This window comes from Arthrobacter sp. FB24, from assembly GCF_000196235.1.
Classification (GTDB): Bacteria; Actinomycetota; Actinomycetes; order Actinomycetales; family Micrococcaceae; genus Arthrobacter.
Genome location: NC_008541.1, coordinates 1,952,747 through 2,414,119 on the forward strand (window position 1 = coordinate 1,952,747; position 461,373 = coordinate 2,414,119).

General features: G+C 64.3%; 387 protein-coding genes and 10 pseudogenes (2 of these 397 only partly in view). 205 read left to right on the top strand and 192 right to left on the bottom strand.

Annotation, left to right across the window (positions count from 1 at the left end; translation table 11 throughout):
- The 4 genes in view from ehuB to ehuA are tightly spaced (at most 28 nt apart) and all read left to right on the top strand, a layout consistent with a single transcriptional unit that may run on beyond the window.
- On the top strand, positions 1 to 842 hold the 3' portion of the coding sequence (gene ehuB / locus ARTH_RS08875; RefSeq protein WP_011691603.1) for an ectoine/hydroxyectoine ABC transporter substrate-binding protein EhuB. 52 nt of this gene lie to the left of the window's left edge; the window shows 842 of its 894 coding nt (coding positions 53-894); its start codon lies off the left edge, out of view; the stop codon is at positions 840 to 842.
- 28 nt (positions 843 to 870) lie between these two features.
- The gene (gene ehuC, locus ARTH_RS08880; protein ID WP_011691604.1) at positions 871 to 1,569 is read left to right on the top strand and encodes an ectoine/hydroxyectoine ABC transporter permease subunit EhuC; all 699 of its coding nucleotides are present in this window, start codon (positions 871 to 873) and stop codon (positions 1,567 to 1,569) included.
- Positions 1,566 to 2,222, top strand: a complete 657-nt coding sequence (ehuD, locus tag ARTH_RS08885) for an ectoine/hydroxyectoine ABC transporter permease subunit EhuD (protein WP_011691605.1) — start codon at positions 1,566 to 1,568, stop codon at positions 2,220 to 2,222. Before ehuC ends, ehuD begins: the two co-directional genes overlap by 4 nt.
- Positions 2,206 to 3,021 carry an ectoine/hydroxyectoine ABC transporter ATP-binding protein EhuA gene (gene ehuA, locus ARTH_RS08890; protein WP_011691606.1) on the top strand — a complete coding sequence of 272 codons (816 nt, stop codon included), beginning with the start codon at positions 2,206 to 2,208 and terminating at the stop codon, positions 3,019 to 3,021. The genes ehuD and ehuA overlap by 17 nt, the downstream gene beginning before the upstream one ends.
- 1 nt (position 3,022) lies before the next feature.
- Here the strand turns inward: ehuA and ARTH_RS08895 are convergent, their stop codons facing one another.
- Positions 3,023 to 3,478, bottom strand: a complete 456-nt coding sequence (locus ARTH_RS08895) for a RidA family protein (protein ID WP_011691607.1) — start codon at positions 3,476 to 3,478, stop codon at positions 3,023 to 3,025.
- Positions 3,479 to 3,522: 44 nt separating this feature from the next.
- Here ARTH_RS08895 and ARTH_RS08900 point away from each other — a divergent pair, with 44 nt between their 5' ends.
- The gene (locus ARTH_RS08900) at positions 3,523 to 4,290 is read left to right on the top strand and encodes a maleate cis-trans isomerase family protein (RefSeq protein WP_011691608.1); all 768 of its coding nucleotides are present in this window, start codon (positions 3,523 to 3,525) and stop codon (positions 4,288 to 4,290) included.
- 87 nt (positions 4,291 to 4,377) lie between these two features.
- Here ARTH_RS08900 and ARTH_RS08905 read toward each other — a convergent pair whose 3' ends face one another.
- Complete coding sequence (locus ARTH_RS08905) at positions 4,378 to 5,106, bottom strand: maleate cis-trans isomerase family protein (protein WP_011691609.1); 729 nt, start codon at positions 5,104 to 5,106, stop codon at positions 4,378 to 4,380.
- A gap of 272 nt (positions 5,107 to 5,378) precedes the next feature.
- On the opposite strand from ARTH_RS08905, the gene ARTH_RS08910 reads away from it, so the two are divergent.
- Positions 5,379 to 6,032 carry a GntR family transcriptional regulator gene (locus ARTH_RS08910; protein WP_011691610.1) on the top strand — a complete coding sequence of 218 codons (654 nt, stop codon included), beginning with the start codon at positions 5,379 to 5,381 and terminating at the stop codon, positions 6,030 to 6,032.
- 155 nt (positions 6,033 to 6,187) lie between these two features.
- On the top strand, positions 6,188 to 7,579 hold the full coding sequence (locus ARTH_RS08915; RefSeq protein ID WP_011691611.1) for an MFS transporter: 1,392 nt from the start codon (positions 6,188 to 6,190) through the stop codon (positions 7,577 to 7,579).
- Between the two features lie 88 nt (positions 7,580 to 7,667).
- Here the strand turns inward: ARTH_RS08915 and ARTH_RS08920 are convergent, their stop codons facing one another.
- The 4 genes from ARTH_RS08920 to ARTH_RS08935 form a co-directional block, all read right to left on the bottom strand.
- A complete protein-coding gene (locus tag ARTH_RS08920; RefSeq protein ID WP_011691612.1) occupies positions 7,668 to 9,083 on the bottom strand; it encodes an amidase in 1,416 nt (471 codons plus the stop codon).
- A gap of 219 nt (positions 9,084 to 9,302) precedes the next feature.
- Positions 9,303 to 10,796 carry an NAD-dependent succinate-semialdehyde dehydrogenase gene (locus ARTH_RS08925; RefSeq protein WP_011691613.1) on the bottom strand — a complete coding sequence of 498 codons (1,494 nt, stop codon included), beginning with the start codon at positions 10,794 to 10,796 and terminating at the stop codon, positions 9,303 to 9,305.
- On the bottom strand, positions 10,793 to 13,879 hold the full coding sequence (locus tag ARTH_RS08930) for an FAD-binding and (Fe-S)-binding domain-containing protein (protein WP_011691614.1): 3,087 nt from the start codon (positions 13,877 to 13,879) through the stop codon (positions 10,793 to 10,795). Before ARTH_RS08930 ends, ARTH_RS08925 begins: the two co-directional genes overlap by 4 nt.
- 7 nt (positions 13,880 to 13,886) lie before the next feature.
- On the bottom strand, positions 13,887 to 15,164 hold the full coding sequence (locus ARTH_RS08935; RefSeq protein WP_011691615.1) for an aspartate aminotransferase family protein: 1,278 nt from the start codon (positions 15,162 to 15,164) through the stop codon (positions 13,887 to 13,889).
- 64 nt (positions 15,165 to 15,228) lie between these two features.
- On the opposite strand from ARTH_RS08935, the gene ARTH_RS08940 reads away from it, so the two are divergent.
- Entirely contained in the window at positions 15,229 to 16,227 is a 999-nt protein-coding gene (locus ARTH_RS08940) for a D-2-hydroxyacid dehydrogenase (RefSeq protein ID WP_011691616.1), read from the top strand.
- 114 nt (positions 16,228 to 16,341) lie between these two features.
- Here ARTH_RS08940 and acs read toward each other — a convergent pair whose 3' ends face one another.
- Both acs and pdxS read right to left on the bottom strand, forming a co-directional pair.
- Positions 16,342 to 18,363, bottom strand: a complete 2,022-nt coding sequence (gene acs / locus ARTH_RS08945) for an acetate--CoA ligase (protein WP_011691617.1) — start codon at positions 18,361 to 18,363, stop codon at positions 16,342 to 16,344.
- A gap of 25 nt (positions 18,364 to 18,388) precedes the next feature.
- Positions 18,389 to 19,300: a pyridoxal 5'-phosphate synthase lyase subunit PdxS gene (gene pdxS / locus ARTH_RS08950; RefSeq protein WP_011691618.1), complete on the bottom strand. Its 912-nt coding sequence runs from the start codon at positions 19,298 to 19,300 to the stop codon at positions 18,389 to 18,391.
- A 199-nt stretch (positions 19,301 to 19,499) separates the two neighbouring features.
- On the opposite strand from pdxS, the gene ARTH_RS08955 reads away from it, so the two are divergent.
- Positions 19,500 to 20,009 (top strand): DUF3830 family protein, encoded by a 510-nt coding sequence (locus ARTH_RS08955; RefSeq protein ID WP_011691619.1) that lies wholly within the window; start codon positions 19,500 to 19,502, stop codon positions 20,007 to 20,009.
- A 102-nt stretch (positions 20,010 to 20,111) separates the two neighbouring features.
- Here ARTH_RS08955 and ARTH_RS08960 read toward each other — a convergent pair whose 3' ends face one another.
- From ARTH_RS08960 to ARTH_RS08970, 3 genes are read right to left on the bottom strand one after another with little or no spacing between them, the layout of a single operon-like run.
- On the bottom strand, positions 20,112 to 21,347 hold the full coding sequence (locus ARTH_RS08960; protein ID WP_011691620.1) for a M20 family metallopeptidase: 1,236 nt from the start codon (positions 21,345 to 21,347) through the stop codon (positions 20,112 to 20,114).
- On the bottom strand, positions 21,344 to 22,597 hold the full coding sequence (locus ARTH_RS08965) for an aminotransferase-like domain-containing protein (protein WP_011691621.1): 1,254 nt from the start codon (positions 22,595 to 22,597) through the stop codon (positions 21,344 to 21,346). The genes ARTH_RS08960 and ARTH_RS08965 overlap by 4 nt, the downstream gene beginning before the upstream one ends.
- Before the next feature lie 3 nt (positions 22,598 to 22,600).
- Complete coding sequence (locus ARTH_RS08970; RefSeq protein WP_011691622.1) at positions 22,601 to 23,782, bottom strand: M24 family metallopeptidase; 1,182 nt, start codon at positions 23,780 to 23,782, stop codon at positions 22,601 to 22,603.
- A gap of 27 nt (positions 23,783 to 23,809) precedes the next feature.
- On the opposite strand from ARTH_RS08970, the pseudogene ARTH_RS24530 reads away from it, so the two are divergent.
- Together ARTH_RS24530 and ARTH_RS24535 are read left to right on the top strand one after the other, a co-directional pair.
- Positions 23,810 to 24,209, top strand: a pseudogene (locus ARTH_RS24530) (transposase); the annotation flags it as partial.
- 53 nt (positions 24,210 to 24,262) lie between these two features.
- Positions 24,263 to 24,577, top strand: coding sequence for a transposase (locus tag ARTH_RS24535; protein WP_442852996.1), 315 nt, complete (start codon positions 24,263 to 24,265; stop codon positions 24,575 to 24,577).
- 36 nt (positions 24,578 to 24,613) lie between these two features.
- Here the strand turns inward: ARTH_RS24535 and ARTH_RS08980 are convergent, their stop codons facing one another.
- The 4 genes from ARTH_RS08980 to ARTH_RS23090 all read right to left on the bottom strand — a co-directional run bounded on the left by ARTH_RS08980 (position 24,614) and on the right by ARTH_RS23090 (position 27,475).
- The gene (locus ARTH_RS08980; protein WP_011691623.1) at positions 24,614 to 25,678 is read right to left on the bottom strand and encodes an IS110 family transposase; all 1,065 of its coding nucleotides are present in this window, start codon (positions 25,676 to 25,678) and stop codon (positions 24,614 to 24,616) included.
- A 180-nt stretch (positions 25,679 to 25,858) separates the two neighbouring features.
- The gene (locus tag ARTH_RS23830; protein ID WP_156810647.1) at positions 25,859 to 26,017 is read right to left on the bottom strand and encodes a hypothetical protein; all 159 of its coding nucleotides are present in this window, start codon (positions 26,015 to 26,017) and stop codon (positions 25,859 to 25,861) included.
- 101 nt (positions 26,018 to 26,118) lie between these two features.
- Positions 26,119 to 26,541, bottom strand: a complete 423-nt coding sequence (locus tag ARTH_RS08985; protein ID WP_011691624.1) for a sensor histidine kinase — start codon at positions 26,539 to 26,541, stop codon at positions 26,119 to 26,121.
- Positions 26,542 to 26,917: 376 nt separating this feature from the next.
- Positions 26,918 to 27,475, bottom strand: coding sequence for a hypothetical protein (locus ARTH_RS23090; RefSeq protein ID WP_011691625.1), 558 nt, complete (start codon positions 27,473 to 27,475; stop codon positions 26,918 to 26,920).
- A gap of 544 nt (positions 27,476 to 28,019) precedes the next feature.
- On the opposite strand from ARTH_RS23090, the gene ARTH_RS08995 reads away from it, so the two are divergent.
- The 4 genes from ARTH_RS08995 (at position 28,020) to ARTH_RS09010 (ending at position 31,871) form a co-directional block, all read left to right on the top strand.
- The gene (locus ARTH_RS08995) at positions 28,020 to 28,535 is read left to right on the top strand and encodes a hypothetical protein (RefSeq protein ID WP_011691626.1); all 516 of its coding nucleotides are present in this window, start codon (positions 28,020 to 28,022) and stop codon (positions 28,533 to 28,535) included.
- Between the two features lie 128 nt (positions 28,536 to 28,663).
- The gene (locus tag ARTH_RS09000; RefSeq protein WP_156810648.1) at positions 28,664 to 29,731 is read left to right on the top strand and encodes a hypothetical protein; all 1,068 of its coding nucleotides are present in this window, start codon (positions 28,664 to 28,666) and stop codon (positions 29,729 to 29,731) included.
- Positions 29,732 to 29,960: 229 nt separating this feature from the next.
- On the top strand, positions 29,961 to 31,199 hold the full coding sequence (locus ARTH_RS24085; RefSeq protein WP_052309665.1) for a sensor domain-containing phosphodiesterase: 1,239 nt from the start codon (positions 29,961 to 29,963) through the stop codon (positions 31,197 to 31,199).
- Between the two features lie 216 nt (positions 31,200 to 31,415).
- Positions 31,416 to 31,871, top strand: a complete 456-nt coding sequence (locus ARTH_RS09010; protein ID WP_011691629.1) for an Hpt domain-containing protein — start codon at positions 31,416 to 31,418, stop codon at positions 31,869 to 31,871.
- 26 nt (positions 31,872 to 31,897) lie between these two features.
- Here the strand turns inward: ARTH_RS09010 and ARTH_RS09015 are convergent, their stop codons facing one another.
- From ARTH_RS09015 to ARTH_RS09030, 4 genes and pseudogenes are all read right to left on the bottom strand, one after another.
- On the bottom strand, positions 31,898 to 32,680 hold the full coding sequence (locus tag ARTH_RS09015) for a response regulator transcription factor (RefSeq protein WP_011691630.1): 783 nt from the start codon (positions 32,678 to 32,680) through the stop codon (positions 31,898 to 31,900).
- A gap of 1,042 nt (positions 32,681 to 33,722) precedes the next feature.
- On the bottom strand, positions 33,723 to 35,486 hold the full coding sequence (locus tag ARTH_RS09020; RefSeq protein WP_011691632.1) for a sensor histidine kinase: 1,764 nt from the start codon (positions 35,484 to 35,486) through the stop codon (positions 33,723 to 33,725).
- A gap of 416 nt (positions 35,487 to 35,902) precedes the next feature.
- Positions 35,903 to 36,112 (bottom strand): annotated as a pseudogene (locus ARTH_RS09025) (winged helix-turn-helix domain-containing protein); the annotation flags it as partial.
- A gap of 202 nt (positions 36,113 to 36,314) precedes the next feature.
- Positions 36,315 to 36,704 carry a heavy metal-responsive transcriptional regulator gene (locus tag ARTH_RS09030; protein ID WP_031216440.1) on the bottom strand — a complete coding sequence of 130 codons (390 nt, stop codon included), beginning with the start codon at positions 36,702 to 36,704 and terminating at the stop codon, positions 36,315 to 36,317.
- Between the two features lie 172 nt (positions 36,705 to 36,876).
- On the opposite strand from ARTH_RS09030, the gene merA reads away from it, so the two are divergent.
- A complete protein-coding gene (merA, locus tag ARTH_RS09035) occupies positions 36,877 to 38,319 on the top strand; it encodes a mercury(II) reductase (RefSeq protein ID WP_011691634.1) in 1,443 nt (480 codons plus the stop codon).
- A 52-nt stretch (positions 38,320 to 38,371) separates the two neighbouring features.
- On the opposite strand, the gene istB is transcribed toward merA, so the two are convergent.
- The 3 genes and pseudogenes from istB to ARTH_RS09050 form a co-directional block, all read right to left on the bottom strand.
- Positions 38,372 to 39,187, bottom strand: coding sequence for an IS21-like element helper ATPase IstB (gene istB / locus ARTH_RS09040; protein WP_011691635.1), 816 nt, complete (start codon positions 39,185 to 39,187; stop codon positions 38,372 to 38,374).
- On the bottom strand, positions 39,184 to 40,860 hold the full coding sequence (istA, locus tag ARTH_RS09045; RefSeq protein ID WP_011691636.1) for an IS21 family transposase: 1,677 nt from the start codon (positions 40,858 to 40,860) through the stop codon (positions 39,184 to 39,186). The genes istB and istA overlap by 4 nt, the downstream gene beginning before the upstream one ends.
- Before the next feature lie 120 nt (positions 40,861 to 40,980).
- Positions 40,981 to 41,577: pseudogene (locus tag ARTH_RS09050) on the bottom strand (response regulator transcription factor); the annotation flags it as partial.
- A gap of 360 nt (positions 41,578 to 41,937) precedes the next feature.
- Here ARTH_RS09050 and ARTH_RS24540 point away from each other — a divergent pair.
- Both ARTH_RS24540 and ARTH_RS09060 read left to right on the top strand, forming a co-directional pair.
- Complete coding sequence (locus ARTH_RS24540; RefSeq protein ID WP_011691638.1) at positions 41,938 to 42,342, top strand: DUF7793 family protein; 405 nt, start codon at positions 41,938 to 41,940, stop codon at positions 42,340 to 42,342.
- A 147-nt stretch (positions 42,343 to 42,489) separates the two neighbouring features.
- Positions 42,490 to 42,702, top strand: a complete 213-nt coding sequence (locus tag ARTH_RS09060) for a hypothetical protein (protein WP_043429679.1) — start codon at positions 42,490 to 42,492, stop codon at positions 42,700 to 42,702.
- Between the two features lie 269 nt (positions 42,703 to 42,971).
- Here ARTH_RS09060 and ARTH_RS09065 read toward each other — a convergent pair whose 3' ends face one another.
- The 3 genes from ARTH_RS09065 to ARTH_RS09080 form a co-directional block, all read right to left on the bottom strand.
- Positions 42,972 to 45,362 (bottom strand): EAL domain-containing protein, encoded by a 2,391-nt coding sequence (locus tag ARTH_RS09065; protein WP_232223609.1) that lies wholly within the window; start codon positions 45,360 to 45,362, stop codon positions 42,972 to 42,974.
- Between the two features lie 2,289 nt (positions 45,363 to 47,651).
- A complete protein-coding gene (locus ARTH_RS09075; protein WP_011691642.1) occupies positions 47,652 to 49,133 on the bottom strand; it encodes an NAD-dependent succinate-semialdehyde dehydrogenase in 1,482 nt (493 codons plus the stop codon).
- A gap of 104 nt (positions 49,134 to 49,237) precedes the next feature.
- Positions 49,238 to 50,014, bottom strand: a complete 777-nt coding sequence (locus ARTH_RS09080; protein WP_011691643.1) for an SDR family oxidoreductase — start codon at positions 50,012 to 50,014, stop codon at positions 49,238 to 49,240.
- A gap of 239 nt (positions 50,015 to 50,253) precedes the next feature.
- Here ARTH_RS09080 and ARTH_RS09085 point away from each other — a divergent pair, with 239 nt between their 5' ends.
- Positions 50,254 to 51,555 carry an MFS transporter gene (locus ARTH_RS09085; protein ID WP_011691644.1) on the top strand — a complete coding sequence of 434 codons (1,302 nt, stop codon included), beginning with the start codon at positions 50,254 to 50,256 and terminating at the stop codon, positions 51,553 to 51,555.
- 82 nt (positions 51,556 to 51,637) lie between these two features.
- A complete protein-coding gene (locus ARTH_RS09090) occupies positions 51,638 to 52,669 on the top strand; it encodes a zinc-binding dehydrogenase (RefSeq protein WP_011691645.1) in 1,032 nt (343 codons plus the stop codon).
- A 203-nt stretch (positions 52,670 to 52,872) separates the two neighbouring features.
- Here the strand turns inward: ARTH_RS09090 and ARTH_RS09095 are convergent, their stop codons facing one another.
- From ARTH_RS09095 to ARTH_RS09115, 5 genes are all read right to left on the bottom strand, one after another.
- Positions 52,873 to 53,640 carry an SDR family NAD(P)-dependent oxidoreductase gene (locus tag ARTH_RS09095; protein WP_011691646.1) on the bottom strand — a complete coding sequence of 256 codons (768 nt, stop codon included), beginning with the start codon at positions 53,638 to 53,640 and terminating at the stop codon, positions 52,873 to 52,875.
- A 36-nt stretch (positions 53,641 to 53,676) separates the two neighbouring features.
- Complete coding sequence (locus tag ARTH_RS09100) at positions 53,677 to 54,774, bottom strand: 1-phosphofructokinase family hexose kinase (RefSeq protein WP_083812683.1); 1,098 nt, start codon at positions 54,772 to 54,774, stop codon at positions 53,677 to 53,679.
- 20 nt (positions 54,775 to 54,794) lie between these two features.
- Positions 54,795 to 55,727 (bottom strand): transketolase family protein, encoded by a 933-nt coding sequence (locus ARTH_RS09105; protein ID WP_011691648.1) that lies wholly within the window; start codon positions 55,725 to 55,727, stop codon positions 54,795 to 54,797.
- A complete protein-coding gene (locus ARTH_RS09110) occupies positions 55,724 to 56,617 on the bottom strand; it encodes a transketolase (protein ID WP_011691649.1) in 894 nt (297 codons plus the stop codon). Before ARTH_RS09110 ends, ARTH_RS09105 begins: the two co-directional genes overlap by 4 nt.
- Before the next feature lie 86 nt (positions 56,618 to 56,703).
- Positions 56,704 to 57,735, bottom strand: a complete 1,032-nt coding sequence (locus ARTH_RS09115; RefSeq protein ID WP_011691650.1) for a zinc-dependent alcohol dehydrogenase — start codon at positions 57,733 to 57,735, stop codon at positions 56,704 to 56,706.
- 187 nt (positions 57,736 to 57,922) lie between these two features.
- Here ARTH_RS09115 and ARTH_RS09120 point away from each other — a divergent pair, with 187 nt between their 5' ends.
- Together ARTH_RS09120 and ARTH_RS09125 are read left to right on the top strand one after the other, a co-directional pair.
- Positions 57,923 to 58,738 carry an IclR family transcriptional regulator gene (locus tag ARTH_RS09120; RefSeq protein ID WP_011691651.1) on the top strand — a complete coding sequence of 272 codons (816 nt, stop codon included), beginning with the start codon at positions 57,923 to 57,925 and terminating at the stop codon, positions 58,736 to 58,738.
- Positions 58,738 to 59,478 carry an IclR family transcriptional regulator gene (locus ARTH_RS09125; protein ID WP_011691652.1) on the top strand — a complete coding sequence of 247 codons (741 nt, stop codon included), beginning with the start codon at positions 58,738 to 58,740 and terminating at the stop codon, positions 59,476 to 59,478. The genes ARTH_RS09120 and ARTH_RS09125 overlap by 1 nt, the downstream gene beginning before the upstream one ends.
- On the opposite strand, the gene ARTH_RS23835 is transcribed toward ARTH_RS09125, so the two are convergent.
- A complete protein-coding gene (locus ARTH_RS23835; protein WP_011691653.1) occupies positions 59,475 to 59,750 on the bottom strand; it encodes a hypothetical protein in 276 nt (91 codons plus the stop codon). The genes ARTH_RS09125 and ARTH_RS23835 overlap by 4 nt on opposite strands.
- A 465-nt stretch (positions 59,751 to 60,215) precedes the next feature.
- Between ARTH_RS23835 and ARTH_RS09130 the strand changes: the two genes are divergently transcribed.
- Positions 60,216 to 60,995, top strand: a complete 780-nt coding sequence (locus ARTH_RS09130) for an HAD family hydrolase (protein WP_232223610.1) — start codon at positions 60,216 to 60,218, stop codon at positions 60,993 to 60,995.
- A 225-nt stretch (positions 60,996 to 61,220) separates the two neighbouring features.
- Here ARTH_RS09130 and ARTH_RS09135 read toward each other — a convergent pair whose 3' ends face one another.
- Genes ARTH_RS09135 through ARTH_RS09180 form a run of 10 tightly spaced genes read right to left on the bottom strand, consistent with a single transcriptional unit; the run spans position 61,221 to position 71,146 of the window.
- A complete protein-coding gene (locus tag ARTH_RS09135) occupies positions 61,221 to 62,150 on the bottom strand; it encodes a MurR/RpiR family transcriptional regulator (RefSeq protein ID WP_011691655.1) in 930 nt (309 codons plus the stop codon).
- 22 nt (positions 62,151 to 62,172) lie between these two features.
- Complete coding sequence (locus tag ARTH_RS09140; protein ID WP_156810649.1) at positions 62,173 to 63,126, bottom strand: phosphoglycerate dehydrogenase; 954 nt, start codon at positions 63,124 to 63,126, stop codon at positions 62,173 to 62,175.
- A 5-nt stretch (positions 63,127 to 63,131) separates the two neighbouring features.
- The gene (locus ARTH_RS09145; RefSeq protein ID WP_011691657.1) at positions 63,132 to 63,722 is read right to left on the bottom strand and encodes a glucose-6-phosphate isomerase; all 591 of its coding nucleotides are present in this window, start codon (positions 63,720 to 63,722) and stop codon (positions 63,132 to 63,134) included.
- Positions 63,719 to 64,681, bottom strand: coding sequence for a hypothetical protein (locus ARTH_RS09150; protein ID WP_011691658.1), 963 nt, complete (start codon positions 64,679 to 64,681; stop codon positions 63,719 to 63,721). The genes ARTH_RS09145 and ARTH_RS09150 overlap by 4 nt, the downstream gene beginning before the upstream one ends.
- A 9-nt stretch (positions 64,682 to 64,690) precedes the next feature.
- Entirely contained in the window at positions 64,691 to 66,220 is a 1,530-nt protein-coding gene (glpK, locus tag ARTH_RS09155; RefSeq protein WP_011691659.1) for a glycerol kinase GlpK, read from the bottom strand.
- A gap of 45 nt (positions 66,221 to 66,265) precedes the next feature.
- Entirely contained in the window at positions 66,266 to 67,315 is a 1,050-nt protein-coding gene (locus tag ARTH_RS09160; RefSeq protein WP_011691660.1) for a zinc-dependent dehydrogenase, read from the bottom strand.
- A complete protein-coding gene (locus tag ARTH_RS09165) occupies positions 67,312 to 68,379 on the bottom strand; it encodes a galactitol-1-phosphate 5-dehydrogenase (RefSeq protein WP_011691661.1) in 1,068 nt (355 codons plus the stop codon). Before ARTH_RS09165 ends, ARTH_RS09160 begins: the two co-directional genes overlap by 4 nt.
- A 6-nt stretch (positions 68,380 to 68,385) precedes the next feature.
- Positions 68,386 to 69,225, bottom strand: coding sequence for an SDR family oxidoreductase (locus tag ARTH_RS09170; protein WP_011691662.1), 840 nt, complete (start codon positions 69,223 to 69,225; stop codon positions 68,386 to 68,388).
- 56 nt (positions 69,226 to 69,281) lie between these two features.
- Positions 69,282 to 69,950 carry a bifunctional 4-hydroxy-2-oxoglutarate aldolase/2-dehydro-3-deoxy-phosphogluconate aldolase gene (gene eda / locus ARTH_RS09175; protein WP_011691663.1) on the bottom strand — a complete coding sequence of 223 codons (669 nt, stop codon included), beginning with the start codon at positions 69,948 to 69,950 and terminating at the stop codon, positions 69,282 to 69,284.
- Positions 69,947 to 71,146, bottom strand: coding sequence for an MBL fold metallo-hydrolase (locus ARTH_RS09180; RefSeq protein WP_156810790.1), 1,200 nt, complete (start codon positions 71,144 to 71,146; stop codon positions 69,947 to 69,949). The genes eda and ARTH_RS09180 overlap by 4 nt, the downstream gene beginning before the upstream one ends.
- On the opposite strand from ARTH_RS09180, the gene glmS reads away from it, so the two are divergent.
- From glmS to pntB, 7 genes are all read left to right on the top strand, one after another.
- Positions 71,145 to 73,040, top strand: coding sequence for a glutamine--fructose-6-phosphate transaminase (isomerizing) (gene glmS / locus ARTH_RS09185; protein WP_011691665.1), 1,896 nt, complete (start codon positions 71,145 to 71,147; stop codon positions 73,038 to 73,040). The genes ARTH_RS09180 and glmS overlap by 2 nt on opposite strands.
- A 171-nt stretch (positions 73,041 to 73,211) precedes the next feature.
- Positions 73,212 to 74,378 (top strand): sugar ABC transporter substrate-binding protein, encoded by a 1,167-nt coding sequence (locus ARTH_RS23100; protein ID WP_011691666.1) that lies wholly within the window; start codon positions 73,212 to 73,214, stop codon positions 74,376 to 74,378.
- A gap of 1 nt (position 74,379) precedes the next feature.
- Positions 74,380 to 75,930: a sugar ABC transporter ATP-binding protein gene (locus ARTH_RS09195; protein ID WP_011691667.1), complete on the top strand. Its 1,551-nt coding sequence runs from the start codon at positions 74,380 to 74,382 to the stop codon at positions 75,928 to 75,930.
- A gap of 98 nt (positions 75,931 to 76,028) precedes the next feature.
- A complete protein-coding gene (locus tag ARTH_RS09200; RefSeq protein ID WP_052309670.1) occupies positions 76,029 to 76,961 on the top strand; it encodes an ABC transporter permease in 933 nt (310 codons plus the stop codon).
- Positions 76,962 to 77,013: 52 nt separating this feature from the next.
- The gene (locus ARTH_RS09205) at positions 77,014 to 77,808 is read left to right on the top strand and encodes an SDR family NAD(P)-dependent oxidoreductase (protein WP_011691669.1); all 795 of its coding nucleotides are present in this window, start codon (positions 77,014 to 77,016) and stop codon (positions 77,806 to 77,808) included.
- A gap of 535 nt (positions 77,809 to 78,343) precedes the next feature.
- The gene (locus ARTH_RS09215) at positions 78,344 to 79,900 is read left to right on the top strand and encodes a Re/Si-specific NAD(P)(+) transhydrogenase subunit alpha (protein ID WP_011691670.1); all 1,557 of its coding nucleotides are present in this window, start codon (positions 78,344 to 78,346) and stop codon (positions 79,898 to 79,900) included.
- Positions 79,897 to 81,375 carry a Re/Si-specific NAD(P)(+) transhydrogenase subunit beta gene (gene pntB, locus ARTH_RS09220; RefSeq protein WP_011691671.1) on the top strand — a complete coding sequence of 493 codons (1,479 nt, stop codon included), beginning with the start codon at positions 79,897 to 79,899 and terminating at the stop codon, positions 81,373 to 81,375. The genes ARTH_RS09215 and pntB overlap by 4 nt, the downstream gene beginning before the upstream one ends.
- A 303-nt stretch (positions 81,376 to 81,678) precedes the next feature.
- On the opposite strand, the gene ARTH_RS09225 is transcribed toward pntB, so the two are convergent.
- Positions 81,679 to 82,620, bottom strand: a complete 942-nt coding sequence (locus ARTH_RS09225; RefSeq protein ID WP_011691672.1) for an LLM class oxidoreductase — start codon at positions 82,618 to 82,620, stop codon at positions 81,679 to 81,681.
- A 131-nt stretch (positions 82,621 to 82,751) separates the two neighbouring features.
- Positions 82,752 to 83,972: an MFS transporter gene (locus ARTH_RS09230; RefSeq protein ID WP_011691673.1), complete on the bottom strand. Its 1,221-nt coding sequence runs from the start codon at positions 83,970 to 83,972 to the stop codon at positions 82,752 to 82,754.
- A gap of 163 nt (positions 83,973 to 84,135) precedes the next feature.
- On the opposite strand from ARTH_RS09230, the gene ARTH_RS09235 reads away from it, so the two are divergent.
- A complete protein-coding gene (locus ARTH_RS09235) occupies positions 84,136 to 84,585 on the top strand; it encodes a MarR family winged helix-turn-helix transcriptional regulator (protein ID WP_011691674.1) in 450 nt (149 codons plus the stop codon).
- A gap of 461 nt (positions 84,586 to 85,046) precedes the next feature.
- On the opposite strand, the gene ARTH_RS09240 is transcribed toward ARTH_RS09235, so the two are convergent.
- From ARTH_RS09240 to ARTH_RS09255, 4 genes are read right to left on the bottom strand one after another with little or no spacing between them, the layout of a single operon-like run.
- Positions 85,047 to 85,832 (bottom strand): SDR family NAD(P)-dependent oxidoreductase, encoded by a 786-nt coding sequence (locus ARTH_RS09240; RefSeq protein ID WP_011691675.1) that lies wholly within the window; start codon positions 85,830 to 85,832, stop codon positions 85,047 to 85,049.
- Entirely contained in the window at positions 85,829 to 86,842 is a 1,014-nt protein-coding gene (locus ARTH_RS23840) for an aldose epimerase family protein (protein WP_156810651.1), read from the bottom strand. Before ARTH_RS23840 ends, ARTH_RS09240 begins: the two co-directional genes overlap by 4 nt.
- A complete protein-coding gene (locus ARTH_RS09250; protein ID WP_011691677.1) occupies positions 86,839 to 87,873 on the bottom strand; it encodes a zinc-dependent alcohol dehydrogenase family protein in 1,035 nt (344 codons plus the stop codon). The genes ARTH_RS23840 and ARTH_RS09250 overlap by 4 nt, the downstream gene beginning before the upstream one ends.
- A gap of 14 nt (positions 87,874 to 87,887) precedes the next feature.
- Positions 87,888 to 88,796 carry an SMP-30/gluconolactonase/LRE family protein gene (locus tag ARTH_RS09255; protein ID WP_011691678.1) on the bottom strand — a complete coding sequence of 303 codons (909 nt, stop codon included), beginning with the start codon at positions 88,794 to 88,796 and terminating at the stop codon, positions 87,888 to 87,890.
- Between the two features lie 249 nt (positions 88,797 to 89,045).
- Between ARTH_RS09255 and ARTH_RS09260 the strand changes: the two genes are divergently transcribed.
- From ARTH_RS09260 to ARTH_RS09280, 5 genes are all read left to right on the top strand, one after another.
- Complete coding sequence (locus ARTH_RS09260) at positions 89,046 to 90,098, top strand: zinc-dependent alcohol dehydrogenase family protein (RefSeq protein WP_011691679.1); 1,053 nt, start codon at positions 89,046 to 89,048, stop codon at positions 90,096 to 90,098.
- Positions 90,099 to 90,151: 53 nt separating this feature from the next.
- Positions 90,152 to 91,108 (top strand): substrate-binding domain-containing protein, encoded by a 957-nt coding sequence (locus ARTH_RS09265; protein ID WP_011691680.1) that lies wholly within the window; start codon positions 90,152 to 90,154, stop codon positions 91,106 to 91,108.
- Positions 91,109 to 91,159: 51 nt separating this feature from the next.
- Positions 91,160 to 92,632 carry a sugar ABC transporter ATP-binding protein gene (locus ARTH_RS09270; RefSeq protein ID WP_198011548.1) on the top strand — a complete coding sequence of 491 codons (1,473 nt, stop codon included), beginning with the start codon at positions 91,160 to 91,162 and terminating at the stop codon, positions 92,630 to 92,632.
- A gap of 120 nt (positions 92,633 to 92,752) precedes the next feature.
- Complete coding sequence (locus tag ARTH_RS09275) at positions 92,753 to 93,664, top strand: ABC transporter permease (RefSeq protein ID WP_198011549.1); 912 nt, start codon at positions 92,753 to 92,755, stop codon at positions 93,662 to 93,664.
- 27 nt (positions 93,665 to 93,691) lie between these two features.
- On the top strand, positions 93,692 to 94,003 hold the full coding sequence (locus tag ARTH_RS09280; protein ID WP_011691683.1) for a putative quinol monooxygenase: 312 nt from the start codon (positions 93,692 to 93,694) through the stop codon (positions 94,001 to 94,003).
- A 463-nt stretch (positions 94,004 to 94,466) separates the two neighbouring features.
- Here ARTH_RS09280 and ARTH_RS09285 read toward each other — a convergent pair whose 3' ends face one another.
- The 5 genes and pseudogenes from ARTH_RS09285 to ARTH_RS09300 all read right to left on the bottom strand — a co-directional run bounded on the left by ARTH_RS09285 (position 94,467) and on the right by ARTH_RS09300 (position 99,215).
- Positions 94,467 to 96,284: a glycoside hydrolase family 15 protein gene (locus ARTH_RS09285; RefSeq protein WP_011691684.1), complete on the bottom strand. Its 1,818-nt coding sequence runs from the start codon at positions 96,282 to 96,284 to the stop codon at positions 94,467 to 94,469.
- Between the two features lie 220 nt (positions 96,285 to 96,504).
- Positions 96,505 to 96,651, bottom strand: a complete 147-nt coding sequence (locus tag ARTH_RS23845; RefSeq protein ID WP_156810652.1) for a hypothetical protein — start codon at positions 96,649 to 96,651, stop codon at positions 96,505 to 96,507.
- A gap of 503 nt (positions 96,652 to 97,154) precedes the next feature.
- Positions 97,155 to 97,553, bottom strand: coding sequence for a hypothetical protein (locus tag ARTH_RS23105; RefSeq protein WP_198011550.1), 399 nt, complete (start codon positions 97,551 to 97,553; stop codon positions 97,155 to 97,157).
- 66 nt (positions 97,554 to 97,619) lie between these two features.
- A pseudogene (locus ARTH_RS23485) lies at positions 97,620 to 98,218 on the bottom strand (succinate dehydrogenase); the annotation flags it as partial.
- A gap of 295 nt (positions 98,219 to 98,513) precedes the next feature.
- Entirely contained in the window at positions 98,514 to 99,215 is a 702-nt protein-coding gene (locus ARTH_RS09300; protein ID WP_011691687.1) for a type 1 glutamine amidotransferase domain-containing protein, read from the bottom strand.
- Positions 99,216 to 99,344: 129 nt separating this feature from the next.
- On the opposite strand from ARTH_RS09300, the gene ARTH_RS09305 reads away from it, so the two are divergent.
- From ARTH_RS09305 to ARTH_RS09315, 3 genes are all read left to right on the top strand, one after another.
- Positions 99,345 to 100,241, top strand: coding sequence for a LysR family transcriptional regulator (locus ARTH_RS09305; protein ID WP_011691688.1), 897 nt, complete (start codon positions 99,345 to 99,347; stop codon positions 100,239 to 100,241).
- A 425-nt stretch (positions 100,242 to 100,666) separates the two neighbouring features.
- Positions 100,667 to 104,209 (top strand): PIN domain-containing protein, encoded by a 3,543-nt coding sequence (locus tag ARTH_RS09310; RefSeq protein ID WP_011691689.1) that lies wholly within the window; start codon positions 100,667 to 100,669, stop codon positions 104,207 to 104,209.
- A 367-nt stretch (positions 104,210 to 104,576) separates the two neighbouring features.
- The gene (locus ARTH_RS09315) at positions 104,577 to 105,776 is read left to right on the top strand and encodes an integrase core domain-containing protein (RefSeq protein ID WP_052309676.1); all 1,200 of its coding nucleotides are present in this window, start codon (positions 104,577 to 104,579) and stop codon (positions 105,774 to 105,776) included.
- 670 nt (positions 105,777 to 106,446) lie between these two features.
- On the opposite strand, the gene ARTH_RS09320 is transcribed toward ARTH_RS09315, so the two are convergent.
- On the bottom strand, positions 106,447 to 107,397 hold the full coding sequence (locus ARTH_RS09320) for a LacI family DNA-binding transcriptional regulator (protein WP_232223611.1): 951 nt from the start codon (positions 107,395 to 107,397) through the stop codon (positions 106,447 to 106,449).
- Between the two features lie 187 nt (positions 107,398 to 107,584).
- On the opposite strand from ARTH_RS09320, the gene ARTH_RS09325 reads away from it, so the two are divergent.
- The 6 genes from ARTH_RS09325 to ARTH_RS09350 all read left to right on the top strand — a co-directional run bounded on the left by ARTH_RS09325 (position 107,585) and on the right by ARTH_RS09350 (position 118,597).
- Positions 107,585 to 108,907 carry an MFS transporter gene (locus tag ARTH_RS09325; RefSeq protein WP_011691692.1) on the top strand — a complete coding sequence of 441 codons (1,323 nt, stop codon included), beginning with the start codon at positions 107,585 to 107,587 and terminating at the stop codon, positions 108,905 to 108,907.
- Positions 108,908 to 108,985: 78 nt separating this feature from the next.
- Entirely contained in the window at positions 108,986 to 110,422 is a 1,437-nt protein-coding gene (locus ARTH_RS09330) for an NAD-dependent epimerase/dehydratase family protein (protein ID WP_011691693.1), read from the top strand.
- A 49-nt stretch (positions 110,423 to 110,471) separates the two neighbouring features.
- On the top strand, positions 110,472 to 112,970 hold the full coding sequence (locus tag ARTH_RS09335; protein ID WP_011691694.1) for a family 78 glycoside hydrolase catalytic domain: 2,499 nt from the start codon (positions 110,472 to 110,474) through the stop codon (positions 112,968 to 112,970).
- Between the two features lie 65 nt (positions 112,971 to 113,035).
- Positions 113,036 to 115,288: a glycoside hydrolase family 3 C-terminal domain-containing protein gene (locus tag ARTH_RS09340; RefSeq protein WP_011691695.1), complete on the top strand. Its 2,253-nt coding sequence runs from the start codon at positions 113,036 to 113,038 to the stop codon at positions 115,286 to 115,288.
- A 54-nt stretch (positions 115,289 to 115,342) separates the two neighbouring features.
- Positions 115,343 to 117,673, top strand: coding sequence for an alpha-L-rhamnosidase (locus tag ARTH_RS09345; RefSeq protein WP_011691696.1), 2,331 nt, complete (start codon positions 115,343 to 115,345; stop codon positions 117,671 to 117,673).
- 3 nt (positions 117,674 to 117,676) lie between these two features.
- Positions 117,677 to 118,597, top strand: coding sequence for an alpha/beta hydrolase fold domain-containing protein (locus ARTH_RS09350; RefSeq protein WP_011691697.1), 921 nt, complete (start codon positions 117,677 to 117,679; stop codon positions 118,595 to 118,597).
- A 412-nt stretch (positions 118,598 to 119,009) separates the two neighbouring features.
- Here ARTH_RS09350 and ARTH_RS09355 read toward each other — a convergent pair whose 3' ends face one another.
- Both ARTH_RS09355 and ARTH_RS23115 read right to left on the bottom strand, forming a co-directional pair.
- Entirely contained in the window at positions 119,010 to 120,209 is a 1,200-nt protein-coding gene (locus ARTH_RS09355; protein WP_052309677.1) for an integrase core domain-containing protein, read from the bottom strand.
- A gap of 4,767 nt (positions 120,210 to 124,976) precedes the next feature.
- Entirely contained in the window at positions 124,977 to 125,843 is an 867-nt protein-coding gene (locus ARTH_RS23115) for a hypothetical protein (RefSeq protein WP_011691702.1), read from the bottom strand.
- A 624-nt stretch (positions 125,844 to 126,467) separates the two neighbouring features.
- Here ARTH_RS23115 and ARTH_RS23850 point away from each other — a divergent pair.
- The 4 genes and pseudogenes from ARTH_RS23850 to ARTH_RS24230 all read left to right on the top strand — a co-directional run bounded on the left by ARTH_RS23850 (position 126,468) and on the right by ARTH_RS24230 (position 127,522).
- Positions 126,468 to 126,665 carry a hypothetical protein gene (locus ARTH_RS23850; RefSeq protein ID WP_156810654.1) on the top strand — a complete coding sequence of 66 codons (198 nt, stop codon included), beginning with the start codon at positions 126,468 to 126,470 and terminating at the stop codon, positions 126,663 to 126,665.
- 141 nt (positions 126,666 to 126,806) lie between these two features.
- Positions 126,807 to 126,972 (top strand): annotated as a pseudogene (locus ARTH_RS24545) (Mu transposase domain-containing protein); the annotation flags it as partial.
- A gap of 67 nt (positions 126,973 to 127,039) precedes the next feature.
- Positions 127,040 to 127,195, top strand: coding sequence for a hypothetical protein (locus tag ARTH_RS23855; RefSeq protein WP_156810655.1), 156 nt, complete (start codon positions 127,040 to 127,042; stop codon positions 127,193 to 127,195).
- Between the two features lie 129 nt (positions 127,196 to 127,324).
- The gene (locus tag ARTH_RS24230; RefSeq protein WP_232223612.1) at positions 127,325 to 127,522 is read left to right on the top strand and encodes a hypothetical protein; all 198 of its coding nucleotides are present in this window, start codon (positions 127,325 to 127,327) and stop codon (positions 127,520 to 127,522) included.
- Positions 127,523 to 127,742: 220 nt separating this feature from the next.
- Here the strand turns inward: ARTH_RS24230 and ARTH_RS09390 are convergent, their stop codons facing one another.
- The 11 genes from ARTH_RS09390 to ARTH_RS09440 form a co-directional block, all read right to left on the bottom strand.
- Positions 127,743 to 129,179, bottom strand: coding sequence for a hypothetical protein (locus tag ARTH_RS09390; protein WP_043429693.1), 1,437 nt, complete (start codon positions 129,177 to 129,179; stop codon positions 127,743 to 127,745).
- Positions 129,180 to 130,764: 1,585 nt separating this feature from the next.
- Positions 130,765 to 131,313, bottom strand: coding sequence for a heme-degrading domain-containing protein (locus tag ARTH_RS09395; protein ID WP_011691705.1), 549 nt, complete (start codon positions 131,311 to 131,313; stop codon positions 130,765 to 130,767).
- A gap of 64 nt (positions 131,314 to 131,377) precedes the next feature.
- Complete coding sequence (locus ARTH_RS09400) at positions 131,378 to 132,400, bottom strand: LacI family DNA-binding transcriptional regulator (RefSeq protein WP_011691706.1); 1,023 nt, start codon at positions 132,398 to 132,400, stop codon at positions 131,378 to 131,380.
- Positions 132,401 to 132,461: 61 nt separating this feature from the next.
- Positions 132,462 to 134,066, bottom strand: a complete 1,605-nt coding sequence (locus ARTH_RS09405) for a GMC oxidoreductase (protein WP_011691707.1) — start codon at positions 134,064 to 134,066, stop codon at positions 132,462 to 132,464.
- Between the two features lie 5 nt (positions 134,067 to 134,071).
- Complete coding sequence (locus ARTH_RS09410; RefSeq protein WP_011691708.1) at positions 134,072 to 135,286, bottom strand: glycoside hydrolase family 88 protein; 1,215 nt, start codon at positions 135,284 to 135,286, stop codon at positions 134,072 to 134,074.
- A 27-nt stretch (positions 135,287 to 135,313) separates the two neighbouring features.
- A complete protein-coding gene (locus tag ARTH_RS09415) occupies positions 135,314 to 136,831 on the bottom strand; it encodes an aldehyde dehydrogenase family protein (protein WP_011691709.1) in 1,518 nt (505 codons plus the stop codon).
- A 47-nt stretch (positions 136,832 to 136,878) separates the two neighbouring features.
- Positions 136,879 to 137,691: an enoyl-CoA hydratase/isomerase family protein gene (locus ARTH_RS09420; RefSeq protein WP_011691710.1), complete on the bottom strand. Its 813-nt coding sequence runs from the start codon at positions 137,689 to 137,691 to the stop codon at positions 136,879 to 136,881.
- Entirely contained in the window at positions 137,688 to 139,955 is a 2,268-nt protein-coding gene (locus ARTH_RS09425) for a GMC family oxidoreductase (RefSeq protein ID WP_011691711.1), read from the bottom strand. The genes ARTH_RS09420 and ARTH_RS09425 overlap by 4 nt, the downstream gene beginning before the upstream one ends.
- Positions 139,956 to 139,988: 33 nt before the next feature.
- Positions 139,989 to 141,623, bottom strand: a complete 1,635-nt coding sequence (locus ARTH_RS09430; RefSeq protein WP_011691712.1) for an acyl CoA:acetate/3-ketoacid CoA transferase — start codon at positions 141,621 to 141,623, stop codon at positions 139,989 to 139,991.
- A 17-nt stretch (positions 141,624 to 141,640) separates the two neighbouring features.
- Positions 141,641 to 142,651 carry a Gfo/Idh/MocA family protein gene (locus ARTH_RS09435; RefSeq protein WP_011691713.1) on the bottom strand — a complete coding sequence of 337 codons (1,011 nt, stop codon included), beginning with the start codon at positions 142,649 to 142,651 and terminating at the stop codon, positions 141,641 to 141,643.
- A 9-nt stretch (positions 142,652 to 142,660) separates the two neighbouring features.
- On the bottom strand, positions 142,661 to 143,683 hold the full coding sequence (locus tag ARTH_RS09440; RefSeq protein ID WP_011691714.1) for a LacI family DNA-binding transcriptional regulator: 1,023 nt from the start codon (positions 143,681 to 143,683) through the stop codon (positions 142,661 to 142,663).
- A 272-nt stretch (positions 143,684 to 143,955) separates the two neighbouring features.
- Between ARTH_RS09440 and ARTH_RS09445 the strand changes: the two genes are divergently transcribed.
- The 5 genes from ARTH_RS09445 to ARTH_RS09465 all read left to right on the top strand — a co-directional run bounded on the left by ARTH_RS09445 (position 143,956) and on the right by ARTH_RS09465 (position 148,888).
- Positions 143,956 to 145,248 (top strand): ABC transporter substrate-binding protein, encoded by a 1,293-nt coding sequence (locus tag ARTH_RS09445; RefSeq protein WP_011691715.1) that lies wholly within the window; start codon positions 143,956 to 143,958, stop codon positions 145,246 to 145,248.
- Between the two features lie 137 nt (positions 145,249 to 145,385).
- The gene (locus ARTH_RS09450; RefSeq protein ID WP_043429695.1) at positions 145,386 to 146,330 is read left to right on the top strand and encodes a carbohydrate ABC transporter permease; all 945 of its coding nucleotides are present in this window, start codon (positions 145,386 to 145,388) and stop codon (positions 146,328 to 146,330) included.
- A 2-nt stretch (positions 146,331 to 146,332) separates the two neighbouring features.
- Positions 146,333 to 147,241 carry a carbohydrate ABC transporter permease gene (locus tag ARTH_RS09455; RefSeq protein WP_011691717.1) on the top strand — a complete coding sequence of 303 codons (909 nt, stop codon included), beginning with the start codon at positions 146,333 to 146,335 and terminating at the stop codon, positions 147,239 to 147,241.
- A complete protein-coding gene (locus ARTH_RS09460) occupies positions 147,238 to 148,200 on the top strand; it encodes a sugar kinase (protein ID WP_011691718.1) in 963 nt (320 codons plus the stop codon). Before ARTH_RS09455 ends, ARTH_RS09460 begins: the two co-directional genes overlap by 4 nt.
- Positions 148,201 to 148,249: 49 nt before the next feature.
- Complete coding sequence (locus ARTH_RS09465) at positions 148,250 to 148,888, top strand: bifunctional 4-hydroxy-2-oxoglutarate aldolase/2-dehydro-3-deoxy-phosphogluconate aldolase (protein WP_011691719.1); 639 nt, start codon at positions 148,250 to 148,252, stop codon at positions 148,886 to 148,888.
- A 481-nt stretch (positions 148,889 to 149,369) separates the two neighbouring features.
- Here the strand turns inward: ARTH_RS09465 and ARTH_RS09470 are convergent, their stop codons facing one another.
- Positions 149,370 to 150,404: an AAA family ATPase gene (locus ARTH_RS09470; protein ID WP_011691720.1), complete on the bottom strand. Its 1,035-nt coding sequence runs from the start codon at positions 150,402 to 150,404 to the stop codon at positions 149,370 to 149,372.
- 1,224 nt (positions 150,405 to 151,628) lie between these two features.
- Between ARTH_RS09470 and ARTH_RS09480 the strand changes: the two genes are divergently transcribed.
- Both ARTH_RS09480 and ARTH_RS23860 read left to right on the top strand, forming a co-directional pair.
- Positions 151,629 to 152,129, top strand: a complete 501-nt coding sequence (locus ARTH_RS09480) for an HAD domain-containing protein (RefSeq protein ID WP_011691721.1) — start codon at positions 151,629 to 151,631, stop codon at positions 152,127 to 152,129.
- 4 nt (positions 152,130 to 152,133) lie between these two features.
- The gene (locus tag ARTH_RS23860; protein WP_156810658.1) at positions 152,134 to 152,271 is read left to right on the top strand and encodes a hypothetical protein; all 138 of its coding nucleotides are present in this window, start codon (positions 152,134 to 152,136) and stop codon (positions 152,269 to 152,271) included.
- Between the two features lie 204 nt (positions 152,272 to 152,475).
- Here the strand turns inward: ARTH_RS23860 and ARTH_RS09485 are convergent, their stop codons facing one another.
- Both ARTH_RS09485 and ARTH_RS09490 read right to left on the bottom strand, forming a co-directional pair.
- Entirely contained in the window at positions 152,476 to 153,489 is a 1,014-nt protein-coding gene (locus tag ARTH_RS09485) for a DUF808 domain-containing protein (protein ID WP_011691722.1), read from the bottom strand.
- Positions 153,486 to 153,821 (bottom strand): hypothetical protein, encoded by a 336-nt coding sequence (locus ARTH_RS09490; RefSeq protein ID WP_043429696.1) that lies wholly within the window; start codon positions 153,819 to 153,821, stop codon positions 153,486 to 153,488. The genes ARTH_RS09485 and ARTH_RS09490 overlap by 4 nt, the downstream gene beginning before the upstream one ends.
- On the opposite strand from ARTH_RS09490, the gene ARTH_RS23865 reads away from it, so the two are divergent.
- The 9 genes from ARTH_RS23865 to ARTH_RS23120 all read left to right on the top strand — a co-directional run bounded on the left by ARTH_RS23865 (position 153,820) and on the right by ARTH_RS23120 (position 166,290).
- Entirely contained in the window at positions 153,820 to 154,062 is a 243-nt protein-coding gene (locus ARTH_RS23865) for a hypothetical protein (protein ID WP_156810659.1), read from the top strand. The two genes, ARTH_RS09490 and ARTH_RS23865, sit on opposite strands and share 2 nt — an antisense overlap.
- A 432-nt stretch (positions 154,063 to 154,494) precedes the next feature.
- Positions 154,495 to 156,471: an amino acid transporter gene (locus tag ARTH_RS09495; protein ID WP_011691724.1), complete on the top strand. Its 1,977-nt coding sequence runs from the start codon at positions 154,495 to 154,497 to the stop codon at positions 156,469 to 156,471.
- Positions 156,472 to 156,877: 406 nt separating this feature from the next.
- A complete protein-coding gene (locus ARTH_RS23495; RefSeq protein ID WP_083812686.1) occupies positions 156,878 to 156,976 on the top strand; it encodes a potassium-transporting ATPase subunit F in 99 nt (32 codons plus the stop codon).
- Between the two features lie 7 nt (positions 156,977 to 156,983).
- On the top strand, positions 156,984 to 158,651 hold the full coding sequence (gene kdpA, locus ARTH_RS09500; RefSeq protein ID WP_011691726.1) for a potassium-transporting ATPase subunit KdpA: 1,668 nt from the start codon (positions 156,984 to 156,986) through the stop codon (positions 158,649 to 158,651).
- The gene (gene kdpB / locus ARTH_RS09505; protein WP_011691727.1) at positions 158,648 to 160,774 is read left to right on the top strand and encodes a potassium-transporting ATPase subunit KdpB; all 2,127 of its coding nucleotides are present in this window, start codon (positions 158,648 to 158,650) and stop codon (positions 160,772 to 160,774) included. Before kdpA ends, kdpB begins: the two co-directional genes overlap by 4 nt.
- Before the next feature lie 10 nt (positions 160,775 to 160,784).
- Entirely contained in the window at positions 160,785 to 161,405 is a 621-nt protein-coding gene (gene kdpC, locus ARTH_RS09510) for a K(+)-transporting ATPase subunit C (protein ID WP_011691728.1), read from the top strand.
- A gap of 33 nt (positions 161,406 to 161,438) precedes the next feature.
- On the top strand, positions 161,439 to 164,090 hold the full coding sequence (locus tag ARTH_RS09515; RefSeq protein WP_011691729.1) for a DUF4118 domain-containing protein: 2,652 nt from the start codon (positions 161,439 to 161,441) through the stop codon (positions 164,088 to 164,090).
- Positions 164,087 to 164,761: a response regulator gene (locus ARTH_RS09520; protein ID WP_011691730.1), complete on the top strand. Its 675-nt coding sequence runs from the start codon at positions 164,087 to 164,089 to the stop codon at positions 164,759 to 164,761. Before ARTH_RS09515 ends, ARTH_RS09520 begins: the two co-directional genes overlap by 4 nt.
- A 905-nt stretch (positions 164,762 to 165,666) precedes the next feature.
- The gene (locus tag ARTH_RS23120) at positions 165,667 to 166,290 is read left to right on the top strand and encodes a GNAT family N-acetyltransferase (protein WP_011691732.1); all 624 of its coding nucleotides are present in this window, start codon (positions 165,667 to 165,669) and stop codon (positions 166,288 to 166,290) included.
- 158 nt (positions 166,291 to 166,448) lie between these two features.
- Here ARTH_RS23120 and ARTH_RS09535 read toward each other — a convergent pair whose 3' ends face one another.
- A complete protein-coding gene (locus tag ARTH_RS09535; RefSeq protein WP_043429699.1) occupies positions 166,449 to 166,667 on the bottom strand; it encodes a three-helix bundle dimerization domain-containing protein in 219 nt (72 codons plus the stop codon).
- A gap of 469 nt (positions 166,668 to 167,136) precedes the next feature.
- Between ARTH_RS09535 and ARTH_RS09540 the strand changes: the two genes are divergently transcribed.
- The gene (locus ARTH_RS09540) at positions 167,137 to 167,628 is read left to right on the top strand and encodes a universal stress protein (protein WP_011691734.1); all 492 of its coding nucleotides are present in this window, start codon (positions 167,137 to 167,139) and stop codon (positions 167,626 to 167,628) included.
- Positions 167,629 to 167,927: 299 nt separating this feature from the next.
- On the opposite strand, the gene ARTH_RS09545 is transcribed toward ARTH_RS09540, so the two are convergent.
- A complete protein-coding gene (locus tag ARTH_RS09545; protein WP_232223613.1) occupies positions 167,928 to 169,511 on the bottom strand; it encodes a CYTH and CHAD domain-containing protein in 1,584 nt (527 codons plus the stop codon).
- A gap of 688 nt (positions 169,512 to 170,199) precedes the next feature.
- Here ARTH_RS09545 and ARTH_RS09550 point away from each other — a divergent pair.
- Complete coding sequence (locus tag ARTH_RS09550) at positions 170,200 to 171,384, top strand: cation:proton antiporter (RefSeq protein ID WP_011691737.1); 1,185 nt, start codon at positions 170,200 to 170,202, stop codon at positions 171,382 to 171,384.
- Positions 171,385 to 172,213: 829 nt separating this feature from the next.
- Here the strand turns inward: ARTH_RS09550 and ARTH_RS09555 are convergent.
- The 9 genes and pseudogenes from ARTH_RS09555 to mdlC form a co-directional block, all read right to left on the bottom strand.
- A pseudogene (locus ARTH_RS09555) lies at positions 172,214 to 172,465 on the bottom strand (aldehyde dehydrogenase family protein); the annotation flags it as partial.
- 169 nt (positions 172,466 to 172,634) lie between these two features.
- Entirely contained in the window at positions 172,635 to 172,916 is a 282-nt protein-coding gene (locus ARTH_RS09560; RefSeq protein WP_011691739.1) for an HPr family phosphocarrier protein, read from the bottom strand.
- Between the two features lie 27 nt (positions 172,917 to 172,943).
- A complete protein-coding gene (locus ARTH_RS09565; protein WP_011691740.1) occupies positions 172,944 to 173,774 on the bottom strand; it encodes a PRD domain-containing protein in 831 nt (276 codons plus the stop codon).
- 42 nt (positions 173,775 to 173,816) lie between these two features.
- Positions 173,817 to 175,268: a glycoside hydrolase family 1 protein gene (locus ARTH_RS09570; protein ID WP_011691741.1), complete on the bottom strand. Its 1,452-nt coding sequence runs from the start codon at positions 175,266 to 175,268 to the stop codon at positions 173,817 to 173,819.
- Complete coding sequence (locus ARTH_RS09575) at positions 175,255 to 177,138, bottom strand: beta-glucoside-specific PTS transporter subunit IIABC (protein ID WP_011691742.1); 1,884 nt, start codon at positions 177,136 to 177,138, stop codon at positions 175,255 to 175,257. Before ARTH_RS09575 ends, ARTH_RS09570 begins: the two co-directional genes overlap by 14 nt.
- A gap of 670 nt (positions 177,139 to 177,808) precedes the next feature.
- Entirely contained in the window at positions 177,809 to 178,741 is a 933-nt protein-coding gene (locus tag ARTH_RS09580) for a ketopantoate reductase family protein (protein ID WP_011691743.1), read from the bottom strand.
- A 19-nt stretch (positions 178,742 to 178,760) separates the two neighbouring features.
- The gene (locus tag ARTH_RS09585) at positions 178,761 to 180,254 is read right to left on the bottom strand and encodes an aldehyde dehydrogenase family protein (RefSeq protein ID WP_011691744.1); all 1,494 of its coding nucleotides are present in this window, start codon (positions 180,252 to 180,254) and stop codon (positions 178,761 to 178,763) included.
- A gap of 44 nt (positions 180,255 to 180,298) precedes the next feature.
- Positions 180,299 to 181,654 carry an MFS transporter gene (locus tag ARTH_RS09590; protein WP_011691745.1) on the bottom strand — a complete coding sequence of 452 codons (1,356 nt, stop codon included), beginning with the start codon at positions 181,652 to 181,654 and terminating at the stop codon, positions 180,299 to 180,301.
- Between the two features lie 33 nt (positions 181,655 to 181,687).
- Positions 181,688 to 183,277, bottom strand: coding sequence for a benzoylformate decarboxylase (gene mdlC / locus ARTH_RS09595; protein ID WP_011691746.1), 1,590 nt, complete (start codon positions 183,275 to 183,277; stop codon positions 181,688 to 181,690).
- A gap of 109 nt (positions 183,278 to 183,386) precedes the next feature.
- Here mdlC and ARTH_RS09600 point away from each other — a divergent pair, with 109 nt between their 5' ends.
- Positions 183,387 to 184,274, top strand: coding sequence for a LysR family transcriptional regulator (locus ARTH_RS09600; RefSeq protein WP_011691747.1), 888 nt, complete (start codon positions 183,387 to 183,389; stop codon positions 184,272 to 184,274).
- Positions 184,275 to 184,540: 266 nt separating this feature from the next.
- On the opposite strand, the gene ARTH_RS09605 is transcribed toward ARTH_RS09600, so the two are convergent.
- Together ARTH_RS09605 and ARTH_RS09610 are read right to left on the bottom strand one after the other, a co-directional pair.
- Positions 184,541 to 184,777, bottom strand: a complete 237-nt coding sequence (locus tag ARTH_RS09605; RefSeq protein ID WP_156810661.1) for a hypothetical protein — start codon at positions 184,775 to 184,777, stop codon at positions 184,541 to 184,543.
- A 421-nt stretch (positions 184,778 to 185,198) separates the two neighbouring features.
- Positions 185,199 to 185,924: a FadR/GntR family transcriptional regulator gene (locus ARTH_RS09610; protein ID WP_011691748.1), complete on the bottom strand. Its 726-nt coding sequence runs from the start codon at positions 185,922 to 185,924 to the stop codon at positions 185,199 to 185,201.
- 449 nt (positions 185,925 to 186,373) lie between these two features.
- Between ARTH_RS09610 and ARTH_RS24090 the strand changes: the two genes are divergently transcribed.
- The 7 genes from ARTH_RS24090 to ARTH_RS23515 all read left to right on the top strand — a co-directional run bounded on the left by ARTH_RS24090 (position 186,374) and on the right by ARTH_RS23515 (position 193,997).
- On the top strand, positions 186,374 to 186,790 hold the full coding sequence (locus ARTH_RS24090; protein ID WP_052309680.1) for an ABC transporter permease subunit: 417 nt from the start codon (positions 186,374 to 186,376) through the stop codon (positions 186,788 to 186,790).
- A 7-nt stretch (positions 186,791 to 186,797) separates the two neighbouring features.
- Positions 186,798 to 187,985, top strand: a complete 1,188-nt coding sequence (locus ARTH_RS09620; RefSeq protein ID WP_011691749.1) for a mandelate racemase/muconate lactonizing enzyme family protein — start codon at positions 186,798 to 186,800, stop codon at positions 187,983 to 187,985.
- A 267-nt stretch (positions 187,986 to 188,252) separates the two neighbouring features.
- On the top strand, positions 188,253 to 188,564 hold the full coding sequence (locus tag ARTH_RS09625) for a hypothetical protein (protein WP_043429706.1): 312 nt from the start codon (positions 188,253 to 188,255) through the stop codon (positions 188,562 to 188,564).
- Entirely contained in the window at positions 188,561 to 189,805 is a 1,245-nt protein-coding gene (locus tag ARTH_RS09630; protein WP_011691751.1) for a fumarylacetoacetate hydrolase family protein, read from the top strand. The genes ARTH_RS09625 and ARTH_RS09630 overlap by 4 nt, the downstream gene beginning before the upstream one ends.
- A gap of 704 nt (positions 189,806 to 190,509) precedes the next feature.
- A complete protein-coding gene (locus ARTH_RS24405) occupies positions 190,510 to 191,760 on the top strand; it encodes a S1C family serine protease (RefSeq protein WP_011691752.1) in 1,251 nt (416 codons plus the stop codon).
- A gap of 394 nt (positions 191,761 to 192,154) precedes the next feature.
- Entirely contained in the window at positions 192,155 to 192,454 is a 300-nt protein-coding gene (locus ARTH_RS09640; RefSeq protein WP_011691753.1) for a hypothetical protein, read from the top strand.
- A gap of 421 nt (positions 192,455 to 192,875) precedes the next feature.
- The gene (locus ARTH_RS23515) at positions 192,876 to 193,997 is read left to right on the top strand and encodes a sensor domain-containing phosphodiesterase (protein ID WP_198011551.1); all 1,122 of its coding nucleotides are present in this window, start codon (positions 192,876 to 192,878) and stop codon (positions 193,995 to 193,997) included.
- 313 nt (positions 193,998 to 194,310) lie between these two features.
- On the opposite strand, the gene ARTH_RS09650 is transcribed toward ARTH_RS23515, so the two are convergent.
- The 11 genes from ARTH_RS09650 to ARTH_RS09700 all read right to left on the bottom strand — a co-directional run bounded on the left by ARTH_RS09650 (position 194,311) and on the right by ARTH_RS09700 (position 205,533).
- The gene (locus ARTH_RS09650) at positions 194,311 to 195,357 is read right to left on the bottom strand and encodes an AraC family transcriptional regulator (protein WP_011691755.1); all 1,047 of its coding nucleotides are present in this window, start codon (positions 195,355 to 195,357) and stop codon (positions 194,311 to 194,313) included.
- Positions 195,358 to 195,467: 110 nt separating this feature from the next.
- Positions 195,468 to 196,412: an ROK family protein gene (locus tag ARTH_RS09655; RefSeq protein ID WP_043429707.1), complete on the bottom strand. Its 945-nt coding sequence runs from the start codon at positions 196,410 to 196,412 to the stop codon at positions 195,468 to 195,470.
- A 235-nt stretch (positions 196,413 to 196,647) separates the two neighbouring features.
- Complete coding sequence (locus ARTH_RS09660; protein ID WP_011691757.1) at positions 196,648 to 197,649, bottom strand: sugar phosphate isomerase/epimerase family protein; 1,002 nt, start codon at positions 197,647 to 197,649, stop codon at positions 196,648 to 196,650.
- Positions 197,650 to 197,675: 26 nt separating this feature from the next.
- Positions 197,676 to 197,999: a putative quinol monooxygenase gene (locus tag ARTH_RS09665; protein ID WP_011691758.1), complete on the bottom strand. Its 324-nt coding sequence runs from the start codon at positions 197,997 to 197,999 to the stop codon at positions 197,676 to 197,678.
- Between the two features lie 66 nt (positions 198,000 to 198,065).
- Positions 198,066 to 199,238, bottom strand: a complete 1,173-nt coding sequence (locus ARTH_RS09670; protein WP_011691759.1) for a Gfo/Idh/MocA family protein — start codon at positions 199,236 to 199,238, stop codon at positions 198,066 to 198,068.
- 75 nt (positions 199,239 to 199,313) lie between these two features.
- Positions 199,314 to 200,129, bottom strand: a complete 816-nt coding sequence (locus ARTH_RS09675) for a sugar phosphate isomerase/epimerase family protein (protein WP_011691760.1) — start codon at positions 200,127 to 200,129, stop codon at positions 199,314 to 199,316.
- Entirely contained in the window at positions 200,126 to 201,280 is a 1,155-nt protein-coding gene (locus ARTH_RS09680; protein ID WP_011691761.1) for a Gfo/Idh/MocA family protein, read from the bottom strand. The genes ARTH_RS09675 and ARTH_RS09680 overlap by 4 nt, the downstream gene beginning before the upstream one ends.
- 5 nt (positions 201,281 to 201,285) lie before the next feature.
- Positions 201,286 to 202,272, bottom strand: a complete 987-nt coding sequence (locus ARTH_RS09685; protein ID WP_011691762.1) for an ABC transporter permease — start codon at positions 202,270 to 202,272, stop codon at positions 201,286 to 201,288.
- Between the two features lie 3 nt (positions 202,273 to 202,275).
- Positions 202,276 to 203,784: a sugar ABC transporter ATP-binding protein gene (locus tag ARTH_RS09690; protein WP_011691763.1), complete on the bottom strand. Its 1,509-nt coding sequence runs from the start codon at positions 203,782 to 203,784 to the stop codon at positions 202,276 to 202,278.
- Positions 203,785 to 203,837: 53 nt separating this feature from the next.
- Complete coding sequence (locus ARTH_RS09695) at positions 203,838 to 204,998, bottom strand: substrate-binding domain-containing protein (protein ID WP_011691764.1); 1,161 nt, start codon at positions 204,996 to 204,998, stop codon at positions 203,838 to 203,840.
- A 49-nt stretch (positions 204,999 to 205,047) separates the two neighbouring features.
- On the bottom strand, positions 205,048 to 205,533 hold the full coding sequence (locus ARTH_RS09700; protein ID WP_011691765.1) for a hypothetical protein: 486 nt from the start codon (positions 205,531 to 205,533) through the stop codon (positions 205,048 to 205,050).
- Positions 205,534 to 205,742: 209 nt separating this feature from the next.
- On the opposite strand from ARTH_RS09700, the gene ARTH_RS09705 reads away from it, so the two are divergent.
- The 10 genes from ARTH_RS09705 to ARTH_RS09745 all read left to right on the top strand — a co-directional run bounded on the left by ARTH_RS09705 (position 205,743) and on the right by ARTH_RS09745 (position 217,291).
- A complete protein-coding gene (locus ARTH_RS09705) occupies positions 205,743 to 206,849 on the top strand; it encodes a LacI family DNA-binding transcriptional regulator (protein WP_011691766.1) in 1,107 nt (368 codons plus the stop codon).
- Positions 206,850 to 207,046: 197 nt separating this feature from the next.
- Positions 207,047 to 207,235: a hypothetical protein gene (locus ARTH_RS23870; protein ID WP_156810662.1), complete on the top strand. Its 189-nt coding sequence runs from the start codon at positions 207,047 to 207,049 to the stop codon at positions 207,233 to 207,235.
- Positions 207,236 to 207,591: 356 nt separating this feature from the next.
- Complete coding sequence (locus tag ARTH_RS09710) at positions 207,592 to 208,686, top strand: sugar ABC transporter substrate-binding protein (RefSeq protein WP_011691767.1); 1,095 nt, start codon at positions 207,592 to 207,594, stop codon at positions 208,684 to 208,686.
- A 60-nt stretch (positions 208,687 to 208,746) separates the two neighbouring features.
- The gene (locus ARTH_RS09715) at positions 208,747 to 210,330 is read left to right on the top strand and encodes a sugar ABC transporter ATP-binding protein (RefSeq protein WP_232223616.1); all 1,584 of its coding nucleotides are present in this window, start codon (positions 208,747 to 208,749) and stop codon (positions 210,328 to 210,330) included.
- Positions 210,331 to 210,368: 38 nt separating this feature from the next.
- Entirely contained in the window at positions 210,369 to 211,433 is a 1,065-nt protein-coding gene (locus tag ARTH_RS09720) for an ABC transporter permease (RefSeq protein WP_011691769.1), read from the top strand.
- A gap of 44 nt (positions 211,434 to 211,477) precedes the next feature.
- Positions 211,478 to 212,428 carry an aldo/keto reductase gene (locus ARTH_RS09725; RefSeq protein WP_011691770.1) on the top strand — a complete coding sequence of 317 codons (951 nt, stop codon included), beginning with the start codon at positions 211,478 to 211,480 and terminating at the stop codon, positions 212,426 to 212,428.
- 43 nt (positions 212,429 to 212,471) lie between these two features.
- Positions 212,472 to 214,124: a GMC family oxidoreductase gene (locus tag ARTH_RS09730; RefSeq protein WP_011691771.1), complete on the top strand. Its 1,653-nt coding sequence runs from the start codon at positions 212,472 to 212,474 to the stop codon at positions 214,122 to 214,124.
- A gap of 38 nt (positions 214,125 to 214,162) precedes the next feature.
- Complete coding sequence (locus tag ARTH_RS09735; protein ID WP_011691772.1) at positions 214,163 to 214,876, top strand: gluconate 2-dehydrogenase subunit 3 family protein; 714 nt, start codon at positions 214,163 to 214,165, stop codon at positions 214,874 to 214,876.
- A 149-nt stretch (positions 214,877 to 215,025) separates the two neighbouring features.
- Positions 215,026 to 216,018: a LacI family DNA-binding transcriptional regulator gene (locus ARTH_RS09740; RefSeq protein ID WP_043429710.1), complete on the top strand. Its 993-nt coding sequence runs from the start codon at positions 215,026 to 215,028 to the stop codon at positions 216,016 to 216,018.
- Between the two features lie 181 nt (positions 216,019 to 216,199).
- Positions 216,200 to 217,291 carry a nitrilase-related carbon-nitrogen hydrolase gene (locus tag ARTH_RS09745; RefSeq protein WP_011691774.1) on the top strand — a complete coding sequence of 364 codons (1,092 nt, stop codon included), beginning with the start codon at positions 216,200 to 216,202 and terminating at the stop codon, positions 217,289 to 217,291.
- A gap of 733 nt (positions 217,292 to 218,024) precedes the next feature.
- Here ARTH_RS09745 and ARTH_RS24245 read toward each other — a convergent pair.
- Positions 218,025 to 218,210, bottom strand: coding sequence for a hypothetical protein (locus ARTH_RS24245; RefSeq protein WP_232223617.1), 186 nt, complete (start codon positions 218,208 to 218,210; stop codon positions 218,025 to 218,027).
- Positions 218,201 to 218,575, bottom strand: a complete 375-nt coding sequence (locus tag ARTH_RS24250; protein WP_232223618.1) for a hypothetical protein — start codon at positions 218,573 to 218,575, stop codon at positions 218,201 to 218,203. The genes ARTH_RS24245 and ARTH_RS24250 overlap by 10 nt, the downstream gene beginning before the upstream one ends.
- 206 nt (positions 218,576 to 218,781) lie before the next feature.
- Here ARTH_RS24250 and ARTH_RS09760 point away from each other — a divergent pair, with 206 nt between their 5' ends.
- The 9 genes from ARTH_RS09760 (at position 218,782) to ARTH_RS09800 (ending at position 229,070) form a co-directional block, all read left to right on the top strand.
- Positions 218,782 to 219,759: an AraC family transcriptional regulator gene (locus tag ARTH_RS09760; protein ID WP_011691776.1), complete on the top strand. Its 978-nt coding sequence runs from the start codon at positions 218,782 to 218,784 to the stop codon at positions 219,757 to 219,759.
- A gap of 188 nt (positions 219,760 to 219,947) precedes the next feature.
- Positions 219,948 to 221,807, top strand: coding sequence for an FAD-dependent oxidoreductase (locus ARTH_RS09765; protein ID WP_011691777.1), 1,860 nt, complete (start codon positions 219,948 to 219,950; stop codon positions 221,805 to 221,807).
- Between the two features lie 152 nt (positions 221,808 to 221,959).
- Positions 221,960 to 222,880: a LysR substrate-binding domain-containing protein gene (locus ARTH_RS09770; protein ID WP_011691778.1), complete on the top strand. Its 921-nt coding sequence runs from the start codon at positions 221,960 to 221,962 to the stop codon at positions 222,878 to 222,880.
- A complete protein-coding gene (locus tag ARTH_RS09775) occupies positions 222,877 to 223,977 on the top strand; it encodes a mandelate racemase/muconate lactonizing enzyme family protein (protein ID WP_011691779.1) in 1,101 nt (366 codons plus the stop codon). The genes ARTH_RS09770 and ARTH_RS09775 overlap by 4 nt, the downstream gene beginning before the upstream one ends.
- Positions 223,978 to 224,029: 52 nt before the next feature.
- Positions 224,030 to 224,308, top strand: a complete 279-nt coding sequence (gene catC / locus ARTH_RS09780; RefSeq protein ID WP_011691780.1) for a muconolactone Delta-isomerase — start codon at positions 224,030 to 224,032, stop codon at positions 224,306 to 224,308.
- Between the two features lie 220 nt (positions 224,309 to 224,528).
- Complete coding sequence (gene catA, locus ARTH_RS09785; RefSeq protein ID WP_043430643.1) at positions 224,529 to 225,377, top strand: catechol 1,2-dioxygenase; 849 nt, start codon at positions 224,529 to 224,531, stop codon at positions 225,375 to 225,377.
- A 138-nt stretch (positions 225,378 to 225,515) separates the two neighbouring features.
- The gene (locus tag ARTH_RS09790; protein WP_011691782.1) at positions 225,516 to 226,097 is read left to right on the top strand and encodes a flavin reductase family protein; all 582 of its coding nucleotides are present in this window, start codon (positions 225,516 to 225,518) and stop codon (positions 226,095 to 226,097) included.
- 69 nt (positions 226,098 to 226,166) lie between these two features.
- On the top strand, positions 226,167 to 227,783 hold the full coding sequence (locus tag ARTH_RS09795) for a 4-hydroxyphenylacetate 3-hydroxylase family protein (RefSeq protein WP_011691783.1): 1,617 nt from the start codon (positions 226,167 to 226,169) through the stop codon (positions 227,781 to 227,783).
- A gap of 210 nt (positions 227,784 to 227,993) precedes the next feature.
- Complete coding sequence (locus tag ARTH_RS09800; RefSeq protein ID WP_011691784.1) at positions 227,994 to 229,070, top strand: maleylacetate reductase; 1,077 nt, start codon at positions 227,994 to 227,996, stop codon at positions 229,068 to 229,070.
- A gap of 414 nt (positions 229,071 to 229,484) precedes the next feature.
- Here ARTH_RS09800 and ARTH_RS09805 read toward each other — a convergent pair whose 3' ends face one another.
- The 3 genes from ARTH_RS09805 to ARTH_RS09815 all read right to left on the bottom strand — a co-directional run bounded on the left by ARTH_RS09805 (position 229,485) and on the right by ARTH_RS09815 (position 234,677).
- A complete protein-coding gene (locus tag ARTH_RS09805; protein ID WP_156810663.1) occupies positions 229,485 to 231,602 on the bottom strand; it encodes a M56 family metallopeptidase in 2,118 nt (705 codons plus the stop codon).
- A 41-nt stretch (positions 231,603 to 231,643) separates the two neighbouring features.
- Positions 231,644 to 232,132: a hypothetical protein gene (locus tag ARTH_RS09810; RefSeq protein ID WP_011691786.1), complete on the bottom strand. Its 489-nt coding sequence runs from the start codon at positions 232,130 to 232,132 to the stop codon at positions 231,644 to 231,646.
- Positions 232,133 to 232,523: 391 nt separating this feature from the next.
- Positions 232,524 to 234,677: an amylo-alpha-1,6-glucosidase gene (locus ARTH_RS09815; RefSeq protein ID WP_043429715.1), complete on the bottom strand. Its 2,154-nt coding sequence runs from the start codon at positions 234,675 to 234,677 to the stop codon at positions 232,524 to 232,526.
- A gap of 407 nt (positions 234,678 to 235,084) precedes the next feature.
- On the opposite strand from ARTH_RS09815, the gene rox reads away from it, so the two are divergent.
- Entirely contained in the window at positions 235,085 to 236,554 is a 1,470-nt protein-coding gene (gene rox / locus ARTH_RS09820; protein ID WP_011691788.1) for a rifampin monooxygenase, read from the top strand.
- Between the two features lie 461 nt (positions 236,555 to 237,015).
- A complete protein-coding gene (locus tag ARTH_RS09825) occupies positions 237,016 to 238,461 on the top strand; it encodes a hypothetical protein (RefSeq protein WP_232223619.1) in 1,446 nt (481 codons plus the stop codon).
- A gap of 204 nt (positions 238,462 to 238,665) precedes the next feature.
- On the opposite strand, the gene ARTH_RS09830 is transcribed toward ARTH_RS09825, so the two are convergent.
- The 8 genes from ARTH_RS09830 to ARTH_RS09865 form a co-directional block, all read right to left on the bottom strand.
- On the bottom strand, positions 238,666 to 239,916 hold the full coding sequence (locus tag ARTH_RS09830) for an AGE family epimerase/isomerase (protein WP_011691790.1): 1,251 nt from the start codon (positions 239,914 to 239,916) through the stop codon (positions 238,666 to 238,668).
- Between the two features lie 284 nt (positions 239,917 to 240,200).
- The gene (locus ARTH_RS09835; RefSeq protein ID WP_011691791.1) at positions 240,201 to 240,944 is read right to left on the bottom strand and encodes a sulfite exporter TauE/SafE family protein; all 744 of its coding nucleotides are present in this window, start codon (positions 240,942 to 240,944) and stop codon (positions 240,201 to 240,203) included.
- Positions 240,945 to 242,384, bottom strand: coding sequence for an NAD-dependent succinate-semialdehyde dehydrogenase (locus ARTH_RS09840; RefSeq protein ID WP_011691792.1), 1,440 nt, complete (start codon positions 242,382 to 242,384; stop codon positions 240,945 to 240,947).
- Between the two features lie 79 nt (positions 242,385 to 242,463).
- Positions 242,464 to 243,279 carry a carbohydrate ABC transporter permease gene (locus ARTH_RS09845; protein WP_011691793.1) on the bottom strand — a complete coding sequence of 272 codons (816 nt, stop codon included), beginning with the start codon at positions 243,277 to 243,279 and terminating at the stop codon, positions 242,464 to 242,466.
- Between the two features lie 4 nt (positions 243,280 to 243,283).
- The gene (locus tag ARTH_RS09850) at positions 243,284 to 244,246 is read right to left on the bottom strand and encodes a carbohydrate ABC transporter permease (RefSeq protein ID WP_011691794.1); all 963 of its coding nucleotides are present in this window, start codon (positions 244,244 to 244,246) and stop codon (positions 243,284 to 243,286) included.
- Positions 244,243 to 245,529 (bottom strand): ABC transporter substrate-binding protein, encoded by a 1,287-nt coding sequence (locus ARTH_RS09855; protein WP_011691795.1) that lies wholly within the window; start codon positions 245,527 to 245,529, stop codon positions 244,243 to 244,245. Before ARTH_RS09855 ends, ARTH_RS09850 begins: the two co-directional genes overlap by 4 nt.
- Before the next feature lie 89 nt (positions 245,530 to 245,618).
- Positions 245,619 to 246,503, bottom strand: coding sequence for an aldolase (locus ARTH_RS09860; RefSeq protein WP_011691796.1), 885 nt, complete (start codon positions 246,501 to 246,503; stop codon positions 245,619 to 245,621).
- A 12-nt stretch (positions 246,504 to 246,515) separates the two neighbouring features.
- Positions 246,516 to 247,433 carry a carbohydrate kinase family protein gene (locus ARTH_RS09865; protein WP_011691797.1) on the bottom strand — a complete coding sequence of 306 codons (918 nt, stop codon included), beginning with the start codon at positions 247,431 to 247,433 and terminating at the stop codon, positions 246,516 to 246,518.
- Positions 247,434 to 247,568: 135 nt separating this feature from the next.
- Between ARTH_RS09865 and ARTH_RS09870 the strand changes: the two genes are divergently transcribed.
- Positions 247,569 to 248,711 carry a Gfo/Idh/MocA family protein gene (locus ARTH_RS09870; RefSeq protein ID WP_011691798.1) on the top strand — a complete coding sequence of 381 codons (1,143 nt, stop codon included), beginning with the start codon at positions 247,569 to 247,571 and terminating at the stop codon, positions 248,709 to 248,711.
- A gap of 73 nt (positions 248,712 to 248,784) precedes the next feature.
- Positions 248,785 to 249,567 (top strand): DeoR/GlpR family DNA-binding transcription regulator, encoded by a 783-nt coding sequence (locus ARTH_RS09875; RefSeq protein WP_011691799.1) that lies wholly within the window; start codon positions 248,785 to 248,787, stop codon positions 249,565 to 249,567.
- A 109-nt stretch (positions 249,568 to 249,676) separates the two neighbouring features.
- On the opposite strand, the pseudogene ARTH_RS09880 reads toward ARTH_RS09875, so the two are convergent.
- The 4 genes and pseudogenes from ARTH_RS09880 to ARTH_RS09895 form a co-directional block, all read right to left on the bottom strand.
- Positions 249,677 to 251,066, bottom strand: a pseudogene (locus ARTH_RS09880) (phosphomannomutase/phosphoglucomutase).
- A 184-nt stretch (positions 251,067 to 251,250) separates the two neighbouring features.
- Positions 251,251 to 252,018, bottom strand: coding sequence for an SCO1664 family protein (locus ARTH_RS09885; protein ID WP_011691801.1), 768 nt, complete (start codon positions 252,016 to 252,018; stop codon positions 251,251 to 251,253).
- Positions 252,018 to 252,569 carry a DUF3090 domain-containing protein gene (locus ARTH_RS09890; RefSeq protein WP_011691802.1) on the bottom strand — a complete coding sequence of 184 codons (552 nt, stop codon included), beginning with the start codon at positions 252,567 to 252,569 and terminating at the stop codon, positions 252,018 to 252,020. Before ARTH_RS09890 ends, ARTH_RS09885 begins: the two co-directional genes overlap by 1 nt.
- A 24-nt stretch (positions 252,570 to 252,593) precedes the next feature.
- On the bottom strand, positions 252,594 to 253,286 hold the full coding sequence (locus ARTH_RS09895; RefSeq protein WP_011691803.1) for a histidine phosphatase family protein: 693 nt from the start codon (positions 253,284 to 253,286) through the stop codon (positions 252,594 to 252,596).
- 197 nt (positions 253,287 to 253,483) lie between these two features.
- Between ARTH_RS09895 and ARTH_RS09900 the strand changes: the two genes are divergently transcribed.
- The 4 genes from ARTH_RS09900 to ARTH_RS09915 all read left to right on the top strand — a co-directional run bounded on the left by ARTH_RS09900 (position 253,484) and on the right by ARTH_RS09915 (position 257,814).
- Positions 253,484 to 254,449: an amidohydrolase family protein gene (locus ARTH_RS09900; protein ID WP_011691804.1), complete on the top strand. Its 966-nt coding sequence runs from the start codon at positions 253,484 to 253,486 to the stop codon at positions 254,447 to 254,449.
- A gap of 164 nt (positions 254,450 to 254,613) precedes the next feature.
- Entirely contained in the window at positions 254,614 to 255,324 is a 711-nt protein-coding gene (locus tag ARTH_RS09905) for a class I SAM-dependent methyltransferase (protein ID WP_011691805.1), read from the top strand.
- A gap of 126 nt (positions 255,325 to 255,450) precedes the next feature.
- Positions 255,451 to 256,056 carry a DUF1326 domain-containing protein gene (locus ARTH_RS09910; RefSeq protein WP_011691806.1) on the top strand — a complete coding sequence of 202 codons (606 nt, stop codon included), beginning with the start codon at positions 255,451 to 255,453 and terminating at the stop codon, positions 256,054 to 256,056.
- 291 nt (positions 256,057 to 256,347) lie between these two features.
- Entirely contained in the window at positions 256,348 to 257,814 is a 1,467-nt protein-coding gene (locus ARTH_RS09915) for an MFS transporter (protein WP_011691807.1), read from the top strand.
- 61 nt (positions 257,815 to 257,875) lie between these two features.
- Here the strand turns inward: ARTH_RS09915 and ARTH_RS23130 are convergent, their stop codons facing one another.
- The 6 genes from ARTH_RS23130 to ARTH_RS09945 all read right to left on the bottom strand — a co-directional run bounded on the left by ARTH_RS23130 (position 257,876) and on the right by ARTH_RS09945 (position 263,965).
- Positions 257,876 to 258,190: a ribosomal maturation YjgA family protein gene (locus ARTH_RS23130; RefSeq protein WP_198011552.1), complete on the bottom strand. Its 315-nt coding sequence runs from the start codon at positions 258,188 to 258,190 to the stop codon at positions 257,876 to 257,878.
- A 267-nt stretch (positions 258,191 to 258,457) separates the two neighbouring features.
- Positions 258,458 to 259,276 carry a hypothetical protein gene (locus ARTH_RS09925; RefSeq protein ID WP_011691809.1) on the bottom strand — a complete coding sequence of 273 codons (819 nt, stop codon included), beginning with the start codon at positions 259,274 to 259,276 and terminating at the stop codon, positions 258,458 to 258,460.
- A gap of 63 nt (positions 259,277 to 259,339) precedes the next feature.
- Complete coding sequence (locus ARTH_RS09930; RefSeq protein ID WP_011691810.1) at positions 259,340 to 261,508, bottom strand: amylo-alpha-1,6-glucosidase; 2,169 nt, start codon at positions 261,506 to 261,508, stop codon at positions 259,340 to 259,342.
- A gap of 353 nt (positions 261,509 to 261,861) precedes the next feature.
- Positions 261,862 to 262,503, bottom strand: a complete 642-nt coding sequence (locus ARTH_RS09935; protein WP_011691811.1) for a hypothetical protein — start codon at positions 262,501 to 262,503, stop codon at positions 261,862 to 261,864.
- Between the two features lie 132 nt (positions 262,504 to 262,635).
- Positions 262,636 to 263,106, bottom strand: a complete 471-nt coding sequence (locus ARTH_RS09940; RefSeq protein ID WP_011691812.1) for a hypothetical protein — start codon at positions 263,104 to 263,106, stop codon at positions 262,636 to 262,638.
- 274 nt (positions 263,107 to 263,380) lie between these two features.
- Positions 263,381 to 263,965 carry a helix-turn-helix domain-containing protein gene (locus ARTH_RS09945; RefSeq protein WP_011691813.1) on the bottom strand — a complete coding sequence of 195 codons (585 nt, stop codon included), beginning with the start codon at positions 263,963 to 263,965 and terminating at the stop codon, positions 263,381 to 263,383.
- A gap of 121 nt (positions 263,966 to 264,086) precedes the next feature.
- On the opposite strand from ARTH_RS09945, the gene ARTH_RS09950 reads away from it, so the two are divergent.
- Both ARTH_RS09950 and ARTH_RS09955 read left to right on the top strand, forming a co-directional pair.
- A complete protein-coding gene (locus ARTH_RS09950; protein WP_011691814.1) occupies positions 264,087 to 265,109 on the top strand; it encodes an NAD(P)/FAD-dependent oxidoreductase in 1,023 nt (340 codons plus the stop codon).
- Positions 265,096 to 265,890, top strand: a complete 795-nt coding sequence (locus ARTH_RS09955; protein ID WP_198011553.1) for a class I SAM-dependent methyltransferase — start codon at positions 265,096 to 265,098, stop codon at positions 265,888 to 265,890. Before ARTH_RS09950 ends, ARTH_RS09955 begins: the two co-directional genes overlap by 14 nt.
- Before the next feature lie 35 nt (positions 265,891 to 265,925).
- On the opposite strand, the gene ARTH_RS09960 is transcribed toward ARTH_RS09955, so the two are convergent.
- The 3 genes and pseudogenes from ARTH_RS09960 to ARTH_RS24255 form a co-directional block, all read right to left on the bottom strand.
- The gene (locus ARTH_RS09960; RefSeq protein WP_011691816.1) at positions 265,926 to 266,738 is read right to left on the bottom strand and encodes an MBL fold metallo-hydrolase; all 813 of its coding nucleotides are present in this window, start codon (positions 266,736 to 266,738) and stop codon (positions 265,926 to 265,928) included.
- A 122-nt stretch (positions 266,739 to 266,860) separates the two neighbouring features.
- Complete coding sequence (locus tag ARTH_RS09965; RefSeq protein WP_232223620.1) at positions 266,861 to 270,166, bottom strand: family 78 glycoside hydrolase catalytic domain; 3,306 nt, start codon at positions 270,164 to 270,166, stop codon at positions 266,861 to 266,863.
- A 403-nt stretch (positions 270,167 to 270,569) separates the two neighbouring features.
- Positions 270,570 to 270,763: pseudogene (locus ARTH_RS24255) on the bottom strand (AarF/UbiB family protein); the annotation flags it as partial.
- A 68-nt stretch (positions 270,764 to 270,831) separates the two neighbouring features.
- On the opposite strand from ARTH_RS24255, the gene ARTH_RS09970 reads away from it, so the two are divergent.
- The 3 genes and pseudogenes from ARTH_RS09970 to ppsA all read left to right on the top strand — a co-directional run bounded on the left by ARTH_RS09970 (position 270,832) and on the right by ppsA (position 274,789).
- Positions 270,832 to 271,296 (top strand): hypothetical protein, encoded by a 465-nt coding sequence (locus ARTH_RS09970; protein WP_011691818.1) that lies wholly within the window; start codon positions 270,832 to 270,834, stop codon positions 271,294 to 271,296.
- 105 nt (positions 271,297 to 271,401) lie between these two features.
- Positions 271,402 to 272,220: pseudogene (locus ARTH_RS09975) on the top strand (pyruvate, water dikinase regulatory protein).
- 151 nt (positions 272,221 to 272,371) lie between these two features.
- The gene (gene ppsA / locus ARTH_RS09980) at positions 272,372 to 274,789 is read left to right on the top strand and encodes a phosphoenolpyruvate synthase (RefSeq protein WP_011691819.1); all 2,418 of its coding nucleotides are present in this window, start codon (positions 272,372 to 272,374) and stop codon (positions 274,787 to 274,789) included.
- A 66-nt stretch (positions 274,790 to 274,855) separates the two neighbouring features.
- On the opposite strand, the gene ARTH_RS09985 is transcribed toward ppsA, so the two are convergent.
- Entirely contained in the window at positions 274,856 to 275,644 is a 789-nt protein-coding gene (locus tag ARTH_RS09985; protein ID WP_232223621.1) for an alpha/beta fold hydrolase, read from the bottom strand.
- Positions 275,645 to 275,826: 182 nt separating this feature from the next.
- Between ARTH_RS09985 and ARTH_RS09990 the strand changes: the two genes are divergently transcribed.
- On the top strand, positions 275,827 to 276,270 hold the full coding sequence (locus ARTH_RS09990; RefSeq protein ID WP_011691821.1) for a hypothetical protein: 444 nt from the start codon (positions 275,827 to 275,829) through the stop codon (positions 276,268 to 276,270).
- Between the two features lie 412 nt (positions 276,271 to 276,682).
- A complete protein-coding gene (locus ARTH_RS09995; RefSeq protein WP_011691823.1) occupies positions 276,683 to 277,195 on the top strand; it encodes a TspO/MBR family protein in 513 nt (170 codons plus the stop codon).
- A 32-nt stretch (positions 277,196 to 277,227) separates the two neighbouring features.
- Here ARTH_RS09995 and arfB read toward each other — a convergent pair whose 3' ends face one another.
- From arfB to ARTH_RS10030, 7 genes are all read right to left on the bottom strand, one after another.
- Complete coding sequence (arfB, locus tag ARTH_RS10000; protein WP_043429721.1) at positions 277,228 to 277,650, bottom strand: alternative ribosome rescue aminoacyl-tRNA hydrolase ArfB; 423 nt, start codon at positions 277,648 to 277,650, stop codon at positions 277,228 to 277,230.
- 113 nt (positions 277,651 to 277,763) lie between these two features.
- Positions 277,764 to 278,930 (bottom strand): cytochrome P450, encoded by a 1,167-nt coding sequence (locus ARTH_RS10005; RefSeq protein ID WP_011691825.1) that lies wholly within the window; start codon positions 278,928 to 278,930, stop codon positions 277,764 to 277,766.
- Between the two features lie 198 nt (positions 278,931 to 279,128).
- On the bottom strand, positions 279,129 to 280,250 hold the full coding sequence (locus tag ARTH_RS10010) for an NAD(P)/FAD-dependent oxidoreductase (protein ID WP_011691826.1): 1,122 nt from the start codon (positions 280,248 to 280,250) through the stop codon (positions 279,129 to 279,131).
- Between the two features lie 56 nt (positions 280,251 to 280,306).
- Positions 280,307 to 281,350, bottom strand: coding sequence for a Gfo/Idh/MocA family protein (locus ARTH_RS10015; protein ID WP_011691827.1), 1,044 nt, complete (start codon positions 281,348 to 281,350; stop codon positions 280,307 to 280,309).
- Entirely contained in the window at positions 281,350 to 282,132 is a 783-nt protein-coding gene (locus ARTH_RS10020) for an amino acid ABC transporter ATP-binding protein (protein ID WP_011691828.1), read from the bottom strand. Before ARTH_RS10020 ends, ARTH_RS10015 begins: the two co-directional genes overlap by 1 nt.
- Positions 282,129 to 282,917: an amino acid ABC transporter permease gene (locus tag ARTH_RS10025; protein ID WP_011691829.1), complete on the bottom strand. Its 789-nt coding sequence runs from the start codon at positions 282,915 to 282,917 to the stop codon at positions 282,129 to 282,131. Before ARTH_RS10025 ends, ARTH_RS10020 begins: the two co-directional genes overlap by 4 nt.
- A gap of 98 nt (positions 282,918 to 283,015) precedes the next feature.
- The gene (locus tag ARTH_RS10030) at positions 283,016 to 283,882 is read right to left on the bottom strand and encodes an ABC transporter substrate-binding protein (RefSeq protein ID WP_011691830.1); all 867 of its coding nucleotides are present in this window, start codon (positions 283,880 to 283,882) and stop codon (positions 283,016 to 283,018) included.
- A 166-nt stretch (positions 283,883 to 284,048) separates the two neighbouring features.
- Here ARTH_RS10030 and ARTH_RS10035 point away from each other — a divergent pair, with 166 nt between their 5' ends.
- Positions 284,049 to 285,131, top strand: coding sequence for a LacI family DNA-binding transcriptional regulator (locus ARTH_RS10035; RefSeq protein WP_011691831.1), 1,083 nt, complete (start codon positions 284,049 to 284,051; stop codon positions 285,129 to 285,131).
- On the opposite strand, the gene ARTH_RS23140 is transcribed toward ARTH_RS10035, so the two are convergent.
- Positions 285,128 to 286,579 carry a sensor domain-containing phosphodiesterase gene (locus ARTH_RS23140; RefSeq protein WP_198011554.1) on the bottom strand — a complete coding sequence of 484 codons (1,452 nt, stop codon included), beginning with the start codon at positions 286,577 to 286,579 and terminating at the stop codon, positions 285,128 to 285,130. The genes ARTH_RS10035 and ARTH_RS23140 overlap by 4 nt on opposite strands.
- A gap of 205 nt (positions 286,580 to 286,784) precedes the next feature.
- Between ARTH_RS23140 and ARTH_RS10045 the strand changes: the two genes are divergently transcribed.
- The 4 genes from ARTH_RS10045 (at position 286,785) to ARTH_RS10060 (ending at position 292,123) form a co-directional block, all read left to right on the top strand.
- Positions 286,785 to 288,173, top strand: a complete 1,389-nt coding sequence (locus ARTH_RS10045) for a sigma 54-interacting transcriptional regulator (protein ID WP_043429726.1) — start codon at positions 286,785 to 286,787, stop codon at positions 288,171 to 288,173.
- Positions 288,174 to 288,200: 27 nt separating this feature from the next.
- A complete protein-coding gene (locus ARTH_RS10050; protein ID WP_011691834.1) occupies positions 288,201 to 290,204 on the top strand; it encodes a vWA domain-containing protein in 2,004 nt (667 codons plus the stop codon).
- Between the two features lie 78 nt (positions 290,205 to 290,282).
- Positions 290,283 to 290,948: a GntR family transcriptional regulator gene (locus tag ARTH_RS10055; RefSeq protein WP_011691835.1), complete on the top strand. Its 666-nt coding sequence runs from the start codon at positions 290,283 to 290,285 to the stop codon at positions 290,946 to 290,948.
- Positions 290,945 to 292,123 (top strand): MFS transporter, encoded by a 1,179-nt coding sequence (locus ARTH_RS10060; protein ID WP_011691836.1) that lies wholly within the window; start codon positions 290,945 to 290,947, stop codon positions 292,121 to 292,123. The genes ARTH_RS10055 and ARTH_RS10060 overlap by 4 nt, the downstream gene beginning before the upstream one ends.
- A gap of 73 nt (positions 292,124 to 292,196) precedes the next feature.
- Here the strand turns inward: ARTH_RS10060 and ARTH_RS10065 are convergent, their stop codons facing one another.
- A complete protein-coding gene (locus ARTH_RS10065; RefSeq protein WP_011691837.1) occupies positions 292,197 to 292,925 on the bottom strand; it encodes a CDP-alcohol phosphatidyltransferase family protein in 729 nt (242 codons plus the stop codon).
- A 78-nt stretch (positions 292,926 to 293,003) separates the two neighbouring features.
- Complete coding sequence (locus ARTH_RS10070) at positions 293,004 to 293,477, bottom strand: GNAT family N-acetyltransferase (protein ID WP_011691838.1); 474 nt, start codon at positions 293,475 to 293,477, stop codon at positions 293,004 to 293,006.
- 230 nt (positions 293,478 to 293,707) lie between these two features.
- On the opposite strand from ARTH_RS10070, the gene ARTH_RS10075 reads away from it, so the two are divergent.
- The 19 genes from ARTH_RS10075 to ARTH_RS10165 all read left to right on the top strand — a co-directional run bounded on the left by ARTH_RS10075 (position 293,708) and on the right by ARTH_RS10165 (position 313,311).
- Positions 293,708 to 294,292, top strand: coding sequence for an adenylate kinase (locus ARTH_RS10075; RefSeq protein ID WP_198011584.1), 585 nt, complete (start codon positions 293,708 to 293,710; stop codon positions 294,290 to 294,292).
- 165 nt (positions 294,293 to 294,457) lie between these two features.
- The gene (locus ARTH_RS10080; RefSeq protein ID WP_011691840.1) at positions 294,458 to 295,252 is read left to right on the top strand and encodes an IclR family transcriptional regulator; all 795 of its coding nucleotides are present in this window, start codon (positions 294,458 to 294,460) and stop codon (positions 295,250 to 295,252) included.
- 153 nt (positions 295,253 to 295,405) lie between these two features.
- The gene (locus tag ARTH_RS10085) at positions 295,406 to 296,683 is read left to right on the top strand and encodes a cytochrome P450 (RefSeq protein ID WP_011691841.1); all 1,278 of its coding nucleotides are present in this window, start codon (positions 295,406 to 295,408) and stop codon (positions 296,681 to 296,683) included.
- 5 nt (positions 296,684 to 296,688) lie between these two features.
- Entirely contained in the window at positions 296,689 to 297,768 is a 1,080-nt protein-coding gene (locus ARTH_RS10090) for a PEP/pyruvate-binding domain-containing protein (RefSeq protein WP_011691842.1), read from the top strand.
- Between the two features lie 69 nt (positions 297,769 to 297,837).
- Positions 297,838 to 299,706: a PEP-utilizing enzyme gene (locus tag ARTH_RS10095; RefSeq protein WP_011691843.1), complete on the top strand. Its 1,869-nt coding sequence runs from the start codon at positions 297,838 to 297,840 to the stop codon at positions 299,704 to 299,706.
- On the top strand, positions 299,699 to 300,496 hold the full coding sequence (locus ARTH_RS10100; protein WP_011691844.1) for an SDR family NAD(P)-dependent oxidoreductase: 798 nt from the start codon (positions 299,699 to 299,701) through the stop codon (positions 300,494 to 300,496). Before ARTH_RS10095 ends, ARTH_RS10100 begins: the two co-directional genes overlap by 8 nt.
- Before the next feature lie 59 nt (positions 300,497 to 300,555).
- Positions 300,556 to 300,876, top strand: coding sequence for a 2Fe-2S iron-sulfur cluster-binding protein (locus tag ARTH_RS10105; protein WP_011691845.1), 321 nt, complete (start codon positions 300,556 to 300,558; stop codon positions 300,874 to 300,876).
- Between the two features lie 2 nt (positions 300,877 to 300,878).
- On the top strand, positions 300,879 to 302,186 hold the full coding sequence (locus ARTH_RS10110) for an NAD(P)/FAD-dependent oxidoreductase (RefSeq protein ID WP_011691846.1): 1,308 nt from the start codon (positions 300,879 to 300,881) through the stop codon (positions 302,184 to 302,186).
- 30 nt (positions 302,187 to 302,216) lie between these two features.
- The gene (locus ARTH_RS10115; protein ID WP_011691847.1) at positions 302,217 to 303,005 is read left to right on the top strand and encodes an HD domain-containing protein; all 789 of its coding nucleotides are present in this window, start codon (positions 302,217 to 302,219) and stop codon (positions 303,003 to 303,005) included.
- Complete coding sequence (locus ARTH_RS10120) at positions 303,002 to 304,522, top strand: aldehyde dehydrogenase family protein (RefSeq protein WP_011691848.1); 1,521 nt, start codon at positions 303,002 to 303,004, stop codon at positions 304,520 to 304,522. The genes ARTH_RS10115 and ARTH_RS10120 overlap by 4 nt, the downstream gene beginning before the upstream one ends.
- A gap of 221 nt (positions 304,523 to 304,743) precedes the next feature.
- A complete protein-coding gene (locus ARTH_RS10125) occupies positions 304,744 to 305,796 on the top strand; it encodes an acyltransferase family protein (protein ID WP_156810797.1) in 1,053 nt (350 codons plus the stop codon).
- 157 nt (positions 305,797 to 305,953) lie between these two features.
- Positions 305,954 to 306,157 carry a hypothetical protein gene (locus ARTH_RS10130; protein WP_011693994.1) on the top strand — a complete coding sequence of 68 codons (204 nt, stop codon included), beginning with the start codon at positions 305,954 to 305,956 and terminating at the stop codon, positions 306,155 to 306,157.
- A 163-nt stretch (positions 306,158 to 306,320) separates the two neighbouring features.
- Positions 306,321 to 306,725, top strand: a complete 405-nt coding sequence (locus ARTH_RS10135; protein WP_071067509.1) for a GNAT family N-acetyltransferase — start codon at positions 306,321 to 306,323, stop codon at positions 306,723 to 306,725.
- A gap of 60 nt (positions 306,726 to 306,785) precedes the next feature.
- On the top strand, positions 306,786 to 307,724 hold the full coding sequence (locus ARTH_RS10140) for a 5'-3' exonuclease (RefSeq protein ID WP_011691851.1): 939 nt from the start codon (positions 306,786 to 306,788) through the stop codon (positions 307,722 to 307,724).
- 52 nt (positions 307,725 to 307,776) lie between these two features.
- Positions 307,777 to 308,241, top strand: a complete 465-nt coding sequence (locus tag ARTH_RS10145) for a GatB/YqeY domain-containing protein (RefSeq protein WP_011691852.1) — start codon at positions 307,777 to 307,779, stop codon at positions 308,239 to 308,241.
- Positions 308,242 to 308,353: 112 nt separating this feature from the next.
- Positions 308,354 to 309,613 carry an MFS transporter gene (locus ARTH_RS10150; RefSeq protein WP_011691853.1) on the top strand — a complete coding sequence of 420 codons (1,260 nt, stop codon included), beginning with the start codon at positions 308,354 to 308,356 and terminating at the stop codon, positions 309,611 to 309,613.
- A 114-nt stretch (positions 309,614 to 309,727) separates the two neighbouring features.
- Positions 309,728 to 311,569 carry a gamma-glutamyltransferase gene (gene ggt / locus ARTH_RS10155; RefSeq protein WP_011691854.1) on the top strand — a complete coding sequence of 614 codons (1,842 nt, stop codon included), beginning with the start codon at positions 309,728 to 309,730 and terminating at the stop codon, positions 311,567 to 311,569.
- A gap of 274 nt (positions 311,570 to 311,843) precedes the next feature.
- Complete coding sequence (locus ARTH_RS10160; RefSeq protein WP_011691855.1) at positions 311,844 to 312,224, top strand: VOC family protein; 381 nt, start codon at positions 311,844 to 311,846, stop codon at positions 312,222 to 312,224.
- Between the two features lie 118 nt (positions 312,225 to 312,342).
- The gene (locus tag ARTH_RS10165; RefSeq protein ID WP_011691856.1) at positions 312,343 to 313,311 is read left to right on the top strand and encodes a D-2-hydroxyacid dehydrogenase family protein; all 969 of its coding nucleotides are present in this window, start codon (positions 312,343 to 312,345) and stop codon (positions 313,309 to 313,311) included.
- A gap of 14 nt (positions 313,312 to 313,325) precedes the next feature.
- On the opposite strand, the gene ARTH_RS24410 is transcribed toward ARTH_RS10165, so the two are convergent.
- Entirely contained in the window at positions 313,326 to 313,448 is a 123-nt protein-coding gene (locus ARTH_RS24410; RefSeq protein ID WP_269534828.1) for a hypothetical protein, read from the bottom strand.
- Positions 313,449 to 313,500: 52 nt separating this feature from the next.
- A pseudogene (locus ARTH_RS23535) lies at positions 313,501 to 313,680 on the bottom strand (helix-turn-helix domain-containing protein); the annotation flags it as partial.
- A 53-nt stretch (positions 313,681 to 313,733) separates the two neighbouring features.
- Here ARTH_RS23535 and ARTH_RS10170 point away from each other — a divergent pair.
- On the top strand, positions 313,734 to 314,873 hold the full coding sequence (locus ARTH_RS10170; RefSeq protein ID WP_011691857.1) for an alanine racemase: 1,140 nt from the start codon (positions 313,734 to 313,736) through the stop codon (positions 314,871 to 314,873).
- A gap of 33 nt (positions 314,874 to 314,906) precedes the next feature.
- On the opposite strand, the gene ARTH_RS10175 is transcribed toward ARTH_RS10170, so the two are convergent.
- The 3 genes from ARTH_RS10175 to ARTH_RS10185 are packed head-to-tail and all read right to left on the bottom strand — an operon-like array spanning position 314,907 to position 319,152.
- Positions 314,907 to 316,439, bottom strand: coding sequence for a carboxyl transferase domain-containing protein (locus ARTH_RS10175; RefSeq protein ID WP_043430660.1), 1,533 nt, complete (start codon positions 316,437 to 316,439; stop codon positions 314,907 to 314,909).
- Positions 316,440 to 316,441: 2 nt separating this feature from the next.
- Positions 316,442 to 317,689 carry a CaiB/BaiF CoA transferase family protein gene (locus ARTH_RS10180; RefSeq protein ID WP_011691859.1) on the bottom strand — a complete coding sequence of 416 codons (1,248 nt, stop codon included), beginning with the start codon at positions 317,687 to 317,689 and terminating at the stop codon, positions 316,442 to 316,444.
- Positions 317,690 to 317,745: 56 nt separating this feature from the next.
- Entirely contained in the window at positions 317,746 to 319,152 is a 1,407-nt protein-coding gene (locus tag ARTH_RS10185; RefSeq protein WP_011691860.1) for an SLC13 family permease, read from the bottom strand.
- 128 nt (positions 319,153 to 319,280) lie between these two features.
- Between ARTH_RS10185 and ARTH_RS10190 the strand changes: the two genes are divergently transcribed.
- Entirely contained in the window at positions 319,281 to 319,988 is a 708-nt protein-coding gene (locus ARTH_RS10190; RefSeq protein ID WP_011691861.1) for a FadR/GntR family transcriptional regulator, read from the top strand.
- 143 nt (positions 319,989 to 320,131) lie between these two features.
- Here ARTH_RS10190 and ARTH_RS10195 read toward each other — a convergent pair whose 3' ends face one another.
- From ARTH_RS10195 to ARTH_RS10205, 3 genes are all read right to left on the bottom strand, one after another.
- Complete coding sequence (locus ARTH_RS10195) at positions 320,132 to 320,734, bottom strand: hypothetical protein (protein WP_011691862.1); 603 nt, start codon at positions 320,732 to 320,734, stop codon at positions 320,132 to 320,134.
- 81 nt (positions 320,735 to 320,815) lie between these two features.
- The gene (locus ARTH_RS10200; protein ID WP_043429735.1) at positions 320,816 to 321,673 is read right to left on the bottom strand and encodes an SDR family oxidoreductase; all 858 of its coding nucleotides are present in this window, start codon (positions 321,671 to 321,673) and stop codon (positions 320,816 to 320,818) included.
- Between the two features lie 151 nt (positions 321,674 to 321,824).
- Complete coding sequence (locus tag ARTH_RS10205; protein WP_043429736.1) at positions 321,825 to 322,763, bottom strand: LysR family transcriptional regulator; 939 nt, start codon at positions 322,761 to 322,763, stop codon at positions 321,825 to 321,827.
- Between the two features lie 242 nt (positions 322,764 to 323,005).
- Here ARTH_RS10205 and ARTH_RS10210 point away from each other — a divergent pair, with 242 nt between their 5' ends.
- From ARTH_RS10210 to ARTH_RS10220, 3 genes are all read left to right on the top strand, one after another.
- Positions 323,006 to 324,124, top strand: a complete 1,119-nt coding sequence (locus ARTH_RS10210; protein WP_011691865.1) for a PrpF domain-containing protein — start codon at positions 323,006 to 323,008, stop codon at positions 324,122 to 324,124.
- A gap of 11 nt (positions 324,125 to 324,135) precedes the next feature.
- Positions 324,136 to 325,584 carry an SLC13 family permease gene (locus tag ARTH_RS10215; RefSeq protein WP_043429738.1) on the top strand — a complete coding sequence of 483 codons (1,449 nt, stop codon included), beginning with the start codon at positions 324,136 to 324,138 and terminating at the stop codon, positions 325,582 to 325,584.
- A 367-nt stretch (positions 325,585 to 325,951) separates the two neighbouring features.
- Complete coding sequence (locus tag ARTH_RS10220) at positions 325,952 to 327,025, top strand: DNA polymerase IV (protein WP_011691867.1); 1,074 nt, start codon at positions 325,952 to 325,954, stop codon at positions 327,023 to 327,025.
- Between the two features lie 125 nt (positions 327,026 to 327,150).
- On the opposite strand, the gene ARTH_RS10225 is transcribed toward ARTH_RS10220, so the two are convergent.
- Positions 327,151 to 327,678, bottom strand: a complete 528-nt coding sequence (locus ARTH_RS10225; protein WP_011691868.1) for a DUF427 domain-containing protein — start codon at positions 327,676 to 327,678, stop codon at positions 327,151 to 327,153.
- A gap of 177 nt (positions 327,679 to 327,855) precedes the next feature.
- Here ARTH_RS10225 and ARTH_RS10230 point away from each other — a divergent pair, with 177 nt between their 5' ends.
- The 6 genes from ARTH_RS10230 to ARTH_RS10255 all read left to right on the top strand — a co-directional run bounded on the left by ARTH_RS10230 (position 327,856) and on the right by ARTH_RS10255 (position 335,188).
- Positions 327,856 to 328,260 (top strand): hypothetical protein, encoded by a 405-nt coding sequence (locus ARTH_RS10230; protein WP_011691869.1) that lies wholly within the window; start codon positions 327,856 to 327,858, stop codon positions 328,258 to 328,260.
- A gap of 411 nt (positions 328,261 to 328,671) precedes the next feature.
- Complete coding sequence (locus ARTH_RS10240) at positions 328,672 to 329,445, top strand: VOC family protein (RefSeq protein WP_043429741.1); 774 nt, start codon at positions 328,672 to 328,674, stop codon at positions 329,443 to 329,445.
- 89 nt (positions 329,446 to 329,534) lie between these two features.
- Positions 329,535 to 332,228 (top strand): ATP-dependent helicase HrpB, encoded by a 2,694-nt coding sequence (hrpB, locus tag ARTH_RS10245; protein ID WP_011691872.1) that lies wholly within the window; start codon positions 329,535 to 329,537, stop codon positions 332,226 to 332,228.
- Positions 332,167 to 332,604, top strand: coding sequence for a PadR family transcriptional regulator (locus tag ARTH_RS10250; RefSeq protein WP_232223650.1), 438 nt, complete (start codon positions 332,167 to 332,169; stop codon positions 332,602 to 332,604). Before hrpB ends, ARTH_RS10250 begins: the two co-directional genes overlap by 62 nt.
- Positions 332,605 to 332,742: 138 nt before the next feature.
- Positions 332,743 to 332,895, top strand: coding sequence for a hypothetical protein (locus tag ARTH_RS23875; protein WP_198011555.1), 153 nt, complete (start codon positions 332,743 to 332,745; stop codon positions 332,893 to 332,895).
- A 112-nt stretch (positions 332,896 to 333,007) separates the two neighbouring features.
- Positions 333,008 to 335,188, top strand: coding sequence for an elongation factor G-like protein EF-G2 (locus tag ARTH_RS10255; RefSeq protein ID WP_011691874.1), 2,181 nt, complete (start codon positions 333,008 to 333,010; stop codon positions 335,186 to 335,188).
- 18 nt (positions 335,189 to 335,206) lie between these two features.
- On the opposite strand, the gene ARTH_RS10260 is transcribed toward ARTH_RS10255, so the two are convergent.
- The gene (locus tag ARTH_RS10260; RefSeq protein ID WP_011691875.1) at positions 335,207 to 335,884 is read right to left on the bottom strand and encodes an alpha/beta hydrolase family protein; all 678 of its coding nucleotides are present in this window, start codon (positions 335,882 to 335,884) and stop codon (positions 335,207 to 335,209) included.
- A 28-nt stretch (positions 335,885 to 335,912) separates the two neighbouring features.
- A complete protein-coding gene (locus ARTH_RS10265) occupies positions 335,913 to 337,829 on the bottom strand; it encodes an alpha-amylase family glycosyl hydrolase (RefSeq protein WP_011691876.1) in 1,917 nt (638 codons plus the stop codon).
- Positions 337,830 to 337,985: 156 nt separating this feature from the next.
- On the opposite strand from ARTH_RS10265, the gene ligD reads away from it, so the two are divergent.
- Entirely contained in the window at positions 337,986 to 339,008 is a 1,023-nt protein-coding gene (gene ligD, locus ARTH_RS10270) for a non-homologous end-joining DNA ligase (RefSeq protein ID WP_011691877.1), read from the top strand.
- Between the two features lie 36 nt (positions 339,009 to 339,044).
- Here the strand turns inward: ligD and ARTH_RS10275 are convergent, their stop codons facing one another.
- The 10 genes from ARTH_RS10275 to ARTH_RS10320 all read right to left on the bottom strand — a co-directional run bounded on the left by ARTH_RS10275 (position 339,045) and on the right by ARTH_RS10320 (position 349,269).
- Positions 339,045 to 339,665 carry an L-threonylcarbamoyladenylate synthase gene (locus ARTH_RS10275; RefSeq protein WP_011691878.1) on the bottom strand — a complete coding sequence of 207 codons (621 nt, stop codon included), beginning with the start codon at positions 339,663 to 339,665 and terminating at the stop codon, positions 339,045 to 339,047.
- 137 nt (positions 339,666 to 339,802) lie between these two features.
- Positions 339,803 to 340,975, bottom strand: coding sequence for an XdhC family protein (locus tag ARTH_RS10280; RefSeq protein ID WP_011691879.1), 1,173 nt, complete (start codon positions 340,973 to 340,975; stop codon positions 339,803 to 339,805).
- A gap of 24 nt (positions 340,976 to 340,999) precedes the next feature.
- Positions 341,000 to 341,725 carry an SRPBCC family protein gene (locus ARTH_RS10285; protein ID WP_011691880.1) on the bottom strand — a complete coding sequence of 242 codons (726 nt, stop codon included), beginning with the start codon at positions 341,723 to 341,725 and terminating at the stop codon, positions 341,000 to 341,002.
- A complete protein-coding gene (locus ARTH_RS10290; protein ID WP_011691881.1) occupies positions 341,725 to 342,972 on the bottom strand; it encodes a vWA domain-containing protein in 1,248 nt (415 codons plus the stop codon). The genes ARTH_RS10285 and ARTH_RS10290 overlap by 1 nt, the downstream gene beginning before the upstream one ends.
- Positions 342,965 to 343,888 (bottom strand): AAA family ATPase, encoded by a 924-nt coding sequence (locus ARTH_RS10295; protein ID WP_011691882.1) that lies wholly within the window; start codon positions 343,886 to 343,888, stop codon positions 342,965 to 342,967. The genes ARTH_RS10290 and ARTH_RS10295 overlap by 8 nt, the downstream gene beginning before the upstream one ends.
- Positions 343,885 to 344,553: a nucleotidyltransferase family protein gene (locus ARTH_RS10300; protein ID WP_011691883.1), complete on the bottom strand. Its 669-nt coding sequence runs from the start codon at positions 344,551 to 344,553 to the stop codon at positions 343,885 to 343,887. Before ARTH_RS10300 ends, ARTH_RS10295 begins: the two co-directional genes overlap by 4 nt.
- Positions 344,537 to 345,442, bottom strand: coding sequence for an XdhC family protein (locus ARTH_RS10305; protein ID WP_011691884.1), 906 nt, complete (start codon positions 345,440 to 345,442; stop codon positions 344,537 to 344,539). Before ARTH_RS10305 ends, ARTH_RS10300 begins: the two co-directional genes overlap by 17 nt.
- A gap of 1 nt (position 345,443) precedes the next feature.
- Positions 345,444 to 347,837, bottom strand: a complete 2,394-nt coding sequence (locus ARTH_RS10310; RefSeq protein WP_011691885.1) for an aerobic carbon-monoxide dehydrogenase large subunit — start codon at positions 347,835 to 347,837, stop codon at positions 345,444 to 345,446.
- Positions 347,834 to 348,385 (bottom strand): (2Fe-2S)-binding protein, encoded by a 552-nt coding sequence (locus tag ARTH_RS10315; protein ID WP_011691886.1) that lies wholly within the window; start codon positions 348,383 to 348,385, stop codon positions 347,834 to 347,836. The genes ARTH_RS10310 and ARTH_RS10315 overlap by 4 nt, the downstream gene beginning before the upstream one ends.
- A 5-nt stretch (positions 348,386 to 348,390) precedes the next feature.
- Entirely contained in the window at positions 348,391 to 349,269 is an 879-nt protein-coding gene (locus ARTH_RS10320; RefSeq protein ID WP_011691887.1) for an FAD binding domain-containing protein, read from the bottom strand.
- Between the two features lie 118 nt (positions 349,270 to 349,387).
- Here ARTH_RS10320 and ARTH_RS10325 point away from each other — a divergent pair, with 118 nt between their 5' ends.
- Both ARTH_RS10325 and ARTH_RS10330 read left to right on the top strand, forming a co-directional pair.
- On the top strand, positions 349,388 to 350,365 hold the full coding sequence (locus tag ARTH_RS10325) for a LysR family transcriptional regulator (RefSeq protein ID WP_043429742.1): 978 nt from the start codon (positions 349,388 to 349,390) through the stop codon (positions 350,363 to 350,365).
- Between the two features lie 129 nt (positions 350,366 to 350,494).
- Positions 350,495 to 350,911 (top strand): VOC family protein, encoded by a 417-nt coding sequence (locus ARTH_RS10330; RefSeq protein WP_043429744.1) that lies wholly within the window; start codon positions 350,495 to 350,497, stop codon positions 350,909 to 350,911.
- 74 nt (positions 350,912 to 350,985) lie between these two features.
- Here the strand turns inward: ARTH_RS10330 and ARTH_RS10335 are convergent, their stop codons facing one another.
- Together ARTH_RS10335 and ARTH_RS10340 are read right to left on the bottom strand one after the other, a co-directional pair.
- Positions 350,986 to 352,095 (bottom strand): class I SAM-dependent methyltransferase, encoded by a 1,110-nt coding sequence (locus ARTH_RS10335; protein ID WP_011691890.1) that lies wholly within the window; start codon positions 352,093 to 352,095, stop codon positions 350,986 to 350,988.
- Between the two features lie 200 nt (positions 352,096 to 352,295).
- Complete coding sequence (locus ARTH_RS10340) at positions 352,296 to 353,939, bottom strand: helix-turn-helix domain-containing protein (RefSeq protein WP_011691891.1); 1,644 nt, start codon at positions 353,937 to 353,939, stop codon at positions 352,296 to 352,298.
- Between the two features lie 234 nt (positions 353,940 to 354,173).
- Between ARTH_RS10340 and ARTH_RS10345 the strand changes: the two genes are divergently transcribed.
- Both ARTH_RS10345 and ARTH_RS10350 read left to right on the top strand, forming a co-directional pair.
- Positions 354,174 to 355,559 (top strand): MBL fold metallo-hydrolase RNA specificity domain-containing protein, encoded by a 1,386-nt coding sequence (locus ARTH_RS10345; RefSeq protein ID WP_011691892.1) that lies wholly within the window; start codon positions 354,174 to 354,176, stop codon positions 355,557 to 355,559.
- Positions 355,556 to 356,887, top strand: a complete 1,332-nt coding sequence (locus tag ARTH_RS10350) for an erythromycin esterase family protein (protein WP_011691893.1) — start codon at positions 355,556 to 355,558, stop codon at positions 356,885 to 356,887. The genes ARTH_RS10345 and ARTH_RS10350 overlap by 4 nt, the downstream gene beginning before the upstream one ends.
- On the opposite strand, the gene ARTH_RS10355 is transcribed toward ARTH_RS10350, so the two are convergent.
- A complete protein-coding gene (locus ARTH_RS10355; RefSeq protein ID WP_011691894.1) occupies positions 356,833 to 357,537 on the bottom strand; it encodes a hypothetical protein in 705 nt (234 codons plus the stop codon). The two genes, ARTH_RS10350 and ARTH_RS10355, sit on opposite strands and share 55 nt — an antisense overlap.
- Positions 357,538 to 357,680: 143 nt before the next feature.
- Here ARTH_RS10355 and ARTH_RS10360 point away from each other — a divergent pair, with 143 nt between their 5' ends.
- Positions 357,681 to 358,550, top strand: coding sequence for a universal stress protein (locus tag ARTH_RS10360; protein ID WP_011691895.1), 870 nt, complete (start codon positions 357,681 to 357,683; stop codon positions 358,548 to 358,550).
- Positions 358,551 to 358,657: 107 nt separating this feature from the next.
- On the opposite strand, the gene ARTH_RS10365 is transcribed toward ARTH_RS10360, so the two are convergent.
- The 4 genes from ARTH_RS10365 to ARTH_RS10380 all read right to left on the bottom strand — a co-directional run bounded on the left by ARTH_RS10365 (position 358,658) and on the right by ARTH_RS10380 (position 362,406).
- Complete coding sequence (locus tag ARTH_RS10365; RefSeq protein WP_011691896.1) at positions 358,658 to 359,476, bottom strand: maleylpyruvate isomerase family mycothiol-dependent enzyme; 819 nt, start codon at positions 359,474 to 359,476, stop codon at positions 358,658 to 358,660.
- Complete coding sequence (locus ARTH_RS10370; protein WP_011691897.1) at positions 359,476 to 360,312, bottom strand: fumarylacetoacetate hydrolase family protein; 837 nt, start codon at positions 360,310 to 360,312, stop codon at positions 359,476 to 359,478. Before ARTH_RS10370 ends, ARTH_RS10365 begins: the two co-directional genes overlap by 1 nt.
- The gene (locus ARTH_RS10375; RefSeq protein WP_011691898.1) at positions 360,309 to 361,442 is read right to left on the bottom strand and encodes a cupin domain-containing protein; all 1,134 of its coding nucleotides are present in this window, start codon (positions 361,440 to 361,442) and stop codon (positions 360,309 to 360,311) included. Before ARTH_RS10375 ends, ARTH_RS10370 begins: the two co-directional genes overlap by 4 nt.
- Positions 361,443 to 361,572: 130 nt before the next feature.
- Complete coding sequence (locus ARTH_RS10380; RefSeq protein WP_011691899.1) at positions 361,573 to 362,406, bottom strand: IclR family transcriptional regulator; 834 nt, start codon at positions 362,404 to 362,406, stop codon at positions 361,573 to 361,575.
- A gap of 48 nt (positions 362,407 to 362,454) precedes the next feature.
- Here ARTH_RS10380 and ARTH_RS10385 point away from each other — a divergent pair, with 48 nt between their 5' ends.
- From ARTH_RS10385 to ARTH_RS10420, 8 genes are all read left to right on the top strand, one after another.
- Entirely contained in the window at positions 362,455 to 363,819 is a 1,365-nt protein-coding gene (locus ARTH_RS10385; protein WP_011691900.1) for an MFS transporter, read from the top strand.
- The gene (locus ARTH_RS10390; RefSeq protein ID WP_011691901.1) at positions 363,812 to 365,062 is read left to right on the top strand and encodes an FAD-dependent oxidoreductase; all 1,251 of its coding nucleotides are present in this window, start codon (positions 363,812 to 363,814) and stop codon (positions 365,060 to 365,062) included. The genes ARTH_RS10385 and ARTH_RS10390 overlap by 8 nt, the downstream gene beginning before the upstream one ends.
- Before the next feature lie 147 nt (positions 365,063 to 365,209).
- Entirely contained in the window at positions 365,210 to 365,704 is a 495-nt protein-coding gene (locus tag ARTH_RS10395) for an HAD domain-containing protein (protein WP_011691902.1), read from the top strand.
- A gap of 170 nt (positions 365,705 to 365,874) precedes the next feature.
- Positions 365,875 to 367,083 (top strand): inorganic phosphate transporter, encoded by a 1,209-nt coding sequence (locus ARTH_RS10400; protein WP_043429747.1) that lies wholly within the window; start codon positions 365,875 to 365,877, stop codon positions 367,081 to 367,083.
- A complete protein-coding gene (locus tag ARTH_RS10405; protein WP_011691904.1) occupies positions 367,084 to 367,305 on the top strand; it encodes a hypothetical protein in 222 nt (73 codons plus the stop codon).
- A 185-nt stretch (positions 367,306 to 367,490) separates the two neighbouring features.
- Positions 367,491 to 368,462, top strand: coding sequence for a hypothetical protein (locus ARTH_RS10410; RefSeq protein WP_011691905.1), 972 nt, complete (start codon positions 367,491 to 367,493; stop codon positions 368,460 to 368,462).
- Positions 368,459 to 369,328, top strand: a complete 870-nt coding sequence (locus ARTH_RS10415) for a hypothetical protein (protein WP_011691906.1) — start codon at positions 368,459 to 368,461, stop codon at positions 369,326 to 369,328. The genes ARTH_RS10410 and ARTH_RS10415 overlap by 4 nt, the downstream gene beginning before the upstream one ends.
- Positions 369,329 to 369,341: 13 nt before the next feature.
- The gene (locus ARTH_RS10420) at positions 369,342 to 369,884 is read left to right on the top strand and encodes a dihydrofolate reductase family protein (RefSeq protein WP_011691907.1); all 543 of its coding nucleotides are present in this window, start codon (positions 369,342 to 369,344) and stop codon (positions 369,882 to 369,884) included.
- Positions 369,885 to 369,902: 18 nt separating this feature from the next.
- On the opposite strand, the gene ARTH_RS10425 is transcribed toward ARTH_RS10420, so the two are convergent.
- Positions 369,903 to 370,367: a hotdog fold thioesterase gene (locus ARTH_RS10425; RefSeq protein ID WP_011691908.1), complete on the bottom strand. Its 465-nt coding sequence runs from the start codon at positions 370,365 to 370,367 to the stop codon at positions 369,903 to 369,905.
- A gap of 223 nt (positions 370,368 to 370,590) precedes the next feature.
- On the opposite strand from ARTH_RS10425, the gene polA reads away from it, so the two are divergent.
- The 3 genes from polA to rpsA all read left to right on the top strand — a co-directional run bounded on the left by polA (position 370,591) and on the right by rpsA (position 376,325).
- Positions 370,591 to 373,233, top strand: a complete 2,643-nt coding sequence (gene polA / locus ARTH_RS10430; protein WP_043430677.1) for a DNA polymerase I — start codon at positions 370,591 to 370,593, stop codon at positions 373,231 to 373,233.
- A gap of 77 nt (positions 373,234 to 373,310) precedes the next feature.
- A complete protein-coding gene (locus ARTH_RS10435; protein WP_011691910.1) occupies positions 373,311 to 374,600 on the top strand; it encodes a GNAT family N-acetyltransferase in 1,290 nt (429 codons plus the stop codon).
- Positions 374,601 to 374,849: 249 nt separating this feature from the next.
- Positions 374,850 to 376,325: a 30S ribosomal protein S1 gene (rpsA, locus tag ARTH_RS10440; protein WP_011691911.1), complete on the top strand. Its 1,476-nt coding sequence runs from the start codon at positions 374,850 to 374,852 to the stop codon at positions 376,323 to 376,325.
- Positions 376,326 to 376,437: 112 nt separating this feature from the next.
- Here rpsA and ARTH_RS10445 read toward each other — a convergent pair whose 3' ends face one another.
- The 3 genes from ARTH_RS10445 to ARTH_RS10455 form a co-directional block, all read right to left on the bottom strand.
- Positions 376,438 to 376,866, bottom strand: a complete 429-nt coding sequence (locus ARTH_RS10445) for a DUF1810 domain-containing protein (protein ID WP_011691912.1) — start codon at positions 376,864 to 376,866, stop codon at positions 376,438 to 376,440.
- 128 nt (positions 376,867 to 376,994) lie between these two features.
- Entirely contained in the window at positions 376,995 to 377,528 is a 534-nt protein-coding gene (locus ARTH_RS10450; protein WP_011691913.1) for a GNAT family N-acetyltransferase, read from the bottom strand.
- 4 nt (positions 377,529 to 377,532) lie between these two features.
- Positions 377,533 to 378,231, bottom strand: coding sequence for an IMPACT family protein (locus ARTH_RS10455; RefSeq protein WP_011691914.1), 699 nt, complete (start codon positions 378,229 to 378,231; stop codon positions 377,533 to 377,535).
- 22 nt (positions 378,232 to 378,253) lie between these two features.
- On the opposite strand from ARTH_RS10455, the gene coaE reads away from it, so the two are divergent.
- From coaE to ARTH_RS10470, 3 genes are all read left to right on the top strand, one after another.
- Positions 378,254 to 379,546 carry a dephospho-CoA kinase gene (coaE, locus tag ARTH_RS10460; protein ID WP_011691915.1) on the top strand — a complete coding sequence of 431 codons (1,293 nt, stop codon included), beginning with the start codon at positions 378,254 to 378,256 and terminating at the stop codon, positions 379,544 to 379,546.
- 40 nt (positions 379,547 to 379,586) lie between these two features.
- Positions 379,587 to 381,668 (top strand): excinuclease ABC subunit UvrB, encoded by a 2,082-nt coding sequence (uvrB, locus tag ARTH_RS10465; protein WP_011691916.1) that lies wholly within the window; start codon positions 379,587 to 379,589, stop codon positions 381,666 to 381,668.
- A gap of 164 nt (positions 381,669 to 381,832) precedes the next feature.
- The gene (locus ARTH_RS10470) at positions 381,833 to 382,861 is read left to right on the top strand and encodes a TerC family protein (protein ID WP_043429752.1); all 1,029 of its coding nucleotides are present in this window, start codon (positions 381,833 to 381,835) and stop codon (positions 382,859 to 382,861) included.
- Between the two features lie 73 nt (positions 382,862 to 382,934).
- Here ARTH_RS10470 and ARTH_RS10475 read toward each other — a convergent pair whose 3' ends face one another.
- Genes ARTH_RS10475 through ARTH_RS10485 form a run of 3 tightly spaced genes read right to left on the bottom strand, consistent with a single transcriptional unit; the run spans position 382,935 to position 387,385 of the window.
- A complete protein-coding gene (locus tag ARTH_RS10475; RefSeq protein WP_043430679.1) occupies positions 382,935 to 384,287 on the bottom strand; it encodes an alpha/beta fold hydrolase in 1,353 nt (450 codons plus the stop codon).
- A 31-nt stretch (positions 384,288 to 384,318) separates the two neighbouring features.
- Positions 384,319 to 384,819: a GNAT family N-acetyltransferase gene (locus ARTH_RS10480; RefSeq protein ID WP_011691919.1), complete on the bottom strand. Its 501-nt coding sequence runs from the start codon at positions 384,817 to 384,819 to the stop codon at positions 384,319 to 384,321.
- Positions 384,820 to 384,838: 19 nt separating this feature from the next.
- Positions 384,839 to 387,385: a DEAD/DEAH box helicase gene (locus ARTH_RS10485; protein ID WP_011691920.1), complete on the bottom strand. Its 2,547-nt coding sequence runs from the start codon at positions 387,383 to 387,385 to the stop codon at positions 384,839 to 384,841.
- Positions 387,386 to 387,496: 111 nt separating this feature from the next.
- On the opposite strand from ARTH_RS10485, the gene ARTH_RS10490 reads away from it, so the two are divergent.
- The 17 genes from ARTH_RS10490 to ARTH_RS10570 all read left to right on the top strand — a co-directional run bounded on the left by ARTH_RS10490 (position 387,497) and on the right by ARTH_RS10570 (position 406,873).
- Positions 387,497 to 388,276 carry a trans-aconitate 2-methyltransferase gene (locus ARTH_RS10490; protein WP_043429753.1) on the top strand — a complete coding sequence of 260 codons (780 nt, stop codon included), beginning with the start codon at positions 387,497 to 387,499 and terminating at the stop codon, positions 388,274 to 388,276.
- Positions 388,277 to 388,316: 40 nt separating this feature from the next.
- On the top strand, positions 388,317 to 390,053 hold the full coding sequence (locus ARTH_RS10495) for an ABC transporter ATP-binding protein (protein WP_011691922.1): 1,737 nt from the start codon (positions 388,317 to 388,319) through the stop codon (positions 390,051 to 390,053).
- Positions 390,050 to 391,915: an ABC transporter ATP-binding protein gene (locus ARTH_RS10500; protein ID WP_011691923.1), complete on the top strand. Its 1,866-nt coding sequence runs from the start codon at positions 390,050 to 390,052 to the stop codon at positions 391,913 to 391,915. The genes ARTH_RS10495 and ARTH_RS10500 overlap by 4 nt, the downstream gene beginning before the upstream one ends.
- A complete protein-coding gene (locus tag ARTH_RS10505; RefSeq protein ID WP_011691924.1) occupies positions 391,912 to 392,292 on the top strand; it encodes a GntR family transcriptional regulator in 381 nt (126 codons plus the stop codon). Before ARTH_RS10500 ends, ARTH_RS10505 begins: the two co-directional genes overlap by 4 nt.
- 46 nt (positions 392,293 to 392,338) lie before the next feature.
- Positions 392,339 to 395,266 (top strand): excinuclease ABC subunit UvrA, encoded by a 2,928-nt coding sequence (gene uvrA, locus ARTH_RS10510; RefSeq protein WP_011691925.1) that lies wholly within the window; start codon positions 392,339 to 392,341, stop codon positions 395,264 to 395,266.
- 112 nt (positions 395,267 to 395,378) lie between these two features.
- The gene (locus ARTH_RS10515; protein WP_011691926.1) at positions 395,379 to 396,095 is read left to right on the top strand and encodes an HAD hydrolase-like protein; all 717 of its coding nucleotides are present in this window, start codon (positions 395,379 to 395,381) and stop codon (positions 396,093 to 396,095) included.
- Positions 396,082 to 396,750, top strand: a complete 669-nt coding sequence (locus tag ARTH_RS10520) for a lysophospholipid acyltransferase family protein (protein ID WP_011691927.1) — start codon at positions 396,082 to 396,084, stop codon at positions 396,748 to 396,750. The genes ARTH_RS10515 and ARTH_RS10520 overlap by 14 nt, the downstream gene beginning before the upstream one ends.
- Before the next feature lie 56 nt (positions 396,751 to 396,806).
- A complete protein-coding gene (uvrC, locus tag ARTH_RS10525; RefSeq protein ID WP_011691928.1) occupies positions 396,807 to 398,816 on the top strand; it encodes an excinuclease ABC subunit UvrC in 2,010 nt (669 codons plus the stop codon).
- A gap of 68 nt (positions 398,817 to 398,884) precedes the next feature.
- The gene (rapZ, locus tag ARTH_RS10530; RefSeq protein ID WP_011691929.1) at positions 398,885 to 399,808 is read left to right on the top strand and encodes an RNase adapter RapZ; all 924 of its coding nucleotides are present in this window, start codon (positions 398,885 to 398,887) and stop codon (positions 399,806 to 399,808) included.
- A complete protein-coding gene (locus ARTH_RS10535) occupies positions 399,808 to 400,827 on the top strand; it encodes a gluconeogenesis factor YvcK family protein (protein ID WP_011691930.1) in 1,020 nt (339 codons plus the stop codon). The genes rapZ and ARTH_RS10535 overlap by 1 nt, the downstream gene beginning before the upstream one ends.
- Before the next feature lie 9 nt (positions 400,828 to 400,836).
- Positions 400,837 to 401,817 (top strand): DNA-binding protein WhiA, encoded by a 981-nt coding sequence (gene whiA, locus ARTH_RS10540; RefSeq protein WP_011691931.1) that lies wholly within the window; start codon positions 400,837 to 400,839, stop codon positions 401,815 to 401,817.
- A gap of 183 nt (positions 401,818 to 402,000) precedes the next feature.
- Complete coding sequence (locus ARTH_RS10545; RefSeq protein ID WP_043430683.1) at positions 402,001 to 402,624, top strand: superoxide dismutase; 624 nt, start codon at positions 402,001 to 402,003, stop codon at positions 402,622 to 402,624.
- A 275-nt stretch (positions 402,625 to 402,899) separates the two neighbouring features.
- On the top strand, positions 402,900 to 403,910 hold the full coding sequence (gene gap, locus ARTH_RS10550; protein WP_011691933.1) for a type I glyceraldehyde-3-phosphate dehydrogenase: 1,011 nt from the start codon (positions 402,900 to 402,902) through the stop codon (positions 403,908 to 403,910).
- Between the two features lie 10 nt (positions 403,911 to 403,920).
- On the top strand, positions 403,921 to 405,147 hold the full coding sequence (locus ARTH_RS10555) for a phosphoglycerate kinase (protein ID WP_011691934.1): 1,227 nt from the start codon (positions 403,921 to 403,923) through the stop codon (positions 405,145 to 405,147).
- 80 nt (positions 405,148 to 405,227) lie between these two features.
- The gene (gene tpiA, locus ARTH_RS10560) at positions 405,228 to 406,043 is read left to right on the top strand and encodes a triose-phosphate isomerase (protein ID WP_011691935.1); all 816 of its coding nucleotides are present in this window, start codon (positions 405,228 to 405,230) and stop codon (positions 406,041 to 406,043) included.
- 49 nt (positions 406,044 to 406,092) lie between these two features.
- A complete protein-coding gene (secG, locus tag ARTH_RS10565) occupies positions 406,093 to 406,350 on the top strand; it encodes a preprotein translocase subunit SecG (RefSeq protein WP_011691936.1) in 258 nt (85 codons plus the stop codon).
- A gap of 145 nt (positions 406,351 to 406,495) precedes the next feature.
- Positions 406,496 to 406,873: an RNA polymerase-binding protein RbpA gene (locus ARTH_RS10570; RefSeq protein ID WP_011691937.1), complete on the top strand. Its 378-nt coding sequence runs from the start codon at positions 406,496 to 406,498 to the stop codon at positions 406,871 to 406,873.
- On the opposite strand, the gene pgl is transcribed toward ARTH_RS10570, so the two are convergent.
- From pgl to tkt, 6 genes are all read right to left on the bottom strand, one after another.
- The gene (pgl, locus tag ARTH_RS10575) at positions 406,844 to 407,662 is read right to left on the bottom strand and encodes a 6-phosphogluconolactonase (RefSeq protein ID WP_011691938.1); all 819 of its coding nucleotides are present in this window, start codon (positions 407,660 to 407,662) and stop codon (positions 406,844 to 406,846) included. The genes ARTH_RS10570 and pgl overlap by 30 nt on opposite strands.
- The gene (locus ARTH_RS10580) at positions 407,652 to 408,593 is read right to left on the bottom strand and encodes a glucose-6-phosphate dehydrogenase assembly protein OpcA (protein ID WP_011691939.1); all 942 of its coding nucleotides are present in this window, start codon (positions 408,591 to 408,593) and stop codon (positions 407,652 to 407,654) included. Before ARTH_RS10580 ends, pgl begins: the two co-directional genes overlap by 11 nt.
- Complete coding sequence (gene zwf, locus ARTH_RS10585; protein ID WP_011691940.1) at positions 408,590 to 410,152, bottom strand: glucose-6-phosphate dehydrogenase; 1,563 nt, start codon at positions 410,150 to 410,152, stop codon at positions 408,590 to 408,592. Before zwf ends, ARTH_RS10580 begins: the two co-directional genes overlap by 4 nt.
- 15 nt (positions 410,153 to 410,167) lie before the next feature.
- Positions 410,168 to 411,805 carry a glucose-6-phosphate isomerase gene (locus ARTH_RS10590; protein ID WP_011691941.1) on the bottom strand — a complete coding sequence of 546 codons (1,638 nt, stop codon included), beginning with the start codon at positions 411,803 to 411,805 and terminating at the stop codon, positions 410,168 to 410,170.
- A 6-nt stretch (positions 411,806 to 411,811) separates the two neighbouring features.
- Positions 411,812 to 412,927, bottom strand: a complete 1,116-nt coding sequence (gene tal / locus ARTH_RS10595; protein WP_011691942.1) for a transaldolase — start codon at positions 412,925 to 412,927, stop codon at positions 411,812 to 411,814.
- Positions 412,928 to 412,990: 63 nt separating this feature from the next.
- The gene (gene tkt / locus ARTH_RS10600) at positions 412,991 to 415,108 is read right to left on the bottom strand and encodes a transketolase (protein ID WP_043429756.1); all 2,118 of its coding nucleotides are present in this window, start codon (positions 415,106 to 415,108) and stop codon (positions 412,991 to 412,993) included.
- A gap of 437 nt (positions 415,109 to 415,545) precedes the next feature.
- Here tkt and ARTH_RS10605 point away from each other — a divergent pair, with 437 nt between their 5' ends.
- Positions 415,546 to 416,505 (top strand): heme o synthase, encoded by a 960-nt coding sequence (locus ARTH_RS10605; protein WP_043429757.1) that lies wholly within the window; start codon positions 415,546 to 415,548, stop codon positions 416,503 to 416,505.
- A gap of 489 nt (positions 416,506 to 416,994) precedes the next feature.
- Here the strand turns inward: ARTH_RS10605 and ARTH_RS10610 are convergent, their stop codons facing one another.
- From ARTH_RS10610 to ARTH_RS10620, 3 genes are read right to left on the bottom strand one after another with little or no spacing between them, the layout of a single operon-like run.
- A complete protein-coding gene (locus ARTH_RS10610) occupies positions 416,995 to 417,939 on the bottom strand; it encodes a COX15/CtaA family protein (protein WP_043429759.1) in 945 nt (314 codons plus the stop codon).
- A gap of 7 nt (positions 417,940 to 417,946) precedes the next feature.
- A complete protein-coding gene (locus tag ARTH_RS10615) occupies positions 417,947 to 418,705 on the bottom strand; it encodes an ABC transporter permease (protein WP_011691946.1) in 759 nt (252 codons plus the stop codon).
- Positions 418,702 to 419,670, bottom strand: coding sequence for an ABC transporter ATP-binding protein (locus ARTH_RS10620; protein WP_011691947.1), 969 nt, complete (start codon positions 419,668 to 419,670; stop codon positions 418,702 to 418,704). Before ARTH_RS10620 ends, ARTH_RS10615 begins: the two co-directional genes overlap by 4 nt.
- Positions 419,671 to 419,783: 113 nt before the next feature.
- On the opposite strand from ARTH_RS10620, the gene ARTH_RS10625 reads away from it, so the two are divergent.
- From ARTH_RS10625 to ARTH_RS10650, 6 genes are read left to right on the top strand one after another with little or no spacing between them, the layout of a single operon-like run.
- A complete protein-coding gene (locus ARTH_RS10625; protein ID WP_011691948.1) occupies positions 419,784 to 420,653 on the top strand; it encodes a helix-turn-helix transcriptional regulator in 870 nt (289 codons plus the stop codon).
- Entirely contained in the window at positions 420,653 to 422,116 is a 1,464-nt protein-coding gene (gene sufB, locus ARTH_RS10630) for a Fe-S cluster assembly protein SufB (RefSeq protein WP_011691949.1), read from the top strand. The genes ARTH_RS10625 and sufB overlap by 1 nt, the downstream gene beginning before the upstream one ends.
- On the top strand, positions 422,116 to 423,366 hold the full coding sequence (gene sufD, locus ARTH_RS10635; protein WP_011691950.1) for a Fe-S cluster assembly protein SufD: 1,251 nt from the start codon (positions 422,116 to 422,118) through the stop codon (positions 423,364 to 423,366). Before sufB ends, sufD begins: the two co-directional genes overlap by 1 nt.
- A 19-nt stretch (positions 423,367 to 423,385) precedes the next feature.
- On the top strand, positions 423,386 to 423,742 hold the full coding sequence (locus ARTH_RS10640) for a non-heme iron oxygenase ferredoxin subunit (protein ID WP_011691951.1): 357 nt from the start codon (positions 423,386 to 423,388) through the stop codon (positions 423,740 to 423,742).
- A gap of 42 nt (positions 423,743 to 423,784) precedes the next feature.
- A complete protein-coding gene (sufC, locus tag ARTH_RS10645) occupies positions 423,785 to 424,582 on the top strand; it encodes a Fe-S cluster assembly ATPase SufC (protein WP_011691952.1) in 798 nt (265 codons plus the stop codon).
- A gap of 13 nt (positions 424,583 to 424,595) precedes the next feature.
- Positions 424,596 to 424,928: a metal-sulfur cluster assembly factor gene (locus ARTH_RS10650; RefSeq protein WP_011691953.1), complete on the top strand. Its 333-nt coding sequence runs from the start codon at positions 424,596 to 424,598 to the stop codon at positions 424,926 to 424,928.
- Between the two features lie 96 nt (positions 424,929 to 425,024).
- Here the strand turns inward: ARTH_RS10650 and ypfJ are convergent, their stop codons facing one another.
- Complete coding sequence (gene ypfJ, locus ARTH_RS10655) at positions 425,025 to 425,906, bottom strand: KPN_02809 family neutral zinc metallopeptidase (protein WP_011691954.1); 882 nt, start codon at positions 425,904 to 425,906, stop codon at positions 425,025 to 425,027.
- Between the two features lie 60 nt (positions 425,907 to 425,966).
- Here ypfJ and ARTH_RS10660 point away from each other — a divergent pair, with 60 nt between their 5' ends.
- Together ARTH_RS10660 and ARTH_RS10665 are read left to right on the top strand one after the other, a co-directional pair.
- On the top strand, positions 425,967 to 427,373 hold the full coding sequence (locus ARTH_RS10660) for a class I adenylate-forming enzyme family protein (protein ID WP_011691955.1): 1,407 nt from the start codon (positions 425,967 to 425,969) through the stop codon (positions 427,371 to 427,373).
- Positions 427,366 to 428,589: a thiolase family protein gene (locus ARTH_RS10665; RefSeq protein ID WP_232223508.1), complete on the top strand. Its 1,224-nt coding sequence runs from the start codon at positions 427,366 to 427,368 to the stop codon at positions 428,587 to 428,589. The genes ARTH_RS10660 and ARTH_RS10665 overlap by 8 nt, the downstream gene beginning before the upstream one ends.
- Here the strand turns inward: ARTH_RS10665 and ARTH_RS10670 are convergent.
- From ARTH_RS10670 to ARTH_RS10680, 3 genes are read right to left on the bottom strand one after another with little or no spacing between them, the layout of a single operon-like run.
- A complete protein-coding gene (locus tag ARTH_RS10670; protein WP_011691957.1) occupies positions 428,586 to 429,236 on the bottom strand; it encodes an energy-coupling factor transporter transmembrane component T family protein in 651 nt (216 codons plus the stop codon). The two genes, ARTH_RS10665 and ARTH_RS10670, sit on opposite strands and share 4 nt — an antisense overlap.
- The gene (locus ARTH_RS10675; protein WP_011691958.1) at positions 429,233 to 430,003 is read right to left on the bottom strand and encodes an energy-coupling factor ABC transporter ATP-binding protein; all 771 of its coding nucleotides are present in this window, start codon (positions 430,001 to 430,003) and stop codon (positions 429,233 to 429,235) included. The genes ARTH_RS10670 and ARTH_RS10675 overlap by 4 nt, the downstream gene beginning before the upstream one ends.
- A gap of 1 nt (position 430,004) precedes the next feature.
- On the bottom strand, positions 430,005 to 430,679 hold the full coding sequence (locus ARTH_RS10680) for a biotin transporter BioY (protein WP_011691959.1): 675 nt from the start codon (positions 430,677 to 430,679) through the stop codon (positions 430,005 to 430,007).
- Between the two features lie 311 nt (positions 430,680 to 430,990).
- On the opposite strand from ARTH_RS10680, the gene ARTH_RS10685 reads away from it, so the two are divergent.
- Positions 430,991 to 432,589 carry an ABC-F family ATP-binding cassette domain-containing protein gene (locus ARTH_RS10685; protein WP_011691960.1) on the top strand — a complete coding sequence of 533 codons (1,599 nt, stop codon included), beginning with the start codon at positions 430,991 to 430,993 and terminating at the stop codon, positions 432,587 to 432,589.
- A gap of 25 nt (positions 432,590 to 432,614) precedes the next feature.
- On the opposite strand, the gene ARTH_RS10690 is transcribed toward ARTH_RS10685, so the two are convergent.
- Genes ARTH_RS10690 through ARTH_RS10705 form a run of 4 tightly spaced genes read right to left on the bottom strand, consistent with a single transcriptional unit; the run spans position 432,615 to position 434,653 of the window.
- A complete protein-coding gene (locus ARTH_RS10690; protein WP_011691961.1) occupies positions 432,615 to 433,097 on the bottom strand; it encodes a YbaK/EbsC family protein in 483 nt (160 codons plus the stop codon).
- Positions 433,098 to 433,964, bottom strand: coding sequence for an SURF1 family cytochrome oxidase biogenesis protein (locus ARTH_RS10695; RefSeq protein ID WP_011691962.1), 867 nt, complete (start codon positions 433,962 to 433,964; stop codon positions 433,098 to 433,100).
- Entirely contained in the window at positions 433,965 to 434,225 is a 261-nt protein-coding gene (locus ARTH_RS10700) for a hypothetical protein (RefSeq protein ID WP_011691963.1), read from the bottom strand.
- Complete coding sequence (locus ARTH_RS10705; RefSeq protein WP_011691964.1) at positions 434,222 to 434,653, bottom strand: DUF3099 domain-containing protein; 432 nt, start codon at positions 434,651 to 434,653, stop codon at positions 434,222 to 434,224. The genes ARTH_RS10700 and ARTH_RS10705 overlap by 4 nt, the downstream gene beginning before the upstream one ends.
- Before the next feature lie 140 nt (positions 434,654 to 434,793).
- Here ARTH_RS10705 and fabG point away from each other — a divergent pair, with 140 nt between their 5' ends.
- Both fabG and ARTH_RS10715 read left to right on the top strand, forming a co-directional pair.
- On the top strand, positions 434,794 to 435,519 hold the full coding sequence (gene fabG / locus ARTH_RS10710; protein WP_011691965.1) for a 3-oxoacyl-ACP reductase FabG: 726 nt from the start codon (positions 434,794 to 434,796) through the stop codon (positions 435,517 to 435,519).
- Between the two features lie 154 nt (positions 435,520 to 435,673).
- Complete coding sequence (locus tag ARTH_RS10715; protein ID WP_011691966.1) at positions 435,674 to 436,093, top strand: Hsp20/alpha crystallin family protein; 420 nt, start codon at positions 435,674 to 435,676, stop codon at positions 436,091 to 436,093.
- Positions 436,094 to 436,124: 31 nt separating this feature from the next.
- On the opposite strand, the gene ARTH_RS10720 is transcribed toward ARTH_RS10715, so the two are convergent.
- The gene (locus tag ARTH_RS10720; RefSeq protein ID WP_011691967.1) at positions 436,125 to 438,731 is read right to left on the bottom strand and encodes an AMP-binding protein; all 2,607 of its coding nucleotides are present in this window, start codon (positions 438,729 to 438,731) and stop codon (positions 436,125 to 436,127) included.
- A gap of 383 nt (positions 438,732 to 439,114) precedes the next feature.
- Between ARTH_RS10720 and ARTH_RS10725 the strand changes: the two genes are divergently transcribed.
- The gene (locus ARTH_RS10725; protein ID WP_011691968.1) at positions 439,115 to 439,876 is read left to right on the top strand and encodes an SDR family oxidoreductase; all 762 of its coding nucleotides are present in this window, start codon (positions 439,115 to 439,117) and stop codon (positions 439,874 to 439,876) included.
- 133 nt (positions 439,877 to 440,009) lie between these two features.
- On the opposite strand, the gene serB is transcribed toward ARTH_RS10725, so the two are convergent.
- Positions 440,010 to 440,903: a phosphoserine phosphatase SerB gene (serB, locus tag ARTH_RS10730; RefSeq protein ID WP_011691969.1), complete on the bottom strand. Its 894-nt coding sequence runs from the start codon at positions 440,901 to 440,903 to the stop codon at positions 440,010 to 440,012.
- Positions 440,904 to 441,023: 120 nt separating this feature from the next.
- Between serB and ARTH_RS10735 the strand changes: the two genes are divergently transcribed.
- The 5 genes from ARTH_RS10735 (at position 441,024) to ARTH_RS10755 (ending at position 445,066) form a co-directional block, all read left to right on the top strand.
- Positions 441,024 to 441,809 carry an ABC transporter ATP-binding protein gene (locus ARTH_RS10735; protein ID WP_011691970.1) on the top strand — a complete coding sequence of 262 codons (786 nt, stop codon included), beginning with the start codon at positions 441,024 to 441,026 and terminating at the stop codon, positions 441,807 to 441,809.
- A gap of 17 nt (positions 441,810 to 441,826) precedes the next feature.
- Positions 441,827 to 442,612 carry a sulfite exporter TauE/SafE family protein gene (locus ARTH_RS10740; protein ID WP_011691971.1) on the top strand — a complete coding sequence of 262 codons (786 nt, stop codon included), beginning with the start codon at positions 441,827 to 441,829 and terminating at the stop codon, positions 442,610 to 442,612.
- 7 nt (positions 442,613 to 442,619) lie between these two features.
- Entirely contained in the window at positions 442,620 to 443,429 is an 810-nt protein-coding gene (locus ARTH_RS10745; RefSeq protein ID WP_011691972.1) for a TrmH family RNA methyltransferase, read from the top strand.
- 178 nt (positions 443,430 to 443,607) lie between these two features.
- Positions 443,608 to 443,865: a type B 50S ribosomal protein L31 gene (locus tag ARTH_RS10750; protein WP_011691973.1), complete on the top strand. Its 258-nt coding sequence runs from the start codon at positions 443,608 to 443,610 to the stop codon at positions 443,863 to 443,865.
- A gap of 91 nt (positions 443,866 to 443,956) precedes the next feature.
- Complete coding sequence (locus tag ARTH_RS10755; RefSeq protein ID WP_156810668.1) at positions 443,957 to 445,066, top strand: lipoyl protein ligase domain-containing protein; 1,110 nt, start codon at positions 443,957 to 443,959, stop codon at positions 445,064 to 445,066.
- 49 nt (positions 445,067 to 445,115) lie between these two features.
- On the opposite strand, the gene pepN is transcribed toward ARTH_RS10755, so the two are convergent.
- Both pepN and ARTH_RS10765 read right to left on the bottom strand, forming a co-directional pair.
- Positions 445,116 to 447,743, bottom strand: a complete 2,628-nt coding sequence (pepN, locus tag ARTH_RS10760; RefSeq protein ID WP_043430689.1) for an aminopeptidase N — start codon at positions 447,741 to 447,743, stop codon at positions 445,116 to 445,118.
- 61 nt (positions 447,744 to 447,804) lie between these two features.
- A complete protein-coding gene (locus ARTH_RS10765; RefSeq protein WP_011691976.1) occupies positions 447,805 to 448,929 on the bottom strand; it encodes a YeiH family protein in 1,125 nt (374 codons plus the stop codon).
- Positions 448,930 to 449,049: 120 nt separating this feature from the next.
- On the opposite strand from ARTH_RS10765, the gene ARTH_RS10770 reads away from it, so the two are divergent.
- From ARTH_RS10770 to ARTH_RS10780, 3 genes are all read left to right on the top strand, one after another.
- Positions 449,050 to 450,606: a circularly permuted type 2 ATP-grasp protein gene (locus ARTH_RS10770; RefSeq protein ID WP_043430693.1), complete on the top strand. Its 1,557-nt coding sequence runs from the start codon at positions 449,050 to 449,052 to the stop codon at positions 450,604 to 450,606.
- Between the two features lie 81 nt (positions 450,607 to 450,687).
- A complete protein-coding gene (locus ARTH_RS10775) occupies positions 450,688 to 451,614 on the top strand; it encodes an alpha-E domain-containing protein (RefSeq protein ID WP_011691978.1) in 927 nt (308 codons plus the stop codon).
- On the top strand, positions 451,611 to 452,462 hold the full coding sequence (locus ARTH_RS10780; RefSeq protein WP_011691979.1) for a transglutaminase family protein: 852 nt from the start codon (positions 451,611 to 451,613) through the stop codon (positions 452,460 to 452,462). The genes ARTH_RS10775 and ARTH_RS10780 overlap by 4 nt, the downstream gene beginning before the upstream one ends.
- A gap of 11 nt (positions 452,463 to 452,473) precedes the next feature.
- Here the strand turns inward: ARTH_RS10780 and ARTH_RS10785 are convergent, their stop codons facing one another.
- On the bottom strand, positions 452,474 to 452,959 hold the full coding sequence (locus tag ARTH_RS10785; RefSeq protein ID WP_043429765.1) for a pyridoxamine 5'-phosphate oxidase family protein: 486 nt from the start codon (positions 452,957 to 452,959) through the stop codon (positions 452,474 to 452,476).
- A 157-nt stretch (positions 452,960 to 453,116) separates the two neighbouring features.
- On the opposite strand from ARTH_RS10785, the gene ARTH_RS10790 reads away from it, so the two are divergent.
- On the top strand, positions 453,117 to 454,814 hold the full coding sequence (locus ARTH_RS10790; RefSeq protein WP_011691981.1) for a GAF domain-containing sensor histidine kinase: 1,698 nt from the start codon (positions 453,117 to 453,119) through the stop codon (positions 454,812 to 454,814).
- Here the strand turns inward: ARTH_RS10790 and ARTH_RS10795 are convergent.
- The gene (locus tag ARTH_RS10795; protein ID WP_011691982.1) at positions 454,811 to 455,575 is read right to left on the bottom strand and encodes a response regulator; all 765 of its coding nucleotides are present in this window, start codon (positions 455,573 to 455,575) and stop codon (positions 454,811 to 454,813) included. The genes ARTH_RS10790 and ARTH_RS10795 overlap by 4 nt on opposite strands.
- 272 nt (positions 455,576 to 455,847) lie before the next feature.
- Between ARTH_RS10795 and ARTH_RS10800 the strand changes: the two genes are divergently transcribed.
- Positions 455,848 to 456,291 carry a universal stress protein gene (locus ARTH_RS10800; protein WP_011691983.1) on the top strand — a complete coding sequence of 148 codons (444 nt, stop codon included), beginning with the start codon at positions 455,848 to 455,850 and terminating at the stop codon, positions 456,289 to 456,291.
- A gap of 58 nt (positions 456,292 to 456,349) precedes the next feature.
- On the opposite strand, the gene ARTH_RS10805 is transcribed toward ARTH_RS10800, so the two are convergent.
- The 3 genes from ARTH_RS10805 to glgC form a co-directional block, all read right to left on the bottom strand.
- Positions 456,350 to 456,814, bottom strand: a complete 465-nt coding sequence (locus ARTH_RS10805; RefSeq protein WP_011691984.1) for a pyridoxamine 5'-phosphate oxidase family protein — start codon at positions 456,812 to 456,814, stop codon at positions 456,350 to 456,352.
- Positions 456,815 to 456,910: 96 nt separating this feature from the next.
- A complete protein-coding gene (locus tag ARTH_RS10810; protein ID WP_011691985.1) occupies positions 456,911 to 458,362 on the bottom strand; it encodes an SDR family NAD(P)-dependent oxidoreductase in 1,452 nt (483 codons plus the stop codon).
- Between the two features lie 68 nt (positions 458,363 to 458,430).
- A complete protein-coding gene (gene glgC / locus ARTH_RS10815) occupies positions 458,431 to 459,828 on the bottom strand; it encodes a glucose-1-phosphate adenylyltransferase (protein ID WP_011691986.1) in 1,398 nt (465 codons plus the stop codon).
- A 102-nt stretch (positions 459,829 to 459,930) separates the two neighbouring features.
- On the opposite strand from glgC, the gene glgA reads away from it, so the two are divergent.
- Entirely contained in the window at positions 459,931 to 461,127 is a 1,197-nt protein-coding gene (gene glgA / locus ARTH_RS10820; RefSeq protein ID WP_043430698.1) for a glycogen synthase, read from the top strand.
- A gap of 86 nt (positions 461,128 to 461,213) precedes the next feature.
- Here the strand turns inward: glgA and ARTH_RS10825 are convergent, their stop codons facing one another.
- Positions 461,214 to 461,373, bottom strand: partial view of an acyl-CoA dehydrogenase family protein gene (locus tag ARTH_RS10825; protein ID WP_011691988.1) — the final stretch only. It continues 1,955 nt past the right edge of the window; 160 of the gene's 2,115 nt are visible here — the last part of the coding sequence; its start codon lies beyond the right edge, outside the window; its stop codon occupies positions 461,214 to 461,216.

Genomic DNA, 461,373 nt, shown 5'->3' on the forward strand with positions numbered 1-461,373 from the left:
CCTTGGGAATCTCGGTGGCAGGCTGGGTAACCAGCTGTTCCACCGTTCCCGTCGGCGGCCCTGCAACAGGGGCCACCACCAACCTGCTGGACACTGCGAAGGAGCAGGGCTTCATCCGGGTTGGCATCGCCAATGAGCCGCCGTACACCCAGGTCAGCCCGGACGGGAAAGTCACCGGTTGTGAGCCTGATGTCCTTCGCGCGGTCTGCAAGCGCCTGGGCATCGACGAGGTCCAGGGCATCATCACGCCGTACGAGTCCATGATTCCGGGGCTCAATGCCAACCGCTGGGATGTCATTGCGGCGGGCCTCTTTATGAAGCAGTCGCGGTGTTCCCAGGTTCTCTACTCGGAGCCGGTTATCGTTTCCACCGAGTCCTTCGCCATGCCGAAGGGCAACCCGAAGGGCATCCTGACGGTCGCTGACATCATTGCCAACCCCGCGCTGCGCATTGCCGTCCTGCCGGGCGGGTTCGAGGAAGGGGTCCTGAAGGCGGCCAAAGTTCCCGCCAGCCAGCAGGTCAAGGTCAATGACGGCCGCAGCGGCCTTGAGGCGCTCACGGCAAACCGGGCGGACGCCTTCATGCTCCCCACCCTGTCCCTTAAGTCACTTGCAGAGAATGACGGCAGCTTCGATATCACAGCACCGATCAAAGACGCTCCCCGCACGGGCTCGGGTGCTGCTTTCCGCAAGGCTGACACGTCCTTCCACGAGGCTTACAACAGGGAGCTTGCCGCGTTCAAGGCCACTCCTGAGTTTGGCGCGATCCTCACCAAGTGGGGCTTCGATCCGACCGTAGTCGAAGGGGCCACTGCGGAGGAACTATGCAAGACCGAGGGCTGATCCGCGGGAAACGGAAGGGGAGTACCGCGTGGACGCGATAATCGAATATGCACCCCTGCTGTGGCAGGGGCTGCTGACCACCCTGCTGGTGACTGTACTAGGCGGCGCGCTGTGCCTGGTAGTCGCATTTGCTGCGGGCTTGGCGCGACTCTCCAAGCATTGGATTCTGCGGTGGCCGGCCGGCGTCTTCATTGAGGTGTTCCGCGGAACGTCCCTGCTGGTGCAGATGTTCTGGCTGTTTTTCGCGCTGCCGTTCTTTGGGATCCAGCTCCATCCGCTGACGGCCGCAGTCCTGGCTCTCGGCCTCAACGAGGGTGCCTATGCCGCTGAAGTGGTCCGCGGCGCCATCGCCAGCCGGGCCAAGGGGCAGACGGAGGCCTGTATTGCCTTGGGCATGGAACCGGCCCTGAGGCTCCGCAGAATCATCATTCCGCAGTCCATCCCTGCCATGCTGCCGCCATTCGGCAATGTCATGGTGGACCTGTTGAAGAACACGTCGCTGGTCTCTCTGGTCACGGTGGCGGACCTGACCTTCAGTGCACAGATGATCCGCAGCACTACGGGGCAGACCACTGCCATCTTCATCACCATTCTGGTGATGTATTTCGCCCTGTCGTACTTGTTGACCCTGCTGACCAGCTGGTTGGAGAAGCGTTTCGCTCTTGACCGTAAGGCCCTGACCCTGCAGAAGAAGGAAAACACTCTGATGACGATGGGTGCAGCATGATTTGGGATAACAATTTTGCGATTTCCGTTCTCCCGGTCCTGTTGCAGGGCCTCTGGACCACGGTTCACATCACCGTGATGGGAACGCTTTTGGCGGCCGGCTTGGGGCTTGTCTTCGCTGTTCTCCGAAGGCTTGCCATACCCGTGGTGTCACCGGTGGTTTCCTTCCTGGTGGTGTTTGTCCGCGGCACGCCGCTGCTGGTGCAGGCCTACGTTGCATTCTTTGTGCTGCCTGCCTACGGCGTCAGTTTCGATGCACTCACCACCGGCATTGTGGTGATCGGCATCAATTACAGCGCTTACATGGCGGAGGTCTACCGCAGCGGCATCCAGGGTGTTCCTACCGGCCAATGGGAAGCGGCGACGGCGCTCAGCCTCCCCGGTTCCCGGACCTGGGGCCGCATCATCCTGCCACAGGCCATCCGGACCGTGGTCCCGATGCTCGGCAACTACCTCATCCAGATGTTCAAGGACTCGGCAGTCCTGTCCGCCATCACGGTGGTTGAACTCATGGCAACAGCCCAGGCCATCGGAAGCTCAAGCTTCCGTTACCTGGAACCCCTCACCCTCGCAGCGCTGCTGTTCCTGGCAGTCAGCTACCCGGCCTCCCGGCTGGTCAACAGATTGGAGCGGCGCTATGCGCCCCAGCACTGAACCCCAACCCCGGACCGCAGGCGTTGTCCTGCCTCCGGAACCGCTCATCCGGTTCGAGAACGTCAGCAAGAACTGGGGAACGAACCATGTTCTGAAGTCCCTGAATTTTGACGTTGCGCCGGGGGAGAAGGTGTCCATCATTGGGCCCTCCGGCTCCGGCAAGACCACCATCCTCCGCATCCTGATGACGCTGGAAACCCCTAGCGAAGGAAGGGTTACTGTGGACGGAGATACCCTGTGGGACGTCACCCGTGGCCAGAAAGTGCGCGAAACCAGGCAGCTGCGCGAGACCCGCAAGAAGATCGGCATGGTCTTCCAGCAGTTTAACCTGTTCCCGCACATGACCGCCTTGGAGAACATCATCGAGGCGCCCGTCCATGTGCTCGGCATGGGTAAGGCCGAGGCGCGCGAACGCGCGGCCGAACTGCTGAACCTGGTGGGCCTGGGCAAACACATGAACCACACGCCGCCGCAGATGTCCGGCGGACAGCAGCAGCGCGTGGCCATTGCCCGGGCACTGGCCATGCGGCCTAAGGTGCTGCTGTTCGACGAACCCACCTCAGCGCTGGACCCCGAGCTCATCGGCGAAGTCCTGAACGTGATCCGCAACCTGGCCCACACCACGGACATGACCATGCTGATGGTCACGCACGAGATGCGCTTCGCGGAAGAGATCTCGGACCGGGTGGTGATGTTCGACAACGGCGCTGCCGTGGAGAGCGGACCGCCGGCCCAGATCTTCAAGAACCCGCAGCAGGAGCGGACCCGGAGCTTCCTCCGGGCCGTCTTGCAGCACTGAGCTAGTCGCTGCGGCGGCTCGCGATCAGCGAGATCTCCACGGGTGCGCCGTCGGGCAGGCTGGAAACGCCGACGGCGGCGCGCACCGGCCGTCCCAGCTCGCCGAAGTAGGACACCAGTACCTCGGACGCGCCGTTCATCACCAGCGGATGGTCCGTGAAGTCGCTGCCGGCAGCGACGTAACCGGTCATGGAGACGATCTCGCCAATGCGGTCCAGCCCGCCGGCATGGGCCGCAAGGGACGCCAGACAGTTCAGAACTGCGGTGGCTGCAGCAGACTGTCCTTCCGCAACCGTCAGTTGCTCCCCGACCCGCCCGCGGCATTCGAGGTGTCCCTGTACGGCTGAGGTGTGGCCTGCTGTGTAGAGAACACCGGCTATTTCGCGCACCGGCACGTAGTTCCCGGCCGGAACCGGGGTGGGGGGAAGCGGTGTGATCGGTTTCTGATTGTCGTCCATAATTAGCCATTGTAGACAATTGAACAAATGTGAGAAAGTGATTCATGACACTTGAACAAAACCCCGCCCTGGCGCCCGTTTCCGATCTGCCGGGTCCGCAGGCGTGGCGCGACATCGGCGTCGTCTGTCCCTTCGACATGGCCCTTGACCACGAGCTGTGGCGGTGGATGCCTGACGGGGTGAACCTCATTTTCACCCGCACTCCCTACTACGACCAGCCGGTGGGCCTGGACATGGCAGAGGAGATCAGCGATCACGGCGAGATCCAGGACGCCGTCCGCAGCGTGATGGCCATCAGCCCGGCTGTGGTGGCGTACGCCTGCACGTCCGGCAGCTTTGTCCATGGCGTCCAGGGCGCGAGGAACCTTTCCAAAGCCATGGTGTCGGCAGGTGCTCCCGCGGCGGTGACCACCTCGGAAGGACTGCTCATGGCCCTGGATGCCCTGGGGGTGACCCGGGTTGCTGTGGCCACGCCGTATCTCGCCGAGCTGACCGACCGGTTGACGTCCTTCCTTGAGCAGGGCGGGAAGTCGGTGGTCTCGCACGAGGGGCTGGGCCTGGACCGGGATATCTGGAAGGTCCCTTATGCCACCACCTGTGAGCTCATCCGCCAGGCGGACCGTCCTGACGCGGAGGTAATCTTCGTCAGCTGCACCAACCTGCCCACATATGACCTGATTGCCCGAATGGAGCAGGAATTGGGGAAACCGGTAATCACGGCCAACCAGGTAACCGCGTGGGGCGCGCTGCGGCTGATGGGCCGCGAAGCCGTGGGGCCGCACCAGGCCCTGCTTCAGGCCACGAAAGGCTAGCTCAACCCGCGTTACCCCGCACAAAAAAGACCTCCGGGCCATCGGATGAACCGACGGCCGGGAGGTCTTTTCTGTTTCACGACAGGGTTAGCGGCGGAACAGGCTGCCCAGCTGGTCGGAGTGCACCGTACGGCCGGCGAGCTGCAGGCCGTACCAGGCGGTCACCTGATTGGCCGTCAGGACGGTCTTTCCGAGGACCGACTCCAGCTCATTAAGCCAGCGGACAGTATGCAGGGCGGTATCCGGGATCAGGACAGCTTCGGCGTCCGGCGCGTTGGCGCTTCGGGCCAGTTCAACCACGCCGTCGTGGTCCAACTCGCCGGCGTCTTCGCCTGAAGCAATGTCGTGGGAGGCAAGATCGAGGACCTGGATATCCTGGTGGCCAAGCAGCTCCACGAAATGGCGGGAGACGTCGTCGGGGTAGGTCGCCGATACAGACACCTTGGAGATACCCAGATGCCGCAGTGCAGCGGCGAAAGCCAGCGAGGTGGAGGACGTGGGGACATTAATGACGTCCTGGATCTCTCGCACCTGCTGGTGCGCGCCGTCCCAGCCGAAAACGAAACTGCCGGACGTACACGCCCACATAACGGCGTCGGGGCTGTACTTCCGCACGATCTCACCGGCGCCCTCGAGCAGCCGCTCAGACTTGCCGAGGTCCAGCAATGCCTGAACCTCATGTGTGGTGATTTCGTCAGGTCCGCCTACCGAGGTGTGGACCACGGGCAGATGAATGTCCTCTCCCAGGATCGACTCCAGGTACGGGTATTCATCCTCGGCACTGTGGCCGGGGTAAAGCATTCCAACAGTTGTCATGATTTCTCCTGTGAGACGGGCCGCATGTCCGGCAGAAGCATATTTCAACCGCCGCAGAAATAGCATACAGTTTGATTGTCGACAATCGAAGCCCCGCCCGACCCTCATTGTCAAACCAGGACGATCGGGCGACAGGGAGCAGCGGACGCAAGCGTCTGCCTAGTAAACTGTTAAATTGTCAACTATGAGACATGATGGTTTTGACCGCTAATAGTTCCAGAACTCAACCAGGTCCGCTTGGTGGAGCTCGCTGCAGCAAGGACGGAAACAGGATGAAAAGGGGAGCCCTAGACCCGGTCGTACAGGAGTCCACTCCGGCCATTATCGCCCGCAAAATCCGCGACGCTATTGCCCGCGGTGACTTCGCTCCGGGCGTCCAGCTCGGAGAAGCCGAACTGGCCAAAGAACTGGGCGTCAGCCGCGGCCCTCTGCGCGAGGCCATGCAGCGCCTCACCCAGGAAGGGTTGCTGGTCAGTCATCGGAACCGGGGCCTCTTTGTGGTCTCGATGGACGAGGACGACTTCCGGGACATCTATCTGGCCCGCTCCGCTGTTGAGGCTGCCGCCATCGGCCGCGTGATCAGCACCGACCCCCTGGGTAGCGCCGCCAAGCTGATGGAAACTGTGCGAGCCATGGAGAATGCGGCCGAGTCCCCGAACAGTGAGGCGATGACCGAAGCGGATATGAGCTTCCACGCCCTTCTGGTAGAGCTCGCCGGGAGTCCACGCCTGAAGAAAATGCACAACACACTTTTGACGGAGACGCAGATGTGCCTTAATGCCCTCAAGAGCACTTACGACACGGCCGATCGGCGTATTGCCGAGCATAAGGGCATCGCGGAGGCCATCTCCCGCGGTGACTCGGACCTCGCCGAGAAGCTCATGGCGGAGCACATGGATGACGCGCTGATGCGGCTGATCCCCTAAGCGCCTTTGATGCACCCTGAGCTTTCCCGGAAGGGCCGCCGGTGCAATATGTTGACGGACCTTGGCTAGGCCCACTCCGCAACTCACCTATTGTCAACAATAGGACATGAGGGTAGTGTGATGAGCGATACATTTGCTCCCAATCGAGGATTGTCATGTCTAACGCACCACATGGCGCCGGCTCCGGCGCGGAGTTCACGACTCCAGACGAAACGTCCCCCGCAGGCAAAAAAGTGCTCCACCGGGCCATCGCTGCCTCTGCTATGGGTAATGCCACTGAATGGTTCGATTACGGCGTTTATGCCGTAGCCGCCACGTACATCACCGCCAACTTCTTCCCCGGCGAAGGCGCCATGGGAACAGTCTGGACGCTCGCCACCTTTGCCCTTTCCTTCCTCGTGCGGCCGCTGGGCGGGCTGTTCTGGGGTCCCCTGGGTGACAGGATCGGACGCAAGAGGGTCCTGGCGCTGACCATCATCCTGATGGCTGGCTCAACCTTCGCCATTGGCCTTCTCCCGACGCATTCGCTGGCCGGCTGGCTGGCCCCGGCCCTGCTGGTCCTGCTGCGCATGATCCAGGGATTCTCAACCGGCGGGGAGTACGGCGGTGCGGCTACATTCATGGCCGAATACGCACCGGACAAGAAGCGCGGCTTCTATGGCAGCTTCCTTGAGTTCGGCACGCTGGGCGGCTTCGCCCTCGGGTCCCTCGTGGTTCTGCTCTGCACCCTGCTCCTGGGTGAAGGCTCCATGACTGAATGGGGCTGGCGGCTTCCCTTCCTGATTGCCGGTCCGATGGGCATCATCGGCATGTACCTGCGTAACAGGCTTGAAGACACCCCGGTCTTCCGCGAACTGGAGGCCAGCGGGGAGCTGGAACCAGCCACGAGCACCGCTCTGAGAGACCTGCTGAGGGATTACTGGCGCCCCATGCTGATCATGGCCGGCCTCGTCATTCCGCTAAATGTTGTCAACTACACCCTGCTTAGCTACATGCCTACGTACCTTGAGGGTTCGGTGGGTATGGATGCCAACACGGTGCTGACTCTGATGTTCGTGGGGCAGATCGCCATGATGCTGATGATTCCGCTGGCTGGCGCCCGCTCCGACAAGATCGGACGCAAGCCAATGTGGTTCTTCTCCCTGATCGGCCTGTTTGTGATGGCCATCCCGATGTACATGATCATGGCTAACGGCTTCTGGTTTGCGATGCTCGGGTTCGCCGTTCTGGGTCTGCTGTATCTTCCGCAGCTGGCAACTATTTCCGCCACCTTCCCGGCCATGTTCCCCACCCAGGTCCGTTATGCCGGCTTTGCGATTACCTACAACGTCAGCACGGCGATCTTTGGCGGGACTGCACCGATGATGAACGAGCTTTTGGTGAATGCCACGGGCAATGTCCTGATGCCGGCATACTACATGATGGGTGCCTGCCTGATCGGTTTGGTGGCCGTGTGGAAGATGCAGGAGACTGCCGGGGCTTCGCTTCGCAACATGAAGATCCCCGGAATCAAGAAGATGCCCGTTCCGCGCCGTCTGGAGAGGTAGCTGCACGCCGGACACGTCCCGGGCCGCAGAAAGCCCCCGGCTGCTCCTGAATTCAGGAGCAGCCGGGGGCTCTTTCGTGCGGGTACTGCTAGCTGCGGCTGGTCGTGATGCGTGCCGGCCGTTCCGTGCCCCAGGCAGCGGCCCTCTCATAGGCCTGCGCTGCGCGGAGCACCTTGCGGTCGGCGTGGCGTGGGCCGATGATCTGCAGGCCGGCCGGAAGGCCTGCCCGGGTGAAGCCGCAGGGGACGCTGACGGCGGGCTGCTGGGTCATGTTGAACGGGTACGTATACGGCGTCCAGCTGGTCCAGTTCGGGGAATGCCAGCCTTCTGGCGCATCAGTGCCGCGGGGGAAGGCCGGAATGGGAAGCGTAGGAGTCAGGAGCAGATCGTAGGTCTCGTGGAAGAGGCCCATCTTCACCCCCAGGTCCATCCGCACAGCGGTGGCGTCCAGGAAGTCCGAGGCGCTGAGATCGCCCTGTTCCTCGATGGAACGGCGCAGCCCGGGATCCACCTTGGTGATGGCGTCCGGGCCGTAAGCCTCAAGTACTTTGGCTGCACCGGCAAACCAGAGGACGTGGAAGGCCTCAACCGGGTCCTGGATGCCGGGATCCACTTCCTCGATGATGGCGCCGGCGTCGGCCAGGACCACAACCGCAGCCCCGACCAGCCGCTCGATTTCCGGATCGTTGGTACCGAAGCCCAGGGTGGGCGAGAACGCGATCCGCATGCCCTTTACGCCGTCGTTTAGGCCGTCCAGGAAGGACCGGGTGGGCGTGGGAAGGGCTGACCAGTCGCGTGAATCGAAGCCGGTAATGACGTCCAGCAGCAACGCCGTGTCTTCCACGGTGCGGGTCATGGGGCCCGCGTGCGCCAGGGTACCAAACGGGCTTGCAGGGAACATGGGGACCAATCCGTACGTGGGCTTGATGGCCACTGTCCCGGTGAAGGCTGCGGGGATGCGGACAGAGCCCCCGCCATCGGTCCCCACGGACCAGGGGCCCATGCCCAGGCCAACAGCAGTGGCGCTGCCGCCGCTCGAGCCGCCGGACGTGAGACCTGCCGCCCGCGGGTTCCCGGTGGAGCCGTGCCGCAGTGAATCGGTGACGCCCTTCCAGGCGAACTCCGGGGTGGTGGTCTTGCCGATCAGCACGGCGCCTGTTTCCCGCAGCCTGGCGACGCAGGGCGCGTCCTGATCCCACGCCGCGTCGGCGTTAATGAGGTTGGTGCCGCGCAGCGTGGCCCAGCCGCGGGTGTAGAAGATGTCCTTGATGGAGGTGGGGACGCCGTCACCGGGGCCCAGGGGCTGGCCCTTGCGCCACCTGCCCTCCGACTCGCGGGCTTCCTGTAGTGCGCTCTCAGCTTCAACCGAGACAAAAGCGTTGACGTCCTTGTCCGCCGCTTCAATGGCATCCAGGGCAGCTTGGGTGGCGTCCACAGGGGAGATTGTGCCCTCGCGGTAGCCCGCCAACAGCTCTACCGCTGTCAGGTCGGTCAGATCACTCATTCTTTTCCTCCTACTGGTCACTACGTGTTTGCGTGTTAAGTGCGTGGAACCAGAATCGACGTTTTAACCCTCCCCCACTTTTCGCGCGTTTTACCCCCAACGCTCTCTCACCTTCCGGAGAATCCCTTGGTAAAGGTGAGAGAGCGTTTGGTGTTTCGTTGCGAAAGGTGAGAGAGGGTTGGGGTTTTTCCTGCGAAAGGTGAGAGAGGGTGGCAGTCTTTAGACGCGCGGGATTGCCATGTACTTGATCTCCAGGAACTCGTCCAGGCCCACGCGTCCGCCTTCACGGCCCAGGCCGGAGGCCTTGATGCCGCCGAACGGCGCTGCCGGGTTGGAGACGATGCCCGTGTTCAGGCCAACCATGCCTACCTCGAGTTCGTCGCCGACGCGGAAGGCGCGGTCCAGGTCCTGGGTGAACACGTAGCTGGCCAGGCCCCACGGGGTGTCGTTGGCCAGCCGGACCACTTCCTCTTCGGTGTCGAAGGGGATGATTGGGGCCACCGGGCCGAAGATTTCCTCGCTCATCAGTGCGGCGTCGGAGCTGACATCGGACAGCACGGTGGGGGAGTAGAAGTAGCCTTTGCCCTCGGGGCGGGACCCGCCGCAGATCACGGTGGCGCCCTTGGAAACGGCGTCATCCACGAGTTCCTGGACCTTGTTCAGCGCTTTCTCCTCCACGAGGGGGCCGACGTCGGTGCCGTCCACTGCGCCGTCGCCCACTTTCAGGGCACCGAGCCGCTTGGCGAGCCGGGCGGAGAAGTCGGCGGAAACGGAGCGCTGGACGAAGATGCGGTTGGCGGCTGTGCAGGCCTCGCCCATGTTCCGCATCTTGGCGGCGAACGCACCTTCCACGGCGCGGTCCAGGTCTGCGTCCTCGAACACGATGAGGGGTGCGTTTCCGCCCAGTTCCATCGAGGAGCGCATGACGTTCTTGGCCGCCTGCTCCAGCAGGCGCACGCCCACGCCGGTGGAACCGGTGAAGCTGACCTTGCGGGCAATGCCGCTTTCCATCCACGGGGTCACCACCTCTGAGGCTTTGGTGGTGGTGACAACGTTCAGTACGCCTTTGGGGAGGCCGGCCTCGATCAGGATGTCCGCCAGCGCCAGCGAGGACAGCGGGGTGAGGTTGGCCGGCTTGAAGACTATGGTGCAGCCCGCTGCGATGGCGGGGCCGATCTTCCGGGTGCCCATGGCCAGCGGGAAGTTCCAGGGCGTCACCAGGACGCACGGGCCAACCGGCTCCTTCGTGACCAGAATGCGGTTCTTGCCGTCGCCGGTGGTGGTCATGTCACCGCCGATGCGGACGGCTTCCTCCGAGAACCAGCGGAAGAACTCGGCGGCGTAGGCCACCTCGCCCTTGGCCTCGGCGAAGGGCTTGCCCATTTCCGTGGTCATGATCAGGGCCAGCTCGTCCTGGCGGGCCATGATCAGATCGAAGGCGCGGCGCAGGATCTCGCTGCGCTCCCGGGGTGCGGTCTTGGCCCACTGCTTCTGCACGCGGCCGGCGGTTTCGATGGCGCGGCGGGCGTCCTCGGGGCCGCCGTCGGCGACGGAAGCGATGACTTCCTCGGTGGCGGGGTTGATGACGTCGAACCGGGCGCCGGAGGCCGCTTCGGCCCATTCTCCGTCAATGTAGAGGTTGGTGCTGACCTTGGCGACGGCGTCGAGCGCCTTCTGCGAGGTCTGCGGGTTGGTGGTTGCCTGGATGCTCATGAGGGATCCTTTTCTTGGGTGGAAGGGAGTGGCTGGCGGCTGGTTTGGGACATCACTGCCGCCTGTTCGCCGGGGTCGAGAAGTTGGGCCAGGTGCCGGCCAGGTCGGGAGTCATCGAGCTGTTTGACCTGCATGGCGCAGGAGAAGCCGTCTGTGAGGACCACAGAGTCGGCCTCCGTCTGGTGCAGGGCCGGGGCCAGGGACTGTTCGGCCACCAGCATGCTGACGTCGAAGTGCTCCTTTTCGAATCCGAAGTTGCCGGCAACGCCGCAGCAGCCGGTGGTGTCCACGACGCTGGCCACGCCCACCGCGCCGAGCGCAGAGCGTTGGGTGCCGGCTCCGAAGACGGAGTACTCGTGGCAGTGCGTCTGCAGCACCACCTTCTTCGGCAGGGGCTGCGCCGGCGTCGGTTTCCAGCCCGTTTTGGTGAGCTCTTCGATGTGCGATGCGAAGCTGCGCACACGTGCCGCGACTCGGCGGGCCTGGTCCGTGTGGACCAGTTCGGGAAGGTCCTTGCGCAGCGCAGCGGCGCAGCTGGGTTCCACCACCACGATCGGACGGTCCGTGCCGTCGTCGAGTGCCACTGCGGCCTGGCCCATCAGCTTCTTGGCGGTGTCCAGCTGGCCGGTGGATATCCAGGTCAGGCCGCAGCAGGCGTCCGCCGAGCATTCCGTGGTGGAGCCTGAATTAGCGAGGACGCGGGCCGCGGCGCCAGCCACCTCCGGCCGGAAGCCTCGGGTAAAGGTATCCACGAACAGCACCACGCCGTCGGCATCCGGCCTGGCGCCGCCGTCGTACCTGGTAACGGGCCGGACGCCGGCCGCCGCCACTTCGCGGCGCCACTCACTGGCACCCGCGAAGCGGGGCAGCGCCCGCCGGGTGGTGAGACCGCCCAAGGCGGAAGCTGCCTTGGCGAGCGGTGTGGACATCAGGGCGTTGACCAGTGGCGCGATCCGGCCCGTGATCTTGAGCCAGCGGGGCAGCCAGCCCAGGGAGAAGTGGGACATCGGGCGGAGCTTGCCCTCGTAGTAGTGGGAGAAGAATTCGGATTTGTAGGTGGCCATGTCGACGCCAGTGGGGCAGTCGCTGGAGCAGGCTTTGCAGGACAGGCAGAGGTCCAGGGCTTCGCGGACCTCCTCCGACTTCCACCCTTCTTCCACCGTACGGGCGCCGCGGACCATGTCCTGGAGCACGCGGGAGCGGCCGCGGGTGGAATCCTTTTCATCCTTTGTGGCGCGGTAGCTGGGGCACATCACGCCGCCGGAATCCGTGCGGCAACGGCCCACGCCGATGCAGCTCTGGAGCGCGTGGACCCATGGGTCCGTGCCGCTGCCTGCAGACGTTTCCGGTGAGTCGGTGTGTGTGGTGGATCCGCCGCCGGCGCCGAGCGGGCGCAGGTCGAAGCTGGTGCGCCACTGCCGTTGCGGAATGCCCTCCAGTGCCAGGTTGCCGTCCATGGGATCGGGTTCGGTCAGGGATCCGGGGTTGAGTATTCCCGCAGGGTCCCAGGTGCGCCGGTAGGTGGCGAAGGCCGCCAGCATGCGCGGGGAGTACATCAGGGGCAGCAGTTCCGAGCGTGCCCGGCCGTCGCCGTGTTCGCCGGAGAGCGAGCCGCCGTGGCGGACCACCAGTTCGGCGGCTTCCTTGGTGAAGGCACGGAATACGGCCCGGCCGGTCTCGGTGCGCAGGTCGTAGGTGATACGGATGTGCATGCAGCCGGCACCGAAGTGGCCGTACATAACGCCCGTGAGGTGATGGCGGTCCAGGAGCTCGCGGAAATCCGAGAGGTAGTCGGCCAGGTTTTCCGGTGCGACGGCGGAGTCCTCCCAGCCGGGCCAGGACTCGCCGCCGGTGGAGAGCCGGGCGGAAAGCCCGGCGCCGTCCTCGCGGACACGCCAGAGGGCCGCCCGTTCCTGGAGGTCCGGGATGGTCCGTCCGTCCACCAGCCGGCCGTTTTCCTTGAGCCGGGCCAGTAGCCGGTCCGCTTCGGCGCGGACTTGGTCCGGGTTGTCGCCGTCGAGGTCAACGTAGAGCCAGGCTTTACCCTCGGGCAGGCCCGTCACGGAGCCGTCGCCGCGGCGGAAGCGCATGGTGTCCACGATGGCCGCGTCGATGCCTTCGACGGCGGCCGGTGAAAACTCCAGTATGGTCATGATGTCGCGCGCCGCGTCCACCACATCCGCATAGCCCAGACACACCAGCAAGGCGCTGGCAGGCTTGGGGACGAGCTTCATCCGTGCGCCCACAATGATGGCGCAGGTACCTTCGGACCCGGTGAGGGCGCGGGCCATGTTGAACCCGTTTTCCGGCAGTAGGTTGGCCAGGTGGTACCCGGAAACCTGGCGCTGGATGCGTTCCAGCTCCAGACGGAACTCGGACAGGTGGTTGTGGGCCAGGTCCTTGAAAGACGAGGACAGGGCTACAGCGCGGGCTTCCGCGGTCTTATCTTCCGGGTTTGTGGCACGCAGCCCCGTGGCAGTAGCGGTGAGCTGGGCGCCGTCGGACGTGACGACGTCGATCTCTGCCACGTGGTCAGACGTCCGGCCATAACGGACCGAATGATTGCCGCAGGCATCATTCCCAATCGAACCGCCCACGGTGGCGCGGTTCTTGGAGGACGGGTCCGGGGCGAACGTGAAGCGGTTGCCCGTTGCCTTCTCCACGTCACGAGAGAGGACGGCGAGTACGACACCGGGGTCCACTGCCACGGTGCCGGAGGTCTCGTCGATCGCGTGGATCGTGTTCATGTAGCGGGAAAAGTCCAGCACGACTCCGGGACCCATGGCGTTGCCCGCCATGGACGTCCCGCCGCCGCGGCCGATCAGCGGCGTTGCTGTTTCACGGCACGCAGCAACAACGGCAACGACGTCCTCCACTGTCCGCGGAAACACCACAGCCAGCGGGGGCACCCGGTAGTTGGACGCGTCATAGGAGTATTCCGCAAGCCGGCGCGGTGAACTATCCGCCGCCACACCCGCCGAGGCCAGGTGTTCCAGGACGGCCGGTTGGCCGGCGTCCGGCGCCCCGGACCGGCGGCTGCCGCCCGTTGCCGGGCGCGCGGGGGGGTGAACGGCATCAATCATGAGTGGCTCAGGATCCAGCGGACACGGCTACGGACCCGACGACGGCGGCGACGGCGGCTTCGAAGAGTTGGAGGCCTGTGGTGATTTCTTCGGCGGTGACCACGAGGGCGGGGATGAGGCGGACGACGTTCCCTGCGGGACCGCACGTGAGGGTGAGCAGGCCCTCGGCAGTCGTGGCCTGCTGGACCGCGGCTGCCGTGGCGGAATCGGGGGTACCTTCTTCCGTGGTGAACTCGATGCCCTGCATCAGGCCCTTGCCCCGGACGTCCCCGATGACGGGGAACCGGGCCTGGATATCGTTTAGCCCGGCCTGGAGTTGCTCGCCGCGGATCCGGGAGTTCTCCACGAGCCCTTCGTCCCGGACGACGTCCAGGGTCGCGACGCCAGCGGCGGCGGAGACGGCGTTGCCGCCGTAGGTCCCCCCCTGGGAGCCGGGCCAGCCCTTGGACATCGTTTCGGTCGAGGCGGCGATCGCGGAGATCGGGAAGCCCGAAGCGATGCCTTTGGCGGTGATCAGGATGTCCGGGGTCGCGGTGGAGTACTGGTGTCCCCAGAACTTGCCCATCCGGCCCACCCCGGCCTGGACCTCGTCAAAGATCAGCTGGATGCCGTGCCGGTCCGCGCGTTCACGCAGGCCTTCGAGGAACGCCGGCGGTGTCGGCAGGTATCCGCCGTCACCGAGTGCCGGTTCGATCAGGAACGCTGCGGTATCGTTCGGCGCGGTGCGGGTCTGCAAAAGATAATCGAGTTCCTGCAACGCGAACGCCACCGTGGCGGCCTCGTCCCACCCGTACCGGTACGCGTAAGGGAACGCGGACATGTGCACCCCGGACATCAGCGGAGAGAACCCGGCGGAGAACTTCGTCCCGGCCGTTGTCAGCGACGCCGCAGCCACGGTCCGGCCGTGGAAGCCACCTTGGAACACCACAATGTTCGGCCGGCCCGTGGCCATCCTGGCCAGACGGATCGCAGCCTCCACCGCTTCCGAACCGGAATTGGCATAAAACACCGAGTCCAGGCCCTCCGGCAACACCTCGCCCAGCTTCTCGGTCAACGCCAGCAACGGCTTATGCATCACCGTTGTGTACTGCGCATGAATAATTTTCCCCGCCTGCTCACGGGCAGCCTCCACCACCCGAGGATGACAGTGACCGGTACTAGTCACTCCGATCCCGGTGGTGAAATCCAGATACGACTTGCCGTCGGTGGCGTGAATCCAGCTGCCAAGGGCATGATCAACGACCAGCGGGGTTGCTTGCTTTAGAAGAGGGCTAAGAGAAGTCATGGATCCAATTGTCCCCGAAATTGAATGATTGTCAACAATCGGCAAGTGCGTTTAGAGTGGAGGCGTGGACACACTAAATGAAACGCCGGACACGACGCGCCGGCCAAAGGTTGTCATTCTGACGACGGAGGGCGTTGCTCCTCCCCATAACCTCGATAACATCCGGCAGCAGGCCGATGTGGTGATGACAGATGCGGCCGGCCTGTCCGGGGCGCTTCCGGGCGCCGAGGTCATTTTCCTCTGGGACTTCTTCTCCACTGCACTGCGGGATGCTTGGCACCACGCCGATTCGCTTCGCTGGGTGCATGTTGCGGCTGCGGGCGTGGACTCCCTGCTCTTCGATGAACTGCGCGAGTCCGACGTTCTGGTCACCAACGCCCACGGTGCCTTCGACGCGTCCATCGCAGAGTTTGTGCTTGCCTCGATCCTCGCGCACGACAAGCAGCTGCACATCAGCAAGGACCTTCAGCAGCAGACGGTGTGGAAGCACCGCGAGGTCCAGCGGACGGCCGGACAGAACGCCCTGGTGGTCGGCACCGGGGGCATCGGGCGGGCTACAGCCAGGCTCCTGAAAGCCGTGGGCCTGAATGTCCTCGGCGCCGGGCGAACCGTGCGCAGCCAGGATGCCGACTTCAACGAGGTGGTTTCCAGCGCAGACTTGGCCGCCCACGCCGGCTGGGCGGACCACATGGTGATGATCGCCCCTTTGACCGAGGACACGCGCAGCATTCTCAGCGCCGAGGTGTTGCAGGCGATGAAGCCATCCGCGCACGTCGTGAATGTCGGCCGGGGCGCCCTCGTTGACGAAGACGCTCTGGTGGAGGCTCTCCGGAACGGTGACATCGCGGCAGCCTCGCTGGATGTCTTCCATGTTGAACCGCTGCCGGCCGACCATCCGTTCTGGGGCATGGACAACGTCCACATTTCCGCCCACATGTCCGGCGATGTCGTTGGCTGGCGCGAGACGCTTGCCAACCAATTCGAAAAGAACCTGGGCCTCTGGCTGCACAGCAGGCCCCTGGTCAACCGGGTGGACAAGAAACTGGGCTACGTCACGAAGTAGCTTCCTACCTAACCAGGTAGCCCACTCCCGCACCAAGACATAAAGTCCGACGGCGACGGCGCCGCCCATCGTGGTGGGAATCGCCGTCGCCGTACTTTACTTGAGTGATCAGATCTACTTGCGCAGTGAGCTGGCGATCTGGGCCATGACGGTGTTATCCGCCAGGGTGGTGGCATCGCCGACTTCACGGCCTTCGGCGACGTCTTTGAGGAGGCGGCGCATGATCTTGCCGGAACGGGTCTTGGGCAGTTCGGGCACCACCAGGATGGTCTTGGGCTTGGCGATCGGGCCGATCTCCTTGCTTACGTGGTTGCGGAGTTCCTGGACGATTGCATCCCCGGAGTCCACGGCGTCTTCGCGGAGGATCACGAATGCGACGACGGCCTGCCCGGTGGTTTCGTCGGCGGCGCCGACCGCGGCCGCTTCCGCAACCGCGGGGTGGCTGACCAGGGCCGATTCGATCTCCGCGGTGGAGAGCCGGTGGCCGGAAATGTTCATCACGTCGTCAACGCGGCCCAGCAGCCAGACGTCGCCGTCGTCGTCCTTTTTCGCGCCGTCGCCGGCGAAGTACATGGTCTCGAAACGGGACCAGTAGGTTTCCTTGAACCGCTCCGGATCACCCCAGATGCCGCGCAGCATGGCCGGCCAGGGCTCGCGGATCACCAGGAAGCCGCCATGGCCGTTGGGCACGGACTCGCCGAGCTCATCCACCACGTCCACGGCGATGCCGGGCAGCGGTACCTGGGCGGAGCCGGGCTTGGTGGCGGTGACGCCCGGCAGCGGGGCGATCATCTGGGCGCCCGTTTCGGTCTGCCACCAGGTGTCCACGATCGGAGCGGGGTTCTCCTTCTTTTCGCCGTTCTTTCCCGCGTTGGCGCCAATGACGTCGCGGTACCACATCCACGCCTCGGGGTTGATGGGTTCGCCCACGGAGCCCAGGACGCGAATGGAGGAGAGATCGAACTTGGCCGGGATCTCCTTGCCCCACTTCATAAAGGTGCGGATCGCGGTGGGGGCGGTGTACAGGATGGACACCTTGTACTTCTCCACGATCTCCCACCAGCGGCCCTGGTGCGGGGAGTCCGGGGTGCCTTCGTACATGACCTGGGTGGCGCCGTTGATCAGCGGGGCGTAGGCGACGTATGAGTGGCCGGTGATCCAGCCGACGTCGGCGGTGCACCAGTACACATCCGTTTCCGGATGGAGGTCGAACACTGCCTTGTGCGTGTAGGCGCCCTGGGCAAGGTAGCCGCCGGTGGTGTGCAGGATGCCCTTGGGCTTGCCCGTGGTGCCTGAGGTGTAGAGGATGAACAGCGGGTGCTCGGAGTCGTGGCCCACGGCCTTGTGCTCGGCTGAGGCAGTCCCGACGGTGTCCGCCCACCAGTGGTCCCGGCCTTCGTGCCAGTCAACGTCCTGGCCGTTGCGCTTGACGACGACGACGTTCTCGACCGTGTGGCCGCTCCCGTCTCCTTCGTGGGACAGTGCGTCGTCCACTGCATGCTTGAGGGAACTGGGCTTGCCGCGCCGGTAGGTGCCGTCGGCCGTAACCACAAGCTTTGCGCCGGCGTCGTCTATCCGGGAACGAAGTGCCTCGGCGGAGAAGCCGCCGAACACTACGGAGTGGATGGCGCCGATCCGGGCGCAGGCCAGGAGGGTGATGACAGCCTCGGGAATCATGGGCAGGTAAACGGCCACGCGGTCGCCCTTGGCCACGCCGAGGGATTCGAATGCGTTCGCGGCCTTCTTCACTTCTTCGGTGAGCTCAGCGTATGTGTAGGCTCGGCTGTCGCCCGGCTCGCCTTCGAAGTAAATGGCCACCCGGTCCCCGTTGCCGGCTTCGACGTGGCGGTCCAGGGCGTTGTATGCGGCGTTGATTTCGCCGCCGACGAACCACTTTGCGAAGGGCGGATTGGACCAGTCCAGGGTTTCAGTGAAGTCCTTGCTCCAGGTGAGCAGTTCCCGGGCCTTCTTTGCCCAGAATGCGGGACGGTCGGCATCGGCCTCTGCATAGTCCGCGGCGGTGACCACCGCGTTGGCGGCGAACTCCGGTGACGGGGCGAACTTGCGGTTCTCCTGCAACACGCCAGCGGAGGCCGGGGGCGGGGGATCTTCACGGACTGGTTCGGTGATTGGCACGGTTGTCCTTTCCAACATGAAGTGGTTACCAGCCGCGCTCGGCGAGGCGGTGCGGCTGGGGGATTTCGTCGACGTTGATGCCGACCATGGCTTCGCCCAGGCCGCGGGAGGCCTTGGCGATGACGTCGGGGTCATCGAGGAAGGTGGTGGCCTTTACGACGGCGGCGGCACGCTGGGCGGGGTTGCCGGACTTGAAGATACCGGAACCGACGAACACGCCGTCGGCGCCGAGCTGCATCATCATCGCGGCGTCGGCCGGGGTGGCGATGCCGCCGGCGGTGAACAGGACCACCGGGAGCTTGCCGGCGGCAGCAACTTCCTTGACCAGTTCGTACGGGGCCTGCAGTTCCTTGGCCGCGACGTAGAGCTCGTCCTCGGGCAGGGCGGCGAGCTTGGCGATCTCGGAACGGATCTGGCGCATGTGGCCGGTGGCGTTGGAGACGTCGCCGGTGCCGGCTTCGCCCTTGGAGCGGATCATGGCCGCGCCCTCGTTGATGCGGCGCAGCGCCTCGCCGAGGTTGGTGGCGCCACAGACGAAGGGAACCTTGAAGTTCCACTTGTCGATGTGGTTGACGTAGTCGGCCGGGGTCAGGACCTCGGACTCGTCGATGTAGTCCACGCCGAGGGACTGCAGGACCTGGGCTTCGACGAAGTGGCCGATCCGGGCCTTGGCCATGACCGGCACGGACACGGCATCAATGATCTGGTCGATCATGTCCGGATCGGACATGCGGGACACGCCGCCCTGGGCACGGATATCGGCCGGAACACGTTCCAGCGCCATCACGGCCACGGCCCCGGCGTCTTCGGCGATGCGGGCCTGCTCGACGTTGACGACGTCCATAATGACGCCGCCCTTGAGCATCTCGGCCATGCCACGCTTGACGCGGCTGCTGCCCGTGACGCTGTTGGATGCTACTTTTTCGTTTTGGCTCATACCGGGCCTCTTTACCGCTGGATCGATTACTATTGTCGACAATACTACGTGGCTGGACCGCGCTCCCGCTATGGCCTTGAATCATGAATATTGTCGGTAGGATTGTTGACAATCTTGCTCTGTCCACATAGCCTGAGGTCAATCCGAAAGCAGCGTGCACTTCAAGGTGCACCTCAACTCCAGGAAGTTAGGCAGAAACATGGCCCGGTACATCAACATCACCCTTGAGAAGCGGGGAGTCACCTGCAAGGCGCTTCTCCTCGACGACGTCGCGCCACGCACGAGCAAAGCGGTCTGGGACGCCCTGCCGCAGAGTAGCCAGGTGTTCCACGGCAAGTACGCCCGGAACGAGATCTACAACCTGGTTCCGGCCTTCGCTCCGAAGGAGCCCGGCGCCGAGAACACCACGGTCACCCCGATCCCCGGCGACGTTTGCTACTTCACATTCACGTCCAACGATCTGAAGACGCCCTCGCATGGCTACGAGGCGGATTCGGGCACTGATGAGGTCCAGACCATCGTTGACCTGGCTGTCTTCTACGGCCGCAACAACCTGCTGCTCAACGGCGACACAGGCTGGGTTCCCGGAAACGTGTTTGCCACCATCGTTGAAGGCCTGGACGAGATGGCGGCGGCCTGCCAGGACATCTGGATGGGCGGCGCGCGCGATGAGACGCTGACCTTCTCCCGCGCTGAGGACACTGCGTAATAGCCGCATATCACATGTCTCAGTATCTAAGCGATGAAAAACGGCTGGCTGCACATAACGTGCGGTCAGCCGTTCTTCATTCTGCGGTCAAGTTAGCGCCGGTCAGTTAGCGCTGTGCCGCAGGCACATGAGGGCGTAGGCGCGGGCCGCCGCCACTAGCTCTGCGATACTCACCGATTCGTTGACCTGATGGGCCTGGTCGTTGAGTCCGCCTGGGCCCATTACGATGGCGGGGACGCCGAGGTCGCGGGCAATAAAGCCACCGTCGCAGGCAGCCGTCCAGCCGGTGACATCGCTGCTCACGCCGGCGTCGGCCAGTGCGGCGACCGAGTTGGTCACCAGCGGGTGGTCCTCAGGGGTGCGGAAGCCCGGCATCTCCATGGTGACCGCTGCCTCCACCGAGATGCCGTCCGTATCAATGCAGGCTTCGCGGATCTGCGTGCGGAGCCGGTCCAGGATCAGCTGGGCGTCGTCATCGGGCATGAGCCGGCGGTCCAGGGAAATGGTGCACTCGGCAGCGACCATGGATGTTCCGGTTCCGCCCCGGATGAGGCCGATGTTCCAGCTTCCGGCGCCCAGCAGGGCGTCCTGGTCTGCCTGCAGCTTTGCGTGGTCCGCACGGACCAGTTCCAGGATTTTCGCGGCGGCGTCGATGGCGTTCCGGCCGTCGGCGGGACGGCCCGAGTGGGCCGATTTGCCGGTGACTTTCAGCTCGATGTAGCTGTCGCCGCGGCACCCGATCACCGTTTCGAGGTCGGTGGGCTCGGCCACCACGCACCCGGAGTAGGAAAAGGCCGGATCCGCCAACGCGGCGGGGGTGTAGGCCCGAATGCCAATGCCGAGGTCCTCCTCGTCCACCGTGCAGGCCAGCGCCGCGTTGCCGGGCAGTTCCGCCCCGGCATCCTTGAGGGCTTTCAGGGCAATAAGGACTGCTGCCAGTCCGCCCTTCATGTCCGTGGAACCGCGGCCGAAGAGCCTGCCGTCCTGTATGTATGGCTCAAACGGCGGAAGCTCCCAGCCGGTCCCTGCGGGCACCACATCGGAGTGACCCAGGAACAGCAGCCCCGGATGCGCTCCGCCGGGCAGGACGGCCGTGAAGTTCGGCCGTCCCGGCGTTACCGTTTGGGTTGACACTTCAAGGCCTGCATCCAGGCTGAAGCTTTTCAAGACCTCCACCGTTGCCTCCTCGGTGCCGCCGGGGTTTTCGCCGGCGGCGGCCACCAGGGCGGTGGTCAGCGCGACAAGGTCGTCTTCGCTGATCAGGTCAAGGACCTGCTGTTCCAAGGCCTTCTTGGCAGGACCCCGCTGGGCCTTCTGCTCAGGAGCGGCGGTTTTCAAGCGCTGGCTCCGTCTTTCAGGGCCTGCAATTCACGGTCCATGGCTCGGCGGAGCCGGATGATGCCTTCCTCCGCCCGTTCGGGTGTGGTGGAGGCGAAGCAGAGCCTCAGGGCGTCGCCGAACTTTCCGCTGGCGGACAGGGCCGGCCCCGGAATAAAGGCTACGCCTTCGGCCAGCGCCGTCTCGAATAGCTTATTGGTCGAGATCTGTGCGTCCTCGCCCTGGAGGGTGAGCCAGAGGAAGAAACCGCCTTCGGGGTCGGTGGTGGCCACCCTGCTGCCGAGGTTGCGGCGCAGGCTTTCCTGCATGGCGTCTTTCCGCCGCTTGTACTCTGTGCGCAAGCCTGCAAGGTGAGTGTCCAGGCCGCCGCGGCGGATGAACTCGGCCACGATGTGCTGGGCTGGAACGTTGGCGCAGGTATCCATGGCCTGCTTGGCGTTGATGACCAGCTGCCGCAGGGACGGATCGGTATCCACCCAGCCGACGCGCAGGCCAGGAGCCAGGATCTTGGAGAACGTCCGGACGGAGAACAGCAGGGGATCCCCGGGGCTCAGTGCCTGCAGTGACGGCAGGTCCTCGCCCTCGAAACGCAGCAGCCCGTACGGGTCGTCGTCGATGATAACGCAGTTCCACTCGTGCGCGAGTTCCAGCAGCTGGTGGCGGCGGGGGAGCGAGAGGGTGGTGCCGGATGGGTTTTGGAAGTTCGGGATGGTGTAGATGGCCTTGGGCTTCCGGCCCGCGGCAGCCACCAGGTCTGGGAGGGCCTCGACGATGAGGCCGTTCTCATCGGTGGGTGCCTCGAGCAGTTCGGCGCCGTAGCTCAGGGCGGTGGCGCTGCCGTTGGTGTAAGTGGGGCTTTCCACGATCACCAGATCGCCGGGATTGATGAAGATCTTGCAGGCCAGATCCAGTCCCTGCATGCCGCCCGCAGTGATGGTGACGCGTTCCTCGGCGGTGGGGTCCGATGTTCCGGCAAGGTACTCGACGAGTGCCTTCAGCAGCACCGGCTCGCCCTCGGTAGCGCCGTAGGTCATGGAGCTGTGGTCGATGACCTGATCCGCGATATCCCGGAATTCGGCCAACGGCACGGCCTCGTCCGCGGGTGAACCCATGGCGAAACGGACAATGTCATGCGTCTGCGCTGCCAGCAGCGACGTGCTGGAGTCAATGACCGAACCGACGAGGTCGGCTGCGCGGTTGGCCAAAGGCAGGGCGGTGCGGGATCGGGTGGCAATGTGGTCAACAGTCATGGCCTAGCCGCCTTTCTGGATGAGTTCGCGGGGGAAGCTGGTGAAGGTCTCGACGCCGTCGGCGGTGACGCGGATCGATTCGGAGAGTTCGTAACCGTAGTTGTCCATCCACATCCCGCCGATCACGTGGAAGGTCATGTTCTCCGCCAGGATGGATTCGTCCTCGGAGCGGATGGAGATGGTTCGCTCGCCCCAGTCGGGCGGGTAGCCTACTCCGATCGAGTAACCGATGCGGGACGGCTTTTCCAGGCCGTATTTGGCCAGCGTCCAGTTCCAGGCCCTGGCCAGTTCCCGGACAGGAACGCCGGGCTGCACCTCGGTCAGCACGGCGTTCAGGCCGTCGGCGACGGCGTCGGCCAGTTTTGCCAGATGGTCCGGCTTCTTGCCCAGGACCAGGGTGCGGGCCAGAGGCGTGTGATAGCGCTGGTGGGCGCCGGCCAGTTCAATGACGACGGCCTGGCCAGCCTCGAAACGGTCCTCGCTCCAGGTTAGATGGGGGGTATCGGCGGCCTCGCCGGTGGGCAGCATCGGCACGATGGCGGGATAGTCACCGCCGATCCCGTTCGCCCCCTTGATCTGGGCCTGGCTGATGGCCGCGGCGGCGTCGCACTGGCGGACCCCGACGTCGATGGTCTCGACGGCGGCCTGCATGGCCCCCATGCAGACTTGGGCTGCGCCGCGCATCAGCTGCACCTCAGCGGGAGACTTGATCGAGCGCACCCAGTTCACCAGCTCGAAGCTGTCCACCAGGGCCCATTCGGGAATGGCATTGACCAGGGAGCGGTAGGCCTTCGGGGAGAAGAAGTGCGAGTCCATTTCCAGGCCCACGCACCCCTTGGCCGCCGGAGCAATCAGGTAGCGTTCGCGGAGGGCGAAGGCCACCCAGTCGAAGGGGTGCACGTGCGGCCGGTGGACATACTGCTCCGGGTACCCGATGATGCATTCCTGCGGAAGCCAGGTGGTGCGGAAGGCACCCCCCGCGTCCATGGCCCGGGTGAAGAGGAGCATGGGTCCGCTGGCCGGTACGAAGACCAGCTGCGGGGTGTAAAAGGACCACGCGTTGTAGCCCGTCAGGTAGTAAATATTGGCTGGATCGGTAACCAGCAGGGCGGACAGGCCCTGCTTTTCCATCCGAACCCGTGCGCCGGCAAGGCGTGCCGCGTACTCCTCTTCGCTGAACAGCAAAGGACACCTCCAGAAAGTTTTGGTAGATTGTTTACAATCTACGCCCTGTGCCCCGGATCACACAAATCACGGACTGTCATCGACGCGATCCACGTCAAGGTCCGGGACGGGCAGGTCACCGACCGGCCGGTCTACGTCGCGATCGGAGCCAGCGTCAATGGCGAACGCGACATCCTCGGTCTGTGGGCCGGGGACGGTGGCGAAGGGGCGAAGTTCTGGCTCTCGGTGCTGACTGAAATCAAGAACCGCGGTGTCGAGGACGTCTGCATCACGGTCTGCGACGGGCTCAAGGGCCTGCCCGAGGCCAACAACGCCGTGTGGGAGTTCGCTGTGGTCCAGACCTGCATCGTGCACCTGATCCGGAACACGTTCCGCTATGCCGCGGCAGTACTGGGACGAAATGTCCGGTGACCTGCGCCCGGTCTACACGGCCCCGTCCGAGGCCGCCGCGAAGGAACGCTTCGCGGAGTTCTCCGGCAAATGGGGCCGGCAGTATCCGGCCATCACCCGGCTGTGGGAGAACGCCTGGAGCGAGTTCGTGCCGTTCCTGGACTACGCGACGTGGAAATCCGGCGGGTCATCTGCAGCACGAACGCCATCGAGTCCGTTAATGCCAGGTACCGGCGCGCGGTCAGGGCCAGAGGTCATTTTCCCACCGAGCAGGCGGCCCTGAAATGTCTCTATCTGGCCACCCGGGCACTGGACCCGACCGGCAAGGGCAGGGCACGATGGGCCACAAGGTGGAAGCCGGCCCTGAACGCCTTCGCCATCACCTTCGAAGGAAGAATCAACTAAATGCCAGCCGCGGATCCACCGACGGTCCTATAGACGTCAAGTGAGTCCAAGGTCGGTTTTCAGGTCGTGGTAGACCTCCCGGGCAATGAATCGTTTGAGGCATCGGAGCACGTCCTTCTTCGACAGTCCTTCAGAGAGGCGTCGCTTGACGTAGTCGATGGTGGGCTGGTGGTAGCGCATCCGGCAGACCGCGATCATGTGGAGCGCGGCGTTGGCTTGACGATCACCGCCTCGGTGCAGGCGCATGCGATGCGTCTTGCCGGAGGAGACCGGGATCGGTGCGACGCCGCAGAGTCTGGCGAATGCGGCCTCGGAGTGGAGCCGCTCAATGTTCTGCCCGGCGGTGATCAACAGCTGCGCGGCGTGCCCTGGCCCGATCGCGAGCTTGGACGTCAGAGTCGGCGCGGTGCGCTCGACGAGCTGTTTGAGTGAGGCGTCGGTCTCGTTGATCTCCTCATCGAGCATCTGGATCCTCCGGGCCATGGCGCGCAGTGCACGCTTGGTGGCTTGAAGGGGGTCATCAAGACGATCCAGATCAGGCCGCAAGCCCGCGCATCGTGCCACGAGCACGGCTGCGGACCGTTCCGTGAGCTGCTCCCGCAGCCGCGCAGGTGCTGTGACTAGAAGACTGCGCAGTTGCACGATCGTTCTCGTGCGGGAACGAACGGCGGATTCCCGGGCCAAGCGCAGCACACGGAAAGACTCGACAACACCCGTGGTGACCTTCGGGATCGCGGTGGCCTGCCCCGAGAGCGCTTTGCGCGCTGCTGCTTCAGCGTCGATCGAATCGTCTTTGCCGCGGCGCGCCCTCAGGTGCGGGTGTGGCTGGTTGACTTCCACGACATCGACACCTGATTCGAGGAGGAACCGTGTGATGCCGGCCGCATACGAACCGGTGGATTCGACTCCGATCTTGTCAATCAACCCGAACTTTGCCAACCAGTCCAGCGCGTCACGATATCCGCGTGATGAAGCGGGAAAAGGGTGGTCGCCGAGTATCTTCCCGGTCGTATCGAGCGCGACGACATGATGAGTGTCGGCGTGCGCATCGATGCCTCCGATGACGATCACTGCTTGCGTCGTCTGCGCGTTGTTGCTCATGCTGGTGGTGTCTCCCTTCGATGAGGGATGACCTCGCCAGGCCGGGCGGACACAACAATGACGAGTCATTGATCGAGCAAGGTCCTATGAAGTCACGTCCCGCCCGGTCCGGCCACCCGAAACGAGCGCGACCCCGGCACGAGCCGACCCGTCGGTGTCAGGACAATGCCCGAGAGCACGTCAGTTAATCAGCAAGTCAGACCCGCCCGGAGCCGCAACTCCATCTTCATTGTTAAAACGGACACTGGCGGCGACGACGTTGAATCCGATCGCTTCCAGCCATGCAATTGCGGTGGTGGCGTCGGCATAGCTCAAGTAGGGCGCCAGCTTCGATGCCATAGCAGCATCTTAAGTCGGTCAAGGAATCGCTCCCTCGGCCCGCAGCCATAGCGGCGCAGATCCCTGCTGCCGCTCGGCGCGTGAGCTGATCGCCTTCGTCATTAGTCGAGGGGAAGGGTGATGGTTACTCGTGTGCCGTTGCCGGGTGGGGAGTCAACGACGATGGTGCCACCGGCTTCGTGCACGGCGATGGTCATGAGGCGTAGGCCGTACCCGCCTTGTTTTCCGGTCGGGCGCTGGCTATCGAATCCGAGCCCGTTGTCCGTGATGTGCAGCCGGATGCCGTGGTTAACGGCGGCAAGGCGGAGGGTCAGCTGGGTGGCGTGGGCATGCTTGAACGCGTTGCTGAGGGTTTCCTTCGCGGAGTGATAGAGCAGCGCGGCGCAGGCTGCTGGTATTTCGATGCCATGGTGCGGTGTTTGCCACCGGACAGATGTTCCTGTCCTGCGCAGGGGAGTGGTCAGCTTGTCGATACACCCGGCCAGTCCCAGGGCATGAAAATCCCTGAAAGGATCGTGGGTCATGGTGGCATGACTCCTGGGGTTTTCCAGCCTGGGCATTTCATTCATGACTCGTTACCGCTTTCCTGCATTCTGTGGGGGTTTCCCTGCCGCCGGCAGGCCCGGCTCTGCTTGCTGGGGGCTTTAAGACTGCGTTGTCCGCATCAAGGACTCCGCATAGTACCCACATCTCCAGTGCAGGATTGGAGCGGGGATTCCGACAGGGACCGAGCCTGTCCGGCGATTTTTGACGGTGCTAGACACGGACGTACCCTGCTCCACGGACGAGTAGAAGGTGGCCTCGCCCTTTTCGGGCCAGCGTTTATTGCGGGGGGAGCCAGTTGTCGTTGCCCCGTGACGACGTCTCTTTGCGCGCCGGTGACCGGGGTTGCGGCCCTGTTCAGGAAACGGAGTACGTCAGCGTAGCTGTATAGACGTCGGCAACCGCCGCGGCGGGCACCTGGACCCTCAACCCCGCTTGCCAGGTTGCCGTGTTGTTGCCGATGACGCTTGTCGCGGTCTGAATGACCTTCGGGATTGTCGGATCGGTTGTCGTGAACGCCCTCACGGTCACGACGCCCGTGGAGATGGCTGCGGCTGGCATGTAGGTGGCTACTGTGGCGGAGAGCGTGGCCCGGGTTCTCGCGCCGGTGAAGTCGGTAAGCACTACCGTGGCACTCCACCCGGCAGTGCCGGCGCGGTTATCGGTCACCGTGGTGCCGCCGAGGGGCAGGAAGGCCCCGGCGCCCGGCTGGACGACATCCAGAGTGGCCGATTCCGAGGCGGAGCTGATGGCGAGGGAACCTGCTGAGACTTCGACGGTGGCCAGGGTGTCCGCCGCGGGAGCGGGCAGCGCCGTGGCCACCGCGATGGCCGCGGAGGTGGCAAAGGCCAGTGCAGGGCGGAGGATCCGAGTGGCCTGCCCTAGCTGCCGCATCGGCCGGGTGTTGGTTTCCATCTTTGCCCCGTCGTTCGTTTACCCGGCTGGCGTGCCAGTCCGAGTGCTTCGCAAATTCCTTGTCTGCAACCGTGAGAGTGATCCCTGGAGACCTTGTTGATTCAGGCTGTCATCCGGGATTCAGCCGCTACAACACTTGCCGGTACTCGACTTCGATATGAAAGCGGGACGTTAGGTACCCGGGCCCGAGCCCTGATACCTGCCCACTCCGGCAATCTTTGATGCCGGGGACGGGGCCCGATCGGAAAACCGCAGACGTGGCCGTGCGGCTGCGGGCTAGTACTTTTCCGCTTTACTGGCCTGCTTGGGGGACTTCGCCGTCCTGTAGGCGCAGGTTTTCCGCAAGTTTCTCCCCTTCGTCTGAAGGCTCTCCCAGTTTCTCCACAGAATGGAGGAACCGGGCGGGGGAGCGGTTAGCTTGGAATGACCGGGGGGGGATACCTGTTGCGGATGCCGTTGCATATCGACAGAAGCAGGTGCAGTGCAGTGGGTTCTCCGCCGGCCATGTCCAGCGTTTTTCCAATCACAGCAAAGGTCTCAAACCATGCGCAGCATCACCCGTGTATCACTCGTCATCGCCGCCTCCGCCGCACTGGTCGGCTCCCTCGCCCTTCCCGCGTCCGCCGCCGATACGGTCGCAACCGTCACGGTTCCGGCCGGCCAGCTGACGATCTCCGCGCCGGCCAGCGCCGACCTCGGCACCGTGGCTCCGGGCAGCCCGATCAGCGCAGCTCTTGGCACCGTGACGGTCTCGGATTTGCGCGCCGGTGTGCAGGGCTGGGACGCCCAGGTCAACATGAGCGACTTCGTGGGTACCAACACGGCGACCGTCATCGCGGCGGCCTCCGCGACGTATACCCCCGGTACAGCAGCTGAGTCCGGGACGTCCACCGTGACGCCGAGCGCCCAGACGGGCCTCGCCACTGCCAAGACGGTCCAGGCGGCAACCGGAGTCTCCGGAAACAACACCGCAGCCTGGGACGCCGACCTGAGCTTCACTGCGCCGGCGGACGCGCTTGCCGACACCTACACGGCAACCCTGACCCACTCGGTCCTCTAGTTCCGACAGCAGCGAAACGCACCCCGTGCGGGGGTGCCCGCCACCGGGGCGGGCACCCCCGCACATGCCACCGCCTGCATTCCACCTAACGTTTCCGACATAACCGAGGTCCTGCTTTGCGTCTCCTGATGACAGTGTCCGTAATGATCCTCCTCGCCTTCTCCCAGGCCGGGGCTGCTACGGCGGCCACCGTGACAGAACCGGCGACGGCCACACCTGCCCCGTCGCCTGCCGGTATCGGCATCCGGCTGTTGGATATCCCGGCGAGCACCAAAGACGATCCCCGGGCACGGAGCTACGTCATCGACCGGCTCGCACCCGGCAGCGAGATCAGCCGCCGGGTACAGGTCCAGAACAACACCGGGTCCCCGCAGTCCGTACGCCTCTACTCCGGAGCGGCCCACATCGACGGCGGATCCTTCATCGGCGACGACGCCGGCGCCGGGAACGACCTGAGCACGTGGACCACCGTCGCCAAGCCGCAGATCGACCTCGCCTCAGGTGCATCCGCTGAGATCCTCGTGACCATCAAGGTCCCGGCCGACGCAGCGGAGGGCGAGCAATACGGCGCTATCTGGGCCGAGGTCCGCAGCTCCGCTAACCAAGGCGGCGTGGTCCAGGCCAACAGGGTCGGCATCCGCATCTACCTCTCGGTCGGGCCGGGCAACGGCAAACCGGCCGACTTCACCATCACCTCCCTGACCCCCGGCCGGGACGCCGCCGGCAACCCGCAGCTCAGCGCACTGGTCACGAACACCGGCGGCCGCGCCCTCGACGTCGCAGGCGAACTCAGCCTCACGGCAGGACCGGGCGGCCTTTCCGCCGGGCCGTTTGCTGTGCAGCAAGCGGTCACCGTCGCGCCCGGCAAAATTCAGGACGTCACCCTCACCCTCCCGCGGGAACTCCCCAACGGCCCGTGGACCGCCCAGATACGATTGAAGAGCGGCCTGCTGGAACGCCAGGCCTCCGCTCCGATCACCTTCCCTGATGCGGGACCCGGAGAACCGGTCGCCCCCGTCCAGGCAGGAGGAAGCGACTGGCTGCCCATCCTGGCGATAGCCCTCGCGATCCTGGTCGTCCTGGGCACCGCTACCTTTATGCTGCTGGCCCGGCGCAGACGCAGGCGACGCGAGGCCGCCGCGCCGGCCGAAGGCACCCGCCGTGCCCTCCGTCAGGATTCCGGTGTCGTCCGCTAGCGGTGTCCGGGGCCGATTCTCCCGTCCGACGACCCCGGTCGTGGCCTTCGCTTCCCTCTCACGCTCTCAGGGGCGGATCCCTGACGGTCGCCGAAGACTGCCGGGGAACCACCTCCTGGCCTGTCTTTTCGGGCTGAATTTCGCTTTCTCACTAACCGTCGCTACCGCCCTGATACTTACCCCTTCGCGGTTGTTTCATCACCCGGCTCTTCAGGCTCCGGCGACGTGCGTGGCACTGATCGTGGCCGCTGCCGCGGTCGTCGGAGCCATCCGCTACGTCCGGGCTGACCACGGGGATAAGGAAGGCCACCAGCACGCCGCGGAGCTGATCGATACGGTCCTGTGCACCAGCCGGGAATGGCTCTGGACTGTGGACGACCGCGACATCTTCACATTCTCAAGCCGGGCCAGCGCGTCGTTGCTGGGCTATGAGCCGGCCGAACTCATCGGGCAACCGACCACGACGGTGGTGGCACAGGAGGACTCGGACCGGGCACGTTCGTCAATTCTGGCATCGCAGGAACCTGACAGCCCATCCTCCGTTATCACCGTCCGTTGCCGGCACCGGGATGGCAGCCCGGTCTGGGTGGAAACATCCTGCAGGCCCCGCTTCACTGCCGGCGGTGAACCCGCCGGGTTCGAGGGGACCAGCCGTCTCCTGACATCCGCTTCCGCGCAGGAGGCCGCTGCCACGCGCAGCAGGGAACTCATCACGGAAATCATTACCGGGCAGGGCCTGCTGGCGGCGTTCCAGCCGATCCACGATTTGGAAACCGGGCGAATTATCGGTGTCGAAGCGCTTTCCCGATTCGTTAGCGAGGAAAGCTTCAGCGCCGAGCACTGGTTCGCGGAGGCCTCGGCAATCGGGTTGGGGGCGGAGCTTGAATTCGCGGCGTTGCAGACAGCGCTCAAGGCAGCTGAAGACCTTCCCCTGCCCCTCTATATAGCTCTGAACATCTCCCCGGCTGCCTGCCTGGACCCGCGCCTGCCGGGCCTCCTGGAGAACTCCGGGGTAGCGCTGGGCCGGCTGGTGCTTGAACTCACCGAACGGCTTCCCGTTGAGGAGTACGGGCTCCTGGCCGCGGCGTTGGATCCCCTTCGGCAGTGTGGGCTGCGCCTTGCTGTAGATGATGCGGGGTCCGGCTTCGCCTCCATGCGCCATATCCTTCATCTCCGGCCGGACATCATCAAGCTCGACCGCAGCCTCATCGCCGGCATTGACGCGGACACCGGCCAATATGCCCTCGGCGCCGCGATGGTCGAATTCGCCCGACGGATCCAAGCCAGCCTGGTGGCGGAAGGCATCGAGACACACGCCGAGCTGACCGCTGTCATGGGCCTTGGGATGTCCTCCGGCCAAGGGTACTTCCTCGGCCGGCCCTCCATTCAGCGCAGGGAGTGGGATTCGTGGTTTGATCAAGACGCGCTCACCGGGCCCCACGAGATAACGTCACCGGCACGAACATGATCACCGGCTGGGAACGACTGCCGGATCACGGTCCGGCCGACCACCGCCCGGCCGGCCGGCCGGGGGAGTTGATCACTTTCCTGTACCCGGGTAGCCACTATCGGCTCCGGGAACCCCGGGCGAGCAGGCCGCTCCGTTCATCAAGGAAGCCCAAGGCTTTCCACAAGATCAGCCGACAACAGGCCTTTTCACAAGTTAGGGAACTAGCGTTAGAGCATGTCCATTGCATCCTCAGGAGTCGAAGGCTCGGACCGTGTTCCATCCGGGAACACGTCCTTCGGCGACCCTCCGGAGCAGGGTACGGACGCGCAGGCCGATCCGCCGTGGCTGGATCCCGAGGTCCTCCTGGACATGGAGGACCAGTTAGGCGGCCCGGCAATCCCTTTGGCTTTTGCGCGTGACTATGCCCGGCTGTGGGACCAGCGGCAACGTGCCTTGGTGGTCGCAATAGAGGACGAGGACCGCGACGCCGCCCTTGATGCGGTGATCAGCGTGAAAGTCTCCTCGGCCATGGTGGGAGGGGCGCGGATGTCCCGGCTCGCGGAGTCCCTGGAGACTTGCATCCGAAACGGGGACTTCCCCGCGGGACGGGCGCTGCTGGACACGTTTGCCGGCTACGGCGCGGCCACAGTGAACGAATTACGGACGCGCTACATCACGAAGGCAATCTAGCTGGAAGCTGCCCGCCAGGGAGAGGACTATGACGGTCCGGCGGTCCGTTCCGCTCTTTCCGGCGCCAGCCGGTACCCCACACCGCGGACAGTCTGCAGCCAGCGTGGCTCTTCCGCGTTGTCCCGGAGTTTGCGGCGAAGATTGCCGATATGGACCTCAACCGCCCGCTCATCGGCTTCGCTGATATAGGCATCCTCGCTGTAGTAGTCACCACGCACAACCCGAACCAGTTCAGACCTGGACCGGACTGCTCCGGCTCCGCGCATTAACTCAAGAAGGAGGTCAAATTCGCTGCGGGTCAACTCAACAGGGGCCCCGTCAAGGGCCGCTGTCCGGCTCGCGGCGTTCAGCGCGAGGCTATTATGCCGTAGCGTGCCCGGCGCTTCGAAAGCCGCGGGCCGGTCCGCCGATGCGGCCGGCTCGCCGCCGAAGGTGTCCTGCCGTGGACGGCGCATCAGGGCCGAGATCCTGGCACGAAGCTCCAGCGGGCGGAACGGTTTGGTGATGTAGTCATCGGCTCCGCCATGAAGGGCGGTCAACAGGTCAGGCTCGTCAGTCCTGCCGGTGAGCATCACGACATACGCGGTGCTGAACTGCCGGATCCGCCGCAAAACCTCGAACCCGTCAATATCCGGCAGGCCGATATCCAGCGTCACGACATTGGGCTGGTTATCCCTCACAACGCCCACCCCCTCCCGGCCGGAGGAGGCACTGTGGACAACAAATCCCGCTTGAAGGAAAACAGCATGCAATAAATTGCGTACGTCGGCGTCGTCCTCAATGACGACAGCCACGCCTAAATCGCTCACGGCGACCACCCCTATTCGCCCGGGCATGCTGCGGCGGCCCAGCACCGCCGCGGTATTCATGCCGCATTTCCAAGCTACAAGGAACGAATCCTTTTGCCTATTTTTATTCATTTATGAAAAAAGCCTTATAGGCCAACTCAGACAGCCCCGCCGTAACTCCACAGCGAAGGCTCACAGGTGAAGACCACGCGGCTGGAAGCCTCAATCTTCCCGCCAGCCCGCGGCGATACACGCCGCGGTCCTGTTGCTGCGCCGGTCCGCCGCCGGAGAACGTCACCTGCCTCGTGAGTTCAGGACCCGGAACCGCCCCGGATTTCTTACCTGCAATCGTGAGCAAATATTGAGCCTTTTGCGCGGTCATCCTGAGCTTGACTGTGTAGTGGCGCCGTTTCCCGCTACGATCAGCGCGTTCTTCCAATTTGAAAGGTTCCCTTGTGGATTTTCTCCGCTACGTCACCGCTCTTGCCATATTCATGGCCGTATCGCTCATCGTGGCGGTATGCGCCCATGCGATGATTCTGCGACATTCAAAGCGGAAAGCCGCGGCCTCCTCCGGCATCGGGAAATAGGACCCCGCCGTGCCTTATATCGACATCAATCCGCACCGCAAGGGCCCGCGATGGCCTGCATACCTTGCGCTGGCGGCCCTGGCTGTTGTTACAGCCGTTGTAGTAGTGGCCGCCCTGTCCGCGCGGTAGCGGGGCATCAGGAGAGGTCCCCGACCGGTACGAGCCCGCTAGCGGCCAGCTTGAGGTCCCTGCCTAATTGCAGGGCCGGGGAAAGCACCCGCGTGCCTTGCAACCCAGCCAGGCTGTGGTCGCCAGGTCGACCGGCAGGCGGTCACCGACTCGTTGGGGGAGACAGTTCTCCTCCGCCTTGGCGGCGGTGGCACCTTTCTCCTTACTAACGGCACCGCCTTGCCTTTCGACTCCGCTTTCCGGGTCTCATGCGCTGAGGCCCCTCGCTGTGCACGACTGCGGTCCGGCCAGCTGTCCCTTTGACGGGACTGCAGCGTGCTGGGTTCCGCAAGGTTCCGCCCGGATCAATGTGCTCGTTCGGTGTCCACATTGGCTGGTCCCTCCGCGGGACACTGTTGAGGATCCTGGTCTTGGCGTGCCCTGGGAAGGCTCACGGTGAATGTGCTGCCCAGGTCTGGTTTGCTGGTTACAGTGGCGCTGCCGCCGTGGTTTTCCACGATTCGTTTCACGATGCCCAGTCCCAACCCAACGCCGGGCATTGCAGATTCCCGAACGCGACTGGACCTGTAGTAACGGGTGAAGATGTGGGGGAGGTCTTGTTCGCTGATGCCCATGCCTGTGTCGGTGACTGAAAAGCAGGCCTGGTCGTTGGTCTCCCAGGCCCGAACGGTCACGACATCCCCTGGCTGGGAGTACTTAATGGCGTTCGTCAGGAGGTTGTCCAAAACCTGGGCAAGCCTTTCCGGGTCAGCGGTGATCCAGAAAGCCCGGGAGACTTCATTCACGATTGTCACCCACCGGCCGTCAGCCCGCGGCTTCGCTGAGACAACACACTTTCGAACCAGATCCCCCAGATCCATTCTTTGGGGGTGGACGCCCATTGAATCTGACGAGACGGTGAGCAGCCCCGACACCAGGTTCAGCAGCTTCTCAGCATTATTTTGGGCCATCCCCAGAAACAGTTCATGCTGCCCCGCGGTTTCCTCCTCGCCATCCAGCACCAGATCCAGGTAGCCGAGTATGGACATCAGCGGAGTCCGGAATTCATGCGAAATATTGGCCACGAAGTCGTCCTTGAGGGCAAGCGCGTTCACCAGGTCAGTAACGTCGCCGAATGCCAGGACTGATCCCGCGAAGTTTCCGTCCCTGTCCTTCATTGCCCGTGCCGTCGAGGACAGAACACGCTGATTTGGCGGGGCACCGACGCGGATGAGGTAGTCCGAAAAGGACTGGCCAAGGGTCGCGCGCGCGACGGGACGGTACTCAGCGGGAACGGGGGTAATACCGTCGTTTGCAAGGATATTCAGATCCGGCTCGGCGGTTTCGGGCTCGCCCGTCGGGGCGGCCAGCGAGCGGTTGCGGCGATGCTGCTCGTTCATCAAAATGTCGCGGCCCGCGGCATCCACGGCATGTACGCCCACCCCCACCGTTTCCAGCATGGTGTCCAACAACCGCTGCCGTTCCAGGCTTACCTCATAAGACCTGCGAAGCTCTGCGTCCTTCGCCTTCAGCCGTGCTTCCTGACTGGCGATGCTGCTCACCAATATATGGACCGCCAAGGCAATGACCGTCATGATCGCCGGGAGCAGGAAGGGACGCACGACATCGGCCGGGGTGGCGGAAACTCCGACAAGCAGCGGCACCGCGACGACCATGACCGCTCCCACGGCACTTAGGAGCACACCGTTTCTGCCTAAGGCGGCTGCCAGCCAGATAACCGGAAACACCAGAAGAAGCCCCAGGCTTGTGACGGAGTCGGCAGCGACCTCACGCGCCAGTGCAACGACCACAAAATCCAGCAGCGGCACAACCACGAAGCTTCCCGGGGGCAGGAGATTCCACGGAAGGAAGGCACACAGGGCCAGAATGGCCAGGGCCAGGAATAAAGCCGACCGAAACGAAGTAGTGCCGAGAATGTGCGGGCTAACGACCGCCAGAATGGCAGTGACCAACAGGAGCGCCACAGTCAGCGGAAGTTGGCTGAGCAGCATGCTTCGCCGCTGGGTAAGGTCACCGAAGTATTTATTTCGCACGTGATGGGCAAGATCCGTGGTGAGAGACTCTTCCTGTGCTCCCGCTGCAATGTTGGTCGATGTTCCTGTTCCCATGATGCCCCCCGGCTTCAACCTGACCTTTGCCGCGAATCCCGCGGATGATCAAAACTTCGTCCCACTGCTCACTCTATTCACAGCCAGCCACATGGCAAGACCGGAACTCAACCCACACACGTCCGCGCACACTGACGCGGTGTGGCGACGAACCTACTGTTCCGACATAAATCCAATGTTGACGACGTAGTACATGGCGAAGCCGGCTTGGTGGACCAAACTGACGAACGTCACCATGCGGTACCTGGAGCGACCTGCCGGACCGTGCCACCCGACCTGATACCCGGGATACTCACGGCCAGCCCCATGATCGGTGGCGACCGGAGGATGGGGTCCGTGCAGGCGCCGGTATAGAATTCCAGCTCAGCCCCATGCTTGATGCCGGCATTTTCAAATGGGCACCGCCGGTCACCGGTTTATGACCGGCCGTCCCGCCGCGCCGCGTCGGGCGCCAGGCGGTACCCGATGCCACGGACGGTTTGCAGCCACCGGGGCGACTCCGGGTCTTCGCGGAGCTTCCGGCGTAGATTTCCGATGTGCACCTCTACGGCGCGCTGGTCTGAATCACTGATGTAGGTGTCCTGGCTGTAGAAATCACCCCGTACCACACGTACGAGTTCTGTTCTTGAACGCACTGATTGTGTCAACGTGATCGGAGCCCACTAGGACGGCCCGAACGGTACCCACCCGTCGGACGTCCGGGGATGATGTTGTGAGGGTGTCTAGGGGTTCTTGGCGTGGTTTCTGGGTCTGTGAAAACACTGCCGCGGGTTGGGACGATACCCGGGGTCCCGGTTGTTGGAAGCTGGCGTCTGGCGGAGTAGTGCGTCAGAGGTAGCTGCAGATTTGTTCGGGATCGCAGCTTGCGTCGGTCCCGGACGCGGCAGTGGCGTGAAGGCCGGCGACGATGGATCGCAGCGCCATTAGTTCAGAAATCTGGTGGTCCAGTTCGGCCAGCTGGTTGGAGAGAAGGTCTTGGACGTGGGCGCAGGGGGCTTCTCCGGCGTCACGGAGGCTAAGAATTTCGCGTATTTGGGTCAGGGCGAGGCCTGCGGCCCGTCCGCGGCGGATGAATTCGAGCCTGGCCACGGAGTCGTCATGGTAGTCCCGGTAGCCGTTAGAGGATCTTTTCGCTGCCGGGAGAAGCCCGCTGTCCTCGTAGAAACGCAGCGTCTTGGTTGTCATCCCTGCCGCTGCCGCGGCCTCACCGATACGCATCATGAACTCATTTCTTAGCAGGCGGCCAGGACGGCGATTCCTTGACATTCCAGTGTAGGGGAAGGTTGAGAATGGGATGCAGAGCTGGTCTTCGGTTGAAGGCTGCACATGGCGGTCGGTTGAGCAACAGGTGTGCTGGCGGCTGCTTCCCTTCCATCTTCAGGAGTCCCTCGTGTCGGCAGCATCTTTCGATTATGACCTGGCCATTATCGGTTCCGGCGGGGCTGCTTTCGCTGCGGCCATCCGGGCAACCAGCCGTGGCAAGCGGGTGTTGATGGTGGAGCGCAGCACTGTGGGAGGCACGTGCGTGAACACGGGCTGCATCCCGTCCAAGGCCCTGCTGGCCGCCGCGGAAGCCCGCCATGTCGCCCTCGATGCTTCCGGACGGTTCCCCGGTATCAGCACCTCCGCAGAGCCGGTGGATATGCCCGAACTGGTCGCCGGGAAGCGCTCACTGGTCGAATCCATGCGGTCAGAGAAGTATGTGGATCTCGCCGCGGGCTATGGATGGAACCTGCAGCGGGGGACGGCGGTGTTCGCCGGAACCGCAGCCGCACCGGTTTTGAACATCACCGCCCCGGGCGGAACCACCGAGACAGTCAGCGCGGAACACTACCTGGTCGCGACCGGCTCCACCCCCTGGATCCCTGAAGTGCCGGGAATGGACGAGGTGGATTATCTGACGTCCACGAGTGCGATGGAGCTGCAGGACGTTCCCGCTTCGATGCTGGTGGTGGGCGGCGGGTATGTGGCGCTGGAGCAGGCGCAGCTTTTCGCCCGGCTCGGCACGGAGGTGACCATCCTGGTCCGGTCCAAGCTCGCCTCGGCCGAAGAGCCTGAAGCCGGGCATGCCCTCGCCGGTGTCTTCGCCGATGAGGGTATCCGGGTCGTCCGTCGAGCGACAGCGTCCTCGGTCCGGACCGATGAGGTGTCGGGGGACGTGGTCGTGGATGCTTCCGTCTCAGGAGGAAACGAGGAATTCAGGGCCGCGCGCCTGCTCATGGCAACAGGCCGGCGCCCGGTCACGGAGGATTTGAACCTTTGCATGGTCGGCGTTGAAACCGGGGACCGCGGGGAAGTCCTGGTCGACGGGAGCCTTCGCAGTACTAATCCGAGGATCTGGGCCGCGGGTGATGTGACGGGTCACCCGGAGTTCGTTTATGTCGCCGCCGCGCACGGGGCCCTGATGGTGGAGAACGCCTTTGAGGGTGCCGGGCGTGAGGTCGATTACCGGCACCTGCCCCGGGTCACGTTTACCAGCCCTGCCCTGGCCGCTGTCGGGATGACGGACAAGGAAGCGAACCAGGCAGGGATCCGGTGCATGTGCCGGGTTCTGCCGCTCAAATTTATCCCTCGCGCGCTGGTGAACCGTGATACCCGCGGCTTCATCAAGATCGTTGCCGACGCGGACACGGGTCGGATTGTAGGGATCACTGTCGTGGGTAAGGACGCCGGGGACATCGCCGCCGCAGGGATTTACATTCTGGAGGCCGGGATGACCGTTGATCAGGTCGCGAATCTCTGGAGCCCCTATCTGACCATGGCCGAAGGCATCAAGATAGCAGCCCAGTCCTTCACTACTGACGTCTCCAAACTGTCCTGTTGCGCGGCATGAAGTGGTCAACGACAACCTATGTGTTCGTGGGGCGGGCGGCCGCGGCTACCTTTTAGTGCGCGTTCCTTGTCAGGCTGTGGGCGAGGCGGTAGGAATCGGTGCCGGTTTCGATGATGGTGCCGTTGAACGTCAGCCGGTCAACGATCGCGGCGCAGAGGCGCGGGTCGGTGAATGTCTTGGTCCAGCCGGAGAACGACTCGTTGGAAGCGATGGCGATGGAGTTCTTCTCTTCGCGTTCGGTGAGGACCTGGAAGAGGAGTTCGGCGCCGCGCCGGTCCAGTTCCATATAGCCGAGCTCGTCAATGCAGAGCAGGTCCACTCGGCCGTATCTGGCGATGGTCTTGGCGAGGACTTTGTCGTCGGCGGCTTCGACGAGTTCGTTCACGAGCCGGGTGGCCAAAGTGTATTTGACCCGGTATCCCTTCTCCGCCGCGGCGGTGCCCAGCCCGATAAGCAGGTGGGATTTGCCGGTTCCGGAGTCCCCGATCAGGCATAGCGGTGCACCTTTTCGAATCCATTCGCCGGTAGCGAGGGTATGGATGGTAGCGGGGTTGATGTTCGTGTTCGCGTCGAAATCGAAATCACCGAGCCATTTATCCCGGGGAAAGTTCGCGGCTTTGACGCGTCGGATTGAGGAGCGACGGTCCCGGTCATCGCATTCGGCCAGCAGCAGCTCGGCCAGGAAGCCTTGGTAAGAGAGTTGTTCCTTCCCCGCGACGGTCAGAGCTTCGTCCAGAACCGCCCGGATGGTGGGCAGGCGCAATCGGCGGCATGCTTGGTCCACGGCCGCGACCGCGGCCTGCTCAGTCAGACCGCGGCGCCGTCGCAGGGTTGGGGTGATGGTGGTGGCCGGTGCGGTGGGGCTCATGAGATGTTTTCCTTCGACGCGGTTCCTGCGGAGTGTTCGGTGCGTTTGGCCAGCAGCTCGTCATAGGCGCTGATCGCCGGGAGCGGCCGCTTGTCTGGAGGGAGCCCGGCGATGACCGCCGCCGGGTCCATCAGCCGGCGCTGGGTCAGGCTGACAACTCGTTGCACTTTCGCTTCAGCATGAGCACCGCGATGACGGTCAGGACGGGACCCACCAGCAGGGATGCTGGAGGCATGTCGGCGGCCTTCAACCGCCACGACGTCGGCACTGACGGCACCTACTCCAAGGGCTGCGGTGATCCCTGCCTCGATGTCTTCGGCTTCCATCGATCGGTGCAGCAGCAGGACGTCAATCAGTTCACGGGTCCCCGCGGCATCACCGTTGACCCTGCGCGAGGCAGACCAGAAGGCGTCATGGGCGCTGGTGAAAGCACCCGACTCCCGCGCCCTGGCCAAAGCAGTGGAACCAGGCAAAGCGCCGGGCTTGGTCTTGAGGACCTCCAGATAATGGTCCAACTGGACCGACTGCCCGCCCTTGGCAATAATCCGCTGGTGCCGGGCCGCCACCGCGCGGCCGTCGAACACCACAACTTCGGATGCCCGCAATGAAACCCGGACCCGCCGACCGATGAACCGTGCTGGCACCGAGTACTTCACCATCCGCACGGTGATCATTGAGGACCGGTCCACTCTCGGGTTCAACACCAGACCGGGATCGAACTCGTCGGCCGGCAACGGTGCCAGGAACGGGCGCTCGGCGGCGAAGTCCTGGCCGATAGTGCGGATCCTGCCATCAATCCGCCGCTGATCGTCTTGAACCTCCCGGCTCCGGATCCAGTCGTTGAGCTCATCAAGGGACCTCGCCACGGGCATCGGGGTCAGCCGGTTGCGGCGGAACCAGCCCACCTCGCCCTCGACCCCGCCTTTCTCGTGAGCGCCGGCAAGACCTGGCTGGCAATAAAAGGCATCAAATCCATAGAACGAGCGAAACAACACCCACCGGTCATTCTCCAGGCGGTTCCGCCCCTGACCGAACACCACGGCCCTGACGGCACTGGTGAGGTTGTCATAGCGGATATGTTTGACCGGCACGCCGCCGATCTCGTTGAACGCCTCGACGTGGCCTTCCAGAAACGCTTCCTGGGCCTGGGTGGGGTAAATCCGGTGGATGGCTTTGCCGGAGTGAGAAAGCCGGAAGATGAACATGTGGCATTTCGTCTTTACCCCGTCCAGCACGATCCAGACTTCACCGAAGTCCACTTCCGCTTCCGCGCCCGGGGCGTGCTCCTGAGGAACAAATACCTCAACCCGGCGGCCGGCCTCCACATCGATCTGCGCCCGGCGGACCCGAACGTAGTCACGCACCGTCGAATACGACAACTCGTCCGCTCCATGCTCCTCGATGAGCCGGGCAAGAATCCTCCGGGCAGTGTGACGCTGCTTCCTCGGCGCCGTCGTGTCCTCGACGAGCATGGCGTCGATCGTCGGTTTATAAGGATCAAGCCGCGGCGAGGACCGTACAGGAGTTTTACGCTCTGGCGGGACCGGGGAACTTAACGCCTTACGCACGGTTTTCCGCGCCACCTGGTGCCTGCGGGCAAGCTCCCGGATTGACGCGCCCTCCACCCGGGCATCCCTCCGAATCTGCGCGAACAACTCCACTCTTGACCCCATCCCGGCCCTCCCGTCGTCGATCCAACACTGGATGGATCAACGTTCACAGGTGGGTACCATTCAAGCCGTCATTAGGTTCGGCATGTCCGGCTGGTGGGTACCGTTCGGGCCGTCCTAGTGGGCTCCGATCAGACTGTCATACTCACGCACCGCCCCGGCGGCGCACAGGAGGTCGTGTAGTAGATCAAACTCGCTTCGCGTGAGCTCCAGCGCTTCCCCTGCAAGCTCGGCCGTCCGGCTTTTGGAGTTTAATGACAGCCCGTTGTGCTGCAGGACGCCCTCGCGCCGGTCGGCAACGGTTGAATGTGCCGGTGCTGCCGAAGTTGGCTCCTTGCCGGTCGGGTTGTGCCGCGGCCGGCGCATCATGGCTGCGATCCGGGCCCGCACTTCCCGGGGGCGGAACGGTTTGGTGATGTAGTCGTCCGCTCCGGCATGCAGTGCGGTCAACACGTCCGGCTCCTCGGTCCTGCCGGTAAGCATCATCACGTAGGCGTGGCTGAACTGGCGGATGCGCCGTAGAACTTCAAAGCCGTCGATGTCCGGCAGGCCAACATCCAATGTCACGATATTCGCCTGCTTATCCCTAACGACTTCCACTCCCTCGCGGCCGCTCGAGGCCGAGTGCACCTCGAACCCTGCCTGAAGGAGCACCGCCTCCAGAAGGTTCCGCATATCATCGTCGTCTTCAATGACGACAGCCACGCCTAAATCACTCATGGCCCCCACTTTGTTACGGGGCCAATTTTCCCTATCAGCCCAGTACCGACAAGAAATCAACCTCATCTTCCAAGCTACAACGCCATACCGGCTTTGTGTAACCTTTCCCCGCATCGCAGAATGAACATTGTTCAAATATGTTTACGCTGTCACCGCCAACATCCTGCGGGGTGTTGCTTGAAACGCCGCTCGAGTCGTACAGGCTGCGGTCGGCTTTTCGCATGGCGAAGCAGATGATTTATCCCATTATCAACCGGCATTGAGCTGAAGATTTATTCTGTGTCACATTTTAGTGACTCAGGTGTAAAGTTATATCGTAGCTATTCTCGGCCGGTTGACCTTCGTTGGTTCCCGGCGGAAATGAGTCTGAAGGCAGTGCGGGGGGTGGAGGAATCGGAGGTCCTGATTGGGGAAACCAAGGGCACAATCGGACTGGCAGCCGGTATTCTCCACCTGCGGTGGGCCCCCGGTCAGTCCATCAACGAGGAAGATGCCCTCGCCGCCATGACAGCGGCCCGGAAGATATGCGGGAGCCAACGTTATCCCCTGCTTGTCACTTTGGCCGCGCCAGTTTGGCTAAGTTGCAGAGCGCGGAAGGTTCTTACTCGTCCGGGACCGGCCACCCGGATCGCCCTGCTGGGGTCATCACCGGTTGACGCCGTGATGGCCAAATTCTTTCTGGCCGGCAACTCCCTGCCCTGCCCGGCACGGTACTTCACGTCAGCTGACAAGGCCGCGGCCTGGCGTAGAGACATGGCCCGATGAGAACGGTACCAGGTCTGCACACCCGCATGGATTGTCGGTGGAGGCAGCCGCGGTCTTTCCCGGCATCCCGTCCTGACAGGGACCTGAGCCAACACTCAACACGGCGGCCGGAAACGGAAGCGCCCAACACGAAAGGGATGCCGGCACGTGGACGAAGACCATGCGACCCCGCAAAACGACCGCCTCAGTTCGCTGGCGGTCCAACTCGATGACGTTCTCACCCGGTTGGAGTCCGCCCTGGGCGGCCGGCCATTGTTTGTGGTGGAGAAGATCGTTGCTCAGGAGTTACGCCGGTCCATTCCGGGCGCTAGATTCAGCAAGGAAGATATCAGGCGATGGTCGGCAGAGATGTCCAGCTGAAGGTACCCGGGGCGCTTTCCTCACTGGCGACGTCCTCTGGAACTAGTGATGCAGGCAGGCACTCTTCGCAGCACTTGTACGTATCGGGCATAGCGCTCTTCCAGTTCGGAGGGAGCTCCGCAGCACGGAACCCCGGAAGCCTTGTCGGGAGCAAGCGTTATCCTCAGGGCAAGATGCTCCTCCGGCCGAACATGGTCCCCTGAGCTGCGGATGCGTTGACGGGCGTTCTGCAGGAGATCCTGCCGACGGCCCTGCCTTTGATGACTTGTCTATCGGGAATCCCGACGAAGGATTGCGTCGGGAAGGGCCGCCGCCAGCCATGCCGGGACACGCTCAGCCGGCAGGGGTTTGCTCCACAGGAAGCCTTGGGCGAGGGGTACGCGCAGACGGCGAAGTTCGGAAAGCTGGTCCTGGGTTTCCACCCCTTCCGCTATCACCCCGAGGTCCAGGCTTCCGGCCATGCCGAGGACGAGTTCGATAATGGTCGCGCCGTGAGGGTCGTTTCCGAGTTCTTCAACGAAAGTGCGATCTATTTTCAATGTCCGGGCTGAGAGCCACTTCAAATAACTCAAGGATGAGTACCCGGTGCCGAAATCATCGATGGAGAGCCCGACGCCAAGGCGGGAGAGCCGGTGCAGGGTTTCCTTGGGCAGGTCCGGCTGGTCCATCAGCACCGTTTCAGTGACTTCCAAGTGGACCGCAGCTGGGTCAATGCCGGCGGCGAGGATGGCCGCTTCCACAAGATCCGGGAAGTCCTTCGCCACGAGCTGGCGACCGGAAACATTCACTGCCGCGGAAAAGTTCTCCGCGCCACACAGCTCCCTCCGCCATTCCTGTACCTGGCGGAAGGCCTCCTCCAGGACCCACGTGCCAATGGGGAGGATCAGGCCCGTCTCCTCGGCAACCGGAATGAACGTATCAGGCGGGATCGAACCGTGAACCGGATGGTGCCATCGCAGCAACGCCTCAAAACCGACAGGGGTTTCGGTGGCGATCTCGATGATTGGCTGGTAGTTGAGGGAGAGCTCACCGCGGCCCAGGGCCAGCCTCAGATCGGATTCAAGGTCCAGCCTACCTGCGGCACTCCCGGTCATCCGCACGTCATAGACCGCAGAGGAATCACCCCCTGCTGATTTGGCCCGGTACATCGCAGAATCTGCTCCCTGCAGCATCAATTCGGCCGTGTCCTCCGCGCCCGCCAATGCGATGCCGATGCTGACATTCAGGTAAATCCTGCGCCCGTCGACCTCGAAGGGAAGGCGGGTGGATTCCCGGATCCGTTCAGCCAGCACCTTGGCACCACGCATCAGGAGGTTCTCGCAGACCACGACGAATTCATCGCCCCCGAACCGGGCCACCGTATCGCCGGCTCTCACCGCGGCCTTCAGCCGTTCTCCCAGCAGTATGAGTATCGTGTCACCGGCTCCATGGCCGATGCCGTCATTGATCAGTTTGAACCGATCCACGTCGACGAACATCACCACCGGCCGGGAGGCCCGGTCCAGACAGCCCTGGAGTACCTCGGTGACCATGTATCGGTTCGGCAGGCCGGTCAGGGCGTCATGGCGGGCCCGCCACTCCAGAATCTGCTCTGCGTTCTTCCGCTCAGTGATGTCCAAGACAGTGTCCAGGAACCGGAGAGGTCTGCCGTCCGGACTCTTAGCGCTCCGGATCCGTGAATGCAGCCACCTCAGCTCGCCGTCCCCCTTCAGGATCCGGTATTCAAAATCCGCGGAGTCCGCCCCGTTCTCCAGGCTCTTCCACACTTGGCGAACCAGGTCCTGGTCCTCCGGGTGCGTCAGCCCCAGCATCGCCTCGCGGGTATCCAATGCGTTATCCGCCCGTCCGATGATCCGGGAAAACTCCTCCGAATGCCACGTCTCACCGGTTGCCACAATGTACTCGATGCTTCCGACGTGGGCCATCTCCTGGGCGGCCAGAAGTCGTTCACGCTCGGCCGCAGCTGCTGCCTTCAGCCGCTGAATCTCGGTGACGTCCCTGGCAATCGCTGAAGCACCCACCTGGGCGCCATCCGGACCATAAACAGGAGATACGGTCAGCTCCACGTCGATCAACGACCCGTCCCTGCAGCGCCAGCGCGCGTGCACCCCGGTGACGAACGTTCCGCCGCCAATGCGTGCTGCGACGTCACTGTCGAAACCGGACGCATCACGGGTAGTCAGCAGGCGGTAGCTCTGCCCTACAGCCTCCCGGGAACTCCAGCCGAACATTCGGGTGGCCCCGGCGTTCCAGCTCGTAATAGCCCCGGTGAGATCAGCGCCGATGATCGCATCCCCTGAAGATTCCACCATCGCTGAGAGCCGCCGCAGGATCGCCTCACTGTGCTTACGGTCCGTGATGTCCTTCGAAATGGCCACCACCGCCACCGGCACCGTGTGCCGGCCGCGAATCGGGCTGACCGTAGCATGCACCGGGAAGTCACGGCCCGTACGGTGCCGCATCCAGAGCTCACCGGCCCAGTCCCGGCCATGGGCGAGTGTCTCCGCGATCTCCTGAACGGTGGCCCGCTGCCCTGGCGGCTCAGCTCCGCCGATAATTCCGAGATCAGTAATCTTCATCCCCAGCGCGTCCCCGGGGCGGAGCCCGTAGAGCCGCTCCGACGCGCGGTTCCAGTACGTAATCCTCCACTGCTCGTCCATGCCAATAACTGACTGCCCAATTTCATCAAGCAGCAGTGACTGCATTATCAGATCATCATGATGCTCCTGAGCCATTGACATCCCCCCGGACGGCCGCAGTTAGTAGGCACTGCCCTTCACGTCACCGGTGTCGGGAGTACGTGCCATTCTGAGGTGTAGCCTAGCCGGGACTTGCGGCTGCGCCTATAGATGTAGGGGTGTTCCTGCAGTCGACCCAAACCGCGGGATTCCGGGTTTTCGTCGGCCGATTACCTTGAGACAGACCGCCGGGTTCCGGCAGACGCGGAGGTGCCCAGGGCAGCTCCCGTGCAAGCGGGCGAGCTCGACCGGCCAAGAGTCTAGAGCAGTGCCTCAGCGTCCGGTATCACTGCATGCAGGCGAGGTTTGGTTCTACGCCCGGGACGAAGTCGGGGCGTCGAAGGGGCTCAGGGCGTGGGCTGGGGCCGGTCAGGTCGATGGGCAACTGGATCGATGTGCGGGAGCCCGGGCTGTGGTGGTGGGCGGTGAACTCGTCGAGGAACGATTGGAGCAGGTCGACGTGCTGACGGGAGTCGGCAACGTGCTCGGCGTAGGAGGAGAGGACACTTGGGTCTGTGCGGCCTGGACGAGCTCGGGGTGGCGTAGACCGTGCCGGGCTGCGTCTAGCCAAAGGGCCGTTCGTGTCGGGGAGTCGCTCGTGAATCTCCTCTCGCACGCCCGACTGCCCGATGATCGCGACCGCCAACGCAGCCGCGGAGCGCGCGGTGCGAGGGAGCGCGTCGAGGACACGCAGCTCCATCCAGCCGCGGGGAGGGATTGGAGGGAAGAGCGTCGTGAGGTGATACCAGAAGTCGTCGTTGGTTGGCCACCCCATCTCGTGCCCCGGGATGTTCGTCGGTTTCCAACAAAAGGGCCGCACCGTACTACGATGCTTAGCCGGCGCCGGTCCGTTTCCGGACCCCTGCGCATCGTGTTCGACCGGAATCCCGCCCTGCCTGTGCGGCCGTCTAGCAGCCCGGTTGGGGTCGCCGAAGTAGACAAAAAGAGGGTGTGCACAATGTGCACACTCTCGGCTTTGGATCAGGTCGTACTGGTGGCGGACTGGGTCGAATTCCGCATGTTTTCGGGACTTCCCAGTGTTTGCAAGGGCTGGAGTCCGGTTCGAGTCCCACCTCGGGCACGCATAACCCCTCGTCAGAGGGGTTTTTGCTTTAATGTGTGGACATTGACCCTGGTCGGGTCCCTCTGACGTGGTCCGCGGTCTGTGCCTGGCGCCGCGGTCGCCTATTCGGTTGTGTGGGTGGTGGGGTCAGGACCCTGGCTGGTGGGCCCTCCGCCTGCCGGAATCTAGGGGTACGGTGGTCCTTTCTTTCTCTTTCCGGCCGCCAGTTGTTGGCCTTCACTCATTCATGGCCAGTAATTGTGGTGACGACATGACCAAGCGGAACTTTCTTCGAGGATCACCCTCGGATTGCTGCTTCTGCGAGCCAGGTAGAGGCCGCTCATCGCGTGTTTGTCCGGCCAAAGGGCGTGTGCACATTGTGCACACCTTTGTGCACGCCGGCTTTTTGACCCGCATTTTGATCCCTTCCTCATGGGTCTGCCTTCACCAGTTCATGCAGGTCTCTTTTGCAGGCGACATGACTTTGCGGCACGGATCGTCGGTGTCGGTGGACGTTCCCGTTTAGCGGGAACGTCTCCGCGGGTATCCGAGGCTATGGCGCACGATCCGTCGATGGAGTGCAGGTGTGTGGGATCCGGACTCTTCTTCCGGGGGCCGTCCTGGTTCGGTTGATTCCGTTGACGCCACCGATGTTTCTGTCAGATTTCGGCGTCGTTCTGATATCGGAGTCACCGCTGGCTTTGAGGGTCCGGAGTGCAACTTTGGATCGTGAGCGGCGCAGAGCGCCCTGGTTGCGTGCAGGAGCCGCCCAGCGATGATGGGGATCAGAATGACGTTGCCTCTGGTGGTTCATGGAGGTGCGGGAGCAAGGCGGCACGATTGACAGAAGCGCGGACGCGGGATCTCTAGGGTGGATAGAACTCGAACAACTGGAAGGAACTGGCGACACGGCCTGACAGGCGGATCGGCCATACGGCGATCGAAGCGGTACGACCATCCGGCGACGGGGAGATGAAACGATTCATTTGAGCGTCACTCAACGTCGTTTGTTTAACACGGAACGGGCCTCGTGAAGAGAATCAACGTCGTGATTCGGACGTGGGATTCTTACCAGGAACAGAGAAAGCCAGGGGCTCCCCGTTGCGAGCGTGGGAGACCCTGGCGGCTTGTGCAGCCTCTCCGCTGAACTAGCTGGCGTAAGGGTCAGCTACGCCTATGTATTGGGTGTCGAGGTATTCTTCGATGCCTTCGTGGCCGCCTTCGCGGCCCAGACCGGACTGCTTGACGCCGCCGAACGGTGCGGCTGCGTTGGAGATGACGCCGGTGTTGAGGCCGAGCATGCCGGTTTCGAGGCGTTCGCCCATCCGGATGCCGCGGTTCAGGTCGCGGGTGTAGACGTAGGCGGCCAGGCCGTACTCGGTGTTGTTCGCGAGCCGGACGGCCCCGTCCTCGGTGGTGAAGGTGATGATGGGGGCGACGGGTCCGAAGATTTCCTCGGACAGGATGCGGGTGCCTTCGGTGACGCCAGTGAGGATGGTGGGCTCGTAGAAGTAGCCTGGGCCGTCCACGGGTCGGCCGCCGATCACGGCGGCGGCGCCGGAGTCGATGGCGTTCGTGACGAGTTCGTGGACTTTATCCCTGCTCTTCGCATCGATCAGGGGACCGACCTTGGACTCCGGCTCCGTGCCGCGGGCCGTCGTCATGTCGGCCATTTTCACGGCGAATTTTTCGATGAATTGGGTTGCCACGGACTTGTGGACGATGAAACGGTTCGCGGCCGTGCAGGCCTCGCCCATGTTCCGCAGCTTGGCCAGCATCGCCCCGGTGACGGCGGCGTCGATGTCGGCGTCTTCGAAGACGATGAACGGGGCGTTGCCGCCGAGTTCCATCGAGGTGCGCAGCACGGTTTCGGAGGCGTCGGCGAGCAGGCGGCGGCCGATCTCGGTGGATCCAGTGAAGGAGAGCTTGCGGAGCCGGGTGTCCTTGATCAGCGGACCGGTGGTGGCGCCCGCGGTGGTGGAGGGGATGACATTCAGGACACCGGCGGGCAGTCCGGCTTCCTGCATGAGCGCGGCGAAGAGCTGGGAGGTCAGTGGTGTGAGTTTGGCGGGTTTGAGGATCATGGTGCAGCCGGCGGCCACGGCGGGGGCGATCTTGCGGGTGGCCATGGCCAGCGGGAAGTTCCACGGGGTGATCAGCAGGCAGGGACCCACGGGCTTCTTAGTGACCAGGAGCCGGGATTTGCCGTCCGGGGAGACCGAGTAGCGGCCGGAGGTGCGGACGGCTTCTTCGGAGAACCAACGCAGGAATTCGGCGGCGTAGGTGACCTCGCCGCGGGCCTCGGCTAGTGGTTTGCCCATTTCCACGGTCATGAGCAGGGCGAAGTCTTCGGCGCGGGCGGTGACCATTTCGAAGGCGCGGCGCAGGATTTCGCCGCGTTCACGGGCCGGGACCTGTGCCCAGGAGTCCTGCGCGGCAGCGGCCGCGTCCAGGGCCGCGAGGCTGTCCTCGACTCCTGCGTCAGCGATGGCCATGAGGATCTTGCCGGTGGCGGGGTCTTCGACCTCGAACGTCTTACCGGACGCGGCCGGGCGCCACTGCCCGTTGATCAGCAGGCCGGTCGGGACGGAATCCAGCACCGCGTCCTCTCGGTTATGGGTTATGGACATTATTTTCCTTCATCCAGTGCTTGGTTTCGCGCCTAGGGCGCATGAAATGGGCGATGGCCAGATCCACCCGCGTGAAAGTATGAGCACACCTGGCCAACGGGTGCTCAGCTGCGCATGCTAAGGGGCAGCTCCGGCGTCGCTGCCTGGGTGTTGCCCAGGGACTGCAGCCGCGTGGCCACGACACTTATCTCGGCGATGTTGCTACGGGGTGGCAGGCTAACGGCGCAATAGGCGGCCTCGGCAACATCGTCCGGATGGACTGCCCAGTCCCTGACCTCCCGGGGTGGCGGGCTCGGACGCAGGTCAAGGATGGGGGTGTCTACGATGCCAGGCAGGATGCTGCACACCCGGATGCCGTTACCGTGCTCGTCCCGGGAGGCGCCACGGGCGAGACCCAGCAGCGCGGACTTCGACGCCCCGTACGCTGCCCCACTGTGGTCCGGCCAGCTCGCAGCAATGCTCGAGATTATGACGACGTCGCCGTGCTTTTCACGCAACTGATCCAGGGTGGCGGACAAAAGGGTGAAAACTCCGTAGACGTTGGTCTTCATGATGTGATCGAAGCTTTCGTCGTCCAGCTCCGCGAAGCGCCGGCGCGGAACGTTAGTGCCGGCCGCGCAGATGAGGGTGTCGATGGGATCCTCGACTGAGAGCCGCTGGGCGAGGGCGCGGGCCCCGGCCGTGTCCGAGACGTCCAGGGCATGCGGCACAAACTGTCCGCTGAGAAGATGTTCAGGGCTTACTGCATTCAGGGCTTCCTGCCGACGGGCTACGCCATGTACCCGGGCGCCGGCTGCGAGGAACCGGCGGACTACGCTGGCACCGATTCCGCTGCTAGCTCCTGTGACGAGGGCCACCCGGCCCTCAAGATTTCTCTCCATGATTTTCCTCCAAAAGTTGATGAGCCGCGTTCGCAGTTCTCTGCCTCGTTGCGATCTAAGTTATCACTTGACAGACAAGAAGTCCGCATGGTGATGTTAATCCTAGATGGCGTGCCCCTCCGGCACCCTCCAAGTACCAGAATGATTTGGATCCGCTGCTGCGGCATCACAAATCAATTCGTGCTTGGTATCAACCGAGTCAAGCCACTGCGCGTGGCTTTCCAACGCGGGAGCATTCAATGACGATTGTTGAGCAGAACCCAGCCCAACCCCAGACAGCCCCCGGACGCATCCGGCTTCAACGTAAATCCTTGCTCGCCACGGGCGTGGGTAACCTGCTCGAATGGTTCGACTGGACCATTTACACGGTTGCGTCCGTGTACCTAGCGGGCAGTCTCTTTAACTCCGGCAACCCGATGTCGTCACTGCTCAGCACACTGGCTGTCTTTGCCGTCGGCTTTCTAATGCGGCCCATCGGTGGACTCGTTTTTGGTCCCCTGGCGGACAAATGGGGGCGCCGTAAAGTGCTGCTCACCACCATGTTCCTCATGGCCGGTGCCAGTTTGGGAATTGCCCTGATTCCGTCCTACGCGTCGATCGGCAGTTGGGCCTCCTTCCTGCTGCTAGTGGCACGGCTGGTCCAGGGCTTTGCCCACGGCGGAGAGGCAACGACGTCGTACGCATATATCGCGGAGATTGCCCCGCCCAAGCGACGCGGCCTGTGGTCCAGCACAGTCTTCATAGCCGTAGGCTCCGGTTCCCTACTCGCCACCTTCTTCATGGCACTCCTTACTGGCGTCCTCAGCAAGACTGAAATGATGGAGTGGGGATGGCGGTTACCCTTCGCCGCTGGTGCCTTGCTCGCTGTGGCTGCATTGTGGTTGCGCCGGGGCATGATGGAAAGCGAGCACGTGGCCACTGCCCCCGGCGGCAGCGCGGTGACGCCATGGAGTCCCCGTCAAGTCTTCCAGGCCGGGGTGAAGCTGTTCCTGTACGAGGCAGGCTCCACTTTGACCTATTACACCTGGGTGACCTCGGCGGCGATCTATGCCATTGGCGTCAAGGGGATGGATCCGGGTCAGGCTTTCTTCATGAGCGTGATCGCACAAGTGGTGTACATTGCGTTCCTGCCGGTTTCGGGATGGATCTCGGACCACTGGGGCCGCAAGGCAACGACCCTGATCTCCCTGGTAGGTATTGCAGCCACCGTTTTCCCCCTATGGGGTTTGATGTCGAGTGAGCCCTGGACGTTGCTGGTGGCTCAGACCGTCGGGCTGTTGCTGGTTGCGTTCATCACAGGGTCTAAACCAGCCGCCATCTCCGAGCAGATCCCGACACGATACCGCACCCGCATCTTCGGAGTCTCAATCTCACTGGGCGTTGCAGTCTGCGGCGGAACGGCGTCCTACCTGAGTACATGGTTGTACTCCATCGGATCCGGTTGGATATTCAACGTCTACGTCATCGCTGTCGCAGCAGTATCCAGTGCTGTCGTTCTTACTTGGAAAAACAACAAAGGCGTCCCATTGGATCAGATTTAGCCAAAGCTCGCCCGTTTCCCGCCTTACGTTCCCGGCGTCGCCCATGGCGCGCCGGGAACTTTCGTTTCCGGAAGGATTCATCATGAGCATATCGACCAAGTCGCTGCCCCTCCCGACGTCGGCGCCCGCCGCTGTCCGTACTTCCCTGCAGCCCCGCAGCATTCGCGTATTCGAACAGGACCTCCCAGTTCCTGGCCCTGGCGAGGTCCTGGTCCGGACCGAGTACTGCGGACTGTGCGGATCCGACCTGCATATCTGGAATGGCGATGACGGGTACGACTGGGTACCTTGCGGCACCGTGCTGGGACACGAGATAGTGGGAACTGTGGTCCGAGTAAACGGATCGTCAGCAATCGCGCCCGGGACACGCGTTGTCGCGGTGGCGCAGTCTGGTTGCGGCGACTGCCCGGCCTGCGCATCGGAGTACGCCAACGGCTGCGCCCACAGGCTCACCTTGGGCCTCTCACAGGACGGCGGGGCGGCCGGCTTTGTCCGCATCCCGTTTGCGCAGCTGATCCCGGTACCTGAACACATACCTGCGCTGACCGCGGTTCTCACGGAACCACTGTCGGTGGCAGCCCGGGCCGTGGCCAGCCGCGGACTCGTCACGCATGCCGACGCCGTGGTGGTCAGCGGCCCCGGCACGATCGGCATACTTGCGGCTCTGGTGTGCAAGCACCTCGGCGCACGCGTTGTACTCAAGGGGCCGGAACGCGACGTTGCTGCACGCTCCGGACTGGCGGCACAGCTTGGTCTTGAGTTGGTGGCGGAGCTGCCGCCCGGGTACCGGCCGAACGTCTGGATCGAAGCGGCCGGCGCCGCTGCGGCACTGGACGACGCCGTCCGCGAGCTGTCTGTCCTGGGCCGTCTCGTGGTGGTCGCTTTGTACGGCTCCCCTCCGGTGGTGGCGGCCAACGATGCCGTGCGCAAGGAACTGAACGTCATCACCAGCTACAGTTCACATCGCGCTGACTATCAGCTTGCCCTCCGCATTCTCCAGGAACGACCCGACCTGGGCGATCTCCTGGTGGACGTGGTGCCGCTTCGGAATATTGCTCTGGCATTCGAGAAGGTGGGTCGAGGAATAGCGCCGAAAGTAGCCGTCGCGCCCTAGCGGCACGAAGACAATGGTCCTTGGGGCTCCGGGGTCAGCGGGCTCAGGACATGTGCAGGCACGGATCCGGCTTTGCTGCCGTGGAAGGACGCATGCGGGTAGTGCTTGCCGCCATCCAGCTTATCGGTGAGGACGCACGAAAGGCGGGCGGAACCAGTTCCGCCCGCCTTTCGACGATGGCCTTGACTCAGCTGCGCTAACAGCTAACTGAACGTTCCATCGATGGTGAGGCCGCCGTCGATCTTGATTAGCTCCCCATGGACAAAGGATGCGTCGGGGGACAGGAGGAACGCGATGACCGAGGCGATTTCCTCGGGTTCCGCGAGCCGGCCCAGGGGAGTGCGCCCGATGAGGGTCGTTTCACTAAGCGTTCCGTTTCGCAGGCCACTGCGGACCATCTCGGTGTTGACGTATCCAGGCGCCACTGCATTGACGCGGATGCCGTGGCGGCCCCATTCAACCGCCAGGGTTCGTGTCAGGCCGAGCATGCCAGTCTTGGCGGTGGCGTATGCAGTTCGGCCCGGCAGCCCCAAGGTGGAGCCAACTGAACCTATGTTGACAATGGAGCCACGCGCGGCCTTGAGCATCGGATAGAACGTTTTGGCCATGAGCATGGAACCGGTCAGGTGAATGTCCAGGAGTCGGCGCCACTGGGCGATGTCGAGTTCCTCAGCCGGCTGCCGGAGGATATTTCCCGCACAGTTGACCAAGCCGTCGATCCGTGCGGTTTCGTCCGCGACAGCCGCATGGAGGGAATCGACGCTTACCTCGTCGGCAACGTCCACACCGAAGCCCAAGTGCGCGGAGCCCACCGGGTATTGCCTGTTGAGTTCCTCGGCGAGATCCTTGGCAGGTCCTTCATTGAGGTCGGCCACGATAATGCGCCAGCCGCGACTGGCGAGAGTGTTTGCCGCTTGCGCGCCGATTCCTTGCGCGCCGCCTGTAATCAGGGCGGTAGTGGGAGCGTTCATTATTGTTGCTTCTCCTTGAACTATATGTGTGACGGCTCAGTAATGGTTGAGGCGGAAGGTAGCATCAGGCTCCTGCACGGTGACGTCTGGAGTTCCGTTAAGGCTTTGGAGCAGGGTTGTCGAACAGGCGACAGCCAGTGCTCCCCAGGCCGCGGATCGTGCCAGGGCGGCGGAAAACGCTATGGTCCAGGGACTTCCGCCGTTACCACACGTGATGGTGCTTCCTTCACTTAAGAAGCCCGCCAGGGCCGCGTCGCCGGCGCCGGTGGTGTTGATAACCGGGGCTGTTGGAACGCGGGCCCATCGGACACCGTTCGGGCAGACCCCGATCAAACCGTCGGCGCCCATGCTGGCGAGGACCGTGCCGACTCCTGCGTCCACGAGTTCCCGGGCTGCCGCTACAACGTCCCCGAGAGTCGACAATTGGCGCCCGGCGACGGACTCCAATTCCGGTAGGTTCGGTTTCACTAGGTCAACCAGGCCGCTCGTAGCCCAGCGACCCAGGTCGGCACCGTTGACATCCAGACATACTTTGACCCCAAGCTGCTGGACCTGTGCTAGCAGCCATCGAAGATCCACAGGGTTCCCGTCGGTTGTCATGGGCAGGGCTCCCGCCACGACCAGCCAGTCGGCGTCCAAAGTGCGGAGCTCATCCAGGGTGGCCTCGCACACTGACCGCCATTCGGCCTCCGGCAGGAGTCCTGGCTTCTGGTTGGCGTTAGTGGTGGATCCGTCCGAGGAAACCAGCACGGTGTTGATGCGCGTGGGGGGCGACACGAGAACCGTGCGGATAAGCTCGCCCTCCCGGCGCATGAGTTCCAGCCCGGAAGGATCCTTGGCCGATACCGGCGCGACCGCGCGGGTGAGGTTACCGGCCAGCCGCAGGGTGCGGGCGACGTTGATGCCGTTTCCACCCAAGTACTGCTCGACAGTGAGCGCCCGGTTGACGGTCCCGGGCACCAAATCTTCAAAGAAGTAGACACGGTCCACCACCGGGGACGGAGTCAGTGTCACCACGACCTGCCGTCTGCCGACAGCCTCTTGCTCTGACTCCTTCCCGGTTCGGCGGGTGCTGAGCGCCCCGTGCCGGGCGGCTTCTCCTGCGCGGCTGGTCTTTTGAGTGATGAGGCTCATAGGGATCAGCGTCCCGTTGGCTAGTCGTCGGCCAGGGCGTGGCTGACTTGCTCAGCGACGCGCACTGCCGAAAGCCCGTACTTGTCGAGCAGGTACGCGTTTGGAGCGGATTCGGACCAGGCGTCTGCCAAGCCAAGTCGGGTGACAGTCTTGCCAAGCGTGGTGCCGGTGACGAGCTCGCTAACGAGCCCGCCGAGTCCTCCGATAATGCTGTGCTCTTCGATGGTGAAGATCGGGGCAGGCCCGGACAGGGCCGTCAACAGGGCCGCCTCGTCCAGGGGCTTGAGACACGGAACATGCACGACGCGCGTCTCGATTCCCTCTGCCGCCAGCAGGCCGGCAGCATCCATCACTCGGGAGCTCTGGACGCCCGTGGAGACCAGGATGGCACCGTCGCCCTCGCGCAGGATATGGACTGCCCCCTGGACAAAGGAATAGCCAGGGTTAAAGACGTCGGCGACGGCGTCCCGGGCAAGCCGCAGGTATACCGGGCCCTCGTGTTCCGCCGCCCACCGGGTTGCTGCCTCGGCTTCCACGGCATCGGCCGGGGCGATTACGGTCATGCCCGGCATGGCCCGCATGATGGCAAGGTCCTCGATGTCCTGGTGCGTCTTGCCGCTGCTGCCGTTGAGCAACCCTGCGTAGGAAGCGGCAATCTTCACCGGCGCACCGGTCTGAGACACCAGCATGCGAATCGGATCGAGGGCGCGGTGGGTCAGGAAGACGCCGAACGTGGACAGCCATGGTCGGAAGCCCAACGTAGACAGACCGAACGCTACACCGACCATGTTCTGTTCCGCTATACCGATTTCGAAGAAGCGGTCCGGGAAGGCGTCTGCGAAAAGGTCGGCTTTGGTTGATGTGGCGAGGTCCCCGTCCACGACGGCCACCCGCAAGTCCGTACGGGCGAGGTCCACAAGGGTCTGTCCCCAAACGTCGCGTTGCGCCTTCACTTTGCTTCTCCTTCGAATGTCTGGCCGAGCTCTGCTGCTGCGGTGGTCAGCTGGTCCTTAGTGGCCACGCCGTTATGCCACTTGTACGTGCCTTCGGCGAACGACACACCCTTGCCCTTCGTCGTCTTAGCGAGAATCACCGTTGGTTTGTCGGATCCGCGCAGTTCCCGGACGCGATCGAATGCTGCCTGAATCTCGTCGAAGTCGTGGCCGTCGATGTTGATGACGTTCCAGCCGAAGCTGCTGAAGACTCCTGTCAGGTCCACTCCGGCCCACGGATTGGAGCGATCGAAGCGGTCACCTTCTTCCGAGACCGGCCAGCCGTATTGCTGGAGCCCGTTGAGATCGACGACCGCGGTCAGGTTGTCCAATTTGAAGCGGCGGCATGTGTGGACTGCCTCCCAGACCATGCCTTCTTCGAGTTCACCATCACCCAGCATGACCCAGGTGTGGAAATCGGCGCCCAGCCGCTTTGCGGCCAGGGCCATTCCGGCGCCCGCCGACAGGCCCTGGCCCAAGGAGCCGCTGGATGAGTCGACGCCCGGCGTCAGTTTCATGTCGGGGTGTCCCTGCAGTCGGGAACCGCCTTGATCAAAGGTGGCCAGTTCCTCCACCGGGAAATACCCGCGCAATGCCAGCACGGCGTATAACCCGATGGCGCAGTGGCCCTTAGAGAGGATGAAACGGTCCCGGGACGGTTCCTGTGGGTTGCGCGGGTCAACGGAAAGCTCGTTGAAATAGAGGTAGACGAGCAGGTCCATCGCCGAGAGCGGGCCACCGATGTGGCCGGCCTTGGCGTCCGCCACCGTCTGGAGGACGTGCCATCGACCGCGGGAGGCCAGTTCTTGGAGTTCGGCGGTCGTCGCACGAATTTCTTGTTTGGTTGACATGACATTGTCCTCATTGATCGTAGTCAGGAAGTCGTGAGTAAAAGATTACCGTTATGCGGACTGGTTGTCCATTGAATGAGAAGTATCTAATTGTTGCTGCGCACGATCACCTTGACTGCCCCGGCGGCGGAGCGCGCCTCCGCAAAGGCATCGGCAACGGCCTCGAGGGGATATTCGGATATCGGGACTCCTGCGAGTCCAAGTGCCCGGTTTCCGATGAGCTGCACGGATTCGGCGAAATCGGCCGGTTCGTAAACCCGGACGCCGATGATTTCCTGCTCGGCAAAGGCGAGCTCACGCAGATCGATATTGGCCGGTCCGTGGTGCACGGCGACGATCACGATGCGTCCTCGAACCGGCGCCGCCTCCGTTAGTGCCGGCGTGACACTGGAGTGCCCGGCGCAGTCAAACACAACGTCCGCCGTGGCCTCGCGATTTTCGCGAGCGACCGGAGAGTCCTGCGGAGCAAGGGCCCTGAAGCCGAGTGCCTCAACAATGTGCCGGCGCTGCTCACTTGGCTCGACAAGGAGCACATCCTTGGCGCCGCGAAACCTCGCCACGAGGGCCACCAGGATTCCTATCGGCCCGGCACCGAAGATTAGTACCTTCTCTCCCGGTGCCAACCGCGAGCGACGGACGGCGTGGACCGCCACGGCCAGGGGTTCGGCCAGAGCCGCTTCGGTCGCCGGCGCGTCGGCGGAGAACGCGAAGAGGTTCGACACCGGAACGGCCAGGACTTCAGTCATGGAGCCCGGGACGTCGATGCCCAGGAGGCGCAGGTTCCGGCAGACATGCCCCAGCCCTTTTAGGCAGGCACCGCACTGACCGCAAGGCAACAGTGGATTGACAGCGACCCTCGTGCCCGCGGGAATTCCGCTCCCGCCTGGTTCCTCCAGAATGCCGGTGATCTCATGCCCCAGGATGAGTGGCATTGCGGCACGGGGATGGCGGCCGTCAACAATTGGAAAGTCGGAACCGCAGATGCCGGTGTATGACACGCGGACCAGGGCTGCGCCGGGGCCCGGACTGGGTTTCGGGACATGCTGGACCTCGAAATGGTGGGCGGCGGAAAGAACCGCGGCCCGGATTCCGGTGGTGAGGGTGGTTGAGGGCGACATCGACTGCTCCTTTGAATGTCCGAACTGTTCTTTGGGGCTAGCCTCTTCAAGCTATCACCAAGTGGACGGCATTTCCGCAAGGTGATAACTCGGAACGCGGCGGGGGGGAATGTTCCAAATCTTGCGTCTTGGTACCCAGATACGTATCGTGACTCATGAATGAATGTCCGCTACGTGAGAGGTTCCAATGTCGGAAGCAGTCGACCCCAGCGGTGGAATGAACCTGGTGACAAAATCCGCCCTGGTCCTCCAAGTCATAGCGGATGCCGGCGAACTCTCAGTGAATGAACTCGCCGAACGCACCGGGGAGCCCGCCAGCTCCCTGTATCGGCTCCTCTCAACGCTAGAAATGATCGGATGGGTCGAGCCGGGGTCACGTCGAGGGAAGATGCGCCTGGGTCTCGGATTTGTCAGGCTCGGTGCCAGGCTGGAGTCGCAGCTGGATCTGCGCGAACTCGCCAGGCCCGAGCTCGAGAGGCTCCACGCAGAAACCGGTCAGACTGCGTTCCTCTGTATCCGAAGAGGGCTTCGTGCCGTGTGCATCGACCGAATTGACGGCCTCGATGTCCAGATACACAACCTGAGGCTGGGCGAGTCAATGCCTCTGGGGCAGGGGGCCGCGCCGCGTGCCATTCTGGCATTCGAATCTGCCGATATCGTTGAACGCTACCTCCGGGAACTGCCGGATGATCCCCTGTTCGGACCAGTGGCCCCGAGCCCCGAAAGCCTGCGGGAAAAACTTTCAGAAACGGCTGCTGCTGGAGTGGCCGTGGCCCACGACGATTGGGGCCAGGGAATCGGGGGGGTTGGCGCACCGATCTTCAACCACAAGGGTTCAGTGGTGGGCGCGCTGTCCATCAGCGGGCAGACGCATCGCGTATTCCACAGCGGCTACGATCTCGTCGCAAGCGTCAAATCGGCGGCCGATACCGTCAGTCGCGCACTGGGCGCATTGCGCGCCACGGAAAGCGCCCCGGACCTCCACGAAAGAAGGGCAGTCTAGTGGCCGCGAAACCGATCCGTGTCATGGCAAATAGCGCCGATCTGCTCAATGCGCTGGCGGACCGCGGTCCGCTGTCGGTGGTGGACATCGCCGATGAACTATCGATGCCCCGTCCCAGCGTGTACCGGTTGCTGGATGCCCTTCAACACGTTGGCCTCATAGGGCTGCGGGACGATGGCCGTGCCCAGTTGGGAACTGAAATTCTGCACCTTGCCGACGCTGCTGTTGAGGGTATCCCGGAAGTACGCGCTGCCCGCCCGGCGATGGCCCGCCTGAACGAACAGACCGGACAGACGGTGTACCTTTGTGCCCTCCGCCATCAGATGGTTGCGTGCCTGGATTGGGTTAAGGGTACGAAGGTCACTCTCCTGCTCCTCAATCCCGGAGGAACCCTTCCACCGCATGCGGGCGCGGCCTCACGTGCCATCCTGGCCTGGGATGAGCCGCTTCGATGGCATGTAACTTCGGCGGCCCCGTTGCAGAAACTCACCCCACATACCCTCGTAACAGCACACCAGATTGAAGCAGATGCCGTGCTCACCCGCGACCGTGGCTTCAGTATCTCCGACGAGGACGTGACTATCGGAGTTGCTGCTTTGGGCGTGCCATTGTTTGACACCCGGGGCGAATTGCGTGGGGCGTTGTCCGTCGCCGGGCTCCGCGACGATATCGTCCCGCATCAGGACGAGTACGGGGCGTTGTTGAAGGAAGCGGCGGCGGAGATTTCGGCCGCGATCTAGGGGAGCGCCGCCGTCGAGCAGAGGACGAATTCGTAGCCTTCGCTTATGTCGAACAGTCGCCGCAGGTTGACGCCTTCGGCCTTCAGCCACACTTTTCGAAAATCCTCGCTGACGATCTCGACAACCCCTGAGTGGACCTCAGCACCATCGCGCTCAATTTTGACGTGATCGCCAGGTTCGGGTCTGTAAACGGCCGCTAAGCTTGGGCCGCAGTCAGCAGGCTCAAGAGGAACTTGGCCCGTCATCAGGCGACCGCACAATGGCTCGGCCACGTGCTGTGGTGTTCCCGATCATCCGATGCCATCGCATAGCCGGAGATGTCCAGTTGAGCCGTAATTGACTGGCCAACAGAGCCCTGGAACAGATACTTCCTCAGCGCAGCTCCTGGGGCGTCAGGGACAATTCGCGGGTTGGAGCCATTCATTTAGTATTCCGTCCGACTTGAAGGATGCCTGCAGGGTGATTCCTGGCAACTATTATCGTACAATGGACTTAGTATCCGTTCCATGAGACTCTATATTTCCTTCGATCCAGATGATCTCGCAGTGGCACTTTTGCCGGAGCTCCTTGCTTCCCGGCACGCCTCGGCCGGCATCATCTCCAGGACGAGGGACTAGGTAGAGAGAGGCGCTTAATGAACAATTGTCAGTGCGAGGCGCAATCTGCGGCGTTGCCATCATGACCACGTGCAAGATGATGGGAGCAGCTGCCGCCCTTGGGACGGAGAGGTGACTGCCGTGAATCCTGTGATGAACAGTCGGGAGGATCCTTCGGAGTTTCGCCGTGCTTTCGGCTTGTGGCAGCCGCGCGGCGTGGTCTTTGACTGTGATGGGCTGCTGATGGATACCGAATCATTGTGGATGCTGACCCAACGTAGCGTCAGCGAGAGCCACGGGGTCCTGTTTGACGCCGAATTTCAACGCAAACTGGTCGGCCTTCCAGCGAGCCGAATCGGGCCGCTCATTGCCGGTCGTGCGGGATCAGATCCGGGCAGGGTCATTGATCAGTTACTACGGGTGAACATAACCATGGTCGCTCAATCTGCTGCGCCAATGCCAGGCGCGCGGCGTTTTGTCGCCGCCGCCTCCTTGCGTGTGGCTACCGCAGTGGCCAGCAACTCGGCACGTCGCATACTGGATACCGCCTTGCTTCGTGGGGATTTCGGCGCAGGTTTCGACATCACGGTATCGGCCGACGAGGTCGCGCATCCGAAGCCGGCCCCCGACGTCTATCTCGCCGCAGCAGACGCCCTGGACCTGGATCCGAAGGATTGCCTTGCGATTGAGGATTCCGAGGCCGGCGCCGCTTCAGCACGCTCCGCCGGAATGAAGGTTATCGCCATTCCCACTCCGGGCCAGCAACCTTGGGCGCACCTGACTCGTGACTCGCTTGAGGCGTCCGACCTCCTAAGTTGGGTCGAGGAGTGGCGGCCAACGACAGCGCCAGGACAGAGTTCCAAGCCCGCCCGCCTCACCGGGAGCACCGCGGAACCCTGGAACCCGAAAGCGGCTGGGTAGGCGTTCCAATGCCGTATCAGGGGTCTCCGGCCGAGGCGAGCTGGTCCGTGCACACGCCGACCTCGCGGCCCCTCGTTTGAGAACCCATCCTTCGCTTCTGGCGGGACCGGCCTGTCCACCAGGGTCAGTGCGACGCAGGCCTGGTCCAGCAGGCCGAGCGAAACCCGATCAGGCCGCTGCACCAGCCTGGCGGAAGAATTCTGAAGACGGCCGGCCAGTGTCCCATCAGCCAGCGTGTTGTGCAGAGTCAGAGGGGCTGGTTCGTGACTGGCGAATTGCGCTTTGGTAAGTCTGCTTGAGATGTTCAACTGTCGCGTCATAGTGCCTGCTGGCATAGGTTGCGTACAGGATGTCGATGACGAGCAACTGCCCCCACTTGCTCGTCACGGATTCCCCGTAGAGTTCCCCGCCACTGGGGACGGTGGCCGTATAGAGCACAACGTCCGCGTAATTGCGCAGCGGGGAACCTTCGGCTCCGGTGATGGCAATGGTCGCCGCACCACGTTGCCGAGCGAGATGCATTGCATCGATGATCGGGGTGCTGCGCCCGGAGTCGCTGATGCCGATCAGCAAATCACCGGGTTCAATGATCGCTGCCAGCATGACCTGAATTGTGGTGTCGCGGTAAAGCATGCATTTCTTGCCGGCACGGGTGAAGCGCATGACTGCTTCCTCGGCGGCAATGCTGGACGACCCCATGCAGCTGAAAATCACGGTGTTCGACGCATCGATCAGGTCTACAGCCCGCTGAATTGCCTCAACATCCTGCCGTTGACCGGTGCGCCGCAGGGACTGGACGCTGCTGCGCTCGACCTTTCCCGCGATCTCAGCGGCTGTGTCGCCGCGGTTGACGCCTTCGTATACGACCTCAGAATCTGCCGTGCGGGCACTCGTGGCAGCCTTGGAAATAAACGTGGCTTCGGCCAGGCCCAGCAGCATTGATTTGTAACCGTCAATGCCCAGTTCCTTGACGAATCGGGACACCGTGGACTCACCGACCCCGGCTGCCACAGCCAGTTCCGAAATGGTCATGGTTTGCGCTTGCTCCGGGGACTTCAGCACCGCTTCTGCGACCTGGCGGAGTGAAGGCGGGAGGTACGGCAGCCGCCCCGAGATCCGGTGCAGCAGTCCGCCGCCGGTGATGGTCTCCGTCATATTGCAGTCTCCGGTCTAGTCCCTAGGTGGCGAGGGCGTGAAGCAGGTTGTCCACAGCGGCCTGTGTGGCTCGGTCCACGCTTTCCTTAGTGTATCCACCGATGTGCGGCGTTGTGATGACCCTCGGGTGCGTAATCAGCCGGCTGGGTGCAGGGGGTTCGGAACTGAACACGTCGGTGGCCAGATACTCGACCTGCCCGGAGTCGAGAGCCTGTAGCAGCGCCTCGTCGTCGATCAGGGATGCCCGCGCAGTGTTGATGACGCCGGTACCCCATTGGAGCAGCCGGATTGCCGCGGCTCCGAGAACCGGTTGCCCGGACGGCGGAGTGTGCAGCGATACGACGTGGCTCGATGACAAAACACGCTCCCGTGGTGCCCATGAGAAGTCGGGCGAAGGAGCGAACGATGTCACGGGATATTCGTCGAAGGCAATCACCTTCATGCCTAGTCCAAGCGCCATCGTCGCAACCCGCCGGCCGATCTGGCCGCATCCGATCAGACCAAGGACTTTCCCTGACACTTCATTGCCGGGCCGGCGGTTCCATTGGCCCGACTTCAGCTGGGCATCGTGCCAGGGGATGCTGCGGCTCCCGGCCAGAATCAGTGCGATGGTAAGTTCCGCTACTCCCTGCGAGTTGGCGCCTGGCGCGGTGAGTACGTTGATCCCCAGACGCTCGGCCGCTTCGACATCGATCGAATCCACGCCGACGCCGTTCCGGGAGATGGCTTTCAGCCGAGTAAGGTCCTCCAGTACCTGTCCGGAAAGGCGTTCGGTGCCCGCAAGGTAGCCGACGCACTCCGACACGCCGGCGCGGATCTGATCTTCATTGGGCACTGCACCGGGAGACGGATAAACCAGTTCGTATCCTGCGCGTTCCAGCTTCTGCAGGGCAGGGTGCCCCCCGTCTGACAAGGAGCGGGGGGTCACTGCAATGCGGCCGTTGCGGCCTGGCTCGGTGAGGTTCAGCGAAGCCATGGACATCAGGCCTGCCAGCGTGGGTTGTCAATGAACTCCGCCTTGCCATCGCGCTCCACGCATAGTTTCCGGAAGCCCTTGGTTTCAATGGTTCCGTAGTCGTGTCCGGCGTGCCCGGGGAATGCGAAGAATGTGACCAGGGGCTCCGTGGCGGAGACGTTGATGCTTCGGTGGGCGTAGCGCCGCGGAACGTACACGGCCTGGCCGGGCGTGAATTCGGCAGCCTGCCAGTCACCTTCGGGGTTCTCCATCAGCATGTAACCGCGGCCGCTCAAGCAGTAGTAGATCTCCGCCGTGTCCAGGACTTCATGGAAGTGACCCTTGGTCATGTGGTATTCGTCGCCTACTTTTCCCGGATAGGTGATGCTGGTCCCGTAGGCAACGTCGCCGCTGGTAGAGGGCACACCCATGTCGAAGAACTCGTAGACAAGTGTGTCCTCCTGGGCGAGCTGGGCGTCCGCGGCTTCCTGGTCGGCGTACATATCAGCCATTGCTGACAGTCGGCGCTGCAGGGGGGCCTTGGTGGTTGACAGTCCGGTGGTGACATTGAAGTCGGTGACTACTGCTTTGACGGTGGTTGCGGGGGAGGCGTTCATGAGGGGTTCTCCTTCTGGGATACGGTGTGGGCAATGTCGGAAAGACGGTCGAAATCCGCTCCATGGGTGGGTATGTCGATATCGAATACGTCGGCGATCACTCTGGTCCAGCCATGAATGAAGTAGACCCAGCCGTCTTCGACCCGGACCTGGAGCTCCGGGTGTTGTGCACGGGCCTGATCCAGGAAGACGAGGTCTCCGCGGTAGTTGAAATCCCAGGCAATGGCCCCCTGGGGGAAAATGACGCCGTCCGTCAAGGGCGAGCCCGGACGGTCCTTTCCCAAGCCCGTGGCGTTGATGATCACCGATCCAGGGGATGCGTTGGCGACGACTTCATCATTGGTCGATCCAGCTGTGGCCTGGACGTATGTGATCGGCAGCGCGCTCCCGAGCCGGGCGTGCATGGCCTGCATTTCCTCGAGCCGCAGGTTCCGGCGATTGGTGACGATGATCTTTTTGGGTCCCGGCAGGCCGGCAGCGGCCCGCTTATGCAGATACAGTGTGAGGGCCAGCGAGGAGCCGCCCGCGCCGAGCAGCACCAGGTCCGCTGACGAGTCTTCCCAGTAGTTCTCGGGAAGGATGGCTTCCAGGGACAGGCCGCTGGTGACGGCGTCCATAGCATTGCCCCACAACAGTGGGGACCGTTTGCTGATGCTGCTGATTTCATGGAGAAGCTGTGCGTCAGGGCCAAATTCGTCGAAGAGGTCCCGGGCTGCGCTGACGATGTCCAGCTTGTGGGTCGTCACGAGTGCGCCGAGCGACATTGGGTCGGATTTTATGAATCCGACGACGTCCCGGTAGGCCTCCGGCGGAGCACCCAAAGGAAGGTCGATGCCCTTGAGGCTGGCGTCAAGGTCGAGCTCTTTTGCCCACGCCGGGAAAACTTTCATGATGGAGGATTTGTTTGTCGTGACACCGATGAAGTACATCGTCGGTTCGACGGCGGGCAGTAGCGTCACAGGGCGCTCCTAGGGATTGGTGGTAGATGGGGTGGCGGGTTCGTGCTCTTCCCAGTTGCAGGCGCGGGTGACGGCCTTTTGCCACCCGGCGTACAGGGCAGAGCGTTTTTCTTCAGACATGTCCGGGGTGAAGGCCCGGTCAAGTGCGAATGTGTCACGCAGTTCGTCTTTGCTCGCCCAGAACCCACAGGCAAGGCCCGCCAGAAGCGCGGCTCCGCGTGCCGTGGATTCGACTTGCCGGGGACGGAGGACCGGGACGTTGACCATGTCGGCCTGGAACTGCATGAGGAAGTTGTTCCGCACCGCACCGCCGTCGACACGGATTTCGGAGACGGGGAGTCCGGCATCGGCCTCCATGCAATCGATGACGTCCTTGATCTGGAACGCAATGGATTCGAGCGTGGCCCGGATGATGTGGTTGCGGCTCGAGCCACGGGTGAGTCCGAGGATCGCGCCGCGGGCATACGGGTCCCAGTACGGCGCGGCCAGGCCGGTGAACGCGGGAACAACGTATACCCCGCCGGAATCCTCCACCCGCATTGCGGCGTACTCACTGTCGGCCGAATCATAGATGACCCGGAGCTCATCCCGTAGCCATTGGATGGACGCCGCGGCCACGAAAATCAGTCCTTCAAGCGCATATTCAACTTCGCCGTTGATTCCCCAGGCAATGGTGGTCAGCATTCCGTTCGCCGAGCTGACTGGTTTGTCGCCGGTATTCATGACCAGACTGGCGCCGGTGCCGTAAGTCGCCTTGACCATGCCGCGGTCGAAGCACGCCTGCCCGAACAGAGCCGCCTGCTGGTCTCCGATTGCCGAGGCGACCGGGATATGGGCGCCCGCAAAGATTCCGTCGCAGGTGTGTCCGTAGACTTCGCTGCTTGGCCGGACGTCGGGGAGCATTAGACGCGGTACGCCCAGCTCCCCGAGGAGTTTGTCGTCCCAGTCCAGGGTGTTGATGTCGAAGAGCATCGTCCTCGCCGCATTGGAGTAATCGGTGACATGCGCGGCCCCGGCAGTCAGGTTCCAAATGATCCAGCTGTCGATGGTGCCGAAGCACAGCTCGCCGGCCTCCGCACGGGCCCGTGCACCGGGGACGTTGTCCAGGATCCACGCGATTTTGGTGCCGGAGAAGTAGGCGTCGATGACCAGCCCGGTCGTGGACCGGACATGCTCCTCCAGACCCTTCTCTTTGAGGCCGTCGCATACTCCGGCCGTGCGCCTGTCCTGCCACACGATGGCGTTCATGATGGGCTTGCCCGTGTCCCTGTCCCAGACGACTGTGGTTTCACGCTGGTTCGTGACGCCGACCGCACCGATGTCGTGCGGATCGATCCCGGCTCCCTGAAGGGCACGCCGTGCCACGGCCAGTTGTGTATTCCAGATCTCCATGGGATCGTGTTCCACCCACCCCGGCTTGGGGTAGATCTGGGTGAACTCCTGGCTCGCTTCGCCTACGATCTCTACCTTTGAGTCATAGATGATTGCCCGGATACCGGTTGTCCCGGCATCCAGCGCCATGATGTACTTCGTTGTCATCGCCGGTCCATTTCTGTGTGCGTTGCGGATTCGAGGTGCAGCGCTTTAGTTCGATTCGAAGAGGATCATGGCCTTCATCCCTTGGCCTGATCCGGCGTAGTCCATGGCCTTTTCGATGTCATCCAGTGTGAACGTCTGGCTGATCAGTGGCGAGAGGTCCAGCCTGCCCTCCCCCACGAGGCTGAGGGCGGACGCATAATCGGAATTGCTGGAACCCGTTGTACCGGTCAGAGTCAGCCCCTGGTAGTGGACCCGGTTGGTGTCAAGGGCAACAGGTTGCGCTTTGCCGAGTCCGGCAAAGAAATTGACTCTTCCGTGCGTTGCCAGCAGGTCGACGGCCTGAGCCTGTACCTCGGGCTTGGAGACGCAGGTCAGGGCAACATCGACTCCCAGACCACCGGTTTCCTCGGCCACGACAGTGGCCAGGTCGCGTTCGGTGAGGTTGACCAGCACATCGGCGCCGAGAGTACCCGCGAAGTCGAGCCGCGGTTGCCGGTTGTTCGAAACGATGACTTTCCGGGCGCCGTAGAGCTTTGCCAGCATGACGTGACAGGCCCCGATGGGTCCGGCACCCATGATCAGCACGGTGGAGTCCGGTCGGACATCAAGTTTGCTGACCGCGTTGTAGCAGCACGAGAGTGGTTCGACCAGTGCGGCCTCGGCATAGCCCACAGTCTCCGGAAGGTGGAACACGTTGCCTCGGTTGAGGGCAAAGCGGGGTATCCGGACGTACTCCTGGAAGCCCCCGTCCATCGTGATGCCGAAGGCTTCATAGGAGGGGCACATGTTGTTCAGCCCAACGAGGCAGTTGGGGCATGTCCCGCAGCCGACGTTGGGCGTAACGCTGACGCGGTCTCCGACGGCGTAACCACTGACCTCGCTGCCCGCCTCCACAATCTCGCCGGCAAACTCGTGCCCAAGAACACGCGGAGTCCCTTCCGGAAGCTTGAAATGCCCGTTGGCGGCAATCCGACGGTCTGTGCCGCAGATCGACGCGGCCCGGACTCTGATGATGATGTCACCCGCGTCGGCGGACGGTCTGGGGATGTCATCGACCCTGATATTTCCGGGGGAGTGAAGCCGTGCGGCTTTCATGATGTGCGTACCTCTTCCTGCGCCTCGGCGGCCACGGCGAAGAGCACCTTGTTGTACCAGATGGAGCGGTCCGTAAGACGGCGGAACACGGCCGGTGCTTCGTCCAGGGGGCGGACGTGGCTGATCAGTTCGTCCACGTGCAGGTCGCGGCCGAGGTGGGCGATGACCATGTCCCATTCGCTGCGGCCCTTCGGGGTGACCTTGGCGTTCCAGGTCCCGTACAGCCTCAGCTCCCGCCGAAGCAGGGACGAGACTGCGTCCTTGGCCAGGTGCAGGTCGCCACTAAGGTCACCGAGCAGGACGACTTGTCCTTGGACCGAGGCTGATTCAATGGCCTGGATGAGCGCTTTCGGGTTTCCGGTGGCCTCGACAGCTATCTGCGGGCCCCAGCCGTCCGTGGCTGCTCGGGCAAGATCTGCGGTGTTCCCGGTCTTGGCGTCAATGGTTTCGAAACCGAGCCGCGACATGATCTCGAGCTTCCGATCGTCGATGTCCGCCACCAGCACGCGCGAGCAACCAAGGATTCGCAGCCATTGAGCGGCCAAGGCGCCGATCGGGCCCGCGCCAATTACGAGGGCAGTGGTATGAGTGGGGATCTGCACCTTGAGCATTGCGTGCAGGGCCACCCCGGCGGGCTCGACCATTGCCGCGTGTGTCAGGGGCATGTCGTTCGGAACCCGGAAAATGCTTTGTTCGGGAACCCACATCCGTTCGGACATTGCCCCGTGACGTCGAGACCCGAAGTAGTCGTATCCCGTTCCGAGAGCGTACTCGCCGATTTCGGACATGGGATCCCCGTGCCTGTGCAGCAGCGGGAAAACCGCAGCCCGGTCCCCGGCGCTCAGGTGGGGGCTGTCGGGGGCTTCCTCGACGATGGCCGAAAATTCATGTCCGAGCACCAGAGGGTAATGGTAGGCCTTGCCGTGCCCGTAGCGCAGGACGTCTGATCCGCAGACGCCGACGGCGCCGACGCGGACCAGAACGGGGTTTTCGCCGACTGGTTGCGGTTCCGGAATGTCCGCATATTCGAGGTCGTTGAGTCCGTTGAGGATTGCAGCCTTCATGGCGGCTTAGACCTCCATACCGTAGCGGTGGGCTTTGTGCGTGGGGTAGAGGGCGATCTGGGGGATGGTAACGTCCGGGGTGCGGGTGGCGACGAAGAGGGTGATTTCCGCAACGTTGTCCACTTCGATGCAGCTGGCGTGGATGCCTTCCTCGATTTCCTTCTTGTCGAGCCAGCCGTCGATGTAGGCGGGGACGTCGCCGTCGTACAGACCCTTGTCGATGATCTCGGTCATCGGAGTCTTGACGTGGGAGGGGTTGATGACGGTGACGCCGATCTTCTTGTCTTTGCCCTCCAGGAGGATGTTCTTGCTGAACCCCATCAGGCCGTGCTTTGAGGCGCGGTACGGGCTGTGGCCCGGGCCGGAGGCGACACGGGCGGAGGACGATCCCATGTTAATGATGCGGCCGCCGTTTTCCTGCTTTTCCATGATCCGGAACGCCTCACGGCACATCAGGAAGACAGCGGTCAGGTTCGGAGTCATGGTCTTGTTCCACTCATCCAGGGTGACGTCGACGACGGGCGGTGCCAGTGAGTCGCGACCGGCGCTGTTGACGATCAGGTCCACGCTTCCCCAGTTGGTTTTGGCCCACGCGAACAGGTCTATTACGGACTGTTCGTCGGTGACGTCGGCGAGAATGGAATGGACGTCCCCGCGTCCGTAGCCGCGGATGCTGGCGGTGACCTTCTCGAGACGTTCTTCATCGATGTCGACCAGGAGGACCTTGCTTTCGTTGGCTGCGAAGATCCGGGCGACGGCTTCGCCGATTCCGGAAGCTGCGCCGCTGATGATGGCGACTTTGCCGGCCAGGGCGACTCCGGTCTGGGGGACGTATGTTTCGCTCATTGTGATTTCTCCTGTTGGTATTGAAACTGTGGTGGTGAGGTTTGGGGATGGCCTGCTTAGGCCCGGGTTCCCGCCGTGCGGGAGCGTGGGGAGCTGGCGGCGAGTTCAGCTGCCTGGCCTGCCTTGGTGGTGATTTCCTCCCAGCGCCGGCCGGTTACGGCATCCTTGGTGGCGATCCAGGATCCGCCGCAGGCTGCCACGGATGGCTGGGCCAACCACGCTGAGACGGTGTCTGCGGTGATCCCGCCGGTGGGCATGAACGACACGTCCGGGTACGGGGCGCTGAGGGCCTTGACCAGGGGTATGCCGCCGATGGCCTCGGCCGGGAAGAGCTTGAGTAAACGCAGCCCCAGGGACCGCGCCGCCTCGATTTCTGACGGCGAGGTGACGCCTGGGATGATCGGGATCGAGCGTTGCCTGGCCCGCTCCACGACCGAGGCGTTGAGCCCCGGGGAGACGATGAAGTGTGCACCGGCGTCTGCTGCTGCATCGACGTCGTCTTCGGACAGGATGGTTCCGGCCCCGACCAGCAGTCCTGGGACGTTGTCCACCATGCGGGCGATGGCGTCGGCCGCAACGGGGGTTCTGAAGGTGATCTCCGCGACGGGAAGGCCCGCGTCGACAAGCGTCTTGCCCAGCGGAATTGCGTCGTCGGCATATTCGATTTCAATGACTGGCACTATCGCGAGCTCGCGAAGTCTCTGGAGCAGGTCCTCGGCGTTCATGCCGGTTGCCTTCTTTCGTTCTGCGGGACGTTGGCTGTCCGGGCGGGGGTGATGTGGTACGCCTGTCCGAGTGACGGGAGCGTCCACTGCACGTCGCCGGCCAGGTGCGTGAACTCCTGTGCCGCCTCGCCGGGGTCTACTGTGTTGAAGTCAAAGAGGCCGAAGTGGTGCCCGACGACGGCCGGGATGTCCGCCGCCGCGCACAGTTCGAGGGCTTCATTCACCGTGAAGTTCCCCGGCACCCCGTTCTGAAGCCGGTGGCTGTCCCTACCGTTGATGGGGAGCAGCGCAAGGTCGACCCGCATGTTGCGGAGGAGTTCTGCCTGGCCCTGGTAGGGGACGCAGTCACCAGAGTGGTATATCTTCACGCCTGCGATGTCGATGATGTAGCCCAGGAAAACGGAATCCCCGTTGATGTCGGTTTCCAGATCTTCGTGGGCTGCCGGGACGACGGTGACGCTGATGTCGCTGGCTAGTTCCACGCTGCTGCCGGCTGTGACCGGAATCAACAGCTCGACGGGGATGTGCCGGTCCATGGCCACCTGGGTTCGTGCCCTGGGGGCAAGGAAGAAGGGACGGTTCCTCGTCTGCAGGGCCCGGACGGTCTCCGGATCCAAATGGTCAGTATGGGCGTGGCTGTGAAGAACAGCCTGTATGCCCACCATCTGTTCCGGGTCCACAGGGACTGGATGAAGGCGAGTGTGCGGGAAGACGGTCCCCGCGTATTTAGTGGCGAGACTGTCCGAGAGATAGGGATCAATGAGTATCCGGCGTCCGTCGTGTTCCAGAGCAAATCCGGCCTGACCCAACCACCAGAACCTGACGTCCCCCGATGGAGCGGCGGCAGCGGTGAGATAGTCTGCCCCCGGTCCGTCGGGAATTAGACGGACCAGAGGGAAGTTCACAGGGTCACCATCCGCTTCGGAGGGAACGGTCGGTGCTTCCACGTCGATCACGCGGCCATCGGAGGCTGCCGCGTGTGCGACGGTGACACGGTGGCGCTGTTTCCCGGAGAAGTTTGCCACAAAGCCGTGACACGCCGTTGTGTGCGATTGAACATTTTCGGTGCCTTTCTGGTGTCCAGTAAGCGGTCGCCGTTGCCATTGGCGTTGCTCTTGATCACACAGTAGCAAGAATTTTCCAACCAGAAAATAGTTTGGGAAGAAAATTCCCAACAGATGTAAGCTGGGGGCCATGTGTGGAATCGTGGGATATGTCGGAAGCGTCAACCAAGACCAGGGCAATATCGAAAATCGTGCCCTGAACGTCGTCCTCGGTGGCTTGAGCCGCCTTGAATACAGGGGGTACGACTCGGCGGGCGTGGCCGTGCTCGCTGACCGCGGGATCAGCTCCCGAAAGAAAGCTGGAAAGTTAGCGAATCTTGAAAACCTTCTCCGCTCCAACCCGCTGCCCCCCGCGCAGGTAGCCATAGGCCATACGCGGTGGGCCACGCACGGGGCGCCGACGGACGCGAACGCCCATCCGCACCTTGCTGATGATGGCCGATTGGCTGTCATTCATAACGGGATCATCGAAAATTCCGGCCCGTTGCGGGGCCGCTTGACGGCCCGTGGCCACGTGTTTCTCTCGGAGACCGACACCGAAGTCGCAGCTGCGCTACTGGCTCATGTCTACCTCACCCTGGGTGGAGATCAGGCTGGCGGTGATGCTCTGGCGGCAGCCATGCGCCGTACCTGCGCGGAGCTGGAGGGGTCCTTCACGCTTCTTGCGGTACATAGCAACCATCCCGGACTCATCGTCGCGGCGCGGAGGAATTCCCCGCTCGTGGTTGGCCGGGGTGAACGCGAAAATTTTCTCGGATCGGATGTGTCGGCATTCATAGACTCAACCCGCCGCGCCATTGAGCTCGGGCAGGATCAGGTTGTCAGCCTCACGGCTGACGAAGTGACCATCACTGATTTCCACGGCAAACGCGCTGCCGGTAAGGAATTCGTCGTCGACTGGGACGCCAGCTCGGCCACGAAGGATGGCCATTCCTCGTTCATGGCGAAGGAGATCCAAGAGCAGCCAGAAGCGGTCCGCCGCACTCTCCGGGAGAGGATAGGAGCAGACGGGACCCTGTCTCTGGGCCAGCTTGGAATCAGCGACGCAGCTCTGGCCGGCGTCCGGAAGATCATCGTCGTGGCCTGCGGTACGGCCTCCTATGCCGGGCAGATTGCGAAATACGCCATAGAGCGCTGGTCCAGGATTCCGGTTGAAGTCGACTTTGCCCACGAGTTCCGTTACCGCTGTCCGATGCTTGATGACAGGACGCTGGTGATAGCCATATCGCAGTCCGGCGAGACGATGGACACGCTGATGGCCGTGCGGTACGCCCTTGAACAAGGAGCCAAGGTGCTCGCCATCTGCAACACCGTGGGAGCGACTATTCCGCGTGAATCCGACGGTGTGTTGTACACGCATGCAGGTCCTGAGGTGGCCGTGGCCTCCACTAAGGCGTTCCTTACCCAGGTGACAGCCGCGCTCCTGCTCGCTCTCTACCTTGCCCAGTTGCGGGGGACCGGGGACCCGCTGGAAATTTCCGGGGCAATCCTCGAACTAGGAGGCATGCCGGAAAAGATCCAACGGGCACTGGCGGCGGAGGAACAGATCGCCGCGCTCGCCGAATCGCTAGCCGATGCGACGGCGGTACTCTTCATCGGTAGGCATGTCGGGCACCCAGTGGCCATGGAGGGGGCCCTGAAGCTGAAGGAGCTGGCGTACATTCACGCCGAAGGCTTTGCAGCCGGCGAGCTTAAGCATGGTCCGATTGCCCTCATCGAGCCCGGACAGCCGGTCGTCGTCATTGTGCCCTCACCCGTGAGTAGCCGGACGCTTCACGCGAAGATGATGTCGACGATCCAGGAGATCAAGGCGCGCGGCGGTCGCGTCATCGGCGTCTGTGAAGAAGGGGACGCAGTGACGGGGGCCTGGGCGGATGTGGTGGTGGCCGTGCCGGCATCAAATCCGCTTCTGGCGCCACTACTAACTACCATCCCGCTGCAAATTTTTGCTGCCAGGCTGGCGAACGCGAAGGGGCTGGACATTGACCAGCCTCGGAACCTCGCCAAGTCAGTCACCGTAGAATAGCCCCGATGGCCATAGATAGAACTTTCTGCCGAAACTATGGTCATGACGGGAAATTCCTGCTACTTTGATGCTGTTACCAATGACGGTAATGCCACTGCAGCACCAACTGGTCCCGGCCGCATAGGTTCTGCCGCCAGAGCGCCTGCAGTGCACATTCAGAGAGGGCCCACCATGTTTCAACGGAGAAACCGCTACCGGGGGAGCGCGGCAGTAGCCGTGCTTGCCTGCCTTGTCGCACTGACCACGGCCTGCGGTCCCGCCCCGGCCAGCCAGACGTCACAGGCAGACTCCGAGGCGTCAGCGGCGTTCACGGCAAAAATCACCGCCGACGTCGCAGCTGCAACCGCACCGCAGACCACCACGACCAACCCCGTCCCAGCCAGCGCATCGCTCTCCAACGGGCCCAAGAAGATCGTGATCATTCCTTGTTCCATGGCCGTGGAAGGGTGCGCGCGGCCGGCCCGTTCAACGCAGGAAGCCTCGCGGCTGCTTGGCTGGGACGCGAGCATCGACGACCCCGCGAGCGACAGCACCAAGATCTCCGCGGCCATCCAGCGGGCAGTCTCCCGGAAAGTCGATGCCATCGCGTTGACGTCCATCGACGCCGCTGCAGTTCAGGGTGACATCAAGTCGGCCAGGGATGCAGGCATCGCCGTCACCTGCAACATGTGCGGCAACAAGGATGACCTTTACCAGTCGCTGATTCCAGCTCTGGACGCAAACAACAAAGCAGGATACCTCTTGGGGGAGTTCGCGTTCCTTGAAGCGCGCAAGCGTTTCAATTCAGCACCGAAATTCATCGTCCTGACCGATCCGGAATTCGACACCGTGAAGGCGCGCGTGAGCGGCCTCAAACAGTTCATTGAGGACTGCAAGGCTGCCGGAGCAGGTTGCGAGCAGGTAGCCGAGAGCTCGTTCCTGGCAGGTGAAATCAGCACCGTCGCGCCAGGGCGCGTTGCCCAGTTGGCCCGCAGCAACCCGCGCTACAACGTGCTGTTCGCAGGATTCGACGCGGCCATGCTGTTCTTCTCCCAGGGGCTACAGCAGGCAGGGCTGGCTGATTCCAAGAAAGCTTTCGGAATTTCGGTGGACGCCGACGTGGCCAATACCGAGATGATCCGCAAGGGGGGTTTCCAGGCGGCGTCCATCGGATTCGCCTTCGGCCGTGCAGGTTACGGCCAGGTGGACAATCTCAACAGGATCTTCAGTGGCCAGAAGCCGCAGGACCAGGGCATCACCGGCAAGCTCGTTACAGCGGAGAACGCCCCGGCTTCCGGCGGCTGGGACGGAGACTTCGACGGAGTCGCCCTTTACAAGGGACTGTGGAAGGTCGGCTGACGTGAACACCGCCGATTCGCCCCGCACTGTCCTGACGTTGCGGGGCCTGTCCAAGACCTTCGTCGGACAAAAGGCTCTCGATACGGTGGCCCTGGAGCTGCGCGCGGGGGAAGTACACGCGCTCCTGGGCCAGAACGGCTGCGGAAAGTCGACGCTTATCAAATGCCTTGCAGGGTTCCATCATCCCGACGAAGGCGCAGAAATGACCCTCGACGGCGTTCCCGTCACGTTGCCTTTCGAGCCCGCCCAAGCGGCGGCAATGGGTCTGGTGTTCGTGCATCAGGACCTTGGACTCATTCCGAACCTGTCCATCACCGAGAACTTCGAAGCCTCAAGGAGCTACGGATCGGGGTTGTTTTCGAGGATCCGCTGGTCGCGAATGCGGGAAAACACCGTTGCGGAACTCGCCCGCTTGGGGCACGCCGACCTCGACCCCAACACCCCCGTGGGGCGCTTGCCGATCGCGCAACAGACCATCGTGGCGATAGCCAGGGCGCTCAGCTCAGCCGGTGAAGGGGCCAAGGTTCTGGTGCTGGATGAGCCCACGGCTGCTTTGCCCGACTCGGAAGCTGCGCTGCTCTTCGCCGCCGTCCGGAAAGTGGTTGAAAGCGGCGTGGCTGTGCTCTATGTGACCCATAAACTCGAAGAGCTGGCCTCGTTCGCGGACCGGGCCACGGTCCTGCGGGATGGCCGGAATATTGAAACCATCGGCATCGCTGACACGGATCGTAAGAGCCTTGTCCGCCTGATCGTGGGGCGGGACGTCGAGGCTTTGCCCCTCGCCCGTGAGCTGGGGATGCCAGGACGTGAGCTCATGGACGTCCGGGGACTAACCGGAAAACGACTGAAGGATGTCTCATTCACGATCCGTGCCGGCGAAATCATCGGCGTCGCCGGGATGCTCGGATCCGGCCGGAGTGAACTCGCCCGCATACTCTTTGGCGCCCAGGAACCCGTCCGTGGCACCATCACAGTCAAAGGCAGTGAATGCCGGTTCCGGACGCCGAGGGACGCGGTGGCGCGGAAGATCGCACTCATCCCAGAGAACCGTCGTCGGGACGGCGGAGTGCTGGACATGAGCGTCGGGGAGAACCTCACCATTACGTCCATCGACCGGTTCTGGCGGCGAGTCAGGCTCTCAACCGGAACGGAACGAAAGTGGATAGCTCAAAAGATCGGCGAGTACGACGTCAGACCGGCGTCCTCCCAAAGGCTTTTCAAGGTGCTGTCCGGGGGAAACCAGCAAAAAGTGGTCATCGCCAAATGGCTGGAAACCAGTCCCGACATTGTCATCTTCGACGAACCCGTCCAAGGTGTGGACATCGGCGCCCGCGCGGAGATATTCGACCTCATCAACCGCGCGGCTGAACGGGGCGCCGCGGTCGTGCTGATCTCTTCCGAGATCGAACAGATGATTGCCCTCAGTCATCGGATCCTCATTCTCCGGCATGGACGCATCGTTGCCGAGGAATCAACCGCCGGCCTTACCGCCGGCAAGGTCACGCAGTCGATGTACTTCGACGGCGAACGAACTAAGGAAACAACGTCATGACCTCGACCCTCGACCCGTCATCTGCCCCATCAACAGCCCGTGAGCCTAGAAAAACCGGATTTCGCATCCTGCGAAGGCGGCAAAATGAGGCGCTGCCATTGTTCTTCGCCCGGATAGCGCTGCCGCTGCTCCTGATGCTCCTGATTATCGTTTTCTCCCTTGCGGCCCCCGACACCTTTGCAACGGTGGACAACCTCAAAACAGTGCTGAACCTGCAGGCGGTACTGACAATCCTTGCAATCGGGCTGCTCCTTCCGCTGATCGTCGGAGAACTTGATCTCTCCGTGGCTGCCAACCTGGGCCTCGGACTGATCCTGGTGACAGGCCTGACTTCACAGCAGGGCATGCCGGCGGTCCCCGCCATGATCGCCGCCATTGCGGCCTGCACCGCTGTTGGACTAATCAACGGCCTGCTGGTCAGCAAGGTGGGGATCAACTCCTTCATCGTCACTATTGGCATGAGCACCATCCTCACCGGACTTATCGGCGCCTACACGCTCGGGAACGTCTTCTACGAGAACATCCCCGAGGAGCTAACCGGGCTCGGGCAAGGCAACCTGCTCGGCATTCCCTTGCCCGTGGTCGTCGCGGCAGCCATAGGGCTGATTGTCTGGTACATACTGTCCCAGACGCCCGCCGGGCGCTTTCTGTACGCAATTGGCGGGTCGAGGGATGCCGCGCGCCTCTCCGGGATCGCCGTACCGCGGTTCACCATTGGAGCGTTCGCTGGGGCGGGGGCCCTGGCCGGAATCGCCGGTGTGATCCAGGCAGGAATCCTCGGAAGCGGCAGCCCAACGGTGGGCCCCCCCATGCTGCTTCCTGCCTATGCCGCAGTTTTTTTGGGCGCCACCGCGTTCCTCCCGGGTACTTTTAACGTGTGGGGCACCATCGTCGCCGTCATAACCCTCCAGGTCGGCACCACAGGGCTGGCACTCATCGGAGCGCCGTTCTGGATTGAGCCGTTGTTCACCGGAACGGCCCTCATTGCCGCAGTCGCCGCAACCAGATTCCTGCGCGGCGAAGCCACCTAGGCGCTGCATCAAGACCTGAATAAGCCACCACAACAACAAGAAGGCGAAACACGTGAACATCAATCTTGAAGGAAAAAAAGCGCTGGTTACAGGGTCCAGTCAGGGAATCGGGCTCGCGATTGCCAAGGGCCTCGCGGCGGCGGGTGCCACCGTGACCATCACAGGACGCAATCCGGAACGGGTGGAGAAAGCCGCCCAGACGGTTAACAATCTCAACCTTCCAGGAACCCTGATACCACTGGCTGTTGACCTCTGCTCGGACGAGGGAACCGCCCAACTCTTCGAGGCTCTTCCCGCCGTGGACATCCTGATCAATAACCTGGGCATTTTTGAGCCCAAGTCGTTCTTCGACATCGACGACGACGAATGGATCCGATATTTCGAAGTCAACGTCCTCACGGGAATCAAGACTGCCCGCCAGTACCTTCCGGGGATGATGAAGGGCGGCTGGGGTCGAGTCGTATTCATCTCGAGCGAATCTGCACTGCAGATTCCGCCAGAAATGATGCACTACGGAGCAACAAAGACTATGCAGCTTGGAATCTCACGGGGGCTGGCGGAACTGACCGCCGGGACTGGAGTTACCGTCAACTCAGTGCTTCCAGGACCGACCTTCTCCGAGGGCGTATCCGACTTCGTTGTGAAGATGGGCGGTGACTCCCAGCTCTCCGCCCAGGAACAGACCGACGACTTCGTCAGGGAGCACCGACCGACCTCGCTGCTCCAGCGCGCAGCGACAACAGACGAGGTCGCCAACCTGGTCGTCTATCTCAGTTCCCCGCAAGCGTCGGCGACCGTGGGCGCCGCCGTTTCCGTGGATGGCGGCACCCGCCGAGCAATCTTCTAAGAAGCACCCCAGGAGTTCACGGCTCAAGCGGAGGAGGGGCGCGGGAGGGGCGGGCACGGGAGGGGCGGGCACGGGCGTGCCCACCCCTCTTTTGCACATACGCCGCAATTGAGCGCTGGTTAAGCCGCCCCCGTGGGATCAGCATCTTGCTTGGGCAGAACCGCCGCTCCAAGCGCGGAATTGTCGCCGCCTCTTCTGGCGGAACCCGCACCGGGCTGGCCACTCACCGCGGTGCCGAACGGGCGCTCCTCAAGTCGACGCTGTAATTCTGCTTCGTCGCGCACCGGAGTTTCGGTGACAGCCCGGGAGCCCAGCCGACGTGTTCAACCGGCAGCACGTCATGGAGCTCGTGCACGCATCCGAAGTGGCCACTGCCGACCACGAGGACGAGAAATGTCAGCATGTCCAAATTCATGCCCGCGCGGCTAATTCCCATTGGAGAACACGTCTATGGGGAGCAGGAGATCGAGCGTCCACACAGTGGCTTCGCCGAATATTTCGCTATGTCGGATTGATTGGAAGAGGGAGAGTGAACGTGACACGTATTGGCATTGTGGCCGAGTTGGGTCGCGAGACGAGGGTGGCGGCAACGCCTGCCACCGTCGGGCAGTTGTTGGGGTTGGGCTACGAGGTTGTGGTCGAGAAGGGTGCGGGGGAGTCCGCGTCATTCCGTGACGAGGCCTACGAGGCGGCGGGTGCGCTGATTGTGGGCGCCGATGACGCGTGGGGCAGTGAGGTGGTGTTGCGGATCAATCCGCCCACCGAGGAGGAGATCGGCCGGCTGGCTGACGGCGCCACGCTGATCGGTACGCTGAGCCCGGGCCTGCGTCCGGAACTGGTGGAGGCACTGGCGGCGCGGCCGATCACGGCGCTGGCGCTGGATGCCGTGCCGCGCATCTCGCGGGCGCAGTCGATGGACGTGCTGAGTTCGATGGCGAACATTGCCGGCTACCGCGCCGTGATTGAGGCAGCCCACGAATTCGGCCGGTTCTTCACCGGCCAGGTGACTGCGGCCGGCAAGGTTCCGCCGGCCAAGGTCCTGGTGGCCGGTGCCGGGGTCGCAGGCCTGGCCGCGATCGGTGCGGCGTCCAGCCTGGGTGCGATCGTCCGCGCAACCGACCCGCGGCCCGAGGTGGCCGACCAGGTGAAGTCCATCGGCGGAACCTACCTCAAGGTCGAGGTGGAAGAAGAGATGAAGTCCGCCGACGGCTATGCCAAGGCCACGTCCGAGGCGTACAACGCCCGCGCGGCGGAGATCTATTCCGAGCAGGCCCGGGACGTGGACATCATCATCACCACGGCCCTGATCCCGGGGCGTCCGGCGCCGAAGCTGCTCACGGCCGAGGACGTGGCCGGCATGAAGTCCGGCAGCGTGATCGTTGACATGGCTGCCGGGCAGGGCGGGAACGTGGAAGGCTCGGTGGCCGGGGAACGGGTGGTCACGGAGAACGGTGTGGTGATCCTTGGTTACACCGACCTCCCGGCCCGGTTGCCGGCGCAGGCGTCCCAGCTGTACGGGACGAACATGCTGAACCTGCTCAAGCTCCTGACGAAGGAGAAGGACGGGGTGCTGCGGATCGATTTCGACGACGTCGTGCAGCGTTCAGTGACCGTGGTGCGCGACGGGGAGAAGACCTGGCCGCCGCCGCCGGTCCAGGTCTCCGCCGCACCGACGGCGCAGACGCAGAGCCCAGCCGCGGAGAGCACTGCGCCGAAGAAGAAGGAAGGCCTCAGCGCCGCCGGCAAGGCCGGTCTTTTTGCCGCGGGCATTGCCGCGTTGTTTGTGGTCAACACGGTGGCGCCGGCTCCGCTGCCGCAGCATTTCACGGTGCTGATGCTTTCGGTGGTGGTGGGCTTCTACGTCATCGGGAAGGTGCACCATGCCCTTCACACCCCGCTGATGTCGGTCACCAACGCCATCTCCGGGATCATCGTGGTCGGTGCCCTGTTGCAGGTCACCTCGGAGAACCCCGTCATGCAGGTTCTCGCCGCCGTCGCGGTCCTGCTGGCCAGTATCAACATTTTCGGCGGGTTCGCTGTCACCCGGCGGATGCTCGCGATGTTCTCCCGTGGTGAGAAGGCACGTTCATGAGCGCCGTACCCGAAGCAGCAGCAGGAATCCTAACGAGGAGTTTTACCGTGTCCGACGCCGTCTCCGGTCCGTTGACCGCCGACTCCATCGCGGGGGCGGCCTACATTGTCGCGGCCCTGCTGTTCATCCTCAGCCTTGCCGGGCTGAGCAAACATGAAAAGGCCCGGGCAGGGGTCATCTACGGCATTGCCGGGATGGTTATCGCCTTGGCGGCCACCGTCTGGCTGACCGTGCAGGGCGCCTGGGGCACGGGCCACGGCCTGACCGGGCTCATCCTGCTCTTGGCCGCGGTGCTGGTCGGCGGCGCCATCGGGCTCTGGCGCGCCCGTGTGGTGGAGATGACGGGCATGCCCGAACTCATCGCCCTGCTGCACAGCTTCGTTGGCCTCGCCGCGGTACTCGTCGGCTGGAACGGGCACCTCGAAGCCCCCGCGCTGTCCCCGGACCTGATGGCCGTCCACCATGCCGAGGTCTTCATCGGTGTCTTCATCGGCGCGGTGACCTTCACCGGCTCGATCGTGGCGTTCCTGAAACTCTCGGCCCGGATGAAGTCCTCACCGCTGATGCTGCCGGGGAAGAACGCCATCAACCTCGGCGCCCTCGTCGCGTTCGTCGCCCTCACCGTCTGGTACGTCAACGACTCCCAGCTGTGGCTCCTGATCGTTGTCACCATCCTCGCCCTGGGGCTGGGCTGGCACCTGGTCGCCTCCATCGGCGGCGGGGACATGCCTGTGGTTGTCTCCATGCTCAACAGCTACTCCGGCTGGGCCGCGGCAGCCGCGGGCTTCCTGCTCAACAACGACCTGCTCATCATCACCGGCGCCCTGGTGGGCTCCTCCGGTGCCTACCTGTCCTACATCATGTGCAAGGCCATGAACCGGTCCTTCATCTCCGTGATCGCCGGCGGCTTCGGCATCGCCGCCCCCGCCAGCAAGGGGGACGTTGACCACGGCGAGCACCGCGAAATCACGGCCCAGGCCACCGCGGAAATGCTGGCCAACGCCTCGTCCGTCGTCATCACCCCCGGCTACGGCATGGCCGTCGCCCAGGCCCAGTACCCCGTCGCCGAACTCGCCCACCAGCTCCGCGAACGCGGCGTGAACGTCAGGTTCGGCATCCACCCGGTCGCCGGACGCCTGCCCGGACACATGAACGTGCTCCTCGCCGAGGCAAAGGTCCCGTACGACATCGTCCTTGAAATGGACGAGATCAACGAGGACCTAGACGGGACCTCGGTGGTCCTGGTGATCGGGGCAAACGACACCGTCAACCCCGCCGCGGCCGAGGACCCGTCCAGCCCCATCGCGGGCATGCCCGTCCTGCGCGTCTGGGAAGCAGACAACGTCGTGGTGTTCAAGAGATCCATGGCCGCAGGCTACGCCGGCGTCCAGAACCCGCTGTTCTTCCGCGACAACTCCCAAATGCTCTTCGGCGACGCCAAAGCCCGCGTCGAAGACATCCTCAAAGCGTTCTAAGCGAACGGAGGACGGAGGCGACGGGACGTCGTGTCAGATGACGGGTTTTCGCCTCCCCGCAATACCACAGCACGAATACGATGGCCGTCGCGACGATCCGGGAGAGGTACCAGCTCCCGGATCACTCGCGCCGGACAATGATTTGGGAACTCGGCACGAACCCGCCGCGTGAGCATCGTGGCCCGAGACTGGACCGCAGGCCCCGGCCACACCCTTTACCTGCAAACCCCAACCGACTGAACAAGCTGCTGCCCGCGGTGGCCATGCCAGCGAAAATTTCGCAGCAAAGGCGTCGTGAACTCGTCAACTGCGAGCAACGCCGTGGGGAGGTTCCGGCGCCTCACCGCTGAAGGCGGGCAGCACATGCTCGGCTATCTCTTCGAGAGCCTCTTCGACTGGCCGGGAACTGGGACGGAAGTTAAGTGCAACGTGCGCAATACCCGCGCCCTCGAGCTCGCAGAGATAGCTTTGCAGCTGGCGGCGCCCCAAACGCGCCCCGAACCTGATGGGCTCTGCCGGGGCGTCGGGGTCGTCGAGCAGATCCACCAGCATCGTGGTAATCGCCGGTTTGTACTCGCCCCCCGGGACTGAGTGTTTCCATTTGTCCGTTACGGGCTTCATGAAATGGGCCGGACGGTGATAGGTCATGTAGCCGTCCATGTTTTCGGCCACCCACTCCGTGCTCTGCTGGGCACGCCCCACCGCGATCAGCGGAATTGACCCCTCATGTGGTGCCGGAAGGACCTTCATGCTGGCACTCGGGAGTTCAGCGCTGTCGCGCCAGAGACGCCTGAGCGTACTCACGGCTGTTCGGTACTGTTCGCCGCGCGACTCAAAGTCCACGCCGAAATTCGGATACTCAGCGGGACGGTCCCCGGAGGCGACACCGAGGATCAGCCGTCCCCCGGACAGCTGATCGACGGTGGCCGCCATTTTCGCAACATGCAGCGGGTGCCGCAGAGGCAGCACGACGGCGGCTGTTCCCAACAGAATGTTGTCGGTGACACCAGTGAGGAACCCGAGATAGGCAAACGGGTCAAAAACCTGTCCGGCGTCACCGAACTCCGGAATCCACAACGGCACGTCACGCAGCCACAACGCCTTGAAACCCAGCTTGTCCGCGAGCACTGCCCGCTCGCGATGTTGCCGCAGGTCCGGTATTCCGAAGGGTGAGGTCAGTTCCTTCCCGGCCGGGCCGCGAGCAGCGAAGTCGTTGTCGAGGGGGAGCTCGACCCCCAGGGTCATTCCCCGGCCCTGCCTGCTCAGAGCATCTAGTGCGCGAAACCGCGGCTGACCTGATTTCCGGGCTTGAGTGGATGAGAAGGCGGCCGTACGATCCGAAGTCATGATTGCTTCCTTGAGGTGGTGAGGTTCCGCTAGATTGATGCTTCTACGACGGCGTCAGTCACGGTTTGAGAGGTGTTGTCGCCAATAATGGCCGCCGTTTTAGAGCGTTTGGCGCCGGCTGCGGCGATGGCCATCACGCCGAGGCCCAGGAGGGTGATGCCGGCTCCGGCCCAGATGGGTGAGGTGTAGCCGAGGCCGGCGGTAATGGTCACGCCGCCGAGCCAGGCGCCGAGGGCGTTGCCGACGTTGAACGCGCCGATGTTGGCGCCGGAGGCCAAAGTGGGGGCGCTGTGGGCGTATTTCATGACCCGCATCTGCAGTCCGGGGACCGTCGCGAAGCCGAAGCCGCCGAGCAGGACTATGGAGGCGATGGTGAGGGGCTGGTTGCCGGCGGTCAGCGCGAACCCCACGAGGACCGCCACGAGCACAGCCAGGACCACCAGAAGGGTGCGGTCCACGTTCCGGTCCGCCGCCTTGCCGCCCACGGTGTTGCCGATGAACAGTCCGATGCCGAAGAGGATCAGGAGCCAGGGCACGGTGGAGGCGGCGAAGCCGGTGACCTCGGTGAGGGTGTAGGCGATGTAGGTGAAGGCGCCGAACATGCCGCCGTAGCCGAGGATGGTGACGAGGATGGACAGCCAGACCTGGCCGGAGCGGAAGGCCCGCAGTTCGCTGCGGAGGCTCCCGGGGGCGGTGTCGCCGCGGCCGGTCTTAGGGACCAGGGTCAGGATGCCGACGAGGGCCAGGACGCCGATGCCCGTGATGGCCCAGAAGGTGGAGCGCCAGCCGGCGGCCTGGCCGAGCATGGTGCCGAACGGCACGCCCAGGACGTTGGCGGCGGTGAGTCCGGTGAACATGATGGCGATGGCGCCGGCTTTCTTAGTGGGGGCCACCATGTCCGCGGCCACGACTGCCCCAATGCCGAAGAACGCGCCGTGGGCCAGGGCGGCCACAATCCGGCCGATCATCATCATGGAGTAGTCGGGGGCGATGGCGGAGACCAGGTTGCCGGCAATGAACAGCACCAGCAGGACGGCCAGGACCGGCTTGCGTTCGAAGCGTGTCACGGCCGCCGTGAGCAGCAGGGCGCCGACGACGACGGCGAGCGCATAGCCGGAGATCAGCCAGCCGGCCGTGGCCTCGCTGACGCTGAAGTCTGCGGCGACCTCGGGCAGCAGGCCCATGATCACGAACTCGGTGAGTCCGATACCGAACCCGCCGAGGGCTAGGGCTAACAGGCCAATAGGCATAGTGAAGCTCCTTCAAAACTGTACGGAATGGGGTAGGGCGCGTAAGCTTATAGTTGCAGACGCGTTATTTATTGTTGCACAAGCAGATACCACGCGCAAGCAACTATTATTTGTTGTGCCCCGTTTCATATCCGTGGGGTACGCGATTCGAAGGGAAGTACACATGGGCATCAAGGACGACGCCGTTGAAGTCCGCGCGCAGGGCTGGCGGACCCTCGCGGCCCTGCACGGCCTGATCGAGTCGGAACTGGAACGCTCGCTGCAGGCCGAAGCCCAGCTCTCCGTCGTCGAATACACCGTGCTCGATGCCTTGAGCCGGCAGGACGGCTGGCACATGCGCATGCAGCAGCTGGCCCGCGCCACCGCGCTCAGCGCCAGCGCCACCACGCGGCTGGTAAACAGGCTCGAGGACCGCGGCCTGCTGACCCGCATCCTCTGCGCCGATGACCGGCGCGGCATCTACACCGAACTCACCGACAACGGAATCAGGCTGCTTGAAGAGGCACGCCCCACCCACGACGCCACGCTGGAACGCGCCCTCGCCGAAGCCCAGACAGTACCCGAACTGGCCCCGCTGGTCGACGCGCTACCCAAACTGCACGCATCCGTTTGAAATGCGCAAGCTGGGCGAGTTCAATGTGGCTCGAACGGAATTCCGTTAGCACATGAGTAGATTTGAAAGACGGGGTTGACTCGAGGTTTGCGATGATAGCTCCGCGGATCGCCGAATCACCCGCAGCGTTGGAGTGCTGGCCGCATAGTAGTTTGCCAAGCGCAGCATGTGTTCTGGCATTCGGCGATGTCACGGGTATGGACTGTCGGTGCACGGCTTACCGGAAGATAACGGTCCAAGCGTCATCGCCACCGGGGCATACCAACTCGCCCGAATGTACGATAGCCGCCCCGCTCGTAAGTGCGGGGCGGCTATCGCGAATCGCCTTCTGGCGTAGGCAACGTTCTCAGCTCGTTGCAGTCAACCGCCACCCGCAGAAGTTCCCGGCAGTTGCCCGGCGAGCCGGGCAACTGCCGCTGTCCGCTACTGACTCCTGGGGCGTGGTGCAGTTTCGTAGTTGATCACATCGAGGAGTACTCATTGCCTGGCAGGTCGCCGTTGACCGTGTACCCACCATCTACGGCGAGAACTGCGCCGGTCGAGTACGACGCCTCCTCCGACGCTAGGTAGGCGATCGCCGACGCGACCTGTTCGGCCTGTGCGACGGAACCGAGAGGGATGCGGCTCTCCAATGCAGAGAGAACCTCGGGCGTGTACATGGGTGTGGTCAGAGCCGACCACGTGGCGCCCGGCCGTACCGCGTTGACGGTGATGCCGTACTCGGCCCAGTCGGCTGCGAGCGTGAAAGTCAGGGCCTCGATCCCGCCCTTGGAGGCGGCATAGCCTGCCGAGTCGCGAAGAGAAATCGCGGCGTGGATTGACGATACGTTGACGATCCGACCAGGCTGGCTGGCCGCCACCAGATGGCGGGCGACGGCGGTAGACATGAGGAATGCCCCGCGGAGGTTGACGCCGATTACGGCATCGAAGTCCTCTACGCTCATCTCAAGCGCAGGCGTGATCTTAAGAATGCCGGCGCAGTTGACCAGACAGTAGGGTACGCCCAGCCGGTCGACAACCGCCCGCACCGACCCCTCCACGGAGCGTTTTTCGGAGACGTCAGCGGCGAAAGGAGCGGCGCGGCCGCCAATCTGATCGATGAGCCTAACCGTCTCATCCGCACCCTCTTGCGAGATATCAAAAACTGCTACCAGCGCACCCTCCGAGGCGAGCCGCAGGGCTGTAGCACGACCGATCCCTGCGCCTGCTCCGGTAACGATGGCGACTTTTCCCTCGAATCGGTTCATGTCTTCACTCCCAGTTGCGCCACACCCGTTGCGTCCATCCCGATGGGGATCTCCTTCTGGGAGATCGGCTGCACGCCCAGGGTAAGTTCGATCTGCAGCGTGTCACCGCCGGAGATCTTGATCGCGCCATGTTCGCTCTCAAGGGGGCCGAACGGCGAAGTGGTGTGCGGCTCCACTGCGACGATGTGCGCTGTGCCCCACCACGGGTAGCCGCCAGGCGCGTGGGCTTCTTCCCAGATCCAGAGTTCGGGGAGGATTTCTGCGGGCCACGACATCGTTACCAAGAGATCCGATCCCGGGGATTTAAGCCCGAACCAGCCTTCGGAGACCGTAGCGTACAGTAGGTCGGCACTGCGTGATCCTGCTGGTGCCAGATTAAAGACCCCGACGCCGTCAACAAGGGAAGCGTCGATCCGAGCGCCGGGGGCATGCAGTTGCGAGGAGGAAAACTTTTCCGGATGACTCGTCAAGGCGGCGAAGGCGCCGTACACCTGGCCTGACCCCGCAATGGTCTGGGTATTGAATGCGGGGTGGAAGCCCCAGTGGACCGGCAGTTCGGTGTCGGAAATGTTCTCGACGCGAGCGGAGACATGAAGTACTCCGCCATCAAGTCGGAACGTCTTCGTCAAAGCGAACGGGTACCGCGTGAGCACGGTAGTACACGTCAGCGTCGACTCCGTTTGCTCTACGGTCCAGGGTCGTCGCAGCGCCTCCCCGTGGAAAGGCAGAGTTGCCCCTTCTACTTCTGTCGCAGGTCCGGCGTTCGGAAAAAGTTCCTGCATGCCGCCTGGGTAGTTGTCGAAGTACGAACGAGGATCAGTATCGTAGTCGCCCCGCACAGGCGGCAATCCGCGCGACCTCGGGTTCTGCCAGAGAACTTCGGTCTCCGTCGGGCGCCAGATCACTGAAAGGACATCCGCACCGCGCTCAGGGTTGACGGTGACAGCAAGCAGGTCGCTCTCAAGCCGGTAGGTTTGACAGTCGGCATTCCGTGAGATTGTCACCATCATGCCCAACCGATTACGGTTTTGCCCACGCTGCCGTTCGCGAAATCGGCGAAAGCTGCCGGACCGTCTTCGATGTTCGAGATGCGGGTAATGATCGGGTCGAGGTCGACGCTGTGCTTCTCAACTTCTCTGACAGCTTCCATCATGAGTGGGACGCTGAACACGAACATGCCTCGTAGTGTCACTTGACGCATGATGAGATCGGGAACGGGATCGATATCGAATCCGGGCCCGAGACCGACGAACACGACGGTTCCCCATGTGCGTACCCCTTCGAGCGCCGCGCGCCGGCCATGGATATTGCCTGAGGTCTCGATAACGACATCCGCCCTTTCTGCACGGAGCGTGGAGATGTCGAAATTGTTGGAGTCGTAGACGTCCGTGAACCCGATCTTTGAGGCGAATTTGCGACGTTGCGGACTCGGGTCGGTCGCGATGGCGTGGAGGCCCAAAGCTCTTGCCCAGGTGAGCACAGCAAGGCCGACAGGTCCGGCGCCGATCACAAGCACCGTTCCTCCCGGGCGCACCTCGGAACGTTGGATCGCCTGATATGCGGTGGTAGCCCCGCAGGCCAGGAACGCACCGGTGGCGAAGCTCACCGAGTCCGGCAGCACCACGGCGTCCTTCGCCGTCACGATGACTTGGTCCTGGCAACCACCTGGCCGGTTGAGGGAGTACACACGTGCGTTTTCGCAGTGCACGTCCCAACCCTTGCGGCAGGTTTCGCAGGTTCCACACCCGGAGTAGTGCTGAATTGCGACGCGGTCGCCGACGCTTGGGTGGGTGACACCCGGGCCGATCGATGCGACAACACCGGCTATCTCGTGACCTGGGGTCATTTCGGGGGAGCGCGGCTGGGTGGCGTTCTGCATCTGGTTGTGGGTCATATGGAAGTAGTGCAAATCGCTGCCGCAAAGGCCGGCGGCCTTCACGTCCAGCACGATCTCACCGGGACCCGCTTCCGGGAGCGCGGCATCGACAACGGAGACGCGGTCCTTCTCGGCGAAGCGCAGGGCGCGAACGGTTGTGGTCATGATGATCCTTTCAGTCAGGCGGCCGGCGCGTCGACGCGGGCGGCCATGAGGACAGATTCGTTCGTGGTTGTTGGATCGCTAGTGCCCAAGGTCGGGCTACAGCACAGAAAGAGCGTCCGGCCATCTTCCCCGCCGAGGGCAAGTGAATAGACGCTTAGCTCGCCGACGTCGATCGACTCAACGATTTCGCCTTCCGGTGAGACCCGGAGGGCAGCATGGGAGTTTGATGATGCCACCCAGATTGCGCCGTCAGAATCGGTTGCGAGGCCATCGGGGAGAACTTCGAGTTCCCGGGTGGCCCTGGCGATGTCGAGGTAGTCGGGAGCTTCGCCGAACTGCTTCCAGGTGCGGCTGGTGCCCAGCTCCGGGCGGCCGTCGGCGCCGACGGAGCAGTAGAACGCAGATAGGCGGGCCGCAAATGTCTCCGCCACGATGATCTCAGTGCGGTTGGGCGTGAAGACGATGCCGTTAGGGAACACCAGTCCGGGCGCAATGAGGTCGGCTGTTCCGTCGGGCGACACCCGCACAAGTCCCGTCCGTTGCAGCGAATCGGGATGGGCGTCAGAATTGCCGAAGCTGCCGACCAGCGCCCAGCCTTCCGGGGTCACCAGCATGTCATTCGCATAGCCGGTGATGAGGTTCCCGAAGCGTGCGTGAGCTGACAGTTTGCGGCCGTCCCAGCGCATGACTGCACGGTTTAACATCGATGTGACCAGGAGCGAGCCGTCTGGGGAAAACCCCAGTCCGGATGGGCGGCCGGGAACCGAGCACACGGTTTCGTGGGTGCCCGACGGGTCGAACCGCAGCACCCTCTCCGAGTAGAAGTCGGAGGCGAATAGCGCCCCTTCGTGCCAGCGCGGGCTCTCTAGGAAGCTAAATCCGGATGCGATTGTTGTCGCTTCCTCACAGGGGGAACGGGACACCGCTTACACCTTCTTCATCGAAGTGGAATATTTTCATTGGGCGGACAGCATGTCCGTAATACAGTACACCTGGAGCGTTTGGCGCGCTGCGCCCGAGTGCGGCGGAGATGTGACCGCCGATTGATCATGGGAATTTAATTTCCACAAAGTCTACGCCAATGGTAGTAATTTCTAAAAAGCATGCATAAGATGGACGCTAAGTCCGACAAGAGATAAGTCGATCTGAAATCATTCGCGAAGGAGCGAGCAATGCTGAGCGGTTCCCTTACAGCCACGATGAAGGCCGTCGTATTCGACGAAGGGTCATCCTGGAGCCTGGAGCAGATCTCCATTCCCGTGCCCGGACGGGGCGAAGTGCTGCTGCGTCCGATACGCGTGGGTGTGTGTGGGACGGACGAACACCTCCTTCATGGAGGCTTCATCGCGAAGTTCCCACTGATACCGGGCCACGAGATCGTCGCAGAGGTCGCGGCCTATGGCGACGGCACGACAGGCCCGGCCGTTGGCAGCGAAGTGGTCGTAGACCCGACTGTATTCTGCGGCGACTGTCCATCGTGTAAGAGAGGACAGCCAGGTTACTGCGCCAGTTTCGGATCGCTCGGCTGCGACCGCTCGGGCGGCTTTGCAGACTATATGATCGCCAGCGCATCAAAGATCTTTCCCACGGGCGGTCTCCACCCCGACATAGCAGTGCTGACCGAGCCAACTGCCTGCGCCCTGCACGGAGTCGACGTGCTGGCCCTCAAGCCGGCTTCCGACGTGCTGATCTTTGGCGCAGGTCCGACCGGCCTCATCCTCGCCCAACTGCTGCGAATGGCCGGCGCAGCGCGAGTCACCGTCGCCGCCCCCACTGCCTCCAAGCTCGCCGTCGCACTTAAGCAAGGAGCGAACCACGCCGTTCAGATCGACCGCGCGAATCCGGACGCCGCCGCCGAGGAGTTGCGGCGAATCGCGCCTGAGGGCTTCGATGCGGTTATCGAGGCAACCGGATCTACATCGGTACTTGAGCTCGGCCTCAGCCTCACCCGCAACGGCGGCACAGTTCTCGTCTATGGACTCGCCGGAGAAAACGCCCTCGCAGTTGTGAAACCCTACGAAGTTTTCAGCCGGGAACTCACCATCAAAGGTTCATTTGCCCAGGCCAACTGCATCGGGCGTGCCCTATTCGCGCTTCAGTCCGGCCAGATCTCGACTGCCGGGATTGTCACAAGTGTCGTCAATCTCGACCAGTTTCAGACCGCCCTCGATAACCTGCACGATTCCGAGCAGATCAAGTCGGTCGTAATTCCCACTCGTCCCTGACAACCCACACGAAGCCGTGAGGCAGTTCCAGGACAAAACTTAGGAGCAAGTCTGTGAAAACAACCCGCAAAAACATGATTGCCAACGTCAGTGTTATCGCGGCCGTATGCGTGTTCGGATCGATCGGACTCACAGGATGCGCAACGGCATCCGGCGCCGCCGGCGACCGCCCGATGAAGATCGGAGTGACGGTCGCCAACAGCACCAATCCCTTCTTCCAACAGGAATCCAAGACCGCCGAAAGCTACGGCAAGTCGGTCGGCGCCGAGGTCCTCTCTCAGGTGGCCAATGAAGACGTGCAGACCCAGTCGAACCAGATCGACCAGTTCATCACTGCCGGGGTCAAATTCATCGTGATCGACGCCGCCGACACCGACGGCGTCGGGCCGGCCGTCAAACGCGCCGTCAGTGCGGGCATCCCCGTCATCGGCGTTGACAACCAATCCAAGAATGCCACCGTCAACATCACCACCGACAACAAACAGGCAGGCGAGATCTCGTGCCGTTCCCTGGCCGACAAGCTGGGCGGCAAAGGCAAAATAGCCATCCTGAACGGTACGCCGGTGTCCGCCGTTGACGATCGCGTCACCGGCTGCAAAGGCATTCTCGGTCAGTACCCCGACATCAAGATCGTGGCGGACCAGCGGGGTGAAAACAGCCGTGACTCGGCATTGCCCATCGCCACAGATATCCTGACCGCAAACCCCGATCTTGACGGCTTCTTCGCTATCAACGACCCGAGCGCCGTTGGTGTGCAGCTAGCGGCCGAACAGAAGGGCGCATCGGTCGTCATCACGTCGGTCGACGGTGCCAGCTCGGCCACAGACGCGATCGCTGCCGGGGGTCTGATCACCGCAACTGCTGCGCAGGACCCTGCAGCGCTCATGCGCCAGGCCATTGATCTTGGGATCTCGATCGTGAACGGCAAGGAGCCTGATCAGAAAGTGATCCTCGTTCCGACGGAACTCGTCGACGCCTCGAATGTCGCCAAGTACAAGCCGTGGGGCTGAGAGACCTTGACTGACATGCTGGCCCCGCGAGTGGTTGCTCGCCTCCGGGGAGTGACAAAGTCGTTCGACGGAACGACTGTAGTAAGAAATGTCGACCTTGACTTCCGCTCGGGTGAGGTCCACGTGCTCGCGGGCGAGAACGGCGCAGGCAAGTCGACGCTGACGAAGCTGCTGGCAGGTATCCATCAGCCCGATCACGGCACGGTAGAGATCAACGGCCAGATGGGACCGTTTGATGTCAAGTCTTCCCGTACGGCCGGAGTTACGCTCGTCCACCAAGAACTCCTCATTGCGCCCAATCTGACCGTCGCCGACAACCTCGCAATGGGGCAGGAGAACCGCAATCGGTTCCGCGGCCTCGATCGAACTGCGACTTTGGAGAACGCCCGTGCGCAGCTCGCCCACATCGGCGCGACCTTCCCGGTCACGATGCGAGCGGAGGAACTTACCGTCGCTGATCATCAGCAGATCGAGATCGCCCGTGCCCTCGCGCAGAAACCGAAAATCCTGATTCTCGACGAGCCGACGTCCGCGCTGTCCTCCGCTGAGACTGAGCGGCTGCTGCGCATCGTGGACGAGCTTCGCCGAAACGGCACATCCGTTATCTACATCACGCATCGAATGGAGGAGATCGAAGCCCTGGCCGATATCGTCAGCATCATGCGCGACGGATCGCTCGTCGAGACGATGCCGAAAGCCGAGGCAACCCCGGATGCGATCGTGCTCAGGATGGTGGGCCGAAAGATCGACTCGCTGTTCACCGCGGAGCGACCGGAGCCTGGGAGAGTCGTTCTTCGGGTTGAACAACTCACCAACGGAAAAGACATCGGCCCGATTGATCTTGATGTGCGGGCCGGTGAGGTTGTGGGAATCGGAGGCTTGATCGGATCCGGTCGGAGCGAGTTCGTGCGCCTCATCTTCGGAGCCGACAGAGCAAGTTCCGGCACCGTCTCGGTCGACGGGTCCCCGGTCAACGTGACCGGGCCGGGCTCGGCGGTACGCGCCGGGATCGCGCTGCTCCCTGAGAGCAGGAAGACGCAGGGGCTTGTGCTTGACCAATCGATCGCCGCCAATATCGTGCTCGCGAGCCTCGGTCACATCTCCTCTGCTGGAGTCGTAACGCCCGCAGCAGTAAAGCGGGTTGCCAGCAAAGCGCAGAAACGGTTGGGGATCAAGTCGGCCTCACTCGGCCAAGAGGTGACCACACTCTCCGGCGGCAACCAGCAGAAAGTGCTGTTCGCGAAGTGGCTGGAGACCAAACCCAAGGTCCTGATTCTCGACGAGCCCACCCGTGGGGTCGATGTCGGAGCCAAAGCGGAGATCTACCAGATCATCAATGAGTGCGCTCATGCGGGCGTGGCGGTCCTTGTCATCTCGTCCGAACTGCCGGAGCTGATCGGACTCAGCAGCCGCGTACACGTCATGCGCGAGGGCCGGTTAGTTGCAGAAATCGACGCCCAGAGCCTTACCGAAGAGGCCGTCATGAACCATGCTTTCGGGATCGCCCAAGCGACCCAGGCTTAGACCATTAGGAGACCAGTTACCGTGACCATGTCCCAGCTTCAATCGCCGCCCTCCCCAGTGCTCGACAGAGTCCGTCCGGGGCGAGGCAGCGTCCTCGCAGCCCTCTCCCGAAGCGGACTCGTGGGGATCAGCGCCGCGCTCGTTTTGCTCGTGATAGTCATGGCATTGATCGCCCCGTATTTCTGGAGCGTCAACAACCTGATCGAAGTCGTCCGTCAGGTCGCGGCGATCGCTATCCTCGCCGCGGGAGGCACATTCGTCATCCTCACGAGCGGGATCGATCTCTCTGTCGGTTCCGCACTGGGTGTGACGGCCATGGTCTCCATCGTCATGGCCAACTCGGATGCGCCGTGGTTCATCGCGGTCGGCCTCGCCCTTATCGCCGGCGCGGTCATCGGCGCCATCAACGGCCTTTTCACTGCCCGATTTGCGTTGCCAGCGTTCATCGTAACGCTTGCCGCACTCACCTACTTGCGTGGATTTGTCTACGTTGGCACCGGCGGCACCACCCTCGTTCCGGAAAACGTGACCTTCTCCTGGATCGGTCAGGGACAAGTCCTAGGCATCCCGATTGCAGCCCTCGTCCTGATCGCGGTGTACGTCCTGGGCTGGTTCCTACTTGAGCGAACTGTCTTCGGCCGCCAGGTCTACGCGATCGGCGGCAATTCCGAGGCGGCCCGACTGAGCGGCATCCCAGTACGACGGATTATATTCAGTGTTTACGTCATTTCCGGTCTCTGCGCCGGAATTGCGGGAGTCATCGTGTCGGCACGGCTTGAAAGCGCCGTTCCTGATCTCGGAAGCGGCTACGAACTCAACGCGATCGCAGCAATCGTGCTCGGGGGTACCTCCCTGATGGGTGGCAGGGGGTCATTGATCGGTACTCTCGTCGGTGCGCTGTTCATCGCTGTGCTCTCAAACGGAATGACCTTGCTGAACGTGCAGTCGTTCTATCAGCAGATCATCATGGGTGCGGTCATCCTCCTAGCGGTCTTTGTCGACCGCCTACGTCGCGGAACATCCGTCGCCTAACCGGTTCTTACACCAGCAAAGGACATCATGAATGGACTAGTAGTCGTCGTCAGCCTCAGCCCTGCAAACGGACATCGCGAAAAACTCCTCGCCGTTTGCCGCAAATACTGGCCCGGTGTCCAGGAAGAACCCGGATGCGAGCTATTCGCCCTCCACGAGGGCCCAGAGTCCTTCATGGTTATCGAGCGCTGGTCGAGTCGCTTGCTCTGGGAGCAGCACCTTGCCACGGCTGATAACGCCGCCCTCAACGCCGAGCTGGCACCGCTTCTAGCAGAGCCCGCGAATGTGTGGCCGCTAACTGCCGTGCCGATCGGTGACAAGTCGAAGGCAATCCTGTGATTCCTAGCGACACGTAAGGCTAGGGGTCAGACCGAGCTGTGGAGTGCGCCGGTACAAACACCTAGTGGGGAGCAGCCTCTGGCACAGCGCCGGCACTTTTCAATTCCGGTCCTGGCCTTACTCTCGGGCGGCATGATCCTTGTTCCGCGAAGTCCATTTCCGTCAGCTATTTACTGGAGAGGGCGGCAATGAAGCGGCGTTGATTTTGCCGGACGGGAAGAAATGGGATGCTCAAGATTTCGCCTCCAATCCCAAGGACTGGAGGACGCGTCATAGGCGCCATCTCACATGCCTTGGCTGCGGCTCCCGCGCCTTCTTTCAGCACAGTTCCAGGCGTGGGAGCCGAGCATCCTTTGATGCTCGGCCACGTCGGCGGACCTACCCCTCATTGCCTACAGCCGCGGCGTCTTCAAGTACCTGCAGTAACGGACCCGGCTTGCGTCGGCAGGCACAGGACCGAAGCTCAATGTTTGGGATGCAGGCTGAGCCGGTCCACGCCGTGCATGGCGTCTGCCGCCCGCACTAGGGTCAGATGGGAGAAAGCTTGTGGAAAGTTTCCCGCCATCCGCTTTTCCTTCATTGAATATTCTTCGCTGAGCAGGCCCAGCTCGTTGGCGAGCCCGGCCAGCACGTCCATCAGGTTCCTGGCGTCGGCCCAGCGGCCTGACCGCGCGTACTGTTCCACTAGCCAGAAGGAGCATGCGAGGAACGCATGTTCTCCCGGTTCTAATCCGTCAACTCCTGTTTCGGTTCGGTAGCGCATCAGCAGGCCCTCGGTAGTGAGCAGCTCCTTTTCCAGCTGGTCAACCGTACCGAGCATGCGCTCATCGTCGTAGGCAAGGAAGCCAACCTGCGGCAAGGCCAGCAGAGCAGCGTCCGTCTGCCGACCGCCATAGGTTTGGGTGAAGGAGTTGAGGTCCCGGTTGAATCCGAGATCCATGATTTCCGTGGCCAATCCCTCACGGAGTTGCTCCCAATGCTCTGCCGGTCCAGGTAGGCCGTGATCGCGAACAGCCCGCACTCCGCTGTCAAAAGCGGCCCACATCATCACCCGGGAGTGGGTGAAGTACTGGGCATCGCCGCGCATTTCCCACAGGCCGAAGTCTTTGTCCTCGAGGTGATTTTCCACGGATCCGAGCAGCGCACGCTGGAGTGCCCAGGAGAAGTGGTCTTCCTTGCCTCCGGCCAGCCGAAGCCTTTCAAGTGCCACCATCACTTCACCGACCACGTCAGCCTGGTACTGGGACACAGCAGCGTTACCGATTCGCACCGGTCTGGAATTCTGGTATCCGGGAAGGTGGGGGAGTTCCTTTTCCGTCAGGTCCCGCTCACCCCCCACGCCGTACATAATCTGCAGGTCCTCCGGATCGCCCGCGAGTGCACGTAAAAGCCAGTTGCGCCACTTCAGCGCCTCGGATTCATAGCCATGTGTCAACATGGCTTCCAACGTCAAAGAGGCATCGCGCAGCCAACAGTAGCGGTAGTCCCAATTGCGTGACCCACCGAAATCCTCCGGTAGGGATGTGGTGGGCGCAGCGACAATGCCGCCTGTCTCGTAGTGGGTGAGCGCACGAAGCACCAGCAGCGAACGCTTCACTGCACTGCCGTATTTGCCGTCATCGCGGCAATTTCCTGCCCAGGTGGTCCAATAGGCCACAGCCAGGTCAAGGGCGGCATCGACATTGACGGCCGATGGCACATCCTGGTGCGAGGGGAACCATGTCAGTTCGAAGTCCACGTTCTTCCCCTGTGCAACCAAAAATTCCCCGGCATGTCGGTGACCTTCCGCAATCGGAAGATCTTCTCCCCGGAGGGCCAGGGCGTCCGGACCCGACATGGCCAGGAGAATCTCCGCAGCCTGACCCGGCGCGCTATCACGGACCCGACTCACCCAAGGCAGCACAGTGGCGTATTGGGGTCGTATTCTAATCTCGTGGCGCATGAGGACCGTCCCGCTGAGTCCTGTCATGCGACGGACAAGACGCGAACGGCTGTCACCCACCGGCATGAAGTCCGTCACTAAGACCTCGCCGGCATCGGTCTGCCATGTTGTTTGGAGTACAAACGTCGAGTCGACATAGTGGCGGTCAATGACCACGGCCTCCGGCGCGCTCGGCGCCAACAGCCATCGGCCATGTTCCTCACCCCCGAGTAGGGCAGCAAAGACCGAGGGCGAGTCGAACCGCGGGAAACACAGCCAGTCAACGCTGCCCCGCCGCGAAACAAGGGGCCCGGTGTGAAGATCGGAGAGCAGCGCATAATCCTCTATTAATGCGGCCATGCTTCACTAAATCACGAGCGGACGGAATCCACATAGGCCTGTCTCCCTAGCGGCTTTGGTTTCCATACGCCGCCGTCTGGCTACCGTGCCGAGCATCTGGGCCCAGGAATAGAAGGCCAAGCATTGGTTTCCTACCGCCGACGAGCTGTTGGAGCCAGGTTTCGGGACGAAGTCCACTGACCTCGGTCGCTGCTGAGAGAATCTTCAGTAGTACGGCGTCTCAGGCATGGGTAAGTCGAAGTCCGGGAGTGCAGTCGAAGAATTCCGGCTGCACGACGCGTGCAAACGGAACAACGAGCCATTGGTTGCCGTAGTACTCAACGTAGGAGTCAGCGGGGCAACGTGCAAAGGCTTCTTCGCGAGTCATCGTGTGTTCCCTTCTACAGTGTTCGAACGGGTACGGTTTGACCCGAGCCGCGTCATCAAAGCACTCCAGCACTGCGACTTATGGATGCAAGCGGGATGTCGCTGAGCTGTTACCCTTAATGATAACCGAAAATTTCGGCCAGCATATACCTTTCGAAAGAAATTTCCCACCTTACCCCTGACCCCGAGGCAGGGTTTGATTCTCCGGGGCGACCACGGCTTCAGCCGGGAGAAAGCGGAGGCGGCCCGAACCATCCAGGTTCCCGCTGCGAGGTCATTCGATCGACCACCATCTCACTTCCGGCTGGCCGAAACTGCGCGATAACGTTCATTTGGGCCCGCCCTAGGTGTCGCGGCCGCCGTGAAGCCGAACATTCCGGATTGGTGGCCCGGATGGTTCCGGGCAGCCGATCCAATGCTTGCAGCGGGGGAGACGGCTGAGGGATCGCTGGCATGGCGAACCCGTCTCTTCGGTACCCGGCCAGCGCCCGCGGCGCAGTTCCTTTACGTCCGGCGCCGCGTCATCGTAAAGGCGAGACGGCGCTTCCTGCCCGGCGCTATGGCCGGTGCAATGACAAGAAGACCTAGCAGCGCCGTCACGACGTTGGCTGTCGTGAGCAGAACGGCGTCCAAGGCGGTGAGGTCGCGCAGGTGCGCGGGATGAAAAACAGTGTGGGGGATGGCGAAGACCGAAAACGCGGTCGCGGCTGGCAGCGGGAATCGTCCGTGAGGCCTGAGGAACGCGATTCCCAGTAGGACAGCGATGCCCAAAGTGGCACCGCCGAAGTCACGGGCAAAGTGCTCGCTGGAAGGTGGCGTTTGATTGACGGTGGGAAAGTTGTTGTAAAAGCTCTCCGGGAAAAATTGGTTCCAAAATCCGACGACGGCTGCCTCGAGGAACAATAGGAGTAGCGAGGTCCGGAGTATGAGGGTCTTGACGAGACGTTGTCTCCTTGAAACCATGTGCGCCTACTCAACGAGTTTTCCCAGGGTGTTGATGTCTTCGATGAGGGCAGAAATGTGCGCCGGGATGGCCGGAATCGACTCGGGGGCCACGGTTTCGTCTTTGGACCAGACAAGGTTCACCTGGAGGCTCGGGTCCAGCTCGGGGTAGTCGCGTCGGTTGTGGGCCTCTCGGCTTTCGCGGCGCTCGAGTGCGGACTGCAACGTGGCTTTGGCCGCCAGAAGGGCGGACTTCAGGTCGAAGGCGTGGGCAAGGTCCTGGAATCCGGCCACGTCCGGGTGAACGCCAATGTCTGCCATGCGGGATTCAATCGCTTCGATCTCGGCCAGGCCGGTCTTAAGCCCTATTTCGTCACGGACGACGCCCGCATGCTCGGTCATCGTGTTCCGGATGGCCCTTTGCAGGACACGGACGTTTTCCTCTCCGTCGGCGACCAGGAGGCTTTCAATTTCTTTGGGGGCCTCAGTGACGGTCTCGGGGAGCGTCGGTGCTGTTGCAGCACCGTGGAGTAGTTTCCTGCCGCTTGACCCACGATCCGCCCGAAAACGAGAAGTTCGATGAGGGAATTTCCGCCCAGGCGGTTGGCGCCGTGCAGGCCGGAGGACGGTCACTGAGCAGAAGTCGTACTGCATCAATTCGCAGGCAGTCTGGCTAACCATGTTCAGGGGGTCATGCTGGAAGATTCCTCGATTCACGGCTGAGCCAACACCGGCCAGTGCTTTCAACCAATCCCGCAGGCGTTCAGCCGCCCATCCGACCGCTCTTTCACACTCCTAGTATTCCCACTCGTAGTATTCCTAATCGAAACTTCTTGGTCATAGAGCAGAGAACGACGGCGACCCACCCCGCGCGGGGAGCGTCGCCGTCGTCGTACATTCGTTGAGCGGTAAGCCGGCCGGTTACTCGGCCAGGGCGGCAACCACTGCAGCGGCCACCGCTTCACTGGACTGCGGGTTCTGGCCGCTGATGAGGTTGCCATCACGGACAACGTAGCTACTCCAGGCGGGGCCGGCCTTGACGATGGCACCACGCTCGGCCAGCGTCGTGGCAACAAGCCATGGAGTGTTCTTTCCGGTTCCGCCGCTCAGCTCTTCCTCGTCCGTGAACACGGTGAGCTGGCGGTCCGCGAAAGCGAAGCTTCCATCTTTTGCCGTTGCGCTCAGGAGGCCTGCCGGTCCGTGGCAGAAGGGGGCGATGATCGCGCCGGCGTCGTTTGCCTCGACAAGCAGTGCGCCCAGATCAGAGTCGGTAGCGAGGTCGGTCATTGGGCCGTGGCCACCGGGCAGGACAACGGCGTCGAAGTCGGCAGCGTGGACTGCGGACAGGGCTGCCGGTGCCTCGAGCTCTGCGGCGATCCCGGTCAGGTACCGCTCAATTTCACCGACCTTTTCTTCTTCGCCCACGATCTCCGGATTCAGTGAGCCTGGGTCCACCGTGGGTTTCTTTCCGCCCGGGGTGGCAATGGTGATATCTGCGCCGGACGCCTTGAGGGCGCGGTGGGCGACCACGAGCTCTTCGGCCCAGAAGCCGGTGGGATGCTGGGTACCGTCTGCGAGTTCGAGGGAATCGGCTGCTGAAACGACCATGAGGATGTGGGACATCGGGTTCCTTTCGGGGGAGTGCTGCTGCGGTCTAGTTCGATAGTGCTCCTCTGACGGGACTGCATGGCATTGAAAAAGCTTTGGCCCGTATTCGATTTCCTTGGGCCAGCCCGTGCGAGGATTGCACCGATGGCCACTCACAACCTGGAACATTTGCGGACCTTTCTCGCCGTCTACCGTGCGGGGTCACTGACCGAGGCCGCAAGGCTGCTCGGCATCTCACAGCCCACTGCTTCCACCCATGTACATTCCCTGGAACAGAATCTCGGCCTGCGCCTCTTTGAACGTGCTGCGTCCGGAGTGAAGCCAACCCCCAAGGCCGATGGCTTGGCCAGGGACGTCGGACCGCACATCGACGCCCTGGACGATCTCGCCTACATCGCAACACTTCCGGGAGCCAACGAGGCCATCGATCTGGGCGGCCCCGCCGAGTTCCTGACCGCCAAGCTGCTGCCCCACACGCCGGAACTCACTACGGCAATCGGGGCCCGGTTGCGGATCCGTTTCGGCCTGGTTGATGGCTTGCTCGAAGACCTCCGGACCGGCGACTTGGACCTTGTCGTCAGCTCGGTCCGGCCACGCGTTCATGGCGTCACGGGAATGCCCCTTTACGACGAGGAATTTGTCCTGGTTGCGGCACCGTCTTGGCAATCGAGGTTGCCGGGAGATGCTCCCGACGGAGTCGAGTTGGCAGCCATCCCTGTGGTCGCCTATGCCGAAAACCTGCCTATCATCCGGCGCTACTGGCGCAGCGTGTTCGAACGACGCCCTGACGATCTGCGGACGATCTGCATCGTTCCTGATCTTCGCGGTGTGCGCTCCGCCGTCGTTGCGGGCGCTGGGATGTCGGTGTTGCCCCGCTACTTGGCGGACGATGATCTGGCTTCCGGAGCCCTCGTCGCGCTGCACACGCCGGAGGTTGCTCCCCTGAACACCGTGTACCTGGCCACGCGCACCGGGGACCTCGACCGCAACCACCGGCTGCGCGCCCTCGCCTCCGCCATCCAGCGGCTGGCCGGTTCCTGAAGGCCATCCCGCGGGTAAGCATGAACGACGGGAATGTTCACGAGACGGGAAACGTTCTGCGTCGCCCGGCAACCCGACATAGTCTCCGCTATCGGCCCGCAACCATGAGTCACCTCCTCCGAAGTGACCGATCTCGTCCCTGTCGGAATGGCTAGTCTTCTCCGCGATTTGGCTCTTGTGCCCCTGTCTTCCTGATGGCCCGCATCTTCATAATGCGATCCTCGCCGTAGCCAATCAATTTCCAGTCGGCTGCACGGTCGCTCATAAGCCCATGCCTCTGGCATGTGGCGCGCCTATGCCGCCGCAACACCTGTCAGTTCAGGAGGGGATTGTCCTAGGTGGGATATAGGCTCGCCATTGCACCGTCTAATAGACCGCCGTTGAGATGCGGCGCAAGGGTGGACACTTTCGCAACTGGAGGGCACATGGCTGCTGAGTGGGCAGTAGGCGTAGCGGCCAAGGTCGCCGGCCCCATGGTGGGAAAACTGACTATGGCGGCGTGGCAACGTATTGCGCTTTCATGGCTGGTCGCCTGGCGTGCGCGGAGGAAAGCTAAGGAACTGCGGCTTCCAGCTCCTGCGTACTGGGAATTTCGTCGGTATCTGGGTGCAGGCGAGCCCCTTTCCGCGTTTAGAAGCGCGGACCCGGAGCGAATTGAGGCTCTAGGGCGAAGTCTGCGGAAGCAGACATTTGGTGCCGCGTGGGCACGACTTACTGACATCCAGGCAAAGCAGTTCGTTGACCTGCTCCTTTCCGCCTACACACACGGACTTTCGACGAACGAAGCCCTTGAGATCCAAAGCGCAACGACCCGTGCCGAGATCAAAGCAGCCCATGTATCTCCAGTATCCGCATTTGAAGCAGACCTTCGCTTCGTTGCACCTGTGCGGGCGAAGCAAGCAAAAGCCCTGGCGGACAGCTGGCCGGCAGTGCACAGGTTCGTCCGCGAGTTCGTGGCAACGCAGGATCCAAAGACGGCCCTAGTGGACTGGAAACAGCACCGTCCTGCATGGTTCGGCCAGACGAGCGCCGCAGCCCTGATGTGGATGGCGGATCTCGCATCGGATTACGGGTTGAACGACGAAGCTATCGCGCTCATCGACGAAGGCCTAGAACAAGGCGCCACACCTGCAGACTATTGGAGGGTCCGCCGCGACCTCCTGGAAGGCACGTCATCACCCGATGCTCAACGGGCAATGATGAAGCGGCACGAAGGACACCCACTTGCCGACTCAATATCAGCCGCAATCGACCAGTCACCACGGCGCGCCCTTGAAATCCTGGACACGTGGGACACGCCCGACGCGGCCGAACGCGCACTGAAGGCCTCGATCCGCTGTCAGTTGCTGGCCGCTAACGATGACATCGAAGGCGCAGTCCGACTTGCACGCGAAGCCCTTCAGGAAGACCAGCTAACCGGGCCGGCCCAATTGGCCGCGGAATACCTCCTGCAACGAGGTTCAATCCGAGATTCTGCCCTTCACTTCGGTGACCTTGAAGCAAGCCTTGAGTTAGCCCTGGCCGTTCGCAATGCCATACGCACTTGGAGAGGGCCGTCCTATCGTGCCGTGGCTACAGCCATGCAAGCAGCACAAGCCCTCGGAAACAGCCGGAAGGCATGGTGTCTGTCCCAGCTCCCGCCGACAGGTGAAGCTATAGACCAAGAAGCCAAAAACCCTGAAGTCCGCAAGCTGGCCATCGTTATAGCGGCGGACACCAGGCCGGACGAAGAGGTCCGCGGCCTCCTGGCAGAAACCGGAGACTACTCGCTGACCCGGTTGGAAGCCGAAGCATTGATGGCTGAACACCACAAGGATGGAAAAACGGCACTGGGCCTGTGGTTGAAGGCAGGCGATCAGGCCGCCACAGCAAACGAACAATTCCGGATCGGATTCCAGATCGCCATGCACGGTGCCGTGCCCCCGCGTATGGAAGCACTGTCAGCCGACCACCGTGACATCGTTAGTGATTTGAAGCTGGTCGCCGCCGCTTTCAGTGAAGTGCCCGGCCAGTTCGAGGCGTTGCGGGCCAGAGCGAGGAAACAGCGCACGCTTGCTTTCGCTCTCTACAGATATTTCGAACTACGATCCGAATTCGAACAGGCAGCGAAGGCGGCTGCCAATGCCGCAAAACAATGGTCAGACGCAGAGCTGTGGCATATCGCCTCCAACGCGTACCTGCGAGCTGGTGACCGCAAAGCCGCACTGACCAGCGCCCGCAGTGCCCTTCAAGTGGCGCAGCCAAGTTGGGGCAAGCATGAGGCCGTCTATGCCAACCTAATCGAGCTTCTTTCGGCAGACGGCCGCTGGGGCGAGGCAGCCGACGCCGCAGCGGACTTGATGACCCGTGATCCTGGCAACCCGGCAGCTGTGTGGGCGCTCGTTGAATGCCAAGTCCGGTTAGGACAGCTTGATGACGCGTGGAAGACATATGCCGAGTTCGGAGGTAGGCCATCGCCGCGCAATGAACGAGAAGCTGTATTGCGCATCAAACTGTGGAGGCGGTACCAGCTGGCTGACGGATCCCTCCACGAGCTTCTCGAAGTACTAGATGCTTTCAACAACAGCAAACAAGTCCGTGCCGTCGCGACGATGGCAATGTTGTTTCCAACCGCAGAATTACCGGAACCGGTCGCTGAACAGATAAGGATTCGCCTCGAGGAGTTGCTGCCAAGTCTCGAGGATGTCTTCATACCGCAGAAGATTGACCTTGAGAATCCACTGGAAGCGTTGAACGGCCTCGTTGCTCAGCTGCCGGATACCTCTGACATGGACCGGCAGGTGGAGGAAGGGAAGCTCCCCTTTGGTGTAGCTGCCTCCGTGCACCACTCCAGTTACGTTGAGCTTCTTGCCAGCCGCACGGGCATCGTCTTCGCCGGGGATGCCACAACGTTCGAGGATGAAGTGGCTGCAGCCCGTGTAGCACGGGACAGCGATGCCGTGGTTGACGTCACCGCTCTTTTGACGCTCGATCTCTTTGATACTGAACTGGGCGATCAATTACTGGGATATTTTGGAGGAAACGCCGTACCTCTAGAACAGTTCCTTGACACCATCCAAGCGGTTGAGAAGTTGTCCCAACGTTCAACTATGTCTATAGGGAAGTCCCGCGAGGGGACAGCGAAGGTTCACCAGATTTCCGAGCGGGAAGCTGAGCAGCGATTCGAGCGTGCAAAGCACGTACACGCACGCTTTCAAAATGTAAGAACCCAGGAACGGTCAGCGGACACCAATATCCCGAGGCTTCAAGCCGAAGAGGAAGTCTTCGTCTGGCTCACGGCTCTCGACCTCGCTTTGGATGAGCCACCCAGACCTCTGTGGTGTGACGATGTGAAGGTCCGACAGCTGGCCGTTGCCATGGGGGCGGCCGCATTTGGAACATCAGCCTTGGTTGAGGCGATGCGGCTTGATCAGATCCTGAGTGACGACCTGGCAACTGCGCTCCAGGCGATCCTCATTAGCCGTCACTATGTTGGCGCCGCCTTTCGCCGGGACTGGCTGGAAGCTGCCGCGGACCTCGATGGATGGCGGGCCAGCGGCTGCGCCAGTTTCATAATGTGGGCGCCCGCGACAGCCAACCCGGAAAGCCAGGTCAAGTTCGCGATGGAAGGGCTACGGCGCTCGTCCGATGAACCTGACTCGGTAAAAAGATGGGTCGAGGCAACTTCCCGATGGCTCATCCGTATCGGCGACAAGGAGGCCTACTCAAACTTGGTGTTGTATCTTCAAAGACTTCTCGCGCAGCCCTGGATAACGTCCGCCCAACTACCATTCGTTCTAGCAGGAATCAGAGCCGCGACAAGCTCCGCCGAGGTCGCCGATCCATTCGAAGCAGCGCTGACAAGTCATTACCAAGACGTCGCCGAGAAGGCCGGGCCAGCTCTCGCGTCACGATACGTACGAGGGTTTGTCCATCTGACAAACGCGGACGACCGCTCCATAACAAACCGAATCATTTTGACTAGTTGATGCCAGCGGCAATGAGGGTTGTTGGTGCAGGTTCATTGGCACCGGGAGGGTGGGGAGCTAAGCCAACATTAGGGCGCGCGCGCAACTATCTGCCTACTTACTTTACGTAACAGTTCGCTGCCGCCAGCCAGTCGAGCAACGTCTTGGCAAGCAGCCCGGTCGGGCTCGCCGAAGTGGACCAAAAGAGGGTGTGCACAATGTGCACACGTTCGGCTTCGGACTGCGGCGTGTTATGTCTCTGGACATGGGTGACAGTTCTGTATCAGGACATGGGTGACAGTTTAGGAGTTCTTGGTGGTGACACTTCTGCCATTCTGATGGGTGAACGAGTGGAGTTGAGCCTGTTGATCCTCGTGTCCGTTTAGCGATCTCGCAGTGGCCGGATGATCCGCCGCGTGGTGCCGTGACAGCGTTCTGTGCCGAGCATGGCATCTCCCGTAAGACGTTTTACGTGTTGTTGGGCCGGGCCCGGGCCGGGGGCCCGGCTACAGCGTTGGAACCGCGGTCCCGTCGGCCGCGCACGAGCCCGTCCAGGATCAGTGATGAGGCCAAGGAGCAGGCACTTCGGGTGCGGGGAGCGTTGGAGCGCTCGGGCCTGGACCACGGACCGATCAGCGTGTTTGAGAAGATGAAGTCCATGGGCCTGGAACCGGTTCCCTCGGTTGCGTCGCTGGCCAGAATCTTCCGTCAAAGCGGTGTCGCGAGGCTGGAGCCGCGGAAGAAACCCCGGGCCGCGTACCGCCGGTGGCAGCTGGATGCGACCGAGTACGTCCTCACCGGTGGCCGTAAATGCGTGATTTTCCAGCTCATCGATGACCACTCCCGTTTCGCGGTCGCCTCCCACGTTGCCGCCGGGGAAACGTCCGAGGCCGCGATCGCGGTGGTGAAGAAGGGCATCACCGCGCACGGGGTACCGCAGAAACTGCTCACGGATAACGGGGCCGCGTTGAACCCTTCACGGCGGGGCCATCAAGGCCAGCTCCTCACGTGCGTCACCTCCCTGGGGATCGAGGCGGTCACCGGGAAACCTTACAAACCAACCACGCAGGGCAAGAACGAACGCTTCCATCAGACCCTATTCCGGTTCCTGGACAAACAACCCCTCGCCAGGACAATTGAACAGCTTCAGGAGCAGGTCGAAGCGTTCGATCAGCTCTATAACACCGAACGCCCGCACCAGGGTTTGCCCGGGCGGATCACCCCGCGCCAAGCATGGGCGGCCACACCGGTCGCCGAGCCACCACACCCGAAACCTGTCCCGGCCCTCACACAGGACAGGACCCGCGGCAGCGGCCAGGCCACCCGCATCGCCTACCCCAACGGCAGAGTCACGATCAACAGCGTGGTCTACATGATCGGCAGACCCTACGCCCGGCACTGCATCCACGCGCTCTGGGACACCGAGATGATCCAGTTCTTCGATGACCAGGGCACCCACATCACGTCCTACCCCTGCCCGCCAGCCGGGACCAAATCAGTCGGCAACGGCAAGCCCCCAGGACGCACCATGAAACAACCCCCAACCGTCACCGAAGTCCTGACACACGACATGTCACCGATCTCCTGATACAGAACCGTCACCCATGTCCCGAGACATCACACTTCGGACTGCGGCGTACTGGGGGCGGATCGGGCCGGATTCCGCATGTTTCCGCGGGATCCCAGTGTTTGCGCGGTCTGGAATGCAGTTCGAGTCCCACCTCGGGCACGCATAACCCCTCGTCAGAGGGGTTTTTGCTTTAATGTGTGGACATTGCTTGTGGTCGCGTCGCTCTGACGGATGGTTTGCCGGCTGTGGGCTGACCGCCGTGGTGGCCTATTCAGGTGTGTGGGGGGGCGGGTTCAAGTCCTTGGCTAGTGGGCCTTCCGCTTGCTGCCACTGGGTATACGCGTTACCTAGGTACGGTTTTCGTTGGCTGGGCTTGAGGGTGCCCTACACCTAGTCATGCGCCGGCGGACCGGCAGCTATATGACCTTTAGGAATCCGAGTTAGCGACTTTTGGAAGGCCTTCTTTGGAACGGCGAGGAGGGCCTGTGTCCGTATTTGTCCTGCCAAAGAGGGTGTGGACAATGTCCACGCTCAAGTCTGCTTTTTAGGGACAGCAGTGGCGCGCGGAGGACTAGCACTATCGGCCTCTGCGGCTGGTGACCCAGCTAGTTTTCTTGCATAGTCTCTGGGAGCCGTTGAACGCCTACATTCGAAACGGGTTGAAGGGGCCCGGGACAGCCCATTTTGGTCAGCTCGGGACGTTACGGGGTGCGGCTGTCGAAGCTCGGGGGATGAGGGTTGCCCGCATTTCGGGCCCAGCCGTCGGTGCTGGAGTTCCTTCGATGGCGCTGAGGGCTAAACGCCCCAGGTAGCGCCCCAGCCCGGCAGTATCTACGTTGATGGTGGACAACTGGGGCTGGAACATCGAAGAGAGTGGTGTGTTATCGAGTCCGATGATCGAGAGGTCCCCTGGGACTGTCAGTCCGGCTCGGAGGGAGGCTCCTGTGAGCGCAGCTGCAACGTCGTCGTTGTAGGCAGCTATGGCAGTGACTCCGACTGAGCGCCAGTCACGGATCGCGGCCAGGGCTGACTCGTCGGCCAGGTCAATGTTCCTGCACGTGATGGGACGAAGCCCCAAGGCAGAGGCAGTCTCCTGGGCGCGGACCCGGCGGGCGTTCACCAGGTCGGCAACCTTTGGATCGTTGAGCCCTGCATACGCAATGGCGGTGTGGCCGAGCTCGGCAAGATGTTCGAGCTGGAGCGCGGGGCCGTTGTCGATGTAGACCTCGGAAGGGGGAGCTTCCGGATCGGGGATCAGGCGGGTGATCCCGGCACCCCGGATCGCCTCTGCCTGCTCCGGTGTGAAGGAATTCAAGGTGAGCACTACGTCGGGCTGGATGCTTTCCCAGAGTGGCCGGGCCTGGCCGCTGGAGTGCGGGGTGTAGGTAACCAGTGTGTAGCCGGCCTGGTCGAGGGTGAGGGATGCTTCCTCGATGTTCCGTCGGAGGCTGAAGTCCAGCGGCCAGTCGGGCAGGACGAGGAGTACTATGTGGCTTCGTCCACTCGCCAGGGTCCGGGCCGCTGAATGCCGGCGGTAGCCGAGGCGCTGGGCTTCCTTCAGAACTTTCGTCCTCGTGGCCTCGGAGATCGTTTGCCCCGGGGTGTTGTTGAGGACGAAGCCCACAGTTGCCCGCGACACTCCCAGTGACTTGGCGATGTCGTATGTCGTCACCCGCCGCGTTGGCACGCTCGTCGCCACCGATCCTCCAGTTCCAGCATTCAGAGCTAGCCACTTGCGCGGGCTAGTTCCCCTACAGTAGCATCAGTGAATTCACTAGCGCGGGCTAGTGACCCTTTTCACTTTTCTCCCTGACAATGGAGTCCTTATGAATTCGCGTGAAACGCATGCTGCAGTTCCCGGCGCCTTGGCGCCGGCGTTGGCAGTGGAAGCGGAACTTCCCGCTCCGGCCCTTGACGCCCCCAAGGTCAGCGGCCGCTACATCTGGCTGATGGTGCTCGCACAGTTTGGTGTGTTCGTAGCATTCATCACGCCTCTGGCTATTTCCCTGGCGATCAGGGTGAACCAGTTGGCGCCAACTAACCAGGAATATTTGGGTTACATCACCGGGGCAGGTGCGTTGGCCGTGATGGTTACCAGCCCGTTCCTTGGCATGGTCAGTGACCGCACCAGGACCCGGATCGGGCGCCGACGCCCCTTCATGATCGCCGGAACACTGTTGGGAGTCATCTCGCTCCTGGTCATGGCATATGCCCCCAGCGTGCTGATCCTTGGAGCCGGCTGGATCCTGGCCCAACTGGGGTGGGGTCAGGTACTGAGCAATCTCCAGATTTCGACGGCGGACCGGCTGCCTGAATCCCAGCGGGGCAAGGTGGCAGGCCTCACGGGCTTCTCCACCCAGGTTGCACCCGTTTTCGGCGTCGTTATCGCCGGCGGTTTCGCAGCTGACCCACTGCTGCTCTTCATGGTTCCCGGTGTGGTCGGTGTGCTTCTCGTAGCACTGTTCGTCCTGTTCGTTCACGAGGCTGATAGCCGCGGCATGGTTTTCTCCGCAAAAATGACGCCAGCGTCAATGCTCCGCAACTACCTCTACAACCCCAGCCAGTACCCAGATTTCTCCTGGAACTGGCTGGGACGGTTCTTCTTTTACTTCGGCCTGACGCTGAACACGACGTTTAGTGCCTTCTTCTTCGCGAGCCGGCTCGGTATCCCCGTGGAACAGGTAGGCGGGATCATCGCCACGCTCGGCGGTGCCGGCGTCCTGGCCACAACTGCGGGCGCGCTGGGTGGGGGCTTCCTGTCCGACCGTCTGCGGCGCCGCCGCCTGTTCGTGCTCTTCGGCGGGCTCTTGATGGCTGCCGGGATGATCTTGATGGCCTTTTCGTCTGATCTCCCTCTCCTCATTGCCGGTTCCTTGGTCACATCGATGGGTATCGGGATGTTCTCAGCGGTGGATCAGGCCCTGTTGCTGGACGTTCTCCCTGAAAAGGCCACCGACGCCGGGCGCTTTATGGGGATCACCGGTTTCGCGACCTCTATCCCACAGTCGGCCGCACCCCTGATCGCCCCGATCTTCCTTGCTATCGGTGCCGCTGGAGACCAGAAGAACTACACCCTGCTATTCGTGGTCGCGGCAGGTTTCGTTCTGCTCGGTGGCGCCGTCATCATGCGGATTCGCTCCGCACGCTGACCAGTCGAGCCATAGCAACCCCCGGCAGTCCACGGCGCCGGGCTGGACCAGTCCAATGCACGATATGGAGATTCGAGATTGAGCATAACCAAACCACACACCACGGTGCTTCTCACCGGGGCAACCGGCAACTGGGGGAGGGCGACCCTGCGCGAGCTCTCCTCGCGTTCGGACCGCGTCACCGTACTGGTGCTCTCCTTACCAGGCGAAAAAGACAAGGCCGTACTGTCGGAGTTCTCGGCCATGGAGAACCTGGATGTTGTCTGGGGGGATCTGACAGATTACGCCACTGTTGCGACGTGCGTAGCGCGGGCGGATGTGGTGCTCCATGTGGGGGCGGTTGTTTCGCCTTTGGCCGATGAGCAGCCTGAGCTGGCTACTCGTGTGAACGTGGGCAGCATGCGGAACATCATCCGGGCGGTGAAGGCACAGCCCGATCCCAGCCGGATCAGGGTTGTCGGCGTCGGGTCGGTAGCGCAGACCGGGAACCGCAACCCCCCGCTCCATTGGGGCAGGGTCGGTGACCCAATCCGCGTGTCCCGGTTCGACGCCTATGGCCAAAGTAAGGTGACAGCCGAGCGGGAACTTGTCGAGGCCGGCCTGCCGACTTGGGTCTGGCTGCGGCAGACAGGAATCTTCCATCCCGGGATGCTCGAAATACGGGACCCCATCATGACCCACTCGCCGTTCGCAGGAGTCATGGAATGGGTTTCGGCACAAGACTCGGCCCGGCTGCTGGCCAACCTCTGCGAACCGGATGTCCCGGGCGAATTGTGGGGAGGTGTCTACAACATCGGCGGGGGCGAGGGCTGGCGGCTCAGCAACTGGCAACTGCAGACGGCCATCGGCCAAGCTGTGGGCGTGAAGGACATCAGGAAGTGGTACGACCGGAATTGGTTCGCGCTGAAGAACTTCCATGGACAGTGGTACACCGACAGCGACCGGCTGCACGCCCTGGTCCCGTTCCGCCAGGACACGTTCGAAAGTGCCCTCGCCCGCGCCCTCGCCACGGCCCCCTCGTCAGTACGAAATGCCGGCAAGGTCCCGGCCTGGATCGTCAAACACCTCGTCATGAAGCCGCTGTCCCGCAAACCCCGGGGAACGATGGCAGCCATCAGGTCAGGAACCGACCAGGAGGTCAGCGCCCATTTCGGCAGCCTGCCGGAATGGCGCAGCATCGGCGACTGGTCCACGTTCGAGCCGCCCGCACCCTCACGCACCCCGTCCTATCTCGACCACGGATATGACGAGAACAAGCCTGCATCCGAGTGGTCCGCCATCGATTACCTGGAGGCAGCAGCCTTCCGAGGCGGCAGGCTTTTGACCGAAGACGTGAACCCTGGGCTTCCGTCGGCACCGCTCATGTGGTCCTGTGGGGCGGGCCATGAATTCGCTGCCAGCCCAAGGCTGGTGCTTCAGGCTGGCCACTGGTGCCCCGCATGTACCGCCGATCCCGCAGGCTACGACCGGCAAGCCGAGCACAACAAATTCCTCGCTCAGGTCATCGATGCATGACCGCCGCGACGACTGCAAGCCCTTCCTTCTCGATACTCAAGGACATTTCATGACCCCCACCTGGCACGCCGAGTTCATCACCTCGGAATTCCCCAACGGCGAGCTCGACGACCCGGCACTGTACTTCCGGAAGGAGTTCCTCGTCGCCGAGGGCCTGACCAAAGCCACCCTCAAAACAACCGCTGTCGGTCTCGTCGAACCCCACCTCAACGGCAGCAAAGTCGGCGACGAAGTGCTGGCCCCGGGCTGGACTTCCTACCGCAACCGGCTCGCCGTCAGCTCCTACGACGTCACGGACTCGATCGCCGTTGGTGCGAACGCCGTGGGCGCCATCGTCGGGCAAGGTTGGGCTCTCGGCCGCCTCGGCTGGGAGAACAAAAGCCACTTCTACTCCAACTCCCCGGCGCTATACCTGGAAATCGAACTGGAGTACGGCGACCGGACGGAGTACGTCCTCTCCGACAGTAGCTTCCGCTGCTCCACCGGCGGGGTCCGCGCCAACAGCATCTACGACGGCGAGACCTTCGACGCACGCTTGGAAAGCAACGGCTGGGCCCTGCCCGGTTTCAATGACCGGCACTGGACCCAGGCGAAACCCTTCGAATGGAACCTCGACACACTGATCGAGCCGGCCGCGCCGCCCATCCGGGCCACCCAGGAGATCAAGCCTGCATCCATCACCAACCTCTCGGGCGGCAGAAGCATCATCGACTTCGGCCAGGTCATCTCAGGATGGGTACGCCTGCGCGCCCGGGGCGGAAAGGCGGGAGACACCATCACCCTCCGGCACGCCGAACTGCTCACACCCGGCGGCGAGCTCGACACCGAGACGCTACGGACGGCCCAAGCCACGGATCACTGGATCCTCGCCGGGCCTGAAGACACCACCTGGGAGCCCCGCTTTACCTTCCACGGCTTCCGCTACGCCGAAGTCACCGGCTATCCCGGAGATCTTTCCGTCCGGGACATCACCGCCGTGGTCGTGCACAGTGATATGGCACGCACCGGGTGGTTCTCATCGTCCAATGAGCTGGTCGACCGGATGCACGAGAACACCGTCTGGTCCATGCGGGACAACTTTGTCGGCGTCCCCACAGACTGCCCGCAGCGGGACGAACGGCTCGGGTGGACCGGGGACCTGCACGCCTTCGGACCCACCGCCGTACTCCTCCACGACGTCCGCGGGGTGCTCAGATCATGGCTGGCAGATCTCCGGGCCGAGCAGAACGAAAAGAGCTTCGTTCCATGGGTTGTCCCCGACATCCTCTCCACCCCGTCGTCCCCGACCGCGTTGTGGAGCGACGTGGCCGTCGCCCTGCCCTGGACCCTGTACCAGGAATATGGAGACACATCCATCCTGGAAGAGTCCTACGACTCCATGGCCACCTTCGTCCGCCAGGTCGAAGGCCTGCTGGATGAGAACGGGCTATGGAGCTCCGGATTCCAGTACGGTGACTGGCTGGACCCGGACGCCCCGGACGACAACCCCGCCGGCGGCAAAACTGACCGCCATCTCGTCGCCTCCGCCTACTTCTGCAAAACGACGAGGGAAATGGCCGACACCGCCGAAATCCTGGGACAAGAGCGGGACGCATCTTACTTCCGCGCGCTCAACAGGCGGGTGCGCGAGGTGTTCCGGCGCGAATACATCACCGAGGCCGGACGGATCGTGAACGAGTCAGCCACTGCCTACGCGCTGGCGATCTGCTTCGGCATCCTTGAGGAGGACCAGATGCGCCACGCCGGCAAACAGTTGGCCCAGCTCGTGGCGAAATCCGGCTACACCATCTCCACAGGCTTCGCGGGCACACCCCACGTAACGGACGCCCTGACACTCACCGGGCACCTGGATGAGGCCTACAAGCTGCTCACCCAAACCCAGTGTCCTTCCTTCCTCTACCCGGTCACCCAGGGTGCCACGACCATCTGGGAACGCTGGGACTCAGTCCGGCCGGACGGCACGGTGAACCCTTCGGGCATGACTTCCCTGAACCACTACGCATTCGGAGCCGTCACGTCCTGGCTGTACCGGGTCGTCGCCGGCCTCCAAGCCGCAGCCCCGGGGTGGCGCCGCATCCGCATCGAACCCCGCCCCGGAGGCGGACTTACCCATGCCACCGCGCGGCATGACACTGTCCTGGGCGCCGTGGAGGTCTCTTGGCGGATCACATCCAAAACCATGAGCGTAGACGTGCGCATGCCCGCCGGCGCCGAGGCTGAAGTGGTCCTGCCACTCGACCCGGATAACAGGACAATCAGCATCGGGCAAGGGCAGCATCACTGGGAATACGCGTTGCCCGAGTCCTACGGAACACGTCCTGACTTCACCATGGACACGCCCCTGGCGGAGCTGTCCAGGGACATCACTACATGGGACGCCCTCACCCGGGTTTTCGCCTCCCACCTGCCCGGCGTCCCCATCGAAGGCAACGGGCCAGGAGCTGAAGGTATCTCGCTGAGCGTCTTGCTGCAGTACGTCCCGGGTGCCTCCGAAGAGTTCCGCCTGGACCTCGAAAACGCCCTGACAGAAGCCGCCGCGCACGCCTAGCTGCCGCCGCTGTTCGGCCCGCCTACCTACCGGGCCGAACAGCCACCAGACCAATGGAGAGTTTTATGAGCACGAACACGTCCAACCTCACCCTGGAGCAAAAAGCATCGCTGCTATCAGGAGAGAACTTTTGGCAGACGAAAGAACTGCCGGAGGCAGGCATCCCCGCCATCGTCCTGACTGATGGGCCGCACGGTATCCGACGCCAACTGGCCGGGGAAGACCACCTCGGCCTGCACCACAGCGAACCCTCGACATGCTTCCCGCCGGCAGTGGCAGTAGGTTCCAGCTGGAATCCAGCGGTCGCCCAGAGGCTCGGTGCCGGTGTCGGCAAGGAAGGCCACCGACTGGGCATATCCGTCGCACTGGGGCCGGGCGTGAACATCAAGAGGTCGCCGTTGTGCGGCAGGAACTTCGAGTACTACTCCGAGGACCCGCTGCTCTCGGGCATCCTAGGGGCTGCGCACGTCACCGGGCTCCAGGCCGAAGGCGTCGGGGCCAGCGTCAAACACTTCGCAGCCAACAACCAGGAAACCGACCGGATGCGGGTCAGCGTCGAGATTGACGAACGCACCCTCCGGGAAATCTACCTCCCGGCCTTCGAGCGGATCGTCAAGGAAGCGCGGCCCGCCACTGTCATGTGCTCCTACAACAAAATCAACGGGGTCTACGCCTCCGAAAACCGATGGCTGCTCACCGAACTGCTACGGGACGAATGGGGCTTCGACGGAGCCGTGGTATCCGACTGGGGCGCGGTCTCGAACCGCGTCGCCGCACTCAAAGCCGGCCTGGACCTCGAAATGCCGGGCAACGGAGGAACCAGCAACCGTGAAATTGTCGAGGCCGTTAAGAACGGAACGCTGGACATCGACGATGTCGACCGCGCAGCGGCCCGTGTTCTTTCCCTGACACACAATTCCGTGGCCTCACCGGGCCACTACGACGTCGGAGACAGCCATGCCTTGGCACATGAGCTTGCCCGGGAGTGCATCGTGCTGCTCAAGAACGACGGACAGGCGCTTCCACTGGCCGGCAATTCCCGGGTTGCTGTCATCGGTCACTTCGCCGCCGCGCCCCGCTACCAGGGCGGCGGCAGCTCCCATATCAACGCGACGCGGGAAGAATCCGCCCTGGAATCCATCCGCGAACATGCGGCACGGCTCGGGGCCGAGGTCACATACTCGCCGGGCTTCACCGTGGACGACCACGCTCCGGAGCAGGCCACACTGATGGGCGCAGCCGTTGAAGCTGCGACCGCTTCGGACGTGGCGATCATCTTCGCCGGACTCTCCGAGCAAGACGAATCCGAAGGGTTCGACCGAAACCACCTGGACCTTCCCGCGCACCAAGTCCATGCGATTCGTACCGTCGCACAGGCAGCCCCGAAGACCGTCGTCGTCCTCTCCCACGGGGGCGTCGTTTCCCTCGAAGGCTGGCATGACGACGCCGATGCGATCGTTGAAGGGTGGCTGCTGGGCCAGGCCGGCGGGGCGGCGATCGCCGAAGTCCTGTTCGGCGCCGTCAACCCTTCCGGGCACCTTGCCGAAACAATTCCTTTGAGGCTTCAGGACAATCCCAGCTGGCTCAACTTCCCCGGAGAGCAGCAGCATGTCCGCTACGGCGAAGGCGTGTTCGTCGGATACCGCTACTACACCAGCGCGGACGTCCCCGTCCGCTACCATTTCGGACACGGGCTCAGCTACACCACGTTCCGTACCGACAACCTCGATATCGAAGTCACAGGCCCCTCATCCGCCCGTGCACGCGTGACCGTCACCAACACCGGAAACCTGGCCGGGAAACATGTCATCCAGCTTTACGTGGCCACGACCGCTGGCCCCGTGAAACGCCCGGCCCGCGAATTGAAGGCCTTCACTAAAATCGACCTGGACCCCGGGCAGAGCAAAACAGTGGAACTGGGGCTGGACCACCGGTCCTTTGCCTATTACGACGAACCCCTCGGCCGTTGGGTGGCCGCAGCGGGTGACTACGCCATCCAGATCGGCGTCGACGCCGGAACCATCGACACCCAAACGTCGATCACCCTGGTGGGGGACACTATTACACGTGAACTGAGCATGGATTCCCCGGTCGGTGAATGGTTCGGGCACCCCGTCGTCGGCCCGGCACTCCTGCAGGGGATCACGGCATCCATGTCAGAGCAACAGGCACACGCTGCCGCGGCCAACCAGGACAGCATGAGGATGGTGGAATCTTTGCCGATGAAGCAATTCGTCGGCTTCCTCGGAGACGCCCTCCCGCCCGAAGCACTCGACCAACTCTTGGCACTCAGCCGCCAGCCGGCCGAAGCCGTCTAACTGTCCCGCCAACACATCAAGCCATAATTCCGACGGATTGCAGAAAGTACGCCATTGACTGCCCAGATCGATGCCACTGCCCAGGACCTGCTCGCCAAGGCGACCTGGATCCAGGCCGCTGAAGACACTGTCCCTCCGGCCGGCGCGCGCCCAGCCTACGAATTCCGCACCACCTTCACCCTTCACGGGGCGCCTCGGCACGCCACCCTGGCGGCCACCGCCCACGGGATCTATGAAGCCTTCATCAACGGGGTCCGTGTTGGCGATGAGGAACTGACGCCCGGCCTGACCAGTTACGCCAAGACCCTCTACGTGCAGCACCACGAGGTCACCGGCTTGCTGGAGACGGGTTTGAACGAACTGCGGCTGGTGCTCAGCGATGGATGGTTCCGCGGACGATGCGGACCCAGCCGGGTTCCTGACAACTTCGGAGTACATACCGCTCTTGTCGCACAACTCAACCTCGAAACATCAGCCGACACCATCATCATTGCCACGGGCCCTGACTGGGAATACGGCACCGGCTCCATCACCGCCGCAGACCTCATGGACGGGCAAACGAACGATTTCACGAGGCTGGACGACATCCCATGGCAGCCCGTCAGGGTCGCCGACAACGCGTTGACCCTTGATCGATCCCGGCTCGCCTTTTCGCCCGCGCCTCCCGTGCGGCGCATCCGTCAATACCCGGCTATTGACGTCACCAGGCTCTCCCGTGGCAGACAGATCGTGGACTTTGGACAAAACCTCAACGGCTGGGTCCGACTGTCAGCGCTCGGACCGGCAGGAACCACCACCAAGCTCACCCACGGAGAAGCCCTCGACCCCACCGGTGACCTGACCACCGCGCACCTCGCCTACACCCCGTACCCGGACCCCAACCCCCTGCCCACAGGCCAAACCGACACCGTTATCTCCCGAGGGCATCCCGGCGACGTGTTCGAACCACGCCACACCACCCACGGGTTCCGGTACGTTGCCGTCGATGGCCTTCTTGAGGACCTCAACCCGGCCGACATCGTCGCCGTCCTCGTGCACACGGACTTGGCAGCTACCGGCACTTTCGAATGCAGCGACGAACGTGTCAACCGACTGCACCGCATCGCTGAGGCCAGCTGGCACGCGAACGCGTGCGACGTGCCCACTGACTGCCCGCAACGGGAACGCTGGGGCTACACCGGCGACTACCAAATTTTCGTCCGCAGCGCCGCGTTCCTCGACGACATCTATGGTTTCTCGAGGAAATGGCTGCAGTCGCTGGCTGATGACCAGCTCGACAACGGCTGCATCACCAACGTTGCCCCCAACACGGGCGTGGTCGACAACCCCGAGATCCCCTTCTCCTTTGACGGGTCCGCAGGCTGGGGGGACGCGGCAACCATCGTGCCCTGGCAGCTCTACGTAACCTACGGCGACGCCCGCGTGCTCGAAGATAGCTTCGAGATGATGACCCGATGGGTGGACTACATCGCCGGCCTCGCCGCGACCGGGCGGCACCCCTCCCGCCAGGAGAGCCGAGCGGAACCTGCGCCCCATGAAAGCTTCCTTTGGGACTCAGGCTTCCACTGGGGAGAATGGGCCGAGCCCGGGGGAGCCTTCGACTTCTTTGGCGACAAAGGCATCGTGGCCACCGCATACATGGCCCGTTCCGCGGACATCGTCTCCAAAGCCGCCGCGATCCTCGGTAAAAAGGAGCTCGCCCACCACTACCGGGAACTTCATGCCAACGCCCTTGACGCCTGGCGCACCGAGTACCTCACCCCGGCAGGTCACCTGACCCTCGAATCGCAAGCCAACTACGTGCGGGGTCTGGCTTTCGGGCTGATCCCTGCAGAACTCGAAACAAACGCCGTCAACCGTCTTGTCGAGCTCATCCGGGAAAAGGACAACCATCTGTCCACAGGATTCCTCTCGACACCATTCCTGCTGCCGGTACTGGCGGACCACGGCCGGACAGATGTCGCCTATGAACTGCTGTTCCAGGACACCGCTCCGAGCTGGATGACCATGCTCGACAGGGGTGCGACCACGATTTGGGAATCCTGGGAAGGAATCACCGAAGACGGCATGATGCATGAGTCGCTGAACCACTACTCCAAGGGAGCGGTCATCACGTTCCTTCACGAATACGTCGCCGGCATCCGTCCCGACGAAAACCACCCCGGGTATGAGCACTTCACTATCGAACCCAAGCCCGGCCACGGACTGAACTGGGCACGCGCAAACCTCCGTGCAGCGCGCGGGGCTATCACCAGCGCATGGCACATCGACGACGAGACGTTCACACTCGACGTGACCGTGCCCGCGGGGGCAACCGCCCGCATTGTCATGCCCACCGGAACACAGCACACAGCCGGGCCGGGAAACCACACCTTCAAGGAATAGCCCATGCAAACCCTCACCCCACCGCGCAGCCCCTCCCTGCGCAGCCGCATCCTTCGCTCCATCCTGCTCCGCGCCAAGAACACCAACGACATCGCCGCAACCCTCGCCAAAAAAGAAGCGGAGGAAGTCAACGGCAGACCTGACCCAACCCCGAGCCGTTCGGCACTTTCGGGCATCACCATCACACGAATGGTCATCGCCGATACCGTCGTGTTCCGTCTGCGGCACAAGCGGCGGGAGCCCCAAAGGGCCGTGCTCTTCTTTCACGGCGGCGGCTACATCGAGGGCCCGTCAGCAGGAACCTGGATGATCGGGGCCCGCTTTGTCAGGGACGCCGCGGCAGAGGTGTGGATACCTGCCTACCGCCTGGCGCCCCGGCAAACAGCCGAAACGACTGTCGCGGTCGCGCAGGCTGTTTACGAAAAGCTCATCTCCGTGTGGTCCCCGGAGGCCGTCGCCGTGTCCGGTGATTCAGCAGGTGGCGGCCTCGCCCTTGCAACCGTGCAAGCAGCCGCCGCATCGGGCCTACCAATGCCTGCGATGCTCGGCCTGTTCGCGCCATGGGTTGACCTGACAATGTCCGACTGGAGGGAGCAAGCCGCAGCCGATCCCATGCTCGACTACGGCAGGCTCACACAATCAGCCAAGGCCTACGCTGGCGACCTCCCACTGGAAGACCCACGCGTTAGCCCCCTCCACGGTGACCTAACCGGCCTGCCTCCCACCTGGGTCATCGTCGGTGACGACGACATGCTGGTTCATCAAAACCGCCGCCTGCGCGACGGACTGGTCGCAGCGGGGACTCCCCATGTATACCGTGAAGACCCCGGGATGGCGCACGTTCACGTCCTACTCCCAGTCCCCGAAGGACGCCGTGCCCTCAACGCCTTCCTGGAAGCCATGCAGGTGACCGGATCCATCTGACCGCGGAACCGCGGCAGCTCGGGGTCTAAAGAACCGTCGTCCTGGACGGCAGCAGCCCTACCAGGGCCGCCGGCAATCAGCCTGGTGCCGGATCACCACGTCTGCGTTGTTGACGCTTCGGACATTGGCAGCATTCGGGCTGTCCCCGATAATAGACGTTCGGTCGTTTTGGCCTAAGCCGGCTCATCCTGGTGTTGTCTTAGTGCCGTCGCCATTCGGGGCTATCGTTTCGTAGCGAGGCAGCGGCCGGGGAAGGCGAGGGGAGAGAACGCGCGCGAGCAGTCCTTGGATCAACGGGCTGGTCGGCTGCATGGGGCGGAGAAGCGGGCAAAAAGGAGCTGTGCACAATGTGCACACGCTGGGCTTCGGACTGCGGAGTGTGATGTCTCGGGACATGGGTGACGGTTCTGTATCAGGAGATCGGTGACATGTCGTGTGTCAGGACTTCGGTGACGGTTGGGGGTTGTTTCATGGTGCGTCCTGGGGGCTTGCCGTTGCCGACTGATTTGGTCCCGGCTGGCGGGCAGGGGTAGGACGTGATGTGGGTGCCCTGGTCATCGAAGAACTGGATCATCTCGGTGTCCCAGAGCGCGTGGATGCAGTGCCGGGCGTAGGGTCTGCCGATCATGTAGACCACGCTGTTGATCGTGACTCTGCCGTTGGGGTAGGCGATGCGGGTGGCCTGGCCGCTGCCGCGGGTCCTGTCCTGTGTGAGGGCCGGGACAGGTTTCGGGTGTGGTGGCTCGGCGACCGGTGTGGCCGCCCATGCTTGGCGCGGGGTGATCCGCCCGGGCAAACCCTGGTGCGGGCGTTCGGTGTTATAGAGCTGATCGAACGCTCCGACCTGCTCCTGAAGCTGTTCAATTGTCCTGGCGAGGGGTTGTTTGTCCAGGAACCGGAATAGGGTCTGATGGAAGCGTTCGTTCTTGCCCTGCGTGGTTGGTTTGTAAGGTTTCCCGGTGACCGCCTCGATCCCCAGGGAGGTGACGCACGTGAGGAGCTGGCCTTGATGGCCCCGCCGTGAAGGGTTCAACGCGGCCCCGTTATCCGTGAGCAGTTTCTGCGGTACCCCGTGCGCGGTGATGCCCTTCTTCACCACCGCGATCGCGGCCTCGGACGTTTCCCCGGCGGCAACGTGGGAGGCGACCGCGAAACGGGAGTGGTCATCGATGAGCTGGAAAATCACGCATTTACGGCCACCGGTGAGGACGTACTCGGTCGCATCCAGCTGCCACCGGCGGTACGCGGCCCGGGGTTTCTTCCGCGGCTCCAGCCTCGCGACACCGCTTTGACGGAAGATTCTGGCCAGCGACGCAACCGAGGGAACCGGTTCCAGGCCCATGGACTTCATCTTCTCAAACACGCTGATCGGTCCGTGGTCCAGGCCCGAGCGCTCCAACGCTCCCCGCACCCGAAGTGCCTGCTCCTTGGCCTCATCACTGATCCTGGACGGGCTCGTGCGCGGCCGACGGGACCGCGGTTCCAACGCTGTAGCCGGGCCCCCGGCCCGGGCCCGGCCCAACAACACGTAAAACGTCTTACGGGAGATGCCATGCTCGGCACAGAACGCTGTCACGGCACCACGCGGCGGATCATCCGGCCACTGCGAGATCGCTAAACGGACACGAGGATCAACAGGCTCAACTCCACTCGTCCACCCATCAGAATGGCAGAAGTGTCACCACCAAGAACTCCTAAACTGTCACCCATGTCCTGATACAGAACTGTCACCCATGTCCAGAGACATAACACTTCGGACTGCGGAGTACATCGGCCGGACTGGTTCGGATTCCGCATGTTTCCGCGGGTGCCCAGTGTTCACAAGGGCCGGAATGCAGTTCGAGTCCCACCTCGGGCACGCATAACCCCTCGTCAGAGGGGTTTTTGCTTTAATGTGTGGACATTGACCCTGGTCGGGTCCCTCTGACGTTGTCCGCGGTCTGTGCCTGGCGCCGCGGTCGCCTATTCGGTTGTGTGGGTGGTGGGTTGGTCCTTGGCTTGTGGGCCGTCCGCATGCTGGAATCGAGGGTTTTGTGCTGTCCTTTCTTGCTGGCTCGGTAGCCAGCTATTGCCCCCACTTATTCATGGTAAGGAGTTGTGGTGACGACATGACCAAGCCGAATTGTTTTCGAGGATCTTCCTCGGATAGGTGCCTTCGGCAAGCCAGCGGAGTGCGCGCATCGAGTGTTTGTCCGGCCAAAGGGGGTGTGCACATTGTGCACACCCTTGTGCACGGGCGCCTTGGGCCTGCATTTTGGTCCCCTTCTTGTTCTTCCGACACCACTTCATGCAGGTCGCTGTTGCAGGCGACATGACTTTGCGGCCCAGACCCGCGGTTTCCTAGGACGTTCTGGGTTCAGCGGCACCTCTCAAGGCGTACCTGTTGCCAGCGGACGATCCGTCGACAGTGTGAAGGTGTGTGGGATCCGGACTTTCTTCAGGGGCAGTCCTCAGCCATGCTCTTCCGCGGCCGTACACGATTCTCGCTCGCTTGCTGAGGGCGTTCTGGGTTGTGGCCAGAGGCTCGGCTGTGGCCCGTCGTGGCCACGGTTCAGTTCGATGGCGAGGGTGATGGCGACGGAGGGGGCGGCGGGGAAAGGCATGTTCGAGGATCCCCTTGGTATCTAATGGTCGCAGTGCCTTGAACTCGTCCGGCTGAGCTTTCTGCCGTCACAGCCAGGTCTCCTGGAACCTGAACCGGGGGAGCCTTGAAGAACAACCTGGTTCCCGTAATCTGCACTGGCACGCGCTGCTGACCTACAACAACTACGTTCACGCGGGTGAGTATGCCGACTAACCAGACACTTTCTCCGCCGCAAACGGAACTTGAGAGCAGACTCTCTGGAGCGCCATTCTGGGAGGCGGATACTCCGGTCAATCTAAGTTGACAGGCTCTGCCGGTCTGAGCAATCAGCTCGACTTCCGCCTTGGGGTGATCTTGATGGGCGATAATCAGCCTGTTCAACGCGTCGTAGGCAGCCAACGCCAGGCAGGTGTCTTCGGTGGGGCGGGGCACCTGTGCGAGTTCCATTGCCCCTTTGGCCCACATGGTTTCGTCTTTACTCTCCAAGGCCGAACAGAGAAAGGCAGCGGCAACCCACAGATCGGGTCCTCGGGGGTTGGTGTGCGGCAAGCCTGCGCACTGCGTTCCCTGAAGCGCTAGGTAGAACGCAGAAGGCGGGGGATCTTCCGGGAATGCCGGTCCAGCGGGAAGCCAGATTACAGGCGCACTACCGAGGGGAGGCGGACCCCCTGGCGCTGGTGGGCCAGGTGGGGGTTCGACCGTCGGCGCGGGGGGAGGCTGGACAGTCGGCACGGCAGGGGGCTCGACCATTGGTGAGGGCGAAGGATCCTCCGCCGGGGCAGCAGTTTCCGGACTTGTCTGGGAGCTTGTTGGACCGGCTGGCACCGAGGCCATGCTTGGCGATCCAGTAGGCGTGGCCGATCCGGAGCTGGGCCGATCGTTAGCACTTCCGCCGCGGGTGGGAGCAAAAAAACAAGCTGAAAGCAGAGCTAGAACCGTAAGTGCAGCGAGGAAGACTCCGTTCACCCTGACGAAGTTGGTGTCTCTGCGAGGTTGCAAAACGAATCTGCCGGTCACGATCGCGGTCCCATGCTGCCATTCAAATTGGCCATCAATGTCATCATTGTTGGCTGATGAGCCGACATTGAGCAGTTTTCAGGGGAGCCCCGGGTCACACACCTGGAGTCCAAGAACAGCTGACTACCTCGCATTCTAGACTCCGAAATCTGATGGCACCACGCCGGTTCGCGACTTGTTCCAAGCAAAGGGGAAATGGGGTCTAAGCGCATGCTCCGCCGCAGGGGAGAGCCGTGCCTGGGCCGTGGGGCTCTTTGCCTGTCACAGAAACAACGGCGACTGTGGCTAGCTAATCCCTCGCAGGATCGATTGCGTGCCAACAGGCAGTCAGCCGCCGGCCGGACTCCTACACATGGACCAAATGTCCGTGTGTGCACTGCCGGCGGTGAGGTTGGGTGGTGCGTGGTGAGCAACTACTGCAGCCAGGTTTGGCCTCTTTGGGAGCCGCTGGCAATGGGCCGCCGCCGAGTGAGTTTGCGGAGGAGATGGCGGCGCCAATTCACTGACGCCGCCATCTCATGGTGGGTACTAGGGCATCGAGATGATCGGAGTGGACCTCCAGCTACTCCAAACTGGGATACCAAACACAGGGCTCTCCTGATGCCGAGCTTGGTGGAAGACTTCTTCCGGTCCCAATTCGGTATTTATCTGGGGGAGCACGTTGTGAAGCGTCACGGAATTGTTGGCTCCTACATGAACAGTCTTTGACGAATTCTTTATCAGCTGATTTGGTGCGGGGAAGTCAACCTCCCAGACCCGATGCTGGACTGTCACAAACCGATCCTTCAGGCAGTTCACCCTTACGGGAAAATCGGTGAGCTTCTTGCCGTGCGAGTCAAAGCCGACAAATATCGGACTCAAAGGCGTAACGCTGCAGGAAAATATGGGCGGGACTGCGGCTTGGGCCGGGGCGGCCAAAGCGAAGGGCGCTGCTGTAAGGGCAAATGAAGCTGCGGCAAGCAAGGCAGTTCTCTTGACCGGGATTGTGGCTCTAAACATGCTCGTCTCCTGTGTCGGGGTCCGGCCAGGGGTACTTGTCGCTACGTGCGCAATCGCGGCGCCCAAGGCGTGGGACGACCTGTAGCTGACCTCTGGTGGCCGGGGACGGTTCCGGTTCGAATTCGACCCGGTAAGTCCATGTTCCGGTGAGGTCCGGGGTCTGCGCTTCCGTGCTGACACGGTAGCTTTAGAGTGCGGCGGAGGATGCCATAGCTGGCGGTGGTCGGTGGGCGCGAGATTATTCAGGTGGCCGAGGCCACCCCGGCATCGCGGCTGCAATAAAGCTCGCGGTTTTAGGGCAGCCCCACCGTTCGCAATACTGAACAATCTCGCGATCGCTTGACGGTTACCGCTGTGTGGATGAAGGCTACCGCAAAATCCTGGACTTTATTGCCAGTCATAGAACGGCTGCCGCAGTGGGGATCGAAGGAACCGGCTCATACGGTGCCGGCCTTTCCAAGGTGCTCCGCACCCTTGATCTGATTGATTGCTGTCGTGCGGGCTTTCATTGCCGAAGTGCGCGCGGTACGGAGGATCCGTAGGCATTCGACGGGTCCGTCTTTGGCTTTCGGGATCGAGACGCCTCGTTGAGCCAGTACTGACTGGGCGGCCTGGTAGGCATCCAGGGGATCGGATTTGCCTTTCAGGCAAGGCTGGGCCCGGTTCGGCCGGGTGACCTCCAGGACTGTGAGCCCTTCGCTGGCCATCGTCAGCGAATACGGCAAACCTCTGGCCGATCAGGAGTTCCTCGCCGTGGGCTCCGGATCATTGACCGGGTGTAATCCAAGGCTCCGGTTTGCGATTCAAGGAAGGACCCGAGACGGGCAACAAATCGCAGTATGAGTGTAGAACTCCCTTGAACCGTGCTGGCTTTCCGGGCCCAGTGGGTGATGAGGCACTTTGCTCCTCAGCCTCGAGCCTTGGCCGGACCAACACAGGAGCACGAGAAATGTCCCCTATATCGAACCAGGCCAAAACGTCCCAACGCCCACGACGGAAACTAGCTCTACTCTCCGCAGTGTCGCTTGGACTTGCGGCCATTCCCATCGGCTTGGCCGCTCCCGCACAAGCGGCAGAGAGCATCCGAGCCTGTACGGTCACCGCTGTGCAACCCTCTTTCGCTGGCCACAACGCCGCCGGCGTCAAGAAGGTCGACTATCCGGTCAGGATCTACTGCTCCAAGACCAGGATTCTAAACATCATTCAGACACGATGGGAAGATGACAGCTCCTGGACTCCCCCTGGGACGGAAACGACTACCAAGGAAAAACGACCCGGACCAACTACCGAGTTGCTGCCGGGACGACCGTAACCCTTCCCAGCGTGCACCTCCTCCAGAACACAGAGCCCGGGAACGAGGAGGTATTCCACAAAGTGACCTATCAGGAAGGCTTCGGCGGTCTTTGGACCGACTGGGCCGCCAAGGTCAGCGCCAACAGGTCGATGCCGGGATAATCACCTGACTCTTCCAAGTCACGTGGAGCTCGGAACGTTTTACTTTGGAGTTCCACAATCAACTTCGTCCGGTCTCATCAGGATGACCTATCCAGTGAGACCGGACGAACAATTGGCCTTTAGCGACCCAACGCCGCAGTGGCGTTCGAGGGAACACCGTCTTGGTGCCGTCGCTGCGTCGAAAAAAGGGCGCTGAACACAAACGCCCTCGGGTCCTGAGGCCCGGGGCTTGAAGTTGTACCAGAACGGGTGCGGGATGACTTTGCCGGCCAGGGGTACCGGTGTACCGGTGAGACATGTACCGTGAAGAGGCTACCGCGCACGTCAATGTGCGCCGGTTGTCGGCGCATGCTTCCCCTTCTTCGTCTTTCGCGTGAAGGCCACTACGACCCAGCCACCGACAAGCGCGATGGACCCGAGGAAGGCATTCATTGGAGCAGACATGTCCTTGATCCAGGCGGATACCACGTACATCAGTCCGACATCGACAGTGATCGTCTCCGTGTGGGAATTAATGGCGGTGTCGCCTTCAAGGTCTGGGATCACGAGTCGGAGCACCATCTGGTGCCGCCCGGGCTGGACACCGGTGATGTGCCATCCCCACTCGCCAAAATGGGACTTAGGCAGTGCGATGGTTTCGCTGGTCGAACGCTCGATATTCATTCCGCCGTCTTCGCTGGTGAGATCAGCTCGCATCTTTTCGCAAAGAAGCACATCACGCCGGGTCGGATCCCCCGTTCCGGGCAGACCGCTCCCAGGATCTATCGGTGATGTTTTGAAGACCACCCTGACCACGAATTCGACTTTCTCACCCTGCTTGAGGGGGGACGGGGCCTTAAAGGCCATCCGGCCGTCGAAACAACCCTCCAGACCCGGCTGCTCCGTTTGGGACGGGGAAACGGCGCCAGTGGGCGAGATGGCGGAGCGGGTAGGCACAGGGCTAAAGGAAGGGGGCGGAGGGGGCGGAATATCAATCCACTCGCCCCCGTCGCCAGGGTTAGGGGGGTCATAGGTGGCGGGAGTGCTCGCCGCGGGTTTGAGGGTCGAGTAGTAGGTGCTCAGGACGGGGGCGGCGGACCGAAGAGAGTAGACCTCAGTGAGGGAAGACATCACCGCCAGTATCAGAGCCGTCACCGTCACGACCACGCTGGCCCCTGTCAGCAATATCCGTTCTTTGCGTCGAGTGCTCATTCTTCACTCCAACCGTTGAGTGAATCAGCAATGTTGAAGATCCGCGGGCGCCGGCGACGTTCGCGGTCCGGTATTTGCTATGCAGTTTGGCCCCTCGGGGAACTGCGGTCAAGACGGCCGGGCTTTACTGGCTGGGTCTTTCCATCGGAGGAACAAGTAGCCTCGGCCAACGGTGCATCGCGGACCACCCGGCGAAGCCTGCTTGCGTTGACGCCGGACATCTACATCCGCGACTTCGTCGGTGACAGCGGCGAATCGCGCAGCGGACCTATCAACGCCTCGCCCGGCATTACTCTTCGCAAAGTGGTCGCCGACGCTCAGGCAGCGTTTGGGCAATGCAGCGGCAGGGAGATGAACGCCACCCTCGGTTATGAGGGAATGTCTGGCAGTGCGTCCCCGGCGCCCTCAAGCACGTTTCGGTAGCCTCTGACGGAACGGTGTGGGGGTGAACGCCAACGACATGATCTACCGGTGCGTCGGAAACTACTGGATCCAAATCCCGCCTGAAGTCCCACTCCACCAGGTCATCATAGACCGGCGGTCCCGGCTTCCGGTTCAGGCCCTGTTTCTCTGAGAACACCGACAGATGCCGTGGTCCCTGAACTGAAGAGGCGTAGCCGCCTGTTGAAGCACGAGAATGAGATCCCGCGTCGGGTGGCTCAACAGCTGGTTTGGGACAACGAATCGGGGATAGGGCAGGGTCGGCTGACCGAGCCGGCGGCGGCGTTCGCTGGCGTACTGGGCAGCGAGATCCGGCAGTTGCCGCCACGGGATCCGGAATCCAAGGGCATCGTGGAGCGGATGAACCGTTACTTCCGCTAGGGCTTCATGCCCGGCCGGACGTTCGCGTCCCCGCTGGATTTCAACAACCAGCTCGCGGACTGGCTGCCGCGCGCGAACCCCCGCTACTCCCGGACCCGTCATGGCGGTCCGGTCGAGCTATTCATCCGGGACCGGGATGCGATGCGGCCGTTGACGCCGGTGGCGCCCGAGTTCGCCTTTCGCAGCAGCGTCCGGCTGCCACGGGACTACTACGTGCGGGTCTTCTCCAACGACTATTCCGTGGACCCGGGTGATCGGGCGGATCGTGAACGTCGAAGTAGACCTGGAAAAGGTGACTGTGAGCGCAAACGGCCGGCTGCTGGCCAGGCACGACCAGCGGTGGGCCAGGCACCAGATCTTCACCGACCCCGGGCATGTGGACAAGGCCCCCCTCCCTCCGACGGATCCATCGCAGCGTCAAGGCCGGACGGTCGACGGTGGTGGAGGAACGGGACCTGTCGATCTATGACGAACTGTTCGGTGTCGCCATCCCTGACGATACCCGCGAGCTCTCGGGGGCAGGACGGTGAGCGCTGCAGTGAAGGACATCGAGTACTACGCCCGAGCACTGCGCGCGCCGCGGAGCGCCGACGGCTACCGGTCCCTCGGAGACCGGGCCCGGGAGGCCGGCTGGTCGCACGAGGACTACGTCGCCACTTTTGCTCCGCGAGGTCGCCGAACGCGAGGCTTCCGGGGCTGCCCTGCGGATCAGGGCCGCGAGGTTCCCCGGACACAAGCTGCTGGACGAGTTCAACTTCGACCATCAGCCTGCCGCGGACCGGAACCTCGTCGCGCATCTGGGTACCGGCGTCTTCTTTCTGAAGGAGGCCATAACGTGGTCCTGCTCGGTCCTCTAAGCACCGGGAAAACCCAATTGGCTGCCGGGATAGGTATCTGGGCAGCGCGCGCGGGCACCGCGTCCTGTTTCGACACCGCGACCGGGTAGGTGTCTTGATTGGCCGAAGGCCACGCGCCAAAACAAAATGAAAAAGCAACATCGCCGTCCGGACGGCGTTGCAACTAGCTCGGTCTTCGGGGGTGCATGTGGCAGCGGGACCGCGTTACCAAGAGTGCTGACTAATTGGGGCAGTCATTCGAAAGATCAGGGCTGAGCTTGAGCTTCAGTAGCAGATCAGGGGTCACACCTATATGCTCCGAACTGGGGAAATTAGGGCCAGTGAACGCTTTGGTCGTCCCCGCCAGAACCGGCTCCCACGGGTCGTAGCTGCCGTCGCCACCTCCTAACAAGGACGAGTAAGTTTTGTCTGACCATCCCCAGAGCGTTGTCACGAGTGTGTCGTCACGATTCAGGCAGATATCCAAGGACGCGTGCGCCTTATTCGCCCGGATCAGTGTGCGCACGGATTGGCGGAAGTCGCCAGTGTAGGCCACGAACGATAGGTTGGGGTTATCGCGGCGTCCCTGCGTTTCGACCGAAATCGTCAGGCGCAGATCAATGTCACGTTTATGCTCCCTAGCGCAGGCTGTGCCGGCGGAGTGAGGAGTAGCATAGGGGGGATCGTCCTTGGTGACCCATAGAGCAATTGGGATACTTGCCGCATCGAATGATTTTTGATCGCGAGTCATGTTGAGCAGACGGCACCATTCGTGTTCCGTCTGTGCGACAGCAGAATCGAAGGCTTCCTCCCAATTCACCCTTGAATCGACGTCGTGCTGCAGACAGTTATCGTAGATCGGGCGATCATTAGTTCCCCAATAATTTTGGCATTCGTCCCCGCCGTGGCGTATGCACACACTCTCTTTATCGAGGCATGTGAAATCCGCCAAATTGGAAGAGTAGGGCGCCTGACCTGGTGGGGGACACTGCCCGTTCCCATTAGTAAAGGGTTTCGAGCTGGCGGTCATCAGTCCCCTGAGCCGACCAGAATAAAACGGCCACACGTTCGGCACGGCTGATTTAGGGCTCCCAAATTGGTCCTTGGGCAAATCGATAACGCCCCAAATGTTGCCCTGGACCGTGACGATATCGCTGTTGACGCTCTCTGCTGGAAACAGTTTTTCGTACGGACCGAGCCTTCGCCAGTTCCCGAGTCCCGAGTCAAGCAGGCGCTTCGGGTACGTCGTCCCGAAACCCAAGCCGACAGGTACAGGATCCACCCACGGAGAGTGGGAGTAGAAGTCCTGAACCGGATGAAGCAGCTGCCCCCAACGCATAGTCGCGGTGCTGCTGTCAGTAGGACCAACTGACGTCGAGATCGCGGATAAGACCTGATCATATTGGCTTCGGATGTACTCCGTGCTTTTCGTGAACAGGCAGTTGGTAAAGTGAAGTTCCGGTCGATCGGTCGTGCCCTTTCCGTCTTGATCGATGTTCTTTTCTTTGATGCGGGAACGAATGCCGGGCGACAGGAAATCCAAAGCCCTGTCAGTAATTGTCCTGTGACCCTGGCCGTCGCAGATGGTGTTAACGACGACGTCCCTTTCTACGCAGAACGCGCGGGCCGGGGAAGCGGAGCCAACTATCCAAGCCGGGGCCAGTAGGAGAACAGCCATGCACGAAATGAAGTGGCGTCCTCGCATCTGTAGCTCCTCAGCGACTATAGCTGTCTTCGCCTGCACACAGGTCGTAAGCACAGGTGTAAATCTTGGCCGTCAGGTCTGTCAATGGCCAATCGTTTTGTGCGGGTAAGGGGCTTGAGGATCGGTGCTCGGGAAAGTCACGCTAAGGCACCAAAGTCCGGCGCCCCGCGCGCGGGAGAACTAGGCGGAATCAGGGAATCGCCCAGAATGGCTTCCCGGATGCGGCCGGCCGGCACCAGCCGCCTCAGTGCGCGCGGCGCCGGGTCCTCGTCGATTCCAGCAGGAGGCTCGCCCGGGTATTGTGGTGCTTATTTCGGGCGGGTTCGGTTCCAGAGACCTACCCGTCATATTCGAGCGAAATTGCTCCCGGCCCGGACGGCCGTTAAGCAGCCCGGTTGAGGTCGCCGAAATGGGCAAAAGAGGGTGTGCACAATGTGCACACCTTGGGCTTCGGATCGGGTTGTACTGGTGGCGGACTGGGCCGGATTCGGCAGGTTTTCGGGGGAGCGGCGGAATTGCAAGGACTGGAGTCCGGTTCGAGTCCCACCTCGGGCACGCATAGCCCCTCGTTAGAGGGGGTTCTTGCTTAAATGTGTGGACATTGTCCCTCAGCTGGTCCCTCTGACTGTGGCCGCGGTGTGTGCCTGGCGCCGCGGTGGCCTGTTCGGTTGTGTGGGTGGCGGGGTCAGGTTCCTGGCCTGTGGGCCCTCCGCTGCTGGAATCTGGGGTCAGATGCCGTCCTTTCTTGCCGTCCCGGTAGCCAGCCATTGGCCGTCACTCATTCATGGCGCGGAGTTGTGGTGACGACTTGACGAAGTCGGTTTCTCTTCGACGATCTTCCTCGGATTACTGCCTTCTTCGATCCAGGCAGGGCGCGCTCGTCGCCTGTTTGTCCGGCCAAAGGGGGCGTGCACATTGTGCACACATTTGTGCACGGGCGGCCTGTCATCCTCATCGTTGTCTCTTCCTCGTGACTCTGCCTTCAGCGTTCATGCAGGTCTCGGTTCCGCATGACTTTGCGGCCCCGATCATAGGTTCTTGTGGGACGTTCCTGTCATCGGGCACCTCTCGTGGCATATCTGTTGCCGGCGCACGATCCTTCGACAGAGTGAAGGTGTGTGGGAGCCGGACTCTTCTTCGGTCAACCAGTCATCGCTGGTGAATGGCTTTCAATCGGTGCGACGGCATCCGCTGCGCGGTCCGCAGGCGTGTCGGTCAGATGTGTGGGTCGTTCTCATACACGGAGTCACCGCTGGGTTTGAGGATCCGGAGTGCAACTTGGGGAACCGGGAGCGGTTCGAAGTTTCGTGAGGAGATACGCGACGCGGGAGCGGAACGAAACTTTGGATCGAGTCCGGCGCGGAGCGCCCTGGTTGCGCGGAGGACCGGCCAAGTCTCCGCCTCCTTTCCCTCAGTGGCCAACGGGCCTCACTTGGACCCAAACGGTGACCTCAAACGGGACAAAAGATTGACAGCCAACGAAAATAACCGGGGAAATCTGTCCTTTGCCGTCGCGCTAAAGCAGAGTTCAGTCACTCGGTCGGGCGCGGATTCCTGCCTAGTCCGTGATTCGGTTGCTGAACAACGTCAGTGCCTCTACAACGAAGTCGTGATCATCCTTCTGCGGCAGACCGGAAACTGTCACGGTGGCCACGTGCCCGGTGCCTTTCACGTATACAGGGAATGCTCCGCCGTGGGGTGCATAGCGTGTCTGGTCGAACCAGCCGTTGTCTTCTATGCTTCCGCCGCCGAGTCGTCCCTTGAGGCCTACGAGAAGGGATGGTTCGGCGTACCGCTCCGCTGTTTTGCTCTTTTTCTGGACCCAGATTTCGTTGTCAGGGGTGGCCCCGGGCAGGGAGACGTGGAAGAGTACGTGCTCGTTTCGGCGGATGTCGATGGCGACCGGGAGTTTTCGTTCGGTGGCCATTTCCACTAGCAACAGTCCAAGGGCGAGGGCGTCGGCCTGGCTGAAGCTGCCCAGCTGTAAAGTGCGGATTTCGCCTTCGATGCGTTCGATCAGCGAGCGTAGGGCGGGGTCGGATTGTTCGGCCCGGGAGTCCGGATCAAATTCCGGTTCGGTCGGTAGGTCTATGGGTTCGGGGACCATGAAGGATCATTTCCTGTCTGTTGCTTGTCCGGTGGGTTCCCGAAGGGGTTCCCGCACGGCGTGCTTAGGTCCGGCGCCGCCAGGTCGCCGTGGAGGACCGGATCTTGAGCTGTGGCTGGATGAGAGTCAGTTGCGTGGGAATGTCCTCGTTCCCGTCCGCGAGGCGGGTCATTAGCATTTCGGCGCCTTTTGCCCCGATCTCCTGGGGGAATCCGGCAACGGATGTCATGGGAGGAACCTGGCTTGCGGCGATGCGGGTGTCATCGAAGGATGCCACCGCGAGGTCACGGCCGGGTTCCAGCCCGCGGCGCCGCATCTCGTCGTAGATACCTTGGGCGACCGCGTCGTTGTACGCAATGATCGCGTCGGGGAGTTTTCCCTGGTCGAAAAGCCGGCCCACTGCGGCCACGCCTCCTTCCGGAGTGATGGGGCTGCGGAACTCGTCCACGCTCCACACGTCGCAGCCCCTGGGTTCAAGCGACGCCCGAAGACCTTCCTCCCGTTCTGCCAGGGAGGATGCCGTCAGGCCGCCGAGGAATGCCACGCTTCGGCAGCCCAACGCCGAAAGGTGATCTCCGAGGATCGTTGCCCCCTTGACGTTCTCGCTCCCCACGTAGTCGAAGCCGGCGAACCGGCGTGCGAGCAATACCACAGGGACGCCGGCGGCATTGACCTGCTTGGCCAGTTTCTCCGGGTCAGTATCTGGTGCCGGGAGCAAAAGAATGCCGTCGACCTGGCGTTCGATCATTGACGAAATGATTTCGTGCTGGCGGTCCGCGTGGTCGCGGCTGTAGCCGATGAAGATGGTGTAGCCGGCGTCGTGGGCGATCTGGTCGACGGCCATGGCCAGCTCGGCAAAGTAGGGGTTGATGATCTCTGTGACGATGAGCCCGAGTGTCATGGACCTGCTCTGCCGGAGGTTGGCGGCCTGCCGGTTGTAGACGTAGCCGAGCTCGTTCATTGCTTCGCGTACCTTGGCCGCTGTCGCTTCCGGGATGCGGGAGCTGCCCCTAACGACGAGGGAAGCGGTTGAACGTGAGACGCCGGCAGCCTTGCTCACGTCTTCGAGGGTGATGCGCGGGGCCATGCTGTATTCCTGCCGGTTGGTCGATAGGCGGGGAAGCGGCGCTGCCCGCTTTTCGACTTTATCAATCCTTTCCTGCGGAGAGCCGTTGGGCGGCCGGGTCGCGGGCCGCGAGAATGGTGTCCGCCACGCGGAGGGCATTGGCTGCGATGGTCAGCGCCGGGTTGAGTGCCGCCGATGAGGGAAAGAAGGAGCTGTCGACCACCCAGAGGTTGTCCAAGTCATGGGCTCGGCAGTCAGGGGTGAGAACGCTGGTGGAGGGATCGTGTCCTGCCACGGCTGTTCCGCACTGGTGGGAGTTGGTTTCGATGCCCATGCGCTCGGTGAAGATGGCTGGGTAGCCGGCTTTCCGGACGGCCTTGCTGATCCGGTGGACCAATTCCTTGTGGGGGCCGAGGTTATTCGGTTTCCACCAGACGTTGATCCTGCCGTTGACAACGCTGATGCCGTTGCTCCGCCGGGGGAGGTCCTCGGTGGTGAGGTAAATGTCGATGCTGCGGTCCGACATGGCTTTCAGGAGCCAGGTTGGTGCCCAGGGCCTGGCCATCTTGAGCATGCTGGCACGTAGTTTTCCGAGCATCTGCAGGTTCCCCAAGGGGAACTGGTTGGCGGGTCCGGCTTCGTACCAATCGTTGAGACCCAGGGTTTTCTGCCACAGCGTCCGGTTGACTTTGAACGGGTTGATGCCGATGAAGAAGGTGCTGTTGTGCACCATGTAGTTCCGGCCCACGAGTCCGGAGGAGTTGGCCAGGCCGCCAGGAATCTCGGGAGTGGCCGAGTTCAGCAGGAGCGCTGCCGAGTTCACGGCCCCGGCGGCGAGGATGAATTTGTCCGCTTCGATGCGGATGATGCGGTCGTTCTGCTCGGCGAGGGCCGCGACGACAGTCCGGCCGTCATCACCGGTGAGGAGCCGGATGACTTTGGTATCGGCTAGAAGTTCGACGCCGGCAGCCAGCGCCGGATTGATGGCGACCTTTTCGGCGTCGGACTTTAACCCGGCTTCGTTCGGCGCACCGTCGCTGGTGGCGCACAGTGCGCGTTTGTCCTGGGTTTCGGCCTCCAGCCCGTTGGGCATTCGGAACGGATGCAGGCCCTGCCGGCGGAAGGAATCCGCCAGTGACTGGATGGCTGGTTCGTGGTCTAGCGGCGCGTGCGGGTAAGCCTCTGAGTGCATGGGTTCGGTGGGGTCCTCGCCGATCTGGCCGCGGACCTGGAACAGCTGTTCGGCACGGGTGTAGTACGGTTCGAGGTCTTCGTAGCTGAAGGGCCAGGCCGGCGAGATTCCGTCCGCGTGCCGGGTTTCCGCGAAGTCGCTGGCGCGGAAACGCGGCAGGCAGGCGCCGTAGACCTTGGTGTTGCCTCCCACCCAGTAGAAGACGCCCGGTTTGAAGGGTGCCCCGGTGCGGCCGTTGTACCAGGTGTCGGCGTTTTTGTAGCGGCCCTTGAGGTATACCTCGTCCAGGTCGGAATTTGCCGGTTCAACAGGGAGGCGGTGGCCGCGTTCGATGACCAGGACCTTCGCGCCGGAGTCCTTGAGGGCGTAGGCCATGGTGCCTCCGCCCATGCCTGATCCGATGATGGCAATGTCAGTCCGGATCACCTCGTCCGGGTGCGCGGCTTGTGCCGGCGCTGCCGGACACGGTGCCTCGTCAATTGATTCCCAGGACACAGCAATCACCGGCCTCTCTGGGCTTCGGCGTACTGCTGGATCTGGTCCATGGTGTCCAGGAACCAGTAATCGCCCCACATCACCGACTCGTCGACGCCCAGACCCTTTCCTTCGTGGTAGCTGCCGTGTTTGAGCACGCCCTCCCAGTCCTCGCTCGGCCCGGCCAGGAAATCGTCCTCGGTTAGGCGGCCGATGATGGCCACCGCGTAATCGGCATAGACCTGCGCTTTGGTGCGGTCCTGGATGAGGCCGGCGAGCTGCCAGAAGCCGCCGGCCGCGGCGGCCGCAGCCGATGTTTCGTAGGGCCGGACGGGGTTGGGTTCGTCCCAGTCGTTCGGTGGGACGAGACAGTCGCCGGTCTTTTCGAGGTAGAAGTCCGCGGCGGCGATGGCGGTTTCGAGGAAGCGCCGTTCGCCGGTGAAGCGGTAGACGGTACCGAAGCCGTAGAGCGCCCAGGCCTGCCCGCGGGCCCAGGATCCGTCGTCGGCGAAGCCCTGCTGAGTGGTCTGCTTCAGGAAGGAGCCGGTTTCCAGATCGAAAATGCCTTCGTGGGAGGCCGAGCCGTCGCCGCGCATGAGGAACCGGCGGGTGGTGAGGCAGTGGTCTACGGCTTTGCGGGCCATGTCCTGGTCTCCGGTCTGCTGCGCGGCGTAGAGGGCCATGTGGATGTTCATCATGATGTCGATGAACAGGCTGTCGGGCTGGCGGAAGCTGGGCATGTACCGGCCGGCTTCCCGGTAGCGGCTGGCAGTGGTGCGTCCGGCCTCGATGACGACGTCGCGCTTGGTGGTGTCACCTGTTGCTTCGAACCAACGCCGGAAAGTGGACCAGAACAAGAAGCCCAGGTCGTGGACGGTGTCGTCGCTCTTGCGTTCTTCGATGAGCTCGGAGTAGTGCTCGGCCGCGCTACGAAAGCGGGCGCGATCGGCCTCGTCGGCCCGGCGGGAAAGCATCCACAGCTGACCCCCAAGGAAGCCTTCGCACCAGTTGGTCCAGGCTTCGCCGTCGACCACCCATTTGCCTTCCTCTGTGTAGAGCGGGAACCGGTCCGGGTGCCTGATGATCAGTCCGTTCAGTTTCGCCGAGGCGGTCTTCCATGCCTTGGAGGCGGCATCGGCGAACTCTGCGGGGACTTCGTAGCCTGTCGGCAGCGTGAGGGGCAGCATCGTGGGCAGCACGGCGGGTGCGTGCGCCGGGGCGGAGGTTGCGGTGGCAGTCATGTTCATTCCTTCAAGGGTTTTGGGGTCTTAGCGGCGGGGTGCGTCGGGGGCGTCGACCCAGCGGTTTTCACGGATGCCGACCTGGAGTTGGATGGTTTTCAGTTCGCTGAACTCGGCGAGGGCCTGGCGGCCGAGTTCGCGGCCGATGCCGCTGTGTCCGTAGCCGCCAAACGGCACTTCGGGGTATCCGTCCATCCAGCGGTTGACCCAGACGGTCCCGGCGCGCAGGTCGCGGGCGGCGGTCAGGGCTTCGTTGATGTCGTTGCTCCAGATGCCGGCGGACAGGCCGAACGAGGTGGAGTTGGCGATCCCAATGGCCTCCTCCAGGGTGTCGTAGGGCAGCACGGACAGGACGGGCCCGAAGATCTCGTCGGTGGCAATGGTCATATGGGCGGTGACGTCGGTGAAGACGGTGGGCTGGTAGAAGCGGCCGTTGAGGCCGGTATCGAGCCGGTCACCGCCGGTGAGCAGGTGCGCGCCGGCGTCGCGGCCTTCGGCCACGTAGCGTTCGACGACGGCGAGCTGGGCGTCGTTGACAAGGGAACCGACGAGGGTCTCGGCCTTGAGCGGGTCACCGACGCGCATGTGCTGGGCACGCTCGACGACGGCGGATGCGAATTCGTCGGCGATGGAGCGGTGCACGATGAGGCGGCTGCCGGAGTTGCAGCACTGGCCGACGTTGAAGTAGCCGCCGAAGACACCGGCGTCGACCGCGGCGGTGAAATCGGCGTTGGCGGTGATGATTTGCGGGTTTTTCCCGCCGAGTTCGAGTTCGACCTTTTTGAGGTCCCGGCCGGCGGCGGAGGCTATGCCTTTGCCCACGCCGGTGGAGCCGGTGAAGCTGATCATGTCGATTCCGGGGTGTTCGGCAATGGCCGCGCCCACGACGCGGCCGCCGGTGACGATGTTGACGACGCCGGCCGGGAAACCCGCTTCGCGGATGAGCTGGCCCAGCATGACGGTGGTCGCTGAGGTGCTTTCGCTGGGTTTGATCACGGCGGTGTTGCCGGCGGCGAGGGCGAACGGCAGTTTTTGGCTGATGATCAGCAGCGGGAAGTTCCAGGGCGTGATCATGCCGACGACGCCGATGGGCTCGTGGACGACCATTGCCAGGGTGTCCTGGCCGAGGGCGTTGTGGGCATCGCCGTGGGTGTTGCGGGCCAGACTGGCCGCATACTCCCATAGCTCGGCGGTGCCGGAGACTTCGTTGCGTGACTGGGTGATCGGTTTACCGGTCTCCAGCGTTTCGGCCAGGGACAATGCTTCGGCGTCGCGGCGGACGAGATCGGCGACCTTCAGGAGCAGCTTGGACCGTTCGGATCCGGTGGACTGGCGCCAGCCGCGGTCGAGGGCTTTTCTGGCGGCAGTGACGGCACGGTTTACGTCTTCATGCCCGCCCTCCGGGAAGGAGGTGACTTCGACTTCATGCGCCGGGCTCAGTCGGGTGAAGGTCTGGCCGCTTTGTGCCTGGGCGTCTTCGCCGTCGATGATCATCGGGCGGTAGGTGGGCTCGACATCGTCGAGCGTGTAGCTCTTGGTTTCCATCTCAGGTGTCCTTAGAAAAGATGTTGCGCGAGTTTGGCTGGGCGGTCTCAGTTGTCCGTGAAGAGCGCCGGGCGCTTTTCCCGGAATGCTGCGACGCCCTCGGCGAGGTCGTCGGTGGCGGCGGCGAGGCCGCCTGCCAGGGCTTCCAATACGCGGGACGGGGCTCCATCGGCGGCTGCGTCGATGAGTTGCTTGCCCAGCTGTACCGCCAGTGGTGCTCCGGCGAGCAGGTCGGCGCTAAGCCTGGCCACCGCGCCCTCCAGTTCGTCTTTGGGGGCGACGGCGGTGGCCAGTCCCCAGGCAAGGGCTTCCTCGCCCGAAAGCTGCCGGCGGGTCAGGACGAGTTCCTTTGCCCGCGCCCTGCCGACGAGTTCGGTCGCCCGTTCGGTACCGCCCCATCCGGGGACGGTCCCGAGGCCAGTTTCGGGCAGGGCCACCTTCGCCTCGGCGGCGATGACACGGAAGTCGCAAGCGAGGGCGAGTTCCAGCCCGCCACCGAACGCAAGTCCGTCGACGACGGCGATGCTGGGCTGTCGCAGTCCGGCGAGGGCATCCAACGCACCGTGGCCCGTGGCGATCCAGTCCCGCCACATCCCGGCAGCGGACAGGTCTGCGAAATGGTTGATGTCGGCTCCGACGCAGAAGACCTTCTCACCGCCGGTTCGGACGATTACCAGCCTGGCCGATGAGGCGGCAACTTCCCGGGCGGCACCTGCAAGGTCCTCGAGGACTCCAAGGGTCAGGGCGTTCAGCTTCGACGACCTGTCGACCAGGATGGTCGCAGTGTGGCCGTCGGCGGAGTAGCCGACAGTGACCTGTCCCGTGGCTTCCGTGGTGACGGGTGTCGTTTCGGTGCTCACGGCTGGTCCTTTCGGTGGCCGCCGAGCTCGCCGGCGAGGTGTTCGGCGGCGCGCATGACGATCGCCCAGATGGTCAGGGTGGGGTTGATGCCGGGGCAGCTGGGGAATGCGGCGCCGGAGTACATGTACAGGTTGCGGGTGTCATGGACGGCGAGATGCTCATCCAGGACCGAACCGGCAGGGTCGTGGCCAAACCGGGCGCCGCCGAGGTCGTGGCTGGATCCGACGCCGGTGAAGTACGGGCCCTGCCAGGTCTTGGTGGCGCCCATGTCTTTCAGCAGGCCCGTTGCCGTGTCCGCCATCCACGAAGCCAGGCGCCGCTCGTTGTCCCGGAGCCGGTAGGTTACCCGGACCAGCGGCATGCCCAGGCCGGAGGAGTCGCGGTGCCGGGGATCGATTTCCAGCCGGTGCGATGCGTAGGGCAGTGCGTCGGGCTGGATCCGGATGACGCCCTGCTGGGACCAGAGCTTCAGGTGGTCGCGGTAGCCGGCACCCCAGCGGCGGACGTCCCCGGGCAGGGTTTCGCGGGCGATCTGCAGTGGCAGGGCCTGCTGTTCGGCGCCGAGGGTGGCGCCACCGATGAAGCCGTGGTCCAGGGAGCGGAACTTCGGTGAGAGGTAGTCGTCCAGGACAACGCCCTGCGCGGCCGGGCCGGTGTGGCGGTTGAATTCGGTGCCAGGGAACAGTGCGTCGACGTGGCCGAACATCTTGGTCATGTAGTGCAGGCCCAGCTGGCCAGTGTTGTTGCCGAGGCCGTTCTCGTGCCGGGCGTCGGCCGAGAGGTACATCAGGCGCAGGTTCTCGTAAGTGTAGGCCGAGAGGATGACGGCCCGCGCGTACTGGCGGCGCACCCGGCCGAGCGGATCGACCCACTCCACGCCGCGGGCGGCGCCCGAGCCATCCATGATGATCCGGGTGACCCTGGCGTGGGTGCGCAGCTCAAAGTTCCCGGTTCCGATCGCGGCCGGTACTGGTCCGAGCCCCGGGTGCCAGCGGTCTCCCCGGAAGGAGCCGAGGCCGTTGTTCCAGGCGCTGTAGCCGGTGGCCGGGCGTCCGCCGTAGGATTCGGTGGTGAATCCGACGGGCACGGGGTGCGGGTGAAGGCCGGCAGCCTTGGCCGTCTCGGTGAACTTGTTGCCGAGGATGAACGGGCGGGTGGGCGGCAGCGGGAGGGGCTTGCTGCGGGTGACGAAGGGGTTGGATTCGTCGCCGGCGATGCCGATCAGGTGTTCAAGCTTGGTGTAGAACGGCTCGAGCTCCTCGTAGCCCACGGGCCAGTCCGCCAGCGTGCAGTCCTCCGGCAGTGCACCGGCTCCGTACAGTTCGTCGTAGTGGCTCTTGGGAGCGAACTGCCAGGGGTGGAAGCGGCGCAGCCAGGAGCCGTAGTGACCTGCGGAACCCCCAACGCCGTTGACCATGCGGCCCAGCGAGAAGGTGGCCTCGCGGCTGTCCTCCTCGTCCGCGGTTTCGCGCCAGCGCGGGGTCTCCTGCTGGAATTTCGGGCCCAGCCCGCCGCGGGTGTAGTAGGCGTGCTCGAGTTCGTCGGGGAGGAACTCATCGAGCGGACGGAACGGGCCCGCCTCGATGCCGACGACGCTCAGGCCGGCTTCGGCGAAGATCTGGGCGCTGAGCCCGCCCATGGCGCCCACGCCGACGAGCAGGACGTCCACTTCATCGGTCATCCGGGGGTTGACGGCATTTTCGTAGCCGAGCTGCTTGAGTTGGTGGCCCTCGGTGTCTCGGGGGATTTCCTGCATCGCGTCGGCAAGGGTCTTGATGACCCCGCCTTTGGTGGTGTGGTCGGTGCTGAGGTTTTCCTCCGCTGAATTTTCCAGCCACACGCCGGGGTGCTTGAGGAACTTCCAGCCGGCGGCATCCTTGTTGCCGCCGTGGGCCGGGTCCGCGAAGAGACCTTCCTGCAGGTGCGCGATGATCAGACCGAAGAGATCCCGTTGCTCCTTCACCGGTAGTTGGTCGGTCAGGTCACCCTGTTCGAGCAGGACCAGCACGTCGGTGCGTTCGTCCAAGGTGAGTGCGGCGAAGTTCCTGCCGTGCTTGTCCTCCGCGTAGCGGTCCAGGGCGCCGAAGAGCCACTGGTAGCGGGGGAGGTCCTTGCGGCCGTAGCCTTCCAGCGTCAGGTCCAGGTATTCGGTGACCCCGGCGTCGCGGACGTCGGGGCTGTCGCCGTCGGAGGGGAACATTGCCTCGAACAGTGCATCGGCGAGTTCGCTCTCGTAGGGCGTGAGGATGCGGTGGCTTCTCATTGCAGGGGTCCTTTCAGGCGTTTCGGCCGTGCGTCAGCGGGCGGCCAGCGAATGGGAGCGCTGTTCGATCCGTTCATGGAGCGGCAGCGCCGGAAGGTGCATGCCGACAGGGGCGTCGGCGAAGAGGGCGAGGTCCATGGTGCGCAGGTCCTCGGAGACGATCAGCGGGAATTCACAGCGGTCCAGGACGTCTTTCTGCAGGTCGACGCCGGGCGCAATTTCGGTGACCACAAGCCCTGCGGCGGTCAGCTCAAGGACCGCGCGCTCGGTGATGTACTTGACCTTTTGTCCGCGGGCCAGGGCCCGGGGTCCGGAGAATGTGACGGCCGAGACATCGTTGACGAGCTTCGTGAAGGGACCGTCGGCGCGGATGTCGAGGCCGGTCTTGCCGGCGGAAATGTCCCGGCGTCCGGCGGTGAAAGCGCCCATGAAGATGATCTCCGGGGCCGAGGAGGTGATGTCTGCGAATCCGCCGACGCCCGCTGTGACGTGGCGCTTCCTGGGCAGGTGGTGGACGTTGACGTTTCCGTGCCGGTCTATTTCCAGGAAGGACAGCAGCGAGCGGTGGAACCCGCCGCCTTGCAGGAGGGTGAACTGGTCAATGCTGGGCATGATGGCGTCGGGGTTCTGGGCGCATCCGAATGCGAAGTCCAGCAGGGGGATGCCGCCGACGGCACCCTGCTCGATGACCCAGCTGACTTCCCGTCCCTGGCTTTCTTCGACCAGGACGTGGGGGACGAGGGCGGAGACCCCGAAGCCGAGGTTGACGATTTCGCCGGCTTTCAGTTCCTGGGCGGCCCGGCGGGCGGTGATCTTCTCCAGGGAGAAAGCGATGTGGGGGAGCGAGCCCAGGGGCCTGCGCAGCTGCCCGGAGATCGCGGGGTCGTTGGGGGTCAGGGTGGTCTGTAGCTGGTCTTCGGCGATCACGATGGCGTCGACGAGGATGCCGGGAACCTTTACGTGCTGCGGGTGCAGGCTTCCCGCTTCGGCCAGGCGCTTGACCTGGGCGATGACGACGCCGCCGTTATTGTGCGCTGCGTAAGCCAGGTCCAGGGCCCCGAGCGGGGATCCTTCGTCCTCGAAGGTCAGGTTGCCGTATTCGTCGGCGGTGGTGGCACGGATGATGGCGACGTTCGGGATCACTGAGGGGAAGAACAGCCACTCCTTCCCGGCCAGGGTGGCGGTTTCCACATGGTTTGCCGGCGTGGTGCTGTTCATCCGCCCGCCCTGGAGGCGGGGGTCGATGAAGGTGTCCAGGCCCACCTGCGTGAAGACGCCCGGCTGCTTCGCCGCCGCGGTGCGGTGCATCTGGTAGATCACCCCGGACGGGAAGTTGTAGGCCTCCACTTCGTCGCGCTCGATCATCTGCCAGATCAGGGGCGGCTCGGCGCTGGACGGGCCGGAGGGGTAGGAACCGGCGATCACCTTGCGCAGCAGCCCCCGCCGGGCAATGTGGTCGATGCCCTTGACCCCGTACATGTCGCCGGCGGCGATCGGGTGCACGGACGTCAGGTTGACCGGGTGGGAGGTTTCCTCGAACCGCTGGCCGATGCCGGCGAGGACACTGTCCGGGCACCCGAGGGCGCTGGAGGAACTGACGGTGATGACGTCGTCGTCGTTGATGAGGTCCGCCGCATCGCGGGCGGAGAGGATCTGTACCTTCTGCATGGCGTTCTTTCTGGCTGTTAGTAGATGTGGACGGTGCGGCCGGAGGTGGCGGATTCCTGCGCCGCCAGGGCTACTTTGACCGCCATCAGGCCGTCCCGGCCGGTGGCCGTTGGGCTGCCGCTGCCTTCAACGGCTGCGGTGAAGGCACGCAGGCCGATCACGTAGAGATCATCGGAACAGTCGACGTCGACCGTCCGGGTACCGTCAGCCTTGGTCAGGACCACTTGCCCCTTGGTGTCCTGTGTCATGGCGTCGATGACCTGGATGGTGCCCTTGGTGCCGTGGACCTCGAGGGACGTCGCAGCGTATCCGACCGTGAAGGAATCGTGGGTCTGCGCAAGGACCGGCGGTGCGCCGTCCCGTTCGTAGCGGATGACCGTCATGGCGGCGTCTTCCTGGCCGCCGATGTTCCATTCGGCCTGTTGGACCGCCATGGCGGTGACGGCCACGGGGGTGCCCAGCAGCGGGTTCAGGACCGAAGCGTCGTGGCAGGTGATGTCCAGGATCACCCCGCTTCCGGGAGTTCCCTGCCCCAGCCGCCAGCCGCGCAGCCGCTCCGGAAGGAGCACGGCATGGGCGACTTTCGCGGAAAGGACCGTTCCGATGGTTCCGGAGTCGACGAGTTCGCGGACCGTGACGTGCAGGGGGCTGCCCGGCAGATGGTGGTTGGCGGCGAGGACGAGGTTCAGGTCCTCGGCAAGCTCCACCATGGCCTCGGCCTGGCCGGCGTCAAGGGCGAGCGGCTTCTCGCACAGCACATGCTTGCCTGCCTGGAGCGCCCGGGTTGCCTGGTCGAAATGCTTGTCGTTGGTGGAGGAAATATAGACGGCGTCGATCCCCAGGCCTAGCAACTCGTCCAGATCAGTGGTGAACCGGGGCAGTCCGAGGCTTCCGGCGAAGTCGCGCGCCCGGTCTGCGGAGGCGCTGAAGACCCCGACTATATCTCCGCCGCTGGCCCGGATTGCACCGACAACCCGGGTGGCGGCGATGTCGCTGGCGCCGATCAGGCCCCATTTCAATGCTGGCATGGTGTTCTCCTAGGATCTGGGTCGCCATTGGGCGGTGGAAGCTCTGACTTTCAGGGCCGGTTCAATGAGGGCGCGCTGGGGTTCCAGCGCCGGGTTGCGGATACGCTTCAGCAGCAGCTCTGCCGCCGTACTCCCGATCCGCTCCGGGTAGGTGGACACGGAGGTCAGCGGCGGCAGCAGCAGTTCCGCCATGGCGATGTCGTCGAAGCTCGCCACCGAGATGTCACGGCCCGGTTCCAGGTTTCGCCGGCGGAGTTCGGCATAGATGCCCAGTGCGACCGCGTCACTGTAGGCGATGATGCAGTCCGGCCAGATTCCCTGGTCCAGGACCCGGGCCACGCCTTCGGAGCCGCCGACGGCATTATTCGAAGTCGTTGCGGCGGAAAGGGAGGCATCGAAAGCTACGCCGGTTCCCGTGAACCCGGCTTCCAGGCCCTTGATCCGCTCGGTCCGCGCCGAGGACTGCTCCGGACCGCCGATCAGCACCGCTGACGCTGCTCCGAGGGAGGACACATGGCGGGCCAGCTGCCCGCCGGCGGCAATGTTGTCCGGGCCCACATAGTCCAGTTCTTTGGAGAAGTAGCGGGCAATCTGCAGCACCGGGACGGAAGAGCGGTCAATGATGCCGCAGACCGGGGCGAGTTCCGACCCCGTGGCCGGCAACAGGAAAATCCCGTCGACCTGCTGCTGGACCATGGCCTCGAGCTGCCGATTTTGGCGCTCCATGTCATCCCGGCTGTACCCCACGAGAAGGGTGTACCCGGCGTCATGCGCTTCTTCCTCGATGGTCATGGTCAACCCTGCGAAGTAGGGGTTGCGGATGTCCGTCACGATCAGTCCGAGGGTCATGGATTCACTACGGCGCATGTTCGCGGCATGCCTGTTGTAGACATAGCCGAGTTCGGCCATGGCCAGCCGTACGCGGTCCGACGTTGCCTCCGGTATGCGGCTACTTTCCCTCAGCACCAGGGATGCAGTAGATCGCGATACCCCGGCTGCCCTGCTGACATCGTTCAGCGTCACTCTTTTCATTACTCTTCCACCTCCTTCAGGGCTTGTTCCAGTATTTCTATCATGTTTCTGAGGATATTGGTAGACCGATCTAACAATCTTCTCACGGGTAGATTCTGCGTGATTGTAGGTATATGCCGCACTCGCGGCCATCGTTCAAGGCGATGGCGGTGGAAGGTGGCGATTCGGGCCGGGAAGCTATTGCATCGATCTACTTAACTATGTAATCTGAACCACAACGCAGGCTCTAGCCGGGCCTTATCCGGCGTCTGACAACCCAAAGGAGAGTAGTCATGCGTGCACCAAACAAGCTCAGGATTTCGCTGGCCGTAACAGCAGCAGCAAGCCTCATTGCAGTAAGCGGATGTGCCGCCAACACCCCCGCCGGAAGCTCGTCCGGGGGAGGGACCGACAAACTCGAAATCACCTCCTGGTGGACCTCCGGATCCGAGGCCGACGCACTCAATGTGCTGATCGACGGGGTGAAGGCGGCCAAGCCGGGCCTGTCCGTGGACAACGCCGCGGTCTCCGGCGGCGGCGGCGCCAACGCGCGGCAGGCCCTGGCCGCGAGGCTCCAGGCCGGAAGCCCGCCGGACGCCTGGCAGGTACACCCTGCCGGGCAGCTGAAGAGTTACGTGGACGGCGGGCAGGTAGCCGATCTGACTGACTTGTGGACCGAGGGTGACTGGGCGTCGCAAATGCCCAAGGACGTGGCCGAAGCCCAACAGGTCGACGGCAAGTACTACACCGTCCCGATCGGCGTCCACCGCGGGAACGTCCTCTGGACCAACCCCGCCGTGCTCTCCAAGGCGAACGTCACGATCGATGCCGATGCCGGCATCGACGGGCTGATCTCCAGCCTGGAGCAGGTGCAGGCCAGCGGGACCACGCCGCTCTGCCTGGGCGACAAGGACATCTTCGCCTCATCCCAGCTGCTGGAGTCACTCATCATGTCCAGGGCGGGTGCGGACAACTGGACGAAGCTGTTCACCAGCGAGTATTCCTTCGACGCCCCCGAGGTGAAGCAGGCGCTGGAGGACTACAAGACCATCCTCTCCTTCGCCAATAAGGATCACTCCGCTATCACCTGGGATGAAGCCGCGAAGAAAATGGCCGACGGCGAATGCGCGGTCAATCTCATGGGGGACTGGGCCTACGGTGAGTTGCTCAACGCCGGAAAGAAGCCCGGCACGGACTTCGCCTGGGTGGCCTTCCCCGGCAAAGAGGACATCTTCGACTACGTAGGTGACGGCTTCTCCATCCCGGCGAACAATATTCCGCATGCCGAAGCCGCCCGGGCCTGGTTGAAGACGTTGATGGACCCGAAGATCCAGACCGAATTCGCCGCCAAGAAGGGTTCAATCCCCGCAGTGACCTCGGCCGACATCTCGGGGTTGTCCGAATACCAGCAGGAAGCCGCCAAGAGCCTCGCCTCAGGCGCAGTGGTCTCCTCGCTGGCCCATGCCCAGGCCGCCGGAGCCGAATTCGCCCAGACGTACGCCGACGCCGTCTCCACCTTCAACGGCAGCGGCAACACCGATGCCTTCATCGCCAGCATGACGCAGGCCCAGAAGACCCAGCTGTAATAGCAGGTCAGCCAACCACGTCGGAAAGGGTGTGGCTGCAGGTCACTGCAGCCACACCCCCGGACAGGATCAGTTCACTCATGACAATCTCAACAGCACGGCCACCGGCACCCGCCGGTCCCCGGTCGAAGAAACAAGTGCCTCACAACGTCAAGACATCCCGCCGAGCCGCCTGGATCTTTGCACCCAGCCTGCTGGTCAGTTTTCTCTTCGTCTACGTTTTTATCGGGATCACGGTCTACATCTCCCTCTCGAACTGGAAGATCGGAACCAGCCCAAACCTCACGCTCCGCCAGCCGTTCGGAGGGACCTACGCCGAACTGGTCCAGGAACAGCGCTTCCAGGCGGACATCCGCAATGTGGTGGTCTTCACGATCATTTTCCTGGTCCTGGCCATCCTCGGCGGACTGGTCGCCGCGCTGTTCATCCACCATGTTTCGGTGGGTAAGGGCCTGTTCCGGACGGTCTTCCTCCTGCCCTACGCGCTGTCCTTCATCGTTACCGGTGTCGCGTGGCGCTGGATCTTTGCCCCCGCCACTGGCGTCAACGAGATTCTTCGAAGCATGGGAATCGAGAACCCTCCGGGGTGGACCACGGACACCACGATCCTGGGAGCCCTGAACGACCCCTCGGGAACCGACTTCCTGAAGGTCCAGTTCGGCATTCCGGTGGCGCTGCTGCCCATCATCTTTGCGGCCGCATGGCAGCTCGTGGGTTTCGCCATGGCCATGTACCTGGCCGGCCTTGCCTCCATCCCGGAGGAACACCTTGAAGCGGCCAATGTTGACGGCGCGAACGTCTGGCAGCGACTTCGGTACATCGTGCTGCCGCAGCTGTGGCCCTCCACCATCACCTGCTTCGTGCTCCTGCTTCACGTGGCCCTGAAGATCTTCGACCTCGTCGTCGCCATGTCAGGTTCCGGCCCGGGATTCGTCACCGACGTGCCCGGCATTTACATCTACAACTACCTCACCAGCCGTTACGACAAAGCCTCGGCAATGGCGATCATCCTGCTCCTGCTGACCCTCGTGGTGATCGTCCCCTACCTCGTACGCGGATACCGGAAAGAGCGAAAGGCATAGCAATGGCCGTCGAAACCCTCGAACCGACCACGTCCCGATCTGTCCAGGCGCCACGACAGCGCCCGAAGAAGCTGGCCCCCAAGCCCCGGTCCTGGAGCATTCCGAGAACTGCCGGCGGCTGGATTGTCCTGGCTGTTTGTACCCTCGCGACTCTCGGCATGCTCGTGCCGGTTTACGTCATCATCACCACGGCCCTGTCAGGAAGTACCGGAGCTCCGAACTTCTTCCTAGCCTTCCCGGATGCGCCGAGCCTGGGCGCCTTTAAAGGCGCCTGGACCAAGCTTCACGGATCGCTGGCGAACTCACTTCAGATCACAGTCCCGGCGGCGCTGGTCTCGTGCCTGTTGGGCTCGATCAACGGCTACGTTCTGTCCAAGTTCCCCTTCCGGGGATCCAACGCCCTCTTCACGGTTCTGCTCGTGGGCATGTTCATACCGTTCCAGGCCGTTATCATCCCCGTCTTCCAGTTCCTCAACATGCTGCACCTCCAAGGCAGCATCATCGGCCTGATCCTGGTCCACATCATCTACGGCATACCGATCACCACGCTGATCTTCCGCAACTACTACGAGGGCATCCCGACCGCCATCATCGAAGCAGCCTCCATCGACGGTGCCGGCATCTGGAAGACCTACGTCCGTGTGATGCTCCCGCTCTCCGTGCCGGGCTTCGTCGTCGCCGGAATCTTCCAGTGCACCAACATCTGGAACGACTTCCTCTTCGGCTTCATCCTGGCCTCCCCGGCAGCGTGGCCTGCTACCGTAACCCTGAACAACCTCATCGGAACCACTACCGTGGACTACTCCGAGCTGATGGCCGGCGCAGTGCTCGTGGCTGCTCCGACCGTCCTGCTCTACCTTGTCCTGGGCAGGTTCTTCGTCAGCGGCCTCACCGCAGGAGCAGTGAAATGACCCTTCTGGATGTGCTCTGCGTCGGGGAAACCATGGCTGTGGTCACCCCCGCCAGGGCTGAGCCGCTCCGTGACGCGGAAGAATGCCTGCTCGGCTACGGGGGAGCGGAATCCAACGTTGCGGCGCACCTGGCCGAATTCGGTTACCGGTCCGGCTGGGCCAGCCGTGTCGGCCGGGACCCGTTCGGTGAACGAATTGTGGACGGACTTTCCAGCCGTGGCGTGGATGTCAGCTGGGTGGTGCGCGACAGTACGTCCCCTACAGGGGTCTACTTCAAGGACCCCGACGTCGGGCACGGCGCCAGGGCGCTTTACTACCGTGCCGGCTCCGCTGCCTCCCGGATGGCGCCGTCCGATTCCGAAGCGTGGCCGCTGGAGCAGACGGGCTGGATCCACACCAGCGGCATCAACGCCGCACTCTCGCACAGTTGCTCGGCGCTGACGGAGCATCTCCTGGCGGGGGCTGGTCCATCAGGCTACAAAGTCTCCTTCGACGTCAACTACCGCCCCGCCCTGTGGACTGTCGACGTTGCGGGCCCGCGTCTGCTGGAACTGGCCCGCCTATCCACCGTTGTCCTCGTGGGCCTCGACGAAGCTGAAACATTATGGGGCTGCACCACCGCAGAAGAGGTATCGGAGCTTCTGCCGGGACCGCGGCATGTCGTCATCAAAGACTCAGCCTTAGAGGCTGTCGAATTCTTCAGGGACCGCAACCGGGATGAACGTGTCTTCCGCGTACCAGCCAACCACGTCGACGTCGTCGAACCAGTGGGGGCTGGCGACGCCTTTGCCGCGGGTTATCTGGCCGGGTTGCTCCGCGGAGACAACCCCGAGGACCGGCTCGCCCTGGGCCACTCCTTCGCAGCCTGGACACTGGGCACCCGCGCCGACTTCCGACCGGGCCACGGAACTAAACCCCGCAGTTTCGGTACCAACGGCACCCGCGTCGGCGTCAGCTGACGCGGGTGCTGCCCAACTGCCATCACGATTACCCAGAAAGAGAACAACCTTGGCACACAAACTCACGCATGACTGGTTCGACGACGGTTTCTTCCGGGTCCCGGTGATAGCCGTGCTCCGCGGACTAACACCCGCCGAAGCAGTACGGAACGCCACGCGGGCGTGGGACGCCGGCGTCGAGCATGTCGAAGTCACGATCGAAACACCGGAAGCCGTCCCCACGCTCGCTGCTGTGGCCGGCGCCGCAGCCGAACGCGGTGTGGCCGTGGGCGCAGGCACCATCATGAGTGCCGACCAACTGGACGCCGCGGCATCCGCCAACGCATCATTCACAGTCTCTCCCGGCCTTGACGAAGGCATCATCAAGGAAAGCATCCGACGCAGCATGCCCCACTTGCCCGGAGTGGCCACAGCCAGTGAGATCCTGCGGGCGAAAGCGCTCGGCCTGACATGGCTGAAAGCATTCCCAGCATCGGTACTGGGTCCCGATTGGCTGAGAGCAATGAAAGGGCCGTTTCCAGACGTCCGTTTTGTCGCCACTGGCGGTATGAAATCGGCAACAGCACGCCGCTATCTCGATGCCGGTGTCAGCGTCGTCGGTTTGAGTTCAGACTTCTCCTCCGACGAAGGGGCCGCGGCAGTCCGCGAACTGCTTAGTGCAATTCAAGGCAACACCACGGCAGTGTAGTCTCTGGCCGGAGGCCAGGGGACCTGCGCGGCACATCCGCCTACACGGGCAAGTCCTACCTGAGCCGCCCCGGCACGTTCAGGTGCGACCCGCTGCCCAGTGCCAGTTACGTCGATGCTGTGGAGGCGGACGATTTCTCAAGCGTTCTCGACTACGCACTGAATAACTTCACTCGGGCGCACTGATAACAGTATGGAGTCACGAAACCGCGACAACCTTCAGGCCGTTCTCTGGGATATGGACGGCACGCTGGTCGACACAAGCTCGGGATCTACCTCGGCCCTCGGCACCGCCTAGCGAGGGAGCGATGAGCAGTCCACTTTTCACCTGGGGGTGCTCTGACTCGAGGTGGTCCCGCTCGGTGTTGGCGCCGCACCGCTACGTTGAAGGCCGGGGGAGGTCAGCTAGGGCTTGTGAAACTGTGGTGCTTTTCCCGCTCGGGGGCGGGACGGGCATCTCCTGACAGCCGCTGCAGATTCGGTCAGGCCAGCCAGCGCCACCAACGCGACCGCTCAGGTTCCGGCGGCGGCTCCGGCTCCGGCTCCTCGCCCAAGGCCAGTGCGGCCTCAACGATGTCGTCCGTTGTTAGCGTCATGACGGCCTCACGATCGAGCGCGTCAAGACTTTGTTCCTCGTCGAGCGACAGCCGCAGCGCCTGGCGGTTGAGCGCCTGCTCGAACAGCGTGCGGGCGAACCGTGCGTTGCCGGAGTCCTCGCCCGCGTGGAGCCCGGTGAGGATCCGGCGCAGCATCTGGTCGGCACCGGGCTCCAGCGTGTACTCGTGCTGGGCCAGCAGCTGGTGGAAGATCGTCTGGAGTGCGTCGACGGAGTAGTCGGGGAACGTGATCTCGCGGGCGAACCGTGAGCGCAGTCCGGGGTTCGAGAGCAAGAAGGACTCCATCAGGCGCGGGTACCCGGCCACGATCACGACCAGCCGGTGGCGGTGGTCCTCCATCCGCTTGAGCAGGACCTCGATCGCCTCGGGGCCGAAGTCCATGCGGCCGTCCTCCGGGGTCAGCGCGTAGGCCTCGTCGATAAACAGGACGCCGTCCAGCGCACGCCGGATCACCCGGTCCGTCTTGATGGCCGTCGCGCCGACGAACTGCCCCACCAGGCCCGAACGGTCGACCTCGACCAGGTGGCCTTTCTGCAGCAGACCGACCGCGCGGTACATCTCGGCCAGGAGCCGCGCCACAGTGGTCTTGCCCGTGCCCGGGTTTCCGAGGAACACCAGATGCTGTGAGGTGGCCACCTCCGGCAGGCCGTGCGCCTTACGGCGGGCCTGGACTTGGAGCAATGCGACGAGGGCCCGCACCTGTTCCTTTACGGTCTCCAGTCCGACCAGCGCGTCGAGCTCGGCCTGCACCTCGGACAGTGGCCGGGCCGGACCGGGCCTCGCACCTATGAGATCGCCGACCAGGTCATCGACGCGCTCCGAATGTGGCAGCTTGAGCTGATCGGCCAGATGGCCGATGGTTTCGCGCAGGTCGTCGAGCGGATTGCGGCTGGCAGCCATACATCCACTGTAGTACTCGATTCCGGGCCTGGGTGGGGCTGGCCTTTTGGTCGTTGAGCTTCTAAAGCTGAGGCCACGGGACGCCCAAGCCAAACACAGCTCATCAAGACAGGGGAGCTTCGCGGGATCCGGATCGGTGGGAGGGGCGTTTGGCGCATCGGGCCAGCGACCTCGAAGACTACATCGCCTAGGTCGACCGGCGCACCGCCGAGCGCATCTCTGCCGGCGAGCCAAAAGTCGAGGGAGAATCTGAGCCCGGGTTGCTCCTGCAGAAACTCTGCAGCCACATGAATTCCCAAGTCAGGGCGCCGCTTCAGCAGTTGCCACCACTCGGCGAGAACTCCGCCGGTCCCCTCAGTTCCGGACTTCTCGCGTCCGGCGTCCTCGGGTCGATCATTCGGAAGATTCAGGCTGCTATGGGCACTATCCCGCCAAGAGGGCATCAGGTAAGCGCAACCCTAGGCGGCAGCCGTTACCGTGCCGGTGGCGGATCGACGAAAGCCTATGGGGAACAGCCGGAGCTCTCCACTGTTACACGCCGGCACCGGCTCGTCTTGAACACGGCCGGCGCCGACTTTCCGGCAGGGGTCCGTGTCAGGCGACCGCTTTCTCGACGAGCGCGCGGATTTTGGCTTCCGTCGCAGCATCCGGCGAGGTGATGGTCCACGCGACCGGGTGCATGTGGGTGTCCTCTTCACGAGCGGGGTTCACAACGTCGCCAAAGCCGAACGCGATGAAGTCCTTATCCGGTTTGATGTAGCGGATGTCCTTGCCGTCCTTGACGTAGAACGGGAGACCTCAGCGTACGATCGGCTCTAACGAGGGTGCGCTCTCCCGGACGATACTATGCAGGCGTTCTCCGATCGCCCGGTACTCTGAGGGGGAGTCACTGAGTTTGCTGAGAACAGCCGCGTCACCCTTCTTCGTGAACATGGTGGTCAAGCCTCCTTCAGATTCTCGTTAAGCAATCATTGTGGCCGGCGCGTGCGTCCGTAGACACCGACGGCGTCTGACCGTCGATGGTGCAAAGCCCACGCGGCCGCGGCGGAGGTAGTCGAGGCATACGAGGCAATCCGCCATCCGGCTATGCACTTTGTGGTAAGGGAGAATGCGCTCGTCTGCCATTTGCAACCATGCGCGTCGGGTACTCCATCGCGGTCTTCGGCCTGCTCTTCTCCGTCGTCGCCTTGTTCAGTGCTGTGCCCACGGTGTTAGGCTCCGGCCATGACGTTGAAGCCGATCATCCTGCTCGACATCGACGGTGTACTGAACCCGGCCCTCCGTGCCCGGCCGGGTGCTATCCGGCCCGACCCGCAGCTCACAGACGTGAGGACCGCGTTGGTCCGGCGGCTGGCGCGGTGCGGTCGGATTGCGTGGGTGTCGACGTGGCCGGCGGAGATGACCGCCCAGCTTGAGGAGCAGCTGCAGCTCGAGACCGAACCGTTGCGGGTGACCCTCCTGCTGCGCCCGGCCGACGCCGACGACCCGACACCGAAGCTGCGGTCGGTGGCCAGGTGGCTGGCCAGGATGGAGGCGTCCGACGACTGGGACTCGGTCGTGTGGATCGATGACGTGCTCGGACCCGACGCGCGCGAGTGGGCCCGCACCTGTGGCCGGCCAGCGCTTTTGGAGAAGCCAAGCGCTGACCGGGGTCTGACGGAGGCACACGTGATCGCGGTAGAGGTGTTCATCGGCGGCGGGGGCGCGGTCAACGCGACCACCTGAGGCCATGCCGCTAGCGGGAGGGCTGCGCTCCTGCGTACTCCTCAAGCGTGATGTCGCGGGCGGCGATGTCGGTGGCGGCGTCCACTCCGATGCAGCGGAGATGTCAGGGTTCGTAGGCGTAGCCGGTGATCTGCTCGGCTGACAGCCTCGGCCGCCGGTCGCCCGAAGACGGCGACGTACCCTTCATGGACCGTTGCCTGGGAGGTGAAATACCGGTACGCGCTGACCAGGGTGATGATTACGCCGTCGGCCTCTCAGGCGGCGAGCTCGGAGCGGAACTCATCGAGGGGTCTCAGAGCCCCTCCTTGAGCCAGAGCAGGATTTCGGGCTACCCCCTCGGGCACGGCTACGAGGCCGAATCGGCCCCGCGTTTCACGGGACGGTCCCCTGCAGCGCTGCTCCCGTCATGCCCGTTTTTCTTTTGGCCGAACGGCAGCACTTTCAGCAGCGGTCCCACGATGGCCATGATGACGAGGCCCCAGGCGATTCCGAGGACGGCGGAGCACAGCGTGTTCACGAGCCAGGCCAGCAAGCTGCCCACCACCGGGATCCCGCCGAAGGGGTGCTCGAGGACATGGACAAGGTCGTATGGCGCGTGCCAACCGAGGTCGTAAGCGCCCTGCAGCATGATGTGCCCGCCGACCCAGAGCATCGCAATCGTCCCGACCAGGGTGATCGCGGCCAGTACCGAGGGCATACCCTTGACGAGGAGCTCGCCGGTGCGCCGGGAACCGGCGGAGTCCTTGGCGGCCAGATGCAGGCCGACGTCATCCATCTTGACGATGAGGGCGACGGCACCGTAAACGGCAACCGTGATCACGAGGGCCACGACGACCAGGATGAGCGCCCGGACCCACAGAGATTCGGTGGCCACCTCGTTCATCGAGATGACCATGATCTCGCAGGACAGAATGAAGTCGGTGGTGATGGCGCCCTTGATGACCGTGGCCTCCGCCGCAGGTCCCCGCTCGACCGCCGGAGTTTCTTCTTCAGCGGAGTGGTGGCCACGGAGTTTGTGCCACACCTTCTCGGCACCCTCGTAACAGAGGTAGGTGCCACCCAGCATGAGGATGAACGGGATTGCTCCCGGAAGGAAAGCGCTGACGGCAAGCAACGCCGGCAGAATGATCAGCAGCTTGTTCCGAAGCGATCCCCAGAAGATCTTCTTGATCATCGGCAGTTCGCGGGAAGGGTCCGCACCGGACACGTACTGCGGGGTGACGGCAGCATCGTCGATCACCACACCAGCGGCCTTTGCCCCTGCCTTGGCGGCGCCGGCAGCGACGTCATCTACCGACGCGGCCGCTATGCGGGCAATGGCTGCGATGTCGTCCAGCAGGGCAACAAGACCGCCGCTCACAGGTCGCTCGCATACTGGTCGTGAGAGGACTGCTTGGCGAGGAGGCCTTGGTTGAGACGTGTGATTGGCATGCTCCGATTATATGAGCGGTCATCCGGAAGGGCCGCGCCGGCGTGCCGGGCCATGAACCTGTTGGCATAGTCAGAAGAGTTCTGTCGGGGCCGGGGGAGTTCCATCCACAGGGCCGGCAGCGCATCCAGTGTCGCCACCGATTCCACTGCGGCCGTGGAGGCGTGCAGCGCGGACCGGGTCAGGTAAAGAACAAACGGATCGACCTCGCCAGTCCGGCAGTTGTTGATCAGATCGAAGTACCGCTGCACCTTGGCGGCCATGGCTGAAGCGGCGCGAGTCGTCGCTGCCGCCGATCCAGTTCTGCATGTCGCGGAGCGTCCCCGCGTAGGCCGTATCCACCGGGTCATCCTTCATCAGGGCATGGTGGGCGGACAGCATCGCTTCGAGGCGGATTTCCCCGCAGTGGCCGGCGTCCGCAATCATGGCTTCTACCGCGGCAGCGGCGGCCACCATCGACTGTCCGTCACTGCTGGCCTCAGCCCGATCATCGCTTTGGCGTAGTCGGTACGGTTGGCGTCGATGTGTTCGATCTTGGAAGAGGACATCGCTTCGCTGCGCAGCAGGAGACCGCTGATGGCTGCCATGCGCGTGCCCGCGGTGACGTCCAGGGATGTGACGCTGACGGCGGCCTCTCCCAGGGCGGTGATCGTTTCGCGGCCCTGCTCGAACCAGCGGTCAGCGATTTTGGGCCGGATTCAACCTGTACGTTGAGGCCCGGGCACCGCCTCCCTGATATTCGGCCGGGGGCTCCGCCACAGCAGGCAGGAGCCGACTTTGCGGGCCCCTCCTGTCCTGGCTAGCCCCGCACCCGGCACCCATGCCGTCGCGGCGTTAAGGATCCGTCAAGATTGTCCCGGGGCCGGGATCACTGAGCTGAGCCGGTGTTATCGTCGGCAGTGAACGCGATGGCCGCGCATCGCAGGGAAGGCTGCTATGACCACGATGAGCAGGCCGCCAGCGGATCCCCAGGCGGCTCGGCCGGGCGCCGGGGACAACTTCCGGAACTGGCTGCTGTTCGGCCTGGTGGACGCCAAGGGGATCCACCAGGGGCCCGGAGCGGTGAGCGATTCGCACCTGAAGAAGCATCCGTGGTGGCAGGTGATGTGCCTGACGGGTGTCGATTACTTCTCCACCTTGGGTTACCAGCCTGCAATCGCGGCGCTGGCGGCGGGCGTGATCTCTCCGCTCGCGACCGTGGTGCTGGTCGCTGTCACCTTGCTCGGCGCCCTGCCCGTGTACCGCCGGGTAGCCGGGGAGAGCCACCGGGGTGAGGGGTCCATCGCCATGCTGGAGAGGTTGATGCCGCGCTGGGGCGGGAAGCTCTTGGTGCTGGTGCTTCTGGGGTTCGCGGCGACGGACTTCATGATCACCATGACGCTCTCCGCAGCCGATGCCACGGCGCACGCGCTCCAGAATCCCTTCACGCCGGCCTGGATGCAGGGACAGAACGTGCTGCTCACGCTGTTCCTGCTGGCCCTGCTGGGGGCTGTGTTCCTGCGGGGCTTCAAGGAGGCCATCGGTGTGGCGGTAGTTCTGGTCGGTGTTTACCTGGGCCTGAATGTGGTGGTGGTGGCCGCGACCGTATTCGAGGCTGTTACCCATCCGGTTGCTGTGGGGGACTGGTGGCACGCGCTGACCACCTCGCACGGGAATCCGTTCATGGTGGTCGGGATCGCGCTGCTGGTCTTCCCGAAGCTGGCGCTGGGCCTGTCCGGTTTCGAGACCGGGGTCGCCGTGATGCCACAGATTAGGGGCCGGCCAGGGGATACCGAGGACAAACCGGTCGGCCGGATCGAGGGGGCCCGCCGGCTCCTGACAACCGCGGCAGTCATCATGAGTTCCTTCCTGATCACCACCAGCTTCACCACAGTGATCCTGATCCCGGAGCAGGAATTCCAGCCCGGCGGCCAGGCCAACGGCCGCGCCCTGGCGTTTTTGGCCCACGAGTACCTCGGCGCGGGTTTCGGGACCGTGTATGACATGAGCACCATCGCCATTCTCTGGTTCGCCGGCGCCTCCGCGATGGCGGGCCTGCTGAACCTGGTCCCGCGGTACCTGCCCCGCTACGGTATGGCCCCGGGGTGGGCGCGGGCGGTGCGGCCGCTGGTGCTCGTGTTCACTGCGGTCGGATTCCTGATCACCTGGCTCTTCGACGCCGACGTCGACGCCCAGGGCGGCGCCTACGCCACCGGCGTCCTGGTGCTGATGACCTCGGCTGCGGTGGCGGTCACACTGTCGGCCCGTCGGCGGCAGCAAAGCAAGCGCACCCTGGGGTTCGGTGTCATTGCCGTGGTGTTCATTTACACGACGGTGGCCAACATTTTTGAACGGCCCGAGGGCATCCGGATCGCCTCGTTCTTCATCGCAGGCATCATCGTGATCTCGTTGCTCTCCCGGATCCGGCGGTCCTTTGAACTCCACGCCACCCACGTCCACCTGGACCGGCAGGCGCTGGAATTCATGTCCTCCAACGTGTCCGGCCCGATCGCGCTCATCGCTCACGAACCCCTCCGGCTGAGCCCGGAGGCATACCGGGACAAGTTGACCTCCGCAATCGAGGTCAGCCACCTTCCGCTTGAGCACCAGGCGCTGTTCCTGGAAGTGATCGTGGACGATTCCTCCGACTTTGAGACAGAACTCGAGGTCCGCGGCGTGACCCGGCACGGATACCAGATCCTGGAGGTCCACGGACCGGTCGTGCCGAACACGATCGCCTCGGTCCTGCTGCACATCCGCGACGTGACGGGCCTGATGCCGCACATTTACTTCCGCTGGACGGAGGGCAACCCGATCATCAACCTGCTCAAGTTCCTCTTCCTGGGCGAAGGTGAAATCGCTCCGGTGACCCGAGAAGTACTCCGCGAAGCCGAACCGGACGTCACCAAACGACCATGGGTCCACGTCGGCTAAGGCATCGCCGGCCAGAGGTCCCGAGACCCGGCAACGGGAGTGCGCGTGCCGCCGGTGAGCCTGGGGCCGGCGACAACGCCCGCCGGCCTGGGCCGGTCGCTGCCCGCCGGGACGGGGGCGAAACGCGCGGCGCAGCGCGGTACCGTCGCGCCGTTCCGTAAGGGTGTTAGGGCGGCGTCAAGATCCGCCGGTCCGGCGTTAAGAAATCATCAGGAACCGCTTTTTGCCGTCCGGAGGGGACTTGACTGTCAGTAGCCCCGCAAACGGGGCGCGGATGAAAGGAACCTGCAATGGCCGACATGGCTGTGATCGGAATCCTCATGGTTTCCATGGGCTTCGTAATGTGGATCGGCCACTTCCTGGCCGGAATGGTCGGCGGAGCCGAGGACCGGCCGGACGCCGGGCAATGAGCGCCGACGCCATCATGTGGCTGGTCCTGCTCATCGCCGGAATCGCCCTGTTCGGTTACCTGCTCGCAGTGCTGATCCATCCGGACAAGTGGTGAGCACCCAGTGACGTTCAATACCTCATCCTTCCTCACCCAGGTCGCCGCCCTGATCCTTGCCCTGACGGCCGCCCATAAACCGCTGGGCGTCTATCTCGCCCGCGTTTTCGAGGGCAAGACGTCGACCCGCACCGAGCGGCTGTTCTACCGGCTCGCCGGACTCGACGCCAGCACCGAACAGACCTGGCCGGTGTACCTCCGCAGTGTCCTGGCGTTCTCGGCCGTCTCCATTCTGGCCGTGTTCGGCCTTCAGCGGCTCCAGCGGGTGCTCCCGGGTGCCGGCGCGCTTCCCGGGGTTGATCCGTGGGTGGCGATGAACACCGCCATATCCTTCGTCACCAACACCAACTGGCAGACCTACGTCCCGGAAACCACGGTAGGAATGTTCGTGCAGATGTGTCTGCTGGCGGTGCAGAACTTCCTGTCCGCAGCCGTGGGCATCGTCGTGGCCGTCGCCCTGATCCGGGGCATCGCCCGCACCCGAACTGACCGGCTCGGCAACTTCTGGGTGGACCTGGCCCGGACAAGCTTCCGTGTCCTGCTGCCGCTGGCAGCAGTCGCCGCGGTCGTGATGGTGATCGGCGGGGTAGTCCAGAACTTCTGGTCCACCGACGTCACCAATCAGGCAACGGGCATCAGCCAGAGCATCCCCGGCGGCCCGGTGGCCTCGCAGGAGGCGATCAAGGTCCTGGGCACCAACGGCGGCGGGTACTTCAACGCCAACTCCGCGCACCCGTTTGAGAACCCCAATGTCTTCATCAGCCTGTTCCAGGTCTTCCTGCTCCTGCTGATCCCCTCGGCGCTGCCCTACGCGTACGGCCGGATGGTGGGGGACCGTAAGCAGGGTTACACGGTTGCGGCCGTGATGGGCGCCCTGTGGCTGGCTTCGGTTTCGTTGATGGGACGGGCCGTTGAAACAGCCCAGGGCACAGCCACCGCGGCCGCGGGCGGACTGGGCGAAGGACTCGAGCAACGCTTCGGCGCCGCTCCGAGTGCGATCTTCGCCGCGTCCACCACGCTCACCTCAACAGGCGCCGTCAATGTCGCCCACGACTCACTTCCGCCGCTGGCCGGCGGCGTAGCGATGGTGAACATGATGCTTGGCGAGGTCGCCCCTGGCGGAACCGGGTCCGGGCTCTACGGCATGCTGATCCTGTCCATCATCTCCGTCTTCATCGCCGGACTCATGGTAGGCCGCACGCCCGAGTACCTGGGCAAGAAGATCGGCCCCACCGAGATGAAGCTCGCGGCCCTGTACATCCTTGTCACCCCGGTCCTGGTGCTGGCCCTAGCCGGCATCACAGTGCTGCTACCGGACTTGACGGCCAACGCACCCGCGACCGGCCCGCACCAGTTCAGCGAAGTGCTCTACGCCTTCACGTCCGGGGCAAACAACAACGGCTCCGCGTTCGGCGGCATCACCACCTCCGGACCCTACCTCTCGGTCATGATGGGCATTGCCATGCTGCTGGGACGCTTCCTGCCCATCGCCCTGGTCCTCGCATTGGCCGGATCCCTCGCGCGGCAGGCAAAGGTTCCCGCCTCCACCGGGACCGTCCCCACCCACGGTCCGCTGTTTGGTTCGCTGCTGATCGGCGTGACAGTCATCCTGACCGCCCTCAGCTACTTCCCGGCCATTGCCCTGGGCCCCCTAGCAGAAGGACTCCTGAAATGACACTGTCCAAGACGGACACCGCCGCCCAGACCTACGCCGACGGCAATCCCCTCGGCACCCCCGGCGAACACAAACACCACACAAAGGCACCTGCGAGACTGACGCTCGCATCCGTCGCAGCGGCCCTGCCCCTCGCTGTCCGCAAGCTGTCGCCGGGACAGATGATCCAATCCCCGGTGATGTTCACCGTGCTCGTCGGGGCTGCCCTATGCACCGCGATCTCGCTGTACCGGCCCTCGGTCTTCGGCATTGCCGTTACCGCCTGGCTGTGGCTCACCGTGCTGTTCGGCACCCTCTCGGAATCCATCGCCGAGGGCCGGGGCAAAGCCCAAGCCGACAGCCTCCGCGCGAGCCGAAAGGGCGTAGTGGCCAGACTTCGTCAGCCCGACGGCACCACCAAAGAAGTTCCGGGCACGGAGCTGCGGCTCAACGACACCGCCATCTGCGAGGCCGGAGACGTCATTCCCTCGGACGGCGAAATCATCGACGGCCTGGCCAGCGTCGACGAATCTACCATCACCGGGGAATCAGCGCCCGTCATCCGTGAATCCGGCGGAGACCGCTCCTCGGTCACCGGCGGCACGAAGGTCCTCTCGGACCGGATCATCATCCGCATCACCGCCGAACCGGGCCAGACCTTCATTGACCGGATGATCAAACTCGTCGAAGGCGCAGTAAGGCAGAAAACTCCCAACGAGATCGCACTGCACGTGCTCCTGGTGTCCCTGACCATCGTGTTTCTCGCTGTGACCATATCCCTGGCCCCGTTCGCGTCCCTCGCCGGAGCGACACCGTCGCCGATCGTGCTGGTGGCGCTGCTGGTCTGCCTGATCCCCACCACCATCGGAGCCCTGGTCCCGGCCATCGGCATCGCCGGGATGGACCGGCTGGTCCAGCACAACGTGCTGGCCACCTCGGGCCGTGCCGTGGAAACCGCCGGGGACATCACCACCCTGCTGCTGGATAAGACCGGCACTATCACCTACGGCAACCGCCGCGCCGTCAACTTCTACCCCGCCAACCAGGTGGAGCGCACCGACCTGATCGAGGCTGCCCGGGTCTGCAGCCTGGCCGACGACACACCCGAGGGACGGTCCATCGTGGACCTCGCCGCCGATAAAGGCATGACAGGTCCGGATCTGGCCACCTTGGAACACAGTTCCAGCGAGTTTGCGGTGGTCCCGTTCAGCGCCAGCACGCGCATGAGCGGGCTGGACCTTGACGGGCTGCAGATCCGCAAAGGTGCCGGCTCCACGGTGGGGGCCTTCGTCGCCGAGCTGGGCGGACACACTCCGGCCGAGGTAGAAAACCGGGTCAAAGAAATCTCAGCCCAGGGGGGAACGCCGCTGCTGGTCGCCCGGGTGGGAAGGGACGGCGCCGCGGACATCCTGGGCACCATCCACCTCGCCGACGTCGTCAAGCCCGGCATGCACGCCCGCTTCGCCGAACTGCGGAAGATGGGCATCCGGACCGTGATGATCACCGGCGACAACCCCATGACCGCCAAGGCGATCGCCGCGGAGGCCGGCGTCGATGATTTCCTCGCCGAGGCAACCCCGGAGGACAAGCTCGCGGTGATCAAGAAAGAGCAGGCCGCCGGCCGGCTCGTGGCCATGACGGGGGACGGCACCAACGACGCACCGGCCCTGGCTGCGGCGGATGTCGGCGTTGCGATGAACTCCGGCACCCCGGCGGCGAAGGACGCCGCGAACATGGTGGACCTCGATTCCGATCCGACGAAACTCATCAATATTGTGGGCATCGGCAAGCAGCTGCTCATCACCCGCGGGGCACTGACAACGTTCTCGGTCGCGAACGACGTTGCCAAGTACTTCGCGATCGTCCCGGCCCTGTTCAGTGCAGCCTTCCCCGGGCTGGGCCTGCTGAACATCATGGGACTCTCAACCCCGTCCTCGGCCATTCTCTCCGCCGTGATCTTCAACGCCCTGATCATCATCGTCCTGGTGCCGCTCGCGCTCCGTGGGGTCAAATACCGTGCCGTCTCAGCAAACCAGGCACTGGGGCGGAACCTGCTGGTTTACGGACTGGGCGGGCTGATCGCACCGTTTATCGGCATCAAAATCATCGACCTGATGATTTCCTTAATCCCCGGAATCGGCTAGGAGCCTTCCCATGAACACTCTCACCGGCTACCTCCGCCAGGGGCTGACCGCCGTCCGGTTCCTGCTCCTGGCCACGCTGGTCCTCGGCGTGGCCTACCCCCTGGCCGTCTTCGGCGCCGGGCAGCTGATCGCCCCGTACCAGGCCAACGGCTCTATCCTCAAGGACAGCGGCGGCGCACCCGCCGCGTCCGCCCTGATCGCCCAGTCAGCAGCGGACGACTCCGGCGCCCAGGACCCGCGCTGGTTCCATGCCCGGCCTTCCGCCGTAAAATGGGACCCGGCATCGTCCTCCGCCAGCAACCTTGGACCCAACGATCCGAAACTCCTCGACGCCGTCACCGCCAACCGCTCCGCCGTCGCCGAATCCGAAGGCATCAACGAAAGGGACGTGCCCGCGGATGCGGTTACATCCAGTGGCTCCGGACTGGATCCGGACATCTCCCCGGTGTACGCCAGGCTTCAGATACCGCGTGTCGCCGCGGCCCACGGGCTGAGTCCCGATGCAGTCACGGCCCTCGTGGCGAGCCATACCAGCAGCGGGCCTGAGGCGTTCCTGGGCCAGCCCTCCGTCAACGTCACCCTCCTAAACCTGGACGTGGCCGCCGCGGCGCAGACCGGCTCGAAACCGTGACTACCGGTCACTCCTAGGTGAGAGACTAACCACATGGCACGCGGAACGCTGCGGATCTTCCTGGGGGCTGCACCAGGGGTCGGCAAGACCTACGAAATGCTCGAGGAAGCCCACCGCCTGAGCAAACGCGGCGAGGACGTCGTCGTCGCGTTCGCGATGGACCACGGGCGCAGCGACACCCGCGCCCTGCTGGACGGGCTGGAAGTCATCCCGCCCCGGCGCCTGCCCTACCGGGGCACCGAATTCGAGGAGATGGACCTTGACGCCGTTCTCGCCCGGGCGCCCGAGACCGCGATCGTGGACGAATACGCGCACACCAACATCCCCGGCAGCCGTCACACCAAACGCTGGGAGGACATCGACGAACTCCTCAACGCCGGCATCAACGTCCTCTCCACCGTCAACATCCAGCACCTGGCCTCCCTCGGCGACGTCGTCAACGCCATCACCGACGTCCGCCAGGCCGAAACCGTGCCGGACGAGATCGTGCGCAGGGCCGACCAGATCCACCTGGTCGACATCTCGCCGGAACTCCTCCGCCAGCGCCTGGGCGACGGGAAGATCTACTCCGCCGATAAGATCGACGCCGCCCTCTCGAACTACTTCCGCCTCGGCAACCTCACCGCCCTGCGCGAACTCGCACTTCTGTGGCTCGCCGATCGGGTCGATGAGGGACTCGCACGGTACCGGGAAGAAAACGACATCCAGGCCACCTGGCCAGCCCGCGAACGCATCGTCGTCGGACTGACCGGCAGCCCCGAAGGTGAAGTCCTCATCCGTCGCGGCGCCCGGATCCTCAACCGCGTCAACGGCGGGGACCTGTTGGCCGTCCACGTCCGCGCGGCCGACGGCGTCGCCGAGGAGTCCCCGCGGGCCCTGGAGGCACAGCGCCGCCTGATCCAGGATCTTGGCGGCAGCTACCATGTCGTGGCCGGCGAAGACCCGGCCAGCGCCCTCCTGGACTTCGCCCGCAGCGTGAACGCCACCCAGATCGTTGTTGGCATCTCCCGCCACAAGAAACTGGCCGGCCTGCTCGGCGCACTGCTCGGCGGAGGCATCGGCACGAGGGTGGTCCGCGACTCCGGTGACATCGACGTGCACATGGTCTCCCACCCCCTCGGCGGGCGTGGGACCGGACCGGTCCGGCAACGCGACCTCGGCAGGGTCAGGGTCACCGCCGGCTTCGTACTGGCCGCCGTGCTGCCGGCTCTCCTGCAGCTCATGCTGTCCGCGAATTCTGAACCGAACATCGCCACAGCGGTGCTCATCCAACTCAGCGGCTCCGTGCTCGTCGCACTCATCGGCGGCCTCTGGCCGGCCATCGTTGCCGCCCTCTGGAGTAGCCTGCTGGTCAACTACTACTCCACACCACCGGTCGGTACGCTGACCATCAGCGACCCACAGAATCTCCTGGCCCTGCTGGTCTTTGTCGGAGTCTCGGCAGCCGTCGCCGTCGTCGTCGACATCTCGGCACGCCGTTCCAAGGAAGCCTCCCGTGCCCGCGCCGAAGCCACGACGCTGGGAGACCTTACCCGAAGCGCAGCTCGCGCCGAAGACACTGTGAAAGGACTCCTTGAACAGGCCCTGGACGTATTCCAGGTCAGCGGTGCAGCCCTCTACACATCCGCCGGGGACACGGGGACAGAAGCTCCCGGCGGAACCGGCTGGCGGTCCGTTGCAGAAGCCGGCGCAGTCCCTCCCGCGGGGCCGGATACTGCGGACAACATCGAACAGATCGACCCCACGACCCGGCTGGTTCTCACCGGCCGGACCCTTCCGGCCAGCGATAGACGGCTGCTCGGCGCTTTCGGTGTGCATCTGGCCGCTCAACTGGAACGCCAGCAACTGGCGGCCAGCCGCCGTGAGGTCCTCCGACTCGCCGAAAGCAACACGATGCGCACCTCCATCCTCCGTGCCGTGTCCCACGACCTGCGGACGCCTCTCGCCGGAATCAAACTCGCCGTCGGAGGCCTCCTCCAGCACGGCGTCACATACACTCCTGAAGAAGAACGGGACCTGCTGCAGACCATCGACGCCTGCGCCGACAGGCTGGACCTGCTGGTCGGGAACCTCCTCGACATGTCCCGGATCAGCGCCGACTCCGTCAACCCCCTGCTCCGTCCCGTGCGCTGGTCAGAAGTCGTCCCCGCCGCCCTGCACGGCACGCCCCAGGGGCGTGTCCGGGTGGAATTGCCCGCAAACATGCCCGAAATCGATGCCGATCCCGGGATGCTCGAGCGCGTAATCGCAAACATCGTCGAGAACGCGGTCAAATACGCCCCCGATTCCGAGATTGTCCTCGTGGGAGCAGTCGGCGGCTTCAGGTCCGCCACCATCGCCGGGCGGCCGGCCAGCGAGCTGCGGATCATCGACCACGGCCAGGGCGTACCGGCGGAACGCGTTGTTGAAATGTTCCGTCCGTTCCAGCGCCTGGACGATATCCCGCAAACCACCGGGGTGGGGCTCGGACTGGCTGTCGCGAAGGGGTTCACCGAAGCCATGGGTGGGACACTCAGGGCCGAGGAAACCCCGGGCGGGGGATTGACCATGGTCATCCGGCTTCCGCTCTCTACGGGTTTGGCCATCGATGACGGTGACCGGCAAGCGCCCGTGCAGCCGCAGTCCTTGCTGGCCAGGCGCACCGACTCGCGGCCCTTCCAGCCATCCGCTACGGAGAACCCATGACCGCTGTCCTGGTCGTCGACGACGATCCGCTCCTGCTGAAAGTCCTGAAAATTACCCTCCAGGCCAACGGTTACTCCGTCACTACCGCCACGGACGGTAAGTCCGCCCTCCTGGCCGCCACGCAGCATCCGCTGCGGCTCATCGTCCTGGACCTGGGCCTGCCTGACATCGACGGGACAACGGTAATCACGGAACTCAGGAGGTGGAACCCGGTCCCCATCCTCGTGCTCTCCGCGCGACACGGCTCCGAAGACAAGGTGGAGGCACTGGACGCCGGCGCAGACGACTACATCACCAAACCGTTCGGGCCGGACGAACTCCTGGCAAGGCTCCGCGCTCTACTGCGCCGGGCATCGGACCATAGCCAGGACTCCGTCGTCACAACCGGCGCGTTTACCGTGGACCTCGGCAAACATCGTGTCACTCGCGAAGGCAATGACGTACGTCTGACACCCACCGAGTGGAACATCCTGGAGCTCATGGTCCGTAACCCTGACAAACTCATCACGCAGCGCCAGCTGCTGAGCGAAGTGTGGGGGCCCGCGTACACAACCGATTCCAACTACCTTCGCGTCTACATGGCGCAGCTCCGCCGCAAACTAGAACCGAAACCAGGCACCCCGCGCCACTTCCTCACCGAACCCGGCGTCGGCTACCGATTCCAACCCTGACCCCGCAAACGGCACCAGCTTCGCCGGACCCGGCCAGAAGGAGCCTTTTCCTCGCCAAAGTAAGGAGCAACAGGGCTGTGAAGAGGGGCAGAGCATAGCTTGGAACGACGCTTATGAGCGGCCCACCGATGATGGAACCACGACTAATTAGGCCAGTTGGCAGAATTCGGATTATGTCCATTGCCAAATCCGTTCTGTTGTTCATGCTCGCTGCCGGCGTCATTGCCTTGGACTAGAGCCGCCGACGCCCTGGTTCATCACGCGGCAAGGGGCAAGGGGCAAGGGGCAAGTGCAGAGGGCAAAGACGGCGAAGTCAAGGAGGCACGCTGATACGGCCTTGATGTGCACCACCCCGGCTGGTATGCCCGCAGACATCGGATGGTCATCCTCTCGAAAGACCAGAGAAATGTGTCTCGGGCATCGTTAAGTTGTGATGGATAGCCTTGAACTGAAGCCCGCATTGGCTGAGGAAGCTCCAGTGACTCTGACTGCTTCTTGGTTGCCTATTGCTGTGGGCCAGGAGATTGAAGCATGGTATCGGGGCCAGCTTGCCCACCGGGGCCGCGTGGCCCGCATTCTTCAATCCGGGAACCTGTTTTGGATTAGCGATTTGCGCACGGGGGACACGCGGCTGGTGGACTCGGATGAATTCAGCATCAGGCCATTGTCCGGGTAGCTCGTAAGTGAAGGCGCCGCGGTACACGGCCCCGGGTTGGCCGGACGCTACGCCCACGCCCGCCGCAGGAATGCGGTTGCTTCCCCTGCGGGTTTGTCGGCTGCGGGCTCGGCGGATGGACCTGCTACAAGTTCTGGCTTGGCATAAATCGAGAGATCGCCCTCCGTTCACCCTGTGTTAGTCGTGGTCCCGAATGCTGTCCGGACGATCCTCATGTCGAAAGGTCATAATGGCGCTTCGCCTGCCCCGCGCTCTTCCCACGCTCCGGACGGCCACAGGGCGTTTTGTTCTTACACCGTTCAGTACCGGTGACGTCCAAGCGCTGGCACATATTCTTGGCAACGATGAAATCTGGGCTACGGGGTTCGGCGACGGGCACCACCGTCCGGGCACACACGATGAGATGGTCTGCTTCATCAACGGCCGCCATGAGGGGCTGCGGATTTTTGCCGTGTACTACACCGGTCTGCCTGGCGGCCCGCTGTTCGTCGGGACCACCGGCATCACGGAGTTGCACAGGCCAACACAGCGGGTGAAAATCGGCCGGACTATCATCAGCCCGGCATTCTGGGGCAAGAACGTCAACCACGAGGTGAAGCTCGCCCTGCTCGATTGGGTGTTCTCCCGCGGCGCAGGACGCGTCGAGTGCGATGTGGATCCGCGAAACCACAGGTCCATTTCGTCGCTCAAGCGGTTCGGTTTCACCGTCGAGGGTACCCGAAGGCGTTCCTCACAACGGATCGACGGATCCTGGCGGGACATCGTGGTTCTGTCGTTGCTCACTGAGGAATGGCCGACGACCCGACAAAAGGCGCTCCTGGCCTTGGACGAATCGCGTGTTTCCCTTGTGTAGGCATATTGAACCTAAGCCCCGGAAACCGATATTTGACCGGAGCTTCGCCAATTGAACGACGACGAATCGCCGGCACGTGTCCCATCGACGAGCGCTGTTGGGCAACCTTGGGGCCAAGGCGCGACATAGTCGCGGAAGTCGGACTCGGATTGGTGGTGTCAGTTCTCTGCTGGTGGTGAGGTAGCGAGGTGGCGGAGTCGGTTCTTGGCACCGTGCTCCACCAGCGTAGGTATGTAGGTGCGGATCCGGCCGGCCTCCAGCCGGGCGTATTCTTCGGCGACAAGGCCGGCGATGTAGTGCCGGGATGTTTCGGGGTATTTCGCGGAGAGGCGGTCCGTGACTTTGGCGATGGTTTCGTACTTTTCCGTATCGTCCATCAAATCAGTTTGAGGCCAGGGAACGACGGCGTCCAGCAGTCTGCTTAGCGCATTCGCGGCCGGCGTCTGTCGCCCCCCGGGGGAATGTTGGCTGCCGCGGTGAATGAGTAAGCCTGGCATTTAGAAATCACGTTGTGGAAACTTTCGGGCAACCTAGGGCGTGCACAGTGTAGACAGGAAGTACTTCGGAAAGGACCCGAACTTGAACCAGCTGAGAAGAGAGCCGTTAATTCCTGCCATGAGGTGAGGGACAGACATGGTCGAACTGGACATCGTCCTTCTGGAGACGGAGCAGGAAGCAGCCGGGGCGGCTTCCGCTTAACTCCGGCCCGACGGGCCGAGGAAAGGCCGGGCCCCGGGCTTCCATTGGGGGAGCCCGGGGCAGTGGGGCGGGGAAGAGTTAACTGGATGAAGGGCGGAGCGCGTTTCGTTTCCCGAACGCCTCGCCCAACAACTGTGAGGGCGCCGAATGGAATTCTCGTTGGACCCTGCAGAGCCCGCGTGCGGTGACGGGCCGGTGCTGTTCGGTGTCCCCTGGGATTGCCCGGCACCGCTGGTCGGGGCTGCGGCCCGCTTCGCCCGTTCCGTAAACTCCCATTTGGTGTGCGCGTATGTGGATCCGGCCGGTTATTTGGCGGAATGGGCTCCTCCCCGGTTCCGGGACGCGGAGTCGCTGGACCCGCCAGGCAGTGACGAGGCGCTGTTTCCTGCCGCCGACGTGAGAAAGGGCCTCGTGCTCTGCCTGGGAACTCCAGGGGCTGGGTGGTCTTTCCGGGTGCTGGGCGGTGCTGTCGCACCGGCGTTGGCCCGTCTCGCGGCGAGCACGGGTGCGTCCCTGCTGCTCGTTGGCGGTCCACGGCCCGGCGTCCTTGCCAAGCTGCAGCGGGTGGTGGAGGGAACCGTTCCGGATGAGCTGCTCCGGATCCAGGACCGTCCGGTGCTAATCCTCCCGGCAGGGTAGTCCTCACTGTCGGGTCAGCCGATCAGTTCCGCGAGTTCCTTCACGGCTCTGACGTAGTGGGTGCAGGAGTCTTCCAGGTGTTTTGCCCCGTGGTTTCGTGAGCCGTGCGAGGGGCGCCGTGAATTCTTCCTGCACGCGCAAATGGGTCATCGTATCTTGGTTGGAAAGGGTGAAGGTCCGGACGCTTCTGAACAGACCCAGGGGCAGCGCGCCACGGGTGAACATCACATGTCCGGGGTGACACATTCCGGGACTTACGGGGGTGGCAGGTCGGGGTGCTCCAAGGTTTGACGCCGGGTCTAGAGGCGGCGGCCACGGGCCTTCTTGCGTAGCTTCCGATAGGCTGCCTCGGTTTTGGCGGCCGTTTTGGCTTCTAGTTCGGTCAGGGCCGTGGAGACGGCCGCGGTCCCAGCGGCCTGGTCCGGGGCTGCGGCGAGCCGGTGCAGGAGCTCGCGGGCGACGACGGTGTCCTGGTGGTCGCCGAGAACACTTTGAATCCGGCGGCCGGTTTTTTCCAGGACACGGGCCCGCTTCCCGTGGATGATAATGACGGATTCTGCGGCGTGACGGAGCCGTTTGGCGTCTTTGCGGACCTGGTGGAGCGCGGCATCGTATCCGGCGGTTCCGGCAGCTTTACGGGCGGCCCGGTGGGCCCGGTCCAGGCGGCGCGCAGCGTTGTTCACCAGTCGTGCGCTGGTCTTGCGGGCGGGTTTGGAGGCTTTGGACTTGGATTTCACGGGCGGGTTGTCGCGGAAGTGTTCCAGAGCAGTCAGGATGCGGTAATACCGCGCAGAGTCAAGCGTTGCAAGGGCGCGCTTGTAGCCGGTGTTGTAGGCCGTACCGAGTTCGTGCTCGAGCTGTCCCAGGGCAGGTCCGGAGGCCTGCGCTTCGGGCAGGGCGTGCAGGTTCGCGAGGATCCGTTCCCGCATCACTTCGGCGTCGCGGGGGCGGCCCAGGATCCGGCCGAGCCACTGCAGGTCCCGCTCCAGCCCGACGACGGCGTCCTTCGTGAACAGGGTCCGGTAGGTCCGCAGCACGGACCGGGTGCGGCGGGCGGCGGATCGCATCTGGTGCACGGAGTCCGGGACACCGTGCCGTACTCCGGCGTCATGGTTGAGGAGCTCGTTGATCTGGGCGCCGACATAGGAGGCCACGACGTCACGTACGGGTCCCTTTTTCCGTGCCGGCCTGGGAACCACGCTCCGGGCCGCGGGCCAGGCCTGGCCGAGGGCGCGGGCGAGTTTGGCGGCGTGGGTTGACGGCACTGCCCCGGCAGCCTCCAAGGCCGGTTGCGCGGCCGTGAAGAGCTCCGGTGCGGCCTGGACGAGTTCGATCTCCCATTCACGCCAGTGTGTCTCCGGTCCCAGGTTACGCAAGGGGACGGCATGGACGCGGTCATCGGTGAAGTCTGCAAGGTGTTCCCCGGCGGACCCGTACAAACGGTAGGTGGCTCGTCGGGTTGAAAGGCGGGCCACGGCCGAGAGCTCCTGCCCGCGGGTGAAGACGGCGAGGTGGTCGAGCAGTTCGGCCGGGACGTGGTCGGGCTGGCCGAGGGGGGCCTGCACCTCCCGGCGACTGTCCGGGCCGGCCGGCAGTTTAAGATGCCAGCCTTGGTCAAAGCCGCCCGTGCGGCGACGCAAAGTAATGCCCCGGGCCGCGAGTTCCAGCCCGGCGGTGTCATAGTAGACGGCCTCCAGGAACGTTTCCGCGGGTTCTCCGGCCTGGTCGACGCCGGCAATGGCGGCGAAGACCGGGAGGCGTGCGGTGGGCCCGGTATCGTACTTACGCTCTGTTTCCGTGGTGTCCCGGGACGCCATGATGCTCAAGCCGCCGGCTTGGCTGCGAAGGCGGTCGTGGCCGCAGGGGAGTTCGTCATCGTGCATATCCTTGCCGGGCGCCGTGGAAATGGCCGGGGCAGGGCGCCCTTCTTGTCCCGACCGTGGACCGATTCTAGGGCCGGACCGTGGCCCGGGCCAGTGCCTTTGGCCCGGGTTTAGCGGGTCGGGACGCTGCCGGTGCAGGGCCTGACAAGGTTGCCGATCCAATAGGCTCCGGCGGGCGGGCACGTTTTGGCGGCACATGACGGGGATGCCGGGTCCGACAGTTCCACAGGCTCCGAGCCGGGCCGGGGGCAGGATCACCCCCGGGCCCCATCATCGCCCCGGCAACGAGGGTGACGGTGTCCATACTTATCAGCCGGTGGTGGAAGAGACGAGTCTGGACCACGCAGTCCCGGTTGATAGTGGACTTAGCGCTGAGGGTGACCCGGTCCGCTTCCGGCAGCGACTGGCTTTCGCATCAGGTCCCGGATCCGATCCCGTCGGCTTCGATTCCTACGCCTTCTTCGCGGCTGGTGGCAGAACCCGCAAGATTCGCGGCTGCCTAAGATATGTTGAATCGCTGACGGTCAGGGGCGATCTGGCCCGGGGGATTCCCGCATTGGTGGCCGATGGCTACCATCGGGTATGCGCAAGCTACTACACGGACCAAAACAGCGACATTCCGCTCAAACTGGCTGACGTGCCACGGTGACTACCGTAAGCCAACCGCAATCCCGGTGGAAGGAGGAAGGTGTCTTTCTTTCAGCTTTCGCTGATCGCCGCGGTCGCGTTAATGGGACCGCTGCTGGCACTTCCCCGGAAATGGCATCTTCCCGTGGTGCTAGGGCAGCTACTGGCTGGGATCGCCATCGGGCGCACGGGTTTGGGTTTGGTGGACTCTGCGGACCCCACGTTCACCTTTGTGGCCGACGTCGGGTTCGCCCTCATCATGTTTGTCGCCGGGACGCATGTCCCAGTGCGGGACGAAGCCATTCGCCCGGCACTGGGCGCGGGCGCCCTGCGTGCCGGCGTTGCCGCAGTACTGGCGGCCGTCGTCGGAACCGTCATTGCTTTTGCGTTCGGCACCGGACACGCTCCCCTTTACATCGTTCTGCTCGCTTCCTCTTCTGCCGCCTTGGTCCTGCCGATCGTCGATTCGCTGCGGCTGAGGGGTCCAAAGGTCTTGACGACGACGGCGCAAGTGGCGGTAGCGGACATCGCCTGCATAGTGGCGCTTCCGCTTGCCGTTGACCCACCCAACGCGCCGAGGGCGGCCGTTGGGGCAACCGCCGTCGCGGCGTGCGCAGCAGTCTTGTTCTTTGTACTTCGCTGGCTGGAGCGCAGCGGCACGCGCGGACGGGTACATGACCTGTCCGAGGACCGGAAGTTCGCCCTGGAGCTGAGGATCCAACTTGTCTTGCTCTTCGCGCTCTCCGGGCTTGCCGTGGCGGGCCACGTGTCCATCATGCTGGCCGGGTTCTCCTTCGGCCTGGTGGTTGCAGCGGTGGGCGAACCCCGGCGACTGGCTCATCAACTCTTCGCCGTCAGCGACGGCTTCGTAGGGCCCGTCTTCTTTGTCTGGCTGGGCGCATCGCTTGATCTGCGCACCCTTGCCGTAAGCCCCAAAATGCTTCTTCTCGGGGCTTGCCTTGGCCTGGGAACCCTGCTGGTTCATGGAAGCCTGCGGCTACTCGGCCAGCCTCTGCCGCTCGCGATTCTTGCAGCGTCACAGTTGGGAGTGCCGGTTGCCGCTGCCGCCATCGGCTCCCAATTGCATTTGTTGGAACCGGGAGAGGCCGCGGCCATGATCCTCGGGGCGCTCATCACCGTCGGGGCGAGCACCGCCGCGGGCTCACGGGCCGCCCGCAGGTTTACACAGGCCACCTCGGCGGCGGCGGGCAACCCATCCGGGGGCGGCCCGACCTTGGCTGCGTAGTTGGCCACGCCGCAGGCAACTTCCGTCAGTCTCCGAGTTTCATACTGTGGCCGGACAGTGAGCCATATCGTCCGTTGGACCTGATCAGATGCAACAGTAAAATCTCTGGCCAACGGGGTTTTGCGACAGGCACTGTCTCATCGCACTACTCAGTGTCAACGCAGGAGCCACAATTTGGTACTACATGGAGCCGGTCGTCGATACGGTGCCTGATCCAGCAAGCTATCTTGCGGCAGTCTGCGTGCGATGAGGAACCTTGAGCGGGGAAACGCTGGCCGTTTCAGACACACTGGAACTAATCGGCGCTGAATGGGCTCACCGGGAGGTCAGTTGTGTCCCTCCGGTATACATGACCGTGAATGGTTGGATCCGTACTCAGCAGCCAGTCCACGACGTCCCAGAAGTGAGGAACAGAATCGTGCTTCAGCCCTTCTTCACGTGAGAGTTTGTGGCCCCAGGCAGGTGAGTCAGGATATGGCTGGGCCGCGTCAACCACAGTCGCCGCAGGTTCTGCGCTGCCCTCTATAGGACCTACTCGGCAACCGAAGCTCACTCGCTCTTCGACGGGGTCGTCCCCGAAGCGCCCGAAAATGACGTCGATCCAGGCTTCATGTTCGCCGCTGTGGTGATGAAGTGCCGACCTGGCGATGGCATGCGTGTGGCCATTCTTCAGAATGAAGTGACTCACAACGACGTACGTTGCCCCGCAGCAGGAGCATTCCTGCTCACGAATATCCGGTGCGCCGTCCAAACTCAAAGTCATTTCCCGACCCTAAACGATGTAGTGCGTGTTCTCCCCGCAACCGGCCTAACTGTGGAGCATTTGTCACAGGCTGGACGCGAGGCCGTACTCGGAGGCATTGGCGAGCCTGATCGCCTCTTGCTTGGTGGTGAAGGTAGCGACAGGTGCGATGGGGCCAAAGATCGCCTGACTCTGGATCACCGCATTATTGGGCACGTTCGCGAGGACAGTGGGCTGGTAGAAGCACCCGGACCCGGCCACTGGCGCGCCGCCGGTGACGATCACCGCTATAGCGTCGACAGCGGCGGTGACGAGGCGGAGCAAGTTCCGGCGGCCGCCATGAGGCGTTTGCCGAGGAGCACTCAGCTAAGCAGGGTCTTCCCGCATTCTGCGGATTCCAAGGTAGGTGGCCGCCGCGCTGGGACGCGCGGCGGCCTGACAATCTGAACGTCGGTACTGTACTCAGGGCTCGGTGTGCCGAATGAGGTCGATGGGAGAGGCCTTCACCTCAGATGGCATCGAGGTCGGATGCCAGTATCGCCTGCAGTTTATCCGCGACGCGGTCCGCGTCTGAGCCTTCCACGTCAATGGTAACCTCGTCGCCGTGCGCAATGGAGAGGGTGATAATCGAGAGGATGCTCTGCGCGTCAATCGTCTTGCCCTTTGTGGTGAGGGACACCGTGTGCTCGGAATCCGCGACGGCCTTCGAAAATAGTGCTGCGGGACGTGCATGGAGGCCGACCGCCGACGCGATGGTTGTGGTGCGCTGTGCCATGATTGTGCCTTTCATTCGGGGTGATGGTGGATCGGATCGGAGTTATTTGGGCGCGGCCCGGGCGATGTGCAGGGCCAGGAATGCAACTTCCTCGTTCGGCAGCCTGGTTTGGTGCTCCTTCTGCACGAAGGCGCGCACACGTTCGGCCGTGGCGATCGCCTGCGGGTAGCGTTCGCTGAGGCTGTGGAAGAGGAAGTCGTCATCGCTTTCGAGCAGGCGTGAGGTGAAGAATCTCTCCGCAAGGTACTGCAGATGGGTCACGAAGCGCGATGAGTTGAGATCCTGTCGATCGACGCGTACACCCGCAGTGTTGGACACGATGGTTGTCACGGCTCGGATCAGCTCCACGACCCGCATCGAGTCCAGGCCTGCCTTGCCCCGCTCGGCATTGGCCAAGTGGAATGCGATGTTCGCTGCCTCGTCATCGGGAAGAGCGAAGCCCTTATGCGTGTTCATCAATTCGACAGCGCGGGAACCTACGGCGTATTGCTTTGGGTAGACGGTGCGCATCTCCCAAGCGAGGCGGTTGACGACGACGAGTCCGCGCTTCTTCCGTTCTACCGCGAAGTGAAGGTGGTCGGTGAGGACGAGGTAGATGTGCGGATCCAGTTCGAGTCCTTCGCTCTCCGCATCGGACACAATCTGTCTCGTCAGTTCGACGAACTCCACGGGAACCTGTGAAAGCAGTTCCACGAGGTTCTCGTGGTTGATGTCGTCGAGCGATACGAACACGCGGTCGACTCCAGTTCCGTCGATCCGCGTGCCCGCCTTCTGCCCGAACCCGATCCCCTTGCCGAGGAGTACGCGTTCGACTCCTTGTTCGTCTTCGACGAGCACGACGCTCGAATTGAGCACCTTCTTGATGACCTGCATGTATGTCTCCATTGACGGCGGCAGAGGGTCGAGGGTTGTGGGTCATTCCAGGTCGGCGCCGTTCGACGCGATGACCTTCTGGTACCAGAAGAAGGAGTCCTTCCGGTAACGGTCTCCGCTTCCTTGGCCGAGGTCGTCTTGATCGACGTAGATGAAGCCGTATCTCTTCGAGATTTGTGAGCTTGACGAACTGATGAGGTCGATGGGCGCCCAGCTGACGTAGCCCATGAGTTCCACGCCCTCATCGACGGCCTGGATCATCTGCTGGAAATGCGCGCGGAAGTAGCCGATACGGTAGGGGTCGTGGATTTTGCCTTCGGCGGTCAGCTCGTCGCGCATACCCAGGCCGTTCTCCACGATGAACAACGGTTTGCCGTAACGGTCGTAGAGGTCGATCAGCGCGATCCGGAGGCCGACCGGGTCGATCTGCCATCCCCATTCGCTCGAATCGAGGAACGGGTTCTTCACCCCGAGCACGGTGTTCCCTGGTGTGCGCTCGGCATCCGGGCGCACCGATTCGGTCATCGAGTTGTAGTAGCTGAACGAGATGAAGTCGACTGGATTTTCGGCGAGCAGTTTGGTGTCGCCGTCAAGGAAGGGGATGGTTACGCCGCGAAGCTCGAGCGCCCGCAGGGCTAGCCGCGGGTAGCCGCCTCCGGCCTGCACGTCAGTGCATAGATAGAGCAGCCTCTCTTTCGCTTGCGTGGCGGCGACGTCTTCGGGACGACAGGTATTCGGGTATGTCATGAGCATGGTGAGCATGCAACCCATCTGCGCCCCTGGTGAGATCTCGCGAAGCATTTTGGTGACCGATGCTGCAGCCACGAACTGGTGGTGCAGTGCGCTGTAGCAGGCTTGCTCGAGGCTGCCCTCAACGGTTTCGTCGATGATGCCACCGGAGGTGAATGGGTGACGGATGATGCCGTCGATCTCGTTGAAGGTAAGCCACATGTTCACCAGGTCGCCGAACTCACTGAAGCAGGTGCGGGCGAAGCGCTCGAATAACGCGATTGTGCGGCGCGCGACCCAGCCGTTGTGCTTGAGCGCGAGGGCTATCGGTGGGTCGTAGTGCGAGAGGGTCACCAAGGGTTCGATGTTCAGGCGCCGCATCTCAGTGAACAACGCCTTGTAGAAGGCGACCCCGTCGGCCTGGGGTTCGAGCTCCTCTCCGGTGGGATAGAGCCGGGTCCAGGAGATCGAGACTCGCAAGGTTGTAAAGCCCATCTCGGCGAATAATGCGAGGTCCCCCGGGTACCGGTGATAAAAGTCGATGCCGCGTCGCTTCGGAAACAGCCGTTCATCGTCATCCGCTAAGGCTGCGTTGATGCTCTCCACGGTGATCTGGTGGTGGATCGCGTAGTCCTTGGGGTCGGCGTCGGGCTTGTAGGTTGCGACGTCGGAGACGGCGGCACCGCGGCCTCCCTCGCGCCAGGCGCCCTCGACCTGATTTGCGGCGATGGCACCGCCCCATCGGAATCCTTTAGGCAGTGACATTGACGTTCTCCTTGGTTTTTTCGTTGACGCTCAGCAGCGGTTCGCCCGCCGTGACCGAGCCGGAGGCGGTGAGGGCGACAGTGAAGCTGGCCGAGTTCACGATGACCACAGGGGTGGTGGTGTCGTAGCCGGCTTCGGTGATCGCGGTCAGGTCGGCCTCGAGCAAGAGCTGCCCGGCCTCGACCTTGTCGTTAATGGCCACGTGGGCGGTGAAGGCGCTGCCGCCGAGCTGCACGGTGTCGAGACCCACGTGCACGAGGACTTCGACGCCGTCGTCGCCTCGGATGCCGATGGCGTGCTTCGAGCCGAGCAGGGCTGTCACCACTCCTGCTATCGGAGCGCGCACGGCGCCGTCGGTGGGGCGTATGGCGATACCCTCCCCGAGGATGCCGGCAGAGAACACCGGGTCGTTTACTTCTGACAGTGCGATGATGTCTCCGGAGATGGGGCTGACCACGTTGGCGCTGTTGAGTGCCGGGAGCTTCACATCGCCGAGTGCTCGTACCGTAGCGGATGCGTCGTCTCGCCAGAGGATGAGAGAGGTCGTGAATGAAACAGCCACGGCGATCAGCAGGCCGATGACGGCGTTCAGGAGATTTTGGGGGTTCTCGGCGTCGATGAATGATGTGATGCTTGCAAGTCCGGGACCAACTGCTACAAATCCGGCGACCTGCATGATGCCCATGTATGCGCCTGCGGACATGCTGCCCGCGACGACGGCGATGAAGGCCCGGCGGTTCTGAAGGGTGACGCCGTAGAGTGCAGGCTCCGTGATACCAAAGAGTGCCGAGATTCCACCGGAAATGGCTGTTGCGCGCAGGGCAGTGCTCTTGGTCCGGACGGCGACACCGAATGTCGCGCCCGCCTCACTGAGGTTGTGCGCTAGCGACGCCGGCTGGTACAGCGATTCCTGGCCGGTGGCGGCAATCGTGGCGATGGTCGGAGGAATGAAGGCCTTGTGCATTCCTACGGAGATAATCAACGGCAGCACTCCAGCGAGCAGCATGACAGCGACCCAACCGAACGAGCCGTGCAGGCCGGTCATTGCTCCTGTCAGAAGGGTTCCGAGCCAGAAGCCGAGCGGTCCGAGCAGGAAGATCGTCGCCGGGGCGACGATAACAATGCACATCATGGGTACGAAGAAAACGCGGATGGGGGCCCAGGTGATTTTGGTGAAGAACCGCTCGACCACAGAGAGCAGCAGCACCGCGAGAATTGCGGGGAAGACCTGGGCGGTGTAGGTGACGACCGGGACGGTCATGCCGAAGAGTGCGATTCCGCCGTCTTTGGTTGCCAGGGCGGTGAACGCCGGATAGACCAGCACGCCGACTAAGCCGATAGCTAGAGGTATGTTGACGTTGAGTTTCTTGGCGCTGGTGTAGGCCACGAGGAGTGGTATGAAACCGAAGACGGCGTCGGGGATGACCGCCAACAGCTTGTAGTTTTCACTGCGCGCGTCAAGCCACCCGAGTGCGGAGGCGAGAACGAGGAGCGATTTGAAGATTCCAGAGCCCGCGATGGCGGGGATGATCGGCGTGAAAACACTGACGACGAAGTCCATGATCGTCGCGCCAAGGCGCTTCCAGCTGAATGGGCGCTTCCCGGCAGGCGCCGCGGGCTGGTTGCCGCCGCGCAGCTTCTCGACCGCTGCGTATATCTCGCCCACGCCGTTTCCGATGATCACCTGAGTTTGGGATGAGCCCTTGACGACGCCGATGACGCCAGGAATGGCTTTAAGGGCGGTCTCATTTGTCTTGTTCTCGTCCGCGAGCGTGAAGCGCAAACGGGTCGAGCAGTGGTGCAGATTCGAGATGTTGCCGGCGCCGCCGACGTGCTCGAGAATCGCCTTTGCACTCTCTTGGGTTGTCATGGGTCCTCCTTTGGATTCCAATGGCACGCGCACACGCTTCGATGCGTTCCTGATGTCGTTCGGGCACAAAAAAAGGACCCAACGTCCCGCTTGAAAAGCGTTTCGTCGGATCCTGCCTGCACTACCAGTCACATGTCCACGATCAACGTAACATGCAATCCCGAAACCGTGCAAGGGTTCTTTCGAGGGCGTCGTTGCGGGAGCAGGATGCTGATTTGGGCGGATCGCCGCTCGTTGCAGCTGCCTCAGTTCGAGCGGCGCTGCATCAGCGGCAGAGCCATCCGGCACGACGGCGCGCCAGGTACGTCCGGGTCGGCTGCCTTCGGTGGCTCCTGTAACGGCTTCTTCGAGCAAGAGGGCGGTTGGTCCACTGGCGAGCCCGGTGGCGAGTGAAAAGGTGGTGAAGCCGATTATTGCGACGGCGTGGACGGGCATGTGCCCGTCCACGCCGTCCGAGATGCATCTTGGGAGGACGCTTGGCGTGGTCGGGTAGCGGCCAAAGGCGGTCCTTGTAAGTCCCAAAGTGTGTCCCTTCATTCAAACCGGCGGTTTGCGCCAGGGATACATGTTTTCGTGCCCAACCCGGTGGGAACGCGACGAGTGTGCGCGGATTCTGGCTGTGCTTCTTCAGGCAACGCCAAACCAGGGCGATGCAGGGCCGTGATCCGGACTATCGTGGAGTGACCGTCCGCCTTTCTGGGAGAGGTTGACGGGCGAGGAGGGTGAGCGTCCACAACACCGGAGTCGCGACGCCCGCCTCGGCGCCCAGTCGCACGACCGCGCCGCCGATATAGTCGATCTCGGTGCGGCGGCCGGCTTCCCTATCCTGCAGCATTGATGTCTTGTGGCTGCCATGGTTTTCGTAAGCGTTGGTGATCGCCGCTTTTACACGAGCAAGGGATATGACTACCCCCGCGCTTGCAGCAACAGCGGCCGTCTCGGCCAGCACATGGTCGACCAGTTCTTTGCTTTCCTTGCTCTTACCGATCTGTCCCACCGTTTGGCCGCTGACGGCACTGAGCGTATTCAGTGCTGCGTTGAACGCGACCTTTTCCCAGATCACCGGGAGGATATCTACTTCGAGGACCGGGTTCAGCCGTGCTTCCTGAAGGACTCTGAACGGCCAAGGGAGTACGGAGGCTTGACGGGCGGAGTAGGAGCCGAAGCGCACTTTTCCGCTGTTGCTGGTCGTGAGAACACCGGGTCGTTCGAGATCGACGGGAAAGTCGGTAGTGCCGATCCATGTCCGGTCCGGACCAAAATGGCGGGCTAGTTCCACTCCGTTGCCCAGGCCGTTCTGGAGAGTGATTCCGTGAGTTTCCGGACCGATAAGGTGGCCGATGGATTCTAGGGCCGGGGCGGTGTGGAAGCCCTTCGTGAAGACCATGACCAGGTCAAGAATGTCGCGGAAGTCGGAGGCCAATCCTGCACTCGCGTGCGTATGTTCTGCGCCGTCTTCGGTTGTGAGCGCGATTCCCTCACTGTTGAGCACGTTGATCGTGTTTGGCGCGGCGTCGATGAATACAACGGCTTGGCCGGCGATTTGCAGTCTGGCCCCGAAAAGCTGGCCCATGGCTCCAGCGCCGAGAATACCGATTTTCACTTTGGTTTTGCCGTCCTGGTTAGAAGGGGTACTGGCGTGCTTCGTGCTGCACGCTGACCCAGTGGTCGGTGGTGAATTCGTCGATGGCCCACTCGCCGTTGAAGCGTCCGAGCCCAGAGCTCTTTTCGCCCCCGAATGCCACATGCGGTTCGTCGTTGACGGGAATGTCATTGACGTGGGTCATTCCTGCCTTTAGCCCGCGGGCGAACCTGACGCCGCGTTCCGTGCTTTCAGTGAAAACGGCGCTGGAGAGGCCGAAGTCACTGTCGTTGGCCAATTCCAGGGCGTGTTGTTCGTCTCGGGCTTTGAGGATCCCGACGAGTGGTCCGAAGATTTCCTCACGGGCTATCTCCATTTCCGCTGTGACATCGGCAAAGATGTGTGGCGGCAGGACCTGGCCAGCCGCCGGACCGCCCAGCAGGGTCCTGGCTCCTTCTTCGGCCGCCCTGGCTATTTTCTTCTCCAAGCCTTCGCGTTGCTTGCTGTTGATCACCGGCCCGATGACCGTGGCCGGGTCGGCCGGGTCGCCTATCGGCAACGTCCGGACGTGGTCGGCGAAACGGGTGAGAAATTCGTCGTAGATGCCGTCTTCGACGATGATTCTGTTGATGGCCATGCAGATCTGGCCCTGATGGAGGAACTTGCCCATGGCGGCGGCCCGAACCGCCTGGTCCAGGTCGGCGTCGGCGAGAACGACGAATGGGCTGTTACCGCCGAGTTCCAGTGCCACGTGCTTAAGATGCGATCCGGTGGCGGCAAGTCTGGCAACGTTTTGTCCCACAGGTGTTGATCCGGTAAAGGAAATGAAGGATGGTACGTGGTGCTCAACGAAGGCGTCACCGATTTCCGAACCTGCGCCGACGACGACGTTCAGCACGCCCGGCGGCAGGCCGGCCTCTTCGAAGACTCTGGCTAGGATGAGGCCGCCACTCACGGGTGTGTCGCTGGCTGGTTTGATCACCACGGCGTTGCCGAGTGCCAGTGCGGGTGCGATGGAGCGCTGAGTGAGATGGAGGGGGAAGTTCCACGGGCTGATTACTCCGACGACGCCGAGCGGCCGGCGGTACACGCGATTTTCCTTGCCTTTGGTATTTGATTCGAGAATCCGGCCTTGGACGCGGTGGGGGAAGGATGCTGACTCGACGGTGATTCCTTGCGCGGCGCCAAGTTCAATGTTGGCTTTCAGCACGGTGCTGCCGGATTCGGCGATCAGCCAGGAGGTGATTTCTTCACGGCGTTCCTCAAGGATTTGGGCCGCCCGTAGCAGCACCTGCTGACGTGCAGCCGGACTCTGGGCCGCCCAGTCAATTTGCGCCAGTGCGGCGGCTTCGTAAGCTTCGTCAAGATCGCCCAGATTGGCTTGGCGGATTGTGGTCAGCGTTTCACCGTTGTACGGGTTGGTGACGGTCAGGATGTTCTCTGATCCGCCATCGCGCCAGTTACCGTTGATGAACTGCTTTCCGGGGATCCAGGTCGTGGCAGGTGATGCCTCGGGTGCGTGTTGGATTGTCATAATGGTTCTCCTTGGTGAGGGCTGATGGAGGTGACGTCACAGGTCTAGCTGATGCTGGACGTTTGGGATTCGGCAGGCTGCGGTTCGGCGTGCGATTCCTCGACGGTCTTGGTACGCGCAACCAGCAGCACCGCGGCGATGGCAATGACGCCAGGGATTGCGAAGATCAAAAAGTTCTGGCCCAGGGGCAGTTTGAGCCCGATCAGTGCTCCGCCCAGGATCGGCCCTGCGATGGCGCCGAACCGTCCCATCGCTGAGCACCACCTGACACCGGTGGAGCGTATTTCGGCCGGGTAGTAGTCGGCGCCAAAGGCGTGGACGACGGCGAGAGTCCCGATCGTGGTGGCGCCTGCGATGAAGAGGAGGATGTTGAGGAGCTCCGGGCCGGGGTGGGTTCCCAGCAGGATCAGCGACACGACGGCCAGGGCGAAGAAAATAACCAGGACCAGTTTGTTTCCGAAGCGATCACCCAGCCAGCCTCCGGCCAAGGCACCGACGGTGGCTCCGATGTTCAGGACGATAAGGAACTGCAGGCTGGATCCCAGGTCGTAGCCGCCGGCGATCATGATTTTCGGTAGCCAGGTGTTCAGGCCGTAGACCATGAGCATGCACATTCCGAAGCTCAGCCACACCATCGGGGTGCCCAGGAGCCGGCCCTCTCGAAAGAGCCGAGACGCGGAAACCGACGGACGGTGCTGAGGGGCAGGAACTGTCCAGTGCACGTGCTCGTGGTTCTGGGTCGGCACTGCGCGGCGAAGCAGGGCGCGGGCCTCTGTTTCCTTCCCGCGGCTCATCAGAAAAGTCATGGACTCAGGCATCCACCGGTACAGGAAGGGGAGGAACAGCAGCGCTGCACCGCTAAGGAAGAAGACCGGTTTCCAGCCCAGAAGAGGCAGAACCCAGAGGGCGACGAGCGTAGCGACGATTGAACCGACGGAGTAGATACTGAGCATGATCGTCGTCAGGGCGTGGCGGTTGGCCCTCGGCGCGAGTTCGTTCATCAGCGACACGATGTTGGGTATGACGCCGCCCAGGAAGATGCCGGTCAGGAACCGAAGCGCGCCGAAGGCTTCTGGTGTCGTAGCGAGCCCGGTTGCTATTGCCGCCAGTGAGAAGAGCAGTGTGCCGTGAACGACCACTGGCCGCCGTCCGATCCTGTCGGCCAGGGAACCGAGGGTCAGGGCACCGATCATCATGCCGATGAGGGCTGCGCTACCGAGCCAGCCTGCCTGATCAGGGGTGAGGGACCATTCCGTCATTAGGGTTGGCAGGACCGAGCCGTAGACAATCAGGTCGTATCCGTCGAAGAACATGATGAATGAGCAGCAGAGCAGCAAAATGATATGAAAACGATTAAGGCGGGCGTCCGCCATGGCTTTGATTGGCGTGAATTGCGTCATTGCGATTCTTCTGTCTCTAGGAAAATGCCGCGGTTAGAAGGGGCTGGTGGTGGAAGTGGGTACTTCCAGGAGAGTGGGGGTGTCTGACTGCAGGGCTGCGGAAAGCTTGTCTTTGAAGTTTTCGAGGCTCGTAATCCTGTGGGCCTCGACGCCATAGCCTTCGGCGATGGCGCAGAAGCAGATACCCGGGACGTCAAGGCCTGCGGCGTTTTCCGCGTTGAGGAGTTTGGCGAAGGCGCGCAGCGCCCCGTAGGTGCCGTTGTTCAGGATGATGAAAACAACAGGGATTTTTTCTTGGGCGGCCGTCCACAAAGCGGTGATGCCGTAGTTTGCCGAGCCGTCGCCGATGACGGCGATGACCCGCCGCCGATCGTTCGCGAGTTGTACGCCGACCGCTGCGGGCATTCCAAAGCCAAGGCCGCCCGATGCAGGGAAATAGTAGCTTCCGGGATGCTTTAGTTCCACCCGTTCCCACAGGGCCGTGACGGTGGAAGTCGACTCGTTGACGTAGACAACGTCCTCGGGCGCCACCTCGTTCATCACCTCAAAGACAGCGTCCGGTGCCAGGAGATCATCCTGTGAGTCCGGGACCGGCGGAATGACACGCGGCCTAAGGGGTGGCCGTTTCGATTGGGGAATTATGTCGGCCAGCGCCCGCAGCGTCTGACCGATGTCTGCAACCAGGGCATCTCCCATCGGTGCCCGTGCTGCCTCGCCGGCGTCACAGGTGATGTGGATTAGCCGGCTATTTTCCGGCAGGTAGCTGCCGGGCTGGTACTGGTGGTAGCGGAACACGGGGGCGCCGATGACCACGATCAGATCGTGGCCGTTCAGTAGCGCGGAGATTCCGGCGATGGAGGCCGGCAGAACGCCGCGGAAGTTCGGATGGCGCGTCGGAAAGGGGCAGCGTGGCGCTGACGGCGCAATCCACACGGGCGCGGCCAGCTTTTCCGCCAAGCGAACGGCATGGTGATTTGCCCGGGCCGCATCGACATCAGGTCCGAAAACCAGGGCAGGGTTCGCTGCTTCCCTCAGGGCAGACAAGATGTCGTCCAGCTGTTCTGCGGAGGGGTTGCCTGCCCTGCTTACAGATCGTGAGCTCAGATGTTCACTCAGGTTCCCAGTGTCCTGATTCCAGTCGTCATAAGGGATCGAGAGGTATACGGGTCCCTTGGGATCGCTCGTGGCAGTGTGGATTGCTTGGCTCAGTGCCCGGGGGACATCCGGGGCCTGTGCCGGTTCGGCACTCCATTTCACCAGCGGCCGTGGCAGTGAGGCGGCGTCGACATTGGACAGCATCGCCTCGAGCCCGATCATCGGACGGACCTGCTGACCAGCCGTGATCACCAGCGGAGTATGCGAATACCACGCGTTCGTTAGGGCGCCCATCGCATTGCCCGTCCCTGAAGCGGCGTGCAGGTTAACAAAGGCGGCCTGACCGGATGCCTGGGCGAAGCCGTCCGCCATGCCCACCACGACCCCTTCATGCAGGCCCAGGATGTACCGGAAATCGGCGGGCATTGCGTCAAGGAAGGGGAGTTCGTTGGATCCCGGGTTGCCGAAAATTGTGGTCAGCCTGTTGCTTCGAAGAAGCTCGTACGCTGCGGCGTGAACGGTGGTCATTGCTGTGTCTCATTTCACTCATCGATTTATTCAAGCGTAGGTATGCCACTGGTATGAGTCCAATGAATTCTGTCTCTAGCCAAAATGCATTTCATCTATAATCATTTACATGGCCGATCTGGATTTAAATCTTGTGAAGACGTTTGTCAGCATCTACGAGACGCGGAGCCTGACCCAGACCGCTGCTGAGATGTGCATCACTCAGCCTTCTGTTAGCCATGCCCTGTCCAGGCTCCGACGACAGCTCGGCGACCCCCTGTTTACCCGCGGCGCAGGCGGGATGACCCCAACTCGGGTGGCCGTCGAACTCTTCTCAACTTTCAAGGCGTCGCTGAACGCAATCGATCTCGCCATTGACGGGACCAGAGACTTCGATCCGACCACCTCGAGTCGCACCTTCCGCCTCTGCCTTTCGGATCTGGGTGAAATGGCATTTCTGCCTGCACTCATGAAACGTCTCCTCGACAGCGCCCCGCAGATTGTGCTTGAGGTCGTTCCCATGCAGATCGACAAGGTGTCAGAGTGGCTCGCGCACGGGGCCGTGGACGCGGCCATTGCCAGCGTGCCCATCGGCGGAGCCATCCGCAGCCGAGTGATCGACCAAGAACACTACGTGTGCGTACTCCCCGACGGGGCGGGTGGGCTCGCCGAAAAAATGACCCTGTCGCAGTTCACCGGGATGCGGCACGTCGTCATCGACCCGTCGGCGGGACACCACCTTGCGGAGGCCGAAATAGCAGCCCTGGGCATCGAACGAAACATCGCTCTGCGTCTCCACCACTTCTCGGTGTTGCCCCTGGTGTTGGCAGGGCAGAATCTGGCCGCCATCGTTCCGTCGAGGGTGGCCCGCATGTTCACGGAACAGGCGCCCCTTACCATCCGGGAACTGCCATTTAATGTTCCGTCATTCGATGTATCGCTTTACTGGAACGGCACGGCCCCACGGTCCCGCGCGTTGCGCTGGTTTCATGAAACGGTCGCAGACTCCCTGAACTGAAACCGTGCGGCGTGTACTCGTTGCACATTCCTACGTCGGGTCACCATCGCGACTGCCGTTTGGCGACTCCGTCTTGATTCTTACATTGATGGCCGCAGTGACCATAGACGGCGACCACTTTCTTGCCTCCGAAGGGATCCACGGTTTGCTGAAGAAGGTTGAGGCTAAGGGCAGAGTTATATATGTGCGCAATTCCTGCGAATAGCCCCACACAGATGCAATGGCCTCATTCGCCATCGCCGAACTCTTCATCGTCGGAGCCCTCATTATCCGACTCGCCGTCCGCCTCTTCCGCTGCTGATGATGCCCGATTCGAGCGGTGGTGAGGTGCCGAAGGCGTTGCGGAGCAGGGTGGCGACGGGCGCTAAGAGCTGGAAGTAGGTGGAGGCCTGCGCAATCACGGCCCGGGGGCCGGAGATGATCAGGGTGATGGCGTAGAACGGCACGAAGGTCAGCGCCAAGAGGGGCCCGAAGATCGTGCCGGCGTTTTTCGCGGTGGGCATGATCGCGCCGATCGCGACGCACAAGGTCGACCAGTCCCGATCATGCGGCAATCCACGTTGGCGCATGCGTACCTTGACTAGCGGTGTGCAGGGACCGTGAACGGATGAATGTTGTTGATCCCGCCAGTCTGCAGTCAGGGGCGAGCAAGGGCGCCTTCCAGCGACATTGAGGCGGAATAACCCGGCGACGCCGTTGGGACGGGAGTTCTGGCAGCCACTTCCGTTCACGTACCCTAAACGCCGATAGCCTGCCTTCCGTAACCTCAAGGGGAGACGAACTGATGCAGTGCTGTCCAGGCTCCGCACGCAGGGACTTTTGAGACCGGCGAGTCCACCTGGCTCCAGCCGGGGGAGGCAGTTCTTTCCTGATTCTGTTGTTAACCGAGAAGCGGCAGTAGGTGCGCTACCTGGCGGGCGACTTCTATGGCTTGCTGCTGGCCTTAGCGACCGGTTCCATGAACGCGGGCTCTCCGCTGGTGAGGTCGACGTCGGACTCCCGAATCGCATATTTCATGGCCGCTTCTGCCGCCTCTGGGTCACCGGCTTCGATCGCGTCGAGCACCCGCCGATGGTCCGGGACCGGATCGAGCCACGCCGCGCCGGGATGATGCTGGATTCGGTTGCGCGCGTGGAGGGCGTGCACAATGACCACGTCAAGACGCATCATCAGTTCGTTTTGCGTCGCCCGCAGCAGGTGGAGGTGGAAGTCCTGGTCGGCCGCGGCGAGCCGTTCGACGTCCTGCCCCGCCCTCTCGAACTCGGCGAACGACCGGCGCAGCGCCTCAAGGTCTCCCGGCGTCCGATACTGTGCAGCCAGCTTCGCCGCGGCTGGTTCAATAACGTCCCGCAACTGGGAAAGTTCCGCGAGGAGACGGTCATCGTCCCGTCGCGCGGAGCGCCGCCACATGATGACGTCGCTGTCCAGTAGCTTCCATGCCTTGCGGTCGTTCACAATTGTTCCGCGCTTTGGCCACGAGTCGATGAGCCCTTTCTCGCGGATGACGCGCAAGGCCTCCCGGATAGCGGTTTTGCTGACTCCGAACTCGGGCTCCAGGGCGTCGACGTCGATCCGACTACCCGGGGGGTAGTCGCCCCGTACGATCCGGAGCCCGAGCATATCAACGAGTCCAGAGTGCAGATTGGTCATAGGGTAACTCTACCCGGCTCCAATTAACTATTGCCTTTATACCTATTATTAGTAATATATATTGATGTGCCGAGATCGCCACACTGCCGCTTACGAAGGAGTAGCTATGTCATCACGCCTATCCCGCCGCCCAAGAACTATTTCGATCTTGGCCGTCCTGGCAGCGGGCGCTACCGTGCTCGCTGGGTGTTCGTCTCCGTCCACCGGCGGCTCATCGGGTCATCATCCATAAACCTGCTCCCGGACTTCACCCGATTGGGCGTCTTTAGCGACGCCTTGGCTGATGGTCAGGTCGTCGGTTGGCTGTTGGACAGCCTCATCGTGGCCACCGGGACTACGGTTCTATCCATCGCGCTGGGTGTCCCGCTGGGTGTCCCGCTGGGCTACGCCCTGTCTCGATTCGCTTTCCGCGGCAAGGCCGCCGGTGGCAAGCGTTATTGTTCACTCAGATGCTGCCCGAGGCCCTGCTGGTGGTTCCGCTGTTCGCCATCTTCCGGCGATTCGACCTGCTGAACTCGCTGCACGGCCTGATCCTGGCCGACACTGCATTCGCCCTGCCGGTAGTCGCTTTGATCCTCAAAGGTGCCATAGACGGCGTTCCCCGCGAGTTGGATGAGGCAGCACGGGTCGACGGCAGCCGCCCACCCACCGTCCTCGCCCGCATAATCCTGCCACTGATAGCGCCGGCGATAGCCGCCGCCGCAGTGATCGCCTTCTTCAGCGCCTGGAACGAGTACGTCTTCGCGGCCACTATCCAGACCATCATGGCCGTCGGCCTCTTGTTCACGCTGCCGGCCGTCGCCTTTTATCTGTTCGCACAACGATATGTCGTCAGCGGTATGACCGCGGGCGCCGTCAAAGGATGATCCACAAATGAAAATCACCAACCTCGACACCGTCGTTGTCGACTTCTACCGGACGAACCTGATCTTCGTTCGGCTCAGCACCGACGAGGGACTCACTGGCATCGCCGAGGCAACCCTCGAAGGCCAGGAACATGCGGTCCGCGGCGCCGTCGCCGTGCTCGCCGACGCGGTCCGCGGCAAGGACCCAACCCGGATTTCGCAAACCATCTATGAACTCAACCGCGATGCCTACTGGCGCGGCGGGCCGGTCTCGATGACAGCGCTCAGCGCCCTCGAAATGGCAATGTGGGACGTCTCCGCCCGCGCACTTGGCGTCCCTGTCCACCGCATGCTGGGTGGACAGGTCCGCGACAGAGTCCGCGCTTACGCCAACGGCTGGTTCTCCGGAGCCAAAACGGCTGAGGACTTCGCCGAGGCAGCCGTCCAGACGGTCGCCCAAGGCTTCCGCGGACTCAAGTGGGATCCATTCGAAGCCGCGGACCTCACCCTCGAGCCGCGGGACCTGCGGCGCATGCTCGAGCCCGTCGCCGCTGTCCGCGAGGCAGTGGGCGACGACGTCGAGCTATTCATCGAAGGACACGGCCGGTTCGATGTACCGACAGCGATCCGGGTCGCACGCGAAATCGAGCAGTTCCAGCCGGTGTTCTTCGAAGAACCATGCCCGCCGGACGGGATCGACGCGCTCCTTGAGATACGCTCCAAATCTCCTGTACCGATCGCTGCCGGGGAACGTTGGTTCGGACGGAACACCTTTGTCCCTGCCCTCGCGCGGAATGCCGTGGACTACATACAGCCGGACGTCACGCACGCCGGCGGCCTGCTGGAACTGTCCTTCATCTCCACGCTCGCCGCGGCCCATTACATTCCGTTTGCACCGCATAACCCAAGCGGACCGCTCAGTACCGCGGCGACGTTGCAGCTCGGCGCGATGCTGCCCAATTTCCGCTATCTGGAAATCATGGCCTCGGACGTACCCTGGCGAACCGAGATCTCCAACGAGCGCCTCCAGCTGACGGAGGAGGGTGACATCCTCATTCCTGAAGGCATCGGTCTGGGCATCGAACTTGACTTCGAAGCGATCGCCGAACACCCCTACACGCCACACCCGATGCGGATCTTCCATGATGCCGTCGCAGACATCCGCCCCCCGGACGCCCGCTCCTACTTCAACCTCGAGCGCAGCCCGGCCATTTGAAGCAAAGGGGGAGTGCAGGGGTCGGCCGGTGCAGCGCCCGCCCCTGCCCCGGGTGGCTCGTGCCAGCAGAATCTACGCCGAAGACGTCGCCAATCAGTGGATCAGTTCACCGGTAGCTGGCCCAGCCCGCGCCGACGGAGCCAAAGCTCTGGAGCAGCGTCGGAGCACCGCAGCCATATTCAGGACGGATGCACGGAAGCACCCCAAGACAAGGGACCCGTCAGCCTCACAAACAACAGTGAGTCAGGGGCCCGGAAGGAACAAGCGATGGTTACATCACGCGAAGAGACAGAAAACCAGATCATTGCCGCTCACAACGCTTATGAGCTGACCAGCGAAGACCAGCCACAAATGCGAGCTCGCTGGCTGGAAGGTATTGCCTCTGCTTTGGAAACCCACGCTGACGAGTTGGTCGCACTCGGGCATCAGGAGACACGTCTGGAAGAGGTCCCCGCTGCCTATGACTCCTTTCCGCCCTCGCAATTGCCCGAACCGCTCCGGGACGACAACCCCTGGGGGATTCGACGTCGGGTCGACGGGGCCTGGGAAGCAGCCACTAAAGATAAGGACAACGCATGATCAGCATGAAAATACAGCAAATTCTTCCGGCCGACCCGGCGAAGGCGATCCTCATCGGCCGCATATGGGATCCGGTCTCCCAGGGCCCCAGAGTGGTCTCTGTCCGGGGTGAGGACGTTTTCGATCTGAGCCCCGGGGTCCGCACTGTTGCAGAACTCATGGAATACGAGAACCCCCTGGAAGTGGTTCTTCAAAGAACTGACGCTCCGCGTTGGGACCTCGCGGAGATCGTGGAAGCTTCGCAGGGGACGGACCGTAACCGGCCCCACCTGCTGGCGCCCATCGACCTTCAGGTGGTCAAGGCCTGCGGGGTGACGTTCGTTGAGAGCATGATCGAGCGGGTCATCGAAGAGCGGTGCGGCGGTGATTTCACCCGTGCCGCAGAAGTCCGCAAGGCTGTCGCCGACGTCCTCGGCGGCAGCTTGGACTCCGTCCGCCCCGGGTCGGAGCAGGCGCGGGAGGCCAAGAGAATACTGTCCGCCCAGGGCATGTGGTCACAGTACCTTGAGGTCGGTCTTGGTCCCGACCCGGAGGTATTCACCAAAGCCCCGGTCCTATCCTCGGTGGGATATGGTTCCGGCGTTGGTATTCCCAGCTTTTCCTCATGGAATAACCCCGAGCCCGAGCTTGTGCTCATTCTCAACTCCGCCGGGGATCCCCTGGGTGCCACGCTGGGGAACGACGTGAATCTCCGGGACGTGGAGGGACGCAGCGCGCTGTTGCTCGGGATGGCCAAGGACAACAATGCATCCTGTGCGATTGGTCCGCTGATCCGGCTCTTCCACAAGGACTTCACACTGGAGTCCCTCCGGACCGAAGAAATCACCCTCACGGTCGAAGGTACGGACGGCTACCGGATGGAGGGTCGCAACAGCGTCGCCCGCATCAGCCGCTCCTTCGAAGAGCTCATCAAGGCAGCGCACGGCAGCCACCACCAATACCCCGACGGGTTCGCCCTCTTCACAGGAACGCTGTTCGCCCCCACCCAGGACCGCGACACGGAAGGCCTCGGCTTCACGCACAAGAACGGCGACATCGTCACCATCAGCAGCCCCCAGCTCGGAACGCTCATCAACCAAACCCAGAGCACCGAGGAAACGGAGCCTTGGACGTTCGGAATCACTGCCTTGTTCAGGTACCTCGCCCAGACAGGAACCGGTGGCGCGCCATCGATCACCGGGAGCCCGGTATCCGCGGCGCCCGGCAAATCGGCGGGCATGAAAATCGGATTCCGGAACTAAAGGTGCTAAGTACGCGCCCGGCTCGCTGGTGACCCCCACGGTACAAATCCGCGATTGCGGACGTTGTCGGTCCGCGGCCGCCCACACTAAGGACAAGAAGAGATTGATGGACTATTTTCACCTGGCTTACCCATTCCTCGGTGCTGTTAACATCGAAGCCCGTAGCGCGTTGCCTTGTGCCCCTGTGATCGAGGCAAAAGGCGCCAAAGGGAAACGCAGAGAAGTCGATCACCTTCGTGGCCGACTCGCGAATTTGCTCCATCGTGCCGCCTGGGTCCTGGAGCCGGGCATGCATGACGGCACGCGGGCTCCAGAACCCGTTGCCCGCAGCCGGCCAGTTCCAACCGGCGCTGCATAATCGGAACCGGACGGCTCGCTGCAATTGTCGTCGGCGATCTGGCCAGGGTCGTTCATGCTAATGGCCGATGCGTAGAGCGGCGTGACACCATTCGGATTTGGCAGGACAAATCCGGTAAATCTGATTTTTCCGGTGCTACTATGTCATCGCTGGGGTATCTGAGTAACGAAAAGCGGCGCTGATTGAATTACGGAGGGGTCTCCATTTTGCCTCCATGGTTTGAAGCTCTATCTTCATCGCGCCGCTTGCACTACTTGAGCATGACCTTGCGGGACACTGGACAGGAGTGGCGCACGCCCATGTGCTGAGACTGTTGTCCCGTTCCTTCAGCACCGGGAGGCAATTGATGAGCATTAAGCGAAGTCCCACCATTTTCTGTGCGGTTGCGGCGGTTGTGAGCTTATGTCTTTGGACAACAGGATGCACAAATGGGTCTGGACCTGCCCCTGAGTCCTCGACTAGTTTGTCCGGGCCGCCCACCACGCAAACGCCTGTCCCAAGCGAGAAAACCGCTGCCCCCAGCCTGAGTCCATCCCCGAGCCCGAGTCCAAGCACGGAGGCCGTTCCCAGCAGCTGGCCGGACGTTGTTGCCCAGACGCAGTCGGGTGTCGGGCAGTTCAGCGTGACGAGGTGTGAGAACAGCTTCACGGGCACGGGGTTCCTTGTTGGTCCTGATCTGGTTGTCACCGCTGCGCACATGGTGCGGGACGCGTCCGCGATAAGCATTTCGTTTGGTCGAACAACGGTAAATGCCACAACACTGGGCACAAACGAACTCGCTGATTTGGCGCTCGTAAGAACCGAAACCCCAGTTCAAGGTCATCAGTTTCAGTTCAGAACAACTGAACCGCCAATTGGAACGGATGTCGCTGCCCTCGGATTTCCCTTAGGTCGGCCTTTCACTTTCACCCGGGGGACAGTAAGCGCTCTGAACGCGGAACAGAGAATTGGTAGCCGAGTTCTTAGCAATCTGATTCAAACCGATACGGCTATCAACCATGGAAACAGCGGTGGACCCCTTATTACCCAGGATGGTCAGGTTTCTGGCGTTATCGTGACCATTGAATTCGACGAAAATGTCCGGGCCGAAGGCATCGCCTACGCGGTGACTGCGCCACGGGCTGCTGCCGCCGTTCAGGAATGGCAGAAACGATCGGTGCCGGTAACGCTCAAAGACTGTGGCAACGCCCCGGCACCGGGTTCAGGATCTTTCCCGCTAACCGTCTTGTCCAGCCACGATCAAGCACGCAACATCGGGCAGAGCCTCCTGCTGCATGGCCAAGGCATCAACCAAGGGGCCTACGCCGCCGCCTTCAAGCAATTCACTCCCGAACTCCAGGCAACTTTCGGTGACTCAGTTGCATGGAGCGCTGAGCTTGGATCCTCGTACTGGCAAAAGGTCGAAATCGTAGACGTTACAGGCAGCGGCGATGCCCTCTCCGCTGATGTGAACCTACAAACACGCCAAGATGCAGCGCACGGCAGAAACGGCCAAACCTGTTCGAACTGGAAGCTCCGCTATGCAATGCATTGGGACGGCAGCGCCTGGCTCATAGCCGGCACGTCATTACCCTTCGGTGAACCCACGGCCTGCTGATAATTAGTTGTCCTGCGAGGTTGACGACACTGTCGCTGACCACGTCAGCGGCTGGCGCCTTGCCGCAGAACTGCCGGAACCAGCCCCTGAACGGTGCGGCCCCTGTGATCGACGGCAACAATACGCGCAGCGCGTCTCAGAGTGTCTTTGGATCGGAAGACTTCCTTGAGTGCCCAGAGCATAGGGATGCACACCGGCTAACGCTCGGGTGTGGACACTCCTGCACAAAATGAGCGGTCCAGGACCAAAGAATGCACACTCTGGAACACTTGCCCGCTTCCTTGCACGACCGTCAACCGTAGGATTTTGAAAGCGACCAGGCAGCTTGCCTTCCAAGGGATATAGGCCGTGACATCAAACTGCCTATGAGCACTACCAGAACAGGAACGACCCCATGATCACCGGCAACTCCACCACTACCCATCACGTCACGGCCGACCAGCCCCAGTTGGTCGCCGAACGCCTTGACGCTGCGGAGAAATCGGCTCAGGAGCGAGCTCGGAGGGAGGGACGTCACGGAATTCTTGTGACGCGTTATGGGCCGACCTCGTTCGCAGTAACTCTGAGCACAGACGTTCCCTACGGCATCACTCTGGAACGCGATCTCTCTCCCAGGACCGATCCTGTGTCGGCAAAAACGATGTGCGGCCAGACCGATCCCGGGCATTCCCTGCCGCGATACGGCGTGCGGTAGGCAGACATCTAGCGATGCTTACCTAATGCCGAATCGAGCACGGAAGAAGACTCGGATGCCACCAGACTCGATACATCAACGCGGTGCCCCACGGCTGTTGCGGCAGCATAACGCGCTCTTGGAATCATCACTTTCTCGGCGCCCGGAGTTCACATCTCCGGCGTGGACTGACAACGGCCAACCTTTGACAACCCCTGACGGTCGACGGTTGCTGGCCGTTCTGTCCCTCGAGTTGGTATCGGTGTTGTCATTACTCCTTTCTCTGCTATCTGGTCTTGAGCCGTGGAGCGGCCTCGAGGTCCCCACCAGAGTGTCGGCCCTCGCCTCGACCCTGCTCCTTCCGGCCGTCCTTCATGCCGCTTGGCGCCTTATTCGGCAACAGCGTCGCGACCGGTTGGAGGCGTCAATTACAGCCAGCCTCATGGATACACTACGGAGCACGCCCCGTGAATGGCTGTGGGCCGTAGGAGCAGACGGGAGGTTCACCTTCTCAAGCCCGGCGAGTCGGGAATTACTTGGTTTTGAGCCCTCCGAGTTGGTGGGACGCCCGTGCAGTCTCGTCATCGACCTCGCTGACCTCAAGACCGCGCGGAAACCAGACGCACGCGCGGGCCGGGAAGGACTTTTGCTTTCGGCCCGCCACCGCGGCGGTCGGAGCCTCAGCGTAGAGGTCTTCTGCCGGCGCCGATTCGACGGCGAGGGTCGACGATCAGGATTCGAGGGAGTCGCGCGACCGCTGGAAGCCTTCAGGGCAGAGAGCCCTGCAGAGCTGGAAATCACGACTCGCCTCGATCGCCTGTTCGCCACTCGGACACTGATCACGGCGTTTCAGCCCATCTGCCATTTGGGAACCGGCGAGGTTGTCGGTGCAGAAGCGCTCACTCGCTTCGTCAGCGCTCCCTTTAGGTCGCCCGATCAGTGGTTCATCGAAGCGGATTCAATCGGACGAGGCCCCGAACTCGAATTCCTTGCCCTGGAAACGGCGATGCAGGCCGCAACGGATCTTCCCGACCACATCTATGTAGCCGTCAATCTCTCCCCGTCGGCATGCCTCTACCCGAGGCTGAGTGATATCGTGACGAATTCCGGTCTGGACCCCACGCGCATCGTCGTAGAGCTGACCGAGCGCTCAGCCGTGGCTGACTATGCACGTCTCGCGGCAGCACTGGCCCCACTCAGAAGCGCTGGCGTACGCATAGCTATCGACGACGTCGGAGCCGGGTTCTCATCCATGCGCCACATCCTTAGGCTCAGCCCGGAACTCATCAAACTTGACCGGACCATCGTTGCGGGCGTCGACTGTGACCCCAACCAGAGAGCCCTGTGCACGGCTATGGTCAGCTTCGCGTCACAGATCGGGGCAAGCCTTGTCGCCGAGGGAATCCAAACCAATGCAGAATTAACCGCCGTTACCGAGATGGGCGTGAACACCGGGCAAGGCTACTTACTGGGTAGACCATCCCTGCTTTCATCGGATTGGTCCCGTTGGAGTCAGCGGAACCGGTCTTCAGTGAATGGTGATACGGATGGTCTTGACACCTAAGAGCCAATCCGCCGGAGCCGGCCGGGCTCCCATCAATGGCAGCGGATACATCGTCCTTCGACGCGGCCCCGCCTCGTCGTCGTAGCGTCCGGCCTCGGACCACAAATAGCCCTCGCGGCTCCGCACGGATCCATGGAAGCACTTTCGCTGGGTAGGAGAATCACCCGGGAGACCCTCCGGGTCAAAGAAACGAAGGAGCAGACCCGCGTCGTACCCTTCTCTGTGGGGCACATTTGGGCCGGGCCCCGAAGTTCATGACAGCGGCGGCAGCTTCGAAGCGGACGAGTCGTGTGGGACCCATCAGATATCCGATTCACAGCACGGTCAATTTTCTTAGTTCGGCGGCTCGAGTCTGCAAGAGTTCCGGGTTCTGCTGCGCGTCCCCAAGCGAGAGCCCTGTTAGTTCCCTGACGGCACGCCGCATGGCTTGCAGGCTCTTGAACCCGCTGGCACCCGCTATGTCCGTCAGAGAGCGTTTCCAGGAGGTTGCTTCGGCGAGGAGCTCAAGGGCTTCCAAGGTCCGCAGGGCGCGGATGTGCCCGCTGACTTGGAGCCCTTCGTCTTCGAAGAGGTAGTAAAGGGCACGGCGTGAAAGAAATGAGTAAGCCACGACCTCGTCAACTGTGAGGGCAGGGTTTCTGAAGTTCCGGTGCACGAATTTCTTGATCGCTGCGATGCGGGCCAGTCTTATATCGCCGGGATCGGCCGTGGTTTCGAGCAAGGAGCTGACCAGGGCCGTCATCATCGACCGGACGACTGGTTGGAGACGTGGCATCTCCTGGGCTATGACCGACCGCTGCCAGCCGGACAAGGCTGGAAGAATCAGCCCACGCATAATGGGGTTTTCTCTGATGTCGGCCAATCCCTGCAGCCGTTTGACGGATCTGCCGTCCAAGCCGAGCAGCCCCCGGTCGAAATGGACCCGCACAGCGCTTAGGCCGGCGGGCGCATGGAAGTTTCCCGGCAAAGAAAGATCAAAGAACCTGACTGTTCCGGGAGCGACAGCCTCGGAACGTCCCGAGAAGCTGAACTTGTCACATGAAGTCCTGAAATACACGAGCCAGTCGCTGGGATTCGTGTCCCCGTTCCAGTAGCAACTGGCGGGTTCATTCGTGACATCAACAAGACTGAAGCCCGGACTCTCAAGGCTCAGGGCGGTTGGATTGAAGCCAGATCGCACTGACTTTTCGGTTTTTTCCAACCGAACGGGAGCGTCAATCGCGCTGGCGTACCAGCTCCGCCAATGTTCGAATTTTTCTTCCGGGTTCAGCCCGGCCGGAACACTGTAGCGCCTGATCTGATCGTGCTGTGGCCTGTCCGGATCGTCGGCGACGTGGTTGTCGCGAGATGTTTCTTCCATGGGCTTGGGACCTTCCAGCTGAACCGAGATTGAATGCGCCCAGTATGCAGCGGCAAGAGTGATCGTGTTGTATGGGTTGTCGATCGCCTGTAGATTCTACCCGCGGCCGGTCAGCTGGCGTGCCGTTGACGGTCGATCGACTTCAACGGTGCCGGCCAATAGTTCCGCTGTCCGCTGAGGTTGGGTGGCGCTGACAGCAAGCGGTCCACTGATTCCACCGCCAGTCCGGCGTCCAGGGCTCGAAGAGCAATCCCGGTAGCGGGGGACCCGGTCGTTGAACTCGCCAACACCAGATTCTCCGTCACAGCAGGGACGCCGCTTGCGTATATTGCCTCCCTAAGGCCGGCCAGCAAAAAGTCGGCGGCACCGGGCCACCGGGTTCTGACTGTGATGAACTCGGGTTGAAGGAGGTGAATGCTCCCTAACAGGGTGTCACCTATGTCCCGACCTGCCTGTCGCAGAGCACTGACTGCAGCCGCATCGCTCCGCCGGACAGCCCCGCTGATCGCGTCTGGTTCGTCTGCAAGGTCCGACGACAGACCGGCAATTATTGCCTCTTCCCCTGCGATGGCCTGCAGGCAATTCATGATGCCGCAAGCACAGGGCAGCGTCGGCGTGCCCTTCCCCGGCGTGTGCCCGAACGCCTCTTTGGAGGTCCTGAAACCCCCCATCGTCCTTCCGTGGACGAGCACGGCACAGCCAATGGTCTTTCCCACGTCCAGGAAGAGCATGTTTTGCGGCCGGGGGGTTCGCGACAGGGCCTCCGCGGTTGCCATGGCCCCCAGCGCGGAGTCGACGACGACCGGGCGGCCAGCAAAATATTCAGGCCAGTCCAGATCCGGCGCACCTTCATCGAGAACAACCCCCGTTGCTACAAGCTGGCCGGAAATGTCGTCCATGGAATCCAGGAGCGAATACGCTGAAGCCAGGCAGGAATCCAAGATAGCGGCATACCCGCCACGGACGGTTTCCACCGGCTTCGCAGCAGATAACGGCTGTCCGGAAAGGTCGAATGCTTGCACCTTTGCCTCGCTGGCACCCAGCAGGACGCTCATAACCGCTCCGCTGTTTGGCATGAGGCGAAACTGAGCGGATGGCCGGCCACCCGTCGATGGCGCCTCGTTGGCGGGACCAATGAGTCCCCGCGACGCCAAGGTTCTCATCCTGTCTGTCGTTGCGGCCCGCGAAAGGCCTGTCAGTGCTGAAAGCCGGGCCCGGGTCAACGGTGACGTGCCACGAAAATGCTGGAAGACCTCTCCCGCCGAAACGCGAGGGGGAACGGTCATAACTTCAGTCCTTGCTGCTGAAGGCGGCGTCGAAGGACGTCTGGGAGGCGGGGAAGTCGAATTTTTTGAGGGCGGCGAGGGCTTCGGGGGCGCCGTGGAGGCGGTCCATGCCGGCGTCTTCCCATTCGACGGAGATGGGACCGTCATAGCCGATCGCGGTGAGGGCGCGGAAGGATGATTCCCAGGGGACGTCTCCGCGGCCTGCGGAGACGAAGTCCCAGCCGCGGCGGGGGTCGCCCCAGGGCAGGTGGGAGCCGAGGACGGTGTTCCGGCCGGTGGGGCGGAGCTTGGTGTCCTTGCAGTCCACGTGGTAGATCCGGTCCTTGAAGTCCCAGATGAAGGAGACGGGGTCGATGCCCTGCCACATGAAGTGGGAGGGGTCCCAGTTCAGGCCGAACGCTTCGCGGTGGCCGATCGCTTCGAGGGTGCGCACGGTGGTCCAGTAGTCGTAGGCGATTTCGGAGGGGTGGACTTCGTGGGCGAAGCGGACGCCGCATTCGTCGAAGACGTCCAGGATGGGGTTCCAGCGGTCCGCGAAGTCCTGGTACCCGGCCTGGATGACCTTTTCGGGGACGGGCGGGAACATGGCGACGTATTGCCAGATGGAGGAGCCGGTGAAGCCGACGACGGTGTCCACGCCGAGGGCTTTGGCGAGCCGGGCGGTGTGTTTCATTTCTTCGGCGGCGCGGGTGCGGACGCCTTCGGGGTCGCCGTCGCCCCAGACTTTGGATCCGACGATTGCTTCGTGGCGGAAGTCGATGGGGTCATCGCAGACGGCCTGGCCCTTGAGGTGGTTGGAGATGGCCCAGACCTTCAGGTTGTACTTTTCCAGGACGGCGAGCTTGGACTGGACGTAGCCGGGTTCGTCCCAGCGCCAGGCGTCCAGGTGGTCCCCGGAGACGGCGATTTCGAGGCCGTCGTAGCCCCAGCCGGAGGCAAGGCGGGCGACTTCCTCGAAGGGGAGGTCGGCCCACTGGCCGGTGAACAGGGTGTACGGGCGGGGCATGTCAGTCCTTCAGGTGAGTTGGAGTGTTAGGTGAGAGGCGTTAGCGGAGTTACGGCGAGAGGAACAGCCAACAGCGGTTCCGCTCCTGTCAAGAATTCCTTTACATGGACTTCTTTGTTGTGAGCTTCGAGATCCTCGTTATCAGCCCAGCCTTCGAAGAGGATGAAGGTGCCGGGCCGCTGCCCGTCCGAGAATACGGTGTACTCCAGGCATCCTGGGTCGTTTCGGCTTAGCGTCTGGAGAGAGTGAAGGGCGTCTCGAAGTTCGGCTTCGTGCCCTGCTTTGGCGACGAAGACCGGCATTAGCCAGACTCCTGCCGTCTCTTGGCGGTCCGGGAGGGGATTGAGCATCAGTCTTCCTTAGTGATGGTCGGTGAGTTTGGGAGGGACGGTTCTTGGCCGTCCCTCCCAAGAGGATCAATCGGTGATCAGTGGAACCTGGACCCATGACTCTTTTTGAGCGGATTCGACGATGGCGTCGTCGATGAGCGCGGTCTGGTAGCCGTCGGCGAAATTGGGGCTTACTGATCCGCCTTCTGCGATGGCCTTGAAGAAGTCGTACGCTTCGATGATCTTCGTTTCCCCATAACCGATGCCTAGAGCTGGAATGGGCCAGAGGCCTTCTCCGTATGGGTGAGCCGGCCCCGTGTACACGGTCCGGAATCCCCGGCGGTCGGCCTGGTCCGAAGCGAAGCACACTTGCAGCTCGTCGCGTCGTTCGTAGTTGAAGACGATGCTGCCTTCCGTTCCATGGATTTCGAAGGTGATGTAGTTGTTCCTCCCATGCGCGTTACGTGTCGCCTCGACGGATCCCACGGCTCCATTTGCGAAGCGAATCATCGTCATGACTTCGTCGTCGACGTCAACCTGGCCACGCGGGCCTTCACCGCCGCGAACGGTGCCAAGTGCATCGGCACCGCCTGTTTGGAGGGGGCGCTCCGGGATCCAGGTCGACAGGACAGCATTGACGGCGCTGAACTCTCCGACAAGATACCTGGCCATGTCAATGACGTGTGTTGCGATGTCGCCAAGGGCGCCGGAACCGGCGACCGACTTCTGGAAACGCCAGGACAAGGGGGAGTTGGGGTCGGCGCTCCAGTCCTGCAGATAGGTTCCGCGGAAGCTGAGGATGCGGCCTATGGATCCTTCCTCAATGTACTTCTTCGCCAGCGCGACTGCGGGGGTCCGCCGGTAGTTGAATGCGACCATGTGGACGATATTGGCGTCTTTGACCGCATCGTACATAGCCTTGGCTTCTTCGCCTGTGCGTGCAAGCGGCTTTTCGCAGATGATGTGCTTGCCTGCTTCGGCGGCGGCTATGGCGATTTCGGCGTGGAGGTGGTTGGGCGTGGCGATGTCTACGACGTCGATGTCCGGATCGTCGATGATGCTGCGCCAGTCCGACGTGGAGTTCTCGAAGCCGAAGCGGCGGGCCGCTTCGGCAGCCAGTTCCGTGTTGGCTTCAGCGATGACTTTGCGGACCGGGAGCGCCGGTGCTGGCCAAAAGAACATGGGCATGGCGGCGTAAGCGAGGGAGTGGGCCTTGCCCATGAAGCCGCCTCCGATGAGGCCGACGTTGAGGTTTTGCATCTGGATCTTGTTCCTTCCGGAAGAAAGCGGGAGGTGCCGATTGCGGCTTTCCCTTGCGGTCAAAGTGGTGGATGGTTAGAGGAGCTTCTCGAGGTACTTCATACTCAGTTCGGCAGCTTCCCGGGGGTCCCCGTCGTAGTTGTCGAGTTCGACCATGAGCCAGCTGTCGTATCCGCTCTCTCGGATTGCGGCGAGGATGTCCGGGAAGTCGAGTTCGCCCTGGCCCAGGGGGAGGAAAGTAAACGGGTCTTGCCGGAAGTCCTTGAGGTGGACATGTCGGATTCTGTCGGGGTACTTCCGGATGACCGCGGCCGGGTCCGCTCCGCCGGCCGCGAGATGGGCGGTGTCCGGGCAGAAGCCGATTCGGGTCAGCGGCATCAGCTTGTCCAGCTCGTCCGGGCTTTCGACGATCGTGGTCAGGTGCGGGTGGTAGCTTGCTGACAGCCCGAAACTTTCCGCGATGTCCGTCACGCTGTCCAGCGCCCGGCCGAGGCGGTGGTAGTCCTCGTCTGTGGTACCTGCTGCGCGCCGTGCTCCACCTCCGACTACCAGTCGGTCAGCTCCGAAGTTCGCTGCTAGTTCGGCAGAGCGGTGGATTCTGTGCAGTTCATCGGGAAGGATGTCGGCATAGATGAAATTGGCGCCGGTATACACGCTAGTCAGGGAGACCCCGGAGCTGTTCAGGAGCTCTTTAAGCACCTCGGGCTTGTCTGCGTATTCCGCAAGGTTGCCGTCGAACATCTCGACGCCTTCGTATCCGACAGATGCGATGTCGTGGATGGCGTCCTTCATGGATCCGTGGGTTAGGTAGAAGAGGTCTTTGACGCTTGTCACGCCTCCGGGATGGCCGACAACGCCACCCCAAGTGATGGAACAGTAACCAAGTTTCATTGCTTTTGCCTTTCAACTTCCGAAGGAAGGTTGGAAATATTAGAGGGGGATGTAGGTCCGGGGACGTTGACCCACACCTGCCGGGCGGCGGAGGTAACCAGTGCCTCAGTGAGGCGGGCTGCCCGGAGTCCGTCCCGAAAGGTGGGCAGCCCTTCGGGTTCTTGACCCTGGACGGCCGCATATGCGTCCGCGACAAAGGCATTGAAGCTGTCCTGGTATCCCTGCGGATGACCCGGGGGGAGCCTGTTGTAGCGGCGTCCGCCAGAGGTGGTGAGGGTTTGCGGTCCGACGGCGATTTGGGAACTGGAGTCCGTGCGGCCGATGTGAAGTGTGTCCGGCCGCTCCTGGTTGAAGCTGAATGACGCTTCGGTCCCGTCGAACGAGAACCACAGGCGGTTTTTTCGGCCCGGGCTCACCTGGCTGACTACCAGGGAGCCTGCGGCTCCGTGGTCGGTCTCGAATAGGAGCGCGGCCCCGTCCTCGGTAGCCACGGAGGACAACTGTCCTCCGGTTTCGCGTTGGTCGTAAGCCCGGCTGGTCTTGGCCACTAGTCTGGTGATTCTGTGCCCTGTGGTGAATTCCATCAGGTCGCACCAGTGCACGCCGATGTCACCGAATGCCCTGGAGGCTCCTCCGAGCGTCGAATCGACCCGCCAGTTTGTGGCGTCTGCGCCGGCCAGCCAATCCTGAAGGTACGAGCCGTGGAGCAGCCAGAGCCGGCCGGCGTCACCGCGGAGGATACGATCGCGTGCTTCGCGAACGGCCGGATAGAACCGGTAGACGAAGGGCACAGCCGTGACGACGCCTGCCCTGTCCGCGAGGTCGGTCAGTTCGAGGGCGTCCTCAACACTGGTCGCGAGGGGCTTCTCACAAACCACGGCTTTCCCGGCTGCGATGGCCTTGCGTGCGAGGTCGGCGTGAGTGGTGTTGGGGGTGCAGATGTGTACGACATCCACGTCGTCTCTTGCGATCAGCGCCTCGGGGGACTCTGCCGCGGTTCGGGCGCCGAGTCCGGCTGCCGCTGCCTCAGCGGCAGCCGGACTGCGCCCGGCGACTGCACTGACTTCGCCCCCCGCTGCGCGCACTGCGTGCGCGTGGACGGAGCCCATGAATCCTGTACCGATAATTCCGGCTCGTAGTTTTAAGGTCACGGGTGCTATTTCTTCCGGGCGAGGGCGACGGCCAGGATGATGATGGCGCCGCGGACCACCTGCTGCTGGCTGCTGTCGAGGCCGGCCAGGATCAGTCCGTTGTTGATCAAGCCAATCAGGAGGGCGCCGAAGAGCGTTCCCATGATGGAGCCAAATCCGCCGAACAGGCTTGTCCCGCCGAGGATGACGGCGGCGATGGCGGAGAGCTCATCGCCCGATCCCCACTGGAAGCGGCCGGACTGGAGGCGGCCGGCGTACAGCATGCCGGCAACGCTCGCGACCATGCCGGAGATGAGGAGCACCTGGAATTTGATTCGTTTGGTGTTGATGCCCGTGAATTCCGCGGCGTTGCGGTTACCGCCGGTAGCTAGGACCTGTCGGCCGAACTTGGTGCGGTTCAGTACGACGGCGCCGATGGCAACGAAGATGGCGCTCCAGACAACCAGGCCCGGTACGGGGCCGAAGTCACCGGATCCGAACAGCATGTTGAAGGTGTCATTCAGGATCGGCTGGGGGGCTGAGGCCGTGATCCACTGGGCGACTCCGACGGCGATACCCAGCATGCCGAGCGTCACGAGGAAGGAGGGGATGCCAAGGAGACTGACCAGTGCGCCATTTATTGACCCGACCACGAGGCCGACGGCAAGGCCGGCGAGGATTCCGGGGATCAGGCCCCACTGGGACAACGCCATGGCCGTGCAGACGCTGGACAACCCGGCCACCGATCCGACGCTTAGGTCGATTTCTGCACAAGAGATGACGTATGTCATACCTACGGCGATGACGGTGATTGTGGCAGTTTGCCGGAAAATGTTCAGCAGGTTGTTCGGCGACAGGAAGCCCTGATCGCGGAGCAGAATGGCGAAGAAGAGGAAGACGACGACAAAGCCGATGTAGATGACGTAACGTCGCCAGTCGAGTTCTTTCAGGATGGTGCCGAAATTGCGTGGTGCCGCGGTGTCCCGGGGCGCGATGGTGTTTGCCTTGCTCACTGTTCAGACTCCCTGGACTGCAAGTTGGAGATATTCCTCGTCAGCGATCTCGCTGCGGGGGATGTCGCGGATAATGGAGCCGTCCTTAAGGACGAGGACGCGGTCGCTGACCGCGAGTAGTTCGGGGTACTCGGAAGAGATGACGATGACGGCTTTGCCGGCGCTTGCCAACTCGCGGATCATGTCCAAAATTTCGCTCTTGGTGCCGATGTCAACGCCAGCCGTTGGCTCGTCCAGAATCAGGATGTCCGGATCAGTGCCCAGCCACTTGGCGATGACCACTTTCTGCTGGTTGCCGCCCGAGAGCAGCCGCACCGGTCGGTGGGGGTGAGCGACTTTTACTGCGAACCTCTTGATCAGCGAAGAGGACAACTCCTTGCCCCTGGCACCGTCAAGAAAGGGTCCTCGCTGGATCTGGCCAAGCAGCGGCAGCAGCAGGTTGTCTTGGACTGAGTGCTCCAAGACGAGACCTTGGGCCCTGCGGTCCTCCGGGATGAGGGCGACACCCGCAGTGATGGCCTGCTGCGGCGAGGTCAGATTGATTCGCTCCCCCCGGATGAAGATCTCACCGCTGTCCCGCCGGTCGATGCCGAAGAGTGCGCGGGCCAGTTCTGTGCGACCGCTACCCATAAGACCGGCCAAGCCCAGAATCTCACCGGGTCGAAGCGAGAAGGAGATGTCCCTTACCCGCGGCCCGGCGTTCAGCCCCCGGACCTCCAGCAGCGGGGCGCTGTCATGAGCCACCTGGTCCCGCTCGCGGTAGGCAAGTTGGCCCTCGATCTTCTTGCCGACGATGCCTTCCACGATCTGTTCGGGTGTCACGCCGGTCAGCGGCTCGGTGAGGAGTCGACGACCGTCGCGCAGGATGGTGATCCGGTCGGCCAGACGGTATACCTCGTCCATGCGGTGGGAGATGTAGATGATTGAGATGCCGCGCTGTTTGAGACGGTCGATCAGTTCGAAGAGCGCTTCGGACTCGTGCCGGGCAAGGCTGGCGGTGGGTTCGTCCATGATGAGCACCTGGGCGTTTTGCGAGAGTGCCTTGGCGATCTCGGTCAACTGCCAGTAGGCCGTGCCGAGCCGGGAGACTTCGGCACGGGGGTCGACCTTTACCTCCATCTCGGCGAAGATCTCCTTGGCCCGCCGCTCCGAGGCGCGGTCGTCGATGAGTCCGCCCGCCCCGAGCGGCTCAGCAGCAAGGAAGATGTTCTGAGCGACAGTCAGGCTCGGGACGAGGCTGAATTCCTGGAAAACCATCCCGATGCCGGCGGACTTCGCGTCCTGAATCGAGTTGATGGCGACCGGTTTGCCTCCAATGAGGATCTCGCCAGCGTCTGCCTGATAGACGCCTTGGAGGATTTTCATAAGGGTGGACTTCCCGGCCCCGTTGCCTCCTGCGAGGGCGTGGACCTCGCCCTTCCGGACGTCGAAGCTGACATCCTTCAGGACTGAAACCCCGTTGAAGCCCTTGGAAATCGAGCGCATCTCGACGACATTGTCTGCGGTGTTCATTGTTGCCCTTTCGGGACAGTGGGGGAGGGTGGGTGCCCCGCCCTCGGGTCTGGCTACTTTTTGTAGGACTCTTGAATGTCCTTGGGAGCGTCCTCGTGGTAAACCTGCTTCCAGGCTTCGAGGACGTTGGAATGGTCAACGGGGAGTGCACTCAGCGCCACATATGCCGGCGCTTCTTTCCCGATGAGCGCTCCTGCGGCCAGCCGGGCCTCCGTAACGCCCTGGTCGAACGGAACCTGGGCCCCGAGGCCGACGATGAGTTGGTCTTTGGCCAAGGCGATGGCGACGTTCTTGCCAAGGTCCTCAGTGGCGATCTTCAAATCCTGTCGGCCCGCAGCACGGGCTGCTGCCATGACACCTTCTGCGGGGACGTCCCAGACCGCCCAGATGCCCGACAGGTCGGCGTATTTGCTCAGCATGGCGTTCGCAGCGGCCTGGGCGTCTCCTGCGAAGTCCGGCCCGGCGATGCCCTTTTCCTCGACGATCTTGATGTCGGGGTACTCCTTGGTGATCGTTTCCTTGAATCCCTGATAGCGCTGCTTGGTCACGAAGAAGTCGGCCTGGTGGAAGACGAGTCCGATCTTTCCCTTGCCACCGATGGCCTTGGCCATTTGGTGGGCGGAAACGACGCCGTTGCCGTAATTGTCGGCGGAGACGACAGAGACGTAGTCCTTGCCGGCAGTCAGCCCTTGGGGAATGTTGTCCATGAAGACGAGCTTGGTTCCGGCGGCCGCGACTTTCTTGTAGGCGGAGGCCGTTGCCACGGGGTCCGTGGGGATGGAGACGATGACATCCGGGTCCTGCGTCATGACAGTCTCGATGTCCGAAACCTGCTTGTCCGGCTTGAAGTTCGCATCGGTTGTGGCGATTACCTTGATACCGAGCTTTTCGAATTCGCTCTTCAGCCCGTTAGTTTGGGCGGTCGCCCAGTCGTTGCCGCCGTAGTGCATCACGATTGCGGCCTTGGCGTTGAGTGCCTTGACCTTCTCGATCTCGGCGGGAGTCAGATCCGCAACAGATGACGGGGAGGGCGTCTCGCCGTTGGGGCCCTTGCTCAGGACCTGTCCCTTGATCTTGTCAAGGGCCTGCTGGGCCTTCTCGGACACCCCTGCATCGGGAGCGTTTGAGGTACCCGTTGCCGAACTGCTGCAGGAAGCGACGGAAAGGGACAGGGCTGCGGCCAAAGCCACAATGGGAAGCCTGCGGATCATCATTGTTCTCCAGTGCTTGTGGGTGGATGGTTAGGTCGGTGGTGGTGTTGGGTCAGGCCAGGGCTATGGCGAGGGCAGGGGGAACCGGCGAGAGGACGAGCCCGCCGGCGGCGGCGGCCGTGCGGATGGCAGCGGCCTTGTCTGACGACGTCAGGACCGCCTCTGCCTGCGCTTTGTCGACGAAGAGGCCCAGGGAACACGGTCCGTGATGGGATTGAACCCACCGGACCGCCTCGCCTGCCGCCTTGGTCATTTCAGCGCCGGCTGTCTCGGTGACCGAGCCGTCAATGGTTGACAGTGACGTCGGCGCGCCTGATTGGTCGACAGAGACCACCAGGCTCGCCCAAAGGAGATTGTCATCGAAGACGCCGACGACGGCCGAGGAGCCTGCGGAGACGAAGGTGCGGACAGCGGCTGCGAGATCATCACGTGCTGCGTCCGTCAGGAGCATTTCCAAATTGGCCCACTGGGCGGGGTCAATATTTCGAATGCCAACGCTGGGATCGAGTAGAAGTGCATCGTCGATGGTGTTGCTCATACCGTTCCCTCTTCGTTGAAGTCTGTCTCCGTGAACGTTTACGACGCTACCGTGAACGTTTACGCTCCAAATCGTAAACGTTTACGGACATGTGTGTCAACCATCACGCCTTTAGCCGGTTTGAGTTTCGGGAAGCCTGCGGCGACGTAAGATTGAGACGCACGGAACGACCGCGGACTCGGCCCGGCCGGTGCAGGACAGGAGGGCACGTGAGAGGAACAGCGATCCCCCGCGAGGCGAATGAGCGGCTTCCGGACACTTCCTTGCGGCGGAAGCCGACTATCAACGATGTGGCGCAAATCGCCGGTGTCTCATTCGGGACTGTTTCGCGAGTCCTGAACAACGCGCCGGACGTCAGTGCTTCGACTCGCGAGCGAGTTCTGCAGATCGTTAAAGACATCGGGTACCGGCGGAATCGGGCCGCGACCGCGCTGGTCACCAGCCGGTCAACGTCCATCGGCATCCTCTCGGACGGCTCGCCACGATTCGGCCCTGTCGGGACGCTCATGGCCCTTGAGAACATTGCGCGTAAGAAGGGCTACGCCACAACCGTCATCAGTGTCGAAAAACCCTATGAAGAGTCCGTGCAAGCCGCCCTCGACACCCTGGACGATACCGGTGTCGGGGGGATCATAGTCATCGCACCTCTCGTTGATATGGCTGCAGCTGTGTGGAACGCCTCATGCCGTGTACCGGTGGAGATGATTGCGGCCGGAGCATCATCAACTCCAAACGTCTTCACATACTCAGAAAATCAGGAGCTCGGAGCGAGGCTGGCCACGCAGCACCTCATTGACCTGGGCCACACCGATATCGCCCACTTCGCCGGCTCTATGGACTGGTTCGACGGACGCGTACGCAAGCGCGGCTGGGAGGCCGCGCTTCGTGATGCCGGACTTGCGCCAGGCCTGTGCATCGAGGGCGACTGGAGCCCCAAATGGGCTTACGAGACCGGCCTCCAGCTCGTCCGGGAGGGAAGGATCCCTCAGGCGATCTTCGCAGCTAGCGACCATACCGCCCTTGGGCTTATTCGCGCTTTCGCAGAAAATGGCGTCCGTGTCCCGGATGATGTCAGTGTCGTCGGATTCGACGATATCGAAGGGTCAGACTTCTTCCTGCCACCCCTGACCACTGTGCGCCAGGACTTTACCGCGCTGGCACTCATGAGCACGGAGGTGCTTCTCGGTGCCATGGAGGGCCGGGACGTCGACCGTACGCCGATCACGCCGACGCTCGTGGTACGCAACAGTTCCACTCGGGCCACGCCCACAGCGCGTCACAAAAAGACACCTGAAGCGCCTCCAAACAAAGCTTGAGCGGTATGCGTCCGGTGCGTCCAGTCTGATGACCGTTCGCGTTGTCGGAGTATGTGCTGCGTCCTTCGGTCGTATGGTTGATGAAATGCCTCGCACAGCAAGAGAACGCATTGATGGTGGCCGGAATTCTTCCACCGTATACGGTTCGCTTCTGGACAAGATATCTGCGCTGGCGGGGGTGTGAGCTGTAGGAGAACGTGTCGTCGTTCCACGCAGTCCACGGGCGTGCTTTTCTTGGTATCCATCCCCGTCGTGGTGCGATTCTGGTCAGCACTGTCCTGACCAGGGAACTCGAATGGGCACGGATTCACAGAGCCGAGCCTGCGTCGGCCTACTGGTGGCACAATGAATTCACCCTGAAGGACCCCTCAGGGATCGACGCCTAACGGCTTGCCTGGATCCGCGAAAGATACGCCCACACCGCCTGAGGCGGCCACGTTCCCCATGTCGCTCGGGTTGCTGCCGGAGCGAGCCTCGTCTCCCGTATTCGGGCGCAACCCCTCCTTCCTGCAGCTCCCCTAGAAGGCCTGAATTAGCGGTAACTCAACAATGCTACGGCTAAATTGAGGACCAGACAATGAGTAAAATCCCTTTGCTTGCGCTTATCTTGATCCCTAGCCAGGGAGATTCGAAGTCCTCAACATATTTCTTGAAAGCTCTTGATAGTGCGCTAACTCACGGTGTAACTTAGCTCACGAAGCCCCAAACTGGGGCACTCACGAACACAAGGAAGTGTTGTTCAATGCAAAGAACCAAAACTGGAACCCGTCGGAGCAGTAGGCTGGCCGCGGCGGCCCTTTGCGCTTCAATCCTGACTGTCGCAACGCTCGGACTCGCTGGCTGCAAGAGTGGGGCGGCCGCCGCCGCCGATGAGGAGGCGAAGGCAACAGGCAAGGGACTGGTCATCGGCTGGAGCCAGCGAGGCATCAGCGGCAGCGACTGGTGGAAGACCCTTGTCGAGGGCGGTCAGGCCGAGGCAAGCAAGGTCGGGGCGCGACTCGAGTTGCTTGATGCTAATGGTGACACCGTGCGGCAGAACGCTGACGTGCAGACCCTCATCACCAAGGGCGTGGACGTCGTCGTCATGAACCCGAACGACCCGATCGGCGTCGGCCCCTCAGTTCAAGCGCTTAAGGATGCAGGCATACCTGTCGTCACCGTCAACTCAAGTCTGGATAAGTCGCTGGTCCCAGACATGTTCTGCTACGTTGCGGAGGACCAGGAACATACCGGTTCACTCGCCGGGGAAGTCGCTGCCCAGAAGGCGCTCGAGAAGTACGGCGACAGCGGCCAGATCAAGCTTGTCGGTATCGGAGGCTTCCCGGGTGACGTGCTGAGCGACCTGCGGTTTAACGGCTTTATGGCTGGCTGGAACCGCGTGATGGAAAAGCACCCGGGCGTCACCACGGTGAAGCTCGAAACGAAGTACGGGGAGTGGAAGCCGGACAAGGCGCTCGCCCCGATCCGGGACGTTGCCACCGCCAACCCGGACCTCAAGGTCATTTACAGCATGAGCGACGTCATGCACGGCGGCATTGTCCAGGGGCTTCAGCAGGCCGGGCTCTGGGGCGACGGGATCATCATGGCCAGCTACGACGGCGGCATGGGAGCCATTAAGGAAATGGTGGACGACCCCAAGGGTCCGTTGCAGGCCGACGCGTCCAACCAGCCGTGGGACCAGGGAGTTGCCGCCGTGCGGATGGCACTTGCCGCCTTCAATGGCGACCAGTCCCAGTGCCCGGACAAGACGAACTACATCGACACGACGGTGATCACGCCCGTCGAGGCGCCAGAGTACTACGTCCCCTCGGACACCTACGTCCGCGCAAAAAACTGAGCTCCCTGACCGGCGCCGCCCCGCGGCCGGCCGATCCATCCAGAGCCCTATATAAGGAGCATGATGCTCGCCCATAACCCGGTCTCGCCTTCCACCGCAGCGGCGGAGACGGCACGAGACACCCACGACGGCGCTTCGGAGCTGCGGCTCGATGGCGTCACCAAGTCCTATCCTGGCGTCCAGGCGCTGAAGGGAGTCAGCTTCAGCGTCGCCCGTGGATCCATTCATGCACTTGCCGGGCAGAACGGCGCAGGCAAGTCGACACTCGTCAAGATTCTCTCCGGAGCGGAGTCCCCGGACAGCGGAAGCATACGCCTTGGCGGCGAGTTTCAGCGCTTCCGTGATCCGATGGACGCCCAGCGCGCCGGGATCCACACCATTTACCAGGAACTATCGCTCGTGCCGTCCCTTTCGGTGGCGGAGAATATCTTCCTTGGCCAGCTGCCTCGACGGGCGGGGGCCTCCGTCGACTGGCAGCGCATGCAGGCCGAAGCCCGGACCGCGCTGGACCGCGTAGGTTTCCATCTCGATGTCCGCCGCCCCGTGGGAAGTTACTCCACAGCGGAACAACAGGCCGTGGAGTTGGCCAAGGCCCTGCACAAGGACGCCCGGGTCCTGCTCCTGGATGAACCCACCTCCACCTTGCCCTTGCCCGATGTCGAGCGGCTGTTCACCGTCCTCCGCTCCCTTTCGGAACAAGGCGTGACGCTGCTATACATTTCGCACCGCATGGATGAGCTGTTTTCGCTCTGTGACGCCGTCACCGTGCTGCGCGATGGCGTGAACGCCGCCGACCTGAAAACGGCAAGTTCCAAGCCCGCCGACGTCGTCACGGCAATGGTCGGAAAGAGCCTTGAAGGCTCCATTGCCGATGCGGCCCTCCGCGGGGAACGCTCGCCCAGCCTGGGGGCCGGTCCCCGGGAGAATGTCATTCTCTCTGCCCGCGACCTCTCCGAGCAGGGGCATGTGGACAGGGTGTCGTTCGAGCTGCGTGAAGGCGAAGTGCTCGGCATCTCCGGGCTCATCGGCAGCGGCCAGTCAGAACTGGCCGGCCTCATCGCCGGTGCGAGAAGGCGGACCTCCGGCGAGATCCGCGTCGATGGGAAAGCGGTGGACTTCCGTGCCCCCCGCGACGCGATCCGCCGGGGGATCGGACTGCTGCCGCAGGACCGCAAGGCAGCGGGCTTCATCCCGGACATGGGTGTTGCAGGCAACATCACGCTCGCCAGCCTGCCGCAATTCAGCAGGCTGAGCGTGATCCAGTCCCGGCGGGAGCGCAGTGTGGCCGGGGAGATGGTGGCCCGGCTCGGCATGAAGGTATCCGGGGTGCACCAACCGCTCAAAACGCTGAGCGGGGGAACCCAGCAGAAGGCCATCCTGGCCCGCTGGCTTGTCCGCCAGTCGCGCATCCTCGTGTGCGACGAACCAACCCGCGGCGTGGACGTCGGGGCGAAGGAGGACATGTACGAGCTCATCCGCGAGTTCGCCCAGGCGGGAGGAACCGTCGTGGTGGCGAGCTCGGAGATTACGGAGGCGATGATGTGCGATCGCGTCCTCGTGATGGCGCGCGGCAAAGTCGTCGCCGAACTCGATCACGACGACATCGACCCCTCCGGCAACGCCATTCTCGAGCGCTTCGCCTGACGGCCCCCCTCAATCAGTTTCTATTCAGGAGTACAACCATGTCCCGGACCTTGTCGTCCCTGCCGCCAAAGAGCGGCGCGCCCTCCCCATCGCCCTCAGCAAGTATCAGCTCCCGACTGCGGGGCAGCGCCCTCCGCGCCCTGCCAAAGAGCTACCTTATCCTCGTGCTTCTCGCGATCATCGCGGTGGGCTACTACGTCTCCGACGACTTCTTGACGTTCCGCAATGCCGAGAACGTGATCACGGCCGCCTCGATCGTCGTCGTGCTGGCGATCGGCCAGTATTTTGTCATCCTGACGGGCGGAATTGACCTCTCCGTAGGCTCGATCCTCGCCATGTCCACGGTAATCACGGCACTGACCTTGCAGGCCGGGATGCCCGCCGGCGCGTCCGTTGTGTTCGTGCTTGCCTGCTGCGCTGCAGCCGGACTGATCAACGGCATCCTCGTCGTTTGGTTGAACATCCCCCCGTTCATCGCCACGCTCGCCATGATGAGCGCCGTCAAGGGCTTCAGCTACATCATCCAGTCAACAAGCCTGATCGAGATCCGCGACCAGTGGATCATTGAGACCTTCTCCCGCGGCAGCTTCCTCGGGATCCGCCACCCCGTCCTGATCTTCATTGTCGTGGCCGTGGCCGCGGCGCTCGTGGCCAAATACACTACGTTCGGCCGCTCGCTCTACGCTATTGGCGGCAACCCTGAAGCCTCGCGGCTTTCGGGCCTGCCGGTCGCACGGAACCTGATCATCACCTACACCATCTCCGGGGTGCTCGCCGGCCTGGCAGGCCTCATCGCCGCCTCCCAGCTGAGGCAGGGTAGCTCGCTCATCGGTGTAGGTTACGAGCTCGACGCCATCGCGGCCGTCGTCGTGGGCGGCGCCTCCCTCATGGGCGGAAAGGGTGATCCCCTGAACGCAGTGATCGGGGTGTTCATCCTGACCACCATCATCAACATCATGAACCTCGTCGGGATCTCCTCCGAGCCGCAGCTGGTCATCAAGGGCGCGGTCATCATCCTCGCCGTCTTCCTCTCCAGCGCAGGCGGCGTCCAGAGGATCTCCGGATTCTTCTCGAAACATTTCCCGCGCACCCGCGCCGTCTGACCGCCTACCCCCGTCTTCCCATTCAGCTCCAGAAAGCAGGAACCATGTCCATTCGCCCCTTTGGCCGCACCAGCCTGACCGTCTCCGATATCTGTGTCGGTACCAGTGCGCTCGGCAGCTTTCCCGCCCAATACGGTTACGAGGTCGATGAAGACACCGCCGTCGCTACTATTCAGCGTGTCTTCGACGGGCCCTTTACCTTCATTGATACGTCGAATGAGTACGGCGGGGGTGCAAGTGAAGAGCGGATTGGCCGGGCGATCGCCGAGCGCGGCGGCATCCCCGAGGGTTACGTCGTCGCCACGAAGGTCGACCCGCTTCCCGGCAGCGCCGACTTCTCCGGGGACCGTGTCCGCCGTTCAATCGAGGAGAGCCTCGAACGCCTCGGCCTCGATAAACTCCAGCTCGTCTACCTGCACGACCCCGAGAAGATCTCCTTCGAGGAGGGGGTGGCCAAGGGCGGACCGCTGGAAGCCCTCATCGATCTCCGGGACCAGGGTGTTATCCAGCACCTGGGCGTAGCCGGGGGCCCGATCGACCTGGAGCTGCAGTACCTGGCCACGGACGCATTCGACGCCGTCATTAGTCACAACCGCTACACCCTCGTTGAACAGACCGCCGAGCCGCTCCTGGAAGACGCGGCCCGCCGCGGAGTCGCCTTCGTCAACGCCGCCCCGTTCGGCGGCGGGATGCTCGTCAAGGGACCGAGGGCCGTCCCGCGGTACTGCTACGCGCCCGTGGACCAGACGACGATCGACAGGGTCCTGCGCATGGAAGAACTGTGCGGGCAGCACGGCGTCCCGCTGGCAGCAGCTGCCCTGCAATTCTCGGTCCGTGATGAGCGCGTGGCGTCGACCATCGTCGGAATGTCCCAGCCGGGCCGGGTCGAGGAGACCCTCAGCCTGCTCAACCACGACATCCCCCAGGAACTCTGGGACCAGCTCCTGCCCCTTGCACGCGAGGGACGCAACGGCATCGAAGCCGTGACGGTCTAACTACCGGGGCGGGTAGCAGGAATTTACGAAAGGAAACGAAGCAATGACCAGGAAGAAGCAGCCAGAGCCGGTAGATGTCGTCATCGTCGGTGCGGGCGCCGGCGGGGCAACCGCGGCAAAGGTGCTGTCGGAGGCCGGCCTGAAGGTGGTAGGCCTCGAGCGTGGGCCCTGGCTAAAGCCCGAGCACGCCTCGGGGGACGAACTCAAGTTCCTCAACCGGAATTTCATCTGGCAGGACCCGAAGATCAAACCGCGGACCTACCGCCCAAACGACAAGGTAGAGGCGGAAATCACCAACTTTTCCGCCACGCCGCAGGTCGTCGGCGGCGGCACCACCCACTGGGGTGGCATGGTTCCGCGTATGGCGGAGAGCGATTTCAAGCTGCGCAGCCTGCACGGCGATGTTCCGGGCGCAAGCCTGGTTGACTGGCCCATCTCCTATGACGAACTGGAGCCGTACTACACACGCGTTGAGTGGGAGTTCGGCACGTCGGGCCTTGCCGGAGCGAACAAGTGGGAAGCGTGGCGCAGCCGCGGCTACCCCACCAAGCCATCACCGCTGAGCCAGGTTGGACGGACCTTCGCCACCGCGATGTCAAAGCTCGGGCATGGCACGTTCCCCATGCCGCAGGGCATGGTCACCGAACCCTATCGGGGACGTCAGCCATTCAGTGAGAACGGCTTCTGGCAGCAGTACCCGGACCCGGGAACAGGCAAGTCATCCACGCTGATCAGCTTCATTCCGGACGCGGTTGCGACCGGGCGCTACGACCTCCGCTCCGATTCCTACGTGAGCGAGATACTCGTAGGCAAGGACGGCCGCGCCACCGGTGTCCGTTACCAGGACGAGGACGGCGACGAGTTCGTCCAGCACGCGAAAGCCGTGATCGTCTGTGGCGGCGGCATCGAAACCCCACGCCTGCTGCTCATGTCGAAGTCAGGGCTCTTCCCGGACGGACTCGGCAACGGCAGCGGCATGGTGGGTAAGAACGCCACCTTCCATCAGTACTCATTCTCGGTCGGCTTGTTCGACCGCGAGGTCAGCGACCCGCTTTACGGGTGGGCGGGCCACTACATGAGCCTGTGTTCGTTCGACTTCTACGAGACGGACGAGAGCCGGGGCCACATCCTGGGATCACTGATTTTCCCGTCAATGATCGGCCACCCGGTGAACTGGAGCTTCCCCGGCCGGCCTACGTGGGGCCAGGCGGCCAAGGACGCCGACCGCGATTTTTTCAACCACAGCATGAAAATCGGTGTCCTCCTGCACGACCTGCCGGTGGAGGACAACCGTGTCGACCTTGACCCGAACGTCAAAGACGCATGGGGTCTTCCGGTGGCCCGAATTACCCACACGCCCCACTCCAACGACTTTGCCCAGGAACGCTGGCAGGTTGCCAAGAACGGGGAAATCCTCGAGGCTGCCGGGGCGAAGAAGGTCATTCCGGTCAATATGGAACGGATCACGGGCAACACCTCGCATGAACTGGGCACCGCCCGGATGGGCAATGATCCGGCGACGTCCGTCGTGGACCGCTGGTGCCGCTCGCATGAAGTACCAAACCTCTACGTTTTCGACGCGAGCTTCTTCCCGACGGCGACCGGCATCAACCCGGCCCTGACGATCATGGCCAACGCCTGGAGGTGCTCTGACCATATCCTCCAGGTGGACCGCCACGGCTGGTCCGACAACTGATTCGCACTTCATACAGGACACGAAAGGACAGATGCCATATGGGACAGGCGGAATGGGCTACGGTACCCATCTCAACACGGGACGTGGACGGGCCGGTCTTCTTTACCGAGCACGAGTGGAACACGATCGAAGCGGCGTCGGCCCGGATTATCCCCGCCGACCACCACCCGGGTGCGCGCGAGGCCAGGGTGGTCCGCTTCATTGACCGGATGCTCGCGGGAACGCAGTTCATCTTTCCGGCAGCGGACGGCAACGGGTTCCTCCGGATGGAGGGCCTCGAGGAGGCCGCATGGCAGGAGCGAATCAAGCAGCGCCGGGAGTTTTACCGCGAGGGCGTTGTGGAGTTGGACCGGCTGGCGAAAGAGCGTGCAGACGCCGAGTTCATCGAACTGACGGAAGCGGACCAGGACGCGGTGCTCGAGACGCTGTCGGGCTTGGCCAAGCCCAACGCTTTTTCACTGGAGCACTCCGAGGTTGGCCTTGGGGGCGCGCCGGCAGGAAACCAACCGGTCAACGAGGACTTTCTGGAGTTCTTCCCGCTTCTGGTGCTTAACACCCGTCAGGGGTTTTACGGCGACCCGGTGTACGGAGGGAACGAGAACCGCGTCGGTTGGGGTGTCATCGGCTTCGATGGACCTCCGTCGCTGGCCTCCACCATGGACGGCACCTACACCACCCGCAAGTACATGGTGGAGGGGGCCGAGTGGCCATACGACCAGCATCCTGAGGTCCTGCGGTACCGGCGCCCGTGACAGTTGGCGCGCCGACCGGAGCCACGTTCCGTGGCTGCCCGGGGGTATCCGGGGATAATGTAGATGTGTCCACGACCCCCGCTCCCTCAAACGCCCGAAACTCCAATGGGCGCGGGGAGCGGCTGGCCTCCAGGTCAAAGGCTCCCCGGATGTCCGACGTTGCCCGGCTCGCCGGGGTGTCCCAGCAGACGGTGTCGCGGGTTGTCAGGGGAGCGACCAATGTCGATCCGGACATCCGTGAACGCGTCGAACACGCAATCGCCCAACTGCGGTACCGTCGAAATCCCGCGGCCGCGGCTCTCGCCAGCAACCGGACCATGACGATCGGTGTTGTCAGCTTCGAACTGTCTGTCCTGGGACCTACGGTAGCCCTGTACGGTATCTCCGAGGAAGCCCGGAAACATGGCTACGCGACGCGTTTAGTCACTCTGGCCAGTCTCGAACGCCGCGATATCCGGGCTGCCTTCGAATCCATCAATTCGGACACGGTTGACGGCGTGATCGTGCTCGCACCCCTGCTGGAAGCGATCGCGGTGCTCGCGGGTATCGACATCGGTGTCCCCGTAGTGACGTTCCAGCAAGGATCGCATCCGAGCCCGACTAGCGTTTCCGTTGACGAAGTGCGAGGTGCCCGGATGGTGGTGCGCCACCTGCTGGACCTCGGACACAAAACCGTGTGGCACGTTCAAGGCCCGCCTGGTTGGATGGCAACATCCGCCCGGGTCCAGGGATGGGCAGCGGAACTGGGGGCGTCTGGACGTTTCGTTCCGACGCCGATCGCAACGACCGACTGGTCAGCCGCCGAGGGATATCGCGTCGGCCGTGAGCTCGCCGCAAGGGAGGACGTCACAGCAGTCTTCGCCGCCAATGATCCTTTCGCGCTGGGAGTGATCAAGGCACTGGACGAGGCCGGGCGCGACGTCCCGGGAGATGTCAGCGTCGTGGGATTTGACGACGTCAAAGAAGCGCCCTTCTTTCGTCCGGCACTAACGACCGTAAGGCTCGATTTCGAAGCCATCGGCCACATTGCTGTGGGTCGCATTTTGGCCATGATAAAAGACGAGGCTGAGGGAGATATCCCTCTGTTGGAACCTCGTTTGGTACTCCGCGACACCACAGCGCCACCCCCAAGTCAGCGCTAAACCACTCCGCTGACTACCTACAGTCCTACTCGGGGCTGAACTCCTTGACTGGGAACTGAAGAGGGCCCTAGCCGCTTCTTGAAAAGCTATGAACCCAAAGGTCTTGCAATTTCCCACCTAACCGGAATATCGTGAGTTAGCGCTAACTCAGGTACTCAAAGAAGAGAAAAGAGAGAAAACAATGGTCGATCCATTTGTCGTCGTTGCGGTTTCGCCGCGGACAATCAATGTGAAGAATCCCGGCGACGGCGTCGCCAACGTCAAGCGCATCAACGAATTCATCGACACGGCGGTCATGGTCGGCGCCTGGGAAGGTTCTCCGGTCAAGCTGGTAGTCCTGCCCGAGATGGCGATCCAGGGCATGATGGCCAACACGCCTGGGAACCGTAAGAAGGAGGCCCACTTTGCCGTGACGATCCCTGGTCCGGAGACGGACGAGCTGGCGAAGAAGGCCGTGGAGCTCAATACCTACATCGCTGCCGAGCTGTACATGGTCAAGGACGAGGACTTCCCGGACCGCCACTTCAATGTCGCCTTCATCATCGATCCGCAGGGCGAGATCATCTACAAGCGCTACAAGGCCACCAGTGATGCCTACGAAGGAGGCATGCTCGGCAACATGAACCCGCACGACGTGTGGGACGAGTGGATCGAAAAGAAGGGAAATGGCAACGCAATGGACGCCATCTTCCCTGTGGCTAAGACCGAGATCGGCAACATCGGGTACGCCATCTGCCACGAGGGTGTCTACCCCGAGGTGCCGCGTGGGCTCGCGATGAACGGCGCCGAGATCATTATCCGGGGCACCCTGATCGAGCCGGCCGTCCAAAACGGCATGTGGGAACTGCAGAACCGGGCACACGCCATGTTCAACTCGGCGTACATCGTCGCTCCGAACCTGGGGCCCGAAGTCCGCGACGACGGGAGCATGCAGGACCTGTTCGGCGGCCAGTCCATGATCGTCGGTCCACGCGGGCAGATCCTCACCAAGCAGCAGGGCTGGACCTCGGGCGACTCGTTCGTCTGCACCACAATCGACATCGAAGCGCTCCGCCGGGCCAGGGTCGCCAACGGCCTGTACAACCAGTTCAAGGACCTGCGCACCGAGCAGTACCGGGTCATCTATGACAACCCGATTTATCCGAAGAACCAGTACCTCGACGCGCCGCCGAGCGAGGGATGGCTCGCCCGGGAAGACGCAACGCGGGCCGCTAATATCGAGAAACTCATCGAGCGCGGCGTGCTCACACCGCCCTCGGGCTACAGGGCATAAGTAGGGAAGTTGGCCGGGGAGCGCGTTTCGCGCACCCCGGCCAACTCTTGTGCCTCGGCTGTTTCTGAGCTGAACGATTCACAACATGAAAAGCAGACTTAGTTACGGGTCGGCTGTGGTCGTTGTCGGTCGCGGCCGCCTGGCGAGACAAGAAGAAGACAATGGATTATTCCCAGCTGGCCTACCCGCTCGTCGGCGCTATCAATACCGAAGCCCTCAGTGCGTTGCCCGGGGCCCCCGTAATCGAACCCGGAGGCGCCATGAGAAAGCGTAGACGAGTCAGCCGCCTCCGTGGCCGACTCTCGAATTTGTTACATCGGGCAGCCTGGGCCTTGGAACCGGACGTGGAACGGTGGGATCCCTGCCCGGGCGCCGGGTAGTAGAAAAGACCTATCCCTTCGGGATTGCCCGGGCTCCATATTAGGCCGGTCCCGTGGTTGTGGAGTCCACTGGTCAATGACACTGCGGGATAGCGGCGTCGACCAGGCAGACGGATGGACCGCCGGGGGAGTATCCGAGCCTGGAAGGGCCTGTGCAATAGTGTGAGCGCAGCGGTAGGAGCCGTACGGTTTTCGATGACAGTGTCTTTATGGGGCAATGGTCGCGGCGCACAGGCGGGGCCCGTGTAGGTTTTGTCCTGCCGGATAGTGACTCTTCGGGACGAATCGAGCATAGCTGCCTCCGGGTATCCGGGCGACGATTTTGCCCCGCAAAGGCCTCTGGCAAGGCCGGATTATTCGCCTTCGTCGACCGACAGGCGACGATGACGTTCCCGTTGGCCATAGGCCGCCCGAAGAATGTCGTCCTTTGTCTCGAATCCCGAGCCCAACGCGCCACCGATGAGCGCCGCCGATGTCGTCATCCAGGCAACCTCCACAAAGTCCGAATTAGTCACGGGATGTTGCAGGGTCAGCGCCAACAAGACATCGCAACTTCCGCGACCACGGTACGGCCATCGAAACGAATGGGAAGATCGGTTAGGCAGACCAAGACATCCCATGCACGGAGGATTCGGTGCTTCGCAATGGACTCCAGCATCGGCGCCAACACACTGCCAGCCGTAAGATCCTGGTACTCGATCACTACTGACCAATCGTGGCGCTCATCGGCAAGGTTGAGAAGATGGCCCACTTCGCGACCGTTGCGCTCGGCAAACTCCGCGGTGACCTCCGGTTCAGCGAGCACGCCCAGCGTACGGGCACTCGTGGGGTTCACGTCGCCTGAACTTTGCGGCAAGCCTGTCCTCCTATGATTCAGTGTTGTGACCAGCGACTTGGCGGTCACAAGGGTCCTGGACGCGGATTTCCGATGCGTCACTCCCTGGGGTCTGCTCCGGGGCACCGCGGTCTGTGCCCTGCAGGCTTCCCATGCTCACCTGGTCAGGGGCTGACGTCCGCGGCCTCACCTAGGCGTGCCACTGTCGCCAAGGCAACGGCATTTCCCCGCCCGTCCAGAAGCGATCGGCTGGGACGGACTAGAATTGACGGATTATGGCCAGTCAGCAGAATGATCTGCCCGCCCTGCCTCGCGCCTTTCGCTTCACCACGCATGGCATCGCGCCCGTCAACCGCGTCCAGCTGTGGGAGGGCCACAACGCCAAGGCCCTGATTTCGCTCGATATCCGGACCCTCGACGAGTCCCCGCTGCACGCGGCTGAAGTGAATCTCCAATTTCCGTACCTGCGTCTTGCCCACGTGCGCGGTACGGCCCAGATCGTGGAGCGTTCGGAATCGTTCATCCGGCAGAACCCCACCGAAATGGTGGCGATCTTCTTCGCCCTAGCCGGCGATGCATTCTTTTACCACCGCAGCGGCCACGAGTTGTTGAAACCGGGCCAAGCCATCATGTACGACGCAGACCTGCCGTTCATGCGCGGCTTCGCGGAAGGGCTCCAAGAGCTTGTCCTTACCGTTCCCCGGCCGCTTTTCCTGGAGCTGTCCGGGGGGACTGGCCTCAACCGACCAGTGCGGTTCGATTTCGGCCCCGGCGGGGTCCCTCAGGCACAAGAGCTCGCGCGGCGGATCCGGACAGCGCTGGCGGCCCAGCAGCCGACGGATGACGCCGAGAATACCGTCCTTGAACTATTCCGCTCAATCGCTTCAGGGGGCAACGCCGGCAGCGATGCCGGCTATCTGGCAGCTGCCAAGGGATACATCGAACGGCACCACGGCGATCCTGAACTTTCGACGGCGGAGGTGGCTGCCGCCGTCGGCATCAGTGAGCGGCAGCTAGGGCGGGCCTTCGCAGCCGCGGGCCTCACGCCCGGGCGGTATGTCCTGGGGCTGCGGCTGGATCGCGGCCAGGAGCTTCTCGCTTCGCCCGCCGCGGATGGCTTGAGCATCGGCGAGATCGCTGCGAGGGTCGGCTTTTTGTCGCAGAACTATTTCGCACGTACCTTCAAAGAGCGGTTCAGCGCCACGCCATTGCAGACGCGCAAGGCAGCCAGGGCAGGCATTCCGCTTGAGTAGCCGCAGAGGGAACGGGTCGTTTTAGTACTGCGGCGACGCGTTTTAGCACCGGCCGGACGCATCAGCGCCGACCAGGTCCACGGCCGATAGTGACCTGTGACACTTCTTGGGAAGGCCCGGTCCAGCAGCATCACCACCGCAAAGCCAGCGCCGGCCACAGTGTCCAACCACAACCAACGGAGGTTGTCATGCCAATTTTCAATGACGGAATCACCGCCACTGCCCGCCCGGAAGGTACCGGCATCGTCATTACGGACGTGCTGATTGTGGGCTCCGGCCCAGCAGGCAGCTCGGCGTCCCTGTTCCTCTCCAACCAGGGCATCCCGAACATCATGATCACCAAGTATCGCTGGACCGCGAACACGCCCCGTGCCCACATCACCAACCAGCGCACCATGGAAGTCCTGCGCGACGCCGGCATCGAGGAGCAGGTCCTGGCCGAGGCCACGCCGCACGAACTCATGGGTGACACGGTCTATTGTGAATCCCTCGCCGGCGAGGAGATCGGCCGCCGCCCTACCTGGGGCACGCGTCCTGATCGGCGGGCCGACTATGAACTCGCGTCGCCTTCCATGCCGTGCGATATTCCGCAGACTCTGCTGGAACCGATCATGGTCAAGAACGCGGCGATGCGTGGCACGCAGGTCCAGTTTTCCACTGAATACCTATCCCATACGCAGGATGGCGACGGCGTAAGTGTCCAGGTGCTGAACCGCCTCACCGGACACGAATACACCATCCGGGCGAAGTACCTCATTGGCGCTGATGGTGCGCGCTCCAAGGTGGCCGCCGACATCGAGCTCCCCATGGAGGGCCTGATGGACATTGATGGCTCTATGAACATCACGTTCAAGGCGGACCTGACCCACCTCGTGAAGCACCGCCCGTCAATCCTGTACTGGGTGTTCAACCCGGGCTCAAACATCGGCGGTCTCGGCGCCGGCCTGATCCGCATGGTCCGCCCGTGGAATGAGTGGTTGATCTGCTGGGGCTTCGACATCAACGGTGAGCCCCCGGTCCTGGACAATGCCGAAGCAATCCGGATCATCCGTAACCTGGTGGGCGTCGCGGACCTCGACGTCGAAATCCTGGGCTATTCGCTGTGGGGCAACAACGAACAGTGGGCCACCCACCTGCAGAAGGGCCGCGTTTTCTGCGCCGGAGATGCCATCCACAAGCACCCGCCGAGCCACGGACTTGGCTCCAACACCTCCATTCAGGATTCCTACAACCTGGCCTGGAAGCTGGCCGCCGTAATTAGGGGCCAGGCCGGTCCCGAACTGCTGGAAACCTACTCCACCGAGCGCGCCCCCGTGGCCAAGCAGATTGTCACCCGCGCCAACCAGTCCAGCCGCGACTACAAGCCGATCTTTGACGCCCTGGGGGTCACGGATGCCACCACGGACCCGGAATTCACCGAGAAGCTCCAGCTTCGCAAGGAAAACTCGCCCGAGGGCGCCGCGCGCCGGACGGCACTGCGCGCCGCACTCGACGCGAAGGACTATGAGTTCAATGCACAGGGTACCGAGATCGGTCAGTACTACGAGTCAACGGCTGTCGTGACCGACGGCGGTGAGCGGCCTGCACGGACCGAGGACGAGCTGCTGCATCACCAGAAGTCCACGTTCCCGGGCCTCCGGTTGCCGCATGCCTGGCTTGGAAACGCAACGTCCAAGTACTCGACTCACGACATCGCCAAAGGCACCGGTTTCACCATCTTCACCGGAATCACGGGTCAGGCTTGGGCAGACGCCGCGGTCAATGTGGCCGCTCGGCTGGGGATTGAGCTCAAAGCCGTGGTCATTGGCGAAGGCCGGGAGGTCCAGGACCTCTACGGGGACTGGCTCCGCCAGCGGGAAGTCCAGGAGGACGGTGTCATTCTCGTTCGCCCGGACAAGCACATCGGCTGGCGCGCCCACACTATGGTTCAGGATCCCGTAGCTGCCCTTACCGCAGTGCTCGCCGAGATCTTGAGCGTCGGCCTTGAAGACTGCGATCTCGCCGAGGAAGCCGAAGCCGTTCTCGCACCCGCCGGTCTTAGTCGCTGAGCGCGCAGCAACATTTCACTCCGGTGAATATCGGCATTATTCGGACCTAAAGGCTCTTAGTCACGGATAAATATGTATTTCTATTTACGAATACGCGCTTTTACGCTTATTTCTGCATGGCATTGAGCCAGCAGACCTACTGAGAGGCCTCAATGGAGACGCGACATCTCAAGTACTTCATAGCCGTCGCAGAAGAACGGCATTTCGGCAGGGCCGCCGCCAGACTCCATATGGCGCAACCGCCTTTGTCCCAACAGATCCGGCAGCTGGAGGAACAGTTGGGCACCCCGCTGATGGTCCGGACTACCAGGAAGGTGGAGCTGACGCCGGCAGGTCAGGTACTGCTGGATCGGGGGCGGGTGCTGCTTCAGGAACTGCAAGTCCTGGAATCCGATGTGCAGCAGGTTGGCGAAGGTGCCACGGGCGTGCTCCGGGTAGGGTTCACCGGCACGGCCACGTACCGGCTAATGCCCATCATCGTCCAGGCCGCGCGCCGCACCCTGCCTGGGCTCCGCATCACGGTCCAAGGCGAAATGCTGACGCCGCAGATGGAAGCTGCGTTGGAGGAGGGCAGGCTCGATGCTGCCGTCCTCCGCCCACCTGTTCATTCGGGGGCCATCGCCCTGAAGCTGCTGGAACAGGACCAGCTGGTGGCGGCCTTGCCCGCAGACTCGCCGCTGGCAGAGAAGGGAACGCTGGAGCTGGCCGCCCTGTCCGAGGAGGGCTTCATCGGATATCCCGGCTATTCCGCGGTCAGCAGCATCTTTGTTGATGCCTGCCGCAAGGCCGGATTCCAGCCCCGGGTCGTTCAGGAGGCAAAGGAGACCTCCACACTGCTCTCGCTCGTGGCCTCCGGTATGGGCATAGCACTCGTTCCCATGACATCTCGGATGTTTTCCTATCAGGGCGTTGCTTTCCGGCCGCTCCGGAACCCCCCGCCGATGGACCTGGCGGTGGCCTGGAACAGCGACAAGGAAACGCCGCTGTTGCGCGCCTTCCTCGATCTCTTCGATTCCCTCCCCGCCAAGCAGCCCCCAGGTAAGTCGGCAACCTCCAAAGGACAGACCCCGTGAAGATCACACGCATCGAGGCCATCCCCTATGCCATCCCGTACTCGCGGCCGCTGAAGTTCGCCAGCGGAGAGGTGAGCACCGCGGAACATGTGCTGGTCCGGATCCACACGGATGCGGGTATCTGCGGAGTGGCAGACACTCCTCCGCGGCCCTATACATACGGCGAAACCCAGGATTCGATCGTGTCGGTGGTGACCAAGGTCTTTGCCCCGCAGCTCATCGGGATGGACCCGATGGACCGCTCCAAAGTCCAGCAGTTGCTCGGGCGCACGGTCAATAACCCCACGGCCAAGGGGGCCCTGGACATCGCACTCTGGGATGTCATCGGGATTTCGCTGGGCACCCCGGTGCACAAGCTCCTGGGTGGCTTCAGCGACAGCATGCGGGTCTCGCACATGCTGGGCTTCAAGGCCGCCGCAGAGCTCCTCGAGGAAGCGCTGCGGTTCCGTGAAACGTACGGCATCGACACCTTCAAGCTCAAGGTTGGCCGGCGGCCGCTCTCCCTGGACGTCGAGGCCTGCCACGTGCTGCGGGAAGGCCTCGGTGCGGACACCGAGATCTACCTCGATGCCAACCGCGGGTGGACGGCGAACGAGGCCATGGAGGTGCTCCGCCGGACCGAAGGCCTGGGATTGTCAATGCTGGAGGAGCCGTGCGATGCCGCCGAGGCGATGGGACGGCGCCGGCTGGTCCAGCACTCGAGCATCCCGATCGTGGGCGACGAAAGCGTCCCCAACCTCGGGGACGTTTCCCGGGAACTGCTCTCCGGCGGAAGCAACGCGATCTGCATTAAGACAGCGCGCAGCGGTTTCACCGAGGCCCAGCAGATCCTCGGCCTCTGCGAGGGCCTTGGCGTGGACGTCACGATGGGCAACCAGATCGACACACAGGTCGGCAGTCTCGCCACGGTCACCTTCGGCGCGGCCTTCGAGGCCAGCTCCCGGCGGGCCGGGGAGCTCTCCAACTACCTGGACATGACGGATGACCTGCTTGCGGAGCCGCTCGAAATTACCGACGGGGCCATCCGGGTCCGCAAGGCCCCCGGCGTCGGGGCAGCCATCGACGCCGACAAGCTGCAGAAGTACCGTCAGGACTAGGCGTGCCCGGCCGTATCCGCCCCCAGAAACCCCACACCGAAAGGAACACCTCATGCTTTACCTGGTCCGCATGGACGTCAATATTCCGCCGGACATGCCCAAAGAAAACGTCGACGCAATCAAGGCGGAGGAACGGGAGTACTCCCAGGAGCTCCAGCACAACGGCCGCTGGCCGCACTTGTGGCGGGTCGTGGGCGAGTACTCCAACTACTCGGTGTTCGACGTCGCGGACAACGATGAGTTGCACACGCTGCTGTCCGGACTGCCCCTCTTCCCGTACATGGACATCAAGGTTACGCCGCTGGCCAAGCACCCGTCCGCCATCGAATAGCACGCCCCGCATTTATATCAATTAGCATGCATCGCATTCATATCGAAGAGCTTTCAATGATCCGGAAATAGGTATTTCCCCTCGCTCAATAAGGGCAATATCGTGGAAACAACACCGGATGTGATGTGCAGCACTAAGCAGCAGACGCGACATACCGGAACCCCTCGAACCGTTTATGACCAAGGTTCCGGAGCCACCATTCTTTGACAAGGGAGTCACCATGACAACGGAAATCCAAGCCACCGCCGCATCCTCCGGCGCGGGGGCCACCGCCCGCTTCCGGGAAAACAAGCACATCGGCGCCGGCACGAGCCAGGAACGTGTCAGCTCGCTGGCCGGCCGCATCATCAAGGCGATCAACGACACCGTCCTGGATGAGAAAGTCACCTATGACGAGTACAACGCTTTCAAGGCCTGGCTTATCCAGGTCGGCGAGGACGGCGAATGGCCGCTGTTTTTGGACGTCTGGGTGGAACACTCAGTCGAGGAGGTCGCCAACGCCAACCGGCACGGTTCCAAGGGCACCATCGAGGGACCGTACTACATCCCTAACGCCCCCTCGCAGAAGACCCCGGTCACCCTGCCGATGCGCGACGACGAACCCGGCACCCCGCTGCTGTTCCAGGGCCAGGTCACGAATGTCGCTGGTGAGCCGCTCGCCGGGGCGCTGATCGAACTGTGGCACGCCGATGACCTTGGCTTCTACTCCCAGTTCGCCCCCGGGCTGCCGGAATGGAACCTCCGCGGCTCCATCGTTGCCGATTCCCAGGGCAACTTCCAGATCAACACCATGCAGCCGGCGCCGTACCAGATCCCCACCGACGGCGCCTGCGGTGCCCTTATCGCCGCGGCCGGCTGGCACGCCTGGCGGCCTGCGCACCTTCACTTGAAGGTTTCAGCGCCGGAGCACCAGCTCATCACCACCCAGCTTTACTTCGAAGGCGACGAGCACGTCGCCGACGACATCGCCTCGGCCGTGAAGCCCGAACTCGTCCTCGCCCCGACAGAGCGCGCCGACGGCAAGGGTCGCGAAGTCACCTACAACTTCGTTCTCGACCCCCAGGACTAAAGCTCCAGTCCCGGGCCCGGGGGCGGAACACTTCCGACCCCGGGCCCAACCCGTACATCACCCTCACCCGCCATAATGCCGCTCGCCCAAAATCAGGCCGCCGCCACGGTAGCGGCCAACAGCAGAAAGGAGGAGTCGATGACTCAGGAAGTCATGGGGGCCATTGACACACGCGAACTGCGGCACGTCTTTGGCACGTTTGCCACCGGCGTCACGGTGGTGACATGTCGGTCCGACGGCGGCGTCCCGCACGGCGCCACGGTCAATGCCTTCACCGCCGTCTCCCTGGATCCGCCGCTCGCCCAGGTCACCCTGACCCGGACCTCGCGGGCCGCCCGCTACCTCGAAGGTGCCGCCTTCGCCATCAACATCCTGTCCCTCGAACAGATGGATGTTGCCCTGCATTTCGCCGGCAAGGTCCTCGACGAGGAGCCGGAATGGACCCTGGACGGAAACGTCCCGGTGCTAACCCGGAATGCCGCCACGCTCGAATGCCGGCCGTGGAACGTCTACGACGGCGGCGACCACATCATCGTCGTGGGCGAGGTCATCGGCATGGAAATCACCAAGCGGGAACCGCTCCTGTTCTTCGGCGGCAAATTCCGCCAGATCGGCCGGCTCGTTGAGGGGGCCCCTTGGGACCACTCCGGCGACGCCCCGGAATCGGGCTGGTTCGCCGGCTCCAGCTCCTTCAAGCCGCTCCACGGCTCCACACGCTAACCCGCACCACACCAAGAACGCCTGAATTTCCTCACCGCTCAGAGACCCCTCCCCCTGAAAGGGACGATCATGACCGAAATTGTTGACCAGTCAGTTCCCGCTACCGATTCCTCGGCGTCCTCCACGCCGTCGATGAGTGAGAGAACAACGCCGGCGAATCCGAAGATGCCGATGACCGGGGATGAGTACATTAAGTCTTTACAGGATGACCGCGAGGTCTGGATTTACGGTGAGCGTGTCAAGGACGTGACTACCCACCCGGCGTTCCGGAACTCGATCAGGATGGCCGCCCGGCTGTACGACGCAATGCACAAGCCCGAGATGCAGGACAAGCTGATGGTGCCCACGGACACCGGCTCCGGTGGCAAGACGATGTCCTTCTTCCGCACCCCGCACAGCGTCGAGGATCTGAAGAAGGACCGCTTAGCGATCGAGACCTGGTCCCGCATGAGCTACGGATGGCTGGGCCGCTCACCGGATTACAAGGCCGCGTTCCTGGGCACCTTGGGCGGCAACACGGACTTCTACGATCCGTTCCAGGAGAACGCCAAGCGCTGGTACAAGGAATCTCAGGAGAAGGTCCTGTACTGGAACCATGCGATCATCAACCCGCCGGTGGACCGGCACCTCCCGGCGGACCAGGTCGGCGATGTGTTCATGAAGGTCGAGAAGGAAACCGGCTCGGGCCTGATCGTCTCCGGTGCAAAGGTCGTTGCCACCGGGTCCGCGATCACCAACTACAATTTCATCGCGCACTACGGCCTGCCGATCAAGCGCAAGGAATTCGCACTGATCTGCACCGTGCCGATGGACGCCCCGGGTGTGAAGCTGATCAGCCGGGCCTCCTACGCCCACCAGGCCGCTGTGATGGGCACCCCGTTCGACTACCCGCTGTCGAGCCGGATGGACGAGAACGACTCTGTCTTCATCTTCGACAAGGTCCTAATCCCGTGGGAGAACGTCTTCGCCTACGGGGACGTGGAGAAGATCAACAACTTCTTCCCGCAGACCGGCTTCATCAACCGCTTCACCTTCCAGGGTGTGATCCGTCTCGCCACCAAGCTCGACTTCATCGCCGGGCTGCTGATGAAGGCCCTGGAAGTCGCCGGAACGCAGGACTTCCGCGGCGTCCAGACCCGGGTGGGCGAGGTCCTGGGCTGGCGCAACATGTTCCATGCGTTGATCGACGGCATGACCCTGAACCCCGACCAGGGCCCCAACGGCACCGTGCTGCCCAAGCTCGACTACGGACTGTCCTACCGGATGTTCATGGCCATCGGCTACCCGCGGATCAAGGAAATCATCGAACAAGACGTCGCATCCGGCCTGATCTACCTGAACTCCTCAGCCCTGGACTTCAAGACCCCGGAAATCCGGCCCTACCTGGACAAGTACATCCGCGGCTCTGACGGCGTAGAGGCCGTGGATCGGGTCAAGTTGATGAAGCTGCTCTGGGACTCCATCGGCACCGAGTTTGGCGGCCGGCATGAACTCTACGAGCGGAACTACTCCGGCAACCACGAGAATGTGAAGGCCGAGATCCTCTTCGCCGCGCAGGCCCAGGGCACCACGGACTACATGAAGGGCTTCGCTGACCAGTGCCTCGCCGAATACGACCTGGACGGCTGGACCGTGCCCGACCTGATCAGCAACGACGACGTCAGCCTCTTCCTCAAGCGCAGCTAGATCAATTCCGGATGAGCGGCGCTCCGAGTCCACGTTGGGAGCGCCGCTCACGCGGCAAGAGACATCGTTGGCCGCATGAAGAGTTCGTGCTCATCCGCTCGGCGTGGCCGGATGATATCAGGAAATGTCTTTCAACGAAGCGGCCGCCAGCACCTGAGCCGCCGACTGCACGGCGCCCGAAGCCGCAATCGTGAACCGGAAGGACTGACTATGGGTCTGGCTTTTGAGCATGTGACTCTGGGCCAGCGTGTCCTCTTCGGCACCGGCACGGCCGCTCCGAGCCTCGCCTCCGAAGTGGCCCGCCTAGGTGCGCGGCGCGTGATGGTGATCACCTCGAACCGCGCGAGGGAAACGGCATACAGAATAGCTGCCGACGTCGAGGTGGCGCTGTGGCACCACGACGTGGCGATGCACGTGCCCATAGAAACCGCACGGAAGGCCCGCGCCGCCGCGGGTGAGCACGGCATCGACCTGCTTGTCTGTGTGGGCGGGGGTTCGACGACGGGACTCGCTAAGGCGATCGCGATGACCTTGCGCCTGCCGATCATTGCCGTGCCCACCACCTATGCGGGCTCGGAAGCCACCAACGTGTGGGGCCTAACCGAAGCATCTCGAAAAACCACCGGAGTGGACGATGCCGTCCTGCCCGTCACCGTCATCTACGACGCGGCACTGACGCTAGCCCTGCCGGTGGCCATGTCCGTTGCCTCCGGACTGAACGGCATTGCACACTGCATCGACTCCATGTGGGCCCCCGGCGCAGACCCCATCAACGCAGCGCTCGGCGCCGAAGGCATCCGCGCCCTCAGCCACGGCCTGCCCCTCATCGCCGAAGACCCCGCAGGTACCGAGGGGCGCGAGCAGGCCCTGTATGGCGCCTACCTCTCCGCCGTCGCGTTCGCGTCCGCCGGCTCCGGGTTGCACCACAAAATCTGCCATGTCCTGGGCGGCGCTTTCAACCTCCCCCATGCCCAGGTCCACGCCACCGTACTTCCTTACGTTCTCGCGTTCAACGCCCCCTATGCTTCCGACTCCGAAGCTCGCATCGCCGCAGCGTTCGGCACAGCCGACGCACTGACCGGACTACAGGAACTGCGCAATCGTCTTGACGCACCCAAAGCTCTGTCTGACTACGGTTTGACCGCGGACGGGGCCGCCGAAGCCGCCGCCGTCGTCCAGCCGACCGTACCGGCATCGAACCCCCGCCCCGTCACGACCGAGAACCTCACCCGCCTCCTCCAGGCAGCACTGAGCGGCGAGGACCCCCGGTGCCTCCTGGAGCATTGACCTCCTCGATCCCGGGCCGGGATCGATTGCTGAGAGTGGCGCACATCGGGACTGTCTGGATAACGGTCGATTCACACTTGGCCCGACACGCCGGTAGGAGCCTGGCGGGGGGGGGGGGGGGGGGGGGGGGGGGGGGAGACCGATCATGAGCGACGCCATGGATCCCATGGCGACTGATGCGGATCAGCAAGAGCTAGCGCAGCAGCTCCCGGCCCAGGCCAGGAGGCTGCCCGGTTGGGGTCGCCGAAGTGGGCAAAAAAGGAGATGTGCACGATGTGCACACCTTGGGCTTCGGATCGGGTCGTGCTGGTGCCGGACTGAGCTGGATTGTCGATTTTTGCGGGGGAGTGGCGGATATTCAAGCGCTGGAGCAGTCGGTGGTGTTGAGCATGCCTCGGCCCCGAGTCCGTGGATTCAACGAACCCTCCGCGGCCCTTTGCGATACCGGGGGTGGGCTGCCACTCGGATGGCGTAACGAATAGGGACTACCAAGCCGACAAGCATTATTGAGACCGCAAGACCACGCGCCATGGCGGGAGACCAGATGGACAAAAGAACGTCCAACGGGGCCGAGTCTGTGCTTGCGAACCAGAAAACAGCCACGCCGAGGGCACATAGGCCCAAGCTCAATGGCCCGGCGATGAATACTTGCGCTGGACCAGTGACGGGGTTGATTAAGCAGAGAATTGCCCCCGAGGCTATCCAACAGACCACGGTCGTCCATACCCAAATGTAATTAGCCTGGGCAGCAGCGCCATTTGAATTGATAGGACTGATGAGCAGCAGTTGCGAGACCAGGAAAATGCTCCCCGCAAGGCCTGCCGCGAAGCCCAAAAACAGCGGAAAACGGAGCGTACTGCCGGTCGCTGAAAGCGCGGGCCTCGAATGTGTTGATCCGGATGTATGGCCCGGGAAGTACATCCAATCCCTGGTTCCGCGCCGACGTGACGTGGGTTCCATGAGCGAGGCGAGCAATGCAACGACAGTCAGCAACACTGCCAAAGCAATTCCTGGCCATTCGTCGTAGCCATACTGTGTCCATAGGTAGGCCCCCGAATACCCGAAGCCCGTCAACGCTAGGTCCAGGCTGTCTCCCATCCAGGTTGCCACTAGAAAGATAGCGATGTTCAGCACTACGGCAGGTAACCAGAAGTGCCAAGGTCGTGTCACAAGATGCGCTAAGGGCAGGCACACAGCTCCGAAGGCTGCGCAGATAAAGACTGTTCCAAGACCGACAACTATGGGGGCGATCAACGTCATGGGGTCGAACGCGGCGGAGACGTCCTGACCGATCCCTGCCAACGAGACGAGTTGTCCAAGGGCCAATCCCATTGACACACCCACTGCCGTCGTAAAGACTCCGTGCAGCCTCTGCAAACCGGGCCCATCGGTTCCACGAGCCAAGGTATCAACGAATTGTGATCTCCAGACGTCGAGACCGACGGTCAATCCCAGGAGTGAACCCGTCACGGCCGCTGATGTCCAGATTCCGCCGAGAGTGATGTCTGTTCCAGCCAGCAGTGGCGTCGCTGTGCTGACCACGAGTGGACCCAGAACTCCGGCTAGGAATCCTGCGGAGAGGGCTTGGAGAAGGCTGCTGCCGGCCGCCAGATGCGGTGACTCAAGGACATCGAGCCGTTCGCTCCGCGTCGGATGGCGCATTCGCAAGCGCCGAAGCCAATTGCGGGGAATGCCCGCGCCCAGCAGGCCCAAACCGGACCTTACTGCCTCAAACGATGGCAGCTCAGCAGTAGCTCGAAGGTCCGCGTCATGCTCACGTGCCCTTAGCAAAGCGGCCGTCACGATCTCCACGACAACGGCAAGCAAAGCCGCGCGCCAAAGATAGAAGGGGAGAATGGAAGGGCCCTCCCACAAAGCCCCCACTATAGGGAACAAAAGGACAAGGAGCGCCACATACCAAGCGCTACGTGCCATCCAGGCCAGTTCTACGTCCCGGTGCCGGATGTGCGCGAACTCGTGGAGCAGCACGCCATCCGCCGGCCCTGGCCGCACCAATAAGCCCACGATCTTTGGTGGAAGCGCTACAGCGGGCGAACCCGGTCTCCCGAACGAGAAGGCATCGCCCATCCTGGCAGGTCCGATGTACAGTTTGGGCATCCGGAGCAAACCTGCCTGCGAAGCCAACTCAGCAAAGCGCTTAACCACCGCCTCATGCTTTGCCATCGGCGGCTTGAGTAAACGGCGGCGCCTGATCACAGAGGGGACGGCGAATAGCACCACGACAGCGAGCCCGGCCACCAAAAGTGCACCCGCCAGTGACCACAAACCACGTCTGAACTCCGCGGGTGCCGTGCAGCCCCGCTGCTGATCAACTTCCAAGGGAAGGCAGCCTTTGAGCGCCTGAATCCACTCTTTCCCGAGGACCACGTTGTGCATCCAGGACCCCACGAACAGTCCAACGGCAAGGAGCGCGGCAATGAAAAGGAGATACAAGCCCGTAGTCGGTGCCGGAAATGCAAGTACATTGACGCGGGGAACCACCGCGGGTGATGCTAACGGCTTCTTTTCCACACTCTCACCCCTTCTATAAGGGTCTGCAGGCTAAAGAAGAACTAGTTGCCAAGCACGCCAATGATTGCGTTTCCCAACAGGACAGCTCTGTCCTCGTCGAGCCCCAATCGGGCGGCCTGCTCTCTGGCAGCCATAAAAATTCGCGTCCGTTGTTCCTTAGTTAGCTCCACCTCATCCGGTGGAGATGCTTGGGCGGTGCGCGCCCGCAGCACCCGCTTCAGGGCGCCCGAGACTGCAGACTTGGCCTGATCTTTGGCGACGTCGCGCAGCAGGTCGCCGACGAAACCAATGACAAACTCGGCCAGGGCCAGGGCGAAGGGAGTCAACAGGGCCAGTTCAAGACCGAACCCTACTGCTTCGTCCTTCTTGTTGAGCATTAGAGTCGATTGTGGATCTGCGTAGTACTCCTCAGCGACTTCGTCGAACGTCAACAATTCATCAGGTGCCGCACGCTCTATGACCAACCTGGCCATCTGGCTACTCAACTCGCGTGATTCGTCCGCTTGCTGGTCCGTTCGTGCCTCTCCCATGGGTTCTCCCTTGATGAGATTCAGCCAGACTGTGAGGCGTCTGTGGTGGGAGATATCTTCCCGTTAAGAGGGACGGACTACAAGTGCTGCGGAGGCTCCTTGCCGCAATCGGCAGAAGGCTGACACTGAGCGATCCACCCTAGTTCCAACCGTGAAGTTGCGCATTCCCATCAGCGAAGCCGGGCCCTCTGATCTGGTGATTCCCGCCCGGCCTCGACCTCATCCTCGACGATATCCAAGGCTGGCTCAAAGCGTAACCGCATACGCCGCAGGTGCGCCGGCCGATACCGGCGCGGGAGGACTGGCAGAAGGGGGGTATCCAGTCCGCCCGACTAATGAGGGAACCTGGATTGGCGGTCACAGAGGCCCGTCGACACTGCTCTGAGTGCCCTCATTCCCTTCCGGCAGTCCCGGGCGTCCTGAGCTTGAGGAGCTCATGGAGGGTCGGGCGCGCTTCGAGCCGGAGCCGGATGTCGTCTGGTAGTCCGTGGACGCTGACGGTTCCGGCGTCGATGTGGATGGAGATCCGGCCTTCGCCGGCGAACGGGACGTTGTCCAGATGGAAGTAGGTGTCCCGGGCGGGCAGGGTGGGGGCCAGCCACAGATCATCCCAAGGGAGCCCGGGGTCAAAGCGGAGGAGTGTCCGGATCAGTTGCACCGGCGCTGCGGAGGCCCAGGCCTGCGGGGAACAGGAGGCGGGGTAGGGGACGGGCGCGGGGTACCTGCCCCGGTCCAGGCCGCAGAACAGTTCAGGCAGCCGGCCATTGAAGTGGTCTGCGGCTTCGAGGAGGGCATAGGCAATCTTCTGCGCCTCGGTGACAAATCCGTATCGCATGAGGCCCGCCGCTGCGATGGCGTTGTCGTGCGGCCACACCGAGCCGTTGTGGTAGCTGGCAGGGTTGTAGGCACCCATATTGGATGCCAGCGTCCTGATACCCCAGCCGGTAAACATTTCAGGAGACATCAGGTGCTCGGCGACATGGACCGCCCTGTCATCGTCGACGATGCCGGCCCAGAGGCAATGCCCCATGTTCGAGGCCAGGGCGTCAACGGGCTTTTTGTCTTTGTCCAGGGCGATCGCGAAGTATCCCCGATCCGGCAGCCAGAACCGGTCGTTGAAGGCCTGCTTGAGTCTGGATGCCTTGCCAACGCAGATCTCGGCGGTCTCCGCGTCGCCACTGGCACGGGCCAGCAGCGCCCTGCCCATGTATGCCGCATACGCGTAGCCTTGGACCTCGCCGAGAGCTATCGGCGGCTCGGCCAGGGTCCCGTCCGCGAAATTTATCCCGTCCCCGGAGTCCTTCCAGCCCTGGTTGCGCAGGCCGTGGTCGGTCTTCCGCTGATATTCGATGAATCCGTCACCGTCGCGGTCGCCGTATTCATCCATCCAGCTCAGCGCCCGGTCTGCCGCGGGAAGAAGAGCGCGGCACGCGGCGTCGTCGAGTCCCCATCTGCTGAGCTCCGCCAGCACGGCAACGAAGAGCGGCGTTGCATCCACCGAGCCGTAGTACACGCCGCTGCCGCCCAACGCCAGGCCATGGCTGGCCCCGAGCCGGACCTCATGAAGGATCCTCCCCGGTTCTTCTTCCGTGCCAGGGTCCACTTTTGTTCCCTGGTAGTCGGCCAATGTCAGCAGGGTTCCTCTCGCCAGGGACGGATCGAGAAGGAGAGACATGAACGAGGCGAACAGGCTGTCCCGGCCAAAAAGAGCCATGAACCAGGGCGCGCCCGCGGCCACAACCGCGCGGTCCGGGTGATCGGGGTTGAAGATACGCAGTGATCCCAGGTCATCCTGGCTGCGGCTGAATGTTCGCTCCACCGTCTCGTCCGAGAGCTCCGCGGTAGGCATGGCAGCCCTCCATTTCATCACGCGTTGAAAGGCGTCCGGCTGATGTCCCCGCAGCCCGGCGCCCCGGCCAACTGCCCCTGGCCGGCGCGGGACAGCCGAGAGGGTCACGGACCACGCGGTGTGGGACGGTACTTTCATCGCCACCAGGAGACGTCGTCCTTCAATTCTGGCGCCGGTCAGGGCGACCGTGATGCTCCGCTCGTCGCCGGGCCGTTCGGACTCAACGGTGAGCCGCTCCCGTGTCGCATGGCGGACGCGGCTGATGCGGTGCGCCTGCCGGCATTCCTTGACTTCGAAAAGGTCCGCAAAATCCGCGTCCGCCAGCACTTCGAGACGGCAGTGAAAAGGTTCCCGGGCGTAGTTGTGCACGGTAATGGTCTCCGTCAGATTTGCCCCGAGCTGGCGGTCCCGCTCGACCAGTACGGAGCTGTCAGCATGATCGTGCCGCAGAGTCCGTCCCATGAAGACAGCATGGAAAGGTTCCGGTGTCGCGGCCGAAAGCGCTTCAAGGGGTAAATCGTTTACGGTAAGTTTCCACTCGCTGAGATACCGGGTGTCCTCAAAGAAGACGCCCTGGGGTTTACTCGCTGACATGTCCCCGTTAGCGCTCGAAACGCAGAACGAAGTCCCCTGAACCAGGGTCACTTCTCCGGTCCCACCCCGGACCGCACTGTCATGGACGTTCCATCCGGGCATCTAATTGTCTTCCGTCAAGACCCCACCTGTATCCACACACTATGTAACGGGCTCATAAGCGCCAACAAGAGGCAACCGGCCCTGATTCACCGAGGCCCGGGAAGCGCGCAGAAGCGATTTCCCCGGTCCAACTTTCACCGCTCCGAGTGTCCGTCCCCGGCGGACGCCGCCGTGGAACCGCCTGGAAGTAGTCGACGCGGAGTGACATGAGTGTTGGACTGGCTGACGCCCCATTGGACCCACAGCCGTCCGGCGCAGCGGGCCCCTCACTTTCAGAATACAGCCCGCCAGAGGGCTTGCCGCAAGGCCCCTATCATCGACGAGAATGGTTGGCCGCGGCAAGTAAAGCGTGCGGAAACGGGACTGTCTTGGGCCGTTCAGCGCCGGACGATGAAATGGGGTTATATATGTTCGACGTGATTATTAGCGGCGGCGGCCCGACCGGGATGATGCTGGCCAGCGAGCTGCGACTGCACGAGGTGGACGTGCTCGTGCTGGAGAAGGACGCGGAGCCAGGAAATGCAGTCCGCTCGCTCGGCCTGCACCCGCGCAGCATCGAGATCATGGACCAGCGCGGGCTGCTGGACAGGTTCCTCGCACACGGGCAGCAGTATCCCGGTGTCGGCGGCTTCGCCGCGATCGACAAACCCCGAACCGCGAACCTGGACACCGCACACGGTTACGTCCTCGGCATCCCCCAGCCGGTCACCGACGGCCTGCTGGCCGAGCGCGCCGGCGAGCTCGGCGCGCAGATCCGCCGCGGCTGCGAGGTGACGATGGTTGAGCAGGGCAGGGACGGGGTGGACGTCGGGCTCGGCGACGGCACACGGTTGCGCTCACGCTGGCTGGTCGGGTGCGACGGCGGACGCAGCCTGGTGCGCAGACTGCTCGGCATCGGCTTCCCCGGCGAGCCCGCCACTACCGAGTGGCTCCTCGGCGAGGTGGAGGTGACCACGCCGCCGGGCGAGCTCGCGGAGGTGGCGGGCGAGGTGCGAAAGACCCACAAGGGGTTCGGCATCGGTCCCACCGGTAACGGCCTGTACCGGGCCGTCGTTCCGGCGGCGACGGTGGCCGAGGACCGTTCGGTCCCGCCTACTCTGGAAGAGTTCCGGACGCAGCTGCGGGCTTATGCGGGAACTGACTTCGGCGCCCACTCACCACGGTCGCTGTCCAGGTTTAGCGACGCGACACGGCTTGCCGAGCGATATCGAGTGGGCCGGGTTCTGCTCGCTGGCGACGCGGCCCACGTCCACCCGCCGTTGGGAGGTCAGGGTTTGAACCTGGGAATCCAGGACGCGTTCAACCTCGGATGGAAGCTCGCGGCCGAGGTCAACGGGTGGGCACCGGAGGGGCTGCTGGACAGTTATTACGCCGAGCGTCACCCTGTCGCCGAGGACGTGCTGACCATCACCCGGGCCCAGAGCGAGTTGCTCTCCACCGAGCCCGGCCCGCAGGCTGTGCGCCGGCTGATGACCGAGCTGATGGACTTCGAGGACGTCCGCCAGTTCCTGGCCGAGAAGATCACCGCGATCGGGATCCGCTACAACTTCGGCGAAGGGCCCGAGCTGCTTGGCAAACGGCTACGCGATATTCCTCTCTCACGCGGTCGTCTCTACGAGCTCACTCGTGAAGGCCGCGGGCTCCTGCTGGACCAGACCGGCGAACTCTCCGTGACGGGATGGACGGATCGGATCGACCATGTCGCGGACGTCAGCGGAGAACTGGACGCACCTGCGGTCCTGCTCCGACCGGACGGCCACGTCGCATGGATCGGCGAAGACCAGACCGACCTGCTCCGCCACCTGCCCACATGGTTCGGAGCCGCCTCGGAGGACCCGCTCGTCCGCGCAGCCCCAGGCGCCGGCCAGAACCAATGATGTCTCCGGGCGGTCACAACGGCTCCACAGATGCCGCGAACCCCCAATCGAGGACTACGGAGAGAGAAACGTCAGTGGGCCGCGATCGCGGTGTCCTTGCGGAGTCTTCCGGGACGTGTCACCGTCGGCGCTCGCTGAGGGCGAAAGGCCCGGAGTGACCGGGCCGATGAACGTTGGGGGGTCTGCCAGCCCGCTTAATTCCGTCGGCAAGGGCGTGCCGGGGGGGCATTTTCCCTAGCGGCGGAGGCGGCCGAGTGGGATGATTTGGTCATCCTTCGAATAGGGGGCCCATCATGGCCGGCCTTGGTGCTCTTCGACCTGGCCGCCGCTCCCGGGCATCCGAGCCCCGGCTCCTGGCGGTTTTACTTGTGCTCGCACTCGGCGTGCTGTTCGCTGCACCCGCCCGAGCAGTCGACTACGGACATGACGTTTCGTGGCCACAGTGTCCGGGCGGTCTTCCGATGCCGCCGGAAGACACGGAGTTCGTGGTCGTGGGGCTGACCAACGGACTCGCATTCACCGAGAACCCCTGCCTGGGCGGGCAGTTCCAGTGGGTGCTCGACCGGGGCGTCCGGGCTCAGGCCTACGCCATGGCTACGTTCCCCACCACCGCGCAATACGAAACCTACGGCGACGACGGTCCATGGCCCGCAAGCACCACGCCGGACCGGCTGCGCAATGTCGGGTACGCCGAGGGCCGCGCAGCTCTCGCGTCTCTCGATGAGGTGGGATGGCGACCGGAGAGAATCTGGGTCGACGTCGAGCCCCGCCCGCAACAGCCCTGGCCCACCTCGACAGCAGCCCAGCGGCAGGAGAACCGGTACGTCATCTCCGGGCTCCTGGCCGCACTGGCGGACGCCGGGTACCCGCACGGGATCTATTCCTATTCGAGCGGTTGGGAGGCCATTACCGGATCGTGGCAGCTTCCCGACGTCCCCGTCTGGTCACCGGCAGGGCGTCTCGACTTCGCCAGTGAAGCATCCGACCTCTGTGTGAATCGCAGCTTCTCCGGTGGAGCCGTACACATCTCGCAATGGACCGACGGCACCTACGACTACGACATGACGTGCATCGGGGTCTACCAGGCCCACGTCGCGACCATCGGCTGGCAGTCGAGCGTCTCGGACGGCGCCACCGCAGGAACGACCGGCCGGTCACTGCCGATGGAGGCCTTGCGCCTGTCGGTGGCAGGAGACCGCCTGTCGGGCGACATTCTGTGGAGGGGGCATGTGCAGAACATCGGCTGGCAGTCCTGGACGACGTCGGCGTCCCCGATCGGAACGACCGGGCGCGGTCTGCGCCTGGAGGCGTTCGAACTGCGGTTGACGGGGGATCTGGCCTCTCAGTACAGCATCAGGTATCGCGCCCACGTGCAGAACGTCGGCTGGCAGCCGTACGGGATCGACGGAGCCACGGCCGGCACCGTCGGGCAAGGTCTGCGGGTGGAGGCCGTTACGATCGAGTTGGTTCCGAAGGTCGCACCAGCATTCACTGCCGTGTACGCCGCCCACGTTCAGAACCTCGGCTGGATGGCGAACGTTTCGGATGGGACCGTCGCCGGGACCACGGGTCGGGCCCTTCGGGTCGAGGCGCTGCGCCTCAACGTGTCCAGCACGGCTTATTCCGGGGACATCGAGTGGCGGGGGCATGTGCAGTCGATCGGCTGGCAGCCGTGGACATCCTCGGCCAATCCCATCGGCACGGCCGGGCAGGGGCTACGGTTGGAAGCGTTTGAAATCAGGCTGACCGGTGAGCTGGCCAACCACTACAGGATCCACTACCGCGCCCACGTGCAAGATTTGGGCTGGCAGTCATGGGTCGCCGACGGCGGAACGGCGGGCACGTCGGGTATGGGCAAACGGATGGAGGCCGTGCAGATCCTCCTCGCACCCAAAACCGGCGGCTAGCGCGGGTTTCCCCCGCCAGGCAGTCCGTCCTCGCGGAACAGCTCATCGAGCAGGTCCCGGCGCGTGGTTCGGAGAGTGCCCTGAAGGAGGCGTTCGTACAACCCGGACCAGGTGACCAATATGGTCACCTGGTCCGGGTTGCCGGGTGTCTAAATAGCGGCTTTCCGCAGGACCCACGAAGTCAGGGGCCGCAGGTTCCTTGTCTTACCTGGAAGCAGCAAGCCGTGCATCCAGCAGGCCGGCCGCGACTGCTGGAGCAAGCCCTGGTGCCAGTGGAAGTCGCGGGACCACCAGGCAGTGCCAGAGGTGATAGATGTCCGCCTTGCCGGACCACACGGTGGAGGTGACATTGCCGTTCTCGTCGAGTTCCTGCTTCCAGGACCCGTGCTCGTAGTCGATAAACCAGTCGCGGGCGTGGTCCCAGATTCGCTCGTACCAGTCCGCGTACTTCTGGTCGCCGGTGGCGATGTAGAGTGCTGCCGCGCCCCCGATTGCCTCGGCGGGAACCCAGCGAATGCGGGTGGTGACCACCGGCTTGCCTTCCCAGTCGACGGTGTAAACAAAGCCCGGATGACCGTCCGGTTCCCAGGCGTCGCGGATGGCGGCGTCGAACAGGCCCCGTGCGTCGTCCAGCAGCCAGGCCGGGACCTCCATGCCGCGGGCTTCGAGCCCGGCGCGGACGTGCAGGAGCAGGCGTGCCCACTCAACCCAGTGGCCGGGCGTTCCGCCGTACGCGCGGAACTGGCTGGCCCGGTCATCGGTGTTGTACTCCGGCATGGGGTTCCACTCCGGGTCGAAGTGCTCGAAGACCCGGTAGTCGTTGTTGCGAGCAAAGTCGTGGATGAGCACCTCGGCGATGTGGAGCGCCCGTTCGAGCCAGCGGTTGTCCCCGGTCACATCGGCGACGATGAGGTACGCCTCGACGGAGTGCATGCTCGCGTTCCCGCCACGGTATGCTTCCGTTTCCGTAAATTCCCGGTTCCACGAGTCAAAGCACATGCCGGCGTTGTGGTCCCAGAACCTCGTGTCAGCGATTCGCAGTGCCTCGTCGAGCAATTCCCTGGCGCCCGGGCGGTTGGCCGCAACGGCGCTGGCAGCGGCGAGGAGCACGAATGAGTGCTGGTAACCGGACTTGGTGTCGTTTACCGGTCCGTTCCCGTCTACCTCGGCATACCAGCCGCCGAACTCATCATCGTGGAAAACTCCGTTGAGGGCGGCGATGCCGTGGTCGACGAGTGTCGCAGCGCCTGGCCGCCCCATCAGGGCAGCGACCGCGAAACTATGAACCATCCGCGCGGTAATCCAGAGGTGGGTCGGCTTGTCGGTGAACACAGCACCGTTGTTGTCGAGCCAGCCGAATCCGGTGGGCACCTTTGACCCCGCGGCGAAATTGATCAGCCGATCGGTTTCGGCCTCGAGCCATCGCGCGTGAGCGGCGCTGTTCAGCCACGTCATGTTATTTCCTTTCCATGGTGCGGGTGCAGATTGAGAATGGTGCCTGATTAGTGGGTGCCGAAGTCGGTATCTGTGTATGCGCCAGCAACACCGGCAGTGCCCCGACAGCTGCACTGCCCTCCAACATCAAGCTGGAGGGTCACTGGAGCGCCCGCATCAATCGTCAAGGTGACGGTCTCGCCCTTGTTGGTGGACACGCGCACTAGGTTTTCTTGGGGGGAGACGGGAGCCATGGCAGCCCTTTCGTTGATGGTTGAGGGAATGGGTTGGTGCAGCAGCGGCTGCTAGCCGACGGCATCGAGCACACCGCGGATGATGGTGGCAGCCGCTCCCAGGTATGCAAGGACGATCAGCAGGACTTGGGCGGCCCGGGCCGGGACGAAGCGGGCAGCGACGTCGCCCAGCACCAGCCCTGCGAGGCAGGCCACGGCGACGGCCACCCACATTCCCCAGGGCAGTGCGGGAAAGGTGGCCGGGGCAGTGAGGGCCTTGGAGATCAGGGAGAACGCGCCGATGGTGAAAAAGTACGGTTGCATGGTTGCAGCGAAGGATTTGTGCTGCCACCGGGTTGCGATGGAGTACATACTCACGGCAGGCCCACCCACCCCGGCCGCCGTATTCATAAACCCGCTCAGGCCGCCGGCCGTGACAAGGTAGCGGTGGCTCGGAGGAAGGGTGGCGGACTTGAGGCCAAGCAAAACGGTGAGCCCGACGGCGAGGAGCACTCCGATGGAGATCTCCAGCACCGCCGGCGGGATGAGCCGGACCAGGAAGGCTGCCGGGATGATCCCCAGCAGCGCCGACGCCGCCAATGCCGCGTACCGCTTCCAGTCGATGTCCCGCACTACCCGGAAGATGATTGCCCCCGCCGTCACGGCGCCGCAGACGTTCACCAGCACGACCCCCTCCACCGGACCCAGGAGCAGGACCAGGAAGGGAGCAGCCACCAGCGCGAAGCCCATGCCGGTGATGCGCTGCATCCCGGCTCCCATGACGACGGCGCCCAGCACCAACCCGGTGGTCAGCATTTACGGCCTCCAGGCCACGTACTGGACCTCCTCGAACTCCTCGAGGCCAAGGCTTGCTCCTTCGCGGCCCAGACCGGACTGCTTGGCGCCGCCCATGGGGGCGAACGCTACGGAGGGGAGGGGATCGTTGACCCCCACGATGCCGGCTTCCAGGCGTTCGGGGATGTCCCAGGCGCGCTTGGGATCGCGGCTCCAGAGGTAAGCGGCGAGGCCCATCTCGGTTGCGTTCGCCTTGCGGATAGCGTCCTCTTCCGACGTGAAGGTCACGACGCCGGCCGCCGGGCCGAACACTTCTTCGCTCACCAGGGGTGCGTCGTCGGGGACGTCCGTGAGCAGTGTGGGAGCCATGAACGCGCCGCGCGCCGGAACATCGGTCCGCTGCGTGACGCGGCGTGCGCCGCGCGCGAGGGCGTCGTCCACCAGCGCCTGGACGGCGGCCACCCGATCGGCGTCGATCATGGGGCCGAGGTCCGGCACGTCAGAACCGTCGTCGGGAACGCCGTGGCCGATGCTCATGGCGTCGAACCGCGCCGCCAGTTTCTGCGAAAATTCCTCGGCGATGCTGTCCTGGACCAGGAACCGGTTGGCGGCCACGCAGGACTGGCCTGTGTTGCGGAGACGGCCCAGGACGGCACCTTCGACGGCGGCATCCAGGTCGGCATCCTCGAACACGATGAAGGGTGCATTGCCGCCCAGTTCGAGCAGGGGCCGGACCACGCGTTCCGATGCAGACGCCATGATCTGCCGGCCCACGCCTGTGGAACCGGTGAAACTGACGGCCCGGACCGCCGGGTGGGACATCAGGGCGGCGGTAATTTCGCGCGAGGGCCCGTGGACCAGGTTGACGACGCCGGCGGGGAACCCGGCGTCGTGCAGGACCTCAAACAGGCCGGTGGCGGCGAGCGGCGCCTTTTCGGAGACCCGGCCCACCACGGTGCAGCCTGCGGCCAGCATTGCGGCGAGTTTGCGGGCCTGGATGGATACGGGAAAGTTCCATGGGGTGAGGCTGAGTGCCACGCCGATAGGTTTACGGAGGCTGAGGTGGCGCCGGCCCTGGAGTTCGGGCGGGCTGACGGTGCCGGTGGAGCGGCGGACTTCCTCGGCGAACCAGCGGAAGTATTCCACCGAGAAGTCCACCTCGCCCTGGGCTTCAGGGAGCCGCTTGCCCGCCTCGAGCGCCAGGGTGTGGGCGAGTTCGTCGCGGCGTTCGGCAAGGAGGTCGGCTGCGCTGCGGAGCAGGTCGGCGCGGTTGCGCACCGTGGTGCGTGACCAGGACCCAAGGGCCTCCGCGGCCGCGTCGGCTGCCTGGGTGGCATCCCCGGCGGTGCCCCAGGCGACCTCACCTACGGTGCTGCCGTTTCCGGGGTCCGTCACGTGCTTGGAGGTCCCGGTAGCGTGCCAGGTGCCGTTGACGAGGTGTTGGGCTGATTTGAGGTTCACGGATGATGCCTTTCGTGGGGCGGGGAGGGGTCCGGGACGGCGGGGCGGGCGCGGAAGCCCGCCGCCGCCGTCGTGATGCTCATCCCTTGCTGGCGCCGGCGGTGATGCCGGCAACGAAGTAGCGCTGCAGGAAGACGTAGGCCACCACCACGGGCAGGGAGGCCAGGATGACGCCGGCGAATAGCAGCGGGTAGTTGGTCTGGAACTCCCCCTGGAAGCTGAGCAGTGCCAGCGGCAGTGTCCGGTTGCCGGGGGACTGGATGAACAGCAGCGGGTAGAGCAGTTCGTTCCAGTGGATAACGAACAGGAAGATGGCCGCGGCAGCAACGGACGGGGCGGACAGGGGGAGCGCGATGGACACGTACGTCCGCCACGGGCCGGTGCCGTCTATGGAGGATGCCTCGTACAGTTCCTTGGGCAGGGTCCGCATGAACCCGCCGAGGATGAAGACGGCGATGGGCAGGGTGGACACGACGTTGGCCAGCACCAGGCCTGCCAGGCTGTCCAGCAAACCCAGCCGGCCGAACAGGACGTACAGCGGCACCATGTTGGCCTGCGCCGGGATGGCCATGCCCAAGACCAGGAAGCCGAAGATGGCCCAGGCCATGAAACCCTTGAGCCGGGAGATGGCGTACCCGGCGAGGCTGGCCAGGAACAGGGTGAGCGGCACGGAGATTGCGGTGACAATCACGCTGTTCGTGAAGGACGAGCCCAGGTCCTGGCCTCCGATTACTTCGGCATAGTTGGCCGGGGAGAGGGACTGCGGCAGGCTGAACGGTCCGGCGAAGAGTTCCTGCGTTGACTTGAAGCTGCCGAACCCCACCACGGTCAGCGGAACGATGATGATGACCGCGTAAATTCCAAGAATTGCGCGGCGGCTTAGTGAAGCGAGCATGCTGTCATTCCCCCTTCGGGGTCAGCCGGAGCAAACGGCGCTGGAGCCAGGTGACCAGGGCGATCATCGCCATGAAGATGATCGACTGGGCGGCGGCGTAGCCGAACTCCGAGTTGGCAAAGGTGCTGTAGATGCGGGTGGAGAGGATATCCAGGGACTGCTTGGGCGGGTTCCCCGCGATGCCCAGGATCAGGTCGAAGGCTTTGAACGACTGGACGGTGGTGTAGGCCACCACGATGGACGTTGCAGGGGCCACAAACGGCCAGGTGATGGACTTGAACTGCTGCCATTTGCCGGCGCCGTCCATTTCCGCGGCCTCGTAGAGTTCCCGGGGGATGGCCTGGAGGCCGGCGATGTAAACCACCATCATCTGCCCTGCGTGGAACCAGACCTGCGTCACGGCCACCCAGTACAGGGCCTGGGCATTGTTGCCGAGGTAGGAACCCTGCAGGGCTTCGAGGCCCACGCCGCCCAGGACCGCGTTGGCGAGGCCGAAGTTGGGGTCGTAGATGAACTTCCAGATGAAGGCCACGGAGACGGAGGACAGGATGGTGGGGAAGAAGAACAGCGCCCGGAGCAGGATGCTGCCGCGCGAGTTCTTCGTCAGGAGCAGGGCCAGCACCAGCGAAAACGCGGTCTGCGCGATCACCACCATCAGCACAAACTTCAAGTTGTTGGTCAGCGCGTTGGTGAAAAGCGAGTCCTTGGTGAAGGCTCGGACGAAGTTGTCCAGCCCCACGTAGTTGAACGCCGCCGAGAAACCGTTCCAATCCGTGATGGCGTACTGGAACGCCTGCAGGGTGGGCATCACCAGGAAGAACGCAATAATGGCGACGGCCGGAAGCGGGAAGAGGTACAGTGCTGGATTCACCCGCGTGGGGGAGCGGCGGCGCCCCTTCGCGGCGTCGGTTTCAGTCCTGCCGTCCGCGCCCTTCCGTTCGGCAGCCATTTTGGTATGGGTGCTCATAGCCGTTCGTCAACAATCTTCTGGGCGGCTTCGGCGGCCTGCTCGGGGCTGGTGCCCGAGATGACAGCCGTGGCGCTGGCCTCCACCGCGTTGCGGACATCTAGGTTCTGGAACTGGAAGCGGGCGGCCAGCGCCGTCTTTTTGTCCAGCCAGGGGCTGAGTCGCTTTAGGTCCGGGTTGGTGTACTCCACGTTGCTCACGGCCACGTGCTGGGCGGTCTTGTTGGCGTAGTAGCCGGCGTTCTCGGGCTCGGAGAGGAAGTCGATCCACGCCGCGGAGGCGGCCTGGTTCTTGCTCGCTGAGTTGACGCCCAGGATGAACGTGGCGTTGTAGGCGCCTTCGAACTTGCCGCCACCGTCTGAGGTGTTGGGGAACACCAGCTCGATAGGGAACGTCGCGCCCAGGCCGCGGACGGCAGCGATGTGGTACGAGCCGGTGGCCAGCATGGCAGCCTTCCCCTGGGAGAACAGGTTCTGCGCGGGCTCCACGGCGGTGCCGGTGGCGTTCGGCTGCAGGTAGGGGACCAGTTCCTTGTATTGGCCGAGCATCTTGAGGAACCAGTCGTCGGTGCACTTGAGCTTGCCCTGCTCGATCTGGGCGCACATGTCGTCCACGGGGGCGTTGTTGGCGATCATGCAGTTGAACAGCTGGCCGCCGTTTCCGACGTCGCCGCCCGGCCAGGAGATGGGAATGACCCCGGAGGCTGCGAGTTTCTCGCACATGGCCAGGAAGCCGTCCCAGTCCTTGGGGGCGATCTCCGCGCCGGCCTTATCGAACAGGTCGGCGTTGGCCATGGGCATGGGGAAGACAACCTGGTACGGCAGGCCCAGCTGGCTGTCGCCGGACTGCCCGGCGGTCAGCAGGCCCGGCTGGTAGTTGGCGGCGGCCTTACTGCCCTTGAGTTCGGCATAGATCCCGGCCTCGGTGAAGTTCTTGAACTGGGCGCCGCGGAAGGTGGCAAACGCGTCGCCGATGGCTGCACCGCGGACCTTCTGCAGCCCCTGGGCGTTGTAGTCGTTGGAGGTGGAGATGTCCTGGACCACGTCCACGCCGTCGTGCAAGGCCGCGAAGCGCTTGATGAGTTCGTCGAACACCACCTTGTCCTCGCCGCGCCAATGTGCGAAGGACACCTTGCCGGTGACGGCACCGGTGGCGGGTGCGGCGGGTCCGGTGGCGCCGCCTGGCGCCGTGGTGCCGCCGGGTCCGGCGCATGCTGCCGCAGTTGCTCCGAAGCCCAGGGCTCCGAGAATCGCGATGGCCTGCCTGCGTGAAATCTGACTCACAATATTCTCCTCGTTGAGTGTTTTGCTGTGCCTTGCTTGTTGCCTACGGAATGGCTGTCACCAGGACGCGCGTGGCGCGTCGGGACTGCTCATGCACTGGTCTTTTGCGACGAGACCACGTCGTCCACCACGGCGCAGAGGCGCTGCAGCCGCCGGACGGCGTCCGTCGAGAGGGATTCGACGACGTCGGGGGCACCGATGCAGGACGCCCAGACGGCGCGTCCGGAGAGGAAGCCGCTGGCGCCTTCGAGGCAGGCCCACCGGACGGCATCGGGGAACACGTCCTCGGGGACGCCGGAGGAGAGGACAACCCAGGGGCCGTCGATGGCCCGGGTCAGGTCGGCGCAGGCTGCGCGCACGTCAGCTTCGGGGGCCTGCCCGTGGAATGGCACTTCGGCCTTGTATAGGTCCGCCCCAAGGCTGCCCAGTTCCTGCGCGGCGGCGAGGATGCCTGCGTTCCAGTCGAAGTCACCGCCGGAGAGCGGTTTGCGGGAAACGGGCTCGATGATGCTGATGAGCCCGGCGGACCGGCAGATCTCGATGAATTCGCGCACCATGGCCACGCGGCCGTCGGCGGGCTCGTCCGGGCGGTACAGCACCAGTAACTTGAGGGCCTTGACGCCCAGCGCGGCGTATTTGTGCGGGTCCACCAGCCGGTCGATGGTGACCTCGCCCACCAGCTCGCCGTGCGCGGATTCAAAGTGGTCGGCGGAGGCGATGAGTCCGCAGCCGGGGTCCACCACGCCGTCCTCGATGGCCTGGTCCAGCGCGAACTGCCGGTCGATCAGCACGCCGGAGGCGTACGGGGTAAGGATTCTGGCGGCCTGGAGTTTGAAGTCCTGGAGGTCCTGGTCCGTGACGGGGGCATCCTGGTGTTCGGCGATCATGTTACGCATCGCTTCGCGCTGGTCGACGGCGAGCATCGCGAAGGCGCCTGACGGGCGCTGCAGGGGTGAAAGATCGGTGGAAGTCATGGGCTGCTTCTTTCAGCTAGGGGTGTGATTGGAGGCAAGGGCGGGGGTGATGTTCTGGTGCGGGATGCCGGAGCGGCCGTCCAGTCGCCCGCAGGAGGCAGCTGCGGTGCGGCCGGCGAAAGCTGCCGCGTCCACGAGCGGGAGGCCTGCGGCCACGGCGGCGAGCAGGGCGCCGTGGTAGACGTCGCCGGCGCCCAGGGTGGACACGATGGTGGCGGGCGTCGCGGGCACGTGCACGGCGTCGGTGTGGCCGGTTTTGACCCAGGCCCCTTCGGACCCGGCGGTCGCGACGACGGCGGAGGCGCCGTCGTCGATGGCTTTCTGGAGCAGCGCCCCAACACTGTGGTGGTCGCCGTAGTCGGCGCGGAGCCGTTCGATGGTGGGGACATACAATGCGACGCCGCGCGGACTGAAAGCCGGGATGGGGTTGCCGGCGTCCACGCTGAGGTTCAGGTTGCCGTGGTTGAGCCCGGGCAGGTTGGCGACGGCGTTCCAGCCCAGGTGGTCCACGTGTACCCACGCCGCGGCTTCCAGGAGTTCGCGGAAGCGCCCCTCGGCCGGGAAGCTGACCGGCGGCACCGGGCGGGTGACGATGGCGCGGCTTTCGGTGACCCTGCTGACCACGATGACACTGGCTCCGGTTTTGACGCCGGGATCGCGGACCACGGCTGAGGTGTCCACGCCTTCAGCCTGCAGACCGCTGATGACGCGGTCGCCTTCCTCGTCGGTGCCGATGACTCCGGCGAAAGCGGCCCGCGCGCCTGCCCTCGCGGCAGCAACGGCGGCGGTGGCAGCCGGGCCGCCTCCCGCCGTCGTAAAGTCTGCGGCGACGGTGCGGCTGTCTGCAGCGGGATAATCCTGAACCAGGGCTATGGAGTCCAGGGTGGCGGAGCCTATGAAGAGCAGGGTTCCGGTTGACGGTTGGGACACGTTCCACCTCGTTGTAGTCGGCTTGTACTGAAGAAATATACACACGCTATGTTGGAATAACAACACTTTCTGTATAGTTCTGTTTGGGATGCAACGCCGCGGTCCCACACTCAACGTAGAGAAACGGAGCAGCTCATGTCATTGCCTTCTGCGGAATCGGTCCGGACCATTCGTTACGGCCTTATCGGTGCCGGCCACATGGCCCGCGAACACGTCCGGAACCTTGCCCTGATCCCGGGAAGCCACATCACCGCCGTATCCGATCCCCAGCCGTCATCGCTGGCGGAGACCGTTGCGGAAATCGGCTACGAGGTACAGACCTTCTCCCGTCACCAGGACCTGCTCGCGTCCGGACTGGTGGATGCATTGGTGATCGCCAGCCCCAACGACACGCACCTGGCCATCCTCAAGGACATCTTCGCGAGTGGCACCAACCTGCCCGTGCTGGTGGAGAAGCCCGTGTGCACCACTGCGGAACAGGCCGACGAGCTTGAAGCGCTGGCAGCTGACTACACCGCGCCGGTGTGGGTTGCCATGGAGTACCGCTACATGCCGCCGGTGCAGGAAATCATCCAGGCGGCCCACGGCGGCAGGCTCGGCAACGTGTACATGCTATCCATCGTGGAGCACCGCTTCCCGTTCCTGCACAAGGTGGACGCCTGGAATCGCTTCACGGAGCGGACCGGAGGCACGCTGGTGGAAAAGTGCTGCCACTTCTTCGACCTGATGCGGCTGATCCTGCAGGACGAACCCGTGCGCGTCTACGCCAGCGGCGGCCACGACGTCAACCACATGGACGAGGTGTATGACGGCAGGGTGTCAGACATGATCGACAACGCCTACGTGATTGTGGACTTCAAGGGCGGGCGCCGGGCCATGCTGGAGCTGTCCATGTTCGCGGAGGGCTCCAAGTTCCAGGAGCGGATCTCCATTGTGGGCGACGCCGCCAAGATCGAGACCCTCATCCCGGTGGCGGCCAACCACTGGATCGAGGGCGACGAGGCCGAGGCGACGGTGGAATTCAGCCCGCGCTCGCCGCTGGGGCCGGAAATGCACGAGGTTCCTGTAGATGAGGCCGTCCTCGCTGCCGGCGCCCACCACGGCTCCACGTACTATGAACACCTTGGCTACCGCAAAGCCATCCTGGGTGACGGGCCGGTGGAAGTTACGGTTGCCGACGGCCTGCAGTCCGTGCGCATGGGCTTGGCGGCCGAGCGCTCCATCATCGAAGGACGCCCCGTAGAGCTGACGAATGCCGGTGCCGGGCTCAGTCACTGAGTAGATTTGTGTTGGAATTGCAACGCCCTGGCAGGTCAAATTCGCCCGGTTAAGGGAAGCAGGAGAAGGGGATATGAGCAGCTCACCGAAAGAGGCGCCATTGACGCCCCGCCAGCGCACCATTCTGGACCAGCTCGAGCAGCGGGGCTTCATCTCCACGATGGACCTCGCCGAAACGTTCGCGGTCTCGGACATGACGGTGCGCCGGGACACCCGCGTGCTGTCCCAAAAGGGACTGGTGCGGGTGGTCCACGGCGGTGTCAGCGCCGTCAATGCCAGCGGGCAGAACGCGGACTTCGCGGCCCGGGTCCGGGAGGATGCTGACGCCAAGCAGCGGGTGGCCCGGGCCTGCGTGTCCATGATCGGCGCGCGGGACGCCATCATCTTGGACGCCGGGACCACCACGTACCAAATTGCCCTGGAGCTGCCGCCGACGTTCGCGGGCACCATCATCACGCACTCCGCCCCCGCCATCCAGCGCTGCCTGCAGCTGACGGCGGCGCGGACAATCTGCCTCGGCGGTGAGCTGCTCCTGGACAGCCAGGCGTTCAACGGTCCCATGACGGTGAGCGCCGCCGCTGGCCTCCGGGCCAAAACTGCGTTTATCGGGGTCAGCGGGCTCCACGACGAGGCGTTCTACATTGAGCGGGACGTGGAGCGCGCCACCAAGATCGCCCTTATGGACTCAGCTGAACAGGTGGTGGTGGTGGCAACACACCAGAAAATGCTGCGGTACGCGCTGGCGCGGCTCGCCGCCTTCGACGCCGTGGACGTGCTGGTGACGGACGCGCCGCCGCCCCGGGAAATCGAGGACGCACTGGGTGCCGCCAACGTCAAGGTCGTGGTTGCCGTGTGAGCGCGCCGCTGCGGGTGGCCCGGCATGTGGCCCGGGCCCCGGTGGCGGACGCGATGCAGATCTCGCTGCTGCCGGCGGGGGACGAACAGGTGAACTTGGTGCTGGGCGGCTAGGCCCGGATCTGCTGCAGGACGGCGTCGCGCACCTGGGCCATGGTTGCGGCGTCGGCGGCTTCGACGTTGAGCCGCAGTAGTTCCTCCGTGTTGGAGGCCCTCAGGTTGAACCACCAGTCCCCGGCCTCGCTGCTGACGCTGAGCCCGTCGAGTTCATCGATTACGGCACCGTTCGCGTAGCTGGCCCGCACGTCCGCCAGCTTGCCGTCGACGCCGTCAACGGATGAGTTGATTTCGCCGCTGGCCGCGTACGGGTCGAACTCGCGGGCCAGTTCGGACAAGGGCCGCTCCTGCTCGCCTAGGGCGGCCAGGACGTGCATGGCGGCAAGCATGCCCGTGTCCGCGTTGTAGAAGTCGCGGAAGTAGTAGTGGGCCGAGTGTTCGCCGCCGAACGCGGCGCCCTCCTCGGCCATCCGAGCCTTGATAAAGGAATGTCCCACCCGGGTCCGGACCGGCCGTCCGCCGGTCGCGGCAACAATTTCCGGCACCGCGCGTGACGTGATCAGGTTGTGGATGATCACCGGCTCGGCTTCCCCGGCGGCCTGGGCGCGGCGGATCTCCCGGACGGCAATCAATGCCGTAACGGCCGACGGCGTCACCGGCCTTCCGTTCTCGTCGATCACGAAGCAGCGGTCGGCGTCGCCGTCGAAGGCCAGGCCAATGTCGGCGCCGTGGGCGATGACGGCGGCCTGCAGGTCGCGGAGGTTCTCAGGCTCAAGCGGGTTGGCAGGATGGTTGGGAAACGTCCCGTCGAGCTCGAAGTACAGCGGCACAACAGTCAGCGGCAATGCGGGGTGGAACTGGTTCCCAAGGACCGCGGGAACGGTCAGCCCCGCCATGCCGTTGCCGGCGTCCACCACCACTTTCAGCGGCCGGACGGCATTCAAGGGCACGAGCGAGCGGAGCTTTTCTGCGTAACCCGCGAGCACGTCAAGCGTGGACACGGTGCCCTGGACCGCGGCTGCGGGGATCCCGCGGTCGACGTACTGCTGGGCCAGGTCCCGTATGGCCGTGAGCCCGGTTTCGGCGGAAACCGGCACGGCGCCGGCCTTGGCCATCTTGATCCCGTTGTATTGCGCGGGGTTATGGCTCGCGGTGAAAATGGCCCCGGCTATGTCCAGTGCGCCGCACGCGTAGTAAAGCTCATCGGTGGAGATAAGGCCCAGGGACTTCACGTCCGCACCGCGCCGGGCAGCGCCCGCCGCAAAGGCGCCGCTAAAACCGGGTGAAGAGGGCCGCATGTCCCCCCCCGCAAGCGATGGTCTGGCCGGACAGGCCCAGTACGTCCACAAACGCGGCGCCCACGGCTTCGGCGCTTTCCTCGCTGATGGAAACGCCGACGACGCCCCTCACGTCGTAGGCCTTGAAGGACGGTGACAGGTCCATATTGCTCCCGGGAAGTCGCGGCCATGCGCATGAGTAGCTATGCGAACATGGAGTGTTGGAATTTCAACACCACTTTAGCAGGTGTAGGTCACCCCTCACCGAAACGGCTCAGCAATAGGCCCCGGGTCGCCGGAACGGAACGGGCACGCCTGAGCGTTCGGCGAAGCCCGTAGCCGTAGTTCTCTTAGAACAGCGGCCAGGGCACCGCCGACATCTCACCGCTCGGAGCCGGAAACCGCCCTGCCAAGCGCAACCGGGCGCAGCGCGTGGCGAGCGATGCGATTTCTTCGGCGCTGAGCAAGTCCGCCAGGCTTCGGCTCAGCCCGCCGTGCAGTCCTTCGATGACTCGATCGATGCCGTTGCGTTCCTCGGCGGTCAGTTTGTCGCCTAGCCACCCCCACAGCACTGTCCGCAGCTTGTAGTCGCGGTGAAAAGTGAGCCCATGGTCCACGCCGTGCCGGTGTCCGTCTGTCATGGCCAGGACGTGGTTGCCCTTGCGGTCGGCGTTGTTCACGACGGCGTCGAACACCGCCATGCGCCGGAGCGCCGGAGAGTCCTCGTGGACGAGGGCGACCGTCCGTCCGTACTCATCCTGACCCTCAAGGACTTGCTTCCACCCGGTCTCCGGTACGTCGCCCGCCGCAACGAGGTTCACAGCGTTCTGGTCGGGGTCTGGCTCCTTCCACAGCTGCACCATTCCTTTACCTAACGGACCGTCCCGCAGCCATGTGCGTGGCACAATGTTCCACCCGAGGACCTCGGAAACCAGGTATGCGGCCACCTCCCGGTGGGCAAGGAAGCCGTCGGGAAAATCCCACAGCGGTTTCTCCCCGGCAATCGGTTTGTAAACGACCGCTGTGTCGCCGATGCTGCCCAGGAAGGTGGCGTTCGATGCCGTCGTGATGCGGCCGGTGAGGATCAGCTCGTCAGTCAGCAGGTCGGGTGCCGGCATCAGGCCTCAGGCAAGGTGCAGACGTGCCCGTCGGCGTCTACGGGATAACCGCAGAGCGGGCATGCCGGACGCCCGGCGCCCACCACCTCCCGGGTCCGCTTGGCGAATGCCCGAGCGGTACCAACAGGCATCCGCACCAGCAACATTTCGGGCACGTCAGGGCCGTTCTCAGCCGGCGATTCGAGGTCATCAGCATCGACTTCGGTGAGTGGGTATGCCTCTATGACTACCTGCGCCGTCGTCGGGTCCCAACCTAACGTCATGGCCCCGGTTCGAAACTGCTCCGTGACCGGCTCGAGCTGGTCATTGTCGACAAGTTCGATGGGAGTACCCGTGGGCACGCTGAAGGGGTTGCCTTCGAGGGCAATGAGCTGATCGAGGATTTCGTCAATCTTCTCGGCGAGCTGGGCTGACTGCTGCTTCTCCAGCGCGATGCTCACAATCTGCTTACCTGCACGTACCTGCAGGTAGAACGTGCGCGCGCCCGGAAAGCCGATGGTGCCGATGACGACCCGGTCAGGCCAGGCAAACTCGTGAACAAGTGTGGGCATGTCAGTATTTTAGGCACATGAGGCCTACTGCGCCTTTTGCCCTGCGCCGCCGCCGACTGGCGCATCGCCGGAGGTGATGCCGTTCGACAGCCACGACAGATCCCCCGCGTCGGTGTTCGTCGCATAGACGGTCGGCCGAACAGCACCATAGTGGACGATCGAAACGGAGGCAGGGCCCACGTTAATACGCTGGAACAGGTCGAGGTGCATGCCGAGCGCGTCGGCCAGGATTGACTTGATGACGTCGCCGTGACTTACCGCCACCCACACGGCTCCCGGCCCGTACTCGGCTTCAAAGGCTGCATCGTGGCGCCGGATCGCCGCTACCGACCGAGCCTGCATCGCCGCCATGGATTCACCGCCGGGGAAAACGACAGTGGAAGGCCGCGACTGCACAGCAGCCCACAGGTCTTCGGTAGCGAGCTCACTGAGCATCCGGCCCTGCCACCGGCCGTAATCGCACTCGGTGAGATCGGGATCGGCCGGCGCGGAAGGATTGCCGGCCTGGCGATCGAGGATGAGCTGGGCGGTCTGCTGACATCGCTCAAGGGGGCTCGACACCACCCCGACTACGCGCACGGCCGCGAGCCGGTCTCCGGTCAGAGCCGCCTGTTCGCGCCCGACCTGGTCCAGGCTGACGCCTACGGCCCGACCGGCCAGCAGTCCAGTGGCATTGGCTGTGGTGCGGCCGTGCCGCACGAGAATAACTGTCGCCATCCCCCCAGCCTAACCACCCGCTCGACGGCGGTGTGAACCGTAGAGTTCCCGGGTCCGAAACCGATTGCGCGGCGGCGAGTCCACCGCGGTTAGGCAGCGTCCCGTGGTCTGCACTAGAGCCCGTTCTGCGAGTAGATTGCTAGAATCCGCTGATAGCCCGCAGATCAGTGAAATGAGCATGTTGGCAGGGGATTCGGATGGGCCCTCCGTATCGTATCGATACTCACCAGCACATCGTTCCGCCGGCGTATGCGCGGTGGATACGTGAAAAGGGGATACACCCCGGTGGGATTGGTCTGCCGTCGTGGTCCGAGCGCTCCGCGTTGAAGTTCATGGACAGGCACGACGTGCAGACTGGCATCCTTTCCCTGTCCACGCCCGGCGTCTATTTCGGGGATGCGATGGAAACGCGGTTGAGGGCGCGGGAGGTCAACGAGTTCTGTGCGGAGGTGGTGGCCGCCCGGCCGGATCGGTTCGGGTTCTTTGCGACGCTCACACTGCCCGACGTGGAAGGTGCCCTTGCGGAGGCCCGGTACACCCTGGACACCCTCCACGCGGACGGGATCGTGTTGCTGGCCAATAATGACGGCCGCTACCTCGGCGATCCGGGTTTTGAGCCTTTGCTGGAGTTCCTGCACCACCGGCGGGCCGTGGTCTTCATCCACCCTGGTGACCTTCCTGCTCCGGCCGTGCCGGGCATACCGGCCTTTGCCGCGGATTTCATGCTCGACACCACCCGCACGGCGATTAGCCTGGTTCTGTCCGGTGCGATGGAGAAGTTCTCCGGGATCAGGTTTATCCTGGCCCATGCGGGCGGCTTCGTGCCCTTCATTGCCTACAGAATCCTCCTGACCATGCTCCTCGACAGGGAACTGGCTCTCAGCGCGCTGGCGGCGTTGGGAGATAAGAAGCAGTCCGTCCTGCGACGCTTTTACTACGATGTTGCCCTGTCTGCCAGCCCGGCAGCGTTGCCCAGCCTGCTTGAGGTAGCTGACCCGGGCCGCATCACATACGGCACTGATTTCCCCTTCGCCCCCTCTGCAGCGATCGATTTCCTGAACATGCAGTATGAGAATTACCCGCTGGATCACGCAGTTCGCGCGGCGATAGACCGAAGCAACTCCGAGGCGCTGTTTCCCCGTCTCAGCCTTGATCGGCGTTAGGCCGTTGAGGGCGTCCCGCCCCGTGGCGGGCTATTTGTCGGCGGCGGCCGGTGCCGTTGGCCGGCCCGGGGCCTGCGCCGTAAGCGGAGGGGGAGGACGGCCCGTGCTTGCTAGGATCAGCCCTATTGTCCCGCTCGTGAGACTCTGCCTGAAGGGGAAAACCATTGAAGGCCAACCACTACGACGATTTTGCCGAGTACTACGCCGCCGAGAACGAAGCCAGCCTCCTCAACGCCTACTACGAGCGACCGGCGATGATTGGCCTCGCCGGTGACGTGGACGGTCACCGGGTCCTGGACGCAGGGTGTGGCTCCGGGCCCCTGTCCGCTGCACTGAGCGCGAAAGGCGCGATCATGACCGGCTTCGATTCCAGTCCTGCGATGCTCGAATTGGCAAGACAGCGATTGGGCGCGACCGCAGACCTGTACGTGGCCGATCTCAGCAAGCCGCTCCCTTTCGCCGATGGCTCTTTCGACGACATTGTCTCTTCCTTGGTGCTGCACTATCTGCAGGACTGGTCAGCACCGCTTGCCGAACTGCGGCGCGTGCTGAAGCCGGGTGGTCGCCTGATCCTGTCGGTCAACCACCCCACAGTCAGCGTGATCAACCAACCAACGGAGGACTACTTCGCCATCCGGGAGTACTCGGAGGATTATGAGTTCGACGGCGAGCCTGCGGTCCTGACCTTCTGGCACCGACCACTTCACGCGATGATCAGCGCCTTCACGTCGACGGGATTTCACGTCACCACCGTGAGCGAACCGGAGCCGTCTCCAGACACACCGCACGAACTCCTTCCGCCGCGCATCCTCAACGGCGAGAGGACAGCGTTCCTGTCCTTCATCTTCTTCGTCCTCGAAGCAAACAAAGTCTGAACTGGAACAGACAGGCCCGTTTCGGCCGATGAGGAACTGCTCAGGGGTTTGCTGCCGCGTTCCGTTGACACCGCTCAGGACGGCGAGGAGACTTTTTTGGGGGAGCCTCTTCGAAAGGAGCCCTAAATGCCGTGGCATGTCGAGGGCACGTATTTTGAGAATTGCAACTGCGACATGGTCTGCCCGTGTTCCACTTCAGGGCTGACCGCGCCGGCGGATAACGAACGCTGTGACGTGGCGTTGGCTTTCCACGTCGAAACGGGCGAAGTAAACGGAGTCGACGTCGGCGGTCTGACAGTCTGCGTCGTAGCCGACACTCCGGCCCTCATGAGTGACGGGGGCTGGAAGGTCGGAGTGCTGGTGGATGCAGCCGCCTCAGCTGAGCAGGCCGAAGCTCTCGGTGCAGTCTTCGGCGGACAGCTCGGTGGTCCGATGGAGGGCCTCGCCCCCTTGATCGGTGAAATGGCGGGCATGGCCTCCTTGGAAATGGCCTACGCAGATGACGGGCATGTCCACCAGGTCCGGATTGGCAGTGCGGTCGACATGGTGGTCGAGGACTTCGTGTCTCCCCTTGATCCCACAGGACAAGGAGTCAAAGTCAGCGGGGTCGGATTCCCGGCCGACACCCTGGCAGCCGGCACATCAAGCACCGCCCGCGTCGACGTGTTCGGGATGACCTGGGATAACGCCGGGAAGAACTCCTTCTCTGCCCCCTTCGCCTGGTCCGCTTAAGTGCCGGGCAGGAGCCGCCTGACACCCAGCCACCATGCGGCGGAGTTGGCATTGACGGCGTGCGCCGCAACACTGGCGTGAAAATTCACTTTCCCAGGCCATCCGGGCATGGTCCGCGTCGTTCTCCACTAACGGCCCCTGCCGGCCCTCCAACGCCAGGCTGTCGAGCGTGTTGTGGAATGCCTGTCGGATCGGGACTATTTCGTTGAATCAGGCAGTTGTGCCATTAGCCGGAGTGGGTCTCCGCGCAGCGCTAATCGATGACGACGGGAATGAGATCACGTGACGACAATGCCTGCAGAGGGAGTCGGCTTCCGCTCGAAGCGCGGTCCTATACTAATTTCCCTGATGCTCTCTACGGGCTTGGTGGCGATCGATTCGACGATCGTCGCGACCGCGGTGCCGTCGATCGTACATGACATTGGCGGCTTTGCGTCCTTTCCATGGCTCTTTTCTGCCTACCTGTTGGCGCAGGCCGTGTCCGTCCCCGTCTACGCGAAGCTCTCCGACGTCGTCGGCCGCAAACCGATCATCCTGATCGGCATCGGGCTATTCCTATTCGGTTCGATCCTTTGCGGAGTGGCATGGAGCATGCCTGCCCTCATCGCGTTCCGTGTGCTGCAGGGCCTGGGCGCGGGAGCAGTCCAGCCGATGGCGATCACGATCGCGGGCGATATCTATTCGCTGACTGAGCGGGCGAAGGTGCAAGGCTACCTTGCGAGCGTATGGGCAGTGTCCTCGGTCGTTGGCCCGACGCTCGGGGGCGTGTTTTCAGCAATGGGCATGTGGCGTGGAATCTTCCTCGTGAACATCCCGCTGTGCCTCATCGCAGGGTGGATGCTGAGCCGGACGTTCCACGAGAAGGTCGAACGCGCCAGGCACCGAATCGACTATCTGGGGGCGGGCCTGCTGACTGGCTCGCTGACGCTGATCATTCTTGGGGCCCTCGAAGGCGGCCAGGCGTGGGGATGGACCTCCGCCATCAGCGTTGCGGTGTTCGCCGGCGGAGCGCTCTTGTTCGCCGTGTTCATCCTCGTCGAGCGCAGGGCCGCCGAGCCAGTCCTGCCGCCATGGGTCGTCTCCCGGCGGCTGCTGGCGACGACGGCACTGATCTCCTTTGGCGTTGGAGCGGTCATGCTTGGCCTCACCTCTTACGTTCCCACGTTCCTCGAAGGAGCCCTCTCGACCTCCCCGATCCTGGCCGGGCTCGCGCTGGCAGCATTGACGATCGGCTGGCCGATCAGTGCGTCACAATCGGGCCGGTTCTATCTTCGGTTGGGGTTCCGGAAGACCGCGATGATCGGCATTACTATCACCGTCATCGGCACAGCGGTACTTGCGCTCACCGCCTCCGCACCCAGCGTTCTCCTGGCGGCGGCGAGTTGCTTCATCGTAGGGCTAGGGCTCGGACTGGTTGCCACCCCGAGCCTTATCGCCGCCCAGTCCAGCGTCGACTGGAACGAGCGCGGAGTTGTCACCGGTACCAATCTTTTCGCGCGGTCGATCGGTAGTTCCCTCGGTGTCGCGGTTTTCGGGGCGGTTGCGAACGCAATCTACGCAGGCACTCCGGGCGGCAATACGGACCCGCACACAGTCGTCGTGGCCTCCGGGGCTGTTTTCATAGCCGTACTGGCCGTCGCCGTACTCACCGTCGTCGCCGTCATCGCGATGCCCGCTACAGACAACGAGACCCCCACCCGCTCGACTGCTGACCCTGTGGTGGCCGCCGCGCACAGTACGGCATCCTCACCGGATTAGGACCGCTCCCGGGGCCTGGTCCATGCGGCGTCCGCCTGGGCTGCCCGTTTGCGGTGAATTACTAGAAGCGGAGTCGGTTCACCACCGCGCTGGTCGTCCGATCCACCGCATAGGCGGCTGCAGCACCGACGGCGTAGGCCAACAAGTCCGCGGTGCCGAATGTGGTTCCGAGGACCAGCCGAAGGGGTGGCCAGGACTCTCCCAGTTCGGCAGGAAGACCGGTGAGCTGGAACAGTTCGATCATCACGCAGACCGTAACGGCTGCAGCTGCAATCAGCATCTTGGGCTTTGACGGAAGCAGGATGGCCACGAGAATGTAGACCAGAGCCGCGTACATGCCGTCACCGGCAGGCCCGGTCCACGCAGCATCGCTCAACGCACGAATGCCCAACCCGAGCACGGCACAAATCAGCCCGGCGACGCAGAGCAAGGCCCGTCTGATTCTTGAACGCCCCGGTTCAACGGAACTCACAGCTTCAGTGCCGCCGCTGTTCCCGGCCAGATCACTGCCCGAAGCCCCACTGTCGACGCTGCTCATTACCCTCCCCAACGCGGACCCGTGAGAGCCCTGGCAATCAGCCTAGCTCAGCACTTCATTGCGGTAGGCGAGCCGGCCGTTGGCGGGAGAGTCCGCCAGATCGGATCAGGCCGCGGCAACCGGCAGCACCAGCAGGTAGCCGGTCGGCAGATCAGTGCTCCAGCGTCGCGGCTCGCGGACGACGAACTGCGTCGCCAACTCCTCGGGAGTGAGCAGGCTGTTAGGCGCAGGGGATGGACCCCACTGTTCGCCGCCGTACGGGTAGAGCGGATCCTGCACGCGGACGGCGGTGACCGCGAACTCCGGGAACTGGCCGGGATCGCCTAGTGATTCGAAGCCGCTCATCACCGATACGTGGCGACCGCGCCACAGGACCAGCCCGACCGGCCGGCCCGTGTCGACGATGGCACGCGCAGCCGTCTGCAGCGCGTCCCCGTAGTCAGCGATGCTGACGACGGCGTACGGGCCCATCCCGACCTCGTTGAGCACTTGCGCCCAGCCTAGGGGGTTGGCACCGTTGAACGAATTGGTCGACCGTGCCCGGGCCATCTCCCAGAGTTCGCCTTGCTGAACGCTGTCCGCCCACGTCCCGGTCCCCGTCTTGTCGATGAGGTTGTGCATGATCTGGATGCTTGCCGCCACACACCATTCAAAGGTGTACTGCGGCACGAAGTCCCCCTCCTGGTAGAGGTTGAGGGCGAACGCTTGGGGTACCGGAGGCGGCGCGGGCACGGATGTCGGGGTGGGGGATAGCGTCCCTTGAGGAGGGCGGACGTCATCGCGTGCGGCCGGTCGGGACAATGGCGTCTGGATCGGTTGATCGGTGGTGACTTCATCGAGTCTGATCGCAGGCACACAGGCCGAGAGGAGGGTCGCCAGGCCGACGAACCAGGCCACAAGAAGACGGAGCGGTGCACCGATCATGATCGGTCCATTTTATCGCGACGCGGCGGGAATGCGTCGTGTAGTGGTTGGCTCCCGTGAGCCTCAAGGACGGCGGCGGCCTTGCGGAAGTCGTTTACTGGCTTGCTCGACCAGTTCTGTTATCCATGGGCGGTGCCCGCGGTGGAAAGCCATTCCTTCGGGCAGGCCCTGGACGGATGGGACGGACCCGGTGATATCTATGGTGATCCTGCCGCCGGCCATGGGTGCGTTGGTGATGTGGAGGTCACCGTACGATTCCGGAAGCACCGGATCCAGCCAGAAGCCTCCGCGGGAGACGTGGGCGTCATACCGCATCAGGCTGGTCACCAGAAGTATCGGTGTGGTCGCTGCCCAGGCCTGCGGTGAACAGGCCGTGGGGTAGGGCACTGGCTCAGTAAACTGGTCACGGCTGAAGCCGCAGAACAGTTCCGGCAGCCGGCCGTCCGAGTATTCTGCAGCCTCCAGCAGTGCCGTGGAGATCCGTTGTGCTTCCGCCACGAAGCCATAGCGGAGCAGACCGGCCGCGATGATTGCATTGTCGTGCGGCCAGACTGAGCCGTTGTGGTAGCTGGCGGGGTTGTAGGCACCCATGTCGCTGGCGAGGGTGCGCACGCCCCACCCGCTGAACATCTCCGGTGACATGAGGCGTTCGGCCACTTTGGATGCTTTGTCCTCATCGATGAGGCCCAGCCATAGACAGTGGCCCATATTGGATGCGCAGGCATCAACCTGCTGCTTTTTGCCGTCCAGGGCCACTGCATAGTAGCCGCGCTCAGGCATCCAGAACTGTTCATTGAACTGCTTCTTCAACGCCGAAGCCCAGCCGGCGAGTTTGTCGCCCAGAACCGTGTCGCCGTCGTCGTATGCCATCCATGCCCGCGCCAGGTACGCCGCGAAAACATAGGCCTGAACCTCGCAGAGCGCGATGGGTGGTTCGGCCAGTCGGCCGTCGGCGAAGTTGATGCCGTCCCAGGAGTCTTTCCATCCCTGGTTGATCAGCCCCTGGTCGTTGAGGCGCTCATACTCGACGAACCCGTCGCCGTCTTTGTCTCCATAGTCACGGATCCAGTCCAGCGCCCGGTCCGCGTGGGGCAGTAGTGCGGCGATGGTGTCCTTGGCGAATCCCCAGCGGCTGACCGCCCCGAGGACGTCAACAAACAACGGCGTGGCGTCAACACTCCCGTAGTAGACGGACTTACCTCCCAGGGATAGTCCGCTGGAGACATCGAGCCTGACCTCGTGGAGGATTTTTCCCGGTTCCTCCTCGCTCATTGGATCGACCACGGTCCCTTGGCGGTCCGCCAGAGTCTGGAGCGTGCCCAAAGCCAACGATGGGTCCACCGGTAACGCCATTTCCGAGGCCCACAGCGAATCCCGTCCGAACAGAGTCATGAACCAGGGCGCACCGGCGGCCACCACGACCCGGTCCGGGTGGTTCGGATCCTCGATGCGAAGGGCGCCGAGGTCATCGTAGCTGCGCCTTAGAGTGCGTTCGATCGACGGGCTCCCCATGTGGAGCACCGGGATCCTGGCCACCCACTCCTGGCGGCGCCGGTCACTAGGGGACAGCCCGTCACCCTCAGCATGCACGAACGAATCAGAGGTGGCTCCGTCCATGCCGGGCACCGCGATGAGGGTGGCGCTCCACTGGCCGTGGGCTGCGATAGAGGCCCGGTACGTAATGGCGTTCGGAGTCACGTCCGCTCCCGGGGCGCGGACTACAACGCCTTTCCGGACGTCTTGCCAGGCAGCCCGGATGGTCAGCACATGGCCTTCCGCTTGACGGTTTTCGTTCCATTGCCGCTGGATCCGCGCCTCCTTGACTTCAAAGAGATCGGCGAAATCAGCCTCAACGGTAAGGGAGACAGAGCATTCGACAGGGTCCAAAGAGAAATTGCGGACAGTAATCTGCTCTCGGATTCCAGCTCCAACCTCACGGAGCCGTTCAACAATCAGGGGGCTGTCGGCATATCCGTCGGTGCGTGGAACACGGCCTGCAAACAGTGCACGGTACGGCTCCTTCGTCTCCGCGGCCAGCGGCTCGAGCGGTTGTCCGTTGATGGTCAGGCTCCACTTGGAAAGGATCCGGGTGTCCTGGACAAAAAGGCCATGGGGATGTTCCGGGTGGATGTCGCCGTTCGGTAAGGAGATACAGAAGGACGATCCCTCGACCAGGGTGACCGTCCCGGCCCCCATGGGACCGGCCGCCGTGTCAGAGTTCCACCCAGCCATTTTGGCCTCCCTCGGAATCAGGCCCCTGCGGTCCCGGTTCCAGGCCGCTGCCGTCGAAGCCAACTCTGTGTTCGACGCTACTCTCGCCGGCCCTCCGGCGCTAGGGCTTTGATCGGCGGGAGGCAGGCACGGTATAAATCCGGGGCGGCTTCTCACGAACGTCGCAACACCAATCTGAAAGAGGTGTTGGATTATGCGCAGTTCGACGCGCCGATCGCGAAAAATGGGCCTAGACGCCCCAGAGCTGTGCTGAATTGGTCCTGGGCATCCGCCAAGTTCGCGACTTATCACGACGCAGCGGCAAAGTTGGCAGTACCTGGTTCGTCCGTCCCGTAAGGAGATCGCCTATCGCATCAGCTGGTCACTTGTCGGAGCTTGAACACGATCGAGTCGAAGACGGCGCGTGCCTCTCGTGTCAGCTCCGGATTGATCGATTCGTGGAATTGGACCACCCAGAACATAGCGCGCTGGCCGTCCAGGTTGACCACCCGGTAGGTTTTGCGTTCAGCGGCGCTCGAGTACCAGCGGGTGCATAGGTTCGAATATTCTGAGTGAACGCAAAACTGACCGTTGTCGCAGGCTTTGATGTCCACGTCGCCCTCGACGGAGTGGTCGAACTCGACGCCGGAGTAATCGCCCACCATGACCTCGACGGGAGGGGTGCTGGCCGTTGACGTCTGCTCCGTCATCGCGTCGACGAAAGCCTGAGCCGACGGATTGACCTCGACGAGCGCGCCCTGCCACGCGCATGCGTCCCTCGGCACATGGTTGGAGGGCCACCAACCCACGAAGACCGCCATTTCATCCGGGTGATCCGGGTCGTCCTTGCCCACGCCGGCGCCGCCTTCACTCACCCAGCCGTCTGGGACGGTGATCTCGAAATTCTCTGCGAAGCTGGTGACGAGGTATGTACCAGCGTCGATGTCGCCGCTCTTCGGCAGCGGTGGGACCGTGGGTAACGGTGGGACCGTGCGGGCCTCCGTAAGCACACGCATGGAGGCCTCCAGAGGCAGCCCTTATGCTGCGGACGTTACGCCCAGCCAACACTGACCGCAAGAGACGCCAGAAGCCAACGCTCCGCCATTTTGGATAACGGGAACGGATGGTGAGTCCCGCCGCCGGATCCTCTACGGGAGCGCGAGGTCCATGATCGGTGTGAAAACCATCTCCTCGGTAGGATCGCGAGCAGGCAGCACCACGCCTCGCGGATCCTGGACAATGCGAGGCGCTGGGGGTCTGCGCGGGTCCCGTCCGAGCCCGAGCGTCGCAGTCTGGGCGACCAGCGGGCGGGCGAACGCCGTTCCCATAACGCTGAACCGGTCACTCCCGCCGCCATTCCCGTGAACCATCTTCGCGAACGTGCCGTCTGAGAGCCGTAGAACGAGCGCGTCTTCGCGCCCGCTCCGCAGCGGTTGATCGATAAAAGTCACGTTCACCCGCACAAACGAGTCCCAAACCTCATAGCTGGTCACATAACCCCGGACCCCCGAGCCGTCCGGAACTACCACCTCGAACTCATGCCGCTCGGGAAGCAGTACGCGTTCGAGCCGAGGCGGCTCGCCCCCCATAGAGTGCACAGCGCCGATCATCGTCCCCATTGTTTAGCTCCTGTGTCTGTCATCAGCGTGGCCCCATCCCGTTCGCGACACCACCGATGATTCCTGATAGCAGTCGGCTGTCAAGACTCCGGCTGCCCCGCTGCGGCACGTCCTGCTGTCCCTGATCCGCTGAGTTTTACGTGAAGAAGTTCGGCATGCGCGTTGTTGACCAGGCCGACGGCGCGGACGCCGCCGTCACAAAGGTCGCGGCTGCCGGAACCCGGAGTCACCTGGGCCTCCGCGTCGTGGCATTCACCGGCTCGGCCCCCTTCGGCTATGAAGGCTTGGGCCGCGCGCGTACGTGCATCCGTTCGCCCTGCTGTCCAAACAGGCTGATGAACTCAACCGGTCTGCCGTCAGCGCTGGCGAACCAGTGCGGTGTGTGGGTGTCGAATTCCGCGGCTTCGCCGGGGCGCAGTTCGAAGTCCTTGTCGCCCAGCACCAGACGCAGCCGTCCGTTGAGGATGTAGAGCCATTCGTAGCCTTCGTGAACGCGCGGGTCGGGCTCCGACCCGCGGGCATCACCTGTGAGCACCATCTTGAAGGCCTGCAATCCGCCCGGACGGCGTGTGAGCGGAACAGCCGTCATGCCGCCGTGGGTGATGGGCTGCAGGTGGATTCTCGGATCCCCGGTGGGTGGCGCGCCGACAAGATCATCGAGGGGAACACCGTACATCCTCGCGAGTGGCAGCAGGAGTTCAAGGTTGGGCCTGCGTTGGCCGGATTCCAGGCGGGACAGGGTGCTCACCGACACGCCGGATGCGGAGGACACATCCCCAAGGGTGAGGTTCCGTTCCGTGCGGAGTGCCCGAAGCCGGGGGCCGACAGCCCCGAGAACGTCGTCAAGCTCAATTTCCATGACCCCACTTTGCCATAACGGCAATCATGTTTGTCAATTCTCGATTGTGCGGTGGAAGCTGGTGTGACCGCCGCAGGACTCCGGCGGCGAACCTCCAGGACGCGAAGAAGGAAAGATCTGTATGGACACCACACGCTATGACGTTGTAATTGTCGGTGGCGGCGCGGCGGGACTCAGCGCTGCCACGACTCTGGGCCGGGCGCTTCGCCCGGTACTGGTCATCGATTCCGGAACTCCACGCAACGGACCCGCCGCGGGCGTACACGGCTATCTTTCGAGGGACGGCATGGATCCTTGGGAACTCCTGTCCACAGGACGCAGCGAAGTGCTCTCCTACGGAGGAACGGTCATCGACGGTGAAGCCGTCTCGGCACGGCGGACCCTTGATGGATTCGAGGTGATTCTCGGAGATGGCCGCCGGTTCAGCGGCAGGCGCCTCCTCGTCACCACCGGCCTGACAGACGAACTGCCTCCCGTCGACGGGCTGCGGGAGCAATGGGGAAAGGGCGTTGTGCACTGCCCCTACTGCCATGGCTGGGAAATCCGCGGTCAACGGATTGGAGTGCTGGGCACAGGCCCGCTGTCCGTCCATCAGGCGCTCTTGTTCAGGCAGTGGTCCCGGGATATCACTCTCTTCCTCAACGACACCGTGGAACCCACCGACGAAGAGTGGGAAAAGCTCGCCGCCCGGGCCGTCACGGTCGTTGACGGCGCCGTGGCTTCTGTTGACACTGTCGATGGCGTCCTCACAGGGCTCACGCTCCGCCAGGGCCCCTCGTTCGACTTGCAGGCGCTCGCTGTCGGAACCCGGATGGAGGCCAGATCCGCTCTTCTGGAATCGCTCGGACTAGGTTCCCAGGTGCACCCCTCGGGGGCCGGACGGTTTATCGAGACCGATGCCATGGGTGCGACGGCCGTCCGCGGCGTGTACGCGGCCGGCAATGTCTCCAACCTCATGGCCCAGGTAATCACCGCGGCGGCCGAGGGTGTCATGAGCGGCGCACGGATCAACGCCGACCTCATCGAAGAGGAAACCCGGTGGGCTGTCGAGGGTCACTTCGGCCCCTTCTCGGCCGCCTCGGAAGCAGCCGTCTCTCAGATCGTGCTGACACACCGACGCCATGGCCTTGATGATGGCATCTGACAGCCACGACCAGAACCGCTTCCTCGACCTCGATGCCAAGGTGTTCGGCGACCATCTCGCAGCCGTCCTGGACCTGGCCGGGGCGCAGGCTGCGCGCAGCATCGTTGACCTCGGCGCGGGCACCGGCGCAGGTAGCCGGCTCCTTCGCCAGCGATTCCCCGACGCCGCGGTGACGTGCGTCGACAACGACCCGCAGATGCTCGAGCTGCTGCGCGGGCAGGGCTTCGCCGTGGTCGAGGCCGACCTCAACCACGGCTTCCCTGCCCTGGGCGGCTCCTTGATAGCGGCGGGTGCAACGGCCGAGGCGCCGGTTGACCTGGTGTGGGCATCGTCCTCGCTCCACCACGTGACCCACCCCGCCCGGCTCTTGTCGGGGGTCCGCCGGGCACTGGCCCCGGGCGGGGTGCTGGTCGTCGTCGAGCTCGCCGCCCTGCCTCGTTTCCTGAGCCATCCGGGCGGAGCGCTGCTGGAGCTGCGCTGCCACTCCGCTGCGGCGGCCGAGGGGTGGAACCATCACCCGAACTGGACGCCGGTCATCGAGGCCGCCGGGTTCGCCGTCACCAGGTCCGAAGTGACGGCCACCGCACCAGTGACACCGGCCGCGCGGGAGTATGCCCGGCAGTGGTTCGCACGCTTCTCACACCTGGCGGCCCTCACCGCGGATGACCGCGGCACCGTAGAAGACATGCTGGAGCAGTTCTCCGACGACATCGAGCTCGAACCCCGCGCCACCCGGACCGTCTGGGTGGCCACGCCCGTCGAGGCTCAGGAGCAGCCTTGAGCCAGCTGGCGAACGCTTAGGAGCCAGAGGGCGGGTCAGGTCAGGTGGTCGAAGTCTCCTCGCGCCCAAGCCGCGTGCCGTTGGGCGGAATCGTGCAGTGCGGCCTTGGCTCCGGACGCGATGACATTGTTGAAGTTGCCGTAGATGCGGTCGAACTCGAGTTCTCCGAGCTGCGCGGCGATTCGCAACGCTACCGCGCCGGATAGCGGCAAATGATTCGGGTAGCTGCGCATGAAGGAGATGGACCGGCGGTCTGGATTCGGATACACGCTGTCACCGGTCAGCAGGACTCCTCTGCCGGCCGCTCCTGCAGCCCAGTGCACCACCGCACTGCCGGGGAAATGCCCCCCGGTCTGGTGCAGTGTCAACCCCTCGGCGATAGTGTGACTGCCGGACCAGTATTCGATGACCGGATCGTTGCGCCCCAGCCATCGCCGGTCTGCGTCCGCCACCAGCACAGGAACGCCCCCGAGCCGATGCGACCATTCGACCTGCACACCAAACATGTGGGGATGGCTGGCCGCGATCGCCAGGACCGGCCCCCGCTCGAGCGCTGCGTTAACGGCACTGTCATCGACATAGCCGACCGGATCCCACAGCAGCGACCCCTCATGTGTCACCACAAGCTGAGCGGTCTGGCCGATCCCGACTTTAGGCTCTGTCCTAATCCCGATAAGGCCCGGCTCGTTCTCCCTCAACACCGTCTGCTGACCCTGCTGAGCCAGCCCGTCCAGTGTGAGCCACTTCTGTCCCTCCTCGGGCACATACTGCCGCTCATCAGTACAGATCGGGCAGAGCTCCGGGGCGGGTTCATCGCGTTCGACGGCGCAGGTCGCGCAAATCAGCATGGTTGACCCCTCCCAAAACGTCCTGTGTCCTGCTCTCGGGTTTCCTCACCTTCGGCAGTAGGCTGGCGTGCCCACACTATGGCACGCGGGTCATGGTTAGAAAGGTGCTAACCCGGTTGCTGTCAGGATTCGCAGGACGGCGTGAAGTTCCAGGTTCCCGCGTGGACCCGGAAGTCACGCGTTGCAGGTCCGTTGGCCGGGGCGGTGCTGTCGGGCAACCGGACGATGGCGGTGACGCCGGCGGGAACCGTGCACTCCAAGTACGTTCCAGCCGTGGTCCGCCGCCACGCAACAGCAACGTCACCATTGGGCAGCGGGAGACTTCCCTGGGCGTGCTCGAGCCGGCAGGCCGGCGGTTCGATCAGCAGTTCGCTGCCTCCGGGAACCGTCACACGCACGCCGAGCAGGGACTCCAGGATTTCCTTCACCACGGAGGCGGACCAGGCGTGGGACTGGCTGTAGTCGGTGCCGTCTTCCAGTTCCCAGGCTTCCCAGGTGAAGCTGGCGCCCTGCTCGAGGAGCCGTGCCCAGCCGGGCTGGTCCGACGATGTGAGCAGATCGATGACGGCGTCGGTCAGTCCCTCGGCCACCAGGGCGCGCACCAACCGGTGCACGGTCATGGGTCCCTGGCGCATGCCCTGGGCCGCGATCCTGTCTGCGTCAGCCGCTGCGTGCGCAGGATCGGTGATTCCGAGGGACAGCGGGAAGGACGTTGCATGTTGGGAGGCGTGGGTGCTGGGTGTTCCGTCGGCGTGCAGCCCGTCCACCATCACGCCGTCCACGCGCAGGCGCGTGCGGATGGTTTCCGCGAGGGCCCTGGCATGTCCGGCGTAGCGCACGGCATCGTCCTCCTGGCCGGCGATGCCGCAGAGCCGCGCAGTGGACATGAGGGCCGAGTAGGCCTGGGCGTTGACGGTGGTCTTTGCAGCGCACTCCATGTCGTAGCCGAAGCGGCCGGGGGCCGGCCAGTCCACGATGCCGTGAAGGTAGGGGCCGGAGCCGCCGCCCAGTTCGGTGACCAGTCCCGCCGTCGGGCCGTCCGTGGCGAGGTACCGCAGTGCGTAGTCGGCCGTGTTCCGGAGGTGCGGGAGCAGTTCCTTCACGAGTGCGAGGTCTCCGGTCCGGAGGTGGTATTCCTCGGCCCACTCCGGCATCATGAGCGAGAAGTCGGGGATGTCGCGCTTCCCGTCGCCATTGGGATAGACCGCGTTGTAGCGACCCCGGTCCTCGCCGGCGTTCCAGTAGCGCGCCGCTGACCAGCCGAACTCCCGCAGCGCCTGCGCCGTGTAGGCGTGCTCGCCGAAGAGTGCCATGGTGGCGTAGGAGATGTTGACGGCGTCGGCCAGGAACTGGCCTTTCTCCCGCGTGGGCGTATCCACGAACTGTTCCTGGACGCCGTACAGTGCTGAATCGCGCAGCAGCCGGAACACGGCATTCAGTGCGGGGTCTGAGCTGTTGAAGCTCCCCTCGTGCGGGTGCCGGCCATGGACGACGACGGCGCCCACCCGGGACAGGTCCGACGCCTCCACGCCGGGGATTTCCAGGTAGCGGAAGCCCAGGTGCACGCTGCTGCGGAACGGCTGGGGGCCTTCCGCCTGCGTATACGGGAAGGACATGTCCGTGTTCTGGCTGGCCGTTTTGCCGCTGTCCACCCTGCCACAGGAGTCCAGGGAGTACCCGGCCCGGATCATCACGGTCCGCCCGGCCGCGCCGGCGCGGAAGTCCACTTCCGGGCGCGCCGGGATGATCCGGCCGAAGTCCGCCACCAGCGTTCCGTCGGTGGCGGTCAGGAACGCCTCCGGGGCAACAAAAGTCTCGGACAGGAAAGTGCGCCGGGGGTGCAGTGCGGGGAATGCCGGGACAGGATGGGGGCCGTAGCTTAGGGCCAGGGCCATGTCCTGGCGGGTGTCGAAGGCTACCGCGGCCTGCCCGTCGAGGTGCTCAACGGGATCGCCCTCGTCGTTGCGGTAGCCGGCCTGCCGGTAGGGGGCCTCGGCCGCGCGCCAGTCCGGGCCGGAGCCGAAGACCTCGCGGCGTCCGTCCGTGTAGTCAACGCTGAGCCGGACCAGCAGGCCCGGGACGCTGGCCGCCCTGCCCTGGCCGGGGCCGTACCAGTGCAGCAGGGCCGTCAGCGAAACATCTGTGGATTGCTGCCGGACGGGGTCTGTCGCCTGGCCGGGCGGCGCTGCCGTGTCTTGCGGTGTGCGGGCAGCCAGGAGCGCAGTGACGTCGGCGGCGTCGTAATATCCTTCGCCAGGATAGCTGAATGAAGTGGTGCTGAGGCAGGGCCTGCCGTTCACGGCAAGCTGGGCATGATGGCTGGCTGCGGCGAAAAGACGGGCACGGGCAACGCCGCCGGTGAGCCGGATGGTGGTGCGGAAGAGTGACCATTCATCGGGCTGCCGGTGAACCGTGGTGCGCGCCCAATGGCTGAGGGAGGCACGGGCTTCCTCAGGTCCGGCGTCGAATCTGTGGTCCAGGATTAGCATGGCGCTGATGGGAGCATTGTCAGGTGTGGGCCCGGCGGCGGTGACGCGTATGGAGGCGTACTCGGCTTGGCTGCGGGGTCCTTGGTGGAGTGCAAGCAATCCCTTCGCTCCGGCAGGGGAGGGTTCAGCCACGGAGAGCAGCTCAACGCCGTCGAGGGTCACGCTGATGGTGTCGCCGTCGTCGGTGACGGTCAGGTGCTGCCACGTGCCCGGGACCATGTCCTTGCCGGGCAGTCGCTCCTGGCTGGCCACGGCGTCGCGTTCCAGCTGTGCGCTGGCCAGGACTTCGGTGTCGGGAGCAACAGGGGCGGGGATTTCCCAGGCCGCCGGGGCGCGGCGGAGCACAACGTTGCCCGCGGTGTTCAGTTCCAGCAGCAGCCCCGTGCCGGGCCCGCTGCTGCGGAGAAGCAGACCGGCCCATCCCATCACCGGACGGAGGCGGGCGTCCAGGATGAACTGCCGGACGGGCCCGCAGGGGACGGGAAGGAACGGCGAGCCCGCCACACGAAGGACGCCGTCCAGGACGTCCAGCGGAGGCCGGCCGCCTGCCGCCCGGTGGATCCAGTGGGCGCCCCACCCGCTGTCCGAGAGTCCGGTACTGAAGACCGACGCTTCGGACCAGGGGCCGGGGTTCCCGGCGGCGTCATTCACGCGGACACGCCAGCTGTAGTCGGCGTCCTCAGCCAGTTCCGGTCCACCGTAGGGGACCCCGGACTGCCTGGATGAGGGGACGGGTCCGGAGCGCCAGATCCCGGTTCCAGCCGAATCCTCGACGGTGATCTCATAGCCGGTCTGCCGGGCCGCGGCAGGATCGGCGTCCTCCGGCTGGCTCAGCCTCCACCTGAACACCGGGCGCAGAGACGCCGTCAGGCAGGGGGCGAGGCCGTCTGTCAACAGGCCGGCGGCATGGAGTCCGCCCTGTCGCGTATCGGTTGGCACTGTTTCCTGGGTGGGGGAGACGCCCATCAGGAAGGAGTTCCGTACGAAGCGCGAATCGGCCCGGCTGCGGCGGGCCGGGACGCGAACGCACGTGGGCGCCGGACAGGACCCGCACTTGGGGAAGGGGACTTGGCGGCGGCGCCTAATGGTGTTCTCAATGGATCTCCGTTTCTGTCCGAAGGCACAAGCTTGCGGCCCGACTCCCAGTTCTGATGGCCCGGGGCCGCGGGACGGCTGCCCGCCGAACGACTCTGGGCCCACGGCTACGGGCTACTCCGCGTGAAGCAAAGAATGGCCACTGAACCAAGAAAGCGCTTTCTGCGACCCAGTCTGGACTACGGATGAGCCGGGAGTCAAGCAATGTAACGATTCAAAGCAGGCTTTGGAAGGCCCGCTCCCGATCGAAAACCGGGGCAACCAGGGCCGGGTCGATGCCCGCGACCTCGGGCACATCCACCCGGTCGTCGTGGGCAAGATCAGCCGCAAAACGCTCTGAGTTCGCCGCCTCAGGTAGTCGATCTCCTCAAGACTGGTTTGCGCAACCTCCTCGACCAGTGCTGCCATGTCCGCACGATCGGACACCAAGCACGCACGGGAGCGTTCGGACGTTGGCGGGGCGTATCGTCGCGTTATCGTTGGTCCAACACATCCCACCAGGAGGACGCATGCCGTACGTTGTTGACTTCGAGAACGTTTCCACTGTCGGGCTTGAGTCGTCTCCGGTGGCTGAGACGCTCGCCGGGTTGCGCGCCAACGAGGGCCGCTATTACCGGAACAAGTACGATCACGTTTTCACCGTGAGCCCCGCAAGCGACATGCCGGAGGTGGTCGACCGGGTCAGCCGCATCCTCAAGGAGGAACGCGACATCGTCATCGGTTCCCGCCCGCTCGAAGCGACAGCCTTCGAAGTCGAAGGCCTGCGGATGGATTACGTGTTCTACGAGTCGGGTCTGTCGATCAACGTCATGTACAGCATCGAGGACGGCGGGAAACGAGCGGTTGGATTCAAACTGGCCGAAGGCATGGATATTCCGGAAGAACTGGCATCATGTTTCAAATTCGCCCGCCAGAAGTCCAAGCTCGCAGGCGTTATCCGAGGCTCCTACTTCGTGATCAAGGGCGAGTACTGAGCGGCTGACGTTGCGGCGCGGCTGGCGCGGTGCTGTTGCGAACCACCAGGGACATCGTCGGCCCCGCGTTGGGATACCGGACCGCTCCTGGTGGACAATGCGTTCATGACCAATGACGATCTTCGGCCTGTCTACTTTCTTTCGGACAGCACCGGCATCACGGCGGAAACGCTCGGCAACACGTTGTTGACGCAGTTCCCCGCCAATAACTTTGACAGGATCACCGTCCCCTTCATTACTACCGTCGAGCAGGCCAGGACCGTGGTCCATACCATCGACGACCTGGCCGCCACCGGCCCGCGGCCGATCGTCTTTTCCACCGCTGTCAGTAGCGACATCCGCCGGGCCCTCGCTAAGTGCAAGGGGATCGTCGTGGATCTTATCGGGACGCATGTCGGACAGCTGGAGCAGGCCCTTGGCGCACCGGCTAGCGGCGAACCCGGCAGGGCCCATGGGCTGGGCAATGCAGAGCGGTACCAGTCCCGGATGGCCGCCGTCGAGTAGGCCATGGAACACGACGACGGCCAGAGCCTGCGTGCGCTGGAAAAGGCGCAGGTCATCCTCGTGGCACCCTCACGCTGCGGGAAGACGCCCACAACCATGTATCTGGCGCTGCAACATGGGATTTTCGCCGCTAATTTCCCGCTGGTGGACGAGGACTTTGAGCGGGAAGGGCTTCCCAAGCCGCTGAGGCCCTTCGTTGAGAAATGTTTCGGACTCTCCTCCAACCCGCTGCGCCTGAGCCAAATCCGTACCGAAAGGCGCCGCGGTTCGCCGTACGCATCACTGCGGCAGTGCGGCTTCGAGCTGCGCAGCGCCGAACAGCTGTATGTCTCCCACCGGATTCCATACCTCAATTCAGCGACGGTGTCCGTGGAGGAAATGGCTGCGACCATCCTGCAGCGCATGAACCTCAAGCATTAGGGAAAATTTTCACAAACGCAGTGTGGCGCACATCATGTGGAAAGCGCGTCCGAGACCTGTCACTGTGGACAGGATTCGCGCCCACCAACCGGCCATCGCCGGGAGCGGGGCGGCACATCTGCATGCCATCATCTGCAAAGGAGCAGCAACTATGACGACAGACATCCTGTGGTTCTCAGAACTCGGACTCAAGGACCTGGACCGGGTGGGCGGAAAAAACGCCTCCCTTGGTGAGATGGTGCAGAACCTGACCTCTGCCGGCGTCCAGGTCCCTGACGGCTTCGCCACGACGGCCGACGCCTACCGCACCTTCCTGGCTGACTCCGGCCTGGACCAGAAGATCGCCGACCGGCTGGTCGGGCTGGACACCGACGACGTGACGGCACTCGCCGCGGCCGGCCAGGAAATCCGGACCCTGATGCGCGAGACGCCCTTCCTGCCGGACTTTGAAGCGCAGATCCGCGCCTCGTACCAGGAACTGGTGGACAAGCACGGGGGCTCCGATGACCTGTCCTGGGCCGTCCGTTCCAGCGCAACGGCGGAAGACCTTCCCGATGCCTCCTTCGCCGGGCAGCAGGAGACCTTCCTGAACGTCCGCGGGATCGAGAACATCCTGCTCGCCATCAAGGACGTCTTCGCGTCCCTCTACAACGACCGCGCCATCGCCTACCGGGTGCACCATAAGTTCGAACACGCCGAGGTCGCGCTGTCGGCCGGCATCCAGCGGATGGTTCGTTCCGACGTGGGCGCTTCCGGTGTCATGTTCACCATGGACACCGAGTCCGGGTTCAAGGACGCTGTCTTCGTCACCTCCTCGTACGGCCTCGGCGAAGCCGTGGTCCAGGGCGCCGTCAACCCCGACGAGTTCTACGTCTACAAGCCCGCCCTGCAGGCCGGCCGACCCGCCATCCTCAAGCGCGGACTGGGCGAAAAAGCCCTGCAGATGACCTACACGAGCAGCCGGGAGATCGGCCGCACCATCGACTTCGTACCGGTTGAGGCTTCGCTGCGGAACCGCTTCAGCCTCACTGACGACGACGTCGAGCAGCTCGCCCGCCACGCGGTCGCCATCGAAAACCACTATGGCCGTCCGATGGACATCGAATGGGGCAAGGACGGGATTGACGGCGGCCTGTACATCCTGCAAGCGCGCCCCGAGACCGTGCAGTCCCGCCGTGCGTCCGGCAGCCTGAGCCGTTTCCGCCTCAACGGGACCGGCCGGGTGCTCGTGGAGGGCCGCGCCATCGGCCAGCGCATCGGTGCCGGCAGCGTCCGCATCCTTACCGCGATCGACCAGATGGCCGCTTTCAAGACCGGCGACGTCCTCGTCGCCGACATGACCGACCCGGACTGGGAACCGATCATGAAACGTGCCTCCGCGATCGTCACCAACCGCGGCGGACGCACGTGCCACGCGGCCATCATTGCCCGCGAACTGGGGATTCCCGCCGTCGTCGGCACCGGGAACGCCACTGACGCACTCTCGGACGGTCTCGAAGTCACCGTCTCCTGCGCCGACGGTGAAACCGGCGTCATCTACGAAGGGCTCCTGGACTTCAGCGTCGAGGAAACCGAGATCACCCAGCTGCCGGAGGCTCCGGTCAAGGTCATGATGAACGTCGGCACGCCCGAACAGGCCTTCACGTTCGCCCAGCTGCCGAACGACGGAGTAGGCCTAGCCCGGCTCGAATTCATCATCAACCGCCAGATCGGGATCCACCCCAAAGCACTGTTGAACCTGGAGGACCAGCCGGCGGAGGTCATTGCGGAGATCCGGGAGCGGATCGCCGCCTACGACAGCCCGCGCGACTACTACATCAAGCGCCTTGCCGAAGGCGTGGCCACCATCGCCGCGGCCTTCGCGCCGGAGCCGGTGATTGTCAGGATGTCCGACTTCAAGTCCAACGAGTACGCCAACCTGATCGGCGGCCCCGCGTACGAACCGCATGAAGAGAACCCGATGCTCGGCTTCCGCGGCGCGTCACGCTACCTGGAACCGTCCTTCCGGGACTGCTTCGACCTGGAGTGCGAGGCCCTGTCCTTCGTGCGCAACGAGATGGGACTGACCAACGTCAAACTGATGATCCCCTTCGTGCGGACCGTGGACGAGGCCAGTGGCGTCATCGACCTGCTCGCCGAGAACGACCTGCGCCGCGGCGAAAATGGCCTCGAGGTCATCATGATGTGCGAGATTCCATCCAACGCGCTGCTCGCCGACGATTTCCTGGACTATTTCGACGGATTCTCCATCGGTTCCAACGACATGACCCAGCTGGCCCTTGGCCTGGACCGGGACTCCGCGATTGTCTCGGGCGGCTTCGATGAACGCGACCCCGCCGTCAAGAAGCTCCTGAGCATGGCGATCAAGGCGTGCAAGGCGCGCGGCAAATATGTGGGCATCTGCGGCCAGGGGCCGAGCGACCATGCGGACTTCGCCGAATGGCTGGTGGCGGAAGGCATCGACTCGGTTTCGTTGAACCCGGACACCGTGGTGGACACCTGGCTCCGGCTCGCCGGCGCGGCAGGCCTGGCCGGGGCCGGAGCGGCCGTCGGCGCAGAAGCGCGCTGACTTTTCGGAGCTGATACGAGTGCCCGCCCGGGATAGCCCCGGGCGGGCACTGCCCTACGGGTCGTTTTACTGTCGGGCGGGGTGCTCACGCACGCGCATCAACCATTCGGCGACGAAGGCTTGCAGGAGTTCGGGTTGCTCATGCATCAACGCGTGGCCGGCCCGATCGAGCACCGCAAACTTGGCACGAGGGTACTGCGCCACTAAGCCCCACGGGCCCGCGTACCCGGCCGTGGCATCCTGCCTTCCGGCGAGGATCAACACGGGATGGGAGTAGGCTTTCGCGTCTTCCGGCCGATCCCGGAGCTCCCAGTGCGAAAAGATTCGCGCCAGGGCGGACTCGTCAACAAGTGGCATTGCGGGAGCCACGGAATCCCTGAACCGGCGCAGGGTTTCAGCAGTCTGCACAACGAAGTAGCTACGGTAAGAAGCCTCGAGGTCCGGTCCCACGTCGCCGGGCATGTCGACCATCGACGCAAGGACGTCGTGCTTGGGCACGTCACGCGTATGCGCGCCGACCGGACAGATGAGCGCCAGCCCGACGGCCTGGTCAGATCTCCCGTTGGCAACGGCACGGGCTAAGTACCCGCCATACGAATGACCAATGACAAGAAACGGTTCATCACCAATAGCGCTGTCGATCAGTCCGTGCAGAATGTCCAGCACGTCATCGTTGCTCGTGACCACCTCGGGCGCGGGGGTTCGGCCCATCCCCGGCAGGTCCGGGTACAGGCGGCGAAATCCGGACACGTTGCACAGTATTGGTTCAAGAGCGCCAGCGATTTCGCGGTGATCCACGCCGGCCCCGTGCAGAGCGAGAACCGGCGTGCCGCTGCCATACTCGGCGTAATGCACAGGCACTCCACTGACCGTACATTTCATCCGGACAGTGTAAAGCGGGTCGCGGCTTTCCAACACCGTCAAAGCGCGCCAGCCGACGGACGCCTTCGCCGCTGTGTCGCGGGCTCCCGGTAACCAGCGCGCAGGAGGCCCTGTGGCCCTACTCCGAGGGGGCGGCCAATCCATAGCATTGCGTCATGGAACAGTTGCAGGAAGCCAACGCGGAAGAGCCGGCGTTGTCTGCCACCACAGTTTTCGCCAGTCTCGCGGAATTGCGGGACGCTCCCGGCTACAGCCCGAAGGCAATAGCCGAAAGGCTCATAAATTCGCTTGGCTCTGATGCTGCGGCTCCTCTTCTCGGCGTCAGTGCAGGACTATTGGATCGGTGGGCATCTGGCCAGGATGCGCCGAATGCCGACGGCCGGCTTCAGCTTGCGGACCTGGACGCTCTCGTCGGACACCTCCATAGTGCTTTCACGCCGGCCCAGGCCATGATCTGGATGTGCAGCCCCAATGTGCAGCTGGGGTCCCGACCAATAGATGTGTACCGCACGCAGGGGTCGGCTCCCGTGATCGGGGCCATCCGGGCACACGTGCGGGAAGATATCGCCCAATCGGAAGGCCCGGACGTAAGCGGTTGACCTCAAAGGAAGCAGCCTACTTCGATGCTCTGACCGGGCCGCCACCTACGGATGGACAAACCGGGGCCGTCCACCATCGGCCGGCCGCCGCCACAAGAAAGCCCTTGCCATTGCCGATTATTGGGGCTCCACGCCGGTTCCCGACCCGTCCGGGCGACGTTCCGGCTCCTGGACGCTCCGGACAGCCTCTCGGACCAGAGCCGGCCGGAGCCCGACGGGGCCGGTATCGGCTCATCCTGACCACGGCTACGGTCCTGCGGGCTCTCAGATGCCCCTGCTGCCACCCGGGGCCCGGGCCTGGATCCAAGGGAGACGCCCGACACCGGACGATGCGGCCGTGGACCGTACTATCGAGCGTATGGGCGTACAAGCAGCCCGGGTACGGCGACGACGAAGGGAAAGAGGATCAACGATGAAACTGTTGACTGTAGCGTGGACGGCGGCCGCGAGCGCAGCTACGGCAGCGGCCGGTGCGGTGGCGACGGATCCTGACAGCCGCTGGTACCAGCGGCTGCGCAAGCCGGACTGGCAGCCGCCCGCCATTGCCTTTCCGGTCGTGTGGACCGCTCTTTACGCGGACCTTGCCGTGAGTTCCGCCGTCGCCCTGGACCGTAAGGATGCCCCCGACCCCGAGGGCGGTCAGGACGGGCGGCGGGAGATCCGCGCCTACCGGAGCGCCCTGGCCGCGAACCTGGTTCTCAACGCGACGTGGAGTTGGGTCTTCTGGCGTGCCCGCCGGCCGTGGCTGGCCGCGGCAGAGGCCGCCGTGTTGGCTGCAAGCAGTGCAGACCTGGTGCGGCGGACGTACAAGCTGAACAGCAGCGCCGGCGTCGCACTGGCCCCGTACGCACTCTGGTGCGGGTTCGCCACCGCTTTGTCGACGGCGGTCGCGAGGCTCAACCCCGGAGCGGGCGGGCGGCGGTAGTTCCGGTATCCGCTACGGAGACAGCCGGCGTGTTATTCGGCGGACGGCCGCCGTCGTTGTTGTTTCGTCGCCGATCTTTGTTCCTTTGCGGCGAGGCGCCGGCGGTTCGATCCCCGGGTGGGTTTGGTTGGACGCCGAGGGGCAGCTTCGGGAGCAAGGGCCTCTGCCACAAGGCCGGAGAGCTTGGCGAGGGCGATCTCGCGATTGCGCAGCTGTGAGCGCTGCTCGGAGGCCGCCACGGTGATGACCCCGGAAATGAGGCGCCGTTGGAGGCGCGTGAGCAGCATCAGCCGTTGCTCGTCCAAGAGTGCCCGCGAGTCGCGGATGTTCCAGGAGAGCTCGACGCGGCTGTCCGAGGTGTTGACGTGCTGACCGCCAGGCCCCGACGAACGTGAGAAGCGCCAGCGGAGTTCCGGGGCGGGAATAGTGAGCGCGGGTGACACCTCCAGATCCATGCAACCAGCGTTGCACAACATGGGCGCAATCGAAGAGCCCAGCCGCTCGCGCGCTAAAGCCCGGACACTGAAGGAGGGGCGTCCTGCCGGGTGAGGGGGCAGGCAGCCGGCCGTCAGGCTGCCTGCCAGCCCGCAGGCAGCGCCTTCAGCCCGTAGACAATGGTGCTGTCCATCCGTTCCAGGTGCGCGCCCGGGGCGAGTGCCAGTCCAGGCAGCCGGGACAGGATGGCTTCCAGTGCGATCCTTGCTTCAAGCCTCGCAAGCGGCGCACCGAGGCAGAAGTGGACGCCGTGGCCGAATGCCAAGTGACGGATCTGGCCCCGGTCGACGTCGAACTCGGCAGGGCGTTGGAATTGCCGTTCGTCGCGGTTTGCGGAGCCGATCCACGCCACCACGGGTGCGCCGGCAGGCATCTGAACGTCGCCGAGGATGGTGTCGGTGACCGTCACCCGGTACATGGACTGGACCGGGGACCGAAAGCGAAGCACTTCTTCGATGGCCTGAGGGAGCAGTGCCGGCTCCATCACTAACCGATCGATGGTGCCAGGCACCTCGGTAAAGCAAAGGACCGCGTTGCCGATCAGGTTCGTGGTTGTTTCGTTGCCGGCGACGAGCAGCAGGGCGCAGAAGCCCAGCAGTTCGGCCACGTTCAGTTTCTGCCCGTCAATCTCGGCGCTGAGCAGGTTGCTGATCAAGTCGTCGCCGGGCCGCCGCCGTCGCTGTTCGATGAGGTCCAGGAAGTATCCCGTCATTTCCCGGTTAGTGGCCTGGTGGTCTTCCGTTGCCGCATTGGTCCGCGTTTGGCTGACGATGACATCGGACCACTGCTTGAAGCGGTCCCGGTCATCCGCGGGGATACCCATGAGTTCCGAAATCACGATAACCGGCAGCGGGTACGCCAACTCCTCGATCAGGTCGGCGCCACCGCGGGAAACGATCCCGTCCAGAAGCTCTTCCGTGAGTTCCGAAATGCGGGGAGCAAGCGCGTCCACGGCTTTCGGTGTGAACGCCTGGGTCACCAGCGAGCGTAAATGACGGTGCCGCGGCGGATCTGTGGTGATCAGGCTCGAGGCGAACAGCTGGCCTGTCTCGGAAGGATCGTCGCCGCCCATCCGGGAAGAAAAGGTGGCGTATTCGGACAGGACCCGCTGCACGTCGTCATACCTGAAGACATGCCAACTTCCCGATTGCTCGTCGTGGAAGACGGGTGCGGCTTCCCTCATTCGCTCGTAATAGGGGAAGGGATCCAGCGGGTTCTCATTGGCGGCGGCGAAATCCATGGCTGGCCTCTCTGCTCAGCCCGGCGATCTATCGGGTCTATCGGTCTCGCCGAAGCGCCGGGGCGTCGGATTGATGGACCGTAGGACCCTGATTTTATCCGACGCCCGCTCCGGCGTCAGCAGGAAAGTGCGGCCGCAACACGGAGCGCCGAAAGGCAGGCAGGAGCCGTCCTGAAGGCTCCTGCCGGCCCGCCATTGCTACGAGAAGCGCTCGGCCCGGAAGGTGGCCAGCATCGGGTGCTTATTCCCGGTCATGATCTCCCCGGCGAGTAGTTCGCCGGCGATGAGTCCGAGCGTGGCGCCGGAGTGCGTAAAGGCCACGAAGCAGCCGGGAACCGAGCCCAGTTCACCGAGGACCGGTTCCCCGTCACCGGGAATCGGCTTGTAACCGATCTTCCAGGAACCTGGCTTGAGTTCCGGGTTGCCGGCGATGAGTTTGGATGCCTCGTCGGCCAGTTCCTGAACCACGTCATCCGGGATGCTGAACTGCCCGTCCCCGTGCTCGGTGATGCGGTCCTCGTACCAGTCGTGGTCCAGAGCGAGAGTGTTTCCGGGGTTGGGGCGAACGGCGGCCCGCGGGGTGTTCATCACGGCCCGGACCGAGTGGTCCACCGGCTTCGTCAGGACAAGCATGGAGACGGGCGAGCCATTGGGAATGTGGACGCCCAGGGGCGCGACGACGGCGGGAGTTGCCGCACCGCACGCTACCAGCACCGTGCCAGCCTCGTAGGTTTTGCCTCCCGTTGTTGCGACGCCGGTGGCCCGGCCCCCGTTGACGGTTACTGACGCTTTACCTGCGTTGAGAACCAGCTCGCCGCCGCGGGTATGGAATTCCTCCATGAGGAAATCCACCAGATCGGGGAGGCTGACCCAGCCTTCGCCCGGATTAAAGATGGCGTTGTCCGCGATGGCACGTGAATCGATGCCGGGGGTGACGGCAGCGATTTCTTCGGGTGCGAGCAGCTTTGAGTCATAGCCGACGGATTTTTCGTAGGCGTGGCGGGACTCAGTTGCATCCGACTGTCCGGCGGCGTTCCACATGAGGCCACCGTCGAACTGGAGCCATTCCCTGCCGGGATCTGCAGCGAAGAGCGTGCGGTACCGGTCCACCCCGGCGAGGCGCAACTGGTGATACGGGGTGGAGCGTTCCCCGGCGGAATTGAGCCAGGAGAGGGACCGGCCGCTGGCCTCACTTGCAAGGCCGCGTTCGGTCAGAAGGACGACGGATGCGCCTTGGCGTAGCAGGTGAACGGCGGTGGAGACTCCAAGGATGCCGCCGCCGATGACGGCGACGCGCTTGGGTGAGGCAGTGGAGGACATACGTCTTCCCTTTCTTTTTTGTTGGTTGGCCAGGTGCGAGCGCGATGGCCCGGCGCCTAGGCGAACGCGTGGATTTTTTCGATGATGCTGAGGACTTCAAGGGATTCGGCGGGCTGAACGGGCAGCTTCCCCCGGCCGTGGATGGCCTCGGCAAGTCCGCGGTAGAACTGGGGATAACTGCCCCGTTCGGCAGGAACGGGCGTGGTGCTGCCGTCAATGCCCAGGGCCCCCCACGAGTCCTGGGGCTCAACGCCGTAGGCGGGATCCGACGGTTTCACTCCTGCAGCGAGGGCCGGTTCCTGGCTGTCCAGGCCCCATTTTGTGTAGCCGGCGCTGGAACCCAGGACGTGGAAGCGCGGGCCTACCTGGGCGGCCATGCCGTTCATCCACAATCTGGACCGGACCCCGGATGCATGGAACAGGGACACAAAGGCTTCGGTATCGGCGCTCCCAGGGTGCGGACTGTGGTTGGCTGTCTCCCCGTAGCTGTGCTCAACAGGACCGAAGAGCTGGATTGCCTGATCGATAAGGTGGGCGCCGAGGTCGTGGAGTATGCCGCCCCCTTCTGTCAGCGTGGCGGTGTCACGCCAGTTCCGGAATCCCCCCGGACGCCACCACTCAAAGCGCGATTCAAAACTGCGGATCGTTCCCAATGAACTTTCCCGGACAAGCTTCTGGATAGTCAGGAAGTCGGCGTCCCACCGGCGGTTCTGGAATACCGTCAGGTGGACTCCGGCGTCGGCTGCTCGGGAAATGAGCTCACCGCCTTGAGCCGATGTGGTGACGAATGGCTTGTCCACCACAACGTGGAGTCCGCTGGCTATAGCCGTTGCTGCAAGATCGAAGTGCGTGAGCGGCGGAGTGCCGAGGATGACGAGGTCAAGGTCCGAGGCCAGGGCAAAGAGGGCCTGCGGTGTGGGAACGATCCGGGTATCCGGGTAGCGCAAAGCCGCATCAGCGGCCCGCGCCGGATCCGCCGTCACGATGGCGTCGAGGGAGTAGCCGGGATCAGCCTCGATCAGAGGTGCGTGGAAGACCCTGCCGGAGATCCCGAAACCGACGATGGCGGTCCTGATGGGTGCCGTCTGAATCTCAGGCATTACAGCACCTCCGACAGGAAGCGCCGTAGACGTTCGCTGCGGGGATTGTCGAAGATTTCCGCCGGTGTGCCTGCCTCCACCACCTCGCCTTCATCCATGAAGACGACCTGATCGGCCACTTTGCGGGCGAAACCCATTTCATGGGTGACTACAAGCATGGTCATGCCCCGTTTGCCGAGCCCGGCCATGAGGTTCAGCACGCCTTTGACGAGCTCTGGATCCAATGCGCTTGTTGCCTCGTCGAAAAGCATCACCTCGGGCTCCATGGCCAGGGCCCGGGCTATGGCGACACGCTGTTGCTGGCCACCGGAGAGGTCGCGCGGGCGGTGGTCGGCACGTTCCGCGAGGCCCACTTCGGCAAGGCGGCGGCGGGCGCGCTCCCTCGCCTCGGCCTTGGGCATGCCCTTGACGCTCCAGAGGGCCAAGGCAACGTTTTCGAGGGCGGTATGGTCCGGGAAAAGGTTGAAGTGCTGGAAGACCATGCCGATGCGGGCCCGCAGGGTGTCCGGCTTGACTTCGAGTGCGCTTTGGCCGGCCAGGAGGACGTCCCCGCTCTTGGGTTCATGCAGGCGGTTTATGCCGCGAAGCAGGGTTGACTTCCCGGAACCTGAAGGCCCGATGATGCACGTTGTGGTGCCGGGGGCCACAGTGAGACTTACGTTGCGGAGGACCTCGACCTCGCCGTAGGCCATGGTCAGGTTTCTCAGTTCCAGGCTGGAACCGTGGAAGGTCTCGATGTCCGGCGTGGTGTTGTTCGTGCTGGTGCTGCTTGTGAGGTTCACGTGTTGCTCCCGGTGATCAGCGGCGAGGCCGCGTCGAGTTCCTTGACTTCGTTTAGTCCGCTGGTGGGGGCGGAAGGACGGCGGCGGCCGGTCCTGAAGCGGCTGTCGAAGTAGTTGACCAGATGGGTCAGTGGGACCGTGATGATGAGGTAGAAGATGCCCGCCATGACCAAGGGGGAGAGGTTTCCGGAAAGTACTGCGGCGTCCTGGCCTACTCGGAAGAGTTCACGTTCAGTAACCAGCAGTCCCAGGAAGTAGACGAGGGAGGAGTCTTTGACGATGGCGATGAACTGGTTGACGAGTGCAGGTAGGACCCGGCGAATCCCTTGTGGAACCACGACAAGGGCCATGGACTTGGCATAGCTCATGCCCAGTGCGCGGCAGGCCTCGCCTTGGCCTCTGTCGACGCTTTGGATGCCCGCGCGGAAAATTTCACCGATATAGGCGCTGGCGATGAGACTCAGCGCAATGATTCCCAGCGGGTAGGGGGAGGGCCCAAAAATAGACTGGCTGAGACGCGCGAATCCCTGGCCAATCAACAGGATGGTCAGGATTGCGGGCAGGCCGCGGAAGAGGTCGGTGTAGATCCGGGCCGGGACGCGGAGCCATTTCGAAGGGGATATACCCATGACTGCGACGACCATGCCCAGCGCCACGCCAATGATGGTGGCGGCGACGGAGATGATGAGGGTATTAAGAAGACCGACCCCCAGCAGTTGGGGTAGGACTTCGGCCATTGCGCCGAAGTCGAAGAAGGTGCGGATGATGGTGTTGAACCAGTCCATGGGGTGCTCTCAGACGTAGGTAGCTTGTGAATCCCGGGGCGGGCCGCGGTAGGCGGCCCGCCCGGTCGTGTGCCGGATCGCTTGCCGGCTGTGGTGCCTTATTTGCTGGGTGCCGGCGTGGCTTTCTGCTCCGCCTTGGGCAAGTACTGCTCAGGCATCGGGGAGCCCGGGAACCATTTCTGGTAGAGCTTCTTCCAGGTGCCGTCCTCCATCGCCGCAGCCAGACCCTTGTTCAATGCGTCCCTGAATGCTGTCTTGCCTTTGGCGATGGCGAACCCGGCCGGTGCGTCGAAGGAGGGAATGTCTGCCGCGCTAACCAGGCCGTGCTGTTCCTCATAGGCCTTGGCGGCCTCGTAGTCCAGGAAATGGGCGTCCACGGTGCCGCTGTTCACGGCTGCGATGGCTGTGTTGTTGTCCGGGAAACGCACCAGGCTGGCCGACGTGAAGTTCTTGACCGCGTAGGCTTCCTGGAGAGTTCCTTGGACTACGCCGAGCCGTTTACCGGACAGGCCCTCGGCGTCCTTGATGCCCGAGGTCTTGGTGGTGATAACGGTCAGGTAGCCGGCTAGGTAGCCGTCGGAGAACTCAACAGTCTCCTTGCGCTTGTCCGTGATGCCGATGGCGGCCACGCCGACGTCGAACTGGCCGTTGGCCACGGCGGACAGCAGCCCCGAGAAGTCTTGTCCGGTGAAGACCACATTGTCCACGCCGGCACGGTGGGCCACGTCCTTGAAGAGTTCGACGTCAAAGCCGGTGAAGTTCCCCTGCGCATCAGCGAAGGTGTAAGGCTTGGAGTCTCCCAGGCTGGCTACCCGGATGGTGCCCGGCTGTATCAGGCCGTAGGGGTTATCCGCCGCAGTCGAGGTTGATGCGGCAGTCGATCCTCCGCAGCCTGACAGGGCGAGGAGTGCCGCGACGGCAGCAGCGACGACCGCACCGGGACCGAAGTTCAATCGTTTACTCAAGGTTTTTCCAATCGTAGGAAGCAGAAGGCGGCCTGTGGCCTTTCATGGTGGGAATCTCTTGTTGAGTCCGGTCTCAACCGCTAGGATTGAGACCGGACTCACAAGGGGTTGCTATGAATGTAACCTAAGCCACATTGGCCGTCAAGGCCCCTTTCGGAAGGCTGAAATGATCAGTAATGGATCCAGGCGCCGCGACATCACGGTCGCCGACGTCGCAAAGGCCGCCAACGTTTCCAAGGCCCAGGCCGCACGCGCCCTGGGGAATTACGGCGCCGTGAGCGAGGATGTGCGGGAGCGGGTCCTGGCCGCGGCCGAGGAGCTTTCCTACCGCCCGAATGAGCTCGCGCGCAGCATGAATACCGGGAAATCACACACTATCGGTGTTGTCGTGGGGGACATTGAAAATCCCCACTTCGGTCTGGCCACCCGGGGCATCACTGACACGGCAAAGAAGAGCGGCTACAACGTCATTCTGGTCAACACCGACGAGGAAAAGGCGGCCGAAGTTGAGGCCGTCCAAGTGCTCTTGGACAAGCGTGTAGACGGCCTCATCGTGGCGCCAGCGTCCTCTGTGGAGACAGAACATTTACGGCACGTTTATGATTCGGGACGTCCTTTGGTCCTTCTTGACCGGGCAGCAGAAGGGCTCGACATCGCAACGATTGCCGTGGACATGACAGCGATCTCCTACGAGTCGACCCGGTACTTGCTTGATGCCGGGCACCGACGGATCGCCTTCGTTTCGACGCTCAAGACGGACCGGCCCTACGTTGCGGGCATGAAATTGGATTCCTCGCAGATTTCGGAGCGTTGCCGGGGCATGTTTCAGGCCTTCGAAGAGAAGGGCCTCAGCCAGCCTGAGGATCTGGTGCGGCTCAACGCCGGAGACGCCGAATCCATCAAGAAGATCACCAGGGAACTGTTGGAGGGCCCGGATGCGGCGACGGCGATCGTTGCCTCGGACGGTCTTATCGCGTTGAGCATCGTGGAGGCCATCCAGGAACTGGGACTGTCTATTCCAACAGATGTCTCGTTCCTGATGTACGACGACTTCGCATGGACCCGCCTCACCACGCCGCCCCTCACCGTCATTGCCCAGCCTGTCTACGAGATGGGGATAGCGGCCGCCAACGCCCTCATCCGACAGATCGAAGGACGCAAACCATCGGTACCAGTCACAGAACTTACTGCCAGACTGATCCATCGCGGATCCGTCGGGTCACCCCGCACCGCAGAGGTTCACGGCTAGAAGACGCTACCGGGTTGCGTGGTGTCCTGCCAGAGCGCCCAGTCGACGGGTTCGAGGGACGGCCTGCCGAGGAAATATCCCTGACCGGCGGTCATGCCGAGCGTCGTGACGGCATCCAGTTCCGCCGCGGTCTCGATTCCTTCTGCCACCAGGAGGGCGGCTGTCTCTGCCGCGAAACCGACTATTGCGGCCCCTAGGGCGCGGTGGCTCCGATCCGAGTCGATGTCTCTGATGATCGTCCGGTCGAGTTTGATCAGATCGGGCTTGAGCTGGACGATGTGCTGCATGGAGGCGAATCCTGCCCCGGCGTCATCGATGGCCACCCGCACCCCGGAACTCCTCAGCGGTGCAAGCGCGCTTAGCAACTGCCCGTAGTCGTCCACTTTCTGGCGTTCTGTCACTTCGAGCACCAAGCCCGAGGGGTGGATTGTGCCCTGCGAGATCGACTCCAGCACGCGAGGGTCCAGACATACGCCCGGAGAGAGGTTGATGGCAACGAAGATTCCCCGGGGCAGAGCAGCCGCTGTGTGCAGAGCGGTGCGCAACGCGAGCAGTTCCATCTCTGCCTCCATGCCGATGGAAGCAGCCTGCATGAACCAGGCCTCGGTGGTGGTGCCGTCGGATGTGGGAAACCGGCTCAGGGCTTCGGCGCCGATGACAGTCCCGCTTCTGAGGCATCGGATCGGCTGGAAGGCAGTGACGATGCCTTGGCCGGACACCAAGGCCGTGACTCGCTCCCGGATCCGCTCTGCGGCACGGTCCGACGGGGAGGGGCTATCAAGGGCGCGGGCAGTGCCTTCAAAGCCTTTCCCGGTTCCCTCGGCTCCGTATACCGTGTGCCCGGTGACCTCCATCAGCACCCGGCTGCCGTCCCGGTGCCGGCAGACGAGGACCAGCCCGTTGAAGCTGGATTCGTCCTCGACCACGGGTTGTGACTTGAGGGCAGCGGCCAGGTCGGCGGGATCCAGGACCAGGCCGATTGGACTTCCTACCAGCTCTGATGGTGTGTAGCCGATCAGTGGCCCGCACATCGGACTGGAGAAGGTGATCGTCCCGTTATGGTCGACTGCCCAGAGCCACTCGCGGCTCGTTCGCATTAGTTTTTCGATGTACCCGGAAGATTCTGACGCCTGGGCGCGTTCCCGCTGCCGTTGGCGGTTCAGCTGGATGGCCGCGAAGACGACGATCGGCACCAATGACAGCGCCACAATATCCAACACCCAGAGCCGCTCAGACGCCCCGCCGCGGATTTCCGGTGCGAACAACGAGGGGACTCGCACTGCAAGAGCAAGCAGCACCTCCGCGAGGACGACCAGAGCCAGCCAGCATCCGGCCGGGATCCTGCGGATGTCGGCCGGAAGAACTTTCCGGATGCGCCGCAGGCGCTGCACCCTTTCCCTCGTGACCGCCGCTTGGTTCCGGGCCTTCCCTGTTACCGGGTCCGGCATTTGCATGCAATAAGCACCGGCGTACGACTGATCACGAGACCCCCCTCTGCTGGACAGTTGCCGCCATCATGCCACAGGTACCGCATCTTCGTGAGTAAGACAGCGCTCAGGGTCGTCTCCACCAGCGGCCACGGCCAACACCTGCGGGTGAAAAACCGGGGAGATTCCCTCGATTCCGGGCACAGTGGAGGTCTACGGTAGAGGAGTGAGCGATCGTCCCGATATCTTCACCGTTGGTGAACTGCGTGCAGCAGGCCATGTCCTCAAGGATCTGCGTCAGGAGATCCGCGGCAACCTGCTCACCGCGCTTGCCGCCGGCCGTGATCCGTGGCCCGGGATGTACGGTTTCAGCCGGACTGTTCTTCCCCAGCTCGAGCGTGCGCTGATCGCCGGCCACGATGTCGTCCTGCTCGGTGAGCGTGGTCAGGGCAAGACACGGCTGCTCCGCACCCTGGTGGGTCTGCTCGACGAGTGGTCCCCGGTGATCGAAGGTTCCGAACTGAACGAACACCCCTTCGAGCCGATCACGGAGCACTCCCGTGCCCGTGTGCTGACCGAGGGGGACCGGTTGCGCGTGTCGTGGCGGCACCGCTCGGAACGGTACGTCGAGAAGCTGGCTACGCCTGACACCTCCGTGGCCGACCTCATCGGCGACGTCGACCCGATGCGGGTGGCTGAAGGCCGTCGACTCGGGGACCCGGAAACCATCCACTACGGACTCGTCCCGCGCTCCAACCGCGGCATCATCGCCATCAACGAACTGCCCGACCTCGCCGAGCGGATACAGGTCGCGATGCTCAACGTGATGGAGGAGCGCGACATCCAGATCCGCGGCTATGTGCTGCGGTTGCCCCTCGACGTGCTCGTCGTCGCGTCCGCCAACCCGGAGGACTATACCAACCGCGGCCGGATCATCACGCCCCTGAAGGATCGCTTCGGCGCCGAGATCCGGACCCACTACCCGATAGAGCTGGAGGACGAGGTGTCTGTCATCCGGCAGGAGGGGCGGCTTGTGGCTGACGTCCCGCCCGTCATCCTTGAGATCCTGGCGCGTTACACCCGGGCGCTGCGGCAGTCCCCGGCTATCAACCAGACTTCCGGAGTCTCGGCGCGGTTCGCCATCGCGGGCGCGGAAACCGTTGCCGCTGCGGCGCTGCGCCGTGCCAGCGTGCGCGGCGAGGACGAGGCCGTCGCCCGCATCATTGACCTGGAGACTGCAGTGGAAGTCCTCACAGGCAAGATCGAGTTTGAATCCGGTGAGGAAGGGCATGAACAGGCGGTCCTCGACCACCTCCTGCGCACGGCCACGGCCGAAGCTGTGCGGGCGCACTACCACGGAATCGACCTCGGTCCGCTGGTGGCGGCCCTCGACGGCCACAGGACAGTGACCACCGGAGAGCAGGTCACTGCACGGGAGTTCCTGGAAAACCTCCCGTCCCTTAACTCATCCGGCCTCTATGACGAGATCAGCGGGCGCCTGGGCGCCAGGAATGACGGACAGCGTGCCGCCGCAATCGAACTTGCATTGGAAGGCCTTTACCTCGCCCGGCGGATCTCCAAGGAGTCCGACGACGAGGAGACGGTCTACGGCTAGGAACCAGGGCTACGGATAGGCGGCATCATGGGTGTGCACAACCGGTCCAGATACGGCCGGTACAGGGGAGGACCCGATCCGCTCGCCCCGCCGGTGGACCTGGCGGAGGCGCTCGACGCCATCGCCGAGGACGTCATGGCAGGCTACTCGCCCCGGCGCGCCCTGCAGGAGTTCCTGCGGCGCGGCGGCCGGAACCGTGAAGGGCTCGACGACCTCGCCAGCCGCGTACAGCAACGCCGGAGTGAACTCCTGGGCCGCCACCGGCTGGACGGCACCCTCAGCGAGGTCAGGAAACTCCTCGACACTGCGGTGCTTGAGGAGCACAAGCAGCTCGCCCGCGACGCCATGATGGACAACACAGACCGCGCATTCAGGGAGATGCAGCTGCAGAACCTGCCCTCGTCCACAGCGGCAGCGGTCAACGAACTCGCCTCCTATGACTGGCAGTCGGGCACCGCCCGGGAAGCCTACGAGCGGATCAAGGATCTGCTGGGCCGTGAGGTCCTCGACCAGCGGTTCGCCGGCATGAAGGAAGCGCTCCAGAACGCCACAGACGAGGACCGCGAGGCGGTGAACGAGATGCTGCGTGACCTCAACGGGCTACTGGACAAGCACCGGCACGGGCAAGACACCGACACGGACTTTCAGGAGTTCATGGCCCGGCACGGCCACTTCTTTCCGGAGAATCCACAATCCGTCGAGGAGCTGATCGACGCACTGGCCAAGCGCGCAGCTGCTGCCCAGCGGCTCCTGCAGTCCATGTCCGCGGAGCAGCGCGATGAGCTGATGCGTCTGTCCGCCCAGGCGTTCGGCTCGCCCGAACTCATGGCCCAGCTCGATCAGCTGGACTCCAGCCTGCGTGCCCTGCGCCCGGGGGAGGACTGGAATGGCTCCGAACGCTTCGAGGGCCAGGAAGGACTCGGGCTGGGCGACGGCACCGGTGTGCTCCAGGACATCGCCGAGCTCGACGAGCTGGCCGAGCAGCTCTCGCAGTCCTACAACGGGTCACGTCTCGACGATCTGGACCTTGATGCACTGGCCCGCCAACTCGGGCCAAAAGCCGCCGTGTCAGCCCGCACGCTCGCCGAGATCGAGCGGGCCATGCAGGACGGCGGCTACCTGCGGCGCGGCGTCGACGGCGACCTCCGGTTGTCCCCCCAGGCCATGAGACGGCTCGGTAAGTCACTGTTGCGGGAGACCGCCAGGCAGCTGTCCGGCCGGCAGGGGCGCCGGGACACGCGCGTCGCCGGGGCAGCCGGAGAGCAGACCGGCTCCAGCCGTCAATGGGAGTTCGGGGACGCCGGGCCGTGGGACGTTACCCGCACCATGACAAACGCGATCCGCCGCACCATGGCCGGCGGCGGTGACCCGGGCCGAGGGGTGCGCCTCGAGGTAGAAGATATCGAGGTGACGGAGACAGAGGCGCGCACCCAGGCTGCCGTCGTCCTGCTCGTCGACGTGTCGTTCTCGATGGCCGCCGAGGGCCGGTGGGTGCCGATGAAACGCACCGCACTGGCCTTGCACCATCTCGTCTCCACCCGGTTTCGCGGGGACCGGCTGCAGCTGATCACCTTCGGCCGCTACGCGCAGACCATGGACATCGGCGAACTTACGGCCTTGGCATCGCGGCGGGAACAGGGAACCAATCTCCATCACGGGTTGTTGCTGGCCAACCGCTTCTTCCGCCAGCATCCGTCGATGCAACACGTCCTCCTCGTGGTGACCGACGGTGAGCCTACCGCGCACCTGTTGCCAGAGGGGGACTCTTGGTTCGATTACCCGCCGGACCCGGAGACCATCCGCGTCACGATCGCCGAGCTCGACCGTCTCGGCCGCGCAGGAACGCAGGCCACGTTCTTCCGGCTGGGCAGTGACCCGTGGCTCGAGCGGTTCGTCCAGCGCATGGCCCGCCGAATCGACGGCCGGGTCGTTGCGCCCGAGGCCGGGGACCTGGGGGCTGCCGTCGTGGGGGAATATCTCCGCGCTCATTTCCGCGGACGCCCCTTCGACGACGCCGACTGGGGTTCATAGGACACATCCGCACCTTTACCGTCGCAAAAGACTGTACTTGTATAGTTGTATACAAGTTCGAGATGGTGGAGGTCGTCGATGGTCGAATCGCAGTCCCGGAATACCGGAGCACATCTGGTCTACGGAGAGCTGAAACGCCGGATCCTCACTCTGGAACTGAAGCCGGGCGAACGCATCTTCGAACCGGCAATGGCGACGGCGCTTCAGGTCAGCCGGACGCCGCTGCGGGAGGCGATCCGGCGGCTGATCTCGGAGGGTCTGCTGGAACAGCAACCCACGGGAGGCGTGCTGGTCCCGAACCTGAACGAAGGGGTGATCGCCGAGCTTTACGGCGTACGCGCGGCTTTGGAGTCCCTGATGGCCCGGGAAGCGTGCGCCAAAGCGACGCCGGCCGATATCGCGGCCCTGGAGGGCATCGTGGAACGCAATGCGGCCATGGTGGAGTTCGCCGACGAAGCCATGAAGTACGGGATGTCGCTGCATACCGCTATCTCGGACATTGCCGGAAATTCGTGGGCCCGGAAGTTTCATGACCAGGTCTCCAGCCAGATGGAGCGCTACCGGCACTTCACCAACAACACGCAGGAACGCCGTGACCATGCTCTCGCCGACCACCGCATCCTGGTGGAGGCCATTGCCTCGGGCAAGCCGGAAGCAGCCGCCAAAATCGCTTTCGACCATGTCGTCGGCGCCCGGGATGCAGCGGTGCGGGCCGTCTCCGGCACCGCACCCGTCATCCCGTGATCGGTGAACTGGGCCGCCGTTCAGCGCTGGCACTTCTCCTTCACTCGACTCTGATCCAGGCCGTGACCTTCCTGGTCCGGCCGGCAACCACTTACCGGGCGCTGGAACTGGACGTGCCGGGATATGCCCTGGGCCTCCTCGCGGCCAGCTACGCCGTTTTTCCCCTGCTCCTGGCAGTCCCAACCGGCGCCCTCGTGGACCGGTTAGGTGAGAGGCGGCTCATGGTGACCGGGTCCGCCGTCGTACTTGGTTGTTCCCTTTTCCTGCTGTTTTGGGGGACCTCAGTCCCTGCGTTGGTTGGCGGTACGGCGCTGCTTGGCGCAGGACAGCTGGCGTGTGTCGTGGGGCAGCAGGCTGTCGTCGCAAACAATGCCGTGGCGTCAGGGCTTGACTCCGCGTTCGGATACCTGACCTTCGCGGCGTCGTTGGGCCAGGCGCTGGGCCCGCTGGCAATCTCCGTGGTTGGTGGAGCCTCCGTCCGTCCGGACACGCAGGCAATCTTCTTCCTCTCGGCCGGCATGAGCCTGGTTCTCTTCCTCACCACCTTCCTCATCTCGACGAAGGCCACCGGAAGGAAGTCCGGTGCCGCAGCAACAGACGGCCCTAAAGGAAGTGTTGCATCGCTGCTCAGGACGCCGGGGCTGGTCCGGGCACTGGCTACCAGCGCCACGGTGCTGGCCGTGGTGGACCTGACCGTGGTCTACCTGCCGGCACTCGGCACGGAGCGGGGGTTCAGTGCGGCCGCAGTGGGCCTCATGCTCGCGGTGCGGGCCGGGTTCTCGATGGTTTCGAGGCTGGGGCTCGGGCGCCTGTCCCGGAGGTTCGGCCGGGGGCGGCTCATGGCTTCAAGCCTCGCGCTTTCCACCGTCGCACTGGCCGTCGCCGCGATTCCGATGCCGCAGTGGCTCCTCTTCATGGTGATGGCCGGGCTGGGCCTCGGGCTGGGCATCGGCCAGCCGCTGACCATGTCCTGGCTTTCGGCGCAGGCCCCGGACGGCCAGCGCGGAAAGGCCCTGGCCCTGCGGCTTGCCGGGAACAGGGTGGGCCAGGTGGTCCTGCCCAGCGCCATCGGGGTTGTGGCGGCTGGGCTCGGGGCGGCCGGGGTGTTCCTGGCGTCAGCGGTCGTTGTGGGCGGAACGCTTCTGCTGGTCCGCGGCGTGCGCCTGGACGACTAACAGCTGCATCGGCCCAGACATTGCCACGCTAACAAAGGCGTTTCATCCAAGGGACAATTCCGGCGACACCCACCTAATGCGGGTGCGTGCGGGGTTGACGGCGGCGGCGTTCCAGCGCGACGACGTCGCGGCCGAAGGAGAAAACAAGCAGCGGAAGGGCCAGCGCGGGCGCTGCGGCAGCAACAGCGGGCGGGATACCCGGGGTCAGCGCAAGAAGCAGCGCGAACGGCTGGAAGGCCCCGATTGCCTTGCGCGCAGCGTTGGGCGGAAGCGCGCCGCGAAGGTGGGGCCGGAGGCGTCCCGCGGCCACAAAAACGTAGTAAAGCGCACCGATGCAGAGGGTCCAGAGCCCGATGACCGCGCACGTCGCAACAGAAAGAACGAGCACCAGAGCGGCGTCGGTAGCGCTATCAAGGCGTGCCCCGGCCGTCGAGGCTGTCCGTGTGCGACGGGCGACGAAACCGTCAACGGCGTCGAGAAGGAAGGCAACGGCACCCACGATGACGAGGAGCTGGTCCGGGCGCTGCCCGCCGACCAGCACAGGCACGGCCAGTACCCCGCAAAGGGCAACGAGGACTGCCCGCAACAGGGTTACCCGGTCGGCGGCTGTGGAGAAGCGGGGAGTGCGTCGCATGACGGAGTTGGCGGCGGCTCCAATGACCACAGCGCCGGCGCCCAGGCCCACAGACTGTAGTCCGATACCGGGGAAGTGCAACGTGGAGAGCCATATTCCCGCCACCCCGTACGCGGCAACAGCGGCCATCGCGTCGGCCGCTGCACGCCCTGCCGTCCTGCTTTCCATGAGCCACCTCGCCCACATGCTAGCAGGGAGGGGTGGGAGGTGCGGGGGAAAAGTGGCAGCCCGGCGCTGTCTGACTGCTCAGAGGCGGAGTTCCATGAAAACGCTGTTCGGATCCAGGGCGTAGTCGGCAAAGGGCGGGCATTCGGTGAATCCGGTGCGGACGTATAGTCGCCTTGCGGGAGCGAAATACTCCTCCGTTCCCGTCTCAAGGTAGATGCGCCCGTAGTCCCGGCTTCGGGCTTCGTCCACGATGTGCCTGAGCATCATGGTGGCGACGCCGCGCCCCCGTGCGCTTGCTGTGGTGCGCATCGACTTGATTTCGCCGTGCTTCGCTGAACCGGTCCGGGAATCGAGGAGTTTAAGTGCGCCGCACCCGAGGAGTTCGCCTTCCTCGCTGGCCGTCCAGAATGTAATTGAGGGTCCGGAGAGCGCTGAGTGGTCCAGCGCGTGCACACTTTCGGCCGGTGACGTGGCGAACATGTCCGCCAGGTGCTCGCTCAGGAGCCGGTGGACATCCGCGCGCGCGGGGCTGTCCTGATCAATGTGTATCATCGCCCCAAATTTACCGGTCGCCCCTCGTCATAGGCCACGTCGGCGCTGCCGCTCACTGCACCAGCACTACCGGTAACAGCACAAGAGGCGGGCGCGCAGCCGCGGGGATCCTCCGCCGTCGTACCCTGCTGTGAGGCGCCGATGCAGCCCGGCCGCAACCTCCGGATCAGTAGCATCGGGCCAGGACGAAGACGTCCATATAACCAGCAAAGGAATAGTGAATGACGAGAATGCTGATTATTGGTCCGCCCGGTTCCGGCAAGGGAACCCAGGCGGAACGGATTTCGGAACGCCTCGGCGTAGTGGCGATCTCCACCGGCGATATCTTCCGGGCCAACGTCAAGGGCGGGACCCCGCTGGGCGTCGAGGCCAAGAAGTATATGGATAACGGAGACTTCGTGCCGGACAGCGTCACGAATGAAATGGTGCGGAGCCGCCTCAGCCAGGACGATGCCAAAGAGGGCTTCCTGCTGGACGGCTACCCGCGCACCGTTGCGCAGGTGGACTACCTCGACGGAATCCTCGCATCCGGCGACCGGAAGCTCGGAGTGGTCCTCCAGCTGACGGCCGACGACGAGGAGCTGGTCTCCCGCCTGCTGGGCCGGGCCAGGGAAACCGGCCGAAGCGACGACAACGAAAGCGTCATCCGCCACCGGCTGGACCTGTACCACGAGCAGACGGAGGCCGTGGTGGCCAGGTATGCCGGCCGCGGGATCCTCGCGCAGGTGGACGGGATCGGCGGAATCGAGGAGGTCACGGACAGGGTTCTGGGCAGCATCGATGACCTGCTCGGGGTGCCGGTCCAGGGACAGTAGAACAGCAAAGGCGGGAGGACGACGGCGGCACGTACCGCCGTCGTCCTCCCGCCTTTTGCGTCCCGGACCCGCTGCCCCGGCACCGCAGACTAGACTCTGATCGGACCGCCGGGAGGCGGCCCGCAGTATGCAAAGCAGTGGGCGCGCACCTTGGAAGGAGCCACGATGGCCGGCGGCAGCCGCGAACCCGGCAGGACCGTGACGTCGAAGGTCCTCTCCATACTCGAAGCCTTCGAAAAGTCCCGTGGTGCCCTTAGCCTGACCGATATTGCCGAAAAATCGGGGCTGCCGCTGAGCACCGCCCACCGGCTGGTCACCGAGCTCACCGACTGGGGACTCCTGTCCCGCGAACCCAACGGCCGCTACCAGCTGGGCATCCGGCTCTGGGAGCTCGCCCAGAACACCGGGCGGCAGCTCCGCGACGCGGCCCGGCCCTTTGTCCAGGACCTGTTTTCGCTCACCGGCGAAACCGCGCACCTGGCGGTCAGGGCCGGCCACGAGGTGCTCTACATCGACAGGGTCTACGGCTCCAGGCGTGTGCCCCGCGCCGGTCGGGTCGGCGGCCGGCTTCCCATGCACGCGACCGCCGTCGGAAAGGTCATCCTCGCCTTCGATGAGGACTGGGTCCGTGACGCCTACCTGAACCGGCAGCTGGAGCGGCACACCGCGCACACCCACGTGGACCCCAAGCAGCTGGCCGCAGAGTTGACCCGGATCCGTGAGCAGGGCTACGCCACAACCTTGGAGGAAGTCCGGCTGGGATCCTGCTCGATTGCCGTCCCGGTGTTCCATACCGGCAGGATCGGAGCGTCCATCGGCCTTGTGCTGCCCACCGACCAGGCTGCCACGATGACCCGGCACCTTCCTGTCCTGCGGGGGATCGCCGCCCAGATTGAGCGCGCCACGGCGCGGATTCCGCTGGAAACACTGTTGGGCAGCCACGCCGCGCTTACCGACTAAGCCGCGTTTCCCGTCCCGCAGGGCCCGCAGACTAAGTCGCTTCCGCTCAGTGGAAGAAGTTCGGCCCCGGGCGGGTGATGCGGGCCACACTGGTGAATAAGAACCCCGGCATGCACTGGCGCTGCCGGCGGGACCGAAAACCAAGGAGCTTAGATGTCACCCTCGACGGAAACGGCCGGCCGCTGTCCCTTTGGACACGGCGCCGAAGCACCCGCAGGGCACCACGGCTACGAGCCGTTCCAGATGAAGGACCCCTTCCCGGCCTACGCCGAACTCCGGGCCGAGCAGCCCGTGATGTTCGACGAGCGGGTCGGCCTCTACGTCGTCTCCCGCTATGACGACATCAAGGCTGTCTTCGAGGACTGGGAGACCTTCTCCAGCGAAAACGCCCAGGCCCCCGTCCGCGAACGCGGCCCCGCCGCGAAGAAAATCATGGAAGACGGCGGCTTCACCGCCTACTCGGGCCTGTCCGCCCGCCGCCCTCCGGAGCACACCCGCATCCGCGCCGTGGTCCAAAAGGCCTTCACGCCGCGCCGCTACAAGGCGCTGGAGCCCTTCATCCGGCAGAACGTCATCGAACTGATCGAAAAGATGCTGGCGCGCCCGGAACACCGCGGGGACATGGTCAAGGACCTCGCCTACGACGTCCCCACCATCACCATCCTCACCCTCATCGGAGCGGATGTCTCCCAGGTGGACACCTTCAAGCGCTGGAGCGACTCCCGCGCGGCCATGACCTGGGGCGACCTCAGCGACGAGGAACAAATTCCGCACGCCCACAACCTCGTGGAGTACTGGCAGGAATGTCTCCGGCTGGTCAAGGTGGCCCACGAGCAAGGCGGCGACAACCTCACCGCGGACCTGGTGAAGTCGCAGCAGGAGGGTGCGGAGATTTCCGACCACGAGATCGCCTCCGTACTCTACAGCCTGCTCTTCGCCGGGCACGAGACCACCACCACGCTGATCTCCAACGCCCTGCGCGAGCTCCTGTCCCGGCCCGAGCAGTGGCAGCAGCTCGTCGAGGACCCCAAGAAGATCCCCGCCGCCATTGACGAGGTCCTGCGCTACGCCGGCTCGATCGTCGGCTGGCGCCGCAAGGCGCTCAAGGACACCGAGGTTGGTGGCGTGCCCATTGAGGAGGGCGCGCAGCTGCTGCTCCTGATGGGCTCCGCCAACCGGGACGAGGCCAAATTCAACGCCGGCGAAGACTTCGACATCACCCGCCCCAACGCCCGCGAGCACCTCTCCTTCGGGTTCGGCATCCACTACTGCCTGGGCAACATGCTCGCCAAACTCCAGGCCAAGATCGCACTCGAGGAAGTGGCACGGCTCGCCCCGGCGCTGCAGCTGGAGAACCCGGAAGCCATCACCTTCCGGGAAAACCTCTCCTTCCGAGTCCCCGAGTCCGTCCCCGTCAGCTGGAAGGCCTGAGAAATATGCAAAGCAACGAATTCATCCAGTTCTTCGACGGCGGCCTGGAACCGAAGCTCGAAAACCTCGGCGGCAAGGGTGCCTCCCTGGTCACCATGACCTCCGCCGGCATGCCCGTCCCGCCCGGCTTTGTGGTCACGACGGCGCAGTTCGACACTTTTATGGAGGAAGCCGGCATCACCCGGCACATCCACCAGCTCCTCGCCGACCTGGACCCAGAGAATATGGGCCAGGTGGACAAGGTCTCTGCCGCCATCCGCGAGGACATCTGCTCCCGCCCGGTGCCGCAGGCGATGCGTGAACTCACCGTCGGTGCCTACGAGGCCCTGATGTCCCGCTTCGACGCACCCGTCCCGGTGGCCGTGCGTTCCAGCGCCACCGCGGAAGACCTCCCGGATGCCTCGTTCGCAGGCCAGCAGGACACCTACCTCTGGCTCGCCGGCGTCAAGGCCGTCACCGAGCACATCCGGCAGTGCTGGGCCTCGCTCTTCACTTCCCGCGCCATCATCTACCGGCTCAAGAACAACATCCCCAACGAAGGCCTCTCCATGGCCGTCGTGGTGCAGAAGATGGTCAACGCCCGCGTCTCCGGCGTCGCCATCACCATGGACCCCACCAACGGCGACCGGTCCAAGATCACCATCGACTCCTCCTACGGGGTCGGCGAGATGGTGGTCTCCGGCCAGGTCACCCCGGACAACATCATGCTGGACAAGGTCACCTTGACTGTCATCTCCGAGCACCTTGGCGACAAGCATGCCGAACTCGTCCCGGATGCCGTTGCGGGACGGCTGGTGGAGCAGGAGGTCGATGCCGTACGCCGCGGGCGCCGCAGCCTCAGCGACGCCGAGCTCACCGCCGTCGCGCAGATGGCCAAGCGTGCGGAGAAGCACTACAAGTGCCCGCAGGACATCGAGTGGGCCCTCGACGCGGACCTGCCCGACGGCGAAAACCTCCTGCTGCTGCAGTCGCGCCCCGAAACCGTGCACTCCTCCAAGGCATCTATTCACACTGCCCCGCAGCCGGTGGTCTCCGCCGGCTACTTCAGCGGATTCAGTGCCGGCACGCTCAAGCCGTCCGCCTAACACCCGTTTTTGCCGTTCGTCCGCTCCATCACCCAGGCTCAACGCCGAGCCCGTATTGAAAGGACCGCCATGTCCCTGAAGTCCTTCCCCAAACCCTCCGAGCTTGCGGTCCCCGCCGGCGCCGAGGGCTGGGAAAAGATCTACCCCTATTACCTGGTCTTCCAGGACAAGCTCAAGGAACAGGAAGACGCCAAGTTCTGGTTCTGCGACAGCCAGCACTGGCCCACCGTCTTCAAGCCCTTCGAGACCATCGGCGGAGAATTCGCTGTCAAGTGCCTGGGCCAGTACAACGCCCGGCACCTGATGATCCCCAACGCCAACGGCATCGAATTCCGGGTGCACCTGGGATACCTCTACATGTCGCCCATTCCGGTGCCGGAGGACCAGATCGCCGCCCGCGTGCCCCTGTTCGAACAGCGCGTGGGGCACTACTTCCAGAACTGGGACAAGCTCCTCAAGCAGTGGCACGTCAAGGTCAAGGGCACCATCGACGAGATGGAAACCATCTCCTTCCCCGGACTCCCGGACATGGTCCCGATGGAGGACATCCTCTCCGGAAAGGGCAAGGACGGCTCGGAGAAGCTGCTGGAGAGCTACGACCGGCTGATCCAGCTGGCCTATCAGAACTGGCAGTACCACTTCGAGTTCCTCAACCTCGGCTACATCGCTTACCTGGACTTCTTCAACTTCTGCAAGCAGGTCTTTCCCAACATCCCGGACCAGTCCATCGCCACCATGGTGCAGGGTGTGGACATGGAACTCTTCCGCCCGGACGACGAGCTCAAGCAGCTCGCCAAACTCGCCGTCGAACTGGGGCTGCAGCCGCATTTCAGCAACACGGACGACGTCGACGCCACCTTGCGTGCCATCGCGGCGACCCCCGGCGGGGACCGCTGGACGGCCCAGTACGAGGCTGCCAAGGACCCGTGGTTCAACTTCACCGTGGGCAACGGCTTCTACGGCCACGACAAGTATTGGAACGAACACCAGGAAATCCCGCTCGGCTACATCGCGGACTACATCCGCCGCGTGGACGAGGGCCAGGAGATCATGCGCCCGATCGAGGCCCTGATCATCGAGCGTGACCGCATCATCGAGGAATACCGGGATCTGCTGGAAGGCGAAAACCAGGCGCTCTTCGACGCCAAGCGCGGGCTTGCCGCCACCGCCTACCCGTACGTGGAGAACCACAACTTCTACATCGAGCACTGGACCATGGGCGTCTTCTGGCGCAAGATTCGCGAACTCAGCCGCATGATGCAGGCCGAGGGCTTCTGGACCGAACCGGACGACCTGCTCTACCTGGGCCGCAACGAGGTCCGCGACGCGCTCTTCGACCTGGTCACCGGCTGGGGTGTCGGCGCCAAACCGATCGGCCCGGACTACTGGCCGGAGGAGATCGAACGCCGCCGCGGGATCGTGGACGCGCTCAAGACCGCCCGGCCCGCCCCCGCCCTGAACACCCCGCCGGAAATCATCACCGAACCCTTCACCCGGATGCTCTGGGGCATCACCACGGAACAGGTCCAGCAGTGGCTGGGCGCAGGCGAGGCCGTCGAAGGCGGCGGCCTGCGCGGCATGGCCGCCTCGCCCGGCGTCGTGGAAGGCCTGGCCCGCGTGGTCACCGATGCGGACCAGCTCTCCGAGGTGCAACAGGGCGAGATCCTGGTCGCCACGGTCACCGCGCCGTCCTGGGGCCCGATCTTCGGCAAGATCAAGGCCACGGTCACGGACATTGGCGGCATGATGAGCCACGCGGCCATCGTGTGCCGCGAGTACGGCCTCCCGGCCGTGACCGGCACCGGCTCGGCGTCCACCACCATCAAGACCGGCCAGCGGCTGCGGGTGGACGGCACCAAGGGCACGGTCCAGATCCTCGACGCCGAAGACGAACTGGTCGTCGCAGGACCGGGCGCGCACAGTCACAGCCATGTCTGATGCATCGATGACCCCTACAGACGATGCAAGTTCGGGCCAAAGCGGGAACCCTGACCGCACCGTCCTGATCACCGGTGCCGCCGGCGGCCTGGGCCGGGCGTTCGCGCTCGGCTTCGGCCGCCGCGGCTACCGCGTTGCGGTGGCGGACGTGAACCTCGACGGCGCGGAGGAAACGGCCCAGCTGGTCCTGGACACCGGGGCCGACGCGGCAGCCTTCCACGCCGACGTCACCAGCGTCGCCTCCACCGAGGCCCTCGCGAAAAGCTGCGCGGAGTTCGGCAACGGGAGCATCGACGTCGTGCTTAACAACGCCGCGGTGTACGCGGGGGTGACCCGCAGCCCGTTCGAGGACATCGACCCGGCCGAATGGGACCTGGTGATGAACGTCAACCTCAAGGGCCCCTGGCTCGTCACCCGGGCCGCCAGCCCGTACCTGCCCGGGGGCGGGCGCGTCATCAACCTCTCCAGCGCCACGATCTTCAGCGGCTCGGAGCAGTGGCTGCACTACGTCGCCTCCAAGGGCGGTGTGGTGGCCCTGACCCGGGTAATGGCCAAGGAACTGGGCCGGCGGGGGATCACAGTCAACGCGATTGCCCCCGGTTTCACCCTCACCGAGGCCAGCTACGGGCTGATGGAGAACGCCGAGAACTATGGTGTGGACCGGGGCGCCATCAAGCGCGCCAGCCAGCCGGAGGACATTGTGGGCGCGGCGCTCTTCCTGGCCGGGCCGGACAGTTCCTACTACACCGGCCAGACCATGGTGGTCGACGGCGGCCGCCAGTTCATCTGACCGCCCCTTTTCACTCAACATCCCGCTTTCAACCCCGAGTCCAACCCTAAGGAGGACCAATGCCAACGGTCCATTTCACCGATGCCGCAGGCGCTGTCCGCGACGTCCAGGGCAATCCCGGCGATTCCGTCATGGAGACCGCGGTGCGCAACGGCGTCCCCGGCATCGTGGCCGAATGCGGCGGATCGCTGTCCTGTGCCACCTGCCATGTGTTCGTCCGCGAGGACTGCCTCGCCCAGCTTCCGCCGATGGAGGACATGGAGGACGAGATGCTCTACGGCACCGCAGTGGACCGCGAGGACAACTCGCGGCTGTCCTGCCAGCTCCGGCTGACCGACGAGCTCGAACTGTTCGTCACCACGCCGGAAACCCAGGTGTAGCGATGGGCGCCCACACTGCCGAGCAGCCGGCTCCCGTTACGGACCTCAGCGTCCCCACCCGCACGGGCCTGCTGATCATCGGCGCCAGCCAGTCCGGTGTCCAGCTCGCGGTTTCCCTCCGTGCGCTCGGCTTCGACGAGCACATCACCCTGCTCGGCGACGAGGACCACCGCCCCTACCAGCGCCCGGCCCTGTCCAAGGAGTTCCTGCAGGGCACGGTGGAGAGCGAATCCCTGATCTTCCGCTCCAACGAGTACTGGGCCGAACACAACGTGGACCTGGTCAAGGGCGAATACATCGTCAGGATCGACAAGGAGGCCGACGGCTCCGGCGTGGCGCACTCATCCTCCGGCAAGCAGTTCCCCTTCAAACGGCTGGCCCTCACCGTGGGCGCCCGCGCCCGGAAACTGGAGATCGAGGGCGGGGATCTTGACGGCGTGCTCTACTTGCGAAACGCTGACGACGCCCTGGCGCTCAAGGCCAGGGTGGGGGACGCGCAGGACGTTGTGGTGATCGGCGGCGGGTTCATCGGCCTCGAAGCTGCGTCCAGCCTGCAGAAGATGGGCAAGAACGTCACAGTGCTGGAGTTCGGCCCCCGGCTCGTTGGCCGGGCCGTGGGTGAGGAAACCGCCGAGTATTTCCTGCAGGCACACCGGTCCCGGGGCCTGGACATCCGGCTGAATACCAGCGCCAGGCGCTTCACCGGGGCCGACGGCGGAACTTCAGTTGCCGCCGTCGAACTCCAGGACGGCACTGTGCTGCCCGCGCAGATAGTGCTGGTGGGCATCGGTGTCATCCCCAACACCCAACTCGCCGAACAGCTCGGCCTGACCGTGGACAACGGGATCGTCGTGGACCGCTTCGCGCTGGCCTCGGACGGCACCACGGTGGCGATCGGAGACTGCGCCAATATGCCCAACCCCGTGCCCGGCTCGGAACCCGGCGAGCGGATCCGGCTGGAGAGCGTCAACAACGCCATCGAACACGCCAAGGTGGCCGCCTACTCACTCACCGGCCGGCGGGAAGAATACGCCGGCATCCCGTGGTTCTGGTCCAACCAGGCCGACCTCAAACTCCAGATCGCCGGACTCTGCAACGGCTATGACCGGACCGTGCTGCGGCGGGACGAGGAACGCGGGAAATTCAGCGTCCTTTACTACCGCCAGGGCCAGGTCATCGCCGCGGACTGCGTCAATGCGCCGCTGGACTTCATGGCCGTGAAAAACGCCCTGGCCAAGGGGCAGAACATCCCCGCCGACGCCGCCGCGGACCCGGCCACCCCCCTCAAAACGATCACCACGGACAGCTAGCCAGCCGGCCGGCCCACCCGAAGGAGCATTATGACCACCCCCAAGACCCCGGTTGCCGACCCCGGCACCGCGAGCCAGGATTCCCTCGACATCGTGTCCGGCGACCCGGCAGCAGACAATCCGGCGGCAGGCAGTCCCGCTGCTGCCCGCTTTGCCGCCGCGTACCCGGTCCGCCCCGTGCCGGCACCGGGACCGGTGGACACCGCCCCGATCGCCACGACACCGGCAGCGCTCCAGGAACTTGACGGGCTCTGGAAGGCCGTGGTGCACGAGACCCGTACCCGCGGCAACGACATCCACCTGCCGATCTCACTCGCTTTCGCCGAGCGGCTCTGCCGCGCCTACCCCGAGGCCGACGCCGAGCTGGTCCGGGTGGCCACGTTGCTGCACGACACCGGCTGGGCCCATGTAGATGAATCCCGCATTATCTCCGAGGGCTTTGCGGGGGACTGGCGCAAGGCCGCCATCCGCTTCGAACACGAGAAGCAGGGCTGCGACGTCGCCCGCCGGGTGCTGCCGGGCCTGGGCTATTCCGAGGCATTCATTGAGCGCGTCTGCGAGATCATCGACGGCCACGACACCCGCCCGGTGGCACAGTCGCTGGAGGACGCACTGATGCGCGACGCCGACCGGCTGTGGCGCTTCGACCAGGCGGGGATTGCCCTGGCCTCCTCCTGGTTCAAGATGGACCCGGCCACCTACACGGACCGCCTAACCGCGGAAATCGTGCCCGAGCTCATCACCCAGGCCGCCCACGACATGGCGGCCGCCGATCTGAACCGCTCCACCGCCCTGCTCAAGACGGCAGTGATCCGATGACCGCGGCCACGCACGACGCTCCCGCTGTGGCCGCCCGTGCCGGGCTCAAGTTGCCGTATACGCACGTGGGGGACATCTTCGTCGACGGTGCCTGGACCCCGGCACGCGGCACCGGCCGCAACCCGGTCACCGATCCCGCCACGGGCGAGGTCTGGGGCTCCGTTCCGGACGGATCCCCTGAAGACGTCGACGCCGCCGTCGGCTCCGCCCGCAGGGCTTTCGACGACGGCATGTGGCCGCGGCTGACGCCGTCCGAGCGGGCGGCGTACCTGCTGCGCATCGCCGAGGAAGTGGAGAAGCGCGCCGAGGAGCTCTCGCTGACGAACACCCGGGAGAACGGCTCGCCGGTCTCGGAATCCGCGGGGGCCGCGGCCAACGCCGCGGGCATCTTCCGGTACTTCGCCACCCTCGCCGGTTACCTTGAACGCGAGGACGTGCGGGCTTTCCCCCAGGGCGGCGGCGAGTCCGTGGTCCGACGCGAACCAATCGGTGTGTGCGCGCTGATCGCGCCCTGGAACTTCCCGATCAACCTCGTCGTGATCAAGCTGGCTCCGGCGCTGCTGGCCGGCTGTACCGTGGTGATCAAGCCGGCGTCGCCAACGCCGCTCTCGCTCCGGGTGATCATCGACGCCGTGGCCGCGGCCGGCGTCCCGGCCGGCGTCGTCAACCTGGTGACCGGCTCCGGCCGGCTGGGGGACTCCCTGGTGAAGCACCCGGGCGTGGACAAGGTCGCCTTCACCGGTTCCACCCCGGTCGGCCGGAAGATCGCGGCGGCCTGCGGCGAACTGCTGCGCCCTGTCACGCTGGAGTTGGGCGGAAAGTCAAGCGCAATCGTGCTGCCGGACGCGGACCTGGACGCGATGTCCAAGGTGCTGATCCGGTCCTCGATGCGCAACACCGGGCAGACCTGCTACATCTCCACCCGGATCCTGGCCCCCGCCAGCCGTTACGAGGAAGTGGTGGACATGGTCACCAGCACCATCGCCGCCGGCAAGCAGGGAGACCCGCTGGATCCGGATACGGTCTTTGGCCCGTGCGCCACCGAGTCGCAGTATAGGACCGTGCTGGAGTACGTGGAATCGGGTCTGGCCGAAGGCGCCCGCGCCACCACCGGCGGACGTGCGGCGTCACTGGGAGGCGGACTCGAAGGCGGGTACTTCGTGGAACCGACCGTGTTCGCCGACGTCACCCCGGAGATGCGGATCTCCCGGGAGGAGATTTTCGGCCCGGTCATCTGCATCCTGAAGTACAACGACGCCGGCGGCAGCGCTGATGAGGCCGTGGAGTTGGCGAACAACACCGAGTTCGGTCTGGGCGGCCTGGTGTTCGGCGCAGACCCGGAAGCGGCGCTGGCCGTGGCGGACCGGATGGACACCGGCTCGGTAGGCATCAACTTTTTCGCCTCCAACCACGCCGCGCCCTTCGGCGGACGTCACGATTCCGGCCTCGGCACCGAGTACGGCGTCGAGGGCCTCAACGCCTACCTGAGCTACAAATCCATTCACCGGAAGGTGTAGGAGGGCAGCGGGGTCAGGTTTCATTCAGCCGGGCCGGGGATAATTAGACGAGGCGCGGCGCCCGGGATCATCGCTGGCGCGCGGAAACGAAATCATCCAGAGGGAACTGCGGAGGTCATTTGGCGTTGCTAGTTGATGGAACAGTCGGGACGGCTGCCGGGCAAAGTGCCGGGCAGACCGCCCGGCAAAGTGCCGGGCGGCAAAGGCTGGACGGATTGGACGTGCTCCGCGGTGCGGCCGTCGGTGCGGTGCTGTTGGGACATTCGTGGCCGGGTGTATTTCAAGGTGCGGGCATTGTCGGCGTGATCGTCTTCTTCGTCCTGAGCGGCTACTTGATAACAGGAGTGCTGCTGAGGGACATCGAACGGCACCGCAAAGTCCGCTACGGCCGTTTCTATGCGCATCGGGCGTTCCGGCTGTTACCGGCGCTCATCGCCTTCCTTGGCGTCTACGCCATCGTTGAATTGACAGCTGACGTCCTGGGGGATCGATCGAAGGGCATCATCGGCTATACCCTCCTCGCCGGTTTCGGCTACCTGAAAGACCTGCCGCTGCCTTTTGACGTGAGCATGGCAATCGGACCGCTCTGGACGCTGGCGGTGGAGGAACAGTTTTACCTGATCTGGCCGGCACTGCTGGTGCTTGCGCTGCGGAGGAACCGCCAAGGACAGCTGGTCGGCTGGTCTGCAGCCGTGGTCTTCTCCCTGATGACGGCGAGCGTCCTGGCCATGCTGATCCTGGCTCCGCACCTTCACTCCCTCGTGTACGCCCTTCCCACGACGTGGGGCCTCGGGCTGATCATCGGCTCGGCACTGCGCCTCTACAGGGTCCGGATGTTCAGCTGGTTCTCGGGCCGGCGGCCCAGGCGGCTGGCCTTGCCGGGCGCTGTCCTTGTCCTCGCAGCCCTGGTGTTCTTTCCCAGGGCCAACGAGTCGCCGGCCTTCTTCTTTGTCGGAGGTCCGCTGGCCATGGCTGCCGCGGCCGTGCTGGTGGTGCTGGCCGCCTCCCGTTCGCAAGTGATGCCCCGATGGACGCGCCCGCTGCAGATGCTTGGCACTGTTTCCTACGCGGCGTACCTCTGGAACTATGTGGTCATTCTCTGGCTCAACGGCGGATCCACAGCCGACTTGCCGCCGCTGGTAGCAGTGTCGGCAATCCTGCTGACACTGCTTGTGGCGGTCATCAGCTGGTGCACGGTCGAAAAGCTGGGGCGCGCGGGGCGCGACCGCTTCGACAGGTACTGCGCGGCCAGGGCCGGCGCGGGGTCCCGATGAGGTCACATCGAGTACGTCGCCGGGGCGCAGTGGTGCAGCGGGGAGTGGCCGGCAGGCCTGGCCGACGCGGCACTCTGGCCCGTCTTGTACCGGCCAGCCCCGTCCTTGGAAACAGGTGCAGGGAGTAGGGTTTGCCATAGTCGACGAAGGAGTCAACATGAGCTACAAGTACCGAACCGTCCGGGTTCGCGGTACCGAACTGATAGGAACAATTGCCCGGAAGCACGGCGGTGCGCCCGAAATTTACGAAACGTCCAAGGACGCAAGCACATCGGTGGTTCCGGTGTTCTTTGAGGCGACGGGCGAGGTCCGCTTTTTTGACCGGTCAATGCTGGAGGACGTCGTAACGCCGGCCGGCTAGCCGCGAACGCCGGGCGGATAAGCCAGAGTGGACGCCGGGCGGAAAAGCCAGAGTGGACGCCGGCCGGGGTGCCGAGCATGATGAAGCCGTGACTTCTGATGACTCAGCCAGCGTCGAGGTGCCACGCCGGGCAACTCCGGCCGATGCAGCGACTGTGGCCCAAATGCTCCACGATTTCAACACCGAGTTCGGGGCGCCCACCCCGGGCACTGACGAACTGGCGTCGCGGCTTTCCCACTTGTTGGCGGGGGAGGACGTGGTGGTGCTGCTCGCCGGCGAGCCGCCAACCGGGCTTGCGGTGCTGAGTTTCCGGCCAAATGTCTGGTACCCGGGGCCGGTCGCAATCCTGGACGAACTCTACGTCCGTCCGGGCCGGCGGGGGCATCGCCTGGGCAGCGCCCTGCTCGCCGCCTCATGCGGGCTGGTCCGGAGCCGGGGCGGTGCATTGCTCGAAATCAATGTCGACGGCGAGGACACGGACGCCCGCCGGTTCTATGAGGCCCGCGGGTTCACAAACACCGAACCAAACGGCACGGAGCCAATGCTGTATTACTACCGGGAGCTCTGAATAGCAGCCCCCGGGCGCCCCTCCGATTCTCAACGGAGCGTTTCCGTGTGAGGATCAGGTATGTCCCATCGCCTGATGCTGCTCGACACCGCGTCGCTGTACTTCCGCGCCTTCTACGGGGTGCCCGACACGATCCGGCGCGCCGACGGCACGCCGGTGAACGCCGTACGCGGCCTGCTGGACATGATCGCGCGGCTCACCACGGATTACGAAGCGACGCATCTCATTGCCTGTTGGGACGACGACTGGCGTCCGCAGTGGCGGGTGGACCTCATTCCCAGCTACAAGTCGCACCGGGTCGCGGAGGTTGTGGCCGGTGCGCCCGACATCGAAGTCGTGCCGGACGCGCTGGAGACGCAGATCCCGATGATCCGACGCGTGCTGGAGCTCGCCGGTATCGCCGTCGTGGGGGCTACTGAACATGAGGCCGACGACGTCGTTGGCACCTATGCCAGCCAGGCCGGCTTGCCGGTGGACGTGGTCACGGGCGACCGCGATCTGTTCCAGGTCGTCAGCGACGACCGCGGCGTGCGCGTGATCTACACCGCGCGCGGCATGAAGAACCTTGAAGTGGTCACTGACGCGGTAATCGTCGGCAAGTACCGTGTGCTGCCCGAGCAGTACGCCGATTACGCCATCCTCCGGGGCGACACCTCCGACGGTCTGCCGGGCGTCGCCGGCATCGGTGAGAAGACCGCCGCGTCACTGCTCGGGGAGTACGGCACTCTCGCGATGCTGCTCGAAGCGGCCACGGACCCGGGCAGCGGGTTGTCCGCATCGGTGCGGTCGAAGCTCGCTGCGGCAACGGACTACCTCGAAGTCGCACCCACCGTCGTGAATGTCGTGCGGGACCTTTCCCTGCCGACGCTTGAAGAGGCGGGCGCCCAACTGGACCCGGTGGCCGGTGACTCGCGCGCCGAACTGGAGCGTCTTGCCTCCGAATGGAACCTCGGAGGTTCGGTCAAGCGGCTCCTCGAAGCGCTCGACCGCCGCGACTAAAGAACTCGGCGACCGGGGACAATGGAAGCAAAGCCAACGAAACGAGAACACGATGACCACGCTCAAAGAACGCCTCCACGGCGACGTTGTAACCCACATGAAAGACCGGAACAAGGTGGCGCTCACCACGGTGCGCAATGTCCTCGGCGAGATCGAAACACGCGAGAAGTCCGGCAAGACTCCGATCGAACTCGACGACGCCCAGGTAACCGGCCTGCTCCAGAAGGAAGCAGCCAAACGCCGGGACACGGCGAAGATCTACACGGAAGCCGGTGAAACCGACCGCGCCGCGGCGGAAATCGCCGAAGCCGAGGTCATCGAGGCCTACCTGCCCAAGGCCCTGACACGGGACGAGGTGGAAGCCATTGTCGACGAGACAATCGCCGGGCTCAAGGCCGACGGCCAGGAACCGTCCATCAGGCAGATGGGCGCCGTGATGAAGCCGGTCACTGCCAAGGTCGCGGGACGGTTTGACGGCAAGACTGTCAGCGAAATCGTTCGGAGCCGTCTGGCCTAGCGCCGCCGGGCAGTCTGTCCCTGGTCCCAACGTGTTTGCTCTGGTGCGCACAGACTAACCGGACGAGAATGGGCTCGTGCTCCTGCCTCGCCCCGGCGGGGACGTCAACGCGATGAGCCCCGCCGCCCGAAAGATTCAGCGCATCTATCTCACACTGACGCTGGGCAATACCGTTGCGGCCTCCTTCATCTGGGGCATCAACACGCTTTTCCTGTTGGATGCCGGGCTCAGCAACCTCGAGGCCTTTGCCGCAAATGCTTTCTTCACGGCGGGCATGGTGCTCTTCGAGGTGCCCACAGGAGTGGTCGCCGACGGCTGGGGGCGCCGTGTTTCATTCCTGCTCGGCACAGTGACCCTGGCCGTATCGACCTACTTCTACTACGTTCTCTGGCAGCTTTCCGCCCCCTTCTGGTGGTGGGCGCTGGTATCGGTCCTGCTCGGGCTGGGCTTCACCTTCTTCTCGGGGGCGGTGGAGGCCTGGCTGGTCGACGCATTGCGTTTCTCGGGCTATGAAGGCGGGTTGGAGGCGGTGCTCGGGCGCGGGGTGATGGTGTCCGGCATCGCGATGCTTGTCGGTTCGGTGGCCGGTGGCGTCATTGCGCAGGTCACCAATCTCGGCGTTCCGTTCCTCATCCGCACGGGCGTGCTGCTGGCGATGTTCGTCGTCGCGTTCCGGCTCATGCACGACGTCGGGTTCACGCCTGAGCGTTCGGCCCGCCCGTTGCAGGCGGTCCGTACCGTATTGGCCTCCTCCGTGGAGAACGGTTTGAAGAACCCGCCGGTGCGATACGTGATGCTGGCCGCACCATTCAGCGCCGGAGTCGGGATCTATGTGTTCTACGCCCTGCAGCCCTACCTCCTCGAGCTCTTCGGCGACCGGACGGCATACTCCGTGGCGGGGCTGGCGGCGGCAGTCGTGGCCGGAGCCGAGGTTCTCGGCGGTTGGTTGGCCCCCCGGATCCGGCGTCTTGTTCGCAAGCGCACCACCATATTGGTCATCAGCGTGGGAGTCGCCGCACTGATTTTGGTGGTGCTCGGGTTCACCCGGGCGTTTTGGGCGGCGCTCGCGCTGCTGACACTCTGGGCAGTGGTCGATGCCGCGGGCGTCCCCGTGCGGCAGGCCTACCTCAACGACATGATCGCCTCGACACAGCGGGCAACCGTGCTGAGTTTCGACTCACTCATCGGCTCAAGCGGTGGAGTGGTGGTGCAGCCGCTGCTCGGCCGCGCAGCCGATGCCTACGGCTACGCTGCCTCTCTGGCGATCGGCGGTGTGATCCAGCTGATTTCGGTGCCCTTCCTGTTGGCGAGCCGCCGGCAGGGGCCCCCGGCCGATCTGGCCAACGCCCCAGGAAACGCGGACGAGTTGTGAACGCGGAGGGGGTCCCGCCCGCCTTCCACGCAGACATTTAGTGTTGAGTGTCACTCCGTGCGGGAGTAACGTGACCATCACCCCACTCCGCACCATCCTGACTCGGGAGTAACCATGCCTAAGGTGAGACGTCGAATTGCCGCCATCACGGCGGCCCTGGCCATGAGCGTGACGGGCGGCGCCGTCACGAGTCCCGCGATTGCCGATCCGACGGAGATAAAGAAGGAGCCCACCGCCACGGGCTACGGCGGCGCGGTCAGCACAGTCGACCCCGAGGCCTCCGCGGCAGCGATCGAGGTTCTCCGCAACGGCGGCAACGCGGCGGACGCCGCCGTCGCCGCGGCCGCAACCCTGGGCGTGACAGAGCCGTACAGCGCCGGGATCGGCGGGGGCGGCTACTTCGTCTTCTACGACGCCAAGACCGGCGAAGTGTCCACCATCGACGGCCGCGAAACCGCGCCGGCAGCGATGCCTGGCAATGCGTTCATCGACCCCGCGACAGGCGAGCCCTACAAGTTCACGCCCGAGCTCGTCACGAGCGGCGTTTCGGTGGGCGTGCCCGGGACCCCGGCCACCTGGGAGCGCGCGCTCGAGCGCTGGGGCACGCTGGACTTGGGTGACGCCCTGAATCCTGCCATCAAGGTCGCAACCCGCGGCTTTGTGGTGGACGAGACGTTCCGCCAGCAGACCCTGGACAACAAGAACCGATTTGCAGCTTTCACATCGACCAGCGACCTGTTCCTCCCGGGCGGCGACGCACCCGCCGTCGGCAGTGACTTCAAGAACCCCGATCTTGCCGAAACCTACGGCCTCCTTGCTGAGGAAGGCACGGACGGTTTCTACCGCGGACCGCTCGCGGAGGAGATCGTCACCACCGTGAAGGCCCCGCCGAAGACGGCCACAACGACGCTGCCTGTTCCGGTCGGTTTCATGGAGACGGAGGACCTGGCAGCCTATGAGGCCCTGGACCAGGACCCCACGCACGTGGAGTACCGGGGACTGGACGTGTACGGTATGGCGCCGTCGAGCAGCGGCGGCACCACCGTGGGCGAGGCATTGAATATCCTGGAGACGTTCGGCCCTTCCGAAATGCGCAAGCCCAACCGCCAGAACCCTGGTGCCTTGCACCCTTACCTTGAGGCGAGTGCGCTCGCGTTTGCGGACCGGGGAAAGTACGTGGGTGACCCTGCACTCGTGGATGTCCCCACCGAAGAGCTCACGGACCCGGTGTTCGGCAAGGAACGCGCCTGCCAGGTAAACCTGGACAAGGCGGCCGTGAAGCCCGCCGCAGCGGGGGATATCTCGTCGTACGACGGCGCGTGCCCGGCCGCCGCCGCGGCGCCCGCCGACGAGAAGGACACTGAGAATATCTCGACCACGAACATGACGGTCGCCGACAAGTGGGGCAACGTGGTGGAGTACACGCTCACCATCGAGCAGACCGGCGGCTCCGGAATCGTGGTGCCCGGCCGCGGGTTCCTGCTCAACAACGAGCTGACCGATTTCTCCACGGTGTACAACGAGGAGGATCCGAACCGGATCCAGCCTGGGAAGCGCCCGCGCTCCTCGATGTCGCCCACGATCATCCTGAAAGACGGTGATCCGTTCCTGGCCCTCGGTTCGCCTGGTGGATCAACCATCATCACCACGGTCCTGCAGACCATCCTGAACCGGGTGGACCTGCGCATGAGTATCTCTGATGCGATCGCTGCGCCGCGTGCAGCACAGCGCAACACTGCCAACGTCACCGCTGAGCCGGCGTTTATCGACGAATACGGTGCTGGCCTGACCGCGCTCGGTCACAAGCTGGTCCCGGCGGGCGATGCGTTCACCTCGGCAGCGGAGATTGGCGCGGCCACCGCTATTGAATTCAGGCCCGACGGTCGTATGGTCGCCGCGGCTGAGCCCGTGCGGCGCGGCGGCGGCTCCGCGATGGTGGTGAAACCGCGGCGCTGACTGCGGTTATTCCGGAGGACGACGGCGTAAGTGACTTCCGTCGTCGTCCTCCACTGCCTTGCTATATCCCGGAGGGGCAACAGCGGCCATAATGGCGGTATGCACGCTGGGCAGGCCCCAGGGGCGGCCGTTGAAAAAGCCGCGAGAAGGCCTCCCCGGCGCCGTCCCGGCCCATCGAAAACAGCCGGGAGCCGGCGGGAGCCGGCATAGCCGCCTCGCAGGCGCCGCCTCCGGGGCGGGCATCTCGATCGCTTCAAAATCAGGAGATTTCGACATGCTCAAGGAACGTGAAATCGCCGCGGTCCTCCCTGCCAAGGACATCGCCCGGGCACGTGGCTTCTATCGTGACGTTGTGGGGCTGGACGACCCGGAGGTCATGGACGACGAAAATGTGATGTACCGCTGCGGCAATGGAACAACTTTCCTGCTGTACCAGACGGACAACGCGGGCACCGCAAAGAACACCCAGATGGGTTGGATGACGGACAACATTGAAGCCGAGGTCGAAGAACTGCGGGGACGCGGCGCCACTTTCGAGGAGTACGACTTCCCCGGCCTGAAGACTGAAAACGGCATCGCAACCAACGCCGTAGGCAAAGCCGCGTGGTTCCTGGATACGGAGGGCAATATCCTCAACATTTTCCAACGCGCATAACCGAAGCGGTGGCCCCCGACATGCCAATGCGGGGCCACCCGTGTGTTCACCCTCGTACAGCCTGTGACGATAGCCTGACAACAGTGACCGCACGCTGCCTACGCCGAAGGATCCGTACATGCGCCTCGCCATTTTGGACGATTACCAGTCTGTCGCACGGGATTACGCGCCCTGGGAGCAGCTTGCGGCCGACGGCGTCGACGTCACCTTCTTCACAGAGCCGTTTCCGGACGACGCGAGCACCGCGGCCAGCCTGCGCGGCGTGGACATCATCATTGCCATGCGCGAACGGACTGCCTTCGGCCGGGAGCGCCTGGCCAAACTGCCTGACCTGAAACTGCTGGTGACCACCGGAATGGCGAACCAGTCCATCGACCTGAGGGCGGCGGAGGAGCTAGGCATCGTGGTGTGCGGGACCGGCGGCTCCCCGACTGCGGCACCGGAACTGACGTGGGGACTGCTTCTGGCGCTTGCCCGCAGCATTTCGTTTGAAGACCGGAACCTGCGGGAAGGCCGTTGGCAATCCACCGTCGGCTTTGAGCTTGCCGGCAAGACCCTGGGAGTGCTGGGCCTGGGCAAAATCGGCCGCCGAGTTGCAGCGTACGGCCAGGCGTTCGGCATGGACGTCATCGCGTGGAGTCCCAACCTCACCGGCGAGGCCGCCGCACAGGCCGGCGTCCGCAAAGTCAGCAAGGAGGAACTCTTTCGTGACTCGGACGTGGTCTCGGTGCATGTGCGGCTCTCGGAACGCTCCCGGGGCGTGGTGGGCGAAGAGGAGCTCCGCCTCCTGGGGCCGCGGGGTGTGCTGGTCAACACCTCCCGCGGACCCCTGGTCGATGAAGATTCCCTCATCCGCGCACTGAACGAAGGCTGGATCGGCGGAGCCGCCTTGGACGTCTTCGACGTGGAACCCCTGCCCGCAGGCCACCGCCTATTGTCCGCACCACGGACCGTCCTGACGCCGCACCTAGGCTACGTCACGGAGCAAAGCTACCGGGAGTTCTACGGCGGCGCCTTCGAAGATGTTCAGGCCTGGCTCCGCGGAGCTCCGATCCGGCTGCTGACGGCTGCCCCCGCTGACGGCTGATCCGCGCCTGGCAGCTACAGGAGGGCCGCGCCGATGTCCTGGCCGATCCGGCGGAGCAGCGCTGCGGAGAGTGCCGGGTCCTTGGAGGAGTCCTGGGCGGTGTACTCGGCCAGGGTGTAGACCCCGGTCAGGGCCATTTCCGGCCACCGCTCCCGGGGGAGGAGGAAACGGCCGGCGACGGCGATGATCGGCAGGGTTCCTGACCGCCCGGCGGCCGATGCGGTGGAAGAGCGGGACTCCGAGGTCCTTCTCGAGGCCGGCGATGGTCTGGGACAGCGACGGCTGGGCGATCAACAGATGCTCTGCCGCGCGGTTGAACCCGTCATGGTCAACAACGGCCAGGAAGTACTTCAGCTTTCGTGTGTCCACTCCGGCCCTTTCGCGAATTTGGTCCTGACAGCCTACGCCCGTGACAATCGACCATGCCGTATCCGCAGCTCAGGCTTAATGCCGATGCTCTCGAAAACAATATCCGCGTCATGGCGTCCTGGTGCCGGGAACGTCAGGTGGACCTTGCCCCGCATGTCAAGACCACCATGTCTGCACCGATCATCAGCCGCCAGATGGCAGCCGGGGCCGTGGGGGTAACGGTCGCCACAGTGGACCAGGTCGCTTCTGCGCTGGGCTGGGGACACCGGCACGTCCTCATCGCCAACGAGGTCGTCGACCGGTACGGCCTGGCACGGATCCGCGGCTGGCTGGGGGAGGACTCCGGACGCGAAATCCGCTGCTTCGTGGACTCCGCTGCCGGTGTCAACGCCGCCGCCGAGGTATTCGGCGCCGAGGGGGTGGCCCTCGAGGTGCTGATCGACGTCGGGACGCCGGGCGGACGCACGGGAGTCCGCAGCCTCCAGGAGGCGGTTAAGCTTGCCGGGCTGGTCCATGCGGCGCCCGGCCTCAGGCTCGTTGGAGTCGCCGGGTACGAAGGCGTCGTGCCCAACAGCAGGGCAGAAGGGACGGTCGCGGCCGTTGACCGGCACTGCCGGCTGGTGCGGGATGTCTACCTGGAAGTCGCGCCGTGGTTTGAAACGTCAGCCCCGGTCTACTCGATGGGCGGGTCCGCTTTCCCGGACCGCGTGGCGGAATACCTCCCGGACGGCGGCCAGGTGCCCGGAACAAGGCGGGTCCTCCGTTCGGGTTGCTACGTCACCCACGACCACGGCACGTACGCCGGCGTCAGTCCGGTGCCCGGACTGGCGCCGGCGCTGACAGTCCGCGCCGTTGTGCTCTCCACCCCCGAAGACGGGATCGCCGTCGTCGGTGCCGGCAAGCGGGACCTGCCCTACGACGCCGGATTGCCGGTGGTCCTGTCGGTCCACACCGCTGACGGCACCCCGAGGGCCGGGGCGGCCGCCGTTGTGCGCAACCTCTTCGACCATCACACCGTCCTCACCGGGGTGAACGGACTGGAGGTCACGGATGTGGTGGACTTCGGGATATCCCACCCCTGCTCCGCGTTCGACCGCTGGCCCGAATACGTCGTCACCGACGGCACCGGACGGGACGTGGATGTGTGGCACACGGATTTCCACCGGTCTTCGCTGGTGGCGCCAAAACGGTGAGGCACACCGGGCGTCGGAATAATCCGCCGGGGATCAGACGGCGCTAAGCCCGCCCAGGTTCCGGTACTTTTCCAGCCGCCGCGGGAGCAGTTCGTTGATCGCGACGGAGGACAAGGTAGCGAGTTCGTATTCGATGGCCTGTCCCAGCCGCCGGCAGAACGCCCTCGCCTCCAGGGCAGCATCGCTGTGCCCCGCGTCCCCGCGTTCGTCCACGATGTGCTCGACCAGTCCGTTGGCGTACAGCGCGGCAACGTGGACGCCCTGTGCTTCGGCCATGGCCGGCGCGAAATCGGTGCTGCGGTGGACGATGGCGCTGGCGCCTTCAGGCGGCAGCGGGGACAGCCAGGCATGCTGGGCGGCGACGGTGCGGTCCGCGGGCAGGAGGGCCAGCGCCCCGCCACCGGCACCCTGGCCCAGCAGGACCGAGACGGTGGGGGAGTTCAGCCCGATCATGTCATGCAGGGACCGGGCAATCTCGCCGGCCAGGCCGCCTTCCTCGGCTTCCTTGGAGAGCGCCGCGCCGCCGGTGTCAATGACTGTCAGCAGCGGCAAGCCCAGTTCCTCGGCCAGCCGCATGCCTCGCCGGGCCTCACGGAGCGACGCCGGTCCCATCGCGGTCTGCTGCGACGGCCTGGGCCGGGTATGGCCAATGACTACGCAGGACTCCTGGCCGAAGCGGGCCAGGGCAAGCTGCAGTCCGGGGTCCTTTTCCCCCTGCCCGGTGCCGTTGAGGGGGAGCACGTCGCGGGCGCCGTAGGCGAGCAGCTGCCGCAGGTCCGGCCGCCGCGGGTTTCGGGAGATTTCGATCGATTCCCAGGCGCGGGCGTCGGACGGTCTGACCGAAAGTGTCTTCGGCGGCTCAATCCGAGTGTGCGGGCCGGTGACCAAAATGCTGAGGGCGCGGTCCACGACGTCGGACAGTTGCGAGGGAGGGACCACCGCGTCGATGAGGCCCTTGTCGAAAAGGTTTTCCGCCACCTGCACGTTCTCCGGAAACGGCGTGCCGTAGAGGGCCTCGTAGACCCGTGGTCCCAGGAAGCCGAGTAGGGCCCCGGGCTCGGCCACAGTGATGTGTCCGAGGGATCCCCAGGACGCCATGACCCCTCCGGTGGTGGGGTGCCTCAGGTACACGAGGTAGGGCAGGCCCGCCTGGCGGTGGGCGCGGACGGCGGCACTGATTTTCACCATGGACAGGAAGGCGATGGTTCCTTCCTGCATCCGGGTTCCGCCCGACGCCGGGCCCGCCAGGAGCGGCAGCCCTTCGCGGGTTGCCCGTTCGACAGCGGTGACGATGCGTTCCGCAGCGGCCTGGCCGATGGAACCGGCGAGGAACCGGAATTCGCTGACGATAACGGCCACACGCCGGCCGCGGATGAGGCCTTCGCCGGTGAGGACGGATTCGTCCACGCCGGTTTTGGCACGCGCCGCCGCCAACTCCTGCCGGTATTCCGAACCGGGATCCGGGTCGGCCACCGGAGCGTCCCAGCTCCGGTAGGAGCCGGGATCCAGCACGGCGGTGATGAGCCCGGAGGCATCCAGGTGCCGGACTTTCTGTTCTGCGAGAATGTTCAGCGCCCTTCCTGTTCCGGGCCGGCCGGGGTACCTTTTGTGCCGGCGGGCTGCAGCCCAAGCCACTGCCGGATCTGCTCTCCGTCCTGGTCCAGCAGCGGGGGTGCGGTGTGCGTGGTGAGGGTCGTTTCTGCGGTGCCGGCGGCGCTGAAGAACCGCAGCGGCGGACCGGGCAGGCTGACGGTGCCCAGGATCTTGTGGTCGACGTCGATCACCAGGCCCTGCGAATGTACCTGCTCCCAGGCGTACACCTCGTCCAGGGTGCGGACCTTGCCGGCCGGGATACCGGCGTCGTTGAGTTTGGCGAGCAGCTCCCCGGCTTCGTAATCCGAGAATGCCTGTTCCACCTCTTCGATGACTTTCTCGCGGTTGCGCACCCGGTCCGCGTTGCTGGCGAATTCGGGGCGTGCTGAGTCGATTCCGAACGTGGAGGCGAACGTCTTCCACAGCTTTTCGCTGCCCACGCTGATCTGGACCCGTCCTTGCCGGCAGTGGAACAGTCCGTAGGGAGCGATGGAGGGGTGGTGGTTGCCCTGCGCCTTGGGGACCTCGCCAGCCACCGTGGCCCTGGTGCCCTGGAACGCGTGCACCCCGATAAGCGCGGCAAGCAGTGAGGTGCGGACGATCTGGCCCTGCCCGGTCCGTTCCCGCTGCAACAGGGCCGCCAGGGTTCCGAACGCGCCATACATGCCCGAGAGCAGATCGGCGATGGGAACACCCACCCTTTGGGGGTCGTCCGGCCCGGATCCGGTCAGGGACATCAGGCCGGCTTCACCCTGCAGGATCTGGTCGTAGCCGCTGCGCCGGGATTCCGGCCCGTCGTGTCCGAAGCCGGTGATGGACAGGATCACCAGTGCCGGGTTCAGCGCGTGCATTTCCGCGGCGGAGAAGCCCAGCCGGTCCAGGACGCCGGGGCGGAAGTTCTCGATGACGACGTCGGCGCGTTCCAGCAGTTCGCGCAGGACTGTCCGCCCGTCGTCGTTCTTCAGGTCCAGGGCGATGGATTCCTTGTTCCGGTTGCAGGACAGGAAATAGGTTGCCTGCGGATCGTCCTCCGGCCCGACGAAAGGCGGGCCCCAGCCGCGGGTGTCGTCCCCGGTGCCGGGGTTCTCCACCTTGATGACCCGGGCGCCGAGGTCAGCAAGCATCATGCCTGCGTGTGGGCCGGCCAGGGCGCGGCTCAGGTCCACCACGAGGTAGCCCGACAGCGGACCCTCTGCCTGGGGAGTGGATTCAGTGCTCTGCATGATGTTCCTTCTTTAGCTTGTAGGTACCTGGGGTGCTGCTCTTGGTCGCCGGCCGCTCATAGCCAGCCCGGGACCACCATGACCACCCAGGCGATGGCCGGTCCGACGGCGACGACGATGCCGCTATAGGCCAGGATCTGCTTGTAGAACCGGTCCTTATCCACGTCCTCGGGTGCGTTGGCCAGCACCAGGGCGCCGTTGGTGGAGAACGGTGAGACATCCACGATCGTGGAGGCCACCGCAAGGGCGGCGATGACCCCTACGGCGCCGATTTCCCCGGAGGCCAGGAACGGCACCGCCAGGGGAATGAGGGCCGCCAGGATGGCAGTGGAGGAGGCGAAAGCGGAAACAATGGCGCCGATGTAGCAGATCAGCAGGGCCGCGAGCAGCGGCATGCCCAGCTGGGCTACGCCGTCAGATACGAATTTGATGGTGCCGGCCTCTTCGAGGACGCCCACGAAGGTGAGCATGCCGCAGAGGAGCAGGACGGTGGACCAGCTGATCTTGTTGACGGCGCCCTTCTGGGCGTCGGGGGAAACCAGGGCAAGGACCATGGCGATGGTGATGGAGACGAATCCGACGTCCACCTTGAAGCCCAGCGAAATAACGGCCAGGGCGATCAGGCCGAGGATCGTCACGAGCTGGGGAACGGAGGCGCGGGCTGTTCCGGCAGGCTGGCCGGCGCTGGAAGAACCGTTGGCGGAGTGCTCACCGGAGCCTGACGTGCCTTTGGAGGAGACGCGGTCCGAGGAAATGTCGGTACCGGAGCCCTGCAGGGTCACGCCGGCGGTGCGGGCTCCCACGCTCATGGCCATGCGCTTTTCGGCGACCTGCTCCACCAGCCTGCTGCCTGCTGAGGATCCGGACTTGGTGCCGCCGAGAACAAAGAACAGCACCAGTGCAATAGCCAGGTTGAAGAAGAAGCTCGCCAGGAAGATCGCCATGGGGCTGGCTTCCAGTTCCGTCTTGGCAATGATGCCGTTGACGGTGACGCCGTATACAGCGATGGGGGAGAAGCCGCCGGCCTGCGCGCCGTGAATCACCATCATGCCCATCATGAGCGGGTTGATTTTGTGCTTGGCCGCGAAGCTGAGCGCAATCGGCGCGATGATGGCGACTGCCGCGGGCGAAAGTGCGCCGACGGCCGTGATGACCGCGGTGATCGCGAACATGATCCACGGGATCAGGGCCACCTTGCTGCCGACCATCCGAACAGCGCCCCGGACCATCAGGTCGATGGTGCCGTTGTTCTGCGCTATGGCAAACAGGTAGGTGACGCCGACAATCGTCAGAAACAGACCGCCGGGGAAGTTGGCCAGGATGTCATTGGTGGACATCCCCAGCACAACCGAACCGAGCAGGAAGGCGCCGACGAAGGCCAGTGCGCCCATTTTGAGCGGGAGCACTGTGGCTAGCAGGAACATCACCGCCAGGATGATGATGGACAGGACGGGAGCGGACATCTTTGTTCCTCCGGATCGAACGTTGGGAAATATGATTGGCTTAGTGGCCTAGCCTCCTAGACACTAGGTGTCTCTGTCAATAGTTCTCCGGTAGTCTTGTGATTTAGGACCTTCTCGAAAGGACGCAGATGGCTAAGCAGGCGGCAACCCGGCAGATTACCCGCGTTTCGCGGCCCCGGCTCTATGAGCAGCTCGTGGAGCAGCTCATGGACTTCATCGAGGCTGCCCAGCTGGGTCCTGGGGATACCTTGCCTGCAGAGCGCGAGCTGGCCGAGCGGTTGGGGGTTTCGCGTGCCACCCTGGCCCAGGCCTTGGTGGCACTGGAAGTCCTCGGCGTGATCGATGTCCAGCACGGTACCGGTGCAGTGCTGGTTTACCGTCCCAATGTCCCGTCCGTGATCAAGGGGCTGCGCGAGCACCGCAACCGGCTGCCGGAGATCGTGGAGGCACGCAGCACCCTTGAGGTCAAGCTTGCTGAACTGGCAGCCGCGCGGCGCAGTAAAGAGGACATGAAGGCCATCGACAAGGCGCTCGATGTCATGGCCGAAGAGGTTGCCTCGGGCGGCCGGGGCGCGCATGGCGACGAACTGTTCCACCAGGCCGTGACCGCCGCCGCACACTCCGGAGTGCTGGCCCAGCTGATGACCTTCATCGCCGGAATGGTCCTGGAGACGCGGCTCGAGTCACTCGGGCAGCCGGGTCGCCCGGAGCAGTCCCTCGCCTCACACCGAAAAATCGCCGACGCTATCAGGGCCCGGGACTCAGCCGCGGCTGCCGAGGCAATGCTGGAGCACATCGACCTCGTCTCCGATGTGGCCCTTCTGAAGAACTCCTGAGTCGCCCCTGGTCCGCCCCCGGCGCCACGGGGCCGGCCCGCCGGCGTCCTCCTTTCACCCGCCAACCCCAGCTACCTGGCCGCGAAGCGGGACCACACCGCGCATACTTGAGCAGGCGGGCCGCGGCCTGCCGGGCCCCGGGTTCAGGATTCCGGCGTTCCAGGAGGCATTCCGGGCAGCAGCGACTGGCGGTTCCTGATCCGTGACGGGCCAAATTGAATCGGCAGCCGTTCAATGTCCCAAGATCCGCTGCCATACGCCGTCGGGCTGCCGACGGCAACGTGCGGCGTCCAGTGCGGGGACCTGTAGCCGAGGGCACGGGAGCTGAGGATGAAGTCATCGACGTTGTCCACCAGCAGCCCGTCCAGCAGTTCGTGAAGGGCCTGGACGAGACGTACCTGGTACTCGTGGACCTGCTCCGGCACACCCACTTCCAGGCCCGAGACGCGGCCGCCGCCGAGAGGGATCAGCCGGTCGGCAGTGCCGGAAAAAGCGTCCAGGACGGGCAAGCCATCCAGCCAGGCAACGGTGGCGCCGGTGGCTGCAGCAACGCTTGTCATGCCTTTGGTCCACTCGCAGATGTCCCGGGCGAAGTCTTCCAGAACCCCGAGGTGCAACAGGGTCAGATGCAGCCCCTTCTGCCTGCGAAGGGCGCGGACATAACGGGCGAGCCCCTCGTAGTCCGAGGGGCCGGATCCGACGCTGAGCACCGGCGCCTCTACTGTGATGCGCGGAACCGAGTTCATTCCGGATCCTCCCCACCAGGGTGGCTAATTGCTGTGGTTGCCATTATCCGCCGGGGCGGGCCTGCTTGCAGCTGAAGCCCCTCAGCCGGCGAGCGGGCGCAGGCCGTCCACGAGGGGGGTGGTAGGCCGCCCGGCCAGCCGTGCGAGGTCGCCGGTAGCGAGTGCCAGTGCGTCTTCGCGGATGTTGCCGTCCAGGGCGGCAAGGAACCCGGCTGTTGCCGGGTCAAGGCCGGCAGCCTCAAGCGTGCTGACGTGCTCGGCTGCACTTACCGAGCGATAAGTGACGGGGCGCCCGAGGACCGTGGAGAAGGCTAACGCGAGTTCCTCATAGGTCCAGGCGTGGTCGCCGGACAGTTCGTAGGTGCTGTTGTCATGTCCGGTGGTGGTCAGGACGGCGGCGATGGCAGCAGCGTAGTCCGCGCGGGTGGCGCTTGCCACGCGGCCGTCCCCGGCGCTTCCGAGCAGTGTTCCGGTCTCGCGTGCGGCGAGCAGGGCGTCGGCGTAGTTCTCCGTGTACCACCCGTTACGCAGGAAGGTGAAGGGGAGTCCGCTGGCGCGGATGTACTCCTCGGTTTTGACGTGGTCCGGCGCCAGGATCACGGGCGTGGTGTCAGCCGCCAGGACGCTGGTGTACAGGATGCGGGCAACCTTGGCCCGCGCGGCCGCATCGATGACGTTCTCGTGCTGCGCCGCCCGGCTCTGGATGTCGTTGCCGGAAATCAACAGCAGGGTGTCTCCTTCGGTCAGCGCCGAGTCAACACTGGCCGGATCGTTGTAGTCCATGGCCGCGGTTTTGACGCCGTGCCCTGCCAGCTCCGCGAGCTGGACGGCCGACCGGCCTGCAGCCACGATCTGCGCGGCCGGGACACCGCGGCTCAAAAGTTCCTCGACGACGAGCCGGCCCAGCTGGCCGGTGGCTCCTGCAATAACAATGGACATGCGTTTCTCCTTGGTTGCCGGGCACCCGATCGGTGCGCCTTCTGCAGTGGCCAACCGCCCTCGAAAGGAAACAATTCCGTTGCCGGATGACGCACTTTGAAGTGCAATAGGCACCATTAGGTAAGTGTCGTTTCAGGGTGACCCGCACCAGCTAGAGATAATCGCCGGCCCGTTCGCGGGCGATCTCCAGCAGGGTGGAGTGAAAAGCGACCTCTGCCGGAGCGTAGACCTTGTCCTCGCGCTGTGCCAGCAGTACCCGGCGCAGCGGGGCGGCCTCACCCAGGCTCAGCACTTTCACGTCGGGATGCTGGAGGGCCACAGCAGTCTTAGGCACCATGGCCACGCCCATTCCCACGCTGACCATCGCCTGGGCCTCCTGGTAGTCGTTGGCCAAAAAGGCAATCTCCGGTTCGAACCCGGCGTCGTGGGCGGAACGCTGCAGCACCTCCACCACGGGGTGGGCCTCGGCGCGCACAATCCAGGACTCGTTGCGCAGGTCCTCCATGCTTACCTGCTCCCGGTCGGCGAGTCGGTGGCCGCGGGCCACCAGGATCACGGTGCTTTCCCGGAAGACTTCTGTTACCCGGATGGAATCGTCCCGGAACGGATTCCAGGGGTAGTCCCAGAGCAGACAGAGCCCCGTCACCCCGGACTGCAGATCTGCCACGAGTTCATCGAAGCGGGCGCTGCGCACAGAGAGGCTGATGGCAGGGTAGCGCTTCTTGAAAGTCCGGATGACGACGGGCAGGAATGATCCGGCAAGGGTTGGAAAAGTGCCAACGGTCAGGGACCCGCGCTTGAGGCCGGCTATCTGGCCGAGGTCGGACCGGGCCGCCTGCATCTGCCAGATGATCTTGCGGGCATGGCCGGCCAGCACCTGTCCGGCTTCGGTGGGCACCACCCCGCGGGACCGGCGGTTGAGCAGCGGCTGCCCCACCTCTTGTTCGAGCTTGCGCAACTGCTGGGAGACGGCTGAGGGCGTGTACATCATGAGCTCGGCCGCGGCGGTGATGGAGCCCTGCTCCACCACCTCCAGCAGTAGCGCCAGCCGCCTGATGTCGAACAATTCCTTACCATCGTCGTTAAGCAACGCTTCACCCTTCTTCGATTTTGGTTCATTCCCTGCCGGAAGGCGCCCTTCACCCCGATGACCGGGTACCTTTCCTCGCATTAGGAGGCGGAAACGCGGGGCTCTAGCCGTATAAACCTGAATGATTTAAGTAATGCTACAGCCCTCTTCAAAAATCCAACATTGTCTAAAAGTGTGATCTGGCTCAATCTCTTTTCAGGCCCTCAACCAATATTTGAGGCACGAGGAGGAGTGGTATCAGCATGAAGATCGAAGCCCAATGGATGCGCGGAGGGACCAGCAAGTGCTGGGTTTTCGAAGCGGAGCATCTTCAGGAGTGCGGCACCAGCCTCGATGTGCTGTTGCCCAGGCTGTTCGGCAGCCCCGACCCGCGCCAAATTGACGGGGTCGGCGGGGCGACGTCGACCACCAGCAAAGCGGTGATTCTGCACCGGCCGGTCAGCGACGACGTCGATGTTGAGTACACCTTCGCCCAGGTGGGTATCGAAGAGGCCGCTGTGGACTGGGGCAGCAACTGCGGGAACGGCTCGGCGGTCGTGGGTCTGTACGCCATCGAGAAAGGGTGGGTGCTCCCCAACGGAGACGTCACCCGGATCGTCACCCGCAACACCAACACCAACCAAATCATCGTCCAGCGGGTGGCCACGCCTGACGGCGCCCTGGCTTCCGTTCCGGAGGCACGGATGCCCGGCGTGCCCTTCCCCGGCCACGAGGTGGGGCTTGGCTTCCAGGACCCCGCCGGCAAGACCACCGGTGCACTGCTGCCGACCGGTGCGGCCTCTGACACCATCAACGTTGGCGGAACCCGCTGGACCGTGTCCATGGTTGACGCCGGAGCGCCTGTGGTGATGGTCCGCGCGGAGGAGCTGGGCCTGGACCCGGCAAGGTACGACAACTGGCGCGCCGCGGTGGAGCTCCAGTTGGTTACCCTGGAGCAAATCCGGAGGCAGGCGGCGGTGCGGATGGGCCTGGTCCCCACTGCAGCCGAGGCGGCCCGCGCAATCCCCAAGCTGGCTATCGTGGGCGCTCCTGCGCAGGCCGACCCCAGCTGCGACGCCAACGTCATGATGCTTTCCATGGGCAAGCCTCATCCGGCCCTGGCCATCACGGGCAGCATTGCCTTGACCCTGGCCGCCCGCACCACCGGCACCGTGCTGCACACCCTCACCGGCGGCACGGTGGCAACAACGCTCCGGCTGCGCACCCCTGCCGGGGTAATCGAGACGTGGAGCGAGGAGCACGACGGGCGCCTCCTCGTAGGCGTCGACCGCACGGCCCGCACCATTGCCACCACCACCATCCATCTCCCTGAGGTTCCCGGCAGCGCAGTCGCTGCCGCCCTCGCCGGAGCCACCCGCTAAAGGAGACCATTATGACCAAGACTGAGCACCGCACCGCTGTCGCTGCGGGCGAGACCCGGGGCAACGGTGCCCCCCGCCCAGCCCATCGCCGCCGAATCGTACTGGTGGCGGCGGCCGTCGGGTTCGCGATACTGGCTTTGATTGCACTCGTGCTGGGTGGTGATATCTTCAACTCTTCGGCCACCCCGGAACCGGAGCACTCCATGACCGCTGTCCAGATCATCCCGCTCGTCATCCTCGTCATAATGTTCATCGTCGCCACCAAGTGGCCGCTGAACATCGGAGTGATGGGGCTGGTCGCTTCCTTCGGCGTGGGCTATTTCATGCTCGGGATGACGGACAAGCAGATCCTCGAGGAATTCCCCGCCAGCATCGTCCTGACGATCATCGGCGTCACCTACTTCTTCAGCATGGCCCAGCGGAACGGGACCATCGACATCATCGTCCAGAACTGCGTGCGCCTCGTCAGGGGCAAGACGATGCTGCTCCCTTGGGTGTTCTTCCTGATCGCGGCCGCGCTGACGTCGCTGGGCACCTTCTCGCCGGCCGCCGTCGCGCTGCTGGCACCGGCGGCCATCGGCTTCGCCTACGAGTCCCGCATCCATCCCGTGCTGATGGGCACGTTCATCATCAACGGAGCCCATGCCGGCGGCTTTTCCCCGTTGTCCGTGGCCGGCGTCCTGGTGCACGACATCGCCCTCAAGAACGGGTTTCCCATCTCCCAGGGCGCACTTTTTACTGCCAGTTTCGCCCTGAATCTCATTCTCTCGGTCCTCACCATCGTCCTGTTCGCCCTCATCGGCCGGTTGCGCGACGGCGAAGGCGGCCAGCATGCCGACGTCGACACCGCCCGGACCAGCCGTCCTCGCGGACAGCAGATCCTCACGCTGCTCCTCATCGCGGTGATGCTCGTGTGCACCCTGGGCTTCCACATGCCGATCGGCTTTGTGGCGCTCTCCGCCGGACTCCTGCTGGCGCTGGTCAACATCAAAGAACATCAAACGTTCATCGGCGGCGTCTCCTGGTCCACAGTCCTGCTGGTGGCAGGCATGATCACCTACGTCTCACTGCTCCAGCACGTGGGCGTCATTGATACCCTCGCCGAGCAGGCCCTGGCGCTGGGCGCGCCGCTGCTGGTGGCGCTGGTCCTCTGCTACGTCATTGGCGTCGGCTCGGCCTTCGCCTCCTCCACGGCCTTGCTGACCGCGTTCATTCCACTGGCCGGTCCGCTGCTTGCCACGAGTTCGCTGAGTGCCTCCGGAACGGTCGCGGCACTTGCCATCGCTGCCACGGTGGTGGATGTCTCTCCCTTCTCCACCGACGGCGCGCTGGTGGTAGCAAACGCCCGCGACGACGATCGGCAGCGCGTCTACCGGCAGCTGATGGCCTACGCCGGCGGAGTGGTGCTGGTCGCCCCGGCCCTGGCCTGGGTCCTGCTGGTACCCACCGGCATTATGTAGCCGAACAGCGACGCAGCTTCAGCCCGGAGCCAGTTCGACGGCGCTGAAACACCGAGTCCGACGGCACCAGACCGCAGTGGGGCGGCGAATGATGATCACCGGGATCATCGCCTATTCGCAACGCGCGCCGCTCCACTGCACCGCCACGCAAGAGCGCTGCCAGGGACCCGGCCTTTTCCGAAGCGCGAACTTCAAGGATCACCCAGGACCGGCTCTCCTTCCACGCCGGCCAGGGGTGATCCTTTGCGTTCGACGTGGCGTCGCTATTTTCACCGTCGAAACCCGTAGCAGGCGCCGGCACCGCCGTTCCGGCCAAACTCGGTGGAGAGCCGATGCTTGTGAGCGATGTTTAGGGCAGACTGGTGGCGTGAGCGGAATCCGGTGGGTGCTGCACGTCGATCTCGACCAGTTCATCGCGGCGGTCGAAGTGCTCCGGCGGCCGGAGCTTGCGGGCAAGCCGATCATTGTCGGCGGTCGGGGCGATCCCGCGGAACGAGCTGTGGTGGCGACCGCGTCCTACGAAGCCAGGGCGTTCGGCGTGGGTTCCGGAATGCCGTTACGCATTGCGGCCCGGAAAGTGCCCGACGCTGTGATCCTGCCCGTCGACCAGGAGGCTTACCTCGCGGCGTCCGAAACGGTGATGGCTACCCTGCGCTCGCAGCCGGGCGCCACCGTGCAGGTGCTGGGCTGGGATGAAGCCTTTGTAGGCACTGAGACAGAGAACCCGGAAGCCTACGCCCGGCAGGTGCAGGCCGCTGTCCTGGAGCGAACGCAGCTGCATTGCAGCATAGGCATCGGCGACACTTTGGTCCGGGCCAAGGTCGCCACCGGTTTCGGCAAGCCGGCCGGCGTCTTCCGCCTCACTTCAGCTAACTGGCTCAAGGTCATGGGCGACCTGCCCACCAAAGACCTGTGGGGCGTTGGAACCAAAGTGTCTGCCCGGCTGGCCAAACTCGGCATCCACACAGTCGCCGAGCTCGCCGCCACCGACCCCCGGGACCTCGTTCCGGAGTTCGGCCCCAGGATGGGTCCCTGGTACGCGGAGCTCGGACGCGGGGACGGCGCCAGCGTTGTGGACGACACCCCGTGGGTTGCCCGCGGGCATAGCCGGGAGACCACCTTCCAACAGGACCTGACTGCGCCCGCCCAGGTGGACGACGCAGTCAGGGAGCTGACAGCCCGTGTTCTTGAGGATGTTGAGGCCGAAGGGCGGCCCGTGGTCGGGCTGACCCTCAAGGTTCGGTATGCGCCGTTCTTCACCAAGACCCACGCGAAGAAGATTCCCGAAACATTCGATAGGGACGAAATCCTCGCGCGGGCATTGGACCTCGCAGCCGGAATTGAAGCGGGCCGCCCGATCCGGCTCCTGGGCATGCGGGCCGAAATGGCAATGCCCGAGGATGCCCGAAAGGGCCATACGCCCACGCGCGGCGGTTGGTGACGGCGTCCACATGGCCAAGCTTCCGGCGCTGGCGCAGGTAGGGTTTTCGGTGTCTGCGACCGACATCATAGAAGTGGAGCAGGTACTCTCCGGGTAAGTCTTGCCGGAACGCACGAGCGATGTGCTCACCACCCGGCAGTGCCCGGGCCACCCTTGAACGGGCCGACGATCTTCGTGGTGATCCAACCGCCGTAGAAGTCACCTTCCTGGAAGGTCACCTGCTCGCCGTTGACCTCGCAGGAATCCATGTGGCCCGGGTAGAGGGCAACTCGGCTGCTGAGCGCCTCGAAACCTCGGGCGGGTGCCGGGTAGGTCCACCCGGCACGGGGAACGACGACTCCGCCGGCGACGACGTCGAAGTAGTGTGCTTCTCCCTTGAACTCGCAGAAGGTGGTGCCCTCGACCGGGACGAGTACACCGGCGGGGAATGCGTCCAATGGCAGGTAGTAGACCGGCGGATGACTCGTCTCCAGGACACGCACTGCATCAGTGGTGTCGGCAATCACCTGCCCGCCAAGCCGGACGACAACCCGTTCCGATCGGGGCTCGACCCTTGGCGGCCGCGGGTAGTCCCACACCGACTCTTGACCGGCTGTGGGTTTGACGGGCTGGGGACGCCGAAAGAGTCCGGAAAAACCATGAGCAGGAGTCATGTCCCCATGTTGCCACCTTCCGCCGGGATGCCACCGTGAACGCCGGGGAAGTCCCGGCCGCCTGGCCAAATCCTGGAGCCAGGAATCCAACGCGCTTCCCTAGCGGATCGGGAGGAAAATTGTGTATAGAGAACCTTGTCCAGGCATTCAGCCCGGGCCTTCAACGGGAGAGATGACATGGATCATTTCGTCGCTTACCTTGATACATCGGAGGTCCGCTCCGGCAAACTTGAGGAACTTAAGGCGGCCATGGCAGAACTTGCCGAGTTCGTTGAACAGAATGAGCCTCGGATCATCTCCTACAGCGTCTGGTTCTCAGAGGACGGCTCCACCATGAGTGTCCTCCACTTTCATCCTGATCTGGCCTCGTTGGAGTTCCACATGAAGGTGGCGGGGCCCAGGTTCCCGCCAGTTGCGCCGCTTATCAAGATGAAGACGATCGAAGTCTTCGGCCGCCCTAGCGAGGACCTTGTGGCGCAACTTCGAGAGAAGGCACAGCTCCTCGGCACCGGAACCGTCATTGTCCGTGACGTTCACGCCGGCTTCGCCCGTTTTGCCCGCGGCCGGTTCTCCGTGCCCTAAGCCGGTCGCGTGTGAGGCCGCCGGACGGGGATCAGCGCCTGAGTCGACCGCTCAAGCCGTGTGGCTATGAGCCGCGCCGGGTCCGCGGCCAGCTCATATGCCCTCACGCCGTGGCGGGCGAAGAAACCGATGAACGCGGAGTAGCCCGCGACATGCCTGACCCGGGCTTCGCGGCCGGCCACTTCCGCATAAAGTGCTCCGCCGCGTGAGATCGGTCCGGGCAATTCGGTGGCCGGCCCCTCGAACAAATCGTCCGTGGACCCCATATCGAGATCCTAGCCTTGCTTGGAGGGCAATGGCGGCCGCGGATCGCCACTCTGTGGGAACGCCCACAAAAGGCTTGAAGCAGTGTCCCTGGCTGCATACGCTGCACAAAAGAAGTGAGGTCCAGAAGAATTGGAAGGCGCCTTAATGACAACCCGTGATACCCAATCGGTCGGCGTGCCGTGCCGGGTCGATACTTTCCAGCCGGATCCCCGGGCGGCCATGGACTTCTACGGCCCGCTCTTCGGCTGGAGTTTTGACGATCCCGCCCCTATGCCTGCCGGACTCGAGGGCAACTACTACGCTGCACGCCTGCAGGGTCGGCTGGTGTCCGGGATCGGCCAGGCACCGGCGATGTTCCGGCCCACGTGGAACACCCACGTGCGTGTCGACGACGTCGGACAGGCGCTCGCCCTTGCCGAGCATGCCGGAGGTAGCCTCGTCGCAGGCCCGTTTGGCGGCGGCACCCATGGTGTTCTGGCCGTGGTTGCGGACTCCACGGGGGTGCCGTTTTGCCTGTGGCAGGCCGGGGAGGGCGACGGCGCCGTGCTGGCCGATGAGCCGAACGCCTGGGCAATGAGCTCGCTGCACACTACCGACGTCGGGAAGGCCCGGGCGTTTTACGGCGCCATGTTCGACTGGGAACTTGAACCGGTGGCGGATGCGCCCTTTGCGCTATGGCGCCGCTCCGGTCAGGTGGTGGCCGTCGTCACCGCCACTGACGGCGTCGCGGTTCCTCCCCATTGGAGCGTCAATTTCGCGGTCACAGATGTGGATTCCGTCGCTCGGCACGCTGAAGCGCTGGGCGGCACCATCCTGATGGCGCCGATGGACACGCCGGGTTTCCGGAACGCTGTGGTCGGCGACCCCCAGGGCGCCTTCATCGCGGTCAGCGCACAGGTCAGCGCACCCGCGACCTGAGTCCCGCCCGTCGAGGGGCGGGCATCGCGCGTCTGCTCCCCGCCCGGCACTGAGAAGGACCGTGTGAACTTTGTAGGCACAATGGAGGCGTGACTTCTCCGCTCGCTTCGGCCGCCGCCCGCTCCGATCCACCCTTCGATTTAGGGGTCATCGGTGCGGGCCTGGCCTTTGCCGCGTCGCTGGGGGAGCTGTCGGATGCCCTGCGCGCCGGCGGCGCGGCCGGGACCGCCGTTGTCCAGGCGCCACCCGGTACCGGCAAAACCACCCTCGTTCCGCCGTTGCTCGCCAACATCGCAGCCGCCGCGGTGCCCGGTGGCGCAGGGGCTGCCGGCGGAAGAGCCCGGAGCCCGCGGGTTGTTGTCACCCAGCCGCGCCGTGTCGCCGCGCGCTCCGCGGCACGCCGCCTGGCCGACTTGGACGGCAGCCGGCTCGGGGACCGCGTCGGCTACACCGTCCGCGGGGAACGCGTCGGCGGTGCGGGGACCGTGATCGAGTTCGTCACGCCCGGCATCCTGCTGCAGCGGCTCTTGTCCGACCCGGGCCTGGAGACCGTGGACGCGGTGATCCTCGATGAGGTCCACGAGCGGGGGCTGGAGACCGATCTGCTGCTCGGTATGCTCGCCGAGGTCCGCGAGTTGCGCGGCGACCTCATGCTGGTGGCCATGTCCGCCACCTTGGACGCGCCGCGCTTCGCTGCACTCATCGGGACGGGGAACCAAGGGACCGGCACCGAAGGGACGCACGACGGCGGCGGCCCGGCTCCCGTCGTCGACTGTCCTTCCGCTCTATACCCGCTCGAAACCGAGTGGGCGCCCGCCGCCGTGGCGCGACTGGACACTCGGGGCGTGAGCCGTGCGTTCCTGGACCATGTGGCAGACACCGCCGCCGCATCACACGCCGAATCGCTGGCGGCGGACCCGGGCGTGGATGCGCTGGTCTTTCTTCCGGGCGCCCGGGAGGTCTCGCACGTTGCCAGCCGCCTCCGGGGCAGGGTGGACGCCGAAGTGCTGGAGCTGCACGGCCAGGCAAGCCCGGCGGAACAGGACCGGGCAGTGTCGGGGCGGGACCCCGGCGGACGTGCCCGGATCATCGTCTCCACGGCGCTCGCCGAATCCTCACTCACTGTTCCGGGGGTCCGTCTGGTCATCGACTCCGGGCTGTCCCGCGAACCGCGGCGCGACATAAACCGGGGCATGTCCGGCCTGGTGACTGTGTCCTGCTCCCGTGCGTCCGCTGAACAGCGCGCCGGGCGCGCCGCACGCCAGGGTCCGGGCCGGGTGGTCCGATGCTATGACCAGAAGGCCTTCGGAGCTGCCCCTGCGCACCAGACCCCGGAAATCGTGGTGGCCGACCTGACCGCAGCGGCGTTGGTCCTGGCCTGCTGGGGATCACCGCGCGGACGAGGATTGGCCCTCCCGGACGCTCCGCCCGCAGCAGCGATGGATGAGGCCGTGGACGTCCTCCGCGAGCTGGGCGCCGTGGGACAGGATGGCCTCGCCACGGAGCTGGGAAAGACCTTGGCCAGGATTCCGGCCGATCCGCGACTGGCCCGGGCCTTGCTGGACGGCGCCGCAACCGTGGGCCAGCGGACTGCCGCGGAGACTGTCGCCGTCGTCGCCGGTGACCAGCGCGCTCCCGGCGCCGACCTCACCCGGTTGCTGGCCACACTGCGTTCAGGCAAGGATCCGGCGGCGCGGCGCTGGAAAGATGACGTCGGGCGGATGGAAGGGATCGTCCGTAAGCAAGTCGCTGTAGTTGACCGCTCGCGAAGTGTCGCGCCGGTGACCGCCGCGGAGGCGGTCGGGTTCGTCGTCGCCCTCGCTTTTCCTGACCGGGTGGCGCGCCGCGTGCCCGGTGCGGGGGAGCGATACCTGCTCTCTTCCGGTACCCGGGCGGGCCTCCCGGCGGGCAGCCCGCTGTCCGGCCACGAGTGGCTGGCGGTTGCTGAAGTCTCGCGCGCGGAAGGCCGCGACGCGGCGGGAACAGGCGCCGTCATCCGCTCTGCGGCGCCGCTTTCCGTTGACACGGCGGAGGCTGCGACCCGGCACCTGCTGCGTGAAAGCGTGGAGGCCGGGTTCGCCCAGGGTCGGGTCACCGCCCGGCGGGAACGCCGTCTGGGTGCCATCGTGCTTTCCTCGACACCGGTGCGGCCGTCAGCCGCCGAGGGGCGGGCGGCCGTGGCCCGCGCACTGGCGAAGGAAGGGTTGGGAACCATTGGATGGTCGACGGCGGCGGACGCCTTGCGCCGCCGTCTCGCGCTGCTGCACCGCGAACTGGGCAGCCCCTGGCCGGACGTGTCCGAGGGTGCGCTGTTGTCCCGGCTTGATGACTGGCTGGCGCCCGAACTCGGAGCGCTTGCCGGCGGGTCGGCCACGGCCGGCATCGACCTCACGGAACCGCTGCGGCGACTCTTGCCGTGGCCGGACGCGGCCCGGTTCGGGGAGCTGGCGCCGGAGACGCTGGAGGTTCCGAGCGGTTCGCGCGTCAGGATCGATTACCCGGACGCGGAGCACGACGACGGCCGTCCGGTTGTAGCGGTCAAATTGCAGGAATGCTTTGGCTGGGCCGAAACACCGCGGTTGGCGGGCGGCCGGGTGCCGGTGCTGTTTCATCTCCTGTCGCCGGCAAGGCGTCCCCTGGCGGTGACGGACGATCTTGCGTCGTTCTGGTCAGGACCATACGCGCAGGTGCGGGCGGAGATGCGCGGCCGCTACCCGAAGCATCCCTGGCCGGAAGACCCGTGGACCGCGCCGGCCACCGCCCGGACCAAGAACAGGATGTAGCCGCCAGGTGTTGGTTCCCCGCCGCCCAGGGTTCGGGCCGTGTTTCGGGCCGGGCGGCCCGCGCAGGGCCAACAGGGGCGATGTCCGCGCGGCAATTCTTTCCCTGCTGGCGGAAGCACCCTCTAACGGGTACGGGCTGATCAAGACAATCGCGGAAAAGACGTCCGGAGCGCGGCGCCCCAGCCACCAGGATGAGCTGGGCAACGCTTGGAACACCGACGCCGAGGGCACGGGTCCGGCGTTTCATCAGAGCGTAGGCAAGCCCATGGGCGTCATTCATCAGTTCCGGGTTGCGGCTACGGACGAACAGCTTCTGGCCGCCGTCGAAAAGATCGACGAAGCCCGCCGGGCGCTGTACCTGATCCTTGCAGAGTAGATCTCCAAGCCCGCAGAGTGTCCCAGTGAGGTAACTGATACACACCGGAAACCTCGCGTCGTTGCCGCGAAACATTGCACGGATACGCTCAGTCCTACCCGGACACAGCGGTCCATGCAGCGAACGGAAGGACACACCATGATGACTCTTTTGAGCACTTTGACACTCTCCCTTCACTCCGGCTGGAAGGACAAGGATCCGCATGCCGGCGGGGCTGGCTCCATGGGCGCTTTCCCCAGCGGGCAACTCACATCCACCCCCTGGGAAGGGTGGTGGCACGACGAAAGCTGACCCCGCGGGCAGGGGCTGCACCTCACCCTCTTGAAGTTCGGCGGCCTCAGGGTGTCGAATCGTCTTACACAGGCCGCATGGCGGCTCACGACTAAGACGCCTGGAGTTGCTCATGTCGGTAAAAAGCCCAAACGGCCGGGCCAAGAGCCCGGCCCGCAGCACCTCTGATTCCCGGCGGGCGGACGCCTCCGCCGGCGCTCCCGCCGATTCGCCGGAGAAAGTCCGCAACGTGGTTCTCGTCGGCCACTCCGGTGCCGGTAAGACAATGCTGGTGGAAGCACTGCTTGCCGCAACCGGCGTGATCTCACGGATGGGATCGATCACCGACGGGACGACAGTCAGCGACGCCGAACCCTCCGAAGTTCACCAACAACGCTCCGTAGTGCTCTCCATAGCCCCCCTCGTGGTGGACGGCATCAAGGTTAATCTCCTGGATACTCCGGGCTACGGTGACTTCACCGGCGAACTCCGCGCAGGACTGCGGGGAGCCGACGCGGCCCTTTTCGTGGTGTCTGCCATCGAGGGCATCGACGCCGCCACCACCGCACTCTGGGGCGAATGCGACCAGGTGGGGATGCCCAGGGCCGTTGTGATCAGCCGGCTGGATCATCCGCGCGCGAACTTCGAGGCGACGGTGGCCGAGTGCCAGCGCTCGTTCGGCGACTCGGTGGTGCCGGCCTACCTCCCTGTGCGCACCGGAGACACCACCACCGGGCTGCTGGGACTGCTCTCGCAAACGGTGTCGGACTACTCCGCCGGCTCGCCGACACCCCAAGTGCGGAAAGCCGGCGCGGAAGAGATCGCGGCGTCCGAAAGCGCCCGTGGCACGCTCATTGAGGGCATCATCTCGGAGAGCGAAGATGAAACCCTCATGGACCGCTACCTTGACGGCGAGGAAATCGACGTCAATGCCCTCGTCAGCGACCTGGAGACCGCCGTCGCCCGTGGAACATTCTTCCCGGTGCTGGCAACGTCCGCCGAAACGGGCCTGGGCGTGGCGGAACTCCTGGAAATGCTGACCCGCGCCTTTCCGTCTCCGCTGGAACGCACCCTGCCGCAGGTAACCGGTCTTGGCGGCGAGCCGGCCCCGCCACTGGCGTGCGATCCCGCGGGCCCCCTCGCAGGCGAGGTAGTACGGACCACCATCGACCCGTTCCTCGGCCGCGTCTGCCTGGTGCGGGTCTTCTCCGGCACGCTTCGCGAGGACTCCGCAGTGCATGTCAGCGGCCGGGGGCTGGCCGACCGGGGCCACGAGGACCACGACAGCGACGAACGCCTCACCCACCTCTACTCGCCGGTGGGGTCCACCCTGCGGCCGGTGCCGTACTGCGTGGCGGGGGATATCTGCGCAATCGCCAAGCTGGCCAATGCCGAGACCGGCGACACCGTCTCAGCCAGGGAGGCGCCGCTGCTGGTGGTTTCGTGGGAGATGCCGGAGCCGCTGATGCCCGTGGCAGTGGAGGCCGCAACCCGCAGCGACGAGGACGCCCTGGCCAAGTCCCTGGGGAAGGTGGCCGCCGGTGACCCAACCCTGCGCGTGGAGCGGAACGCCGAAACCCATCAGCTGATCCTCTGGTGCATGGGCGAAGCACACGGCGAGGTGGTGCTGGACAGGCTGCGCGAGCAGGGGGTCAAGCTGCAGACCGTGGACGTGGTCACGCCATTGCGGGAAACGTTCGCGGCGCCGGCATCGGGCCACGGCCGGCACGTCAAGCAGTCCGGAGGCCACGGCCAGTACGCCATCTGTGACATTGATGTTGAGCCCCTCGAACGCGGCGCGGGTTTCGAGTTCGTTGACAAGACCGTGGGCGGGGTCATCCCGGGGCAGTACATCGGCTCGGTCGAGAAAGGTGTCCGGGCGCAAATGCAGAAGGGCGTGGCAGCGGGGTTCCCGGTGGTGGACATCCGGGTGACGCTCACCGGCGGCAAAGCGCACAGCGTCGATTCCTCCGACGCGGCCTTCCAGGCGGCGGGGGCGCTGGCGCTGCGGGAAGCCGCGGCAGCGGGCCGGATCCAGCTTCTCGAACCCGTCCTGGCGGTAACCATCAGCGTCGCGGAAGACTATGTAGGGGCGGTGATGAGCGATCTCTCCTCCCGGCGCGGGCGGCTGACCGGAACGGCCTCGGCCGACGGCAGCGGCACCGAAATCAGTGCAGAGATACCGGAACAGGAGTTGCTGCGCTATGCGGTGGACTTGCGGGCATTGACGGCGGGCACGGGCCGTTTCCGGCGGACCTACCTTCGCCACGAGCCCCTGCCCCCGAACATGGCCCACACGGCTCCGAGGCAGTGAGCTCCCGGCTACCTGAACCTAGCCATGTGAGCGCAGATACACAGCAACCGGGGCCGCAATGGCGGCGCCGATCTCCTCCGCACTCCGCTTTTTGCCAGCGACCGCAAACGAGTGGTCACCGCCTTCGTACCAGTGCAGGGTAGCGGTTGGCCCTATACGGGCGACCACACCCTCCAGCAGCTCAGGCGTGGCAAACGTGTCCCGCGTTCCCTGCATGAACAGCATTGGAAGGGTGAGCCCGTAGAGGTGCTCGTCGCGCAGTTTCTCCGGCTTGCCCGGCGGATGCAGCGGATAGCCGAGGTACACCAGCCCGGCCGCCGGCATTCCCTCGGCCACGGCCATGGAGGCCATCCGGCCGCCGAACGACTTGCCGGCCGCCCACACCGGGCCCGTGTCCGAGTGCGCCGCGGCCCTGGCTCCGGCCTCCGCCATGGCGGCACGCCAGGTGGCGATGGCAAGCGGCGGCCGGTCAGGGAATTTCCGTCCGGCCTCGCGGTAGGGGAAGTTGAACCGCAAGGTGGCGACGCCGTCGTCGTTCAGCGCGTTGGTGAAGCCCGCCATGAAGGGATGCTCCATGCCGGCTCCGGCACCGTGTGCCAGCACGAGTGTTGCGAACGGCTTCTCCGGCCGGGCATAGATGCCGGAAACCTGGACATCGCCGACGGTGATGGTTAAGCGGGATTCGGGTACGGGCATGAATCCATGATGCCCGATCAGCCGGGGCTCAGCCGCCGGCCGGGGTGACCCGCAGCCAGCGGAACTCCTGTGGCCGGAGACTGACCCCTCCTTCTATCCGCACCGGGTTGCCGGTCAGCAGGTCCACTGCCCCGGGCGCGAATCCGGAAAGGGTCTGCGCGGTGATGGTCTGGTTTCCGTCGCTGAAGTTGGCGAGGACCAGGATCAGGGTTCCTTCGCCCGGCCGCTGGTAGCCCAGGACGCCGCGGTTATTGGTGTCGAAGTGGACCAGCCGGGTTCCGGCGAATTCCGGGGTTGCTGACCGCGCCGAGATCATGGCGCGAATGCCCTCAAACACCGCACCTTCGGGTGCGGCCGGGTCCTGGCGCTTTGCGTACCTCTCGGCAGGGTAGTGCGGGCGGTGAACCCAGCGGCTGTCCGCGCCGTGGCCTTCCTCGAGGGCGTAGCCGTAGTCATTGAGCTGTCCCACCTCATCGCCAAGGTAGAGAAGGGGGATGCCGCCGGTGCTGAAGGTTACCGAATGGGCGAGCAGGATCCGGTCCACCGCCTGGCCGGTGCCGCCCTCCAGACCGCAGAGCGACGCCGTCGTGCCGGAGATGCGGCAATCACCCGTACGCGGGTTGTCCTGGAAGGGAACGCCGCGCGCGAAGCTGCCAGGGAAGCGATTGACGTAGAAGGCGTTGAGGAAGCGTCGGTGGTCGAAGCCGTTGATGCCCAGTTCCGCGGCGTCCTCGTCCGCGAAGGTCCAGCCGATATCGTCGTGGCTGCGTACGTAGTTCACCCACGAAGTGCCTTCCGGAATGTTGTGCCTGCGTTCGAGGGCCTGCGACAGGAGCGACACATCGCGGGTGGCCATCGACTCCCAGATCAGCGCCATCTGCAGCGGGTTGTAGGAAAGCTGGCACTCTGCCGGATCGATGTACAGCGCCACTTCGTCGGGGTGGACGATCGCCTCGGACTTGAACAGCAGCGACGGCGCGGCCAGGCGGCAGACGGCGTTGAAGGCCTGCAGCAGGGTGTGGGCTTCGGGGAGGTTCTCGCACGGGGTTCCGAGCTGCTTCCAGATGAAGGCGACTGCATCCATCCGCAGGATGTCCACACCCTGGTTGGCCAGGAAGAGCATCTCCCCGGCCATGGCCCGGAAGACGTCCGGATTGGAGTAGTTCAGGTCCCACTGGTACGTGTGGAACGTGGCCCAGACCCAGCGGCCGTCCTCCATCTGGATGAAGGACCCCGGGTGGTTCTCCGGGAAGATCTCGCGCACATTCTGCTCGAAAGCGTCCGGCATGGCCCGGTCCGGGTAGATCCAGTAGTAATCGCTGTACCCGGGATCGCCCGCCGCGGCCCGCTTTGCCCACGCGTGCTCATCCGAGGTGTGGTTGAAAATGAAGTCAACCACCAGGCTGATGCCGTTGGACCGCAGCTCAGCGGCCAGTTCACGCAGCTGTTCCATGGTCCCCAGTTTCGGGTTGACCTGGCGGTAACTGGAGACGGCGTACCCGCCGTCGGAATGCGGTTCAGGTGCCAGGAACAGCGGCATCAGATGCAGGTAGGTGAGGCCGAGCTCTTTGAAATACGGAATCCGGGCGCGGACTCCCTCGAGGTCCTCCGCATAGCGGTCGACGTAGCAGACGCCGCCTAGCATGGTGTTGGCGAGGAACCACCCGGCATGGTGTTCCCGTTCTGCGTCCAGGGCTTTGAGGTCCGCCGGGCGTTCGTTCCAGGAACGGGCCGTCTGGAGGACCAGCGCCGTCAACTGCTCATCGAAGTCCGGGCGCCTGCCATACAGGGTGTGGAAGAGCCGGTACAGGTCAGGAAAATGACGGTCGAGGCGCCGCCGGAAGTCCACACTGTCCTGTCCGCGGGACATGAGGTCCTCCTGCGCAGCCAGCGCGCTCAGTGCACGTTGCCTCGCTGCCTGGTCCACACCAGCGGCTTCAATCATGGAACGGGTCTCCTTCGACGGTTGGCCGCCACGTGGGGAATAGGCCAGTTCACATCCTTACAGACCGGAAGTCGCATGCCCAGTGAGCTGGCCGAAGTTTCTTCCATTCGGTAGCCAACTGCTGACGGAGCGGACCGGGCGGGGTAGGTTGTCACCATGGCGAGCGAATCCACCACCCTCACCGTCGGGGGCCCGAACGGCCCCCGCGACATGCGGATCTCAAGTCCCGGCCGTGTCCTATGGCCGGATCTCGGGCTGACCAAGCTGGACCTTGCGCGCTACCTCGCGGAGGTGGGTGACGCCTTTATCGCGGCGAACGGCGGACGTCCCGTTGCCCTGCAGCGGTTTTCGGACAACGTCGACGGCGAGCAGTTCTTCTCCAAAAATCCACCCAAGGGCACGCCGGACTTCATCCGGTCGGTGAAGGTGGTCTTTCCGAGTGCGCGTTCTCACCCGATGCTGGTCCTGGACGAACCGGCCGCCGCCGTCTGGGCTGCCCAGATGAACACCGTGGTGTTCCACCCCTGGCCGTCGCGTGCCGAAAACACGGACAACCCGGACCAGTTGCGGATCGACCTGGACCCCCAGCCGGGAACCGACTTCGACGACGCCATCCCTGCAGCCCTGGAGCTGAAGGAGGTGCTCGCGGAAGCCGGACTCGCCACCTTTATCAAGACCTCGGGGAACCGCGGCCTCCACGTCTATGCGCCGGTGGAGCCGGCTTTTGAGTTCCTGGATGTCCGCCACGCAGTCATCGCCGCCGCCCGTGAACTGGAGCGGCGGATGCCGGACAAGGTCACCACGGCCTGGTGGAAGGAAGAACGCGGCGAACGGGTGTTCGTGGACTTCAACCAGGCAAACCGCGACCGCACCATCGCCGGCGCCTACAGCCCCCGTGCACTGGGCCACGCCCCGGTGTCCTGCCCGATCACCTGGGACGAACTGGGCAGTGCGGACCCGAAGGATTTCACCATTCTCACCGTCCCCGAACGGCTCCGGACTGTCGGGGACCCGTGGGCGGACATGAACGCCAACCCGGGAAAAATTGACGTGCTGCTCGAGTGGTGGGAGCGCGACGTCGGCTCCGGACTGGGGGAGCTTCCGTTCCCGCCGGACTACCCCAAGATGCCAGGTGAACCTCCGCGGGTTCAGCCCAGCAGGGCCCGCAAGAAGGACTAAACCCGGCCGTGCCGGACGTTCGCAGGCGGAAGGCGGCTACTCGAACCGGGACGGATCGCCCATGCCGTGGCGCACTACTTCCGCCGAACCGCTCGAGAAGTCGATGACCGTGGTCGGTTCCGCACCGCAGTCCCCGGAATCAACCACTGCATCCACCACGTGGTCCAGCCGTTCCTTGATTTCCCAGCCCTGGGTCAGCGGCTCCTCCTCGTCGGGCAGCAGCAGCGTGCTGGAGAGCAGGGGCTCGCCCAGCTCGGCCAGCAGCGCCTGGACCACGGCGTTGTCCGGGATGCGGACGCCCACGGTCTTCTTCTTCGGGTGCAGCAGGCGCTTGGGCACTTCCTTCGTGGCGGGAAGGATGAAGGTGTAGCTGCCCGGGGTGACTGCCTTGATGCTGCGGAACACATCGTTGTCGATCTGGACGAACTGGCCCAGCTGGGCAAAATCCTTGCAGACCAGGGTGAAGTGGTGTTTGTTGTCCAGCTGCCGAATGGCACGGATACGGTCCAGGGCCTCGCGGTTACCGAGCTGCGCACCGAGGGCATAGCAGGAGTCGGTGGGATATGCGATCAGTCCGCCGGACCGCAAGAGCTCCACTATCTGGCCAATTGCACGGGGCTGGGGATCGTCGGGGTGCACGTCAAAGTATCTCGCCATTCCCTGAGCTTATGGCCCTGCGTTAATTTCTGCACGGAGAACAGCCACCTCCGCGTGGCAGGGTGGGGTGCCCAATGGCGATCATGCCGCGAAGGACTTCGTCGTCAATCAACGCCAGTCGCCTCGGAGCGGATGAGTTATGGATCCGTCTGTGGCGCGGGGACTGCCGTGTCAGTGGCCCGCCCGGGCGTTTCGTCGTGATGGATCCGCTCCGCTCGGGACCCCAGCGGCTCACCGCTGCCACCCCATTGCAGGGCGATGATCTCGGCCCCGATCGATACCGCTGTTTCTTCGGGAGTGCGCGCCCCCAGGTCCAGGCCAACGGGACTGTGCAGTTTCAGCAGTTGCTCGTCGCTCAGGCCTGCAGCGCGAAGCCTTTCCATCCGATCGTTGTGCGTGCGCCGGGAGCCCATCGCACCGATGTATGCGACGGGACGGCCTCGAAGGGCCGCCTCCAGCACCGGGACATCGAACTTGGGGTCGTGGGTCAGGACACAAATCACGGTCCGCTCGTCGAGAAGCCCCCGGGCGAGCTGCTCGGAGAGGTAATGGTGCGGCCAAGCACGGACCACCTCCGCGGCGTCGGGGAACCGCGCTTGGGTGGCAAATACGGCGCGGGCGTCACAAACGGTGACCTGATAGCCCAGGAAGGTACCCAACCGTGCCAGTGCCGCGGCAAAGTCGATGGCTCCGAAGACCAGCATCCGCGGCCGCGGCGCGTAACTGGCGAAGAACACGGACATGCCGGTGTCGAGGCGCTCGCCGTCAGGGCCGTAAGTCAGGACGGAATTCCGGCCGGCTGCCAGCAGGCCCTGGGTGTCGTCGCCGACGGCGTGATCGGCCCTGACCGAACCCAGCCCGCCTTCGAATCCGCTGGGCCGGACGACGAGGTGGCGGCCCAGCCAGCCGGGATCGGGGTGCTCGATCACGGTGGCAACTCCTACCGGGCGGGATGTCTCGATGTCCTCACGGACCCGGTCCAGCTCCGCGAAGGTTTGCTGCGAAATTGGCTCTACAAACACCTCAATAGTGCCGCCGCAGGTCAACCCGACCGAGAAGGCGTCGTCGTCGCTGACGCCGTAGCTCACCAGGACCGGGCGGTGGTCGGCCTTCACCTGTGTGGCAAGCTCGTAGACGGCACCCTCGACGCAGCCTCCCGAGACCGAGCCGAAGACTTCGCCGGTGGCCGTGACCAGCATGGCAGCGCCCGGGGGCCTCGGTGCGGAACGGAAAGTCCGCACGACGGTAGCCAAACCGGCGGTGCCACCCTGCAGCCAGCCCGGCGTCATGGCGGCGAGAACGTCACGCATTTTGCTCTGTCCTCCACCGCCGGCTCAGGGCCGGCCCGAGCGCAGCCCCGCACGGCGGCCCAGTCGATAAGCACAAAACGCTACGGCGGCAAGCAGCCCGATGAGTTTCCCGGGGTTGCTGAGCTGATCGTTGAGCATTCTCTTAGCCAGCAAAAGTGCATTCAGGCTGTTGTCGGGCTGCGAAGGTGGCGACGGGGCAGACGGCGACAACGGTGCGGATAGTGCGGCAACAGGTGCCCCAAGTGACCCGGAAAGAGGTGCCGGCGGTGCTTCCTGCCCGGCCTCGCCCGGTGCCTCCCCGGCAGGTTCCGCCAGCAGCGTCTGCAGGTTGGCGGCGAACAGCGCCATCATCTGCTCGGTGACGCCGCCGATGACGCTTTTCCCCATTGCGGCGGCCTTTCCGGACAGGGCCAGGTCGGCGCTGACCGTACCCTGCGTCGAACCTTGCGCCTCTGCCAGGCGCAGGGTCACAGTGGCTTCGGCCGTACCTTGGCCTCGGGTTTCCTGCGCCCGGCCCTGGAACACCGCGCGGTGTTCGCCGGCGTTCCGTTCGAGGACGGACATCTGCCCTTTGTACTGCATGGAAACCGGTCCCAGCTTCACCTTCATCCCTATCTGATAGGCGTCGTCGGAAAGCTTGTTCAGGACCTGAGCCCCTGGAACGCATCCGGCCACGCGCTGGAAGTCCATGAGCGTGTCCCAGACTTTGTCGATTGGAGCGACTACGGAGAAAGCGCTGTCTATTTGCATTAGCTGTTGCCCTGCCTCTCTTGTGTTGTCCTGCGCCCGTCCCGGACCGCGGCTGCCACTTCCGCGAGGGCCGCATAGTTGTGGCCGCTGACAAAGGCGTCGCAGTAGGGGAGCGCCGCCGCCATACCTCCCGCCAGCGGCCGGTAGTTCACGTCCGCCTTCCTCGGATTAACCCAGACAATCCGGTAGGCGAGCCGCTTCAGGCGTTCCATTTGCGTGGCCACGAGGTCCGGATCATCCTGAGCCCAGCCGTCGGAGAGCACAACCACCACCGCACCCCTGGCCAAACCGCGGCGGCCGTGCGCATCAATGAAGCTCCGCAGGCTTTCCGCGATCTGTGTCCCTCCAGCCCAGTCCGGCGCCCTCGCGGCGGCCCGGGCCAGCGCCTGATCAGGGTTCCGGACTGCCAGCTGCCGCGTCAGCCGCGTCAGGCGGGTAGAGAACACGAACGCCTCCGCCCGGGCTCCGGCCACGGCGCCCTGCAGTAATGACAGGAACACCCTCGTGTAGGGCTCCATGGACGCCGATACATCGCACAGCAGGACCAGCTGCCGCGGACGGGGCCGGCGATGGGCGTAGATGAGCCTTGTGGCATCGGAGCCGGTGCGCTGGGCTGCACGGACGGTGCTCCGGATGTCCAGCCGTGCATTGTTATGCGAAGACTTGCGGGTCCTGCGGCTCAGGCGTACCGGCGTGGCGAAGACTATCGCCCGAACGAGCCGGCGTACCTCGACCACCTCCTCGGCGGAGAGCTCAGCGAAGGACGTTTCGTGCAGTCTTTCCTCCGTCGACGCCATGGCCAGGATGGCCTCGCGCTCAGGACCGTTCCCCTCGCCGGAGTGTTCCCTGCCGGGAAGCAGAGCGGGCGGCGAAGCCTTGGGGACGGCCGCCGGCGCACTCGCCAGTCCTGACGGCGGGGCCGGGCGGAGGCGCGCCCCGGAGATGAGTGCCGGGGGTGCCTTGGTGGCGCCCCGGCTGTCGGCAGGGTCAAGCCGGCCGTCAAACACGGCGGCAAAGACGGTGTCGAAAACCGGCACCTGCTCCCGGGAGGCCACCAGGACCACCCGGCAGGTCCAGTAAAGCTGTTCGCGGGCGAAGGGCGGGATCAGGCGGAGCGCTTCAGCCAGCCGAACGGCGCGGTCCGGGGAAGTCGACAGGCCGGCACGGCGCAGCGCCGTGACAAGGCCGGCGGCCAGGGAAGCGGCCTCCACTCCGGGCGGGCTGATGGCGGCGCCGAATTCAGCCATGGCCGTCCCCGACCAGCCAGGCCGCGCCACGCGCTCCCACGAGCTCAAGGTCGTCCCTGTTCTTGACGATCGAGCCCCAGGTCTTCTCCACGGTGGGCGCATCGATGTGCGTGATGCCGAGCACCGACAAAGCGGAGACCCAGTCGATCGCTTCGGCGATCCCGGGAGGCTTGGCCATGTCCAGTGAACGCATCTTCGTGATGGCGGACGCTGCCTCCTGTGCCAGGGGACCGGCGCTTCCGGGGACACGGCGCCGCACGATCTCGGCAATCCGCGCGGGCACGGGGTAGTCGATCCAGTGATAGAGGCAGCGGCGCGTGAGCGCGTCATGCAGGTCCCTCGTCCGGTTGGACGTGAGGACCACAACCGGCGGATGCGTGGCCCGGATGGTGCCCAGTTCCGGGATGGTCACAGCCGCCTCTGCCAGCAGTTCGAAGGTGAACGCCTCGAATTCGGCGTCAGCCCTGTCGATCTCGTCAAGCAGCAGCACGGCCGGGCGCGGTCCGGGATGTTCGATTGCCTGGAGCAGCGGCCGGCGCAGCAGGTACTGCGGCCCGAAGAGGTCCGACTCGTTCAGGGCTGCGTCGCGGACTTCTGCCAGCCGGATCCCGAGCAGCTGGCGCTGGTGGTTCCATTCATAGAGCGCTTCACCTGCGTCAATCCCCTCATAGCACTGCAGCCGGAACAGGGGAGTGTTGAGCACGTGGGCCAGCGCCTTCGCAGCCTCCGTCTTGCCCACCCCCGCTTCTCCTTCCAGCAGGATGGGCTGGGGCAAACGCACGGCCAGGAACAGCGCCGTGGCCAGTCCGACGTCGGCGAGGTAGTCGACGTCGTCAAGTGCAGCCATTAGCGACGGAACGTCAGGAACCAGCTGCTGCACATCTTCTTCCGCGCCACTGCGCGCAGCGTTGTTCACGGTGCGCCCCGAAGTGCGTTGAGCACCCGTTCGTAGTCCTCATCGGTGTTGATGTCCAGGGGAATAGCGCCGGAGACGGTTACCTCGGCCACCTCCGACGCCCGCTCCTCCAGCAACTTCCAAACCGCCTTGTCGCCGTGCAGTCCGGCGAGCGCCGGCAGGGCGGACCGGGCAAAGGCAAACGGATGGCCGATTCCGTCGTCGTAGCGGCAGACGGCGATTCCGGACTGCCCGCGTCCCGCCAGCAACCTGTACACGTTCCGGGCCATGACCCCCGGCTGGTCCCCGAGCAACAGGACCACCACGTCAGTGTCGGAATGAAGCGACGGCAGGGCGGCGGCTATCGACGATCCACACCCGGTGCCGAAGTCCGGGTTGACGGCGACATCGCAGCCAGCCGTGTTCACGCCTTTCAGCACCTCTTCGCTCGAGCCGCCCACCGCCAACACCAGCTGGGCGAAGCCGCAGGCCCGGGCGGTGGCCAGTACGGCGTCGAGCAGCACCCCGTCTCCGTAGGGAAGGAGCTGCTTGGGGCGTCCCAGCCGGCGAGATCCGCCCGCAGCCAGGACCAGCCCGGCAATCCGGGGCTTTCCGGTTGGACGGCCAGGTGTCAGCGGGTCAGGGCTGCGTGCATGGCGCGGCTGGGCTTCAGCGGGAGGCGTCATAGCGTTCCGGATCTTTGCGGAATGCCTCGTAGCATCCCCGGGAACAGAAATAAATGGTGGTGCCGCCGTGCTCGAGGTGCAGCGTTGACTCGACGGCGGCAACAGTCATCCCGCACACAGGGTCAATGGCCGTCGCCGGTGCGCTTTGTCCAGCCGCCGGGTGCCGTCCCTTGGCCCGTTCGGCAATGAGCTGCGCGAGGATGGACACGGCGATCTCGCCCGGGGTGCGGGCTCCCAGGTCCAGCCCTGCCGGGCTGAACACACGGGAGCGCAAAGATTCGTCCACGTCCAGGGATGCCAGGACGGCGGCGCCCCGCACCTCGCTGGCAACCAGCGCGACGTAGGGCACCCCGGCACGCAGGGCGCCTTCCAGCGCACCTTCTTCCTCCCTGCCGTGGGAAGCGACGATCAGGGCGGCGTCGTCGGGCCGGGGGTCGGCCGCCTGCCCGTCGGTCAGTTCCATCTGCAGGCCGACTCCGGCTCCGAGTGAAGCCAGGGCCTGGGCCACCGGGGTTGTGCCGACCACTAGGACCCGCGGCGCCGGGATGTGCGGCTCGAGGAAGATTTCCACCGCTCCTCCGCTGAGGCAGGGGTTTGACACCTCGACGGCGCCTTCCTCGCTCCGGTGCGACGGCTCGCCGGGCACAACGCGGAGCAACAATGGCTCCTGGGCTGCGAGTGCCTTCAGGCTATATTCCCGCACGGAGGCTTCGACGCAGTTTCCGCCCACGAAGCCATTCATTTCCCCGGTGGACAGGATCAGGGCGTTGTCACCGGCGTGTGCGCTCGTGGGCCGCTGCGCCCGCACAACCGTGGCACGGACGAAGGGCTCCCGGCGGCTGATGAGTTCCGTTGCCCTTGCCGCAAGGGTTTCTCCCGTGGCCTGCATGTCAGATCGGTGGCCTTGGCCGGCCCTGCATGGCCTCCCATACCCGGGCGGGCGTGCACGGCATGTCCATGTGGACGACCCCGTAAGGTGCCAGGGCGTCGACGATCGCGTTCACGATGGCCGGGGGCGAGCCGACTGTGGCGGACTCTCCGATGCCCTTGGCGCCGATGGGGTGGTGCGGTGACGGCGTCACTGTAAATCCGGTCTCCCAGTCCGGTACCTCCATCGCCGTGGGGATCAGGTAGTCCATAAAGGAGCCGCCCAGGCAGTTGCCCGCCTCATCGAACTCAATGATTTCCATGAGGGCCATGCCGACGCCGTCGGTCAGGCCGCCGTGCACCTGGCCTTCGATAATCATCGGGTTGATCCGGGTCCCGCAGTCATCCACCGCGATGAAACGCCGCACCTTGACGTGGCCTGTACCCGGATCGATGTCCACTACGCAGATGTAGGCACCGAAGGGGAACGTCAGGTTCGGCGGGTCGTAGGTGACCTCTGCGTCGAGGTTGCCGTCGATTCCCTCGGGGAGCGTCATTGTGCCGTGGGCGGCCATGGCGATTTCCTCGATGGTCTTCCCGGCGCCGGGATCGCCCTTGACGAACCAGCGGCCCTTCTCCCACTCGAGGTCTTCGGGCCGGGTTTCGAGCATGGCTGCGGCGATAAGCTTCGCCTTTTCGCGGACCTTCCGCGCAACGAGTGCCACCGCCCCGCCGCTGACCGGTGTCGACCGGCTCCCGTACGTGCCCAGGCCGAAGGGCGTCTGGTCCGTGTCGCCGTGGACGACGTCGATGTTCTCCGGCGGAATGCCGAGCTCTTCCGCGACGATCTGCGCGAACGTGGTCTCGTGGCCCTGCCCCTGGCTCTGGACGGAAAGCCGCACGACGGCCTTGCCGGTGGGGTGGACGCGCAACTCGGCGCCGTCGGCCATGCCCAGACCCACGATGTCGAAGTGCTTGCGGGGGCCGGCTCCCACGACCTCAGTGAAGAAGGCGACGCCGATGCCCATGAGTTCGCCACGTTCGCGTTTTTCTACCTGCTCGCGCCGGAGCGCCTCGTAGCCGGCCATCTTCATCGACAGGCGCATGGCCTCTTCATAGTTGCCTGAGTCATAGACCCAGCCGGTTTTGTTCGCGTAGGGGAACTGTTCGGGCTTGATGAAGTTCTTCAGCCGGAGTTCCGCCGGGTCCATGTCCAGCTTTCGGGCCAGGATGTCCACCATCCGCTCCACCAGGTAGACGGCTTCCGTCACCCGGAACGAGCACGCGTAGGCAACGCCGCCCGGAGCCTTGTTGGTGTAGACGCCTCTGACCTTGCAGAACGCGGCCTTCAGGTCGTAGCTGCCAGTGAAGATCGAGAAGAAGCCGGCGGGGTTCTTGGTGGGCTGCGCGGTGGCGTTGAACGCGCCGTGATCGGCCAGCACGCTGGTCCTGAGAGCGAGGATCTTGCCGTCTTTGGTGGCGGCGATCTCGCCCTGCATGATGTAGTCCCGGGCGAACGACGTCGACATCAGGTTTTCCGAGCGGTCCTCCACCCACTTCACCGGCTTGCCGGTGACGATCGATCCGACGACGGCGAGGATGTAGCCGGGATAGATGCCCACCTTGTTACCGAACCCGCCGCCGATATCAGGAGAGACTATACGGATCTTGTGTTCGGGGATGCCGGCCACAATCGCGAACAGGGTGCGGTGCGCGTGCGGGGCCTGGGTCGTCTCATAGAGCGTCAGCTTTCCGGAGACGGCATCGAAGTCCGCGACGGCGCCGCAGGTCTCCATGGGTGCCGGATGGACTCGAGGGTAGACGACCTCCTGTGCCACTACGACGTCGGCGGCGGCGAATACCGCCTCGGTTTCCGCCTCATCGCCCATCTCCCAGTCGAAAATCCGGTTGTCCGTCCGGCCTTCGAGATCATCCCGGATCAGGGGGGCGTCCGGGTCCAGGGCTTTGCGCGCATCGATCACCGGAGGGAGCAGGTCATATTCGACGTCGATCAGTTCCAAGGCGTCGCGGGCGGCGTAGCGGTTCTCCGCGACGACGAAAGCAACCTCCTGCCCCTGGAAGCGCACTTTGTCGGTCACGAGCACGGCCTGCACATCCGCTGAAAGCGTGGGCGCCCAGGCCAGATTGAGCGCCAGCAGGTCCTTGCCGGTGATCACGGCGAGTACTTTCGGGTGGGCCAACGCGTTGGTGGTGTCGATCGAGACCAGCCGCGCATGGGCGACCGGGGCGCGCAGGATGGCGCCGTGCAGCATTCCCGGCAGCACAATGTCGTCGACGTAGTGGCCCATCCCACGGACGAACCGGGGGTCTTCCTTGCGCTGGATGCGCCCGTACCCGATCGGGCGGTCGGCGTCACCGGCCGCCGGATTGCCGGGCCGATGGTGGGTAACAGTCATGCCTTCACCTCTGTGTCTGCGACGTCCGGGACCGCCGTGTCCGTACCCTCGATGACTTCGTCTGGTGCAGCAACGTCAGCGGCCGCCCCTGCCGGGTGGGCGGCAGCCCACTGCACTGAGCGGACGATGGTGGCATATCCGGTGCAGCGGCAGATCTGCCCGGAAATGGCCTTCCGGATCTCGGTGTCGTCCGGATACGGGTTCTTGTCCAGCAAGGCGCGGGCCGTGAGCATCATGCCGGGGGTGCAGAAGCCGCACTGCAGCCCGTGCTCCTCCATGAACCCCTGCTGAACCGGATCGAGAGTGCCTGCCGTGGCGAGTCCTTCAACGGTGCGGATATCGTGGCCGGCCGCCATCGCCGCGAGCACGGTGCAGGACTTCACGGGCTGGCCGTCCATTAGGACCACGCACGTTCCGCAGTTGGTGGTGTCGCACCCCCAGTGCGTGCCCGTGAGGCCAAGGACTTCGCGGATGTAATGAACCAGCAGCACCCGCGGTTCGATGTCGGAGGCTACTTCGTTGCCGTTCACGGTCATGCTGATCTGCATGGAGCTCAACCTTCCTGTGTTCCGGCAGCCCGGGCGCATGCCAGCCGCAGGACTCTGCGGGTGAGCTCGTCGGCCAGATGCCGTTTGTAGTCGATCTGTCCGCGCTGATCCGCGACGGGATCGCACGCGATGGCTGCCTGCCGGCCGGCCTCGACGAAAAGCTCCTCGCGGGGTTGCTGTCCAAGGAGCACGGCTGCGGCTTCCTCGATTGTTCCGTCGAGGCCCAGTGCCGTGAGACCTATGGCCGCGGCATCGACGCTACCGTCGTCCGCCAGCGAGACAGCCGCCCCGGCTGCGGCGACGGCCCAGTCGCCAACCCGGCGTTCCACTTTTTCGTAGGCGCTTCCCGAGCTCGGACGAACGGGGAACCGGACTTCGCACAGCAACTCGTCTGGTGCCACCGCCGTTTCATAGGGGCCGCGGTGGAACTCCTTCATGTCGACGAGGCGTTCGCCGCCGGGACCGCGGACCACCGCCACAGCACGCAGGACGTCGCAGACCGTGGAAAGGTCTTCGGCCGGGTCGGCCTGGCACAGGGAACCGCCAATGGTTCCGCGGTTGCGGACCACAGGATCCGCGATGACCGCTTCGGCGTCCGAAATAATCGGGAAGAGTCGGGCTACTTCGGCTGATTCCAGGAGGGCCGTATGGCGAGTCAGCGCGCCCACCCGCAGGTGATCCCCGTCGAGAAGGATGAAGTCGAGCTCGAACAGGTCGTTGATGTCAATCAGCCATTCGGGACGGGCCAGGCGGAGTTTCATCATGGGCAGCAGACTGTGCCCGCCGGCTATCACCCGGGACTCGGGGCCGTGGCGTGCAAGAAGTTCAAGGGCATCGTTCACCGTGCTGGCCCGCACGTAATCAAAAGGAGCCGGAATCTGCATTGTCCCTACCTCACTCCATGGCGCCGCACACTGTAAGACGCCGATTTGAAGTCAGTCTTGTCCCGGCCCGAGTGGAGTGTCAATATCGTCATAAGCGAAGGGTTATGAAGCCGTGTCGATGACTTTGAGCCAGCTGCGGGCCTTCGCGCTCGTGGCCAGACTGGGGTCGCTTCACGCTGCCGCGGCGGCCCTGGCTGTCAGCGAGCCGGCGGTCTCCTCGGCCCTGGCTGCGCTCCGGAGGGACCTTGGCGACCCCCTCTTCGTCCGTGCTGCCGGAGGCATTGCCCTGACGCCGGGCGGCCGGGCGCTGGCGGACTATGCCCAGGAAATCGTCGGCCTGGCTGACCAAGCCCGGTGGGAGGTCTCCCACGCAACCACAGACGCGGGGTTGCTGAGAATCGTCGCAACAGCTCCGTTCGCTGAACATGCGGCCGGACGGCTGCTCGACCTCTTCACCAAACGGGTCCCCGGAGCCTCTGTCGATGTCGTAGTGGAGTCCGCTGCTAACATAGCGTCTCTTCTGCTTGACCGCGCCTTCGACATAGCCCTCGGGGCCATGCCTACGCAGCCAGCCGGCCCGGGTGCCGACGTCGGACTGGAGATGGTCCCTTTCCTGCGGTATCAGCGCGTCTTTGTGGTGGCGGCGTCGCATCCCCTCGCAGTGCTGCACGGGCCGGTACCACTGGCCCGGCTACTGGACCGCCCGTGGTTCGCCGGCCCCTCCGGCATCCAGTCGGAGACGGATGAAGGGCGGTGGCTGTCGTCGATGGGCGTAGTGCCCGAAGTGATCCGGCTAAGCAGCGAAACCGACGCGCTCGCCGCGGTCAGAGCGGGAGAGGGTTTGACACTGGCCGTGGGGCATATTGTGCGGGCGGAACTCCAAACCGGAGTCCTTGTGCGCGTACCGGTCGTCGGAACTCCAGTTTCCGGTCTGTGGTGGGCAAGCACGCTTAGCCACGGCCGGACAACCTCCAAGGCAAAGGCGCTGCAGCGCTTCGTCACCACACCGGATGCAACAGCCGCCATGGTTGCTCCGGGCGGCTCGCGGGGGCTTGAACGACGGGGATCCAAAGTTCACGTTGCTCTCTGGAGCTGAGGCCGAGGGCCATCGCCGCCCCTATGCAGTCCGGCACGACTGGGGCAACATATGAAGTGTTCCAAGCCCGGGCGGCCACCGGATCCACGGGTGGTCCGGGTATCGACCGGCACGAGAGGACACCTGAAGATGACCACGACACTTAATCCCTACCTTGGCTTCCGGGACAATGCGCGGGAGGCCATGAACTTTTACCAGTCCGTATTTGGAGGCGAACTGGCAATGAGCACCTTTGGCGAGTTCCATGCCAGCGAAGACGCGTCCGAGCAGGACAAGATCATGCACGGCATGCTGACCACCGGATCCGGCATGGTGCTCATGGGCGCCGACACGCCCAACGGCATGAGCTTCACCCCGGGCGACAACTTCTCCGTTTCCCTCAGCGGCGATGACGACGCCGAACTGCGCGGGTACTGGGAGAAGCTGTCCGACGGCGGCACCGTGACGGTGCCGCTCGAACAAGCGCCGTGGGGCGATACCTTCGGAATGTGCACGGACAAGTTCGGCGTCGCCTGGCTGGTGAACATCGCCGGACCCAAGCAGTAGGCCCCCGGCAGCACGGGGCCCGGGAGCGCAGGCCCCCGGCACCCCAGGGCCCGGGCAGCCGAGCCGTTCGGCGCCTACTTGCGGGCCACAAAGTAGGCGTTGAACGGGTCCTCCTCGAGTTCTTTCACGTCAACGGTGGCAAAGCCTGCAGCCCGGACCATGGATTCAGCCAACTGGACACCCCAAACCGTTCCCAGCCCGTCCCCGCCCTGTGCCAGGGACACGGACATGCAGTGGAATGTTGAGATCGCGTAGAGGAACGTCCCCCACGGGAGCTCAACATTGTCGATCAGTTCGCTCGAGGCCTTGATATCCACCATGAGGAACGTGCCGTCGGGGCGCAGCGCCCGGTGGATGTTTTGCAGCACCTTCGCCGGCCGGGCCTGGTCGTGGATGGCATCGAAAACAGTGATGACGTCGAAGCCTTCCACGATGTCCAGGTCAGCTGCGTCCAGGAGCTCGAACCGGACGTTCCCCAGTCCCAGCCGCCGGGCTTCCGCCCGCCCGGCGAGCACGGCGTCCTCGAAGAAGTCGTAGCCCGTGAAGCGGCTCGCGGGAAAAGCTCCGGCCATCAGGTTGACGGCGTGCCCGGCTCCGCATCCGATATCTGCGACGTCGATTCCCGCCTGCAGGCTGTCCACACACCCGGCCAGCGGGAGGATGGCGGACACGAGGGATGCATCATGGACCGAGGCGCTGTCAGCGGCCTGGATGCCGACGAAATCCGGATAGTCCTCGTACCCCAGGCCGCCGCCCGTCCGGAATTTGTGCGCGATCTTGTCCGCCACCCCACCCATCAGGGTGATGTACTGAAGCGTCCGGGCCAGGTTGTCGACGCCTTGGCCGCAGACGGACGGTGCCAGCGCAGGGTCGAGCCGGTAGGTGCCTGCGGCGGGCCGGTACTCGACGAAGCGGGCCGTCACCATGCCGCCGAGCCATTCGCGGACGTAGCGTTCGTTAAGCCCGGCAGCGTCGGCGATCTGCTCACTCGAGGCAGGCGGCAGCCCGGCCATCACGTCGAACAGCCCGGTCTGGTGGCCGATGCTGGCCAGGACGGCGGCCGAGCTGTCGTTGAGGATGCCGAGCAGGCGGGCGGCGGCGGCTTCAACGGCGTCCTCCGCGGCTTTCGCGTCGCGGGCGGCCGCCGCGTCTCCTGCCGTGAGGCGGAGGTCGGTGGTGGTCATTGTGTTTCCTTTCTTCGGCGGACTCGCTGTCCGGCTACTTCGAAAGTACGTCCGGGGCCGGGCACGCCGCGTCGGGCGGATCATGCATCTTTCACCGGGGCTGTGGGGTGAATGATGCAGGGGGCACCTCCCCGCAAGGGCCGGCCGGGCGGACGCACGACGACGGGGGAAACGGCGCTCGCCGTCGTCGTCGTCGTTCTTCACGCCAGTCCGTGGTCCCTGGCCCAGCCGGCCGCGGCGGTCCGGGTGGAGACCCCGATCTTGCCGAAAATGTTGGCCAGGTGCCGACCCACCGTCTTTTCACTGATGACCAGGGCATCCGCCACCTGGCGGTTGCTTGCACCGGTGGTGATGAGTGCCAGGACTTCGCACTCCCGGGCCGTCAGGCCGCCCCGGTCCGTGCCGTCGGTGGTGCCGCCGGCACTGCCTGCGCCACGCTCCAGCCGTTCGACGTCGGGGACTGCCCCTAGCTGGCGGTAGATGGCGAGCGCTGTGGCGAGGTCGGCATCGGCCGCACCGGCCTGGCCGAGGGCACGCCGGGACACGGCGAGAAGCTCGTGGATCCGGGCCGTGCGGTAGCGCGCACGCTGCGCGCGGTACGTCCGGGCGGCTGCCTCAAGGAACGGCAGGGCGCTGTCCGCACGGCCGGACGCCAGCAGGACGGCGCCACGGGCCTGGCATGCCCACGCCTGGAGGCCCGGAGAGGCGAACCGGGTGGCGGTCCTTTCCAGTTCGGCGGCCAGTGCCTCGGCGAGCGCCGCGTCACGCCGGGCCAGTGCCAGCTCGGTGGCGGGCAGCAGCAGCCTGGCCCGGTCCAGCAGCCGGCTCTCGCCCAGCGCGGCACGGAGCTGGCTAAGGGCCAGCATGGTGTCGCCGGCTTCATAGTGCAGCAGGGCCTCGCCCGGCTGCGGGTCCACCCCGAGGTCCCGTGCACGGCGGTACGCGGCCAGCGCCCCGGCAGTATTGCCGCGCAGGCGGCGGACCTCGCCGAGTTCGTAGTAGCCTGCCCCGGCCATCCAGCCGTGTGCTGTGACCAGGTTGTCGCTGGAGGCGCCGATCTCGCGTTCCACCGCATCCCAGCCCCCTTCGGCGCTGATCAGCTGAAGCTCGTGGATGCGGGTGACGCCGGTGTACACAAAAGTGGCTGACAAGCCCGCTGTCCAACGGTCCAGTGCGCCGGTCCAGGCCCGCATCCTGGCCAGGTCTCCGAGCTGGTGGCAGAGGTGGATGACAGTGCAATAGATGTCTCCGGCCCACACGGGCGCAACGGCACCGGCCAGGACCGGCAGCATGGCCTCGTCCAGGTCGCTGAAACCGTCCTCGGTCCGCCCGGCCCGGACCCCGCCAAGTCCGGCAACGACCCGGGCAAAACAGGCGAGGGTGGGGTCAGCCAGGCGGTTCGCCAGGGCATCGAGCCTCGCTGCGGCTGCCTGCGCCGGTCCGGGGTCTTCCTCCAGGTCCAGGGACATGGCGCTCTCCAGGTACAGCAGGTACCCGTGTGCAGGCCCTTCAGGGAGGCCCTGCAGCAGGCGCCGTGCCCGGTTGAGCCACCCGGAGGCAACCACGAGATCCCCCCGCGTGCCCCACTGCAGAGACAGGAGGATGGCTTTCATCGCTGCGGCGGGCTGGTCGCCGGAACCGGCCAGGCCCCGGTAGAGATCCTCTGTTACCGAGAGTGACTCGGGGATGTCGCCCAGCCACCACATCGCGTCGGCCAGGGCAGCCAGGTCCTGCAACTCCAGGCCGGTGGTGCTCCTGGCGGCAAGAAGCTCGTTGCGGGCCGCGGGCCAGTCCCTGCGGGCGTACGCCGCGCGGGCGCTGGTGATCAAATCCTGTTCAGCCATGCGAGGTCTCCAAGGGATGGTCCCAGCGTACTGCCGGCTCCGCCTCCCGAAAAGGCGGGAGCGAGCGGGCAGCCGTGACTTTCGGCCCTAGGTGGGCTGCCGGAAGAAGCGGAAGCTGGGACGTACATCGCGACTGCGCTTTCCGGCGCGTTGCAGTGCATGCGCCTGCCGGGCCCTGGCGCTGCCGCTGCCGCCGGACGGCAACGGGAACGCTGCGCAACGGGAGCAGGGAGCATGATGAAACACCGACACCCGCAACTCCGGTTCCTCGGAGCCACGGACAGCGTGACCGGTTCCCGGTACCTGGTTGAGGCGGCAGGTAAACGCATCCTCGTGGACTGCGGGCTGTTCCAAGGCTACAAGGTGCTCCGCGACCGCAACAGGATCCCCTTCCCCGTGAGGCCGGACTCCATTGACGCCATCCTGCTGACGCATGCGCACCTTGACCACACCGGCTACGTCCCCGCCCTGGTCCGGGACGGTTTCAACGGGCCGGTGTACGCCACGGAGGGCACCACCGAATTGTGCACCCTGCTCCTGCCGGATAGCGGGCACCTGCAGGAAGAGGAAGCCAAGTACGCCTACGAGCACGGATCGTCCAGGCACAGCCCGCCGGTTCCGCTCTACACGGCTGCGGACGCTGTCCGCTCGCTCGACAGTTTCCGGGAACACGGCTTCGACACCCCGCTGGAGCTCGGCGGGGGGATCGCCGCGACGTTCCTGCCCGCCGGCCACATCCTGGGGGCAGCCCAGATCAGGCTCGCTGTGGGCCAGCATTCCGTCCATTTCACCGGCGACCTGGGACGCACCGATGATCCGCTGATGTTTCCGCCCCGGGGACTTGGCGCCGCTGACATTCTTGTCACCGAATCCACCTACGGAAACCGCAAACACTCGAGCCTGGATCCGGAACTGCAGTTGGGCGAGATCATCACCCGTGTGGCGAAGAAGAACGGCGTGATCATGATCGCCGCGTTCGCCGTCGGACGGGCGGAGACACTGATGCTGCACCTGTCCCGGCTCCGCAGCAAAAACGCCATTCCGGACATCCCCGTGTACCTCAACAGCCCCATGGCCATTGACGCGTCCGGCATGTACCAGCGCCATCCCGATGAACACCGGCTCAAACAGCCGGAGTATGAGGACATGTACAAAGTGGCCAAGATGACCCGGACGGTGGACGACTCGAAGCTGCTCAACCTCCGCGGTGGGCCAATGGTGATTATTTCCGCCAGCGGGATGCTCACCGGAGGCAGGATCCTGCACCACATCGCCGAATACGGACCCGATCCGAAAAACGCCATCATCCTCAGCGGCTACCAGGCTGGCGGAACCCGCGGCGCCGCGCTCGCCGCCGGCGTGCGGCAACTTCGCATCTACGGAGAGGACGTGCGCATCCGCGCCGAGGTGATCCAGATGGAAAGCCTGTCCGCGCATGCGGACTCCGACGGGCTGATCGAGTGGATGCGGGCCGCCGCACGGGAACCCCGGATGACCTACATCACCCACGGCGAACCGGAAGCGTCCGATGCGCTCCGGATCCGCATCAAGCGCGAACTCGGCTGGCGGGTGCGCGTTCCGGAATACCTTGAAGGCATCTCGCTCGAGGACCCGACATGACCAACGGAAACCGTGCTGTCCTGAGCATGCTGGACGAGATCCGCACCCTGGCCCGGCCCCTCACCGGGATCCGGGACCTTGACCGGCTGGTCCACGGCGCCGGTACCGGACGCTTCGTGGCCATCGGCGAAGCATCCCACGGCACGCACGAGTACTACACCATGCGTGCCCGCCTGAGCATGCGGCTGATCGAAGAGCAGGGTTACAGCTGGATCGGGGTGGAAGGCGACTGGCCGGACTGCTGGCGGATCAACCGCTGGGTCCGGGGACAAAGCGGCCAGGACACTGGAGTGCACACCATGCTCGCCGGATTCGGGCGCTGGCCCACCTGGATGTGGGCAAACGAGGAAGTGGCAGGCTTCCTTGACTGGCTCCGCGGCTGGAACCTGGAGCGTCCGATGGAAGAGCGGGTTGGCTTCTACGGGCTGGACGTCTACTCACTGTGGGATTCCCTGCGGGAGATCATCGGCTGGCTCGAGGAAAACGAGCCCGACGCCGTCCCCGCTGCCATGCGGGCGTGGCGGTGTTTCCTTCCGCATCACGAAGACCCGCACGAGTACGCCTGGAGCACCCGGCTGGTCCCCGAATCGTGCGAGGCTGATGTGGTTGCACTCCTCACCGAGGTGCGGAACCGGGCATTTGCGCTGCGCGACCACGAACCGCGCGTCGAAAGCGATGAGGCTTTCGACGCGGTCCAGAACGCTGTGGTTGCCGCCAACGCCGAGCATTACTACCGCATCATGGTGCAGGGGAGCCGCGAGTCCTGGAACGTCCGGGACCTTCACATGGCGGACACCGTGGACCGGTTGAGTGCGCATCTGGGCCCGGCGTCCAAAGGGATCATCTGGGAGCACAACACCCATGTGGGCGATGCGCGGGCCACGGACATGGCGCGGGACGGGCTGGTGAACGTTGGCCAGCTGCTCCGCGAGCGCCACGGTTCCGAAGGCGTCACCCTGGTGGGTTTCGGATCGTACCGGGGAACAGTCATGGCTGCGGACGCCTGGGGCTCCCCGGAACGGGTGCTCACGGTGCCGGAAGCCCGGACCGGCAGCCACGAGGATCTGCTGCACCGGGCCCTGGGCGCACCGGCATTGTTGGAATTCGGCGGGGACAGGTCCGGGCCGTGGCTGTCAACCTGGTTGGGTCACCGGGCCATCGGTGTTGTCTACCGCCCGGCCAGGGAATCCGGAAACTACGTTCCCACCCGGATGGGAGGGCGTTACGACGCCCTCATCTGGATGGAACAGACCTCGGCGCTTCGTCCGCTGCATCACGAGGCTCCGCCGAGTGAGCCGGAGTTCGAAACGGAGCCCACCGGATTCTGAGCTGCCGCTGGAAAGCGAAGCAGCCGTTTCATCACCAGGCCGGTTACGAGTGCCATGCCGGCGGCCATCAGGATGGCGGCAGCGACGCCGATGGTGATCACCGTCGTCGGCGGCTGTCCCGGCTGCCACAGCGGAGGTGCGACGGCGAAGAAGAGTCCCAGCCCCACGCACCATGCCAGCGCGTTCCCGGCCACCCACCGTCCGCTGTGCGCGACGTGCCGGCGGAGTTCCGGCCATTGTGCCAGCCCGATCGAACACAGCAGCAGCAGGGCGCCGGGAGCCGCGACGCCGATCTGCAGGGCAGGCGGCCAGACCTGCCACTGGTTGGCGAAAGTACTGGGGCTAAGGCCGAGGAGCCAGGCGAGCGCCGCACCGGCGGCGGTGCGGATGGTCCACCTGCTCACGCTGAGGCCGGGCAGCAGGCTTCGGAGCACGTGCGCCTGGGCGAGCCCCAGGACTGTGCCCTCGGCGACGCCGGCCACCACCAGCCAGGCCATCCCGCCGGCGGTGTCCGGAATGATCACGAAGACTGCGACGACGGCGGGAACCAGGAAGCCTGCACTCTCACCGACGGTGACCCACAGCAACCAGCGGCGGAGGAACGGTTGGGGCCGCGAGGGGGCGGCGGCGCCGGCCCGGGTCTGCTCCATGGCCCCGACGCTACGCGGGGCACCAGCGCCGGGTGAGGGGCTTAAGGCCCTAACCCCCGTGTCTGCCGCCGGAGCACACTGAAAGTGTCAGCGGCCTCCGGCGTGCTGATCCGAAAACGCGATGGAGAAGAGCAGGATTCAGAATGAGCAAACCAATCGTCGTCGGCATCAACGGCTCCACCGGAAGTGAGGCCGCAATGTCGTGGTCGCTCCACCGGGCAGCCAGGCTCAAGCTGCCGGTTATCGCCGTCCATGCGGTGGATGACCGGTGGATGTCGCCGGACTTCCAGTACCACGAACTGATCAGGGAATCAGGCATGGAGCTGCTGAGGCAGGTGCAGGAGGATGCCGCCAAGAAGGAACCCGACGTGGCCGTCGACGTGCAGTTGCGCCACGGCAGCGCCGGCGCCGCGCTCAAGGAAATGTCCAAGGACGCCGCCATGGTGGTCATCGGGTCACACCACCGCCATTGGGCCGACGGCGGACCCATGACGGACCGGGCCCTTCAGGTCGTTACTGCGTCGGACAGCCCGGTGGCGGTTATTCCGCAGGACCAGGGGCCGGAGGGCCGCGGGGTTGTCGTGGGTGTGGACGGCTCGGAGGAGTCCCTCCAGGCCGTAGCCTTCGCCGCGGCGGAAGCCGACCGCGAGGGCGACGAACTAACGGCCGTGCTGGCTTTCCGGCGCCCCGCCCGCTGGGTGCAGAGCGGGATGCCTGCCAGCGGACTGGCTGAAGTCATTAAGGAAGAGGACAAGATTGTTCTCGCGGAATCGGTGGCCGGCCTGCGGGACAAGTACCCGGACCTGGTGGTGAACCAGCGGCTGGACAAGGACACCGACCCCGCCAAGGCCCTCGTGGAGGCCGCGGCGAACGCGCGCCTCCTGGTGATCGGCAGCCGGGGGCGCGGGGGATTCAGCCGGCTTGTCCTCGGCTCCACGGCCCATGCGGTTCTGCTGCGCGTTCCTTGCCCCACGGTGGTCACCAGGGTCCACAAGGTCAAGCACGAGGAATAGCGGGCACCGTCAGTGCATGGCTATGGCCCCCTCCGTGGAGGGGGCCATAGCCATGTGCGGGATCCGCCCCGCGCTTTAGTGCCACTGCGGGCGCCAGGCCGTGGTTGCTAGATCCACTTTGGCGCTGCCGGTACCTCGGGCAGGTCAGCGTCCGACGCCGGTGGGGCGGCGTCTGCTGCTGTGGCGCCTGTTGCGGTGGTCGTTGTTGCCGCGGTGCTTGTCGCTGTCACGCCGTGGGTGCCGCGGCCGGTGGCCCATTGGGTGATGGCGGCGAGCGGGCCGTAGACCACTGTTGGTGTTTCGGCGTCGGTGTCGCCGAAGACCATCCCGTCGGGCTGGTCGGTGACTCTGATGAGCAGTCCGGTGTCGGTGCCTCGGGTGTGCCAGGCTGCGGTGATGTCCGCCAGTAGTCTGGCCAGGACCGGTGCGGGGATGTCGTTGAAGGTGGCGCCGTTGCCGAGGTCCACGGCGTGGACCCAGACTTCGCGGGTGCGCATCCAGACGGTTTCCTCGGCCGGGACGATCCTGCCCTGGGCTGTTTTGACTTTGTGGTGCCAGGCCTCTGCCGGGAGGTCCCGCCATTCGACGTTCAGGTGCACGGCGGAGTGGTCGAACAGGTGCCGCAGTGCGATCGGGGGCAGGGTGGCTCCGAAGTTGATTTCCTGGTCCCGCACCGACGTGGAGGCGTACATGGGTGTCTCCACGCCGGTGGCTGCCCACTCGATGAGCCGCGCGATGGCCCGCGCGTTGTAGCCGATGTGGGCCGTGACGTGCCGGCGGGTCCAGCCCGGCAGGAGCGAGTCTCCGTCGAGGTCCGCGTCGGAGAGCTCGTTGAGCTTGCGGGCGAAGAACGCCGTGCCCCGCCGTGCCTGCAGCAGACCCTCAAGCAGTTGCGGGTCGGTGGTCTGGTCGTGGCGGGCAACCATCAGGCTTCCTTGACCACGCGGTTGTTCAGCTGGCCCAGGCCCTCGATGGTGGTGACCAGGATCTGGCCTTCCTGCAGGTAGCGCTTGGGGTCCTGGGCGTGGCCCACTCCGCCCGGGGTGCCGGTGGCGATCACGTCGCCGGGGTTCAGCGTGATGATCGTGGAGATGTAGGAGACCAGGAATTCCGGGGTGAAGACCAGGTCCCCGGTGGGGGTGGACTGCTGGATCTCGCCGTCCACGGCCGAGGTCATCAGCGGGCCGGCGGTGAACTCGTCCCGGGTGACCAGGGCGGGGCCGAACGGGGTGGAGTTCTCCCAGGTCTTGCCCTGGAGCCACTGGATGGTGCGGAACTGGTAGTCGCGCACGGAAACATCGTTCAGCACCGAGTACCCGGCGATGTAATCCGTGGCGTCGGCTTCGCTGATCCGGCGGCCCTTCTTGCCGATCACCACGGCGAGTTCGGCTTCCCAGTCCACGGTGTCGGATTCCTGCGGCAGCGCCAGGTCATCGTTCGGGCCGATCAGGGATTCCTGGTACTTCGCGAACAGGGTGGGGTACTCCGGGATTTCCCGGCCCATTTCCTTGATGTGGTTGCGGTAGTTATGGCCCACGCAGATGATCTTGCCCGGGAACGGCACCACCGGCGCGAGGTCCGCGCCCTCGAGCGGATGCGTCGCACCGTTCGCTGCGGCGGCGATGGATTCCCACGCGGAGTCTTTCAGGAGTGCCCCGACGTCGGCGAAGCCGTCGATTTCGGTCAGGGTGGTCCCGTCCTGGCGGACAGCCTTCGTTACTGTTTTGTCTCCGACAGAGGTGCGGAGGGTGAGGAGTCTCATGCGTTCTTGCGTCCTTCGATGTAGGTGCGGTTGAAGTTCAGTCGTTCAAAAATGGGGGCGTCGCTGAACCGGAACAGATCAAACCCGCTCTCAGCCTGCAGGGACCATTCAGCCCAGGACGGGACAACGAAGAGGTCGCCCTTTTCCAGGGTCCGGGGTTCGCCGTTGAGAACAACGGCACCGGTCCCTTCGAAGACCTGCCAGACGCTGGAGCCGACCTCGCGGACGCCCTGGGTGGACGCGCCGGGCCGGAGGCGGTGGAATTCGGCCCGGATGGTGGGCATCACGTCCCCGCCGGTGGTGGGATTGGTGTAACGGACAGCGGCGTGGCCCTGGGACACGGTGGCCGGGTGGCCCTCGTCCTCGAGCAAAAGTTGCTCGGCCAGGGCACGGTCAGTGTATTCCCACCGGTACGCGGCGATGGGGGAGCTGGTGGTGTCATCCAGGCCGGAGAGCGGGCGCAGGCCCGGGTGGGCCCAGAGCCGCTCGGAGCGGGAGATGTCCGGGGTGGCCTCGTCGGTGACCCGTTCGGTGCCGAACTCGAAGAACCCGGCGTCCGCGTAGTGCACGAACGGGATGTCCAGGCCGTCGATCCAGGCCATCGGCTCATCGGTGTCGTTGTGGTGGCCGTGGAAGTTCCAGCCCGGGGTCAGCAGGAAATCACCGCGGGACATCCGGACCGGGTCCCCGTTCACCACGGTCCACACGCCTTCACCTTCGACGACGAAGCGGAACGCGTTTTGGGAATGGCGGTGCTCGGGGGCTGTTTCGTGGCCGCCCAGGTACTGGATGGCTGCCCACAGAGTGGGCGTGGCATAGGCCGTGCCGCCCAAACCAGGGTTGGCGAGGGCAATGGCGCGGCGTTCCCCGCCGCGGCCCACCGGCACCAGGTCACCTGCGCGGGCGGCCAGCGGGTACAGGTCGCTCCACCGCCACACATGCGGCACCGCCTTCGGGGAGGGGACCATCGGCATCAGGTCACCGATCTCAGTCCACAACGGGATCAGGTTCTCCCGGTCAAAATCCCGGTACAGCTCCTCGAGCTGGGCAGCTTCTTCAGGCGTCGGCTCCGGAGCAGTGTGCCCCGCGGCCACTGATTCATGAGTCGTGTTCTCGGCGCTGATGGACACGTGGGCCTCCTCGGTAGGTCAGAACAGTTCTTGGCGTAGCTCGACTCTACGGATGCCGACATGTGGCCCCCAGCATATTCTGCTAGTCAGAATTCCTGGCCCGTTCCGGCGGGGCGCCCGGCCCCGGCGTTCAGTCCGGCTCGGCCGGATTGGCCGCGATGTCGATCTCCAGCTGCCGGCAGGTTTCCCGCAGGGCAGGCACCAGTCCGGCATCGAACACCCTGCGGAAGCGGGTCGCGGGCGTGGCCACGCTGAGCGCGCCCACCACCTTCCCGTGCCTGTTGTGCAGGGCGATCCCGAGGGCGCTCACACCTTCCTCAGTGCCTTCAAAATTGGCGGCGAAACCGTTGTTGCGGATCGACTCCAGCTCGCGCAGGAACGCCGGGTACTCCACGGCGGGGATGGTGTCCCCGCCGATCTCGGCATTATTGCTGCGGAAGAGCTGGTCAACCATGGGAGTCTCCAGTTCGGCGAGCATGGCTTTGCCCCCGGAGGTTTTGTTTGCGGGCATTACCGTCCCCTGGCGGTCACCGACGCGCAAAACATTATTTCCCTCCACGGTGGCCAGGAAACGCACTTTCGTACCCACCCGGACCATGAGGTTGACGGTCTCGTTCAGCTGCGCGGAGAGCAGCTCCATATGAGGCTGGGCGAGCGAGCGGAGCAGCCTGGTCCAGCTCAGCCCTGCCGGCCCGACGCCCATTGCCGGGCCGGGCACGTAGCGCCGGGTCTCATCCTGGACGGCGAACCCCCGGTAGACCAGCATCGCCAGCAGGCGGTGGGCAGTGGACGGGGCCACGCCCAGCTCCTCGGCGGCGTCCTTGAGGCGCAGCGCGCCGCCGTCACGAAGCAGCTGCAGGAGCTGCAGCGCATTGTCCACGGCCTCAATGGAGTAGGTTGGCCGCTTCTGTACGGGCTTCGGGGCTGACTTGGACGCCGGATTGGCGTTGGGCTGTTTCTGCACATCAGAATTGTATTGTCGTTCGCCACGCGCAGTCATGACAGTAGTGGCATGACTCACACAACATCCGCTGCAGCGCCGCACCGGTCCTCCCCCGGGGACGCCGCCCCCACTTCCGCTGATGGGCCTGCATCGCGGTTCTCCAAAGCGTCGGCCGCGGCCGTCCTCGTTTGCTGGCTTTTGGTGGTCTTCGATGGCTACGACCTGATCGTCTACGGCACTGTCCAGTCTTCGCTGATCTCCGAGACCGGCTGGGGCCTGAACAAGGCCACCGCCGGAACCATCGGTTCCATGGCCTTCCTCGGCATGATGATCGGCGCGATCTTCGCCGGCCGGATGGCCGACTCGTGGGGTCGCCGCCGCACCATCCTGGGTTGCGCCGTCGTGTTCTCGATCTTCACCGCCCTCTGTGCCTTCGCTCCCAGCGCTGCCGTCTTTGGCGGCCTGCGGCTCCTCGCCGGCATCGGGCTCGGCGGGCTGGTGCCCTCGGCGAACGCCCTTGTTGCCGAACTTGTCCCCACCAAGTGGCGGTCCACCATCGCCACCCTGATGATGTCCGGTGTTCCGATCGGCGGATCCATCGCCGCCCTCGTCGGCATCCAGCTGATTCCCGCCTTCGGCTGGCAGGCCATGTTCCTGGTGGCCGTGCTGGCCCTGGTGATCGTGGTGCCCCTGGGAGTGAAATACCTCCCGGAGACGCTTGCCCCGGTCCGGGCCACAGGCAGTGCAACAGAGAAGGCTGCCCGTACGGCAGCCGGCAACGCCAGTGCGGTCAAGGAACCGTCCGGCTTCTCGTCCCTGCTCCGTGCCCCGTACCTTGGTGTCAGCATGCTGTTCGCCCTGGCGACGATCGCCACCCTGTTCGCTTGGTACGGACTGGGAACCTGGTTGCCCAACCTGATGCAGTTGGCGGGCTACAACCTGGGTTCCGCCCTGACCTTCGCGCTGGCCCTCAACCTGGGTGCGGTGGCCGGTTCGGTCATCACGGCCTGGGCCGGAACCCGCTTCGGTCCGGTGCCGACTGCGATCGCCGCTGCCGCCGTCGCCGCCGTTGCGCTGGTGGTCCTCGTCACGGGGCCGTCTGTCACCGTCGTCTACCTCATGCTGGTCCTCGCCGGCGTCGGCACCCACGGCACGCAGTGCCTGATCATTGCCGCCGTCGCGAGCCACTATCCCGGACACCTGCGGGGCACCGCGCTGGGCTGGGCGCTCGGGACGGGCCGCATCGGTGCCGTCGTCGCGCCGCAGGTGGGCGGACTCCTGCTGGCAGCCGGACTGGGCGTCAACTCCAATTTCCTCGCCTTCGCCGGTGCAGCCGCCATCGCAGCGGTCCTGCTGGCCGCCGTCGGCCTCAAACTCAAGTCGAAACTCTCAATTTCACCCTCACACTCATCAACAGGAGCAATCAATGTCTGAGCACGCCACGTCCACCGATGTCCTCGTCATCGGAGGGGGTATGGCCGGACTCGCCGGAGCCCTCGCGCTACGCGAAAACGGTGCCGACGTCACCCTCGTGGAACGGGCACCGGAGTTCGGCGAGGTGGGCGCCGGGCTGCAGATGGCCCCCAACGCCTCCCGCGTCCTCCGGAGCTGGGGCCTGCTGGAGAAAGCGCTCGAAATCGGTGTCCAGCCCAAGCACCTGGTCTTCCGCGACGCCGTCACCGGAGAAGAGCTCACCCGCCAGACGCTCGGCACCGAATTCGAGGAACGCTACGGTGCGCCGTATGTCGTGATCCACCGCAGCGACCTCCACCGGGTCCTCCTCGAGGGCTGTGAAGCAGCCGGGGTCAAGCTCGTCAACGACGTCATGGTGGAGAGCGTTGAGACTGTGAACGGCCGCGGCGTGGCCCACACCGCCGGAGGCGTTGACTACGAGGCCGACGTCGTTATCGGCGCCGACGGTCTCCGGTCCACCCTCCGTCCGCTCGTGGCAAACGACGAACCCGTCTCCTCGGCGTACGTCGCCTACCGCGGCACGGTGCCGATCACCGAGAACACACCCAAGGCCGACCTTGAAGACGTCATCGTCTACCTCGGACCGGACTGCCACCTGGTGCAGTACCCGTTGCGCAAGGGCGAACTGCTGAACACCGTGGCCGTCTTCAAGTCGCCGTCCTTCGAAGCCGGCGTCGAACAGTACGGGGGAGTGGACGAGCTCGAGGCAGCCTACAAGGACTGCGTCCCGGCGGTTCAGGAAGCGCTGAAGAACCTGGCCACCGGCATCCGCTGGCCCATGTACGACCGTGACCCGATCGAGAACTGGGTTGCCGGCCGCATGGTGCTGATGGGCGACGCCGCGCACCCGATGCTGCAGTACCTGGCGCAGGGCGCTTGCCAGGCCCTCGAGGACGCAGCCGTGCTGCAGGACGTCAGCGCCGGCACCGTCTTCACCGCGGACGGCGTCAACCCCGAAGCCTGGGACGGCGCCATCAAGGAGTTCAACGCAATCCGCGCCGGCCGCACCGCCCGGGTCCAGCGCACCGCCCGCGTCTGGGGCGAATCCTGGCATGTCTCCGGACTGGCCCGGACCCTGCGCAACCTGCTCTTTAAGAGCCGGAAGGACAACGACTTCCAGTACAACGACTGGCTGTACGGCCAGGCCGGCGACGGAGTTCCTGCCGCCGTCCGTAAGGAGACCGCGGTGAAAGTCCCCGCCTGATCCACCGGTCCAGGCTTAGCTCTGCACCCTGAAAAGTGCCGGACACGTCTTCCGTGTCCGGCACTTTTCGTTAGGCACGGTGTGTTGCCGGCCCTCCGGCCCCTCGGTAACGTTTTGGGTGGAGCTCCCGGAGGAAAGGACGCCGCCGTGAGGAATGTCTCCCTCTATTTGGACGTGGACGGCGTGATTTGCCCGTTCGGCGCCTCGGGCACCACGGACTGGGGGAGCCGCTGGCGGACGTCCGATGCCGGCCTCCTCGAAGTGACCTACGCCGGTGAACTCGTGGAGTCCCTCAACACGCTGTCCATGACACCTGGCCTTCGCTGCGTCTGGCTCACCAGCTGGGAGGAGATGGCACCGGAATACCTGTGCCCCGCCATCGGCCTGGCCGGGCGGGAATGGCCCGTTCTTGCCAGTGACGGGCCGGGCGGAGGCGACGGCTGGTGGAAACTGCAGGCCCTGCAACGGGACCTCGAGGCATGCGCTCCGGACCGGGCCGTGTGGATCGACGACCAACTCGATTACGAAGCCGAGGCCCGCGCATGGGCGTCCGTCCTCCGCGGGCGCCTGCTGCTGATTTCACCGCATCCGAGGCGGGGCTTGTCCCCGGTTGAACTGGACGCAGTCCGTGCTTTCCTTTGACCGCCCGGTGTTTTGTCCTCAGGGCGTTGACGCGTACGATCGTTAGGGTTTCAAGCCCCTTCCGAACAACACCGCACTAACTGCCGGCAAATGCCGCGGTAACTTGCGTGCGGTCAGGGGCAATGGGGAAGTGGAACTGCTGACCGTCGACTCTGCAGATTGGGCAACAGGTGGAAATCACCTTTATGGTGGCGCTGGTTATAGCGCTGGCACTTTTTTTCGACTTCACCAACGGATTTCATGACACCGCCAACGCGATGGCTACACCCATTGCCACCGGTGCCATCAAACCGAAGACGGCAGTTGCCCTGGCAGCGGTCCTGAACCTGGTCGGAGCGTTCCTCTCCACGGAAGTGGCCAAGACGGTGTCCGGCGGCATCATCAAAGAGGGTTCAGACGGCATCCAGATCACCCCGGACATCATCTTCGCCGGCCTCATGGGCGCCATTCTCTGGAACATGATCACGTGGTTGAAAGGCCTGCCGTCGAGTTCGTCGCACGCCCTCTTCGGCGGCCTGATCGGCGCCGCCATCGCCGGCATCGGCATCCATTCGGTGAACTTCGAATCCCTCATGCAGAAGGTCATCCTTCCCGCCATCTTCGCCCCGGTCATCGCCGGCGCAGTGGCCTACGTCTGCACCCGCCTGGCCTACGCGCTGACATCCCGGCACGATCCGGAGACCGGCAGCAAGCTCACGCAGAAGCGCGGCGGTTTCCGGACCGGCCAGATCTTCACGTCCAGCCTGGTGGCCCTGGCACACGGAACCAACGATGCGCAGAAGACCATGGGCATCATCACCTTGGTGCTGATCTCCGCCGGAACGCAGGCGCCGGGATCCGGACCGCAGTTCTGGGTCATTGCAGCCTGTGCGTTCGCCATTGCCATCGGCACCTACGCCGGCGGCTGGCGGATCATCCGCACCATGGGCTCGGGCCTTACCGACGTCAAGCCCGCCCAGGGCTTTGCAGCGGAAGCCAGCACGGCCTCAGCCATCCTTGCTTCTTCCCACCTTGGCTTTGCCCTGTCCACCACGCAGGTGGCCTCCGGCTCCGTGATCGGTTCCGGGCTGGGCCGCAAGGGCACCTCGGTGCGCTGGGGCACTGCCGGCCGCATCGCCGTCGGCTGGCTTTTCACCCTACCGGCCGCCGGGATCGTGGGCGCCTTGACGGCCCTGCTCGTGATGACCGGACCGGTGGGTGTCGTCATTGCCGCCGTTGCCGGGACCGGCGCCGTGCTGTTCATGTTCGTCCAGTCCCGCAAGTCCCATGTGGGCCACCACAATGCCGTGGAGGTCGAGGAAGCAGGGCAGGCTGTCCGGTTCCGTAAAAAGAAGGCAATGGCCGCCAGCCGCGCCAACAAGTTTAAGGATGGCAACTAAATGAAGTGGTTGGAATTGGTGCAGGTGGCCGGTGCCACGCTCCTTGCCGCCGTGACGGTAGTGGTCCTTTACTCCATCGGCGTTCGTTTCACGGCCATCGCCGGTGATCCCGAGCAGGCCACGCCCCGGTGGATGAAATCGCTCGCCTACGCCTGCTTCGGGCTGTGCGGCCTGGCGGTGCTGTTCGGCTTGTACCTGATCATTCCGTACTTCAGCAAGTAGTAGCTTCAGGCAGTTACCTGTGGAGCGCACGGGACTGCTCTGGCGGATATGACCCAACGGGGGAATAGTTAACACTGTTTCAGCGTGTTTGGTCCGGCTCCGCAGCCGGCCGATGCCGGGAGCCATCCCGAAGGGTTTATCCAGGCCGGTTCCCCTGCCGGGAACCGCAAGCAGGCGGGTCTGTCATGCACAGTCGAACCGGGGCAGCAGCCCGGCTAGCAGCCGGACTTCCAGGAATCGCCGCGGCTTGGTGCCTGCTGCTCCTTGCGGGCGGCTGCGCCGCTCCGCCATCCCCGCCACCGGAATCCCAGGCAAGTTCGACGACGGCGGCACCACCCGCAGCCCCGGATCCGGCCGCTTCGTCCTCCTCCCCGAATGATCCGCCCACGGCTGCACCGTTGCCCGGTCCGGTTGACGGACCTCCTGTTGCCGGCGCCCCTGTCATCCGGTGGGTCCCCATTGGACCGGCCGCACCCACCGATCCGCCCGAGGGGACGCTGTACGAGCTCCTGCGCAGCCTCGACTGCGCAGGCCTCCGCGAGTCAACGCTGAACACGGCGTTTCCTGCCGTCTGGAAGGCCGCGGAGGCCACCTGCCAGGCACTGTCCACGGACCTGCCGGCGGACTGGCAGCAGGCACAGGCTGCGTTGGCCGGGGTTCCCGGCCTGCCGCCCGAACGGTGCTGGGAAAACAAAGTCACGGAATCGCTGCAGCAGGCAGTGGAACTGCGGACCGCCAACCCGGGGGTCAAGCTCGTGGTGAACGCAGCAGGGGCAGGCGACGACTGCCCCCGTCGACTGACAGGCCTGACGGTCCTCGACGGGCCCTCTGCCGGCACAGCCCCGCCATCCGTTTCCTCCGTCGGCGGAGCCCGGGTGCGCCTCCAGGGGTTCTTCGTGAATGTGGACAAAGTCCTGGTGGACGGCAATCCGGTTGACGTCGAAGGCCCGCAGTTCGGCCCCTTCGAGTTTTACGCGCCGCCGACCGCATCAGGCGCCACGTCCGCCACCGTGACAGTGGCTGCAACGCCCCCGGTGTCCGGTGAAGCCCTGCTCCGTTATGCTGACCCGACGCCGTCCACGCCGGCCACACCGCCCGCGTCACCGCCGGACATTTCCCCGCCGCCGTCCGGGGCGTCGGCAGGACCAACATCATGAGCGGCGAACCGGAGGCGGATCCCCGCTGGAAACGCGCTGTCGACATGCTGGCGGTCATCGGCCCGCCATTGACCATCGCGACTGCTTTGCTGGTTTACTTCGGCTGGGCGCGCACGGATGCCCAGGCGAAGGCCATGGGGCTGGATGTCAGCCTCTTCGGCTTCACCGTTCAGGACTTTGTCCTCAGGAGCATCCCGTCTTTGTTCATCCCGCTGGTCTGGCTGCTGATCGTGGCTTCAGTCTGGCTTTCCGTGGACAGGTTCCTCGCCGGACGCCTCAACGCCGGCAGGCGTGCGGGCATCCGGAGGCTCGCCGCCGTGATCCTGGTTGCTGGACTGGCCTGCGCGACTGCCATGTGGATCGTGGTGATTCTCCAGCCCGAACGCACCGTGCTGTTCGTGCCGTACATCATGGCCGGCGGCGTACTCCTGTCCGCCTGGGGACTGAGCCTGTGGCGGCGGTCCGCCGAAGCACCCGGGCGCAACGTGGCCGCACTGTCCCGCGGGTCAGAAAAGACGCTCATCTTCTGCCTGGTGACGCTGCTGCTCTTCTGGGGCACTTCCGACTACGCCCAGGCGCTGGGCCGGGGACTTGCGGTCAGTTACGAGCAACGGTCCGCGCTCCTGCCCACCGCCGTTGTGTACAGCAAGGACCGGCTGGGAATCAGTGCGCCCAACGTCACCGAACAATCCAGCGGCACGGCGGAACATCCGGTGTACCAGTACAGCGGCCTGCGGCTGCTCGTGGTCAGCGGCGGCCGCGTCTTCCTGCTCAACGAGGGCTGGACGCTTCGGAGCGGCAAGGTGGTGGTGCTCCGTGATGATCCGGGCATGCGCGTGGAGTATGGGAACCCCGAGTCCAAATGACTAGGCTGGGGCCATGTCCAGACTCCAATATTTCGTGGCCTCATCCCTCGACGGATTCATCGCCACGTCCGATGACAACCTGGCATGGCTCCTCCAGTTCGACGGGTTCGAAGGCGGCCGGGAAAGCTACGAAGCCTTTATGTCCGAGGTCGGCTGCATCGTCATGGGCGGCGACACCTACGCCTGGCTGATGGAGCACGAGCCGGACAACTGGCCCTACCCTGACACTCCGTGCTGGGTCTTTACCCACCACGAACACTCCGCGCCCCGGGGAGCCGATGTCACGTTCGTCCGCGGCGACGTCCAAGAATTCATGGACGATTTCAGGGCAGATGCCGGCGGCAAGAACGTCTGGCTGGTTGGCGGGGGAGAGCTGGCGGCCCAATTCGCCGATGCAGGCCTGCTGGACGAAATCATCGTGTCCATCATCCCGGTGGTTCTCGGTGCCGGAAAGCCTGTGCTGCCCGTCAAAACAGGGCCAACCCGGCCGCTGGAGCTGGAGGCGTCCAGCACGATGGGCAGGGGAATTGTCGAGCTGCGGTACAGGCTCGGCTGAACCGGCCCGGCTCAAGCCTCAGGGTGCGATGTCCCGGATCAGGTTGGTGATGCGGGCGGTGGAGAGCCTGCGGCCCTTCTCATCGGTCATCACGATCTCGTGCGTGGTCAGCGTGCGCCCCAGGTGGATCGCGATGCAGGTTCCTGTCACAGTGCCGGAGGCAATGGCGCGGTGATGGGTTGCCCCCACCTCAATGCCCACCGCCTGCCGTCCCGGGCCGGCGTGCATGCCTGCAGCGAATGAGCCGAGCGTCTCGGCCAGCACCACGTGGGCGCCGCCGTGCAGGATCCCGGCCACCTGCGTGTTGCCTTCCACCGGCATGGTTGCCACGGTGCGTTCGGGGCTCATTTCGAGGAAGTGGATGCCCATCTTCACCACCAGCGCACCGACGCCGTATTCGCCCAGCCACTCATGCATTTCCTTCGGGATTCCGGCGGCTGCCAGTTCGTCAGCGAACGGCCCGGGCGTGAAATTGTCCATCATGGGAACTAGGCTGGCACCTGTGAGCGAAACTACCAAACCGGCCCTTGCCCCCCTTTCGGCAGACACTGCTGCAGACATCCTCCCGGCAGCTGAGGCCGAATCAGCGACTGCGGCCAAACCCGCCCGGAAAACCACACGCACCGCGGAGCCGGTTTCCGCCACCGAGGCCCCCGTGATTCCCATCACCGACCAGCCGCGCCTCCTGGTGCTGGACGGGCACTCGATGGCCTTCCGGGCGTTCTTCGCGCTGCCCGCGGACAAGTTTTCCACCGCCGCGGGGCAGCACACCAACGCGATCCACGGTTTCACGTCCATGCTCATCAACCTGATCAAGGAACAGAAGCCCACGCACGTAGCTGTGGCGTTCGACGTCTCTGACGAGACCACCCACCGGAAGGCCGAGTACAGCGAGTACAAGGGCGGCCGCAACGAAACTCCCCGTGAGATGAGCGGCCAGATCGACCTTATTGACAAGGTCATGGGCGCGTGGGGCATCAAGACCATCAAGATGCCCGGCTACGAAGCGGATGACGTCCTGGCTACGCTCGCCGCCATGGGGGAAAAGGCAGGCTACGAAGTGCTGCTGGTGACGGGCGACCGCGACGCCTTCCAGCTGATTACGGACAACGTCTTTGTGCTCTACCCCAGGAAGGGCGTCAGCGACATTCCCCGCCTGGATGCCCCCGCCATCCAGGAAAAGTACTTTGTCAGCCCCGCCCAGTATTCGGACCTGGCCGCCCTGGTGGGCGAGTCTGCGGACAACCTTCCCGGCGTGCCCGGCGTTGGTCCCAAGACGGCCGCCAAGTGGATCAACCTCTACGGCGGCCTGGAAGGCGTGCTGGAACACCTCGACAAGATCGGCGGCAAGGTGGGCGACTCCCTCCGCGAAAACGTGGACGCCGTGAAGCGGAACCGCCGGTTGAACAGGCTCCACACCGACCTCGAGCTTCCCGTGACCCTGGACGACCTCGCCGACCCCCGGCCGGACCAGGCGGCGCTGGAACAGCTGTTCGACGAGCTGGAGTTTAAGACCATCCGCACCCGGCTCTTTGCCCTCTACGGCGCCGAAGAGGTGGACCTCGCCGAGCGTGAGAGCCTCGACATCCCGGATTACAGCACGCCCGCCGGAGCAGCCGAGCTGAGCGCATTCCTGGCTGCGGGCGCCGGTCAGCGGTCCGCCGTCGCCGTCGACCTTGTTCCCGGACGCATCGGCGAGGATGCCGCCGCGCTGGCAATCGTCCGGGACGGAGCCGCGGTATACATCGACCTTTCCGGCCAGGATGCCGAGGCCGAAAACGTCCTGGCGGCCTGGCTGCGCGACCCGGAAGCGCCCAAGGTCATGCACGGCTTCAAGGCCGCCCTCAAGGCCCTGAGCGCCCGCGGACTGGAACTGGAAGGCGTCGTCGACGATACGTCGATTTCCGGTTACCTCATCCAGCCCGACCGCCGCACTTACGAGCTCGCGGAGCTGGCGCAGCACCACCTCAACATCGAAATCTCCACCGCCGTGGCGAAGGCCGGGCAGCTGGAATTGTCGTTCGACGGCGATGACTCCGCCGCCGCCGGTGAACTCGTCCACGCTGCCGCCGTCGTCCACGCCCTCAGCCGCTACTTCGAGGCGGAACTGAAGGAGCGCAAGGCCGAGGAGCTGCTGTCCACGCTGGAACTTCCGGTGAGCCAGGTACTGGCGGATATGGAACTCGCCGGAATCGCCATCGACATGCAGCGGATGGATGAGCAGCTGGCCGACCTTGCCAAGGTGATCGACAACGCCCAGGAACTTGCCTTCGCCGCCATCGGACACGAGGTCAACCTCGGATCACCCAAACAGCTGCAGACCGTGCTGTTCGACGAACTCCAGCTGCCCAAGACCAAGAAGATCAAGTCCGGTTACACCACCGACGCCGCATCGCTCAAGAACCTCCTGGAAAAGACCGGGCACGAATTCCTGGTCCAGCTGATGGCGCACCGGGAATCCTCGAAACTCCGCCAGATGCTGGAGTCGCTGAAGAAGTCCGTCGCCGAGGACGGCCGCATCCACACCACCTATGCGCAAAATGTCGCAGCCACCGGCCGTATCTCGTCCAACAACCCCAACCTGCAGAACATCCCCATCCGGAGCGAAGAGGGCCGGCGCGTCCGTGGCATCTTCGTGGTCAGCGAGGGCTATGAATGCCTCCTTTCCGCGGACTATTCGCAGATCGAGATGCGGATCATGGCCCACCTCTCGGGGGACGCCGGCCTGATCCAGGCCTACCGGGACGGCGAAGACCTTCACCGGTTTGTGGGATCGAACATCTTCCACGTGCCCACCGACCAGGTCACAAGTGCCATGCGGTCCAAGGTCAAGGCGATGTCCTACGGCCTGGCCTACGGCCTGACCTCGTTCGGACTGTCCAAGCAGCTGGAAATTTCTGTTGACGAGGCCCGGACATTGATGAAGGAATACTTCGACCGCTTCGGAGCCGTGCGCGACTACCTCCGCGGCGTGGTGGACCAGGCCCGGATCGACGGCTTCACGGCCACCATCGAGGGGCGCCGCCGTTACCTGCCGGACCTCACCAGCACGGACCGCCAGCTGCGCGAGAACGCGGAACGCATTGCGCTCAACTCACCCATCCAGGGTTCCGCGGCGGACATCATCAAACGGGCCATGCTGGGCGTGCATGCTGAATTGAAGGCCCAGGGCCTCAAATCACGGATGCTCCTGCAGGTCCATGACGAACTGGTGCTTGAAGTTGCCGCCGGTGAACGGGAAGCGGTGGAAAAGCTGGTGACGGAGCAGATGGGCTCCGCCGCGGACCTCAGCGTGCCGCTGGACGTCCAGATCGGCGTCGGGCCCAGCTGGTACGACGCCGGTCACTAAGCAGTCTCAAGGCATGCAGGACGCCTTGCGCGGGCGTCCTGCATGGGTCATTCATTCGGTTCAAGGGGGAGCATTACGTGGCAGACAAGTATGAGATCCGGCGGTTCGGGGCGGCAGAGAAGGGTGCGCCCGGCTACGAAGAGGGAACCGACTGGATCCAGGCCGTGGGCTTCGGATTCCACGACACCCGCAGGAGCGATGAATTCGTGGACAAGATCATGTCCATGTACCGCTCGGACGGACGCGTGCTGACCGGCGTCTACCAGACGGGGGAGGTCGCACCGCATGCTTTGGGCGCCGGCATTCCGGTGGCAACCTTCGGGACACTCCGCAGGGACCTGAACGTCGGCTACGGACGCCAGCTGCTGACGCATATGGTGACGGCGGTGACTGTGCGGGGAACGCACCGCCGCCAGGGGCTGCTGCGGCGGATGATGACCGAGGACCTGACCGCGGCGAAGGGCGACGGCCTGGCCATGGCCGCCCTGACCGCCTCGGAGGGTTCCATCTACGGCAGGTTCGGCTACGGTGTTGCCACCTTTGAACGCAGCATCAAGGTGGATACCGGACCACGGTTCGGGCTCCGTCACCAGCCCTCCGGCGCGGTGGAGATCGCGGACCGGAAGGTGCTGCTCGACCTGGCCCCTGAAGTGTTTGAGCGGGTGCACCGGCACACCCCGGGTTCCATCGTCCGCCAGGACGCCTATCGGCAGAACGTATCCGGAACGGTGGGCCGTGACGGCAACGAAGATGAAGCCATCAAGTGTGCGCTGCACTACGACGCCGCTGGAGCAGTGGACGGCTACGTCTCGTACAAGTTCGCCGGCTGGGACACCAAGCCCTACACGGTGGAAGTGGTGGACCTGGTGGCAGGAACGGATGCCGCGTACCTGGAGCTCTGGCAGTTCCTGGGCAGCATCGACCTGATCCAGCGGGTCAGCTGGGCGGACGCACCGGTGGATGATCCGCTGGTGTGGGCCCTCTCGGACCCGCGCTGTGTTGAGGCCTCCGACCACCGGGACATGCTCTGGCTGCGGATACTGGACGCCGGCAAGGCATTGGGCGCCCGCCGCTACTCCGCTGACGGCCGGCTGGTGCTCGCTGTTGAAGATGCCATGGGATTCGCCGGCGGCACGTTCATCCTGGACGTCAGCGGCGGCGAGGCCAGTGTCTCGGCGGCGCCGGCAGATGTCCTGCCGGAGCTGTCGATGGACGTGGCCGACCTCGCCTCCATCTACCTCGGTGCTGTGTGTCCGGTGACCTTGAAGGCGGCGGGACGGATCCGGGAACACGCGCCCGGCGCCGCCGTCCGGGCGCGGCTGATGTTCGCCGTCGAACGGGCGCCGCACTGCCTGACGCATTTCTAAGCCGATACCGGCCGGCCCCCCGCGGCACGAGCGACGTGAAAGCGGCCGGCGACCATGCCGGCCGCTTTGACCGGTGTTGGCCGCGGCGACTAGAATAAACGGGCGTGTACTACGTGCACGTGTCTAGAATCCACAAATCAGGATGAACCTGGCAGACCTATGTGGTCGGCCATCACCCGCGCCCCCGTCCATACGGGTGTGCGGCGGTCCGCCTGACCGACTAACTATCCACAACGGAGCCCCTACTACATGACCATCACCTCCACCGAGAAGCCCGGTACCCCCGTAGTCGCGATTAACGACATCGGTACCGCTGAGGACTTCCTCGCAGCAGTCGACGCCACCATCAAGTACTTCAACGACGGAGACCTCGTCGAAGGTACCGTCGTCAAGGTCGACCGCGACGAAGTTCTGCTCGACATCGGTTACAAGACCGAAGGTGTCATCCCCTCCCGCGAGCTGTCCATCAAGCACGACGTTGATCCCGGAGACGTCGTCTCCGTCGGCGATCAGGTCGAAGCCCTGGTGCTCACCAAGGAAGACAAAGAAGGCCGCCTGATCCTCTCCAAGAAGCGTGCTCAGTACGAGCGCGCCTGGGGCGACATCGAGAAGGTCAAGGAAGAAGACGGTGTCGTCACCGGTACCGTCATCGAGGTTGTCAAGGGTGGTCTTATCCTCGACATCGGTCTGCGCGGCTTCCTGCCCGCATCCCTCGTCGAGATGCGCCGTGTGCGCGACCTTGCTCCGTACATCGGTCAGCAGATCGAAGCCAAGATCATCGAGCTGGACAAGAACCGCAACAACGTTGTGCTGTCCCGCCGTGCATGGCTCGAGCAGACCCAGTCCGAGGTCCGCTCCACGTTCCTCAACAAGCTGGAAAAGGGCCAGGTTCGTCCGGGCGTCGTTTCCTCCATCGTCAACTTCGGTGCCTTCGTGGACCTGGGCGGCGTAGACGGCCTGGTTCACGTTTCCGAGCTGTCCTGGAAGCACATCGACCACCCGTCCGAGGTTGTCGAAGTTGGCCAGGAAGTCACTGTCGAGGTTCTCGAGGTCGACCTGGACCGCGAGCGCGTTTCCCTGTCGCTCAAGGCTACGCAGGAAGATCCGTGGCAGACCTTCGCCCGCACCCACGCCCTCGGCCAGGTTGTTCCGGGTAAGGTCACCAAGCTCGTTCCGTTCGGTGCGTTCGTTCGCGTCGAAGACGGCATCGAAGGCCTCGTTCACATCTCCGAGCTGGCAGTCCGCCACGTGGAGCTGGCAGAGCAGGTTGTCTCCGTTGGTGACGAGCTGTTCGTCAAGGTCATCGACATCGACCTTGAGCGCCGCCGCATCTCCCTCTCCCTCAAGCAGGCTAACGAGGGCGTTGACGCCGACAGCACCGAATTCGATCCCGCTCTCTACGGCATGGCCGCTGAGTACGACGAAGAGGGCAACTACAAGTACCCGGAGGGCTTCGACCCGGAGTCCAACGAGTGGCTTGAAGGCTACGAGAACCAGCGCGCAGCCTGGGAGCAGCAGTACGCTGACGCCCAGACCCGCTGGGAAGCACACAAGAAGCAGGTTGCCCAGCACGCTGCCGACGACGCTGCAGCTGCAACGTCCGGTGACAGCGATTCCGGCACCACCAGCTACTCCTCCGAGCCGGCTGCAGCCGAGACCGGTGCAGGCACGCTTGCTTCGGACGAGGCTCTTGCAGCACTGCGCGAGAAGCTGACCGGCAACTAATTTCCCGGTTCTCTTCCGGACCTGATTCCGGAGGGCCCAGGCAGTTAGCACGCTGAAGGTGGCCGTCCCCGAAAGGGGGCGGCCACCTTTTTGTTTATCCCGGCACCTCTATTTAGCCCAGCAACCGGTCGGTCGCAGGGTCCGGGGTTCCGTCGAAGTAGCGGTCCAGAACTTCCTGGAAGACCGGCTCTGCGGGGTCTGCGCGCAGGAAGAGGGTCATGGAGGACTGCAGCTTCCGCGCGTCGATCCCGCCGAAGATCCGGACAGCACTGACCCCGGTGTGGGCAGCAACGGCCCGGGCGCACTCAAGCAGCCGCGGACCGAGTACGGGGTGGCCCAGATAGGCCCTGGCCTCGGCCAGGGACGTGATCGCGTACCTCCGGGAGGTGGGGGTCTGCCCAAGGCCGGCGACCTGAGGGAAGATGAACCACATCCAGTGGCTTTCCTTGGACCCGTCGGCTAGCTCTCCAAGGGCCCTGTGATAGGTTCCGTTGGCGTCCTGGGCCTGCACGAACCGTTCCAGGTTGAAGGGATCTTCCACGGGTTGCCTCCCTAACTCAGTTGGGCACTATCAGTCCATCCAACCACCTGCCCGTGCTGGAAACGCCAGCCGGCGCCGGGACATGTTCGTGTACTCACGCCTCAGGGATACCCCCGAGAAGGACCGGGTCAGTGCAGACTGATGCGGGCCGTCAGGGGCGTGGTCACGCCGTCCCCGGCCAGCTCGGCACCGGCCGAGCGCAAGAGTGCCCGCGCCGCCGAATTTCCGGCGGTCGTTTCGGCCTGCAGCACCGAGGCGCCTGTAGCTGCAGCCACGGTGCACACGAGCTTCAACGCCTCCCGGCCGATGCCCCGGCCCCGGAAGCTGCGTCCCAGCCAGAGCCCGGTTTCCAGCGCCGTGACGGCCGATGCTGCCGTTCCGGCGCGCTTGAGCCGGATGGAACCGGCAAGCCGTCCATCGCAGCTGATCGCCCAGGACTTCTGCGCGGCGGGTCCGTCGAGGCCGGCCGCCGCGGCGCGGTGGTAGTTGAGGAACCAGCCGATCCGCTCCGCGTTCCAGCCGGGGGTGGCACCTAGCGTGGGAGTGACGTCGTCGGCAGCGGCGTCCGTGAGGGCGACGTCCAGCAGCTTCTCCAGGATCTCCTCGGTGACGTCCAGCAGTTCCACGCAGCCTGCGAGGGATGACGGTGAAGAAGGAGACATCGGTTCAGAAGGGCACATCGATCCATTCCGTTTCTCCCGGCCGCAGGGCGGCGCTGCCCGCAGTCATGGAAGCAAGCCGTTCGCCGGCCCGCTCAAGTTCGTCCGCCTGATCGGGCAGGGCGAGCCTGAGGACCGTGGTGATGGCCCCGTAGCTGGTTTCCGCCATCACATAGCCGGCAGCGCGGAGGTCGTTTTCCAGGCGCCCGGCCGCCGAATGCGGCACCTCCACGGAACAGATCCTCAGCCGGCTCCGCCGAACCAGTGGTGCCAGGTCCAGGGCGGACGACACGGACTCCGAGTAGGCGCGCACCAGTCCGCCGGCTCCCAGGAGAATCCCGCCAAAATAGCGGACGACGACGGCACTGATGTCGCTGAGGTCGGTCACCCCCGGCGCGGTTTCGCGTCGGAGGAGGGCCTCCAGCATGGGGATGCCCGCGGTTCCGGACGGTTCTCCGTCATCGCTCGAACGCTGGATGTCCCGGTCTGGTCCCAGGACGAACGCCGAGCAGTGGTGCCGGGCGTCGTGGAACTCCTTGCGCAGTCCGGCCACCAGCGCCCTCGCGCCGTCCTCGTCGCCGGTGCGCCGGATCACCGTGATGAACCGCGACCGTTTGACCTCCAGCTCATGGCGGAAGTCGGGCCCGGCCGCAAGGGTCGTGTAGGCAGTTGCCCTGCTTTCCCTGGGTTCAGCCTCTTCCACCACCGGATCAGTTTAGTCTGGTGGGGTGCTGAAGATCGGGTTGACGGGCGGTATCGCCTCAGGGAAGTCAGTTGTTGCCTCGCATTTGCGGAAGCTGGGGGCCGTGCTGGTCGACGCCGACGCCCTGGCCCGTGAAGTGGTGGAGCCGGGTACCCCCGGCCTGGCCCGGGTCGTGGCGGCCTTCGGGGAGGACATGCTGGGTGCCGACGGCCGGCTGGACCGGGCGCGGCTTGGCGCGCTGGTGTTCGGCGACCCGGACAGGCTCGCCGTTCTCAACAGCATCGTTCATCCCCTGGTCCGGGAGCGGGCCGCAGCGATGATCGGCGCCGCCCCCCGCGGCGCCGTCGTTGTGCAGGACATACCCCTGCTGGTGGAGACGGGCCAGGGTAGCAATTTCCATCTGGTGCTGGTGGTGGATGCCCCGGACGAGGTACGGGTGCAGCGCATGGTGGAATACCGGGACATGACCGAGGAGCAGGCGCGGTCCAGGATGGCGGCGCAGGCCGCCAGGGACGTCCGCGTGGCCGCGGCGGACGTGGTGCTGGACAACTCCGGAACCGTTGATGAACTGCAGGCTGCCGTCGACGTGCTGTGGGCCAGCCGGCTGGCCCCCTATGCGGACAACATCAGCAAGGAGCGGCCGGCTCCGCGGACGGGCGGCCCGGTGCTTGCCCCGGCCGATCCCACGTGGGGAACACAGGCGGCGCGGCTCGCCGGCCGGATCGCGGCTGCCGTCCCGGCGGACATCCTGGCGGTCGATCACATCGGGTCCACGGCGGTCCCCGGGCTCGATGCCAAGGACATCATCGACCTCCAGTTGACTGTTGCGGACCTGGCAACGGCCGACCGGATCGCACCGTTGCTTGCCGCGGCGGGCTTTCCGCTGTGGGCCGGCGTTTTTGCCGACAGCCCCAAGCCCTCGCACCCTGATCCGGCCGACTGGGCCAAACGCCTGCACGGAAACGCGGACCCCGGCCGTCCCGTGAACCTGCACATCCGGCCTGCGGGCTCGCCGGGGTGGCGGTTCGCTTTGTCTTTCCGGGACTGGCTTCGCGATGACGCTGCGGCAAGGGCCGACTACCTGGCGGAGAAGCGGAGGGTTGCGGCGCTCCACAGGGTGGACAAGTCAACCGCGGGTTACGCGGCGGACAAGGAAGCATGGTTTTCCGAGCACGCCGCCGAACGGATGGACGCGTGGGTGCGGCGCACGGGATGGCAGCCGCCGTCGTATGCCACACCCATAGCCGCCGGCGCGGCCGGCGGTCCAGCCGACATCGGGGAAGGCGGAGGCACAGCCGGCAGTACCGCCCAAAGCTGAATCACGGCACGATGTCGGTGCCCGGCGGTAGATTAGATTCATGAGTCTTGCCCAGGAAATCAACCGCGTCGTGGCTCCGTTCGAGGTCATCAGCGAGTTCAAGCCGGCAGGCGACCAGCCGGCCGCCATCGCTGAGCTGACGGAGCGCATCAAGAACGGCGAAAAGGACGTGGTGCTGCTTGGCGCCACCGGTACGGGCAAAAGCGCGACGACGGCCTGGCTCATCGAGCAGGTCCAGCGCCCCACCCTGGTGATGGTGCAGAACAAGACCCTCGCCGCGCAGCTGGCCAACGAATTCCGGGAACTGCTCCCGAACAACGCCGTCGAGTACTTCGTGTCGTACTACGACTACTACCAGCCCGAGGCCTACGTGGCGCAGACGGACACCTTCATCGAGAAGGACTCCTCGGTGAACGAGGAAGTCGAACGGCTCCGCCACTCCGCCACCAATGCGCTGCTGACCCGCCGCGACGTGATCGTGGTGGCCACCGTGTCCTGCATTTACGGCCTGGGCACGCCGGAAGAGTACATCGCCGGCATGGTGACCCTCCGCAAGGGGGCTGAGATGAACCGCGACGACCTGCTCCGGAAGTTCGTCTCCATGCAGTACGCCCGCAACGACATGGACTTCCACCGCGGCACGTTCCGGGTCCGCGGCGACACCGTGGAAATCATCCCGATGTACGAGGAACTGGCCATCCGGATCGAGTTCTTCGGTGACGAAATCGAGAACATCCACACCCTGCATCCGCTGACCGGCGAAGTGATCCGGGATGAGGAAGAGATGTACGTATTCCCGGCGTCGCACTACGTGGCCGGTCCGGAACGCATGAGCCGGGCGATCAAGCGGATCGAAGACGAGCTCGCCGAGCGGCTGCAGGTGCTTGAAAGCCAGAACAAGCTCGTCGAGGCCCAGCGGCTCCGGATGCGCACCACGTACGACCTCGAAATGATGCAGCAGATGGGCTTCTGCAACGGCATCGAGAACTACTCCTCGCATATCGACGGCCGCGCCCGCGGAACCGCGCCGCACTGCCTCCTCGACTACTTCCCCGACGACTTCCTGCTGGTCATCGACGAATCCCACGTCACCGTTCCGCAGATCGGCGCCATGTACGAGGGCGACATGTCCCGCAAGCGGAACCTGGTGGACTTCGGCTTCCGCCTGCCTTCAGCGATGGACAACCGGCCGCTCAAGTGGGACGAGTTCCAGGAGCGCGTGGGCCAGACCGTCTACCTTTCGGCCACCCCCGGCAAGTACGAACTCGGCAAGTCCGACGGTTTCGTGCAGCAGATCATCCGGCCCACCGGCCTGATCGATCCCGAGGTGGTAGTGAAACCCACCAAGGGCCAGATCGACGACCTGCTGGGCGAGATCAAGACCCGCACCGCGAAGAACGAACGCGTCCTGGTCACCACCCTCACCAAACGGATGGCCGAGGACCTCACCGACTACCTGCTGGGCCACGGCGTGAAGGTGGAATACCTGCACTCCGACGTGGACACGCTCCGCCGCGTGGAACTCCTCCGGGAACTCCGCATGGGTGTCTTCGACGTCCTGGTGGGCATCAACCTGCTCCGCGAAGGCCTGGACCTGCCCGAAGTCTCCCTCGTGAGCATCCTGGACGCGGACAAGGAAGGCTTCCTGCGTTCCTCCACGTCACTGATCCAGACCATCGGACGCGCAGCCCGTAACGTCTCGGGACAGGTGCACATGTACGCCGACCGCATCACAGACTCCATGGCGCACGCCATCGACGAAACCAACCGCCGGCGGGCCATCCAGGTGGCCTACAACACTGAACACGGCATCGACCCGCAGCCGCTGCGGAAGAAGATCGCAGACATCACCGACCAGCTCGCCAAAGAGGACGCCGACACGCGCGAACTGCTCGCCGCCTCCGGGAAGACCCGCGGCAAGGGCAAGGGCGCGTCGACTGTGCGCGCGGACGGTCTGGCGGCCGCGCCGGCGGAGGACCTCGTGGGACTCATCGAGCAGCTGACGGAACAGATGCACGCCGCGGCCGGCGAACTCCAGTTCGAACTCGCGGCCCGGCTGCGTGATGAAGTAGGGGAGTTGAAGAAGGAACTGCGGCAGATGCAGGCAGCGGGGCACGCCTAGGGTAAAGTTATTGTCACGTAGGGGAGTATCCCAAGCGCTACGATCGTCAACACGCACGGCATAGATGCCCTGCCGGGCGTAGCGGGCTGCCGATTCAGCACCAAGTGCACAGGCAAGCCGGAGAGACTTACACCGCATCTCTGTACCCTGCGAAAGGCATCCCTGTGCTCGATTTACCCGTTTGGTTTGAGGTCGGCTCATTCGTCGTCCTCGGCCTCATCCTCGCTTTCGACCTCCTCCTGGTGCTGCGCCGCCCGCACGAGCCTTCCATGAAGGAAGCCGGCCTGTGGGTCACGTTCTATGTTGCCCTGGCCCTGGTCTTTGCGGGTGCGATGTTTGCCTTCACGGGCCCGGAATTTGGCGGGCAGTTCGTTGCTGGCTGGGTGACGGAGTACAGCCTCAGCATCGACAACCTCTTTGTGTTCATCATCATCATGGCGCGCTTCTCGGTGCCCCGTAAGTACCAGCAGGAAGTGTTGATGGTGGGCATCATCATCGCGCTGATCCTGCGCGGCATCTTCATCCTGCTCGGCGCCATCGTCATCGAGCAGTTCAGCTGGGTCTTCTACATCTTCGGCGCCTTCCTGCTCTGGACCGCGTGGAAGCAGGCCCAGGACGAGGGTGAAGACGAAGAGGACAAGGAAAACCCGCTGATCGCGAAGCTCCGCAAGGTGATTCCGATGTCGGAGAAGTTCGACGGCGGCAAGCTGCGCACCACGGTTGACGGCAAGAAGGTCTTCACCCCCATGCTGATCGTTTTCGTCACGATCGGGCTGACCGACCTGCTCTTCGCTGTTGACTCCATCCCGGCGATCTTCGGCCTGACGCAGAGTCCGTTCATCGTCTTCACCGCAAACCTGTTCGCCCTGATGGGCCTGCGCCAGCTGTACTTCCTGCTGGGCGGCCTGATGAACCGCCTGATCTACCTGAAGCACGCGCTGTCCTTCATCCTGGCGTTCATTGGCGTCAAGCTGGTCCTCCACGCGATGCACGTCAACGAGCTCCCGTTCATCAACGGCGGCAAGCACATCGAATGGGCCCCGGAAATCCCCACGTTCGTGTCCCTTGCCGTCATCGTCGGCACCATCATCGTCGCCGTGATTGCCAGCCTGGTGAGCTCCAAGGCCGCACAGGCGAAGGTGGACGCCCGCCTCGAAGAGGATGCCCGCAAGAGCATGAGCGACGCCGACTAGGCTCCCGCACCGCCCAACGCACAGAAAACCCCGGCCGCATGGGTGGCCGGGGTTTTCTGTTTTCCGGATCCGCTCAGTTGCGGACTGAGCGCACCATTCCCAGCAGCCGCCCGAAGATGCCTTCGCCGTCGTCCGCGATGCCGTCGTGGTGGAAGTCCGCGGTCTCCCAGACCTGGAGCCCGCGCACGGCCGAAGCCGTTTCGAGCGAAAGGTCCCGGTCAACGTAGATGTCCTCGCTGTACACCGCGGCAGCAACGGGAACGGTGTTCGCTCCCAGCCGCTCCAGGTCATACAGCGGCTTCCAGTCGGATTTCTCGGCCAGCAGTTGGGCAACATCGCTCAGCGGCCGGAGCGCGGCGTCCTGTTCGAAGTACCAGGGATAGACCATTTCCCCGGTCAGCAGCGGCTCGGCAGCGTCCGGGCGGAATTCGGGAAAGTCCTGGAGTACGCGCAACGCGGCCCAGTCCGTCGCTTCCTGCTGCCCGTAGATGGACTCGTGCATGAGTGCATACAGCGGGTTCCCTGCACGGGTGACGACTCCACGCACCTGCTCCAGGAACGCGTCCGAAAGGCGGTCGCCGGCGGGTGTGGCCACGAAGGCGTCCTCGAGCAGATGGTGCAGGGTGTCCACCCGGGTGTTTCCGCCAAGGAACGAGCCCACCATCTGGAAACGCTCCACGGTGAGCCGCTCGCCGTCGGGCAGGTGCTCCACCGTTTCGCGAAGGTGACGGGCAATGCGGGTGACCGCGGCGCGGTCCTCGGGGTAGGACTTGAAGTATTCTGCGTTGCGGGCCGCGACGCGGCGGTAGGTGGCCTGGTACACACGGTCCGCAGGGCCCTGCAGGGGAGCCAGCCCGCCGGTGATGAGCGCCTCGCGCAGGCCGTGCGGCGCGAAAGAGAGGTAGCTGAGGGCACAGAAGCCGCCGTAGCTTTGCCCGTAGATGGTCCACGGTGCGGACCCGAGGGCATACCGGATCGCTTCCGCGTCAGCCACGATCGAGTCCGCCCGGAAGTGCGTCAGGTACTCCAGCTGGTCCGTTTCGTTCCCCCGAAGCGGGAGCGTGTTGCGGTCGATTGGAGTGGACAGCCCCGTGCCGCGCTGGTCCAGCATGAGGATACGGAAATCCCTGGCGGCGGCCTTGCTCCAGCCGCCCAGGGAGGGGAAACGGTTGCCGCGTCCGCCGGGGCCGCCCTGAAGGTACAGCAGCCACGGCAGCCTGGCGGCATCTTCCTCGTTGTGGTCGGCGGAGACGTACTCGCGCGCAAACACGGTGATGGTTTCCCCGGTACCGCCGCTGAAATGATCCAGCGGCACCTCGAAATAGTGCTCGGCGGTGCGCATCCCGCGGTACTCATGGCGGGCCTTGACGGTGTGCGGGACGGCATCGGGAACCTTGGCGGCGGCATCGGCTGCGGCCTCCAGCATTCCCACGGCGGAGAGCCCGGTCATCGGTAGATCAGCCAAGGACCTGCGCCTCGCGGGACGTCCCGAAGGATTCGAGGGCTTCCCCCGTCAGCCGGAAAGTGGACCATTCTTCCATGGGAAAGGCGCCCAGCTTCTTGTAGAAGTTGATGGACGGTTCGTTCCAGTCCAGAACGCTCCACTCAACGCGCGCGTAACTGCGTTCGACGGCGGTGGCCGCCAGGTGCTGCAGCAGCGCCTTGCCGTGGCCTTCGCCGCGGGCCTCCGGGGTCACGTAAAGGTCCTCCAGGTAGATGCCGTGGACGCCTTCCCAGGTGGAGTAGTTCAGGAACCAGAGCGCGAAGCCGCGGACGTCACCGGATTCGTTCTCCGCCATCGCGGCGTATACCCGTGGATTTTCGCCGAAGAGGACCCCGGCGAGCATTTCCGGGGTGTTCCGGACGGCGTGGGGTTCCTTCTCGTAGATGGCCAGTTCGTGGATCATCTGCAGGATGACGGGGACGTCTTCAACGGTTGCGGGGCGGATTACACTCATTGTTCGAGTTTACTAGCGACTACAGCCGGTTCACGTCGGTCACCCGGACCACTGCAGTGCCGGTTTCGTCGGACGCCGCCAGGTCCACCTCTGCCGAGATGCCCCAGTCGTGGTTCCGGGCGGGATCGTCGAAGATCTGCCGCACTTTCCAGATTCCGGGTTCCTCGGTGATGATCAGCAGGCCCGGTCCGCGGGCGTCCGGCCCGGTGCCGATGTCATTGTGTTCGTCGAAGTAGTCGTCCAGGACGTCTTCCCAGCGTTCGGCATCCCAGCCGGCGGCGCCGTCGAGCTCGCCCAGATCGGTGGCCGCCTCATCGGCGAAGAGCTCCACGCGCCGGAACATCTCGTTCCGCACCATGACCCGGAAGGCCCTGATGTTGGACGTCAGTGACGGCGGGGGAGGCGGGGGAGCGTCATGCGGAGTCGGGGCGGCGCCTGAGGTCAGCTCCTCCCATTCGTCCAAGAGGCTGGAATCGACCTGGCGGACCAGCTCGCCCAGCCACGCAATCAGGTCCTCGAGGTCCTCCCGCAGGGCGTCCTGCGGCACAGTCTGCCGCAGTGCCTTGAAGCCGTCGGCGAGGTACCGCAGCACAATGCCTTCGGAGCGGGCCAGCCCGTAGAACTGGACGAATTCGCCGAAGTTCATGGCCCGTTCGTACATGTCCCGGACTACCGATTTAGGCGCGAGTTCGAAGTCGCCCACCCACGGCGCGGCCTTGCGGTAGACATCGAAGGCCTCGCCAAGAATTTCCGCGAGCGGCTGCGGGTAGGTGACATCCTCCAGCATGGCCATGCGCTGGTCGTATTCAATGCCGTCGGCCTTCATGGCGGCGATGGCTTCGCCGCGGGCCTTCTTCTGCTGGGCCGAGAGGATCTGCCGGGGCTTCTCCAGTGTGGATTCGATGACGGACACCACATCAAGGGCGTACGACGGCGACTCCGGATCGAGGAGTTCCAGCGCCGCCAGCGCGAACGGCGAGAGCGGCTGGTTCAGCGCGAAGTTGGCCTGCAGGTGGACCGTGAGCCGGACGGTCCTGCCGTCCGGGCCCTGTTCCTCGGGCGGAATCCGTTCCACAACTCCCGCGGCCAGCAGCTCCCGGTAGATACCCAGTGCCTTCTTCATCAGCTGCAGCTGTGAACTGCGGGGTTCGTGGTTTTCGGTGAGAAGCCGGCGGGCAGCCTTGAACGGGTCGCCGGGCCGTTCCATCAGGTTCATCAGCATGGCGTGCGTGACAGTGAAGCTGGAGGTCAGCGGGTCCGGGACTGAGTTGACCAGCCGGTTGTAGGTCGGTTCGCCCCAGGACACAAAGCCCTCCGGCGGCTTGCGCTTGACCACCTGGCGGAGTTTCTTCTGGTCGTCGCCGAACTTGGCGGTGGCCTTGGCCATCGCCTTGACGTTCTCAGTCACATGTTCGGGAGCCTGCACCACCACGGTGCCGGCGGTGTCGTAGCCGGCCCGCCCCGCGCGGCCCGCGATCTGGTGGAACTCGCGCGAGTTCAGCAGCCGGGTGCGGACGCCGTCGTACTTGCTCAGGGCGGTGAGCAGGACGGTGCGGATGGGCACATTGATGCCAACACCCAGTGTGTCGGTGCCGCAGATGACCTTGAGCAGGCCGGCCTGCGCCAGCTGCTCCACCAGCCGCCGGTACTTCGGCAGCATTCCGGCGTGGTGGACGCCGATGCCGTGCCGCACCAGGCGGTTGAGGGTTTTGCCGAACCCGGCCGCAAAACGGAAGCCGGCAATCAGCTCAGCGATTTTGTCCTTCTCCTCGCGGGTGCAGACGTTGATGCTCATCAGGTTCTGCGCCCGGTCTATTGCCTCAAGCTGGCTGAAGTGGACCACGTAGACGGGGACCTGCTTGGTGGAGAGCAGCTCCTCGAGGGTCTCGTGCACAGGAGTCTGCTCGTAGTAGTAGTGCAGCGGAATCGGACGTTCAGCGGAACTGACGGTCGTCGTCGGGCGTCCCGTCAGTTCCGTGAGGCCGGCCTCGAAGCGGCTGACGTCCCCCAGCGTGGCGGACATCAGCAGGAACTGCGCCTGCGGGAGTTCCAGCAGGGGTACCTGCCAGGCCCAGCCGCGCTGCGGGTCGGAGTAGAAGTGGAACTCGTCCATGATCACTGCGCCGAGGTCCGCCCCGGCGCCCTCGCGCAGGGCGATGTTGGCGAGAATCTCCGCGGTGCAGCAGATGATGGGCGCGTCCTGGTTGACGCCCGAGTCGCCGGTGATCATGCCCACGTTTTCGGCGCCGAAGATGTCGCACAGGGCGAAGAATTTCTCCGAGACGAGGGCCTTGATGGGAGCCGTGTAGTAGCTGCGGTCACCGCGCGCCATGGCCTGGAAGTGCGCGGCGATTGCCACCAGGGACTTGCCGGAACCGGTCGGTGTCGCCAGAATGACGTTGTCTCCGGATGCCAGCTCCATGATGGCTTCGTCCTGCGCGGCGTAGAGGGACAGCCCGCGGCTCTCCGTCCATTCGACAAAGCGGGTGTAGAGCTCGTCCGGATCGTGGTTCGTCCCGCTGGACGTGCGTTCGGCCGGGACAGGGAGCTGCTCAACGAGTTTCATTGCTTTCAAGCTTAGTGCCCGCCGCCAATGGGTGGTTCTTCCTTGGTCGCGGGGCCGGGCCGGGCTAGGCTCGGCCTGACGGCAACAGCACGAGCCATTGGAGGGGCGTCTTTGAAGTGGGATCCAGCGAAGTACGTGGAGTTCGGGAACCACCGCGACAGGCCATTTTTTGACCTCACTGCGCGGGTCCACGCTGAGAGTCCCCGCCACGTTGTGGACCTCGGCTGCGGGCCCGGCAACCTGACCGCCACACTGGCGGAGCGCTGGCCCGCTGCCCGGGTGGTGGGAGTCGATTCGTCCGCCGAGATGCTTCGCATGGCGACGGTGCACTCGGCGCAGGCGGCCAACCTTTCCTTCACACTGCAGGACATCACCGACTGGAGGCCATCGGAGAGCACGGACGTGGTGGTCTCGAATGCGGCGCTGCAATGGGTCCCCGGCCATCCCGCCCTGCTGGCCGGCTGGCTGGAGGCACTCGCGCCCGGTGCATGGTTCGCCCTGCAGGTTCCCGGGAATTTCAGGTCCCCCTCCCATGTGCTCATGCGGCAGCTCGCGGAGTCCGGCCGCTGGAAGGACACGCTCGACGGCGTGCTGCGCCACGACGATGCCGTCGCCGAACCCGCCAGCTACCTGAACATCATGCTCGACGCCGGCTGCGACGCGGACGCGTGGGAAACCACCTACCAGCAGGTGCTCCACGGACCGGATCCGGTGCTGGAATGGGTCAGGGGAGCCGGTCTGAGGCCGATACTCGCGGCGCTCAAACCCGAAGAGGCGGCTGAATTCGAAGCGGAATACTCCGCGATGCTCAGGGACGCCTATCCCGCCACGGCCCACGGCACAGTGTTCCCGTTCCGAAGGATCTTCGCAGTCGCGCGGAAACGGCGCTGAGCATGGCGCTACGGCGGGAGGAGCTCCGGTGCTCCGGTGCATGATGATGCGGCTGCTCGCCGCGCATAAGCCTGCCGTTGTGGCCATCGTGGTGCTCCAATTCATCCAGACCACGGCCAACCTCTTCCTGCCCACGCTCAATGCCGCTGTCATCGACGACGGCATCGTCAAGGGAAACACAGACCTCATTCTTCGGCTGGGCGGCTGGATGGCCGCAATTGCCGCAGTCCAGGTTGCGGCCGCCCTGGCTGCAGGGTATTTCAGCGCCACCGTGGCCATGAAGCTTGGCCGGCAGCTGCGCCAGGAGCTCTTCGCCAAAGTCCAGTCGCTGTCCTCCCAGGAAGTTGGGACGTTCGGCATACCCAGCCTGGTCACACGGGCCACCAACGATGTCCAACAGATCCAGGCGCTGGCCGTGCTGGTCTTCACCATGCTCGTGGCGGCCCCGGCCATGGGCATCGGCGGCATAGTCCTGGCCCTGAACCAGGACGTGGTCCTCTCCGGCATCGTGGTGGCCATCATTCCCCTACTGGTGCTCATCATGTACGTGATCGTCCGACGCCTGGTGCCCTTGTACCGGCAGGGCCAGGTGCTGATCGACCGGATCAGCCGCGTGCTGCGCGAGCAGATCATCGGAGCCAACGTGATCCGCGCGTTCGTCCGCCAGGCACACGAGGCGCGCCGCTTCGCCGTCGTCAACCGTGAACTGACCCGCAACAACCTGCAGTCGGCCCTGCTGGTGGCGGGGATGCTGCCGCTGATCATGATCGTGGTCAACCTGTCATCGGTGGCGGTGGTGTGGTTCGGCGGCCACAGGATCCAGGCCGGGGACATGCAGTTGGGCTCGCTGACGGCCTTCATCGCCTACATTCTGCAGATCCTCATCGCCATCATGATGGCGATGTACGTGCTGATGACCGCCCCCCGTGCCGCGGTCTGCGCCGAACGGATCCAGGCCGTACTGGACACCCGCCCGGCCATCGCGGACCCCCTGATCTCACGGGCCGGGCTGCCTCCGGGGCGGCGCACGCCCGGCGGCACGGTGGAATTCCGCGACGTCACGTTTGCCTACCCCGGAGCGGAAGCGCCCGTGCTGGACGGCATCAGTTTCACCGCTTCGCCGGGCACCACTACCGCCATCATCGGGTCCACGGGCAGCGGCAAGTCGACGCTACTCAACCTGCTGCCCCGGTTCCTCGACGCTACGTCCGGGGAGGTCCTGATCGGCGGCCACAACGTGCGCTCCCTCCCGCTTCATTTCCTGCGGGACAGCCTGTCGCTGGTGCCGCAGCGCGCCTACCTCTTCTCCGGCACCGTGGCCGAGAACCTGCGCATGGCGGCCCCTGACGCCAGCGACGAGGAAATCCTTCGGGCGCTCCGCGCCGCCCAGGCGGAGGACTTCGTGCGCGAACTGCCGCACGGGCTCCACAGCGCCGTGAGCCAGGGCGGAACGAACTTTTCCGGCGGGCAGCGCCAGCGGCTGTGCATTGCCCGCGCACTGCTCCGGGACGCTCCGGTATACCTTTTTGACGACAGTTTCTCCGCCTTGGACTACGCAACCGACGCCCGCCTCCGCCAGGCGCTTGCACCGCTCACCCGCAGGTCCACGGTGATCATCGTGGCCGAGCGCATCGCCACCATCCTCGACGCGGGCCTGATCCTGGTGCTGGACCAGGGCAGGCTCGTTGCGCAGGGGACCCATACGGAACTCATGCGCACGTCGACGGTGTACCAGGAGATCGCTGCCTCACAGCTCGCGTTGGGAGGCAGGCTATGACGGCAGCCACTACGACGACGGCGGACAACGCCGCGAATGGGGCCGGGGGTGCAGCCGCCTTGGCCACCGGCAGGCGGCTGCTGCGGCTGCTGCGTCCCGTCAGGGGGCGCATGCTCGCGGCCGTGGCGGCCACCTGCGCGTTCGTGGCGCTTAATGTGTCGGCGCCGAAGCTGCTGGGCGACGCCACCGACGTCGTGGTTGAAGGTGTTTTTGGAGGGATCTTCAACGAACAGAAGCTGGCCGCCGTGCTACTCCTGGTGGCAGTGATGTACATCGGCGCCTCCGCTTTCAGCTGGGTGCAGGGGGCGGTCACCGCCACCGCGGTGCAACGGGTGAGCTACCGGCTGCGTGCCGCGGTGGAGGACAAACTGGCGAGGCTTCCGTCCGCGCATTTCGACGAGCAGCGCCGCGGTGACGTCCTGAGCCGCGCAACCAACGACGTCGACAATATTTCGCAGGCCCTGAACCAGCTGCTGAACCAGCTGATCCTGTCGGTGCTCATGCTGCTCGGCGCGCTGTCCATGATGCTGTGGCTTTCCCCGCTGCTGGCGGTCATTGCGCTCGTGACCGTGCCGTTTTCCACAGTGGTCACGGTGCTTGTGGCCCGGAAGTCGCAGGCGCATTTTTCCGAGCAGTGGAGCACCACGGGCGAACTCAACGCGCACCTTGAGGAGTACATCACCGGACACGAGGTGCTCAAGGCTTTCGGCCGGCAGGGTTTGGCCACCGAGACCTTCACCAACAGCAACGACAGGCTCTTCCGGACCAGCGCCCGCGCCCAGTACGTTTCCGGCGCCGTGCAGCCCCTCCTGGTGTTCGTCTCGAACCTCAACTACATTGCGGTGGCCGTGGTGGGGGCCCTGCAGGTCACGGCCGGTGCCATGACCATCGGCGGAGTCCAGGCCTTCATCCAGTTCAGCCGGCTCTTCAGCCAGCCCATCGGCCAGATTGGCGGCATGGTCACCTTGATCCAGTCCTGCCTTGCGTCAGCGGAGCGTGTGTTCGCCCTGCTCGATGCCGCGGAGATTCCGCCGGACGGGGACGAACCGGACGCGGGCGAACCGTCAGGTGCCCGCCAGCCGGGGACCGGTGCCACCGGCGGCCGGGTGGTGTTCGACGCCGTCACCTTCGGATACACCAGGGAGGCTCCCGTGGTCCGGGACCTGTCCTTCACCGCCGAACCGGGGCAGACCGTGGCGATCGTAGGCCACACCGGAGCCGGCAAGACCACCATGGTGAACCTGCTCATGAGGTTCTACGAGCTGGATTCCGGCCGGATCACCATCGACGGCGCCGACATCACGGAGCGCTCCCGCGACGAGCTGCGTTCCATGATCGGGATGGTGCTGCAGGACGCCTGGGTGTTCACCGGCTCCATCCGGGAAAACATCGAATACGGGCGGCCCGGTGCGAGCGAGGCCGACGTCGTTGCGGCCGCCGAAGCGTCCCTGGTGGACCACTTCGTGCGCGCCCTCCCCGACGGCTACGCCACCATGCTGGGCAACGACGGCGACACCCTGAGCCAGGGGCAGCGTCAGCTGATCACCATCGCGAGGGCCCATCTCGCGGGCCGGAGCATCCTGGTGCTGGACGAGGCAACGAGTTCCGTGGATACCCGCACGGAAGTACAGATCCGGCAGGCGATGCAGCGGCTGCGGCACGGCCGGACCAGCTTCGTGATAGCCCACCGTTTGTCCACCGTGCGGGACGCTGATCTAATTCTCGTCATGGACCACGGACGAATCGTTGAACAAGGAAACCACCAACAGCTGCTGGCAGCCAAGGGCCACTACAGCAGGCTCTACGACGCCCAGTTTGCCGGCGGGCAAGAGTCCCTGGGGTCAGGGGAGTCCGGTCTGTGAGCACCGTGAACGAATTCCCGGGGACCTGGAAACCCAACCAGGGCAGTTCGGTACCGCTCTTCGAACAGCTGCGCCTGAATATCATCGAGCGGGCGGACAGCGGGGCCCTCGCTCCCGGTACCCGCCTCCCCGCCGTGCGGAGCCTCGCCACCGCACTGGGCGTCGCACCGCACACCGTCGCCCGGGCGTACAAGGAGCTGGAAGCGGCCGGCGTGGTTGCCACCCGTGGCCGGCACGGCACCGTCATCTGCGCCAGGGACGAGGCCTGGACCTCGTTGACCGCAGCAGCGGCGGAATTCGCCGCGGCGGCAAAGGCGCAGGGCGCCAGCTTCGCAGAGGCAGTGCAGCTGCTTGCGGCCGCCTACGACGCCGAATAGGCGCCCGCAATAGAAATTCGAAGAAGTTTTCGATTAGCATTGGTGAGTGCCTAAAGCCGTAGCTGAAGAACCAGCCCTTGATGCCCGCTCCGCCGTCGTCCCCTTAAAACAAGGAAAACCGGCGCGCCCCGACCTTTCCCGCCTCGTGGTGAAGGGGGCACGGGAGCACAACCTGCGGAACGTGGACCTGGACCTGCCGCGCGACTCCATGATCGTTTTCACCGGGCTGTCCGGGTCCGGCAAGTCGTCCCTGGCGTTCGACACCATCTTCGCCGAGGGACAGCGCCGCTACGTCGAATCCCTCTCTGCGTACGCCCGCCAGTTCCTGGGGCAGGTGGACAAACCGGATGTGGACTTCATCGAGGGCTTGTCCCCGGCTGTTTCGATCGACCAGAAATCCACCAGCAAGAACCCCCGGTCCACCGTCGGCACCATCACGGAAATCTACGACTACATGCGCCTGCTCTGGGCTCGCGTTGGCCGTCCGCATTGCCCCGTCTGTGGCGAGCAAGTGGCCAAGCAGACGCCGCAGCAGATCGTCGACCAACTCCTTGAACTGCCGGACGGCACGCGTTTCCAGGTCCTCGCTCCCGTGGTGCGCGGCCGCAAAGGCGAATTCGTCGACCTCTTCAAGGAACTCACAGCCAAGGGCTACTCCCGGGCCCGGGTGGACGGCGAGCTCATCCAGCTCAGCGATCCTCCCAAGCTCGGCAAGCAGTTCAAGCACACCATCGAAGTGGTGGTGGACCGGCTTGTGGTCAAGGACGGCATCCGGCAGCGCCTGACCGACTCCGTCGAAACGGCACTCGGACTGGCTGAGGGCCGCGTCCTGTCCGAGTTCGTGGACCTCGAAGCGGATGATCCGGAACGGGTCCGGGCGTTCTCCGAGCACCTCGCGTGCCCCAACGAACACCCCCTTGCCATCGATGAAATCGAGCCCCGCTCGTTCTCGTTCAACAACCCCTTCGGGGCGTGCTCGGCATGCAGCGGCATCGGCACCAAACTGGAAGTTGACGAGGAACTCATCATTCCGAACGGGGAGCTTTCCCTGGGCGAGGGTGCCATCGCGCCCTGGTCGCTGGGCACGGCCACCAGCGAGTACTGGAACCGGCTGCTGTCCGGGCTGGCGAAAGAACTCGGCTTCTCGATGAAGACGCCGTGGCAGAAGCTTCCCAAGGATATTCGGCAGACCGTCCTGCACGGCAAGGACCACAAGGTCGTAGTGCAGTACCGCAACCGCTTCGGCCGGGAGCGCAAGTACAGCACCGGCTTCGAGGGCGTTATCCAGTACGTTCACCGCAAGCACCTGGAGACGGATTCGGACTCTGCACGGGACCGCTACGAGGAGTACATGCGGCAGATCCCGTGCCCTGCCTGCAACGGCGCCCGCCTGAACCCGGCCTCGCTGTCCGTGCTGATCAACGGCAAGTCCATCGCCGACGTTGCCGCCATGCCCATGCGTGAATGCGCGCACTTCCTGGACACCCTGGTGCTGACCGGGCGCGAGGCACAGATTGCGCACCAGGTGCTGAAGGAAATCCAGGCACGCCTGACCTTCCTCCTCGACGTCGGGCTGGAGTACCTGAACCTGGAGCGCCCCTCCGGCACATTGTCCGGCGGCGAAGCCCAGCGCATCCGCCTGGCAACCCAGATCGGCTCCGGCCTCGTGGGTGTCCTCTACGTTCTGGATGAGCCCTCCATCGGCCTGCACCAGCGGGACAACCGGCGCCTGATCGAAACGCTGACCCGCCTGCGCGACCTCGGCAACACCCTCATCGTCGTGGAGCACGACGAAGACACCATCCAGGAAGCCGACTGGATAGTCGACATCGGGCCCGGAGCCGGGGAACACGGCGGCCAGGTGGTGCACTCCGGCTCCTACAAGGAACTCCTGGAAAACACCGAGTCCCTCACCGGCGATTACCTCTCCGGGCGTAAGAAGATTGAAATCCCGAAGAAGCGTCGCAAGTATGACAAAAAGCGTGAGCTGAAGGTCGTCGGCGCAAGGGAGAACAACCTCGTCAACGTAGATGCCGCCTTCCCGCTGGGCTTGTTGACCGCAGTTACCGGCGTGAGCGGCTCCGGCAAGTCCACCCTGATCAACGAAATCCTCTACAAGGTGCTGGCCAACAAGCTCAACGGCGCCAAGCAGGTGGCAGGCCGGCACAAGTCCGTGCAGGGCCTGGAGCACCTGGACAAGGTGGTGCACGTCGACCAGAGCCCCATCGGCCGGACACCGCGCTCCAACCCCGCCACGTACACGGGCGTGTTCGACAACATCCGCAAGCTCTTCGCCGAGACCACTGAGGCCAAGGTCCGCGGCTATCAGCCGGGCCGGTTCTCGTTCAACGTGAAGGGCGGCCGTTGCGAGGCGTGCTCCGGCGACGGCACGCTGAAGATCGAAATGAACTTCCTGCCGGACGTCTATGTGCCCTGCGAGGTCTGCCACGGTGCGCGGTACAACCGCGAAACCCTGGAAGTCCACTACAAGGGCAAGACCATCGCCGACGTCCTTGACATGCCCATCGAGGAGGGCGCAGAGTTCTTCGCCGCGTTCACACCCATCGCCCGCCACCTCCGCACGCTCGTGGACGTCGGTCTGGGCTACGTGCGGCTGGGGCAGCCGGCCACCACGCTGTCCGGCGGCGAAGCCCAGCGCGTGAAGCTGGCCGCGGAACTCCAGAAACGGTCCAACGGCCGCAGCATCTATGTCCTGGACGAGCCCACCACCGGGCTGCACTTCGAGGACATCCGCAAGCTGCTTATGGTCCTCCAGGGCCTGGTGGACAAAGGCAATACCGTGATCACGATCGAGCACAACCTCGATGTCATCAAGAGCGCGGACTGGATCGTGGACCTGGGGCCGGACGGCGGTTCCGGCGGCGGCCAGATCATCGCGACCGGAACCCCCGAACAGGTCGCAAAGTCGACCACGAGCTACACGGCCTCCTTCCTGGCGGAGATACTGGGCTAGCGTCTGCCGCACCGCGACGGAATGGCTGGAGCTTGCAGATCCGGCAGGAAGAAGTATTCCTGCCGGGGAATGCGAGTTTCAGCCATTCGCGCACTTGTGGGAAACTAACCCGGTGACCCTTTCAACAGTGCCCGTGATCTTCGACCTGGACGGCACTCTTGTCGACCCGGCAGGGGGGATCACGGACGGAATCTCCGCGGCCCTTACCGAACTCGGCATCGGGGTTCCCGACCCGGCCCGGCTGGACGCGATGATCGGTCCTAAACTCAGCGACTCGCTCCTCAATATCGCGGGAGTTCCGCAGGAGCAGCTGGCCGAGGTCATCCGCCTGTACCGGTCCTACTACCTCGAAACGGGCATCGCCCAGAGCCGCCTGTACCCGGGCATCCGCGAGCTCATCGAGGAATACGCCGCCGCGGGCAGGCCGATCGCCGTGGCAACGCAGAAGCCGGAAGGACTGGCCCGGATCGTGCTGGAACACCACGGCATTGCGTCCTCGTTCCGCTTCATCCGCGGTTCCGCCGCCGACGAAGCCGCGCACGCCCAGGTTCCTCTCGGCAAAACTGAAATTGTTGCCGCCGCCCTGTCCGACCTCCGCACCCAACACGCCGTGATGGTGGGGGACCGCGCCCAGGATGTGTCCGGTGCCCTGGCCAACGGCCTCGACTGCATCGGCGTCAGCTGGGGATTCGCCCCGGACGGTGAACTCCATGAAGCGGGCGCCATGGCAATTGTGCACACCACCACGGATCTATTTGCAGTTGTGGAACGCCTTGACGCACTGCACGGCGCAGCCCTGAGCGGGGTGAACAACGATGGCGTTGTTTGATGCGATCCGCTGGACCACCCGCACGTTGATCTCCGGAACCTGCCGGCCCACCGTCATCGGGCTGGAAAACGTTCCCAAGGAAGGCCCGTTCATCGTCGCGCCCAACCACCTGTCCTTCCTGGACAGCGTCATTGTGCAGGCGCTAATGCCCCGGCCGGTGGCCTTCTTCGCGAAAGCCGAATACTTCACCACCGGGGGCGTGAAGGGCAAGGTGATGAAGTCCTTCTTCGAATCCGTAGGCTCCATTCCGGTGGAACGCGGGGAGCAGGCTGCCAGCGTGGCGGCCCTCAAGACGCTGCTCGACATCCTCGAGGCCGGAAAGGGCATCGGCATTTATCCTGAGGGCACCCGCTCCCGGGACGGCATCCTCTACCGGGGCCGCACCGGCGTCGGCTGGCTCGCGCTGACCACCGGGGCACCGGTCATTCCCGTTGGCCTCATTGGAACCGAAAACCTCCAGCCGGCCGGGCAGAACGGCGTGAAGCCGCAGCACTTCACCATGAAGGTCGGCGAGCCGTTGTACTTTGAGAAGACCGGACCGGACCACTCCCTGCCCGCACGGCGCCAGGTGACGGACCGCATCATGGACGCCATCGCGGAGCTCAGCGGCCAGGAGCGGTCAACGAGCTACAACCAGAGCAAAGCCGCCGAGTAGGGGCGCCCCGGGACCCCCTGTCCGGATGCCCCCTGCAGCGTCAGTAGACTTGAATCGTGGCAGATCCAGCTAGTTACCGACCCCAAACGGGGGAGATTCCAACAAACCCGGGCGTGTACCGTTTCCGGGACCCGCACGGCCGCGTCATCTACGTCGGCAAGGCCAAAAGCCTGCGGTCCCGCCTGAATTCGTACTTCGCCAATCCCGGAGGGCTGCTGCCCAAGACCTACGCCATGGTCCACGCCGCCAGCAGCGTGGAGTGGACCGTCGTCGCAAGTGAACTGGAGTCGCTCCAGCTGGAATACACCTGGATCAAGGAGTTCAAGCCCCGGTTCAATGTCGTCTTCCGCGACGACAAAACCTACCCCTACCTCGCCGTCACGATGGGCGAGAAGTTTCCGCGCGTCCAGGTGCTCCGCGGCGAACGCCGCAAGGGCACCCGCTACTTCGGTCCTTACACGGCAGGGGCCATCCGCGAAACCATGGACACGCTGCTGCGCGTCTTCCCCGTCCGAAGCTGCAGCCCGGGCGTCCTGAAGCGGGCGCAGGCCAGCGGACGGCCGTGCCTGCTTGGCTACATCGACAAGTGCGCCGCACCGTGCGTCGGCCGGGTCACACCGGAGGAGCATCGGGCGCTGGCGGAGGACTTCTGCTCGTTCATGGGCGGTGAAGCCAAGCGCTTCATCGGACGGCTGGAGAAGGACATGGCCGCAGCAGTTGCCGAGCTCGACTACGAGCGGGCCGCACGCGTCCGGGATGACATCATCGCACTGCGGAAAGTCTTCGAACGCAACGCCGTGGTGTTGGCGGAAGACACGGACGCCGACGTTTTTGCGCTGCATGAGGATGAGCTGGAAGCCGCCGTGCAGGTTTTCCATGTCCGCGGCGGCCGGGTCCGCGGCCAGCGCGGATGGGTGGTGGAAAAGGTCGAGGATTTCACTACGCCGGACCTTGTGGAGCACCTGCTGCAGCAGGTCTACGGCGAGGAAGGCGAAACGCAGGGGCGGCTGCCCCGAGAGGTCCTGGTTCCTGAAGAGCCGAGCAACGCTGCCGAACTTGCCCAGTGGCTTGCCGGCCTGAGGGGCGCGAAAGTGGACATCCGGGTCCCGCGCCGCGGGGACAAGGCAGCACTCATGTCCACGGTCCGGGAAAACGCCGAGCACGCACTCAAGCTGCACAAATCGCGGCGCGCCGGTGACCTGACGAACCGGTCCCTCGCACTGCAGGAGCTCCAGGAGGCCCTGGACCTGCCCGTCGCGCTGCTCCGCATCGAGTGCTTCGACATTTCCCACGTGCAGGGCACCAATGTGGTGGCGTCCATGGTGGTGGTGGAAGACGGTCTTCCGAAGAAGTCCGACTACCGCAAATTCTCCATAACCGGCGCCGCGGCCGTGGATGACACAGCGGCCATGCATGATGTCCTCACCCGGCGCTTCCGGAATTATCTTCAGGAGAAAGCGGCCCAGGCGGAAGCGGCACAGCTCCCCGGGCACCAGGCGGCGCTCGAGGCCATGGCGGTGGCCTCCATGCAGGACACCACCACGCCCGCACCGCGCGCAAAGTTCGCCTACCCGCCCAACCTCGTCGTGGTGGACGGCGGCAAGCCCCAGGTGAACGCCGCTGCGCGCGCCCTGGCTGAACTCGGGATTGACGACGTCTACGTGGTTGGCCTGGCCAAGCGCCTTGAAGAGGTCTGGCTGCCGGACAGCGACTTTCCGGTGATCCTGCCGCGGACATCCGAGGGCCTCTACCTGCTGCAGCGCATCCGCGACGAAGCCCACCGGTTCGCCATCACGTTCCACCGGCAGAAGCGCGGAAAGGCCATGACGGTTTCCGCCCTGGACAGCGTTCCCGGCCTGGGCGAGGCCAAACGCAAAGCCCTGCTGGCACAGTTCGGCTCGGTTAAGAGCATCCGGACCGCCAGTGCGGCCGAACTGGCCACTGCAAAGGGCATCGGCCCTTCGCTGGCGGACGCAATCGTCAGCCATTTCAGCAACGGCGCCGCGGCCTCCGGTGCGGAAGCGCCGTCAATCAATATGACGACCGGCGAAATCATTGAAACTTAGCTAGGGTAAGGACCTGAAGCGGAACGCGCGGTTGCGTCGAATTACATAGCAGGAATGGGGCTTTACTCATGGCAGAGTCAACGGCAGGATCCGAAGCGGAACAGGACGGCATGACGCCCGTCAGGCCCGTTGAAGCGGAACTGCTCGTGGTGACGGGTATGTCCGGGGCGGGGCGCAGTACCGCTGCGGACGCCCTTGAGGACCATGGCTGGTATGTCGTTGAGAACCTTCCGCCGCAGATGCTCGGCACCCTGGCCGAACTCGTGTCCCACGCCCCGCAGTCCATCCCCAAGCTCGCCGTGGTGGTTGATGTGCGCAGCACCGCGCTCTTCGCCGACATCCGGGCGGCGCTGAAAACCCTTGAAGCCAGCGGCGTTACGTTTCGTGTCCTGTTCCTGGACGCCAACGACGACGTCCTGGTGCGCCGGTTTGAGCAGGGCCGCCGTCCGCATCCACTCCAGGAAGGCGGGCGGATCCTCGACGGCATCGCCTCGGAGCGCGATTTGTTGCATGAACTGCGGGATTCCGCGGACATCGTGCTGGACACATCCGAGTTCAACGTCCACGCCCTTGCCACCGCCATCACGGAGCTTTTCAGCGAAACAGGTCCGGTCGCCCTGCGGCTGAACGTCATGAGCTTCGGCTTCAAGTACGGGCTGCCGGTGGACGCGAACTTTGTGGTCGATGCACGCTTCATCCCGAATCCGCACTGGGTCCCGCAGCTTCGTCCGCACACCGGCCTGGACAAGGACGTGAGCGACTACGTCCTCGAGGCCGAAGGCGTCAAGAGCTTCGTGGACCGCTACGTGCTGGCCATTGAGCCGGTCCTGGACGGGTACCGCCGCGAAAACAAGCACTACGCCACCATTGCCGTGGGCTGCACCGGCGGCAAGCACCGCTCCGTGGCCGTCGCTATGGAACTTTCAAAGAAGCTGGCGCAATACCCCCGTGTCACGGTGACCACCACCCACCGGGACCTGGGCCGCGAGTAATGGGACTGCTTACCGGGCCGCTGCCCCTGGTTCCGCCGGCCGCCGGCACCGGCGGCGGGCAGCTGGACAAAGGACCTTCCGTCGTCGCCCTCGGCGGCGGTCACGGGCTGTCCGCTTCGCTGTCCGCTCTTCGGCTGCTGACCTCCGAACTGACAGCCATCGTCACCGTAGCGGACGACGGCGGGTCTTCCGGCCGGCTGCGCGAGGAGTACGGCGTCCTTCCGCCCGGCGACCTGCGGATGGCCCTCACGGCCCTTTGTGACGACACCGACTGGGGACGGACCTGGCGGGACGTCATGCAGCACCGGTTCAAGCCGGGGGCGGGCCGGGGTGGCTCGCTCGACGACCACGCCATGGGCAACCTGCTCATCGTCACGCTCTGGGAACTGCTGGGCGACACTGTGGGCGGCCTGAAATGGGCCGGTGCCCTGCTCGGCGCACGCGGACAGGTCCTGCCCATGTCCGGCGAGCCGCTGACGATCGAGGGCGACGTCAGGGTGCCCGGCCCCGACGGAACCTACAGACTGGAGACCGTCAGGGGGCAGGCCAAATGCGCCGTGGCAGGTTCGCTGGAAAGCGTCCGGCTCCTGCCGGAGTCGGCGCATGCCTGCGTCGAAGCCCTGACGGCCATCGAACTGGCCGATTGGGTCATTCTGGGCCCGGGATCCTGGTACACGTCCGTACTGCCGCACCTCCTGCTGCCGGAGATGCGGCAGGCTCTTTCAGACACGCCTGCCAAACGGTGCCTCACGATGAACCTGGCCACGGACACCAAGGAGACTTCCGGCATGTCCGCTGCCGACCACCTGCATGTGCTGCGCAGCTACGCGCCCGACTTCAGTATCGACGTCGTGCTCGCGGACCCTGTGTCCGTGCCGGACGTCGAGGAGTTCAAACGGGCAGCCGGGATGCTCGGGGCCGAGGTGGTGTTGGGTAAAGTAGGGGCGTCGAGCCGCCGTCCGATCCACGACCCCCTGCGTCTGGCAACGGCGTACCACGATATTTTCGGGAACAGTTAGGAAGGTGCCATGGCACTGACGTCATCAGTCAAAGAAGAACTGTCCCGCCTGGACATAAAGAAGTCCTCGGTCCGCAAGGCAGAAGTCTCTGCGATGCTCCGATTCGCCGGCGGACTGCACATCATTTCCGGCCGGATCGTGATCGAGGCCGAGGTTGACCTCGCCTCCACGGCACGCCGCCTCAGGGCCGCGATCGCTGAGGTGTACGGCCACCAGAGCGAGATCATCGTCGTCTCCGGCGGCGGGCTCCGCCGCGGCAACCGGTATGTGGTGCGGGTGGTGCGCGACGGCGAAGCCCTCGCCCGCCAGACCGGGCTGCTGGACGCGCGCGGCCGCCCGGTTCGCGGGCTGCCGTCGGCAGTGGTCAACGGTTCCGCCGCCGACGCCGAAGCCGTGTGGCGCGGCGCCTTCCTCGCCCACGGATCGCTGACCGAGCCGGGCCGGTCCTCCGCCATGGAAGTGACCTGCCCCGGGCCCGAGTCGGCCCTGGCTCTGGTGGGCGCGGCCCGACGCCTCGGCATCCAGGCCAAGGCCCGCGAAGTCAGGGGAGTGGACCGGGTGGTCATCCGGGACGGCGATACCATCGCAGCCCTGCTCACCCGGATGGGTGCTCATGACGCGCTCATGGTCTGGGAAGAACGCCGCATGCGCAAGGAAGTGCGGGCGACGGCGAACAGGCTGGCCAACTTCGACGACGCCAACCTGCGCCGCTCGGCCCAGGCAGCTGTTGCCGCCGGCGCCCGCGTGGACCGTGCACTGGAGATCCTCGGCGACGACGTCCCCGACCACCTTAAGTACGCGGGTGAACTCCGCGTCGCCCACAAGCAGGCGAGCCTGGACGAACTTGGCCGGCTGGCTGATCCGCCCATGACCAAGGATGCGATCGCCGGCAGAATCCGCAGGCTCCTGGCGATGGCCGACAAACGCGCATTGGACCTGGGGATCCCCGGGACCGAGGCCAATGTGACGCCGGAAATGCTGGACGAGTAACGGCCCCCCCTAGAATCAAGACCGGGTAACGGAAATACCTCGCGGCGGCCGGAGGTTGTGCCCCAAGGGAGCCACCGCTCCGCCTGGATACCGTCCCCCTAGATTTCCGGATGACCAGTCATCCGGATGCACAATCCGAGAGTTACCAAACCGGACAACCTGTCCACGACATTGGAGGATTTTGTGACCGAGTACGTACTGCCTGAACTCAGCTACGACTACGCAGCGCTGGAGCCCCACATCTCCGCTCGCATCATGGAGCTGCACCACAGCAAGCACCACGCTGCCTATGTGACCGGTGCCAACAACGCGCTGGCCCAGCTGGCTGAGGCACGCGAAAAGGGCGACTTCGCCAACATCAACCGGCTTTCGAAGGACCTGGCTTTCCACACCGGCGGCCACGTCAACCACTCCGTGTTCTGGAACAACCTGTCCCCGGACGGCGGCGACAAGCCCGAGGGTGAGCTGGCCGCAGCCATCGATGACGCGTTTGGTTCCTTCGACGCCTTCCGTGCGCAGTTCACCGCCGCCGCGCTGGGCCTGCAGGGTTCCGGCTGGGGATTCCTGGCCTACGAACCCATCGGCGGAAACCTCGTCATCGAGCAGCTCTATGACCAGCAGGGCAACGTTGCACTCGGCACCACGCCGCTGCTGATGCTCGACATGTGGGAGCACGCCTTCTACCTGGACTACGTCAACGTCAAGGCCGACTACGTCAAGGCGTTCTGGAACATCGTGAACTGGGCCGACGTCGCCAAGCGCTTCGACGGCGCACGCAAGAACGCCACGGGTCTCATCACCCTGTAGTGCCGTTCAGGTGTGACAGGCGAGACATCACCCTGTAACAAACTTCACATTTAGTCCGTTTCGGGCCGAATCGTGGACGGTCCGCCCCCGCACTTGCGGGGGCGGACCTTCTTAAACGTAAGATGGATCACGGAAGGCGGTTAGCCTTCAGCAATGTGGCTGGTCGCCCTCCGATCTGGTAATCATCTCTGCCCAATGGCGTGCGGGATCTGTTAGTTGGCTTGAACGCCCGCTTAACTAGTTGTGCTTCAACAAGCACCAAGGAGACTGAAAAAGTGACGACCCGTATTGGTATCAACGGCTTTGGCCGCATTGGCCGCAATTACTTCCGTGCTGCACTGGCACAGGGCGCTGACCTCGAGATCGTTGCAGTCAACGACCTCACCAGCCCCGAAGCGCTGGCCCACCTCTTCAAGTACGACTCCGTAGGCGGCCGCCTCAAGGAGACCATCGAGGTCAAGGACGGCAACATCGTCGTCAACGGCAACGTCGTTAAGGTTCTCGCCGAGCGCGACCCCGCGAACCTCCCCTGGGGAGAGCTGGGCGTTGACATCGTCATCGAGTCCACCGGCTTCTTCACCAAGGCCGCTGCCGCCAAGAAGCACCTCGACGCCGGCGCCAAGAAGGTCCTGATCTCCGCCCCGGCTTCGGACGAGGACATCACCATCGTGATGGGCGTCAACCACGAGCTTTACGACAACGCCAAGCACCACATCATCTCCAACGCATCCTGCACTACCAATTGCCTCGGCCCGCTGGCCAAGGTCATCAACGACGAGTTCGGCATCGAACGCGGCCTCATGACGACGGTCCACGCGTACACGGCCGACCAGAACCTGCAGGACGGTCCGCACAACGACCTCCGCCGTGCCCGCGCCGCCGCCATCAACATGGTCCCCACCTCCACCGGTGCGGCCAAGGCAATCGGCCTGGTGCTTCCGGAACTCAAGGGCAAGCTGGACGGCTACGCCATCCGCGTCCCCGTCCCCACCGGCTCCGCCACCGACCTCACGGTCACCGTTTCCCGTGAGACCACCGTTGAGGAAGTCAACGCAGCCCTGAAGAAGGCATCCGAGTCCGAGTCGCTCCAGGGCTTCCTGACCTACACGGATGAGCCGATCGTCTCATCGGACATCGTGGGCGACCCGGCGTCGTCGATTTTCGACTCCGGCCTGACGAAGGTCATCGGCAACCAGGTCAAGGTTGTTTCCTGGTATGACAACGAATGGGGCTACTCGAACCGCCTGGTCGACCTCACGGAGCTCGTCGCATCCAAGCTGGGCTAGGGTTAGACACATGACATTCCACACCCTCAACGAACTGATCGCTGATGGTGTCCGCGGGCGGTACATTCTGGTCAGAAGTGACCTGAATGTGCCGCTCGACGGCTCTGAAGTGACTGACGACGGCCGCATCAAAGCGTCCTTGCCAGTACTGACGAAGCTCACGGACGCCGGTGCCCGCGTGCTGGTCACAGCCCACCTCGGACGCCCCAAGGGCGCCCCGGAGGAAAAATACTCCCTCAAGCCTGCCGCCACGAGGCTGGCCGAGCTGGCTCCCTTCCAGGTCACCCTGGCCGGAGACACCGTCGGTGCCTCGGCAAAGGAGCATGCCGCTGCCTTGCAGGACGGCGAAGTCCTGGTCCTTGAAAACGTCCGTTTCGATGCCCGTGAGACCAGCAAGGACGACGCCGAGCGCGGCGCCTTCGCGGACGAACTGGTGTCGCTGACGGGGGAGAACGGCGCGTTCGTGGATGACGCCTTTGGCGCCGTCCACCGCAAGCACGCAAGCGTGTACGACGTCGCCACCCGGCTCCCGTCGTACCAGGGCGACCTTGTGCACACCGAAGTGGAGGTGCTCCGCAAGCTCACAACTGAGACCCAGCGGCCCTACGTGGTGGTGCTCGGCGGCTCCAAGGTCTCGGACAAGCTCGCGGTCATCGATAACCTGATAGGCAAAGCCGACACCATCCTGGTGGGCGGCGGCATGCTGTTCACGTTCCTGGCAGCTGACGGCCACAAGGTCGCCGGCAGCCTGCTCGAAGAAGACCAGATCCCGGTGGTCCAGGACTACCTGAAGCGCGCGGCGGACGCAGGCACCGAGTTCGTCGTGCCCACGGACGTTGTGGTGGCTGCCAAGTTTGCCGCTGACGCTGACCACGAGACGGTCAGGGCCGACGCCATCGAAGGCAGCAGCTTCGGCGCGCAGGGCATCGGCCTGGACATCGGACCCGAATCGGCGGCGGAATTCGCCAACCGGATCAAGGGCGCCAAGACAGTGTTCTGGAACGGCCCCATGGGCGTCTTCGAATTCGACGCCTTTGCCGGCGGCACCCGTGCCATTGCGCTGGCCCTCACTGAAGCGGATGCCTTCACCGTGGTCGGCGGCGGTGACTCCGCAGCTGCTGTCCGCACCCTGGGCTTCGCCGACGACCAGTTCGGCCACATCTCCACGGGTGGCGGCGCCAGCCTGGAATACCTCGAAGGCAAGGAACTGCCGGGCCTTAGCGTCCTGGACCGCTAGATCCTCCAGCCGGCAGGGCACCGCACTGAAAAGTCGGGGCCCTGCCGGCTGTTCACATCACAAGCACTTTTGGAGAACACGTGACTACGTCAACGAATGGCAAGTTCGACCGCACGCCCCTCATTGCCGGCAACTGGAAGATGAACATGGACCACGTCCAGGGCATCACGCTGCTGCAGAAACTGGCCTGGACCCTGTCCGACGCCAAGCATGATTACAGCCGGGCCGAGGTAGCTGTCTTCCCGCCTTTCACCGACCTTCGCGGCGTCCAGACCCTCGTCCAGGGCGACGAACTGGAAATCGTTTACGGCGGCCAGGACCTTTCGCAGTTCGATTCCGGTGCCTACACGGGTGACATCTCCGGCCAGTTCCTGAACAAGCTGGGCTGCAAGTACGTCCTGGTCGGCCACAGCGAACGGCGCACCATCCACAACGAGACCGACGAGGTCCTCAACGCCAAAGTGAAGGCCGCCTACCGCCACGGAATCACCACGGTGCTCTGCGTCGGTGAAGGCCTCGAGATCCGGCAGGCCGGCACGCACGTCCAGCACACCCTTGGCCAGCTCCGTGCCGACGTCGAAGGCCTCAGCGCCGACGAAGCAGCCGAACTTGTGGTCGCGTACGAGCCCGTCTGGGCCATCGGCACCGGTGAAGTAGCAGGTCCGGAGGATGCACAGGAGATGTGCGCCGCCATCCGCGCCGAGCTCACCACCCTGTTCGGCGACGAGGTTGCCGCCAAGGTCCGTCTGCTTTACGGCGGTTCGGTCAAGGCCAACAATGCGGCCGCCATCCTGAACGAACGCGACGTCGACGGCGTGTTGGTGGGCGGCGCCAGCCTCGATCCCGCCGAGTTTGCTAATATTGTCAGGTTCGAGAGTCACCTGCTGACGGATTAGTCCGGACACAGCCTTGACCTCCGCAATCATCAACTTCTGAAAGGCCGTCGTGGACGTTCTTCATGTCATTCTGCAGATTCTCCTGGGCATCACCAGCCTCCTGCTGACGCTGCTCATCCTGCTCCACAAGGGACGGGGCGGCGGTCTGTCGGACATGTTCGGCGGAGGCATGAGCTCGGGCCTCAGCTCGTCCGGTGTGGCGGAGCGCAACCTCAACAGGTTCACGGTCATCCTGGGCGTCACCTGGGGAGTCGTCATCATCGCACTCGGCCTGCTGATGCGCTTCTCCGGGGGCGGCGACTCCTAGCAGTCCGGCCGAAACGTGCCGGGACGGGATTTTCCCCGGAATTTACACGCCCGGTACTAACGGCCCTGCCGTCGTCGGGAACTCCGCACTAAACTGTGGCTGTTGGCTTCCAACAACCGGTCAGTCGAGTAGCCAGGAGTTCCCGATGGTGCATGCTGCTTCAGGGTTCCGGGGAACCCGTGTGGGGGTGGCCGAAGGGTCAGCCCCGAAAATTCAGCCTAACGACGTTGTCGGTGAACGCTTGCCGCGTATTCGTGTTTCCTATTGGTGCGCCAAAGGACACGAGACGCGGCCTGTTTTCATTAAGCTACCCGAGGACCAGATCCCCGTGGTCTGGGACTGCCGCCGCTGCGGAGGGACTGCCTCACGGGACGAGTCCCGCGTCGAGCTGCCGCATCATGCCGACGAGGGCTACAAAAGCCACCTTGAGTACGTGAAAGAGCGACGCTCCAGCCAGGACGCCGAAGACGTACTGGCCGGAGCGCTGGAACGGCTACGAGCCCGCGGGACCTTTACGGACTAGTTGCTCGGGAACCCTTGACGCGGCGTTCTCATCGATCAGCCAGAGCGTCCGTGAGCGGCCCGTAGGTCCCGCCGCGGGGACCTGCACGGGGTTTGCACCTGCCAGGGCAAGGCCCACGGCACCTGCCTTGTCCTCGCCCGCAACGACCATCCAGACCTCACTTGCCGTGTTGATCGCCGGCAAAGTCAGCGAAATCCGTTCGGGCGGCGGTTTCGGCGAATTCCGGACGCCCACAACCGTGAGCTCTTTTTCCCGGATGCCTGCCTGTTCGGGGAAGAGTGAGGCCACGTGGGCATCCGGGCCCACGCCAAGGAGGACCACGTCGAACCGGGGAAGCGTCCCCGGGTTCTCGGGACGGTCATCGGACATGTCCGCGGCATGCTCGGCTGCAGCTGCTTCGGCCAGACGGCGTGCATAGTCAGCGGCAGCGTCCTCCGGACTGTCGAAGTGGTCCGTGGAGCCGGGTTCATGCACCCGTTCCGGGTCCACGGGGATGTGCGACAGCAGCGCTTCATGCGCCTGGAGGGTGTTGCGGTCGCTGTCTGAGCTGGCGACAAAGCGTTCGTCGCCCCACCAGAAGTTGACCTTGGACCAGTTCACTGCCGGAGCCGCGGCCGAGTCAGCAACCGCCCTGAGGGTTCCGATGCCCACAGTCCCGCCCGTGAGCACCACCGTTGCCTCACCGTGTTTGTCCTGAACATCCACGAGTTTGGTGATGAGCCGCGCTGCAATGGCAGCCATCAATACTGATGAGTCAGGGTGGATGCTTACTCTGGGATCAGCGCTCACTGGGACGGACACTCCTTAGATTTGTACGGGGCAGTCCAATAGTAATCACTTCGCCGAAGACTTCGTCGGGATCCAGCCGCCGCAGTTCTTCGGCGAGGCAGTCCCTGAGGCTGCGGCGCGGCAGCGAGATGCGCTGGGCGGGCTGGCCCGGCTGCGTCAGTTCAGCCACGGACAGTCCCGGACGGAACAGCTGGACGTCGCCGCTGGCGCGGCTCAGCCGGACGCGCCGGATGCCGGTCCCGGCGGGATCTGCCACGATGGTCACCGGGGCATCGAGGGCCAGTGTCAGCCACGCTGCAAGAAGGAGGGTGCTGGGGGAGTCCGAGGCGCCTTCCACGGCGACGGCCGTGACAGGCGACGAGTCGACCTGGTCCAGGACAGCGGCCAGCTGGATCCGCCAGTTGGTGAGGCGGGTCCAGGCGAGGTCGGTGTCGCCGGCCTTGTACGTATTCCGGATGTTGTCCAGTGCCTTCTGCGGGTCCTCCTCGTTGGCGGAGTCGGTGATGCGGCGGTGCGCTATGCGTCCGATGGAGGTCTCACAGGCGCTCTTGGGCGCACCGTGCGGCCACCAGGCCACAATCGGAGCGTCGGGGAGCAGGAGGGCGGCAACGAGCGACTCGCTTTCCTCGGCGAGCTCACCGTAGCCGCGGAGTACGATCACTTCGGACGCGCCGGCGTCGCCGCCCACGCGGATCTGGGCGTCCAGCCGCGTGGGGGCCTGGGCACCGGCATCGGCGAGGACGATGATCCGGCAGGGGTGTTCCCGGCTGGCTTCGTTGGCCGCTTCAATGGCCTCTTCTTCCAGCCCGGACTTGGTGACCACCACGAGGGTGAGCACCCGTCCGAGGGCGATCACGCCGCCCTGCTCGCGCAGGGACATAATCTTCTTGGAGACCTTCGAGGTTGTTGTGTCGGGAAGATCTACGATCATGGCCTTCTCCAGGTTCGTCCATCGCGGGCAAGCAGCTCGTCCGCCGAGGCGGGGCCCCAGCTTCCGGGGGCGTAGGGCTCAGGTTGTTCGCCCAAACTTGCCCAGTACTCTTCAAAGGGATCCAGGATCTTCCAGGACAGTTCCACCTCCTGGTGCCGCGGGAACAGCGGCGGTTCGCCCAGCAGGACGTCCAGGATGAGCCGCTCATAGGCTTCGGGGCTGGACTCGGTGAACGAGTGCCCGTAGCCGAAGTCCATCGTGACGTCGCGGACTTCCATCTGCGTCCCCGGAACCTTCGAACCGAAGCGGATCGTGGCGCCCTCGTCAGGCTGCACGCGGATCACCACGGCGTTCTGGCCGAAGTCGTCCTCGCCGTGATCGCGGAACAACAGGTTGGGGGCGCGCTTGAAGACAACTGCGATTTCCGTCACGCGGCGTCCCAGCCGCTTGCCGGCACGCAGGTAGAACGGCACACCGGACCAGCGCCGGGTGTGGATATCCACCCGGATGGCGGCGTAGGTTTCCGTGGTGGAGTCGGCAGGGATGCCTTCCTCCTCCAGGTACCCAAGAACCTGCTCGCCGCCCTGCCAGCCGCCGGCGAACTGACCGCGCGCTGAATGGGTGGAGAGATCGTCCGGGAGCTTTACCGCAGCCAGAACCTTTTCCTTTTCGGCACGGAGGTCATCGGCGTTGAAGGAAATGGGTTCCTCCATGGCCGTCAGCGCCAGGAGCTGCAGCAGGTGATTCTGGATGACGTCGCGGGCCGCGCCCACGCCGTCGTAGTAGCCTGCCCGGCCGCCGGTCCCGATGTCCTCGGCCATGGTGATCTGGACGTGGTCGACATAGTTCGCGTTCCAGAGCGGTTCGAACAACTGGTTCGCGAAACGCAGCGCCAGGATGTTCTGGACCGTTTCCTTGCCCAGGTAGTGGTCGATCCGGAACACAGCATCCGGCGGGAACACCGACTCCACGATGTCATTAAGCTGCCGGGCGGACTCGAGGTCGTGCCCGAACGGCTTCTCGATGACCACACGGCGCCACTTGTCACCCTCAGCCTGGGCCAGGCCGTGCTTCGACAGCTGGCGGCAGACCTGTTCAAACGCCTTCGGCGGAATCGACAGGTAAAACGCGTGGTTCCCGCGCGTACCCCGCTGCTCGTCCAGTTCATCGATCGTGTCACCGAGCCGCTCAAAGGCGTCGTCGTCGTCGAACTCTCCCTGGACAAAACGGATGCCCTCGGACAGCTGATTCCACACTGCCTCGTCAAACGGGGTCCGGGCGTAGGCCTTGACGGACTCCTTGACCTCGGCGGCGAAATCCTCGTTTTCCCACTGCCGCCGGGCGAAGCCCACCAGGGCAAAGCTCGGCGGCAGCAGGCCCCGGTTGGCCAGGTCGTAGACGGCAGGCATGAGCTTCTTGCGGGCAAGGTCGCCGGTCACTCCAAAGAGGACCAGCGAGGAGGGGCCGGCGATGCGGTTTAGCCGGCGGTCCCGGGGATCCCGCAACGGGTTGCGGCCCCGCCCGGCTGACTTCCTGCTGCCGTTTTCAGTTTCTGGCATGGTTGGTTCGGTGCCTTAGCTTTCAGTGTGGGATGCTGCCTGGCCGGCAAGCTCTGAAACGATATCCTGCAGCTGCTTGACGCCTGAGGCGCGGTCAGTGAGGTGCAGGCGGAGGACCGGACGTCCGTGGTCGCTGAGAACCTGGGCGTCACCGGCGGCCTGCGCCGAGATCAGCTCACCGAACGTGAACGGCCGCTCCGGGATAGACAGATCCGTTGCGGACTCGGCAGTGACCTGCAGGAACACGCCGATGGCGGGTCCGCCCTTGTGGAACTGGCCAGTGGAGTGCAGGAACCGCGGGCCCCAGCCGAACGTCACAGGACGTCCGCTGACTGCTGCGAGCTGGTCGCGGACACCTTCAAACGGAGCATATGCCAGCCGGTCGAAGTAGGCCTGGACGCTGAGGTAGCTGTCGTCGGCGAGCTGGGCGAGCAACGCGGACACTGCGGCAGACGCCGTCGAGGCATCTCCCAGCCAGTCGCCGCCGCGGACCTCAATGGCGCCGTCAACGAAGTTGGCGGGAGTCGGTTCCGGCTGCGCGTCCAGCAGGCCGCGTGCGGCCACCTTGGCGGCTTCGACGTCGGGCTGGTCAAACGGGTTGATGCCCAGCAGGCGCCCCGCAACGGCCGTCGCGAATTCCCACACCATCATCTGCGTTGCCAGGCCCCCGGCGATGGCAACCTCGTTATCACCGAGCTGGACGTCGTCGGCGTCGGCAGCAACCAGACGCACCACCAGGATGTCGGCAGCGCCGGAGGTGACCTCCGGAGCTGACGGACCGGCGACGACCGGCAGGACTCCGGTGCCGAGCTTGCCGGTGGATTCGGCGATGAGCTGTTCGGCCCAGTCGGCGAAACCGACAATGCCGGACCCGTCTTCCGCGATGACGATCTTGTTGCGCAGCGGGTTGGTGCCGCCCAGCGCGGTCCCCAGGGCGAGGCCGATGTTTTCGGGGGCGTCCTCGTTGAGGATCTCGGCTGCTTCTTCGGCCTCGTCCAGGAACGCCTGGATGTCCACGCCGGCCAGCCCGCAGGGGACCAGTCCGAAAGCGGTCAGTGCCGAGAAGCGTCCGCCGACGTTGGGGTCGGCGTTGAAGACGGCGCGGTAGCCGGCCTCACGTGATGCCTTGTCCAGCGGCGAACCCGGGTCAGTGACGATGACGATGCGGCTCTTCGCGTCAACGCCGGCATCGGTGAAGGCCTGCTCGAAGATCCTCCGCTGGGAATCCGTTTCGACGGTGGAGCCGGACTTGGACGAAACGACAATGGCAGTTTCGGCAAGGCGGTCCACAAGGGCAGCACTGACCTGTTCGGGGTCGGTGCTGTCAAGCACAGTCAGCTCGACGCCAGCGGTGCCCGCAATGACTTCAGGCGCCAGCGAGGATCCGCCCATGCCGCAGAGGACAATGCGCGTGACACCCTCGGCCTTCAGTGCGTCGCGGAGTTCCAGGATGTCACTGACCAGAGGCTGCGAGACGGTGGCCGCCTCGACCCAGCCCAGCCGGACAGCGGATTCCTGTTCGGCGTCCGGACCCCACAAGGTGTGGTCCTTCGCGAAAATCCTGGTGGCGATGCGGTCTTCCAGCAGCGCGGGGAGGTGCTGCTCAAGTGCCTCACGGGCTGCGCCGGTGGCGTCGTAGCTGAGTGTGCTCATGATGGGTTAGGAAGCCTTCCGTGCAGAGGCCAGGGCGCCTTCGACGTCACCCAGCAGTTCCTTCCAGCTGGCCACGAACTTATCCAGGCCCTCGGACTCAAGCAGTGCCACGACGTCGTTGTAGGAAATCCCCAGCGCGTCGAGGGCGTTCAGCGTCGCGTTCGCGTCGTCGTAACCGCGGGTGACGGTGTCGCCCGTGACCACACCGTGGTCGAACGTGGCGTCGAGGGTCTTCTCCGGCATGGTGTTGACCACGCCGGGTGCGACGAGTTCGGTGACGTAGAGGGTGTCCGGGTAGGACGGGTCCTTCACGCCGGTCGAGGCCCACAGCGGGCGCTGCGGGAGGGCGCCGGCTTCGGCGAGCAGTGCCCAGCGTTCGGTGGAGAAGAGCTCCTCGTACACCTGGTATGCCAGGCGGGCGTTGGCCAGGCCGGCTTTGCCCTTGAGTGCCTTGGCTTCGTCGGTGCCGATGGCGTCGAGGCGCTTGTCGATTTCGGCGTCGACGCGCGAGACGAAGAAGGAGGCGACAGAGTGGATCTTGGAGAGGTCGTGGCCGTTGCCCTTGGCCTGTTCCAGGCCGGACTGGAAGGCGTTGATCACGGCGCGGTAGCGTTCCAGCGAGAAGATCAGGGTCACATTGACGCTGATGCCCTCGGCCAGGGTGGCCGTGATGGCTTCGAGGCCCTCGAGGGTTGCCGGGATCTTGATCAGGACGTTGTCCTTGTTGACCTTCTTGTACAGGTGCTTGGCTTCGGCGATGGTGCCCGCGGTGTCCCAGGCGAGGCGGGGATCCACTTCGATGGACACGCGGCCGTCAACACCCCTGGTTGCGGCGGCGACGGGGGCGAACAGGTCGCAGGCGTCGGCGACGTCAGTCGTGGTGATTTCGAAGACGGTCTCTTCGACGGTGGAGCCGGCTGCTGCCTGCTCAGCAATGGTGGCGTCATAGTCCGTGCCGGAGGTGATGGCGGCGTGGAAGATGGACGGGTTGGTGGTGACACCAACGACATTCTTCTCTTCGATGAGCTTGCGCAGGGTGCCGGTCTGCAGGCGGCCGCGGGAGAGGTCGTCGAGCCAGATCGAGACGCCGGCGTCCGAGAGCTGCTGGGTGGGGGTAGTCATGTCATAACTCCTGGAAATCAGGGGTTCCGGGGGCGCAACGTCCCCCGGAACCGTGGTTGTTAATCAGTTGGAGAGGCCGGCGAGGGATTCCTTGGCCGCGGCGGCAACTGCTTCTGCCGTGATGCCGAATTCCTGGAAGAGGCGCTTGTAGTCGGCGGAGGCGCCGAAGTGCTCCAGGCTGATGGAACGGCCGGCGTCGCCGACGAATTCCTTCCAGCCCAGGGCCAGGCCGGCTTCGACGGACACACGTGCCTTCACGGCCGGGGGCAGGACGGCGTCGCGGTAGGCGGCGTCCTGCTTGTTGAACCACTCCACACACGGCATCGACACCACACGGGTGGGGATGCCTTCGGCCTGGAGGGCTTCGCGGGCGTTCACGGCAAGCTGGACCTCGGAGCCGGTGCCGATCAGGATGACCTGGGCATCGGCGGTCTTGCCGTCCTTGGAAGCTTCGGCCAGGACGTAGCCGCCCTTCGCCACGCCGGAGACTGCACCGAAGGTGTCACCCTCGGCGTCGCCTTCGCCACGGGCGTAGGTGGGAATGTTCTGGCGGGTCAGGACGATGCCGGCCGGGTTCTCGTGGTTTTCGAGCATGGCCTTCCAGGCAGCGGAAACCTCGTTCGCGTCACCGGGGCGGACAACGTCCAGGCCCGGAATGGCGCGCAGGGAGGCCAGCTGCTCCACCGGCTGGTGGGTGGGGCCGTCTTCGCCGAGGCCGATGGAGTCATGCGTCCAGACATACAGGGACGGGACGCCCATCAGTGCACCGAGGCGGATGGCCGGGCGCTGGTAGTCCGAGAAGATCAGGAAGGTGCCGGAGAACGCGCGGGTCTTGCCGTGCAGGGCGATCCCGTTCACGATCGAGGCGGCGGCGTGCTCACGGATGCCAAAGTGCAGCACCCGGCCGTACGGGTTGCCCTTCCATGCCTCGGTGGACCGGGACGCCGGGATGAACGAAGGCGAACCTTCGATGGTGGTGTTGTTGGATTCGGCGAGGTCGGCCGAGCCGCCCCACAGTTCCGGCATGACCGGGCCGATCGCGTTCAGGACCTTGCCGGATGCGGCGCGGGTGGAGACGTCCTTGCCTGCTTCGAACACCGGCAGGGCCGAGTCGAGCTCCACCGGGAGTTTGCGTGCCTCGACGCGTTCCAGCAGCGCGGCGGCGTCAGGGTTGGATGCCTGCCACGCTTCGAAGGAGTCCTGCCATTCGCTGCGGGCGGCTGCACCGCGGTCCACGACGGCGCGGGCATGGGCCAGCACCTCTTCGTCAACTTCGAAGGTCTTCGCGGGGTCAAAGCCCAGGACGCTCTTCAGCGCGGCGACTTCTTCGGCACCCAGGGCGGAGCCGTGGATCTTGCCGGTGTTCTGCTTCTTCGGCGCCGGGTAGCCAATGATGGTGCGCAGCGAGACGATGGAGGGCTTGGAGGTCTCCGCCTTCGCGGCGAGGAGGGCGGCGTACAGTTCCTGCACGTCTTCCTTGTATTCGCCGGTTTTCGTCCAGTCCACGCGCTGGACGTGCCAGCCGTAGGCTTCGTAGCGCTTGAGGACGTCCTCGGTGAAAGCGACGTCGGTGTCGTCCTCAATGGAGATGTGGTTCTCGTCGTACACAACGACGAGGTTGCCGAGTTCCTGGTGGCCGGCCAGCGAGGAAGCCTCGGAGGTCACGCCTTCCTGGAGGTCGCCGTCGGAGGCAATGACCCAGATGGTGTGGTCGAACGGCGACGTGCCGGCGGGAGCATCGGCGTCGAACAGGCCGCGTTGGCGGCGCTGGGAGTATGCGAAACCGACCGAGGACGCCAGGCCCTGGCCCAGCGGGCCGGTGGTGATTTCCACACCGGCGGTGTGCTTGTACTCCGGGTGTCCCGGTGTCAGCGAGCCCCAGGTCCGCAGCGCCTTCAGGTCCTTCAGTTCCAGCCCGTAGCCGGAGAGGAACAGCTGGATGTACAGCGTGAGGGAGGTGTGGCCCGGGGAGAGGATGAACCGGTCGCGGCCGATCCAGTCCGGGTTCTTCGGGTCGTGGCGCATCAGCTTCTGGAAGAGAAGGTAGGCGGCCGGGGCGAGGCTCATCGCGGTGCCCGGGTGGCCGTTGCCTACCTTTTCGACCGCGTCCGCGGCCAGAATGCGGACCGTGTCAACGGCTCGCTGGTCCAAACTGGTCCATGACAGTTCTTGCTCTTCCAAATGTGGCACGAAAACCGGGCCCCTCTCTGTGCTGACGGCAGGTGGTACGAACAGGCCGGAGCGGGGACACACATAATGGCGCCCGCTGCGGTTAGTACCAGCCGTTCACCATTGAAACGTTGATCTTCATTCAGTCGCGTTCGAGATTCCGGGAATGCGCATTCCTTTGGCATTCCTTGCGTGCTGATCTGCAGACAGCTTAGCCCCATTCCAAGGGCTGGTCAGCGTGTATCTCACTAAGTGGACTGAATTTTCCTTATATGAATCACCACGCCGCGCAGTTGCCGTGAGGATCGGTTAACCTGTCGGAATCATGGAGGCTTTGGGCGCCGGAGAGCCACGGTATGATATTCGGAGGCCACCGCCGGAGGGAGCGGGCCCTTTTGGGCCGCCGCCGCTGCGAGAACCAGCCGGACTGAACAGCCAGACAGAACAGAGTGACTGCCACCGTGAGCACAACAGATACGCCGCTGAACGCCTCCCGGCTCCCCGGTAAGATCGGGATAGCCCGCAAAGCCAAGGCGTACCTTGCCCTCACGAAACCGCGGGTCATCGAGCTCCTGCTTGTGAGCACACTGCCCACCATGATCTACGCCGAACGCGGATTCCCCTCCTTCGGACTGATCCTGGCCACGCTCGTGGGCGGAGCGTTCGCTGCCGGCAGCGCCGGTGCCTTCAATTGCTACATCGACCGCGACATCGACAAGTTGATGCACCGGACCGAGAACCGCCCCCTGGTAACCGGTGAAGTGACTCCGCGCGAGGCACTGGTGTTTTCCTGGTTGCTGGGTGCAGCCGCCATCGCTATCCTCTGGTTCGGCGCCAACCCCCTCTCGGCCTGGCTTGGCCTCGGCGCCATCGTTTTCTACGTAGTCATTTACACCATGATCCTTAAACGCCGCACGGCCCAGAACATCGTCTGGGGCGGAGCGGCCGGATGCTTCCCGGTGCTGATCGCCTGGGCCGCCGTGACCGACACTGTGGAGTGGCCCGCCATCGTCCTGTTCATGGTGATTTTCCTGTGGACCCCGCCGCACTACTGGCCGCTATCCATGCGCTACGGCGAGGACTACCGCAACGCCAACGTGCCGATGCTCGGGGCAATCGCCGGCGCAAAGGTTGTCTCGGTCCAGGTCGTCCTGTACGCGTGGGCCATGGTTGCCTGCTCGCTGCTGCTGATCCCCGCCGGCGGGGCCGGCTGGGTTTACACGGTAACCGCCGTCGTCGCGGGTGCCTGGTTCCTCTATGAATCGCACGCGCTCTACAACCGTGCCCAGGGCGGCGACGTCTCCAACAAGGGCGCCATGAAGGTCTTCCACGGTTCCATCAGCTACCTGACCCTGCTCTTCATTGCGCTGGCCGTCGACCCCTTTGTCGGTTCAGCCATCATGGGCTAGACGCTCTCTCACTCCCTGCTGCTTAAACCCGGACGCTCTCTCAGCTTTGGCAGCTTTTCCTGAAACGCTCCTTCATACTGACCTGGTTCCCGGAAGTTGTACTGAGAAATTCAGTTCCGACTTTCCGGGACCAGTTCACACCCGTGAAGGAGCGTTTCCTTTTGGGGCCCCAGGATCTGAGAGAGCGTCGGCGGAAAACCCGCAGATCTGAGAGAGCGTCGGTGAAAAACCCACAGGATCTGAGAGAGCGTCGGTGAAAAACCCACAGGATCTGAGAGAGCGTCGGTGAAAAACCCGCAGGATGTAAGAGAGCGTCGGTGAAAAACCCGCAGGATGTGAGAGAGCGTCGGCGGAAAACCCACAGGATGTGAGAGAGCGTCGGCCGTGCAAAGTAAAGCACCCCGGACCTTGGGGGGTCAGGGGTGCTCGAGCCGACTGACCGAACGGCGCTGCCCTACGGGGTCCGGCAGTACTATCGGCCGGTAAGCCCTATTTAACCGGGCTGAACCGTGCGAGGTCCGCCGCGTTCGTGGCGGCGCTCATGAGGAGCGCCGCACCGAGCATGTGGGCGCCTACCAGTAGTGCGGGAATGCCGTTGTAGTACTGCGTGAAGCCAATAACCGCCTGCAGCACCGTGACTCCCAGCAGCAACAGGACAGCCGTGCGGAACGGCCCCGTGATCCGGTCTCGGAATACGAGATATACACCGAAGAGCGCACCGGCGGTCACAAGGTAGGCGGGCACGGCGTGGATGTGGGAGAAGAGGTCCCAGTCCAGGTCGTTCCGGGGCGCGTCGGCGTCACCTGCGTGCGGCCCCGCTCCGGTAACCACCACTCCAAGCATCACTGCGACGCCGGAAAAGAGCGCGACGGCGGCCATCACCGGCCGGGCGGCTCCGGGAAGGGCAGGAAGTGCGACGGCGGGGAACCGTCCCGTACGCCCGTAGGCCCTGTTGACCAGCAGCGTCGCGATAACAACGAGGGCCATCGAGACCAGGAAGTGGAGACCCACGACCCACGGGTTGAGCTGGGTGAGCACCGTGATGCCGCCGATGACGGCCTGGGCCGGGATGCTTGCCAGCAGGCCCAAGGCGAGCAGGAAGAGGTCCCTGCGCTCTTTGCGGAGGTTCCACAAATACACCAGCATGAGCACCGCAATCGCCGCCAGCGCGAACGTCAGGAGCCGGTTGCCGAATTCGATGAAACCGTGGATGCCCATTTCCGGAGTGTTGACCAGGGACGCATCAGTACAGCGCGGCCAGGTGGGGCAGCCCAGCCCGGACGCAGTGAGGCGGACCGCGCCGCCGGTCACCACGAGCACCGTCTGTCCGATGAGTGAGAGGACGGCCAGCCTGCGGACGGTCGAGTCCACCGTGACTGGCAGCTTGGACGTCATGCGTCCGAGTATCTGGGGGAAGCGCGATGCCGTGCTCACGTTTTTCTCAATTCCACTTGAACCAACGGATGGCCGCTGCGCCGGCGATTACCGTCCAGAGCAGCAGGATTAGGGTGGCTCCGCCATTGAAGCTGCCTGCGAGGAAGGCATCCCGAAGCGCCTCGCCCAAAGCCCCGGAGGGCAGGAGGTGGACGATGTCCCGGGCCGGGCCGGGCAGCCGCTCGGCAGGCAGCACGATGCCGCCCAGGGCTCCGAGGAGGATCCACAAAAGGTTGGTGATGGCCAGGGTTGCCTCCGGCCGGACCGTGCCTGCGACCAGAAGCCCCAGGGCCGTGAAAGCTGCCGCCCCCAGAACCAGCAGTACCACCGCCGGAACCCAGCCCGCCGTCGTGGGCTGCCAGCCGAGCAGGAAAGCGACCATGCCCACCACCAGTACCTGAAGGATCAGTACGGCCAGTACGGCCAGGATCTTTCCTGCGATCAGGCCGGTGCGGCCCAGGGGAGTGGTGGACAGGAACCGCAGCACCCCGTAACGGCGGTCGAAGCCGGTGGAGATGCCCTGTCCGGTGAAGGCGGTGGACATGGCGCACAGGGCGAGGATGCCCGGCACGGCCACGTCAACCCGGCTGCCGCCCAGGCCGTCCAATAGCGGGGTGACGGTCAGGCCCACCAATGCCAGCAGTGGCAGCACAATTGCCAGGATGAGCTGCTCGCCGTTCCGGAGCATCGTGAGCGCTTCGTACCTGCCTTGGAGCAGAATGCGGCGAAGCAGCGGGGCAGGAGCGCTGCCGAGAACCCGGCTCATCGGATCTCCCTTCCCGAAATGTCCAAAAATACGTCTTCAAGGCTCCGGGCCTCCAGGCTCATGGAACCCGGCATGATGCCGCGCGCGGCCCACCAGGCTGTCAGTGCGGCCAGGTCGTCCGGCGTCAGCGCGCCGGTGGCGGCATAGCTCCCGGCGCGGGTCTCGCGGACGTCTACGGCGGCAGGCAGCACGCCCGTGAAGTCGAGTCCGGGCCGTGCCTCGAAGAGAAGCGTCCGGACATGTTCCTGGGCGGCGTCGGCACCGACGTTCCGCTGCAGCAGCTGGGCCACCGTACCTTCCGCGACGTTCCGGCCCGCATCAATGATGTACACGTAGTCGGCCAGCCGCTGTGCATCATCCATGAGGTGCGTCGTCAGGACGATTCCCATGCCGGCGTCCCGCAGTTCGGAAATGAGCTGGAAAACAAGCTGGCGCGACTGCGGATCCAGCCCCGCGCTCGGCTCGTCGAGGAAGAGGACCTCGGGGTTTCCCACCAGGGCAGCCGCGAGGGCCAGCCGCTGCCGCTGGCCGCCCGAGAGGCGCCGGACTGTGGTGCGGCTGAAAGTGTCAATGCCAAGGCGTCCGATCAACTCATCCACCGGCCATGGATCCTGGTACATTCCGGCGATATGCTTCAGCAGTGGGATGGGACGGGCCGACGGCGGCAACCCGCCGTCCTGCAGCATCACGCCAACGCGGGAACGGAGGGACGCCCCCGACGTGTCCGGATCCTGGCCCAGCAGGGAGACCGCACCGCCGGACCGCCGCTGCAAACCCTGGGCGCATTCGATGGTGGTCGTTTTACCGGCGCCGTTGGCTCCCAGCAGGGCAGTGACCTGTCCGCGTTCGGCGGTGAGGGATACGCCGCTGACCACCCGCAGCATTTTGCCGTCAAGGGAGGCCAGCGGGCCAACGTCCTTAATGAGTCCCGTAATGGACAGGACGGGAGAATCGGGAGATCGCACCAAAGCATTCTACGGGATGTAGTAGGCACGCCACCCGACCGGATGTGACCGAGGTCAGCCTCGCCTTACTGGTACGGGGGAGTAAATTACGACATGATTGTGTTGTGTATTCCATGAGCACTCGACTTTCTGCGCCCCGGACCGGGCAAGCTGCGCCCGACGGCGCCGCCGGCTCGTTCCGGCCCGGAACGTCTGCGCCTGCAACAAGCCCGGCGCCGGCGCCGCACACGTTGCCGGCGGACTCCGAAGAACGCACTCGTGACCGTGTACTGAATGCCGTGCTGGAGCACGGGCCCGTCAGCGCTGCCGAGCTCGGCGACCTGCTCGGCTTCACTCCGGCGGCCGTGCGACGCCACCTTGACCACCTCTCACGCAGCGGCGTGATTGAAGTCAAGCGTGTAGCGAAAGCGGGCGCCGGAGCGGGACGCCCCGCCCGGCGCTACGTCCTCAGCTCCCAGGGCCAGTCCAGCCTGGGCGACGACTACCTCGACATTGCAGGCCAGGCCCTCCAGCGGCTGGGCGAGATCGCCGGCCCCGACGCCGTCCGCGAGTTCGCCGTCGAACGTTTTTCCGACATGGAGCGCCGCTATGCGCCGGAGATCGAAGCCGCAGGGACGGACATCACTGCACGGGCGCGGGCGCTGTCCGCAGCGTTGAGCCGTGACGGGTTTGTGGCCTCCGCCGCCTCCATCGAAGCCAAAGCACCACTGCCTGCCGCGCTTTCCAGCGTCCAGCTGTGCCAGGGCCACTGCCCCATCCAGCAGCTGGCCACCAAGTTCCCCGTGTTCTGCGATGTCGAGACCGAAGTCTTTTCCCGGCTCGTCGGCGTTGACGTGCGCAGGCTGTCCACCCTCGCACGGGGCGGACACGTCTGCACTACCCATATACCTACAGGCCGTCCGGCCGCCAAGGGGCCCGCGGGTCCCGGACACACCACGGACAGCCTGGGCGAAGTATCCAACCATCTGCAAGAAAGGCCGTGATGACGGACCAACTATCAGAGAATAAGGTTGCTGAAACTACTGTGATTTCGGAGATTCTGGAGAAGAACCCCGAGCTCCACGGTATCGGCACCTACGAGTACGGCTGGGCCGACAAGAACGATGTCGGAGCCAACGCACGTCGTGGCATCAACGACGAAGTTGTCCGGGACATTTCGGCGAAGAAGAACGAGCCGGAGTGGATGCTGGACCTCCGCCTGAAGGGCCTGAAGTACTTCGACCGCAAGCCCATGCCCACCTGGGGTGCAGACCTCTCCGGCATTGACTTCGACAACATCAAGTACTTCGTGCGCTCCACCGAGAAGCAGGCCGCCACGTGGGAGGACCTGCCCGAGGACATCCGGAACACGTACGAGAAGCTGGGCATCCCGGAAGCCGAGCGCAGCCGCCTGGTTTCAGGCGTGGCGGCGCAGTACGAATCCGAAGTTGTGTACCACCAGATCCGCGAGGACCTCGAAGCCCAGGGCGTCATCTTCCTGGACACGGACACCGCCCTGCGTGAGCACCCGGAGATCTTCCAGGAGTACTTCGGCACCATCATCCCCGTGGGCGACAACAAGTTCGCGTCGCTCAACACGGCTGTATGGTCCGGCGGGTCCTTTGTCTACGTTCCCAAGGGTGTCCATGTGGACATCCCGCTGCAGGCCTACTTCCGCATCAACACGGAAAACATGGGTCAGTTCGAGCGGACGCTGATCATCGCCGACGAGGACTCCTACGTCCACTACATCGAAGGCTGCACGGCGCCGATCTACACCTCGGATTCGCTGCACTCCGCCGTTGTGGAAATCATCGTGAAGAAGGGCGCCCGCGTCCGTTACACGACCATCCAGAACTGGTCCAACAACGTGTACAACCTGGTCACCAAGCGCGCCATCTGCGAAGAGGGCGCCACCATGGAATGGATCGATGGCAACATCGGGTCCAAGGTCACCATGAAGTACCCGGCTGTCTACCTCGTGGGCGAGCACGCCAAGGGTGAAACTCTTTCGATCGCGTTCGCCGGCGAAGGCCAGCACCAGGACACGGGCTCGAAGATGGTGCACATCGCACCGAACACCAAGAGCTCCATCGTCTCCAAGTCCGTGGCCCGCGGCGGCGGCCGTGCCGCTTACCGCGGCCTGGTCCAGGTCCGCGAAGGCGCCAAGCACTCGGCCAACACCGTGCGCTGTGACGCCCTGCTCGTCGACACGATCAGCCGGTCGGACACCTACCCGTACATCGACATCCGTGAAGATGACGTGCAGCTGGGTCACGAGGCAACCGTCTCGCGCGTTTCCGAAGAGCAGCTCTTCTACCTGATGTCACGCGGCATGCGCGAAGACGAGGCCATGGCGATGATCGTTCGCGGCTTCATCGAGCCGATTGCCCGTGAGCTGCCGATGGAATACGCCCTCGAGCTGAACCGCCTCATTGAACTCCAGATGGAAGGATCCGTCGGTTAATGACTGCCGAAATTACTACTGAAAAGGCCCGCATCGGAGCGCCTTCCATCGCAGGCTTCACCGAGGAGGGGGAGGGGCTGGTCGCCGCCAAGGTGGACCATAGCCACAATCACGGCGTTACCGTGATGTCCTCCCGCGCCGAGCGCCTGACGAGCTTCAACGTTGCCGACTTCCCGCTGCCCACGGGCCGCGAGGAGGAGTGGCGCTTCAGCCCCGTCCGTGCCCTGGCCAACCTTCTCTCCGACACCGCAACGGACCTCGAACCCGTGCCGGCCGCCGACTTCACGGTCGAAGCGCCGGAGGGCTACGTCCGCGGCACGCTGGCTCCCGGAGCCGCGCCCCGCGGAACCGTCCTGGTCCCGGCTGACCGGGCCGCCGCCGTCGCGTCCGCCAACACGGACGAGGCACTGCACGTGGTGATCCCGGCGGAAGCCGAGCCGGCCGAGCCGCTGCGGATCCTGGTCCACGGCGCAGCCGCGGGCCGCCGCTCCAACGCACACTATGTGCTGGAGGCAGGCGCCAACTCGCGCAGCGTTGTGATCCTGGAGCACACCGGTGCCGCCGACCACAACGGCAACCTGGAAGTCATCGTCGGCGAGGGCGCGCACCTCACCGTGATCTCGGTGCAGCTCTGGGAAGACGACGCCAGGCATCTGGCCCAGCACGACGCACAGGTGGGCAAGGACGCTGTGTACAAGCACATCGCCGTTTCCCTGGGCGGCTCCGTCGTGCGCCTGAACTCCAATGTGCGCTTCTCGGGCGAGGGTGCCGAGGCCGAGCTGCTGGGCCTCTACTTCGCCGACGCGGGCCAGCACCTGGAGCACCGCTCCTTCGTTGACCACAACGTGCCCAACTGCAAGTCCAACGTGCTTTACAAGGGCGCCCTGCAGGGCAAGGACGCACACACTGTCTGGGTGGGCGACGTCCTGATCCAGAAGCAGGCCGTGGGTACCGACTCCTACGAGAAGAACCAGAACCTGGTTCTGACGGACGGCTGCCGTGCCGACTCTGTTCCTAATCTTGAGATCGAAACGGGCCTTATCGAGGGTGCCGGCCATGCCAGCTCCACCGGGCGTTTCGACGACGAGCACTTGTTCTACCTCATGGCCCGCGGCATCCCCGAAGATGTTGCCCGCCGCCTGGTTGTTCGCGGCTTCCTCAACGAGATCATCCAGAAGATCAAGGTTCCGGCACTCGAAGAGCGCCTGACTGACGCCGTTGAGCGCGAGCTCGCCGCGAGCGAGAACTGAAACAGGCAGGCAGGAACGCATGAGTGAACAACCCAAGGGTGAGCTGGTATGCAACACCAACGACATCCAGGTGAAACAGGCGCTGCGGATCCTGATTGATGGCTACCCGGTGGCCATCGTCAAGGATTCGATGGGCGAAATCCACGCCATCGGAGACACGTGCTCGCATGCGGACATTTCGCTGTCCGAAGGCGAAGTGGAAGGCTGTGCGATCGAGTGCTGGGGCCACGGTTCGCAGTTCGATCTGCGCAACGGCCAGCCCCTTCAGCTTCCTGCCTACGATCCCGTACCGGTCTTCGCCGTCGAGCTTCACGGTGACGACGTCTACGTGGATGTGACCAATGTTCTGAACGGCGCCACGGTCAACAACTACTGAGCGCCCGGCTTCACAAGACTTACGAACGAAAGAAAGAAGAGCATGTCAACTCTTGAGATCAAGGACCTGCACGTCAGCATTGAGACGGAGCAGGGCACCAAGGAGATCCTGAAGGGCGTCAGCCTGACCATCAGGACCGGCGAAACCCACGCCATCATGGGCCCCAACGGCTCGGGCAAGTCCACGCTGGCGTCGACCATTGCCGGCCACCCGCGCTACAACGTCACCAGCGGCACCATCACGCTGGACGGCGAAGATGTCCTGGCCATGACCGTGGACGAGCGCGCCCGCGCCGGCCTGTTCCTGGCCATGCAGTACCCGGTGGAGGTCCCCGGCGTCAGCATGACCAACTTCCTGCGGACCGCCAAGACCGCCATCGACGGCGAGGCTCCCAAGCTGCGTACCTGGACCAAGGACGTCAAGGCTGCCATGCAGAAGCTGCGCATCGACGCCGACTTCACGCAGCGCAACGTCAACGAAGGCTTCTCCGGCGGCGAGAAGAAGCGCGTGGAGATCCTCCAGCTGGAACTCTTCAAGCCGAAGTTCGCCGTCCTGGACGAAACCGACTCCGGCCTGGACGTCGACGCCTTGAAGGTCGTTTCCGAAGGCGTCAACCGCGCCCACGCCGAAGGCAACATGGGCACGCTGCTCATCACGCACTACACGCGGATCCTGCGCTACATCAAGCCTGAGTTCGTCCACGTCTTCGTCGACGGCCAGGTTGTCGAAGAGGGCGGCCCGGAACTTGCCGACCGCCTCGAAGAAGAAGGCTACGATCGTTACGCCAAGGGTGCGGGCGCAGCCACCATCGCTGCAGCCGACGCTGCAGTCCAGGGCTAGTTAGGACAACGCCATGACCGAAATCAAAGCGGCCCGAACGGGCCTCGAAGATGTCGAAGAGGCACTGAAGGACGTCATCGACCCCGAGCTGGGCGTCAACATCGTTGACCTCGGGCTGCTGTACGGCCTGAAGTACTCGGACGACGACGGCGCCCTCCTGATCGACATGACGCTCACCACGGCGGCCTGCCCGCTCACGGACGTCATTGAGGAGCAGGTCGGTAAGGCCCTCGACGGCGTCGTGGACGATTGGCGGCTGAACTGGGTGTGGATGCCGCCATGGGGTCCGGAGCGGATCACCGAAGACGGACGCGACCAGATGCGTGCGCTGGGCTTCAATATCTAGCCACCGGTTAACATACGACGGCGGCCGGTGACCTTCCTTGGGGAAGGTCACCGGCCGCCGTCGTGCTGTTTCCGTTCAGCCGAAGCGTCCAGCCTGCTAGAGCGTGGCGGCGCTAAAGGTATCGCACTTGTTGATGTCGCCGGTCTGGTAGCCCTGGTAGAACCATTTCTGCCGCTGGGCGCTGGAGCCGTGTGTCCAGGCCTCAGGGGAGACCCGGCCGGTTGCCGCTTTTTGGATGCGGTCGTCACCAACGGCGGATGCCGCGGAAAGTGCATCGTTCAGGTCCTGCTGGGTGAGCGGCTCAAGGAACGGCTGGCCGGTGTTGGGGTCCTTCTGCGTTGTGGCGTACCGGACCCAGAGTCCGGCGTAGCAGTCCGCCTGCAGTTCAACGCGGACGGCACCGGATTCGGGGCCCTGCGGATCCTGCTGGGCGCGGTCAAGGTTGCCCATGATGTTCTGGACATGGTGGCCGAACTCGTGCGCCACGACGTATTCCTGGGCCAGCGGCCCGCCTGAAGATCCGAACCGGTCCACCAGGTCCTGGAAGAAGCCGGGATCGAAGTAGGCGGTGGTGTCGGCCGGGCAATAGAACGGACCCACCTCGGAGGTTGCCCCGCCGCAGCCGGTATTGGTGGCCTGGCTGAAGATCACGGTGGTGGGACGCGGATACTCCGTGTTGTACTGGGCGAGGTAGGCCGGCCAGAACGCATTAAGGCTGTTCACCGTTCCGGTGATGCGGCAGTCGAGCCGGGCATCAGCGTCGGCGCCCGTCTGGCAGGCAGGCGCGCTACCCGTGCTCTGCGGTTCCTGGACCGTGCCAGTCAGGCCTTCCAGCAGTTGCGGGTTGACCCCAAACAGGGCGGCAAGCAGGAGGATGATTCCGCCGCCGATGCCGCCGCCGATCTTGGTCCCGCGGCCCATCCCGCGCCGGTCCTGGACCTGCGACGGATCCAGCTGAACGTTGTCATTGAAACTCATAAAGTCACAATAGCCGTAGCGGCCCTGCCTGAACCTGTGGACGCCGGTAAAGTTGATCCGATGCCTTTCCTCAACAGACTCCAACGCTGGGCCGATGACCGCCCCGACGACACCGCCGTCGTCGTGGCGGGCCGGCACCTCAGCTGGGCCGCGCTGCGGGACGCTGCCGCAGCCCGGGCCGCGGAAATCGGACCGGTAACCGTGCTGGCCGAGCCCAATTCCGTGGATTTCGCTGTGTCCTATGCCGCCGCGGTTGCCGGCGACCGGCAGTGTGCCGTCCTCGACCCCACCTGGCCCGCGCAGCTCAAAGCCGACATAGCGGCCCGGCTGCACACCGGCGCCGCTGCCGTATCCGGCCGGCCTGCTTCCGATGAGCTCCGCGACGGCACCCCGGAATCCCCCTTCCTGATCGGACTGACCTCCGGCACCACGTCTGTGCCCAAGGCGTTCACGAGGTCCCGGCGTTCCTGGCAGCTTTCCTTCGACGCGTCCATTGAGTTCTTCGGACTGACCCCGCAGGACAAGACGCTCGCCCCGGGGCCGCTGGCGGCCAGCCTCAACCTGTACGCGCTGTCCGAGTGCCTGTATGCCGGCTCCGAGTTCCACACCCTGGAAACGTTCGACGTCGGCGACGTGCACGCCGCCATCACGCATGACGGCATCACACGGCTTGTCCTGGTCCCCACCATGCTCCGGTTGCTCAGTGAGCGCGGCCTGGCCGGCTGCGTGGACGCTTCCGGCGTCACGTCCATCATCTGCGCCGGGTCCAAGCTGGATGCCCGCACCCTGGAGGCCGCCCGCCGCTGGGCACCCAGGGCCACCATCTTCGAGTATTACGGTGCCTCCGAACTAAGCTTCGTTTCGGGCGCCGGCCTGCGCTCCGGAGCGCCGCTGGACGCCGGCGGAACGGGCATCGGGAAACCGTTCCCCGGCGTCGAAGTGCGGATCCTGGACGACGACGGCGCCCTGCTTCCCGACGGAACGGACGGCAACATCTGCGTCCGCAGCGGTATGGTCAGCAACGGCTACCTGTGGGGCGACGACGGGCAGGCACTGCGCTGCTTCGACGGCTGGTTCACCGTGGGGGACCAGGGCTACCTGCTGGACGGTGAGCTCCATATCCTGGGCCGTCGGGCGGACATGATCATCACCTCCGGCAAGAACGTCTATCCGCACGAGGTGGAACTGGCCCTCGCCTCCGTCCCCGGCGTTGCTGCCGCCGTCGCGTCAGGCATGGCAGACGATGTCCGCGGGCAGCGGGTGGTTGCCGGCGTGGTCCCTTCCCATGGCGGCATCACGGCAGTCCAGCTGAAGGCCGGGCTTGACGATGTGCTGCCCCGGGACAAGCGGCCGCTGCAGTATTTTGCCCTCACGGAACTGCCGGTGACGGACCGCGGGAAAGTCAGCAGGCAGCTTCTGCTGGACTGGATTGAACGCGGGGATACCAGGGTCCGCCGCCTTGGCTAAGCCTGGGGCAGGAGAGTTGCCGCCCGAGCAGTTGCCGCCGGACCGGCAGCCGGTGGTCATCTCAGCCCTGCGGACCCCTGTCCGGAGGGTCAATGGCGCCTTCAAGGAGCTCCGCGCGCATGAGCTACTCGCCCCTGTTTTGCGCGGCCTCCTGACAGACACCGGCCTGCCGGCAAACGCTGTTTCGGACGTTGTGGTCGGTAACGCCGTGGGGGGAGGAGGCAACGTCGCGCGCCTTGCTGCCCTCGAAGCGGGTTTGCCGGTCAGCGTTCCCGGCGTGACCGTGGACCGGCAGTGCGGGTCCGGGCTGGACGCCATTGTGCTCGCGTCGCGGCTCGTCGCGGCCGGAGGCAACGGCGCCTTCCTCGCGGGCGGCGTGGAGAGCATCAGCACCGCGCCGCTGCGTGCGAACAGGTCCGCCGACGGCAGTCCCGCCTTTTTCCGCCGCGCCCAGTTCGTCCCGCTCAGTTTCGGCGACCCGGACATGGGGTGCGCCGCGGAAAACGTAGCGGCCGAATTCGGTATCAGCCGTGACCGGCAGGACCGGTTTGCGTTGCGCAGCCACCGCCTGGCACTGGCAGCCGCAGCCGCCGGACGCTATTCCGGTGAGACGGTGCCGCTGCAGGCCGCGTCTGGAACGGTGGAGTCCGACGACGGTCCGCGGGCCGGCATGTCGGCCGCCCTGATATCGCGGTTCCCGCCCGCCTTCGCCGAGGGCGGCACCGTCACCGCCGGGAACTCCTGCTTCGATGCGGATGCCGCATCCGCCGTCGTCGTTACTTCGCTGCAGCGTGCACGGGAACTGGGGGCGGCGGACGGGCTCCTGGTGCTGGACACCGATACCGCGGGCGTGGACCCGCGCGTTCTGGGCATGGGGGCCGCCGCGGCGGCCGGGCGCCTGCTGGCGCGGCGCGGTGTCACGGCCGAGGACATTGACCTCGTGGAATTCAATGAGGCCTTCGCGTCTCAGACGCTCGCCTGCCTGGACGCCCTCGGCATCGACCCGGATCGGGCAAACCTCGACGGCGGCGCGCTGGCTTTGGGCCATGCGTACGGTGCCTCGGGCGCTGTGCTTGTGACGAGGCTCCTCGCCCAGGCGCGGGGGAATTCTGCACCGGGCCGCCGGGCCGGGCAGCTGGCGCTGGCCATGATCAGCATTGCGGGCGGCATGGGAACCGCCGCCCTCTTCCGGTACGAACGGCTCGACAGCGCCTAGCGGTTTGGCTGATCGTCGTCGTCAGCCGTGCCGGGCTCACCCAGGCCCCGGGCGGCGAGGGCATCGCCGGTCTGGCGCGCGTAGGCCACCGTAGTGATGAAGACCGGCAGGACCAGTGCCCGGGGGTTGCGTTCGAGCCCGCGCGCGCGGGCCGAATCCCTGACCTCGGAGTAGGCTCCGGCGATGAACGGAATACTGCGGAGCATGATTGCGATGGTCAGTGCAAAGCGTTCGGGATCCGCGCCAAAGCGCCGGAACGGCACAGCCAGGGAGACGACGCCGTCGAGGAGCCGTTGCATCGGCGTGGTGGCGGTCAATATGGACGCGGCCACCACGCAGACCAGGACATTGAGTACGATCCGCGCCGCCACGGGACCGCCCAGTTGCCACCATTGGAACAACCCGATGGCCGCCATCACGGGGAGGATGGGTCGGACTGCTCTGAACAGACGAGCCGGGCCGGCGCCGCTGGCGAGGAACAGTGCGGACATCAGGCCCAGCGCCGCCGCGGCAACCACCCAGTCCACCACCAGGAAAGAGGCCATGCCGCAGCCAACCACCAGGACGAACTTCAGCCAGAGGGGCGCCCGGTGCACCAGGGACGTCCCGGGAACGTAGTTGACCAGCAGGAATCCGTGGCCGCTCACGTGTCCTCCGGACGGTGCGGTGTAGACATGGCGCTGACCGGCGGGGCGCCGTCCGCCGGCGGGAGGCCGGCGGCGGCCAGGTCCCTGTAGTGTTCGACGGCGGCGGCGGCACCGCCGTCGAACACCACGTGACCGGACTCCACCACCAGGACGCGGTCCATGTCCCGGACCAGCTCGAGGTCGTGCGTGGACATCACGATCTGCTGGCTGAGGCCTGCGAGGGTGCGGCGGAGAAGCTCGCGGTTCCGAAGGTCCAGCAGCGTGGACGGCTCGTCCAGCACCAATACCGCAGGCTCAACGGCAAGGACAGCGGCCAGGGCCATCAGCTGCCGTTCTCCGCCGGACAGCTCATAGATGCTTTGGTCGGCAAGCGCCATCAGCCCAAAACGGTTGAGGATGGCCGCCGCAGCTTCCTGACGCTCGCGCGTCTTACGGATGGAACGCCGCAGCGAGAGTTCCACGTCTTCCCGGCCGGTAGGCATCACGAGCTGGGAGAGCGGGTCCGTGAACACAAAACCGACTTTGCGGCGCACGGAACGAACGGCACCCACGGTATCGTCACCGTCAACGGTGACTGTTCCGTTGCTCGGTGCAACCAGTCCGTTTAGGAGCCGCAGGAGGGTGGACTTGCCCGACCCGTTCGCTCCGATCACGCCGATCCGCTGCTCGGTCAGGTTCAGCGAGATTCCATCCAGGAGTGTCTTGGGCTGCGGCCGTCCATCCACCGCCACCCGGACGTTGACGCCGTCCAGCAGGATGCTGCCCATGCTAGTTGCTGGCCTTGGCCGCCCCGGGGTTCCGGATACCGGGACGGCGGATCAGGAGATCCGGGAACGCCTTGTGCAGGGCGAGTGCGATGGTGACTGCCAGGACGTTCTTGACGATGTCGCCGGGGTAGTAGGCAAGGTCAAGGACGAACGCCTTGGAAAGGTCGAGTTTGCCGTTGACCATCATTCCGAGCACGCCCAGGCCGTGGACCACGACGATGCTTGTGGCCATAGCCGCAGCGAAAAGGAACAGCCCCCGGTATTTCAGGGTGCGGCGAAGCACGATGGTGGTCAGCCAGCCGACCACCAGGGCTGCGAGCGGGAAGGCGACGATGTAGCCTGCGGAGGGTCCGGCGAGGATCCCCAGCCCGCTCCGTCCGCCGCTGAAGATCGGCAGGCCCGCCAGCCCCAGCAGGGTGTAAAGGCCGACTGCGGCGAACGCCCGACCGGGGCCCAACGCCAGCCCGGTAAGCATCACGGCGAGGGTCTGCAGGGTGATGGGGACGCCAAGTCCGCCCACCGGAATGGCTGCAATGAGCGCAGAGCCGGCCACGAGGGCGGCAAAGACGGCGATAAGGCCGAGGTCCGTGGCATTCCAGCGGTTGCGGGCCGGTTTGCCGCCTGATTGACGGCTGGCTGCAGCCTGGCCGGTAACTGCGTTGTCAGTCTTGGTCATGGGAGGTCCTGTCAGTGAGTGCAAGTGCGAAGCAACGGGGAAGGGGGCCGCACGCCTGCGGCCGATTCCCGTCAATTCCGACGATACGTCTCCGGCCGCGGGCCTATTTTGTAGGGGATCCACTAACGGGGCGCGCCGGCTCTGGACGAGGTGGCCAATGGATGCCTGCGGCCGCCCGCAGCGGAGGTAATCCGGAAGGAGCGGTGCCGGTAGACTGGTAGAGGCCGTTCTCTCGGCCACACTGCCCCGGCCCCGCCCAGATTCCATCCGTTGTGCCGCGGCGTTCCCTGTTGTGAAAGGCCTTAGCTGCATTGATTACCGTCCAGGATCTCGAACTGCGCGCCGGCGCCCGCCTCCTCATGGACCAGGTGAGCTTCCGGATCGACAAGGGAGACAAGATCGGCCTGGTAGGCCGTAACGGTGCAGGTAAAACCACTCTGACCCGGGTTCTCGCCGGCGAGGGGCTCCCGGCCGCCGGCAAGGTCACCCGCAGCGGTGAGATCGGCTACCTTCCCCAGGACCCGCGCACGCCGGACATGGAACAGCTCGCGCGCGACCGGATTCTGTCCGTCCGCGGCCTGGACATCGCCGTCGGCAAACTCCGCCTGGCCCACGAAGAAATGGCCAGTGAGGACGCCGCAGTCCAGCGCAAGGCGATGAACCGCTACGACCGGCTTGAGTCCGAGTTCCTGGCGGCCGGGGGTTACGCCGCCGAAGCCGAGGCAGCCGCGATCTGCTCGAACCTCGCCCTCCCGGACCGCCTGTTGAACCAGCCGCTCAAGACGCTCTCCGGCGGGCAGCGTCGCCGCGTGGAGCTCGCCCGCATCCTCTACTCGGATGCCGAGACCATGCTCCTCGATGAGCCCACCAACCACCTCGACGCCGACTCCATCGCCTGGCTGCGCGACTTCCTGAAGAACCACCAGGGCGGCCTGATCGTGATCAGCCACGACACGGAGCTGCTCGAAGCCACCGTCAACAAAGTTTTCCTGCTGGACGCCAACCGCGCCCAGATCGACTTTTACAACATGGACTGGAAGCGCTACCTCCAGCAGCGTGAAACCGACGAACGCGCCCGCAAGCGGGAACGCGCCAACGCCGAAAAGAAAGCCCAGGTCCTGTTCGACCAGGCCAACAAGATGCGGGCGAAGGCCACCAAGGCCGTTGCCGCCCAGAACATGGCCAAACGCGCCGAACGCCTGCTCAGCGGGCTGGAGGCCGTGCGCGAAAACGACCGCGTGGCAGCCCTGCGCTTCCCGGATCCGTCGCCCTGCGGTAAGACCCCGCTCACCGCGGACGGCCTCAGCAAGTCCTACGGCTCACTGGAAATCTTTACCGACGTGGACCTGGCCATTGACCGCGGCTCCAAGGTGGTCATCCTGGGACTCAACGGTGCCGGCAAAACCACGCTGCTGCGGATGCTGGCCGGCGTCGACAAGCCGGATACCGGCGAAGTAATCGCCGGCCACGGGCTCAAGGTGGGCTACTACGCCCAGGAGCACGAGACGCTCGACGTCGACCGGACCGTCCTGCAGAACATGCGCTCCTCCGCGCCGGACATGAACGACTCCGAGGTGCGCGGCATCCTGGGTTCGTTCCTGTTCTCCGGCGACGACGTTGACAAGCCCGCCGGTGTGCTCTCCGGCGGTGAGAAAACGCGCCTGGCGCTGGCCACGATCGTGGCGTCGAGCGCGAACGTGCTGCTTCTCGATGAGCCCACCAACAACCTCGACCCGGCCAGCCGCACCGAGATTCTGGGTGCCCTGCGCAACTACACCGGCGCCGTCGTCCTTGTGAGCCACGATGAAGGTGCCGTCGAAGCCCTCAACCCCGAGCGCGTCGTCCTGCTGCCCGACGGCGTAGAAGACCACTGGAACGAAGACTACCTGGACCTGATTACGCTGGCTTAGCACCGGGATTCTGGGATCGGGTGCGCTAGCGGACCGGCATCTCTTCTGCGCCTGTGATCTTCTTCAGCTCGTTGTAGGTGATGCTGAACATCGAGTGGTGGTCTCCTGCTCCGGCCCAGAGCAGGTTGTGGGCTTTGAGGGACTCGTCCAACACTGTTCTGATCCTTTCCGGGTGGCCTACAGGGGCCACTCCTCCTACTTCCTGGCCGGTATGTTCCAGGACGTAGGCGGGGGACGCGCGGCGGATCCTTCCTGTTCCCAACCGGGCTGCTACCAGCGCAGTGTCCACCCTCGCCGCACCGCTGGCCAGGATCAGCAGGGGAACGCCGTCGACGTCGAACACCAGGCTGTTGGTGATGGCCGCTACTTCGCAGCCCAGCGTCGCAGCTGCCGCCGCCGCCGTCGGGACTTTTGAGTCGAACATGGTCACCGTGTCCTCGGCGCCAAGGGCGGCGAGGACGCGCCTGACGTTGGCGACGGGCGCGGGAACGCCATCAGGGCTTGTCACTTAGTACCCCTGGGCATCCAGGATGGCGTCTTCCTCTTCCTCCGCGGTGGGATTCCTGCGCTTCCGGGGAGCCGGGCGGCGCCGGTTCGCAGCCACGGCGTACTCGGGCGCGCCGTCCTCGGCGGCGTCCTGGGCGTCGATCTCCGCATTGCGCGCCTGCTGCCGCGCCGCGTAGCCGAAGCCAATAAACATCAACACGCCGAAAGTGAACCACTGCAGCGAATAGGACAAGTGTGTCCCTTCTTCCACGGAGGGTTTCGGGAACGGGTACGGCATGGTGGCGGCGGCCGGCGTTTCCGAAGCGAGCTGCCCGTAAGCGCCGGTCAGAACGGGGTACCCAAGCTGGGCGGCGTAAGCCGGGAGATCGATGGAGGCAAGCTGCCCGTCGGGGGCGCCACGCTGAAGCTCCGGCTCGCCCGGTTTAAGGCGCACTACCACGGTGACTTCGCCCGCCGGCGGTTCCGGCACGGAATCCGGGCGCCCGGGAGTGTTGTTTCCGATCGGGAGCCAGCCGCGGTCCACGATAACCGTCTGTCCTGTGGTGAGTCTGAAGGGGACCACCACTTCGTAGCCGGGCTGGCCGTTGAGCGGCCGGTTACGCACTACGCGTTGGCCGCTGACGTCGTAGCGGCCCTTCAACTCCACCTGGGTCCATTCCTTGTCGGCATCCAGCCGGGAGAACTGCCCTTCCGCAGCTGCGAAGGGCAGGGGGGTTGCCGAGTAGTTGGATGTGACCCGGTTGATCTCCGCCAGGGATTCGGCCCTGCGGTCCATCTGCCAGCGGCCAAGTAAGACGCAGGCAGTGGCAAAGATCGCAGCCAGCAACAGATAACCCAGCCATTTGCTGGAGAAGAGGAAGCGGTACATTCAGCTGTCCCTGCCCGAGGCAGTGGCCAGACCCAGCGGCAAGGTCTCTTTCCAGAGGCCCCGGGTCTGGAGGTAGTCCTCAAGCCACAGCCGGTGGTCATCGCAGGCCAGCCAGGTCTTGCGGCGGTCGGGCGTGTGGATCTTCGGGTTGTTCCACAGCAGTTGCCAGGCTGCCCCCGCCCGGCAGGCCTTCCGGGAACACATCGGTGCAGCCGTTTCCGCGGGCCCCGCGTCGCCGCCGGCCAGGTCAAAAATGTTCATGAAGCTGCCCGTTCCTGGCCGTCGTTATCGTCTTCGTCCTCGATGAGTTCGCCTTGGAGAACCGTGGGCCCTTCGTCCGCGACGGCAGCCGGCGAATCCGGTGCTTCGAGCTCTGCAAGCGGGGCGGCGTCCAGCAGGGAATCGCTGTGGATCTCCGCCTTGTCGCTGCCGTTGGCGATGACCACGGCGATCCACGGAAGAAACACCGCCCCGGCGATCGGCAGGACTTTGAACCAGCCATCAACAACGAACACCAGGATCAGGCACACCATGCGGATGCCCATTGCCACGGCGTACTTGATCATCCGCACGCGCATCTCTTCCGAGTGGGCAGTGGCGGCCTCCGTGATGCTGTGCACCTGGGCGTCACCGGAGACAGCGTCCGGTTCACCGGACGTCGAAGGTCCGGGTCGTTTTGCAAGTGTCACGGCTGTCTAATCACGCTCCCAAGGCTTAACCCAATTCTCTCACCCTCGCCGGTGCCGCCCAAACGGAGGCTAAGATCGAAGGCAGTAAAAATCCCGCCCCTTACCGCGGTGCCCCATGCCGCAGAATTCCGGAGCAAACTATGACTGAAGCAGCATCGACCGGCCGCAGCGTTCTGATCACCGGTGGCAACCGGGGCATCGGCCTGGCCATTGCCGAGGCGTTCCTGGCCAACGGTGACAAGGTTGCCGTGACGTACCGCAGCGAGTCGGCGCTCCCGGAGGGAATAATGGGCGTCAAGGCCGATGTCACCGATGAGGCCTCCGTAGACGCCGCGTTCGCAGCCGTTGAGGCTGCGCACGGGCCGGTGGAGGTGCTGGTCGCCAACGCCGGGATCACCAAGGACACGCTGCTGATGCGCATGAGCGAAGACGATTTCACCTCGGTCATCGACACAAACCTGACCGGAGCCTTCCGTGTCATCAAGCGGGCGTCCAAGGGAATGATCCGGATGCGCAAAGGCCGGGTTGTGCTGATTTCCTCCGTTTCGGGGCTCTACGGTGCCCCGGGCCAGATCAATTACTCCGCTTCCAAGGCCGGCCTGGTGGGAATTGCCCGCTCGCTGACCCGCGAACTCGGCGGCCGCGGCATCACGGCCAACGTCGTGGCACCAGGCTTCATCAACACCGACATGACAGCGGAGTTGCCGGAGGCCACCCAGAAGGACTACCTGTCCAAGGTGCCTGCGGGGCGCTTCGCCGAAGCCGCTGAAGTGGCGAACGTGGTGCGCTGGATTTCCAGTGATGAAGCGTCCTACATCTCCGGCGCCGTGATCCCTGTCGACGGCGGCCTGGGCATGGGCCACTAACCCTCCGTGCGCTCCCACACCCGTTCCAAACCCCCTGCCATGAAGGGGACCTTTTGCCCGTTACACGCCCCGTTGGCGGGTGTGTAATGGGCATACCGGCTGGAGCCGCACCCGGCCGGCCACAGATCACGGGGTACAACACTAGGGAGCTGTCATGGCCGATCTCAACAAATGGACGCCGTCGGACGTCCTGGAACCCATCCGGCGTTTCCTCGACGGAGACCTGACAATGTCGTCAATCCGTGTGGAGCAGTTCCTGGACGGAAACACGCTCGTGGTGCGGGCTGAGGTGCCCGGCCTCGATCCCGAGAAGGACGTGGACGTCTCGGTTGCAGACGGCATGCTGCACATCAAAGCGGAGCGCGAGGAAAAAACCGAGCATAAGAGCAAGAGCGGCTACCGGTCGGAGTTCCGGTACGGCTCGTTCGCACGGAGTGTCTCGCTGCCCCCGGGTGCACGGGAGGAAGATGTGACGGCCTCCTACAAGGACGGTGTCCTGGAAGTCCGGGTGCCGGCGCCCGAACAGGCCCCGCCGGCCGCCGGGACACGCAAGATCCAGATCGAGCACGGCTGAGGAGCGGCCGCGGCTTCCGTTGCGGGTCGGCCTATCGTGTATAGCCGGGCTGACGGCGACGGAAGCCGAGCGCACGTGTTAGCAGCGGAGGCATGTGGCTGCATAAGGCCCAGTAGGCCACACCTGCGCACAGCGAGACGGCCACTGCCAGTGCTTGGCTAAAGTCTGAAAATGCCGGAAAGACTAGCCAGTGAACCAGATAGATGTACAGCGAGGAGCTTGCCAGCAGACCGGTAAGGCGTTGCAGGCCGCGCGGTACGGGGATGCTCGGCAGCCAGATCAACACGAGGATTCCGGCCAGGAGGGTCGTTTCGCGGGCCGGGTTTTCGAAGAATCCGGGAATGCTGAGTGCAGCGATGACCGACGCCGTGCAGCGGTGCGCCCAGGTCCTGGATCGGGCAACGGCCCACCCCAGGGCGAAAAGCCACAACGCCGGTGCCGTGTTGGGGACTCCGGGATCGACCAGGTCGTAGCGGGTCGTGAGTCCGGCCGCCAGGAGGGTCAGCGGAAAGAGAAGTGGATAGCGACGTTCCGCCCTGTCGACCCAGGGGAGCGCGAGCACTGCGGTCATTCCCAGCAGCAGGTAAACGAGGACTTCAACAAACCAGAAATGCCACTGGGTGGTTACTTCTTCGGGCCCGATGACGGCGTTGAGCAGGACGATATTTGCCAAGCTATAGCGGTCTGTTAGCACGTAGGCAACCGCGATGAAGGCAACGCTCGGGATCACCACGCGGGATATGCTGCAGAGCTGCCGCTTCATGCGGGGAACGCGATCTCCGGTCAACTGGAAGCGGGCAAAGTTGAACCCCGCGACCGCCATCAGCACGTGCGCCATACCGGGCCAGGTGAACAGTCCGACATGCGTACCAGTGATCAGAATGATCGCCACCGCACGCAGCACGATGCTCGTATCAGTGGGGGCGAACCAGCTTCTTCGTGTGGGCTGATCCGGGGTCCGGGCTTGCAGTTCCAGGTCCCGGACCGGGGTTACATGCCAGTTAGTCGGAAGGTGTCCGAGCAACTGCTCGAGTCGCACCGACGCCGCCACATATGACAGTGAGTCACCGCCGAGTGAGACGAACGTGTCGCCGTCATTCACGCCTGTCAGCTCGAGCGTGGCTTCGAAGATTCTCCTCACGCTGTCCCGGCCGGTTTCCTCCACCTGAGCGGCTGACGGCTCCGCCGGGACGCGGCCGTGCTGCGGGAGGGCCAGGATTCCCTGATAGTCCGCCTTGCCCGACCCGAGGCGCGGAATCTCCGGTACGCTGCAGACCTGCAGCGACGCCCGCGGCAGGCCGATGCCCTGCGCCAGGACTTTGGCCACGAGCTGCAGGTCGTTGGAGCCTTTGACGGCGACGACGAGTCCTTCGTCCGTGCCGGCGCAGGCAGCTTCCATGCCGAGGTCCGCGAGGATGCGTTCGACCTGCCCCAGGTCGACGCGGAGCCCGACGATTTTCACGAACCGGCTGCGCCGGCCGACAACCTCATACAGGCCCGAGGCATCTGTTCTGGCCAGATCGCCCGTGCGCAGCTCGTGGACGGTCCGGCCCAGCGCGAGATCCTCAGGACTCTGCGCGTACCCGAGCATCACATTCGGGCCGGTGTAAACAAGTTCGCCCTCCTCCAGCCCCGGAAGGGGGTCGATGCGGAAGCTGCCGCCCGGGACGGGAATTCCGATTGCGCCGGGGTGGCTGGCCGCCAGCCGTGGAGGAAGGTACGCCATCCGGGCGGTGGCTTCCGTCTGCCCATACATCACGAAGAGCTCCCAGCCGCGCCGCCGGCCCAGCTCGACATACCGTTCCACTGTGGCGGGCGCCAGCCTGCCACCCGCCTGCGTGATGTAGCGGAGGCTGGGCAGCTCCATGTCGGCGAACCCCCCGCGGTCGAGCAGTTCGAAGGTGTAGGGAACCGCCGCGAACGATGTGACGCGATGGCGGCGGAACAGCTCCCAGAAGCAGCTGTCCACGACAGACAGGTCAGTCAGGACAAAGCTGGCTCCACGCAGCAGGTAGCTGTTGATCACGGACAGCCCGTAGCAGTAGGACATGGGCAGCGTTGTTATGGTGCGGTCGTCCTCGCCGATGCCGAGGTAGTCGGCGATGGACTCGGCGTTGGATTGGAGGTTGGCGTGGGAAAGCCGGACCAGTTTGGGGGATCCCGTGGAACCCGACGTACTCAACAGCAGCGCCAGGTCGGGGTGCAACTGGTGCCGGGTTCCTTTCCGCCGCTCGTCCAGCACGTTCTGTCCGTCCGCACCGGATCTGAGGATGACATCGGGGTCGTAGGCGGCCACGAGTGAGTCGAAGGCAGCAGGTTTGTCCTCCGGGAGAAGGATCAGCGGATGGCCACCGGCTAGCGCCGCCAGGTACCCGACGACCGAGTCAACGTCGTTGCTGGCAGTCAGGGCCACGAGCCGCCGCGCGGTTCCCAGCCGAAGCAGCAAAGCCTCAACGCGTTCGGCGAGCTCCCGGTAGGTGACGACACACTCTGCGGTAACGATCGCCGGCCGCTCACCTCGCCGGGCAAGTTCAGCAGCGAAGGGCACACGCGCAACATCGGGCGGAACACTCAGCGAGGCAAGAACGCCGGCATCGGCCGGATCTGCGTCAGCGCACCGGCTATGGATGAGGGCCATGGATTTCCTAGGTGATTTTAGGCTTACCTAACTCCGGAACTCTACAGCCTTGAACTGCTAATTACGAAACTAAAATGTGCCCTATTTCTCCAGACCCTTGGCTAATGCTGGCCGCGCAACGGCAGGCGCGGCAACGCTATGGACGAAACGACCGGCACGTCGGACCTGATCCCCGATTCATGGCCCGGCTCCCGACGGGAGGCCCTGTATTTCATGGCGGCGAGCTTACGCCGGCCCGTCCGGGCCCGGCAATGGCATGCGCCACGCCGCAACTAGCCGGAGCCAGCTTCTTTGTTGGCGTCAAACAACTGAAATCTCCCGGTCCGCTGGCATGATGGATGGCAGACCCACAGATTTTGGACGTTTGGAACAAAGGAGCTCGAATGGGATTGCTGGACAAAAAGACTGCCATTGTGACCGGTTCGTCGAGGGGGATCGGTGCTGACGTCGCCAAGCTCCTCGCGGCTGAAGGTGCCGCCGTCGTAGTGAACTACCGCCAGAAGGCCCCGCGGGCCAACAAGGTTGTGGCTGAAATCGAGGCCGATGGCGGCCGTGCCGCAGCGGTCGGCGCCGACCTCACCACGCAGGAAGGTGTCCAGGCACTGGCCAGCGCGGCCATGGAGAACTTCGGCTCGCTCGACGTCCTGGTCCTCAATGCCTCCGGCGGCATGGAGTCGGGCATGGAAGAGGGCTACGCCCTGAAGCTGAACCGTGACGCCCAGGTCAACATGCTGAACGCAGCGGTGCCGCTGATGCGCGAAGGTTCCCGTGTAGTCTTCGTGACCAGCCACCAGGCCCACTTCATTGATACCGTGCCCACGATGCCGGAGTACGAACCGGTGGCACGCAGCAAGCGCGCGGGCGAGGACGCCCTGCGCGCCCTCATCCCGAACCTTGCGGACAAGGGCATTTCCTTCGTAGTGGTTTCCGGGGACATGATCGAAGGAACCGTCACCGCCACCCTGCTTGACCGGTCCAACCCGGGGGCCATCGAAGCCCGCAGGGCCGAAGCCGGCAAACTGTATTCAGTGGCGGAGTTCGCCGCGGAGATCGCCAAGATGGTCACTGCCGACGTCGAGACCGGCCACACCGAGTACGCCGGGGGAGCCGATTACTTCGGTAAGAGCACCGGCCAGGCCGGCTGACACAGCCGCCAGGGAAAGCATAAAGAAGGCCGGGCAGATGCCCGGCCTTCTTTGTGTCACGTCACGTTTTCCGTCACGTCAAGTTTTTCCCGAAACCGGAGCCAGGACTGATGCCCAGTGCGTCGCCGCTGCCTCAGACCCCGGCGATGTGCCGCACGGCGTCCAAGTAGGGCAGGTTGACCGCCGCATCGGCGGCTGCGCGCACGGCTGGTTTCGCGTTGAAGGCGACGCCGATCCCGGCGGCACTGAGCATGTCCAGGTCGTTGGCACCGTCACCCACGGCGATGGTGTGCTCCAGGGGGATGCCCTCGGCCGCCGCCCACTCGCGGAGGTACTTCTCCTTGGCCGCCCGGTCGATCACCGCGCCGAGAACCTTGCCTGTCAGCGCGCCGTCGACGATTTCCAGTTCGTTGGCGATCCAGTAATCCATCCCGAGGTCCTCCGCGATGGGGCGCAGGATCTGGTTGAAGCCCCCCGAGACGACTGCAACGGCGTGGCCGCCCGCCTGGAACGCCGCCACGAGGTCCGCGGCCCCTTCGCTGAGTTGCACCTCGGCCCGAACGGAATCGACGACGTCGGCCGGCAGTCCGGCGAGGACTGCCACACGCGCGTGCAGGCTCTGGGCGAAGTCGAGTTCGCCGCGCATGGCCGCCTCGGTGACCGCCGTGACCTCCTCCTTCTTGCCGGCGTAAGCAGCCAGGAGCTCAATGACCTCCTGCTGGATCAGCGTGGAATCAACATCCATGATCAGCAACTTGTGGGGCGCCTCGCGGAGGGACGCCGGGACGATTGCGGTGTCCATTCCGGTGAAACCGGCAGAAGCCACCTCATGGCGCAGCGCGGCGATCTCGGCAGCCGTGCCGGATTCCACGGAGAAATCCACCGTGTACACCTCAAAACGGTGGTCGCCGGTGCGGGATTCGGCGGAGAAGGAAGCGCCTGATCCGGTCAGCAGGGACCGGAGGTGCTCCAGTTCCGAAGGGGACAATTTGACGCCGTAGCTGACCGCAGTCACGTTCGAACTCATGGCTGCAATCTTAGCCAGCGCTTTCCCGGCGCCCGAATTCGTTTCGTTCCGACTGCATGGTGTGCCAGCGCCGGTGCACCGGTTATCAGTCGGACCCCGTTTTGTCCTAGTGTCTACTCCATGAGTGATGTTCTGGAATTGGACGCCGTCAGCGTTGTCCGAGGTAAAAAGACTCTGCTGGACAAGGTTGACTGGCAGGTCAACGAAGGCGAACGCTGGGTGATCCTCGGCCCCAACGGCGCCGGCAAAACCACTCTTCTCCAGATCGCAGCCGCCCGGATGCACCCGAGCAGCGGTACGGCAGGAATTCTTGACGAGATACTGGGCCGGGTTGACGTTTTCGAGTTGCGCCCCCGCATTGGCCTCTCTTCGGCCGCCCTCGCCACCCAGATTCCGGAACACGAGAATGTCCTGAACGTCGTGGTCACCGCGGCCTACGGCGTCACTGGCCGCTGGCGCGAGGGATACGAGCGTGATGACGAGCGGCGGGCTTTCCGCCTCCTCAACGACTGGGGGATGGGCCCGCTCCTGAACAGGACCTTCGCCACTCTGTCCGAAGGTGAGCGCAAACGGGTCCAGATTGCCCGCGCCCTCATGACTGATCCCGAGCTGTTGCTGCTCGATGAACCCGCGGCCGGCCTGGATCTGGGCGGCCGCGAGGAACTGGTCCACAAGCTCGGAGAGCTTGCCATGGACGATGCAGCACCCGCAATGGTCCTGGTGACCCACCACCTGGAGGAAGTTCCGCCGGGCTTCACGCACGCCATGCTGCTGCGCGACGGCGCAGTCGTGGCTGCGGGCCCCATCACCGAAGTCCTGACGGCCGAAAACCTCAGCGAGACATTCGGGCTTGACCTGGACATGACCGTCAACGCCGGCCGGTACACCGCCGTCGCCCGCCGCTAAAGCGGCACCTCAGCATCTTGGATCTTCTCAGTAGCATTTTTGTGTCCATCGCCGGCCTCTGGGCCGGCACGATCAATGCCGTGGTGGGCTCCGGAACCCTCGTCACGTTCCCTGTGCTCATTGCCTTGGGGGTCACTCCCGTGGTCGCCTCCATGAGCAACGCCATGGGGCTCGTCTTCGGTACCGCGGCCGGAGCCTTCGGTTACCGCCGGGAACTGAAAGGACGCGGCCGGCAGTTGGTACGGCTCCTGCCGGCGTCCCTCCTTGGCGGCATATCCGGCGCCTGGCTGTTGCTGCACCTGCCGGAAAAGGTCTTCCACTACGTGGCGCCTTTCCTGATAGTGCTCGCCCTGCTGATGGTGGTGTTCCAGCCCCGCCTGCAGGCCTGGGTCCGTAACCGCGAGGAGAATCCGGAGCACGCCGTCAAGGACAAGCGGCACGCTGTCCTCCTGGTGGTGCTGGTTTATCTGGCAGGTGTTTACGGGGGCTACTTCGTGGCTGCCCAGGGAATCCTGCTGGTGGGCATCCTGGGTGTTTTCCTCACCGGCACCATTCAGAACGCCAACGCCATGAAGAACATCCTGGTGCTTGGAGTAAACCTGGTGGCTGCCATCTCCTACCTGCTTTTCGCGTTCGACCGGATCAACTGGCTCGTGGTGCTCCTCATTGCCGTCACCTCAAGCGTCGGCGGCCTCATCGGCGCCAAGGTGGGCCGCAAGCTTTCGCCCACAGTGCTCCGTGGCGTGATCCTCGTCCTGGGCCTCGTGGCCCTGGGCTTCATGATCACCAACCTGCTGAAATAATCGGCCAGTGACTTTCCACCATCTCCAATCCGCTGACGATCCGCGGGTCTCCGACTACACCCGGCTGACGGACGTGCACCTCCGCAAGCTCCGGGAACCCGCTGAGGGCATGTACATCGCGGAATCGTCACGTGTGCTCCGGCGTGCCCTGGCGGCCGGGCACCAGCCACGGTCCTTCTTTCTTGCGGAGAAATGGCTCGAGGACCTCGACGACGTCTTCGAACAGTTCCCGGACGTTCCGGTCTATATAGGCAGCGCCGCCCTCCTGGAAGACATCACCGGATTCCACCTGCACCGCGGGGCCATGGCGGCCATGCAGCGTCCGTCGCCCGTGCCGCTGCCCGGGCTGCTGGCGAACGCCCGCCGGGTGGCTGTCCTCGAGGACATCGTGGACCACACGAATGTCGGTGCCATCTTCCGGTCGGCGGCCGCCCTGGGCGTGGACGCAGTTCTGGTTTCACCGCGGTGCGGCGACCCCCTGTACCGCCGCAGTGTCCGCGTGAGCATGGGCACGGTGTTCCAGGTCCCGTGGGCCCGCCTGGAGTCGTGGCCGGGCGACCTTGCCGTGCTTCGGGAACAGGGTTTCACGGTGGCGGCCATGGAGCTCACCGACGACGCCGTGGACGTCGACGAGCTGGCTGCCCGGAACCTGGACAAGCTAGCCCTGGTGCTGGGCACGGAAGGAGCGGGCATGAGCCCGGAGACGCTCTCGGCCGTGGACCTGGCGGTCAGGATTCCCATGCGGGCAGGAGTGGACTCGCTGAACGTCGCAGCCGCTTCCGCCGTTGCCTTCTGGGAACTGCGCCCGAAGGACTGACGCCGCCGGCCCGCGCTGTCCCATCCGTTTCGCGCCGGGAGCCTGTTTAGGCTAGGATTGAGTGTTGGTCCGGACGCCCGGTGTTTGCAAGCTAGTGGCATTCATCGTTGTCCTGCGGCCCCATCCCATTCATACCTGGCAACTGGCAAAATCCAGTTGTGCGAACAAAGGTCCAATTATGAAGTCCAATACCCACCCGAAGTACGAAGCTGTTGTATTCAACGACCTGGCTTCCGGCGTCAAGTTCCTGACCAAGTCCACCGTGTCTTCCAAGAAGACCATCGAGTGGGAAGACGGAAACACCTACCCGGTCATCGACGTCGAAATCTCCTCCGAGTCCCACCCGTTCTACACGGGCAAGCAGCGCATCATGGACTCTGCAGGCCGCGTCGAGCGCTTCAACGCTCGCTTCAAGGGCTTCGGCGGCAAGAAGTAACAACTTCTCCCCAAGGTCAATTGGAAAGCCCGCATCTTCCGGAACTTCTGGAAGATGCGGGCTTTTGCGTTGTTGGGGCAGGATGGGTTGCATGACAATTCCTCCTTTTGAGACCCGTCCGGCAGACGGCACGCACGACGACGGCGGCCGTCGCCACGGTGAGTACAAGGTTCCCGGCGGGAAGCTTGTGGTGGTGGATTTCGACGTCGAGGGCGGCCATTTCTCGCATGTTTCCGTTAGCGGCGACTTCTTCCTGGAACCCGATGAAGCGCTGCTCGACATCAACCGTGCCCTGACGGGCCTTCCGGAAACGGCCACGGCCGCGGATATCTCGGCCGCTGTGACCGCGGCCCTGCCCGAGGACGCCGTCCTTTTTGGTTTCTCCGCCGATGCCGTGTCCATCGCCGTCCGCCGCGCGCTGGCGAAGGCGACCGGCTGGGGGGACCACCACTGGAACGTCATTGCTCCGTCCGTGTTGCCAACGCACGTCAATGTCGCCCTGGACGAGGTCCTCACCGAGGAAGTGGGCGCAGGGCGCCGCAATCCCACGCTGCGCTTCTGGGACTGGGAGGAGCCGTCCGTGGTAATCGGAAGTTTCCAGTCAGTCCGGAATGAGGTCCACCCCGACGGCGTGGCACGCCATGGCATCAGCGTGGTCCGCCGCATCAGCGGCGGGGGAGCCATGTTCATGGAAGCAGGCAACTGCATCACCTACTCCTTGTACCTGCCGCAGACCCTGGTGGACGGCATCAGCTTTGCCGATTCCTACGCGTTCCTGGACGCCTGGGTCATGGCTGCGCTGGAGAAACTGGGCATCAGCGCCTTCTATGTCCCGCTCAACGACATCGCCACGGAGCAGGGCAAGATCGGCGGTGCGGCCCAGAAGCGCCTCGCAAACGGCGGCATGCTGCACCACGTCACCATGAGCTATGACATCGACGCCGAGAAGATGGTGGAAGTACTGCGGATCGGCAAGGAAAAGCTCTCGGATAAAGGCACCACCAGTGCCAAGAAGCGGGTGGATCCGCTGCGCCGTCAGACCGGCCTGGCCCGGGCTGACATCGTGGAGGCCATGATGGATGTCTTCAGCGGCCGGTACGGCGCCACGCCCTCAGTCCTGACGGAGGCCGAACTTGCCGCCGCCCATGAGCGCGTGGCGGCCAAGTTCGGCACCGAGGAGTGGCTGCACCGGGTGCCGTAGAAACACACCGGGTGCTCCGTAATTGTCGTTCTGAGGGGCCAAAAGGCATTTAGGGAGCAGCGGACGGCGTTTTCGCTCCGGCTGCCTGCGCCGAAAGGGCCCGGTGCAGGTGGCTCCGCTGCTCAATGATGATGCGGCGCAGCGCGCGCGGGGCATCCGGGTGCCCGGCGAGCCAGCCGTCCGTCAGGACAATCACGGCATTCGTGTCCGGACTTCCGCCGTCGAGGTCTTGTCCTGACGGGTAGAGCCCGCGGACAATCCGGCTGGCGATCTCAATGCTGCGTTCCGCCCAGACGTCTTCCAGGCATTCGAAGTATGGTTCCACGAACGCTTCCAGCAGGCCGTCAGGTGCCGTGTTGAAGCCTGCAATCGTGGCGCTGAGCAGCTGGTTGGAGAGCGCGGTGCCCCTGACGGCGGCGTCCCACGCAGCGGCTTTGACCGCGGCGTCGGGGCGCGCTGCCAGTGCGGTGGCATGGCCGGCACGGCCGGAGGCGGTGGTGTCGCGGGCAAGTTCGGCGTCCAGTTCGGCCTCGGTTGCCTGTCCGTTCGCTGCCAGGGCGTGCCAGAGGCTCCAGCGCAGTTCCGGGTCGACGGCAAGGCCTTCGAGCACCGTTGTGCCGTCCAGGATTCCCCTTACAAGGTCAAGCCGTCGCGCTGCCTGCCTGCTTGTGGTGGCGAGGCTCCTTGCCCAGGCCAGCTGGTGGTCCGAACCGGGCCGGGCTGCGCCAAGTTCCCGGGCAGCCACCTCCAGGAATCCGTCCCTGACGGCAGCCCGCCCGGACGCGGGGACATACCGGTCGATGGCGGTTGAGGCGTTGCCCAGGACGTTCAGCAGAACACCGATGCCTGTTTCGGCGGGCCCGAATACTTCCACGGCTGCAACGTAGCGGTCCGCCGGTACCACAGCGTCGCGTGCCGCGTCCCAAAGTGCCGTCCAGCACAGCGCCCGTGCCATCGGATCCTGCAGGGCGCCAAGCGACGCGCGCACCGTCGCCTCGGAGCGCGCATCAAACCGCACCTTCACATAGCTGAGGTCGTCGTCGTTGACCAGGAGCAGCGCCGGCAGCGGCTTGCCCTCGAGCTCCGGGACGACCGTACTCTGGCCGGTCAGGTCAGTGTCCACACTGTCCATGCGGACCAGAAGGCCGTCGGCATCGAAATCGTAGAGGCCGATGCGGAGCCGGTGCGGGCGCAGTTCCTGGCGTCCCGTTGCGGGGTCCAGCGCGTCCTGGACGAGGGTTACCGGGCCCAGCACGCCGTCGTGCTCTTCGATCTCGGCAGAGACGGTGGAAATCCCCGAGGTCTGCAGCCACTGCCGGGCCCAGAGTGCCAGGTCACGGCCTGACGCCTCGCCCAGGGCCGCCAGGAGGTCGGTGAGCGTGGTGTTGCCGTACGCATGGTCCCGGAAATACCGGCGGGAGCCGGCGACAAATGCCTCGAAGCCGACATAGGCGACCAGTTGCTTCAGTACGGACGCACCCTTCGCGTAAGTGATGCCGTCGAAGTTCTGCTTGGCCGCCTCCAGGTCCGGTATGTCGGCAACGATCGGATGGGTGGTGGGCAGCTGGTCCTGGACATAGGCCCAGGCCTTGCGGTTGTTGGCGAAGTTCACCCAGGCCGTATCCCAGTCCGTGGCGCGGTCAACGCCCAGGGTGCCCATGTAGTCGGCAAAGGACTCCTTGAGCCAGAGATCGTTCCACCATTGCATGGTGACGAGGTCGCCGAACCACATGTGCGCCATTTCGTGCATCAGGGTGTTGGCACGGGCCTGGTATTGGGAATCAGCTGCCCTGGACGTGAAGACGTAGTTTTCGGTGAAGGTGACCAGCCCGGGGTTCTCCATGGCGCCGAGGTTGTACTCCGGCACAAAGGCCTGGTCGTATTTGCCCCACGGATACGGATAGTCAAAGAGGTTGTTGAAGAAGCCGAGCCCCCGCTTGGTGAGCTCAAAGAGGTGCCCGGTGTCAAAGGATCCCGCCATGGAGCTGCGGCAGTACAGGGCCAGCGGGACCTCCAGTGCGGTGCCGTCCTCCAGTGTTCCGCTCCAGTGGTCCTCCGCCTTGAAGTACGGCCCCGCCAGCACCGTCGTGATGTAGGTGGACATCCGCTGTGTCGGCGCGAAGTCCCAGCGGCTCGTTGCGGGGTCGCTCGTGAGTTGCGTGCGGCCGGCCTCGGCGCCGTTGGAGGCGACCTGCCAGTCGGACGGGGCCATCACATGGAAGGTGAACTCAGCTTTGAGGTCCGGCTGTTCAAAGTTTGCGAACACCCTTCGGGCGTCGGCCGGTTCGTACTGGGTGTAGAGGTAGCACTTGCCGTCGGCCGGATCGAAGAAGCGGTGCATGCCTTCGCCGGAGGTGCTGTACAGGGCTGTTCCGGTAACAGTCACCTGGTTTTCGGCCTGCAGGTTGTCCAGCCGGATGCGGGAGCCGTCCACCACGTCGGTGACGGAAAGCCCCTTGCCGTTCAGGAAGACGCTGTGCACCTCGCCGCTGATGAAGTCCAGGAAAGTCGACCCGCCGGGTTCCCGGGCCGAAAACGTGATGACACTGCGGCTCGTGTAGCCCGTGACCTCCGGATCCTGCGCCTGGCGGACGTCGAGGGACACGTCATAGCTGTGGGTGGTGATCAGGGCTGAGCGGATTGCCGCTTCATCGCGTTGCAGGTTCTCATTCGACACCACGCTATTGAATCACGGCCGGGTCCCTGCGGCCGGGCCGGACCGGTCTGCCGCAGGGCGGTCAGTGCGGCTGAATGATGAGCAGCGCTGCGCCAAGTCCCAGTACGGCGATAAGAAGCCACGCCGCAAGGGCTGCCAGCAGCGCCCTGGCCCCGGTGTGGAGCAGCGTTTGCACGCGGACCGCAGAGCCCAGGCCGAAGAGTGCCATGCCCAGCAGAACATCCTGCAGGGCGGCCCCCGCCTCCAGCCAGCCGGGGGACAGCCAGCCCGTTGACCGCAAACCCACCGCGGCCACAAAACCGATGACGAACAGCGGAACAATCGGCGGCATCCTGACGTCCGCCCCGTCGATTTCGGGGGAGGGGCCGGTTGCCCGGGCACACTCAGCTCCGTTGCGGGCAGCTCCGTTCCGGCCGGATCCGTTCGCTCCGCGGCTGAGTGCAGCCCTCTGGTGGATGCCCGCTGCGGCCACGATGGGGGCCAGGAGGATCACCCTTGTCAGCTTGACCACTACGGCGATTGCCAGGGCGCCGGTTCCGGCGGTCTGCGCGGTGGCCACCACCTGGCCGACGTCGTGCACCGATGCGCCGGTCCAGGCACCAAAAACCTCGGGAGTTAGCTGCAAGGGGTGCAGCAGGAGCGGCAGGACGCCGATGGCCAGCGTGCCGCACAGCGTGACCAGAGCCACCGGGAGGACGGTGTCCACGTGGCGGATCCTGCGGACGGCCGCCATCGCGCCAATAGCCGAGGCACCGCAGATTGAGAAGCCGGTGGCGATGAGCAGGGAGGCGTCACGGGTCAGACGGAAGATACGCGAAATACCGTAGGTTCCGGCAAAGCTTGCCAGGACCACGCCCGTGATCAGGAGCAGCGACTGCCAGCCGAGGCCCAGGACATCCATCACGCTGACTTTCAGCCCCAGGAACACAATGCCGGCCCGCATCAGGTGCTTACCGGCGAAGTCGAGGCCGGCCCGCGCACGTCCCGCCGCCCACGTTCCCGTGCCGGGAAGATTCGCGGCAAGCAGGCCAAGGACGACGGCGGCGGTCATGGCGGGCAGGACCGGCACCATTCCGTGTACGGTAAAGGCCACCCCGACGGCGAGGGCGGCAGTGAGCAGTCCCGGCACCAGGGGTGGGATCCGCGCGGAGATCCGTCCTTGAGGGGCGGCGGGGAATCTGGGCAAGGGCACTCACATACTTTGCCGGAACAGTGCGGAAAAACACGAACCGGCGGGGGTGGCTCCAACACGCCACAATGGGCACCAGTAATGAATTCGAAACAAAAAGGTGGTTGGCTAATGACCATGTCTGACCTATTCCAGGATTACTCCGAGGCCGCCGGCCGCTCCGGTGCCTACGACGAGATGTTCACCCCCGGCCAAGAAGCCAGGAAGTCCTACGGGCAGGTCGCCGGGGCTCTCCGTGAACTTTCGCTCACCGATGTGACCGCCCGGGCCGATTCGATGGCCAGGACCTTCCTGGACCGCGGTGTCACCTTCGACTTCGCAGGGGAGGAACGCCCGTTTCCGCTGGATATCGTCCCCCGCGTGATCCCGGCCGACGAATGGACCGTCCTGGAGAAGGGCGTGGCCCAGCGGGTCCGCGCCCTCGAGGCCTTCCTCAACGATGTCTACGACAAGATGTCCGTGGTGGCTGACGGCGTCATTCCTCGCCAACTCGTCACCACCAGTGCCCACTTCCACCGCCAGGTCCATGGGTTCGAGCCGGCTGGCGGAGTCCGCGTCCACATCTCGGGCATCGACGTCGTCCGTGACGCTGCGGGAACATTCCGGGTGCTCGAAGACAACGTGCGCGTCCCGTCCGGTGTCAGCTACGTCCTGGAAAACCGCCGGGCCATGGCCAAGGGCCTGCCTGAGGCCTTCGGCCAGCAGCTGATCCGTCCGGTGGAGGAGTACCCGCGCCGGTTGCTTTCCGCCCTGCGCAAGACGGCGCCCTCCGGCGTCGACGACCCCACGGTAGTGGTCCTTACTCCCGGCGTGTTCAACAGCGCATATTTCGAGCACACGCTGCTGGCCGGGCTTATGGGCGTTGAACTTGTGGAAGGCCGTGACCTGATCTGCCGCGGCAACAGGGTGTACATGCGGACCACCGACGGCGAACAGCGCGTTGACGTCATCTACAAGCGGATCGACGACGACTTCCTCGATCCGCTGCAGTTCCGCGCCGACTCCATGCTGGGCTGCCCCGGCCTGGTGAACGCGGCCCGGGCCGGAGGCGTCACCATCGCCAATGCCGTGGGCAACGGCGTGGCTGACGACAAGCTCGTCTACAGCTATGTGCCGGACCTCATCCGCTACTACCTCAACGAAGAGCCCGTGATCGCGAACGTGGACACGTTCCGGCTGGAGGAGAAAGAGGCGCGGGAGCACGTCCTGGACAGGCTGGATGAACTGGTGGTCAAACCGGTGGACGGGTCCGGCGGCAAGGGCCTGGTCATCGGGCCCGATGCGTCCAAAGAGGAGCTCGACGCGCTGCGCAAGCGCGTCATCGCCGATCCCCGGGGCTGGATTGCCCAGCCGGTCCTGCAGCTGTCTACGGTTCCCACCCTCAGCGGTGATAAGTTTGGCCCTCGGCACGTTGACCTGCGGCCGTTTGCCGTCAACGACGGCGACGACGTCTGGGTGCTACCCGGCGGACTGACACGCGTAGCCCTCAAGGAGGGTTCACTGATCGTCAATTCCAGCCAGGGCGGCGGTTCCAAGGACACGTGGGTGCTCTCTGACTCTCCCGAGGTTCCGGTGGAAGCCCTGCCAAGGCCGTCCATCGCCGTCCGGGAACGGGTTTCAGTGTGGCCGGTCGAAAGCAACTGGCGCGACCGCCAGACGGAGCAGCAGCAGTGAGCCGCCGCCCGTCGGTGCAGCCCGCATCAGTTTGCCCATTTATGTTCATGCAGATTTCGGACCCGCAGGAGGTAGCCGCAAATGCTTAGCCGTATTGCCGAGTCCCTATTTTGGATCGGCCGTTATGTGGAACGCGCGGACGGAACCGCGCGCATCCTGGACGTCCACCTTGAGCGGCTCAACCACCTGCCCACGGAGGAGCGGGACAACGTTGCCCGGGAACTCCTGGCTGTCATGGGAGCCCGGCCCGAGAGCGATGAGTTCGGCCTCGAGGAGCTGCTGCACGCCCTCGCCTACGACAAACAAAGCGCGACGTCTATCGCCGGCTCGCTCGGTGCCGCCCGCGAAAACGCCCGCCGCGCCCGCGAAACAGTTTCCTCCGGGCTCTGGGAGAGCCTGAACACGACGTACTACGGCCTGAACCAGCACCGTAAGGACGTGGTGGGCACGTACCGGTTCTGCCACTGGGTGCTGGAACGCACCGCCATGGTGAGCGGCCTGGCGGACACCACCGTCAGCCACGATGACAGCTGGCTGTTCCTCGCCCTGGGGCGTTCCCTGGAGCGTGCCGACATGACGGCCCGCATGCTCTCCACCCGCGACGTGCTCTCCGCCGGCATGTCATGGGTGAACATGCTCCGTTGCGCCGGTGCCTACGAGTCGTTCCTACGGACGCGCCGGGCTGCCTTTGGCGACCAGCACGCCGCAGAGTTCCTGCTGCTGGACCGGCTCTTTCCGCGCTCCATCGTCTATGCCCTGCGGGACGCCGACGAGTGCCTGGCGAAGCTTGACCCATCCGCCCAGCGCGTCGGGTTCATCAATGATGCGCGCCGGATTGTAGGCCAGGCCCGCACGTTCCTGGAGTTCCACCGCACGGACGACCTCATGTCCGAACTGCCGGAGCACATGGAGCGCGTTCAGAAGGCCGTGTCGCAGGCCTCCGACGCCATTTCCCGTAAGTACTTCAATCAGGCGGACGAACTGGCCTGGGTGGGAGAAGTTTCATGACCCGGCTGAGCATCATTCATAAAACCGGTTACAAGTACAACAAGCGCGTCACGCTCTCGTACAACGAGGCCCGCATGACCCCGCTGACGGACCCACAGCAGGTGGTGCTGGAATCGTCCATGAAGGTTGCGCCGTCGCAGGCCGCTGTCAGCAGCTACCGCGACTACTGGGGCACGCGTGTCACTGCCTTCGACATGCAGATGCCGCACGAATACCTTGAGGTGGTCGCCACCACCACGGTGGAAGTCCACCGTGTGGATCGCGTTCCGGCCGACGGCGACATCGTCTCCTGGGACGTGTTGCAGGCGCCTGAGACCCTCAACCAGTTCAGCGACTGGATCCCGCAGTCCCGGCTGAGTGGTCCGGGGGACGAGGTCCTCGGCATCATTCCGGGAATCGTCGAGGGCAGGAACCCTTACGAGTCCGCCATGGCCATCTTCGAATGGATGCGCGGAGAGATGACCTACATGAAGGGCTCCACCGGGGTCACCACCAACGCGGCGCAGGCCTGGAGCCAGCGCCAGGGCGTATGCCAGGACCTGGCGCACCTCGCCGTCGGCTCGCTGCGCAGCTGCGGAATCCCCGCCCGTTATGTCTCGGGTTACCTTCATCCGCGTTCGACGGCGGACATCGGCGAGACGGTGGCCGGCCAGTCGCATGCGTGGCTGGAATGGTGGGACGGTGAATGGCGCAGCTGGGATCCCACCAACCACAAACCCGCCGGTGACTTCCATGTCACCGTGGCACGTGGCCGCGACTACCGGGATGTGCCGCCGCTTAAGGGCATCCTGTCCGGTGGCGGCGGTTCCGCGTTGAACGTGAGCGTGGAAATTACCCGCCTGGCATAGGCCGGCAGGCTCTACTCGAAGCCGGACCTGGTGGCGTCGTCCAGCGGCGTCCACCAGGTCAGCGGGGGAGTGACCTTAAAACGCCGGCCGGTGACGGTGTCCGGGGTAATCCGTACGAAGTGCTCTTTCTTGCCGGCCTGCCACGGGAAAAGCAGCAGTCCCACCGTGTCCAGAACCTCCTGCTGGTTCTTGACGGGAGCTGCCTGCCCCTTGATCACGACACTCCAGGCGACGCCGCTGTCCGCGTCCACGCCGTCGGCCTCGACGGCCACAGGGGTGTCGCCGGTTGCTGCCTGCAGCTTGGTGCCGTCGGCCGTGCGGAAGACCAGTGTCCCGTGGTCTACCTTGTAGTTGATGGGGAAGATGTCCGGGTGGTCTTCGACCCAGACCGCCAGCCGGCCCACTGAGACGCTGCGCAGCAAGCGCCAGCATTCGTGATTGTCGAGGTTTTCGACTTCGTGTGGGTGCTCGGCGCCGGGTTTCGGATCAGTGCTCATGACGCCGAGCCTAAGCCAGGGAACCTCCGGAAAGCTAGGGCCCAAGGTCCCCATGCCGCAGAAAACGACCACCGCCGCCCCGGGACGAAGGGCTTAACGGTATTCTTGCCTCACGCCGCCGGAGCGGCCGTACGCGGTCAGGAGTTGGGTTGTGAATATGCATGCCGATGGCGACAGTCCCGAACGGTACACGGCTGCGAGCGGTACAAGGATTGAAGACCTGCTCAAGGATTTCGTCGCCCGGGCCGGCGAACTCCTTCAGTTCCAAGAGCGCATGGGCGGCCTGCTTGAAGCCGTCGTGGCGGTTGCGGAGGATTTGAGCCTCGACGCCGTCCTGGAGCGCGTCGTTCAGTCCGCCTGCCAGTTGCTGCGCGCCCGCTACGGCGCGTTGGGCGTCATCGGCGATGACCGCGCCCTCAGCCACTTCATCACGGTCGGGATCGACGGCGAACTGGCCAAACGGATCGGCCCCCTCCCTACCGGTCATGGGGTCTTGGGATTGTTGATCTCCGATCCGCGGCCGCTGCGGCTCCCCGACCTGCGGAGCCATCCCGAGGCGTACGGCTTTCCCGAGCATCACCCGCCCATGCAGTCCTTCCTTGGCGTTCCCGTCCGGGTACGGGACGTTGTGTTCGGAAACCTGTATCTGACGGAGAAGGAGGGCGGCGGCGATTTTACGGTCGAGGACGAGGAGCTGGCCGTAGCCCTGGCTGCCGCTGCCGGTGTCGCCATCGAGAATGCACGGCTTTATGATGACGCCCGCCGGCGCGCACAATGGCTTGAGGCCTGCATGGATGTCTCCGGGCTGATGCTGGGGACCGAACCGTCGTCGTCTGCCGGCCTTGATCCCATTGCCGGCAGGGCGCTGCGGGAATCCGGGTCCCGGCTGGCCCTGATAGTGGAACCCGCCGCGGACGGCGTGGGATATGTCGTGGCCGGGGCCGACGGTGACGACGCGGAGTTGTTCGCCGGCCTGACGCTGTACCTGGATTCGGAAGTTCTCCAGGGGGTGCTTGCCGGCGGGGACCCGCTACTCGTGGACAAGGCCGCCGACGTGCTGGGGGTGCTGGAGGGGACCGTGGCCGGTTCGCTCCTCGCAGTGGCGCTCAGCACCCAGGGCGCACATCATGGCCTGCTCCTCCTGGTCCGGGACGCCAGCGAGGGTCCCTACGGCCGGATTGATATGGAGATGGGAGCCGTTTTCGGGTCCCACGTGGCGTTGGCGCTTGAACTGGCCCGGGTCCACCGGCTGCGGGAAGAGCTGCTGGTCTTCACTGACCGCGACCGGATTGCCCGTGACCTCCATGACCTCGTGATCCAGCGGCTCTTCGCAGCAGGCCTGAGCGTCCAGAGCCTGAACCGGTTCACGAAGGAAGACCTTGCACTGGAGAGGATTCGTGCCATCACCGGTGAACTGGATGAGGCCATCCGCAGCCTGCGGGACACCATCTACTCGCTCAAGACCGGCAACAGCGATGCCGAGCCCCTCAGCGGGAGGCTGCGGAGTGTCGCGCGGAGCGCTGCAAAGTCCATGCCCTTTGCGCCGGCGCTTAGCCTGGAAGGCCCGGTTGACTCAGTCCAACCGGACAAGGCAGACCATGTGGTGGCCGTTGTTTCAGAGGGACTGAGCAACGCCATCCGGCATTCGGGAGCTGATTCGATCGAGGTTGCCGTCTCCGCCATGAATGGCAGGATGACCGTCCTGGTGACCGACAACGGCAGCGGGTTCAAAGATTCGGCAAAGCGCAACGGACTGAACAACATGGAAGAGCGCGCGAGGATGCTGAACGGCACCTGCACCATCACCGGCGCCCCGGACACCGGAACCAGTCTGGTGTGGTCGGTTCCGCTCTAGCGCCGGTGTCCGTCGGAATCATTGCCACCGGCGTGCGCCGCGCCAGAATGGGCCGCACCGGAGTGCCCTGAAGCGGACGGCGCCGGAACCGAGCTGTTGGCAATGTACACCGCGGCCTGCGTGCGCCGTTCAAAGCCCAGTTTTGCCAGTAGCGAGGACACGTAGTTCTTGACGGTCTTCTCCGCCAGGAACATTTCGGCAGCGATCTGCCGGTTGGTCAGGCCGCCGCCCACCAGCTCGAGGACGCGCCGCTCCTGCGGCGTGAGGCCGGCTATCCTGGGATCCACCTGCTGGGGTGTGACGAGGCTTTCCACGATGCTCGCCGCCACGCCGTCGTCGAACAGTGACTCACCGGCGGCCGCCCGGCGCAGGGCGCCGATCAGATCGGTGCCCCCAATCTCCTTCAGGACGTATCCCCTGGCTCCGGCGAGTACGGCACCGCGCAGGGCCTGCTCATCGTCAAAGCTCGTCAGGATCAGGCAGTTCAGGTTCGGATCCACGGACCGGACGTCCCGGCAGACTTCGATGCCCGTTCCGTCCGGAAGGCGGGCATCCAGCACACTGACGTCGGGATGCAGGGCAGGAATGCGCCGGGTGGCCTCGACAGCGGAACCGGAACTGCCCACGACCTGGAAACCCTCTCCTTCCAGAAGCTCCTGGAGCCCCCGCCTGACGAGTTCGTGATCGTCGAGGATGAACACACGGATGAGGCCGGTGTGCATGTCCTGCGCGGAGGGACCTAGGTCTGCCCGAGGAATCATGGTCCTCCTGTCCGGCGGCCGGAGCTGCCATAATCGGTCCGCACCCGGCTTGCCGGAGCGGTGCAGATCCCATTATCTCTGTCCGGACCCGGTTTCCGTCATCCGGCCCTGCAATTCTCGTTGACGGCGCTAAGGGCAACAAGGGTCCTTGGACCCACAGCGGCCATGACTTTAGGCCCTAGCGAAGGCGGGTTCCGGCACACATCCTTGAATGGGACCTGCCGGTCCGTCGGGAGGCCCTCCCGCGATATCCGCCCTCGAAAGGGGAAGCCATGAATGAGGCCAAGGACGTCCGGACGATCATTGTTGGAGTCGATGGCTCAGAGGCGTCGGTGGAGGCCTTGAAGCAGGGACAAGGACTGGCGGACAGGCTTGGAGCACAGCTCGTCGCAATGGCATGCTGGGATTACCCGCCCGTGTACGACGGGTACGTGGCCATGGGAATCAACGACTTCGATGTGCGTGCCGGGGAGATCCTCCAGGAAACAGTGGCCAAGGCGTTCGGGACGGAAACACCGCCCAACGTCGAGACCAAGCTGGTGCAGGGACGCCCACGGAATACTCTCATTGATGCGAGCCGTGATGCCGACATGCTCGTTGTCGGAAGACGCGGCCACGGCGGCTTCGGCGGCCTGCTGCTGGGCTCGGTGAGCTCTGCCTGCGTAGCCCACGCGCATTGCCCGGTACTGGTTGTGCACACCCCCGAAAAACGCTGACGGTTCTACTGATGGCTCTCTAGCGGAGCGGGCTACTCGAACGCGGCAGCGAAGCGGGCTACTCGAACGCGGCGCGCCGGGGATCGGACAGCCGAGTATTCCACATGTCCGGCTTCTTGACCTTGAACCGTCGGCCGGTGAGTGCCTTGGGCGCCAGCCGTACGTAGTAGTCCTTGTCGCCGGGCTGCCATGGTTCCAGGAACAGGGCGTCCACTTCGTCCTTTTCCTCCTGGGTTTCGATGAGCTCGGCTTCGCCGCGGGCAACCACGCTCCAGGCCATCTCTTCATGGGCGTCGTAGCCGTCAATTTCAAAAGCCACGGGCTTGGCCGTCATGGCTGCCCACAGCTTGGTTCCGCCGGCCGTCCGGAAAACGACAGTGCGGCGCTGGAGCACGAAATTAACCGGGAAGATTTCCGGGTGGCCATCGACAATGAGCGCTATCCTCCCGACCACCTCGGTGTCGAGCAGTACCCAGCACTGGTCAATGGACAACTGGCCCTCGGGCGGCGTCATGGTGTTCATGTCAACCCACGTTACGGTCCCTCCGGCGTGCCCATTAGGGCCATAGGGCCCCTAGCGGCACCCCGGCAGCCTCTGCTACCGGCCGGGAAGCCCCTGCTACCAGGGGCTGGGCTTGTAGTCCTTGAGGAAGACGCCGTACTGGTCTTCGCCGTTTTCTCCCATGACAATCGGATCGTAGACCCTCGCTGCACCGTCCACGAGGTCCAGCGGAGCATGGAAGCCTTCCTCCATGAGCCTGACCTTGGTGTAATGCGGACGCTCATCAGTGATCCATCCGGTGTCCACGGCGGTCATCAGGATGCCGTCGGAATCGAGCATTTCCTGCGCGCTGGTGCGGGTCATCATGTTTAGCGCCGCTTTGGCCATGTTGGTATGGGGGTGGCCCGGACCCTTGTATGCGCGTGAGAACTGCCCTTCCATGGCGGAAACGTTCACGATGTACTTCCGGTGCGCGGTGGAGCGCTTCATGGCGGCACGCAGACGGCTCACGAGCAGGAAGGGCGCCGTCACGTTGCAGAGCTGAACTTCGAGCATCTCCAGCGGGTCCACTTCATCCACCACCTGCGTCCAGCTGTTGATGGTGGCCAGGTCAGGAACCAGCCCGCCGGCGTCGATGGCCGTGCCGGTGGCTATCCGTTCCAGCGAAGCCGAACCCGTAGAGAGTGCCAGGGATGTGATGGCGTCGCCGGCCAGGACCGGGTGTTCCATGACGCTGCTGGCAAGGGCCAACGGGTGCTTGTCGTGGGCGTGGCCGAAGGTCACCAGTTCCGGTCCGCCGTTGGCAGCGTCGAGGGCGGCCGGCAGGGGCTCGTCCTCTGCATCGACCAGCGGCTTGTAGGCGTTGCCGGAGCGGCGGACCGTCTGGGCCGCATTGTTGATGATGATGTCCAGCGGGCCCGCGGCGTCGAGGGAATCCGTCAGGGCCATTACCTGGGAGGGATCACGAAGGTCGATGCCCACGATCCTGAGCCGATGGAGCCACTCACCGCTGTCCTCCATCGCGGCGAAGCGTCGGGCCGCATCTTTCGGGAACCGGGTGGTGATGGTGGTGTGGGCACCGTCCCGCAGCAGCCGCAGGGCGATGTACATGCCGATTTTGGCGCGACCTCCCGTAAGGAGGGCACGCCGGCCGGTGAGGTCCGTCCGCGCGTCGCGCTTGCTGTGGCTGAACGCAGCGCACTCAGGGCACAACTGGTGATAGAAGGCATCAACCTGCGTGTAGTGATTCTTGCAGATGTAGCACGGGCGGGACCTGATGAGGTGTCCGGCCACCTTGCCGGTCGCAGAGGGTTCCAGCTTGTTCCCGCGGGTTTCGTCATCGATCCGGTCCGGCGCTGCCGTAGCCGTCTGGGCGATGACTGCGCGATCGGACTCTGCGATCAGGTCGCGCTTGGTGACCCGGCGGTGGCGTTTGACAGCCTTGAACATCTTGCCCGTGGCGCGTCGAACCGAGACGTAGTCCGGGTGCTCCTCGTCATAGGCGTGGATGGTGTTAAGAACCTTGAGGCAGGCCTGGATGTCCTCAGGCGTCAAATCGGAGGAGTTCATTGATCCAATTTTACAGCCTGGGAATCCTTCGGCCTGCCGTCAAGGTTCAGCGGCAGCGGCGTGGTCGCCTAGTCGTTGCTGGATACTCCCACGGCCGCAGCGTGGGCTTCCCCTACTTTGGCCGCGGAGTCCCGGGCAGCCGGGTAGTTCTCCGTTGCCGCTTTGATCGCGTTGGGCACCAGGTGGAGGTTGGCGGCTGACAACGCACGTTCGGCCTCGTCCGGTTCAGGAACCGCCTGCCCCTTGGAAAGCACCGTGATGCCCGATTCGGTGACCTTGAAACCGCGGGCGCGGTCGCGCTCCGGATCCAGGCCGATCGCTGCACCGGCGGGCACCTTGACGTTCTTGTCGATGATGGCGCGGTTGACCACGGCACCCTCGCCGATCTGGACCTTGTCCATCAGGACCGAATCCACTACGCGGCTCGCCGTGCCCACATAGACGTCGTTGGACAGGACTGAGCCTTCCACGATGCCGCCGGAAATCACCACGCCGCTGGCCACGATGGAATCGAGGGCCGTACCCACGGTGTTGCCCTGGCCGCGCACGAACTTTGCCGGCGGGGAGATGCTCTGCCGCGTGTAGATGGGCCATTCCGAGTTGTACAGGTTGAAGACCGGCATGGGGGAAATAAGGTCCATGTGGGCGTCGTAGAAGGAATCGATGGTGCCGACATCGCGCCAATAAGTACGGTCCCGTTCGGTGGAACCGGGAATATCATTCAGCGTGAAGTCATAAACGCCTGCTTCACCCTTATTGACGAAGTAAGGAATGATGTCGCCGCCCATATCGTGCTTGGTGTCGAGGCGCTCGGCATCCACGTGCAGGGCGTCCACCAGGGCGTCCGCATCGAAAACGTAATTTCCCATGGATGCCAGGAACTGCGTGGGATCTGCTGCCAGCCCGGGGGTTGAGGACGGCTTCTCCACAAAGGCGGCGATCTTCTGGGGATTCTCCTGGTCCACCTCGATGACACCAAACTGGTCGGCCATGTTCAGCGGCTGGCGGACTGCGGCCACTGTGGCTTTGGCCCCGCTTGCGACATGCTGCTCAACCATCTGTGCGAAGTCCATGCGGTAGACGTGGTCGGCGCCCACCACAACGACGATGTCGGGGTTGGCGTCGTGGATCAGGTTCAGGGACTGGTAGATCGCGTTGGCACTGCCGAGGAACCAGCTCTTGCCTACGCGCTGCTGCGCGGGGACGGAGGCGATGTAGTTTCCCAGCTGCGTGGACATTCTCCATGTTTCGGAAATATGCCGGTCCAGGCTGTGGGATTTGTATTGCGTGAGCACCACAATCTGCAGATAGCGGGAATTCACGAGGTTGGACAGCGCGAAGTCGATTAGCCGGTAGCTCCCGGCAAAGGGTACGCCGGGTTTGGCCCTGTCAGCCGTCAGTGGCATGAGCCGGTTGCCCTCGCCGCCTGCGAGGACAATAGCCAGGACTTTCTTATTCAACGGCATGGTGGTCGCTCCTGTACGCCTTCGTAACTTCCCCAAAAAGTCCGGCACGCCCGGACTCCTTCACACTAGAACAGATACGCCGTAAGGACTACCTTGGGTATCGTGCGAATAGACATTGTGACTAAAGAGTTCCCGCCCGAGATTTACGGTGGCGCCGGGGTCCATGTGGCTGAATTAAGCCGTGTGCTGGCCAAGCATGTGGATTTGCAGGTGCGGGCCTTCGGGGCGCCCCGGGATCCCGACTACCACGGGGCGAAGGTGACGTCCTATTCGGTCCCGGAGGATCTGGGTGCCGCGAACGCCGCCGTGCAGACGCTCGGTGTGGATCTGCGCATCGTGCCGGATATCGCGGGAGCTGACCTTGTGCATTCGCACACCTGGTATGCCAACATGGCGGGCCACCTGGCATCGCTGCTTCACGGCATCCCGCACGTGCTGAGCGCCCACAGCCTCGAGCCGCTGCGGCCCTGGAAGGCTGAACAGCTTGGCGGCGGCTATGCCCTGTCCTCCTGGGTGGAAAAGACCGCATACGAGGCCGCGGCCGCCATCATCGCCGTGTCCGAAGGGATGCGCCAGGACATCCTCCGCAGCTACCCGGACGTCGATCCCGCCAAGGTGCGCGTGGTCCACAACGGCATCGATGTCGAACTCTGGAACCGTGATGAGGGCGAGGACGCCGTCCGTGCCCTGGGCATCGACCCCGGACTGCCCAGTGTGGTCTTCGTCGGCCGCAACACCCGCCAGAAGGGCGTTCCGTACCTGCTCCGTGCCGCCGCCAAGCTGCCCGCGGGTGTCCAGCTTGTGCTCTGCCTCGGCACAGCGGATACCCCGGAACTCGCAGCGGAAACCGCCCGCCTGATCGAGGAGCTGCAGAGCCAGCGCAACGGAGTCGTCCTGATCGAGCGAATGCTGCCCCGGCACGAGCTGATCCAGGTGCTCAGCCACGCAACCGCTTTTGCCTGCCCGTCCATCTACGAACCGCTGGGGATCGTCAACCTCGAAGCCATGGCCTGCGGTGCAGCAGTCGTGGCCAGCGCCACCGGCGGCATCCCGGAGGTTGTCCAGCATGGCGAAACCGGCCTGCTGGTGGAGTTGGAACAGGTCACTGACGGCACCGGGACCCCGCTGGACCCGGAGAAGTTCGTCAACGAATTCGCAGCTGCCCTCACCGAAGTCGTGTCCGATCCGGAGCGTGCCCGCGCCATGGGACAGGCGGGCCGCCGCCGCGCCGAGGAGCACTTCTCCTGGGACTCCATTACGCAGACCACCCTTGAGGTGTACCGCTCCGTCCTTGCCTGATCAGCAACGAACGACGACGGCGCCGCTCCCTCCCGGGGGGCGGCGCCGTCGTCGTCTTATCGTTGTGCCCGGGCGGTACGCCGGGGTTAGCGGCGCGGAGCCTTCGTGTCACGGGCCTTCCGGGCCAGGAGGACCTTTTCGTCAACCGGGGCCTTGCCGTCGGCGCGCTGGGTCCTGAAGAACGCACGGGCCTCGTCCTGGCGTGTCTTTTCTGCTCCGGTGGCAATTGCCGCGCGGAGATGCTCC

Excerpts from the sequence above, each read along its gene's own strand:
- ehuD (WP_011691605.1), top strand. The coding sequence starts at position 1,566 with ATGATTTGGGATAACAATTTTGCGATTTCCGTTCTCCCGGTCCTGTTG.
- ehuA (WP_011691606.1), top strand. The coding sequence starts at position 2,206 with ATGCGCCCCAGCACTGAACCCCAACCCCGGACCGCAGGCGTTGTCCTG.
- ARTH_RS08895 (WP_011691607.1), bottom strand. The coding sequence starts at position 3,478 with ATGGACGACAATCAGAAACCGATCACACCGCTTCCCCCCACCCCGGTT.
- ARTH_RS08900 (WP_011691608.1), top strand. The coding sequence starts at position 3,523 with ATGACACTTGAACAAAACCCCGCCCTGGCGCCCGTTTCCGATCTGCCG.
- ARTH_RS08905 (WP_011691609.1), bottom strand. The coding sequence starts at position 5,106 with ATGACAACTGTTGGAATGCTTTACCCCGGCCACAGTGCCGAGGATGAA.
- ARTH_RS08910 (WP_011691610.1), top strand. The coding sequence starts at position 5,379 with ATGAAAAGGGGAGCCCTAGACCCGGTCGTACAGGAGTCCACTCCGGCC.
- ARTH_RS08915 (WP_011691611.1), top strand. The coding sequence starts at position 6,188 with ATGTCTAACGCACCACATGGCGCCGGCTCCGGCGCGGAGTTCACGACT.
- ARTH_RS08920 (WP_011691612.1), bottom strand. The coding sequence starts at position 9,083 with ATGAGTGATCTGACCGACCTGACAGCGGTAGAGCTGTTGGCGGGCTAC.
- ARTH_RS08925 (WP_011691613.1), bottom strand. The coding sequence starts at position 10,796 with ATGAGCATCCAGGCAACCACCAACCCGCAGACCTCGCAGAAGGCGCTC.
- ARTH_RS08930 (WP_011691614.1), bottom strand. The coding sequence starts at position 13,879 with ATGATTGATGCCGTTCACCCCCCCGCGCGCCCGGCAACGGGCGGCAGC.
- ARTH_RS08935 (WP_011691615.1), bottom strand. The coding sequence starts at position 15,164 with ATGACTTCTCTTAGCCCTCTTCTAAAGCAAGCAACCCCGCTGGTCGTT.
- pdxS (WP_011691618.1), bottom strand. The coding sequence starts at position 19,300 with ATGAGCCAAAACGAAAAAGTAGCATCCAACAGCGTCACGGGCAGCAGC.
- ARTH_RS08955 (WP_011691619.1), top strand. The coding sequence starts at position 19,500 with ATGGCCCGGTACATCAACATCACCCTTGAGAAGCGGGGAGTCACCTGC.
- ARTH_RS08965 (WP_011691621.1), bottom strand. The coding sequence starts at position 22,597 with ATGACTGTTGACCACATTGCCACCCGATCCCGCACCGCCCTGCCTTTG.
- ARTH_RS24535 (WP_442852996.1), top strand. The coding sequence starts at position 24,263 with ATGGGGCCGGCAGTATCCGGCCATCACCCGGCTGTGGGAGAACGCCTG.
- ARTH_RS08980 (WP_011691623.1), bottom strand. The coding sequence starts at position 25,678 with ATGAGCAACAACGCGCAGACGACGCAAGCAGTGATCGTCATCGGAGGC.
- ARTH_RS23830 (WP_156810647.1), bottom strand. The coding sequence starts at position 26,017 with ATGGCATCGAAGCTGGCGCCCTACTTGAGCTATGCCGACGCCACCACC.
- ARTH_RS08985 (WP_011691624.1), bottom strand. The coding sequence starts at position 26,541 with ATGACCCACGATCCTTTCAGGGATTTTCATGCCCTGGGACTGGCCGGG.
- ARTH_RS23090 (WP_011691625.1), bottom strand. The coding sequence starts at position 27,475 with ATGGAAACCAACACCCGGCCGATGCGGCAGCTAGGGCAGGCCACTCGG.
- ARTH_RS08995 (WP_011691626.1), top strand. The coding sequence starts at position 28,020 with ATGCGCAGCATCACCCGTGTATCACTCGTCATCGCCGCCTCCGCCGCA.
- ARTH_RS09000 (WP_156810648.1), top strand. The coding sequence starts at position 28,664 with ATGACAGTGTCCGTAATGATCCTCCTCGCCTTCTCCCAGGCCGGGGCT.
- ARTH_RS09010 (WP_011691629.1), top strand. The coding sequence starts at position 31,416 with ATGTCCATTGCATCCTCAGGAGTCGAAGGCTCGGACCGTGTTCCATCC.
- ARTH_RS09020 (WP_011691632.1), bottom strand. The coding sequence starts at position 35,486 with ATGGGAACAGGAACATCGACCAACATTGCAGCGGGAGCACAGGAAGAG.
- ARTH_RS09030 (WP_031216440.1), bottom strand. The coding sequence starts at position 36,704 with ATGCGTATCGGTGAGGCCGCGGCAGCGGCAGGGATGACAACCAAGACG.
- istB (WP_011691635.1), bottom strand. The coding sequence starts at position 39,187 with ATGAGCCCCACCGCACCGGCCACCACCATCACCCCAACCCTGCGACGG.
- istA (WP_011691636.1), bottom strand. The coding sequence starts at position 40,860 with ATGGGGTCAAGAGTGGAGTTGTTCGCGCAGATTCGGAGGGATGCCCGG.
- ARTH_RS24540 (WP_011691638.1), top strand. The coding sequence starts at position 41,938 with ATGAGTCTGAAGGCAGTGCGGGGGGTGGAGGAATCGGAGGTCCTGATT.
- ARTH_RS09065 (WP_232223609.1), bottom strand. The coding sequence starts at position 45,362 with ATGGACGAGCAGTGGAGGATTACGTACTGGAACCGCGCGTCGGAGCGG.
- ARTH_RS09075 (WP_011691642.1), bottom strand. The coding sequence starts at position 49,133 with ATGTCCATAACCCATAACCGAGAGGACGCGGTGCTGGATTCCGTCCCG.
- ARTH_RS09080 (WP_011691643.1), bottom strand. The coding sequence starts at position 50,014 with ATGGAGAGAAATCTTGAGGGCCGGGTGGCCCTCGTCACAGGAGCTAGC.
- ARTH_RS09085 (WP_011691644.1), top strand. The coding sequence starts at position 50,254 with ATGACGATTGTTGAGCAGAACCCAGCCCAACCCCAGACAGCCCCCGGA.
- ARTH_RS09090 (WP_011691645.1), top strand. The coding sequence starts at position 51,638 with ATGAGCATATCGACCAAGTCGCTGCCCCTCCCGACGTCGGCGCCCGCC.
- ARTH_RS09095 (WP_011691646.1), bottom strand. The coding sequence starts at position 53,640 with ATGAACGCTCCCACTACCGCCCTGATTACAGGCGGCGCGCAAGGAATC.
- ARTH_RS09100 (WP_083812683.1), bottom strand. The coding sequence starts at position 54,774 with ATGAGCCTCATCACTCAAAAGACCAGCCGCGCAGGAGAAGCCGCCCGG.
- ARTH_RS09110 (WP_011691649.1), bottom strand. The coding sequence starts at position 56,617 with ATGTCAACCAAACAAGAAATTCGTGCGACGACCGCCGAACTCCAAGAA.
- ARTH_RS09115 (WP_011691650.1), bottom strand. The coding sequence starts at position 57,735 with ATGTCGCCCTCAACCACCCTCACCACCGGAATCCGGGCCGCGGTTCTT.
- ARTH_RS09120 (WP_011691651.1), top strand. The coding sequence starts at position 57,923 with ATGTCGGAAGCAGTCGACCCCAGCGGTGGAATGAACCTGGTGACAAAA.
- ARTH_RS09135 (WP_011691655.1), bottom strand. The coding sequence starts at position 62,150 with ATGACGGAGACCATCACCGGCGGCGGACTGCTGCACCGGATCTCGGGG.
- ARTH_RS09140 (WP_156810649.1), bottom strand. The coding sequence starts at position 63,126 with ATGGCTTCGCTGAACCTCACCGAGCCAGGCCGCAACGGCCGCATTGCA.
- ARTH_RS09145 (WP_011691657.1), bottom strand. The coding sequence starts at position 63,722 with ATGAACGCCTCCCCCGCAACCACCGTCAAAGCAGTAGTCACCGACTTC.
- glpK (WP_011691659.1), bottom strand. The coding sequence starts at position 66,220 with ATGACAACGAAGTACATCATGGCGCTGGATGCCGGGACAACCGGTATC.
- ARTH_RS09160 (WP_011691660.1), bottom strand. The coding sequence starts at position 67,315 with ATGAAAGCCGCACGGCTTCACTCCCCCGGAAATATCAGGGTCGATGAC.
- ARTH_RS09165 (WP_011691661.1), bottom strand. The coding sequence starts at position 68,379 with ATGAAGGCTGCAATCCTCAACGGACTCAACGACCTCGAATATGCGGAC.
- ARTH_RS09170 (WP_011691662.1), bottom strand. The coding sequence starts at position 69,225 with ATGAGCGAAACATACGTCCCCCAGACCGGAGTCGCCCTGGCCGGCAAA.
- eda (WP_011691663.1), bottom strand. The coding sequence starts at position 69,950 with ATGAACGCCGAGGACCTGCTCCAGAGACTTCGCGAGCTCGCGATAGTG.
- glmS (WP_011691665.1), top strand. The coding sequence starts at position 71,145 with ATGTGTGGAATCGTGGGATATGTCGGAAGCGTCAACCAAGACCAGGGC.
- ARTH_RS09180 (WP_156810790.1), bottom strand. The coding sequence starts at position 71,146 with ATGGCCCCCAGCTTACATCTGTTGGGAATTTTCTTCCCAAACTATTTT.
- ARTH_RS23100 (WP_011691666.1), top strand. The coding sequence starts at position 73,212 with ATGTTTCAACGGAGAAACCGCTACCGGGGGAGCGCGGCAGTAGCCGTG.
- pntB (WP_011691671.1), top strand. The coding sequence starts at position 79,897 with ATGAGCGCCGTACCCGAAGCAGCAGCAGGAATCCTAACGAGGAGTTTT.
- ARTH_RS09225 (WP_011691672.1), bottom strand. The coding sequence starts at position 82,620 with ATGACCCTGGGGGTCGAGCTCCCCCTCGACAACGACTTCGCTGCTCGC.
- ARTH_RS09230 (WP_011691673.1), bottom strand. The coding sequence starts at position 83,972 with ATGCCTATTGGCCTGTTAGCCCTAGCCCTCGGCGGGTTCGGTATCGGA.
- ARTH_RS09235 (WP_011691674.1), top strand. The coding sequence starts at position 84,136 with ATGGGCATCAAGGACGACGCCGTTGAAGTCCGCGCGCAGGGCTGGCGG.
- ARTH_RS09240 (WP_011691675.1), bottom strand. The coding sequence starts at position 85,832 with ATGAACCGATTCGAGGGAAAAGTCGCCATCGTTACCGGAGCAGGCGCA.
- ARTH_RS23840 (WP_156810651.1), bottom strand. The coding sequence starts at position 86,842 with ATGATGGTGACAATCTCACGGAATGCCGACTGTCAAACCTACCGGCTT.
- ARTH_RS09250 (WP_011691677.1), bottom strand. The coding sequence starts at position 87,873 with ATGACCACAACCGTTCGCGCCCTGCGCTTCGCCGAGAAGGACCGCGTC.
- ARTH_RS09260 (WP_011691679.1), top strand. The coding sequence starts at position 89,046 with ATGCTGAGCGGTTCCCTTACAGCCACGATGAAGGCCGTCGTATTCGAC.
- ARTH_RS09280 (WP_011691683.1), top strand. The coding sequence starts at position 93,692 with ATGAATGGACTAGTAGTCGTCGTCAGCCTCAGCCCTGCAAACGGACAT.
- ARTH_RS09285 (WP_011691684.1), bottom strand. The coding sequence starts at position 96,284 with ATGGCCGCATTAATAGAGGATTATGCGCTGCTCTCCGATCTTCACACC.
- ARTH_RS23845 (WP_156810652.1), bottom strand. The coding sequence starts at position 96,651 with ATGACTCGCGAAGAAGCCTTTGCACGTTGCCCCGCTGACTCCTACGTT.
- ARTH_RS09300 (WP_011691687.1), bottom strand. The coding sequence starts at position 99,215 with ATGTCCCACATCCTCATGGTCGTTTCAGCAGCCGATTCCCTCGAACTC.
- ARTH_RS09305 (WP_011691688.1), top strand. The coding sequence starts at position 99,345 with ATGGCCACTCACAACCTGGAACATTTGCGGACCTTTCTCGCCGTCTAC.
- ARTH_RS09310 (WP_011691689.1), top strand. The coding sequence starts at position 100,667 with ATGGCTGCTGAGTGGGCAGTAGGCGTAGCGGCCAAGGTCGCCGGCCCC.
- ARTH_RS09325 (WP_011691692.1), top strand. The coding sequence starts at position 107,585 with ATGAATTCGCGTGAAACGCATGCTGCAGTTCCCGGCGCCTTGGCGCCG.
- ARTH_RS09335 (WP_011691694.1), top strand. The coding sequence starts at position 110,472 with ATGACCCCCACCTGGCACGCCGAGTTCATCACCTCGGAATTCCCCAAC.
- ARTH_RS09340 (WP_011691695.1), top strand. The coding sequence starts at position 113,036 with ATGAGCACGAACACGTCCAACCTCACCCTGGAGCAAAAAGCATCGCTG.
- ARTH_RS09350 (WP_011691697.1), top strand. The coding sequence starts at position 117,677 with ATGCAAACCCTCACCCCACCGCGCAGCCCCTCCCTGCGCAGCCGCATC.
- ARTH_RS23115 (WP_011691702.1), bottom strand. The coding sequence starts at position 125,843 with ATGAGCACTCGACGCAAAGAACGGATATTGCTGACAGGGGCCAGCGTG.
- ARTH_RS23855 (WP_156810655.1), top strand. The coding sequence starts at position 127,040 with ATGTGGACAAGGCCCCCCTCCCTCCGACGGATCCATCGCAGCGTCAAG.
- ARTH_RS09390 (WP_043429693.1), bottom strand. The coding sequence starts at position 129,179 with ATGGCTGTTCTCCTACTGGCCCCGGCTTGGATAGTTGGCTCCGCTTCC.
- ARTH_RS09395 (WP_011691705.1), bottom strand. The coding sequence starts at position 131,313 with ATGGTCCCCGAACCCATAGACCTACCGACCGAACCGGAATTTGATCCG.
- ARTH_RS09400 (WP_011691706.1), bottom strand. The coding sequence starts at position 132,400 with ATGGCCCCGCGCATCACCCTCGAAGACGTGAGCAAGGCTGCCGGCGTC.
- ARTH_RS09410 (WP_011691708.1), bottom strand. The coding sequence starts at position 135,286 with ATGACTGCCACCGCAACCTCCGCCCCGGCGCACGCACCCGCCGTGCTG.
- ARTH_RS09415 (WP_011691709.1), bottom strand. The coding sequence starts at position 136,831 with ATGGAAACCAAGAGCTACACGCTCGACGATGTCGAGCCCACCTACCGC.
- ARTH_RS09425 (WP_011691711.1), bottom strand. The coding sequence starts at position 139,955 with ATGAGAAGCCACCGCATCCTCACGCCCTACGAGAGCGAACTCGCCGAT.
- ARTH_RS09430 (WP_011691712.1), bottom strand. The coding sequence starts at position 141,623 with ATGCAGAAGGTACAGATCCTCTCCGCCCGCGATGCGGCGGACCTCATC.
- ARTH_RS09435 (WP_011691713.1), bottom strand. The coding sequence starts at position 142,651 with ATGCCAGCATTGAAATGGGGCCTGATCGGCGCCAGCGACATCGCCGCC.
- ARTH_RS09440 (WP_011691714.1), bottom strand. The coding sequence starts at position 143,683 with ATGAAAAGAGTGACGCTGAACGATGTCAGCAGGGCAGCCGGGGTATCG.
- ARTH_RS09445 (WP_011691715.1), top strand. The coding sequence starts at position 143,956 with ATGCGTGCACCAAACAAGCTCAGGATTTCGCTGGCCGTAACAGCAGCA.
- ARTH_RS09455 (WP_011691717.1), top strand. The coding sequence starts at position 146,333 with ATGGCCGTCGAAACCCTCGAACCGACCACGTCCCGATCTGTCCAGGCG.
- ARTH_RS09460 (WP_011691718.1), top strand. The coding sequence starts at position 147,238 with ATGACCCTTCTGGATGTGCTCTGCGTCGGGGAAACCATGGCTGTGGTC.
- ARTH_RS09470 (WP_011691720.1), bottom strand. The coding sequence starts at position 150,404 with ATGGCTGCCAGCCGCAATCCGCTCGACGACCTGCGCGAAACCATCGGC.
- ARTH_RS09480 (WP_011691721.1), top strand. The coding sequence starts at position 151,629 with ATGACGTTGAAGCCGATCATCCTGCTCGACATCGACGGTGTACTGAAC.
- ARTH_RS23860 (WP_156810658.1), top strand. The coding sequence starts at position 152,134 with ATGCCGCTAGCGGGAGGGCTGCGCTCCTGCGTACTCCTCAAGCGTGAT.
- ARTH_RS23865 (WP_156810659.1), top strand. The coding sequence starts at position 153,820 with ATGGCTGAAGCGGCGCGAGTCGTCGCTGCCGCCGATCCAGTTCTGCAT.
- ARTH_RS09490 (WP_043429696.1), bottom strand. The coding sequence starts at position 153,821 with ATGGCCGCCAAGGTGCAGCGGTACTTCGATCTGATCAACAACTGCCGG.
- ARTH_RS09495 (WP_011691724.1), top strand. The coding sequence starts at position 154,495 with ATGACCACGATGAGCAGGCCGCCAGCGGATCCCCAGGCGGCTCGGCCG.
- ARTH_RS23495 (WP_083812686.1), top strand. The coding sequence starts at position 156,878 with ATGAGCGCCGACGCCATCATGTGGCTGGTCCTGCTCATCGCCGGAATC.
- kdpB (WP_011691727.1), top strand. The coding sequence starts at position 158,648 with ATGACACTGTCCAAGACGGACACCGCCGCCCAGACCTACGCCGACGGC.
- kdpC (WP_011691728.1), top strand. The coding sequence starts at position 160,785 with ATGAACACTCTCACCGGCTACCTCCGCCAGGGGCTGACCGCCGTCCGG.
- ARTH_RS09515 (WP_011691729.1), top strand. The coding sequence starts at position 161,439 with ATGGCACGCGGAACGCTGCGGATCTTCCTGGGGGCTGCACCAGGGGTC.
- ARTH_RS09520 (WP_011691730.1), top strand. The coding sequence starts at position 164,087 with ATGACCGCTGTCCTGGTCGTCGACGACGATCCGCTCCTGCTGAAAGTC.
- ARTH_RS23120 (WP_011691732.1), top strand. The coding sequence starts at position 165,667 with ATGGCGCTTCGCCTGCCCCGCGCTCTTCCCACGCTCCGGACGGCCACA.
- ARTH_RS09535 (WP_043429699.1), bottom strand. The coding sequence starts at position 166,667 with ATGGACGATACGGAAAAGTACGAAACCATCGCCAAAGTCACGGACCGC.
- ARTH_RS09540 (WP_011691734.1), top strand. The coding sequence starts at position 167,137 with ATGGAATTCTCGTTGGACCCTGCAGAGCCCGCGTGCGGTGACGGGCCG.
- ARTH_RS09545 (WP_232223613.1), bottom strand. The coding sequence starts at position 169,511 with ATGCACGATGACGAACTCCCCTGCGGCCACGACCGCCTTCGCAGCCAA.
- ARTH_RS09560 (WP_011691739.1), bottom strand. The coding sequence starts at position 172,916 with ATGAAAGGCACAATCATGGCACAGCGCACCACAACCATCGCGTCGGCG.
- ARTH_RS09565 (WP_011691740.1), bottom strand. The coding sequence starts at position 173,774 with ATGCAGGTCATCAAGAAGGTGCTCAATTCGAGCGTCGTGCTCGTCGAA.
- ARTH_RS09570 (WP_011691741.1), bottom strand. The coding sequence starts at position 175,268 with ATGTCACTGCCTAAAGGATTCCGATGGGGCGGTGCCATCGCCGCAAAT.
- ARTH_RS09575 (WP_011691742.1), bottom strand. The coding sequence starts at position 177,138 with ATGACAACCCAAGAGAGTGCAAAGGCGATTCTCGAGCACGTCGGCGGC.
- ARTH_RS09585 (WP_011691744.1), bottom strand. The coding sequence starts at position 180,254 with ATGACAATCCAACACGCACCCGAGGCATCACCTGCCACGACCTGGATC.
- ARTH_RS09590 (WP_011691745.1), bottom strand. The coding sequence starts at position 181,654 with ATGACGCAATTCACGCCAATCAAAGCCATGGCGGACGCCCGCCTTAAT.
- mdlC (WP_011691746.1), bottom strand. The coding sequence starts at position 183,277 with ATGACCACCGTTCACGCCGCAGCGTACGAGCTTCTTCGAAGCAACAGG.
- ARTH_RS09600 (WP_011691747.1), top strand. The coding sequence starts at position 183,387 with ATGGCCGATCTGGATTTAAATCTTGTGAAGACGTTTGTCAGCATCTAC.
- ARTH_RS09605 (WP_156810661.1), bottom strand. The coding sequence starts at position 184,777 with ATGCCCACCGCGAAAAACGCCGGCACGATCTTCGGGCCCCTCTTGGCG.
- ARTH_RS09610 (WP_011691748.1), bottom strand. The coding sequence starts at position 185,924 with ATGACCAATCTGCACTCTGGACTCGTTGATATGCTCGGGCTCCGGATC.
- ARTH_RS24090 (WP_052309680.1), top strand. The coding sequence starts at position 186,374 with ATGCTGCCCGAGGCCCTGCTGGTGGTTCCGCTGTTCGCCATCTTCCGG.
- ARTH_RS09620 (WP_011691749.1), top strand. The coding sequence starts at position 186,798 with ATGAAAATCACCAACCTCGACACCGTCGTTGTCGACTTCTACCGGACG.
- ARTH_RS09625 (WP_043429706.1), top strand. The coding sequence starts at position 188,253 with ATGGTTACATCACGCGAAGAGACAGAAAACCAGATCATTGCCGCTCAC.
- ARTH_RS09630 (WP_011691751.1), top strand. The coding sequence starts at position 188,561 with ATGATCAGCATGAAAATACAGCAAATTCTTCCGGCCGACCCGGCGAAG.
- ARTH_RS24405 (WP_011691752.1), top strand. The coding sequence starts at position 190,510 with ATGAGCATTAAGCGAAGTCCCACCATTTTCTGTGCGGTTGCGGCGGTT.
- ARTH_RS09640 (WP_011691753.1), top strand. The coding sequence starts at position 192,155 with ATGATCACCGGCAACTCCACCACTACCCATCACGTCACGGCCGACCAG.
- ARTH_RS23515 (WP_198011551.1), top strand. The coding sequence starts at position 192,876 with ATGGATACACTACGGAGCACGCCCCGTGAATGGCTGTGGGCCGTAGGA.
- ARTH_RS09650 (WP_011691755.1), bottom strand. The coding sequence starts at position 195,357 with ATGGAAGAAACATCTCGCGACAACCACGTCGCCGACGATCCGGACAGG.
- ARTH_RS09655 (WP_043429707.1), bottom strand. The coding sequence starts at position 196,412 with ATGAGCGTCCTGCTGGGTGCCAGCGAGGCAAAGGTGCAAGCATTCGAC.
- ARTH_RS09660 (WP_011691757.1), bottom strand. The coding sequence starts at position 197,649 with ATGCCCCGCCCGTACACCCTGTTCACCGGCCAGTGGGCCGACCTCCCC.
- ARTH_RS09665 (WP_011691758.1), bottom strand. The coding sequence starts at position 197,999 with ATGCTCAATCCCCTCCCGGACCGCCAAGAGACGGCAGGAGTCTGGCTA.
- ARTH_RS09670 (WP_011691759.1), bottom strand. The coding sequence starts at position 199,238 with ATGCAAAACCTCAACGTCGGCCTCATCGGAGGCGGCTTCATGGGCAAG.
- ARTH_RS09675 (WP_011691760.1), bottom strand. The coding sequence starts at position 200,129 with ATGAAACTTGGTTACTGTTCCATCACTTGGGGTGGCGTTGTCGGCCAT.
- ARTH_RS09690 (WP_011691763.1), bottom strand. The coding sequence starts at position 203,784 with ATGAACACCGCAGACAATGTCGTCGAGATGCGCTCGATTTCCAAGGGC.
- ARTH_RS09695 (WP_011691764.1), bottom strand. The coding sequence starts at position 204,998 with ATGATGATCCGCAGGCTTCCCATTGTGGCTTTGGCCGCAGCCCTGTCC.
- ARTH_RS09700 (WP_011691765.1), bottom strand. The coding sequence starts at position 205,533 with ATGAGCAACACCATCGACGATGCACTTCTACTCGATCCCAGCGTTGGC.
- ARTH_RS09710 (WP_011691767.1), top strand. The coding sequence starts at position 207,592 with ATGCAAAGAACCAAAACTGGAACCCGTCGGAGCAGTAGGCTGGCCGCG.
- ARTH_RS09715 (WP_232223616.1), top strand. The coding sequence starts at position 208,747 with ATGATGCTCGCCCATAACCCGGTCTCGCCTTCCACCGCAGCGGCGGAG.
- ARTH_RS09720 (WP_011691769.1), top strand. The coding sequence starts at position 210,369 with ATGTCCCGGACCTTGTCGTCCCTGCCGCCAAAGAGCGGCGCGCCCTCC.
- ARTH_RS09725 (WP_011691770.1), top strand. The coding sequence starts at position 211,478 with ATGTCCATTCGCCCCTTTGGCCGCACCAGCCTGACCGTCTCCGATATC.
- ARTH_RS09730 (WP_011691771.1), top strand. The coding sequence starts at position 212,472 with ATGACCAGGAAGAAGCAGCCAGAGCCGGTAGATGTCGTCATCGTCGGT.
- ARTH_RS09735 (WP_011691772.1), top strand. The coding sequence starts at position 214,163 with ATGGGACAGGCGGAATGGGCTACGGTACCCATCTCAACACGGGACGTG.
- ARTH_RS09740 (WP_043429710.1), top strand. The coding sequence starts at position 215,026 with ATGTCCGACGTTGCCCGGCTCGCCGGGGTGTCCCAGCAGACGGTGTCG.
- ARTH_RS09745 (WP_011691774.1), top strand. The coding sequence starts at position 216,200 with ATGGTCGATCCATTTGTCGTCGTTGCGGTTTCGCCGCGGACAATCAAT.
- ARTH_RS09760 (WP_011691776.1), top strand. The coding sequence starts at position 218,782 with ATGGCCAGTCAGCAGAATGATCTGCCCGCCCTGCCTCGCGCCTTTCGC.
- ARTH_RS09765 (WP_011691777.1), top strand. The coding sequence starts at position 219,948 with ATGCCAATTTTCAATGACGGAATCACCGCCACTGCCCGCCCGGAAGGT.
- ARTH_RS09770 (WP_011691778.1), top strand. The coding sequence starts at position 221,960 with ATGGAGACGCGACATCTCAAGTACTTCATAGCCGTCGCAGAAGAACGG.
- catC (WP_011691780.1), top strand. The coding sequence starts at position 224,030 with ATGCTTTACCTGGTCCGCATGGACGTCAATATTCCGCCGGACATGCCC.
- catA (WP_043430643.1), top strand. The coding sequence starts at position 224,529 with ATGACAACGGAAATCCAAGCCACCGCCGCATCCTCCGGCGCGGGGGCC.
- ARTH_RS09790 (WP_011691782.1), top strand. The coding sequence starts at position 225,516 with ATGACTCAGGAAGTCATGGGGGCCATTGACACACGCGAACTGCGGCAC.
- ARTH_RS09795 (WP_011691783.1), top strand. The coding sequence starts at position 226,167 with ATGACCGAAATTGTTGACCAGTCAGTTCCCGCTACCGATTCCTCGGCG.
- ARTH_RS09800 (WP_011691784.1), top strand. The coding sequence starts at position 227,994 with ATGGGTCTGGCTTTTGAGCATGTGACTCTGGGCCAGCGTGTCCTCTTC.
- ARTH_RS09810 (WP_011691786.1), bottom strand. The coding sequence starts at position 232,132 with ATGGGAGAGGCACGAACGGACCAGCAAGCGGACGAATCACGCGAGTTG.
- ARTH_RS09815 (WP_043429715.1), bottom strand. The coding sequence starts at position 234,677 with ATGCCCGGATGGAACGTCCATGACAGTGCGGTCCGGGGTGGGACCGGA.
- rox (WP_011691788.1), top strand. The coding sequence starts at position 235,085 with ATGTTCGACGTGATTATTAGCGGCGGCGGCCCGACCGGGATGATGCTG.
- ARTH_RS09825 (WP_232223619.1), top strand. The coding sequence starts at position 237,016 with ATGCCGCCGGAAGACACGGAGTTCGTGGTCGTGGGGCTGACCAACGGA.
- ARTH_RS09830 (WP_011691790.1), bottom strand. The coding sequence starts at position 239,916 with ATGACGTGGCTGAACAGCGCCGCTCACGCGCGATGGCTCGAGGCCGAA.
- ARTH_RS09835 (WP_011691791.1), bottom strand. The coding sequence starts at position 240,944 with ATGCTGACCACCGGGTTGGTGCTGGGCGCCGTCGTCATGGGAGCCGGG.
- ARTH_RS09845 (WP_011691793.1), bottom strand. The coding sequence starts at position 243,279 with ATGCTCGCTTCACTAAGCCGCCGCGCAATTCTTGGAATTTACGCGGTC.
- ARTH_RS09850 (WP_011691794.1), bottom strand. The coding sequence starts at position 244,246 with ATGAGCACCCATACCAAAATGGCTGCCGAACGGAAGGGCGCGGACGGC.
- ARTH_RS09860 (WP_011691796.1), bottom strand. The coding sequence starts at position 246,503 with ATGACTTCCACCGATCTTTCACCCCTGCAGCGCCCGTCAGGCGCCTTC.
- ARTH_RS09870 (WP_011691798.1), top strand. The coding sequence starts at position 247,569 with ATGTCATTGCCTTCTGCGGAATCGGTCCGGACCATTCGTTACGGCCTT.
- ARTH_RS09875 (WP_011691799.1), top strand. The coding sequence starts at position 248,785 with ATGAGCAGCTCACCGAAAGAGGCGCCATTGACGCCCCGCCAGCGCACC.
- ARTH_RS09885 (WP_011691801.1), bottom strand. The coding sequence starts at position 252,018 with ATGCCGGCACCCGACCTGCTGACTGACGAGCTGATCCTCACCGGCCGC.
- ARTH_RS09890 (WP_011691802.1), bottom strand. The coding sequence starts at position 252,569 with ATGCCCACACTTGTTCACGAGTTTGCCTGGCCTGACCGGGTCGTCATC.
- ARTH_RS09895 (WP_011691803.1), bottom strand. The coding sequence starts at position 253,286 with ATGGCGACAGTTATTCTCGTGCGGCACGGCCGCACCACAGCCAATGCC.
- ARTH_RS09900 (WP_011691804.1), top strand. The coding sequence starts at position 253,484 with ATGGGCCCTCCGTATCGTATCGATACTCACCAGCACATCGTTCCGCCG.
- ARTH_RS09910 (WP_011691806.1), top strand. The coding sequence starts at position 255,451 with ATGCCGTGGCATGTCGAGGGCACGTATTTTGAGAATTGCAACTGCGAC.
- ARTH_RS09915 (WP_011691807.1), top strand. The coding sequence starts at position 256,348 with ATGCCTGCAGAGGGAGTCGGCTTCCGCTCGAAGCGCGGTCCTATACTA.
- ARTH_RS09925 (WP_011691809.1), bottom strand. The coding sequence starts at position 259,276 with ATGATCGGTGCACCGCTCCGTCTTCTTGTGGCCTGGTTCGTCGGCCTG.
- ARTH_RS09930 (WP_011691810.1), bottom strand. The coding sequence starts at position 261,508 with ATGGCTGGGTGGAACTCTGACACGGCGGCCGGTCCCATGGGGGCCGGG.
- ARTH_RS09935 (WP_011691811.1), bottom strand. The coding sequence starts at position 262,503 with ATGCGTGTGCTTACGGAGGCCCGCACGGTCCCACCGTTACCCACGGTC.
- ARTH_RS09940 (WP_011691812.1), bottom strand. The coding sequence starts at position 263,106 with ATGGGGACGATGATCGGCGCTGTGCACTCTATGGGGGGCGAGCCGCCT.
- ARTH_RS09945 (WP_011691813.1), bottom strand. The coding sequence starts at position 263,965 with ATGGAAATTGAGCTTGACGACGTTCTCGGGGCTGTCGGCCCCCGGCTT.
- ARTH_RS09950 (WP_011691814.1), top strand. The coding sequence starts at position 264,087 with ATGGACACCACACGCTATGACGTTGTAATTGTCGGTGGCGGCGCGGCG.
- ARTH_RS09955 (WP_198011553.1), top strand. The coding sequence starts at position 265,096 with ATGATGGCATCTGACAGCCACGACCAGAACCGCTTCCTCGACCTCGAT.
- ARTH_RS09960 (WP_011691816.1), bottom strand. The coding sequence starts at position 266,738 with ATGCTGATTTGCGCGACCTGCGCCGTCGAACGCGATGAACCCGCCCCG.
- ARTH_RS09970 (WP_011691818.1), top strand. The coding sequence starts at position 270,832 with ATGCCGTACGTTGTTGACTTCGAGAACGTTTCCACTGTCGGGCTTGAG.
- ppsA (WP_011691819.1), top strand. The coding sequence starts at position 272,372 with ATGACGACAGACATCCTGTGGTTCTCAGAACTCGGACTCAAGGACCTG.
- ARTH_RS09990 (WP_011691821.1), top strand. The coding sequence starts at position 275,827 with ATGGAACAGTTGCAGGAAGCCAACGCGGAAGAGCCGGCGTTGTCTGCC.
- ARTH_RS09995 (WP_011691823.1), top strand. The coding sequence starts at position 276,683 with ATGAAACTGTTGACTGTAGCGTGGACGGCGGCCGCGAGCGCAGCTACG.
- arfB (WP_043429721.1), bottom strand. The coding sequence starts at position 277,650 with ATGGATCTGGAGGTGTCACCCGCGCTCACTATTCCCGCCCCGGAACTC.
- ARTH_RS10005 (WP_011691825.1), bottom strand. The coding sequence starts at position 278,930 with ATGGATTTCGCCGCCGCCAATGAGAACCCGCTGGATCCCTTCCCCTAT.
- ARTH_RS10010 (WP_011691826.1), bottom strand. The coding sequence starts at position 280,250 with ATGTCCTCCACTGCCTCACCCAAGCGCGTCGCCGTCATCGGCGGCGGC.
- ARTH_RS10015 (WP_011691827.1), bottom strand. The coding sequence starts at position 281,350 with ATGCCTGAGATTCAGACGGCACCCATCAGGACCGCCATCGTCGGTTTC.
- ARTH_RS10025 (WP_011691829.1), bottom strand. The coding sequence starts at position 282,917 with ATGGACTGGTTCAACACCATCATCCGCACCTTCTTCGACTTCGGCGCA.
- ARTH_RS10035 (WP_011691831.1), top strand. The coding sequence starts at position 284,049 with ATGATCAGTAATGGATCCAGGCGCCGCGACATCACGGTCGCCGACGTC.
- ARTH_RS23140 (WP_198011554.1), bottom strand. The coding sequence starts at position 286,579 with ATGCCGGACCCGGTAACAGGGAAGGCCCGGAACCAAGCGGCGGTCACG.
- ARTH_RS10050 (WP_011691834.1), top strand. The coding sequence starts at position 288,201 with ATGGGTGTGCACAACCGGTCCAGATACGGCCGGTACAGGGGAGGACCC.
- ARTH_RS10055 (WP_011691835.1), top strand. The coding sequence starts at position 290,283 with ATGGTCGAATCGCAGTCCCGGAATACCGGAGCACATCTGGTCTACGGA.
- ARTH_RS10065 (WP_011691837.1), bottom strand. The coding sequence starts at position 292,925 with ATGGAAAGCAGGACGGCAGGGCGTGCAGCGGCCGACGCGATGGCCGCT.
- ARTH_RS10070 (WP_011691838.1), bottom strand. The coding sequence starts at position 293,477 with ATGATACACATTGATCAGGACAGCCCCGCGCGCGCGGATGTCCACCGG.
- ARTH_RS10075 (WP_198011584.1), top strand. The coding sequence starts at position 293,708 with ATGCTGATTATTGGTCCGCCCGGTTCCGGCAAGGGAACCCAGGCGGAA.
- ARTH_RS10080 (WP_011691840.1), top strand. The coding sequence starts at position 294,458 with ATGGCCGGCGGCAGCCGCGAACCCGGCAGGACCGTGACGTCGAAGGTC.
- ARTH_RS10085 (WP_011691841.1), top strand. The coding sequence starts at position 295,406 with ATGTCACCCTCGACGGAAACGGCCGGCCGCTGTCCCTTTGGACACGGC.
- ARTH_RS10090 (WP_011691842.1), top strand. The coding sequence starts at position 296,689 with ATGCAAAGCAACGAATTCATCCAGTTCTTCGACGGCGGCCTGGAACCG.
- ARTH_RS10095 (WP_011691843.1), top strand. The coding sequence starts at position 297,838 with ATGTCCCTGAAGTCCTTCCCCAAACCCTCCGAGCTTGCGGTCCCCGCC.
- ARTH_RS10100 (WP_011691844.1), top strand. The coding sequence starts at position 299,699 with ATGTCTGATGCATCGATGACCCCTACAGACGATGCAAGTTCGGGCCAA.
- ARTH_RS10105 (WP_011691845.1), top strand. The coding sequence starts at position 300,556 with ATGCCAACGGTCCATTTCACCGATGCCGCAGGCGCTGTCCGCGACGTC.
- ARTH_RS10110 (WP_011691846.1), top strand. The coding sequence starts at position 300,879 with ATGGGCGCCCACACTGCCGAGCAGCCGGCTCCCGTTACGGACCTCAGC.
- ARTH_RS10115 (WP_011691847.1), top strand. The coding sequence starts at position 302,217 with ATGACCACCCCCAAGACCCCGGTTGCCGACCCCGGCACCGCGAGCCAG.
- ARTH_RS10120 (WP_011691848.1), top strand. The coding sequence starts at position 303,002 with ATGACCGCGGCCACGCACGACGCTCCCGCTGTGGCCGCCCGTGCCGGG.
- ARTH_RS10130 (WP_011693994.1), top strand. The coding sequence starts at position 305,954 with ATGAGCTACAAGTACCGAACCGTCCGGGTTCGCGGTACCGAACTGATA.
- ARTH_RS10135 (WP_071067509.1), top strand. The coding sequence starts at position 306,321 with ATGCTCCACGATTTCAACACCGAGTTCGGGGCGCCCACCCCGGGCACT.
- ARTH_RS10140 (WP_011691851.1), top strand. The coding sequence starts at position 306,786 with ATGTCCCATCGCCTGATGCTGCTCGACACCGCGTCGCTGTACTTCCGC.
- ARTH_RS10145 (WP_011691852.1), top strand. The coding sequence starts at position 307,777 with ATGACCACGCTCAAAGAACGCCTCCACGGCGACGTTGTAACCCACATG.
- ARTH_RS10150 (WP_011691853.1), top strand. The coding sequence starts at position 308,354 with ATGAGCCCCGCCGCCCGAAAGATTCAGCGCATCTATCTCACACTGACG.
- ggt (WP_011691854.1), top strand. The coding sequence starts at position 309,728 with ATGCCTAAGGTGAGACGTCGAATTGCCGCCATCACGGCGGCCCTGGCC.
- ARTH_RS10160 (WP_011691855.1), top strand. The coding sequence starts at position 311,844 with ATGCTCAAGGAACGTGAAATCGCCGCGGTCCTCCCTGCCAAGGACATC.
- ARTH_RS10165 (WP_011691856.1), top strand. The coding sequence starts at position 312,343 with ATGCGCCTCGCCATTTTGGACGATTACCAGTCTGTCGCACGGGATTAC.
- ARTH_RS24410 (WP_269534828.1), bottom strand. The coding sequence starts at position 313,448 with ATGGCCCTGACCGGGGTCTACACCCTGGCCGAGTACACCGCCCAGGAC.
- ARTH_RS10170 (WP_011691857.1), top strand. The coding sequence starts at position 313,734 with ATGCCGTATCCGCAGCTCAGGCTTAATGCCGATGCTCTCGAAAACAAT.
- ARTH_RS10180 (WP_011691859.1), bottom strand. The coding sequence starts at position 317,689 with ATGCAGAGCACTGAATCCACTCCCCAGGCAGAGGGTCCGCTGTCGGGC.
- ARTH_RS10185 (WP_011691860.1), bottom strand. The coding sequence starts at position 319,152 with ATGTCCGCTCCCGTCCTGTCCATCATCATCCTGGCGGTGATGTTCCTG.
- ARTH_RS10190 (WP_011691861.1), top strand. The coding sequence starts at position 319,281 with ATGGCTAAGCAGGCGGCAACCCGGCAGATTACCCGCGTTTCGCGGCCC.
- ARTH_RS10195 (WP_011691862.1), bottom strand. The coding sequence starts at position 320,734 with ATGAACTCGGTTCCGCGCATCACAGTAGAGGCGCCGGTGCTCAGCGTC.
- ARTH_RS10200 (WP_043429735.1), bottom strand. The coding sequence starts at position 321,673 with ATGTCCATTGTTATTGCAGGAGCCACCGGCCAGCTGGGCCGGCTCGTC.
- ARTH_RS10210 (WP_011691865.1), top strand. The coding sequence starts at position 323,006 with ATGAAGATCGAAGCCCAATGGATGCGCGGAGGGACCAGCAAGTGCTGG.
- ARTH_RS10215 (WP_043429738.1), top strand. The coding sequence starts at position 324,136 with ATGACCAAGACTGAGCACCGCACCGCTGTCGCTGCGGGCGAGACCCGG.
- ARTH_RS10225 (WP_011691868.1), bottom strand. The coding sequence starts at position 327,678 with ATGACTCCTGCTCATGGTTTTTCCGGACTCTTTCGGCGTCCCCAGCCC.
- ARTH_RS10230 (WP_011691869.1), top strand. The coding sequence starts at position 327,856 with ATGGATCATTTCGTCGCTTACCTTGATACATCGGAGGTCCGCTCCGGC.
- ARTH_RS10240 (WP_043429741.1), top strand. The coding sequence starts at position 328,672 with ATGACAACCCGTGATACCCAATCGGTCGGCGTGCCGTGCCGGGTCGAT.
- ARTH_RS23875 (WP_198011555.1), top strand. The coding sequence starts at position 332,743 with ATGATGACTCTTTTGAGCACTTTGACACTCTCCCTTCACTCCGGCTGG.
- ARTH_RS10255 (WP_011691874.1), top strand. The coding sequence starts at position 333,008 with ATGTCGGTAAAAAGCCCAAACGGCCGGGCCAAGAGCCCGGCCCGCAGC.
- ARTH_RS10260 (WP_011691875.1), bottom strand. The coding sequence starts at position 335,884 with ATGCCCGTACCCGAATCCCGCTTAACCATCACCGTCGGCGATGTCCAG.
- ARTH_RS10265 (WP_011691876.1), bottom strand. The coding sequence starts at position 337,829 with ATGATTGAAGCCGCTGGTGTGGACCAGGCAGCGAGGCAACGTGCACTG.
- ligD (WP_011691877.1), top strand. The coding sequence starts at position 337,986 with ATGGCGAGCGAATCCACCACCCTCACCGTCGGGGGCCCGAACGGCCCC.
- ARTH_RS10275 (WP_011691878.1), bottom strand. The coding sequence starts at position 339,665 with ATGGCGAGATACTTTGACGTGCACCCCGACGATCCCCAGCCCCGTGCA.
- ARTH_RS10280 (WP_011691879.1), bottom strand. The coding sequence starts at position 340,975 with ATGCGTGACGTTCTCGCCGCCATGACGCCGGGCTGGCTGCAGGGTGGC.
- ARTH_RS10285 (WP_011691880.1), bottom strand. The coding sequence starts at position 341,725 with ATGCAAATAGACAGCGCTTTCTCCGTAGTCGCTCCAATCGACAAAGTC.
- ARTH_RS10290 (WP_011691881.1), bottom strand. The coding sequence starts at position 342,972 with ATGGCTGAATTCGGCGCCGCCATCAGCCCGCCCGGAGTGGAGGCCGCT.
- ARTH_RS10300 (WP_011691883.1), bottom strand. The coding sequence starts at position 344,553 with ATGACGCCTCCCGCTGAAGCCCAGCCGCGCCATGCACGCAGCCCTGAC.
- ARTH_RS10305 (WP_011691884.1), bottom strand. The coding sequence starts at position 345,442 with ATGCAGGCCACGGGAGAAACCCTTGCGGCAAGGGCAACGGAACTCATC.
- ARTH_RS10310 (WP_011691885.1), bottom strand. The coding sequence starts at position 347,837 with ATGACTGTTACCCACCATCGGCCCGGCAATCCGGCGGCCGGTGACGCC.
- ARTH_RS10315 (WP_011691886.1), bottom strand. The coding sequence starts at position 348,385 with ATGCAGATCAGCATGACCGTGAACGGCAACGAAGTAGCCTCCGACATC.
- ARTH_RS10320 (WP_011691887.1), bottom strand. The coding sequence starts at position 349,269 with ATGCAGATTCCGGCTCCTTTTGATTACGTGCGGGCCAGCACGGTGAAC.
- ARTH_RS10325 (WP_043429742.1), top strand. The coding sequence starts at position 349,388 with ATGACTTTGAGCCAGCTGCGGGCCTTCGCGCTCGTGGCCAGACTGGGG.
- ARTH_RS10330 (WP_043429744.1), top strand. The coding sequence starts at position 350,495 with ATGACCACGACACTTAATCCCTACCTTGGCTTCCGGGACAATGCGCGG.
- ARTH_RS10335 (WP_011691890.1), bottom strand. The coding sequence starts at position 352,095 with ATGACCACCACCGACCTCCGCCTCACGGCAGGAGACGCGGCGGCCGCC.
- ARTH_RS10340 (WP_011691891.1), bottom strand. The coding sequence starts at position 353,939 with ATGGCTGAACAGGATTTGATCACCAGCGCCCGCGCGGCGTACGCCCGC.
- ARTH_RS10345 (WP_011691892.1), top strand. The coding sequence starts at position 354,174 with ATGATGAAACACCGACACCCGCAACTCCGGTTCCTCGGAGCCACGGAC.
- ARTH_RS10350 (WP_011691893.1), top strand. The coding sequence starts at position 355,556 with ATGACCAACGGAAACCGTGCTGTCCTGAGCATGCTGGACGAGATCCGC.
- ARTH_RS10355 (WP_011691894.1), bottom strand. The coding sequence starts at position 357,537 with ATGGAGCAGACCCGGGCCGGCGCCGCCGCCCCCTCGCGGCCCCAACCG.
- ARTH_RS10360 (WP_011691895.1), top strand. The coding sequence starts at position 357,681 with ATGAGCAAACCAATCGTCGTCGGCATCAACGGCTCCACCGGAAGTGAG.
- ARTH_RS10365 (WP_011691896.1), bottom strand. The coding sequence starts at position 359,476 with ATGGTTGCCCGCCACGACCAGACCACCGACCCGCAACTGCTTGAGGGT.
- ARTH_RS10370 (WP_011691897.1), bottom strand. The coding sequence starts at position 360,312 with ATGAGACTCCTCACCCTCCGCACCTCTGTCGGAGACAAAACAGTAACG.
- ARTH_RS10385 (WP_011691900.1), top strand. The coding sequence starts at position 362,455 with ATGACTCACACAACATCCGCTGCAGCGCCGCACCGGTCCTCCCCCGGG.
- ARTH_RS10390 (WP_011691901.1), top strand. The coding sequence starts at position 363,812 with ATGTCTGAGCACGCCACGTCCACCGATGTCCTCGTCATCGGAGGGGGT.
- ARTH_RS10405 (WP_011691904.1), top strand. The coding sequence starts at position 367,084 with ATGAAGTGGTTGGAATTGGTGCAGGTGGCCGGTGCCACGCTCCTTGCC.
- ARTH_RS10410 (WP_011691905.1), top strand. The coding sequence starts at position 367,491 with ATGCACAGTCGAACCGGGGCAGCAGCCCGGCTAGCAGCCGGACTTCCA.
- ARTH_RS10415 (WP_011691906.1), top strand. The coding sequence starts at position 368,459 with ATGAGCGGCGAACCGGAGGCGGATCCCCGCTGGAAACGCGCTGTCGAC.
- ARTH_RS10420 (WP_011691907.1), top strand. The coding sequence starts at position 369,342 with ATGTCCAGACTCCAATATTTCGTGGCCTCATCCCTCGACGGATTCATC.
- ARTH_RS10425 (WP_011691908.1), bottom strand. The coding sequence starts at position 370,367 with ATGATGGACAATTTCACGCCCGGGCCGTTCGCTGACGAACTGGCAGCC.
- polA (WP_043430677.1), top strand. The coding sequence starts at position 370,591 with ATGGCCTTCCGGGCGTTCTTCGCGCTGCCCGCGGACAAGTTTTCCACC.
- rpsA (WP_011691911.1), top strand. The coding sequence starts at position 374,850 with ATGACCATCACCTCCACCGAGAAGCCCGGTACCCCCGTAGTCGCGATT.
- ARTH_RS10450 (WP_011691913.1), bottom strand. The coding sequence starts at position 377,528 with ATGTCTCCTTCTTCACCGTCATCCCTCGCAGGCTGCGTGGAACTGCTG.
- uvrB (WP_011691916.1), top strand. The coding sequence starts at position 379,587 with ATGAGTCTTGCCCAGGAAATCAACCGCGTCGTGGCTCCGTTCGAGGTC.
- ARTH_RS10475 (WP_043430679.1), bottom strand. The coding sequence starts at position 384,287 with ATGCTGGAGGCCGCAGCCGATGCCGCCGCCAAGGTTCCCGATGCCGTC.
- ARTH_RS10480 (WP_011691919.1), bottom strand. The coding sequence starts at position 384,819 with ATGAGTGTAATCCGCCCCGCAACCGTTGAAGACGTCCCCGTCATCCTG.
- ARTH_RS10485 (WP_011691920.1), bottom strand. The coding sequence starts at position 387,385 with ATGAAACTCGTTGAGCAGCTCCCTGTCCCGGCCGAACGCACGTCCAGC.
- ARTH_RS10495 (WP_011691922.1), top strand. The coding sequence starts at position 388,317 with ATGATGATGCGGCTGCTCGCCGCGCATAAGCCTGCCGTTGTGGCCATC.
- ARTH_RS10500 (WP_011691923.1), top strand. The coding sequence starts at position 390,050 with ATGACGGCAGCCACTACGACGACGGCGGACAACGCCGCGAATGGGGCC.
- ARTH_RS10520 (WP_011691927.1), top strand. The coding sequence starts at position 396,082 with ATGGCGTTGTTTGATGCGATCCGCTGGACCACCCGCACGTTGATCTCC.
- rapZ (WP_011691929.1), top strand. The coding sequence starts at position 398,885 with ATGGCAGAGTCAACGGCAGGATCCGAAGCGGAACAGGACGGCATGACG.
- ARTH_RS10535 (WP_011691930.1), top strand. The coding sequence starts at position 399,808 with ATGGGACTGCTTACCGGGCCGCTGCCCCTGGTTCCGCCGGCCGCCGGC.
- whiA (WP_011691931.1), top strand. The coding sequence starts at position 400,837 with ATGGCACTGACGTCATCAGTCAAAGAAGAACTGTCCCGCCTGGACATA.
- ARTH_RS10555 (WP_011691934.1), top strand. The coding sequence starts at position 403,921 with ATGACATTCCACACCCTCAACGAACTGATCGCTGATGGTGTCCGCGGG.
- ARTH_RS10570 (WP_011691937.1), top strand. The coding sequence starts at position 406,496 with ATGGTGCATGCTGCTTCAGGGTTCCGGGGAACCCGTGTGGGGGTGGCC.
- ARTH_RS10580 (WP_011691939.1), bottom strand. The coding sequence starts at position 408,593 with ATGATCGTAGATCTTCCCGACACAACAACCTCGAAGGTCTCCAAGAAG.
- zwf (WP_011691940.1), bottom strand. The coding sequence starts at position 410,152 with ATGCCAGAAACTGAAAACGGCAGCAGGAAGTCAGCCGGGCGGGGCCGC.
- ARTH_RS10590 (WP_011691941.1), bottom strand. The coding sequence starts at position 411,805 with ATGAGCACACTCAGCTACGACGCCACCGGCGCAGCCCGTGAGGCACTT.
- tal (WP_011691942.1), bottom strand. The coding sequence starts at position 412,927 with ATGACTACCCCCACCCAGCAGCTCTCGGACGCCGGCGTCTCGATCTGG.
- ARTH_RS10615 (WP_011691946.1), bottom strand. The coding sequence starts at position 418,705 with ATGAGCCGGGTTCTCGGCAGCGCTCCTGCCCCGCTGCTTCGCCGCATT.
- ARTH_RS10625 (WP_011691948.1), top strand. The coding sequence starts at position 419,784 with ATGAGCACTCGACTTTCTGCGCCCCGGACCGGGCAAGCTGCGCCCGAC.
- sufB (WP_011691949.1), top strand. The coding sequence starts at position 420,653 with ATGACGGACCAACTATCAGAGAATAAGGTTGCTGAAACTACTGTGATT.
- sufD (WP_011691950.1), top strand. The coding sequence starts at position 422,116 with ATGACTGCCGAAATTACTACTGAAAAGGCCCGCATCGGAGCGCCTTCC.
- ARTH_RS10640 (WP_011691951.1), top strand. The coding sequence starts at position 423,386 with ATGAGTGAACAACCCAAGGGTGAGCTGGTATGCAACACCAACGACATC.
- sufC (WP_011691952.1), top strand. The coding sequence starts at position 423,785 with ATGTCAACTCTTGAGATCAAGGACCTGCACGTCAGCATTGAGACGGAG.
- ARTH_RS10650 (WP_011691953.1), top strand. The coding sequence starts at position 424,596 with ATGACCGAAATCAAAGCGGCCCGAACGGGCCTCGAAGATGTCGAAGAG.
- ypfJ (WP_011691954.1), bottom strand. The coding sequence starts at position 425,906 with ATGAGTTTCAATGACAACGTTCAGCTGGATCCGTCGCAGGTCCAGGAC.
- ARTH_RS10660 (WP_011691955.1), top strand. The coding sequence starts at position 425,967 with ATGCCTTTCCTCAACAGACTCCAACGCTGGGCCGATGACCGCCCCGAC.
- ARTH_RS10675 (WP_011691958.1), bottom strand. The coding sequence starts at position 430,003 with ATGGGCAGCATCCTGCTGGACGGCGTCAACGTCCGGGTGGCGGTGGAT.
- ARTH_RS10680 (WP_011691959.1), bottom strand. The coding sequence starts at position 430,679 with ATGACCAAGACTGACAACGCAGTTACCGGCCAGGCTGCAGCCAGCCGT.
- ARTH_RS10695 (WP_011691962.1), bottom strand. The coding sequence starts at position 433,964 with ATGTACCGCTTCCTCTTCTCCAGCAAATGGCTGGGTTATCTGTTGCTG.
- ARTH_RS10700 (WP_011691963.1), bottom strand. The coding sequence starts at position 434,225 with ATGAACATTTTTGACCTGGCCGGCGGCGACGCGGGGCCCGCGGAAACG.
- fabG (WP_011691965.1), top strand. The coding sequence starts at position 434,794 with ATGACTGAAGCAGCATCGACCGGCCGCAGCGTTCTGATCACCGGTGGC.
- ARTH_RS10715 (WP_011691966.1), top strand. The coding sequence starts at position 435,674 with ATGGCCGATCTCAACAAATGGACGCCGTCGGACGTCCTGGAACCCATC.
- ARTH_RS10720 (WP_011691967.1), bottom strand. The coding sequence starts at position 438,731 with ATGGCCCTCATCCATAGCCGGTGCGCTGACGCAGATCCGGCCGATGCC.
- ARTH_RS10725 (WP_011691968.1), top strand. The coding sequence starts at position 439,115 with ATGGGATTGCTGGACAAAAAGACTGCCATTGTGACCGGTTCGTCGAGG.
- serB (WP_011691969.1), bottom strand. The coding sequence starts at position 440,903 with ATGAGTTCGAACGTGACTGCGGTCAGCTACGGCGTCAAATTGTCCCCT.
- ARTH_RS10735 (WP_011691970.1), top strand. The coding sequence starts at position 441,024 with ATGAGTGATGTTCTGGAATTGGACGCCGTCAGCGTTGTCCGAGGTAAA.
- ARTH_RS10750 (WP_011691973.1), top strand. The coding sequence starts at position 443,608 with ATGAAGTCCAATACCCACCCGAAGTACGAAGCTGTTGTATTCAACGAC.
- ARTH_RS10755 (WP_156810668.1), top strand. The coding sequence starts at position 443,957 with ATGACAATTCCTCCTTTTGAGACCCGTCCGGCAGACGGCACGCACGAC.
- ARTH_RS10770 (WP_043430693.1), top strand. The coding sequence starts at position 449,050 with ATGTCTGACCTATTCCAGGATTACTCCGAGGCCGCCGGCCGCTCCGGT.
- ARTH_RS10775 (WP_011691978.1), top strand. The coding sequence starts at position 450,688 with ATGCTTAGCCGTATTGCCGAGTCCCTATTTTGGATCGGCCGTTATGTG.
- ARTH_RS10780 (WP_011691979.1), top strand. The coding sequence starts at position 451,611 with ATGACCCGGCTGAGCATCATTCATAAAACCGGTTACAAGTACAACAAG.
- ARTH_RS10785 (WP_043429765.1), bottom strand. The coding sequence starts at position 452,959 with ATGAGCACTGATCCGAAACCCGGCGCCGAGCACCCACACGAAGTCGAA.
- ARTH_RS10790 (WP_011691981.1), top strand. The coding sequence starts at position 453,117 with ATGCATGCCGATGGCGACAGTCCCGAACGGTACACGGCTGCGAGCGGT.
- ARTH_RS10795 (WP_011691982.1), bottom strand. The coding sequence starts at position 455,575 with ATGATTCCTCGGGCAGACCTAGGTCCCTCCGCGCAGGACATGCACACC.
- ARTH_RS10800 (WP_011691983.1), top strand. The coding sequence starts at position 455,848 with ATGAATGAGGCCAAGGACGTCCGGACGATCATTGTTGGAGTCGATGGC.
- ARTH_RS10805 (WP_011691984.1), bottom strand. The coding sequence starts at position 456,814 with ATGAACACCATGACGCCGCCCGAGGGCCAGTTGTCCATTGACCAGTGC.
- ARTH_RS10810 (WP_011691985.1), bottom strand. The coding sequence starts at position 458,362 with ATGAACTCCTCCGATTTGACGCCTGAGGACATCCAGGCCTGCCTCAAG.
- glgC (WP_011691986.1), bottom strand. The coding sequence starts at position 459,828 with ATGCCGTTGAATAAGAAAGTCCTGGCTATTGTCCTCGCAGGCGGCGAG.